Origin of the sequence: Streptococcus oralis, from assembly GCF_002386345.1 — a bacterium.
GTDB classification, from domain to species: domain Bacteria; phylum Bacillota; class Bacilli; order Lactobacillales; family Streptococcaceae; genus Streptococcus; species Streptococcus oralis_S.
The window spans coordinates 1,556,218-1,882,500 of record NZ_CP023507.1 but is presented as its reverse complement, the minus strand read 5'-3'; the positions used below and the strand labels follow the sequence as shown (position 1 = coordinate 1,882,500).

Sequence of the window (326,283 nt, the reverse complement as noted above, 5' to 3'; positions counted from 1 at the left end):
TAACCTTATTTTTTGACCTTTCAGTCATAAACTCTTTTAATACTACAGCGTTTCGGTTTATTTTCTTGTTACTATTTGATATAGATATTCAATTTTCAATGTGCATTACTTGGTGATCTCTCACCAATGGAGCCTAGCGGGATCGAACCGCTGACCTCCTGCGTGCAAAGCAGGCGCTCTCCCAGCTGAGCTAAGGCCCCACAAGACCTCTCAAGACTAAACAAGACCAATGTGCAGTTCCTTATCCTTAGAAAGGAGGTGATCCAGCCGCACCTTCCGATACGGCTACCTTGTTACGACTTCACCCCAATCATCTATCCCACCTTAGGCGGCTGGCTCCTAAAAGGTTACCTCACCGACTTCGGGTGTTACAAACTCTCGTGGTGTGACGGGCGGTGTGTACAAGGCCCGGGAACGTATTCACCGCGGCGTGCTGATCCGCGATTACTAGCGATTCCGACTTCATGTAGGCGAGTTGCAGCCTACAATCCGAACTGAGACTGGCTTTAAGAGATTAGCTTGCCGTCACCGGCTTGCGACTCGTTGTACCAGCCATTGTAGCACGTGTGTAGCCCAGGTCATAAGGGGCATGATGATTTGACGTCATCCCCACCTTCCTCCGGTTTATTACCGGCAGTCTCGCTAGAGTGCCCAACTGAATGATGGCAACTAACAATAGGGGTTGCGCTCGTTGCGGGACTTAACCCAACATCTCACGACACGAGCTGACGACAACCATGCACCACCTGTCACCTCTGTCCCGAAGGAAAGCTCTATCTCTAGAGCGGTCAGAGGGATGTCAAGACCTGGTAAGGTTCTTCGCGTTGCTTCGAATTAAACCACATGCTCCACCGCTTGTGCGGGCCCCCGTCAATTCCTTTGAGTTTCAACCTTGCGGTCGTACTCCCCAGGCGGAGTGCTTAATGCGTTAGCTGCGGCACTAAACCCCGGAAAGGGTCTAACACCTAGCACTCATCGTTTACGGCGTGGACTACCAGGGTATCTAATCCTGTTTGCTCCCCACGCTTTCGAGCCTCAGCGTCAGTTACAAGCCAGAGAGCCGCTTTCGCCACCGGTGTTCCTCCATATATCTACGCATTTCACCGCTACACATGGAATTCCACTCTCCCCTCTTGCACTCAAGTTAAACAGTTTCCAAAGCGTACTATGGTTAAGCCACAGCCTTTAACTTCAGACTTATCTAACCGCCTGCGCTCGCTTTACGCCCAATAAATCCGGACAACGCTCGGGACCTACGTATTACCGCGGCTGCTGGCACGTAGTTAGCCGTCCCTTTCTGGTAAGATACCGTCACAGTGTGAACTTTCCACTCTCACACTCGTTCTTCTCTTACAACAGAGCTTTACGATCCGAAAACCTTCTTCACTCACGCGGCGTTGCTCGGTCAGACTTCCGTCCATTGCCGAAGATTCCCTACTGCTGCCTCCCGTAGGAGTCTGGGCCGTGTCTCAGTCCCAGTGTGGCCGATCACCCTCTCAGGTCGGCTATGTATCGTTGCCTTGGTGAGCCGTTACCTCACCAACTAGCTAATACAACGCAGGTCCATCTGGTAGTGATGCAATTGCACCTTTTAAGCAAATGTCATGCAACATCTACTATTATGCGGTATTAGCTATCGTTTCCAATAGTTATCCCCCGCTACCAGGCAGGTTACCTACGCGTTACTCACCCGTTCGCAACTCATCCAAGAAGAGCAAGCTCCTCTCTTCAGCGTTCTACTTGCATGTATTAGGCACGCCGCCAGCGTTCGTCCTGAGCCAGGATCAAACTCTCATTAAAAGTTTGAGTTCTCACTCATTTCTGTCACTGACAGATTTATTGTTTTTTTCATTGTTCAGTACTATAACATCTGTTATAGTGCCCTGCACATTGGTTCGTCTTGTTCAGTTTTCAAAGGTCTTTGTCACTCATTCTCTCTCAAGCGACAACTATATTAGTATATCACAGCTACCTGCCTCTGTCAACAGATTTTTTAAACTTTTTTCAAGTTTTTTTACCACAATACACCATAGTCCGTACGGGATTCGAACCCGTGTTACCGCCGTGAAAAGGCGGTGTCTTAACCCCTTGACCAACGGACCTGAGTTGTTATTTTCAACTCTTTCTATTATACCTACTTTTCCGCCTTTGTCAAGGACTTTTTTCAGTGATGTTGATTTTTTCTTTTCTTCACTAACTTAACCACTGCTTCTGTTCGTGCAGTGTGGGGAAACATATCGACTGACTGGATATACTGGAGATCATAAACTTTTACCAGTTTAACCAAATCTCGCGCTAAGGTCGAAACATTGCAGGATACATAGACCATTTTTTCTGGGACATAGGTCAGAATGGTATCCAACAGCTTATCATCTAAGCCTGTACGAGGAGGGTCGACTATCAGGGCATCTGCTTGGTAGCCATCACATTAGAACATAAAAAGAGAGGTTAAACCTCTCTAAATTTATTTTTCTTCACTCATTTTTGATTTCACTTCATCATAAGATAGTGCATGGGATTCCTCTTCTACGGTCTCTGGCATTTTTCCTGTTTCGTAAAGAGATTTAATCTGTGTACTATCCAATGTTTCGTATTTCAACAATGCTTCTGCAATCAACTTATGAGTTTCACGATTTGACTGAATGATCTCAGCAGCTTTGTTTCGTGCCTCATTTAATAATGAACGAACTTCCTCATCAATCTCATAGGCTGTTTGCTCTGAAATTGATTTTTGAGGACTTTGTGCACCAAACATAGCATGATTACCTTCGTATTGAACTGGGCCAAGTTTTTCACTCATACCGTATTCAGTGACCATTGCACGAGCCATCTGTGTAGCTTGTTCAAAGTCATTTGAAGCTCCTGTCGTTTGGACATTAAAGATAATCTCTTCAGCTACACGACCACCCATCAAACCTGCCAATTGCTCTTTCATGTCTTCTTTAGATAGAAGCATTTGATCCTCTTTCGGAAGTGCAATCATGTAGCCACCTGCACGTCCACGTGGTACAATGGTAACTTTATGAACAACACGGGCATTTGACAAGACTAAACCAACAATGGTATGTCCAGCCTCATGATAAGCAACCAATTCACGTTCTCTTTGTGATACTGTTTTATCTTTCTTAGATGGTCCAGCAATCACTCTGTCCTCTGCCTCATCAATATCTGAAGCATCAATGATTGATTTGTTGCGACGAGCAGCAACTAATGCCGCTTCGTTTAGAACATTTTCTAAGTCAGCTCCCACAAAACCTGGGGTTTGTTGGGCAACTAGTTTCAAATCAACATCATCTGCCAGAGGTTTATTTTTAGCGTGAACTTTCAAGATTGCTTCACGACCTTTAACATCAGGGCGACCAACCAAGACTTTTCTATCAAAACGTCCTGGACGGAGAAGAGCTGGATCTAGAACATCTGAACGGTTCGTCGCAGCGATAACGATGATTCCTTCATTTCCCTCAAAACCATCCATCTCAATCAAGAGTTGGTTCAAGGTTTGTTCACGTTCATCATTACCTCCACCAAGACCGACACCACGTTGGCGACCAACGGCATCAATTTCATCGATAAAGATGATGGCTGGCTCTGCTTTTTTTGCATCCTCAAAAAGAGAACGAACACGGCTTGCACCAACTCCGACAAACATTTCTACAAAGTCAGAACCTGAGATACTAAAGAATGGAACACCTGCTTCCCCAGCAACTGCCTTAGCAAGTAAGGTCTTACCTGTTCCCGGAGGTCCCTCCAAAAGAACTCCTGCAGGAATACGTGCACCAAGTTTGGTAAATCGTTTTGGATCTTTTAGGAATTCAACAACTTCTACTAATTCTTGTTTTTCTTCCTCGGCACCAGCAACATCTGAGAATCGTACCTTGATATCTTCTTTATTTGCAGCTTTGGCCTTGCTACGTCCAAAACTCATTGGATTTCGGCCACTATTTCCTCCCATATTTCCCATCATAGAGAATAGGAAGAAGAAAAGAATAGCAAATGGCACAAAAGAGACAAGGATATTGATCCACATACCGCTTGAACTCTCATGTTTGACTGTTACTTCTGCCTGATGTTCAGAAGCAAGTTTTTGCAATTCTGAAACTGTTGAATCAGACGGAAGAATAGTACTTGAAAATCTTTCTACTGTTGTAGCTGTAGGAGGAAAAAATTGAATTCCCGTTTCTTCTTTACTAGTCTTAGAATTTTTATAAACACCAGACACTTCAATGACGCTGCCATTTGGCTGATAGGTTAATTCTTTTACATTGTCTGCTGTAATTTCTTTTACCAGTTCTGTATAGTTAATTTTTTCGCTTCGTCCAGCAGTATTTCCAGAGTAAAAATACTGGAATCCTGTCACTAGGAAGAAGATAATTAACAAGTATAGAAATGGATTTCTAACTAAACCATTATTTTGTTTTTTCATTAAAGATAAATCTTTCTAATTTGAATAAACTTCTTCTTTTAATACTCCGACATAAGGAAGGTTACGATAATTTTCTTTATAGTCCAAACCATAACCTACTACAAACTCATTTGGAATAGTAAAGCAAGTGTAATCCGCTTCAATTTCAACAACGCGTCCCTCTGGTTTGTCCAACAAAGTCGCGATTTTAACAGAAGCTGCTTCTCTTGCAATAAACATATCTCGCAAATTCTTCAAGGTTTGACCTGTATCGATGATATCCTCTACAAATAAAACATGTCTTCCTTTGATATCTTGAGTCACGTCTTGCTTGATATTGATGACACCACTACTTGCTGTTCCACCATGGTAACTAGATACCATCATGAAATCCATCTCAATATGCGTATCAATATGTTTAACCAATTCAGCCATAAAAGGAATCGATCCTTTCAAAATTCCAATAAGAATTGGATTTTTCCCCTCATAGTCTTTGGTTAATTGTTCACCTAGCTTTTTAGCCGCTTCTGTAATTTCATCATGTGAAACGAGGATTTTTTTAATATCGTGTTCTAACATCTTTTTACCTATCTATTTTTTCTATATAAATTACAGTGTTCATTATATCATTTTTCGTGTTTTTACTCAAATCACTGGTCGCAATTCCTGAAATTGAGACAATTTCTCCAAATTGCTCAATAATAGGGGTTGTTTTTCGTTTTTCAATAGGGATTTTTAAATCTATAAATAAGCGTCTCAGTTTCTTTCGATAACCATTCAGCCTAATAATATCGCCAGGTTTTCGACATCTAATATATACAGATGTTTCCCGTGAAACCGTTACTTTTTGAACAAAATCCCCTTCAATAGGAATGCCAAAGGAAAATAAATAGCCCATATATCGAACTTGATTTTGATAGTGTAACACAAGTTCATCTTCCTTTTCATCAGCCTGAGGACTGATTTTGCAAACTCGAAAATTTTGATACTCTTTTATCAATTCATAACCATTTTTCAATGGATAACGATACTGGCTTTTCCTTGCTAAAATCTGTAGAACTTCATCAAACTGAGACTTCGTAAGATTTAAGTCTGGGAATTGATTGAGATAGTTCTGGAGCAAGACCCCTTGAGTTTGTTTTGAGTATGAAAAGAGCTCATTCAAATCTTCTACATCAATCTGTTCAGAAAGCTCCGTTATGGCTGCTTGGTAATCTGAAATCTCACTTCCTAGATTTAAAAGAGCAGATCTAAGGCGGGGATTTTCTTTTTCAAGTTCTGGTAAATACTTATTTCGAATACGATTGCGAAAATAGCTGTTCTCATGATTTGTTTGATCTTCGAAATGAAAAATTGGTGGGAAGTCTGTTTTATGAAAATACAACAAAGGACGGATGATTTCAATATCATCAACTACTTGACTTTCTTTTATTCCTATTAAATGACGTAACCGACTTCCGCGAATCAAGCGCATCAAAATCGTTTCAACCTGATCATCTGCATGGTGGGCAGTAACCAAGGCAGTCGCTCCAACCTCTTTCATGATTTTCCTAAAAAAATCATAACGAAACTCTCGAGCACGCGCTTCTGAAAAGTCTCCTGAAAAGCTTGTGATATAAATAGGAAGTTCAGCTGCATCAGCTAACTTCCTTAGTTCATTTTCCTCCCAGTCAGACTCACTTCTCTGCTTGTGATTGACATGTGCTAAAATCAACTCAATTCCCAACTCATTTTGATAAGTAGACAATAGCTGGAATAAAAACATTGAATCCAGTCCGCCAGACAAAGCTAACACGACTTTCGAATGTTTTTTGAAATACTCTTTTCGGAGAAAATGATTTAAAAAATCCTGGTCCCTCATTTTAGAACCTCATAGACATCCTTAGCTATCTTAGCAATAGTATCATAATCAGAATTTTTGGTAAAAATAGAAAGAACGAAAGGAGAATCCGTATAAACAATGGCAGTGTCATGTTTAAACTCGTCGGCATCTCCGATTTTATGAGCTACCTTAACCGAAACACCTTTTGCGATTCGTTGGTTGTCAAAATCAGTCTTGCTCAAAGACTCTAAGACAAAACCATTCTGATTATAAATAGCTTCCATGACTTTTCCAGCCATTTTTGAAGAAGTCAATTTATCATTCACATCCCAATCCTCACCCATAATTGCGTACATTTTTTCTTTAAAAGCCCCGTCAGATTGATTGGTCACATAATAACCTAAAATATTATGAGCAACATTATCAGACTCTTTTGTTACCTTGGTAATTAACTGTTGAAGACTGTATTCTTTGTTATCTTCTTTTTTAGGTAAGCTACCACTACCTTCTGGTTTATAGGACCCAGGAAAACTATTTACTTCTGGGATATACTTGAAGCTACTGTCTAGCGTATATTCCCCTTGATTTATCTTATCTTGAGCGTAATAAAGGTAGGCTAGTTTCAAGATGCTAGCTGCATAGAGTTTGCTGTCTTCATTCACCCCAGCCTCTTTACCTGTACTCAGTTGTTTAACATAAATAGAATAATTTTCATTCTGATAGTTGTTTGATAAGATTTCTTGAACCTTCTGGATGCGATTATCCTCTTCTGAAACGAACTCTTTTGATACCCACCCAACTTGATCAATATGAAGAAATTCTTGTCCCTCAGCAAAGAGAGCTCTATCCACCGTTACGCGTTGATAGGGAGAGAGGGATGAAGAAATTTCTTTAGTGTCATAAGGGCTGTTATAGATAACAAACCCTGGCTCCAACCATACTTGTCTATTTTGAGTTTGAACTTGACTTTGATCATAGACCAAGCGCTTATCTGCAAGGATAAACTGGTGATTATCTAATTTAAAAACAGGAACACCTTGTCTATTCAAACGCCATTCTACGATTTTAAAGGTGGTTCCAGGAGTTAATTTACCAGACTCCTTGACAAGATCCTCATTAGCATAGACTGCTGTTTCTCCATATACCATTGGGGATTTCAGAGTTTCTTTATAGTAGAATCCATAATCAGACTCAGTTAGATAATAAATTTCTTGCGAAGAGTAAGGAAGCTGTTTTTCTGTGCTAACTACTCTTGAGGTTATGATAAAAGCAGGTAGCAATAAAACTACTAAGAACTTACGCATTCTTCTCTTCCCTTTCTTCTTGTAATCGTAATAAATGGTTTTTAGCTGCCAATTCCTCTAATTTTTCATCTGATAAACTTAGAAATTGCTCAACAACTTCCAATAAATTTTCCATGACATTACCTCGGAAGCAAATCAGGAATTGTGTAAATTGCTTCTCGTTTCTTTGAGTAATAGTACTTGGCGCGTGCATATTTTGCTACATAGTCTTCATCTTTCAACTTTGCAGCAAAAGCAGATTCCTTATCCTTTTCGTCACTAAGATTTTGGTACTGCTCTTTCAACTCTGTCAATTGCTGACGGCGTTGCAGTAACTGATCATAGCTTTGAGCCAAGTTATAAGTTGGTAAAATAAACAACAAGATCATCAAAATAAGGACCCAACCCATAAAACGATTTCGTTTTTGTCTCTCCTTCATCAGGTAACGACGACGTTGATGTTCATTTTGAATAAAAGAATTATTCATCTGTACAATATTTTTAGACATTTTCTTCTACCCGTGTTTCACTGAGAATTTCATACATGCCTGCTGCGTCTTCTTTTTTTGTACTATCTTTCATTTCTAGTACTTTAACAAGCAACAACTTATTTCCAAAGCGAATTTCAACTTGGTCATCAACTTTCAAATCCGTTGAACTTTTGGCCAAGATTCCGTTCACCTTGATTCTACCTTTATCTGCTACTTCTTTTGCGACTGTGCGGCGCTTAATAATTCGTGATACTTTTAAATACTTGTCTAATCTCATTTTTATTACCTCAAATTATTATTGTACCATTTTTATCCTTTTTATAGAAGAAAAATGTTAAATGAGATTTGCTTCCTTTGATTCTTTTATCTCTAATAAACTTTCTCCAAAAATCAGCAAACCTTCTAAAATTTCATAATCCTTCTTGTTTCGGACATCGAATACAACTTCCATTAATCCCTTATTCTCAGCTATGGCTGCTTTTAAGTTCGTTGCGGATAAGGCTTTAAAATAATCTTGAGCCAAGAATAGTCGTTGAGTGACTTTTTCAAATTGAACTGTAATCTTATTTTCTTTTCTTTCCACACGTTCTACAAATACCTTGTCAAAATATGACTTGACCAAACCAATCTCTAAAAGGTATGCTACTACGTCTGGGTATTCTCCAAAGCGGTCCATCAACTCTTCTTGTAGTTCTTCATAGTTGACACGATTGTCAATTTGACGAATTTTCTTGTAAATTTCAATCTTATGTCGTTGGTCAGAAATATAAGTATCAGGAAGATAAGCATCAATTTGTAAAATCAACTCAGCATTTCCTTTGATTCTTTTATTCCCATTACCGTTCCGTTTAGCAATAGCTTCCTCTAATAACTGTGAATACAATTCAAAACCAACAGAATCAATGAAACCAGACTGCGATTTTCCTAGGAGATTTCCTGCTCCACGAATCGAAAGATCTCGCATCGCAATCTTAAATCCTGAGCCTAATTCTGTAAATCCCTTAATCGCTTCTAATCTCTTTTCAGAGACTTCACTGATTGATTTTTCTGGACGATACATGAGATAGGCATAAGCAATACGATTACTACGACCGACTCTTCCTCTTAATTGATACAAGGTTGACAAACCCATATGGTCTGCATTTTCAATAAATAAGGTATTGGCATTTGGAATATCTACCCCTGTCTCAATAATAGTAGTCGTCACCAAAATATCATACTGACCTTCAATGAAATCAAGTAGAGTATTTTCCAACTGAATTTCACTCATTTGTCCATGAACATACCCAATCGAAGCCTCTGGAATCAACTCCTGTAATTCCGAAACCTTCTGGTCAATCGTGTCAACCTTATTGTAAAGATAGTAAATTTGACCTCCACGCTCCATTTCACGCAAGACAGCATCACGAATGACACTATCATTCTTCTCTAATACATAGGTTTGAACAGGATAGCGATTGGTTGGAGGAGTTTCAATAACAGACAAATCTCGGATTCCCAGCATAGACATGTGGAGAGTACGAGGGATTGGCGTTGCTGTCAAGGTTAGAACATCTACTTGTTTTTTCAGTTCTTTCAAAGTTTCCTTATGCTTAACACCGAATCGTTGTTCCTCATCAATAATCATCAATCCCAAATCTGAAAACACAACATCTTTTGACAAAACACGATGCGTTCCAATCAAAATATCGACTTGACCATTCTTTAGTTTTTCAAGTGTTTCTGCCTGCTCTTTTTTACTTCTAAAGCGACTCAACACATCAATATTAACAGCAAAATTTTGGAATCGTTCCTTAAAATTCGTATAGTGCTGTTGCGCTAAAACCGTCGTTGGAACTAGAACGACCACCTGTTTGTGATCATTGACTGCCTTAAAAGCAGCACGCATTGCTACTTCAGTCTTCCCAAAACCAACATCTCCAACCAAAAGTCGATCCATGGGGTGAGAATCCTGCATATCTCTCTTGATTTCCTCAATACTACGAAGTTGATCATCCGTTTCAACGTAAGGGAAAGCATCATCAAAATCATGTTGCTCATCATCATCAGCTGAGAAAGCAAACCCCTTCAACTGACTACGCACAGAATAAAGCTTGATTAAATCGTCAGCTATATCCTCTACTTGGTTCTTAACTTTTTGCTTGGCCTTTTTGAAATGACCATCATTTAATTTATTAAGTTTTGGCGCTTTCCCATCACTTGAAACATATTTAGACAGTAACTGAATCTGCTCTACTGGGATGGAGATTTGGTCACCATTTTGATACTGTACACTGACATAATCACGGTGAATACCTTGGATTTCAATTGTTTCGATTCCTAAATATTGACCAATTCCATGGATATGGTGAACAACGTAGTCCCCTTTTTCAAGTTCATTATAATCTTTTAATCGCTCTGCATTTGAAGCATGTTGTCTTCTAAACCGACGTTTTAATTTCTTTTGAAAAATCTCATGTTCAGTAATCAAGAGAATTTTTTCATCTACAAAATGAAAACCATGTCTTAGATTACCCTCAATCAAGTTTACAGATTCTTTACAGATACTTGACTTATCTCTGGAATCCAATTTGATCTGATATTCCTCTAAAACATCCTCCAACGTCTTACTTCCCATTGAATTGCTAGACTGCAAAATAATAGTGTAGTCCATTTTTTTGTATCGCTCAATTTCTCCTTTTAAAAATGAAAATTGATTGAAAAACTCTTGCATGGGGTATTGATTAAATTGATAAATGTGATCAAACTTAAGATTTCCTAAGCCCTTTTGCAGATTGGAGAAAAAGGTAACTGGACTTTGTTTTTTATAGGTTTGCTCTGTATCTGCAAAATACTGCATCCCAGAAAATGATTTACCATTCTGTAAATCTTCTGTAAAGTATTGTGCTAATTCTCTTTCAAAGGATTCATACTGATTCATCAATTTTTGATAGTCATCAAAGAATACTGGTGTATCTTTTTCAATATAATCAAATACAGTCCATGTTTTATCGTAACATAAGGACAAAAACTTTCGACTATCTGAATGTACTTGTTTTTGATGAAAACTTGACAAAATCTCTTCCAAATATGATTTTAAAATTGGTGATAGAGTCTTTGAAATTTGCTTTTCTAAAGCTGACTGTCCTCGTTGATAATCTTTTTCTCTCAAAAGTATGTCGCTAGCTGGAAAGATAGTGAGGTTTGTCTGATTTTCTTTCGATAATTGTGTTTCGACTTCAAAAGTACGAATACCATCTACTTCATCGCCAAAAAACTCGATTCGGAAAGGTTCTAACTGAGACATCTCAAAAATATCTAAAATATCTCCTCGAATACTAAACTCACCTTGTGTCTGTACTTGAGTAACTTTTCGATATCCAATTTCCTTTAACCGGTGAAGTAGCTCGTGTTGGTCATATTCTTCGCCAACTGCAATTTTTATAGTACTTTCTTTAAATCTAGTCGGAGAGGGTAAAATTAACCTACTCGCTGCGATATTACAAACTAAAATCCCTTTCTTAGACGGATCACTCAAAAAACGCAAGGCTTCAACCCGCGAAATGATTTTTTCTTGCGAAGACATCAAAAACTCTACCATAGGAGAGTCATCTACTAAAAATGGATAGACAAATTCCTCTCCTAAGAGAGAAAGAAGATCACTGATAATTCGTTCTGCTTCTCCATAAGTCGAGGTCAGTAACACAACCTTATTTTCTTTTTCTAGGCTGCTTGCAATTGCAAGAGCCTTAGTAGACGTTGATAAACCAAGTATTAGTTGTCTTTTCTTATCTATCAGATTTTGATGCCATTTTTCTATCTGATTATTTTCTGAGAATAAATCTAATAAAGTCACCATTTATCCATTATACCTCTGCATTGTTTTCTCAAAGTTTTTCTCTTGTAAATAGTAGTTTACAGCATCGTCAACCTTGTCAATAGACTGTAAAATACCCACATAGTCATCCTGTTCAAACTTACTTAAAACATGATGAACAACCGACATGCCTTTTTTAGGTCTTCCAATACCTATTTTAATACGGTTAAATACCTGAGTCCCTATATGTTGAATAATAGACTTGATACCATTATGCCCACCTGCTGAGCCCTTTGCTCTTAAACGAATTTTCCCGACTTCCATGTCAAGGTCGTCGTAAATAACGAGTAAATCTTCAATATTCAAACCATAGTAAGTCAATAAAGCATGAACCGCTTTTCCACTTTCATTCATAAATGTTGTTGGTTTGACCAGATAAATTTTTTCTCCATTGAAGAAAAAAGATGCTAGATCAGCTTGAAATATCTTGTCATGTGTAAAGGTGACATTTTGTTTTTTAGCTAGTTGGTCAATCAACATAAATCCAACGTTGTGCTTGGTTTCAAAATATTTATCCCCTGGATTTCCTAATCCAACAAGTAATTTAGTCATTTATTTTCCTTTCAAAAGCCAAAAGGGTTGGAATTTTTTTTCCAACCTAATTGACACTATTTATTAAATGTTATTAAACATTAAAGCGGAATTCCATGATATCGCCATCTTGAACGATATATTCTTTTCCTTCTTCACGCAAACGCCCAGCTTCTTTTACATCCTTTTCAGATCCATATTTCACTAGATCCTCATATGACATTGTTACTGCACGAATAAACCCTTTTTCAAAGTCTGAGTGGATAATACCAGCTGCTTGAGGAGCTTTCATCCCTCGCTTAAAGGTCCAAGCACGGACTTCTTTTTCACCAGCTGTGAAGTAAGTTCCAAGCCCAAGCAAGTGATAAGCTGCACGAGTCAACTTGTCAACGCCTGATTCAGTCAAACCAAGTGCTTCAAGAAACTCTTGCTTATCCTCATCGTCTAACTCAGAAATTTCTTCCTCAGCACGCGCAGAAATAACTACCACCTCAGCATTTTCTGTCGCTGCAAATTCTCGAATTTGCTTCACATAGTCGATAGAATCTGGATCTGAAACTACATCTTCATCCACATTAGCAACATAAAGAACTGGTTTAGTAGTCAAAAGGAAAAGACCCTTAACAACTTTTTGTTCCTCATCTGTGAATTCAATGGTACGAGCTGATTTTCCATCTTCAAGAACTGGTTTAATTTTTTGAAGAATGTTAAACTCTGCTACTGATTCTTTATCTTTTTGCGTACGTGCCATCTTTTCTACACGCGCATAGCGCTTATTGACTGATTCTAAATCAGCAAGAATCAACTCCAGGTTAATGGTATCAATATCTGCAAGTGGATCCACAAAGGCGTCTTCACGTCCTTGCTCACGCATAACATTTTCATCATCAAAAGCACGAACTACATGAACAATCGCGTCTACTTCACGAATATTGGCCAAGAATTTATTACCTAGACCTTCTCCTTTTGATGCTCCTTTTACAATCCCTGCAATATCTGTAAATTCAAAGGTTGTTGGGACTGTCTTTTTAGGTGTAATCATTTCTGTTAGTTTTTGTAGGCGTTCATCTGGAACTTCCACCATCCCAACGTTTGGATCAATAGTCGCAAATGGGTAGTTTGCCGCCTCTGCTCCTGCTTTTGTAATTGCATTAAAAAGGGTTGATTTACCAACGTTTGGCAAACCAACGATGCCTGCTGTTAAAGCCATAGTTTCTCATTCTCCGTTCTCATTTCAATCCCTAACATTATAACACAAAAAGGGAAAACTTGCTAACCCTCTAACTAAGGGTTCTTAGTCAATAATCTTATTCATTTTTCGTTCAAAATCATAGCGACTCATCATGACAAGGTGGTCACAATTGCTACACTTTATTTTGATATCTGCCCCTACACGTGTAATTTCCCAACGATTAGCCTTTTTGCCTGTTGACTTGATGGTACAAGCGTGTGGTTTTTTCATCTCAACAAAATTTCCAACTTGATACATACTACTCTCCTTTTCTTTTTTGATTATATCATAAAAGAGGCGAGCCAGGCTCAACCTCTTTCACTTAATTTGTTCGAACTGGTGTGATAAGCTGCATGAAATCTTCGTCAGTATCTGCTGGCACAAGAGTAAATGGACGAACTGATGAGATAAAGCTAATGGTCACCTTCTCGCTATTTAAAGCCTTGAGGGAATCAATCAAGTAAGTTGGGTTAAAACTAATAGTCAAATCATCACCAGTCACATGCTCCGTATCGATTTCTTCGTTTACTTTACCAACTTCTGGAGAGTGAACATGGGCGCTAACAACCCCACCTTTAATTTCAAGCTTCACAGTACCATTTTGAGTCGCACTTGATAAGAGACGTGCACGTTCCATAGATTGACGTAAATTAACAACATCAAAAGTAATTGTAGTGTTAAAGTCTGTTGGAATCAAGCGATCTGTATCAGGATAATTACCTTCTAGTAGACGAGTGTAGAAGCTAATATTTTCGCTTCTAAAGAGGATTTGATTATTTGCAAAGAAAATCTCTACAGTTTCAATATCATCTGTAAATACAGCTGAAAATTCGCGTAGAGAACGACTAGGAATTACCACATCGAAATCATCACCATTTTTTTCAAGAGTCAATTTCTTCTGGCTAAGGCGATGAGAGTCTGTCGCAACTGTTTTTAGTTCCTTGTGTTGGCTCAAAACAAAATGGACACCAGTCAAAATTGGACGACTTTCTTGCGTACTTGCAGCAAATGCTATTTCATTGATAATTTTCTTGAGTAGTTTGGTTTCAAGAACCAAAGGTGTGCTTGCTGAAATTTCTTGAATTCGTGGGTACTGTTCGCTATCTTTTCCTTTTAGAGTAATTTCTGATTTGCCACTTGTTAAGACAATTTGTTTTTGTTCAATCTCTTTAAAATCTAGCGTTACATCTGGAAGACTAGATACCACATTGATAAAGAAAGAAGCTTCAAGAAGAATCGAACCCAAAGAAGTAATCAAGAGACCAGCATCTTCATTCTTTTGAGAAATGAAATTCTCAATAGAAATTTGACCGTTTGATCCAATTAAAGTAATTCCTTCATTTGTAACGTCAATTTTGATTGTTGATAAAATTGGAATAGCATTTTTAGAGCTTATTGCTCGTTTTGTAGTATTTAAAGCTTGTAGAAATAAATTTTTATTAATTGAAAAATGAATCATGGATTCTCCTTTATTTATTTTTAGTATTAGAAAGTTAATAGTAATAATAGAGTGTGTGAATTCTGTGGAAAACTGAGTGCTATTTAGTAAACTTAAGCTCCTAAGCTTGTTTAAAAAATGTGGATAAAAAAGATAAGAAATAAAAAGTTATCCACAAGCTACTTAATTTTCTTTTTGATTGCTTCTATTTCTAAACGTAAATTATCGTCTTCGTCAATCAATGATTTGATTTTAGCATGGGCATGAATAACGGTGGTGTGATCCTTTCCGCCAAATTCTTTTCCGATTTTTGGAAGACTGTTATCTGTCAATTCTCTAGCTAGATACATAGCAACTTGACGCGCTAAAACGATGTTTTGAACTCGTCTCGTCCCCTTCATTTCTTTGACACTCACTCCATAAAAATTACCAACTTCAGTTTGGATTTTCTCAATTGGAATAACAAGTATCTGGCGGGCGTCTTGCTTACGTGCTCTAATAGCTTCCGCAGCAATATCAATAGTAATATCCTTAATCTTCTTCACTCTGGCAATTAAGGTGATATCGTTGATTGCTCCTTCCAATTCTCGAACATTTGAATCAAATTGGCCAGCCAAGTATTCCAGAGTATCACTTTGGAAATGGTAATCCAAGTGCTCTGTTTTACTTTGAAGAATGGCGATACGTGTCTCAAAGTCAGGAGGAGTGATATTTTGCGTCAATCCCCAGCTAAAGCGTGTGACAAGTCTCTCTTCAAGTCCTTCTAGGTGTTTAGGACTTCGATCACTGGTTAGGACAATCTGTTTCTGCTTATCATGAAGAGCATTGAAGGTATTGAAAAATTCTTCCTGGGTCGCGACTTTTTTGCCACTGAGAGATTGGATATCATCGATCAATAAGAGATCAAGGCTACGGTAAGTTTTTTTGAACTTTTCCATTTCCCCAAGTCGCAAGTGTTCAAGAAAGTCATTGATAAAGCTTTCGGCAGGAATGTACTTGACACGCGCATCAGGAATATTTTTCAAAATCTCATTTCCAATCGCATTGAGCAAGTGAGTCTTTCCAAGACCAGGTCCTCCATAGATGAAAAGAGGATTATAGGTCAGAGCTAAATCTTCAGATACAGCTAGTGCAGCTGACACCGCCCAAACATTCCCATCACCTTGAATAAAGTTATCAAAGGTATATTTTTCTTTTAACCCTGTTTCGGAATAGGGAATCGTTGGTAGTGCAGGCGTGTAATCGTAAGTAGAGACACTATTCGTATCATTTACTTGAGGAGATTCTGTACTCTGAGGTTTAGTGAAAATATAGTGAGGTTTGATTTCAGAATCATAAATTTCAAAACCAGCAGCAACAATAATATCTTTTAATTGCTTTTCCCACACCATTTCCATCTCTGATCTCGGTAGAAATATAGTAGCTGTGTTTTCTTCTACTTTGATGAGTTCAGCAGGTGTAGCATAGAAATCATACATAGATCGCGTCAATCTTTCTTGAGCAAATTCTAAAATACGATTCCAAAATTGCTTTTCTTTCAACTATTTTTCCTCCTTTACTATGATTTTAGTAGTTTAGTGCTAGACTTATTTTACCATAGATAGTAGGATTTTTCCACAGATTGGGGAAAAGAATCCACAATGTTAGCAGTATTTATCCACAGGTTGGGGATAAATAGAAAAATCCTTGATTTAGTAGGCTTTTTGATAAAAAAAATTGGTGGATAAATTTGTGGGTTGAGAAAATAAAACAACAGCCTTATTTCAGGCTGTTAATAATTCTATCGTATTCTTCTTGACTTGAAAAGGAGATAATAATCTTTCCAGTATCTTTTTTTGAAAGTTTAATTTCTACACTTAAACCGAGTAGTTTTTTTAATTGATTTTCTTCGTCTTTGATGAAAGAATCACTTTTTTTTTGCTTCTTGTGTTTTTTATCTGTAAGAAGTGCTTCTAACTTTCTCACAGAAATATCTTCATTTTTGATTAGTTGGAAGAAATAGTCTTGCTGCTCTTTATCCAAACCAACAAGTGAACGTGCATGCGCTTGAGAAATTTTTCCATTTTCTACTTCAGTTAAGATATATTCTGGTAGGGAAAGCAAACGAATAAAATTAGTGATATAAGGACGAGATTTCCCCATTTTATCTGCTATCTCAGTGTGAGTAAATCCTTTTTCTACTAAAGATTCGTAGGCGCGTGCTTCTTCAACAGGATTTAAATTTTCTCTCTGCAAATTCTCAATGATTGACTGAATCATCATTTCCTGATCTGAGAGGTGCTTTACAACGGCTGGAATAGAGGTCAGACCAGCCAAGAGAGAAGCTCGATATCGTCTCTCTCCTGCAAGGATTTCATAACCAATTACAGGAGATTGACGAACGATGATTGGTTGGATTAGCCCATTTTCTTTGATTGACTGAGCCAATTCCTTTAATTTTTCTACATCAAATTCTTTCCGAGGTTGGTAAGGATTCTTTTGTATTTCAGAGATAGAAATCATTTCAAATTTTTCCATGATTCTACACTAACATATCTTTTACTTTCTGTAAAGTTTTCTTTATACTGACGTCAATTAAGACTCTAAATCACCAGAATTCTTATCTAGTTTAATTGAGGTTGTTTCCTCCTTACCATTACGGTAGTAGGTTACTTTGATAGTATCTCCAATAGCATGATTGTAAAGAGCGTGTTGTAGGTCTGTTGATGAGGCAATCTCTTTGTCGTCAACTTTGGTAATGACATCGTATTTTTGAAGATGTCCATTTGCTGGCATATTGTTTTGAACAGATCGAACAACTACACCTGAAGTGAGGCCACTTGGAATGTTAAGTTTTCTAAGATCACTAGCTCCAACATTTGACAGATTGACCATTTGAATTCCAAGAGCAGGACGAGTCACTTTACCATCACTTTCAAGCTGTTTAATGATATTTTGTGCATCGTTTGAAGGGATTGCAAAACCAAGACCTTCTACAGATGTTCCACCATTACTTGCAATTTTACTTGATGTAATACCAATTACTTGTCCTTGAATGTTTACAAGTGGACCACCAGAGTTACCAGGGTTAATGGCTGTATCTGTTTGAATGGCTTTTGTTGAAATAGCTTGACCATCTTCAGATTTTAGAGAAACATTTCGATTAAGACTTGAAATAATCCCCTGTGTAACTGTATTAGCATATTCTGAACCTAGAGGACTACCGATAGCAATCGCTGTTTCTCCAACACTAAGTTGACTTGAATCCCCAAATTCTGCCACTGTTGTAACTTTTTCTGAAGAAATTTTAACGACAGCAATATCAGAGAAGGTATCAGATCCGACAATTTCACCAGGAACCTTGGTACCATCTGCTAAGCGGATATCAACTTTTGAAGCTCCATTGATAACGTGAGTATTAGTTACAAGATAGGCATCTTTATCATCCTTTTTATAGATGACACCTGATCCCTCACTTGCGATTTGTTGATTGTCTGAATCAGAGTTAGTGTCATCAGCATTAAATACACTACTTTGTCTACTGCTAGAAGAAGAATAAGTAATGATTGAGACAACAGCATCCTTAACTTTATTTACTGCTTGAGTGGTTGAGTTTTCATTTTTATAGGATGTTTGAGTGACAGTGCCAGAATTATTATTCGTAGCTTGATTTCCTTGTTTTTGATAAAGTTGTAATGTTACGAAACTTCCTAAGGCACCACTTAAAAATCCGATTAGAATGATTATTAGAACTTTAACTCCTTTTTTGTAAAATTTTTGTAAGTGTTTCATAAACGCCTCCGTTTGTTATTTATTTACTCAGATTATAAACCTATTAACTTAATTCAAACTTAAAAGCTTAAAGTTTTACACAAGTTGTGGATAACTCGTTTTATTCTGTGAATTTACTAGTAATTTTGAATGATTTTTGTGTGTATAAGATGTGAAATGAAGTGTGGATATGATAGAATAGAAGAATGAAAATAAAAATTGTAACAGTGGGAAAATTAAAAGAAAAATACCTTAAAGATGGTATTGCTGAATATACCAAACGAATTTCACGTTTCGCCAAATTAGAAATGATTGAGCTTACTGATGAGAAGACACCTGACAAAGCCAGTGAATTAGAAAATCAAAAAATCTTGGAAACAGAAGGTGAAAGAATTCTTTCTAAGGTTGGAGAAAGGGACTTTGTCGTTGTACTAGCTATTGAAGGAAAAACACTCTCCTCAGAGGAATTTAGTAAGCAACTAGAGCAAGCTTCTATCAAAGGATATTCAACGCTTACCTTTATCATTGGAGGGAGTTTGGGTCTAGCTCCTGTTGTAAAAAATAGAGCCAATCTTTCTGTCAGTTTTGGACGTCTGACATTACCACATCAGTTAATGAGATTGGTTTTAGTTGAACAAATTTACCGTGCTTTTACAATTCAACAGGGTTCTCCTTACCACAAATAGAAGATTGACTTAGCTCTTGTTTTTTGATAGAATGGTCATGTTAGGTCTCATAGCTCAGCTGGATAGAGCATTCGCCTTCTAAGCGAACGGTCGCAGGTTCGAATCCTGCTGGGATCAATTTTAGATGCGAAGCTGGGGTAAATCCCAGCTTTTTTCTTAAAAAAGTGCGTTTCAGGTGCAAAAATGTACAGTTGGGAAGAATTTTTTCTTACATGGTCTTCATTTTGTATAATAGGTGTGTAAGTTAACTTACAAGAAAAAATAATACAGGAGATTTCATTATGAAAAATACAGTAAAGTTGGAACAATTTAAAGAGGTAACAGAGGCAGAATTGCAGGAGATTCGAGGTGGAGATTGGAGAATTTCAGAAACAATTCGTAATCTTATTTTTCCAAGAAGAAAGTAATGAAATAAAGGTAGAGAGTAATGGATTTATTTGGATTAGGGATAGCTATTTTTTATTTTCTCATCATTAGCAAAAGTTATGAATGGATTTGTAAAATAAATAGAAAAGAACAAATTGTTTTTTTCTCTTACACATGCATCTCAGTTTTTATACTTGAAGAAATTATTACACTAGTATTTTCTAATAGTTTTGCTTTGTCTAAATTTTTATTTCCTTTGGTTGTGTACCTTTATTTAAGAAAGTTAAAGAAGTCTGAAAAATACAAAGCTATTTTTATCAGTTTACTACTGTCTTTATTATATCACAGTACTCATACTTTTATATCCGTAACCTTATCTTCTATAATAGGAGATGAAGTAGTATTACACTATAAAAGTACATTCCTTTTAGTAGTATTGTTAATGACTTATTTTTCTATTCTAATAATAATTCGTTATTTTCATCTGGATATTAAATATTTTGATAAAGATTATCTGTATCCTTTTTTAAAAAAAGTAATAGTTGCTTTCTTTGGTTTACATATCTTATTGTTTATTTCAGATATAGTAAGTACAACTCATCATTTAAATAGCTTCGGAAGTATTTTATCAACCATTGTTTTTATTTGCTTGTTATTGATTTTCTTTGCAATGAATTCTCACAAGATTCAAATTGAAAAAGAGATTGCTCTAAAACAAAAGAAATTTGAACAAAAACATTTACAGACTTATACTGATGAAATTGTGGAGTTGTATAATGAAATTCGAGGTTTTCGTCATGATTATGCAGGAATGCTTGTCAGCATGCAAATGGCGATTGACAGTGGAGATTTACAAGAAATTAACAGGGTTTACAATGAAGTCCTAGTAAAAGCAAATCAGAAATTGAGGTCAGAAAAATATACTTACTTTGATTTAAATAATATAGAAGATTCTGCTTTACGAAGTTTAATTGCTCAATCGATTGTCTATGCACGAAAAAATGATGTAGAGTTTACATTGGAAGTAAAGGATATCATTACTAGACTGTCAATAGATTTACTTGATCTTGTTCGTATCATGAGCATTTTACTAAACAATGCCGTTGAAGGTGCTGCAGATAGTTATTTGAAACAAATGGAAGTTGCAGTCATTAAAATGGATTTTGAAACAGTTATAGTTATCCAAAATTCATGCAAAATCACTATGACGCCTTCAGAGGATCTATTTGCCTTAGGTTTCTCTACCAAGGGAAGAAATAGAGGTCTAGGACTTAATAATGTCAAAGAGATTTTAGATAAGTATGACAACATTATCTTAGAAACAGAGATGGAAGACAACACATTTAGACAAATTATTAGATTTAAGAGGGAATTCGAATGAAAGTATTAATTTTAGAAGATGTTATTGAGCATCAAGTGAGACTAGAGAGAATATTGAATGAAATCTCTGAGGAATCGAATATTCCTATTTCATATAAGACAACAGGAAAAGTTCGTGAGTTTAAGGAATATATCGAAAATGATGAAGTAAACCAGCTTTATTTCCTAGATATCGATATTTATGGAATTGAGAAAAAGGGATTTGAAGTGGCTCAGTTTATTCGTCATCACAATCCTTATGCTATTATTGTCTTTATTACCAGTCGATCTGAATTCGCTACTTTAACTTATAAGTATCAGGTATCAGCTTTAGATTTTGTAGATAAGGACATCAATGATGAATTGTTCAAAAAACGTATCGAGCAGAGTATTTTTTACACTAAGAGCATGCTGCTTGAAAACGAAGATGTTGTAGACTATTTTGATTACAACTATAAGGGAAATGATTTGAAAATTCCTTACCATGATATTCTGTATATCGAAACAACAGGTGTTTCTCATAAATTGCGAATTATTGGTAAGAATTTTGCCAAAGAGTTTTATGGAACTATGACAGATATTCAGGAGAAGGACAAACATACCCAGCGATTTTATTGCTCCCATAAATCTTTCCTTGTCAATGTAGGAAATGTGAGAGAAATTGATCGAAAAAATTTAGAAGTTGTCTTTTATGAAGATCATCGTTGTCCTATTACCCGTTTGAAAGTTCGTAAACTAAAAGATATTCTAGAGAAAAAATCTAAAAAGTGATTGACAATAAGTAAGAAATTGATATAATGGTTATATCTGCTACAGATAGATGGTCCGTTGGTCAAGGGGTTAAGACACCGCCTTTTCACGGCGGTAACACGGGTTCGAATCCCGTACGGACTATTTTATCCGCCATAGCTCAGTTGGTAGTAGCGCATGACTGTTAATCATGATGTCGTAGGTTCGAGTCCTACTGGCGGAGTTAGATAAAAAGAACACCATCTGGTGTTCTTTTTATTCTTAGTTTGTATCACCTAACATTTTCATAAGGAAGTCTGTCATTTCTTGCGGACTTTCTTTTTTCCCATGAGCAATCCAAGTCTGACAAACACCAAATAGGGCATTTGTTAGATAAATACTGCTATATTCTAACTCAATTGAATTTAGTTGTAGTTGCATAAAACGTTTCTGAAGATCAGTACTAAGCATAATATGCAGTTTATTTCTCAAAAAATTTTGGATTTCTTTGGTTCCATTTTCAGAAAGAAGAGCAGCCAGAAGTGGTTCTGATTCTAGATATTCAAATACTTCTAGAATAGCATCTCTTTTATGATGAACATGTTTTTGGAAGATATATTCAAATGTATGAAATAACTTACTTTGATAGTGTTCAATCATATCATACTTATCTTTGTAGTGAGTGTAGAAGCTAGAACGACTAATTCCGGCTTTTTCTGCTAATTTGACAGTAGAAATTTGATCAAAGGGCTGGTCCATCAATAATTGAACCATGGCATTTTCGATAATTCGTTTTGTTTTTAAACGTTTGTTACTTTCTTTCATAATTTCTCCTTGTAAACAAAAATAGACTATGTGTCTAAAAAAGTATTTTTTACCTTGTAATTTGGATTTTTTGATGTATAATCTATTATATCAAAAATTTAGACAATATGTTTAAAAAAGGAGGAAATATGTTTAAAGAATGGAAAGCAATATTTAAAAAACCGACCTTTATCATTGTAATGATAGGGATTTCTCTCATTCCAGCTTTATACAACATTATATTTTTATCATCCATGTGGGATCCTTATGGGAAATTATCAGAGCTACCTGTTGCAATTGTCAATAAAGATAAGGAAGCTTCTTATAATGGACAGACAATGACAATAGGTGAAGACATGGTGTCTAATTTAAAAGAAAATAAGACTTTAGATTTTCATTTTGTTAATGAAGAGGAAGGGGAAAAAGGTCTAGAAGATGGTGACTACTACATGGTAGTAACTTTACCAAGTGACTTATCTGAAAAGGCTACTTCTATTCTAACAAATCATCCTGAACAAATGCAGATTGATTATCAGACGTCAAGTGGGCATAGCTTTATTGCAAGTAAGATGAGCGATTCTGCAATGACACAATTAAAACAAACTGTCTCTACTAATATTACTGAAACATACACTAAGGCTTTATTTCAAAAAATGAATGATTTGAAGTCTGGGATAAACAAGGCAGCTGATGGAAGTGAACAATTAGCTAATGGAGCCGATCAGTTGGTGACGGGAAGTCAAACGTTGACAACAAATCTTAATACTCTAGCTAATTCAACTGTAACTTTTTCAAATGGAGCGGATCAATTTACAAAAGGCTTATCTAGCTATGTGTCTGCTATAGAGCAATTACATATTGGTTTAGGAACTTTTAATAGTGGTTTACAAAGTTATACAAATGCTGTCTCACAGGTTGACACTGGACTTGATCAATTAGTTTCAAAAACTCCTGAGTTGGTGACAGGTGTAAATCAGCTAAATACAGGTATAAAGTCCTACACAAGTGGGGTTTCACAATTGGATACAGGTCTCAATCAATTTTCAGTTGGTGTAAATGCTTATACAAGTAGTGTGAAAGAACTTTCTAACGGAACAAGTCAATTATCCAATCAATCAGATACACTAAGAGATGGAATGGAACAATTAAATACTGGTATTAAAGAAATTTCAAGTCAATTAGAGTCCTCATCTCAACAAAATAAAGAAATAGCGCAATTGGCAACAAGCTTAGGAGAACTAAATAAAACACTACAAGCTCTTACAATATCAGATGACACTCAACTGAAAAGTAAATTTTCAGAAGCTTTGCCAAATCTAACAACTCTTGCACAGGATATTGTGACTAAAAGTCAGACAGAACAAGAGAAAACTATTGCTAACCTTCAATCAACAGCTACTTATCAATCTCTTACAGAGGAACAAAAGAAAGAACTGACAGAAGCTATTTCTAAAAATTCTAATTCTACTATTGAGTCAGCAAAAACAATTTTAACGACAGTAGGGGGATTAAAAGAAAGTATAGAGAATTCAGAACAACAAGTATCTAATCTATCTGATGTGCAGACGAAAGCAAATCAACTCTTACCTGCAGCATCTAGCTCCTTGACAACCTTGTCAAATGGATTTACAACATTACAAACTTCTGTAAATAATCAGTTAGTTCCTGGAAGTCAGTCAATTGAAAAAGGAGTTGTAAACTATACTAAAGGATTGGATACTATTTCTATAGGTGCTAATCAACTAAGTGAAAAGAATGCAAGTTTAACAACTAGTCTAGATCAATTAGTTTCTGGATCAAGTAAGTTGACAGAAAACACATCAACCTTGACAGCTGGAGTAGATGCGTTAGCTGGAAAAGCTCCAGAATTAGTATCAGGTATAGAAAGTTTGTCATCTGGTTCTGCTCAATTGAATAATAAGAGTCCAGAGCTGATAGCAGGTATTACTACATTACAATTTGGCTCTGGTCAATTAACAGATAAATCAACACAGTTACTTTCTGCAGCATCTCAACTAGGAAGTGGCGCTATGAAGATTGCAGATGGTGCTGGAAAACTAGCAGATGGTGGAACAACTTTAACCTCTAGTCTTGAAGATTTACAAACAGGAGTTGATTCATTAGGACAAGGATTAGGCAATGCTAATAATCAACTCAAATCAGCTTCGACAGAATCTAAAAATGCAGAAACATTATCTGAACCTCTAGTTCTCTCAAAAACAGACAATGACCAAGTTCCTGTGAATGGGATTGCCATGGCTCCTTATATGATATCAGTTGCTCTTTTTGTTGCTGCTATATCTACCAATATGATTTTTGCTAAGTTGCCTTCTGGACGTCATCCAGAGAGCCGTTGGGCTTGGTTGAAGTCTCGCTCTGAAATAAATGGGATTATAGCTGTCTTAGCAGGTGTTTTAGTTTATGGAGGTGTCCATCTTATTGGATTGACTGCGAACCATGAGATGAGGACCTTGATTCTAATTATAATCACAAGTTTAGCTTTCATGTCTATGGTGACAGCTTTAACAACTTGGAATAGTCGTATAGGAGCTTTCTTCTCTCTTATTTTACTTTTATTACAGTTAGCATCAAGTGCAGGGACCTATCCACTTGCTTTGACAAATGATTTCTTTAAGGGTGTCAATCCTTGGTTACCAATGAGTTACTCTGTATCAGGTTTACGACAAACAATCTCTATGGCAGGAAATATTCATCACCAAGTGATTTTCCTTATTATAACACTAGCTTTCTTTACTGCTTTAGGTATGCTAGCTTATCAACCTAAGAAAATGGAAGAAGATTAAAAAGATTGACCAAGGAATTGGTCAATCTTTTTCTGTCTTAGATAAATTTCGTCTGTGATTATAGATCCCAAAAAGAAGAAGGGCAGTTAGTGAGCAGGCTGCTCCAATAACAAAACCATTGGGGATAAAGGAAAGTGTAATGGTGCCTTTTCCTTTTGGAACATCAACTTTCATAAAACCAGTTTGAGCCTGCTTGATTTCAAGTTTTTTCCCATCCTGGTATGCAGACCAACCTTTGTCATAAGGAATAGTGAAGAAAATAGAGGTATCTTGTTTTACTTCATATGTAGCAAAGACTTTATTTTTAGAGGTGTATACTTCTACAGGTTGTTCTTTAATCTTTTGGATTGCTTCAGTTAGGGCCTGAGTATCTAAACGATAGAAGGTTGGAGATTCAAATGACACCTGAGAATTTCCAGGGAAACTAACACTGATATTGAAAGTTTTTTGTTCTTCAGTATAACCCAAATTAAAGAAATTAAATGCATTGTCAGTTGTAAAAGTCTTCTTTTCTCCATTGACAATGATGTCAACTTTCTTTTGCTTATCGTTTGTAAAATGAAGATTTGAAAAAGAGAGATAGACTTGACTATTTTGAGGAACCTCAATTTGATAATCAATCTTTGCATCTTCATTAGCAGAACCTGTGATGCTCGTTAAACCATCTGAAGTATCTGTTTTATCATATGCTATTTGGGAGAAGTAATCTAAGTTGAGATTAGCAAGCTGGTTTATAAATAAAGCCTGATTATCTAGAGTGTGATTGTTAAAGTTTACATCTGTGTAAATAGATTGAGTGGCAAAGGCAATGGGTAAAGAGAGTTGATTTTTATATAAGGTTAAATGATCCTTTTGATAAATCTCTTGAAAGCCATACTTATCAAGTGAAGTTTCAGAAATATTGTATTGGATTCCAAATAAACTGTCTGCTAAAAGACTGTTATTTGCATAACGGAGATTGAGGTTGGTTCCAGAGGATTTGAATCCCAGTTTATCCAAACTAGTGCTAGCTGAACGATTTCGTACAGACGAAAATTGAGAGATTCCATTGTAGTTAAATTTCATACTGTCATTTCCGGTCTGAATTTGCAGTTTTTCAGTACGTGTAAATGGATTGTCAATTTGGTTTAGAATGGATTCCATAGCGGTGATATCTCTATTATAGGCACTACGAGAAGCAAAGGCCCATTCTTTAGCTATTCCTTCCATTTGAGATGAAGCATTTAAGCTTATCTCAACTGTTATAAATAAAGACAAAAGAATTGCAAATAGATTTATAGAGATAAATTTTCTAATGACTGCAAGAAGTAAAAGAGCATAAACTAGTAGAAATTCAAGAGTGAGTAGGATATTCAAATCTGTTAGAAAAGAATAGTGTGATTTAAAATAGACAGTAGCCAAAAATCCTGTTAGTACAAGAAAAAGTGAGACAAATAGATTCCATAGCTTCAGTTCTTTCAGACGATTTAAGACTTCTGCTGCAGTATAAATTAACAGAGTGGAAAAAATCCAAGCATAGCGATGCAAAAACATATTTGGAGTATGCATCCCTTGCCAAAATAAATCAAGTGCTTCTATGTAAAAGCTTGTTATTAAAAAAGTAAAGAAAAATGCATAGGTAAGTTTCACGTGAAACTTTATGGATTTTATTGTGAAAAATAGAATGGTTAAAATAAAGGGAAGCAATCCAACAAAAATCATTGGTATAGATCCATACTTAGTTGTATCAAAAGATCCAATGAATTGTTTTGCGAAAATATCCAGATACCAGCTACTATCTGTCTTTAATTTTGTGATGGTAGTCAACTTCTCACCGTGAGTTTGTAAATCAAACAGTGTAGGAAGAGTCATAATCAAACTAGTCATTCCAGCTAAAAAGGAGGTAACAACAAAATCAAGAAAAGATGATTTTCGAGTTTTAAAGTCCCAAGAAATTTGGCAGAGATACCAGAAAATAAGAAACAATACTGTCATATACCCAAAATAATAATTTTGAATAAATAAGATTGACAAACTTGTAAAGTATAGTAGGCGCTTCTTTTGTGTTATAAGTAGGTATAAACCAGTTATAATTAAAGGAATCAAGATAAAAACATCTAGCCAGGTTTTTATCTCTAACTGACTAACGGTAAAGCTCATTAGAGCATAGGAAGTAGATAAGGCAAGTTTTAAAAATTTTGGGATATCTTTAAATAATCTAGTCAAACTAAAGAAGGTTGACAGACCAATCAATCCAAATTTTAAGAGAGTGGTCAGATAAACAGCATCTGGCATATTCGACAGATTAAAAAAGTAAACCAGAGGTGAGAGAAAACTACCCAAGTAATAACTAGATAGAGCATAGAAATTCAGTCCGAGGCCACTTGTAAAGGTGTAAAACAAACTACCATTTCCATGTAAAATATTTCGTAAAGCCACATCAAAAATAACGTATTGATGGAAACCATCTCCTAATAGTGGAGATGTATCACTATTCCAGTAGATACCTTGAGTGAGGTATACTCCAGTCATAATTACTAAAGGAATGATGAAAGAAACAAAATAGGTCCAATATGTTTTAAAAAATGATTTCATGTTACCTCGTAGAATGATAGAAAACTCAGTTGGTTACCCCAACTGAGTTTTGAAGTCTTATTTAATCTTTCCAAAGTTCTTTAACTTTTGCTTGTACTTCTGCATTTTCTAGGAATTCATCATAGGTTTCATCGATACGATCAATGACGCCATTCTTAGACAAAACAATGATATGGTTTGCCAAAGTTTGAATGAACTCGTGGTCATGACTGGCAAAGATGATTGATTCTTTAAAGTTTTTCAATCCATCGTTCAAGCTTGAGATAGATTCCAAGTCCAAGTGATTTGTTGGATCATCAAGTACAAGGACATTTGATTTCAAGAGCATGAGTTTTGAAAGCATGACACGTACTTTTTCTCCCCCTGACAAGACGTTTACAGGTTTGTTAACCTCATCTCCAGAAAAGAGCATACGACCAAGGAAACCACGTAGGAAGGTATTGTCATCTTCTTCTTTACTTGCAAATTGACGCAACCAGTCAAGGATTGACTCTCCTCCTGCAAAATCAGCCGAGTTGTCTTTTGGCAAGTAAGAACGGCTAGTAGTAACTCCCCACTTGACAGTTCCTTCATAGTCGATGTCACCCATAATTGCACGAATTAATGCAGTCGTTTGGATGTCATTTTGTCCAATCAGAGCTGTCTTATCACCTGGACGCAAGATGAAACTAATATTGTCTAGAATAGTTTCACCATCAATCTTTACAGTTAGATTTTCTACTGTCAAGAGATCATTACCAATCTCGCGTTCTGCTTTAAAGTTGATAAATGGATATTTACGACTAGATGGCACAATCTCTTCTAATTCAATCTTGTCAAGCATTTTTTTACGAGACGTTGCTTGTCTTGACTTAGAAGCGTTGGCAGAGAAGCGAGCAACGAATTCTTGCAATTGCTTAATTTTTTCTTCTGCCTTGGCATTACGGTCTGCTAGCAATTTAGCAGCAAGCTCAGAAGATTCCTTCCAGAAGTCGTAGTTTCCGACATAGAGTTTGATTTTTCCAAAGTCAAGGTCGGCCATATGAGTACACACTTTGTTTAAGAAGTGACGGTCGTGGGATACTACAATAACGGTGTTATCAAAGTCAATCAAGAAGTCTTCTAGCCAAGTAATAGATTGGATGTCCAACCCGTTGGTCGGCTCGTCCAAGAGAAGAACGTCTGGTTTGCCAAAAAGTGCTTTAGCAAGGAGAACCTTCACTTTTTCACCATTGGCCAATTCGCTCATGTTTTGATAGTGCAATTCTTCTGGAATGTTTAGGTTTTGAAGTAATTGAGATGCTTCACTTTCTGCCTCCCAACCTCCAAGTTCAGCAAATTCACCTTCGAGTTCGGCTGCACGAACACCATCTTCATCGGAAAAATCTTCCTTCATGTAAATGGCATCTTTTTCTTTCATGATGTTGTAAAGTTTTTCATTTCCCATAATGACGACATCAATAACTCGCTCGTCTTCATAGTCAAAATGATTTTGACGGAGAACAGAGAGACGTTCATCTGGACCAAGAGAGATGTGACCAGTTGTTGGCTCGATATCACCAGCTAAGATTTTTAAGAATGTAGACTTCCCAGCACCATTAGCACCAATCAATCCGTATGTATTTCCTTCTGTAAATTTGATATTGACATCATCAAAAAGTTTGCGATCACTAAAACGTAGTGAAACATCAGATACTGTAAGCAATGTTTTTCTCCTATAATATGTAATATATTTATTCTACTAGAAAAGAGAGAAATATTCAAATTTTTGTTTGTCAATTTTATGTCAATTAAGTTTACAGGTCTGTTTACAATGAGTTAGTTGTTTGATTTAAATAATTTTCTGTTATTTTAACAAAAAAATGCTATAATTGAAGAGACAATTTCGAAGGAGAAAAAAATGACGAAACCCATTATTTTAACAGGAGATCGCCCAACAGGAAAACTGCATATTGGACATTATGTTGGGAGTCTTAAAAATAGAGTATTACTGCAGGAAGAAGACAAGTATGACATGTTTGTTTTTTTGGCGGACCAACAAGCATTGACAGATCACGCCAAAGACCCTCAAACGATTGTAGAATCGATTGGGAATGTTGCCTTAGATTACCTAGCAGTTGGATTAGATCCAAGTAAATCAACTATCTTTATTCAAAGCCAAATTCCAGAGTTGGCTGAATTATCTATGTACTATATGAATTTGGTGTCACTAGCTCGTTTGGAACGGAATCCGACAGTAAAAACAGAGATTGCTCAAAAAGGGTTTGGAGAAAGTATTCCGACAGGATTTTTGGTTTATCCAATTGCGCAAGCAGCAGATATTACTGCCTTCAAGGCTAATTATGTTCCTGTTGGGACAGATCAGAAACCAATGATTGAGCAAACTCGTGAGATTGTTCGTTCCTTTAATCATGCTTATAATTGTGAGGTCTTGGTGGAGCCGGAAGGTATTTATCCAGAAAATGAGAGGGCAGGGCGTTTGCCAGGTTTAGATGGAAATGCTAAAATGTCTAAATCCCTTAATAATGGTATTTATCTAGCTGATGATGTGGATACGTTGCGTAAAAAAGTCATGAGCATGTATACTGATCCAGACCATATTCGGGTTGAGGATCCAGGTAAGATTGAAGGAAATATGGTTTTCCATTATCTAGATGTATTTGGTCGTCCAGAAGATGCTCAAGACATTGCAGATATGAAAGAACATTATCAACGTGGTGGTCTTGGTGATGTAAAGACGAAACGTTATCTACTTGAAATATTAGAACTCGAACTTGGTCCTATTCGTGAGCGCCGTATCGAATTTGCTAAGGATATGGGAGAAGTGTACAATATGCTTCAAAAAGGTAGTGAAAAAGCGCGTGAGGTTGCGGGGCAAACCCTATCTGAGGTTAAAGGAGCAATGGGACTAAATTATTTTAAATAATAGATAAAATATGAATCATAAAGCTATCTCTTCCATAGGATCACAGGGATAGTTTTTTTATGATTTCTACCATAAATATAATTGACAAATTTTCATAGAATGGTATGATAGATACAATACAAAAAGAGTCAAGCTCAAAAAGAAAGAAAAGAGGAAACTTCAATGTCTAATTGGGATACTAAATTTTTAAAAAAAGGTTTTACCTTTGATGATGTATTGCTCATTCCAGCAGAAAGTCATGTGTTGCCTAATGATGCAGATTTAACAACAAAATTGGCAGATAATCTGACTTTAAATATCCCAATTATAACAGCCGCCATGGATACAGTCACAGAAAGTCAAATGGCTATTGCCATTGCTCGTGCAGGTGGTCTTGGAGTAATCCATAAAAATATGTCTATTGCGCAACAGGCAGATGAAGTTCGTAAGGTAAAACGTTCTGAAAATGGTGTTATTATTGATCCATTCTTCTTGACTCCAGAACACACGATTGCTGAAGCAGATGAACTGATGGGACGTTACCGTATCAGTGGTGTTCCAGTTGTGGAGACACTTGAAAATCGTAAATTGGTTGGTATTCTAACAAACCGAGATCTTCGCTTTATTTCAGATTACAATCAGCCAATCTCAAACCATATGACTAGTGAAAATCTTGTTACTGCTCCTGTTGGTACAGATCTTGCAACAGCTGAAAGCATTCTTCAAGAACACCGTATTGAAAAACTTCCTTTGGTTGATGAAGAAGGTCGTCTTTCTGGCTTGATTACTATTAAAGATATCGAAAAAGTAATTGAATTTCCTAATGCAGCAAAAGATGAGTTTGGTCGTCTTCTAGTTGCTGGTGCGGTAGGTGTCACTTCAGATACATTTGAACGTGCAGAGGCTCTTTTTGAAGCAGGAGCGGATGCGATTGTAATTGATACTGCACATGGTCACTCTGCTGGGGTTCTACGTAAAATTGCTGAAATTCGTGCTCACTTCCCAGACCGCACTTTGATTGCAGGTAATATTGCAACTGCTGAAGGTGCGCGTGCTCTTTATGATGCAGGTGTAGATGTTGTCAAAGTCGGTATCGGACCAGGTTCTATCTGTACTACTCGTGTGATTGCAGGGGTTGGTGTCCCACAAGTGACAGCAATCTATGATGCAGCAGCAGTTGCGCGTGAATATGGAAAAACAATCATTGCTGATGGTGGAATCAAGTATTCTGGAGATATTGTAAAAGCCCTTGCTGCAGGTGGAAATGCGGTTATGCTTGGATCAATGTTCGCTGGAACAGACGAAGCACCAGGTGAAACGGAAATCTTCCAAGGACGTAAGTTTAAGACTTACCGTGGTATGGGATCAATCGCTGCAATGAAGAAAGGTTCAAGTGACCGTTACTTCCAAGGTTCTGTCAATGAAGCAAACAAACTTGTTCCAGAAGGAATTGAAGGCCGTGTTGCCTATAAAGGCGCAGCAGCTGATATTGTCTTCCAAATGATTGGTGGTATTCGCTCTGGTATGGGTTACTGTGGTGCAGCTAACCTTAAAGAACTACATGATAATGCACAATTTATTGAAATGTCTGGGGCTGGTCTAAAAGAAAGCCATCCTCATGATGTACAAATCACTAATGAGGCACCAAACTACTCTATGTAAGTAGTAAAAAAGAACTCCTGATTTTCAGGAGTTCTTTTTGTTTACAAAGTTGTCAATGTTGATTTACAGAAATTTTACCATTTTGAATGTTGAAAATACTAAGGTTTTCTGGCAAGTTTTGTAAGTGGTCTAAACTTGTTGTTGTAATAAAGGTTTGGATAGATTGAGAAATGGTTTCTAGTAATTTTAGTTGCCGTGTATTGTCAAGTTCGCTCATAACATCATCAAGCAGTAGTATCGGAGACTCATTGGTAATACTTTCCATTAGCTCAATTTCCGCCAGTTTTATAGAAAGAACAAGGCTACGATGTTGACCTTGGCTTCCAAAACTAGCATCCATACCATTGATATAAAAAGAAATATCATCTCGATGAGGGCCAACTCCAGTATTCTTTTTAAATAAATCTCTGGATCTGCTTTTATCTAAAGCAATTTTAAAGGAACTTGTTAGCTGTTCTTCATTAGTGAAGTTGACAGATGATTGATAAGATATTGACAGTTCTTCTAATTTATTTGAAATTTCTAAGTGTTTTTTTTGGCCAAATTTCTCTAAGTCTTTAATGAATTTTATCCGATGCTTTATAACGCGACAACCATAATCTATTAACTGATCATCTAAGACTGACAGAAATGTTTCATCAATCTTTTGGCTGGATTTTAGGTAAGTATTTCTCTGCTTGAGTATATGGTTATAGTTTGACAAGTCTGACAAGTAGATTGGTTTAATTTGTCCCAGTTCGATGTCTATAAACTTTCGACGGACAGAAGGTGCTCCCTTAATTAGCTGGAGATCTTCAGGCGCGAAGAGGACAACATTCATATGTCCAATGTAGTCTGATAGGCGCGCTTGTTTTAAGTGATTGACCTTAGTCACACGCCCTTTTGGTGTTAAATCAATTTCTAGAGGGATAGAGCTTGTTTTTTTCTGTAGCAAGCCAGAAAGATGGAGTTGCTCGTTATCAAAATGAATGAGATTTTTATCTGTACGAGTCCGATGACTACGTGTCAAGGCTAAGAAATAGATTGCCTCTAGAATATTGGTTTTTCCTTGTGCATTTTGACCTAGAAAGACATTTAATTTTGGATTGAAATCAATTTTTGCCTCTTTGTAGTTTCGAAAGGTTTTAATTGTTAAATGTTGGAGCCACATGGTTATCTTCCTGGAAAACGTGGAACTTGTTTGGTTTTAGGTGATGAAGAAGTTTTTTGTTTTTCTTTCTTGACACCTTTATTCATCTCTTTGACAAGTTTAGCAATTCGCTCTTTCTCAATCTTATCTGCTTGATACTCTTCTTGCTCTTTTAAACTTGGTTGTGTCAAGGTGATGTCAATCTTTAAATCAGGAATGTCAATCGTATCTCCAACACGAATTTTTTTCCCACGTCTACTTTCTAACTCACCATTAAAGTAAACTTGATGATCCATTAAAAAGGATTTGATAGCACCACCGCTTTGTATAATTCCAAGTTCTTTTAGGAGGGCTTGGAGCGTAATAAATTCTTCAAATAATTTGTATTCCATAATTCACCTCAATCTTTGGTATTATACCATATTTTCCTTGAAATAGCTGAAGGAAAGTTAGTTGAAATGAAAACGGTTTTACTCTTTAAAGCTATAAAGAGAACAAGAAAAATTTTGATTTTCGTGGTATAATAGAACTCTATATGTAAGGAGGTAAGGTATGGAATTAGTGCCTGGAATTTCAGCACATTTTGTTCAATCCAAAAAGTTTAAAACAAATAAAATCACTATTCGTTTTACTGCTCCCTTATCTCTTGAGACAATAGCAGGACGCATGTTAAGTGCAAGTATGTTGGAGACGGCAAATAAAGCTTATCCCACATCACAAGCATTTCGCAGATACTTGGCAAGTTTATATGGAACAGATATTTCCACAAGTGCTTATCGTAGAGGACAGGCACATATTCTTGACTTAACATTTACCTACGTGCGAGATGAGTTCTTGAGTAAAAAAAATGTCTTGACTTCTCGAATTTTGGAATTGGTGAAACAGACTTTATTTGCTCCCTTAGCTCAAGATAGTGCTTTTGAGCCAGCCCTATTTGAAATTGAAAGAAAACAGTTATTGGCTAGTTTAGCTACTGATATGGATGATTCATTTTATTTTGCTCATAAGGAGTTGGATAGCTTGTTCTTCCATGATGAGCGTCTTCAATTGAGATACAGTGATTTACGAAATAGCATTTTAAATGAGTCTCCGGAAAGTAGCTACACTTGCTTTCAAGATGCTCTGAAAAATGATCGTATTGATTTCTTTTTCTTAGGTGACTTCAATGAAGTAGAAATTACAGAATCACTGAAGTCATTACCCTTTACAGCTAGAGAGAACGGCGTCACTATCCAGTACCATCAATCTTATTCGAATGTTCTACGAGAAGGAATGTTTCAGAGGAATGTTGGGCAATCTATTTTGGAATTAGGCTATCATTCTCCTGTAAAATATGGTGATGATGAGCATTTGCCCATGCTTGTGATGAATGGTTTGTTGGGTGAATTTGCACATTCAAAACTTTTTACAAACGTTCGTGAAAATGCTGGAATAGCCTATACAGTCTCGAGTCAATTGGATTTGTTTAGTGGTCTGTTAAGGATGTATGCGGGTATTGATAGAGAAAATCGAAATCAGGCTAGAAAAATGATGAATCATCAATTGCTAGATCTAAAAAAGGGTAACTTTACAGATTTTGAACTTGAACAAACAAAGGAGATGATTCGACGATCTTTGTTGATGGCTCAAGATAATCAACAGACCCTAGTTGAAAGAGTCTATTTGAATGCTCTATTGGGAAAATCAAGCTTTGATATGGATCGATTGGTGGCAAAATTAGATAGTGTTGATAAAGAAGCTGTCTGTAAAGTTGCCAACAGTTTGAAGTTACAAGCGATTTACTTTATGGAAGGAGTAGAATGACAAAGGTTACTTTTGAAGAAAAATACTATCCTGCTGTAAAGGAGACAGTCTATAAAACACAATTGTCAAATGGATTGACAGTTTCTTTACTCCCTAAACAAGATTTCAATGAGGTTTATGGGATTGTAACAGTTCAATTTGGTTCTGTAGATGCAACTTATACAAGTTTGAAAAAAGGTTTACGTCATCATCCAGCAGGAATTGCACATTTTCTTGAACATAAATTGTTTGAAAGAGAAAATTCTGAGGATATAATGGCTGCTTTTACTCGATTAGGTGCGGACAGTAATGCCTTTACAAGTTTTACTAAGACCAGCTATCTTTTTTCAACAATTGATTATCTATTAGAAAATTTAGATTTGCTAGATGAGTTAGTCGGAGATGTTCATTTTACAGAAGAGTCTATTTTGAGGGAACAAGCTATTATCCAGCAAGAACGAGAAATGTACCAAGATGATCCAGACTCACGTTTGTTTTTTGCAACATTAGCCAACCTTTATCCTGATACTCCTTTAGTGACAGATATAGTTGGAAGTGAAAAATCAATTTCTGAGATTCAAGTTTCAAATTTAAAAGAGAACTTTACAGACTTTTACAAACCTGTCAACATGTCACTGTTTTTAGTTGGAAATATTGATGTAAAAGTTGTTGAGGAATACTTTTCGAAAAAGGAAAAGAAGACTCTAGAACAGTTTACAGTTACAAAAGAGCAACTACCCTTACAGCCTGTGAAGCAAACAGATAGTCTTCGGATGGAAGTTTCTTCACCCAAACTTGCTGTTGCGATTAGAGGTAATGGGCAAATAACAGAAGCTGAGTCTTATCGTTACAATATTTTATTGAAATTACTATTTACGATGATGTTTGGTTGGACTTCTGATCGTTTTCAAAGGTTATATGAGACTGGGAAGTTAGATGCGTCATTGTCACTTGAGGTTGAAGTCAACAGTCGCTTTCATTTTGTGATATTGACAATGGACACCAAAGAGCCTGTTTCTCTGTCGCATCAATTTCGTAAAGCGATTCGTCAGTTTAGTAGTGATGCGGATATTACAGAGGAACATTTAGATCTTGTTAAGAGTGAGATGTTTGGGGAGTTTTTCAGTAGCATGAACTCCTTGGAATTTATTGCAACTCAATACGATCCGATGGATTGCGGAGAAACAATTTTTGATTTTCCAAAAATTTTACAGGAAATTACTTTGGAGGATGTTCTAGAAGCTGGACATCGTTTGATTGATAATGGTGATCTAGTTGATTTTACAATCTTTCCAGCTTAAAAGATGACTAATACTAGAAAGAAGGAATGGTACGTATGAGAAAAAAAACAATTGGCGAGGTTCTACGTTTAGCTAGAATTAACCAGGGATTGAGTTTGGAAGAATTACAGGAGAAAACTGAAATTCAGTTGCATTTTCTAGAAGCTATGGAGGCAGATGATTTTGATCAACTTCCTAGTACCTTCTATGCTCGTTCTTTTTTAAGAAAATATGCCTGGGCAGTAGAGTTAGATGAAAGAATTGTTTTGGATGCATATGATTCAGGTAGTATGATCACTTATGAAGAGGTAGATGTCGATGAAGAAGACTTGTCTGGTCGCAGACGGTCAAATAAGAAAAAAACGTCTTATCTCCCCTTGTTTTATTTCGTTCTATTTGCTTTGTCAATTTTAATTTTTGTCACTTACTATGTCTGGAACTACATCCAAACTCAGCCAAGTCCTTCTTCAGCTAATTATAGTGTTGTGAGCTCGACTAGTTCAACCACCTCATCTAGTTCATCTTCTAGTAGTCAGACGTCTAGCTCGTCTTCTACTACGGAATCAACTATTACAGTGTCAGGCGAAGGAAATCGCATTGAAGCTCGGTATAAAACGAGTAAGGAAACTGCTACTGTTCAATTGGCAGTTTCAGATGAAGCTAGTTGGGTTAGTGTTTCAGGAAGTGAGCTGGAGGGTGGTGTGACACTATCCGCAGACAATAAGAATGCAAAAACAATAGTCTCAACTAAGAGTCCCGTTACTATTACTTTAGGTGTAGTGAAGGGAGTTACTGTGACTGTGGACAATCAAACGATTGATACTTCGAAGCTGACAACTCAGACTGGAACTGTAACACTTATATTTACTACAGATTAAGGAAAAATCAATGAAAAAAGAACAAATTCCTAATGTATTAACTATTGGTAGAATTCTCTTTATACCTCTCTTTATTCTTATTTTGACTTTGGGCCATTCACAAGGCAGTCATTTGCTAGCAACGATCATCTTTGCAGTTGCTAGTGTAACGGATTATCTTGATGGCTACCTTGCTCGTAAATGGAATGTAGTCAGCAATTTTGGAAAATTTGCAGATCCGATGGCTGATAAGCTGTTGGTTATGTCAGCTTTTATCATGTTAATTGAGTTAGGTATGGCTCCAGCTTGGGTTGTTGCTATTATCATTTGTCGTGAACTTGCGGTGACAGGCTTGCGCTTGTTGCTTGTTGAGACGGGAGGGACAGTTCTAGCAGCAGCTATGCCAGGGAAAATCAAGACCTTTAGTCAGATGTTTGCCATTATCTTTTTGCTCTTACATTGGAATTTAATTGGTCAGCTGTTGCTTTATATCGCTTTGTTTTTCACTATCTACTCTGGTTATGATTATTTTAAGGGTAGCGCTCATGTATTCAAAGGAACATTTGGTTCAAAATGAAATCGATTATTGAAGTAAAAGATCTGTCTTTTCGTTATAAGGAAGACCAGGATCATTATGATGTTAATAATGTCTCGTTTCACGTGAAACGGGGAGAATGGCTTTCGATTGTAGGTCATAACGGGAGTGGGAAATCGACAACTATCCGTTTGATTGATGGATTGCTTGAAGCAGAGTCTGGGGAAATCTGGATAGATGGGCAATTGTTGTCCTCTGAGAATGTTTGGGACTTGCGTCGACAAATTGGTATGGTTTTTCAAAATCCAGATAACCAATTTGTGGGGGCGACTGTTGAAGATGATGTTGCCTTTGGTTTAGAAAATCAGGGACTTCCTCGTGAAGAAATGAAGAAGAGAGTGGCCGAATCTTTGGAGTTGGTAGGGATGCTGGACTTTAAGAATAGAGAACCAGCTCGTTTATCTGGTGGACAAAAACAGCGTGTGGCTATTGCGGGAGTTGTTGCCCTGAGACCAGCTATTTTGATTTTGGACGAGGCTACAAGTATGTTGGATCCTGAGGGACGCAGAGAACTGATTCAGACAGTTCAAGAGATTCGAAAAGACCACCAGATGACAGTCGTCTCCATTACACATGATTTAGAGGAAGTTGCGATGAGTGACCGTGTCTTGGTCATGAAAAAAGGCCAAGTGGAGTCAACCAGTAGCCCAAGAGAACTTTTTTCTCGGGATGACCTTGACCAGATAGGGTTAGATGAGCCTTTTGCTAATCAATTGAGAGGCTCTTTGAGAGAGACTGGCTATCAGTTGCCGGATGGCTATTTGACAGAAAGAGAGCTAGAGGACAAGTTATGGGAATTACTCTAGAAAATGTGAGCTTTACCTATCAAGAGGGGACTCCCCTATCTTCATCAGCCTTGACTGATGTTTCCTTGACGATTGAGGATGGTTCCTATACGGCTTTGGTAGGGCACACAGGTAGTGGGAAATCAACGATTTTACAGCTTTTAAATGGCCTATTGGTACCAAGTAAGGGTTCTGTTCGAGTTTTTGATACTGTCATTACCCCTACATCAACCAATAAAGAAATTCGTCAGATTCGAAAGCAGGTTGGTCTAGTGTTTCAATTTGCTGAAAATCAGATTTTCGAAGAGACTGTTTTGAAAGATGTTGCATTTGGACCGCAAAATTTTGGAGTTTCTGAGGAAGAGGCCAAGAAAATTGCGCGTGAAAAGTTAGCCTTGGTAGGCATCGATGAGTCACTCTTTGAGCGTAGCCCGTTTGAACTTTCGGGTGGCCAGATGAGACGTGTGGCTATAGCAGGTATGCTAGCGATGGAGCCAACTGTTTTGGTTTTGGATGAGCCGACAGCAGGGCTTGATCCTTTGGGCAGAAAAGAATTGATGACCTTGTTTAAAGAACTCCACCTTTCTGGAATGACAATCGTTCTGGTAACGCATTTGATGGATGATGTAGCTGCATATGCTAATCAGGTTTATGTTATGGAAAAGGGGCGTTTGGTCAAAAGTGGCAAACCAAGTGATGTCTTTCAAGATGTAGCCTCAATGGAAAAGGTACAGTTAGGTGTGCCTAAAATCACAGCCTTTTGTAAGCGTTTGGCAGATAGAGGTGTAGCTTTTAAAAAACTGCCAATCAAGATAGAGGAGTTTAAGGAGTCGCTAAATGGATAGTATGATTTTAGGGCGTTATATACCAGGAGATTCCATCATTCATCGCTTGGATCCACGTAGTAAATTGCTTGCCATGATCCTGCTGATTTTGATTGTATTTTGGGCCAATAATCCTCTCACCAATCTCGTTCTGTTTGTAGCGACAGGTATATTTATCGCATTATCGGGCGTTTCTCTCTCATTTTTCGTTCAGGGATTAAAATCCATGTTCTTTTTGATCGCCTTTACGACTCTTTTTCAGCTCTTTTTCATTTCAAGTGGAAATGTCCTATTTGAGTTTTCTTTTATAAGAATAACGGATTATGCTTTGCAACAAGCAGGAATCATTTTCTGTCGTTTTGTGTTGATTATTTTCTTTTCAACCTTGCTAACATTAACGACCATGCCTTTGAGTCTGGCAACCGCAGTTGAAGCTCTTTTAGCACCGCTAAAACGTGTGAAAGTTCCCGTTCATGAAATTGGCCTCATGTTATCAATGAGTTTGCGTTTTGTTCCAACATTGATGGATGACACGACGCGAATTATGAATGCTCAGAAAGCCCGTGGAGTTGACTTTGGCGAAGGCAGCATCGTTCAAAAAGTAAAGGCTATGATTCCAATTTTAATTCCTCTTTTTGCGACGAGCTTAAAGCGTGCAGATTCATTGGCAATAGCGATGGAAGCGCGTGGTTATCAGGGAGGAAAGGGTAGAAGTCAGTATAGACAATTGAGATGGAGTCAAAAGGATACACTGGCAATTCTTGTGATTTTGATACTGGGATGTTTCTTATTTTTCTTAAAATCTTAGTAGGTTTGTAGGATTGATAAGAAGCTCACAGTAGCAGGTTTTTAGTATAAAGGTAGGAATATGAACCGTTTTAAAAAATCAAAATATCTAATCATCGTTTTTGTCACAGTTCTGGCAGTTTCTGTTCTATTAGTGACAACCTATTCAAGCGCTATTGTGACGAAACTAGGAGATGGGATTTCCTTAGTAGATAGAATTGTTCAAAAACCCTTTCAGTGGTTTGATACTTTCAAATCGGATTTGGGACATTTGACGCAGACTTACAATGAAAATGAGAGTCTAAAAAAACAGCTCTATCAACTAGAGGTGGAGTCTAATCAATCAGAAAGTTTAAAAAATGAAAATGAACAATTACGTCAGTTGCTGGATATGAAGTCAAAATTGCAGGCTACAAAAACCATTGCAGCAGATGTGATTATGCGAGCTCCAGTATCTTGGAAACAAGAGTTAACAATTGATGCGGGAAGTTCAAAAGGAGCTTCTGAAAATATGTTGGCCATTGCAAACGGGGGCTTGATTGGTAGTGTTTCAAAGGTGGAGGATCATTCAACAACGGTCAATCTATTGACAAATACCGAAAATTCAGACAAAATTTCTGTTAAAATCCTGCATGGCTCTACTGAAATTTACGGGATTATCGTTGGTTATGATAAGGAGTCAGAACTGCTTAAAATTAGCCAATTAAATAGTAACAGTGAAATTAGCGCGGGAGACAAGGTGACGACAGGGGGGCTCGGAAACTTTAATGTTAAGGATATTCCTGTTGGCGAGGTTGTTGCTACAACACACAGCAGTGATTATCTAACAAAGGAAGTAACAGTAAAGTTAAGTGCTGACACCAAAAATCTTCATGTGGTAGAGTTAGTGGGGAATTAGCAATGAGACTGTTAAAACAAATTGGTATTTTCTTTTTACTCCCTTTTGTTGTACTAATTGATGCACATATTGGACAATTAGCGGGATCCTTCTTCCCTCACTTTCATTTAGCAAGTCATTTTCTGTTTTTATTTCTCTTGTTTGAGACAATAGAGGTTTCAGAATATCTCTATCTAGCTTATTGCTGTATAGTGGGTTTGGTGTACGATATCTATTTTTTCCACTTGATAGGAATTGCGACGCTTCTATTTATCTTAATAGGTGCTTCACTCCATAAATTTAATAGTGTAATTTTGCTAAACCGTTGGACAAGAATGTTAACAATAGTTGTGATGAGTTTCCTATTTGATATGGGGAGCTATCTCCTCGCTCTTGCTATGGGGTTTACAGTAGAATCGATGCCAGTTTTCATCGTCTATAGCCTTGTCCCATCAATGATTTTAAACTTTTTATGGATGCTTGTTTTCCAATATATTTTTGAAAAATGTTATCTATAAGAAAGAAATAAAAATGTAACAAAGGCGTAATATTTATTATGTCTTTTTTTGGTATACTAGTAATGTCTTAAATAGAAGGAGTATCTACATAATATGAAGAAAAAAATCTTAGCGTCACTTTTGTTAAGTACAGTATTGGTTTCACAAGCGGCGGTATTAACAACTGTTCATGCTGAAACAACTGATGAAAAAATTGCTGCTCAAGATAGTAAGATTAGTAATTTGACATCTCAACAAAAAGAAGCTCAAAAACAAGTAGATGAAATCCAAACGCAAGTTACAGCTATCCAAACTCAACAAACAAACTTGGAAGCTGAGAACGAAACTCTACAAGCTGAATCTAAAAAACTTGAAGGAGAAATTACAGAGCTTTCTAAGAACATTGTTGCTCGTAATGAATCTTTGGAAAAACAAGCACGTAGTGCACAAACAAACGGTGCTGCAACTAGCTATATCAATACAATTGTAAACTCAAAATCAATTACAGAAGCTATTTCACGTGTTGCAGCAATGAGCGAGATTGTATCAGCTAACAACAAAATGTTGGAACAACAGAAAGCTGATAAGAAATCTATCGCTGAAAAACAGGTTGCAAACAATGAAGCAATCAACACTGTCATTGCGAACCAACAAACGCTTGCTGACGATGCACAAGCATTGACAACAAAACAAGCAGAGTTGAAAGTTGCTGAGTTAAACCTTGCTGCAGAGAAAGCTACTGCAGAAAGCGATAAAGCTACTTTATTGGAACAAAAAGCAGCAGCAGAGGCAGAAGCGAAAGCAGCAGCCGAAGCAGAAGCGGCTTATAAAGCACGTCAAACAAGCCAACAACAATCAGTTGTTGCTTCTGGAAATACAACACTTTCAGATCAAGTGCAAGCAACTTCAAGCTCTTCATCAGATGATGATTCAAGCTACACTCCAGCACCTGCTCCGACTCCAACTAGACAACGTCCAACATACAGTACAAATGCTTCAAGTTATCCAACTGGTGAATGTACTTGGGGAGCTAAAACATTAGCACCTTGGGCTGGAGATTACTGGGGTAACGGAGCGCAGTGGGCTACAAGTGCAGCAGCTGCAGGATTCCGTACTGGATCAACTCCACAAGTTGGTGCGATTGCATGTTGGAATGACGGTGGATATGGACACGTAGCGGTTGTTACAGCAGTTTCATCATCAACTAGCATTCAAGTATCAGAATCAAACTATGGTGGAAATCGTACAATCGGTAACAAACGTGGATGGTTCAACCCAACTACAACTTCTGAAGGTTATGTTACTTACATCTATCCAAACTAATGAATGAAACGAAGAGGCTCGATGCGAGTCTCTTTTATTATTTTTTATCGAAAGCAAGGCCGAAATATATCAAAACCACTTGAAAATATGGCTAAAATGTGATAAAATGAAACTTGTCGTGTAAACGATAATACTCATTCTTGATGAATTGTGAGACTGTTGCCCTCGGGTCGTTTTGCAAGTTGAAGTCGAGGAGAGGAAAAAAACAAAAAGGAGAAATACTCATGGCAGTAATTTCAATGAAACAACTTCTTGAGGCTGGTGTACACTTTGGTCACCAAACTCGTCGCTGGAACCCTAAGATGGCTAAGTACATCTTCACTGAGCGTAACGGAATCCACGTTATCGACTTGCAACAAACTGTAAAATACGCTGACCAAGCATACGACTTTATGCGTGATGCTGCAGCTAACGATGCAGTTGTATTGTTTGTTGGTACTAAAAAACAAGCTGCTGACGCTGTTAAAGAAGAAGCAGAACGTTCAGGTCAATACTACATCAACCACCGTTGGTTGGGTGGAACTCTTACTAACTGGGGAACTATCCAAAAACGTATCGCTCGTTTGAAAGAAATCAAACGTATGGAAGAAGAAGGAATCTTCGACGTTCTTCCTAAGAAAGAAGTTGCACTTCTTAACAAACAACGTGCACGTCTTGAAAAATTCTTGGGTGGTATCGAAGACATGCCTCGTATCCCTGATGTAATGTACGTAGTTGACCCACATAAAGAACAAATCGCTGTTAAAGAAGCTAAAAAATTGGGTATCCCAGTTGTAGCGATGGTTGACACAAATACTGACCCAGACGATATCGATGTAATCATCCCAGCTAACGATGACGCTATCCGCGCTGTTAAATTGATCACAGCTAAATTGGCTGACGCTATCATCGAAGGACGTCAAGGTGAAGACGCAGCAGCAGTTGAAGCAGAATTTGCAGCTTCAGAAGCTCAAGCTGACTCAATCGAAGAAATCGTTGAAGTTGTAGAAGGCGACAACGCTTAATTCATATAAATAGTAATTACCTAGGAGGGCGGGGCCTAGCCCAGCTCTCCTATTTTTAAAAAATATAGGAGAATCAAAATGGCAGAAATTACAGCTAAACTTGTAAAAGAGTTGCGTGAAAAATCTGGTGCCGGTGTTATGGACGCTAAAAAAGCGCTTGTAGAAACAGACGGTGACATCGAAAAAGCGATTGAATTGCTTCGTGAAAAAGGTATGGCGAAGGCAGCTAAGAAAGCTGACCGTGTTGCAGCTGAAGGTTTGACTGGTGTATTTGTTAACGGTAACGTTGCAGCAGTAGTTGAAGTAAATGCCGAAACTGACTTCGTTGCGAAAAACGCTCAATTCGTTGACTTGGTAAACGCAACAGCTAAAGTAATCGCTGAAGGAAAACCAGCTAACAACGAAGAAGCTCTTGCTTTGACAATGCCTTCAGGTGAAACTCTTGAAGCTGCATATGTATCTGCAACAGCTACAATCGGTGAAAAAATCTCATTCCGTCGTTTTGCTTTGCTTGAAAAAACAGATGCACAACACTTCGGAGCATACCAACACAATGGTGGACGTATCGGTGTTATCTCTGTAATCGAAGGTGGAGACGAAGCGCTTGCTAAACAAATCTCAATGCACATTGCTGCGATGAAACCAACAGTTCTTTCTTACAAAGAATTGGATGAGCAATTCGTTAAAGATGAGTTGGCACAATTGAACCACGTAATCGACCAAGATAACGAAAGCCGTGCAATGGTTGGTAAACCAGCTCTTCCACACTTGAAGTATGGATCAAAAGCACAATTGACTGATGAAGTGATTGCTCAAGCTGAAGCTGATATCAAAGCTGAGTTGGCTGCAGAAGGCAAACCAGAAAAAATCTGGGACAAAATCATCCCAGGTAAAATGGACCGCTTCATGCTTGACAACACCAAAGTTGACCAAGCATACACACTTCTTGCACAAGTATACATCATGGATGACAGCAAGACAGTTGAAGCTTACCTTGAATCAGTAAATGCTTCAGTAGTTGAGTTCGCTCGCTTTGAAGTTGGTGAAGGTATCGAGAAAGCTGCAAACGACTTTGAAGCAGAAGTTGCAGCTACAATGGCAGCAGCCTTGAATAACTAATAGAAAAGGAAGCAAATTGCTTCCTTCTTCTTTTTGTCTAGAGAGTAGAGTCTGTATGAGTAAACAAAAAGCCCTTTAATAAGGGCTAAGTGCATTTAGGAGGCTACACTTCAAATTCATAGAGTGCTGTAGACAAATAACGTTCGCCGTTATCTGGTGCTAAAGCAAGGACTTTCTTACCTTTACCTAATTTCTTGGCAACCTCAATTGCCCCGTAAATCGCTGCAGCTGAAGAAATCCCAACAAGGAAGCCTTCTTTTCCACCAATTTCACGGCCAAGGGCTAGAGCATCATCTGACGTTACACGGACAATACCATCATAGGCTTTTGTATCAAGCGTTTCAGGAATAAATCCAGCTGAGATTCCTTGAATTTTATGAGGTCCTGGTTTTTCCCCAGACAAGATAGCTGACTCGTCTGCCTCAACTGCATAAACTTGAATGTTTGAATTTGCTGTTTTGAGAGCGTGAGAAACACCTGAGATCGTTCCACCAGTACCAACACCACCCACAAAAGCATCTAGTCCATCAGAACCGAAAGCAGCCAGTATTTCAGCTCCTGTTGTTCTTTCGTGCACTTCTGGATTAGCTGGATTATTAAATTGGAGTGGAAGGAAGCCGTCTCGTTCAGCGGCGATTTCCTGAGCTTTGGCAATAGCCCCTTTCATTCCTTCGCTACCAGGAGTAAGGACGAGTTCAGCACCATAGGCTTGGATAATCTTACGTCGTTCCACACTCATCGTTTCAGGCATGACGATAACAACTTTATATCCTTTAGCGGCACCAACCCATGAAAGACCGATACCAGTGTTTCCACTCGTTGCTTCAACAATAGTAGCTCCCGGTTTTAGAATACCATCTTGTTCTGCTTTTTCAATCATGCTAAGGGCAATACGGTCTTTTACTGACGATCCAGGGTTAAAAGCTTCTAGTTTAACATAGACATCTGCAGCACCCTCTGGAACAATATTGTTAAGTTTAACAATCGGTGTTTGTCCAATTAGTTCAGTGATATTATTATAAATAGTCATAGATATACCTCTTTGTATAAGATGATACTAGTATAACGCGCTTAAAGCTATTTGTAAAATATAGAAATCCTATCAAAGTGATAGGATTTTTTTATATCAAAGGTCTAAGCCATTAATTTTTAATCGATTGTGATAAGCCAATTCTAATAAATAGGTGTAAAGCGGAAGGATGTCCGTTTTTTTAGGGAATTCAAATTTATGGAAACTCAGGTGCTCATTGTGTGCTTTTAGAAAGATATTTTCTAAATAAGTGATTCTAATCTCACTATCATCTATACCTGCTCCAGCAGTTTCCATTTCAACGTTTACAATGTTCATCAAAAAGAGTGACTTAACAGACACCTTGCGACCAGTGGCACCTTGCTTATCTGTAAAAATAATACGGATATTTGTAAAGATGATTGAATCTCGAATAAGTTTATATCCACTTTGAATTTCTTCATTCTCTAGTAGATATTGACCATATTCTTTGATAAGAGTCTCTTTGTTTTCCTCGCTGAAGTTACCAGCAAGTCCTTGAATAAATTTTCCAAACGCCATGTATTTCTCCTTTGTTTACACTAAGTTTACAGGAACTTCAACTTCTCGTAAACCTTGATCTGTTAAAGTAACCTTTCCATTAAAAAACTCTACAAGAGCAGACTTGATATTTTCTTTCTCTTCCTTATCAACATAAATCATTGTATCAACTTGATCTGTAAAGTTTGTATCCAGCTCCATGAGATGATGTTCTTTAAGAAAATTGCCATATTCTTGATACTGAGCGTAAGACATCTGAATGGCTATGCCAGCCTGCTCTTTGATTTCAATAATGCCAATTTCTTTGACAGCCAAGGCCACACTACCTGCGTAAGCACGAATCAAACCTCCAGCGCCTAACTTAATTCCACCAAAGTAACGAGTAACTACTACGCAGACATTGGTAAGATTATGATTTTCTAAGACGCCAAGCATAGGGACTCCAGCAGTACCACTAGGTTCGCCATCATCACTCGTACGCTTGATCTCACTGCGTTCCCCTACAATAAAAGCAGAGCAGTTATGGGTGGCTTTGTAGTGTTCTTTTTTGATAGCAGTGATAAAGTCACGAGCTTCTTCTTCACTATAGACACGCTTGGCATGACAGATAAAGCGTGATTTTTTGATTTCTTCTTGGACCTGCCCATCCTCTTTAATTGTTCTAAATTCCATGATTTAATTGTACTAAAAAATTACCTAAAGCGCTATATTTTTACGAATATTAAAGTATGAAAGTAAATCCAAATTATCTCGGTCGCTTGTTTACTGAGAAAGAATTAACGGAAGAAGAACGACAGGAAGCAGTGAGACTGCCAGCAATGAGAAAAGAGAAGGGGAAACTGTTTTGTCAACGTTGTAATAGTTTGATTCTAGAAGAATGGTATTTGCCTATCAGCGCTTACTATTGTAGGGAGTGTTTACTGATGAAGAGAATCAGGAGTGATAAAGCTTTATACTATTTTCCTCAAGAGGATTTTCCTAAGCAAGACGTCCTCAAATGGCGTGGTCAGTTAACACCTTTTCAAGAAAAAGTGTCAGAGGGACTGCTTCAGGCGGTAGACAAGCAAGAGCCAACCTTGGTTCACGCTGTGACAGGAGCTGGAAAGACAGAGATGATTTATCAAGTTGTGGCTAAAGTGATTGATGATGGTGGTGCAGTTTGTTTGGCCAGTCCTCGAATTGATGTGTGTTTAGAACTGTATAAGCGACTGCAGAATGACTTTGCTTGCGATATAGCGCTACTCCATGGCGAATCAGAGCCCTATTTTCGAACTCCCTTAGTAGTTGCAACAACTCATCAGTTATTAAAATTTTATCATGCTTTTGATTTGTTGATAGTGGATGAGGTAGATGCCTTTCCTTATGTTGACAACACTATGCTTTACTATGCTGTAAAGAATAGTGTAAAGGAGGATGGATTGAGGATATTCCTTACGGCAACTTCTACAGATGAGTTAGATAGGAAGGTTCGCACAGGGGAATTAAAAAGATTAAGCTTGCCGAGACGGTTTCATGGAAATCCTTTGATTATTCCTAAACCAGTCTGGTTATCGGATTTTAATCGCTGTTTAGAGAAAAATCAATTGTCAACCAAGTTAAAGACTTATATTGAGAAACAGAGAAGAACAGGTTATCCCTTACTGATTTTTGCATCAGAGATTAAGAAAGGTGAAAAACTAAAAGAAATCTTGAAGGAGCAGTACCCGAATGAGAATATCGGCTTTGTGTCTTCTGTGACAGAAGACCGATTAGAGCAGGTGCAAGCTTTTCGAGATGGAGAACTAACAATACTGATCAGTACGACAATCTTGGAACGCGGGGTTACCTTCCCTTGTGTGGATGTTTTCGTAGTAGAAGCTAATCATCGTCTCTTTACCAAGTCTAGTTTGATTCAGATTGGAGGGCGAGTTGGACGCAGTATGGACAGACCAACTGGTGAGTTGCTCTTCTTTCATGATGGATTAAATGCTTCCATCAAAAAGGCAATCAAGGAAATCAAGAATATGAATAAGGAGGCAGGGTTATGAACTGTTTATTATGTGGCCAGACTACAAAGAGTGAGCTGACTTTTAGCAGTCTCTTCCTTTTGAAGGATGATTGCAGTTATCTTTGCTCAGCTTGTGCTTCTAGTTTTGAGAGGATTGGTGAGAATTATTGCCCAAACTGTATGAAAACAGGCATGTCAACTAAGTGTCAAGATTGTAAACTTTGGTGTAAAGAAGGAATTCAGGTTGATCATAAGGCAATCTTTACCTATAATCAAGCTATGAAAGACTTTTTCAGTCGATATAAGTTTGATGGCGATTTTTTGCTTAGAAAGGTTTTTGCTTCTGTTCTTGCTGAGGAGCTGAAAAAGTATAGAGGATATCAATTTGTGTTGATTCCCCTAAGCCCTGAAAGATTGCTTGAGAGGGGGTTTAACCAAGTCGAAGGTTTGGTTGAGGCAGCAGGCTTTTCTTTCAAAGATATATTAGGAAAAAGAGAAGAGAGTGCTAGTTCTTCTAAAAGCCGTTTAGAAAGGTTAGCTACTGAAATTCCATTTTTTATTAAAGATGGAATCTCACTTCCCAAGAAGATTTTGCTGATTGATGACATCTATACAACAGGGGCAACTGTGAATCGTGTGAAACGACTTTTGGAAGAAGCAGGTGCTTTGGAAGTTAAAACTTTTTCCCTTGTAAGATGAGGAAAAAATTTGCAAAATGAAAATGAAAGCGTTATAATATAGTTAGAAAAACAAAAATGTTTAGAAAGAAGGTACTTATATGATTAAATATAGTATCCGTGGTGAAAACCTAGAAGTAACAGAAGCAATTCGTGATTATGTAGTTTCTAAACTCGAAAAGATCGAAAAGTATTTCCAACCTGAGCAGGAGTTGGATGCACGTGTGAACTTGAAAGTTTACCGTGAAAAAACAGCAAAGGTTGAAGTAACAATTCCGCTTGGATCTATCACTCTTCGTGCTGAAGATATTTCTCAAGATATGTATGGTTCTATCGATCTTGTAACAGATAAAATTGAACGTCAGATTCGTAAAAATAAAACTAAAATCGAACGTAAGAATAAAAGTAAAGTTGCGACAAGTCAACTCTTTACAGATGCTCTAGTTGAAGATGCAGATGTTGTGCAACCCAAAGTCGTTCGTTCAAAACAAATTGATTTGAAGCCAATGGATTTAGAAGAAGCCCTTCTTCAAATGGATTTATTGGGACATGATTTCTTTATTTATGTAGATGTAGAAGATCAAACAACTAATGTTTTGTATCGCCGTGAAGATGGTGAAGTTGGTTTACTAGAAGTCAAAGAATCATAAAATTGAAATAACAAAAAAGTGGTTTACAAATCAGTAAACCACTTTTTCTTATGCGGAAATAAGTAAGAAAAAACAGGAAATCCTTGATTAAACAGTCAGAATCGACCCCTATAATCTGAACTTATAGGGGTATTTATATTTATTAAGTAGACAAAATAATACCCTAAGGGATAGAATGGGGTTGTCAACAAATAGCGAATACAAAAATGTAAGCGCTCTTATAACAAATAAAGGAGTCATGACTATGGCAACAAAAGAAGAAATTTTACGCGAACTATATCCTGAGGACCTTTTTCACTATGCGGATGGTCTAACTTTGGGAGAAGCAGAGGTTTTACAAGAAACTCGCCGTTTGATTGAGAAACATCTCCGTCCGGTTATTAATGAATACTGGGAAAAACCTGATTTTCCTTTTGAAGAATTCTATGCTGTGGCTAAGGGCGCTCAAATTATGAACAATCCAAAATTGTTTGAGGGACGTGAAGGTAGCTGGAAACCATCTGAACTTTATATTGCTTTCTTGTATCTTGAACTTGCTCGCTTCGATGCTTCTATGGCAACATTCTACACCGTTCATGGCGGACTTTGCTACAACACAATTCTCTTGGGTGGTGATGAGCGTCAACAAAAAGAATTTCTTCCAAAACTAGCTGCATTTGATTGGCAAGGTTGCTTCGCTTTGACTGAACCTCTTTCAGGTTCTGATATTGCTGGAGGACTTGCAACTACTGCAGAACGTGTTGGAGACAAGTGGATTCTAAATGGTGAAAAACGCTGGATTGGTGGTTCAGATACTGCGGATGTCGTTCCTGTATTTGCTCGTGATGTTGCGGATGGCAAGGTGAAATGCTTTATCGTTCGTAAGGGAGCTCCGGGATATCATGCGGAACCAATCCCACATAAGATTGCTCTTCGTTGTGTCCGCAATGGCCATATTACTATGAAGAATGTAGAGGTTCCAGATTCAGACCGTTTGGTAAATATCAATGGTTTTGGTGATGTAGCCCGTATCTTGACCTTCACTCGTGCGGACGTTGCTCACATTGCTATGGGAGTGACTTGTGGATCTTATGTAGCAGCTCTTAAATATGCTAAAGATCGCGAACAGTTCAAACGTCCAATTGCCAAATTCCAAATTGTTCAAGAAAAATTGGCTCGTATGCAAGCAAATGCTGTAGCAGTTATTGCTTATTCAACTCGTATTGCTGAGATGCAAGAGAAAGGTAATGAATTGATGCTTAACTCTGCTCTTGCTAAGATGCACAATTCCTTGGTGATGCGCGAAACAGTTGCCCTTGCTCGTGAAACTTGCGGAGGTAATGGTATTACACTTGAGACAGACGTTGCTCGTTTCTTTGCAGATGCTGAATCAATCTATACCTATGAAGGTTCACACGAAGTGAATGCCTTGATTGTTGGTCGTGAGATTACTGGACTAGGTGCCTTTGTTTAATGTCAGAAGGGCGATTGAAGGATTTCTGTTCAATCGTCCTTGCTTCATGCACTGGATTTTTGTAAAATAAGAAGGAGAAAATAATGATATCTAAGGTGATGATTATTGGTTCTGGTCAAATGGGAAGCGGAATTGCTCAAGTATTTGCTCAGGCTGGTTTTACAGTTTACTTAAACGATATTAAAGAAGAATTTGTTCAAAGAGGCTTGAATAATATCACAAAACAATTGGAACGTTCAGTTGAAAAAGGACGGATGTCTGCGGATGAGAAGGATCAGGTATTAGCCAATTTGCTTCCATCTGTTTCATATGAAGATGCGAAACAAGTCCAATTGGTGATTGAAGCTGCAACTGAGAATCGTGAGATTAAGTTGAATATTTTCAAACAATTGGATGAATTGACAGATCCTAAAACTATCTTAGCATCAAACACATCCTCTTTGTCAATCACGGATATAGCTGCTGCTACTAAACATCAGGAGCGCGTGATTGGAATGCACTTCTTTAATCCTGCCCCAATCATGAAACTGGTAGAGGTTATTAAGGCCTTGCAGACTTCAGAAGAAGTGGTTCAGGCGGTTCGTGAATTGACAGTGAAAATTGGTAAAACACCAGTTGATGTTAAAGATTCTTATGGTTTTGTTGTGAACAGAATTTTGATTCCTATGATCAATGAAGCCGTTTACATTCTAGGTGAGGGAGTGGCTAGTGCCGAGGAAATCGATGAAGCGATGAAACTTGGTGCAAATCATCCTATTGGACCTTTGGCTCTTGCTGACTTGATTGGGTTGGATGTTTGTTTGGCTATTATGGGCGTCCTAAACCAAGGGTTTGGTGATCAAAAATACCGTCCTGCCCCTCTTCTTAAGAAAATGGTCGAAGCAGGAAAATTGGGACGGAAGACAAAAGAAGGATTCTTTACTTACTAGACACTGATGGAGGTAGTCATGAAAGACGTAGTTATTGTTTCGGCAGTGCGAACACCTTTAGGTTCCTTTGGCGGGAGCTTGAAGAATGTTTCTGCTGTTGATTTGGGATCTTTGGTCATTAAGAGTGCTTTGGAAAAAGCGAATATTAAACCAGAGCAGGTAGATGAAGTGATTATGGGGAATGTCCTAGGCGCAGGTTTAGGCCAAAACGTGGCTCGCCAAATGAGTATTCATGCTGGGCTTCCTGAATTTACACCAGCCTTTACCATTAATAAGGTTTGTGGTTCCGGTTTGAAGGCAGTGCAGTTAGCTGCTCAAGCGATTCAGTGCGGAGATGCAGATATTGTCGTGGCTGGTGGTGCAGAAAACATGAGCCAGGCTCCATATGTTTTGCCAAGCTTCCGTTGGGGTGGACGTATGGGAGATTCGAAAGTGGTAGATACCATGATTAAGGACGGTTTGTCTGATGCCTTTAACGAATACCATATGGGGATTACAGCTGAGAATGTGGCAGAAGAATATGGTATTAGCCGGGATGATCAAGATGCGCTTGCTTTGGAATCTCAAAAACGAGCAGTGGCGGCTATAGAATCTGGACGTTTTAAGGAAGAGATTGTTCCGGTGGTCATTCCTCAACGCAAAGGCGATCCTATCATCTTTGATACAGATGAATTTCCTAGAAAAGATGCTAGCTTGGAGAGTCTGTCTAAGCTACGTCCTGTTTTCAAAAAAGACGGTTCTGTTACAGCGGGAAATGCCTCAGGTATCAATGACGGAGCGGCGGCTGTCTTGGTCATGAGTGCTGAAAAAGCTGAAGAATTAGGACTTCCAGTCATTGCGCGCATTCGTTCGTATGCAAGTGCAGGTTTGGATCCTAAGATTATGGGATGTGGACCGATTTATGCGACCCGTAAAGCTCTTGAAAAAGGTAATTTGACAGTTGATGATCTTGACTTGATCGAGTCAAATGAAGCCTTTGCTGCTCAGGCTTGTGCGGTTGGGAAAACACTTGGTTTCAATACTGATATTGTCAATGTCAATGGTGGCGCGATTGCTCTTGGTCACCCAATTGGAGCTTCAGGTTGCCGTATCCTAGTGACTCTGGTACATGAGATGATGAAACGTGATGCTAAAACTGGTTTAGCTACTCTCTGTATCGGAGGAGGGATGGGAACAGCCCTCATCGTTGAACGTTAGTTATTAGAAAACTGAACGTCATTTCCTCTTTTTCAATATTACGATTACAAAATGAGATATTGATCCGATCTCATAGTTACATACCTTATCAAGTGTCTTTCTCCGAAAGTGCCTGATAAGGTATTTTTGCTTTTCCTAAGACTTTGAGGATAGATTGAATGGCTCTATTCTATAAGATGGACTTATAGGTCTATAAATAAAGATTAAGTAGACGGATAGGGAAAAAAGGATTATGATAAAAATGTAAGCTCTTACATTTTGTGTTGGTATTTGTTGACGCTGTACTCTGTACTCAAAATAAATCAAGTAGGAGCAAAACAATGAGTAAAACTGTTTTATTAGAGGTTAAGAATGGTCTTGGCTATCTAACAATTAACCGTCCATCGGCTTTGAACGCTTTAAGTTCAGAAGTCTTAAAGGATTTGAATCTCGTTTTAGACCAAATTGAAGCTAGCGAGGACATTCGTGTTGTCATCGTGACTGGTCAAGGGGAAAAAGCATTTGTCGCTGGAGCAGACATTAAAGAGATGGACCAAATGTCTCCAATTCAGGCTCATGAATACATGACCTATGCGAACGACACCTTTACCCGTTTATCTGAATTGACTCAACCAACTATTTCAGTATTGAATGGGTATGCTTTGGGAGGCGGTCTAGAATTAGCTCTTTCAACTGATATCCGAATCGGCTATGACAAGACAATGGTTGGTTTCCCTGAAGTTGGCTTGGGAATCATTCCTGGTTTTGCAGGTACTCAAAGAATGTCTCGTTTGATTGGTACTAGCAAAACAAAGGAATTAATCTTTACTGCTAGAATGGTTAACGGACAAGAAGCATATGATCTTGGAATTCTTAACAAGTTGGTAGCAGCAGAAGAACTATTGCCTGCGGCAGAAGAGCTGGCAGGAGCGATTATGAAAAATGCACCGCTAGCAGTTGAAAAAGCTAAACATATTATCCAAGTTGGCTCAGAACTCCCTCTGAAAAATGCTATTCGTTTGGAAACAGAAGCGGAAGCTCTACTCTTCTCAACAGAAGATAAGGTAGAAGGAATGCGCGCTTTTGTTGAAAAACGCAAAGCTGTCTTTCAACGTAAATAAGAGAGGAGATAGGTTATGAAAGTTGTAACATTGTCTGAAGCTATTTCCTTGATTCATTCAGGAGATAAAGTTGGTATTTCTGGTTTTCTCGGAGTGGGAGAGCCACTAGAGTTAATTGAGGAACTGGTTCGTCAAAACCAGCAAGATTTGACCTTGGTGTCTGTTGTAACCTCTCAACCCGGTAAGGAAGTTGGAGTTGGTCGACTTTGTGAAAACCATCAGGTTACAAAGTACATTGCAGCCCATGTAGGGACATCCGCTGCTGCTCAGCATGATTATTTCTCGGGAGCCATGAAAGTGGAGTTCACTCCGATGGGAACTGTCGTAGAACGCTTGCATGCTGCGGGCGCTGGCCTTGGAGCAGTCTTAACACCAACAGGTGTAGGAACAATTCTTGAAGATGAACACGAAAAAGTGACTCGAAATGGAAAAGAATATTTGATTTATGATCCATTGAAGATTGATGTTGCCTTGATTAAAGCTACAAAGGCGGATAAGTATGGCAACCTTTATCTGGATGGGACTACTAAAAACATCTCCCTTCAACTCGCTCTAGCAGCTGACACAGTTATTGTTGAGACAAACGAATTGGTTGAAGTCGGAGAAATTGATCCAAATGATATTTACATCCCTGGTATCCTAGTTGACTATGTCGTTCAAGGATTGACACCACAAGAGCATCATCAGATGATGGGAGATCTGTGGACAGAGACAAAGAAACTGGCGGGGGTGAAGTAAAATGAAAGCAAAAGAGATTATCGCAAGACGTGTAGCACTTGAATTTAAAGATGGAGATGTGGTCAATCTTGGTTTTGGGATTCCAAATGCCTCTGCTGATTACATTCCTGAAGGTGTAAATGTTATTTTACAGGCAGAAAATGGCGCTCTTCGATTTGGGGAAACACCTACCAAGGACAACTATAATGCCAATTTAGCGAACTCTGGTGGAGCTCCTATTACATTGTTGCCAGGAGCAGCCTTGTTTGATCTACAAACTTCCTTTGCCATTATTCGTGGTGGACACGTGGATGCAACCGTTCTTGGAGCTCTTGAAGTCAGCCAAGATGGAAGCATTGCGAACTGGATTATCCCAGGGAAATTTGCTCCTGGTATGGGTGGCGCAATGGACTTATTGGTAGGAGCTAAGCGCGTAATCGGGGCTATCCAACATACAACTGCTGATGGGGAATCTAAGTTGTTGAAAGAATGTACCTTGCCACTTTCAGCTAAAGGAGTATTGGATCTTGTCATCACAGAATTAGCTGTTTTTGGATTCAAAGATGGTAAATTCCTGTTGAAAGAGCTGGCTCCTGGTGTGACATTAGAAGAAGTTCTTGAAAAAACAGCTGGGGAAGTCATTGTCTCAGAAGACCTGAAAACAATGCCGATTTAAGCAAAAAAAGAGCTATTTTCTACTTAGTGTGTTATGATATAAACCAGATAGTATTGTAAGCGCTTTATATACAGCGTTAAAATGAAGTATTCGAAATGTTATTTCGATAAAAAGTCAGTAGACAACTATCAAACACTAGAATAGTTGTCTAATTGACTTACTAAAATAGTGAAGGAAAGCTAGGTGATGGGTAAGTGGATATTATCCAAATGAACTATTTCATCAATATCATAGAATGCGGATGCAACCTTTCCATTGCTGCAAAGAAGATTCACATTAGTCAATCAGCCTTGAGTCAATTTGTGACAAATTTTGAAGCAGCTGAAGGGGTTCAATTATTCAATCGCAAGAATGGAAGATTAGAAAGTTTAACAGAGGCGGGACGCAAAATTTATCGTTATGCGACCGAGATTGTGAATCGACATGAAGAAATGCTTTCCATGATCCATATAGAAGCTCAAAAGCAAAAAGGCACCATTAATTTTGGTATTCCGTCCTTGATTTTACGAGTTTATTTTGCTAGTGCCTTGCCTCATTTTCTGAAAAATAATCCTCATATCCATATCCAGGTTACGGAAGGTGGAGGGAAGGAAATTCGTCAAAAAATGGTTGATGGAGATTTGAATCTCTCTATTCTGATAGAGCCTACGAGCCTGGATGCTAAAAAATATGAACAACATATCATTCAATTGGATGAATACGTTGCTTATATGGATAAGGATCATCCGTTGGCTCAGAAAAGCTTGTTGGAATGGTCTGATATTGCTGGTTATGAATTGGCAACCTTCAACAAAACATTTACGACTTATGATTTAGTGACAGAAAAACTTCGTTCACAACGAATTGAGGCTAAATTTGCTTATCTTTCCTCTACTTGGGACTTCCTAGTTGAATCAACTCATCAGACAGATTTGATTGCCCTTTTGCCAAGGCCGGTTGAATATTTTGTGGATAAGAGTCGTTTTAAGGCGGTTAGATTCAAAGATCCGATTCCATTTAATATTTGGTTTTGTAGACCCTATAAAAACTCCTACAATGAAGTAGAGTCTTATGTGTATGAAGAATTGTTGAAAGATTATTACCAACCGTTTTCTGACAACTAAGATGAGGTGAATGCGATGACCTATAATGACGTGCTGGCGCGAGAATTGAAGGCAGACGTGAAAGTGTTGATTCGGGACTATTTCAAGTCTCATGAGGATGAACAACAGTTCCCTAGAGAATTGCTTTATCAGTTTATTGAGCAATTTGATATCTTTTCCTTGCTTTTAGATAGTCAAGATTCTGTTTTGAGAACCGAGTTTTTAACCTTTATTCGCTTGATTTCAAAAGATTTTCCTGCTTTTTCTGCTGTTCTACTAACTCAGGCATGTTATGGTATCTATCCTATTTTACGATATGGGAGTCAGGAACAAAAATCGCGTTATGTAGAACCATTAGTAAGGGGAGAAATCTTAGCTGGCTTGGGATTTTCTGAAGGAAAATTGATGGACAGCTTGGAGGTTATTGCAACAACTGCAAGGAAAACAGAAACAGGTTGGTCTTTAACTGGGAAGAAGTCAATTGTATCAAATTGCCGCTATACAGATATTTTGTTAATCTTAGCCAAGGTTCAAGAAGCTAACGGAGAATATGGATACGGATTTTTCATTGTTGATACGACTCGACCGGGAGTTGCTTTTGGAGATGATATTGCAAAACCTGGTTTACAGGGTTTGCCTGTGAATTCGGTAACTTTTGATCAGGTCATATTGCCAGAAGATAGTCTTCTAGGATTGACGCTAAATGGGGAAACTCAGTTAAATGATATTATCAAAAAATTACAGCTAGGATTAAGCGCTATCTCTATTGGTATCTCTGAGGGAGCTTTTGAAACAGGTCTGGCTTTTGTAAAGGTCAAAAGAAGATTTGGGAAACCATTAATCGATGCGACAGTCTATCAACATCAATTCGCAGACTTGTATACTAAGCTGTGTGCGGCTGAATCTTACTTTGCTTCCTACAAGGATAGGATGAAGGCGGATTCTCTCTTTGTATCTCAGATAAAACTTTATACGACAAAAGTAGCAATTGAGATTTCTGAGGAAATTATTAGATTAATTGGACCTCTTCAAACCTTGGATGACATCCCCATAGACCGTTATCTAAAGGATGCCAAAACGATTGAAATCTATGGAAAATCTGGGGATTCGATTCGTAAAAGAATAGCAGCCCAATGGATAAAGGAGTAAAGCATGACAGAACTCACCTTACAGGAATATCAATTTCATGATATGAAACTGACATGGCTACGTGGAGCCGATAAATTGACGGATGCAGGGACTCTTTTTGGTCCGGTTCCGAAAGTTGTGTGGTCTCGTTACTACCCAACAAATGATGCTAATATGATGGCAGAATTGACGGATCCTATTTTGATCCAGTACAAGGGTAAAAATTACTTGATAGATGCAAGTTTTGATACAGCAAAATTATCTGATAAACAAAGGCGCAACTTAGGAATCTTAACTGAAAGTCGGGTAGAAGAAAGTTTATCTCTTTTAGGACTATCGCCTGAAGATATTGACATCGTGCTGATGACACATATGCATCATGATCATTCTGGTGGCTTGACGCGTGTGAATGATCAAGGAGAGTTGGTTTCCAAGTATTCAAATGCCAAGATTATTGTGAATGATGTCGAATGGTATGAGATGAGAAACCCTAATAATCGAACACGAGGAACTTATCTGAGAGAGAATTGGGAACCGATTCAAGATCAGGTGACGACTTTCTCAGAGTATATCAATGTCATTCCAGAAATCCAAATGATTCACACAAGTGGTCACAGCAATGGCCACAGTATTATCTTGCTCAAACAGGGGAAAGATACGATGATCCACATGGGGGACTTGATGTTATCACATGTTCATCGAAATCCTCTCTGGGTTCCAGCAGTAGATGATTATCCTATGAAATCCATTTTAGCCAAAGAGAAATGGTTGCGTCAGGCTTTTGAGAATCATTACAAGTTTTTCTTTTATCATGATCAATTTTTCGCGGTGGTAGAGTTTGATAAGGAAGGGAAGGAGTTGGTAGATTATGTTCTACGTTCTCGCCCCCCACTTATTCCTTTTACAGATGAGCAGGATCGTAAGCCAGACTTTTTAGGATAGCAGAATATGAGGAGACAAATGTAACATTTTCTTGTTGACGGGGATATTGGTGCACTATGCATCCATTTGCCAACAAGAATCAACAGAAAATAAAAGGAGGACTCATATGTCAATTACAAAACTTATACAGATTCAATATCCAATTTTCCAAGGGGCCATGGCTCAAATCTCCCACTATCAACTAGCAGCAGCTGTTTCTGAGGCTGGAGGACTAGGAATTATTGCGTCAGGTGGTATGACTGGAGAGCAGTTGCGAGAAGAAATTCGTGAATTGAGAAAGTTGACAGATAAGCCTTTTGGTGTCAACATTATGTTGATGATGAAAAACATCAAGGATATTGTGACTGTTATCATCGAAGAAAAGGTTCCGGTGGTAACTACAGGTGCAGGAACACCTAAGCATATCATGCCTTACTTGAAAGAAGCAGGAATCAAGGTTATTCCAGTTATTGCCAGTGTCAAGCATGCTCAAAAAATGGAAGAATTGGGAGTTGATGCTGTAATCGCTGAGGGTTCAGAAGCTGGTGGGCATATAGGAGAGACCAATACAATGGCTCTTATCCCGCAAATCGTTGATGCGGTATCAATTCCGGTCATTGCTGCCGGAGGTGTGGCAGATGGCCGAGGGCTGGCTGCTGCGATTGCCCTAGGTGCACAAGGAGTTCAAATGGGAACAGTTTTTCTTGCTTCAGAAGAATGTCCAATTTCTCCAGCCTATAAAGAAGCTATTTTGGCGGCAAGTGATACAGCGACTGCGGTTACAGGTCGCATCGCGGGAGCGCCAGTTCGTTGTATTCGCAATGAGATGACAGATCACTATATTGAATTAGAGCAGAAAGGTACAAACCGAGAGGAACTGGAAGAAATTACGATCGGTTCCCTATCTAAGGCTGTCTATGAAGGTGATACAGTTCATGGTTCAATGATGAGCGGACAAATTGCAGGTTTGGTGAAAGACATCAAACCATGTAAGTCTATTTTAGAATCAATTGTGAAACAGGCGCAAGAGCGCCTACAAGACATTCGACTAGAATTAGGTGAATAATGTAATCTAGGCGGAAGATTCTGCACTGATGTGGAAAAAGGAGAGCGAGGCATTTGCTCTCCTTTTTTATGTATGGTTTCTTTAAGAGTATCTTACTATAATAAAAGCAGTGCTTTCTCTTTAAAGGTCGCTTTTTAAGGGCATTTGTGATATAATAATGCGCAAGAGGTTTAGAATGAAAAAAAATAATTTAACTCCGAATTCTGCGATTCTACTAGGGATTGCAACTTTCGGAACCTTAACAATGCTGATTATTTTTTCACAAAATAATGTTGTAACAATCAGTGTCTTGTTTTTATTTGTACTTCTTTATCTGCTTTTATTTGTCTGGCAAAAAAAACAGTATGAAAAGAGCGAAATTGAACAAATCCAATACGTAAATCATCAAGCTGAAAATAGCTTGAGTACTTTGCTTGATCAAATGCCGGTGGGAGTCCTGAAATTAGACTTATCTAGTGGCGAAGTGGAATGGTTTAATCCCTATGCTGAGCTGATTTTAACTACTGAAGAGGGCGAAATTGATGTTGAGTTAATTCAAACCATCATCAAGGCTTCTGTTGGAAATCCTGGTTCGTATGCTACCTTGGGCGAAACACGATATGCTGTTCATATGGACAAGGCTTCGGGTGTTTTGTATTTCTTTGATGTTTCTGGGGAGTACGAAGCAACTGTAGAATTGGTAACTAGCCGTCCAGTCATTGGAGTCATCTCAGTAGATAACTATGATGATTTGGAGGATGCGACATCTGACTCCGATATCAGTCATATCAATAGTTTTGTAGCCAATTTTGTTTCAGAATTTGCTAGTAAGTATGCTATGTTTTCTCGCCGTGTGGGGATGGATCGTTTTTATGTATTCACAGATTACACGGTACTAGAGGAATTGATGAATGATAAATTCTCCGTTATTGATAGTTTCCGAGAAGAATCAAAACAGAGGCAGCTACCCCTAACTTTAAGTATGGGATTTTCTTATGGTGATGGAAACCATGAAGAGATAGGGAAAATTGCCTTGCTCAACTTGAACTTAGCAGAAGTTCGCGGTGGTGACCAGGTGGTGGTCAAGGAAAATAACGAAACCAAGAATCCAGTCTACTTTGGTGGAGGAACTGCTGCGTCTATCAAACGTACTCGTACACGTACCAGAGCCATGATGACAGCCATTTCTGATAAGATTCGAAGTGTTGATCAGGTTTTTGTAGTCGGTCATAAAAATCTAGATATGGATGCTTTGGGCTCTGCTGTTGGTATGCAGTTGTTTGCAAGTAATATTATTGAGAACAGTTATGCTGTCTATGATGCAGACCATATGCCAGCAGATATCGAACGTGCTATTCAGTTCTTGAAGAAGGAAGATGTCACGAAGCTTTTATCTCTTACAGATGCGATGAAGTTAGTTACAAACCGTTCATTATTGATTCTGGTGGATCATTCCAAGACGGCTTTGACTTTGTCAAAAGATTTTTATGATTTGTTCACTCAAACTATTGTTATTGACCATCATAGACGTGATCAGGATTTCCCTGAGAATGCAGTCATCACCTATATTGAAAGTGGAGCAAGTAGTGCCAGTGAGTTGGTCACAGAATTGATTCAGTTCCAAAATTCTAAGAAGAATCGTTTGAGTCGTATGCAGGCCAGTGTTTTGATGGCTGGTATGATGCTGGATACCAAGAATTTCACATCTCGCGTGACGAGCCGAACCTTTGATGTGGCTAGCTATCTGAGAACACGGGGAAGTGACAGTATTGCTATCCAGGAGATTGCTGCGACAGATTTTGAAGAGTACCGTGAGGTAAATGAACTCATTTTACAAGGTCGTAAGTTAGGTTCAGATATCTTGATTGCTCAAGCTAAGGACTCAATGTCTTATGACACAGTTGTTATCAGTAAGGCTGCCGATGCTATGCTGGCTATGTCTGGTATTGAGGCTAGTTTCGTTCTGGCAAAAAATACACAAGGATTTATCTCTATCTCGGCTCGAAGTCGTAGTAAAATCAATGTGCAACGCATTATGGAAGAGTTGGGTGGTGGAGGTCACTTTAATCTAGCTGCCGCGCAAATCGAGGATATGAGTTTGTCGGAAGCAGGAGAAAAATTGACTCAACTAATCTTGGAAGAACTAAAGGAAAAGGAGAAAGAAGAATGAAAGTAATCTTTTTAGCAGATGTTAAAGGAAAAGGAAAAAAAGGCGAAATTAAGGAAGTACCAACTGGCTACGCTCAAAACTTCCTGATTAAAAAGAATTTGGCCAAGGAAGCGACTGCTCAAGCAGTGGGTGAGTTGCGTGGAAAACAAAAATCAGAAGAAAAGGCTCATGCTGAAATGATTGCTGAAGCAAAAGCCATCAAGGCTAAGCTTGAGGCAGAAGAAACAGTTGTAGAGTTTGTTGAAAAGGTTGGACCAGATGGCCGTACATTTGGCTCTATCACTAACAAGAAAATTGCAGAAGAATTGCAAAAGCAGTTTGGTATTAAGATTGACAAACGCAATATTCAAGTGCAAGCACCAATTCGAGCAGTAGGTTTGATTGATGTACCAGTGAAGATCTATCAAGATGTTACAAGTGTCATCAATCTTCGTGTAAAAGAAGGTTAAGTTTACAACTTCTTGACAAGATTGTAAAAGGAAGGAAAGTTGGATGGCAGAAGTAGAGGAACTGCGAGTTCAACCTCAGGATATTTTAGCAGAACAATCTGTTCTGGGGGCTATTTTTATAGATGAGAGTAAGCTCGTTTTTGTCCGAGAATACATTGATTCTCGTGACTTCTTTAAGTATGCTCATCGGTTGATTTTCCAAGCGATGGTAGATTTGTCGGATCGTGGGGAAGCGATTGATGCGACGACGGTTCGAACGATTTTGGATAGCCAAGGGGATCTCCAAAATATTGGTGGCTTGTCTTATCTTGTTGAAATTGTCAACTCAGTACCAACTTCAGCGAATGCGGAATATTATGCTAAAATTGTAGCGGAAAAGGCTATGCTACGTCGCTTGATTTCCAAGTTGACAGAGTCTGTCAACCAAGCCTATGAGGCTTCTAAGCCTGCAGATGAAATCATCGCTCAGGCTGAAAAGGGACTCATTGATGTTAGCGAAAACGCCAATCGTAGTGGGTTCAAGAACATCCGAGATATTCTAAATATCAACTTTGGGAACCTAGAAGTTCGGTCACAACAAACAACGGATATCACTGGTATTGCAACGGGTTACCGTGATTTGGACCATATGACGACAGGTCTCCATGAGGAGGAATTAATTATTCTAGCGGCGCGACCAGCAGTTGGTAAGACGGCCTTTGCTTTGAACATTGCTCAGAACATTGGGACTAAGTTGGACAAGACGGTTGCTATCTTTTCGCTGGAAATGGGTGCGGAAAGTCTAGTAGACCGTATGTTGGCGGCCGAAGGCTTGGTGGAGTCCCATTCTATCCGTACGGGTCAATTGACTGATGAGGAGTGGCAAAAATATACCATTGCTCAAGGGAACCTAGCCAACGCGAGTATCTATATCGATGATACACCAGGGATTCGGATCACGGAAATTCGTTCGCGTTCACGTAAACTGGCTCAAGAAACAGGCAATCTAGGCTTGATTTTGATCGACTACCTACAGCTTATCACAGGTACTGGTCGTGAGAACCGCCAACAAGAAGTCTCTGAAATTTCTCGTCAGTTAAAAATTCTAGCTAAGGAGCTAAAGGTTCCAGTCATTGCTCTTAGTCAGTTATCTCGTGGAGTGGAACAGCGTCAGGATAAGAGACCAGTCTTGTCTGATATTCGTGAATCGGGTTCTATCGAGCAGGATGCGGATATCGTAGCCTTTCTGTACCGTGACGACTACTACGATCGTGCGGGTGAAGAAGAGGAAGGAATTCCAAATAACAAGGTTGAGGTTATCATCGAGAAAAACCGTAGTGGAGCTCGTGGAACGGTGGAATTGATTTTCCAAAAAGAATACAATAAATTTTCAAGTATCTCAAAGAGGGAGGCATAAGATGTCAGATGCATTTACAGATGTAGCCAAGATGAAAAAAATCAAAGAAGAAATCAAGGCACATGAGGGACAAGTCGTTGAAATGACTTTGGAGAATGGCCGTAAGCGCCAAAAAAACAGACTAGGTAAGTTAATTGAGGTTTATCCATCTTTATTTATCGTTGAATTTGGGGATGTTGAGGGAGACAAACAAGCCAATGTCTACGTTGAATCCTTCACCTACTCAGATATCTTGACAGAAAAGAACTTGATTCGCTATCTAGACTAAGAATCCTAAAATGAAGTGAGCTTTACTCACTTTTTTCTTTTTCTCCCGAATAGTATAAACGAGGGGAACCTCGGAAATTTATATTATTAAGGAGAATGAATGACGTTTTTAAAATCAGGAGTTAAGAAGAGTAGATGTACTCAGTTGAGTGTAGGGCTGGCTACTTTGTTTGTTACAAGTACCTTTTTGTTTGGTGGGGAATCAGTTCAGGCCGACAGTGTAGCGCGTGGAGATGACTATCCGCTTCACTACAAAAATGGTAGTGTTGAAATCGATCAGTGGCGGATGTATTCTCGCCAGTGTACCTCTTTTGCGGCCTTTCGTTTGAGTAGTGTAAATGGCTTTGAGATTCCTCCTGCCTATGGAAATGCAAATGAATGGGGTCATCGTGCAAGGCGAGAAGGCTACCGTGTGGATACGAAGCCAGAAGTTGGATCTATTGCCTGGTCGACAGAAGGTTACTATGGGCATGTTGCCTGGGTATCTCATGTATCAGGGGATACGATTGAGATCGAAGAGTATAATTATGGGGTTCGAGAAAAGTATAACCGTCGAAAAGTCAAGGCTAGTTCGATGACGGGTTTTATTCATTTCAAGGATTTATCCGCTAGCCATGGTGCGAGTGAGGGTGCTCGTAGCTCAGAGCTTCCGTCCAGTGGGACAATAGTGTTCACGGGGAAATTGCCAATTATGGACCAGCCAGCAAGCACAGGACAAGTTATTGACTACTATTATGCTGGTGAGAGTGTGAGTTATGATCAAGTTCTTGAAAAGGATGGTTATAAGTGGCTCGGTTATTTGTCTTATAGCGGTTCTAGAAGATATGTGCAGTATGCAGAGCTAAGCAATACAGAAAAAGGCTGGAAAAAAGAAGGAGGGAGTTGGAATTACCGTGAGAACGGGAAACTCGCAACTGGTTGGAAGAAAATAAATGGCAGTTGGTATCACTTTAAAGACAATGGAACCATGTCAACAGGTTGGGTGAAGGATGGTTTGCATTGGTACTATCTAAAGGCATCAGGGGAGATGCAGACAGGATGGCTAAAGGAAAATGGAACATGGTATTATTTGGAGAGTTCAGGGGCTATGAAGTCTAGCCAGTGGTTCCAAGTAGGAGGAAAGTATTACTACGTCAATGCTTCAGGGGCTTTAGCAGTGAATACCACTGTGGATGGCTATCGAGTGGATAGTAACGGAGCTAGAATCTAGAAAGAATATAAAAAAGAGGGCTTCACTACCATTTGCCTATTCTTTCCGATGGTATTTTTCCCTGCTTTCCTTTATAATGGGTGTATGGACAAGAAAAAATTATTATTAATTGATGGATCTTCAGTTGCTTTTCGAGCTTTTTTTGCGCTCTATCAGCAGTTGGATCGTTTTAAAAATGCTAATGGCCTTCATACCAATGCAATCTATGGCTTTCAACTCATGTTGAATCACGTCTTGGAGCGTGTTGAGCCCAGTCATGTTTTGGTAGCTTTTGATGCAGGTAAGACGACTTTCCGTACAGAGATGTATGCAGACTACAAGGGTGGTCGTGCTAAAACTCCAGATGAGTTTCGTGAGCAATTTCCCTTCATTCGTGAGTTGCTAGATCATCTTGGGATTCGCCACTATGAGTTGGCCCAGTATGAAGCAGATGATATCATCGGGACCCTAGGTCGCTTGGCTGAGAAGGATTCTTTTGAAGTGACTATTGTCAGCGGAGACAAGGACTTGATCCAGTTGACGGATGAGCATACGGTGGTCGAGATTTCCAAGAAAGGTGTGGCTGAGTTTGAGGCCTTTACGCCAGACTATCTCATGGAAAAGATGGGCCTCACACCAGCTCAGTTCATTGATCTTAAGGCTCTTATGGGGGATAAGTCTGATAATATCCCTGGTGTCACTAAGATCGGTGAAAAGACGGGTATCAAGCTCTTGCTAGAACACGGTTCGTTAGAGGGTATTTATGAAAATATCGATGGGATGAAGGCTTCTAAGATGAAGGAAAATCTCATCAATGACAAGGAACAAGCCTTCCTGTCTAAAACCTTGGCGACCATTGAGACTCAGGCACCGATTGAGATTGGCCTTGATGATTTGCTTTATAGTGGACCAGATGTGGAAAATCTCGGGAAATTCTACGATGAGATGGGCTTCAAACAGCTCAAGCAAGCTTTAAATGTGTCATCAACGGATGCGCCTGAAAGTTTGGATTTCACTATCGTTGACCAAGTCAGTCAAGACATGCTGAGCGCCAACTCTATCTTCCACTTTGAGCTTTTTGGTGAGAATTACCATACAGATGACTTGGTTGGTTTTGCCTGGTCCTGTGGGGATAAACTTTACGCTACAGACAAACTTGAGCTCTTGCAGGAGCCGATTCTCAAGAATTTTCTAGAAAAAACACCTCTGAAAGTGTATGACTTTAAGAAAGCGAAGGTTCTTTTAAATCGTTTGGGCTTGAATTTGCAGGCCCCTGCTTTTGACAGTCGTTTGGCCAAATACCTCCTCTCTACTGTCGAGAACAATGAAATTTCAACCATTGCGAATCTCTATGGCCAGACTTATTTGGCTGATGATGAGACCTTCTACGGTAAGGGGGTCAAGAAAGCTATCCCTGAGAGAGAGAAATTCTTGGAGCACTTGACTCGCAAGGTTGCTGTATTGGTTGAGACGGAGCCTGTTTTGCTTGAAAAACTCAGTGAACACGGGCAGTTAGATCTTCTCTATGACATGGAGCAAGCTCTGGCTTTTGTCCTTGCCAAGATGGAAATTGCTGGAATCAAGGTTAAAAAAGAAACCCTACTTGAGATGCAAGCTGAAAATGAGATTGTCATTGAGCGACTCACCCAAGAGATTTATGAGCTGGCTGGTGAGGAATTTAATATCAACTCACCTAAACAGTTGGGCGTACTTCTCTTTGAAAAACTGGGACTTCCTCTAGAATACACCAAGAAAACCAAGACAGGTTACTCGACAGCAGTGGATGTGCTGGAGCGTCTGGCTCCTATTGCACCGATTGTCAAAAAAATTCTAGACTACCGTCAGATTGCTAAGATTCAATCGACTTACGTGGTTGGCTTGCAGGATTGGATTTTAGATGATGGCAAGATCCACACGCGCTATGTGCAAGATTTGACTCAGACTGGGCGTTTGTCTAGTGTAGATCCAAACTTGCAAAATATCCCTGTTCGCTTGGAACAAGGTCGCCTCATTCGTAAGGCTTTTGTGCCAGAGTGGGAGGATAGTGTCCTTCTTAGCTCCGACTATTCACAGATTGAGTTGCGCGTTTTGGCGCATATCTCTAAGGATGAGCACTTAATCAAGGCCTTCCAAGAGGGAGCAGATATCCATACTTCGACAGCTATGCGTGTCTTTGAAATTGAACGTCCTGAGGATGTGACGCCAAACGACCGTCGCAATGCCAAGGCTGTCAACTTTGGAGTGGTTTACGGGATTTCAGATTTTGGTTTGGCGAACAATCTTGGTATTAGTCGTAAGAAGGCAAAAGCCTACATTGATACCTACTTTGAGCGTTTTCCTGGGATTAAAAACTATATGGAAGAAGTGGTACGTGAAGCGCGTGACAAGGGATATGTAGAGACCCTCTTCAAGCGTCGTCGAGAGCTACCAGATATAAATTCGCGCAACTTTAACATTCGTGGTTTTGCAGAGCGAACTGCCATTAACTCCCCTATTCAGGGTTCGGCAGCAGATATTCTCAAAATTGCTATGATTCAGCTAGACAAAGCTCTGGTTGAGGGTGGTTATCAGACCAAGATGCTCTTGCAAGTGCATGATGAAATCGTCCTTGAGGTTCCGAAATCAGAACTAGCAGCTGTCAAAGTACTAGTGAAACAAACCATGGAAGAAGCCATCCAGCTTAGTGTCCCACTCATTGCTGATGAGAATGAAGGGGCAACCTGGTACGAGGCTAAATAAGAAAGCTATGATAGAGTTTGAAGCATTTGTCTTCAAACTCTTTTTCATAGTTTTCTGTAAGCAGTTTCCTTGACTTTTCCTTGCATTTGCGTTACTATATTCCATATAAGATATGGGAGTCTGTGTACAGTCTGAGAGGAAGTGTTAAACTTCGACCGCACCTGATCTGGGTAATGCCAGCGTAGGGAACGATACTTAGCCGAATTCTGCACCTTTTCCATATATGGCAAAGGTTTTTCTTTTTGTTCAAAAGGAAAGCCGAGAAGAGGAGGATTTTATGAAAGCAAGCATTGCCTTGCAAGTCTTGCCCCTATCACAGGGGATTGATCGAATTGCTATTATCGATCAAGTGATTGCTTATCTGCAAGCTCAGTCCGTGACTATGGTGGTGACACCCTTTGAAACGGTCTTGGAAGGGGAGTTGGATGAGCTCATGCGCATTCTCAAAGAAGCGCTTGAAGTGGCCGGGCAGGAGGCAGATAATGTCTTTGCCAATGTCAAAATAAATGTAGGAGAGATTTTAAGTATTGATGACAAACTTGAAAAGTATACTGAGACGACACATTAGTCTATTGGGTTTTCTAGGAGTCTTGTCAATCTGGCAGTTAGCGGGCATATTCAAACTTTTACCCAAGTTTATCCTGCCAACTCCTCTTGAGATTCTCCAGTCCTTTGTTCGTGACAGAGAATTTCTCTGGTACCATAGCTGGGCGACCTTGAGAGTGGCTTTACTAGGTCTAGTTCTAGGAGTCTTGATTGCCTGTCTTATGGCGGTGCTCATGGATAGTCTGACTTGGCTCAATGACTTGATTTATCCTATGATGGTGGTTGTTCAGACCATTCCGACCATTGCCATAGCGCCTATCTTGGTCTTGTGGCTAGGCTATGGGATTTTGCCCAAGATTGTCTTGATTATCCTGACGACAACCTTCCCTATCATCGTCAGTATTTTGGACGGTTTTAGGCACTGTGACAAGGATATGCTGACCTTGTTTAGTCTGATGCGAGCAAACCCTTGGCAAATCCTGTGGCATTTTAAAATCCCAGTCAGTCTGCCTTACTTTTATGCAGGTCTGAGGGTCAGTGTCTCCTATGCCTTTATCACAACAGTGGTATCTGAGTGGTTGGGAGGCTTTGAAGGACTAGGTGTCTACATGATTCAGTCAAAGAAACTGTTTCAGTATGACACCATGTTTGCCATTATTATTCTGGTGTCGCTTATCAGCCTTCTCGGTATGAAGTTGGTCGATATCAGTGAAAAATATGTGATCAAATGGAAACGTACTTAAATAGAGCGTTTTAGAAAAAGAAAAGAGGAAATGAAAATGAAGAAAACATGGAAAGTGTTTTTAACGATTGTAACAGCTCTTGTAGCTGTCGTACTTGTGGCTTGTGGTCAAGGGACTGCTTCTAAGGACAACAAAGAAGCAGAACTCAAGAAAATTGACTTTATCCTAGACTGGACACCAAATACCAACCACACAGGGCTTTATGTTGCCAAGGAAAAAGGTTATTTCAAAGAAGCTGGAGTGGATGTTGACTTGAAATTGCCACCAGAAGAAAGTTCTTCTGACCTAGTGATCAATGGCAAGGCACCATTTGCTATCTATTTCCAAGACTACATGGCTAAGAAATTGGAAAAAGGGGCAGGGATTACTGCCGTTGCCGCTATCGTTGAGCACAATACATCTGGAATCATCTCACGTAAATCTGACAATGTCACCAGTCCAAAAGACTTGGTTGGGAAGAAATACGGAACTTGGAATGACCCGACTGAGCTTGCTATGTTGAAAACCTTGGTGGAATCTCAAGGCGGAGACTTTGAGAAGGTCGAAAAAGTACCAAACAACGATTCAAACTCGATCACACCGATTGCCAACGGTGTCTTTGACACTGCTTGGATCTACTACGGTTGGGACGGTATTCTTGCCAAATCTCAAGGTGTAGACGCCAACTTCATGTACTTGAAAGACTACGTTAAAGAGTTTGACTACTATTCACCAGTTATCATCGCAAACAACGACTATTTGAAAGACAATAAAGAAGAAGCTCGTAAAGTCATCCAAGCCATCAAAAAAGGCTACCAATACGCTATGGAACACCCAGAAGAAGCTGCAGATATCCTCATCAAGAATGCCCCCGAACTTAAGGAAAAACGCGACTTTGTCATCGAATCTCAAAAATACTTGTCAAAAGAATACGCAAGCGACAAGGAAAAATGGGGACAATTTGACGCAGAACGCTGGAATGCTTTCTACAAGTGGGATAAAGAAAATGGTATCCTCAAAGAAGACTTGACTGACAAAGGCTTCACCAATGAATTTGTGAAATAATGACAGAAATTAGACTAGAACACGTCAGCTATGCCTATGGCGATGAAAAGATTTTAGAAGATATCAACCTGCAGGTGGCTTCGGGTGAAGTGGTTTCTATCCTAGGTCCAAGTGGTGTAGGCAAGACTACCCTCTTTAATCTAATCGCTGGAATTTTAGAAGTCCAGTCGGGAAGAATTGTCCTTGATGGAGAGGAGAATCCCAAGGGGCGCGTGAGTTATATGTTGCAAAAGGATCTCCTCTTGGAGCATAAGACAGTCCTTGGCAATATCATCCTGCCCCTCTTGATTCAAAAGGTGGATAAGGCGGAGGCCATTGCCCGAGCGGATGACATCCTTGCGACCTTTCAGCTGACTGCTATACGAGATAAGTATCCTCATGAACTCAGTGGTGGGATGCGTCAGCGTGTAGCCTTACTCCGCACCTACCTTTTCGGGCACAAGCTCTTTCTCTTGGACGAGGCTTTTAGTGCCTTGGATGAGATGACCAAGATGGAACTTCACGCTTGGTATCTGGCGATTCACAAACAGCTGGAGTTGACGACCTTGATCATCACCCACAGCATTGAGGAAGCCCTCAATCTAAGTGACCGTATCTATATCTTGAAAAATCGGCCTGGACAGATCGTCTCTGAAGTCAAACTAGATTGGTCTGAAGATGAGGACAAGGAAGTTCAAAAGATTGCCTACAAACGTCAAATCTTGGCAGAATTAGGCTTAGATAAGTAGAAAAATAGGGAGTTGGTGAAGATTATCCTTTACCAGCGCTCTTTTTCTTTTAAAAATGAGAAAATTTCGGTATAATAGTCAAAGATAGTCAAGGTTCAAAGAAGGAGTTTGATTTACTATGAGATTTAAAAATACATCAGATCATATCGAAGCCTATATCAAGGCAATTTTAGACCAAGCTGGTATCGTGGAATTGCAGCGGAGCCAGTTGGCAGATACCTTTCAGGTTGTGCCAAGTCAGATCAACTATGTCATTAAGACACGTTTTACTGAAAGCAGAGGTTACTTAGTTGAGAGTAAGCGTGGTGGCGGAGGCTACATTCGCATCGGACGGATTGAGTTTTCCAATCATCATGAGATGCTCCGCGATTTGCTTTACTCGATTGGTGAGCGAGTTAGTCAGGAGATTTATGAGGATATTCTCCAGCTTTTGGTGGAGCAGGACTTGATGACCAAGCAGGAGATGACCTTACTGACTTCTGTAGCAACAGATCGTGTTCTAGGGGAGGAATCCTCAGTTGTCCGTGCCAATATGCTCCGACAGCTATTACAAGAGGTAGATAGAAAAGAGAAGTAAGATGAATTATTCAAAAGCGTTGAATGAATGTATCGAAAGTGCCTACATGGTTGCGGGCCATTTTGGAGCTCGATATCTAGAGTCTTGGCATTTGTTAATTGCCATGTCCAATCACAGTTACAGTGTGGCAGGTGCGACTCTAAATGATTATCCTTATGAAATGGACCGTTTAGAAGAGGTTGCGTTAGAACTGACTGAAACGGACTATAGCCAAGACGAAACCTTTACGGAATTGCCTTTTTCCCATCGTTTGGAGGTTCTCTTTGCAGAAGCAGAGTATGTGGCCTCAGTGGTCCATACTAAGGTGCTAGGGACAGAGCATGTCCTCTATGCGATTTTGCATGATGGCAATGCCTTGGCAACTCGTATCTTGGAGAGAGCAGGCTTTTCTTATGAAGACCAGAAAGATCAGGTCAGAATTGCTGCTCTTCGTCGCAATCTAGAAGAGCGTGCTGGATGGACAAGAGAAGACCTTAAGGCATTGCGTCAGCGCCACCGTACCGTGGCAGATAAGCAAAATTCCATGGCCAATATGATGGGCATGCCTCAGAATCCAAGTGGCGGTCTAGAGGACTACACGCATGACCTGACAGAGCAAGCGCGCTCTGGCAAGTTAGAGCCAGTTATCGGTCGTGACAAGGAAATCTCACGTATGATTCAGATTTTGAGTCGGAAGACCAAGAACAATCCTGTCTTGGTTGGAGATGCTGGTGTCGGGAAAACAGCTCTGGCTCTTGGACTTGCCCAGCGTATTGCTAGTGGGGATGTACCTGCGGAAATGGGCAAGATGCGCGTTTTGGAGCTTGATTTGATGAATGTTGTTGCGGGAACACGTTTCCGTGGAGATTTTGAAGAACGCATGAACAACATTATCAAGGATATCGAGGAAGATGGTAAGGTAATCCTCTTTATCGATGAACTCCACACCATCATGGGTTCTGGAAGTGGTATTGACTCTACTCTGGATGCGGCCAATATCTTGAAGCCAGCCTTGGCTCGTGGAACTTTGAGAACGGTTGGTGCAACCACTCAGGAAGAATACCAAAAACACATCGAAAAAGACGCAGCTCTTTCTCGTCGTTTTGCCAAAGTGACCATTGAAGAGCCAAGTTTAGCTGACAGCATGACCATTTTGCAAGGTTTGAAGGCTACCTATGAGAAACACCACCGTGTGCAAATCACAGATGAAGCTGTCGAAACAGCTGTTAAGATGGCGCATCGTTACTTGACTAGTCGTCACTTGCCAGACTCTGCTATCGATCTATTGGATGAGGCGGCAGCAACAGTGCAAAACAAATCCAAGCATGTGAGAATGGACGAATCGGACTTGAGTCCAGCTGACAAGGCCTTGATGGATGGCAAGTGGAAACAAGCAGGCCAGCTAATCGCAAAAGAACAAGAATTGCCTGTCTATAAAGACTTGGTGACAGAATCCGATATTTTGACCACCTTGAGTCGCTTGTCAGGTATCCCAGTCCAAAAGCTGACGCAAACAGATGCTAAGAAGTACCTGAACTTGGAAGCAGAACTGCATAAACGCGTCATCGGACAAGATCAAGCTGTTTCAAGTATTAGCCGTGCCATTCGCCGTAATCAGTCAGGTATTCGTAGTCACAAGCGTCCGATTGGTTCCTTTATGTTCCTAGGGCCGACAGGAGTCGGTAAGACCGAATTGGCCAAGGCTCTGGCAGAAGTCCTCTTTGATGACGAATCAGCCCTTATTCGCTTTGATATGAGTGAGTATATGGAGAAATTTGCGGCTAGCCGTCTCAATGGAGCTCCTCCGGGTTATGTGGGCTACGAAGAAGGTGGGGAGTTGACTGAGAAGGTTCGCAACAAACCATACTCCGTTCTTCTATTTGACGAGGTAGAAAAGGCCCACCCAGATATCTTTAATGTTCTCTTGCAGGTTCTGGACGACGGCGTCTTGACAGATAGCAAGGGGCGCAAGGTTGATTTTTCAAATACCATTATCATCATGACGTCAAACCTTGGTGCGACGGCTCTTCGTGATGACAAGACGGTCGGCTTTGGGGCCAAGGACATTCGTTTTGACCAGGAAAATATGGAAAAACGAATCTTTGAAGAGTTGAAAAAAGCTTATCGACCAGAGTTTATCAACCGTATTGATGAAAAGTTGGTCTTCCATAGCTTAGATAGCGAACACATGCAGGAAATTGTCAAGATTATGGTGAAACCATTGATTGCTAGCCTCGCTGAGAAGGGCATCGACTTGAAACTGCAAGCTTCAGCGTTGAAGTTACTAGCAAGTCAAGGATATGATCCAGAAATGGGAGCTCGCCCACTTCGCAGAACCCTGCAAACAGAAGTGGAAGACAAGCTAGCAGAACTCCTTCTCAAGGGAGAACTAGTAGCAGGCAAGACCCTCAAGATAGGTGTTAAAGCTGGTCAATTAAAATTTGATATTGCTTAAAAATGGAGAGTCAGGAGCAATCCTGATTCTTTTTTTTGCTACTTTTTTATAAAAAATGATAAAAAACTATTGACAAAACAAAAATATAGTATATAATAAAAACATAGAAAATAAAAATATCAAAAATTATAAAAAGGTAAAACGTTTATGAAAAAGAAAACAGCAGTGGTATTTGGGACCTTTGCCCCTCTCCATCAAGGGCATATCGATCTGATTCAGCGAGCGAAGCGTCAGTGTGACCAGGTCTGGGTAGTCGTTTCAGGCTACGAGGGAGACCGAGGGGAGCAGGTAGGTTTAAGTCTTCAAAAACGATTTCGCTATATCCGAGAGGCTTTTTGTGATGACGAATTGACCTCTGTCTGCAAGCTGGATGAGACCAACCTTCCCCGTTACCCTATGGGCTGGCAGGAGTGGTTGGACCAGATGTTAGCAGAGATTTCCTATGATGAAAACCAGCAAGAACTGACTTTTTTTGTAGGAGAAGCAGACTACCAGCAAGAGCTAGCTAAACGTGGATTTGGCACCGTCTTGAAAGAAAGAAAGTTTGGTATCTCAGCGACTATGATTCGAGAAAATCCAAGCAAATATTGGAAATACATCGCTCAACCCTTCCGTCGTCAGTTTACCAAGAAAGTGTTGATTATGGGAAGTGCTAGCAATGGGAAGACCACTCTGGCCAAGGATTTGGCAAGGTATTACGATGCACCCGTTAGTCTGGAATACGCGCGTGAGTACCAGATCAAAAACAATGTCCGCGACGATGAATTGACTCCAAAGGATTACTACTATCTCCTGTTGGGACAGTATGACCAGACCTCCAAGTTAATCGATAGCAATGCCAATCGAGGTCTAGTGATAGCCGATACCAATTCATTGGTAACCAAGGGTTACTATGACTATTACATGGAGACTGAGGACCAAGGGGACTTATCAGGAGAAACCTTTGACAATCTCTTTGTTTCAATCTTGGCCAAGGAAAAATGGGACTTGATTCTCTTCGTGCAACCTGTCGGTTCCTATGTCAATGACGGATTTAGAGATATGACCATGGCAGAAGACCATATTCGCTACAGTTTTTCCCAGCATTTGGATCAGATGAGGGAGCGATACTTAACCAACATTCCACTAGTTTATCTAGCAGAGGATTATCTAGGCAATTATGAAGCAGCCAAAGTGGCTATTGATGCCATTTACCAAGCAGATTAGGAGAAAAATATGAAAAAACTAACTGAAAAAATCACACAATTTATCGAAAACTTTAAAAATGTCCATGCTGAAGCTCGCAAGATCGGTTTTGCAGGAATCATGCGCCTGCTATGGAAAGATCTCTTTGTCGGCCGTAGTCTTTTCCAGTGGTTGTATCTCATCGCCTTGTCAAGTGTTCCCTTGATCTTGGAATTCACTCAAAATACGGAAAGCCATGACTGGTTGAGCTTGTTTGCATCTTGGACTGGGATTGTCTGTGTCATCTTGGTAGCAGAAGGGCGTGCAAGCAATTATCTCTTTGGGGCTATTAACTCGGCTATCTATTTGATTTTGGCCATGAATGCGACTTTTTATGGCGAAGTCTTGACGACTGTTTACTTCTTTGTCATGCAGCCGATTGGTCTCTATGCTTGGTTGTCCAATCGTATCAACGACCAAGGAAAACCAGAAGAATCCCACTTTGAAGCTAAGAAATTATCTGTTCTTGACTGGCTCAAGTACTTAGCCTTGACTGCCATTATCTGGATTGGTATGGGCTTGGCTTACCAAAGTATCAATAGTGCTCGCCCTTTCCGTGATAGTGTTACCGATGCGACCAATGGTGTTGGTCAGCTCTTGATGACACGTCTTTACCGCGAGCAATGGATTTTCTGGATTGCAACCAATCTCTTTAGTATTTATCTCTGGTGGGGTGAAAATATCCACATCCAAGGGATGTACTGGGTTTACACACTCAACAGTCTAGTGGGTTGGTACCAATGGACCAAGGCAGTTCGAAAGGAGGCATAAGATGGCAGACATAAAGATTCCAGAAGGGATGACGGAAAAAGAATATTATGAAATCCATGCCAGTCAGGAGGAGTTTTTAGACTGGTACTACAAGCAGGAACTCCCTCAATATGAAAAACCAAGTGTGACAGTGGATATGGTAGCCTACTGCTTTGTCGAAGGAAAGATCAAGCTCTTACTAATCCGTCGCAAGGCCCACCCTTATCAAAACTGTTTGGCTCTGGTTGGAGGCTTTATGGATAAGGGAGAGGATGCTGCGCATGCCTGTCAACGCGAGGTGAGAGAAGAAGTCAATCTCGATCTACCTTTGGAAAAAATCGAGCAATTGATGACCGTATCGACCCCCGGTCGTGATCCACGGGGCTGGACCGTGACCATTGCCCACTTGGTGTATCTTCCTAGTCGCGCCCTAGGCCTCGTTCAGGCTGGAGACGATGCTAAGGATGTGGTTTTTGTAGATGTGGATTTTCGGACGGGCAAGTGCTTCTTAGAGGGAGTAGAGTTGGAGGAGAGAGCCTTCGCCTTTGATCATTATGCCATTATCCAAGAATCCATCAAACGAATCCAAGGCCGTCTCGACTGGAATCCGACCTTCCTTTATCTGCTGGAAGAGGAGTTCACTGTCTACGAAGGAACTGAACTGGTCAATCTCATCAACCCAGGTCGGCCCATCGTCAGCAATAACTTTCTCGTAAAATACGGCGAATATGTAGAAGAAGTCGGACTCAAACGAGTGCCCAAAAAGAAACCAAGAAAAACCTATCGATTGAAATAAAGAGGTCGGGACCAAAATCCCGACCTCTTTATCTACCATCATGAGATGGCTTTCTATTGCGACTGTATTAGGGATGGCTATCTTTCTTAGGATTACTCAATATGTGAGTAAAGAAGTCTTTGTATCGATACTTGAGATAGTTCTCATGCAAAAATAACAAAGCGATGTAGACAATCATAAAGATTGCAGTCAGATAGAAGACATCAAATGCAGTTCGCGCATAGTAAGTGGCTGATTGATAAGAGCCAATAGCTCCCAAAATCAACCAAGGAAGATACTTGTAATACTTATTTAGCATAAGAGCATACCTCCTGTATTCTATTTCAATGTTATTATATTCCTTTGTCTAACACAATGCAAGCGACTACATAGGAGAGGTGCAAAAAATAGGACTCTAATCTAGGAAATTTTCCTATTTTTTCGTTTCGATTACGAATAGAGATAGTAGAGAGAATAATTTTTAAAATAGTTTCTCTAAATAGTTGACAGATTCAGAGTCCAATGTTACAATTATATTACAAAAAGATTTCTTAACATTTCAATAATGTTACAAAGGAGTAGAAAAATGAAAAAGAAAACCTATATCAAATTGATGGCAGCGACTGTATTGGCTTCTACCTTGCTACTGGGAGCTTGTGGAAATAAAAACGAAACCACTCAAACCAGCAGCTCTGCAAAGACAAGCCAATCATCAAGTTCTAAAGCAGCTTCTTCTAACAAAGAAAGCAAGACTCAAAAATCTTCAAGCTCAGCTTCATCTGAAAAGGCTCAGGCATCTTCAGGTCAGTCTTCTACAACAGCAGATCAGTCACAAGCGAAACCAGCCCCTGAATCAAGACAAGAACAAGCAACTCCTAGTCAACCAGCCCCTTCTCAGGCTCCGTCAACCCAGCAAGGTTCTCAAGCCCAGTCTAACCAGTCAGGCTATGATCCAACAACTGACCGCAAACTTCAAGACAAGCAAGCAGAACACAACAAACGCTACAAGGGTGTTTTAACCATGGTCGATGGTGATTTCTCAGCAGCTGCAGGCAACTGGAAGGGAGCAAATGGCGAAACTATTACGGTTTCATCAGGGGGCCAGTTTACAGTAGAAACTGCAGATGGAAAGAAAGAAAACTATTCTATCAGAGGCTACTCTTATACTCTTGATGATGGCAAGTATAATGCCAAAATCGGTGGAGGAAAAATCATCCAAATTACAACAGGTGCGGATGGTAAAGTTTCGAGTGTTGCCTTGATTCAATAATGGTATCTAGGATTTCCTAGGATAAAAAAACCGTAAACTCAAGCGAGTTACGGTTTTTTGTATATTATGCTTTGTCTAATTGCAAGAGGGCTTCAATCTCTGCTAGGGTGCTAGCTTGTGAAATAGCTCCACGAAGTTTGGCAGCACCAGATGTTCCCCGGAGATAGTGCGGAGCGAGGCCGCGGAATTCACGAACGGCTACGTTTTCTCCTTTGAGGTTAATCAAGCGTTTCAAGTGCTCGTAGGCGATTTTCATCTTGTCTTCAAATGTCAAGTCAGGGAGAATTTCTCCTGTTTCAAAGTAGTGGTTGATTTGATTGAAGAGATAGGGATTTCCCATGGCTGCGCGACCAATCATGACAGCGTCAGCCCCGACTTCTTCGATACGCTGTTTGGCTTCTTGGACCGTACGGATGTCACCATTTGCGATAAATGGAATCTTGGTCAAAGCTTGAGCAACCTTGTGAAGGGTCTCGAGGTCAGCATGACCAGTATACATTTGCTCACGTGTACGACCGTGCATAGCGAGGGCAGAGACACCAGCAGCTTCAGCAGCGAGGGCATTCTCCACGGCTAGGGATGGATCAGACCAGCCAGTACGCATTTTGACAGTGAGGGGGATATCAAGGACAGATTGGACCTTGTTGATGATAGAGTAGATCTTGTCTGGGTCCTTGAGCCACATAGCACCAGCCTCGTTCTTCACGATTTTGTTAACTGGGCAGCCCATGTTGATATCGACGATATCGGTCTTAGTATTTTCTTGGATGAATTCTGCTGCGCGTGCTAGGCTATCTTCATCGCTACCAAAAAGTTGGATAGAAACAGGGTTCTCTCCTTCATCGATATGAAGCATATGCAGGGTTTTTTCATTGTTGTATTGGATTCCCTTGTCAGAGACCATTTCCATGACAACGAGTCCAGCTCCGAGCTCTTTTGCGATGGTACGAAAGGCTGAGTTGGTGACACCAGCCATGGGTGCTAAAACGGTACGATTGGGAATCTCAACATTGCCAATCATAAAAGGTGTATTAAGATTTGTCACGAATGAGTTCCTCCAGGTCGTTTTCATCAAAGTTATAAGTTGTTTGGCAGAATTGACAAGTGATTTCTGCCCCGTGGTCTTCCTCTTTCATTTCTTCAAGGTCTGAATTTGGAAGGCTGGCAAGAGCGTTCATAAAACGGTCTTTGCTGCAGTCACATTGGAAACGAATTTCTTCTTCAGATAGACGTTTGTAGAATTCGTCACCATAGATAGCCTTGAGAAGGGCTTCGATATGGTCATCGCTTTCCAGAAGGGTTGAGATGGCTGGCATTTCTTGGATGCGTTTCTCAAAGCGGGCAATCTCTTCTTCCTTGGCCCCTGGCAAGACTTGGAGAAGAAAACCACCGGCACCTTCGACCTTGTCGTCTTTGTCTAAAAGAACATTGAGGCCGACTGCTGAAGGAGTTTGTTGGCTTTCTGTCAGGTAATAGGCCAAGTCTTCACCGATTTCCCCAGAGATGAGAGGAGTCATGGAGTTGTAGGGATTTCCAGTACCGTAGTCTGTGATAACGAGAAATTGACCATTTCCGACAAAAGGTCCGACAAGGACTTCACCCGTTGCAGTCTTTTTGATGTCAACACCTGGATTTTGAACGTAGCCTTTAACATTGCCCTTGGTATCTGCGACCGTGATGATGGCACCGAGAGAGCTGGTTCCCAGAACTTTAACTGTTAGTTTGGTATTTCCTTTTTCATTGGCTGCGAGAATCTGGCTTGCGATAAGAGTTCGACCAAGTGCAACAGTTGAACTGGCTTGAGTTTGATGTTTTTCTTGAGCAGTGCGGACGGTTTCAGTGCTATCAAGGACAAAAGCACGAAAGGCTCCGCTTTCTGATATTGTTTTAATAATTTTATCCATAGCTACTATTTTAGCATAAAAATGCCCAAAGGGGGAGTCGTGTGTTTGCTGTTTCTGTGGAATAATGACGAGAAAATCAGCCTTAAAATAAAATGCGAAACAGATTATTTCAGCATTTAAAAGATTTATGCTATGCTTGTAGGAGAAAATGAAAGGGGTAACAAATGTATTTAGGTGATTTGATGGAAAAAGCCGAATCTGGTCAATTTTTAGTCCTTTCCTTTCTGTTACAAGATTCGCAGACAACAGTCAAGAAAGCCATGGAAGAAACAGGTTTTTCAAAGGCGACCTTAACCAAGTACATTTCTCTGATTAACGAAAATGCCTCGGAAAGAGGTTTAGAGCTGACCATCCACTTGGAAGATGAAAATCTGCGTCTGTCGATTGGTGCAGCCACAAAGGGGAGAGAGATTCGGAGCTTGTTTCTAGACAATGCCATTAAGTACCAAATTTTGGTTTACCTTCTCTATCACCAACAGTTCCTAGCCCATCAACTGGCTCAAGAATTGATGATTAGCGAGGCCACGCTTGGTCGTCACTTAGCTAGTCTAAATCAGATTTTGTCAGAGTTTGATTTATCGATCCAAAATGGCCGTTGGCGAGGTCCGGAGCATCAGATTCGCTATTTTTATTTCTGCCTTTTTCGCAAGATTTGGTCCAGTCAGGAGTGGGAAGGTCACATGCAGAAAGCTGAGAGAAAACAAGAGATTGCTACCCTAGAAGAAATCTGCGGTGCTAGCTTGTCTTCAGGTCAGAAATTGGACTTGGTTCTATGGACTCACATCAGTCAACAGCGCCTTCGGGTTAACGCCTGTCAATTTCAGGTTATAGAAGAAAAAATGCGAGGGTATTTTGACAATATTTTCTACCTTCGTTTGCTGAGAAAGGCTCCGTCCTTTTTTGCTGGGCAACATATCCCTCTAGGAACTGAGGATGGTGAGATGATGGTATTCTTTTCATTTCTCCTTTCCCATCGTATTTTGCCCCTTCATACTATGGAGTATATCCTTGGTTTTGGAGGGCAATTAGCCGATTTGCTGACGCAATTGATTCAAGAGATGAAGAAGGAGGAGCTGCTGGGGGACTACACAGAGGACCATGTCACCTATGAACTCAGTCAGCTTTGTGGTCAAGTTTATCTCTACAAGGGCTATATTTTACAAGATCAGTACAGATACCAGACAGAGAATCGCCATCCCTATTTGCTGATGGAACATGATTTTAGAGGAACTGCAGAGAGAATTTTTCATATTTTGCCTACCTTTCAACAGGGGACGGATTTGGATAAGAAAATTCTCTGGGAATGGCTCCAGTTGATAGAGTATATGGCAGAAAATGGTGGCCAACATATGAGGATTGGTTTAGATTTGACATCTGGTTTCCTTGTCTTTTCTAGGATGGCTGCCCTTTTGAAACGGTATTTGGAATACAATCGTTTCATTACTATTGAAGCCTATGACCCCAGTCGACATTATGATTTGTTAATTACCAACAACCCGATTCATAAGAAAGAACAGACTCCGGTTTATTATTTAAAAAATGATTTGGATATGGAGGATTTGGCGAAGATTCGTCAGATGCTCTTTGCTTAAAAGGCCTGAATTTTCAGGTCTTTTTTGTGAAATTCGCACAATCTCCTCACATTTTTTTAAAATTTTAAAAAAATTGATAAACAAGAAAGCGCTTTATTTTGTATACTAGTTACTGTAAAGAGGAACCCCCTCAAGATTTTATCAGGAGGACAGCACATGTCACAAGAAAAATACATCATGGCTATTGACCAAGGAACTACTAGTTCTCGTGCCATCATTTTTAACAAAAAAGGAGAAAAGGTCAGCTCTAGTCAAAAAGAGTTCACTCAGATTTTCCCTCAAGCAGGTTGGGTTGAGCACAATGCCAATGAAATTTGGAACTCTGTTCAGTCAGTTATCGCGGGTGCTTTCATCGAAAGTGGTGTGAAACCAAGTCAAATCGAGGCCATCGGGATTACCAACCAGCGTGAAACAACTGTCGTCTGGGATAAGAAAACAGGGCTCCCTATCTATAATGCGATCGTTTGGCAATCACGTCAAACTGCTCCTCTGGCTGAACAACTAAAAAGTCAAGGTTATGTGGAAAAATTCCATGAAAAGACTGGTTTGATTATCGATGCTTACTTCTCAGCTACCAAGGTTCGTTGGATATTGGACCATGTAGAAGGCGCTCAAGAGCGAGCAGAAAAAGGAGAATTACTCTTTGGTACTATCGATACTTGGTTAGTTTGGAAATTGACTGACGGTGCAGCTCACGTGACCGACTACTCAAATGCAGCCCGTACCATGCTCTATAACATCAAGGATCTTAAATGGGATGATGAGATTTTAGAAGTCCTCAACATTCCGAAGGCTATGCTTCCAGAAGTTCGTTCTAACTCTGAAATCTACGGCAAGACTGCTCCATTCCATTTCTACGGTGGGGAAGTGCCAATTTCAGGTATGGCTGGGGACCAACAGGCAGCCCTCTTTGGACAGTTGGCCTTTGAACCAGGTATGGTTAAAAATACCTACGGAACTGGTTCTTTCATCATCATGAACACTGGTGAAGAGATGCAGTTGTCTGAAAACAACCTTTTGACAACGATTGGTTATGGAATCAACGGTAAGGTTTACTATGCCTTGGAAGGTTCTATCTTTATCGCAGGAAGTGCCATTCAGTGGCTTCGTGATGGACTTCGCATGGTTGAAAATTCACCAGAGTCTGAAAAATATGCTCTTAATTCTCACAACAATGACGAAGTTTATGTCGTACCTGCCTTTACAGGTCTAGGGGCTCCATACTGGAACCAAAACGCTCGAGGCTCTGTCTTTGGCTTAACTCGTGGAACAAGCAAAGAAGACTTTATCAAGGCAACCTTGCAATCTATCGCTTATCAAGTACGTGACATCATTGACACCATGCAAGTGGATGCGCAGACAGCGATCCAAGTCTTGAAGGTAGATGGTGGTGCAGCCATGAACAACTTCCTCATGCAGTTCCAAGCTGACATCTTGGGAATTGATATCGCACGCGCTAAAAACTTGGAAACAACTGCCCTCGGTGCAGCCTTCCTAGCTGGTTTGGCAGTGGGTTATTGGAAGGACTTGGATGAGTTGAAACTCTTGAACGAGACAGGAGAACTCTTTGAGCCATCGATGAACGAATCGCGCAAGGAACAACTCTACAAGGGCTGGAAGAAAGCTGTGAAAGCAACGCAAGTCTTTGCGGAAATCGACGACTAATACTGTTTCTTGATGCAATGATCAGCTTAAGAATGAAACGACTCAGTTAGAAAGTGTGTAAATATGGAATTTTCAAAGAAAACACGTGAATTGTCAATTAAAAAAATGCAGGAACGTACCTTGGATCTCTTGATTATTGGTGGGGGGATTACAGGAGCTGGTGTAGCCTTGCAGGCGGCAGCCAGTGGTCTTGACACTGGTTTGATTGAAATGCAGGACTTCGCAGAAGGAACATCTAGCCGTTCAACAAAATTGGTCCACGGAGGTCTGCGTTACCTCAAACAATTTGACGTGGAAGTGGTATCAGATACAGTTTCTGAGCGCGCGGTGGTTCAACAAATCGCTCCACACATTCCAAAACCAGATCCAATGCTCTTGCCTGTTTTTGATGAGGATGGAGCGACCTTTAGTCTCTTCCGTCTCAAAGTAGCCATGGACTTGTACGACCTTTTGGCAGGTGTTAACAATACGCCAGCTGCTAACAAGGTCTTGAGCAAGGAAGAAGTCTTGGAACGCCAGCCAAACTTGAAGAAAGAAGGCTTGGTAGGAGGTGGGGTTTATCTTGACTTCCGTAATAACGATGCGCGTCTCGTGATTGAAAACATCAAACGTGCCAACCAAGACGGTGCCCTCATTGCCAACCATGTTAAGGCAGAAGGCTTCCTCTTTGACGAAAGCGGCAAGATTACAGGTGTTGTAGCTCGTGATTTGTTGACAGACCAAGTCTTTGAAATCAAGGCTCGCCTAGTTATTAACACAACTGGACCTTGGAGCGACAAGGTACGCAATTTGTCTAATAAGGGAACGCAATTCTCACAAATGCGTCCAACTAAGGGAGTTCACTTGGTAGTGGACTCAAGCAAGATCAAGGTTTCACAGCCAGTTTACTTTGACACAGGTTTGGGAGATGGTCGTATGGTCTTCGTTCTCCCACGTGAAAACAAGACCTACTTTGGTACAACCGATACAGACTACACAGGCGATTTGGAACATCCAAAAGTGACGCAGGAAGATGTAGATTATCTACTAGGTATTGTCAACAACCGCTTCCCAGAAGCAAACATTACCGTTGCTGATATTGAAAGCAGCTGGGCTGGTCTTCGTCCATTGATCGCAGGCAATAGCGCTTCTGACTACAATGGTGGAAATAACGGAACCATTAGCGATGAAAGCTTCAATAGCTTGATTGCGACTGTCGAGGCATATCTATCGAAAGAAAAAACGCGTGAAGATGTTGAATCTGCTGTCAGCAAGCTTGAAAGCAGCACATCTGAGAAACATTTGGATCCATCTGCAGTTTCTCGTGGTTCGAGCTTGGATCGTGATGATAATGGTCTTTTAACCCTTGCTGGTGGTAAAATCACAGACTACCGTAAGATGGCTGAAGGAGCTATGGAGCGCGTGGTTGACATCCTCAAAGCCGAATTTGACCGTAGCTTTAAACTGATCAACTCTAAGACTTATCCTGTTTCAGGTGGAGAATTGAACCCAGCAAATGTGGGCTCAGAAATCGAAGCCTTTGCTCAACTTGGAGTGTCACGTGGTTTGGATAGCAAGGAAGCCCAGTATCTCGCAAATCTTTACGGTTCAAATGCACCGAAAGTCTTTGCCCTTGCTCACAGCTTGGAACAAGCGCCAGGACTCAGCTTGGCAGATACCTTGTCCCTTCACTATGCAATGCGCAATGAGTTGGCTCTGAGCCCAGTTGACTTCCTCCTTCGTCGTACCAACCACATGCTCTTTATGCGTGATAGTTTGGATAGCATCGTTGAGCCAGTTCTGGATGAAATGGGACGATTCTATGATTGGACCGAAGAAGAAAAAGCAGCCTACCGTGCGGATGTTGAAGCAGCTCTTGCTCAAAACGATTTGACAGAACTAAAAAATTAAAAAAGGAAAAGAGGTGGAGGGCAGCATTCCTTGTCGCCCACCCCTTCTTTTAAATGGAGACAAAGATATGATGAAAGAATTATTTGGAGAATTTTTGGGGACCTTAATCCTCATCCTCCTAGGAAATGGAGTTGTAGCAGGTGTGGTTCTTCCCAAAACCAAGAGCAACAATTCAGGATGGATTGTGATTACTATGGGATGGGGAATTGCTGTAGCCGTTGCAGCCTTTGTATCTGGCACGCTTAGTCCAGCCCACCTAAATCCAGCTGTGACGTTTGCTATGGCCTTAAAAGGAACGCTCTCTTGGGCTTCTGTTTTCCCTTATATCCTAGCCCAATTCGCAGGAGCGATGGTGGCTCAGATTTTGGTTTGGTTGCAATTCAAACCGCATTATGAGGCAGAAGAAAATGCAGACAATATCCTAGCAACCTTCAGTACTGGACCAGCAATCAAGAACACAGTATCGAACTTGATCAGCGAAATCCTTGGAACTTTTGTTTTGCTCTTGACAATCTTTGCCTTGGGACTCTATGACCTTCAAGCTGGTTTAGGGACCTTTGCAGTGGGGACCTTGATTGTCGGTATCGGTCTTTCACTAGGTGGGACAACGGGTTATGCCTTGAACCCAGCTCGTGACCTTGGACCTCGTATCATGCACAGCATCTTGCCAATTCCAAACAAGGGAGACGGGGACTGGTCTTATGCTTGGATTCCTGTTGTAGGACCTATTGTTGGTGCGGCCCTAGCAGTTCTCGTATTTTCACTTTTCTAAGATAAAAGAGTGATTGGCAACAGAGTTTGAGATGAAAATCTCAGGCTCTTTTTTGATGGGCAAAACATTAATATTTTAACTTATCTTAAAATAAGCTAAAACCAATTTTTAAGTTATGGTAAACAGTTGAAAAAAAGGTTGATAAAGTGGTAAAATGTTAGGAAGATAAGATGCTAACAATACATACTGATAGCTAATAGAAATAATATATTAATGGATAGCTTATGAAAAAACAACGAAATTTACATGTATTCTTAGGCCGGACGGCTCTATATTTTGTAATCTTACTTGGTTTGCTTTATTTTTTTAGTTACCTTGGTCAGAGCCAAGGCACCTTTATTTATAATGAGTTCTAGTTTAAAGGAGAAGAGGAACAGTGTCTAATAAACCGATAAAAGATATGATTGAAACGATTGAGCACTTTGCTCAAACGCAACCAACATATCCTGTCTACAATGTTTTAGGTCAAGAGCATACTTATGGTGATCTGAAGGCTGATTCAGATAGTTTAGCTGCAGCTATCGACCAACTAGGCTTGCCTGAGAAATCTCCAGTCGTCGTTTTTGGTGGTCAGGAATATGAGATGTTGGCTACCTTTGTAGCGCTAACTAAGTCAGGTCATGCCTATATCCCAATTGATAGCCATTCGGCCTTGGAAAGAGTTTCTGCTATCGTAGAAGTTGCAAAGCCAAGCTTGATTATTACTATCTCAGATTTTCCATTAGAGCAAACTAGCACACCGATGCTGAATTTAAAGCAAGTCCATGAAGCTTTTGCTCAAGCTTCCAGCTACGAGATGACCCATCCAGTCAAGGGAGATGACAACTACTACATCATCTTTACTTCTGGTACGACTGGTAAGCCTAAGGGAGTGCAGATCTCCCATGATAATCTCCTCAGCTTTACCAACTGGATGATTACAGATAAGGAATTTGCGACGCCAAGTCGTCCGCAAATGCTGGCTCAGCCCCCTTATTCTTTTGACCTATCTGTCATGTATTGGGCGCCAACCTTGGCACTGGGTGGCACGCTTTTCGCTCTTCCTTCAGCCATTACTCAGGACTTTAAGCAACTCTTTGCGATCATCTTTGCATTGCCAATCGCTATCTGGACCTCAACGCCTTCTTTTGCAGATATGGCCATGTTGTCAGAAGACTTTAACAGCGAGAAAATGCCTGGCATCACGCATTTCTACTTTGATGGTGAAGAATTGACGGTCAAAACTGCTCAAAAACTGCGCGAGCGATTCCCAGATGCTCGTATTATCAATGCCTATGGTCCAACAGAAGCGACAGTAGCTTTGTCAGCAGTTGCCGTCACTGATGAGATGTTGACGACTCTCAAACGCCTGCCAATCGGCTATACCAAGGCCGATTCTCCGACCTTTATCATTGATGAGGAAGGTAAGAAAGTTCCAAATGGTGAGCAAGGAGAAATCATTGTTTCAGGGCCAGCTGTTTCAAAAGGCTATATGAATAATCCTGAAAAAACGGCAGAAGCTTTCTTTGAGTTCGAAGGTCTTCCAGCCTACCACACAGGGGATGTAGGAACCATGACAGATGAGGGATTGCTTCTCTATGGTGGACGCATGGATTTCCAGATTAAGTTTAATGGTTATCGCATTGAGCTGGAAGATGTCTCTCAAAACCTCAACAAGTCTCGCTTTATCGAGTCGGCTGTTGCTGTCCCACGTTATAACAAGGACCACAAGGTACAAAATCTACTGGCCTATGTCATCCTAAAAGACGGTGTCCGTCAGCAGTTTGAGCGTGATATCGATATTACCAAGGCTATCAAGGAAGACCTAGCAGATATCATGATGTCCTATATGATGCCGTCTAAGTTTCTTTATCGAGATAGTTTACCACTAACGCCTAATGGTAAAATTGACATCAAGGGCTTGATCAATGAGGTAAACAGCCAATGATGGAGCTTTATAAACAGCTACCTCATTTGGAACCTTATGGTGATCTTCAGTACTTTTTATACGTAATTGCTGCGACTTTACCTATCTTTATTGGTCTTTTTTTCAAGAAACGTTTTGCCTTGTACGAGGTGTTTGTTAGTCTCTTCTTTATCCTCACCATGTTGGTCGGTGGAAAGACGAATCAAATAAGCGCTTTGATCCTTTATGTTATCTGGCAAGTACTTCTTGTATCTTTCTACAAAAGGTACAGGAAACAACGGGATAGTAAATGGATATTTTACCTGGTTAGCTTTCTATCCCTATTGCCAATCGTCTTTGTGAAAGTATCTCCTGCTATTCATGGACCTCAATCTTTGTTTGGATTTTTAGGGATTTCTTACTTGACCTTTCGTGCAGTTGGGGTTATCGTTGAGTTGAGAGACGGTGTCATCAAGGAATTAACGATTTGGCAATTCTTACGTTTTCTTCTCTTTATGCCGACTTTCTCAAGTGGTCCTATTGATCGTTTCAAACGCTTCAATGAAAATTACGAGACCATTCCTGAACGGGATGAGTTGATGGACATGCTAGAAGAGGCTGTCAAATATATCATGCTTGGCTTCCTCTACAAGTTTATCTTGGCTCACATTTTAGGAGAGACATTATTGCCTCCGCTGAAAAATTTGGCCTTGCAGACAGGTGGTTTCTTTAACCTCTACGCTTTAGCGGTCATGTACACCTTTGGTCTGGAGCTCTTTTTTGACTTTGCGGGCTACTCTATGTTTGCCTTAGCCATTTCAAACTTGATGGGTATTCATAGTCCTATCAACTTTAACAAGCCCTTTTTGTCAAGGGATTTAAAAGAGTTTTGGAATCGCTGGCACATGAGTCTGTCTTTCTGGTTCCGTGACTTTGTCTTTATGCGGATGGTCATGGTGTTGACCAGAAAGAAGGTCTTTAAAAATCGCAATGTCACTTCAAGTGTAGCCTATATTCTCAATATGCTGATTATGGGATTTTGGCATGGTGTGACCTGGTACTACATCGCCTATGGACTTTTTCATGGGATTGGGCTGGTCATCAATGATGCTTGGGTTCGTAAGAAAAAAGCGCTCAATAAAGAACGGAAAAAAGCTGGAAAGGGTTCCTTACCTGAGAATCGCTGGATTCAGTTGCTTGGCATGGTTGTCACCTTCCATGTCGTGATGGTTTCATTCTTAATCTTTTCTGGATTTTTGAATGATTTATGGTTTAAAAAATAAAAGGATATAAAAAATGGATATCAAATCAGAAGTTATTGAAATTATTGATGAGTTGTTTATGGAAGATGTTTCTGACATGATGGATGAAGATCTTTTTGATGCCGGTGTCTTGGATAGCATGGGAACGGTTGAATTGATTGTGGAGATTGAAAACCGTTTTGACATTCGTGTTCCAGTGACGGAGTTCGGTCGTGATGACTGGAATACGGCTAATAAAATCGTAGAAGGTATTACGGAGTTGAAGAATGCTTAAACGCTTGTGGCTGATCTTCGGGCCTATCTTCATTGCTGGATTTTTGGTTCTTCTACTCATCTTTTTTTATCCAGGTACAACAAGCCATAATCTGACGGAGGAGAAATACTCGGCGGCTTCTGTTAGTGCAGAGAGTTTTAAAGAGAGAAGCCAAAAAGTAAGGGCTCTTACGGATCCAAATATGCGTTTTATTCCTTTTCTAGGGTCCAGTGAATGGATTCGATTTGATAGTGTCCATCCAGCTGTTTTAGCAGAAAAATACCATCGTCCCTATCGTCCTTACTTTCTAGGTCAAGCAGGAGCAGCCTCTCTCAATCAATATTTTGGTCTACAGCAAATTTTGCCAGAAATAGAGAATAAGCAGGCTGTATTTGTGATTTCGCCTCAGTGGTTTACGGAGACAGATTATGAACCCGCAGCGTTTCAGAGATTTTTTAACAGTGACCAATTAACAGCTTTTTTGGGAAATCAATCTGGTGACATTGCTGCAAAGCATGCGGCTATTCGATTGTTAAAGCAGAATCCTAATGTTGCATTGAAAGGCATTGTTCAAAAACTGTCAAAGGGTGAAGAATTATCAGATGTTGATCAGGTTGCTATTGATATTTTTGCGCGATTCAACGAAAAACAATCCGCTCTCTTTGGACAATTCTCCATTCGAGGACAACTCAAGTACAAGGAACACGTGGAGAACTATTTAAAAGATCTTCCGGATCAATTTTCTTATGATGAGTTAGAAAAAATTGTTCGTAAGGACGCAGAAGCAAATACGACCAATAACGATATGGGGATGGAAAATCATTTCTATACGAGAGAGATTCAAAAGGATTTAAAAAAATGGGAAGGGTATCAAAAAAATTACAACTTCCTCAAGTCCTCTGAATACAATGATTTGCAGCTGGTCCTCAATCAATTTGCTAAGTCGAATGTCAATGTGCTCTTTGTCATTCAGCCGGTTAACAAGAAGTGGATGGAGTACACAGGGCTCAGCGAAGAGATGTATCAACATGCAGTGGAGAAAATTCGTTACCAATTAGAAAGTCAGGGTTTTACCAATATTGCTGATTTTTCAAAAAATGGAGGGGACCCTTATTTTGTTAAGGACACCATTCATCTAGGATGGTTAGGTTGGCTGGCTTTTGATAAGGTTGTCAATCCTTTCTTGACGGATCCGAAACCAGCTCCAGACTACAAGATGAATGACCGCTTCTTTAGCAAGGACTGGGCGACCTATGATGGGAACATCAAAGATTTCAAATAAAATGGTCTAAAGGTTTGGGATTTAAACCCAAGCTTTTTTGTTTAAATGGCGAATATTTAAGATGAAAATAGGTCAAAAGTTTCAAAATTTTTAGAAATAGCGTATAATATAAAAGAGAAAAAGAAAAGAAAGGGATTTTAAAATGAACAAACGTTCTTTGTTACCTGTCTTATCGACAGCCCTGTTAGCTCCAGCCTTCTTAGCTGGACAAGTCTATGCTGAAGAAGCAACAACTCCTGCAGAAAGTTCAGCTGTTGTAGCGACTCCAGCTACGTCGGCGACTCCAGCTCCTGTTGAGAGCCCTGCGGTACCGGAAACTTCGGCAACTTCAGAAGCGGTTGTACCTGCAGAAACTCCGTCAGCTCCTGCTGAATCTACCAAAAGCGAAGAAAAGGACACCGTTATCTTACACACCAATGATGTCCATGGTCGTATTGTAGAGGAAAAGGGAGTAATTGGAGATGCCAAGTTAGCGACTGTCATTGAACAGGAGCGTGCGAAGTCAAATCAAAATACTCTGGTAGTTGATGCGGGAGACGCTTTTCAAGGTTTACCGATTTCCAACTCTACTAAGGGTGAAGCGCGTGCTGAAATTCTTAATCAGATGCAGTATGATGCCATGGCAGTAGGAAACCATGAGTTTGACTTTGGTCTTGATGAAGTTAAAAAATACAAGGAAATCTTGAAATTCCCATTACTTAGCTCAAATACCTATGTCAATGGAGCTCGTCTTTTTGAAGCTTCTACAATCGTTGATAAAGATAAGACTGTGGAAGGTGATGAATTTGTTGTAATCGGCGTGACAACACCTGAAACAGCAACCAAAACTCACCCTAAAAATGTCAAAGGGGTAACTTTTACAGATCCAATCTCTGAAGTCAATAAGGTCATCGAAGAAGTTCAAGCCAAGGCTCGTGCAGAAGGTAAGGACTACAAACACTATGTTGTGCTCGCTCACTTGGGTGTAGATACCACAACCCCAGTCGAATGGCGTGGTTCAACTTTGGCAGAAGCCTTGTCTAAAAATCCTCGTTTGAAAGGGAAACGCGTAACAGTAATCGACGGTCACTCTCATACAGTAGAATCAACGACCTATGGAGACAATGTTACCTATAACCAAACAGGGAGTTACCTTCATAATGTAGGGAAAATCACCTACAAATCACGTCAGCTTTTGGGCAATCCAACTCAGATTCCGGCTGCTGATGCTAAAAAATTACCAGCCAATCCAACAGTTGAAAAACTAGTCAAAGACATTAAACAAAAATACGATGCTGAAAATGCTGTTGAAGTCGTTTCAAACAGCCCTGTAGAACTCAACGGAGATCGTGAAAATGTTCGGGTTCGTGAAACTAACCTCGGAAACGTCGTAGCGGACTCGCTCTATCAGTATGGTCAAACAGGATTTAGCCATCCGACAGACATCGCTGTGACAAATGGTGGTGGCTTGCGTGAAACCATTGCAAAAGGCAAACCAATTACTAAAGGAAATGTCATTGCCGTTCTTCCGTTTGGAAATACCATCTCACAAATCCAAGTGACTGGGCAACAAGTCTTGGATATGTTTGAAAAGTCACTCGGATCTATCTTGCAGGTCGATAAAGATGGCAAGAAGGTCTTGGATGAGAACGGACAACCATTGTTAGAACCAAGTGGTGGTTTCTTGCAAGTTTCAGGTGTGAAGGTCTACTATGATACCAACCTACCATCAGGTAAACGTGTCTTGGCCATCCAGGTCAAAAACCGCACGACTGGTCGTTATGATCTTCTAGACCTTGCAAAAACTTACTATCTTGCAACCAATGATTTCCTAGCTGCAGGTGGTGATGGTTACACTATGTTAGGTGGTGCGCGAGAAGAAGGTCCTTCTATGGATGCAGCCTTTGAAGAGTATCTTAAAACCGCTGATTTGACCCAGTATGAAAAGATCAATCCGAACTCACGGACGATTTCTGTGGATTCTACAACTTTTAGTCTACCAGTAGAAACGCCTCAAACGAATGCGGCTGCTAACGATGCGACTACAAATGTACCACTTACTTATGAGGTGGCAGGTCAATTTAGCAAGAAGGCGGTTGTCTCAGAAAAAGCTCTCCCAAATACAGGAAGTGAACAATCCATCTTCTTGCTCTTGATGGGAATGGTAGCTGGTCTGGCAGGTATCTTATCGAGCCGAAAACCAAAGCAAAAATAGGTTAAATTTCATATCTAGAAGAGTCTAGGGAAACGTTTTTACGCCTTTTTCCCTTGACTCTTTTTTGGTTTATGATATAATTAACCAGTAAAGAATCGGTGGCTATCTATGTTTTTTTACGAAAAAGATAGCTAGGGAAGGAGTAACACATGAGACAGCTTGCGCAGGAAATCGATAACTTTTTAAACGAGGTGATCTTGAGATCTGAGAACCAGCATGAAATTCTAATCGGGCATTGCACGAGTGACGTTGCCTTGACCAATACTCAGGAACACATCCTCATGCTCTTGTCAGAAGAATCCCTAACCAACTCGGAGTTGGCCCGTCGCCTTAATGTCAGTCAGGCGGCAGTGACCAAGGCTATCAAATCTTTGGTCAAAGAGGGTATGTTAGAGACATCCAGAGATCCCAAAGATGCGCGTGTGATCTTTTATCAACTGACAGAGCTGGCTCGACCAGTGGCAGAGGAACACCACCATCATCATGAACACACGCTCTTAGCCTATGAACAAGTGGCAAGTCAGTTTACTCCAAATGAACAAGAAGTTATCCAGCGGTTTTTAACTGCTTTAGTAGGAGAAATCAAATAATGCGGTATATTACAGTAGAGGACTTGTCTTTCTATTATGACAAGGAACCTGTCCTCGAACATATCAACTACAGTGTTGATAGTGGGGAGTTTGTCACCCTGACTGGTGAAAATGGAGCTGCCAAGACGACGCTGATTAAGGCAAGTCTAGGCATCTTGCAACCAAGATTTGGTAAGGTAACCATCTCAAAGACAAACACTCATGGGAAAAAGCTTAGGATCGCTTATCTTCCCCAGCAGATTGCCAGTTTTAATGCTGGTTTTCCAAGTACGGTTTATGAATTTGTCAAGTCGGGTCGTTATCCGCGAAAGGGCTGGTTCCGTCGTTTGAATGCCCATGATGAGGAGCATATCAAGGCTAGTCTAGACTCGGTTGGTATGTGGGAACACCGTGACAAACGAATTGGGTCCCTCTCGGGAGGGCAAAAGCAACGAGCAGTGATTGCTCGGATGTTTGCTTCTGACCCAGATATCTTCGTCTTGGATGAGCCGACGACAGGGATGGATGCAGGAAGCAAAAATGAATTTTACGAACTCATGCACCATAGTGCTCATCATCATGGCAAGGCTGTTTTGATGATTACCCATGACCCTGAGGAAGTCAAGGACTATGCGGATCGCAATATCCATCTGGTTCGTAACCAAGATTCGCCATGGCGTTGTTTTAACGTTCACGAAAGCGACCAGGAGGTGGACCATGCTTAGTTTGTTATCTTATGACTTCATGCAGCGTGCCTTCTTGGCGGTCATTGCCATGAGTCTCTTTTCTCCAGTTCTTGGGACCTTCCTTATCTTACGTCGTCAGAGTCTCATGAGTGATACCCTCAGTCACGTTTCTCTGTCAGGGGTAGCCTTTGGTCTGGTTTTGGGAATTTCTCCAACTATTTCAACCATTGCTATTGTCTTGATCGCAGCGGTCTTTCTAGAGTATCTCCGGACAGTCTATAAGAACTTTATGGAAATCGGGACAGCCATCCTCATGTCAACAGGACTTGCAGTGTCTCTGATTGTCATGAGTAAGGGGAAAAGTTCGAGTTCCATGAGTTTGGACCAATATCTCTTTGGTTCGATTGTAACCATTAGCCAGGAGCAGGTGCTATTCCTCTTTGCCATTGCGGCGGTCGTTTTACTCTTGACTTTCTTATTCTTGCGACCAATGTATATCCTGACCTTTGATGAGGACACGGCTTTTGTAGATGGCTTGCCAGTTCGTACCATGTCTATCCTCTTTAACATGGTGACAGGGGTGGCCATTGCCCTTATGATTCCAGCTGCAGGAGCCCTTTTGGTGTCGACCATTATGGTCTTGCCGGCTAGCATTGCCCTTCGTCTGGGGAAAAACTTTAAATCCGTTATGTTACTAGCCAGCGCTATTGGCTTTTTGGGAATGGTGGCAGGTCTCTATATTTCCTACTATGCAGAAACCCCTGCCAGTGCTAGTATCACCATTATCTTTGTAGCTGTCTTTTTGTTAGTCAGTCTACTGAAACGTTTTATCAAATAGGAGAATGAAATGAAAAAACTGAGCTTACTACTAGCTAGTCTATGTGCCCTGTTTTTAGTGGCTTGTTCCAATCAAAAACAGGCAGATGGGAAGCTAAATATCGTGACAACCTTTTACCCTGTCTACGAATTTACCAAACAAGTCGCAGGAGATACTGCTAATGTAGAACTCCTCATCGGTGCTGGTACAGAACCCCATGAGTATGAACCGTCTGCCAAGGCAGTTGCCAAAATCCAAGATGCAGATACCTTTGTCTATGAAAATGAAAACATGGAAACTTGGGTTCCAAAATTGCTAGAATCCTTGGATAAGAAAAAGGTGAAAACTATCAAGGCGACAGGTGATATGCTGCTCCTACCAGGAGGTGAGGAAGAAGAGGAAGGGCATGATCATGGCGGCGAGGGTCACCATCACGACTACGATCCTCATGTTTGGCTTTCACCAGCACGCGCCATCAAACTGGTAGAGCATATCCGTGACAGCTTGTCAGCAGATTATCCTGATAAAAAAGAGACTTTTGAAAAGAACGCTGCTGCCTATATCGAAAAATTGCAAGTCTTGGACAAGGCCTACACAGATGGCTTGTCTCAAGCTAAACAAAAGAGCTTTGTGACCCAGCACGCTGCCTTTAACTACCTTGCCTTGGACTATGGTCTCAAGCAAGTATCCATCTCAGGTCTATCACCAGATGCAGAGCCATCAGCAGCACGTTTGGCAGAATTAACAGAGTATATTAAGAAAAACAAGATTTCTTATATCTACTTTGAAGAAAATGCCTCACAAGCCCTCGCCAATACACTTTCAAAAGAAACAGGTGTCAAACTAGACGTGCTCAATCCGCTAGAAAGTCTAACAGAAGAAGCAACCAAGGATGGTGAGGACTATATCTCTGTGATGGAGAAAAACCTCAAGGCTTTGAAACAAACAACGGACCAAGAAGGACCAGAAATCGAGCCAGAGAAGGAAGAAAACACTAAGACAGTTCACAACGGTTACTTTGAGGATGCAGATGTCAAAGATCGTACCTTGAGTGACTATGTTGGCAACTGGCAGTCAGTTTATCCTTTCCTTGAAGATGGGACCTTTGATCAAGTCTTTGACTACAAGGCTAAGTTGACTGGTAAGATGACCAAGGATGAGTACAAGGCTTACTATAGAAAAGGCTATCAGACAGATGTGACTAAGATCAACATCACGGACAACACTATGGAATTTGTTCAAGGTGGCCAAAGCAAGAAATTCACCTACAAGTATGTCGGCAAGAAAATCTTGACATATAAGAAAGGCAACCGTGGTGTGCGCTTCCTCTTTGAAGCGACAGATGCGGACGCTGGACAATTCAAGTATGTTCAGTTTAGTGACCACAATATCGCCCCAGTTAAGGCAGGACATTTCCATATCTTCTTTGGAGGTACTAGCCAAGAAGCCCTCTTTGAAGAGATGGATAACTGGCCAACCTACTACCCAGATAACCTATCTGGCCAAGAAATCGCTCAAGAAATGTTGGCGCATTGATGCAAGAGAGAATCCCGCAAATCTGCGGGATTTTTTGCTAGAAACGATTAGGTTGTTAGGTATTATAGTACCACAGTTGTGCTGTTCACAATGTGATAAGGCAGTCATTTTCTACTGGCTGCTTCTCACTAGCTGGCGAATGCAAAAGCTACGATTGTACAAATTATAGAATCTTTTCAGGGGATTTAGGAAGGGATCTTAGTCATATTGACGTTGCTATCGCTTTTTGTTATAGTCAAAGAGAGAGCGGTCTGGAACACTAGTTTATTCACAGTCTGTGGATAAGTCTTGGAGGAAATGACATACAACTCAGGGTGTTGAAGTATCCTGAAAATAGTTCCGTATATTAGTGACTTTCTAGAAAGCTAGTAGAAACCCTAGTACAGAACTATTTGACAAAGGTATGTTTAAGGTGACAGGTGAGCTAGAGACTGAAAAAACTAGTTTTTAGGAATGTTTTCTTATCCACAAGTTGTGGATAACTTTGTGAACAAGAGAAAGAGATACGAGATGATGACGAACATAAAACCACATGGACCATTACCAAGCCAGGCCCAGCTGGATTATTTAGAGGATGAACTAGCTGCCTTTATCCATTTTGGTCCCAATACCTTTTATGACCAAGAATGGGGAAGTGGGCAAGAGGATCCCAAGCGTTTTAACCCGACCAAGTTGGATGCGCGTGAATGGATTCGAGTGCTCAAAGAAACGGGTTTTAAAAAGCTGATTTTGGTGGTCAAGCACCACGATGGTTTTGTGCTCTATCCGTCAGCCCATACAGATTATTCGGTCAAGGCTAGCCCTTGGAGGAAAGGAGCGGGGGACTTGCTCCTTGAAGTTTCCCAGGCTGCAACTGAGTTTGACATGGATATGGGAGTGTATTTGTCTCCTTGGGATGCTCACAGTCCCCTCTATCACGTGGACCGAGAAGCGGATTACAATGCCTACTATCTGGCTCAATTGAAGGAAATCTTGTCAAATCCTGCTTATGGCAATGCTGGGAAGTTCACTGAGGTGTGGATGGATGGTGCTCGAGGCGAAGGGGCCCAGAAGGTCAACTATGAGTTTGAGACTTGGTTTGAAACCATTCGTGACTTGCAAGGCGATTGTTTGATTTTCTCAACTGAAGGGACCAGTATCCGCTGGATTGGAAATGAACGAGGCTATGCAGGGGATCCCTTGTGGCAAAAGGTCAAACCAGACCAGTTAGGAACAGAGGCGGAATTAGATTATCTACAGCACGGAGACCCCTTTGGGACGCTATTTTCAATCGGTGAGGCAGATGTTTCTCTTCGGCCGGGCTGGTTTTACCATGAGGATCAGGACCCCAAGTCTCTCGAGGAATTGGTCGAAATCTACTTTCACTCGGTGGGTCGGGGTACACCTCTCTTACTCAATATTCCGCCAAACCAAGATGGACTCTTTGACGAAAAGGATATCCGGCGACTGTATGAATTTGCTGCCTACCGTGACACACTCTATAGGGAAGATTTAGCTCTGGGAGCCAAGGTATCTGGACTTGCTCTATCACCAGACTTTGCCTGTCATCATCTGACAGATGGACTGGAAACTAGTTCATGGGCAAGTGATTCAGAGTTGCCAATCCAATTAGAGCTCGATTTAGGATCACCTAAAACATTTGATGTGATTGAGTTAAGAGAAGATTTGAAGTTGGGGCAACGCATCGCTGCTTTCCATGTTCAGGTAGAGTTGGATGGTGCCTGGCAGGAGTTTGGCTCTGGTTATACTGTTGGCTACAAACGTCTCTTACGAGGATCAGTCGTTGAGGCGCAGAAGATACGCGTGACCATTACAGAGGCACAGGCTTTGCCTTTGTTGACCAAGATTTCACTCTATAAAACACCTACCTTGTCGAAAAAAGAAACTGTTCAGCAACTAGAGTTTTCAGAAAAAATTCTCGCTGTGACCAAGGGAGAAAATGTCCACTTTACAGTGAAGCGCATAGAATCTAGCAGTCCTTTAGAAGCTAAGATTTCGATTCAACCAGGGACGGGTGTGCATGGTGTCGCTTATCGGGACGAGATTCAAGTCCTTGCGTTTCAAGTTGGCGAGATTGAAAAAAGGCTGACGATACCAACCTTGTATTTTGTAGGAGATAAAAGCTTAGATTTTTATCTGAATTTGACGGTAGATGGTCAGCTTGTTGACCAGCTTCAGGTCCAAGTTTCATAAAAGAAGAACCTTTGCGCGATGCAAAGGTTCTTTTGGTTATGAGTGATTTGGCAACCAGCTAAGTGTAAAGGTCAGTTGCTCAGCTTTCAAGAGGTCTTGGTGTTGAAGGCTAGATACTATGTTCTTGTCCAATCGGCATTCTTTGACAAAGTTGAAATGGCTGTGGTTTTGCTCGGCATGGATATCCAGCCATTTATTTTCCTTAGCCAGGTAGATACGGAGGTGATCAAAGAGAGGGATTCCGAGGTCGTAACTGGGTTTTCCTGGACAGGTCGGATAGAATCCGAGAGCTGACCAGATATACCAAGCAGAGAGACTGCCATTGTCCTCATCGCCAGGATAGGCTTGCCAGCTGGGGTGAAAGGCTTTCTGACGTATCGACTTGATGAGTAGAGCAGTGTAGTCTGGATAGTTGCTATAGCGAAAGAGATATGGAATGTGGAAGCTAGGCTGGTTGGAAATGGCGATTTGCCCAAAAGGAGCGGTAGCCATCTCGCTCATCTCGTGAATCTCGTAACCATAGCCAGTCGTCTCAAAGAGAGGAGCGTCCTGACAGGCTTTCAAAAGATAATTGCTGAAGGCTTCTTTTCCACCCATCAGTTGGATTAAGCCAGGGATGTCGTGTAGAACGCCCAAAGTCGCTTGAATGGCAGAACATTCGGCGTAGTCTCGTCCCCAACTGTAAGGAGAGAAGTCAGGTCGGAAGTTGCCTTGACTGTCTCGCGCACGCATATAGCCTGTCTCAGAGTCAAAGAGATGACGGAAATTCTGCGATGCGACCTTATAAGTCTCAGCGATGTCATTCTGACCAAGCTTTTGGGCGCAGCTAGCGATACAAAAATCGCTATAGGCATAGTCTAGGGTGTGACTGACGCTTTCGTGATTGTCTGAGGATAGATAGCCCAGTTCTTGGTATTGGGCCAAACCGTGGCGACCGTTGATGCCAAGAGGATCAGACTCGGTGGCTGTCTCCAGCATGGCTTGGAGGAATTCTTCTTCCAAGTCGGGGGTTATGTCCTTGCAGGCGCTATCTGCGATAATGCCGTCTAAAAGAGTGCCAGGCATCATGCCACGCTCATCTGGAGCCAGCCATTTTGGCAGGAAACCAGTATCGCGGTAGCTATTGAGGAAACCTTCTAGAAAGCGGTGATAGTGTTCCGGTATGATAAGGGCAAAGAGGGGGAAGGTGGTGCGGAAGGTATCCCAGAAACCATTGTTGCTAAAGAGGACACCGGGCTTGACAGTACCAGTAGACAAATCCATGTGGATGGCCTGCCCTGACTCGTTCACCTCATAAAATGTCTGTGGGAAAAGGAAGAGTCTGTAGAGGCAGTGATCAAAAAAGGTTCGGTCGGCTTCCCCTGTCTCCACGATATCAAAACGGTGGAGGAGATTTTCCCAGTCTGCTTGGGCATTTGCTTTACAGCTATCAAAGTCCTTTTGAGGTAGATTAAGCAGCGCTTGAGAAGGCGATATGAAAGAAGTTGCTAGTTGAATCTCGGCTTGACTGCTTGCTAAGTCAATTCGCCAGTCTCCCTCTTCTTGTGTGATAGCAAGAATATCCGTATTCATTTGTAAAGCAGTAAACAGTATCAGCGGATTTTTGTTGGTCTCTGTTTTTCCCTCTTGACGCAGGGCAAGAGTCCGCTTATCTATTTGTTCTCCTGTCAGTTCATCTGCTGCGTGAAGATAGAGGGAGAGGGCTTTGTCTTGCTTTTGCTCCAAACGAATAGAAGCGCCATAGCAAGTCGGTGTAAGCTGGGTTTCAATCTGAAAGCGCAGGGAGAAAATCTTCAGATAATGAGGTTGGAAGGAAGCTTTATCCCTATCATAGGAGGATTGACGGTGAAAGAGGCTATCTCCCCCAAGCTGGCCGGTGATAGGTGTCAGAAGCAGCCAAGAGTAGTCGCCAATCCAAGGACTGGGCTGGTGGGTTAATCGAATCCCTTGAAAGATGGGCAGATGTGGTTCGAAAAACCAAGCTCCCTCCTGATCGCTGGTCTGAGGCACAAAATAATTCATCCCAAAAGGAACGCCCGTGTAAGGCAGGGTATTTCCCCGAGAAAAGGCATGCTTGCTAGCAGTCCCAAAGCGGGTATCGATGGTTTCAAGTAGTGGTTTCATGGTATTTCCTTTAGCTGTTTTCTACATTATATCAGAAAAAATGGTCTTTAGAAAAGGAGTTTCAAATATAACAATTTTGTAGAAAAATGACTATCATTTGTGTATATATTTTCTGGGCTAAAAGCTATATACTGAAAATGAATCTTGTTTGAATGAGGTAAAAGTTTATGGTATATTCTAAAGAAATTGTTAGAGAATGGCTGAACGAAGTAGCGGAGCGGGCTAAGGACCATCCCGAGTGGGTGGATGTCTTCGAGCGTTGCTATACAGACACCTTGGACAATACGGTCGAGATTTTAGAAGATGGCTCAACTTTTGTTTTGACTGGGGATATTCCTGCCATGTGGCTTCGGGATTCGACAGCCCAACTCAGACCCTACTTGCATGTGGCTAAAAGAGATGCCCTCCTGCGTCAGACTATTGCAGGTTTGGTTAAGCGTCAGATGACCTTGGTGCTCAAGGATCCTTATGCCAACTCCTTTAACATTGAGGAAAACTGGAAGGGCCACCACGAGACTGACCATACCGACCTTAATGGTTGGATTTGGGAACGCAAGTACGAAGTGGACTCTCTTTGCTATCCTTTGCAGTTGGCTTATCTCCTCTGGAAAGAGACTGGAGAGACCAGTCAGTTTGATGAGACTTTTGTCGCAGCGACCAAGGAAATTCTTCATCTTTGGACAGTGGAACAAGACCACAACAATTCACCTTATCGTTTTGTCCGTGATACGGACCGCAGGGAAGACACCTTGGTAAATGATGGCTTTGGACCTGCCTTTGCAGTGACAGGTATGACCTGGTCAGCCTTTCGCCCGAGTGATGACTGCTGTCAGTATAGCTATTTGATTCCGTCAAATATGTTTGCAGTAGTGGTCTTGGGTTATGTCCAAGAAATCTTTGAAGAACTGGATCTAGCTGATAGCCAAAACATCATGGCAGACGCTGAGCGTCTCCAGTCTGAAATCCAAGAAGGCATCGAAAATTACGCTTACACAACTAACAGCAAGGGCGAAAAGATTTATGCCTTTGAAGTGGATGGTTTAGGAAATGCCAGCATCATGGATGATCCAAACGTACCAAGTTTGTTGGCGGCGCCTTATCTGGGCTATTGCGATGTCAACGATGAAGTGTATCAAGCCACTCGTCGCACCATTCTGAGCCCTGAAAATCCATACTTCTACCAAGGAGAATACGCTAGCGGTCTCGGAAGTTCTCATACCTTCTATCGCTATATCTGGCCCATTGCCCTTTCTATCCAAGGCTTGACAACAAGAGATAAGGCAGAGAAGAAATTCTTACTCGATCAGCTGGTTGCCTGCGATGGTGGTACAGGTGTCATGCACGAAAGCTTCCACGTGGATGACCCAACGCTCTACTCTCGTGAATGGTTCTCTTGGGCCAACATGATGTTCTGTGAATTAGTCTTGGATTACCTGGATATTCGCTAGTCAGTTCTTTAGTTAGATAGAAATAAAAATTTAAATTTAGAATGAGGTTTTACTTCATGGAAAATGTTGTTGTACATATTATCTCACATAGTCACTGGGACCGTGAGTGGTACTTACCTTTTGAAAGCCACCGTATGCAGTTGGTGGAATTATTTGATAATCTTTTTGACCTTTTTGAAAATGACCCTGAGTTCAAGAGTTTCCACTTGGATGGCCAAACCATTGTCCTTGATGACTATTTGGAAATTCGCCCTGAAAATCGCGACAAAGTCCAACGTTACATCGACGAAGGCAAACTCAAAATTGGTCCCTTTTACATCTTGCAGGATGATTACTTGATTTCAAGTGAAGCCAATGTTCGCAATACCTTGATTGGTCAAGCAGAATGTGCAAAATGGGGCAAATCAACCCAGATTGGTTACTTCCCAGATACCTTTGGAAATATGGGGCAAGCTCCCCAAATCCTTCAAAAATCAGGTATTCACGTGGCAGCTTTTGGGCGTGGTGTGAAGCCGATTGGATTTGACAACCAAGTCCTCGAAGATGAGCAGTTTACTTCCCAATTTTCAGAAATGTACTGGCAGGGTGCGGACGGAAGTCGTGTCCTCGGTATCCTCTTTGCCAACTGGTATAGTAATGGGAATGAAATCCCAGTTGATAAGGATGAGGCCCTGACTTTCTGGAGACAAAAATTGTCAGACGTACGTGACTATGCTTCGACCAACCAATGGTTGATGATGAACGGCTGTGACCACCAGCCTGTACAGCGAAATCTGAGCGAAGCCATTCGTGTGGCAAATGAACTCTTCCCAGATGTAACCTTTGTGCATAGTTCCTTTGATGACTATGTCCATGCAGTAGAAAGTGCCCTACCGGAGCAGTTATCTACGGTTACAGGTGAGTTGACGAGTCAAGAAACAGATGGTTGGTACACGCTTGCCAACACTTCCTCATCACGGATTTACCTTAAACAAGCCTTCCAAGAAAATAGTAACCTGCTAGAACAAGTGGTGGAGCCATTAACTGTCATCACTGGTGGGCACAACCATAAGGACCAGTTGACCTATGCTTGGAAAGTTCTTCTACAAAATGCGCCACATGACAGTATCTGTGGCTGTAGCGTGGACGAGGTTCACCGTGAGATGGAGACACGTTTTGCCAAGGTCAACCAAGTCGGAAACTTTGTGAAAACTAACCTTCTCAACGAGTGGAAGGGTAAAATCGCAACCCATGAAGCCCAAAGCGGCCATCTCTTTACGGTTATCAATACAGGCTTGCATGATAAGGTTGATACGGTCAGCACAGTGATTGATGTGGCGACTTGTGATTTCAAAGAATTGCACCCAACAGAAGGCTATAAGAAGATGGCAGCCTTGACCTTGCCAAGCTACCGTGTTGAAGACTTGGAAGGACATGCTGTAGAAGCGAAAATCGAAGATTTGGGAGCTAATTTTGAGTATGATTTACCAAAAGACAAGTTCCGTCAGGCTCGTATTGCTCGACAAGTGCGCGTGACAGTCCCTGTTCATCTAGCACCTCTCTCTTGGACAACCTTCCAATTGCTTGAAGGAGAACAAGAACACCGTGACGGTATTTACCAAAATGGAGTGATTGATACGCCATTTGTAACGGTCAGTGTGGATGAAAACATCACGGTCTACGACAAGACAACTCATGAAGCTTATGAAGATGTTATTCGCTTTGAAGACCGTGGTGACATTGGAAATGAGTACATCTACTTCCAACCAAAAGGAACAGAGCCTATCTACGCAGAACTCAAAGGCTATGAGGTCTTGGAAAATACAGCACGTTTTGCCAAGATTTTGCTCAAGCATGAATTGACAATTCCAGTAAGTGCAGACGAAAAACTGGATGCGGAACAAAGAGGCATCATCGAGTTTATGACGCGTGAAGCTGGGCGCTCAGAAGAATTGACAAGCGTTCTTCTTGAAACAGAGATGACCGTCTTTGTTGACAATCCACAAATTCGTTTCAAGACTCGCTTTACTAACACAGCCAAGGACCACCGTATCCGTCTCTTGGTCAAGACTCATAACACACGTCCAAGCAATGACTCTGAAAGCATCTATGAGGTGGTGACACGACCAAATAAACCAGCTGCTTCTTGGGAAAATCCTGAAAATCCTCAACACCAACAAGCCTTTGTCAGTCTGTATGATGATGAAAAAGGGGTGACAGTGGCTAATAAAGGATTGCACGAGTATGAAATCCTTGGAGACGACACCATTGCAGTGACCATTTTGCGTGCATCAGGTGAGTTAGGTGACTGGGGTTACTTCCCAACACCAGAAGCTCAGTGCTTGCGTGAGTTTGAAGTTGAGTTTACACTTGAATGCCACCAAGCAGGGGAACGTTTCTCAGCTTTCCGTCGTGCCAAAGCCTTCCAAACACCATTCACTAGTCTTCAGGTTGCTAAACAAGAAGGAAGTGTTGCTGCGACTGGTAGCCTCTTGAGTCATGCGGCACTCAGCTTGCCACAAGTCTGCCCGACAGCCTTTAAGGTAGCTGAAAATGAAGAAGGATATGTACTTCGTTACTACAATATGAGCCAAGAAAATGTGCGCATATCTGAACACCAACAAACCATTTTGGACTTGCTTGAACGACCATATCCCGTTCATTCAGGACTATTAGCGCCACAAGAGATTCGCACAGAATTGATCAAAAAAGAAGACATTTAACAGTTTTAAAGTGTTTGATAACTAATAATAAGAGATAGAAAGGAGGGGCGAAAGAGTAAGGATTGACTACTGATTCGCCCCTTTTTATGGGAAGAACAATGACCATTGCAACCATTGATATCGGAGGGACTGGGATTAAGTTTGCCAGTCTGACTCCTGATGGAAAAATACTAGATAAGACAAGTACTCCGACGCCAGAAAACTTGGAGGATTTACTGACTTGGCTAGACCAACGTCTGTCGGAGAAAGATTATAAGGGCATTGCCATGAGCGTTCCAGGCGCGGTCAATCAAGAAACAGGTGTGATTGAGGGAATCAGTGCCGTACCTTACATCCATGGCTTTTCTTGGTATGAAGCTCTTGCTCATCATCAACTCCCTGTCCATCTAGAAAATGATGCCAACTGTGTTGGACTTAGTGAACTGCTGGCTCATCCAGAGATTGAAAATGCAGCCTGTGTCGTGATTGGGACTGGAATCGGTGGTGCCATGATTATCAATGGCAAGCTTCACCGAGGTCGCCACGGCTTGGGGGGAGAGTTTGGCTACATGACAACCCTTGCCCCTGCTGAAAAACTCAACAACTGGTCGCAACTAGCGTCAACTGGAAATATGGTGCGATACGTGATTGAAAAGTCTGGTCAGACTGACTGGGACGGACGCAAGATTTACCAAGAGGCCGCAGCTGGCAATGCTCTTTGTCAAGAAGCGATTGAGCGCATGAACCGTAATCTGGCGCAAGGCTTGCTCAATATCCAGTATCTGATCGACCCAGATGTCATTAGCCTAGGTGGCTCCATCAGCCAAAACCCTGATTTTATCCAAGGTGTCAAGAAGGCTGTCGGTAACTTTGTCGAGACCTACGAAGAATACACGGTCGCACCAGTTATCCAAGCCTGCACCTATCATGCAGAAGCCAATCTCTACGGTGCCCTTGTCAACTGGCTACAGGAGGAAAATCAGTGGTAAGATTTACAGGACTTAGTCCCAAGCAAACGCAAGCTATTGAAGCATTAAAAAATCACATTTCTCTGCCAGATGTAGAGGTAGCTGTCGCTCAGTCTGACCAAGCCTCTATCTCTATCAAGGGTGAAGGTGGACACTATCAACTAACCTATCGAAAACCTCACCAACTCTACCGCGCCTTGTCCTTGTTGGCAACAGCTCTAGCAGAAGGTGATAAGGTAGACCTTGAAGAACAAGCTGCTTATGAAGATTTGGCCTACATGGCAGACTGTTCTCGAAATGCGGTGCTGAATGTGGCTTCTGCCAAACAGATGATTGAGGTCTTGGCTCTCATGGGTTATTCAACCTTTGAGCTCTACATGGAAGATACTTATCAGATTGAGGGGCAACCTTACTTTGGTTATTTCCGTGGTGCCTACTCGGCTGAGGAGTTGCAGGAAATAGAAGCCTACGCCCAGCAGTTTGACATGACCTTTGTGCCTTGCATCCAGACCTTGGCCCACTTGTCAGCCTTCGTCAAATGGGGTGTCAAAGAAGTGCAAGAACTCCGTGATGTAGAGGACATTCTCCTTATCGGTGAAGAAAAGGTGTATGACCTGATTGATGGCATGTTTGCCACTCTGTCTAAACTGCAGACACGCAAGGTCAATATTGGGATGGACGAAGCCCACTTGGTTGGTTTGGGGCGCTACCTCATTTTGAACGGTGTTGTGGACCGTAGTCTCCTCATGTGCCAACACTTGGAGCGCGTGCTGGATATTGCCGATAAGTATGGTTTCCACTGCCAAATGTGGAGTGACATGTTCTTCAAACTCATGTCAGCAGATGGCCAGTACGACCGTGATGTGGAAATTCCTGAGGAAACTCGTGTTTACCTAGACCGTCTCAAAGATCGTGTAACCTTGGTTTACTGGGATTATTACCAAGATAGCGAAGAAAAGTACAATCGTAATTTCCGCAATCACCACAAGATTAGCCAAGATATAGCCTTTGCAGGTGGTGCTTGGAAGTGGATTGGTTTTACCCCACACAACCATTTCAGCCGTCTAGTGGCTATCGAGGCCAATAAAGCCTGTCGTGCTAATCAGATCAAAGAGGTCATCGTAACTGGTTGGGGGGACAATGGTGGGGAAACTGCCCAGTTTTCTATCCTACCCAGCTTGCAAATCTGGGCAGAACTCAGCTACCGCAATAACCTCGACCGTTTGTCTGCTCACTTCAAGACCAATACAGGTCTATCGGTTGAGGACTTTATGCAGATTGACCTAGCTAACCTCTTACCAGACTTGCCAGGCAATCTCAGCGGGATCAATCCCAACCGCTATGTCTTTTATCAGGATGTTCTCTGTCCGATTCTTGACCGGCACGTGACACCTGAACAGGACAAACCGCACTTTGCTCAGGCCGCTGAAACGCTTGCTGTTATCAAAGAAAAAGCTGGAAACTACTCTTACCTCTTTGAAACTCAGGCCCAGTTGAACCAGATTTTAAGCAGTAAAGTGGATGTGGGACGACGCATTCGTGAAGCTTATAAAGCCGGTGACAAAGTCAGCTTACAGCAAATCGCCAGACAAGAATTACCAAAACTCAGAAGCGAGATTGAACATTTCCATGCCCTCTTTAGCCATCAATGGTTGAAGGAAAACAAGGTCTTTGGCTTGGACACAGTTGATATCCGTATGGGAGGACTCTTGCAACGCATCAAGCGAGCAGAAAGTCGCATCGAGGCTTATCTAGCTGGTCAGCTTGACCGCATCGACGAGTTAGAAGTGGAAATCTTACCATTTACTGACTTCTACGCAGACAAGGGATTTACAGCCACAACAGCCAACCAGTGGCACACTATTGCGACAGCTTCGACGATTTATACGACTTAAAGGTCTTTTTTCCGAGTCAGAATGTTTCTCGTGAAACCTATTTCTTATAAAAAACTTCTCCACAAAAAATAATTTGTGGAGTTTTTTCTATAATTAGTAGTTTAACCTAGCCTTCAAATAGGAGTATACTAATAATGTAATCGTTATCAAACCTAAAAATTCGATGAAATCAGTTTTTAGGAATAAAAAGGGAGGAAATTATGAAAAAGTTTTCAAAGACCTTGAGAGATAACTGGATCTTTCTCTTGATGGTTTTACCAGGGGCACTCTGGTTGATTCTATTCTTTTACATTCCAGTATTTGGGAATGTGGTCGCCTTTAAAGACTACCATATGACCAGTAATGGTTTCATAGATAGTATTGTGAATAGTAAATGGGTCGGGTTAGATAATTTCAGATTCTTGTTCAGTTCAAAAGATGCCTTTATCATCACTCGTAATACCGTTCTTTACAATCTCGGCTTTATCTTTATCGGTTTGATTGTATCAGTAGGGATTGCCATCATCCTCAGCGAGCTTCGCTCTAAAAGAATGGTTAAGATTTTCCAAACGTCTATGTTGTTCCCTTACTTCCTGTCATGGGTTATCATCAGTTTCTTTACAGATGCCTTCCTAAACATTGACAAAGGGGTCTTCAACCATTTCCTAACATCCATTGGCATGAAGGAAGTCAACTTCTACGCTGACTTAGGCATTTGGCCATACCTTCTCCTTTTCCTAGGTATTTGGAAAGGCTTTGGATATAGCAGTGTCATGTACTATGCGACAATCATGGGAATTGACCCAACCTACTACGAAGCAGCAACAGTGGACGGGGCGAGCAAGTGGCAACGTATTCGCAACGTAACCATTCCTCAGTTGACTCCGCTTGTAACAGTCTTGACCATCCTTGCAGTCGGAAATATCTTCCGTGCAGACTTTGGTCTCTTCTATCAAATTCCACACAATGCTGGTCAGCTTTACAATGTAACCAACGTTTTGGACGTGTATGTCTTTAATGGTTTGACTCAGACAGCAGATATCGGTATGGCTTCAGCAGCCGGTCTTTACCAATCCGTAGTCGGTTTGATTCTGGTTATCCTATCAAACTTGCTTGCAAGACGAGTCGATCCAAACTCAGCTTTGTTCTAGAAAGGAGGAGAATATGGCAGAAAAGAAAATTAAAAAAGAAAAAATCGATAATGTCGGCATTCACTCCTTCAGTAAGAAAGCAGATATCTTCTTTAGTATCATCTCTGGTTTGATCGCTCTTTCTTGTATCTTGCCCTTTATCTTCGTTATCATCATTTCGGTGACAGATGAAAAGAGCATCCTCCAGTATGGATATAGCTTTTTCCCTTCGAAATTTGGTGTAGATGGATTCCAGTTCCTAGCTCAGTTTAAAGATAAGATCCTCCAAGCGCTCTTTATCTCAGTTTTTGTAACTGTAGTCGGAACAGTGACCAACGTCTTCATCACAACCACTTATGCCTACGCTATCTCACGTACAACCTTTAAGTACCGCAGATTCTTCACAATCTTCGCTCTTCTTAGTATGTTGTTCAATGCTGGTTTGGTACCAGGCTATATCGTGGTTACTCGCCTGCTTCAACTGGGTGATACCGTTTGGGCCTTGATTGTTCCAATGCTCCTCTCACCATTCAACATCATCTTGATGCGTTCCTTCTTCAAGAAGACCATTCCAGAAGCCATTCTCGAATCTGCTCGTATCGATGGTGCCAGTGAAGCTCGGATCTTCTTCCAGATTTGTTTGCCATTATCACTTCCAGGTATCGCAACCATCACGCTTTTGACAGCTCTTGGTTTCTGGAACGACTGGTTCAACGCCCTTCTTTACATCAAGAGTGACAACTTGTATCCATTGCAATATTTGCTCATGCAAATCCAGCAAAATATGGACTACATCGCAAAAGCAGTCGGCCTATCTGGCCAACTGGGAGTCGCTCTACCGAAAGAAACAGGTCGTATGGCCATGGTTGTTGTTGCAACCCTTCCAATCGCGATTCTGTATCCATTCTTCCAACGCTACTTTGTTAAAGGGTTGACGATCGGTGGTGTGAAAGAATAGCACTTGTTGAGAAACACCGTTTCTCCCTTCCCAACTTCATCTTAGTGACTGAAGTTACAAATCATTAAATCGTTTATAAGTTTAAAAATAAAAAAAGGAGTTTTTATCATGAAAAACTGGAAAAAATATGCTTTTGCATCTGCTAGCGTAGTCGCTTTGGCTGCTGGCCTTGCTGCTTGTGGAAACCTTACAGGTAACAACAAAAAAGCTGCAGATACTACTTCAGGTGAAAAACCTGTAATCAAAATGTACCAAATCGGTGACAAACCAGACAACTTGGATGAATTGCTAGAAAATGCAAACAAAATCATCGAAGAAAAAGTCGGTGCTAAATTGGATATCCAATACCTTGGATGGGGTGACTATGATAAGAAAATGTCTGTTATCACATCATCTGGTGAAAACTATGATATCGCATTTGCATCTAACTATGTCGTAAATGCTCAAAAAGGTGCTTATGCTGACTTAACAGAATTGTATAAAAAAGAAGGAGCAGAGCTTTACAAAGCACTTGACCCAGCTTACATCAAAGGGAACACTGTAAACGGTAAGATCTATGCAGTACCAGTTGCAGCTAACGTTGCATCATCTCAAAACTTTGCCTTCAACGGAACTCTTCTTGCTAAATACGGTATCGATATTTCAGGTGTCACTTCATACGAAACACTTGAGCCAGTCTTGAAACAAATCAAAGAAAAAGCTCCAGATGTAGTACCATTTGCGGTTACGAAGAACTTTATCCCATCTGATAACTTTGACTACCCAGTACCAAACGGACTTCCATTTGTTATCGACCTTGAAGGAGACACTACTAAGATCGTAAACCGTTACGAAGTGCCTCGTTTCAAAGAACACTTGAAGACTCTTCACAAATTCTATGAAGAAGGATACATTCCAAAAGACGTAGCAACCAGCGACACTTCATTTGACCTTCAACAAGATACTTGGTTTGTTCGTGAAGAAACAGTAGGACCAGCTGACTATGGTAACAGCTTGCTTTCACGTGTTGCTAACAAAGACATCCAAATCAAACCAATCACTAACTTTATCAAGAAAAATCAAACAACACAAGTTGCCAACTTTGTTATCTCAAACAACTCTAAGAACAAAGAAAAATCAATGGAAGTGTTGAACCTCTTGAACACGAACCCAGAACTCTTGAACGGTCTTGTTTACGGTCCAGAAGGCAAGAACTGGGAAAAAATTGAAGGTAAAGAAAACCGTGTACGCGTCCTTGATGGCTACAAAGGAAATACTCACATGGGTGGATGGAACACTGGTAACAACTGGATTCTTTACATCAACGAAAACGTTACAGACCAACAAATCGAAGATTCTAAGAAACAATTGGCAGAAGCTAAAGAATCTCCAGCACTTGGATTCATCTTTAACACTGACAATGTGAAATCTGAAATCTCAGCCATTTCTAACACAATGCAACAATTCGATACAGCTATCAACACTGGTACTGTAGACCCAGATAAAGCTATTCCAGAATTGATGGAAAAATTGAAATCTGAAGGTGCCTACGAAAAAGTATTGAACGAAATGCAAAAACAATATGACGAATTCTTGAAAAACAAAAAATCATAAGATCGATTGATTTCGTGTATTCATTCCTAATTCCTAAAAATGTGATCGCTGCCTTCCCTAGTTCTCTAGGGGAGGTAGTGATTTTTAGGATGTAAACATGAAAAGAGTGGTTCTGAGGGTTTATGCGATGTGATACACATACATCTATAGAGGATTTATTATGAAAAAATATCGCTTTCTTTTCAAAATGAGTGCTGTCTTCTCTTACCTATTTTTCGTATTTGGTCTTTCTCAGCTGACGCTTATTGTCCAAAACTATTGGCAATTTTCTTCCCAGATAGGCAATTTCTTCTGGATTCAAAATATCTTGAGTTTGCTATTTATCGGAGTCATGATTTGGATTCTGGTTAAGACAGGCCATGGTTATCTCTTTCGCATTCCAAGAAAAAAATGGCTTTGGTATTCGATTTTGACAGTATTAGTGGTAGTGCTCCAGATCTCTTTTAACGTTCAGACAGCTAAACATGTTCAGTCAACTGCTGAAGGTTGGGCTGTATTGATTGGTTATAGTGGGACTAACTTTGCAGAGCTAGGTATCTATATAGCCCTGTTCTTTCTGATTCCACTGATGGAAGAGTTAATCTATAGAGGATTACTGCAACACGCCTTTTTTAAAGATTCGCGATTTGGTCTTGATTTGCTTCTTCCTTCCATTTTGTTTGCTCTTCCTCATTTTTCAAGTCTGCCTAGTCTGTTAGATATTTTCGTTTTTACAACATCTGGAATCATCTTTGCTGGTTTGACCCGCTATACCAAGAGCATCTATCCTTCCTATGCAGTGCATGTGATCAATAATATTGTAGCGACCTTGCCATTTTTGCTGACTTTTTTACATAGGGTGTTTGGGTAAAATACTGGCTGGAGAGTTAGGAATTATAGTTTTTCAATTTATAAGCGAATTTCAGGAGGAAAATGAGAATGACACCATTAAAATGGTTTGCTGGAGGAAGCGAAAGGCGTTGTGAAGCCATGACCATCATTGATCATCTATTGGAAGATATAAAGGCTGCGCCTCAACTTGCTCCCCTGAAAAATCAGTTAGTGATTTATAAAAAACGATTAAAGGACGATGGAACCTCTACTCCATTTATTCTGAGCCAAATGAACGTTGACATCTCACGTGTGTTGATTGACAATAAGCTGGATTTGTCAGAAAGTCAAGCTAAGCAAATCAAAAAATTGAGAGAATTATCTGTTATTCGGTATGGTTACTGATGAAGTGCAGGGGTAGGACTCTTTCTACAATTTCCGGTCAAATAAATTGCATTCGTTTTCCCAAGTGGGTATACTAGTATAGTTGAATGAAAAATTCTGAAAATTTAAGAATAGAAAAGAGAACAAATCTTATGGCAAAAGATATTCGTGTCTTACTTTACTACCTTTATACTCCAATTGAAAATGCAGAGCAATTTGCTGCAGACCACTTGGCTTTCTGTAAATCAATCGGCCTTAAAGGCCGTATCCTAGTCGCTGACGAGGGAATTAACGGAACTGTTTCAGGTGACTACGAAACAACTCAAAAATACATGGACTACGTTCACAGTCTCCCAGGCATGGAAGACCTCTGGTTCAAGATTGACGAAGAAAATGAACAAGCCTTCAAGAAGATGTTTGTTCGCTACAAGAAAGAAATTGTCCACCTTGGTTTGGAAGACAACGACTTTGACAACGACATCAACCCACTTGAAACAACAGGTGCTTACTTGTCTCCAAAAGAGTTCAAAGAAGCCCTTCTTGACGAAGATACCGTTGTCCTTGACACACGTAACGATTATGAGTACGACCTAGGACATTTCCGTGGAGCTATCCGCCCAGACATCCGCAACTTCCGTGAGTTACCACAATGGGTTCGTGACAACAAGGAAAAATTCATGGACAAGCGTGTCGTGGTTTACTGTACAGGTGGCGTTCGTTGTGAGAAATTCTCAGGTTGGATGGTTCGTGAAGGCTACAAAGATGTTGGCCAATTGCACGGAGGAATCGCAACTTACGGTAAAGACCCAGAAGTTCAAGGTGAGCTTTGGGATGGGAAAATGTACGTCTTTGACGAGCGTATCGCAGTCGATGTCAACCATGTTAACCCAACCATCGTAGGGAAAGACTGGTTTGATGGAACACCATGTGAACGTTATGTCAACTGTGGAAATCCCTTCTGTAACCGTCGTATCCTAACATCAGAAGAAAATGAAGACAAATACCTTCGTGGATGCTCACACGAGTGTCGTGTTCACCCACGCAACCGCTACGTTTCAGAAAATGAATTGACACAAGCAGAAGTGGTGGAGCGCCTAGCAGCTATCGGTGAAAGCTTGGATCAAGTCGCTACTGTATAACATCAAACAGCCTTTAGGGCTGTTTTTCTATGCTTTTTATCTAAAAATCTAAAATTTGTTTCTGTATCTTTCAGGAAAATAGGGTATACTATGTGTAAACGATTTCAAAGGAGGCCAGTTATGGCGAAAACATTTTTTATCCCAAATAAAGAAAGCATTCTAGGACAACAGGAGGTCTTGACTGCCAAGTCCATCTTGGCCTTGGTGGAGGGCTTGGAGTCGCACAGTTATGATGCAGTCTATCTCCGTCAGCCCCTCAATCGTCTCGAGTACATGGAGTGTGGGATTGTAGGCCAGTCGCAATTTCTTTTCAAAGTGAACTATGCGGATAGTCGAAAAGGCTATCAAGTGGTGATTCCAGACTTTCTTACCAGAGCGGACTGGGAGATTGTAGAAGCTCTCCTCCAAGCCCTATCGAGCAAGTTGGGGCAAGTGGTAGAAGGGCTAGAAGACTTTGACTTTGAAGCTTATTTCCGACAAACGATCCAGCATTATCTAGCGGATAAGGCGGTTCGTTTAGTATATTGCCAAGGACTCTTGTCTCCTATTTATCTCAACAAGGACTACCTCGAGAGCTTTTTGGCTGAGGACGGATTGGCACGTTTTGAAGAGCTAGTCAAGAAGGTTCAAGGCTCTGATGCCTACCTTGCCAGTGTGAAATTTTACCCGGATGCTCAAGGCAAGGTGCACGGTATCTACCACCTAGCCCAGGGAGTCAAGACGATTTTACCTAAGGAGCCCTTTGTACCAGCACCCTATACCGAGCAGCTAGCAGGCAAGGAGCTTGTTTGGGAGATTGACCTAGTGAAGATTTCTGGTGATGGGTCCAAAGCAGAAGACTATGAAACCATCGCTCGCTTGGACTATGCAAGATTCCTAGAGTCACTACCAACAGAATTTTACCACCAACTAGATGCCAATCAATTGGAAGTACAAGCCATTTTGGGAAAAGATTTTGAAGGATTGGCAAGCATCGAGTAGACCTTGTCCAAAAAAGAGTAAGAATAAAAATCCCTGTCATTAACAAATGGCAGGGATTTTGGTTAAAAGAAGGTCAGGATGCGAAGGTAGTCCACTGTTAGCGCCAACTCTGCAATGAAGAAGGGTAAGAGAATAGCAGCATCAAGTAAGACAGCTAGTAAGAAACGATAAAATGGGTCAAGGCTACTGGTCTTACTTGGCTTGCTAATCACAAAGAGATTTCCAAGGGCAAAGATGGTCATGCTTAGAAGAGTGAGGATGCCAGCAAATCGTAAGCCACCAAAAAGTGCAAAGAAACTTGCTAGAGCTGTTAGGACAAGTGGTATAGCAAAGAGCCGGCTGTAACGATCGCAAGCTTCTTGGAATGTGAAGTCACTCTCCTGATCCAGCACACGTCGGACAGTAAAGCCTCCCAAAATGATGGAAAAGTAAAATAGAGCGCTAGCGACCAAGATAGAAAGGCCAGCAAAGAGATCCAAAGGTGGGAGCTGGTTAGGAGAACTATTAGCAATAGAAATCATATAGCCATAGTAGAGGTGCTTGATATGATAGATACTAAAGAAAAGATTAATCGAAGACAGCAAGGTGAGCAGGGCAAAGACACTATAACGATGCTTTTGGTCCCTAGTCTTGCTGGTAGTTGGTTCTTGGATAGCATCCAGCAGCCAAGACCAAAATAGTGCGATTTCTTCTTTGAATCGAGCAGTTTTGCGGGGGTCAATGTCTGGGATATAGGGACTTTCTAAAGCCTTGCTAAGGATACTTTTCTCTTTTGTAGGGTTTTCTTGCTTGTGTTCCTCTTCAGCTTTCCCTTCTCCCTCTTCCTCGGTTTGGGCTTCCCCGATTATTTCGGGAGTTTCCTCCTCATGCCTTTCCAACTCTTTAGGTGAGATAGGAGTTTCTGGGCTTGCTTGTGGTTCGGTCTCTACAATTTCCGAAGTCTCTGGCTCGTTGGGCTGGTTTTCCGACTTCGTCTGAGGTGATTTCTTCTCAAGATCGGTACTTTCAAACCATTCTTGTGTCATGGTGGAACCTCCTTTTTTATGGTCGTTTTCTATCTTTAGACTAGCAGATGAAAGCGTTTTTGTCAATGATTTCTAGATGGAGAAGAGTGCTCTTCTTTAGGTAGGTAGATATCCTGGTTGGCTTTTGCAATGAGCAGGTCCTTGACATCTGCTTTGTCTGTCTTGTATGGGTTGGCAAGTTCATTCTCTTTTTGTCCACGATGTTCTTCTTTGGGTTTATGATAGATACCACCATGCTGAGAAGAAAGATCTAGATTGATACGGTCAGTCTCTTTCTGGGAGAGAATGAGGTTTAGAGTGGAATGGGCCTCTAGCTCAACCTTGCCGTGGACCTTGATATTCTCAGCATAGATGTGTTCCTCTTCGGTCTTGACCTGGCTATCTGTCAATTCAGTATCAAAGATATTGATGATATGAGGTGTCGTTAGTGTGCTGTTCTTGATAGAACTTTCTGTTAGTCTTAAGAGGTAGCCTTTTGTTTTGATTGTCGCATTTTCGAGATTGGCTTGGCGAATATTGGTTTGACCACGATTGGCTGAGACGGTGATAGCTTGTAGTCTTCTTCCTTTAGGGAGGGAGAGTATGACTTCGTCAAAACGACTAGAATAACTGCTAGCAATACGAAGTAGGGCTTCGATTCCTGAACCGAGAAAACGATGTTGGGAGGCTTGTTTGTCAGTGACGCTCAGTGTTTTGTCACTCATGCCAGTAGTCAGATCGTGACGGCCAGACACGGACGGATGATAGGTGATGTGGATCTTGTCATCTACAGACTCTGTGATGGTTAGGCTGTGTTCTTCAAGGGTCAAATCAAGTTTTTCCACTTCGCTTCCAAAGGTTACTTCTTCGATACGATTGTCATAGACGGGGTCTTTTGACATGGCAAGCAAACTTTGAATACCATTGGACTGCGCACCTACAATGATCATGATAAAACCAAGGATTGTAGAAACCACACCAAAGATGAGAAATCCTTTTGTCAATTTACGCATGTCTATCACCTCTCTTTCCTTTTTTAAGAATCCATTGTGCCAAGCGGACGATTAGGAGGCCAAAGAAACGAGCTACATAGGAGATACCCAGTAGAACAAGAGAAGAAGCACCGATAGAAAGCAAACCGGCCCCAAAAATCAAGATAAAGGCAGATTTGGCTTCGACTAGGACGCTAAAGCTCTCTATGATAAAGAGTCCGCCCAGTAGGATACCCGTCACCGAAACAGTGAAAAAGGCTAGAATGACGGAGACAGCCGCGATAAAAATACCGATGATGGCCATGAGGATGCCGATCCCGACCGGAATTCCGATAGGAGCTACTAGCAGGGCCAGGAGGGCAATGTGTAGCAGTTGGCGATCATTCTTTTGAGCAGGTGCCTCATTGACTTTTTTATCGAGAAGATCAGAGAGGATATCATGAGCTGCTTCTTTTGGTGTTCCTAGACTGGCGATGAGTTCCTCTTCGCCCTCTGAACCTGCATCGTCAAATAGTTCCTTAAAGTAGTCCATGGCTTCGATGCGGTCAGCTTCAGGCAGTTTATTGAGATAGGTTTCTAACTGAGTCAGATAGTCAGTTCTTGTCATGGCGGATACTCCCTTCTATAATGCCGTTGACGGTGTCGGTATAGAGCGTCCACTCTTCCTTTAGAGTAACGAGCTGCTCTACGCCCCGATTGGTCAAGGAGTAGTATTTGCGCATACGCCCCTGAAACTCTCTAGAGTAGGTGGTCAGAAAGCCACTGGCTTCCAATTTTTTGAGAATGGGATAGAGCGTAGATTCTTTGATATTGGCGATGAGTTTAATGGTTTGGCTAATCTCATAACCATAAGAATCCCCCTGCTCCAGTACAGCCAAGATGAGAAATTCGATCAAGGCAGAGGATGTTGGGAAGTACATGGGAAACCTCCTTTATATTATATAAAAATTTTATATATACTCTTTTCAAATATATTGTATCTCAAGTTGAAAGCCCTGTCAAGAAATATGTGTAAAAATTTTATATATAAAAAACTTCTAGTAAAAACTAGAAGTTTAGAGGATTTTATCAGCCCGATCGACCATAAAGAGTGAGATGGTCATGATGATATCAACGGCTAGAAGGGCAAGGACAGCTGGAACCCAAGATTGGAAAAGGTCAAAGCTGTAACCAAACAAGGTAGGACCAAAGGCCGCTAAGATGTAACCCCCTGTTTGCGCCAGGCCTGAGAGTTGCGCAGTCTTTTCAGGCGAGCTGGTCTTAAGTGAGAAGCAAACCATGAGGTAGGGGAAGAGGGCACTGCAGGCCGTTCCAATCAAGAGATGGACGACTAACCAGTAGAGGAAATTATTGGTTGGATACAAGAGCATGGCAATTCCTATCATACCAGCGATAGAGATAATTGCCAGCATGATTCGACGGTGACCATCTGATAGACGAGTCGTCAGACTTGGAACAGTCATTGAAAAAGGAATGCTGATCAGTGAGAAGATAGAAGCCAGAAGAGCCGCATCACTATTAGAAATACCAGCACTAACAGCCATAGTTGGCAACCAGGTCATACTTGTATAAAAGAGCAAGGACTGAAGCCCGCCAAAGATAATGATAGCCCAGACATCTTTACTTTTTAGAATATTCTCTTTGACTTGCTTTTCTTTTTGGCTTTCTAGGTGGTGGTTGTGGCGATGATTTGGCAACCAGACTAGCAGAGTGACCAGACAGAGAAAGCTGAGAACGAGGATGAGTCCCTTCCAAGAACTAGCTTGGGTGATAGGAACCGAAAGATAAGAAGCGATGGCTGTCGAAATTCCCATGGCAGTGACATAGAGAGTTGTTAGGAAACTAATCTTTTGAGGCTGATTTGCCTGGATCATACTTGGGAGCAGTACATTGAAGATCGCAATGCTTGCTCCCACAATTAGGGTCCCTAGATAGAGAAGGGGAAGATTGAAAATCCGAATGACAGAGCCAACAGTTAAGAGGAGGAGACAGTAAGTAAAGAGATGTTCCAACCCGATTTTTTGTGCCAAGCGACTCGCAAAAGCCGAAAAAAGAGCAAACATCAAGAGCGGCAGACTGGTTAAAATTCCAAGAGAGCTGACCTCCACTCCTAGCCCCTGAGCGATATCTCCTAAAATGGTTGGAAGAGCAGTAAAAGGAGATCGTAAAACAGTCCCGATTAAGACAATTCCTAGAACAAAAAAGAGTGATTGTTTTTTCATAAAAACCTCGATAGGATGATTTTAATAACAGCTTATTTTAAGGTTTTTTCCTTATAATGTCAAGTAATGATAGCCAAGACAGATCAATCAATGGAAGTGAAAATAAAGTGAAAAGGGACAGATTTCTTTACTAGAATTTTCCTTGATTTGATATAAAAATAGGAAACTAGGAAATTTTGTGATAAAATAGTGGAAGGAAATCTATACATTGGAGAAAAACTGTGCCTGAAAAGCAAAAAATCAGCGTCTTGATGTCGGTCTATGTAAAGGAAAATCCGACGTTTTTAAAAGATGCTATTAAAAGTGTTCAAAACCAGACCTTGAAACCGAGTGAACTTGTTCTTGTTGAGGACGGGCCGCTCACGCCCGAACTCTATCAGGTGCTAGATGAAGTGGAAGCTCAGTCAGACATTCCAGTTAAACGGTGCCCCTTAGAAGAAAATCAAGGTTTAGGCTTGGCTCTTCGATACGGTGTTTTACAGTGCCAGTATGACATTATTGCCCGCATGGATACGGATGATTTAGCCGTTCCGGATCGTTTTGAGAAACAGCTTCAGCTAATGGAGAAAGAAGATCTCGATCTCTTAGGCGGGCATATCGCAGAGTTCATTGACAATCCAGATGAGATTGTTTCTTATCGTCGTGTTCCAACTCAGCATGCAGACATTGTGGCTTATCAGAGAATGAGAAGCGCCTTTAACCATATGACAGTTATGTTTAAAAAGGGCATGGTCCTCAAGGCAGGCAACTATGAAGATGGCCTTTACATGGAGGATGACCTCCTTTGGCTCAATATGATTGCTGCAGGTGCCAAGACTGGGAACCTAGATCAAATCTTGTGTAAGGTTCGTGTCGGTGCAGGGATGTTTGAGCGTCGAGGTGGCTTACGTTACCTTAAACTCTATCGTCAAGCTCGCCAACGGATGCTTGAGCGAGGGCAAATTTCTTACATGGAATATGCTAAAAGTGTAGCCATTCAGGCAATTGTTGCACTTTGTCCAGGCTTTGTACGTCAGTTTATCTTCGTCAAACTTTTAAGAAAGAGAAAGTAAGCCCCGATAGACTGAATGATTCAGGTTATCATAACAACAGTATCATCTGACTCTTTTAAGGGGGAGTAAATTCCTATGAATAAAAAACTAACAGATTACGTGATTGATCTGGTTGAAATTTTAAATAAACAGCAAAAACAAGTATTTTGGGGGATATTCGATATTCTGAGTATGGTGGTTTCCATCATCGTATCTTATATCTTGTTTTATGGCCTTATAAATCCTGCGCCTGTGGATTATGTAATCTACACTCTTTTAGCCTTCCTCCTCTATCAAATCATGATTGCATTTTGGGGGCTGAATGCTAGTATTAGTCGCTACAGTAAGATTACGGATTTCATGAAAATCTTTTTCGGAGTGATGCTCAGCAGTGTTCTTTCTTATGGAATCTGCTATGCCTTTCTTCCACTATTTTCTATCCGTTTCATCGTGCTCTTCATTTTGCTGAGCACCTTCCTCATCTTGCTTCCTCGTATCACTTGGCAGTTGATTTATTCCAAACGTAAAAAAGGTAGTGGAGATGGAGAGCATCGTCGGACCTTCTTGATTGGTGCTGGTGATGGTGGTGCCCTCTTTATGAACAGCTATCAACATCCAACTAGCGACCTTGAGCTAGTGGGGATTTTGGATAATGATGAAAAGAAAAAGGGACAAAAACTAGGTGGAATCCCAGTTTTGGGCTCTTATGATAATCTACCTGAATTGGCTAAACGTCACCAAATCGAGCGTGTCATCGTAGCGATCCCTTCGCTTGACCCTTCAGAGTACGAACGCATCTTGCAGATGTGTAATAAGCTAGGCGTCAAATGTTACAAGATGCCTAAGGTTGAGACAGTCGTTCAAGGACTCCATCAACCAGGTAGTGGTTTCCAAAAAATTGATATCACAGACCTTTTGGGCCGTCAGGAAATTCGTCTCGACGAATCGCGTCTAGGTACGGAGATTACAGGCAAGACCATCCTGGTGACAGGGGCAGGTGGTTCGATTGGTTCGGAGATTTGTCGTCAGGTTAGCCGTTTCAATCCCGAGCGTATCGTCTTGCTTGGACATGGTGAAAACTCAATCTATCTCGTTTATCATGAATTGATCCGTACATTCCAAGGAATTGATTATGTTCCTGTTATTGCAGATATTCAGGACTATGACCGTCTCTTGCAGGTGTTTGAGCAGTACAAACCAGCCATTGTTTATCATGCTGCAGCCCACAAACACGTTCCGATGATGGAACGCAATCCAAAAGAAGCCTTTAAGAACAATATCCTCGGTACCTACAATGTTGCCAAGGCTGTTGATGAAGCCAAAGTACCTAAGATGGTTATGATTTCGACTGACAAGGCGGTCAATCCACCGAATGTTATGGGTGCAACCAAGCGCGTGGCAGAATTGATTGTCACTGGCTTTAACCAACGCAGCAAATCAACCTACTGTGCAGTTCGTTTTGGGAATGTTCTCGGTAGTCGTGGTAGCGTGATTCCTGTCTTTGAACGTCAGATTGCTGAAGGCGGTCCTGTAACGGTGACAGACTTCCGTATGACACGTTACTTTATGACCATTCCAGAGGCTAGCCGTCTAGTAATCCATGCTGGCGCTTATGCCAAGGACGGAGAAGTCTTTATCCTCGATATGGGCAAACCAGTCAAGATCTATGACTTGGCTAAGAAAATGGTTCTTCTAAGCGGACACACTGAAAGTGAAATTCCAATCGTTGAGGTCGGTATCCGCCCAGGAGAAAAACTCTATGAAGAACTCTTGGTTTCGACCGAATTGGTTGATAACCAAGTCATGGACAAGATTTTCGTTGGTAAGGTTAACGTCATGCCTCTAGAAGCCATTGATCAAAAGATTGAAGAATTCCGTTCACTCAGCGGAGATGAGCTCAAAGAAGCCATCATTTCCTTTGCAAATGAGACAACCCATGCTGAGTAAGGGTGACTAATCAACTAATTATAAATAAAAGGCCAAGATTCTGTTTGTACAGGACCTTGGCCTTTTTACTCTGTAATTTCAAATCGTTGTATTATTTATAGTTGCTTAATGATATCGTCAATGGTATGGGCAATCCAGTCAGGCTGATAGCTGAGTAAATCAGCTTCTTCTCCAAATCCCCAAGTAACAGCAAACTTTTTAATACCAGTTTCTTGGGCTCCAATCATATCAAACTTGGTATCCCCAATGATGAGGACTTGGTCTGCAGGGAGTTGATGCGTTTGCAAGGAGTAACGGATGACATCCGCCTTGTGTGGCGTTTCAGGACTAGAACCGTAAATGCCATCAAAGAAATGATGGATTCCCAGATTTTTAGTCATATCATGAGCAGTAGGAGTATTCTTTGTTGTAGTGATGTAGAGAGGGTAGTTTTGTGAAAGTTCTTGGAGTAATTCCGTTATTTGGGGGAAGAGTTGCGCTTCGTGGATTCCTTTTTTCTTGTAGTAAGAACGATAGATTTGAACGGCTTCCGAGATTTGCTCCTTGGGAAGACATGTTGCAAAACTACTTTCAAGGGGCGGTCCCATAAAACCACGAATGGTTTTGGCATCAGGGCTTGGAACTCCTAGCTCTTTAAAGGTATGGGTAAAGGCATTGTGGATACCGAGGGAACTGTCAACTAGGGTTCCGTCTAGATCAAAAAAGATAGCTGAGATAGAGGGCATGATTTCTCCTAACAGATAAACTTATTCTCCGAAGATTTCTTTTTGTAGGCGACGACCAGTAGGTGTAGCGGCAAGTCCACCCTCAGCTGTTTCACGAAAGGCAGTTGGGAGGCTCGATCCGACTTGGTACATGGCATCGATGACTTCGTCAACAGGGATCTTAGACTCGATACCTGCCAAGGCCATGTCTGCTGCGATAAAGGCAAAGCTAGCTCCCATGGCATTTCGTTTGACACAGGGAACTTCAACCAAACCAGCGACGGGGTCGCAGATGAGGCCTAGCATATTTTTAATGACAAAGGCGATGGCTTGGCTAGCCTGATAGGGGCTTCCACCTGCAGCCAAGGTCAAGGCTGCGGCACTCATGGCAGAGGCAGAGCCAACTTCGGCCTGACAGCCACCTTCAGCGCCTGAGATAGAGGCATTGTTTGCGATGACTAGTCCAAAGGCACCAGCAGCAAAGAGGAAATCTAGCTGTTCTTCGTGGCTGAGGTCAAGTTTTTGGATAGCAGCAGTGAGAACGGCTGGCAGACAGCCGGCACTTCCTGCGGTTGGAGTAGCGCAGACCAAGCCCATCTTCGCATTGTGTTCATTGACCGCGATGGCATTACGGGCTGCTGATAGGATGGTAAAGTCCGACAAGGCTTTGCCACTTTTGAGATGGCGGTCTAGTTTGGCCGCGTCTCCGCCCGTTAGGCCACTACGGGATTTGTTTTCACTGAGACCGAGCTCGACAGAGGCTTTCATGACTTCTAGATTGCGTTCCATGAGGAGGAGAACTTCTGGGCGTTCCCGACCGGTTAGTTGATATTCTGTCGCAATCATGAGTTCTGCGACATTTCCTTGGAAGTCTAGATCCGCTTGCTCGACCAATTCTTTGATAGAATAAAACATGTTTCCTCCTACTTAAAGAAATTGACATTGTGGAGATGAGGGATTTTTCGGATTTCTTTAATCGCCTCTTCGCAACTTCGACTATCGACTTCGATAATCATGATGGCTTTTTCTCCAGCTTTTTCTCGAGTCACATTCATCTGCGCGATGTTGATATCGAAACGAGAGAGGGCTTCAGTGACATGGGCAATCATACCCGGAACATCCTGATGCACGATGATGATGGTCGGTGTGTTCATGTTGAGAGAAACAGCAAAGCCGTTAAGTTCCGTAACTTGGATATTTCCCCCACCGATGGAAATTCCTGTCACACTGATGGACTTGTGTTCATTTTTCACAGTAATTTTAGTGGTATTAGGATGAGGAGCGTTGCTATCTTTCTGAATGGTCCAGACAATCTTAATACCACGTTTATGGGCAATCTCTAGGCTATTTGGAATGTTGGGATCATCCGTATCCATACCTAAAATACCAGCGACGAGAGCAAGGTCAGTTCCATGACCACGGTAGGTTTTGGCAAATGAGTTAAATAATTGGAATTCTACCTCTGTCGGCGTATCGTCAAAGATGGAAGAGACGATTTTCCCGATACGAACAGCACCAGCAGTATGGCTACTTGATGGGCCAATCATGACTGGTCCGATAATATCAAAGACAGATTGAAAACGAAGTGAGTGCATCTGTTTCCCCTTACAAAGATTCTTATATCTATTATATCAAAGAATGGACCTCTGCGCTTATTTCCCTTATCAAAAGCTTAAAATGATTAAAGATAGTATAAAATAAGGTCTTTTGTGACAAAAACCTCCATAAAACGGTAAATATAAAACATTTTTGTAATATTTCTACATAAAACCGTTAAACAACGGTAACATTTAAAAGGTATCATAGATATATCCAATGGAAGGAGAATTTTTAGATATGTCATTAACAACTAAAAAAATTAAAACAACTATCGCAGGAGTAGCAGCTTTGCTTGCTTTCTTTGCTCCATCACTTGCATCTGCGCAAGAATCTGTAACTTACACAGTTAAATCAGGTGATACTCTTTCAGAAATCGCTGAGAAGTACAATACAACTGTTGAAAAATTGGCAGCAAAAAACAACATCAAAGATATTCACCTTATCTTTGTTGACCAAGTTTTGGTTATCGAAGGAACAGCTTCTACTGTAGCTCCAGCAGCAACAACGGAAGAAACAGCTCCAGTAGCTACAGAAACAGTTGAAGAAGCTCCAGCAGCAGCAACAACTTATGAAGCCCCAGCTGCACCTGCAACTCCTGCAGCCCCAGCAGCAGAAAGCAACACTGCAGCAACTTCTACTGTAAGTGGTTCTGAAGCAGAAGCCAAAGAATGGATCGCTCAAAAAGAATCAGGTGGTAGCTACACTGCTACAAACGGACGTTACATCGGACGTTACCAATTGACAGATTCATACTTGAACGGTGACTACTCAGCTGAAAATCAAGAACGTGTAGCAGATGCCTACGTTGCAGAACGTTACGGTTCATGGACAGCTGCCAAGAACTTCTGGCTTAACAACGGTTGGTATTAAGAATAAAAGAGTCCTTTAGGGCTCTTTTTTTGTTTGTCTATAACAAAAAGTGTAAGGATCTTCTCAGCAATGCTCTATTTGTATAATTTCGACAAAATTCTTCAAATTGTTTTAAAACTAAAATAGTATAAATAAGCTTATTATATGTAAAAATACATCATATAATAAGCTTTTTCTTGATTTAAATGAAATAAAATACAGTTTTTTCTTGACAAACGAGAACGAGAAGAGTATTATTTATACAATAATAAAGTATAAAAATAAAAGGAGGCTCTTCTATGAATAAAGTGAAGAAGGTGTTGATGACGATGTTTGGTTTGCTTATGTTTCCCTTATTATTTGCTTGTAGTAACACTCAATACCAAGGTGTTGAAGCCATTAAGGCTAAAGGAAAATTGGTGGTGGCCCTAAATCCAGAGTTTGCTCCATTCGAATACCAGAAATTGGTTGATGGGAAAAATCAGATTGTAGGTTCAGATGTTGAACTAGCCAAAGCCATCGCAAAGGAACTAGGTGTAGAAGTGGAATTCTCTCCAATGAGTTTTGACAATGTACTGGCTAGTCTTGATTCGGGCAAGGCCGATCTTGCCATATCAGGTGTTTCCAAAACGGAGGAGAGAAGTCAAGTTTACGATTTTTCGATTCCCTACTACACTTCGAAAAATAAGGTTATCGTAAGAAAATCTGAATTAACGAATTACCAATCTGTGAAGGATTTGGCTCAGAAAAAGGTTGGAGCGCAGAAAGGTTCTATCCAGGAAACTTTGGCCAAAGAAACCTTGCAGAATTCTTCTCTCGTTTCACTTCCTAAAAATGGAAATTTGATAACAGATTTGAAATCAGGGCAACTAGATGCGGTTATCTTTGAGGAACCAGTGGCGAAAGGATTTGTAGAGAATAATCCAGACCTAGCCATCGCTGAGTTTGATTTTGACAATGACAAGGAAGATTCCTACGCTGTTGCGATGAAAAAAGACAGTAAGGAATTGAAAGAAGCGGTTGACAAAACCATCCAGAAATTGAAGGATTCTGGGGAGTTGGACAAATTGATTGACGATGCTTTTAAAGCCTCTATCGAAAAATAGAAAGAAGGAAGAGAAATGAGTAAGGAAAAGGTCATTTTAGCCTATTCAGGTGGATTGGATACATCAGTTGCTATTACATGGTTAAAAAAAGACTATGATGTGATCGCTGTTTGTATGGATGTGGGGGAAGGAAAAGATTTGGAGTTCATCCACGATAAAGCTCTCAAGGTTGGGGCTGTAGAGTCTTATGTCATTGATGTTAAGGAAGAATTTGCTAATGACTATGTATTAGTGGCCCTTCAGGCACATGCCTACTACGAACAGAAGTATCCCTTGGTATCTGCTCTGAGTCGCCCTCTTATTTCAAAAAAACTCGTTGAAATAGCTCATCAGACGGGGGCAACCACAATTGCACATGGTTGTACAGGTAAGGGAAACGACCAAGTTCGGTTTGAAGTCTCTATTGCAGCTTTGGATCCCAATTTAAAAGTAGTTGCGCCTGTTCGTGAGTGGAAATGGTCTCGTGAAGAAGAAATCCAATATGCCAAAGAAAACGGTGTTCCAGTTCCAGCTGACCTTGACAATCCTTACTCTGTCGATCAAAATCTTTGGGGACGTGCAAATGAATGTGGTGTTTTGGAAAACCCTTGGAACCAAGCACCAGAAGAAGCATTTGGAATCACATCTTCGCCAGAAGAGGCACCAGACAGTCCAGAATTTATTGACATTGAGTTTAGCTGCGGGGTGCCCATCTCCCTCAATGGAGAAAAGATGAAAGTGGTGGCTTTGATTCAAAAGCTCAATGAAATTGCGGGCAAACACGGTGTTGGTCGTATTGACCATGTGGAAAATCGCCTAGTCGGTATTAAGTCAAGAGAGATTTATGAGTGCCCAGGTGCTGTGACTTTATTGGCAGCTCATAAGGAGATTGAAGACTTGACTCTTGTGAGAGAAGTGGCTCATTTCAAACCTATTATCGAAAATGAGTTGTCCAATCTCATCTATAATGCCTTGTGGTTTAGCCCAGCAACTCAGGCTTTGATTGCCTATATCAAGGAGACACAGAAAGTTGTCAATGGAACTGCAAAAGTTAAACTTTATAAGGGGAACGCTCAGGTAGTGGCTCGGAAATCTCCAAATTCTCTTTACGATGAAAATTTGGCGACTTATACCAGTGCGGATACTTTTGACCAAGATGCGGCTGTTGGATTTATCAAGCTTTGGGGGCTTCCGAATAAGGTTTATTCAGAAGTTCAGAAAAATGTTGAGTAGTGATGCGATAGAAAGGGACGACGGGATATGCCGAAAAATACAAAATTATGGGGTGGTCGATTTGAAGGCACTGTGGAAGATTGGGTAGAGCAGTTCGGTGCGAGTATTTCCTTTGATCATCAGCTGGCAAAATTTGATTTGATGGGTTCCCTAGCTCATGTTCAAATGCTAGGACAGACTGGCATTTTAAGCTTGGAAGAGGCAGAGCAGATCCAAGATGGTCTGCAAGCTTTGTTGCGAGATTTAGAGGCAGGGGAGCTTCATTTTGATATTGCAAATGAAGATATTCATATGAATATGGAAGTGTTGCTGACAGAAAAAATCGGTCCTCTGGCTGGGAAATTGCACACGGCTCGTTCTCGGAATGACCAAGTCGCAACGGATATGCACTTATATCTAAAGGAGCAGCTTGGCCATGTTTTGGATAAGTTGGCGAATCTGAACAGTGTTTTGCTGGATTTGGCTGAAAAACATGTGGAAACCATCATGCCAGGCTATACTCATTTGCAGCACGCCCAACCGATTAGCTTTGCCCACCATCTCATGGCTTATTACAATATGTTTCAAAGGGACAGCGAACGCTTTGCATTTAACATGAAACATACGGACCTATCTCCCCTGGGTGCGGCAGCCTTGGCGGGGACAACTTTTCCAATCAATCGTCAATTATCGAGTGATTTACTGGGCTTCCAACAACCCTATACCAATTCCTTGGACGCAGTGAGTGACCGTGATTTTATCTTAGAATTTCTGTCAAATGCCAGCATTTTGATGATGCATATGAGCCGTTTTTGTGAAGAAATCATCAATTGGTGCAGTTTTGAGTATCAGTACATTAGCTTGTCTGATAGCTTTTCAACGGGTTCGTCTATCATGCCCCAGAAGAAAAATCCTGATATGGCCGAATTGATTCGAGGGAAGACAGGACGGGTTTACGGGCACTTGCTTGGACTATTGACCGTCATGAAATCTTTGCCTCTGGCCTACAATAAGGATTTGCAAGAGGACAAGGAAGGCATGTTTGATACAGTAGAAACGATTTTGAATTCTCTGGATGTGCTGGCAGGTATGCTATCGAGCATGCAGGTTAATCAGGCCAAAATGCAGCAATCCACAGAGAATGATTTTTCGAATGCGACCGAACTGGCAGACTATTTGGCAGAAAAAGGTCTTCCCTTTAGAGAAGCGCATGAAATAGTGGGGAAATTGGTTCTAGACTCTATCAAGCATGGTAAAAACATCCAAGATTGGGATTTGGAGGAGTTGCAAGTCTACCATCCCTTGATTGAAGAGGATATTTATATCTACTTGCGCCCAGAAACCGCTGTTCAGAGACGGAATTCCTTAGGAGGAACCGGCTTTGAGCAAGTGAAATACCAGATAGAACAAGCGAAGAAAGAACTTAAAGGGGAAAATTGATTCGTTTGCAAAGGAAGAAAGAGAGGTTGAGGTGATTTATCAACCTCTTTCTTGTCTTCTCTAACCAAGCGTGTTATAATGAATACTGCTCAAGCGACCTTCAATCGTTGAAGCACACACGACCTTCAATCGTGAATAAACGAATAGATGGGAGACTTACCATGAGTGATAACTCTAAAACACGTGTTGTTGTAGGGATGAGTGGTGGTGTTGATTCGTCGGTGACGGCTCTCTTTCTCAAGGAGCAGGGCTACGATGTGATCGGTATCTTCATGAAGAACTGGGATGACACAGACGAAAACGGCGTCTGTACGGCGACCGAAGATTACAAGGATGTGGCTGCAGTGGCAGACCAGATCGGCATTCCTTACTACTCTGTCAATTTTGAAAAAGAGTACTGGGACCGCGTTTTTGAGTATTTCCTAGCGGAATACCGTGCAGGGCGCACGCCAAATCCAGACGTTATGTGTAACAAGGAAATCAAGTTCAAGGCCTTTTTGGATTATGCTATGACCTTGGGTGCAGACTATGTAGCGACTGGGCATTATGCTCGAGTGGCGCGTGATGAGGATGGCATCGTTCACATGCTTCGTGGCGTGGACAATGGCAAGGACCAGACCTATTTCCTCAGTCAACTTTCGCAAGAACAACTTCAAAAAACCATGTTCCCATTGGGACATTTGGAAAAGCCTGAAGTTCGCAGACTCGCAGAAGAAGCAGGACTTGCGACTGCTAAGAAGAAAGACTCGACAGGGATTTGCTTTATCGGAGAAAAGAACTTTAAAAACTTTCTCAGTAACTATCTGCCAGCTCAGCCTGGTCGCATGATGACTGTGGATGGTCGCGATATGGGTGAGCATGCCGGCCTTATGTACTATACGATTGGTCAGCGTGGCGGACTCGGTATCGGTGGCCAACACGGTGGTGACAATGCCCCTTGGTTCGTTGTCGGAAAAGACCTGAGCAAGAATATCCTCTATGTCGGCCAAGGTTTCTACCATGATTCGCTTATGTCAACCAGCCTAGAAGCCAGTCAAGTTCATTTTACTCGTGAGATGCCAGAGGAATTTACGCTAGAATGTACGGCTAAATTCCGCTACCGTCAGCCTGATTCTAAGGTGACAGTACATGTCAAAGGAGATAAGGCAGAGGTCATCTTTGCGGAACCGCAACGCGCCATCACACCAGGACAGGCAGTTGTCTTTTACGATGGCGATGAGTGTCTCGGTGGCGGTTTGATTGACAATGCCTACCGCGATGGACAGGTTTGTCAGTACATTTAAGATTTTCTAAGAGGAAAGAGAATGTTTCAGTTTTTTAAGAAAAAAACGGCTAAAAAAGAGCAAACAATGAGCCTCTCTGACTATAAGAAAGAGTATTTGAGAGAGAAAACGACAGAGTCAATTGAAGCCTTGTTCAAGGAATTGAAACAAGCTAAAGTCTGGGTCCCCTTCAATCCGAATCTTCTGGATGAGAGTGATGAACAAGAAGGGGTACGACTAAAACCGGATATTCTGCGAAAGGGAGACGACTACTTCTATCCTTGTTTCTTAACTGAACAAGATATTCCCAGGGACTATTATGACCGTTTTTCCTGGTTGCAATTACCTCTTACGGACTGTTTATCTGTTGCGGAAGAGATAGGGGAGTTTCCGGTGAGAGGGATTGTTCTGGATGCCTTCTCTGACCCAGTCGAGATTGACAAAGGAGCTTTTGAAGCGATTCGCCAATTATAGTACATTTAGATTGACAAATTTTCTCAATTTGCTACAATAATAAAAGCAATAGAAATGATGGTCAAAGCTCATGGATGTTGCAGGCTTTTTTGTCCTGCACTTCTTTGGAGTTTTGACTGTTTTTGTGTCGTTTAAGGGAAAGGACAAAAATGACTCAACAAGACTTTCGGACAACAGTGGGAGACACGGTCTTTGGTGTTCGGGCGGCAGCCTTGATTCTCCAAAATGGCAAGCTCCTAGTTACTAAAGACAAGGGTAAATATTACACTATCGGCGGTGCGATTCAAGTCAATGAAAGCACGGAAGACGCGGTAGTCCGTGAAGTGAAGGAAGAACTAGGTGTCAAAGCTCAAGCTGGGCAGCTAGCTTTCGTGGTTGAAAATCGTTTTGAACAGGACGGTGTTTCCTATCACAACATCGAGTTTCATTACCTGGTGAATTTGCTTGAAGAAGCTCCATTGACCATGCAGGAAGATGTGAAAAGGCAACCTTGTGAGTGGATTGATTTGGATCAGCTCCAGAATATCCAGCTAGTTCCAGCCTTTTTAAAAACAGCCCTACCAGAATGGAACGGCCAACTAAAACACATTCATCTTGAGGAATAGGAGAGAAAATGATGGTTAAGCTTATTGCCCATGTACTTGTTCATAGTGGTGGTGATTATTTGCTCATTCAGCGTTCGGAAATTAAAAGAGGAGAACCCAACGTTTATCCAACTTACTGGGATATTCCTGGTGGCGGGGTTGAAAAGGGTGAACTTCCGCGAGATGGTGCTCTTAGAGAATGCATTGAAGAAGCGGGAGTTAGGCTAGATAGCAGTTCGCTCAAACTTCTTCACGAAGATAGTCAACTGGATACCTCTAAGGATACGGTTTTTACTCGCTTAGTTTATAAAGCAGAGTGGATTGGGGAGAAGCCAATTATCAGATTAGATCCTGAAGAGCATACACACTTTAAATGGGTTACTATGGATCAAGCTCTAGAGGAGGAGAAGTTAGTTCCTTATTTGCGAGAAATTTTTGAAAGGTTAAGAAATGACTTATAATTTTACGGAAGAATACGATATTATTGTAATTGGTGCGGGGCACGCGGGGGTAGAAGCATCTCTAGCAGCCAGCCGTATGGGCTGTAAGGTCTTGCTTGCGACCATCAACATTGAAATGCTGGCTTTCATGCCTTGTAACCCTTCAATCGGTGGTTCTGCCAAGGGGATTGTCGTGCGTGAAGTCGATGCCCTCGGTGGCGAGATGGCCAAAACCATTGACAAGACTTACATCCAGATGAAGATGCTCAATACTGGGAAAGGTCCAGCTGTCCGTGCCCTTCGTGCGCAAGCTGACAAGGAGCTTTACTCTAAGGAGATGCGCAAGACAGTTGAAAATCAAGAAAATCTCACCCTTCGTCAAACCATGATTGATGAAATTTTGGTGGAAGATGGCAAGGTTGTCGGTGTGCGTACAGCTACCCATCAAGAGTATGGAGCAAAAGCGGTTATTGTAACCACAGGAACAGCCCTCCGTGGGGAAATCATCATCGGAGACCTCAAGTACTCATCAGGTCCTAATCACAGTCTTGCTTCTATTAACCTAGCTGATAATCTCAAGGAATTGGGCCTCGAAATCGGTCGTTTCAAGACAGGAACCCCTCCACGTGTCAAGGCTTCCTCTATCAACTACGATGTGACAGAGATTCAGCCAGGAGATGAAGCACCAAATCACTTCTCATATACTTCACGTGATGAGGACTATGTCAAGGATCAAGTGCCATGCTGGTTGACCTATACCAATGGTACCAGTCATGAAATTATCCAAAATAACCTCCATCGTGCGCCTATGTTTACAGGTGTGGTCAAGGGAGTGGGACCTCGTTACTGTCCGTCAATTGAGGACAAGATTGTGCGCTTTGCGGACAAGGAACGCCACCAACTTTTCCTTGAGCCAGAAGGGCGCAATACAGAGGAAGTTTATGTTCAAGGTCTATCAACCAGTCTGCCAGAGGATGTACAGCGTGACTTGGTTCATTCTATCAAAGGTCTGGAAAATGCAGAGATGATGCGAACAGGTTATGCCATTGAGTACGACATGGTCTTGCCACACCAGTTGCGTGCGACTTTGGAAACCAAGAAAATCTCAGGACTCTTTACTGCTGGTCAGACAAATGGAACGTCAGGTTACGAAGAAGCTGCTGGCCAAGGGATTATCGCTGGTATCAATGCGGCTCTAAAAATCCAAGGCAAGCCAGAGTTGATTTTGAAGCGAAGCGACGGTTATATCGGGGTGATGATTGATGACTTGGTGACCAAGGGAACTATTGAACCCTATCGTCTCTTGACCAGTCGTGCTGAATACCGTCTCATCCTCCGTCATGACAATGCCGATATGCGTTTGACAGAGATGGGGCGCAAGATTGGCCTTGTTGATGATGAACGCTGGGCTCGTTTTGAAATCAAGAAAAATCAATTTGACAATGAAATGAAGCGTTTAGACAGCATCAAACTCAAGCCAGTCAAGGAAACCAATGCCAAGGTTGAGGAGATGGGCTTCAAACCATTGACTGATGCGGTGACAGCAAAGGAATTCCTTCGTCGCCCAGAAGTGTCTTACCAAGATGTGGTGACCTTTATCGGACCTGCTGCAGAGGACTTGGATGACAAGATTATCGAATTGATTGAAACAGAAATCAAGTACGAAGGCTACATTTCCAAAGCCATGGATCAGGTTGCCAAGATGAAACGCATGGAAGAAAAACGCATTCCAGCCAATATCGACTGGGATGATATTGACTCGATTGCGACAGAAGCCCGTCAGAAGTTCAAACTCATCAATCCAGAAACCATCGGCCAAGCTAGCCGTATTTCGGGAGTAAATCCAGCAGATATTTCTATTTTGATGGTGTATCTGGAAGGTAAAAATCGTAGTATTTCTAAAAATCAAGAAAAAAAAGCATAGAGAAAAACAGCTCCGAAGACGGGGCTGTTTTTTTTGACTTGTATTCAATGAAAATCAAAGAGTATTATTCTTCATCTGGTGTGAGGATCATAGGGATGATAATCGGTTCACGTTCTGTATTTTCATAGAGGAAGGGGCGAATGGCGTTGACAATGGCACCATTGACAGATTGCACGCTAGCATCTTTGTTCTTCAGCGCGATACGAATTGCATTGAAGAGGATGCGCTGGCTTTGGCGAATCAAGTCTCCAGATTCTCTCATGTAGACAAAGCCTCGGCTGAGGATATCAGGCCCAGACAAGATCATTTTAGACTTGAAGTCAACAGTTGCGACTGCTAGAACGACACCATCTTCAGATAGATCTCTACGGTCTTTGAGGACAGCAGCGCCGATTTCACCGATACGATTTCCATCGACATAGATATCTTGGGCATTGAAGTGACCTGCGATACGAGCTGAGTTAGCAGTAAGGGCAAGCACATCACCATTGCTCATGATAAAGATATTGTCCTTCTCGACACCCGTATCCACCGCTAGTCCAGCATGGACTTTCTGCATACGGTATTCACCGTGGACAGGCATGAAGTATTTGGGCTTGATCAAACGGAGCATGAGTTTTTGCTCTTGCTGACCACCGTGTCCAGAGGTGTGGATATTGTTAATCTTACCGTGGATGACTTCGACACCAGCTTCAGAAATGATGTTAATCAACTTGTTGACGCTAGTAGTATTTCCAGGGATTGGGCTTGAAGAGAAGATAACGGTATCGCCGGGTTGGAGTTGCACTTGACGGTGGGTTCCGTTAGCGATACGAGAGAGGGCTGCCATTGGCTCGCCTTGACTACCTGTACAGAGGATCAGAACCTCGCCTGCAGGGTAGTCTTTGATTTCATTTGGCTCGATAAAGGTTCCCTTAGGAGCTTTGATGTAGCCAAGCTCGATCCCGTTGACAATGGCCTTTTCCATCGAACGTCCAAAGACCGCAATCTTTCGTCCAGTCTTAACAGCAGCATCTGTTGCTTGCTGGAGACGGAAGATATTTGAGGCAAAGGATGCAAAGATGATGCGTCCTTCGATACCTTGGATAATCTTCATGATGGACTGACCAACGACTTTTTCAGAGTTGGTAAAGGTTGGGACTTCTGCATTCGTCGAGTCAGAGAGGAGGCAGAGTACGCCTTCTTCACCAAGGGCTGCCATACGGTGCAAGTCTGCAGGTTCCCCAACTGGAGTAAAGTCAAACTTAAAGTCACCCGTACAGACGATTTTTCCTTGCGGGGTATGAATGACAATTCCCAAAGGCTCTGGAATAGAGTGAGTGGTTCTAAAGAAAGTCGCCTTGAGATTTTTAAAGGTCAACTCAGTGTTGTGGTTGATTTCGTATAGTTTGGCGTTGCGTAAGAGACCATGTTCTTCGAGTTTTCCACGGATCAAAGCCAGGGCAAGCGGTCCAGCGTAGATAGGGACATTTGCTTGCTTGAGCAGGAAAGGAATCCCACCGATGTGATCCTCGTGTCCGTGTGTGATCAAGACAGCCTTGACGCGGTCGATATTGTCTACGATGTAAGAGTAATCAGGAATGACATAGTCGATACCCAGCAAGTCATCTTCTGGGAATTTAATCCCAGCATCGACGATGATAATCTCGTCTTGGTATTCAATTCCGTATGTGTTTTTCCCGATTTCTCCCAGACCACCGATGGCAAAAACGCCGACTTCTTCAGGTTTAAGAGTGTAGGCCATATTAGAACTCCGTAATCTCGAAAGCGCCAGTTTCTTTTTCGTAATCTAGCAATTTGTCAGACAAGAGTTCGATATACTCGATGTTGTACTCTGGGCGGTTTTCTTCGACAAGTTGGCGAGCAGCGATACGGCCCTCAAGTTCTGAGTTGGCATCGATGTCTAGGTAAAGTGAGCGTGTTGTTTCACGACGTGGGCTACGTTCTTTTGTTTCTTGATAAAAAACTTTGTAAATCATATAGTTCCTTTCTATTTACAGGTCAGCTTATTCCAAACTTTTAGCAGAGATTTGCTTGATTTCATTCCATTTTGTGTCTAGATTGACCTTGATTCGTTACAATTATTTCAATTATACCACAAAATGAAAAATTAGTAAAAGACGGAAATGGAGAAAGTCGGGAGGGGAAGGAGGAGCAAAAAGACAGGTAGGATTTGGTCGGAGAGCGCTTAGGTGTTATAATTAAAGGGGGAATCTATGGAGATAGTAGGTTTGAGGAAGAATACAGTTCTAGTTTCATTAATCGTTGGTGTAGATGGTTGGGGCAGAATGATATCTTTGAAAAAAGAAAAAGCTCTTGAGAAATCTCAAGAGCAAATAAAAAGGCTGAGACAAAACTCGGGGATTTTCCTGGAGCAGTCCAGATGGCAGCACCTCTACCTGAAGCGAATGCATCGCAACCTTTGAATGACTTGTCACCAAATCAAACTCGATCTCAGCCTTTACTTAATTCTATCATCTATGAGGCTAAGAAGTCAATCTATAAGTATAACGATGTAGAAATAGCATGGAGTGGAGCGCTTACTAAAAGGTAAAGACAAGCACTTAATTTAAGAGTAAGCAAAAAGAGAGGACCAATGGTAGTCAGGGGTCTTTACAGCTCAAAGCTGAGGGCAGTCCCACACCCGTACCAGAAGTTGGTACCTTTGAACGCTCTGTTACCAGTCGCCCTACGTTATCCTCTCAATATTTATATTTTACTATAACTTACTGAGGGAATCAACTTTAAAAGCATCAAAAAGCTCCTGACCGAAGTCAAGAGCCATCTAACACTGGGGGCGAATTGTTCAATCGCAATTTCAGTTCTTTAGAAACCAAAGTTTCAGGGATAGCACTGCAACCCGAAGAGTCAACGACTCAACCTGATTTTCCTACCAATGTTGAATTACATTTTAACATTGATAGACCAACATTGTCAACAGTTTAAATAAAAAAGGAATACCAGAAGGAGGATTAAGAATGTTTAGTTTGTTTGAATTTGCAGTAGGGGTTCGCCTCTTGATGTTTGTAGTCTTTGTAGCTTGTGTCTATGGGGGGAATGCCCTGTTTGTGCATCTGGAACACCGCAAAACAAAGTTCCTTTGGAAGCTTGCTTTTGTGACGCTCTATTCAATTTTTCTTCTCCTGGTCACCTATGTTGTCTGGTTCGTTTTCTACTTTGGTTTAAATGCCTAAAGTCAATTATTCATCTAAATATACAGAAAATCCACCTCGTCTTGATAGATGGGATGGACTTTTTCTATTTTTAGGTGCTATCTTTATTGTTATGACGATGATTTCTCAAATCGAAAATCGAGTTGAAACATAAATGCATGATCCAAATTTTTTACAAAGAACCTTTCAATTTCCTTGTTCACTTTTCTATTCAAAAAAGATATAACTTTTTTAAATTTTTTGTGTAGAATTGCTTGTCTAAGTGGCAGGCCTCTTTTGTTTCAAAACAAAGAAAATTCCCATGCGCTGGCTTTTGTAGTATAATAGTAAACAGACAAAAAGATAGGAATGTGTTATGAAAGTATTAGCTTTTGATACGTCCAGCAAGGCTCTTTCTCTAGCCATTTTAGAGGACAAGCAGGTTCTTGCCGAGACGACGATTAATATTAAGAAGAATCACAGTATTACCCTCATGCCTGCCATCGATTTTTTGATGGCCAGTCTGGATTGGACACCTAAGGATTTGGATCGAATCGTGGTGGCTGAAGGCCCAGGTAGCTACACAGGCTTACGAATTGCGGTAGCAACTGCCAAGACCTTGGCTCATACCCTGAACATTGAGTTAATTGGTATGTCGAGTCTTTTGTCTCTGGTACCGCGCCAACAAGAAGGCTTACTTGTTCCCCTGATGGATGCGCGTCGCAACAATGTTTATGCAGGATTTTATGAAAATGCCAAACCTGTCATGCCAGAAGCACACTTGTCCTTTGCGGAAGTGCTAGAAAAAGTCACGGATGCTGAACAGGTGACCTTTGTTGGAGAAGTTGGCCCCTTTGTGGAGCAGATCCAAGAACAGCTACCACAAGCTAGTTACCAGGAAACCTTGCCAAATGCAGCTAATCTAGCTCTTTGGGCATGGGACAAGAAAGCAGACTCCTTGCACGATTTTGTACCAAACTATCTCAAGCGTGTAGAAGCTGAGGAAAACTGGCTCAAGAACCATACCGAGTCTGGTGAGTCTTACATTAAACGCCTATGATAGAAATCAAACGAATCCAACAGCGACCTGCCCTAGCTCAAGCCATCTACGCTGTCATGGCAGCTGTTTACCCAGTCAGTCCTTGGACCCTGGAACAAATCCAAGCAGACCTGTCTCAAGACCAGACATGGTATGCTGTGGCTTATGATGGGGCAGAAGTGATTGGCTTTCTAGCTGTTCAGGAGAATCTCTTTGAGGCAGAAGTCTTGCAAATCGCTGTCAAAAAAGCCTATCAGGGGCAGAAAATCGCGACAGCCTTGTTTGACTTTTTGCCTGCCGACAAAGAAATTTTCCTCGAAGTCAGAAAGTCAAATCAACGAGCGCAAGCATTTTACAAGAAAGAAAAGATGGCAGTCATCGCTGAGCGAAAGGCCTACTACCATGACCCAGTCGAGGATGCCATCATCATGAAGAGAGAAATAGATGAAGGATAGATATATTTTAGCATTTGAGACATCCTGTGATGAGACCAGTGTCGCCGTCTTGAAAAACGACGATGAGCTCTTGTCCAATGTCATTGCGAGTCAAATTGAGAGTCACAAACGTTTTGGGGGCGTAGTGCCTGAAGTAGCCAGCCGTCACCATGTAGAGGTCATTACAGCCTGTATCGAGGAGGCTCTGGCAGAAGCAGGGATTACCGAAGACGATGTGACAGCTGTTGCGGTTACCTATGGACCGGGCTTGGTTGGAGCTCTGTTAGTTGGTTTGTCAGCTGCCAAGGCCTTTGCTTGGGCACATGGACTTCCACTAATTCCCGTTAACCACATGGCTGGTCACCTCATGGCCGCTCAGAGTGTGGAGCCTTTGGAGTTTCCCTTGCTAGCTCTCTTGGTCAGCGGTGGGCACACGGAGTTGGTCTATGTTTCTGAGGCTGGGGATTATAAGATTGTTGGGGAAACGCGGGACGATGCAGTTGGTGAGGCCTATGATAAGGTCGGCCGTGTCATGGGCTTGACCTATCCTGCAGGTCGCGAAATTGATGAGCTAGCTCATCAGGGGCAAGATATTTATGATTTCCCTCGTGCCATGATTAAGGAGGACAATCTAGAGTTTTCATTCTCAGGTTTGAAGTCTGCCTTTATCAATCTTCACCACAATGCCGAGCAAAAGGGAGAAAGCTTGTCTACAGAGGATTTGTGTGCTTCCTTCCAAGCAGCTGTCATGGATATTCTCATGGCCAAAACCAAGAAAGCCTTAGAAAAATATCCTGTTAAAACCCTAGTCGTGGCCGGTGGCGTGGCAGCTAATAAAGGGCTCAGAGAACGTCTAGCAGCCGAAATCACAGATGTCAAGGTTATCATCCCACCTCTACGCCTTTGTGGAGACAATGCAGGTATGATTGCCTATGCTAGCGTCAGCGAGTGGAATAAAGAAAACTTTGCAGGCTTGGACCTCAACGCCAAACCAAGCCTGGCTTTTGATACCATGGAATAGAGAGTTAGCCTAAGGTTGACTCTTTTATCTTGGACAAATCCTAACCTTTTTTTGTATAGTAGAAATATGAGATTTACAAAAATAATCAGTAGTCTGCTTGCTCTTGGAGCTTTACTCATGCTTTTATCAGCTTGCCAGAATATCAAAAAGACACAACTGGTCTTGTTTGAATCCCTTTCGTTCGGTATGTTTCCTAAATCTGTTGAAGAAGTATTTGGAAAGGCAAGCGAGGTGGAGGAAGAAAAGGAAACGGCTTATCGTGATACTTGGCGTGCAGAAGATCCGTATTTCTATAAAACAGGTCGCCTTTTCTATCACTATGAGCAGATTACTTTGAAAGGCTATCCAGGCCGAGCGACCTTTACATTTTCAAAATCGCATCGTTTGGAAACAGTAGCGGCTTATTTTCCCGTTACCTCAAAAGCTGAGCAGCAAGCATTGCTCGATAACTTATCCCAGACTGTAAAAAAAGAGCTTGAAGAAGTCCCAGATTACCAGTCCATGACAACTGAGACAGTAGGCATCTATGATGACGGTTATCGCTACAAGGTCAAGTTAAAAGGACAACAGTGGGAACTCTGGGTTGATGTCTATCCAACAGAAAATAAATATGCTACAGAAACAGAAACCGATAAGTATACTATCCGAGTGGATCAATTTCTCATGTATCCATGATGCTTCCTCTTCAGCACTTTTTCTGGCAATAGGTTTCGAATCCGAAACTTTTTTCTCTTCTTTGAATATGTTATAATAGTCCGTGCTGTGGCTGTGATGATGAACAGCCTCAATTGGAGAGAATATGAGGAGAAGGATGAAAGAAAAAGGATTTTGGGAAGGTGTACAGGCAGCCATGCCGACTGCCCTTGGCTATGTCAGCATTGGCCTGGCTTGTGGGATTATTGGTGCGCCCTATGTGACACCTGTTGAGATGGGCCTGATGAGTCTCTTTGTTTATGCTGGGAGCGCCCAGTTTGCCATGTTGGCATTGATTGCGGTCCAAGCACCTGTAGCAGCCATTGCCATGACAGTCTTTTTAATCAATTTACGACTCTTTTTGCTGAGCTTGCATGCGTCGACCTATTTCCGTCATACCAGTCTCTGGCAAAATATTGGTATGTCTAGTCTCTTGACAGATGAGACTTACGGGGTTTTGATGGGAGAATTAGCCCATACAGACAAGGTCCATCCTATGTGGATGCATGGGAACAATCTCAATAGTTATATAGCCTGGTTTATTGGGACAGTTGCGGGTACAGCTTTAGGTGGGCTTCTTCCAAATCCTGAGGTCTTTGGATTAGACTTTGCCCTTGTTGGGATGTTTATCGGGATTTTTACCTCGCAATTTCAGATTATGCAAAGACGGGTTCCCGTACGGAATCTGCTGATGATCCTAGCCGTTGTTGCGGTGTCCTTCTTTTTGTTCTTGACAGTGGTGTCTCAGTCGCTAGCTGTTCTGTTTGCGACCTTGCTAGGTTGTACCATGGGGGTGGTCTTAGATGGTCAGTAAATATCTTTTGTTAGCCGTTATCTTTTCAGGCCTAGTGACTTGGATTCCCCGTATGATTCCTTTCATCTTGGTCAAGTACAAGGGTTTGCCAGCTATCGTCGAGCGTTTTTTGAAGTTCTTGCCTGTTTCCATTATCTTTGCCTTGATCCTTTCAAGCGTAGTGACCGGAAAGGTTGGGAGCCTTCCTCAGATCAAATGGCTGGACTTTTTAGCAGTCTTTCCAACAGCTTGGGTAGCCTTTCGCTACCGCAATCTAGTGGGTACGGTTCTTTTTGGAGTAGTCTTGATTGCAGTCTTGCGTCTGGTCTTTTAGTCAGCCATAAAAAAAACCTATCACCGAGATAGATATCATATAATGGCGAAAAAAAATATTTTCTGTTAAGATAGTAAAGTATTCTATTTTGGAGGAAATGACATGAAAAAAATCGTCAAATATTCATCTCTTGCTGCTCTAGGACTTGTTGCCGCAGGTGTACTAGCAGCTTGCTCAGGCGGAGATAAGAAAGATACTGCAACTAGCGAAGCAACATCTGGTAAAAAAGAAATCGTCGTAGCAACTAATGCTACACCAAAACCATTCAACTATGAAGAAAATGGCGAGTTGACTGGTTATGAGATTGAAGTAGTTCGCGCTATCTTTAAAGACTCTGACAAGTATGATGTCAAGTTTGAGAAGACAGAGTGGTCAGGAGTCTTTGCAGGACTTGATGCCGACCGTTACAATATGGCTGTTAGCAACATCAGCTACACTAAAGAACGTGCTGAAAAATACCTTTATGCAGCTCCAACTGCTAAAAACCCTAACGTTCTTGTAGTGAAAAAAGATGACCCTAGCATCAAATCGCTTGATGATATCGGTGGAAAATCAACAGAAGTTGTTCAAGGGACAACTTCTGCTAAACAGCTAGAAGACTACAACAAACAACATTCAGATAATCCAACTGTCCTAAAGTATACTAAAGCGGACTTCCAACAAATCATGGGACGCTTGAGCGATGGCCAGTTTGACTACAAGATTTTTGATAAAATCGGTGTTGAAACAGTCATCAAGGACCAAGGTTTGGACAACTTGAAAGTGATCGAACTTCCAAGCGACCAACAACCTTACGTTTACCCACTTCTTGCTAAAGGTCAAGATGAGTTGAAATCATTTGTAGACAAACGTATCCAAGAACTCTACCAAGACGGAACTCTTGAAAAATTGTCTAAACAGTTCTTCGGAGACACTTATCTCCCAGCAGAAGCTGATATTAAATAGTCGTATGAAATCATCCAGTCTGAGAAAGGCGGATGATTTCTCAATGTTTGGGTATATAGTTTCAAACTATATGTCTGCCTATCTAATAACAATTTGCTAAATCAAATAAAGTATGAGATACTATTACGGTATCATTTTTAAAGGAGAAAGAATCATGAAAATTAAAAAATGGCTCGGTGTAGCAGCTCTTGCTACAGTCGCAGGTTTGGCTCTTGCAGCTTGCGGAAATTCAGAAAAGAAAGCAGACAACGAAACAGTTGTCAAAATTGCAACAGTTAACCGTAGCGGTTCTGAAGAAGCGCGTTGGGATAAAGTCCAAGAATTGGTTGAAAAAGATGGAATTAAATTGGAATTCACAGAGTTCACAGACTATTCACAACCAAACAAGGCAACTGCTGATGGCGAAGTAGACTTGAATGCTTTCCAACACTACAACTTCTTGAACAACTGGAACAAAGAAAACGGGAAAGACCTTGTAGCGATTGCAGATACCTACATCTCACCAATCCGCCTTTACTCAGGTAAAAATGGGGAAGAAAACAAGTACACCAAAGTGGAAGAAATCCCAGATAACGGTGAAATCGCCGTACCAAACGATGCAACAAACGAAAGCCGTGCGCTTTACTTGCTTCAATCAGCTGGTTTGATCAAATTGGATGTTTCTGGAACTGCACTTGCAACAGTTGCGAACATTACAGAAAATCCAAAGAACTTGAAGATTACTGAATTGGACGCTAGCCAAACAGCTCGTTCATTGTCATCAGTTGATGCTGCCGTTGTAAACAATACCTTCGTTACAGAAGCAAAATTGGACTACAAGAAAGCACTCTTTAAAGAACAAGCTGATGAAAACTCAAAACAATGGTACAACATCATTGTTGCGAAAAAAGATTGGGAATCATCACCTAAGGCTGATGCCATCAAGAAAATTATCGCAGCTTACCACACTGATGAAGTGAAAAAAGTTATCGAAGAAACATCAGACGGTTTGGACCAACCAGTTTGGTAATAAGACACAGGGAGGTGGGAGAGAGTTTCCACCTCTTGCTTTTGTATAGAGAGTTGATTTTAAAGAGGCACTTGTGGTCGTTCTGAAGACACAAGTAGGTAGTAGAAAGAGAGAGAAAATGGTTTTTCCTAGTGAACAAGAGCAGATTGAAAAATTTGAGAAGGATCATGTGGCCCAACATTATTTTGAAGTCTTGCGCACCTTAATTTCCAAGAAATCAGTTTTTGCCCAGCAGGTTGGACTCAAGGAAGTTGCAAACTATCTGGGTGAGATTTTCAAGCGTGTAGGGGCTGAAGTGGAGATTGATGAGACTTATACGGCTCCCTTTGTCATGGCGCATTTCAAGAGTTCGCGTCCGGATGCCAAGACCTTGATCTTCTATAATCACTATGACACCGTGCCAGCAGATGGCGACCAGGTGTGGACAGAGAATCCTTTTACCCTTTCTGTGCGAAATGGCTTTATGTATGGGCGTGGGGTTGACGACGACAAAGGCCACATCACAGCTCGTTTGAGTGCTTTGAGAAAGTATATGCAGCACCACGATGACCTGCCTGTCAATATCAGCTTTATCATGGAAGGAGCAGAGGAGTCTGCTTCCATGGATCTAGATAAGTATTTAGAGAAACACGCAGACAAACTTCGTGGGGCGGACTTGCTAGTCTGGGAACAAGGAACCAAGAACGCCTTGGAACAGCTGGAAATCTCTGGCGGAAACAAGGGAATTGTAACCTTTGATGCTAAGGTGAAAAGTGCGGATGTGGATATCCACTCGAGTTATGGTGGTGTCGTGGAGTCAGCTCCATGGTATCTTATCCAGGCTCTAAGTAGTCTACGTGCAGCAGATGGACGTATCTTGGTAGAAGGCTTGTACGAGGATGTTCAAGGGCCAAATGAACGAGAACTAGCCTTGGTAGATACCTATGCCCAACGCAATCCAGAGGAAATCAGTCGCATTTATGGCTTGGAATTGCCTCTCTTACAAAAGGATCGTGTAGCCTTCCTAAAACGTTTCTTTTTCGAGCCAGCCCTTAATATCGAAGGGATTCAGTCAGGTTATCAAGGTCAAGGGGTGAAAACGATTTTGCCAGCAGAAGCCAGTGCCAAGTTAGAAGTTCGTTTGGTTCCTGGCTTAGAACCGCATGATGTTCTGGAAAAAATTCGGAAACAGCTAGACAAAAATGGCTTTGATAAGGTAGAATTATACTATACCTTGGGAGAGATGAGCTATCGAAGCGATATGAGCGCGCCAGCCATTCTTAATGTGATCGAGTTGGCCAAGAAATTCTATCCACAGGGCGTTTCAGTCTTGCCGACAACAGCGGGGACAGGACCTATGCATACGGTCTTTGATGCCTTAGAGGTACCCATGGTGGCCTTCGGTCTAGGAAATGCCAATAGCCGAGACCATGGTGGAGATGAAAACGTGCGAATCGCCGATTACTACACCCATATTGAATTAGTAGAGGAGCTGATTAGAAGCTATGAGTAGAGATATTATCAAGTTAGATCAGATCGATGTGACTTTTCACCAAAAGAAGAGAACCATCACAGCGGTCAAGGATGTGACCATTCACATCCAAGAAGGGGATATCTACGGAATTGTTGGATATTCTGGAGCAGGGAAATCAACCCTTGTACGGGTGATTAACCTCTTGCAAAAACCATCCGCAGGGAAAATTACCATTGACGACGATGTGATTTTTGATGGTAAGGTGACCTTGACGGCAGAGCAGTTGCGTCGCAAACGTCAAGATATCGGGATGATTTTCCAGCATTTTAACCTCATGAGTCAAAAGACAGCAGAGGAAAATGTAGCCTTTGCCCTCAAACACTCTGGATTCAGCAAGGAAGAAAAGAAGGCAAAAGTAGCTAAGTTGTTGGACTTGGTTGGCTTGGCGGATCGTGCTGAAAACTACCCTTCACAACTATCTGGAGGGCAAAAACAGCGTGTGGCTATTGCGCGTGCCTTGGCCAATGATCCAAAAATCTTGATTTCAGATGAGTCAACGTCTGCCCTTGACCCTAAAACAACCAAGCAAATTTTGGCCTTGTTGCAAGATTTGAACCAAAAATTAGGCTTGACGGTTGTCTTGATTACGCATGAAATGCAGATTGTCAAAGACATTGCCAACCGTGTGGCGGTTATGCAGGATGGGCGTTTGATTGAAGAGGGCAGTGTCCTTGAAATCTTCTCAGACCCTAAACAACCTTTGACACAGGACTTTATCTCAACAGCCACAGGTATTGACGAAGCCATGGTTAAGATTGAGAAGCAAGAAATCGTAGAACATTTATCTGAGAACAGTATCTTAGTGCAACTCAAGTATGCAGGGGCTTCGACAGACGAACCACTTTTGAATGAATTGTACAAACATTACCAAGTAACGGCCAATATCCTCTATGGAAATATCGAAATTCTTGATGGTACTCCCGTTGGAGAATTGGTGGTGGTCTTGTCAGGTGAAAAAGCAGCACTAGCAGGTGCTCAAGATGCCATCCGTCAGGCTGGTGTGCAGTTAAAAGTATTGAAGGGAGGACAGTAAAATGACAGAGTTGATTCAAACTTATCTACCAAATGTCTACAAGATGGGCTGGTCTGGTCAGGCAGGCTGGGGAACAGCCATTTACCTAACTCTTTATATGACAGTTCTTTCTTTCATCATCGGAGGGTTCTTGGGGTTGGTAGCAGGTCTTTTCCTCGTTTTGACAGCGCCAGGCGGTGTCTTGGAAAATAAGGTTATCTTCTGGATTTTGGATAAGATTACCTCTATTTTCCGTGCGGTTCCTTTCATCATCCTCTTGGCAATCATGTCGCCACTCTCTCACTTGATTGTGAAGACGAGCATCGGACCAAATGCAGCCCTTGTGCCACTTTCATTTGCAGTCTTTGCCTTCTTTGCCCGTCAGGTGCAGGTGGTCTTGGCTGAACTGGATGGTGGTGTTATTGAGGCGGCTCAAGCGAGCGGAGCGACCTTCTGGGATATCGTGGGTGTTTACCTATCAGAAGGTCTTCCAGATTTGATTCGTGTGACGACAGTGACCTTGATTTCCCTTGTTGGGGAAACGGCTATGGCGGGAGCAGTTGGTGCTGGTGGTATCGGTAACGTAGCCATCGCTTATGGATTTAACCGTTACAATCACGATGTGACCATCTTGGCAACCATCATTATCATTTTGATTATCTTTACAATCCAGTTCTTGGGAGATTTCTTGACCAAGAAACTAAGTCATAAATAAAAAGAGCCGAAGGGCTCTTTTTAAGTGATTAGATCTTGTGTGTAAGCTTTTTACTAATGGTTTGCCCAACCACAGCACCAATCAAGGCACAAAGGAGAATGCTTGAAACAAAGAGAAGGATTTTGTCCAACTCTGGAGCGACCATGATACGGTCAATGTATTCTTGGGATTTCCCACGCGCAAGTAAGGTGGCCACGTAAGCTTTGGGACGGATCCACATGAGGAAGATAGGGCCACTTGTGCTAAAAGCAAAGACGAGGAAGGAGAGAGTGTTTTTGATTCGATCTCTGTAGTTGCCGAGACGAGCGATAGCATCTGCTGCAAGACCACAGGCGAGTCCTGGGAGAAAGGCACCAGCGCCATGCTTGCTAGCTAGGAAAAAAAGTGCCATAAAAAGTCCTAGAGTGGTAATGGCACCAAAACGAGGAACTTTTACCAGAAGAAACATGTAGACGCTACCCCCAACAAGGGCTGAAAAAGCCGGAGCATAGAACATATTGCCCGTTGAGTCAACCAAGTGACCAAGTACTACTCCAATCGCTAGACAGAGGAAATAAAGGACGACAGCTAAGAGGGTGGTTAAGATATTTTTCTTCATGAGTTTCTCCTTGATATAAACTAACAAAATCAATTGTATCACGCTTTTTGAGGATTGTAAATGGGAGTTCTATATTTTTGAAAACGTTTGAAATATGATATAATAGTTACATCGTTAGTTTAAGGAGAGTAGCATGGGAAAATTTCTAGAATTCGTCTTTAATCGTATCTTTTTGGGAATGATGGCGACGGCTTATTTCTGGCTATTAACACTAGCAGGAGGAGTGGTCTTTGGTTTGGCACCAGCTAGTGCAACTCTTATGAGTTTGTATGCGGAGCATGGGTATACCTATCGAGCATACCATTTGAAGGAAGCTTGGGAATTGTATAAGAGTAATTTTGTCAAGAGCAACCTGGCTTTCTATAGTTTTGTGTTTGTGGATCTTGTCCTAGTTTATGGTTTGTATCTTCTAGTTCAATTGCCCCATCAGACAATTCTCCACCTCTTGGCGACCTTTCTCAATGTCCTTGTAGTTGCTCTTGTCTTTCTAGCCTATACTGTTTCCTTGAAACTTCAGGTGTACTTTGATTTATCCTACCAAAATACCTTGAAACTGTCCCTTATAGGGATTTTTATGAGCTTACCTGCGATTGCCAAGGTTTTACTCGGATCCGCTCTCCTTGTAGGAGTTGGTTATTATATGCCTGCCTTGCTCTTTTTTGTAGGAATTGGAATGTGGCATTTCTTTATCAGTGATATGTTGGAACCTATTTATGAAAGTATCCATGAAAAATTGGCGACAAAATAGAATGAAGCAGTTTTGGCTTCACTCTCTTTTACGGATTTATAGTTTGGTTATGATCGTGGTCATTGCCAGTTTTGCGATTATGCTATCGTATGCTGACTGGGATTCACGTGAGAAAGAAGCCCAACGGGTTGCAGAACGTGTGACCACTCGGACAGTGAGTGAAGTGGAATATTATCACAGAGAGTCAACCCGACTTGCTCAGTCTTTGGTTGAAAATCAGGCCCGCATCGAAGGAATTTACAAGTATTTTAGTCTCAGCACACCAGACTATTTCTATTGGCAATTAGAGCGTAAAACTTCGCCTTATATCTCTGTTTCTCTGTATGAAAATATTGATGATCTCTATGTTCGGAATGATTTTGTGACTGGAGTGGCTATTGTTCTTCAGGACTACAAGGAAGTCTATGTTTCGACTAGAGAAAAACACAGTGGAGAGAAAATTCCTGCGGAGGATTTTAAGCCAACAGCCAATAGTTTTGCCATTCCTGTTTCCGATCCTGTGTCTGACAAGGATTTAGGAGTGATATACATCTCCCTATCCCCGGATGTTTTACATGGCGCTATTGACAATACAAGGGGTCATATCCCAATGGCTGTAACAGTAACTTCGCCTTTTGAGACCGAGATGTTCCATATTGGGGAGAAGGTCTCAGCCGAGCGAGAAAACTGGTTTGTAGGTGTCACCTCTCATGGTTATCAGGTTCGAGTTGCTGTTCCTAAAAATTTTGTTCTTACAGGAACTTTGACGAGTTCAGCTGTCATTATTGGGCTAAGTATTCTCTTTATCATCATTTTGTACGTGACCCTTAGACAGACTTTTTCAAATTACCAAAAGCAGGTCGTAGACCTAGTAGATTCGATCGAGGTGATTGCTCAAGGAGAAGAAGGCCTTCGCATCGATACCTCTGAAAAAGACCAAGAGTTGCTTCTCATTGCAGAAACAACCAATAATATGTTGGATCGCCTGGAAAAAAATATTCACGATATCTATCAGCTAGAGCTCAGTCAAAAAGATGCCAATATGCGAGCCCTGCAGGCTCAAATCAATCCTCACTTTATGTACAATACTCTGGAGTTTTTACGGATGTATGCCGTCATGCAAAGTCAGGATGAACTGGCAGATATTATCTATGAATTTAGTAGCTTGTTACGCAACAATATCTCCGACGAGCGGGAAACGACGTTAAAGCAAGAGTTGGAATTTTGCCGAAAATATAGCTATCTCTGTATGGTGCGTTATCCTAAATCCATTGCCTATGGTTTCAAGATTGCACCAGAATTGGAAGAAATGAGGATTCCAAAATTTACACTCCAACCATTAGTAGAAAACTACTTTGCCCATGGTGTTGACCATCGCAGAACGGATAATGTCATCAGTATCAAAGCCTTGAAGGGCCAAGGCTTCGTTGAAATCTTAGTGGAAGACAATGGTCGAGGAATGCCTGCTGAGAAACTAGCTAGCTTGCAAGAAAAATTAGCTCAGCGAAGTTTTGAACACGAGGCAAGCTATAGTGGGGAGCGACAATCAATTGGAATAGTAAATGTACACGAACGCTTTGTTCTCTACTTTGGGGATCGCTACCAAATCAGTGTAGAGTCAGCTGAGCAAGAAGGTGTTCGTTACCATATCACTATCCAGGATGAATAGAAAGGGTAGAAATGTATAAAGTTTTATTAGTAGACGATGAGTACATGGTGACAGAGGGGCTCAAGCGATTAATCCCCTTTGAAAAATGGGATATGCAAGTCGTCGCAACAGCTAATCACGCAGATGATGCTTTGGACTATATTAAGAAAAATACAGTAGATGTGGTCATTTCCGATGTCAACATGCCAGATAAGACCGGACTTGAGATGATTAGGGAAATGAAAGAGTTACTTCCAGATACCTATTATATCTTGCTGTCTGGTTATCAGGAGTTTGAGTACGTTAAAAAAGCCATGAACCTTAGTGTCGTGGATTATCTGGTCAAGCCAGTAGACAAGGTGGAGTTGGGCAATTTATTAGAAAAGATTGCGCAGCAGCTTCAGGAAAAGGTGGAGAAAAGTCAGACCCTCAGTCAAGAATTGGATGAGACAGGATTTACGAACTACCTGTCAGGTAAAGACAGCTGGTGGATTGGTCTATCCAAGGAAAAGCAGGGTTCTTTTACCATTCCTTACTATGTTTTGGGACAAGACTGGCAGATTTTCATCTCTGATCAACCGCTCGATGGCATCATCGTGACACCATTTGAAGCACCCTACCAGCAGTCCTTTGAGAATTGGAAGATCAACGCTGAAAAAGCCCTCTTCTACGGTTCAGTTAATCTAGAAAAATCCGAGAGTTTGTTTGCTTATTACGAGCCGATTTATCGGGTGATTATCCAAGGGAATATCAATCAAATCATCGAAGAATTAACCCTGCTAGAGAAGGTCGTCTTGGAAAATACCCCGCGCGTGGCCATCACGAAGCAGCTCTTCACTCAGTTTGTCATGGATGTCTTTCATTTGTTTGAACACCTAAAAGCAGATGATATGACCGAGATAGTCAAAGCTATCCATGCCATTAACACCTTTGAAGAATTGGTTGCCTATATCAAAGAAACCTTGACCAAGTTCTTTGGCCAGTACCGCATGAATGAAAATGTGGTGAGCGTGCTGGAGGTGATTGGGCGTGATTATCAGAAAGAGCTCTCACTTAAGGACATCAGCAAGGATCTCTTTATCAATCCTGTCTATCTCGGTCAGTTGATTAAGAGGGAAACCAACTCGACTTTTGCGGAATTGCTCAATAAACAGCGAATTAAGGCAGCGCAGCAACTCTTACTGTCGACCAGTGATAGCATCGAAGATATTTGCTATGCAGTTGGCTATAGTAATGTTGGATATTTCTACAAGGTTTTCCGTAAATTGTGCGGAAAATCACCGAAAGCTTATCGGAAACAAGTTGAAACCAGCTTGTAAAAGTTGTATTCCTGTACGAAAAATGTTATAATGTCCAAAAGGTTTTATAGGAGGATAATATGAAAAAGAAACCAATTTATCTCTGGATTTTGTTAGTCCTATCAGCACTCATTTCTGCTTTGTCATTATTTGGCATCTTGGGCCCAGTCCCAAGCAAAGAAGCTCTTCGTACTGGCCTATCTAATAGTGGGTCCCTTACTGCTCAGCAAATAGAAGACACGGTTAACTATACCTACCAAGTAACAGCGACATCGCACTCGATTTTTAATGTAGTTTTGATTGTTTTATCTGCTATTTTAGTTGTGGTAGCCTTTGTGTTCTTAGTTCGTAAAAACGTCCAATTTGCCAACTATGCTTATATTGGCTATGTTCTACTAGCGATTGTTGGTTTGGTTTATAGCTATATGAACGTTCAAGATGCGGTTCAATTAATCAAAGATTCTACCCTCGGCCTAGGAATGGGAGCATTAGCACAAGGAACGAACATTTTGTTCATCATTATCAATGTTCTCTTTTTAGCCTTAGTCTTTTACAAGATGTGGCGCCAACAAAAAGATTTGGTCGAAGAAGTTGAAGCAGAAGAAGTTGCCTAAGTATTGACAAAAAATCGAGGTCAACATGAAAAAAATATCCCTAGTGTATATCAGTCTGAGTGGGAATACAGAGAGTTTTGTAACCCGACTCAAGGACTATCTCTTGTCTCAGTATGAGGGAATTGAGGTCCAAAAAATCCATATCAAGGATTTGGTCAAGGAAGGCCAAGAATTCTTTGAAATGGAGCATCCCTATGTCGCTTTCTTGCCGACCTATCTGGAAGGTGGAAATGGTGTCGATAACGGCGATGTTGAGATTCTAACGACTCCAGTGGGCGACTTTATCGCTTATGGAGACAATGCTAGTAAGTGTTTTGGGGTAGTGGGATCTGGTAATCGCAATTTTAACAATCAATACTGCCTAACAGCTAAGCAGTATAGCCAGCGCTTTGGCTTCCCGGTCCTAGCAGACTTTGAAATGCGTGGTATGCTGGGAGATATTAAAAAAGTCGCAGCAATCATTGCAGACTTGTATGAGTTAGAGACAGAAAAATAAAGTAGTACTGAGGGGCAGTTGAGATTTTCAACTGCTTTTCGTGTATGCAAAAAGCACCCCGTAAGGGTGCCATTTTATAAACTATCCTGCTTTCCCTATGGCGAGTGCATAGATAAAGAAAATAGCAAAGCCAAAGAGGAAAATCAATCCTGCGATAGCGAGGAGTTTTAGCCAAGAAGGAAGATTTTTATTCTCACGTGTCACCAAAACATAGTTCAAGAGAGCGAAGAATGGTGTTGTCAGGAAAGAACCGATCATGGCAAAGCGAAGCATGGTGGAAACTTGACCAGCAAAGAATTTAATAATTACGATACCAATGATAGCGGTAATGGTCATCCAGATGTTCAAAGATTTGCGAGAATCCTCTTTTTGACGAATCAAGAGTCGCAGCGATTCCTGATTGACACGAGAGTAGCCATCGATAACGGTGATGACCGTTCCAAAGATACAAAGAAAGGCGATAAAGGTAATCAAATAACGAGACCATTCTCCAAGAACAGAGGCATACATACCCACAAACTGAGAGATGTATTTGGCTGAAGCGGCTTCAACTGCCTGTCCTGTAGGATACTGAATAAGCGCTCCTAGTGCCACGAAGAATACAGCTAGGATAGCAGTTCCAATGTAACCAACGTTAAAGTCGAAAAGAGCGTCCGCTGTATTAAAGTTGACGGTCTTTTTCTTTTCAGCAGACCAGAGTGAATTGATGGCTGAAATTTCAATAGGGGCAGGCATCCATCCTAAGAGGGAAACGATAAAAGGGAGTGCCGCCATTTGCCAAGGTGTCTTCTCGACAAAATCAGAGCTGTATTCAGGATGCTTAATTGCTGCAATGATAACTGCAAGAACTGTTGCAATGGTCAAAGCAGACATGATCCATTTTGCCATACCATCCAATAGTTTATAGCCACCAAAGAGTAGCATGGCCCAAATGACTGCAACAAGGATAAGGGACCATTGAGTGATGCTAAGACCAATCATTGGAAAAGCGCTAGCGATGATGGCTGAGCAAAGGATAGCGACTCCAGCTGTATTGACCATAGCAGAGAAAACATTGAGGACAAAGAAAATCCAGAGATAGAGTTTTCCTTTTTCAGCATAGCCTTCCACCAAGGTTTTGCCAGTGTCGGCAGTATATTCGGCACCAAAACGGAAAAATGGATATTTAAAAACATTGGCCAAGATAACCAAGAGGAGTAGTGACCAACCATAAGAACCACCAGCTTGAGTAGAGGATACAATGTGAGAACCTCCAACGGCAGCAGAAGCCATGAGGATTCCTGGTCCCATTGCCTTTAGTTTGCTTGCCCAGGTTGACTGGTTTGATAACGTAACTTGTGACATAATAAACGCTCCTATTTTTGAATTTTCAGAATAATCTGAATAGATAGCTACTATTCTACAAAAAACTTAAAAGAAATGCAAGAATATTTTGAAAAAATACAGAAAATTACAGAAAACTTTACATGCATTAATGAAATTTCTCCAAGGAGAATATGGTAAGTCTAAAAAATCCGAGAAGAAAGCTTCTCGGATTTTGATTATTTCAATTGATCTGTGACGTCTTTTGAGAGCAACATTCCCAGATGGTAAGTTTTATTGATATGTGCAATGACATCATTGATATTTTCAGTCGTGTGAATTTTCTCTTTGATGTCAGACCTAAATGTCTCGTCCTTCAAGAGTTGCTCTTGGTAGAGTCTTTGAAGTCTTTCCTTCTCGTACTTATTGAGCAGAAAAAGGAAAACCAAGCTAAGTACAACGAGGATATAAGCATATTGGCTCATAAGGAATCTCCCAGTGTGATAAATAGTAAAAGTGAATAAATTGTTTCATTGAAATGCTACAATGCCGAACAAAATATAAATGTTATTTTGCTCAATCGTTCGGATTGCTTTCAAGTAATTTAAAAGATTACGACATGAGCCTAACCAAATCGATATTATTTGGTTAGGTGAATTAGTGAAGCGCCTAGCCAAAGTCCGAATAGGATTTGGCGTTAGTTACTTAGATTGCTCCGCAATCAAGTAACTTTGGCGATTTACATCTTCTCCGGCGCTTCTACTCCGAGCAAACGAAGAGCTTCTTTGAGGACGACTGCGGTTGCGTAGCTGAGGGCCAGACGACTGTCGCGCTCAGGACTTTCATCTAGGATACGTGTATGTGCATAATATTTGTTAAATGCTTGAGCCAAACTAATCGCAAATTTCGCAATGATAGAAGGTTCAAAGTTATCTGCTGCACGATTGATAATACGTGGAAAGTCCTGGAGTAGCTTAATGATTTCCCAGCTTTCAGCATCGTTCAAGCTGTAGTTGCCAGCTGCATCTGGTTTGAAATCGGCTTTGCGCAAGATGGATTGGATACGAGCGTAGGCGTATTGAACGTAAGGTCCAGTTTCTCCTTCAAAGGATACCATAGCTTCAAGGTCGAAGTCATATCCATTTGTACGGTCGGTCTTAAGATCATAGAACTTGATAGCCCCAACTCCAACAGCGTGGGCAACCTGGTCTTTATTTTCTAACTCAGGATTTTTCGCCTCGATTTGGGCCTTGGCACGACTAACAGCCTCAGCGATAGTCGGCTCTAGCAAGATGACATTTCCTTTACGAGTAGAGAGTTTTTTCCCTTCTTTTGTTACCAATCCAAACGGAACATGGACAATGTCTTGGCTCCAATCGTAGCCCATCTCTTGTAGTACTGCCTTGAGTTGTTTGAAGTGGGCAGATTGCTCTTGACCAACAACATAGATGGATTTTGCAAATTGGTATTCGTTTTTACGGTAAAGGGCTGCAGCCAAGTCACGTGTGATATAGAGAGTTGCACCATCAGATTTTTTGATAAGGGCTGGATGTTCAATTCCATATTTCTCAAGATTGACAACTTGGGCTCCCTCTGACTCAACAAGAAGTCCTTTTTCAGCGAGAATGTCTACAACAGCATCCATCTTATCATTGTAAAAGGCTTCCCCGTTGTAGCTATCAAATTCGACTTGCAATTCATTGTAAAGGCGGTTGAATTCCACTAAACTTTCATCACGGAACCATTGCCAGAGAGCGAGGGCTTCCTCATCTCCATTTTCCAGTTTGCGGAACCATTCGCGTGCTTCTTCATCCAAGCTAGGGTCTTTTTCAGCTTCAGCATTGATGCGAACGTAGAGTTTAAGAAGTTCATCGATTGGATGCGCTTTAACAGCTTTCTCATTTCCCCATTTCTTGTAGGCAACGATCAACATTCCAAACTGTTTGCCCCAGTCTCCTAGGTGGTTAACCTTGACCGTTTGATAGCCGATTTTTTGGAAAATATGTGATAAGCTATCTCCGATAACCGTTGAGCGCAAGTGCCCAATAGAGAATGGTTTTGCGATGTTGGGACTAGACATATCAATAACGACATTTTCTTGCTTGCCAATGGTTTGGTCAGCATAGTGCTCTTTCTCAGTAATAACATCCTGTAATACTTGAGCCGAAATAGCAGATTTATCAAGGAAAAAGTTGACGTAAGGTCCAGTAGCAACAACCTTTTCAAAGGCTTGACTATTGATTTTTTCAGCAATATCTGTTGCAATCATTTGAGGAGCTTTACGCTCGACCTTTGCTAGAGAAAAGGCAGGGAAGGCGATGTCTCCCATTTCTGAGTTTTTAGGTGTTTCCAGTAAATTTAAAATAGCCTCTTGGTCCAGACTATCAATGACGCTAGCCAACTCGCTAGCAATCAATTCTTTTGTATTCATAAGGGCTCCTTTTGGGCTTTTTTACTATTTTAACACAATTTACTACATTTTTTGAGAAAGAAAAGAATTTTTTTGAATTATCTATTTTTTTTGGTATAATATAGTTATAAAATAAATGTAAAATTTGTTATAAATATTCGCTTAAGAGGATAATATGAGAAAAAGAGAACGGCATCAGTTGATTAAAAAGATGATCGCTGAAGAAAAACTTGGGACACAAAAAGAGATTCAAGATCGTTTAGAAGCTCGTAATGTTTATGTGACACAAACGACTTTGTCGCGTGATTTGCGTGAAATCGGCTTGACCAAGGTTAAGAAAAATGATATGGTGTATTATGTACTAGCAAATGAGACAGATAAGATTGATTTAGTTGAGTTTTTGTCTCATCATTTAGAAGGTGTTGCAAGAGCAGAGTTCACCTTGGTACTGCATACCAAACTTGGGGAAGCTGCAGTCTTAGCAAACATTGTAGATGCAAACAAGGATGAATGGATTTTAGGAACGGTTGCTGGTGCTAATACCTTATTGGTTATTTGTCGAGACCAGCACGTTGCCAAGCTGATGGAAGATCGTTTGCTAGATTTGATGAAAGATAAATAAGGTCTTGGGAGTTGCTCTCAAGACTTATTTTTAGCAAGGAGAGACGAAAAATGGCAACAGAAAAGCTATCACCCGGCATGCAACAGTATGTGGATATTAAGAAACAATACCCAGATGCTTTTTTGCTTTTTCGAATGGGTGATTTTTACGAGTTGTTCTATGAAGATGCAATTAATGCAGCACAAATTTTAGAAATTTCCTTAACGAGTCGGAATAAAAATGCAGAAAATCCGATACCAATGGCGGGCGTCCCCTATCATTCTGCCCAGCAGTACATCGATGTTCTGATTGAGCAGGGCTATAAAGTTGCCATTGCAGAACAGATGGAAGATCCCAAACAAGCAGTGGGGGTTGTCAAGCGAGAGGTGGTCCAGGTCATCACACCTGGAACGGTCGTTGATAGCAGTAAGTCGGATAGTCAGAATAATTTCTTGGTTTCCTTAGATCGTGATGGCAATCAGTTTGGTCTGGCTTATATGGATTTGGTGACGGGTGATTTCTATGTGACAGGTCTACTAGATTTCACGTTGGTTTGTGGGGAAATTCGCAATCTCAAGGCTCGTGAAGTGGTGCTGGGTTATGACTTGCCTGAGGAAGAAGAACAAATTCTAAGTCGTCAGATGAATCTGGTGATTTCCTATGAGAAAGAAGGTTTTGAGGACATCCATTTATTGGGTTCACGACTGGCAGCTGTGGAGCAAGCGGCAGCTAGTAAGCTACTCCAGTATGTTCACCGAACCCAGATGCGGGAATTGAACCACCTCAAACCAGTTATCCGCTATGAAATCAAAGATTTCTTGCAGATGGATTATGCGACCAAGGCTAGTTTGGATTTGCTTGAGAATGCCCGTTCAGGCAAGAAGCAAGGGAGTCTTTTCTGGCTTTTGGATGAAACCAAAACAGCTATGGGCATGCGGCTCTTGCGTTCTTGGATCCATCGTCCTTTGATTGATAAGGAGCGAATCATCCAACGTCAAGACGTGGTGCAGGTCTTTCTTGACCACTTCTTTGAGCGCAGCGATTTAACGGATAGCCTCAAGGGTGTTTATGACATCGAACGTTTGGCTAGTCGGGTTTCTTTTGGTAAGACCAATCCAAAGGATCTCTTGCAATTGGCGACCACCTTATCTAGTGTACCACGGATTCGAGCGATTTTAGAGGGAATGGAGCAGCCTGCTCTGGCCTACCTCATCGCACAGTTAGATGCCATTCCTGAGTTGGAGAGCTTGATTAGTGCTGCCATTGCTCCTGAAGCTCCTCACGTGATTACGGAAGGTGGCATTATCCGTACGGGATTTGATGAGACCTTAGACAAGTACCGTCGTGTGCTCAGAGAAGGGACTAGCTGGATTGCTGAGATTGAGGCTAAGGAGAGAGAAAACTCTGGCATCAGCACGCTTAAGATTGACTACAATAAAAAAGATGGCTATTATTTCCATGTGACCAATTCGCAACTGGGAAATGTGCCATCCCACTTTTTCCGCAAGGCAACACTGAAAAACTCGGAACGCTTTGGGACAGAGGAGTTAGCCCGTATCGAGGGGGATATGCTGGAGGCGCGTGAGAAGTCAGCCAACCTAGAATATGAAATCTTTATGCGTATCCGTGAGGAAGTCAGCAAGTACATCCAGCGTTTGCAGGCTCTAGCCCAAGGAATTGCAACGGTTGATGTCTTGCAAAGTCTAGCAGTTGTGGCTGAAACTCAGCATTTGATTCGACCAGAGTTTGGGGATGATTCACAAATCAATATCCAGAAAGGGCGCCATGCTGTCGTCGAAAAGGTCATGGGAGCTCAGACCTATATTCCAAATAGTATCCAGATGGCAGAAGATACGAGTATTCAGCTAATTACAGGGCCCAACATGAGTGGGAAGTCAACCTACATGCGCCAGTTAGCCATGACTGCGGTTATGGCCCAGCTGGGCTCGTATGTGCCGGCGGAGAGCGCCCATTTGCCGATCTTTGATGCTATCTTTACCCGTATCGGAGCAGCAGATGACTTGGTTTCAGGTCAATCAACCTTCATGGTAGAGATGATGGAGGCCAACAATGCCATTTCGCATGCGACCAAGAACTCTCTCATTCTCTTCGATGAATTGGGACGGGGAACGGCAACATATGATGGGATGGCTCTTGCCCAGTCCATCATCGAATACATTCATGAACATATCGGAGCCAAAACCCTCTTTGCGACCCACTACCATGAGTTGACCAGTCTGGAGTCCAGCTTGAAAAACTTGGTCAATGTCCATGTGGCGACCTTGGAGCAGGATGGGCAGGTTACCTTCCTTCACAAGATCGAACCAGGACCAGCTGACAAATCCTACGGTATCCACGTTGCTAAGATTGCTGGCTTACCAGCAGAACTTTTATCAAGAGCGGATAAGATATTGACTCAACTGGAGAATCAAGAGACGGAAAGTCCTGCTCCAATGAGAGAAACAAGTGCTGTTACTGAACAGATGTCACTCTTTGATACCCCTGCAGAGCATCCTATCCTAGCAGAATTAGCTAAACTGGATGTTTACAATATGACACCGATGCAGGCTATGAATGTCTTGGTTGAGCTCAAACAAAAGTTATAAAAAAATCCCACTCACATTTTTGTGAGTGGGATTTTTCTCTATTACTTTTTATGGGCCAAAAGTTGATTGATGTGGTCTACTTTTTTAGCTTCTCTTTTATAGAGAATAGCCCAGATGATGAGGTAGACAATCGCAAACTCTGGAATGAGCTGGAGATAGAAGGTCCAGTGGAAGGGGAACCAACCAGCCAGAGTTGCTAGTGGAACAAAGCCAATCAGCATGAGGAAGAAATGGGAAAGTGTGGCACGGAGCAGGCTCCAGTCACGGCTGAATAAGCGGCTGCCAAAGCTAAAGAGAACACCGATAGCTGACCAGATGACCATACAGTAGAGCAAGACTAGAGCACCGTGAACCTGATGTTGAGCCATCGCTTGGCCGATAAGAGACTCGGGACTTAGTGGGGCATAGGTATTTGGTGCATAAATGAGTGAAAAGAGGATAGAGAGGATGAGGCCGATAAGTACACCAGCGGCTGCATCGTGAAAGATTTGTTTTTTCATAGTTCTAATTTCTCCTTGATGGTTTTTAGGTAACGGCGTGAAGAGTAAGTGAAGCTTTCGTTTTTTAAGAAAATTTCAACCAGGCCGTTGGGAGTGAGTTTGAGATGAGAGATGGAATCGATATTGACGATTTCAGATTGGGAAATTTGGATAAAAGTGGTCGGCAGAATGTCAAGAACTTGATAGAGACGCAAATCAATGGTATAGGTCTGAGATGCAGTTTCTGCTAGAACCTTTCGATTCTCTATATAGAAGCGCTGAATCTTACCAATCTTAACTAGATAGACCTGATCATCAATCTTTCCTTTGATTGTTTCTTTTTGGTCAAGATTTTCTGCGAACTCGATGACTTTCTGGACTTTTTCGGTAGGCTGAGGAGTTTGGACAATCAGCTTTTCCTCCTCGTAAGTCTCCTTAATCTGTAGTTCTACTTTCATAAATTTCCCTCCTTTTCAGTTATACAAGGTTAATCTCACTTCTTGTACACCTTTATTAATACTCTTCAAAAATCAAATTCTAACCACGTCAGCGTCGTCTTGCCGTACTAAAGTACTGTCTGCGCCTAGCTTTCTAGTTTGCTCTTTGATTTTTATTGAGTATACCATTATTTTACGACCCATGGCAAGAGCTTTTGTCTATGTGGAGAGATTTGGAGTCTATGTGGTATTTGCTTTTTCTGGTAACATCTGAAATATGGTATAATAGCACTAATCAATTTCTAGGAAAATAGATACAGAAAGGGGCTGAAAGATGTCTCATATTATTGAATTGCCAGAGGTACTGGCAAACCAGATTGCGGCAGGAGAAGTGATTGAACGTCCTGCCAGTGTAGTCAAAGAGCTGGTAGAAAATGCCATTGACGCGGGTTCTAGCCAGATTATCATTGAGATCGAGGAAGCTGGTCTTAAGAAGATTCAAATCACAGATAATGGCCATGGAATTGCCCACGATGAGGTGGAATTGGCTCTCCGTCGTCATGCGACCAGTAAGATAAAAAATCAGGCAGACCTCTTTCGGATTCGGACGCTTGGTTTTCGTGGTGAAGCCCTGCCTTCGATCGCTTCTGTCAGTGTCTTGACTCTGTTGACGGCGGTGGATGGTGCGAGTCATGGGACCAAGCTCGTTGCGCGTGGGGGTGAAGTTGAGGAAGTCATCCCAGCGACTAGTCCTGTGGGAACCAAAGTTTGTGTGGAGGACCTCTTTTTCAATACACCAGCTCGTCTCAAGTATATGAAGAGTCAGCAGGCAGAGTTATCCCATATCATTGATATTGTCAACCGTCTAGGGTTAGCCCATCCTGAGATTTCTTTTAGCTTGATTAGTGATGGCAAGGAAATGACACGAACAGCTGGAACTGGTCAACTGCGACAAGCCATCGCAGGGATTTATGGTTTGGCGAGTGCCAAGAAGATGATTGAAATTGAGAACTCTGACTTAGATTTTGAAATTACAGGTTTTGTGTCTTTACCTGAATTAACCCGAGCCAACCGTAACTATATCAGCCTCTTCATCAATGACCGTTATATCAAGAACTTCTTGCTCAACCGTGCTATTTTGGATGGTTACGGAAGCAAGCTTATGGTAGGGCGTTTTCCACTGGCTGTCATTCACATCCATATTGACCCCTATCTAGCTGATGTCAATGTGCATCCAACCAAACAAGAAGTGCGGATTTCTAAGGAAAGAGAACTGATGGCGCTGCTTTCAGAAGCTATTTCAAATAGTCTCAAGGAACAAGCCTTGATTCCTGATGCTTTAGAAAATCTTGCCAAGTCGACCGTGCGCAATCGTCAAAAGGTAGAGCAAACTATTCTCCCACTCAAAGAAAATACGCTTTACTATGAAAAAACAGAACTCTCAAAACCTAGTCAAGCTGAGGTGGCTGACCACCAGGTTGAATTAACTGAGGAGGGTAGGGACCTACCCCTGTTTGCTAAAGAAACTTTAGACCAATTGACTAAGCCTGCAAAACTGCATTTTGCAGAGAGAAAGCCTGCTAACTATGACCAATTAGACCATCCGGAGTTAGACTTAGCCAGTCTTGATAAGGCTTATGACAAGCTGGAGAGAGAAGAATCATCCAGCTTCCCAGAGTTGGAGTTTTTCGGACAGATGCACGGGACCTATCTCTTTGCCCAGGGGCGAGATGGACTCTACATCATAGACCAGCACGCGGCTCAGGAACGAGTCAAGTACGAGGAATACCGTGAAAGCATCGGCAATGTTGACCAGAGTCAGCAACAACTCCTAGTGCCCTACATCTTTGAATTCCCAGTGGATGATGCCCTTCGTCTCAGGGAAAGAATGCCTCTTTTAGAGGAAGCGGGCGTCTTTCTAGCAGAGTACGGAGAAAATCAATTCATCCTGCGTGAACATCCTATTTGGATGGCAGAAGAAGAGATTGAGTCAGGTATCTATGAAATGTGCGACATGCTGCTCTTGACCAAGGAAGTTTCGATCAAGAAATACCGAGCAGAGCTAGCCATCATGATGTCCTGCAAGCGGTCTATCAAGGCCAACCATCGTATCGATGACCACTCAGCCAGACAGCTCCTTTATCAGCTTTCTCAATGTGACAACCCCTATAACTGTCCGCATGGACGTCCTGTTTTGGTGCATTTCACCAAGTCGGATATGGAAAAGATGTTCCGACGCATTCAGGAAAATCACACTAGTCTTCGTGAGTTGGGGAAATATTAAGAACACAAAAAGCCATTGTTCCTTTTGAACAAGGCTTTTTAGTTTTTCTAAGATGGGAACTTTGATTGGGTATGGGCAACTTGACACGAGGTTTACACTTGCTTGACAAGACCAGTCCTATAAAAAGTGTTGTGAAAACTGAACTAGGTGATTCAAGGTTTTGTAGAGTCGTCTTTGTTGGAAGGATTCTCAGGACCAATCACCTTATCAAGATAACGTTGTTTGGTTTTGAGAGCCTTGTTGATAGCAACTGCAGACGCAATCAAGAGAACGAAGGTTAGCCAGATCCAAGCAGTGAATTCAGCTGGAAAACTAGAACCAGCCAAAAAGAGATAGATAGCCAGAGCCAAGACGAAAATATAAATCACTTGCCAGAGACCATAGGATTTAGCCTCTTTATAGTATTTGTCCTTGCCTTCTTCCAAGATCACTTGTGAGGCCCCTTTTTCAGAGTTTTCATCCAGTAGTAGATAGTCAGTTGTCACTTGAAAAATCCTGCTTAATTCAATGATTTTTTCGATTTCTGGAAGGACTTGACCAGACTCCCATTTTGAGATGCTTTGCCGAGAAACATTGATTTGTTCTGCTAGCTTTTCCTGGGACCAACCTTTTTCCTTTCTGAGTTCAAATAGTTTTTCTGCGAGTTTCATCATTCTATCCTCCTTTTTCTACCTCTATCCTAACAATTTTTACTTATAATGAGAATACAATCTCCTGTACTATTTGTCAACCAGAGGTTGCACCTTTTGTTGCAGTTTGTCTTAAGGAAATATGGTATACTAGATAGGCAAAATAATGGAGAAAAAACTATGTACGAATATTTAAAAGGAATCATTACCAAAATCACTGCTAAATACATTGTCCTAGAGGCGAATGGTATCGGTTATATCTTGCATGTAGCCAATCCCTATGCTTACTCAGGTCAGGTTAATCAAGAGACCCAAATTTATGTGCACCAAGTTGTCCGTGAGGACGCTCATCTGCTTTATGGTTTTCGCTCAGAAGATGAGAAGAAGCTCTTTCTTAGTCTGATCTCGGTTTCTGGGATTGGTCCGGTATCAGCTCTTGCTATTATCGCTGCCGATGACAATGCTGGCTTGGTTCAGGCGATTGAAACTAAGAATATCACCTACTTGACCAAGTTCCCTAAAATTGGTAAGAAAACAGCCCAACAGATGGTGCTGGACTTGGAAGGCAAGGTAGTCGTGGCTAGTGATGACCTTCCTGCCAAGGTGGCAGTGCAAACCAGCGCTGAAAACCAAGAACTGGAAGAAGCCATGGAAGCCATGTTGGCACTGGGCTACAAGGCAACCGAGCTTAAGAAAATCAAGAAATTCTTTGAAGGAACGACAGATACAGCTGAGAACTATATCAAGTCTGCCCTTAAGATGTTGGTAAAATAGGAGAAGAGTATGCCAAAACGCTGTGGTTGGGTAAAAATGAATAACCCTTTATATGTAGCCTATCATGATGAGGAGTGGGGTCAACCCCTTCATGATGACCAAGCATTGTTTGAGTTATTGTGTATGGAAACCTACCAGTCGGGTCTATCTTGGGAAACGGTGCTAAACAAGCGCCAAGCTTTCAGAGAATCATTTCATGGCTATCAAATTCAGGCGGTCGCGGAAATGACAGATGGAGAGTTGGAAGCCTTGTTAGAGAATCCAGCCATCATCCGAAATCGTGCCAAGCTCTTTGCGACGCGTGCCAACGCCCAAGCATTTTTACAAATCCAGAAAACCTTTGGCTCTTTTGACGCTTATCTCTGGTCCTTTGTTGAGGGAAAAACGATCGTGAATGATGTTCCTGACTATCACCTAGCACCTGCTAAAACAGCCTTGTCTGAAAAATTAGCTAAAGATCTAAAAAAACAAGGTTTCAAGTTCACAGGTCCAGTCGCCGTTTTAGCTTTTCTACAAGCAGCAGGTCTGGTTGACGACCATGAGAATGATTGTGAGTGGAAAAGCGGAAGTTAGTGAGTCCAAGCGTCTAACTATCTGAGAATATAGAAAAAAGCTGAGAAATTCCTCTCAGCTTTTTGATTATATGCTAGTAATTTTTATAGTGCAGTAAGAAATGTCAGTCCACCTAAGACAACGCCGGCTGAGTTTGGAATAATTAGTATCCAATCCTTCTTAGGTTCTTTTGTCCATCCGTAAATAACCCAAATTAAACAAGATACTGCTGCGGATAAAGGCTGAAATGGTTGAGCCTTGTTGCCTTGTAAATTGGCAAAAATTTGTGGGATGTAGGCGATAAATACAATAATCCCGATAAAGGCCCCGATTGAACCGACAATTTGATTTATTTTTTGTTTAGTCATATACACCTCCTTTAAAAAGATATCATAGAAATAAGCAAAATGCAATAAATTCAGACACAAATTGTAACGAAAATCAATACCAAAGCACAAAAATGGAGAAATTGTTTATTTTTTGTTATCGTCAAAGCGAATGACTTGCTCCTGTGCATCTACATAGGCGTGAACGCCAAAGGGAACAATGGCTCTTGGCGTTGCGTGGCCGACATTTAGATTATAGACAATCGGGATATTGTTATCAATGATATCCAATAGTGCTTCCTTATAGTCGTCATAGAAGGTTTCATCCATTGGCTTTCCGACCAAGAGTCCACTGATTACCTCAAATACTCCAGTTTCTTTCAAAGTCTGCAACATTTTTTTGAAATTATCAGGTTCAGGCTTTTCTTCACTTGTTTCCAACAAGAGGATTTTTCCTTTCCAGTCAGATAAGTCAGGAAAAAGTTTGTATTTTTGGCAGAGCTCCGTGCTGTCTGCGTATCGAGAGTTGTCAAAGATATCATAGAGAGATTCAAGGCAACCTCCGAGAATTTCTCCCTCAAACTGGGCATTTCCTTGTAACAAGTCAAAACCTGTATTTACATGACTGACTCGAGCTGTTCCCAGAGCCTTGGGACTAAAATCAGTCCGTTCCTCATACCAAAGGTCGCTAGGGCGGATTTCTGAGATTCTCCCAGTCTCGATCAGTTCTTTAAAGTAGTGGAGGCTATAGGGCAACATTTCTTTGTCTAACTCACAAATGTCCGCTAGAAAGGATTGGCCGTAAAAAGTCTTGATTCCTAGTTTATGCAACATGAGATGGTTCATGGTCGTATCCGAGAAACCGAGAAAAATCTTTGGTTTGATAACCTTTTGTAGTTGGTCATTTTCAAAAAGATAAGGTAGCAAGCGATAGGTATCATCCCCACCGATGGCGCATAGGATCATGTCGATGCTATCGTCCGAAAAGGCCTGCATCAAATCCTCTGCACGCGTCTCGGGATGATCCTTGATAAAGTCCAAGCCCTTTAGCGAATGGGGCAAAAAGATAGGATTGAGTCCCAGATCCTTGAGACGCTGGACACCTAGCTCCACTTCGTGTTTGACAAAGTCTTCTCCAATAATGCCACTAGACAAGCTCACGATACCAATAGTAGAAACCATATCTCATCCTCCTAGAAATTGATTGAGCCTATTTTATCACAAAAGGTGAGAGAAAACTACAATAATGAGACTCAGAAGTGCTATTGAATCTCAAGAAAGCAGGAAAAAAAGCAACCGCCTTTGCAGTTGCTTTTCGTTTTTCTAATCTCTAATCTCACTAGATATGAGTTACTTGGTCAACTCTTGATTATAGGAGAGAGCTAAATCAATCCAGTAAGGAAGTTCTTTTTGACCTTCTATATCTAGGTCTATATAGCCATGATAAGGTCGCCCTCTCATCAATGTAGTATGAGCTCCTGTTCGGGGTAGAACTTGCTTTTCTATTTCTTTGCCAATTCTCACCATAACCAGTTCGTCCTTTCTGGAACTAACTGTAAGGACCATTTTCCCACGAATCATAAAGGCAAGGCCACCAAACAGTTTCTTTTCTTCTAGCTCTTCTTCGAAAATTTGGGGAGGAAGTTTGAGTGCTAGAATTTTTCGAATCTGCTGAGCTAAAGATTGACTATATGCCATAGTTTTTCACTTTTCTTAATAACGTGATGGGCCTGCACTTGCGCTTCGGATATTGAAGCGTTTCTTGAGATAGAAGCGAAGGGCGAGAAGGGCCGCTCCTAGGACAGCCAAAGGCAGTGGAGCAAGGATTGGATTGAGAGCTGCTGGTAGGAAGCTTGTTGCGAAGAAGACAGCCAACCAGAGAAGCATAGCAGCGAGGATGACGAGGATTGATTTCCAGAAAGGAGGGCGCTGGCTACGATCTGTATCTGGACCATAATACTGGTAGACAAAGTAGTACATCAAGTAGAAGGCCACCCCTCCGACAAGTCCAACCAACAAGAGGGTAATCAACCCATAGCCAATAGCTTGGTCTGTAGAGAAGAAGTTGGTCAGAGAGCTAACCAGTGCAAAGAGACTGGTGATAAAAAGGGCTGAGTCCATAATCATGAGTTTTGGATCATCATTTTCCTTAGGATGCTCTTTTTCGTATTGCTCTTTGACAGTGAAGCTATGAGCCCAGTGGGTTGGAGCCCCGTAGAGGGAACGTGCAGTCGTTCCTTTGGCTTGCTCTTCAAGGATTTTAGGAATGACTTCCTCAAAGATAGCCTTGATTTCAGCGTCTGTTTTACCATCTTTGATAAATTGTTGGGTAGCGATGTGGATAAACTCTTGGTTTTTCTTAGTTAATTTTTGTAAATCAATCTGAGACATAGGGATTCCTCTTAGAACCATTTTTTATGGATGAGATAGAGAGTGAGCGAAACACTCATAGCAAAGGCGATAAAGACGATTAACCAGAAGGCGTGTGGCTCGCCATTTAGAGGGATTTCATTATCCTTGAAGTTCATCCCGTAGGCTGAGAAGATCATGGTTGGGACAGACATAACGATGGTCACGAGAGCCAGGGTTTTCATGATGTTGTTCTGGTTATTGGAAATGATAGAGGCAAAGGTCTCTGTCATAGAGTGAAGGACGTTTCCATAGATATCTGCCATCTCAATGGCCTGTTGGGTTTCAATCAGAGTGTCTTCGAGTAGGTCTTCGTCTTCTAGGTATTTCTTGATATTGCTAGTTGCGCTGGTCAATTTCTTAATCACGCGCTCGTTCGTCTTAAGTGAGGCCTTGAAATAGACGATGGTCTTTTCCAATTCCATGAGCTCGATCAGCTCTTCGTTTCGAGTAGACTTGTGAAGTTGACTTTCGATTTGTTCACTCTTACGGTCGATCGAACGAAGGGCCGTAAGGTAAAGTTCGGCGTTGCGGTAGAGAATCTGGAAGATAAAGCGTGAACGCATGAAGGTGTAAAAGTTGCGCAGTCTACGGTTGATAAAGACATCGAGAACGGGGAGGGATTCCAAGCAGGTGGTGATAATGGTTTCCTCGGTGATGATAATCCCCAGCGGAATCGTAACGTAGTAGGTACGATTGTTTCTTTCCTCTGTGATGGGAACGTCCACGATGATCAAAGTATACTCGTCTTCGATGGTAATACGGGACATTTCTTCCGCATCGAGCGGTGCTCGAAGGTCGGCAATGTCAATGTCGAAGGCGTTAGCGATTTCCAGTGATTCATTTTGTGTAGGATTGACGAGGTTGATCCAAGTACCCGGTTCAAGCGTGTCGATCTCTTTAAATTCCGTTGTTGTTGAGAGAAAAACTTGTTTCATATCCCCTATCCTTTCCTACTATTCAGTGATTCATTTTTTGCACCGTACTATTATACTATAAAAACAGCTTTTTGGGTAATAGAATTTCACATTTTTTGGTATAATGGAAAGCAATAATGGACTAGAAAGAACAAAGATGCAAGATAAAATTGTGATTCATGGGGCGCGTGCCCATAACTTAAAAAATATTGATGTGGAGATTCCAAGAGACAAGCTGGTTGTTGTGACTGGTTTGTCAGGTTCTGGGAAATCCAGTCTGGCCTTTGATACCCTCTATGCTGAGGGCCAACGTCGTTATGTGGAAAGTTTGTCAGCCTACGCTCGCCAGTTTTTGGGCAATATGGAAAAACCAGATGTGGATGCTATTGATGGTCTCAGCCCAGCTATTTCCATCGACCAAAAAACGACTAGCAAAAACCCGCGCTCGACCGTTGGAACGACGACTGAAATCAATGATTATTTGCGTCTCCTCTACGCACGTGTGGGGACGCCTTACTGTATCAACGGGCATGGGGCTATCAAGGCTTCTTCTGTGGAGCAAATTGTGGATAAGGTTTTGGAATTGCCAGAACGCCAACGTCTGCAAATCTTAGCTCCTGTCATTCGTAAGAAAAAAGGGCAACACAAGAGCGTCATTGAAAAGATTCAGAAAGACGGTTATGTCCGCGTCCGTGTGGATGGGGAAGTTTATGATGTGACCGAAGTGCCAGAGTTGTCGAAGAGCAAGCAACACAATATCGATGTCGTGGTCGACCGTATTGTCATCAAGGAGGGCATTCGTAGCCGTCTCTTTGATTCCATTGAGGCTGCCCTTCGTATCGCAGAAGGTTATGTCATTATCGACACTATGGACGATTCTGAGTTGCTCTTTTCTGAGCATTATGCCTGTCCAGTTTGTGGTTTTACAGTACCAGAGTTAGAGCCTCGTCTCTTCTCCTTCAATGCCCCGTTTGGCTCGTGTAGTGAGTGTGATGGTTTGGGCATCAAGCTGGAGGTGGATGTTGACTTGGTGGTTCCTGATACCAGCAAAACTTTGCGTGAGGGAGCATTAGCACCTTGGAATCCTATCTCATCCAACTACTATCCAAATATGCTAGAGCAGGCCATGACAGCCTTTGGAGTGGATATGGATAAGCCTTTTGAGGACTTGTCAGAAGAAGATAAAAACTTGATTCTCTATGGCTCAGATGGCAAGGAATTCCATTTCCACTATGAAAATGAATTTGGCGGTGTGCGCGATATCGACGTTCCTTTTGAGGGAGTTGTCAATAATATCAAGCGCCGTTACCATGAAACTAATAGTGACTACACCCGTACCCAGATGCGTCTCTACATGAATGAGCTGACCTGCGGAACTTGTCACGGCTATCGTCTCAACGATCAGGCCTTGTCTGTTCGTGTGGGTGGTGAGCAAGGGCCACATATCGGTGAAATCTCAGATTTGTCTATCGCAGACCATTTGGAGTTGGTGAGCCAGTTGACCTTGTCTGAAAATGAAGCCATTATTGCTCGTCCCATTCTCAAGGAAATCAAGGATCGCTTGACCTTCCTCAATAACGTGGGACTTAACTATTTGACGCTGTCACGTTCGGCAGGAACCCTGTCAGGTGGGGAGAGTCAGCGAATTCGCTTGGCGACTCAGATTGGTTCCAACTTATCAGGTGTTCTTTATATCCTGGATGAGCCGTCGATTGGACTCCACCAGAGGGATAATGACCGCCTGATTGCTAGCTTGAAAAAAATGCGTGATTTGGGCAATACTCTTATCGTAGTGGAACATGACGAAGATACTATGCGTGAGGCGGATTATCTGATTGACGTTGGTCCAGGTGCCGGTGTTTTTGGTGGCGAGATTGTTGCTGCAGGAACACCCAAGCAGGTGGCCCGTAACAGTAAGTCTATTACAGGCCAGTACTTGTCAGGTAAACGTGCCATTCCAGTACCAGAAGAGCGCCGTGCCGGAAATGGTCGCTTTATCGAAGTGACAGGAGCGCGTGAGAACAACTTACAAAATGTCACGGCCCGCTTCCCATTAGGAAAATTCATCGCAGTGACAGGGGTGTCAGGCTCAGGAAAGTCGACCTTGATCAACAGCATCCTCAAAAAAGCCATTGCCCAGAAGCTCAACCGCAATTCAGACAAACCTGGTAAGTTTAAAACGATTACGGGGATTGAGCATGTCGATCGTCTGATTGATATTGACCAGAGTCCAATCGGACGGACACCAAGGTCCAATCCTGCCACCTATACGGGAGTTTTTGACGATATACGTGACCTCTTTGCCCAGACAAATGAAGCTAAGATTCGAGGCTATAAGAAGGGCCGTTTCAGTTTCAACGTCAAGGGTGGTCGTTGCGAAGCCTGCTCAGGTGACGGGATTATCAAGATTGAGATGCACTTCTTGCCAGATGTTTACGTTGCTTGTGAAGTTTGCCACGGAACCCGCTACAACAGTGAAACCCTAGAAGTTCACTACAAGGAAAAGAATATCTCGCAAGTTTTAGATATGACCGTCAACGATGCGGTGGAATTCTTCCAACACATTCCTAAGATTCAACGCAAACTCCAGACCATCAAGGATGTAGGACTGGGCTATGTAACGCTAGGTCAACCAGCTACCACGCTTTCTGGAGGAGAAGCCCAGCGTATGAAGCTGGCTAGTGAACTCCACAAACGCTCGACAGGTAAGTCCTTCTACATTCTGGATGAGCCAACGACAGGACTTCATACTGAGGATATCGCTCGCTTGCTTAAAGTCTTGGCTCGCTTTGTAGACGATGGCAATACAGTCCTCGTTATCGAGCACAATCTAGATGTTATTAAAACAGCAGACCATATCATCGACTTGGGACCTGAAGGCGGTGTTGGTGGTGGAACTATCATCGCAACAGGAACCCCAGAAGAAGTAGCGGCCAATGAAGCCAGCTACACAGGACAGTATTTGAAAGGAAAGTTAAAATAAGATTTAAAAGGCTCTGCTTTTTTAGGCAGAGTCTTTTTTATAATAAATCACGAATTTTTTCTTTTATAAATGGGTTAAGAGAATAGTGTTTATCCAGATATTCTAGGAGTGCTTGAGCAGACTCAGAAATGCGTTCGTAACCTTGCAAAAAGTGAGGCAATTGCTTGGCTTCCTTTGGATAACCTTCTTCAAATCGTCTGTTGGTATTAAAGATATCTATAAAATTAGATTTAGAAGTTGTTTCCAAACTGATTAGTTCAGTCCAAAGCTTGACGGCTCTGTTTTGTATTAAATCATAAGCAGCTAATTTTTCGCCTCGCTGATAGCGACCTAGCCCTAAATATAGATTACATAAAATTTCTCCCAACAGCCATTCACGGTCTCTGTTATCTTTTGATGGCAGTCTTTGTGGCTGACAGATTGTTTCATCAAAACCGACCTCCTTCCAGATAATCTTGCCTTCAGAGAAGGGAATGTTTACTAGTTCGTGAGCTTCAAAGACAGCAAATTCACAAAAAACATCATCTTCAAATAGAACTTTATGTCCGTCCACTGTATTTTGGTAGTGAAATGCAATTGGTTCTAGCTTACTTAACCAGGTTAGGTCTTGGATATAGGTCTGCTTGTAGCCATCTTTTACAATAACAAAGAAGTCTAAATCTGAGTACTGATCCAATCGTTCTCTTTCTGTTCCGCAAGAACCAAGTGCCAGCAAAGCTAGTGCTTGGTTCGAATCTTTTAGAGACTGACCAATCTCATCTAGTCTTTGTAACAGCAATTCTGTTTTATTCATATCGATACCTCGTTCTTTCTTGTTTAACAGAAATTATACATTAAGCGCTTTCAAATGTCAATTTTATCTAATCCTAGCTATATAGATTGTATTATTTTCGGTATTTTTTTGCTATAATAAATTAAATCATTTTACGGAGGTTTTCTCATGTTATCAAGAGTTGAAAAATTTGAAGCAGCATTGGCTCAGACAGAGTGTGATGCTGTCCTAGTAACCAATCTGAAGAATATCTACTATCTGACTGGTTTCAGCGGGACAGAGGCGACAGTTTTCATTAGCAAGTCGCGTCGGATTTTCCTGACGGATGCGCGCTATACCCTGATTGCCAAGGGCGTGGTTGAGGGCTTTGATATTGTGGAAACGCGAGATGCGGTTGGTGAAATTGCTAAAATTATAGCGGACGACAAGCTGGAAAAAATTGGCTTTGATGACGAAATTTCCTATGCTTACTTCAAGATGCTGGAAAGTGTGTTTGCTGGTCATGAGCTGGTTCCAATGACTGGTTTTATTGAAAATCTGCGGATGATCAAGGATGAGCAAGAAATCGCAACCATTCGTAGGGCCTGCCAGATTTCGGATCAAGCCTTCCTAGATGTACTGGATTTTATCAAGCCCGGTGAGACGACTGAGCTAGCCGTTATGAACTTTTTAGATGCCCGTATGCGCCAGCTAGGTGCTTCAGGTGCCTCTTTTGACTTCATCATCGCTTCGGGCTACCGCTCTGCTATGCCACATGGAGTGGCTAGTGACAAGGTCATTCAAAATGGTGAAACCCTGACCATGGACTTTGGTTGCTACTACAATCACTATGTCAGCGATATGACGCGGACTGTTCATGTGGGACAGGTGACAGATGAGGAGCGGGAGATTTATGATATTGTCCTGCGTAGCAATCAAGCTCTGATAGAAGCGGCTAAGGCTGGTCTCAGTCGGATCGATTTTGACAGGATTCCTCGTCAAATTATCAACGATGCAGGCTACGGTCCTTACTTCAGCCACGGGATTGGACATGGGATTGGTCTGGATATCCATGAAATTCCTTACTTTGGCAAGTCAGAAGAGCCAATCAAGGCTGGTATGGTCTTGACTGATGAACCGGGTATCTATATTGAAGGTAAATACGGGGTTCGTATCGAAGATGATATCCTGATTACAGATAACGGTTGTGAATTGTTGACTCTAGCGCCGAAGGAATTAATTGTTATTTAAGAAAATTAAGATAAATCATTGACTTTTATATTTTAAAGGTTTATACTGATAGACGAAAACGGTAGGTGAGGCTACCATAGGGATACGGATGACTACCGCAAAGCAGTGGAGACACTACTCGTTGGTCAACAGTCCTGGTCGCGAAGGCCAAGACTAAGCTCATTACATCGCCCTATGGAGTTAAAGCTTGAACGAAAAAACAGATAGTTAGTTTTTTAATCCTGCCATTTTATGGTGGGATTTTCTACTGTTTTAGAACAAGGAAAGGAGACAAACGATGCAAATTGACGATCATCCAGAACCGCACATACACAGCCAATCGCTGATTTGTGTCGTTCTGCCCTTATAAAGTGATTGGTCTCTGTGTATGAAACATATCATTCATACAGATAGGAGAAACCAATGAAAACTACAAAAGAAAGATTAGCAACAGCTATTCATACACCTTTAAAAGAAACTTTATCTTTTTATAAGACAAGTCTAACAGGCTTGACTGAGGAGCAGGTGGAGAAAAATCGTGACCTATATGGCGAAAACACCATCACCAAGGGTCAAGAAGACAGTATCCTCAAAAAGATTTACGAATCTATTATCAATCCATTTACAATCATCCTGCTGGTCATCGCTATGATTTCCATGGTGACCAATGTCTGGTTGGCGAAGCCTGGACAAGAAGATCCGACGACTTCTATCATCATCGTCGTTCTCGTTCTAATCTCTGGTGGCATACGCTTTGTCCAGGAACTGCGGAGTGACAAGGCTGCGACCAATCTATCAAAAATGATTGTGAATACAGCCACAGTTATCCGCGAAGGCCAGAGTTTAGAGGTCGCAATTGAAGATTTGGTCGTTGGAGATATAGTCAAATTAAGTGCTGGGGATATGATTCCAGCAGACCTCATTTTAATTGAATCACGTGATTTCTTTGTTCAACAGTCTGGTTTGACAGGTGAAAGTGACTCGGTTGAAAAACTAGCCTTGTCAAAAATGAGTCAGTCAAATTTTGATAGTCTGCTAGAAGCAGAAGCGCTCGCTTTTATGGGAACCAATGTGATATCAGGAAGTGCTAAGGCTTTGATTCTAGCGGTCGGTGATGACACCATGATGGGAGAAATCGAGCAGACTCTCAATACCTATGACGAACCGACCTCTTTTGAACGGGAGATGAACAGCATCTCTTGGCTCTTGATCCGTTTGATGTTAGTCATGGTTCCCATCGTGTTTCTCTCCAATGGCTTGACAGATGGCGACTGGCTGGAAGCAGGTGTGTTTGCACTGAGTGTTGGTGTTGGATTGACACCTGAGATGCTTCCTATGATCATCACGGCCAGTTTAGCAAAAGGCTCCATTATCATGGCCAAGGAAAAAGTCGTCATCAAAAAACTCAATGCCATACAGGACCTAGGTGCTATTGATATCCTATGCACGGATAAAACCGGAACCCTTACCCAAGACGAAATTGTCCTTGAATATCCTTTGGATATACATGGAGATTTGGACTTGTCTGTGTTGAGACGGGCCTACCTCAATTCCTATTTTCAAACGGGATTGAAAAACTTGATGGACCGTGCCATTATCAGTAGAACTGAAAAAGAAGCTAAAGAACACGCTATTCTACAAAATTTGGATACTAGCTTCCAAAAAATAGATGAATTGCCCTTTGATTTTGAACGCAGACGGATGAGTGTCATCGTCAAGGATGAGAACGAAGTTGTTAGTTTGGTAACCAAGGGTGCTCTAGAGGAAATGCTTGCGATTTCAACCCATGTGGAATATCAAGGTCAGATTAGTCCTTTGACGGATGATATCCGAGTGGAAATCTTAAAAGAAGTAGATCAACTTAATCAACAGGGATTGCGAGTCTTGGGAGTTGCCTATAAAACAGGCCTAAAAGAAGGTTTTGCTTACTCCGTTGAAGATGAAAAAGAGATGATTCTAACAGGCTATCTTGCCTTTCTAGATCCACCAAAACCATCCGCAGCACCTGCTATCCAAGCTTTGTTAGAACACGGTGTTCAAACAAAGATCTTGACGGGAGACAATGAGAAGGTAACTCAAGCAGTTTGCGAAAAAGTTGGTCTAGACGTTGATCAAATCTTGTTGGGTTCTGATATTGACGCCATGACGGATGAAGAGTTGGCCCAAGCAGTCGAACATGTGACTGTCTTTGCCAAACTCTCTCCTGATCAAAAAGCACGAATCATTTTACAAATCAAATCGAATGGACATTGTGTCGGCTATATGGGAGATGGTATTAACGATGCCCCTTCTATGAAAGTGGCAGATGTGGGGATTTCTGTTGATACAGCAGTAGATATTGCCAAAGAAACGGCTGATGTCATTTTGCTAGATAAGGATTTGATGGTGCTTGAAAAAGGTCTGGTTGAAGGACGCAAAGTCTATGCCAACATGACCAAATATATCAAGATGACGGTCAGCTCTAATTTCGGGAATATTCTGTCACTCTTAGTGTCTGGTATCTTTTTACCTTTCCTCCCTATGGCTCCGATTCACTTGATTGTGTTAAACCTCGTCTACGACCTTTCTTGCATTGCCTTGCCATTTGATAATGTAGATGAAGACTTTTTGAAGCATCCCCATAAGTGGGAAGCCAAGTCTATTACTCGTTTTATGATTTGGATGGGTCCGATTTCTTCTGCCTTTGATATTTTGACCTTTATCTTACTCTATTTTGTCATTGTTCCAATGGCGACAGGTCAAGCTTATGCTCACGGAGCAGAGGCTGCAACGGGCTTTATCATCTTGTTCCAGACAGGTTGGTTCATTGAATCCATGTGGTCCCAAACCATGGTTATCCATATGCTTCGTTCAGCAAAACTTCCTTTCTTACAAAGTCGTCCATCATGGTTTGTTCTTGGAACAACCTTGCTAGCAGCTAGTTTTGTGACCTTCCTTCCCTACTCTTCAATTGCTAGCCTGCTTCATTTAACCCCTTTGGAACCAATTTATTTCCTCTTTTTGCTTTTGATTATCGTTCTCTATATGATAAGTGTTACAGTTGTGAAACGATTGTATATCAAAAAATTTAAAAGTTGGTTATAAATTGATTTTGTCAAGAAAAAAGTACGAAAATCGCGAAAAAAGTTAATTTTTTTTAAAAATAGGTCGCAAGTCGGATGTTTTTTATGGTATAATAGACTAAACTGATAGTAACATGTAGCGAAAGGGGTAGGTACATGATCAAAATTTATACAGTCTCAAGTTGTACTAGCTGTAAAAAAGCGAAAACCTGGCTCAATGCCCACCAGTTAAGTTATAAAGAACAAAATCTCGGTAAAGAAGGAATTACAAGAGAAGAGTTATTAGATATTCTCACGAAAACAGATAATGGAATTGCCAGTATCGTTTCGTCAAAAAACCGCTACGCTAAGGCACTTGGAGTTGACATCGAGGATTTGAGTGTCAATGAAGTGCTCAACTTAATCATGGAAACACCACGGATCTTAAAGAGTCCGATTCTCGTTGACGAGAAGCGCCTACAAGTCGGCTATAAAGAAGATGATATCCGTGCCTTCTTGCCACGCTCTGTCCGTAATGTAGAAAATGCAGAAGCACGTCTACGTGCAGCTCTATAAAACATCAAGGCTGGGAGTGACTCCTGGCCTTGTTTGCTCTTTTGTTTTAAAATCATGTGAGGAATTATGAAAAAGTTACTAATTGCTAGTTTTGCTCTCCTCTTTTTGCTTGCGGGATGTGGGCAAAAAAAGGAAACTCCTGCTGCTTCCACAACAGCATCTGACCCCATCCAATCCAACCTTCCCGTTTTGGACAATGCCGAAAAGAATACGGTTGTCACCAAGACCTTGCTGATGCCGAAGTCAGAAAATGGAACGCAGCAGATTCAGACCATTACTTATAAAGGCAATCAGTTTTTGACCTTGACCATCCAGCAAAAACGACCTGTCGGGGATGAACTCAAGACCTTTATCTCTGAAAATGGCCTAGAGGAGACGCAAAAAGCGCTTCTAGAAGCGGAAGAAAAGGATGAGACCATCCAAGAGGCACGCAAACTAGCAGGATTCAAACTGGAAACCAAGCTACTCAGCGAGACAGAAATCCAGACGACAACGACTTATGATTTTCAAGTATTGGATGTCAAAAAGGCATCTCAGCTGGAATATTTAAAAAATATCGGCCTTGAAAATCTCTTAAAAAACGAACCTAGCCAATATATTGCAGATAGAGTGGCAAATGGGGCGACAGAACAATAGAAAATCCAAATTAATCGACTGACTTATTTGTAGAACGTCAGGGAATGTGCTATAATAGTACTATTCTAAGGAAAGAGGGTGTTAGAATGGGATTTACTGAAGAAACTGTACGGTTTAAATTGGATGATTCCAATAAGAAAGAAATTAGCGAAACGTTGACAGACGTCTATGCTTCTTTGAACGACAAGGGCTACAATCCGATTAACCAGATCGTCGGTTATGTATTGAGTGGTGACCCTGCCTACGTTCCTCGTTATAACAATGCGCGAAATCAAATCCGTAAGTATGAGCGTGATGAAATTGTTGAAGAATTGGTACGCTACTACCTTAAGGGACAAGGAGTCGATCTATAATCTATGAGAATTATGGGATTGGACGTCGGTTCAAAAACAGTAGGGGTGGCGATTAGCGATCCCCTAGGCTTCACCGCTCAGGGACTTGAAATCATCCAGATTAATGAGGACCAGGGCCAGTTTGGTTTTGACCGGATCAAGGAATTGGTTGACAGCTATAAGGTAGAACGCTTTGTAGTTGGTCTGCCTAAAAACATGAACAATACCAGTGGACCGCGGGTAGAAGCTAGTCAAGCCTACGGAGCAAAATTAGAGGAGCTTTTTGGTTTACCAGTAGACTATCAAGATGAGCGTCTGACGACTGTCGCTGCGGAACGTATGCTGATTGAGCAAGCAGATATCAGTCGTAACAAACGCAAGAAAGTTATTGATAAGTTGGCTGCTCAGCTGATTTTGCAAAATTATTTAGATAGAAAATTTTAAGACAGAGGAGAAACTATGTCACACGATCACAACCATGATCACGAAGAACGTGAATTGATTACACTTGTTGATGAACAAGGAAATGAAACTTTATTTGAAATCCTTTTGACCATTGATGGAAAAGAAGAATTTGGTAAAAACTATGTTCTGCTAGTGCCAGTTAACGCAGAAGAAGATGAAAATGGTGAAGTTGAAATCCAAGCTTACTCATTCATCGAAAATGAAGACGGAACAGAAGGCGAATTGCAACCAATCCCAGAAGACTCAGAAGACGAATGGAACATGATTGAAGAAGTCTTCAACAGCTTTATGGAGGAGTGATACAGTCTGGGAGGCTGTATCACCCCAACTCCTAGAAACTAGAAAGAGTTGGAACATCCGGTGGATGTTTTTAGCCCTGCGCCAGAAATTAGAAACGCAGGAACGTCCGGTGGACGTTTTTAGCCCACGTTGAAATTCATAGTAGCTAGTGATTAGCTAACCAGGTAAGAGGTCGGGATTTTAGTCCCGACCTCGCTTTTTATTTGTAATCATACTTTGATGCGGTAGTTGATTGGACTTTTGTTAAGGAGACATGTATGTTTGAAGTAGAAGAATGGCTTCATAGTCGGATTGGTTTAAACTTTAGATCTGGACTTGGACGAATGCAACGAGCGGTGGATTTGTTGGGGAATCCTGAGAAGACATATCCTATTATCCATGTAACAGGGACTAACGGTAAAGGGTCAACTATTGCTTTTATGAGGGAGCTGTTTGTTGCTCATGGTAAAAAAGTTGGTACTTTTACCTCTCCTCATATCATCAGTATCCATGATCGAATCTGTATCAATGGACAACCGATCGCGGAGGAAGACTTTGTCCGTATAGCTAACCAAGTCAAAGAGATGGAGAAAACTCTCTTAGAAACGCATGATCAATTGTCTTTCTTTGAGTTGTTGACCTTGATTGCCTTGCTTTACTTTAAAGAGCAGGGAGTGGATTTGGTTTTGCTAGAAGTGGGGATAGGTGGTCTACTTGATACTACTAATGTCGTAACAGGAGAGATTGCAGTTATTACTTCCATTGGGCTAGATCATCAGGAGACCTTGGGCGATAATCTGGAGGAAATAGCCGAGCAGAAAGCTGGCATTTTCAAGGCTGGCAAGAAGGCGGTCATTGCCAAGCTTACTCCAGAAGCGGAGCTTGTCTGTCAAAATACAGCAAGAGAGTTAACTGTGGATCTCTATCAAGCTGGGCGAGACTTCTCCTTGAATGCTGGGGATTTTTCAAGTAGCCTAGCGAGTTTTTCACAACTTGAAATCAGTTTGGAAGGTGTTTATCAGCAAGAAAATGCTGCCTTGGCTTTGGAAACTTTTCTTCTGTTTATGGCGTCAAGAGGTGAAAGGGTCGAAGAAGTGCTTGTCAGACGGGCCTTGCAAGAGACCCACTGGGCAGGTCGATTGGAACGGATTCGTCCGCAAATCTACCTAGATGGGGCTCACAATCTGCCAGCCTTGACTCGTCTAGTTGAGTTTATCCAAGGGAAAATCCAGCAAGGTTATCAAATTCGCATTCTTTTTGGCGCCCTTAAACGCAAGGATTATCAGGGGATGCTAGGCTATCTATCTAAGCAGTTGCCTGAGGTGGAACTTAAGATAACAGGCTTTGACTACCAAGGCTCTCTGGATGAAAAGGATGTGGTAGGTTACGATTTGATTTCTTCCTATGGCGATTTTATCAGAGAATTTGAAGAAAGGGCCAATAATCAGGACCTGCTTTTCGTGACGGGTTCACTCTACTTTATCTCAGAAGTCCGAGCGAGTTTGGTAGGAAGCGACGAGATTAGTTGACCTTCTAGGTTTATGTTGCTATACTGTAGGTAGGATGTATATCTGGAAACGATTCCAGCAAAACATTGGCACAAAAGAAAGGAAATCGCTATGAAAACGAAAACATTCACACTTTCTATTGCTTCCCTAGCAATTCTTAGTCTTTTAGCAGCTTGTGGACCTAAGGCACAAGCCCCTACCCAGCAATCTGCTCAGCAATCATCTACTCAACAAGAATCATCTTCTAGCGCTACGACAAGTGCTAGTCAACCGCAGGCATCCTCAAGTCAGGACACTACTGTAGCTCAACCTACGAATATCGATGGTACCTATACTGGAAAGGATGAGAATGACCAAATCACTCTTGTTGTAACAGGTAAAACTGGTACATGGACTGAGGTCGAGCCAGATGGAGATAAGGAAATCAAGCAAGTCAGCTTTGAGCCAGAAAATCAACGTGTCATTATCGGTGATGATGTCAAAATTTACACGGTTAATGGTAATCAATTGATTATCGATGATATGGACCGAGAGGCATCTGACCGAGAGGTATTAACTAAGCAATAATGATTAAGTAAAAGTTCCAATGAGATGAAAGCTATCTTTTTGGAGCTTTTTTCTTGAAAAAAGGGTTGGGTGTTCTTTACTAACTTTTTACTTAAAACGCTTACAAATGTTTGTAAAACTTCTTATAAGGTCGTATACTTATAGTAAATAATCAATTAGCGCAGAGGCGCAGGAGGAAAAGCATATGGCTACATTTTACGTTCCGGCAGTTAACCTTATCGGTAAAGGTGTTGTAAATGAAGTAGGTCCGTATATCAAGGAATTGGGGTATAAGAAGGCCCTTTTGGTGACAGATAAGTTCATCGAAGGCAGTGATATTTTACCTAAGGTCCTAAAACCATTAGATGCTGAAGGGGTCGAATATGTGATTTTTAGCGATGTGGAGCCAAATCCGACTTGCAAGAATGTCACAGATGGAGTGGCTGCCCTGAAAGAGCATGGATGTGACTTCATCATCAGTCTTGGAGGAGGATCTCCTCAGGATGCGGCTAGCTGTATCTCTATCATCGCTACAAATGGTGGAAAACCACAGGACTACGAAGGTCTTCACAAGTCTGCTAAAAAAGGCTTGCCAGTGGTTGCAATCAATACAACAGCTGGAACTTCTGCAGAAATCACTATTAACTATGTTATTACTGACGAAGAGCGCAAGGTCAAGATGGTAATGGTTGATAAGAACAGCCTCGCCCTCATCTCTGTCAATGATCCAGAACTCATGCTTTCAAAGCCGAAAGGATTGACAGCAGCGACAGGTATGGATGCTCTTACTCACGCTGTCGAAGCCTTGGTAACACCAGGTGCTTATAATGTGACCAAGAAACTTTCTATCGGAGCGATTGAACTCATCAAGGAGTATCTTCCTCGTGCTGTGGCAAATGGCCAAGATATTGAAGCGCGTGAGGGTATGGTCAATGCCATCTTCCTCGGTGGTATGAGCTTTAACAATGCTGGTTTGGGTTATGTTCATTCTATGGCTCACCAACTCGGTGCGGTATATAACTTGCCACATGGTGTCTGCTGTGCCATGCTTCTCCCAGTTGTAGAACGTGAAAATGCCAAGCGTGTACCAGAAGCTTTCCGCAATGTGGCCAAGGCCTTGGGACTCCATGTTGAAGGGAAAACAGACCAAGAATGTGCTGACTATGCTATCGCTGAGATTGAGAAACTTTCTGAAACTGTTGGTATTCCGAAGAAACTCACTGAACTCGGTATCCAAGAAAAAGACTTTGACTTTGACTACCTTTCTAAGAATGCTTTGATTGATGCATGTGCGCCAGGCAATCCATTTATGCCAACTTTAGAAGAAACCATTGCTCTCTACAAAGAACTTTTTTAAAGACTAAGTAGAGTGGAAGGAACTTATTCTTCAAAATATAAATAATATTGGAAAGAACTATCATTTTGGTAGTTCTTTTTTTTAAAATTTGCTATCCTAGACATATGAGAAAAATCAAAATTGATGTGGTTGTAGTACCCTTAAGTGGGCATCTCTTCCCAACACTGAATTTACTTGCACCCTTGTTGAAGGATCCCTTGTATGAGATTCGATTATTTACAGGACCGCAACGAAAAACTGTAGCAGAGGAGATGGGATTCCGAGTGATTTCCATTTTAGAAAATTGTGTAGATGAGTTTGAGCGTGTAGCCAACAATGAAGGTCAATTAAACCTGTTTTCTGCTTATCGACAGTTGTCAGCTAGTCTTGATTTGATCAATGTGGTTTCAGATCAATTAGTGCAAGAGTGGCAGGAAAATAGACCGGATATTGTGATTGCGGACTTTATAACCCTCTCTGGAGGACTTGTTGCGGAACAGTTGAATATTCCCTGGATTACCACGATGGCGACACAGTTTGCCATTGAAACGACAGATGGACCGCCTTGTTTCTTTGGAGGATTGGGCAGTCCAAAAACATCTTTCCAATCTGGTCTGCAATGGCTAGGAAGAAAAGGGACTCGTTTAGGGAAACGAATCGTAAGCTTTTTATTGAGAGAACGATTGAAACGTTACGATTTTAAACTTTACAATCAGAAAGGTCAGGAAACCATCTATTCACCCTATTCCATCTTGGGAATTGGGATGAAAGAGTTGGAGCTGAAAAGTGGTTTTCCAGAGCACTACCTTTGGGTGGGACCTTTTGGCTCTTCGATTGAGAGGGCAGAAAATTATCCCCTCGATTTGTCTCCTTATGCAGGTTATAAGAAGGTCCTTGTCTCCTGTGGCACTCAGCTAGCATGGGCCAAAGACAATCTCCTCTGTCAGACACAACAATTGGCAGAAGCACATCCAGATTGCCACTTCTTTGTGACTCTGGGGTTTGGCGGACAAGACTTCCAATGTGAAGAGCTCATGGACAATGTTTCTGTGGTATCCTATCTTCCCTATAAGGAGTACATTCCTCAGATGGATTATGTGATTCATCATGGTGGTGCGGGTATTTTTTACCAGTGTATCATCTATGGTAAGCCTGCCTTGATTCTCCCCCATGACTATGATCAGTATGACTATGCAGTTCGTGGATTAGAGGCAGGGATTGCTTTGACTGCTAAACGAGAGGATACGGAAGCGATTGGACGCGCCTTTGATGAGTTGTTGGCTAGAGATGACTGGGCAGACTTGAACAAACTTAGTCGTGCAGCTCAAATCTATCAGCCAACAGAGATTCTGAAGAGCGAAATACATCGGCTCTTAGGGGACAAGGAGAAGTAAAAAATGAAGAAAGTATTGGTAACAGGTGCTACGGGCTTTCTAGGCAAGTATGTTGTTGAAGAGCTCAGTCAGCAGGGCTATCAGGTACGCGCTTTTGGACGCAATCGCAAGGTGGGTCAGTCTTTAGAGAACTCCTCTGTGGCATTTTTTCAGGGAGATTTGACCAAGCAAGAGGATTTAGCTCGGGCTTGTCAGGGGATGGACATGGTTGTGCATGCGGGTGCTCTTTCTACCGTTTGGGGTGCTTGGGAGGATTTCTACCAGACAAATGTCTTAGGGACCAAGTATGTTCTGGATGCTTGCCGAGAGGCTGGTATTCAGCGTTTGGTTTATGTGTCCTCGCCTAGCATCTATGCTGCGCCTCGAGATCAGCTAGCTATCAAAGAAAGTGCTGCGCCTCAGGAAAATAATCTGAACAACTACATTCGTAGTAAGCTGGCTTCGGAGAAGCTGTTTAAGGATTATCCCGATGTTCCGAGTATTATTTTACGACCTCGTGGGCTTTTTGGGATTGGGGATACCAGTATTTTGCCCCGAGTTCTCAAACTCAGTCAGAAGATTGGCATTCCCTTAATAGGAGACGGTCGTCAGCTTATGGATATGACCTGTGTGGAAAATGTCGCTCTGGCAATTCGCTTGGCACTAGAGACTCCTCAAGCTAGTGGCGAAGTTTATAATATTACCAATGGGGAATCAAGAACCTTTAAGGATTTGATTGAAGAAACCTTGAGAGAGTTGGGTTATCCAATAACATACAGAAAAGTGCCAGCTCCTCTTCTTTCAGTTATTGCTAGTAGTTTAGAGTTTCTGTATAAGGTCTTGAAACTCAAAGGTGAACCGCCTCTGACACGCTATACCTATTATCTGCTCCGTTATAGTCAGACGCTGGACATCAGCAAGGCGGAGCGAGACTTGGAGTATCGCCCTCAAATCAGTATTTCGGAAGGGATTGAACAATATGTCCAAGATTATCGAAAGCATTGATTATTTCCCAGCAGGCTACTGTACCAGCTACACAGGTTTGCTATTTAAGGGAGTCAAGAATCAAAAGATGACCTTTCCAGCAGGTGTTTTTCTTATCAAACACAGGGACAAGGGCTATCTCCTCTATGACACAGGCTATCATTACGATATTAAGACCCGGCTTCGCTATGGTTTCTATCGGCTAGGAACGCCCGTTCAAATGACGGAGAAGGACCAAATTTCACGTTTACTGGAAGCGAAGGGAATCAAACCAGAAGAAATTAACTATGTTCTTCTATCACACCTACATCCAGATCATCTGGGAGGAGCTAGTTTCTTTCCTCATGCAACCTTTATCTTGACAAAAGAAGTATATGAAGTCTACCAAAAACCCAAATTGAAAGACTTGATTTTCAAGGAGTTTTTACCTGCTTCTTTTGAGAAAAATCTAACCATTATCAGAGCTGACCAGCAAGTTTCAACTTTTCCCTATCGTCCAATTTGTGATCTTTTTGGAGATGGCAGTATCCTAGTAGCCTCTGTTGACGGGCATGCTAGGGGGCAAGCCTGTCTATATTTTCCAGACCTTAATCTCCTCATTGCAGCGGACCTCTGTTGGGGGATTGATCTCTTACCTTACACCAAGCAGATGCACCTGATTCCTTCCTTTGTTCAGGATAATAAGTCTGACTATATCAGGGGGACAGAGTTTCTGGAGGAAGTCTTAAAGGACGGTATCGAGGTAGTTGTTAGCCATGATCCTGTAGAAAGGATAGAGTCAATCTTACATGAAAAAAATAACCTTTCTTAAAACCTTTATCCAAACTCGATGGCTTCATCATTTCAAATCTCGAGAAGCTGTAGAAAACTATCAGAAAAAGCAATTAACTAACTATATAGACTTTTTAAAGCGAGAGTCGCCCTACTTTAAAAATGGAGTTCCTAGCAACTTTGACCATATGGACAAGGCTTTTATGATGGAACATTTCAATGAGCTCAACACCCAAGGAGTGGATCGTGATGAAGCCTTATCCTTAGCTATTGAAAGTGAGAAGACCCGTGACTTCACTGAACTTAAAGGGGAAGTAGCCGTCGGTCTGTCTTCAGGGACGTCTGGACATCGGGGGCTCTTTATCACAACAGAGAAAGAGCGAAGTATGTGGGCTGCGGCTATCTTGGCAAAGATGTTGCCCAAGGGGCAGCTTTTTGGACACCGCATCGCCTTTTTCCTGAGAGCTGATAATGAACTCTATCAGACCATCAATACAGCGCTCATTCGTCTAGAGTATTTTGATATTTTCAAACATACAGATGAGCATATCGAGCGACTCAACAACTATCAACCAACGATTATTGTGGCGCCAGCCTCGATGTTGATTGAATTGAGCAAGCGTCTTAAGGCTGGAGAGTTAGCCATTCATCCTCAAAAAATCGTTTCGGTGGCGGAAATCTTGGAAGATAGTGATAGAGGACGAATCGCAGAAGCCTTTTCACTATCCATCATTGATCAAGTTTATCAGGCGACTGAAGGTTTCTTAGCCTGCACTTGCTCAGCTGGCAATCTGCATCTCAACGAAGACATTATCTTTGTGGAAAAGCAGTATCTAGATGACCGCCGTTTCTATCCAGTGATTACGGACTTTAAACGAAGCAGTCAGCCTGTTTATCGCTACCAGCTCAATGATATCTTGGTTGAAAATCCGGAGCCTTGTCCCTGTGGCTCCTACTATACACGGATTGACAAGGTCGAAGGACGCTCTGATGATATCTTCTACTTTAAAGGGCAGAATGGCGGGCAGGTAACGATCTATCCAGACTTTATCAGGCGTTGTATCCTCTTTGTGGAGAATGTAGGAGATTACCAAGTTAAGCAACATTCCGAGAAATTAGTGGAAGTTTGTTTAAGCCGAAGAGATGAGGACGTAGAGACAGCAATTTTAGCACAGTTCCAACTCTTGGCCCAGCAAAAAGAGTTCATAGTTCCTCAAATCCAATTTTCAGATTATCACTGGGATATTAGCCGTAAACTCAAACGTATCCAACGTTTATGAAAGGAAGAAAGACAATGACAGAAGTAAAAAGACATGTAGAAATCGCAGGTTATGGCATTTGCCTTCCAAAGCATACAGTTCAATTTAAAGACCAGACCCGTTATCGTGTAGTTGAAAATGAAGAAACGCAACTCGACTTGGCAGAAGGAGCTATCCACCGTGCACTTGAACATGCAAATTTGGATATTAAAGATATCAATTGCCTTGTATCAGCTAGTGCAGTTGGTGTTCAGCCTATTCCTTGTACGGCTGCCTTGATTCATGAGCGCGTGGCAAAAGGACTCTCAATTCCAGCAATGGACATCAATACGACCTGTACCAGCTTTATTTCTGCTCTATCGACTATGTCCCACTTGATTGAGGCGGGCGAATACAATCGTGTCTTGCTTGTGTCTAGTGAGGTTGGTAGTTTAGGGCTCAATCCCAAGCAAAAAGAAAGTTTTGAACTCTTTAGTGATGGGGCAGCAGCCTTTATTTTCCAAAAAAGTCATCAGGAAAAAGGGGTCATTGCTAGTCTCCAACGTACTTGGTCAGAAGGGGCTCACGATACGGAGATTCGTGGAGGTCTGACTTCTTTTCAACCAAAAGAGTACTCTGAAGCGACGAAGACCAACTATATGTTTGACATGAAGGGGAAGAAAATCCTCCTCTTGTCTGCTCGTAAAATCCCAGTCATGTTTGAAGAGTTTCAAGAAAAAACACAGCTAGCCTTGGCAGACGTGGACTATATCATTCCTCACCAAGCAAGTCGTGCTCTTCCTTTGGTCATGGAAAAACTAGGTGTGGCTGAGGATCAGTACCTCAATCTCGTCACTGACTATGGAAATATGGTGTCAGTCTCTGTACCGTTTGGCCTGGCTTATTCTTTGGAGCATGGACTTATCAAGGAGGGAGATGTCGTCTACCTTATGGGGACTGCAGCTGGTATGACGGTCAATATGTTGGCTCTGAAATTGTAATAATCATCTAAACACGGAACGACTGGAACTTGAGCAAAGGTAAACGGTTGCTATCTACCCCTGAACTGAGGTATACTAGTAGAAACATTAGTTTATCAAGCAGTTAAGGAGAATGTTAGAAAAGAAAGGGGATGTATGACAGCTAGAAAAATGCAGCTACTCATGTCCAAATATGGTTTTAGTATTACCATCATGTTGGCAGAGTTGTTTATCGTCTTTGGTTTATTTCTCTATCTAGGGCAAATGGCTCCAATTGTCTGGATTATCCTGGTCATTTTAGTGAGTTTAGCGACCATTGTATCGATTGTCAATCGGTCTATGAATCCTGAGAGTAAGGTAACATGGCTGTTAGTAGCCTTTGTGCCAGTGTTTGGCCCATTGCTCTATATCATGTTTGGAGAGCGTCGTTTATCTAAAAAAGAAATGAAGCAGCTAAAGCAGCTCCAATCAATGGTTGATCGAGAGGACAATAGCAGAGCTCTCCGTTTGGAGTTAAAGGAACAAGACAAATCAGCTTACGGAGTTATCAAATCACTCCTTAGCATGGATACGAATGCCGATGTCTATGATCGAACGGATACACAATTTTTTGCATCTGGGGAAAGTATGTGGCATCAGATGCTAGAGGATCTCAAGAAAGCTGAGAAGTTTATCTTTCTCGAATACTATATCATCGAAGAAGGTTTGATGTGGAATAGTATTTTGGAGATTTTGGAAGAAAAGGCAGCTCAAGGAGTAGAGGTGAAGCTTCTCTATGATGATATTGGTTGTATGGCAACCTTGCCTGGAGATTACACCATCCAGCTTCGTGGTCGAGGGATTGAAGCCCACAAATTTAATAAGGTGATTCCACGTTTGACCGTTGCTTATAACAACCGTGATCACCGTAAAATCATGATTATCGATGGTCAAATTGCCTATACAGGTGGTATCAATCTGGCTGATGAGTATATCAACCATATCGAACGCTTTGGTTATTGGAAGGATAGCGGTATTCGTCTGGATGGACCGGCAGTTAAGGCTTTTACCAGACTCTTTTTATCTGCCTGGTATATCAACCGTGGAGAGATTAGTGATTTTGACCAATACCATCTTGAAAATCAGCCAAAAGATGGGATGGGGCTCTGTATTCCCTATAGTAGTGGACCAAAACCCATCTACAGAGCTCAAGTTGGAAAAACGGTCTACCAAAATCTTATCAATCAAGCTACAGATTACGTCTATATCACGACTCCCTATCTAATTGCTGACTACGATCTAACTGAAAGTATCAAAAATACAGCTCTGAGAGGGGTAGATGTGCGAATTGTGACACCGTGTATCCCAGATAAGAAGGTTATTCAGCTAGTTACTCGAGGGGCTTATCCAGACTTGTTATCTGCAGGAGTTCGTATTTATGAATACAGTCCGGGATTCCTTCATAGCAAGCAAATGCTTGTCGATGGAGAAGTGGCCACCGTGGGAACCATCAATTTTGACTATCGGAGCTTGCTTCACCACTATGAAAATGCCGTCTTACTTTATAGAACGCAGTCTATCATCGCTATTGAAAGGGACTTCGAAGAGATTTTTAAAGTTTCTCAAGAAATTTATCCCCACACCATCAAAACCAGCTGGTATCAAAGCCTGGTCAAGGAAATTGTCCAGTTGTTTGCACCCATGCTTTGACAATCAACCAAGATCTAGCCCAAGGCTGGATCTTTTTTGTTTTCTTACGAATAGATAAGTAAAGGAGAAAACCATGCTTAATCTAGAAGATGATGATTTTGTCAGAGAGTATAGTAACAGTCGATTCCACCGTTTTCGTGAAATCGAACGCTTTGCGTTATTGGATAAGAAATTCAGCAAATATCAATCCCAAGCTGACATTCCTGTAAGATTTTGATATACTAAAACAGATAAACTTAGAGGAGAAATTGAATGAACGTATACGGGAAAATAGATGAGAAACAAGAAGAATCTCATTACCAAGACTGGTCAGTGCCAGAAAAACGAGAAGGAGCTCCCATTCCCTTTTTTAGTATTTTGCTTTGGAGTTTAGTGGCCACAGCCATTTCGGTTGCCCTGCCTTTTATTTTTGGTTTAATCAGTCCGCAACAAAGTCAGGATCTTTATACCGGTTGGGCCTTGCATCAAAATGGTCAAATGTATACAGATTATTTTGGGACGGAGGGATTGCTCTATTATGTGCTAACCTACCTTTTTCAAGGTAGTATTCTGATTGCTTTGGTTGAGTGGTTGGCCTTGTTTGGAGCAGGTGTTTTTCTTTTTAAGGCTGCGAATACTCTTGTCGGCCAAGAAAAGGAAGCGAAGCGAGTTGTCTTTATTTTATACTTGCTTGTAGCTGGACTCGCTTTTGGTGGTGGCTATGCTCTTTTGCTAGCCCTGCCTTTCCTATTTTATTCATTGAGTATCGTTACAAATTATCTCGCTTTTCCAAAGGATGATAAAGGATTTGTACGAGTGGGGATGAGCCTTGCTCTCGCTTTCTTCCTTGCGCCAATCCCAACCGTCTTGTTTGCGGCTGTACTGGCCTTGGGGATTATCGGCTTTAATCTAGCTAAAGGTCACTTTGTTCATGGTCTATATCAGTTCTTTGCGTCAGCCCTAGGATTTTCACTCTTATTCTATCCTTTAGGCTACTATACAGTGTGGACAGGTAGTTTTGGAGATGCTATTAGCCAGACCTTGTATCCGGTAAATACTCTTAGCCTCTTTTCAAATTCGCATTTGCTTGAAAATGCAGCCTTCTATGGTTTGCTTGCTATTGGATTAGGTTCCCTTGGTTTGCTCTTTGCAGGCTTGTTCCAGTCAAAACCAGCCAAGCAATATGCCCTCTCAATTGCTACTAGCTTGGGATTGTTGATTTCTTTAGGAATCTTGATTCTCTCCCAAGAACCTATCAACGGTACTCGTCTTGTGGTGCTAATTCCTTTCTTGGTCTTGCTCCTTCTGACAGGAATCAAGGAAGATGTTTCGGAGGGAGGGAGTCGTCGTAGAAGAAGACGTGAGAAACAAACTTCTTTCTTTAAAGGAAATTTCTATCTACCACTGATTGCCCTTGCTTATCTCATTGTTCTTCCTATTGTGAGTCGTTACCTTTCTCACCCAACGACTTATCAGGAGAGAGACCGTCTTGCTAGCGTGGTCAAACAACAAACGAGTTCTGAGGATCGTGTCTATGCTTGGGATGATCGTCCTGATTTCTACCGTGCAAGTGAACGCTTGGCGCCGACTTCTCTATCAACTCCAACACTTTATACTGCAAGCGATGAAAATAAAACCAAACTGATGAATGACCTGAAAGAGAATCAACCGAAGATGATTGTGGTCAATCAAAAAGTTGCCTTGTGGTCAGATGTAGAGAGCTGGCTCAGTGAAAACTATGAGCTTGTTCAGACAAATACTAGCGAGTTCAAACTTTATAAATCCAAATAACAAAAAATCAATATCTTGTGGAATTTTAAAATTTTTAGGATTTTTAACACAAGATATTGATTTTTATTTTAAGAGTGGTATAATACTTCATAGAACAACATTTTAGAAAAGAGCATGGATATGATTGTATTAGAAGAAAAGCTTGCAACCGTTCCCACCTTGTTCGTTGAAAAACGAGATGGTAGACGAGTGGTGTTTGATGTAGACAAGATTGACAAGGCTCTCCACAAGGCGGCGGAAAAGGTTATGGACGTTACGCCTCTAGTAGAAAAACGCCTAAATGGTCTAGTTGAAAGAATCGTGACTGAAATTCACAGCCGCTTCCCTCAAGGTGTCAAGATTTATGAAATTCAAAATGTCGTAGAGCACGAACTCCTTGAAGCCAAAGAGTATGCACTAGCTGAGGAGTATATCACTTATCGGACACAAAGGGATTTTGAGCGCTCAAAAGCGACAGATATCAACTTTAGTATCCATAAACTTCTCAATAAAGATCAAGCAGTTGTCAATGAAAATGCCAATAAAGACAGCGATGTCTTCAACACCCAGCGTGATTTGACAGCAGGGATTGTTGGGAAGTCGATTGGGCTGCAAATGCTTCCTAAGCACGTAGCTAATGCTCACCAAAAAGGGGATATCCACTATCATGACTTGGACTACAGTCCCTACACTCCTATGACCAACTGCTGTTTGATTGATTTTAAAGGCATGCTAGAAAATGGTTTTAAGATTGGGAATGCAGAGGTAGAGAGTCCCAAGTCTATCCAGACTGCGACAGCTCAAATTTCTCAAATCATCGCTAACGTTGCTTCTAGCCAGTACGGGGGTTGCTCAGCTGACCGTATCGATGAAGTCTTGGCTCCGTATGCGGAGAAGAATTACCAAAAGCACCTCAAGGATGCGGAAGAGTGGGTCTTGCCCGAGAAACGGGAAGATTATGCTTGGAAGAAAACTCAAAAAGACATCTACGATGCCATGCAATCTCTTGAGTATGAAATCAACACCCTCTTCACTTCAAATGGACAAACACCTTTTACTTCACTAGGTTTTGGTCTAGGAACTAGTCGTTTTGAACGGGAAATTCAAAAAGCTATCTTGACCATTCGTATCAAGGGGCTTGGTTCAGAACACCGCACAGCCATCTTCCCAAAACTTATCTTTACGCTTAAAAGAGGCCTTAACTTGGAAGAGGGAACTCCAAACTATGACATCAAACAGTTGGCCCTCGAGTGTGCAACCAAGCGGATGTACCCAGATGTCTTGTCCTATGATAAGATTATTGAACTGACAGGTTCCTTCAAGGTTCCTATGGGTTGTCGCTCCTTCCTCCAAGGATGGAAGGATGAGAATGGCGTAGAGGTCAATTCAGGTCGGATGAATCTAGGTGTTGTGACGGTTAATCTGCCTCGTATCGCCCTCGAGTCTGAAGGAGATCTGAATAAGTTTTGGGAAATCTTCAACGAGAGAATGAACATTGCGGAGGATGCTCTGGTTTATCGTGTCGAACGAACCAAGGAAGCAACACCAGCAAATGCCCCTATCCTTTATCAGTATGGAGCCTTCGGCCGCCGTCTCGGAAAAGAAGAAAGTGTTGACCAACTCTTTAAGAATCGCCGTGCGACAGTTTCGCTGGGCTACATCGGTTTGTACGAAGTGGCTACAGTCTTCTTTGGAAATAGCTGGGAAAGCAATCCTGAAGCCAAGGAATTCACATTGGATATTATTCGCGATATGAAACGTCGTGTGGAAGAGTGGTCTGACCAATATGGTTACCATTTCTCTATCTACTCCACACCGTCTGAAAGTCTGACAGATCGCTTCTGTCGCTTAGACACAGAGAAGTTCGGTTCTATTCCTGACATCACGGATAAGGAATACTACACCAACTCGTTCCACTACGATGTCCGGAAAAATCCAACGCCGTTTGAAAAATTAGACTTTGAGAAAGTTTATCCAGAAGCAGGTGCGTCAGGTGGTTTCATCCATTATTGTGAGTATCCAGTTCTTCAACAAAATCCTAAAGCCTTGGAAGCTGTTTGGGACTATGCCTATGACCGTGTCGGCTATCTAGGGACCAATACTCCGATTGATCGTTGCTACAAGTGTGACTTTGAAGGGGATTTTGAACCAACTGAGCGAGGCTTTGCTTGTCCCAACTGTGGCAATAGCGACCCTAAAACAGTAGATGTGGTCAAACGTACGTGTGGTTATCTGGGAAATCCTCAAGCGCGTCCGATGGTTAATGGACGCCACAAGGAAATCGCTGCGCGTGTCAAACACATGAACGGTTCAACTATTAAAACAGCCGGACATGAAGTAACAAATTAGAAGGAAACGCAATGGGGAAATACCAATTAGACGATAAGGGACGCGCACAAGTGACCCGTTATCACGAGAAACACTCGAAAGGTGGGACAGGTAAAAAAGAACGCTTGCTCAACCTCAGAGAACAGTTTTTAAACAAGAGCAAGAAAAAATAAAAGTGAGAGTCTGCTCTCACTTTTCTCTTAGGTGGGATGGGAATATGGAACTACGCAGACCGATATTGGCAGATAAAGAAACAGTTTTAGAGATGATGGCAGAGTTTGAACAGACTCAATCAGCCCACGATGGCGGGTTTTGGGATGCTGAGAATTTTGTTTATGAAGAGTGGCTAGAAGAAAATCTTCAAGCGGAAGCGGGACTCAATATTCCTGAAAACTGGGTTCCTGCTATCCAGCTGATTAGTTTTGACGTAGCAGGCCAGGCTCTTGGCTTTCTCAACCTTCGTCTCCGATTAAATGACTACTTACTAGAAAATGGTGGCCATATCGGCTATTCCGTTCGCCCCTCTGAAAGAGGCAAAGGTTATGCCAAAGAAGCTCTCCGACAAGGCTTACAAGTCGCCAAGGAAAAGAACATCAAAAAAGCACTTGTGACCTGTAGTACGGAAAATCCTGCTAGTAGGGCGGTGATTGTGGCAAATGGAGGACTCTTTGAGGATGTTCGCAATGGCGTAGAACGTTACTGGATAGATTTGGAGTAAAAGGATGACATGGAATACACCAAAACCAGGTGAATGGAAAAGTGAGGAGCTTAGTAAAGGGCGAATCATTGATTACAAGGCTTTTAACTTTGTCGATGGAGAAGGTGTGCGCAACTCTCTCTATGTATCAGGTTGCATGTTTCACTGCGAGGGGTGCTATAATGTTGCGACTTGGTCTTTCAACGCAGGCATTCCCTATACGGCAGAATTAGAAGAACAAATCATGGTAGACCTTGCCCAGCCCTATGTTCAAGGATTGACCTTGCTGGGGGGAGAACCTTTTCTTAATACAGGTATCCTCTTACCTCTCGTTAAGCGAATTCGAAAGGAATTGCCAGACAAAGACATCTGGTCCTGGACGGGCTACACTTGGGAAGAAATGATGCTGGAGACTCCAGACAAATTGGAACTCTTGTCGCTGATTGACATCCTTGTCGATGGACGGTATGATAAAAGCAAGCGCAATCTTATGCTCCAGTTTCGAGGGTCTTCTAATCAACGAATTATCGATGTGCAAAAATCTCTCAAACAAGGTCAAATAGTGATTTGGGACAAACTTAATGACGGAAAAGAAAGCTATGAGCAGGTGAAGAGAGAATGAAGAAAAAAGACCTGATAGAACAACTGGTTTCAGAGATCGAAACGGGAAGAATTAGGACGCTAGGGATCTACGGTCATGGGGCTTCAGGTAAATCAACCTTCGCTCAGGAATTACATCAAGCCCTAGATTCCACTACAGTAAATTTACTAGAAACAGATCCCTATATCACTTCAGAACGTCACCTGGTAGTACCAAAGCAAGCACCAGATCAAAAGGTGACAGCTTGTCTGCCTGTAGCACATGAACTGGCAAGTTTACAGAGAGATATTCTCGCCTTGCAGGCAGGTATGGATGTCTTAACAATCGATGAACCGTGGAAGGCTAGCGAGGTCTTGTCTGGAGCCAAACCAATTCTGATTGTTGAAGGGATGTCTGTGGGATTTCTACCCAAGGAACTCTTTGACAAAACTATCTGTTTCTACACGGATGAGGAGACCGAATTAAAGAGGCGCTTAGCTCGAGATACGACTATGAGAAATCGGGATGCATCTTTTGTATTGGCTAGCCATCAGATGAGACGGGAGCAGTATCTGCGATACTATAGAGAAAACGAGTCTAAAGCGGACATTTTAGTAGATCAATCAGAAGATACATTCAAGGTCAAAATGACACACATTATATAGAAGAAAAGACGGTTTTTTATAGATATAAATCCGTAATCTTGGAAAGATGAAAAGAGAAAACAGTTTCATCTTAAAAAAACGAAAAAAAGCTCACAAATCCCTTGCAATCGTAGGGGCTTTGTGTTATTCTATTATGGTGCTGTAAATTACAGCCTTAGCTTTGATGCAAGAGGTTGCGACACGCTCGGTTGCATTGCCACGCAACGCGCGTCGGTTTTCTTGTGGAGCTAGCCTATTATCTTAAATAGACGAAAAGGAGAAAAAGATGGCAAACAAAAAAATCCGTATCCGTTTGAAAGCTTACGAACACCGTACGCTTGACACAGCGGCTGCAAAAATCGTAGAATCAGCTACTCGTACAGGTGCACAAGTTGCGGGTCCAATCCCACTTCCAACTGAGCGTAGCCTCTACACAATCATTCGTGCGACTCACAAATACAAAGACTCTCGCGAACAATTTGAAATGCGTACACACAAACGTTTGATCGATATCGTTAACCCAACTCAAAAAACAGTTGATGCGTTGATGAAATTGGATCTTCCAAGTGGTGTAAACGTAGAAATCAAACTTTAATCTAAAATATAAAAGAGCAGAGGCTGGTGTTTCAATTTAATTGAACACGGGCTAAACTCGGTGTGAAAAAGATAAACTTCCTAGTGTCTGTTAGACACTGCGTCAGTTTCCTATTTTCACTTTGAGTTTGACGCCCTTTGTATCTTAGACTTGAGCATAAAAAACGCTCGTTAAAAACTTTTTGAATAAAAAATATAGAAAAGGAACTATTTTCTCATGACAAAAGGAATCTTAGGGAAAAAAGTGGGAATGACTCAAATCTTCACTGAAGCTGGCGAATTGATCCCTGTAACAGTTATTGAAGCAACTCCAAACGTTGTTCTTCAAGTTAAAACTGTTGAAACAGACGGATACAACGCTATCCAAGTTGGTTTCGATGACAAACGCGAAGTATTGAGCAACAAACCTGCTAAAGGACATGTAGCGAAAGCTAACACGGCTCCTAAGCGCTTCATTCGTGAATTCAAAAACGTTGAAGGCTTGGAAGTTGGTGCTGAAATCACAGTTGAAACATTCGCAGCTGGAGACGTTGTTGACGTAACTGGTACTTCTAAAGGTAAAGGTTTCCAAGGTGTTATCAAACGCCACGGACAATCACGTGGACCAATGGCTCACGGTTCTCGTTACCACCGTCGTCCAGGTTCTATGGGACCTGTTGCACCTAACCGCGTATTCAAAGGTAAAAACCTTGCAGGACGTATGGGTGGCGACCGCGTAACAATTCAAAACCTTGAAGTTGTACAAGTTGTTCCAGAAAAGAACGTTATCCTTATCAAAGGTAACGTACCAGGTGCTAAGAAATCTCTTATCACTATCAAATCAGCAGTTAAAGCTGGTAAATAATAAAGAAAGGGGAAATCAGTCACAATGGCAAACGTAACATTATTTGACCAAACTGGTAAAGAAGCTGGCCAAGTTGTTCTTAACGATGCAGTATTTGGTATCGAACCAAATGAATCAGTTGTGTTTGATGTGATCATCAGCCAACGCGCAAGCCTTCGTCAAGGAACACACGCTGTTAAAAACCGCTCTGCAGTATCAGGTGGTGGACGCAAACCATGGCGTCAAAAAGGAACTGGACGTGCTCGTCAAGGTTCTATCCGCTCACCACAATGGCGTGGTGGTGGTGTTGTCTTCGGACCAACTCCACGTTCATACGGCTACAAACTTCCACAAAAAGTTCGTCGCCTAGCTCTTAAATCAGTTTACTCTGAAAAAGTTGCTGAAAACAAATTCGTAGCTGTAGACGCTCTTTCATTTACAGCTCCAAAAACTGCTGAATTTGCAAAAGTTCTTGCAGCATTGAGCATCGATTCTAAAGTTCTTGTTATCCTTGAAGAAGGAAATGAATTCGCAGCTCTTTCAGCTCGTAACCTTCCAAACGTGAAAGTTGCAACTGCTACAACTGCAAGTGTTCTTGACATCGCAAATAGCGACAAACTTCTTGTCACACAAGCAGCTATCTCTAAAATCGAGGAGGTTCTTGCATAATGAATTTGTATGATGTTATCAAAAAACCTGTTATCACTGAAAGCTCAATGGCTCAACTTGAAGCAGGAAAATATGTATTTGAAGTTGACACTCGTGCACACAAACTTTTGATCAAGCAAGCTGTTGAAGCTGCTTTCGAAGGTGTTAAAGTTGCCAACGTTAACACAATCAACGTAAAACCAAAAGCAAAACGTGTTGGACGTTACACTGGTTTTACTAACAAAACTAAAAAAGCTATCATCACACTTACAGCTGATTCAAAAGCAATCGAGTTGTTCGCTGCTGAAGCTGAATAATCTAAGGAGGAAATATCGTGGGAATTCGTGTTTATAAACCAACAACAAACGGTCGCCGTAATATGACTTCTTTGGATTTCGCTGAAATCACAACAAGCACTCCTGAAAAATCATTGCTTGTTGCTTTGAAGAGCAAGGCTGGTCGTAACAACAACGGTCGTATCACTGTTCGTCACCAAGGTGGTGGACACAAACGTTTCTACCGTTTGGTTGACTTCAAACGTAACAAAGACAACGTTGAAGCAGTTGTTAAAACAATCGAGTACGATCCAAACCGTTCTGCAAACATCGCTCTTGTACACTACACTGACGGTGTGAAAGCATACATCATTGCTCCAAAAGGTCTTGAAGTTGGTCAACGTATCGTTTCAGGTCCTGAAGCAGATATCAAAGTCGGAAACGCTCTTCCACTTGCTAACATCCCAGTTGGTACTTTGATTCACAATATCGAGTTGAAACCAGGTCGTGGTGGAGAATTGGTACGTGCTGCTGGTGCTTCTGCCCAAGTATTGGGTCAAGAAGGTAAATACGTTCTTGTTCGTCTTCAATCTGGCGAAGTTCGTATGATTCTTGGAACTTGTCGTGCTACAGTTGGTGTTGTCGGAAACGAACAACATGGACTTGTAAACCTTGGTAAAGCAGGACGTAGCCGTTGGAAAGGTATCCGCCCAACAGTTCGTGGTTCTGTAATGAACCCTAACGATCACCCACACGGTGGTGGTGAAGGTAAAGCACCAGTTGGTCGTAAAGCGCCATCTACTCCATGGGGCAAACCTGCTCTTGGTCTTAAAACTCGTAACAAGAAAGCGAAATCTGACAAACTTATCGTTCGTCGTCGCAACGAGAAATAATAGTAAACTAGTCGCCTAAGCAACTAGGAAATCCGCCAGCTCGGTAGCGCTCCATGTGAGCGCAAGCCGCTGTGGTACAACATTTAAAGGAGAAAATATAAAAATGGGACGCAGTCTTAAAAAAGGACCTTTCGTCGATGAGCATTTGATGAAAAAAGTTGAAGCTCAAGCTAACGACGAAAAGAAAAAAGTTATCAAAACTTGGTCACGTCGTTCAACGATCTTCCCAAGTTTCATTGGTTACACTATTGCAGTTTATGACGGACGTAAACACGTACCTGTTTACATCCAAGAAGACATGGTAGGTCACAAACTTGGTGAATTTGCACCAACTCGTACTTACAAAGGTCACGCTGCAGACGACAAGAAAACACGTAGAAAATAAGGAGAACATAAATGGCAGAAATTACTTCAGCTAAAGCAATGGCTCGTACAGTACGTGTTTCACCTCGTAAATCACGTCTTGTTCTTGACAACATCCGTGGTAAAAGCGTAGCCGATGCTATTGCAATCTTGACATTCACACCAAACAAAGCTGCTGAAATCATCTTGAAAGTTTTGAATTCAGCTGTAGCTAACGCTGAAAATAACTTTGGTTTGGACAAAGCTAACTTGGTAGTATCTGAAGCATTCGCAAACGAAGGACCAACTATGAAACGTTTCCGTCCACGTGCGAAAGGTTCAGCTTCACCAATCAACAAACGTACAGCTCACATCACTGTAGCTGTTGCAGAAAAATAAGGAGGTAACATCGTGGGTCAAAAAGTACATCCAATTGGTATGCGTGTCGGCATCATCCGTGATTGGGATGCCAAATGGTATGCTGAAAAAGAATACGCGGATTACCTTCATGAAGATCTTGCAATCCGTAAATTCGTTCAAAAAGAACTTGCTGACGCAGCAGTTTCAACTATCGAAATTGAACGCGCAGTAAACAAAGTTAACGTTTCACTTCACACTGCTAAACCAGGTATGGTTATCGGTAAAGGTGGTGCTAACGTTGATGCACTCCGTGCAAAACTTAACAAATTGACTGGAAAACAAGTACACATCAACATCATCGAAATCAAACAACCTGATTTGGATGCTCACCTTGTAGGTGAAGGAATTGCTCGTCAATTGGAGCAACGTGTCGCTTTCCGTCGTGCACAAAAACAAGCAATCCAACGTGCAATGCGTGCTGGAGCTAAAGGAATCAAAACTCAAGTATCAGGTCGTTTGAACGGTGCAGATATTGCCCGTGCTGAAGGATACTCTGAAGGAACTGTTCCACTTCACACACTTCGTGCAGATATCGATTACGCTTGGGAAGAAGCAGATACTACATACGGTAAACTTGGTGTTAAAGTATGGATCTACCGTGGTGAAGTTCTTCCAGCTCGTAAAAACACTAAAGGAGGTAAATAACCAATGTTAGTACCTAAACGTGTTAAACACCGTCGTGAATTCCGTGGAAAAATGCGCGGTGAAGCAAAAGGTGGAAAAGAAGTAGCATTCGGTGAATACGGTCTTCAAGCTACAACTAGCCACTGGATCACTAACCGCCAAATCGAAGCTGCTCGTATCGCCATGACTCGTTACATGAAACGTGGTGGTAAAGTTTGGATTAAAATCTTCCCACACAAATCATACACTGCTAAGGCTATCGGTGTGCGTATGGGATCTGGTAAAGGGGCACCTGAAGGTTGGGTAGCACCAGTTAAACGTGGTAAAGTGATGTTCGAAATCGCTGGTGTATCTGAAGAAATCGCTCGCGAAGCGCTTCGTCTTGCAAGCCACAAATTGCCAGTTAAATGTAAATTCGTAAAACGTGAAGCAGAATAAGGAGAAGGCATGAAACTTAATGAAGTAAAAGAATTTGTTAAAGAACTTCGTGGTCTTTCTCAAGAAGAACTCGCGAAGCGCGAAAACGAATTGAAAAAAGAATTGTTTGAACTTCGTTTCCAAGCTGCTACTGGTCAATTGGAACAAACAGCTCGCTTGAAAGAAGTTAAAAAACAAATCGCTCGTATCAAAACAGTTCAATCTGAAGCGAAATAATAGACTAGGGAAGGAGAAATTTCAATGGAACGCAATAATCGTAAAGTTCTTGTTGGACGTGTTGTATCTGACAAAATGGACAAGACAATCACAGTTGTAGTTGAAACAAAACGTAACCACCCAGTCTATGGTAAACGTATTAACTACTCTAAGAAATACAAAGCACATGATGAAAACAATGTTGCCAAAGAAGGCGATATCGTACGTATCATGGAAACTCGTCCGCTTTCAGCTACAAAACGTTTCCGTCTTGTAGAAGTTGTTGAAGAAGCGGTCATCATCTAATCAAACCTGAAAGGAGAAAACTGAAATGATTCAAACAGAAACTCGTTTGAAAGTCGCAGACAACAGCGGTGCGCGCGAAATCTTGACTATCAAAGTTCTTGGTGGTTCAGGACGTAAATTTGCAAACATCGGTGATGTTATCGTGGCATCTGTAAAACAAGCTACTCCTGGTGGTGCGGTTAAAAAAGGTGACGTTGTAAAAGCTGTTATCGTTCGTACTAAATCAGGTGCTCGTCGTGCTGATGGTTCATACATCAAATTTGACGAAAACGCAGCAGTTATCATCCGTGAAGACAAAACTCCTCGCGGAACACGTATCTTTGGCCCAGTTGCACGTGAATTGCGTGAAGGTGGCTTCATGAAGATCGTGTCACTTGCTCCAGAAGTACTTTAATTGGTTGCTCAAAGAAAATTAAAACAAGTCTAGGAAGTAAGACGAAAGCATAACTTAAGTTAGGTGAGTTGAAACTGACGAAGGATTGCTTTGATTTTCGCAGAGCAAAAACAAACAAACTAGTCCCCTAGCTTAATGCTAGGGTGCCCTTATGGGCGTAAGAAAAATCAAGGAGAAACCTAATGTTTGTAAAAAAAGGCGACAAAGTTCGCGTAATCGCTGGTAAAGATAAGGGAACAGAAGCTGTTGTCCTTACTGCCCTTCCAAAAGTAAACAAAGTTATCGTTGAAGGTGTCAACATCGTTAAGAAACACCAACGTCCAACTAACGAACTTCCTCAAGGTGGTATCATCGAGAAAGAAGCAGCTATCCACGTATCAAACGTTCAAGTATTGGACAAAAATGGTGTAGCTGGTCGTGTTGGTTACAAATTTGTAGACGGTAAAAAAGTTCGCTACAACAAAAAATCAGGCGAAGTGCTTGATTAATCACGAAGGAAAGGAGAAGTATAATGGCAAATCGTTTAAAAGAAAAATATCTTAATGAAGTAGTTCCTGCTTTGACAGAACAATTCAACTACTCATCAGTGATGGCTGTGCCTAAAGTAGATAAGATCGTTTTGAACATGGGTGTTGGTGAAGCTGTATCAAACGCTAAAAGTCTTGAAAAAGCTGCTGAAGAATTGGCACTTATCTCAGGTCAAAAACCACTTATCACTAAAGCTAAAAAATCAATCGCCGGCTTCCGTCTTCGTGAAGGTGTAGCGATCGGTGCAAAAGTTACCCTTCGTGGTGAACGTATGTACGAATTCTTGGACAAATTGGTTTCAGTTTCACTTCCACGTGTGCGTGACTTCCACGGTGTTCCAACAAAATCATTTGATGGACGCGGAAACTACACTCTTGGTGTGAAAGAACAATTGATCTTCCCAGAAATTAACTTTGATGACGTTGACAAAACTCGTGGTCTTGACATCGTTATCGTAACAACTGCTAACACTGACGAAGAGTCACGTGCATTGCTTACAGGCCTTGGAATGCCTTTTGCAAAATAATATAGGAGGTAAATCTAATGGCTAAAAAATCAATGATTGCTAAGAACAAACGTCCAGCGAAGTTCTCTACTCAAGCTTATACTCGTTGTGAAAAATGTGGTCGTCCACATTCAGTTTACCGCAAATTTAAACTTTGCCGTGTTTGCTTCCGTGAATTAGCTTACAAAGGACAAATTCCTGGTGTAACAAAAGCATCTTGGTAATTTAAGATATCAAGGGCGTCAAAACTCAAAGTGAAAATAGGAAACTTGACGAAGAAACTGAAGTTTCTAGGAAAGTTTATCTTTTTCACGCAGAGTTTAGCCCGGGTTCAGTTGGGCTTGCCAATTTGAACACGAGCTACAGCTTTGGCAAAAAAGACCAATTTTCTTTGGAGCATCGCTCCAGCATCAAATTGTCTATTTTTGCTCTTGCTGTTACGCTCTTTGTATCATGTATTAACTAGCAAGTGCAACTTGCAAACTACTAGTAAGAGGAGAAAAACAAAATGGTTATGACTGACCCAATCGCAGACTTCCTAACTCGTATTCGTAACGCTAACCAAGCGAAACACGAAGTACTTGAAGTACCTGCATCAAACATCAAAAAAGGGATTGCTGAAATCCTTAAACGCGAAGGTTTTGTTAAGAACGTAGAAATCATCGAAGATGACAAACAAGGCATCATCCGTGTATTCCTTAAATACGGACCAAACGGTGAAAAAGTTATCACTAACTTGAAACGTGTTTCTAAACCAGGACTTCGTGTCTACAAAAAACGTGAAGATCTTCCAAAAGTTCTTAACGGACTTGGAATTGCTATCCTTTCAACTTCTGAAGGTTTGCTTACTGATAAAGAAGCTCGCCAAAAGAACGTTGGTGGAGAAGTTATCGCTTACGTTTGGTAATATTTAGCTCCCAATTTCTTTGTGACTCCTCGTTATCGTCTCTTGCCTAACCCAAAGTTATGCCTACGAGACGATGCCTAGATTCACTTTGAAATTGAAACCTAAATGTTCCTATAAATCGAGAAATCGATTTACCCCCCCCGTGAAAACTGGCCGTTATGGCCTGACAATTTAACAGGAGAAAATAAACATGTCACGTATTGGTAATAAAGTTATCGTGTTGCCTGCTGGTGTTGAAATCGCTAACAATGACAACGTTGTAACTGTAAAAGGACCTAAAGGAGAACTTACTCGTGAGTTCTCAAAAGATATTGAAATTCGTGTGGAAGGTACTGAAGTAACTCTTCACCGTCCAAACGATTCAAAAGAAATGAAAACAATCCACGGAACCACTCGTGCCCTTTTGAACAACATGGTAATTGGTGTATCAGAAGGATTCAAGAAAGAACTTGAAATGCGTGGGGTTGGTTACCGTGCACAACTTCAAGGTAAAAAACTTGTTTTGGCTGTTGGTAAATCTCATCCAGACGAAGTTGAAGCTCCAGAAGGAATTACTTTTGAACTTCCAAACCCAACAACAATCGTTGTTAGCGGAATTTCAAAAGAAGTAGTTGGTCAAACAGCTGCTTACGTACGTAGCCTTCGTTCACCAGAACCATATAAAGGTAAAGGTATCCGTTACGTTGGTGAATTCGTTCGCCGTAAAGAAGGTAAAACAGGTAAATAATGTTGAGTGGTTGATTTTCAACCACCGACCTATTTTCCAACTTAGTGCATAGCACATGATTTAAAACTAAAGAGGTGAAAACTGTGATTTCTAAACCAGATAAAAACAAACTCCGCCAAAAACGCCACCGTCGCGTTCGCGGAAAACTCTCTGGAACTGCTGATCGCCCACGTTTGAACGTATTCCGTTCTAATACAGGCATCTACGCTCAAGTGATTGATGACGTAGCGGGTGTAACGCTCGCAAGTGCTTCAACTCTTGACAAAGAAGTTTCAAAAGGAACTAAAACTGAACAAGCCGTTACTGTCGGTAAACTCGTTGCAGAACGTGCAAACGCTAAAGGTATTTCAGAAGTGGTGTTCGACCGCGGTGGATATCTATATCACGGACGTGTGAAAGCTTTGGCTGATGCAGCTCGTGAAAACGGATTGAAATTCTAATAGGAGGACACTAGAAAATGGCATTTAAAGACAATGCAGTTGAATTAGAAGAACGCGTAGTTGCTGTCAACCGTGTTACAAAAGTTGTTAAAGGTGGACGTCGTCTTCGTTTCGCAGCTCTTGTTGTTGTTGGTGACCACAACGGTCGCGTAGGATTTGGTACTGGTAAAGCTCAAGAAGTTCCAGAAGCAATCCGCAAAGCAGTAGAAGATGCTAAGAAAAACTTGATTGAGGTTCCTATGGTTGGAACAACAATCCCACACGAAGTTCTTTCAGAATTCGGTGGAGCTAAAGTATTGTTGAAACCTGCTGTAGAAGGTTCTGGAGTTGCCGCTGGTGGTGCAGTTCGTGCCGTTGTGGAATTGGCAGGTGTGGCAGATATTACATCTAAATCACTTGGTTCTAACACTCCAATCAACATTGTTCGCGCAACTGTTGAAGGTTTGAAACAATTGAAACGCGCTGAAGAAGTTGCTGCCCTTCGTGGTATTTCAGTTTCTGATTTGGCATAAGAAAGGGGATAAAATGGCTCAAATTAAAATTACTTTGACTAAGTCTCCAATCGGACGCATTCCATCACAACGTAAAACTGTTGTAGCACTTGGACTTGGCAAATTGAACAGCTCTGTTATCAAAGAAGACAACGCTGCTATCCGTGGTATGATCACTGCAGTATCTCACTTGGTAACAGTTGAAGAAGTAAACTAATGAATTTTTAGGGGATGTGGCAATACTCATCCCCTAAAACTAGGTATAGTCATCTTAGATGACGATGTATAGGCGAGTTGATAAGGGAGACAACCTTTTCTCTCTTATCGGCGCTAGCATTTTACAAAAGAGGAGAAAATAATAATGAAACTTCATGAATTGAAACCTGCAGAAGGTTCTCGTAAAGTACGTAACCGTGTTGGTCGTGGTACTTCATCAGGTAACGGTAAAACATCTGGTCGCGGTCAAAAAGGTCAAAAAGCTCGTAGCGGTGGCGGAGTTCGCCTTGGTTTTGAAGGTGGACAAACTCCATTGTTCCGTCGTCTTCCAAAACGTGGATTCACTAACATCAACGCTAAAGAATACGCAATTGTAAACCTTGACCAATTGAACGTCTTTGAAGACGGTGCAGAAGTAACTCCAGTTGTGCTTATCGAAGCAGGAATTGTGAAAGCTGAAAAATCAGGAGTTAAAATTCTTGGTAACGGTGAGTTGACTAAGAAATTGACTGTGAAAGCAGCTAAATTCTCTAAATCAGCTGAGGAAGCTATCACTGCTAAAGGTGGTTCTGTAGAAGTCATCTAAGAGAGGTGACCCATGTTTTTTAAATTATTAAAAGAAGCGCTCAAGGTTAAACAAGTTCGATCAAAAATTCTCTTTACGATTTTTATCATTCTTGTTTTCCGTATTGGGACAAGTATTACTGTTCCAGGTGTGAATGCAAAAAGTTTAGAAGCTCTTAGTGGTTTATCTTTTTTGAACATGCTTAGTCTTGTTTCAGGGAATGCCATGAAGAACTTCTCCGTTTTTGCACTCGGAGTAAGTCCGTATATCACTGCTTCAATCGTTGTTCAATTGCTACAAATGGATATTTTACCGAAGTTTGTAGAATGGGGCAAACAAGGGGAAGTAGGACGGAGAAAACTAAACCAAGCTACCCGTTATATTGCACTTGTACTTGCATTTGTTCAATCTATCGGGATTACAGCAGGATTTAATACTCTATCTGGGGCGAAATTATTAACGACAGCGTTAACTCCACAAGTCTTTGTTACTATCGGTATTATCCTTACAGCAGGTAGTATGATTGTAACTTGGCTCGGGGAACAAATTACAGATAAGGGATACGGAAACGGTGTTTCTATGATTATCTTTGCAGGTATTGTTGCTTCAATTCCTGAGATGATTAAAGGCATCTATGTTGACTACTTCGTCAATATTCCAAGTAGCCGTTTGACTTCATCTATTATCTTTGTCGTTATTTTGATTATCGCTGTCTTGTTGATTGTTTACTTTACAACCTTTGTTCAACAGGCAGAATATAAAATTCCAATCCAATATACAAAAGTTGCTCAAGGAGCCCCATCAAGCTCATACCTTCCATTGAAGGTAAACCCAGCGGGGGTTATCCCAGTTATCTTTGCAAGTTCCATCACAGCAGCACCTGCAGCCATTCTTCAATTTTTGAGTGCTACAGGTCATGATTGGGCTTGGGTACGTACAGCACAGGAAATGTTATCTACAACATCTCCGACAGGTGTTGCTATGTATGCCTTGTTAATCATTCTCTTTACATTCTTCTATACATTTGTACAGATCAATCCAGAGAAGGCAGCAGAAAACTTGCAAAAGAGTGGAGCCTACATTCATGGTGTCCGTCCTGGTAAGGGTACTGAAGAGTTCATGTCGAAACTTCTTCGTCGCCTTGCGACTGTCGGATCAATCTTCCTTGGTGTGATTTCAATCTTGCCGATTGTGGCAAAAGATGTCTTTGGTCTTTCAGAAGCTGTTGCTTTTGGGGGAACTAGTCTTTTGATCATTATCTCAACCGGTATCGAAGGAATTAAACAACTTGAAGGTTACCTATTGAAACGTAAGTATGTTGGTTTCATGGACAAAACAGAATAAAAGCAAAATTACTTTTGCTTAGAGAGTGGAGTATGAAGGTCTATCTATCAGAGAGATTTTCGTCTCCCCTCTTCTATTTTGTTTTTAAATAGGGGTTGAAAGAGATTTCTGCTTCTATTTAAATACAAAATAAGGAGATCCTATCATGAATCTTTTGATTATGGGCTTACCTGGAGCAGGTAAGGGAACGCAAGCGGCTAAAATTGTGGAGCAATTCCACGTGGCACACATTTCAACTGGAGATATGTTCCGTGCTGCTATGGCAAATCAAACTGAAATGGGTGTACTTGCGAAGTCATATATTGACAAAGGTGAGTTGGTTCCAGATGAAGTTACAAATGGAATTGTTAAAGAACGCCTTTCACAGGACGACATCAAAGAAACAGGTTTCTTGTTGGATGGTTACCCACGTACGATTGAACAAGCTCATGCCTTGGACAAAACATTGGCGGAACTCGGTATCGAACTAGAAGGTGTGATCAATATCGAAGTGAACCCAGATTGTCTCTTGGAACGTTTGAGTGGCCGTATCATCCACCGCGAAACAGGTGAAACCTTCCACAAAGTTTTCAACCCACCCGTTGACTATAAAGAGGAAGATTATTACCAACGTGAGGATGACAAACCTGAGACAGTGAAGCGTCGTTTGGATGTGAATATCGCCCAAGGTGAACCAATCATTGCTCACTACCGTGCCAAAGGATTGGTCCACGATATCGAAGGAAATCAAGATATCAATGATGTGTTCAAAGATATCGAAAAAGTATTGACAAATTTGAAATAAAGCGTTTTTCACACTTGCAAAAAATCGCTACAAATGTTATACTGAAATAGTCTGACTTATAATTGTTGTCTCTGTTTTCAGAGGCATCGAATCGAAATTTATGGAGGTGCTTTTGCGTGGCAAAAGACGATGTGATTGAAGTTGAAGGCAAAGTAGTCGATACAATGCCTAACGCAATGTTTACGGTTGAACTTGAAAATGGACATCAGATTTTAGCAACAGTTTCTGGTAAAATTCGTAAAAACTATATTCGTATTTTAGCGGGAGATCGTGTTACTGTCGAGATGAGTCCATATGACTTGACACGTGGACGTATCACTTACCGCTTTAAATAATCGAAAAACTTGGAGGGATAAGAAATGAAAGTAAGACCATCGGTCAAACCAATTTGCGAATACTGTAAAGTAATTCGTCGTAATGGTCGTGTTATGGTAATTTGCCCAGCAAATCCAAAACACAAACAACGTCAAGGATAAGATAGAAAGGAGAAAACATGGCTCGTATTGCTGGAGTTGACATTCCAAATGACAAACGCGTAGTAATCTCATTGACTTACGTTTATGGTATCGGACTTGCAACATCTAAGAAAATTTTGGCTGCTGCTGGAATCTCAGAAGATGTTCGTGTACGTGACCTTACATCAGATCAAGAAGATGCTATCCGTCGTGAAGTGGATGCAATCAAAGTTGAAGGTGACCTTCGTCGTGAAGTAAACTTGAACATCAAACGTTTGATGGAAATCGGTTCTTACCGTGGTATTCGTCACCGTCGTGGACTTCCTGTCCGTGGACAAAACACTAAAAACAACGCTCGCACTCGTAAAGGTAAAGCTGTTGCGATTGCTGGTAAGAAAAAATAATATAGGAGGTAAAAGTCTTGGCTAAACCAACACGTAAACGTCGTGTGAAAAAGAATATCGAATCTGGTATTGCTCATATTCACGCTACATTTAATAACACTATTGTTATGATTACTGATGTGCATGGTAATGCAATTGCTTGGTCATCAGCTGGTGCTCTTGGTTTCAAAGGTTCTCGTAAATCTACACCATTCGCTGCTCAAATGGCTTCTGAAGCTGCTGCTAAATCTGCACAAGAACACGGTCTTAAATCAGTTGAAGTTACTGTAAAAGGTCCAGGTTCTGGTCGTGAGTCAGCTATTCGTGCGCTTGCTGCCGCTGGTCTTGAAGTAACAGCAATTCGTGATGTGACTCCAGTGCCACACAATGGTGCTCGTCCTCCAAAACGTCGCCGTGTATAATCATCGCATTACACTGCTTTTCGTTTAAGAGGGAGTAACTAAATGATTGAGTTTGAAAAACCAAATATAACAAAAATTGATGAAAATAAAGATTATGGCAAGTTTGTAATCGAACCACTTGAACGTGGCTACGGTACAACTCTTGGTAACTCTCTTCGTCGTGTACTACTAGCTTCTCTACCAGGAGCAGCAGTGACATCTATCAACATTGAAGGTGTCTTGCATGAGTTCGACACAGTTCCAGGTGTTCGTGAAGACGTGATGCAAATCATTCTGAACATTAAAGGGATTGCAGTGAAATCATACGTTGAAGACGAAAAAATCATTGAACTGGACGTTGAAGGTCCTGCTGAAATTACAGCTGGAGACATTTTGACTGACAGTGATATTGAGATTGTAAATCCAGATCATTATCTCTTTACAATCGGTGAAGGTTCTTCTCTAAAAGCGACAATGACTGTTAACAGTGGTCGTGGATATGTACCTGCTGATGAAAACAAAAAAGATAATGCACCAGTTGGAACACTTGCTGTAGATTCTATTTATACACCAGTTACAAAAGTCAACTATCAAGTAGAGCCTGCTCGTGTAGGTAGCAATGATGGATTTGACAAATTAACCCTTGAAATCTTGACTAATGGAACAATTATTCCAGAAGATGCTTTAGGGCTTTCAGCACGTATCTTGACAGAACATCTTGATTTGTTTACAAATCTTACTGAGATTGCTAAGTCAACTGAAGTGATGAAAGAAGCTGATACTGAATCTGACGATCGTATTTTGGATCGTACGATTGAGGAACTGGACTTGTCTGTGCGTTCATACAACTGTTTGAAACGTGCCGGTATCAATACTGTGCATGATTTGACAGAAAAATCTGAAGCAGAGATGATGAAAGTACGAAATCTTGGACGCAAGAGTTTGGAAGAAGTGAAACTCAAACTCATTGACTTGGGTCTTGGATTAAAAGATAAATAAAGGAGGAATACATGGCTTACCGTAAACTAGGACGCACTAGCTCACAACGTAAAGCAATGCTTCGCGATTTGACAACTGACCTTTTGATCAACGAATCAATCGTGACAACTGAAGCTCGTGCTAAAGAAATCCGTAAAACTGTTGAAAAAATGATTACTCTAGGTAAACGTGGTGATTTGCATGCACGTCGTCAAGCAGCTGCTTTCGTACGTAATGAAATCGCATCTGAAAACTATGATGAAGCAACTGATAAGTACACTTCTACTACAGCACTTCAAAAATTGTTCTCAGAAATCGCACCTCGTTATGCTGAACGTAACGGTGGATACACTCGTATCCTTAAAACTGAACCACGTCGTGGTGATGCTGCGCCAATGGCGATCATCGAATTAGTATAAAATCATCAATTTTGTTGAGTGTTATGATGATGGAGTCTTGTGCTCTTAGTCTAGCTCTGGTCTACCGCTGGGACTTCAGTCCTAGCGGGAACACTCATCATCATTTGATAGGGTAGACGCTTGTTTACGAAATTGTTTTTTTCTTAAGAACAACTTCGTAAGCAGGCGTTTTTTAGTATTTTCTATGGAAATATGCTATACTAGGGAAAAAGAAAATCAAAAACGTTCAGTTTTTCTAAAAATCGTAGAAATGGGGTATAAGGATGAAGGCTATTATTACAGTGGTTGGTAAGGATAAGGCTGGGATTGTTGCAGGCGTGTCTACTAAGATTGCAGACTTGGGTTTGAATATTGACGATATTTCTCAGACGGTGTTGGATGAATACTTTACTATGATGGCGGTCGTTTCTAGTGACGAAAAACAGGATTTCACTTATCTACGAAATGAGTTTGAAACTTTCGGTCAGGCCTTGAATGTCAAAATCAATATTCAAAGTGCGGCGATTTTTGACGCTATGTATAATATCTAGGAGGCGGCTATGGATATTAGACAAGTTACAGAAACCATTGCCATGATTGAGGAGCAGAACTTCGATATCAGAACCATCACCATGGGGATTTCCCTTTTGGACTGCATTGATCCAGATATTGAACGTGCTGCTGAAAAGATTTACCAAAAAATCACCACTAAAGCTGCAAATTTAGTGGCTGTAGGAGACGAAATTGCTGCAGAACTTGGGATTCCTATTGTTAATAAACGGGTATCGGTGACTCCGATTTCTTTAATTGGTGCTGCGACTGATACGACAGACTATCTTGTTTTGGCAAAGGCTCTTGATAGGGCGGCTAAGAAGATCGGTGTTGACTTTATCGGTGGATTCTCAGCTTTGGTACAAAAAGGCTACCAAAAAGGAGATGAAATTCTCATCAATTCTATCCCCCGCGCTCTAGCTGAGACAGACAAGGTTTGTTCGTCCGTCAATATCGGCTCGACCAAGTCAGGTATCAACATGACTGCGGTCGCTGATATGGGACGTATCATCAAGGAAACAGCTATGCTGTCAGATATGGGTGCGGCCAAGTTGGTCATATTTGCTAATGCTGTTGAGGACAATCCTTTTATGGCAGGGGCTTTCCACGGTGTTGGTGAAGCAGATGTTATCATTAATGTTGGAGTTTCGGGCCCTGGTGTGGTCAAGCGTGCCTTGGAAAAAGTTCGTGGACAGAGCTTTGATGTAGTAGCGGAAACAGTCAAGAAAACGGCCTTCAAGATTACTCGTATCGGTCAATTAGTTGGTCAGATGGCCAGCGAGAGACTGGGTGTTAACTTTGGAATTGTCGATCTAAGCTTGGCGCCAACTCCTGCAGTTGGTGATTCTGTGGCACGTGTCCTTGAGGAAATGGGCCTAGAAACAGTTGGTACGCATGGGACGACGGCTGCCCTCGCTCTTTTGAATGACCAAGTTAAGAAGGGCGGAGTGATGGCTTGTAACCAAGTCGGTGGCTTGTCAGGTGCTTTTATCCCCGTTTCTGAAGATGAGGGGATGATTGCTGCGGTGCAAGATGGCTCTCTGAATTTAGAGAAACTAGAAGCCATGACGGCTATCTGTTCAGTTGGGCTGGATATGATTGCCATTCCGGAAGATACGCCTGCTGAAACCATTGCAGCTATGATTGCGGATGAGGCGGCCATTGGTGTTATTAACATGAAAACAACGGCTGTCCGTATTATTCCAAAGGGCAAAGAAGGCGATATGATTGAGTTTGGTGGCTTGCTAGGGACAGCTCCAGTGATGAAAGTCAACGGGGCTTCGTCTGTTGATTTCATCTCTCGTGGTGGGCAAATCCCAGCTCCAATCCATAGTTTTAAAAATTGAGAAAAAGTGAGATGATTTAAGTTGTTTTTAAGGATGGATGTGTATACTATAATCATTAAATGAAGACCTCCTAACTTTGTTTAATAGAAATCCTAAACTTTTTCATAATAATCTCCTAGGGAAGCTACCATGAGGGTAGCTTTTCTTTTGGATAATTTACAAATGTTGGCTTTGCTTTTGAAAGCCGAATATTTCTTTGATCCATGATATAATAGAAGAAAATGGAGGATAGAAAATGTCTAAAGTAAGATTGTATTTGGTCCGTCATGGGAAAACGATGTTTAACACCATTGGACGTGCTCAAGGATGGAGTGATACACCTCTGACTGCAGAAGGTGAGTTGGGAATCCATGAACTGGGAATTGGCTTGAGAGAGTCTGGCTTGCAGTTTGACCGCGCTTATTCCAGTGATTCAGGTCGCACTATTCAAACCATGGGAATTATCCTAGAAGAACTTGGACTACAGGGGAAAATCCCTTACCGCATGGACAAGCGCATCAGAGAGTGGTGCTTTGGTAGTTTTGATGGGGCCTATGATGGGGACCTCTTTATGGGATTGATTCCGAGAATTTTCAATGTAGACCATGTTCATCAGTTGTCCTATGCAGAACTAGCAGAAGGTTTGGTAGAGGTTGATACTGCAGGCTGGGCTGAAGGTTGGGAAAAACTCAGTGGTCGAATCAAGGAAGGCTTTGAAGCGATTGCTAAAGAAATGGAAGAACAAGGTGGGGGTAATGCCCTCGTTGTGAGCCATGGAATGACGATTGGTACCATTGTTTATCTGATCAATGGCATGCATCCGCATGGTCTCGATAATGGTAGCGTGACGATTCTTGAATATGAGGACGGTCAGTTTAGCGTAGAAGTTGTTGGTGACCGTAGTTATCGAGAGCTCGGACGTGAGAAGATGTTAGAGACAAATAGTTAATAGAAGTTAGCTCCGATTAGGAGCTAATTTTGAGTTAAAGGATATGATTTAAATCAATAGTTCCGAAAAAGTAAAAATTTTTGGGAGATGTTATGAAAGGAAAGCTAGAATTATTTTAGAGAAATAATACCCTAAAGTCCAACATAGTGGTATCCGATATAAACAGAGTGAAATCAAACTAAAAAGATTGAATCTTGCATAACGCAAAACTCAATCCTTCATTAAAAAAATATTTATCATGTTTAGTAATCATTCAAATCTAGTTGAAAGGTATGTTATATTTGAATGAAATTACCAAATATAAGGGAAAATTCGATAGCGAACCTTTTGACAGTATGTTTCATATGCTTCTCCAAAATGATTGTATAAGGCTTTTTCTTCTACTTTTAATCGAATACTGTAACCAACTACCAATAGAATGAGACAAATAATAATTGTGAGAGGATTTAATGAAACAATTGACAAGCCAAGTATGGATACGATGCTACCAGTATAGGCAGGATTTCTTACTATAGAGTAGGGACCTGCTTCTACCAACTGCTGACTATCTGTTGTTTGAACCGCAAGTGTAAAATTCTTCCCAAGATAATTAACTGCATAGATACGTAATACAAAGCCGGCTAGAGAAAGGAGAATTCCAATATAGATCAAAAAATGTGGCAATTGAGCTATAGAAGGTAGAAGTTGTTCATTCATTAATAGAAGACAACAAACAACACTACCAATAATGATGTAACGACTTCCTTTGTCTTCAGAGTTATTTTCATTGTTTGATTTTGTTTTCCTTTTAATCCACGTTTCTGTGATGATGAAAATGAGAATGAACCCATATGCAAAAATAGTTTGTAAATCCATGATTATTTCCTCCAGTTAGCATTATACAACTTTCAATTTTAGTGGTCAATTAAAAGGAAATAGTTAGAGTATGTTTTGTAATAGGTATCAATGGAAACTTCATGATTTCATCTGTAAAAATCTCTTGAAAATGGTATAATAGTAACATCATAAAATTGGAGAGAGACCATGAGTTTTTACAATCATAAAGAAATTGAACCTAAGTGGCAGGGCTACTGGGCAGAACATCATACATTTAAGACAGGAACAGATGCATCAAAACCGAAGTTTTATGCTCTCGATATGTTCCCATATCCTTCAGGAGCTGGATTGCACGTAGGACACCCAGAAGGTTATACAGCGACTGATATCCTTAGCCGTTACAAACGTGCCCAAGGTTACAATGTCCTTCACCCAATGGGTTGGGATGCCTTTGGTTTGCCAGCTGAGCAATACGCTATGGATACGGGGAATGACCCGGCAGAATTTACAGCAGAAAACATTGCCAACTTCAAACGTCAAATCAATGCGCTTGGATTCTCTTACGACTGGGACCGTGAAGTCAACACAACAGATCCAAACTACTACAAATGGACTCAGTGGATCTTCACCAAGCTTTACGAAAAAGGCTTGGCCTATGAAGCCGAAGTACCAGTAAACTGGGTAGAAGAATTGGGAACAGCTATCGCCAACGAAGAAGTCCTGCCTGACGGAACTTCTGAACGTGGTGGCTATCCTGTTGTTCGCAAACCAATGCGCCAATGGATGCTTAAAATCACGGCCTATGCAGAGCGCTTGCTTAACGACTTGGATGAGTTGGATTGGCCAGAGTCTATCAAGGATATGCAACGCAACTGGATTGGTAAATCAACTGGTGCCAATGTAACCTTTAAAGTTAAGGGAACAGACAAGGAATTCACAGTCTTTACGACTCGTCCTGACACTCTTTTCGGTGCGACCTTCACAGTCTTGGCTCCTGAGCATGAACTAGTAGATGCCATCACAAGCTCAGAGCAAGCTGATGCAGTTGCAGACTACAAACACCAAGCTAGTCTCAAGTCTGACTTGGCTCGTACCGACCTTGCCAAAGAAAAAACTGGTGTATGGACTGGTGCTTATGCCATCAATCCTGTCAATGGCAAGGAAATCCCAATCTGGATTGCAGACTATGTTCTTGCTAGTTATGGAACAGGTGCCGTTATGGCTGTGCCAGCCCATGACCAACGTGACTGGGAATTTGCCAAACAATTTGACCTTCCAATCGTAGAAGTGCTAGAAGGTGGAAACGTTGAAGAAGCTGCCTATACTGAAGATGGTCTTCATGTCAATTCAGACTTCCTAGATGGCCTTAACAAAGAAGACGCTATTGCTAAGATTGTGGCTTGGTTGGAAGAGAAAGGTTGCGGTCAAGAGAAGGTTACCTACCGTCTCCGCGATTGGCTCTTTAGCCGTCAACGTTATTGGGGTGAACCAATCCCAATCATTCATTGGGAAGATGGGACTTCAACAGCTGTTCCTGAAAATGAATTGCCACTTGTCTTGCCAGTAACCAAGGACATCCGTCCTTCAGGTACTGGTGAAAGCCCGTTGGCTAACTTGACAGATTGGCTGGAAGTGACTCGTGAAGATGGCGTCAAAGGTCGTCGTGAAACCAACACCATGCCACAATGGGCTGGTTCAAGCTGGTACTACCTCCGCTATATTGACCCGCACAATACTGAGAAATTGGCTGATGAGGACCTCCTCAAACAATGGTTGCCAGTAGATATCTACGTGGGTGGTGCAGAGCATGCTGTACTTCACTTGCTCTATGCTCGTTTCTGGCACAAATTCCTCTATGACCTCGGTGTTGTTCCGACTAAGGAACCATTCCAAAAACTCTTTAACCAAGGGATGATTTTGGGAACAAGCTACCGTGACCACCGTGGAGCTCTTGTAGCGACTGATAAGGTTGAAAAACGTGACGGTTCTTTCTTCCATCTGGAAACAGGAGAAGAGTTGGAGCAAGCACCAGCCAAGATGTCTAAATCGCTCAAGAACGTTGTTAACCCAGACGATGTGGTGGAACAATATGGTGCCGATACCCTTCGTGTTTATGAAATGTTCATGGGGCCACTTGATGCTTCAATTGCTTGGTCAGAAGAAGGTCTGGAAGGAAGCCGTAAGTTCCTTGACCGTGTTTACCGTTTGATTACAAGTAAAGAAATTGTTGCGGAAAATAATGGTGCTCTTGACAAGGTTTACAATGAAACCGTTAAATCTGTTACTGAGCAAATCGAATCCATGAAATTCAACACAGCCATTGCCCAACTTATGGTCTTTGTCAACGCTGCTAATAAGGAAGACAAACTCTATGTGGACTACGCCAAAGGCTTTATTCAATTGATTGCCCCATTTGCACCTCATTTGGCAGAAGAACTCTGGCAAACTGTTGCTGCAACAGGTGAGTCCATCTCTTATGTAGCTTGGCCAACTTGGGACGAAAGCAAATTGGTTGAAGACGAAATCGAAATCGTCATCCAAATCAAAGGAAAAGTCCGTGCCAAACTCATGGTCGCTAAAGACCTATCACGTGAAGAATTGCAAGAAATTGCTCTAGCGGATGAAAAAGTCAAAGCAGAGATTGACGGTAAGGAAATCGTGAAAGTGATTAGTGTCCCTAATAAACTCGTTAATATCGTCGTTAAATAACGAGTTTATTAGCCCTATCTGCCACCTTCAATAGTCCACTGGACTATTGAAGCCAACCAAACTCGTTAATATCGTTGTGAAATAAGATAGGAATCCTTCAGAGTAGAATCTGGAGGATTTTTTGAATTTTTTCATGAAAGTATGATATACTATGTGCAATTATAAAGTTTGAAAAGTGAATCAAGGAGAAAACAATGCCAGTAAATGAATATGGTCAGATAATTGGTGAGTCAATGGAAGGTTATACTCCAGGAGAATTGCCTTCCATTGATTTCTTAGAAGGGTGCTACGCTCGGATAGAGGCTCTTTCGGTGGAAAAGCATGCGGAGGATTCATTAGCTGTTTATGGTCCAGATACTCCTCGGGAGATGTGGACCTACCTCTTTCAGGAACCAGTGGCAGATATGGAGGAACTGGTTACTGTCTTAAATCAGATGTTGGCTCGTAAGGACCGTTTTTACTATGCGATTATAGACAAGGCAACTGGTAAGGCTTTGGGGACTTTTTCTCTCATGCGTATTGACCAGAATAACCGAGTAATAGAAGTGGGTGCCGTCACTTTTTCTCCAGAATTAAGGGGAACACGTATAGGGACAGAGGCTCAATATCTCCTAGCTCGCTATGTTTTTGAGGAGCTTAACTATCGTCGCTATGAGTGGAAATGCGATGCTCTAAATCTGCCATCAAGACGAGCTGCGGAGCGTTTGGGCTTTGTTTATGAAGGAACCTTCCGCCAGGCAGTTGTTTATAAGGGGCGTACGAGAGATACGGATTGGTTGTCTATGATTGATAAGGACTGGCCTCAAGTCAAAGCTCGTTTAGAAACATGGTTGACTCCTGAAAATTTTGATAAAAATGGACGACAGTACAAGAGCTTGAGAGAATTCTGAGAGGTATTGAGATGATGACTATTAGAAGGCAAGAAATTGTCAAGCTAGAGGATGTTTTGCATCTCTATCAGGCAGTTGGATGGACAAATTATACACATCAACCTCAGATGTTGAAGAAAGCCTTGTCTCACTCATTAGCGATTTATATAGCACTTGATGGCGATGCCGTGGTGGGCTTGGTCCGTTTGGTTGGAGATGGTTTTTCATCGATTTTTGTCCAGGATTTGATCGTTTTGCCTAGCTATCAGCGCCAAGGGATTGGTAGCAACTTGATGAAAGAGGCTTTAGGTGATTACAAAGATGCCTATCAAGTCCAACTAGTGACAGACCAAACAGATAAAAACTTGGGATTCTACCGTTCACTGGGTTTTGAAACCTTATCTACTTATGATTGTACAGGAATGATTTGGGTGGATCGAAAAAGATAAAAAAATTATTTTTTCTTAAGTAAAGTTTAAGTCTCCTTGTGTATCATATAATCATTAAATAAAGACCTCCTAACTTTATTTAATGAAATCCCAAACTTTTCTTTTTCATCATAATCTCCTAAAAAAGCCGCCCAATCAGGTGGCTTTTTTATGGCTTGGAGAGGAAAATTTTTTTAAAAAATGATAAATCAAAGAAAAAGTTAAGTTAGCTTTAAGATTCATCTTGTATTATATAATCATTAAATAAAGACCTCCTAACTTTATTTAATGAAATCCTAAACTTTTCTTTTTCATAATAATCTCCCTAAAGAGGCCACCCAATCAGGTGGCTTTTTTGTTTGTGGCTTGGATTTTTGATATAATAGAGCCATGAGTAGAATTTTAGATAATGAAATCATGGGGGATGAGGAGTTGGTAGAACGTACCCTTCGTCCTCAGTATTTACGTGAATATATTGGGCAGGACAAGGTCAAGGATCAGCTTCAAATATTTATCGAAGCAGCGAAGATGCGGGATGAGGCGCTGGATCATGTCCTCTTATTTGGACCTCCAGGTTTGGGGAAAACAACCATGGCCTTTGTTATTGCCAATGAACTGGGAGTCAATCTCAAGCAGACTTCTGGCCCTGTCATCGAAAAAGCGGGGGATCTGGTAGCGATTTTGAATGATTTGGAACCTGGAGACGTCCTCTTTATTGACGAGATTCATCGCCTGCCCATGTCGGTGGAAGAGGTGCTTTACAGTGCCATGGAAGACTTCTACATTGACATCATGATTGGGGCTGGAGAGGGCAGTCGCAGTGTCCATTTGGACTTGCCACCATTCACCTTGATTGGGGCTACGACACGTGCGGGGATGCTCTCAAATCCTCTGCGGGCACGTTTTGGGATTACAGGTCATATGGAATACTATGCCCACGCTGACTTGACAGAGATTGTTGAGCGGACAGCAGATATTTTTGAGATGGAAATCACCCATGAGGCAGCTGCCGAGCTGGCTTTACGCAGTCGTGGAACTCCTCGTATCGCCAATCGTCTCCTCAAGCGCGTGCGCGACTTTGCCCAGATTATGGGGGATGGCTTGATTGATGATGAGATTACGGATAAGGCTTTGACCATGCTGGATGTAGACCGTGAAGGTTTGGACTATGTAGACCAAAAAATCCTTCGCACCATGATTGAGATGTACGGTGGTGGTCCTGTCGGTTTAGGAACTCTTTCTGTTAATATTGCCGAGGAGCGTGAGACAGTCGAAGATATGTACGAACCTTACCTGATTCAGAAAGGTTTCATCATGCGAACTCGTTCTGGACGGGTGGCAACTGCTAAGGCATATGAGCATTTAGGTTATGAATACAGTGAAAAATGAGCAAGAAATTCTAGATGCTTTCAGAGAAAATCCAGATATGATGACCATTCTGACCATCATCCGTGACCTTGGTCTGAAAGATTCGTGGTTGGCAGCAGGTTCTGTCAGGAATTTCATCTGGAATCTCTTGTCAGACAAATCGCCTTTTGATAGTGAGACGGATGTGGATGTGATTTTCTTTGATCCAGATGTTTCTTATGAGGAAACAGTATCCCTAGAGAAAAAGCTGAGAGAAGATTTCCCTCGATATCAGTGGGAGTTGAAAAATCAGGTCTATATGCATCTGCACAGTCCCCACACTGTGCCTTACACGAGTTCTTGTGATGCCATGAGTAAGTATCCAGAACGATGTACGGCGATAGGACTCCGCTTGCATGCCGACGCAACTTTGGAGCTCTTTGCGCCTTATGGTATAGAGGATATTTTGAACTTTCAGGTTTCCCCAACTCCTCATTTTTTAGAGAATGAGGACCGAATGAAGCACTATCAAGAACGCTTGTCCAAGAAAAATTGGCAAGAAAAATGGAAAAATCTGACTTTCTCAAAAAACTTAAGAAAAATTTAAGTTAGGGACGGTATACTAGGTTCATAAGTTAAGAGGAACTTAACTTAAACTCCTAAAACTTTTTCATAATAATCTCCCTATAAAATTAAGTCGCCCAATCAGGCGGCTTATTTTTTGTCTGTACGGAGAGCTAATAACTTACCAATAGAAGAAAATGGGGAAATATGGTATAATGAAACGATAGATTTTTGAATAGGAATAAGAACATGTTTGGATTTTTTAAGAAAGATAAAGCTGTAGAAGTCGAGGTTCCAACACAGGTTCCTGCTCATATTGGCATCATCATGGATGGGAATGGTCGTTGGGCTAAAAAACGGATGCAACCACGGGTTTTTGGTCATAAGGCGGGGATGGAAGCCCTCCAAAAGGTGACCAAGGCAGCTAACAAGATGGGAGTTAAGGTCATCACGGTTTATGCCTTTTCAACGGAAAATTGGACGCGCCCAGATCAAGAAGTCAAGTTTATCATGAACTTGCCAGTCGAGTTTTATGATAACTATGTCCCTGAATTGCACGCAAATAATGTTAAGATTCAGATGATTGGGGAGACGGACCGTTTGCCTAAGCCGACTTTTGAAGCTTTGAAAAAAGCAGAGGAGTTGACCAAGAACAATACGGGCTTGATTCTCAATTTTGCGCTTAACTATGGTGGTCGTGCTGAAATTACGCAGGCTCTTAAGGGCTTGGCTCAAGATGTTCTAGATGCTAAAATCAACCCTGGTGACATTACAGAAGATATGATTGGGGACTATCTTTTCACGCAACACCTGCCAAAGGATTTGCGGGATCCGGATTTGATTATCCGTACAAGTGGTGAGTTGCGTTTAAGTAATTTCTTGCCATGGCAAGCAGCTTATAGCGAGCTTTACTTTACGGATACCTTGTGGCCTGATTTTGATGAAGTCGCCTTGCAGGAAGCTATTGCTGCTTTTAACCATCGCAATCGCCGTTTTGGAGGAGTTTAGGAGAAGATATGACCAAGGATTTACAAAAGAGAACATTGTTTGCGGTATTGGCCCTGGCGATTTTCCTTCCAGTCTTGTTTGCGGGTGGGCTCTTGTTGCAGATAGGGATTGGCTTGTTAGCGATGCTAGGCGTCCATGAGCTCTTGCACATGAAGGGGCTAAAGACTATGACCATTGAGGGTGCTTTGACTCTTTTTGCGACCTTCGCTCTCACAGTTCCTTTAGAAAATTACCTAACATTTTTGCCTGTTGATGGGAATGTGGTTGCCTACAGTGTTTTGATTACCATAATGCTAGGGACCACCGTTTTCAGTAAAAACTATACGATTGAAGATGCCGCTTTCCCAATTGCTGTGAGCTTTTATGTTGGTTTTGGCTTCAATGCCTTACTAGATGCTCGGGTGGCAGGTTTTGATAAGGTGCTTTTGGCCCTCTTTATTGTCTGGGCGACAGATAGCGCAGCTTACCTGATAGGGATGAATTTTGGCAAGCATAAGTTGGCTCCGAGAGTTTCTCCTAATAAGAGTATTGAGGGATTTGTCGGGGGTATTCTAGGTGCGGTACTGATAACGGTAATCTTCATGCTAGTGGACAGTACAGTTGCTCTTCCTTATGGGATTTATAGAATGAGTCTCTTTGCTGCCTTCTTCAGTGTGGCAGGTCAGTTTGGTGACTTGATTGAGAGTGCCATGAAACGCCATTTCGGTGTCAAGGATTCTGGGAAATTTATCCCTGGACATGGCGGTGTGTTGGATCGCTTTGACAGCATGCTGATTGTGTTTCCAATGATGCACTTATTTGGCCTGTTTTAAAGAAAGGAATATTGAATGATTGGATTGCTAACCTTTATCCTCGTTTTTGGGATTATTGTGGTGGTGCATGAGTTTGGACATTTTTATTTTGCCAAGAAATCAGGCATTTTAGTTCGTGAATTTGCCATTGGTATGGGGCCCAAGATTTTTTCCCATATCGGTAAGGATGGCACGGCTTATACCATTCGAATCCTTCCTCTAGGAGGCTATGTTCGTATGGCAGGCTGGGGTGATGATGCGACAGAAATCAAGACAGGAACTCCAGTCAGTTTAACACTTGCTGACGATGGTAAGGTCAAACGGATCAACCTCTCAGGGAAGAAACTGGATCAAACGGCTCTTCCTATGCAGGTAACCCAGTTTGACTTTGAAGACAAGCTCTTTATTAAGGGTTTGGTCCTGGAAGAAGAAAAGACTTTTGCAGTGGATCATGATGCAACGGTTGTTGAAGAAGACGGAACCGAAGTGCGCATTGCCCCTCTGGATGTGCAGTACCAAAATGCTTCTATCTGGGGCAAGCTCATCACCAACTTTGCAGGTCCCATGAATAACTTTATCTTAGGTGTTGTTGTTTTTTGGATCTTGATCTTTTTACAAGGCGGTGTTAGAGACACTCAGACCAATCTCTTTCATGTCATGCCAGAGGGAGCTTTGGCTAAGGTGGGCGTAGCTGAGACCGCTCAAATTACCAAGGTCGGCTCGCATGAGGTTAAGAATTGGCAAGACTTGACCCAGGCTGTGGAAGCAGATACCAAGGACAAGACCGCTCCGACCTTGGATGTGACCATTTCCGAAAATGGTAGTGAAAAACAAGTCACGGTGACTCCAGAAGAGAATCAAGGACGTTATATTCTTGGGGTTCAACCGGGAGTCAAGTCAGACTTTCTATCCATGTTTGTTGGTGGATTTACAACCGCTGCTGACTCAGGGCTTCGTATCCTTTCGGCTCTGAAAAACTTGATTTTCCATCCAGATTTGAACAAACTCGGCGGTCCCGTTGCCATTTTTAAGGCAAGTAGCGATGCTGCTAAAAATGGAATTGAGAATGTCCTCTATTTCCTAGCCATGATTTCCATCAATATCGGGATTTTTAACTTGATTCCGATTCCGGCTTTGGATGGTGGAAAGATTGTGCTCAATATCCTAGAGGCTATCCGCCGGAAACCCCTTAAACAAGAAATTGAAACCTATGTCACCATGGCTGGTGTAGTTATGATGGTTGTCTTGATGCTAGCTGTGACCTGGAATGACATTATGCGACTCTTCTTTTAGATAATCGAGGAATATTATGAAACAAAGTAAAATGCTAATCCCAACGCTTCGCGAAATGCCAAGCGATGCTCAAGTTATCAGCCACGCACTTATGTTGCGTGCTGGTTATGTTCGTCAAGTTTCTGCTGGTGTTTATTCTTACCTACCACTCGCTAACCGTGTGATTGAAAAGGCTAAGAATATCATGCGCCAAGAGTTTGATAAGATTGGTGCGGTGGAAATGCTAGCGCCTGCCCTTCTCAGTGCCGATCTTTGGCGTGAATCAGGTCGTTATGAAACCTATGGTGAAGACCTTTATAAACTGAAAAATCGTGAAAAGTCAGACTTTATCCTAGGTCCGACACACGAAGAAACTTTTACAGCTATTGTTCGTGACTCTGTCAAGTCTTACAAGCAGTTGCCACTCAACCTTTACCAAATTCAGCCTAAGTACCGTGATGAAAAACGTCCACGTAACGGACTTCTCCGTACGCGTGAATTTATCATGAAAGACGGTTATAGTTTCCATGCTAATTACGATAGTTTGGATGTGACTTATGACGAGTACAAGGCGGCCTACGAACGTATTTTCACTCGTAGTGGCTTGGACTTCAAGGCCATCATCGGTGACGGTGGAGCCATGGGTGGTAAGGATAGCCAAGAATTTATGGCCATCACACCAGCCCGTACAGACCTCGACCGCTGGGTTGTCTTAGACAAGTCAGTTTCCTCATTTGATGAAATTCCTGCAGAAGTGCAAGAAGAAATCAAGGCAGAATTGCTCAAATGGATGGTTTCTGGTGAAGACACTATTGCCTACTCAAGTGAGTCTAGCTATGCGGCTAACTTAGAAATGGCAACAAACGAGTACAAGCCAAGCAACCGTGTTGTTGCGGAAGAAGAAGTAACTCGCGTGGAAACACCAGGTGTTAAATCTATTGACGAAGTCGCAGCCTTCCTAAATGTCCCAGAAGAACAAACGATTAAAACTCTCTTCTACATGGCAGATGGTGAGCTTGTTGCAGCCCTTCTAGTTGGAAATGACCAACTCAATGAAGTCAAGTTGAAGAACCACTTGGGAGCAGATTTCTTTGATGTTGCGAGCGAGGAAGAAGTAGCAAATGTTATCTCAGCTGGCTTTGGTTCGCTTGGACCAGTTGGTTTGCCAGAAAATGTGAAAATCATTGCAGACCGTAAGGTGCAAGATGTTCGTAATGCTGTTGTGGGGGCTAACGAAGATGGCTACCACTTGACGGGTGTGAACCCAGGTCGTGACTTTACTGCAGAATATGTGGATATCCGTGAAGTTCGTGAGGGTGAAATTTCACCAGACGGACAAGGTGTCCTAAACTTCGCCCGTGGTATCGAGATCGGTCATATTTTCAAACTCGGAACTCGCTACTCAGCAAGCATGGGTGCAGATGTTTTGGACGAAAATGGCCGTGCTGTGCCAATCATCATGGGTTGTTACGGTATCGGTGTTAGCCGTCTTCTCTCAGCAGTTATGGAGCAACACGCTCGCCTCTTTGTCAACAAAACGCCTAAAGGTGAATACCGTTACACTTGGGGAGTTAACTTCCCTAAAGAATTGGCACCATTTGATGTGCACCTGATCACTGTCAATGTCAAAGATGAAGAAGCGCAAGCCTTAACAGAAAAACTTGAAGCAAGCTTGATGGGAGCTGGTTACGAAGTCTTGACAGACGACCGTAACGAACGTGTCGGAGTGAAGTTTAGCGATAGCGACTTGATTGGGTTGCCAATCCGTATTACTGTTGGGAAGAAAGCAGCCGATGGCATCGTAGAAGTTAAGATCAAGGCGACTGGTGACACCATCGAAGTTCATGCAGACAACTTGCTCGAAACCCTTGAAATCCTAAGCAAGAAATAAAACTATAATCAGAAGAAAAACAAGGCAAAAATGTAACTAGTTTTTACCTTGTTTTTTCTGTATAATGGGGAAAATGAGTAAATGAAGAGGTAAAGGTATGCTAAAATTTCCAAAGGATTTTGTTTGGGGTTCCTCCACTTCTGGACCACAGACAGAAGGTCGTGTACCTGGTGACGGAAAGGGAGACAATCTCTGGGATTATTGGTATCAGGTGGAACCCAATCGCTACTACAATGGGATTGGACCTGACAAAACATCGACTTTCTATGAAAACTGGAAAAAGGATATTGAGCTTTTGGTAGAGACTGGGCATACAGCCTTCCGAACTTCTATTCAGTGGTCTCGTATTTTCCCACAGGGCCGTGGAGAAGTCAATCCGCAAGGGGTGACTTTCTACCGTCAGGTTTTTGAAGCTATTAAGGCCAAAGGGATTCGTCTCTTAGTCAATCTCTATCACTTCGACCTGCCTTTTGCCCTCCAAGAAGACGGCGACGGTTGGGAAAATAAGGCAACTGTCAAGGCTTATGAAGACTATGCTCGTTTTTGTTTTGAGACATACGGTGACTTGGTGGACCAATGGATTACCTTTAATGAGCCCATCGTTCCCGTAGAGTTTGGCTATTTTTACGATGCCCACTATCCTCATAAGGTAGATGCCAAAGCGGCGGTTAAGGTTGCCTATCACACACAACTGGCTAGTAGTCTTGCGGTTAAGGCCTGTCATGAAGTTTTGCCTGATTCCAAGATTGGGATTGTCCTCAACTTGACACCAGCCTATCCACGTAGCCAGCATCCCGCAGATGTCAAGGCTGCTCGCATTGCGGATCTCTTCCAAGCCCAATCTTTCTTAGACCCGTCTGTACTGGGAGCTTATCCAAAGGAATTGGTGGAAATTTTAGCTGAGTATGATTTGTTACCGAATTCTACAGCTGAGGAGTTGGACCTTATTCGGGAGAATACAGTTGATTTCCTTGGAGTCAATTACTACCAACCTTTGCGCGTTATGGCGCCACGTTTTGCTAAACATCCTGATAGCCCGCTTTTGCCAGAGCATTTCTACGAACCTTACGTCATGCCGGGCCGTAAGATCAATCCTCACCGCGGTTGGGAAATCTATGAGCAGGGGATTTATGATATTGCCCAAAATATCAAGGAAAATTATGGTAATATTGAGTGGATGCTGACAGAGAATGGCATGGGTGTTGAAGGTGAGGATAAATTCCGTGTGAATGGCATGATTCAGGACGACTATCGTATCGACTTTGTCAAAGGACATCTGCGTGAACTTCACCGTGCCATAGAAGACGGAGCCAATTGTAAGGGTTACTTAATCTGGACCTTTATCGACTGCTGGTCATGGCTCAACAGCTATAAAAATCGCTATGGTCTGGTTGAGCTTGACTTGGAAACACAGGAACGTCGCCTGAAGAAATCAGGCCACTGGTTCAAAGAACTCAGCGACCATAATGGATTTTAAGAATAAAAAGAGTGAGATGGCGTTCATCTCACTTTTTATTACAATATCATCACCAAGGTCCCGATCGTAATCAGGATACAGCCAATAATTGTTTTAAACGTCAGGATATCTTGTAGGAAGAAAAAGGCTAGAACGAGGGTAAGGACGAGACTGAATTTATCGACAGCAGATACCTCAGTTGCACTGCCCATCTGCAAGGCCTTGTAGTAGCAGAGCCAAGAGGCGCCAGTGGCCAAACCAGATAAGATGAGAAAGAGCCAACTTTTTCTACTGATATTGACAATTTCGGTCTGACTATTGGTCAAGAAAACCATGGCCCAGGCCATAAGAATGACGACGACCGTACGAATAGCGGTTGCTAGATTGGATGGAACTCCCTCAATTCCAATCTTAGCTAAAATTGACGTTAAGGCTGCAAAGATAGCTGATAAAAGTGCGAAGAAAAACCACATGGCAAATACCTCCTCTTTTTATTATAAGTAATTGATGCTGACTTGTCAGGTATCAAGTGAAATCTTGATAAAACACCAGATAGAAAAACTATACCAATTTTTATCCTTGACAAGTGAGAAAAACAAGTATATACTGTTTTTGCTGATTCCGTAAAGTGAGAATTAGACTATACCAATTTAAGGAGAAAGCACAGCTGGTCTGTGTCGTATATACTATGTGTGGAATTGTTGGTGTTGTTGGAAACACAAATGCAACTGATATTTTGATTCAAGGGCTTGAAAAGCTCGAATACCGTGGCTATGATTCTGCGGGGATTTTTGTCCTAGGTGGTGCTGAAAATCACCTGGTTAAGGCTGTCGGTCGTATCGCAGAATTGTCTGCCAAGACAGCAGGTGTTGAGGGGACAACTGGTATCGGACATACTCGTTGGGCAACTCACGGGAAACCAACGGAAGACAATGCTCACCCACACCGCTCTGAGACAGAACGTTTTGTCTTGGTCCACAATGGGGTCATTGAAAACTACCTTGAAATCAAGGAAGAATACCTTGCAGGTCACCACTTCAAGGGACAAACAGATACAGAAATCGCTGTTCACTTGATTGGGAAATTTGTTGAAGAAGATGGCTTGTCAGTTCTTGAAGCCTTCAAAAAAGCCCTTCACATCATCCGTGGTTCTTATGCCTTTGCCTTGGTTGACTCTGAAAATCCAGATGTCATCTATGTCGCTAAGAACAAATCGCCACTTTTGATTGGTCTTGGAGAAGGCTATAACATGGTCTGCTCAGATGCTATGGCCATGATTCGTGAGACCAACCAATACATGGAAATCCATGACCAAGAGTTGGTAATCGTCAAGGCTGATAGCGTCGAAGTTCAAGACTATGATGGTAACAGTCGTGAGCGTGCTAGCTATACTGCTGAGCTCGACTTGTCAGATATCGGTAAAGGAACTTACCCTTACTACATGCTCAAGGAAATTGATGAGCAACCAACGGTTATGCGTAAACTTATCCAAGCCTACACAGATGAGGCAGGTCAAGTAGTGGTTGACCCTGCTATCATCAAGGCTGTTCAAGATGCAGACCGCATTTACATCCTTGCAGCTGGAACATCGTACCACGCAGGATTTGCTTCTAAGAAGATGTTGGAAGAACTGACAGATACACCAGTTGAACTTGGAATTTCATCTGAGTGGGGCTATGGTATGCCACTTCTCAGCAAAAAACCACTCTTCATCTTTATCAGCCAGTCTGGTGAAACAGCGGATAGCCGTCAGGTTTTGGTCAAGGCTAATGAAATGGGAATCCCGAGCTTGACAGTGACCAACGTGCCAGGTTCAACCCTTTCACGTGAAGCCAACCATACTATGTTGCTTCACGCGGGTCCTGAAATTGCTGTGGCTTCAACCAAGGCCTACACAGCACAAATCGCAGCACTTGCCTTCCTTGCAAAAGCAGTCGGAGAAGCAAACGGCAATGCTAAAGCGCAAGCCTTTGACCTGGTTCATGAGTTGTCAATCGTAGCTCAGTCTATCGAATCAACTCTTTCTGAAAAAGAAACCATTGATGCTAAAGTTCATGAGCTTCTTGAAACAACACGCAACGCCTTTTACATTGGACGTGGTCAAGATTACTGCGTAGCCATGGAAGCCAGTCTTAAGCTAAAAGAGATTTCTTACATCCAGTGTGAAGGCTTTGCGGCAGGAGAACTCAAGCACGGGACCATTGCCTTGATTGAAGAAGGAACGCCTGTCTTGGCCCTCTTGTCAGATCCAGTCCTTGCTAACCATACTCGTGGAAATATCCAAGAGGTCGCAGCCCGTGGTGCCAAGGTTCTCACTATTGCAGAAGAGAATGTTGCTAAAGAGACAGACGATATCGTCCTTACGACCGTCCACCCTTACCTCTCACCAATCTCAATGGTCGTACCAACGCAATTGGTCGCTTACTTTGCAACACTCCACCGTGGCCTTGATGTGGACAAACCACGTAACCTTGCTAAGTCAGTAACAGTAGAATAAGCTAAGAAAGTCTAGTTCATCTAGACTTTTTCTAATGAGCAAATGTATTGAAAATAAAACTAATTAGTGATAAAATACCCTAAAACTAAAAGAGATAGCGAGGAAACGGGATGGTAGAATTAGGAATTTCAACATTTGGTGAAACAACAGCTCTGGAAGCGACTGGGCAACTTTACAGTCATGATGAACGCATTCGTCAGCTGGTGGCAGAGATAGAGCTGGCTGATAAGGTTGGTTTGGATGTGTACGGGATTGGGGAGCATCATCGGGAGGACTTTGCGGTATCGGCGCCAGAGATTGTTCTTGCAGCTGGTGCAGTCAATACCAAGAAAATTCGTTTGACGAGTGCAGTCAGCATACTCTCGAGTATGGATCCGATTCGCTTGTTCCAACAATATGCTACTATCGATGCTTTGTCAAATGGACGTGCGGAGATTATGGCTGGGCGTGGTTCATTTACCGAGTCTTTCCCACTGTTTGGCTATGACTTGAAAGACTATGAAGCTCTCTTTGATGAGAAATTAGACATGCTCCAGTTAGTCAATGAAAAGACCAAGATAGACTGGCAGGGGCAATTGACCCAAAGCATTGCTGGAAAAGAAGTTTATCCTCGTCCAGTTCAGGACAAATTGCCATTGTGGGTGGCGACAGGTGGTCATGTAGAGTCAACAGTGAAGATTGCTCAGGCGGGGTTGCCAATTGTCTATGCTATTATTGGTGGCAATCCGCGTTATTTTAAAAAGCTGATTCAAGCTTATCGTGAGATTGGTAGGGAAGCCGGTCATGCGGATAAAGACCTGAAAGTGGGCGCTCATTCTTGGGGCTGGATTGCTGAAGATGGCGAGCAGGCGATAAAAGATTATTTCCATCCGACCAAGCAAGTAGTGGATGCGATTTCCAAGGACCGTCCACACTGGCAGGAGTTGACCTATGAGCAATATTTGGAGCAAGTTGGGCCAAATGGTGCCATGTTTGTGGGAAATCCAGATCAGGTAGCAGAAAAATTGATTCGCATGATTGAGGATTTAGACTTGGACCGTTTCATGCTCCATCTACCGCTTGGTTCTATGCCTCATGGTCAAGTTCTGAGAGCTATTGAACTCTTCGGCACACAAGTGGCGCCCAAAATACGTGCTTACTTTGCTATGAAAGAGGAGTTATAAAAAAATTCAATCAGTTGAGTCGATTGGTGAGGAACACCCATGGATTCAGCAATAGGTGGAAGTGGTACAAGAGATAGAGCATACTATCTAGTGGAATATATACTAGTTTATACCAAGTACAAGATAAAATAGTAAAAAAGACGATTTCCGCTTGGAAGTCGTCTTTTTTGATATTCTCGCAAATACGATATCTTGTGGTTGGTGTAAACTGGTAGATAGCTCCCTTATTTTATTTATCAAAACCTTGTAAGTTTTTTTGGCGCTCTTCAGTTTGACCCTTGGCATCCAATTTATTACCATTGTAAACAGTGCTTTCCCATGATCCGTACATTGGGTTAGGGAAAATGATGAATTTCTCACCAAACTCTTTTTGTAATTCCTCTAATTTTTGGTCGCGCTCAGTTTCAGAGGTCTTTGAAAACTCTGCAAAGTCCACAAGATTGTCTCCTAGTAGCATGACTAAGTTGGTTTTTTCTTGGACTGCTTGTCTACGACCTTCTTTAGATTTGACGCCTTTTTCTAAGAACATGAGATGATCGCGGCTTTGTACAGGAATTCCTTCATTTTCTAGGTTTTTGATCGTATCATCTACCTGATCTATCGTGCGGTCAGATACATAGTAAATTTGGACACCGTTTTTGTCTGCAAATTGGAGGAAGTCTTTAGCACCTGGTACAGCCTTGGCTGCGGCTTTTTTTACCCAGACATCCCAGTTTTCTGGGGTAAATGCTGTTCCGTCTTTGACATTTTGAGCTTGATAAGGACTGTTGTCTAATACGGTTTCGTCTAAGTCCAAAACGATAGAGTAGGGTTTATCTGTCTGTGTTTTTAGTAGTTCTTTTAAACGATCAGTAGCGACATTGTAACCTTGTAGATAGAGTGCCTTGGTCTCAGCTGCTTTTTGATACCAAAGAGTTGACATAGTGTTCTCTCTTGAACGCAACTGATCATAGGTCATTGTAACCTGATTATCAGATGTACTACTTTGTGTTGTCTGTGAATTTGCCGAATTTGTGCCACAGCCAGTCAGTAAAATGACGGAAGCAAGTGTAGAAGCAATTGTAATGGTAACTTTGGATATTTTCATAATCCCATCCTCCTAATAATAGTCTACTAATATTGTAGCGTTTTCACGGGATTTGTGCAAGGGAATATCGGGAGAAAATAAATTTTTCAGTAGTAATTTGGTATTAGGATAAAATTATGTACTTAATTTGGGAATGAAGATGGATATAAAAAAATCCAATCGACTTGATAGAAAATCTATATCAGCTCCTTTTTGAAAAATAGATGAAAATAAAGTGAATCTTTGAAAGGCTAGTAACATCAAGCTTTTCAGGGATTTTTTTCTTTATAGATATAAAAATTTCCAATCGAGTTGATAGTCAATATATATTGGGAAAAGGGGAAAAGGAGTGGTAAGATGGTTTCAATCCAAATGGAAGGAGAAAGGTATGGCAAGCAAAAGAGATTTAGTCTTTAGAGCGATTCGAGGCGATGAAGTGGAAAGAGTTCCTGTCGGATTTTGGTTTCATTTTGTAACACTCGAAGAAAAGGGGCAGGGATTAAATAATCCACGTATCTTTCAAAAAAGTGTTGATGGGCATCGCAGCTATGTGGAAAGGATTCGCCCTGATTTTGTCAAAATTATGAGCGATGGTTTTTTCCTTTATCCAAGTAATGTCTATAATCCTAAGATTGCAAGCATTCGGGAGCTGACTTCTATTGAGTCGATTGGTGAGGAACACCCATGGATTCAGCAACAGGTGGAAGTGGTACAAGCGATTCGAGAGACCTTTACCGAAGAGATTGCTTCTTTCTACAATATCTTTTCACCAATCTCCTACCTCAAGCGCTGGTTCCGCACAGAAACTTCTCGAGGAGATAGGGAAGTGGCTGATCTATTGCTTGAAAATCCTGAGCAATTTAGAGCTATTCTAGACGTGATTGCAGGAGATATTGCTATCCTAACTCAGAAAATCATCCAGCAAGGCGGTGTTGACGGGATTTACCTCAGTACCCAGGAAATTCAAGATGAGCGCATCACACCAGCACTCTACCAAACCTATATCGAACCGAGCAATATAGCGATTTTGGAGGCAGCTAATCAGGTGGGTGGGACCAATATCCTCCATATCTGTGGTTTTGAAGGTGCGAGCAATGATGTGACGATTTTTAAGGACTATCCAGCTCAAGTGGTCAACTGGGCGACCCACCATGAGGATGTTAGTTTGACACAGGGGCAGGAGTTGTTTCCAGGCAAGGCCGTTTTAGGTGGATTTGAAAACGGCAAGAAAAGCTTGCTTTATCAAGGTTCCAAGGCGGAATTGCAAGATGAAACAAGACGGTTGCTGGCTGAAGCTGGTAGTAAAGGCGTTCTTCTGGGAGCTGACTGTACTGTTCCAGATGACTTTGACTTAGAGAGGTTGGACTGGATTCGGCAGGCAGCTGTTCTCTAAAAGGAGGAGCTATGAAAAGTAAAAGATGGGGCATCTTCATTGCAGTTGTCGGTTTGCTGGCCTTGGTTGCCATAAGCGTCGTAAAAAATCAGCACTGCAAAAATGGAGAGAGATGTCATGGAGTTCAGGATTTTTCCAAGTCCAGTCTCCCCTTTCTACGCTCGAATGATATCGCAAGCAGTTTATTAGTTGAAAAAGTAAGAAATGGAGAATAAGAATGTCAGAAAAAAAAGAATGGGTTTTAAAAGCATTTAGAGGTGAAAAGGTTGATCGTGTGCCAGTTGGTTTTTGGCATCATTTCACATCAGAAGACGAATGGCTACACGGTTTCTCAAATCCAGCCATTATCGAGAAGAATATTGAGGGCCATAAGCGCTTTATCCGAGAAGTTCAGCCAGACTTTATCAAACTCATGAGTGATGGCTACTTTGCTTATCCAAATCCAGCGATTGCCAAAGGCAAATCACTTCAAGAATTGGCAACCATTCAACCACTCGGACCAGATCATGCTTGGATAAAAGAGCAGGTGGACTTGGTTAAGAAAATCAAGCAAGAATTTACAGAAGATATTGTTGCGATTTACAATATTTTTGCTCCTGTGACCTATCTCAAGTGGCTGCTTGGGGAAGTGTCTGGTGGCGATGACCTTATTGCAGACTTTCTGGTGGAAGATCCTGAAGCCCTTAAAAAGGTGTTGGATGTGATTGCAGAAGATATTGCGAGTCTCAGTCGAGCTGTCATCGAAGAGGCTGGTGCTGATGGAATCTATCTCAGCGTGCAGAGTATCCAAGATCAACGAGTGTCGGCAGCAGATTATCAAGCCGTCATTGCCCCTAGCGAGATAACGGTTCTGGAAGCAGCTAGTGCTGTTGGTGGCGTCACTGTTCTTCATATCTGTGGCTACGAGGGAGCGCGAAATGATATTCATCTTTTTGCAGACTACCCAGCCCAAGTCTTTAACTGGGCTGTAGGACCAGAGGGAATCACTCTCAAGGAAGGTCGTGAGATTTTCAAGGGACGTACGGTTCTTGGAGGATTCGAAAATGGTAAGACAGGCTTGCTGTATACTGGTAGCAAGGATGCCATTCAGGCTGAGGCAAAGAAACTAGTTGCAGAAGCTGGGGAACAGGGCTTGGTACTTGGGGCAGATTGTACCATTCCAAGTGATATCGCAGTTGAACGTATCCAGTGGGTGAGAGAAGCGCTTGAAAACTAAAGGAGAAAAAGATGAGTAAAAAAGCATGGATTATCGGTGGTGTAGCAGTTGTTGCAGTAATTGGGGCGACGATTATCGGGAGAAGTTTAGCTGGCGCTCCAGCCAAGGAGGGAGAAACAGCTTCGTCTGCTGAAGTCATAACCTTGAAGGTTGCCCATACACAAAACTATGTGCCTTATGACTTTGTCAATGAAAAAGGGGAATCAGATGGTTATGAAGTAGCTGTTTTGAAGGCTGTTGATGAGAAGTTGGCAAACTATCAATTTGAATATACGGGCACCAGTGATGACGACCTCTTGATTGGTCTGGAATCAGGCAAGTATGACATCGGAACCAAGGGAGCTTGGTACACAGATGAACGAGCTAAAAAGTTTGTCATTCCATCTGAACCAGTCGGAGCGAGCATCATCGGATTTACTGTCAGAAAAGAAGATGAACAGAAATACAAAACCATTGATGACTTTGCTAAGAATAAAGGGAAATTGGTTCCTATCTCTCCACAGAATGCTCAATGGAATGTTATCACCAGCTACAATGAAAAACATCAGGATGCACCGATTGAGCTAACAGCAGCTGAATCTTTTAAAGTGGCAGATGCCTATGCCTGGGTCTTGGAAGGACGTTATGACGCCTTCTTTGATATCAAACTGTCCTTTGAAAAAGCAGTTACCGCAGAAGATGGCCCTTACCACCAATATGCGGATAAACTCAGCTGGTTCCCATACAAGGGTATTCCAACTTATCCCTTGATTCACCGTGATGAAAAGGGTGAGCAATTCGCTAAGGAATACGAAAAAGCAATCAAAGAGTTGAAAGAAGATGGTACGCTTGCTAAGCTATCTCAGCAATACTTTAAAGAAGATGTCTTTAGTTACGTAGACAAAGACTAGACCAAAAATTCCAAGACTAGAAAGGGTTTTGCATGGTTTCTTATGATTTTTCCAAGGTCTTTCAGTTTTTACCGACCTTATGGCAGGCACTTCCTATGACCTTGTCCATTCTCTTTTTTACCACTCTTCTTGGTTCCCTTTTTGGAGGTCTCTTGGCCTGGGCGCAAGTAGGAGAAGACAAGAGTTTTGCAGCGATTTCCAAAGGCTATATCTTTACCCTACGTTGTACACCGCCGATTGTCTTGCTTTTTCTAGTCTTTTATGGCTTGCCAGAATTTCTGAAATGGTGGCTTGGTTTGGATATCAACAACTGGTCTAAAACTATTTTTGTTCTCCTGACGATGATTCTCTTGTTTGCGGCTATTGTTGCCGAGGTTTTCAAGGCGAGCTATCAAGCTATTCCAAAGGGGCAGACAGAGGCCGGGCTTAGTATTGGTTTGACTCCAAGTCAGACTTTTTGGAGAATCATTTTTCCCCAAGCTTTTCAAGTTGCTCTTCCCAATATAACGACCGCTATTCTCAATCTCATGCGGGATGCTGCCTTGGCTTATACGATTGGTTTTGTTGATGTTATGGGGGCAGGCAATCTCTTGATTAGTCGCAATTTAGGGAACTACTCTCTGGAAACCTATACGGCAGTTGCACTTCTTTACTGGGGGATTGCCTTGGTTATTTCTAGCTTGAGTCGTTTGCTTGAGAAGTCTTTGGAAACAAAAGGGAGGTAAGAAATGGATATAGACTATATTGTAAAGACCTTTCTGGAGACCTTGAAGGGTGTGCCAATCACCTTGATTATCATGATTGTGGCTATGGTCTTAAGCTTTTTACCGGCTCTATTTTTAGCCTTGGGGCAGATTTACAAGGTTCGAGGTGTGAGGAGTTTTTCTCTGGTCTATCTGGCCTTCATCCGAGCGACTCCTCCGATTTTATTGATTCTCTTCTTTTATAGTTTGTTTCCAAGTTTGCTGAATCAATTTCTCAAAAGCATAGGAAGTGACTTTGATATTTTCAAGCTTGATCCTCTCTACTATGCTTTTATCATTTATAGTTTGATGACAGTCGGGAGTTTGTCGGAGATTTTGCGTTCAGCTATCTTGACGGTGGACAAGGGACAACTAGAGGCAGCGCATGCGATTGGCTTGACTACGACCCAGGCCTATCTAAGGATTGTTTTTCCTCAAGCCTTGCGCTCAGCCTTGCCTAACTTGGCCAATCTGGTAATCAATATCGTCAAAGGGACCTCCCTGGTCTTTGTTATGACTATCAAGGACATCACCGCTATTGCTCGTGTAGAAGCGTCCTACGGTTACCAGTATTTTGAGTCTTATTTTGTGATCTTTTTGCAGTATATTTTGATCTGTGGTTTGATTCAGTGGGGCTTCTCCCTACTGGAAAAAGGCTATGTGAAAAAAGAAAAAAGTGCAAAAGCATCTAGTGCGCGTTTTGTATAGGAGGACAGGATGTTACAAGTAGAACATATCGCAAAAACATTTGGTGAGAGGCAGGTGCTGGAGGATGTCAATCTCCAGGTCAACAAAGGGGATGTCGTCGTTATCTTAGGGCCATCAGGTTCGGGGAAAACGACCTTTCTCCGTTGTCTCAACCACTTAGAAAAAGCTGATAGTGGCCGTTTGACCTTGGCAGGAAAAACCTATGACTTATCCAAATTGAGCAAGAAAGACATTCTAGAAATTCGCCAAAAAACAGCCTTTGTTTTCCAGCACTACAATCTTTTTGCGAATAAAACTGCTCTGGAAAATATTCTAGAAGGCCTAATCGTCGCTCGTAAAGTTCCCAAGGAAGAAGCGCTCAAACGTGCAGAATCTGCCTTGGAAAAAGTTGGTTTACTTGCCTATAAAGACTACTACCCTTCACAACTATCTGGAGGACAACAACAACGAATAGGAATTGCGCGTGCCATTGCCGTCAAGCCCGAGGTCATTTTGCTAGATGAACCAACATCAGCACTAGACCCTGAGTTGGTTGGAGATGTTTTGGATGTTCTGAAACAGTTGGCGGGAGAAGGTGTGACCATGGTTGTCGTCACGCATGAGATGGGATTTGCTAGAGATGTCGCAAACCACGTTATTTTCATGGATGGAGGCCGTATCGTAGAGGAGAACAATCCCCACGATTTCTTTAGTCGTCCACAAGAAGAACGAACCAAGCAGTTCCTGGCTCGTATCTTATCAGATGCCACCTATAGTGTAGAATATATGATTTGATAGCTAAGTATATCATAAAAACAACACCCCATGACTAGAAGATTCTTCTGACCATGGGGTGTTTTCTCTATAGGAGGGCTAGGTTATACACCTCGAAAATCTCTTTAAACCAGGTCAGCTTCGCCTTATCTACAAGCTCAAAGCTGTGCTTTGAGTAGCCTGCGATTAGCTTACTAGTTTACCCTTTGATTTTCATTGAGTATTATTTCTTTTTCTTGTTTTTTATCAACCATCCAAGTCCGAGAAGGGCAAGGATACTGAATCCAGCAAGGGCAAGGAGGGATTTGTTCTCAGTTCCTGTGTTTGGAAGGAGATTCTGAGAGTGAGCCTCTGCAGCGGTTTCTTGAGTTTCAGGATTGGCTGCTAGGCTTTGAGCTTGGCCTTGTTCTTGTTCGACTTCCAAGCTAGAAAGGTCAAATTCTGGTTTTTCTTCCACAGCTGGAGCGACAATGGCACCACCTTGAGACAAGCGGAGAACGACAGCAGTGAGAGCGTTCAATTTCAAGCCTTTTTCAGTCCATTCGAGACCTTGAGGTTTAGCGATTCCTACTGGTCCGGCTTGATTTTCATCTGCCAGGACTTCAGCCTTTCTCAAGTGGGCAAAGGCAGTTCCTAGAGTAAATTCACGAGCCTTGTCATCCGCATTGACAAAGACAGCGTAGACATCACCGTTTGGAGCAGTGATTTGGTAGCCGATGGTCACATCTTCTTTTTCAACGCCATTTTGTCCTGGGACAGTAATGAGGTGGACGCGCTCTTTGATGTCTTGCAGACTCTTGAGTCGGAAGGCATCTGTCGATTGACGAAGGGCGATCAATCCTTTCATGTAGTTACGGCTCTTGACATTTTCAGGATATGCTTTGCCATCTGTTGCCTTGGTCCAATCAAACTTGTTGACAGCATCACTAGAGTCGTAAGAGTCATGGATAAAGTAAGGATAGACAAATGGCTTGCCGTCCTTGTCGCGCAACAAGTGAGACTTGTTTGGAACCTTATCCTCTGAGACAGGATTCTTATAGGCTGGATCAAGGAATTGTTTGGTACGTCCGTATTCCTGACCAGAGTGGATAAACGGAGTTCCTTGAGCGGTCAAGACCATGAGGTTTCCAAGTCGCAAACGGCGATGAATCTCAGCGTAGTTTTCAGCCTTGCTTGGGTCTTTTTTGATAGACTGAGCAATAATGTCAAAGAGGGTCAAGTTATCATGGGCCGCGATATACTGGATAACATCTCCAGGGTTGTCTGCTTCAAAGTTGGTTGGTTGGGCAATGAGATTTTTAAAGATGGTATTGATATCGCGTTTGCCACCTGTGATAAAGGCAGGTTGACCTTCGTTTGGATAGCCAGACTTGAGGTTGTTACGGATGTCGTCTGAAAAGACAGCAACAGTATCTGTTTTCTTCATCCAATCTTGGTCAGCAGGTTGTACAGGCGTATTTTCATCACCAGTATAGGTTCTCCAGCCTTCACCTAGCATGATAAGATTTGGATTGAGGGCGCGTGCAGCTTTGTACGCTTCTTCGATAGAAGCTGCATCGTGGTCACCCATCATATCGAAGCGGAAACCATCTACTTTGTAGGTTTCAACCAGATACTTGATGGAGTCTACCAAGACACGTTTAGACATGTAGTGGGTAGTTCCCAAACGGCCACCTCCAAAGCTGGTACGAGGAGTTCCGTCTGCATCCATAAAGTGGTAGTAGTTTGGCTCAATATCCTCAAAAATATCAACATTGGCAGTATGGTTGTAGACCACATCCAAGATAGCCCCCATGCCACGTTTGTGGATTTCGTTGATGAGGTTTTTGAATTCTGCGATACGTTTTTCTGGATCCTTAGGATCGCTTGAGTACATACCAGTCAAGGAGAAGTAGTTTTGAGGGTCATATCCCCAGTTGTAGTTGCTGTTGCTTGAAGCGTAGGCAGACAAACGTTCATGGTTTTTCAATTCATTGACAAAGTAGTAAGACAAGACTGGAAGGAGCTGGATGTGGGTCACACCCAAGTCTTTGAGATAGTCCAGTTTTTCGATAAAGGCTTCAAAGGTACCAAAAGGCTTGGTCAAGTCTTTTGCGATGGCAGGATCCGAAGTGAAGTCACGTACATGAGCTTCGTAGATAACGGCATCTTCACGTGATTTGAAGTTACGAATCTTTCCATAGGTCAAGTCTTGCGGACCTAACTTCGCTGGATCGACAAAGGCAGCTTTAGCGACCTTATGAGCGGTATCTGTTTTTGCTAGGTCACTGTTCCAAGCCGCTAATGATTTGGCATAAGGGTCAAGAACGAGGACAGTTTTACCTTGGCGCTCGATTTGGTAGTGGTAGTAGTAGCCAGTGTAGTTGCTGATACCGAGACCAGAGTTTGCATCCAGAGTTTGTTTCCAGGTTCCTTTTTCTCCTTTTTCAAGGGCGACAGTTCCAACTACTTTTTCAGGGTCTTTCTTGTCATAGACAACAACGGAAACCTTATCAGCACTTGGAGACCAGAGGGTGAGGTCAACACGCTTGCCATCTTCTTTTAGAGTTGCGCCGAGTGGACCATCGTAACTGTAGGATTCATCCTTGAGGCGCCAGCTTGAACGTGTGGTAAAGCGGTCTGAATTGTAGCTGACAGTGTAAGGGTGTTGAGTGTCAGAGAAGTCGCCGATGTAGGTCACTTTTTTACCTGCCTCATCCACTTCCACGTCTGTGATAGTTACTTTATTCCCTTGGTAATCAGTGATGCTGGAGTGTTTGAGGATGTCGTCTTTCTTAGCTCCAACTAGGGTAGAAAAACTGCTTTCGATACGAGATTTAGCCACGTGTTGGGCACCAGTCATGCGGATATCGTGCACATAGTAGGGGTTGGTGTAGATGGTTTCGTCATCATCTTTGAGGAAAATCTGACTGTGATTTTTTAGATCAGTGAATTTATAATCTTCTTTTCTGATTTTCACATCATCGCCTTTCTTGCTTTCGTCTAGTAATAAAAATCCAAATTCTCTCGCAGCTTCATTGAGTGGAATGTCAATGTAACGTCCATATTTTCCAGTTGCGGTAAAGTCAGTACCGTCAGGCCATTCTCCACTGCTTGGGTTTTTGACATCGCCCCAATACCAAAGAGATTTTTTGTCGTAGTTCCCGTCGGTGCGGTAGTAGTTGACACGAATAGTTCCTGCTGGCTGAGGGCGGTAGTTGTATACCTTGTAGTTTTCATCTAGCCAGGCCTCATTCATTTTTGGAGAGAGGCGCTCTACAGAACGGTCTCCCGTCAGGTTATCCCCCTTGGTATTGTTGATGAGGAAGCTGACTTTCTTGGCTTGCTCATTTTTGAGTTTGACATCTAGATAATAGCCGTAGTCATCTTGCTTGGCATCCTTGAAGGACTTGGCTCCATTGGGCCAGTTTTCAGACGGCTTTTCAACATCGTCCCAAGTCCAAAGACCTTGAGAATCTTTGTTCTCTTCAGGGAGTTTTTTTACATGGATACGGAAGTGGTTGTCTGCGATGGGTTCTTCAGAGGATGTGTCAGCTTGTGGTTTTTGTTCTGAAGTTGGCGTTGCAGTGCTAGTATCTACTTTCTCTTCCTTGCTGTTAGCCTGGCTTGTAGTAGCATCTTCTGTTTTGGGTGTTTCTGGCGCTGTAGTAGTTTCCACAGCTGGAGCTTCTTTTTTAGAATCAAGGGAAGCGTTTGCATTCTTTTGTTCAGAAATAGGCGTTTCCTTTTGAGTTTGACTCGTTTCAGTCTCAGTAGGGGCCTTGGTCACAGCGCTGGTATTTTCCTGAGTTTGAGGCAGGTTTTCGTTAGCCGAAATAGTTGGCATTGTAGCAGAAAGCAGGACAATGCTAGCACCAATAAGGACAGAACCAGTTCCGTTCTTCAAGGAACGGATACCATAAATCATTTTTTTCTCAGTTTGAGATGGGATCTTTTTCATCACAATTCTCCTTGTGTAGTTGTTCTCTATCAGTATAGCACGAGGTAAACATTAGTGCAAGCGTTTTCCTAAATTTTAAGAGAAAATATAATGCTTCATTCTCTTGAAATTTTAAAATAATATATAGGAAAAGATTGTTTAAAAAAATAGTAAAAAACCTTGAAAAATCTAGCTAAATAAGGTATAATATGAGTAATCATTTGTCGTAGGTTTTGTCTGAAATATTGTCCAGACAAGGCTCACAGCAGTTAAATCTTCTGAAAAAGTCAGATTTAGCTGCTCTTTTTGTGCTTTTTTTCAGGTTTTTGAGTGCTTGTAACAAAAATTTAAAGATTCTGAAAATTCGTCAAAGGGACACGGTGATAGGGGTTTTAAAAACCATATGACGATTAGAAAAGCCTGATTGACAAGGCTTGGAATTTATTTACAAAGGAGAATCATCTTGGCAGGACATGACGTTCAATACGGGAAACATCGTACCCGTCGTAGTTTTTCAAGAATCAAAGAAGTTCTTGACTTACCAAATTTGATTGAAATTCAAACGGATTCATTCAAAGATTTCCTAGATCACGGTCTTAAGGAAGTATTTGAAGATGTATTGCCAATTTCAAACTTCACAGACACAATGGAGTTGGAATTTGTTGGCTATGAAATCAAGGAACCAAAATACACGCTAGAAGAAGCTCGTATCCACGATGCTAGCTACTCAGCACCAATTTTTGTAACCTTCCGCTTGATCAATAAAGAAACAGGCGAAATCAAGACCCAAGAAGTCTTCTTTGGTGATTTCCCAATCATGACCGAAATGGGTACTTTCATCATCAATGGTGGTGAACGTATTATCGTTTCTCAGTTGGTCCGCTCACCAGGTGTTTACTTTAACGACAAAGTAGACAAGAACGGTAAAGTAGGCTACGGTTCTACTGTTATCCCTAACCGTGGAGCTTGGTTGGAACTTGAAAGCGACTCAAAAGACATCGCTCATACTCGTATCGACCGTACTCGTAAGATTCCATTTACGACCTTGGTTCGTGCGCTTGGTTTCTCTGGTGATGATGAAATCTTTGATATCTTTGGTGACAGCGAATTGGTTCGCAATACTGTTGAAAAAGATATCCACAAGAATCCAATGGACTCTCGTACAGACGAAGCCTTGAAAGAAATCTACGAACGCCTTCGTCCAGGTGAGCCTAAGACTGCTGAAAGCTCACGTAGCTTGCTTGTAGCTCGTTTCTTTGACCCACGCCGCTACGATTTGGCAGCTGTTGGTCGTTACAAGATCAATAAAAAACTCAACGTTAAAACACGCTTGCTCAACCAAACCATCGCTGAGCCATTGGTAGATCCTGAAACTGGTGAAATCTTGGTAGAAGCTGGTACCGTTATGACTCGTAGCGTGATTGAAAGTATCGAGAGTCACTTGGATGGAGACTTGAACAAAATCGTTTATATTCCAAACGATGCAGCTGTTTTGACAGAACCAGTTGTGCTTCAAAAATTCAAGGTTGTTGCTCCAACGGATCCAGACCGTGTTGTAACCATCATCGGAAATGCCAATCCAGACGACAAGGTTCGTGTTGTAACTCCTGCGGATATCCTTGCAGAGATGAGCTACTTCCTTAACTTGGCAGAAGGTATCGGACGTGTGGATGATATCGACCACCTTGGAAACCGTCGTATCCGTGCAGTTGGTGAATTGCTTGCCAACCAAGTACGTCTTGGACTTTCTCGTATGGAACGTAATGTCCGTGAACGCATGTCTGTTCAGGACAATGAAGTTTTAACACCACAACAAATCATCAACATCCGTCCTGTAACAGCTGCAGTTAAAGAATTCTTTGGTTCATCACAGTTGTCACAGTTCATGGACCAACACAACCCGCTTTCTGAGTTGTCTCACAAACGTCGTTTGTCAGCCTTAGGACCTGGTGGTTTGACACGTGACCGTGCAGGATATGAAGTACGTGACGTGCACTATACTCACTATGGTCGTATGTGTCCAATCGAGACACCTGAAGGACCTAACATCGGTTTGATCAATAACTTGTCATCTTACGGACACTTGAATAAGTATGGATTTGTTCAAACACCATACCGTAAGGTTGACCGTGAAACAGGTGTAGTCACAAACGAAATCGTTTGGTTGACAGCCGATGAAGAAGATGAATTTACTGTAGCGCAGGCCAACTCTCGCCTCAACGAAGACGGTACTTTTGCTGAGAAAGTTGTCATGGGACGTCACCAAGGGGTCAACCAGGAGTACCCAGCAGAAGTGGTTGACTATATGGACGTGTCACCAAAACAGGTAGTTGCCGTTGCGACAGCATGTATTCCTTTCTTGGAAAACGATGACTCCAACCGTGCCCTTATGGGTGCCAACATGCAACGTCAGGCTGTGCCTTTGATTGATCCAAAAGCACCTTACGTTGGTACTGGTATGGAATACCAAGCAGCTCATGATTCTGGAGCGGCTGTTATTGCTCAGTATGATGGTAAAGTTACATACGCAGATGCTGACAAGGTAGAAGTACGCCGCGAAGATGGTTCATTGGACGTTTACCACATCCAAAAATTCCGTCGTTCAAACTCAGGTACTGCTTATAACCAACGTACACTTGTTAAAGTTGGCGATGTCGTTGAAAAAGGCGACTTTATCGCTGACGGACCTTCTATGGAAAAAGGGGAAATGGCGCTTGGACAAAACCCGATCGTTGCCTACATGACATGGGAAGGTTACAACTTCGAGGATGCCGTTATCATGAGCGAACGCTTGGTCAAAGACGATGTCTACACATCTGTCCACCTCGAAGAATATGAATCAGAAACGCGCGATACAAAGCTTGGGCCTGAAGAAATTACTCGTGAAATTCCAAACGTTGGGGAAGATGCTCTTAAAGACCTTGACGAAATGGGTATTATCCGTATCGGTGCAGAGGTTAAAGAAGGGGACATCCTTGTAGGTAAAGTCACACCTAAGGGTGAGAAAGACCTTTCAGCTGAAGAACGTCTCTTGCACGCTATCTTCGGAGACAAGTCTCGTGAAGTGCGTGATACTTCTCTTCGAGTACCTCACGGTGCCGATGGTGTCGTTCGTGATGTTAAGATCTTTACACGTGCAAATGGTGATGAGTTGCAATCAGGTGTTAACATGCTGGTTCGCGTCTACATCGCTCAAAAACGTAAGATCAAGGTCGGAGATAAGATGGCCGGACGTCACGGAAACAAAGGGGTTGTCTCTCGTATCGTTCCTGTAGAAGACATGCCTTACCTTCCAGACGGAACTCCAGTCGACATCATGTTGAATCCACTTGGGGTACCATCACGTATGAATATCGGTCAGGTTATGGAACTTCACCTTGGTATGGCAGCCCGTACTCTTGGTATCCACATCGCAACACCAGTCTTTGACGGAGCAAGTTCTGAAGACCTTTGGGACACTGTTAAAGAAGCAGGTATGGATAGCGATGCCAAAACAATCCTTTACGATGGACGTACAGGTGAGCCGTTTGACAACCGTGTATCAGTTGGTGTCATGTACATGATCAAACTCCACCACATGGTTGATGATAAATTGCACGCGCGTTCAGTCGGACCATACTCAACTGTTACCCAACAACCACTTGGAGGTAAAGCTCAGTTTGGTGGACAACGTTTCGGTGAGATGGAAGTTTGGGCTCTTGAAGCCTACGGTGCGTCAAATGTTCTCCAAGAAATCTTGACTTACAAGTCTGACGATATCAACGGACGTTTGAAAGCTTATGAAGCTATTACAAAAGGAAAACCAATTCCAAAACCAGGTGTTCCAGAATCCTTCCGAGTTCTTGTCAAAGAATTGCAATCTCTTGGTCTTGACATGCGTGTCCTTGACGAAGATGACCAAGAAGTGGAACTTCGCGACTTGGATGAAGGAATGGACGAAGATGTCATCCACGTAGATGACCTTGAAAAAGCCCGCGAAAAAGCAGCCCAAGAGGCTAAAGCAGCCTTTGAAGCTGAAGAAGCTGAGAAAGCAACAAAAGCGGAAGCAACAGAAGAAGCTGCTGAACGAGAATAAGCAGCTCACTTAGAATAGAAAGGGAAGAAATAGTGGTTGATGTAAATCGTTTTAAAAGTATGCAAATCACCCTAGCTTCTCCAAGCAAAGTCCGTTCATGGTCTTATGGAGAAGTCAAAAAACCTGAAACAATCAATTACCGTACCTTGAAACCAGAACGTGAAGGACTCTTTGACGAAGTCATCTTTGGTCCTACAAAAGACTGGGAATGTGCTTGTGGTAAGTACAAACGCATTCGCTACAGAGGGATTGTTTGTGACCGCTGTGGGGTTGAAGTAACGCGTACGAAAGTTCGTCGTGAGCGTATGGGGCACATCGAGTTGAAAGCTCCTGTATCTCACATCTGGTATTTCAAGGGGATTCCAAGCCGTATGGGCTTGACCCTTGATATGAGTCCTCGTGCCCTCGAGGAAGTTATCTACTTTGCGGCTTATGTGGTGATTGATCCGAAGGATACACCGCTTGAGCACAAGTCTATCATGACAGAGCGCGAATACCGTGAGCGCTTGCGTGAGTATGGTTATGGTTCATTTGTTGCCAAAATGGGTGCCGAAGCTATCCAAGACCTCTTGAAACAAGTAGATCTTGAAAAAGAAATTGCTGAACTCAAAGAAGAGTTGAAAACAGCTACTGGACAAAAACGTGTCAAAGCCATCCGTCGTTTGGATGTTTTGGATGCCTTTTACAAGTCTGGGAACAAACCTGAATGGATGATTCTCAACATCCTTCCAGTTATTCCACCAGATCTTCGTCCAATGTTGCAGTTGGATGGTGGCCGTTTTGCCTCATCTGACTTGAATGACCTTTACCGCCGTGTTATCAACCGTAATAACCGTTTGGCTCGTTTGCTTGAGTTGAACGCACCAGGTATCATCGTTCAAAATGAGAAGCGTATGCTTCAAGAAGCGGTTGACGCTTTGATTGACAACGGTCGTCGTGGTCGTCCAATCACAGGACCAGGTAGCCGTCCACTGAAATCATTGAGCCACATGCTTAAAGGGAAACAAGGGCGCTTCCGTCAAAACTTGCTCGGAAAACGTGTTGACTTCTCAGGACGTTCCGTTATCGCCGTTGGTCCAACTCTTAAGATGTACCAATGTGGTGTGCCACGTGAAATGGCGATTGAGCTCTTTAAACCATTTGTGATGCGTGAAATCGTTGCGCGCGACATCGTGCAGAACGTCAAAGCGGCTAAACGCTTGGTGGAACGCGGAGACGAACGTATCTGGGATATTCTTGAAGAAGTAATCAAAGAACACCCAGTACTTTTGAACCGCGCACCGACCCTTCACCGTTTGGGGATCCAAGCCTTCGAGCCAGTCTTGATTGATGGTAAGGCTCTTCGCTTGCACCCACTTGTCTGTGAAGCCTATAATGCCGACTTTGACGGGGACCAAATGGCCATCCACGTACCGCTTTCAGAAGAAGCTCAAGCAGAAGCTCGTATCTTGATGTTGGCTGCTGAGCATATCTTGAACCCGAAAGATGGTAAACCAGTTGTTACTCCATCTCAGGACATGGTTTTGGGTAACTACTACTTGACCATGGAAGAAGCTGGTCGTGAAGGGGAAGGAATGGTCTTCAAAGACCGTGACGAAGCGGTTATGGCTTACCGTAATGGTTATGTTCACCTCCACTCACGTGTTGGTATTGCAACAGACAGCCTTAACAAACCATGGACAGAAGAGCAAAAACACAAGGTCTTGCTGACAACAGTTGGTAAAATCCTCTTCAACGACATCATGCCAGAGGGTCTGCCTTACTTGCAAGAACCAACAAATGCCAACTTAACAGAAGGTGTTCCAGCTAAATACTTCTTGCCACTAGGTGGAGATATCAAGGAAGCAATCAGTAATCTTGAACTCAACCCTCCATTCAAGAAGAAAAATCTTGGAAATATCATCGCTGAAATCTTCAAACGTTTCCGTACGACAGAAACTTCTGCCCTACTTGACCGCATGAAGAACCTCGGATACCACCACTCAACTCTTGCAGGTTTGACAGTGGGTATTGCCGATATCCCAGTCGTTGAAGACAAGGCTGAAATCATCGAAGAATCACACAAACGTGTAGAACAAATCACCAAACAATTCCGTCGTGGTATGATCACAGACGACGAGCGCTACAACGCTGTTACAGCTGAATGGCGTGCAGCCCGTGAAAAATTGGAGAAACGTTTGGTTGCCAACCAAGATCCTAAGAACCCAATCGTTATGATGATGGACTCTGGAGCTCGTGGTAACATTTCAAACTTCTCACAGCTTGCCGGTATGCGTGGTCTGATGGCCGCTCCGAACGGACGTATCATGGAATTGCCAATCCTTTCAAACTTCCGCGAAGGTTTGTCAGTACTCGAAATGTTCTTCTCAACTCACGGTGCCCGTAAAGGTATGACCGATACGGCCCTTAAGACAGCCGACTCAGGTTACTTGACTCGTCGTTTGGTTGACGTTGCCCAAGATGTGATCATCCGTGAGGACGATTGTGGAACAGACCGTGGTCTCTTGATCCGCTCTATCGCAGAAGGAAAAGAGATGATCGAGTCTCTCGAAGAACGTCTCAATGGTCGTTATACTAAGAAAACTGTTAAACATCCAGAAACTGGTGCAGTGATCATCGGTCCAAATGAGTTGATTACGGAAGACAAGGCGCGTGAAATTGTCAATGCTGGTGTGGAAGAAGTGACTATCCGCTCTGTATTTACATGTAACACTCGTCATGGCGTCTGCCGTCACTGTTACGGTATCAACTTGGCGACTGGTGATGCGGTTGAAGTTGGTGAAGCAGTTGGTACAATCGCTGCCCAATCTATCGGGGAACCTGGTACACAGCTTACAATGCGTACCTTCCACACGGGTGGGGTTGCCTCAAATACCGATATCACTCAGGGTCTTCCTCGTGTCCAAGAAATCTTTGAAGCCCGCAATCCTAAAGGGGAAGCGGTCATCACAGAGGTCAAAGGACAAGTTACAGCTATCGAAGAAGACGCGTCAACTCGTACCAAGAAAGTCTTTGTTAAGGGTGAAACTGGCGAAGGTGAGTACGTGGTTCCATTTACAGCACGTATGCGTGTCGAAGTTGGAGACCAAGTCTCTCGCGGTGCAGCATTGACAGAAGGTTCTATCCAACCAAAACGTCTCCTTGCTGTTCGTGATGTCTTGTCAGTTGAAACCTACCTCCTCGGTGAAGTACAAAAAGTTTACCGTAGCCAAGGGGTAGAAATCGGTGACAAACACATCGAGGTAATGGTTCGTCAAATGATCCGTAAAGTTCGTGTCATGGATCCAGGTGACACAGATCTTCTTATGGGTACTCTCATGGACATCAACGACTTTACAGATGCCAACAAGGATGTTCTTATCGCAGGTGGAGTTCCAGCGACTGGTCGTCCAGTTCTTATGGGAATCACCAAAGCCTCACTTGAAACAAATAGTTTCTTGTCAGCGGCTTCCTTCCAGGAAACAACTCGTGTCCTTACAGATGCAGCCATCCGTGGTAAGAAAGATCATCTCCTTGGACTCAAGGAAAATGTTATCATCGGTAAGATCATCCCAGCTGGTACTGGTATGGCTCGCTACCGTAACCTTGAACCACAAGCTATCAATGAAGCAGAATATCTGGCTCCAGAACAAGAAGAGGCAGAACTTGCTCCTGTAGAGGAAGTTGTGGAAATCCAAGTTGAAGAAACAGTAGAATAAAAGCAAACAAGAGAACCTTTGGGTTCTCTTTGCTTTATTTCAGAAAATTTTCCAACTTTTTCATAAAGTATGGTAGAATAGAAGAACTAAAATGCCAAGGAGGTGTCCATATGGAACAAACATTCTTTATCATTAAGCCAGATGGTGTGAAAAGAGGGCTGGTCGGCGAAATTCTGCAAAGAATGGAACAACGAGGTTTCAAACTCGAAAAATTAGAGCTACGCTCAACAGTTTCAGAAGCTTTGATTGACCAACACTATCAAGACTTGGTTGAAAAAAGTTTTTATCCTCCTATCCGTCAGTTTATGACCTCAGGACCAGTAGTGGTGGGCATTCTATCAGGTCCGAAAGTGATTGAAACTTGGCGGACCATGATGGGTGCTACTCGTCCAGAAGAAGCTCTGCCAGGAACTATCCGAGGAGATTTTGCCAAGGCTGCAGGAGACAATCAAGCCATTCAAAATGTAGTTCATGGCTCCGATTCTGAAGCTTCTGCAAAACGTGAAATTGCTCTCTGGTTTAAGGATTAGACTGGTAAAAGAACAGCTCTGTGCACAACAGAGCTGTTTTTTGGTCAGTTGAGCACAAAAAATGGACACTTGAGGCGGAAACAATCATTTCAAACTCCTCACAAGGTATAATCCCATATAGGGAGGGAAAAGAAATGGTAAAATCAATTCGCCTATTGTTGTTGATTGCAGTCATCCAGATTAGTTTTAGTAGTTGTCTATTATGGAAAGAATCCTTTTTATCTTTAAAACAGACCAATGCTTATTTTTTGATTTTGATAGTAGGAATTTCTGTTCTTTGTGCTGGGATAAATTATTTCCATACAGCAGACCAGTCTAGACATAGTATTTTACATGTTCAAAAGAAAGTGAGTCTGGTTTATTGCCTCCTTTTAGTAGTCAATCTTCTGGCAACCTGTCTGGTTCTCTCAGAAAGCATCCAGACCACTAGCAAATTGCAGCAGGAATTGGTTGACCTCTTTTTACCCTCCTTCTTTTTCTTGCTAGGAGTAGATCTATTGATTTTCTTACCTTTTGATAAAATTTTCCGCGATATAGAAAATCACCTAAATAAAAAGAAAACAGTCGTCATTTCCGTTCTAGCCACGTTGGTTTTCTTGAGGAATCCTTTAGTGATTTCCTCGATTCTCCTTTATATCAGTATTGGTTTTCTATGCGCACGTTTCCTTTTTCCCAAATGTATCCAAAGGGAAATCTCCTTTTATGGACACCTGATTCGGGATATCCTGTTTGTTTTTTCAATAGTTGTATTCTTTTAAGTGGAGGAGAATTTTTCAAAATTGTTATAGTAAGTCCATAAAGAAAATTCACACAAAAGAAAACTTTTTGGTATAATAGTAGCATGCACACAAAAAATGAAGAAGAGCTTCTAGCTCTCGGAGAAAGATTAGGTCATTTGCTTCAAAAAGACGATGTTCTGATCTTGACTGGAGAGTTGGGTGCGGGTAAAACAACCTTTACAAAGGGCCTTGCTAAGGGCTTGGATATCCGTCAAATGATTAAAAGTCCAACCTATACCATTGTCAGAGAGTACGAAGGGCGTTTGCCACTTTACCACTTGGATGTCTACCGTATCGAAGGTGATGCTGATTCTATTGACTTGGATGAGTTTCTCTTCGGTGGTGGTGTGACTGTTATTGAGTGGGGGCATCTTTTGGGTGAAGATTTACCAGATTCTTACTTGGAGTTGGAAATTTTGAAAGAAGCTGAGGGTCGTTGTCTTCATTTTACAGCTCATGGCTCTCGGGCTGAACAACTCATCAAGGAGCTTCAAGATGGAGTATGAGTTGTGTATTCGTGAGGCAGAGATTTCAGATGCTACAGCCTTAATTGCATTTTTAGATTGTGTCGGTCAAGAGACGGATTTTACCAGCTTGGATGAAAATGGTATCATGATGACAGCTTCTGAAATGGCTCTTTTTATCGAAAAACAAGCTGCATCAGAGAATCAAATTACTCTCCTCGCCTTACTGAATGATGAGATTGCAGGAGTCTTAAATATCACAGCAGACCAACATTTAAGAGTTCGACATATCGGTGATGTTTTTCTAGCAGTTCGAAAGAAATTCTGGAACCAAGGCTTGGCGACTATACTTCTAGAAGAAGGCATCGAGTGGGCTAAATCCAGTGGTGTCTTGTGCCGTTTGCAACTCAGTGTACAAAAACGAAACGAGGCTGCGATCCACCTCTATTCAAAAATGGGATTTATCACAGAAGGATTACAAGAAAGAGGAGCCTATTTAGCAGAAGGGATATTTTTAGATGTTTGTCTTATGGGCAAGCTGATAAATGAATAACGAGATGATTAAAAAATTAATTGGAATGGTGCTAGGTTTCCTAGCAGTAACAGTTTTAGGTGTAGCGGTTTATGGCTATACCATCTACCAACAGGGAACAGAAACCCTAAGTAAAAAGACTTACAAAAAAATCGGGGAAGAAACCAACGTTATCGAAGCGACGGAGCCTCTGACTATCCTCTTGATGGGGGTAGATACGGGAAATGTGGAACGTACAGACCCGTGGGCGGGAAATAGTGATTCCATGATTCTCTTGACGGTTAATCCCAAAACAAAGAAAACCACAATGATGAGTTTGGAACGGGATATTTTGACCAAGATTGAGACTGGAAACGGTCAAGTTCAGGAAGCCAAACTCAATGCGGCCTATGCTAATGGTGGTGCGGAACTTGCAATTTCTACTATTCAAAAGATGATGAATATCCACATTGACCGCTATGTGATGGTTAACATGCAGGGGCTTCAACAATTGGTGGATGCAGTTGGTGGAATTACCGTCAACAATACACTCGGTTTCCCAATTTCGATTGCTGACCAAGAGGAGTTTAATAAGATTTCCATCGGTGTTGGAGAACAAACTTTGAATGGTGAGGAAGCCTTGGTGTATTCACGGATGCGTTACCAAGACCCTGAAGGAGACTATGGTCGTCAAAAACGTCAACGTGAAGTTATTCAAAAAATCGTTGAGAAGGTTTTGAGCCTAAACAGTGTGAGCCATTATCAAGGTATCCTCAAAGCTTTGAGTGATAACATGCAGACCAATGTGGACTTGTCAGCTAAGAGCATTCCACAATTGCTCGGCTATCAAGATTCTTTCAAGAATATCGAAACGCATCAATTGCGTGGGGAAGATGCTGAGCTACAGGGAATTTCTTATCAGATTGTCACTTCAGAACATATGCTCGAGATGCAAAATCTCTTGCGTAGTTCGCTAGGTAAAGAGCCAGTGACAGAATTGGAAACCAATGCGGTACTGTACGAAACAGCCTTTGGTCGGACAGCTCCTTCAACCAGTACGAACGCTTCAAACGAAGAAGCAGAATAAGAAAAGAATCAAATCGTGGGAAATTTCCTGCGATTTTTTCAAAAAAATTCGAATAGATAAGTAGGAGGAAACATGAAAGCAGAAATTATTGCTGTCGGAACAGAAATTTTAACAGGGCAGATTGTCAATACCAATGCTCAGTTTTTATCAGAGAAACTAGCCGAAATCGGGGTAGATGTCTATTTCCAAACTGCTGTTGGAGATAATGAAGCTCGTCTTTTGTCCTTGCTGGAGATTGCGAGCCAACGTAGTAATCTTGTGATTTTGACAGGGGGCTTGGGACCAACTGAGGATGATTTGACCAAACAAACCCTGGCAAAATTTTTAGGAAAAGATCTAGTGTTTGACCCTCAAGCGCAAGAGAAACTGGATATTTTCTTTGCTCATAGACCTGACTATGCTCGGACACCGAATAATGAGCGCCAAGCCCAAATTGTAGAAGGGGCGACTCCACTGCCAAATGAGACAGGTTTAGCAGTAGGAGGGGTGTCGGAAGTGGATGGCGTGACCTACGTGGTCCTCCCGGGACCACCTAGTGAATTGAAACCTATGGTCTTAAATCAACTCTTACCTAAGTTAATGACTGGTACCAAGTTATACTCACGTGTGCTCCGTTTCTTTGGAATTGGGGAGAGTCAGTTGGTGACCATTTTGGCGGATTTGATTGACCATCAAACCGATCCGACTTTGGCGCCGTATGCCAAAACAGGAGAAGTGACCTTGCGCTTGTCTACAAAAGCAGTTAGTCAAGAAAAGGCTGATCAAGCGCTGGATATCTTAGAAAATCAAATCTTGAGTCGCCAAACTTTCGAGGGAATTTCTTTACGAGACATCTGTTACGGATATGGGGAAGAAACCAGCCTCGCAAGTGTCGTTGTAGAAGAGCTAAAGAAGAGACAGAAAAGCATTACTGCGGCAGAAAGCTTGACGGCAGGTCTCTTTCAAGCGACATTAGCAGACTTTTCGGGCGTTTCAGCAATCTTTAATGGCGGTTTTGTCACTTACAGCCTAGAAGAAAAGTCCAAGATGTTGGATATTTCCGAGCAAGAGCTAAAAGAACACGGGGTTGTTTCTGAGTTTACGGCTCGAAAAATGGCAGAGCAGGCACGGATCAAGACTCAGTCTGATTATGGAGTCAGTCTGACAGGTGTAGCTGGGCCAGATAGCCTAGAGGGTCATCCAGCTGGTACAGTTTTTATTGGACTGGCACATGCCAAAGGGACAGAGGTGATCAAGGCTAATATCGCAGGACGGAGTCGAGCAGATGTCCGACATATTGCGGTCATGCATGCCTTTAACCTAGTTCGCAAGGCTTTATTAAGTGACTAAATTTTGGTATAATAAAAGATAGGTCTAAGGACCAGTAGAATATAGGAGAACAAAATGGCGAAAAAACCAACAAAAAAATTAGATGAAATTGGGAAAAAATTTGGAGCAGACCGTGAAAAAGCATTGAACGATGCTCTTAAATTGATCGAAAAAGACTTTGGTAAAGGCTCAATCATGCGCTTGGGTGAGCGCGCGGAGCAAAAAGTTCAAGTGATGAGCTCAGGCTCATTGGCTCTGGACATTGCTCTTGGTTCAGGTGGTTATCCTAAAGGACGTATCATCGAAATCTATGGACCAGAATCATCTGGTAAGACAACGGTTGCCCTTCACGCTGTTGCGCAAGCACAGAAAGAAGGTGGTATTGCAGCCTTTATCGATGCGGAACATGCTCTTGACCCAGCCTATGCTGCAGCCCTTGGTGTGAACATTGACGAATTGCTCTTGTCACAACCAGACTCAGGAGAGCAAGGTCTTGAAATTGCTGGAAAATTGATTGACTCAGGTGCAGTTGACCTTGTCGTTATCGACTCGGTTGCGGCCCTTGTACCTCGTGCGGAAATTGATGGGGATATTGGAGATAGTCACGTTGGTTTGCAAGCTCGTATGATGAGCCAGGCCATGCGTAAACTTGGTGCTTCTATCAATAAAACCAAAACAATTGCCATCTTTATCAACCAATTGCGTGAAAAAGTTGGAGTCATGTTTGGAAATCCAGAAACAACACCTGGTGGACGTGCTTTGAAATTCTACGCTTCAGTCCGTTTGGATGTTCGTGGAAGCACACAAATCAAGGGAACTGGTGATCAAAAAGATACCAATGTCGGTAAGGAAACCAAGATCAAGGTCGTGAAAAACAAGGTAGCTCCACCATTTAAGGAAGCCTTTGTTGAAATCATGTACGGAGAAGGAATTTCTAAGACTGGTGAGCTCTTGAAGATTGCAAGTGATCTCGATATCATCCAAAAAGCGGGAGCATGGTACTCTTACAAGGGTGAAAAAATCGGACAAGGATCTGAAAATGCTAAGAAATACTTGGCGGATCACCCAGAAATCTTTGATGCCATTGACCACCAAGTCCGTGTTCAATATGGTTTGATTGAAGATGAAGAAAGAACAACTCCTACCTCTGTTGCAGAAGATTTAGCACCTAACCAAGAAGTAACACTTGACCTAGGCGACGGACTCGAAATCGAAATTGAAGATTAAAAATAAAAGAGGAGAAGTCTTTCTCTGCTTTTTATGTTTAAATATTAAGTCTCCATAAGCTTCAAAAGCGTAATAAAAGAGTATTTAATCAAAAAAATTAAATCATTCTATAAAAAGGAGACTACTATAATGGAAAAACGCCTTGTTCGAAACGTACAAGACAAAAAGATTGCTGGTGTTTGTGCTGGTATCGGTGACTACTTTAACATGGACCACACACTTGTTCGTGCACTTTGGATTATCTTCACCCTACTTGGTGGTTCTGGAATCTTAGCTTATGCTATTCTCTACTTCCTTCTTCCGGAAGGCAATGCAGAAGCTTAAGCCATAGAGAGAATAAAAGTTTATTCTGATCAGTTGAAAATAAAAAATGCATGTAATCGTAGATTACATGCATTTTTATATGTAGCTTCTATCGAAAAAGAGAGGTTCTTCACTGGATGGATAAGTCCTGTTTAATGGTCACTAAAACGACGATACTCTATATGAAAGTCAAAATAATGTTCATTCTGTAGCTTTTGGAAGATGTCGCGATAGGCTTCTTCGTCAAAATAGTCGCCACGGTAGAGAATTTCAAAACTCAAACCTTCGTACTCTAGAAAAGCATTGGCTGTTTTGAAACCATTTTGGCGGTAGAAGTCCATGCGTGCCTTTCTCTGCTCCAAGTTATCGCATTCTTCGTCCAATCGCTCGACTTCCAATAACATGGTTCGCTGGTAAAAATCAGTCAGCTTTTCGATGATTTCTTTTCCATATCCGTGGCTTCTCAAGTGGGGCATGATGGCAAAAAAGCTGATATAAAAAGCTTTTTGATTGGAGATGGCAAAAGCAAAGCCGACAAACTCTTCTTGGTTATAAAAGGCAAAAAAGTGAGCGTCTTCTCGGTCCTGATAGCGCAAGAACTCGGATAGAGGGACTCGTTCTTCCTTGGGGAAAGCTTCCTTGTTTAGCTTTTCAACCTTATCCAGATCGGGAAATGCATCGGTTATTAATTGACTGGTCAAATTCATAAATGACCTCCTTTTCTTGATTATAGCAAATTGTCTCTCTGTAAGCAATTGATTGCAAACTTAGTGATAGAGCCTTGTCGCTCCTTTAGAAAGCTGATATAATAGCTTTATGAATAAGAAACGATCCGTGGACTTGATACATGGTCCTATTCTTCCTGCGCTGTTAAGCTTTGCCTTTCCAATCTTGCTGTCAAATATTTTCCAACAGCTCTATAATACAGCTGACGTCTTGATTGTTGGACGATTTCTTGGTCAAGATTCCTTGGCAGCAGTAGGGGCGACAACTGCCATTTTTGACTTGATTATAGGCTTTACGCTTGGTGTTGGCAATGGCATGGGGATCGTCATTGCCCGCTATTATGGGGCTCGGAATTTTACAAAGATCAAGGAAGCAGTAGCAGCTACCTGGATTTTAGGTGCTCTTTTGAGCATTGTGGTCATGCTGATGGGATTTGTCGGTCTGTATCCACTCTTGCAATATTTAGATACTCCTGCAGAAATCCTTCCTCAGTCCTATCAATATATTTCTATGATTGTGACCTGTGTAGGCGTCAGCTTTGCCTATAATCTCTTTGCAGGTTTGTTGCGGTCCATTGGAGACAGTCTAGCAGCTCTTGGATTTCTGATTTTTTCTGCCTTGGTCAATGTGGTTCTGGATTTGTATTTCATTACGCAACTGCATCTGGGAGTTCAATCCGCAGGGCTTGCTACCATCATTTCGCAAGGCTTATCAGCTGTTCTCTGCTTTTATTATATCCGTAAGAGTGTTCCAGAACTGCTTCCTCAACTCAAGCATTTTAAATGGGACAAGGCCTTGTACGCGGATCTTTTAGAGCAAGGTTTGGCTATGGGTTTGATGAGTTCCATTGTGTCTATCGGTAGTGTGATTTTACAATCTTCGGTCAATACTTTTGGAGCTGTGATTATTAGTGCCCAAACAGCAGCTCGACGCATTATGGCTTTTGCTCTCCTTCCGATGACGGCTATTTCTTCTGCTATGACGACCTTTGCCTCTCAAAATCTCGGGGCCAAGCGACCAGACCGCATTGTTCAAGGTCTTGGTATTGGGAGTCGTTTGAGCATGTCCTGGGCAGGTTTTGTTTGTATTTTCCTCATTTTTGCTAGTCCGACCTTGGTTTCCTTCTTGGCCAGTTCAACAGATACTTACTTGGTAGAAAACGGTAGTCTCTACCTGCAAATCAGTTCAGTCTTTTATCCGATTTTGAGCCTTTTGCTGATTTATCGCAATTGCTTGCAGGGATTGGGTCAGAAAGTCCTCCCTCTAGTTTCTAGCTTTATAGAACTAATCGGGAAAATCGTTTTTGTGGTTTTGATTATCCCTTGGGCGGGCTATAGGGGAGTCATCCTCTGTGAACCTCTTATCTGGGTTGCCATGACCACCCAACTGTACTTTTCACTTTTCCGCCATTCCCTGATAAAAGAAGGCAAGGAAATCTTGGTAGTTAAAGGACAATCCTAGCTGGATTTGCTGAATAAAATCCATTTCCTCTAGTGAAAATCGAAAAAACTTGTGTTATAATAAGAAAGATTAAAATGTGAAAAAAGGAGATTCCTAATGGGACGTAAATGGGCCAATATCGTAGCCAAGAAAACGGCTAAAGATGGAGCTAACTCTAAAGTATATGCAAAATTTGGTGTAGAAATCTATGTAGCAGCTAAAAAAGGGGATCCAGACCCAGAATCAAACACTGCTTTGAAATTCGTTATCGACCGTGCTAAACAAGCCCAAGTGCCAAAACACGTTATCGATAAAGCGATTGATAAAGCAAAAGGAAACACAGACGAAACCTTTACAGAAGGACGTTATGAAGGTTTTGGACCAAATGGTTCTATGTTGATTGTAGATACTTTGACTTCTAACGTCAACCGTACAGCAGCCAATGTCCGTGCTGCCTTTGGTAAAAACGGCGGAAACATGGGTGCTTCTGGTTCAGTTTCTTACCTCTTTGACAACAAGGGGGTTATCGTATTTGCTGGTGAAGATGCGGATGCAGTCTTTGAGCAATTGCTCGAAGCAGATGTGGATGTGGACGATGTAGAAGCAGAAGAAGGAACAATCACGGTTTACACAGCTCCAACAGACCTTCACAAGGCTATCGTTGCCCTTCGTGAGTCTGGCATCGAAGAATTCCAAGTGACTGAATTGGAAATGATTCCTCAGTCTGAAGTGGAATTGTCGGGTGATGACCTTGAAACCTTTGAAAAACTTTACAGCGTTCTTGAAGACGACGAAGACGTACAAAAGATCTACACAAACGTAGATGGATTCTAATAGAAAAACGAACAGTTTTACTAGCTGTTCGTTTTTTATATTGGAGCTTAGACTCTACTTTCAGAATCGTTTTGTTGCTTGCTTTTTCCTTGACCTAGACCAACTGCATGTTTTTGGACCAGCAAGAGCTGCCCGTTGTCATCTTTTGCAAAAGTTAGGGTAACAGTCTTGATTTTGTCACCAATGGAGAGATAGGTGACTTTTCTCGTATTGTAACCCCCAATAGTGGAGTCAAACTCGGAGTCTGGTAGTCCGTGTTTTTTAATAATATCCTTGTAGTTGGTACCACCCTTTCCTTTGTTGTCAAGGTCACCTTCGATTAAGGCGTCGAACTCTTTTTGGGTCCAAGTGAAGTTATCGTCTTCTTCCTCCTCTGGGATGGAATAGGCGCTATCATCTGTCAAGTCGCTTTCTTCTTCGCGTTCCATTGAGGCACTCGCCTCGCTGTAGGAACGGTTAAACTCCCTGACAAACTCTTTGTAGACATTAGCGTACAGTACCTGGGTCGTAAAGAAAAGTACAATAGAAGCAATTGACAGAGCTGTTCCGATAATGGCCATGGTTTTTCGTTTTTTGAGGTTGACGATAAGGCCGATAATCCCCAAGATAAATGCGACGATGGCGATGAAAAATGATAGATAGTTAATAAATGGGATCCAGGATCCTAAAAGTGCGATGGCTCCAAAAATAGTTGCTAAGATTCCTAAAACTCTTTGTTCTTCTGGTTTCATTTGAAAGTTTTCTCCCTTCATCGAGTGAATGGATTTCTATCCACAGTAGTTAGTGCTTATTATAGAAAAAATATTGCCTAATGTCAATTTAAACCAAGATAGTTCTCATAGAAACTTTTTTCTTGACATCTTTTCTGAAAATGATAAAATAGTTCTCATGGAAACCTAAATAGTTCTTGTGAGAACTATATTTGTCGTGAGAAAGGAGCAATCATGGACAAGCCGATGTTAATGTTCAAACGTTTTGGACACCAGGTTCATCTGATGGTACAGAAAGAAGCTAAGCGATGTGGCATTGAATTTATGGGTGGACCGCAAGGGCAGGTTCTGCGTTTTTTAGACCATTGTGAACAAAAAGAGGAACTGGTCTTGATTAAGGATATCGAGCAGGAACTCAATATTAGCAAATCTGTGGCGAGTAATCTAGTCAAGCGCATGGTACAAAATGGTTTGGTCGAGTTAGAGGCGAGCCCGAGCGATAAGCGGGCAAAATTTGTTCGCCTGACGGAGAAATCGCGTTCGCAGATGCAAAAAGTTAAAGCTTTTTTTGATCGGATTGATCACAGTCTGCTAGAGGGGGTTTCAAAGTCAGACTTGGCAATCTTTGAAAAGGTACTCGGGCAATTGCAAGAAAATGTTGAGAAGATAGGAGGAGAGAATGAAGAAACTCGCTAAACGTATTACAGGAAAAGAGTGGGGAATGATCGCCCTTACGATTCTTTTCACTTGTTTCTCGGTCTATCTCGAGTTAGAGGTGCCGACTTATATTTCGCAAATTACAGAATTACTGGGAACGTCTGGAACGCAATTGGGTGAACTCTGGTCACCAGCTGCGAAGATGATTGGTTTGTCTTTATTGGCTTTCTTTTCATCTATTATGGTTGGTTTCTTTGCTGCTCGCGTTGCAGCATCCTATACAACTCATCTACGCACTGACGTATTTCATCAGGTTTTGGATTTTTCACAGACAGAAATCAAGCGCTTTTCAATCCCAAGTCTTTTGACTCGGACGACCAATGATATCACACAGGTACAGATGCTCTTTACCATGGGCTTGCAAGTGGTTACTCGTGGGCCAATCATGGCAATCTGGGCTATTGGAAAAATCCTTGGGAAATCGGAATACTGGCTCTGGGCGGTCGTTGTGGCTGTTATTGTCAATGTCTTGATGACAACCGTTCTTATGACTCTGGCCTTTCCTAAACAATCGGTCATCCAAAAATTGACAGATAAACTCAATAGCATCACTCGTGAAAGTTTGACTGGGATTCGAGTTGTTCGCGCATACAATGCCGAGGATTACCAAGATAAGAAATTTGAAGCAGCCAACGATGAGGTAACACGTCTCAATCTCTTTGTCAATCGATTGATGGCCATTATGAATCCCATTATGATGGCGATTTCCAGTGGACTAAGTTTAGCTATTTACTGGATTGGTGCCTATATCATCAACGATGCAAGTTTGGCAGAACGTCTGCCACTCTTTAGTGATATGGTGGTCTTCATGTCCTATGCTATGCAGGTCGTGATGGGCTTCCTTCTCATGGGAGCACTCTTTATCGTTCTTCCTCGTACCTTGGTTTCGGCAGGACGTATCAATCAAGTATTGGATTTGCATTCTTCTATTGAAAATCCTAGTCATGCACAGACAGCGGATCCTTCAGTTCAAGGACAAGTGGAATTCCGTGATGTGACTTTCCGCTACTCTAAAAACTCAGAAGCAGTCGTGGAACATGTCACTTTCAAAGCAGAAGCGGGTCAAACCGTAGCCTTCATCGGATCGACTGGATCAGGAAAGTCCACCCTAGTCAACCTTTTGCCACGTTTTTACGACGTTTCAGATGGACAAATCCTAGTGGATGGTGTCAATGTACAAGATTACAATTTGGAAGATTTGCGCAATAAGGTCGGCTATATTCCACAAAAAGCTGTACTCTTTTCTGGAAATGTCAAGGGGAACTTGGACTTTGGTAAGAGCAAAGAAACTCCTCTAAGCGAGGCTGCTATGTGGCAAGCCTTGGAATTGGCCCAGTCTAAAAGCTTTATCGAGGACAAGGAAGCAGGACTTGCATCAGAAGTGGCCCAAGGCGGAACCAACTTCTCAGGAGGTCAAAGACAGCGTTTGGCCATTGCGCGTGCCTTGGCTCGTAAGCCTGAAATCCTCATTTTTGATGATTCCTTCTCGGCCTTGGACTACAAGACAGACCGGATCTTGCGCCAAGAACTTGCTGAAAAAACACAATCTATGACCAAGCTCATCGTAGCGCAACGGATTTCTACTATTATGGATGCTGACCTAATCTTAGTATTGGATCAAGGTAAAGTCGTGGGACAAGGCACCCACAAGGAACTTCTAGCTACCAACGAAGTCTACCAAGAAATTGCCTACTCACAACTATCGAAGGAGGAATTGGAACATGGAAAATAAAAAAGTGTCGGTCTGGAAACAGTGCAAACCTTATATGGCAGGCCTCCAACTCCCTCTCCTACTAGCAGTTGTGGCTGCAGTCATTTCAAGCATCATTACCGTTTATGGTCCAACTAAGATTAAAGAAATTACAAACTTGATTTCAGATGGTTTGATGACTGGAATTGATTTAGAGGCTGTGTCAAGTATTGCTAGCTTTTTAGTGATTCTCTATGTATTTGGCGCCATCCTTAACTATACACAGGCCTATATCTTTTCAACGAGCATTCAGCATTTTTCAAAACGCTTGCGGACAGCAATCGCTGAAAAAATCAATCGTTTGCCACTTGGCTATTTTGACCGTCATTCACAAGGAGATACCCTTTCGCGCGTGACCAATGATGTGGATACAGCAGCGCAATCTCTCAACCAAAGTCTAGGGACAGTTCTTTCAGCTAGTTTCTTGTTGATTGCTGTCTTGGTGACCATGTTTGGGATGAACTGGATTTTGGCATTGGTAACAGTTGTATCAACCCTTGTTGGTTTTGCGGCGGTTTCTGTAATCATGGCCAAGTCACAGGGTTATTTTAAAGCTCAGCAAAATAATCTAGCAGCCGTCAATGGTTATGTGGAAGAGATGTACTCTGGCCATAATGTAGTGACCAGCTACAACGCAGTGGACACCTCCAAAGCGAGATTTGCAGGGTTAAACCAAGACTTGCATGACAGTATCTGGAAATCTCAGTTTATCTCTGGTATCATGATGCCAGCCATGTTCTTTGTTGGGAACTTTAGTTATGTCTTAGTCATCATCGTTGGGGCCGCGCTGGCGTTAGAAGGGCATATCACTATAGGGATTATTGTAGCCTTTATGGTTTACGTACGGACCTTCTCTCAACCTCTGTCACAGATTGCCCAAGGGATTACGAGCTTGCAACAAGCGAGTGCAGCCATGACTCGTGTATTAGAATTTCTAGCTGAAGCTGAGATGCAGGATGAATCTCATAAGGAAAGACAATTGGCCCATATGAAAGGGGAAGTAGTCTTTGATCATGTGTCCTTTGGCTATACACCAGAGCGCACCATCATCCATGACTTTTCTGCGACGGCTCATGCAGGTCAAAAGGTCGCAATCGTTGGACCGACTGGAGCTGGTAAGACAACCATTGTCAATCTTTTGATGAAGTTCTATGAGATAGATAAGGGAAGTATCCGCATCGATGGCGTGGATACCAAGGATATGAAGCGTTCGGAAGTACACGATGCCTTTTCAATGGTCTTGCAGGATACCTGGCTCTTTGAAGGAACGATTCGAGAGAACCTGATATATAATCAGACAGACATCAGTGATGAACGAATGATGGAAGCCAGCAAGGCTGTGGGAATCCACCACTTTATCATGACTTTGCCAGACGGTTACGACACCGTTTTGGATGACACTGTGACCTTGTCTGTTGGGCAAAAACAACTCTTGACCATTGCTCGTGCTTTGCTGAAGGATGCACCGCTCTTGATTTTGGATGAAGCGACATCCTCAGTTGACACACGTACAGAGGAGTTGATTCAAAAAGCCATGGACCGTTTGATGGAGGGTAGAACCTCCTTTGTCATTGCCCACCGCTTGTCAACCATCCGTAATGCAGATTTGATCTTGGTCATGAAAGATGGTAATATCATCGAGCAAGGAAATCATGAGGAATTGATGGGCCAAGCTGGCTTCTATGCGGATCTCTACAACAGCCAATTCACAGAAGACCAAGCAGAAGAATAAATCAAAAGAAGGCTTGACGGCCTTCTTTTTCTGCACTATACTAGAAGACAAGTGCCTCACTTCTAGGCAAAAATAAAATGATAATGAGAAGAATAAATGAAAAATTATCAAGAATGGTATAGAAACATTAGCTCCAAACTAACTAGCCATCCAACCCTTTTGTTTCTATTGATTAGTTTTAATCGTTTGATGACAGTAGCTATGCCCCTGGTCTATCTAACCTTGCTAGTCACTACTTACCTGCAGCTAGGACTTGGTCAGAAAGTTGGGGTCTATTTGCTTGTCCCTGCTACAGGCTTTGTAATTTTGTCCCTCTTTCGTAAGAAAATCAATCACCCGCGACCTTATGAAACTTGGGACATCAGTCCCCTTCTTGAAAAGGATAGTTCGGGACAGTCGATGCCCAGTCGCCATGTCTTTTCGGCAACTATCATCTCCATGGCCTGTCTGCATGCTAGTCTATCTGTTGGCTTAGCATGCTTGCTCTTTTCAGCTTTGCTGGGCTTGGTGAGGGTTTTAGGGGGTGTGCATTATCCCAAGGATGTGCTTGTTGGTTACGCTTGTGGTCTCATGTGGGGGTTCCTTTTCTTCCTTTTTTGACATGTAAGTCAAGCTAGTCTAACAACCACTTACTGCTTCATATTGACCACTTGCTTTTTTTCCCTTGTTTTCCTAATTTAGCTTTGATATAGTAGAGTCAGAAAGGAGATGTGATGAAGTTACGAATTGAGATTGACGGCAATTTAGAAGAAACTGAAATTGTCATCAAGACACCTGCTTTGACAGATGAAATTGCGGACTTGCAACGGCTTTTGCAAGAGTCAAAGGCTCCGAGGTTGACTTTTTACAAGGGGACAGGTGAATATTATCTAGACCTATCGGAAATCCTCTTCTTTGAGACAGAAGGGAGCAAGATTTACGCTCATACCCAGAAGGAAGCCTATGAAGTTCGCCTCAAGCTCTATGAGTTGGAGTCCATCTTACCTCGCTATTTTAGTCGAGTTTCCAAGTCAACGATCGCAAACATCCGTCAGATTTACTCAGTGGACAAGTCCTTTTCAGGAACGGGCACCATTTCCTTCTATCAGACGCACAAGGAGGTTCATGTCTCACGGCATTACCAATCCCTCCTAAAAGAAAATCTAAGAAACATGAGGTAAAAAACATGAAAAAGAAAGCATTTGGTATTGTTTTATTGGTTTTAGCAGCCTGGATCTTGCTGCAAGGGAATTTTGGAATTCCTTCTTTGGATGGCAAGATATGGCCTTTACTAGGTATCGCCTTTTTTGCTTATAAGTCCATTGAGTCTATCCTTAGACGTCATCTCACTTCGGCAGTTTTTACAGGGTTATTAGCGCTCATCATTGCAAATTACGCTTATGACTTGTTACCAGTTACCAATCATTCTCTCATCTGGGCTAGCATCTTGGTGGTACTCGGTGTTGGTTATCTGACGCATTCAAGTAAGTTCTGGAATGAAAAAAAATGGTGGTACGATGGGAAAAAAACAGTCGTCACGGATAAGGAAGTCGCTTTTGGTAGCGGGACCTTCTATAAGCAAGATCAAGATCTCGTAGATGACCAAGTGGAAGTCGCTTTTGGGGATGCTAAAATCTACTATGATAATGCAGAGATGCTAGGTGATTTTGCAACTTTAAATATTGAAGTGGCCTTCGGGAATGCAACTGTCTATGTTCCACAACACTGGCGTGTCGATTTGAAAGTAGAAACCTCCTTTGGTGCAGCTAAGGCAGATGCTCCTGTAGCGCCAACAAACAAAACCTTGATTATCCGTGGGGAAGTCGCTTTTGGTAAACTTGGAGTTGTTTACGTTAAATAAAAAATCATCGAATTTCCTTGCTAAAATAGAGAAAGTGTGCTAACATAGTGCTGCATGTGGTGCTAGCACATCCGCTATATTAGATCTAATAGGAGGAAAACACAATGGCTAAAGTATGTTACTTTACAGGTCGTAAGACTGTATCAGGAAACAACCGTTCACACGCGATGAACCAAACAAAACGTGCCGTAAAACCAAACCTTCAAAAAGTTACTGTTCTTATCGATGGAAAACCTAAAAAAGTTTGGGCTTCAGCTCGTGCCTTGAAATCAGGTAAAGTTGAACGCGTTTAACAAAAAGGGAAGTCACAAATTGGAACAGCATCTACATCAATAGGTCAGGCAGTGCATGATATTACGAAATCACCTGTTCAAACTAGCACAGGTGATTCTATTGTTAGCACTCAAAATGGGCATCTTATCCTTTCAGATGGTTCTGTAGTTGCTCCTGAAGCACTTGGAGCTGTTACAAATGAAGACAAGATAATCAGTGTTTCAACTGCGGATGGTAAAATGGTAACTTTGCCAAACACAGGAACAGAACAAAGTTTCCCAGCTGTAATTGGTGGCATGTTGTTGACAGCAGTAGGTTACTTTTACAAGAAAAAACTATTTTAATTAAGAAAAGGAGAGATATATGGCAGAAAAAACACAAGGACACGGATATTTCCGTAAGAAAAAATGGGCTAAAGGCCTGGTATCAGGAATTGCAGTTGCAGGTATTGTAGCCTTCTCTGCAGGTTCTGTATTGGCGGATGAAGCAGTTCAGCCTGAAATTGAAAACGACAATAACATGTACGCTACACAAGCTGGTAAAACAACAGGAAGCCAGTCCGTAGCGATTGATAATAGTGCAGTCACAAAGGCTGCTGACAAGGCTAAACAAGCTGGAGTAGTTGTATCTGAGACATCAAGCATTGATAAGGGTACAAATACTACCTCATCAAGTCTTGAACAGTCTAAGGCTGAGATTAAACAAGACCAGACTAAGCAAATAAAGGCACTTGAAGAAACGACTGAAAAACAAGTTCAAAACAATGAAGCCTTTAAGGAAGCGCAGGAAGCCATTCAAGCTAATAATAGCTTTGTGGCCACTGAAAAAGGCAAGCACGAACAATCAACAACTGTTACAGTGACGAATGATGGTTCGACTGCCACAGATGGGACAGCGACTCAAAACAACAAAGCTACTCAAACAGCTAAGAAAGTCTTAGCAGGAAATCAGCAAGCTGTCTCAACCTACCTGGAAGAAAAAGGGAAGTACGAAGCTACTGTCAAACAAGCTACTGAATTAAATCAAGCAGTAGAAGCTGCTGCAATAGATTTGGAGAAAAAGGATGTAACGGTTAAGGTTGTGACACGTACCGTTTCTTCAATCGCAGAAGTAGAAGAATTGAAGAAACAAAATGACAAAGCTATTGCAACTGCAAAAAGCAAAGTGGAGCTTAACAAAGCCATCATGGCTGCCTATGCAGAGAAGAAGAATGCTAGTGATCAAGTTAATCAAGATGCTGATCGTAAATCAACAGATTTGAAAAACTCTGGTGTACTTTTAACCTCTAAAACACAGGAAGTTTCTTCAGCTGATGAAGCGAAGCAAATTGGGGAACAAAACCAAGCAGCTTATGACAAAGCTAAGCAGACCCAAGCGGAATGGCAGAAGAAGTACGATGAGCTTCGAGCTAAGACAAGCACGGAAGGCTACATAAAAGAAGTAGTCTTGCAAGCCATTAGTGTTGCGACAGCAAATCCTGAAGCAACAGTGGAGTCCTCTGCTCCAGGAGCGCAGGTAACTACTAAAGGTTACATTCTCTCATCAAAAGGAACCTCAGGCTATGCTCGTATTCTTGACTCGACTAAAGTCTTGAAATACGAGGATGTTGGCACTGGATGGAAAACAGAAGTTGACTACACTAATCTGAAAGGTTTGACTGTTTCAACTGCAGATGGTAAAAAGCATGATATTTCTCGTATCCATCGAAAATTCGAGATTCTTAATCAAGGGAAGACAGGATTGAATGATGTCTATGTCTTGAATGACCCAACAGAAGGATTCGTAGTAGCTCGTAACGATGGAACCGGTGTACCAGCAGACTACATGAATTTCTTGGTTACGGATACCTACTACTACAACGTGGATGGGAAAGAAGTAGCTTTCAAAGCAAGTGAAAAGACTCCTGCAACCCTGACCTATTCTTCACTCAATCACAATCGTATTGGTTGGGAAGGTGCGAAAGCCATTAACGGAACTCATGTTGAAATTAACGGCTCAACTGTAAGCTATAACAAGAATAATGGTTATGTTCGCGCTGAAGGCTACAACGACCAACAAGATGTGGGGCATCTTTGGGATAAATCTGACTCACCTTACCAATACAAGGGAGCTGCACTTGGTGTCTTTAAGGAAGGGACAGCCTTCACATCCGAATTTATCCAATGGGATGGACCAGATAATTCAGGTGGCCAAACTTTCTGGTTTGCTTTGAATACGAAGGCTTTAGCGCCGGTTGTTGGAGTTCCAGCTACTGCAACCATTACTAAAACAACCGTGAAGCCAGTTAAGACTGAACCTGTATCAGCTGAATTGGTCAATGCGAAAAATCCAGCCAAACCAACCTTGGCGCTTAAAACTCTATCTGAAACTAAAAATCAGAAGTTATCCGCAAGCTATCACGGTTACAAATTGCAGTATAAACCTACTGTCCGCAAGTCTGTATCTGACACAGATAAAACGAATACAGATGGCCAAACAGTTGCTAAAAACGATACGCAGCTCTACACATTGAATCATGACAATATCTATGCGAACCTTAAAAAAGGTGACAAGATTACTATCATTGATCCACTCGAAGCTGGAGCAGTTCCTGATGTAGCTGTGACGAAAGCAACTGCAGAGAAAGCGGGATGGAGCGTTGCCTATGATGCAGGAAAGAATACTTATACCTTTACTGCAACCTACGAAGGGAAGCGCTTAGAAGCTCCTGTGATTACCTGGAAACCAATCTATGACAAGGGCTTCTATGACAACACTTATAAAGTGTTAGTGAATAACTATGAAGTTTTCTCAAATACTGTTACGAACTACACTCCAAGACCTCCAAAACCAGTCAAATCTGTGTTAGATCATTCTGGAAAGGATATCAATGGTGCTAAAACATTTGATCGTAACGTGACCTTCCGCTTGATGACAGACTACAGTTCTTATGCCAAAACTCTTGCTTCAGCGAGCGCACTTGGTAAGGAGTTTGCAATCTTAGATGATGTTCAAGACAAAGCCTTCACAGTTGACCACAGCAAGATCAAGATGACTGCTGCTGGTAAAGACGTGAAAAACCTATTTGACATGTATCATGTACTTTCAGATGCAGGACGTACTGATGCAATCAATAAAATTTTGAAGGAATTGAACTTGCAACCTAAAGGTGAGTTCTATCTCTGGGTAGCCAAGGATTCTAAGAGTTTCTATCAGAACTACGTGAAACCAAATAAGAATGTTACTGTTGATCTTCCAGCCAAACTCTTGGTTAAAGCAGGGGACAAAGTCGAGAATGACTTTAAACAGATTGACTTTGGGAATGGCTATCAATCAAACCTTGTGACTGTCTCAGTTCCTGATGTGAAGCCAGAGAAACATGCCCTGGATCAAAAGAATAATAAGAAAGTCTTGGACGGTCAAGAGGTACAGATTGGCCAATACATCCGCTATCTACTTGATGGCGTAACTGTTCCAGCTAAACATGATAGCCTCTTCCAATATGACGGTAGTGACCAGTTAGATGTGGTTCATGATCGATATACAGGTAAGTGGCAAGGCATTTTCAAGGGTACAGAGTACACAGCTGAGAAAGACCTTATCTTGCCTTATGATGTCATCCTGAAGGATGGTAAAGTAGTCAAAGCTGGTGACAAGATTGTCAAAGGTACAGCTTATGCCTTCTTATTTGAAGTGAACCAGGATACAAATCCTGACTTCCTCAAGAAGATTGTGGCCGTCAAATGGGACGAAAAAGCAGGCAAATGGTCGTATGTTATCAATCAAGACTTCCTAAACTCTCTAGGCGTTAAAGGAACCTTTGATGCAGACTTCTACATCGAGGTAGAACGTATCTCGGCTGGGAAGGTTGAAAATACCTTTATCAATACAGTCAATTTACAAGAGATGACAGCGAAAGTGACAACAACAACGCCAGAACCTCCAAAACCAGAGCCTAAAGAACCAGGCAAGCCACAACCGCAGCCATCACTTCCAAATACAGGAACAGCAGCAAGCATGCTTCCAGTTGTGGGAATGATTTTGGGATTGTTGGGTCTTGCAGGTTTTCGTAAGCATAAAAAATAGAACATCTAGTAATTCCCCCTCATCCATGGTATAATGAAGCCATAAAAAGAGGGGGAAGAGAGATGATAAAGGACACGAAAATGGATGCATATGTGACTAGAAGTGGTTATAGATACTACACTCCAACTCAAAAAAATCAGAAGTTACCAGGTCTGAAGAAGAGAAGAAGTGGAAACAAGGCCTACGTTGGCTAGGAAAAGCTGTCTGGTCAGGAATGGAAACCCTACCGAGTGTGATTGCGAAAGCTGCCGTTTTGATGGTTACGACTCCACTCATGTTTCTCCTCTTTATCTTTAATCTGATTAAGGGCTTGATTGCGACAGACATTTTTTTACAGATTTTACAGCGGAAACGGCGCTTTCTCAATCGAATGAGAGTCTTGTAACCCGCACACTCTAAATAGGGAATTTTTGATTCTTTCCGGAAGTCATATTTAGTCATTTGTCCTTGGAAGTGAGGGTATTTAGGAGCAGGATAATCCAGCTTAGCGATGATTTCTTTATGAGTTCCAGCATCTAGAACATCCAAAATAGTAATGTTCTAGTCTTTGATCCCCAGTGTGTTTGTGATAAAATTGAATGGTTCCATATAAGTCTTTTTAATGATGGTTTGGTCGCTTTTCATTATAGATCTTATGGGACTTTTTTCTACAACAAATAGGCTCCATCATTCCTACAGTGGTTTTACCCACTACAGAAATTACAGAGCCGAAACTTTTTCCAGTTTTTTGTCTGAAAAATCTCGCTTTCTTATGGAGTTATAAGGATATTTGACTAGTCCCAAAAATTTAGACACTAAAAAGTCTTCGAATTTCCTTGCCAAAATAGAGAAAGTGTGATAACATAGTACGGTATGTGGTGCTAGCACATCCGCTATATTAGATCTAATAGGAGGAAAACACAATGGCTAAAGTATGTTACTTTACAGGTCGTAAGACTGTATCAGGAAACAACCGTTCACACGCGATGAACCAAACAAAACGTGCCGTAAAACCAAACCTTCAAAAAGTTACGGTTCTTATCGATGGTAAACCTAAAAAAGTTTGGGCTTCAGCTCGTGCTTTGAAATCAGGTAAAGTTGAACGCGTTTAATAAAAATGAAAAGACCTAACTGGTCTTTTTCTTTTGCTCTAAGGATAAAACCATTTGAAAAATAGAGTAAATATCCGCAGATACAGCATTCTGCTTTTACACTTGGGCTGAAATATGATAAAATAGAGTATCAACTAGTTGAGGTAAAAAAAATGACTGTAAAAATTAATACAAAAGATGGTCAAATCGAACTGACAGATGAAGTGATTGCAACCGTAGTAGGTGGTGCCGCAACTGAGATTTTTGGAGTGGTCGGTATGGCTAGTAAAAATGCCCTCAAAGACAATTTCCAAGCCCTTCTTGGTAAGGAAAATTATTCTAAGGGTGTTGTTATAAAAGCAGCCGAAGATGGTAGCATTGCAGTTGATGTTTATACTGTATTGAGCTACGGAGTAAAGATAAGCGAAGTGTCAAAAAACATTCAAGAGCGTGTTCGTTTTAGTTTAGAAAATCAACTAGGAATTACTGCTCAGACTGTGAATGTCTACATTCAAAATATCAAAGTTGTAGGAGAATAATCGTGTCAAAAATTACTACCAGTTTATTCCAAGAGATGGTGCAAGCTGCATCAACTCGTTTGAATAAGCAAGCAGAATATGTCAATTCATTGAACGTCTTTCCAGTTCCAGATGGAGATACTGGGACAAACATGGGAATGACCATTGAAAATGGTGCGAAAGAAGTAGCAGACAAGCCTGCTTCTACAGTTGGAGAAGTAGCGAGTATTCTTGCCAAAGGGCTCTTGATGGGTGCGCGTGGGAACTCAGGGGTTATCACTTCTCAGCTCTTCCGTGGCTTCTCTCAGGCTATCAAGGAAAAAGATGAATTAACAGGTCAAGACTTGGCTCTTGCCTTCCAATCCGGTGTCGAAGTAGCTTATAAAGCGGTTATGAAACCAGTTGAAGGGACCATTTTGACTGTTTCTCGTGGAGCGGCTATTGGTGCCAAGAAAAAAGCGGAGCAAACAGATGATGCTGTTGAGGTCATGCGTGCAGCCTTGGAAGGCGCAAAAGCAGCTTTGGCTAAGACACCAGAAATGCTTCCAGTCCTTAAGGAAGTTGGTGTGGTAGACTCAGGTGGTCAAGGTTTGGTCTTCATCTACGAAGGATTCCTTTCAGCTCTTACTGGTGAATACAGTGCTTCTGAAGACTTTGTAGCTACTCCTGCCAACATGAGTGAAATGATTAATGCAGAGCACCACAAGTCTGTAGCAGGTCATGTGGCAACTGAGGATATTACCTTCGGTTACTGTACGGAGATCATGGTAGCCCTCAAACAAGGTCCAACTTATTCTAAGGACTTTGACTACGATGAATTCCGTAACTACTTGAATGACTTAGGCGACTCACTGCTTGTTGTCAACGATGATGAGATTGTCAAAGTTCACGTCCATACAGAAGATCCAGGTCTTGTCATGCAAGAAGGTCTCAAATATGGTAGCTTGATCAAGGTAAAAGTGGACAACATGCGTAACCAACACGAAGCGCAAGTTGAAAAAGAAGCAACTCAAGGCAACAAGCCTGCTGAAACAAAAGAGTATGCCCTTATCGCAGTAGTAGCTGGTCAAGGTTTAGCAGATATCTTCCGTGCCCAAGGTGTGGATTATGTTATCGAAGGTGGTCAGACAATGAACCCTTCAACAGAAGACTTTATCAAGGCTGTTGAACAGGTCAATGCTCGCAACATTATCTTCTTGCCAAACAACAAAAATATCTTTATGGCAGCTCAGTCTGCGGCTGAAGTGCTTGAACAACCTGCTGTTGTGGTAGAAGCACGTACAATTCCTCAAGGGTTGACCAGCCTTCTTGCCTTTGATCCAAGCAAATCAATCGAAGAAAACAAAGAGCGCATGACTGCGGCCCTTGGTGATGTCATCAGCGGTAGTGTAACAACAGCCGTTCGTGATACAACTATCGATGGATTAGCAATTCATGAAAATGATAATCTGGGTATGGTCGATGGGAAAATCCTCGTGTCAAATCCTGACATGCACCAAACCTTGACAGAAACTTTGAAACATATGTTGGACGAAGATAGTGAAATCGTAACCTTCTATGTCGGTGAAGACGGAAGCGAAGAACTTGCCAATGAAATTGCCCAAGAAATCGCAGAAGAATTTGAAGATGTTGAAGTAGAGATTCACCAAGGTCAACAACCCGTATATCCATATCTTTTCAGTGTGGAATAATGGTAAAAATTGAATGAAAACAACAGAAGGAGGCTGGTTTTTCAGCTTCCTTTTTCTATGCAAACGGAGTTATAAAGAAATTTATGTAGAAATGAACATTCTATTGGAAATTCGATTTACTATAAGTTATAATGATAAAGCTGTTATATTAGATTAAGTATGAATATAAAGGAGAAATGATGAAGAAAAAAATTTTTAATCAATCTTTTTCCCGCTTTTCAATTAGAAAGTTAAGTGTTGGGACCTGTTCGGTATTGCTAGGAACCTTTATGGTCATGGCTACTTCTCCAGTGCAAGCGGATGAAGCTCAAGTCAACAATAAGGAACAACAAACGCAGGCGGAAATTCAACAGAAGGAAAAAAGTGCTGAGAATGGGCAGGAAGTCATTTCTGAGCCTCAAAAAGTGGTAACACAGAACGAAGCGGTTAAGGAGCTGGAGGATAAAGCTGAACCGTCCAAAACAGAAGTATCTGCACCAGTCTCTCAGAGCCAACCAGTTTCTCAAGTTGACAATACGAAGGAAGCGAGTCAGCCTTCTTTAGATGAGGAGAAAAAGCAATCTCTAGAATCAACTCAAACTGAGCAGAAAAGCAAGGAAGAAAGTGGCTCTAGCGGGAAAACTTCTTCTAGGCGCAAGAGATCGCTAGATGAAGTCAATGCAGAATTTAAAACTCATTCGCCAATCAAGGATATCCATGCGGTAGATAGTGTTCGTGAGTCCATGACTTTTAGTATTACTGGACACGAAGCAGACTATTCTGGTGGGTATATCAAAATTCATTTCCAAAATGGGAAGGCTATTAAATTGACCCCTTCTCCAGTCGGTGGTGTAAAGTTCAGCCAAGAAAAAATAAATGGAGACCTTGATTTAAAGATAGAACCTGCAAATCTGAGAGGTGGAGCAAACTATAACTTCGTCTATACTTTTCAGATAGATCCTCTGACGCATAACTGGGGAGGTGCTGTCCAAGCAATTGGGCCGGACCATAAAGTGACCGCAACTGCTAAGCTCTATGACAAAAATGACAATGTCCTCAAAGAACTTGGAAGCATTGAACACACGTGGAAAGTCTTAGAAAACGGTGTAGGGGGTCTGACTCCAATGTCTGGCAATCAGGTCATTGGCTACGATCGAAATAACGATGGTATTGTCGACGATGATTCATCGGTCGTGTCCTACTATCTATTTAACGGTGCGAAAGATCCTAAGAATAATACGGCAAGAAATGATTACTTCAACTATGGAAATGGTGTCTTTGATGGTCGTATGATCAATGGTATGGGGATTAGTGATGTCGGGGGGAATATCATTGATCCTGTCACATCTTATACCTATAATATAGAGTTAAAAGAAGGTTATGAATTGACAGATGAAGCTAAAGCTCTAGGATGGACTGCCGATGCGACGGGTTACCATCTGACGATTAACAGAGCTAACAATCCGCTTCAAGATATTAATAACAATAAAAATAAGCTCATTCCAATTTCTTTCAAGTTAAAGAATGCCAAAGTAGCAGATATCAATAGAAAAGCGCAAAACCTAACCGTGACGGGTATCTATACGAAAGCAGATGGGACTAGCTATCAAAATACGGCCGTTCTTCCCTATACTCTCTTTGTTCAAAAAACAGATCAGCCAGAGTCTTCTCTCTTTGAATTTAGACACTATAATCAGTCTGACTCGGAGATGATTCGTTCTTATGGTGAAACAGAATACCGTTCTTATGTTCGACTTTCATCAGTTGCTGAGGTTGAAAAAGATTATCCTATCAATGACTACACGGTCACCCATAAAATACAGGATTCACGAGAGTCTTATCGAGAAGTCAATGCGATTGAGGATCGTTATTGGAATGAATTTTTCTCTTCACCGGATGCATCTGTAGAAGTATACAATAAAGCTACAGGTGAGTTATTAGGCACTTTTAACAGTAGCACTCGTAGTCTACGACTGACGGAAGAGCAAGATGTGAAGGAACTGGAGTACAAGTTTAAAAACATCAAGATGAGGAAGTCCTCAACAAATGATACATCAATGTTTGTTTTCCAAACCAAAACACGTTTTAATAATTGGGAAAGTCTCTATAAAGACTCGACGATTAGTAAGTTGGATTCTAGAACGGATTCCACTTTTAAGAATACTCGTAACACTGTTTCCTTATCTCAAACGGCCTCAGCCGAATTAACACGCGTTAGCCAGCAAATTTCGATGATTGGACGCCGTCGGACAGATGTCTTCAATCGACACACAGATGCTTCTGGTTTTAAGGAAGATTTTATCACAAGGACTGCGGGTAAAGAAACTCCTACTCAGAACTTCGCAAACTTGACGGGAGTTTACCATCTGGCTTATTTGGCTGATCCACAATTAAACTTTAGTGGAAATCCTAATTTTAAGGTCTATTATAATTACAAAGATACTGGGAAAACTCTCTACTATGCCCAAGTAAAGGGGACTCCAGACTCCCCTATGCCTGCAACACTTTTGAAGTTAGAAAACAAGACGATTCCAAATGGGACCTACACCTATAAAGCGATTGCTTTTTGGGACGAGGAACTTCCTGACGTTCAAGCTCAGAATGGTTACGACTTAGGGGAGCTCGACGGCATTACAGTTACCTCGAAAAATTCGGTTTCTTATGACTTCGATGTGATCGTACAGGCTTCTGAAGCGAGTGGTGTCTACTCTGAAGTGAAGAGAGCTACAGATCAACACTTTGCCTATAATACCCAAGAGCACTATCCTGGTGATGAGATTGATTTCAGAGTGACCTATAAAAACGCAGCGAAACAGGCGGTTTCAGATGTCTATGTTTTATCATCCCTGCCGATGAAAGGCGATAAACAGCTAGAATCCAGAAATCGTGGTTCTGAATTTACAGTGAGTTTGACAAAAGCTTTAACACCACCTTCAGGCTGGGAGGTTCAATATAGTCGTATCGCGGGTACTGCTGCAGAAATTAATGCTTCACAATGGCTCACAGCAGATCAAGTGTCGGATTGGTCAGAGATTCGTGCAGTTCGTTGGCATTCGACTGCTCCGGTTGCTGCTGGAAGTAGGGTTCAATTTCCTATCGATGGAGCAGTTATCGGGCAAGATACTGCCCCAGGTGCTACGGCTTATCTTTCTTCGGCTCTGGCAAATGGCAGTTCCAAGTACACTGAGTCCAATAATGTTTCAATCCAAATGTCTACCAAACTGTCATCTGCAAGTTTTACCTTTGTGGATGTAAATGATCCGTCTAAGGAAGTGCAACTAGGCCAGGTAGACACAGTTGTAGGAAAATCTAATGGACCAATTTCTTATGATCCTGCTCGTCGAATTAAGAAATTGGAAGATGCAGGATATGAACTGATCAGTAACGATTTTATAGATCATACCTTTGGTGACTCGGCTAGTCCAAAACAATTCAAGTTTCAGTTTAGACACAAGATTACAGAACTAACCGAAACTGTTCGTGGAACTCGTGAAATTAATTATGAGTATTACAGAAAAGCAAAAAATCCTGATTTATCGCTTCTTCCTCCCAGACATGTAGAATCCCATTCGTTTACTCGAACGAAGAGAATCGATCAGGTTTTGGCAAAAATCCACCCAAATGATGCGACAGCAGGTGTGACTTACTCAGCCTGGTCTGTAGACCAAACTTGGTCTCAAGTGATTTCGCCTGAAATTCCTGGCTATTACCCAGGTGAAGATATTGACGCAAATACATTGTCGGGAGATGAGGCTCTTGATCAATATTGGATTAGTGCGATAAATCCGAGCGATGAAGAGTTGGAAAAAGAATTCTCTTGGGATAGGTTGGTGTATTATGTTCCGCTTCCAGTTGTACCTTCAGCAAGTGTAGCGAAATCTAAAGGCTTTCAAGGGCAGAAGCAGGCAGCAACGATTCAATTTGATGAGGATAGAGCAAGCGAGAGTGCGGTTCACTTTACAAAAGGGACAACAACCATTAATGGAGCAAAGAAATCCGTCGAACTAGTCCAAAGTAGTGTCTTTCTTTATGATGAGAATGGACAAAAGGTAACTTCGCTAACCATTGCCAACCAAGGGACGTACGATTTAGATCTTGTAAATAAAACAATTGTCTTTACTCCACTGAAAACCTTCTATGGTCCGGCAACTCCAGTTCGAGTTGGAGTGGTGGATAAAAATGGAGAGTCGGCTGTAACGACCTATACCCCAGTTGTTGAGAAAGTAACGCCAACTGGTACAGGTGATAAGACAGAAGGACTTCAAGGTCAGGTCCAAGAAGGTAAAGTGACCTTCACTCCAGGTCATGACTCAGTTCCATTCCCAGCTGATTCAACTCCACTATTTGACAATGGTACAACTGTGAAAGAAGTACCAAATGTTGGTAAATTCGAAGTGGATGCAGACGGTAAGGTGACCTTCACTCCTGATAAACAGTTCAAGGGTGAAACACCAGAGCTTGAATTGACTCGTGTGGATGCCAACGGAACTCCTGTTACTGTCAAGTACCAAGCGGTTGTGAAAGAAGTAGTTCCAACCAGCACTAACGCAACGAGCACAGGTCCTCAAGGTGTCCCTCAAACAGGCACCCCAACTTTCCAAGGTGGTGATCCACTGGTTCCAATCGATGAAACAGTAGAGCCAACCTTCGAAGATGGAAGCAAAGGGAAATCTATTCCAGGTCAAGGAACTTACACGATTGCACCAGACGGTACAGTGACCTTCACTCCAGACAAGCAGTTTGTTGGAAACCCAGATCCAGTTACAGTGAAACGTGTGGATAAGAATGGAACAGAAGTCACTGCGACTTATACCCCAACAGTGACTAAGGTAACCCCAACTAGCACTAATGCAACGAGCACAGGTCCTCAGGGTGTTCCACAAACGGGCACTCCAAGCTTCCAAGGTGGCGATCCATTGGTTCCAATCGATGAAACAGTAGAGCCAACCTTCGAAGATGGAAGCAAAGAGAAATCTATTCCAGGCCAAGGAACTTACACGATTGCACCAGACGGAACTGTAACCTTCACTCCAGACAAGCAGTTTGTTGGAAACCCAGATCCAGTTACAGTGAAACGTGTGGATAAGAATGGCACTCCAGTTACTGCGACTTACAGCCCAGAGTTTACTAAGGTAACTCCGACTGGTTCAGGTGATAAGACAGAGGGTCTGCAAGGTCAGGTCCAAGAAGGTAAAGTGACCTTCACTCCAGGCTATGACTCAGTTCCATTCCCAGCTGATTCAACTCCACTATTTGACAATGGTACAACTGTTAAAGAAGTGCCAAATGTTGGTAAGTTCGAAGTGGACGCAGACGGTAAGGTGACCTTCACTCCTGATAAACAGTTCAAGGGTGAAACACCAGAACTTGAATTGACTCGTGTGGATGCCAACGGAACTCCTGTTACTGTCAAGTACCAAGCGGTGGTGAAAGAAGTAGTTCCAACCAGCACTAACGCAACGAGCACAGGTCCTCAAGGTGTCCCACAAACTGGTACTCCAACTTTCCAAGGTGGCGATCCACTGGTTCCAATTGATGAAACAGTAGAGCCAACCTTCGAAGATGGAAGCAAAGAGAAATCTATTCCAGGCCAAGGAACTTACACGATTGCACCAGACGGAACTGTAACCTTCACACCAGACAAGCAGTTTGTTGGAAACCCAGATCCAGTTACAGTCAAACGTGTAGATAAGAATGGCACCCCAGTTACTGCGACATACAGCCCAGAGTTTACTAAGGTAACTCCGACTGGTTCAGGTGATAAGACAGAGGGTCTGCAAGGTCAGGTCCAAGAAGGTAAAGTGACCTTCACTCCAGGTCATGACTCAGTTCCATTCCCAGCTGATTCAACTCCACTATTTGACAATGGTACAACTGTGAAAGAAGTACCAAATGTTGGTAAATTCGAAGTGGATGCAGACGGTAAGGTGACCTTCACTCCTGATAAACAGTTCAAGGGTGAAACACCAGAGCTTGAATTGACTCGTGTGGATGCCAACGGAACTCCTGTTACTGTCAAGTACCAAGCGGTTGTGAAAGAAGTAGTTCCAACCAGCACTAACGCAACGAGCACAGGTCCTCAAGGTGTCCCTCAAACAGGCACCCCAACTTTCCAAGGTGGTGATCCACTGGTTCCAATCGATGAAACAGTAGAGCCAACCTTCGAAGATGGAAGCAAAGGGAAATCTATTCCAGGTCAAGGAACTTACACGATTGCACCAGACGGTACAGTGACCTTCACTCCAGACAAGCAGTTTGTTGGAAACCCAGATCCAGTTACAGTGAAACGTGTGGATAAGAATGGCACTCCAGTTACTGCGACCTACAGTCCAGAGTTTACTAAGGTGACTCCAACTGGTAAAGATACTTCTTCAGTTAATATTAAGGGTCTTGTTCAAACAGGTACGCCAACATTTGAAGGTGGTAATCCGCTTGTTCCAATCGATGAAACTGTGGCGGCGACATTTGAAGATGGATCAACTGAAAAAGTGATTCCAGGTGAAGGGACTTATGCAATCTCACCAGATGGCATCGTCACCTTCACTCCAGAAGCTAATTTTGTAGGAAAAGGAACAGGCGTAACGATTGTCCGCAAGGATAAGAATGGTACTCCAGTTACTGCAAGCTATCGCCCAACAGTTGTGGATCCATCTACTGGTCATGATACGGCTTCTACAGGAGCAAAAGGCCAACCACAAGTGGCAACATCAGTGTTTGAAGGGCATATCGATCCGACTGTACCACCAACATTTGAGGATGGTAGCACGACTATGGTTGTTCCGGGTGAAGGAAGTTATACAATTGATAAAGATGGTAAGATTACCTTTACTCCAGAACCAGACTTTGTTGGTACAGCTAAAGGATTGGTTGTGAAACGTCTGGATATGTATGGAAATGTAGTTATTGCTCATTACACACCAACTGTCCATGGCCAAACACAAGTGAGTGATGCGACATCCGAAGGTCTTAAAGGTCAAACTCAGACTGGTAAACCAAACTTTACAGGTGATGTCGAGCTGACAGTTCCACCAACCTTTGAAGATGGAACAACTGAAAAAGTCGTTCCAGGTGAAGGAACTTATGTAATCTCACCAGATGGCACCGTCACCTTTACCCCTGAGGCAGACTTTGTAGGACAAGCCAAAGGTGTGAAAGTGATCCGTAAAGATCGCAATGGAAATATCATTTCAGGATTCTATACTCCAACAGTAGTAGAACTTCCAGAGCAAGTGAAGCCGTCTGATAAAAAAGAACTTTCAGTACCTGATTCGAAACCAGATCAATTGACGCAAAACATCTCTGTAGAAAAACATCAACTTCCAAATACTGGAACTCAAGAAGATGGTTTGAAAAATCTAGGAATTCTGACAGCCCTAGCAGGTGCCATGACATTTGGATTACTAGGTAAAAAGAAACGAAACGATGAATCAGACTAATCATTTTTAAGAACCGAGAAATCGGTTCTTTTTTATGACATTTGTCATATTTCCTAGTGACAGAAGCATCTAGCTCCGCCAACTTCAAAAGTCTATAATTGAAGTATGAAATGGAGGAAGAAGAAATGAAAAATAAAATGATTGTCGCAGTGAGTTTAGTAGCAGCAGGAGTTATGACCTATCTCATGTTTTCAGGATTGGACGAGGGTTTCTATCATTTTCCTTGGGAGCTCTTTGCTGGCTTTGGAATGATGTCTTGGCTTGTCAGAGAAGGTTTGAAATTAGTCAGAGATGTGAAAAAGGAGTTTGAGGAATGAAAAAAGCAATCATCTATTTCTTTATCGGCCTGTCACTCTTGGTATGGTTAGTGGAAATGTTTACTGGTTGGTTTGACCAAACCTTGCTTCGCCAATTTATTCGTGGTGCTTGGGGTTTTGGATTTATGATTTTCGTTGTTTTCCCTATGGGAATGAAGTGGTTGAAAGGAGAATCTCATGACTGTGATTAAAGTTGAGAAATTGAGTAAGAAAATAAAAGACAAGGAGATATTGCGGAACATCTCTTTTGAAATCAACGATGGTGAATGTGTCGCCTTGATCGGGCCTAACGGAGCAGGGAAGACAACCTTGATTGATTGCCTCTTGGGAGACAAGTTCATGAGCTCAGGTCAGATAGCCATTCAAGGCTTTGCACCAACAGATCCTCGATTAAAGCAGCTTATTTCTATCTTACCTCAAGAAAATACGGTGGTTCAAGACTTGAAAGTGAAAGAACTCTTATCCTTCTTTCAATCAATCTATCCAAACAGTCTCTCCAATCAAGAAATTGATGACTTGCTGAGATTTTCGGACAAGCAGAAAAATCAGCTAGCGGGCAAGTTGTCTGGTGGGCAAAAACGTTTGTTCTCTTTCGTGTTGTCTTTAATAGGTCGTCCGAAAATTCTATTTTTGGACGAACCAACTGCTGCCATGGATACCTCGACACGTCAGCATTTTTGGGAAATTGTCAATCAGTTAAAGAAAAATGGTGTCACCATTGTCTACTCTTCTCACTATATCGAAGAGGTAGAACATACGGCTGACCGCATTTTGGTCCTCCACAAGGGTGAATTGATCCGTGATACGACACCTTATGCCATGCGTGGTGAAGAACAAGAAAAACATTTTACGGTACCACTAACTTATCAGGAAGTTATCAGCACTTTGGACCAGATTCAAGGGCTTGAAATCAAGCAAAATGCTCTTTCCTTCACAACCAAAGAAGCCAGCAAAGTATGGAAAGTCTTGCAAGAACAGGGCTGCATGATCGAAGAAATTGAAGTTCGCAATCGAACTCTCTTAGACAGTATCTTCGAAACGACTCAAGACTAAAGGAGATTGACGATGAAAAATATGACAAGTCTCATGAAAGTAGAAATCATTCTGATGAAACGGCAAGCCATCTACTACTTGCTATCCATCGGACTTCCAAGTGTATTTTACCTTATTTTCTCTGGTATGATGTCAGGATCAGACATTCCAGAAATCGCTCTTCAAGCCTATCTCTTTGCCATGACGCTCTTTAGTATCATGTCAAGTGCTTTTTTCAGTATCCCAAGCACACTCGAGTCTGATAAGACAAACAACTGGCAAAAATTGATTCAACATTCTCCCGTATCTATGGTAGAATATTATGTATCAAAACTGTTCAGCACTCTGCTAACTTTCTTGTTATCAGTTATAGTTGTCTTTTCAGTTGGTCATTTTGTCCGTGGAGTGACTCTGCCTTGGCTTGACTGGATGGTAATTGGTGCTATTTTGCTGATCGGAAGCGTGGTCTTTATCAGCATGGGGGTCTTGGTGAGCTTGCTACCCAGTGCTCAACTGATGACGGTTGTTGGAAATATTGCCTATATTGCTTTGGCTGTTCTAGGTGGACTGTGGTTCCCCTTGGATTCCTTCCCAGAATGGCTCCAATCTATTGGAAAGCTGACTCCAACCTATCAACTGATGCAGGTCGTCTCTACTTATTTGGAACACCATGAATTTAATATTCTTTCTGCCTTGGTTGTGCTAGGCTATACAGTTTTCTTTGGTGTACTGGTAATCCAGCTGAAAAAAAGGATTGAGGTAAAATAAATCTATGTTGGAAAAATTTAAAAACATTCATTATATGTTTCATATTTCAATTGTGTTTATCATCTTTCCTATAGCGGGTGTCATCGTTGGAGATTACCCGCTTTTAACCTTGCTATGGACCCTACTATTTGTACTTGCCTTCTATTCGGTTTTAATCAGTCAGAATCGCACCGTGCAGTGGCTAGCATGGTGGTCCATGCTTGTCTACATTTTTTATACATCTGTTTGGCTAAGTTCAGGTTTCACATGGTTTATCTTTTATTTATCCAATCTCCTTATTTATGAGCTGGATGAGATTTCTTTTCACTCTTGGCGTTTTGTCAGTTTTATTGTCCTGCAACCATTTATTCTGACCGGAATCTATATGGTCGATCAAGTTAGTCCCTGGCAGCTACTCTTTTTCTTGGTGACCTTTATCTTTTCCGATGCAATGACCTTTGGTCTCTATCGAATTCGGATAACAGAAGAGCTAAAAGAAGAAAAGATGAAACAAAATGCCAAGCTCAATCTTTTCTTGGCTGAAAACGAACGCAGTCGTATCGGTCAGGATCTTCATGACAGCCTAGGTCATACCTTTGCCATGTTGAGTGTGAAGACGGACCTTGCCCTCCAGCTTCTTCAAATGCAGGCCTATCCTCAAGTGGAAAAAGAGTTAAAAGAAATTCATCAGATTAGTAAAGAATCCATGAATGAAGTTCGTACAATTATCGAAAATCTTAAAACCAGAACCCTAGCTTCCGAATTTGCGACTGTTAAAAAAATGCTGGAAATTGCAGGAATTGAAACGGAAATCAATCACCAACTAGATACAGCTAGCCTAACTCAGGAATTAGAGTCAACGGCCTCCATGATTTTGCTTGAGCTAGTGACCAATATCATCAAACATGCCAAAGCATCGAAAGCTTACTTGAAATTAGAACGAACTGAGAAAGAACTCATTCTAACAGTGAGAGATGATGGATGTGGCTTTGCTTCTTTAAAAGGAGATGAGCTCCATACCGTTCGAGACCGTGTCCTTCCTTTTTCAGGAGAAGTAAAGGTGATCAGTCAGAAACATCCGACTGAAGTGCAGGTTCGGTTACCTTATAAGGAGAGAAACTAAGATGAAACTACTTGTTGCAGAAGATCAAAGTATGTTGCGAGATGCCATGTGCCAGTTGCTTACCTTTCAACCAGATGTAGATTCTGTCCTACAAGCCAAGGATGGCCAAGAAGCAATTCAACTCTTAGAAAAGGAGCCCGTAGATATCGCCATTCTTGACGTAGAAATGCCTGTTAAGACAGGCCTCGAAGTCTTGGAGTGGATACGAGCAGAAAAGCCAGAAACAAAGGTGGTTGTGGTGACGACCTTCAAACGCCCTGGCTATTTTGAACGTGCGGTCAAGGCTGGAGTGGATGCTTATGTCTTGAAAGAAAGAAGCATTGCAGACCTCATGCAAACCTTGCACACTGTTCTTGAAGGACGTAAGGAATATTCGCCTGAATTGATGGAAGTGGTGATGACGCACCCCAATCCGTTAACAGAGCAAGAAATCGCTGTTTTAAAGGGAATCGCTCAGGGCTTGTCTAACCAAGAAATCGCAGACCAACTCTATCTATCAAATGGAACCGTCCGAAACTATGTCACCAATATTCTTTCGAAACTAGATGCTGGTAATCGAACAGAGGCAGCCAACATTGCAAAAGAATCTGGTTGGCTTTGATAAGAAGGGTTAAACAATTCCGAAATGATAACTTGAATCGAAGGAAATCCATACTAGAAAGGAGGAGGCAAATTGCCTCCTTTTCTGGTTTAGAAAAGCGGTGAAAGCTAGTGTCAAAGAGTTAAAAGATCAGAATAAAAATGAAAAATATCTTGACAATGAAGGAAAAATTGTGTTACAATAATAGACGGTACTTTTTACTTTTGGTCTCTCAAAAGTGTACAGGGACGTGCTGACAAATGTTGCAAAAGTACACACAGATGGTAGCTGTCACCAAGTGTATCATCACCAAAAATAAAAAACACAGGAGAATGTAGATGCCTACAATTAACCAATTGGTTCGCAAACCGCGTAAATCAAAAGTAGAAAAATCTAAATCACCAGCTTTGAACGTTGGTTACAACAGTCATAAAAAAGTTCAAACAAACGTTTCTTCACCACAAAAACGTGGTGTTGCAACTCGTGTGGGAACAATGACACCTAAAAAACCTAACTCTGCCCTTCGTAAATTCGCTCGTGTACGTTTGAGCAACCTTATCGAAGTTACTGCCTACATCCCAGGTATCGGACACAACTTGCAAGAGCACAGCGTGGTGCTTCTTCGTGGTGGACGTGTAAAAGACCTTCCAGGGGTACGTTACCATATCGTCCGTGGTGCACTTGATACTGCAGGTGTTAACGATCGTAAACAAGGCCGTTCTAAATACGGTACTAAACGTCCAAAAGCATAAGGAAAGGGGATAAAGAGAAATGAGTCGTAAAAATAGAGCTCCAAAACGTGACGTATTGCCAGATCCGCTTTACAATTCACAACTAGTTACTCGTCTTATCAACCGCGTTATGCTTGATGGTAAACGTGGTACAGCTGCTTCAATCGTTTACGGTGCTTTTGAGCAAATCAAAGAAGCTACTGGCAATGATGCACTTGAAGTATTTGAAACAGCTATGGAAAACATCATGCCTGTACTTGAAGTACGTGCACGTCGTGTTGGTGGATCTAACTACCAAGTCCCAGTTGAAGTTCGTCCAGAACGCCGTACAACACTTGGACTTCGTTGGTTGGTAACCATCGCTCGCCTTCGTGGTGAACACACAATGCAAGACCGTCTTGCAAAAGAAATCTTGGATGCTGCGAACAACACAGGTGCAGCAGTTAAGAAACGTGAAGACACTCACCGTATGGCTGAAGCTAACCGTGCCTTCGCACACTTCCGTTGGTAAGAATAAGATACTAAGGGCGTTAAAAAAGCGACTGAAAATTAGGAAGCTTGACGCAGAATCAAAGATTCTAGGAAAGCTTATCTATTTTCCGAGCTTTTAGCCCGAGTTCAATTGAGTTCAAATCAGCTAACTTGAGCTTTTAGCCCGAGTTCAATTGAGTTCAAATCAGCTAACTTGAGCTTTTAGCTCGAGTTTAACTCAACTTACCAGCTCGTAAGTTGAAACCAACAAAAACAAGATAAACATTGAGAACGGGTAGGTCCTGCCTATCCGTTTTTATTAAAATCGTGTTATAATAGAATAGAAATTAAAATAAATAGGAGAAACAAACCTCATGGCACGCGAATTTTCACTTGAAAAAACTCGTAATATCGGTATCATGGCTCACGTCGATGCCGGTAAAACAACAACTACTGAGCGTATTCTTTACTACACTGGTAAAATCCACAAAATCGGTGAAACTCACGAAGGTGCGTCACAAATGGACTGGATGGAGCAAGAGCAAGAACGTGGTATCACTATCACATCTGCTGCGACAACAGCTCAATGGAACAACCACCGCGTAAACATCATCGACACACCAGGACACGTGGACTTCACAATCGAAGTACAACGTTCTCTTCGTGTATTGGACGGTGCGGTTACTGTTCTTGACTCACAATCAGGTGTTGAGCCTCAAACTGAAACAGTTTGGCGTCAAGCAACTGAGTACGGAGTTCCACGTATCGTATTTGCCAACAAAATGGACAAAATCGGTGCTGACTTCCTTTACTCAGTAAGCACACTTCACGACCGTCTTCAAGCAAACGCACACCCAATCCAATTGCCAATCGGTGCTGAAGATGACTTCCGCGGTATCATCGACTTGATCAAGATGAAAGCTGAAATCTATACTAACGACCTTGGTACAGATATCCTTGAAGAAGATATTCCAGCGGAATACCTTGACCAAGCTCAAGAATACCGTGAAAAATTGGTTGAAGCAGTCGCTGAAACTGATGAAGACTTGATGATGAAATATCTTGAAGGTGAAGAAATCACTAACGAAGAATTGAAAGCTGCTATCCGTAAAGCAACTATCAATGTTGAATTCTTCCCAGTATTGTGTGGTTCTGCCTTCAAGAACAAGGGTGTTCAATTGATGCTTGATGCGGTTATCGACTACCTTCCAAGCCCACTTGACATCCCAGCAATCAAAGGTATCAACCCAGATACAGATGAAGAAGAAACTCGCCCAGCATCTGATGATGAGCCATTCGCAGCTCTTGCCTTCAAGATCATGACTGACCCATTCGTAGGTCGTTTGACATTCTTCCGTGTATACTCAGGTGTTCTCCAATCAGGTTCTTACGTATTGAACACTTCTAAAGGTAAACGTGAACGTATCGGACGTATCCTTCAAATGCACGCTAACAGCCGTCAAGAAATTGACACTGTTTACTCAGGTGATATCGCAGCTGCCGTTGGTTTGAAAGATACAACAACTGGTGACTCATTGACAGATGAAAAAGCTAAAATCATCCTTGAGTCAATCAACGTTCCAGAACCAGTTATCCAATTGATGGTTGAGCCTAAATCTAAAGCAGACCAAGACAAGATGGGTATCGCTCTTCAAAAATTGGCTGAAGAAGATCCAACATTCCGCGTTGAAACAAACGTTGAAACTGGTGAAACAGTTATCTCTGGTATGGGTGAACTTCACCTTGACGTCCTTGTTGACCGTATGCGTCGTGAGTTCAAAGTGGAAGCAAACGTAGGTGCTCCTCAAGTATCTTATCGTGAAACATTCCGCGCTTCTACTCAAGCACGTGGATTCTTCAAACGTCAGTCTGGTGGTAAAGGTCAATTCGGTGATGTATGGATTGAATTTACTCCAAACGAAGAAGGTAAAGGATTCGAATTCGAAAACGCAATCGTCGGTGGTGTGGTTCCTCGTGAATTTATCCCAGCGGTTGAAAAAGGTTTGGTAGAATCTATGGCTAACGGTGTTCTTGCAGGTTACCCAATGGTTGACGTTAAAGCTAAGCTTTACGATGGTTCATACCACGATGTCGACTCATCTGAAACTGCCTTCAAGATCGCGGCTTCACTTGCCCTTAAAGAAGCTGCTAAATCAGCACAACCAGCTATCCTTGAGCCAATGATGCTTGTAACCATCACTGTTCCTGAAGAAAACCTTGGTGATGTTATGGGTCACGTAACTGCTCGTCGTGGACGTGTAGATGGTATGGAAGCACACGGTAACAGCCAAATCGTTCGTGCTTACGTTCCACTTGCTGAAATGTTCGGTTACGCAACAGTTCTTCGTTCTGCATCTCAAGGACGTGGTACCTTCATGATGGTATTTGACCACTACGAAGATGTACCTAAGTCAGTACAAGAAGAAATCATTAAGAAAAACAAAGGTGAAGACTAATCAGTCCTCACTCTAGAAGGAAGTCACTTAGTGGCTTCCTTTTTGTCTTTAACTATTCATTTTTGCTGAATATAGTATACGAATTTGATCGCTAAGTGAGAAAAATACTAATTCTATCCAGAAAGAAAATAATCTAATTTGATAAATTAAAGTAAATAAAGGTTCCTAATTCCGTAGATAACTTAATAAAAATGAGGAAAAGATTCATAAATACACTTTTAGATAGAAAATTCAGAAAATTGACTCTTTTGTCTTGAAAATTTTTGAAAAAATGGTATGATAGTAACAAGCTATTTTTTTAAGAGAAGAGAAAGGGGAATAATGGAGAAAATCAGTTTAGAATCTCCTAAGACGGGGTCGGACCTAGTTTTGGAAACACTTCGGGACTTAGGGATTGATACTATTTTTGGTTATCCTGGTGGTGCGGTCTTACCTTTGTATGATGCGATATATAATTTTAAAGGTATTCGCCACATCTTGGGACGCCATGAGCAAGGCTGTTTGCACGAAGCTGAAGGATATGCCAAATCAACTGGAAAGTTGGGCGTTGCCGTCGTCACGAGTGGCCCGGGAGCAACAAATGCCATTACAGGGATTGCAGATGCCATGAGCGATAGCGTTCCCCTTTTGGTCTTTACAGGTCAGGTTGCGCGAGCTGGGATAGGAAAGGATGCCTTTCAGGAGGCAGACATTGTGGGGATTACCATGCCCATTACCAAGTACAATTACCAAGTTCGTGAGACAGCAGATATTCCTCGTATTATTACGGAAGCTGTCCATATCGCAACGACAGGTCGTCCAGGTCCAGTTGTGATTGACTTGCCAAAGGATGTATCAGCCCTAGAGACAGATTTCATCTATTCGCCGGAGGTGAATTTACCAAGTTACCAACCGACACTTGATCCAAATGACATGCAAATCAAGAAAATCTTGAAGCAATTGTCAAAAGCCAAGAAACCTGTTTTGTTAGCAGGGGGCGGTATTAGCTATGCAGAAGCTTCTAAGGAGCTTAATGAATTTGCTGAACGTTACCAAATTCCAGTAGTCACTAGTCTTTTGGGGCAAGGAACCATTGCAACGAGTCATCCGCTCTTCCTAGGGATGGGAGGCATGCACGGTTCTTTCGCAGCCAATATTGCAATGACGGAAGCGGACTTTATGATTAGTATTGGTTGCCGTTTCGATGACCGCTTGACTGGGAACCCTAAGACCTTCGCGAAGAATGCTAAGGTTGCCCATATCGATATAGATCCAGCTGAGATTGGTAAGATTATCAGTGCAGATATTCCAGTGGTTGGGGACGCTAAGAAAGCCTTGCAGATGCTCCTAGCAGAACCAACTGTCCATAACAATACTGAAAAGTGGATTGACAAAGTTACCAAGGACAAGAACCGCGTTCGTTCTTATGATAAGAAAGAACGTGTGGTTCAACCTCAGGCCGTTATTGAACGCATCGGTGAGTTGACGAATGGAGATGCCATTGTTGTCACAGATGTAGGGCAACACCAAATGTGGACAGCTCAGTATTATCCTTACCAAAATGAGCGTCAGTTAGTCACTTCAGGTGGTTTGGGTACCATGGGATTCGGAGTTCCTGCAGCTATTGGAGCCAAGATTGCCAATCCAGAAAAAGAAGTCATCCTTTTTGTCGGTGATGGTGGTTTCCAAATGACCAACCAAGAGCTAGCGATTCTAAACATCTACAAGGTGCCGATTAAGGTTGTCATGTTGAATAACCACTCACTAGGAATGGTTCGTCAGTGGCAGGAATCCTTCTATGAGGGTAGAACTTCCGAGTCAGTCTTTGATACACTTCCTGACTTCCAGCTGATGGCACAGGCTTATGGCATCAAAAACTATAAATTTGATAATCCAGAGACGATAGAGAAGGATCTAGAAGTCATTCTGGAGGATGTGCCCATGTTTATCGAGGTGGATATTTCTCGTAAGGAACAGGTCTTACCGATGGTACCAGCTGGTAAGAGCAATCATGAGATGTTGGGGGTGAAGTTCCATGCGTAGAATGTTAACAGCTAGATTGCAAAACCGTTCAGGAGTTTTGAATCGTTTTACAGGTGTCCTTTCTCGTCGTCAAGTCAATATTGAGAGTATCTCAGTTGGTGCGACAGAGAATCCCAATGTATCTCGCATCACCATCATTATTGATGTAGCTTCACATGATGAAGTAGAGCAAATCATTAAACAACTCAATCGTCAGATTGATGTAATTCGCATTCGTGATATCACAGATAAACCACACTTGGAAAGAGAAGTGATCTTGGTAAAAGTATCTGCTCCTGCTGAGAAGCGTGCAGAAATCTTGGCCATTATCCAACCTTTCCGTGCAACGGTAGTAGATGTGGCTCCAAGCTCAATCACCATCCAGATGACGGGAAATGCTGAGAAGAGTGAAGCTTTATTACGAGTGATTCGACCATATGGTATTAAAAATATCGCTCGTACGGGTGCAACTGGATTTACCCGCGACTAATACTCTTAGTATAAAATCCAGCATAAATTTGTTAAACCAGCCTATAAGGCAATAAAAATAGAAAAGAGAGAAAAACTATGGCAGTTCAAATGGAATACGAAAAAGATGTTAAAGTAGCAGCGCTTGACGGTAAAAAAATCGCCGTAATCGGTTATGGTTCACAAGGACATGCGCATGCGCAAAACTTGCGTGATTCAGGTCGTGATGTCATCATCGGTGTGCGTCCAGGTAAATCTTTTGACAAAGCAAAAGAAGACGGATTTGACACTTACACAGTAGCAGAAGCAACTAAATTGGCTGACGTTATCATGATCTTGGCACCAGACGAAATCCAACAAGAATTGTACGAAGCAGAAATCGCTCCAAACTTGGAAGCTGGAAATGCAGTTGGATTTGCCCATGGTTTCAATATCCACTTTGAATTTATCAAAGTTCCTGCAGATGTAGATGTCTTCATGTGTGCTCCTAAAGGACCAGGACACTTGGTACGTCGTACTTATGAAGAAGGATTTGGTGTGCCAGCTCTTTACGCAGTTTACCAAGATGCAACTGGAAATGCGAAAAACATTGCTATGGACTGGTGTAAAGGTGTTGGGGCTGCTCGTGTTGGTTTGCTTGAAACAACTTACAAAGAAGAAACTGAAGAAGATTTGTTTGGTGAACAAGCCGTACTTTGTGGTGGTTTGACTGCCCTTATCGAAGCAGGTTTTGAAGTCTTGACAGAAGCAGGCTATGCCCCAGAATTGGCTTACTTTGAAGTTCTTCATGAAATGAAATTGATCGTTGACTTGATCTATGAAGGTGGATTCAAGAAAATGCGTCAATCTATTTCAAACACTGCTGAATACGGTGACTATGTATCAGGTCCACGTGTGATTACTGAGCAAGTGAAAGAAAACATGAAAGCTGTTTTGGCAGATATCCAAAATGGTAAATTTGCAAATGACTTTGTGAATGACTACAAGGCTGGTCGTCCAAAATTAACTGCTTACCGTGAACAAGCAGCTAACCTTGAAATCGAAAAAGTTGGTGCAGAATTGCGTAAAGCAATGCCTTTCGTTGGTAAAAACGACGACGACGCATTCAAAATCTACAATTAATTCTTGTAAAGAGAGACAGAAGGCGAGTTGGGGGTACCTAACTCGTTTTTTATCTTGAACAGTATTTGAGGAGGAGACAATGCTAAGTGCAAAAGATGTGGTGAAAGCCCACAAAGTTTTGAGTGGTGTAGTAGTTGATACACCACTAGAATATGATCATTATTTATCAGAAAAATACCAAGCAAAGATTTATCTCAAAAAGGAGAATGCGCAACGAGTTCGCTCTTTTAAAATTCGTGGAGCCTATTATGCCATTTCTCAACTATCAAAAGAAGAACGCGAGCGTGGTGTAGTCTGTGCCTCTGCGGGAAATCATGCCCAAGGTGTCGCCTATACTTGTAATGAGATGAAGATTCCTGCAACGATCTTTATGCCCATCACAACACCGCAACAAAAGATTGGGCAAGTTCGCTTTTTCGGTGGAGAGTTCGTGACAATCAAGTTGGTTGGGGATACCTTTGATGCTTCTGCTAAGGCAGCGCAAGAATTTACATTAACAGAAAACCGGACCTTCATCGATCCTTTTGATGATGCGCATGTTCAGGCTGGTCAAGGGACTGTAGCCTATGAGATTCTTGAAGAAGCCCGTAAAGAGTCTATTGATTTTGATACAGTACTTGTACCAGTAGGTGGTGGTGGATTGATTGCCGGTGTTTCTACTTATATTAAGGAAACCAACCCGACTATCGAAGTGATTGGAGTAGAAGCCAATGGAGCTCGCTCTATGAAAGCTGCCTTTGAAGCTGGGGGACCAGTTAAACTCAAAGAAATTGATAAGTTTGCTGATGGGATAGCTGTGCAGAAGGTTGGACAATTAACCTATGAAGCGACCCGTAAGAATGTTGAAACGCTGATTGGGGTGGACGAGGGATTGATTTCTGAAACCTTGATTGATCTTTATTCCAAACAAGGTATTGTAGCGGAACCAGCCGGAGCTGCCAGCGTTGCAGCCTTGGAAGTTTTATCAGACTATATCAAAGGCAAGACGATTTGTTGTATCATTTCTGGAGGAAATAACGATATCAACCGCATGCCAGAGATGGAAGAACGTGCCTTGATTTACGATGGAATCAAGCATTACTTTGTAGTGAATTTCCCACAACGTCCAGGAGCTCTACGAGAGTTTGTAAATGACATTTTGGGGCCAAATGATGACATCACTCGTTTTGAATATATCAAACGAGCAAGCAAGGGGACAGGCCCTGTCTTGATTGGGGTAGCCCTTGCCAATAAACATGATTATGCTGGATTGATTCATCGGATGGAAAAATTTGACCCATCTTATATTAATTTGAATGGCAACGAAACGTTGTACAATATGCTAGTTTAAGCTAAAATAAAATTATTATCATATTATTTGCGTAATGGTAATGATGGTGCTATAATGAGGGTGACGAAAGGGGGAGATTCCCATGTTTTTACAAATTTTACTTGTTTTATTGTTTTTAGTGGTGATTGCATCAGTGATCATGGTTAGTTCTGTGTATGTGGTTCGACAACAATCTGTCGCTATCATAGAACGTTTTGGGAAATACCAAAAGTTGAGCAATAGTGGTATTCATTTACGAGCTCCTTTTGGAATTGATAGGATTGCGGCAAGAGTTCAACTACGCTTGTTGCAAAGTGAGATTGTTGTAGAGACAAAGACGCAAGATAATGTATTTGTAACGATGAATGTGGCAACTCAGTATCGAGTAAATGAAAACAATGTCACAGATGCCTATTATAAATTGATGCGTCCAGAAGCCCAGATTAAATCCTATATTGAAGATGCTTTGCGTTCATCTGTACCAAAGCTAACCCTAGATGAGTTGTTTGAGAAGAAGGATGAAATCGCCTTAGAAGTTCAAAAACAAGTGGCTGAAGAAATGTCTACGTATGGGTATATCATTGTCAAAACGCTGATTACTAAGGTTGAACCTGATGCTGAAGTAAAACAATCAATGAATGAAATTAACGCGGCTCAACGTAAGAGAGTTGCGGCGCAAGAGCTTGCTGAAGCAGATAAGATTAAAATCGTGACCGCAGCAGAAGCAGAAGCAGAAAAAGATCGCCTACATGGTGTAGGGATTGCAGAGCAGCGTAAAGCAATTGTTGACGGACTAGCTGATTCTATCCAAGAGTTAAAAGGAGCCAATGTTGAGCTGACTGAAGAACAAATCATGTCTATCCTATTAACGAACCAGTATTTAGATACGTTGAATAATTTTGCAGATAAAGATGGTAATAATACAATCTTCCTGCCAGCAAATCCTAATGGAGTTGAGGATATAAGAACTCATATATTATCGGCTTTAAAAGCTAAATAAAAATATGCAGAATAATATAGTTACGATGAATATATGTTTTTTTATTGACAAACGAAATAAAAACGTATACAATTAAGTATTGTAAAGAATAATTTAGGAGAAGAACATGGCTAAGTCGAACTTTGAAAAAGTAGAAGCAGTTGTTGGCTGGGTTCGTGATAAGAAAATCACAGGCTACCGTATCTCTAAAGAAACGAATGCGCGTGAAATGTCTATCATTGCTCTAGCACAAGGACGCGCAAAAGTTAAAAATATTTCATTTGAAACAGCTCTTGGTTTAATCGATTTCTATGAAAAAAATCATGAAAAATTTGAAGATTAAACTGTGGTCACAGGCAGATTCCTGAGTCGAGTCTGCCTTTTCTTTACAATTACAAATTAAAAAGACTGCATTCTTTATGCAGTCTTTGTTTATTAGCTGAGATAACGTTGAAGAAATTCTTTTGTTCGTTCTTCTTTAGGGTTCGTGAAGAGTTCTTCTGGTTTGCCTTCTTCAGCAATGACGCCCTTATCCATAAAGATGACACGGTGAGAAACATCGCGAGCGAACTCCATTTCGTGGGTTACAACGATCATGGTCAAGCCCTCTTGAGCCAAATCCTGCATAATTTTGAGGACTTCTCCGACCATTTCAGGGTCGAGGGCAGATGTTGGTTCGTCGAAGAGAATGGCGTCAGGATTCATGGAGAGTGCGCGGGCGATAGCCACGCGTTGTTTTTGTCCCCCTGAGAGTTGTTTGGGCTTGGCTTGCCAGTAACGTTCTCCCATACCGACTTTTTCGAGATTCTCTTTGGCAATTTTTTCAGCTTCAGAGTGGTCGCGTTTAAGGACAGTCGTCTGAGCGACGATTGTATTTTCAAGGACATTCAGATTTTCAAAGAGATTGAAAGATTGGAAAACCATACCGAGTTTTTCACGATAATGGGTGAGGTTATAGCCTTTTTCTAAGACATTTTCTCCTCGATAGAGAATCTCTCCCTCTGTAGGTGTTTCGAGTAAATTAATTGAACGAAGGAAGGTTGATTTTCCGCTTCCTGAGCTCCCGATGATGGAAATAACCTCTCCTTTATGGACGGTGAGGGAAATGTCTTTTAACACTTCGTTTTGCCCATAGGATTTTTTGAGGTGTTTGATTTCAAGGATTGCTTGTGTCATTTTTTCAAATCCTCCGTTTGCATTTGGTTAGCACCTGTAGTGTAAGTATCCATGTCCATGCGACGTTCGATAAAGCGTAGGATACGGGTCACAGTGAAGGTGAGGACAAAGTAAATCACGGCGATGATGGTAAAGGTCTGGAAGTATTGATAGGTTTGTGTTGCTACAGTATTTCCTGAGAAATAAAGCTCAACAACAGAAATAACGTTCAATACGGAGGTATCTTTGATGTTGATGACAAACTCATTACCAGTAGCAGGTAGAATATTGCGGACAACCTGAGGTAGGACAATCTTACGCATGGTTTGATTATGGGTCATACCAAGAGCAGTTGCAGCTTCAAACTGTCCTTTGTCAACTGCTAGGATACCACCACGGACGATCTCTGTCATGTAGGCACCCGTATTGATTGAGACGATGAAGATAGCAGCTAGTGTGCGGTCAAGATTGATACCGAAAGCTTGGGCAGTTCCATAGTAGATAACCATGGATTGAACAATCATTGGTGTACCACGGAAGATCTCGATATAGACATTAAGGATCCAGCCAAGTAGCTTTTGCAAGCCATAGATTGCCTTGTTCTCAGATAGTGGAGCGGTACGGAAGACCCCAATCGCAAGTCCGATAAGGAGACCTGTGATGGTTCCGATAATGGAGATTAAGAGTGTGATACCAGCACCACGCAAGAGTTGTTGCCAGTTTTCAGAAAGTATCTTAGCGACTTGGCTAAAGAAACTACTTTCTTCCTCTGTTGTTGTAGACTCCACAGGTTGCTCTTTGATCATACGATCCATGAGGGCTACTTGTTCATCCTTAGAGATGGTTTCGATGCTAGCATTGATTTGGCTGATGCGGCTGTCATCTTTACGAAGTCCAATGGCAATAGCTGTATCTTCTTCGCCAGTTTTGAAACCTGGTTGAGGTTGGATCATTTTGAACTTAGCGTTAGCAGACTCAGCGGTCATTGCTTCAGGTCGTTCAGAAACATAGGCATCAATAACACCAGCCTCCAGAGCTTGACGCATTTGGGCGAAGTCACCCATAGCTGTTTCTTTTTTGGCATCTGGAATTTGGGAAATCAGGTCATAAAGATAAACACCTTGTTGAGACGTGATTTTTGCCCCACTAAAGTCCTCTAAAGATTTGGCATTTGCATAGGCAGAGTCCTTTTTTACCAATAGAACCGGTTCGCTAGTATAGTAACTGCTTGAAAAAGCAATTTCTTGTTTGCGTTCAGCGGTTGGGCTCATACCGGCAATGATCATATCGATTTTGCCAGAAGTAAGGGCTGGAACAAGTCCTTCCCATTTGGTTTTCACAACCAAAGGTTCCTTACCAAGGTCTTTGGCAATCTTTTTAGCAATTTGAACATCGTAGCCGTTGGCATATTGGTTGGTACCGTCGATTTTGACGGCGCCGTTACTATCGTCGTCTTGGGTCCAGTTGAAGGGAGCGTAAGCTGCCTCCATCCCGATGCGTAAATATTCGTCGGCTTGGACTTGGCTAACTAGTCCTAAGGTAAGGGCTAGGCTAGCAAGGATAGATAAGCATAATTTTTTCATGTTTTCTCCTATTTCTAGTCTAAAAATGACTCTCTCTATTGTATCTAAAAATAGTGAGATTTTCAATACAAGTAAGCCTTTACTTATAAAAAATGATATAATGGTAAAAAGATTGAAAGGGAACCGATTATGAAAAAAAGATGGCTGTTGGCTTTGGTATTTGCTTATTTATTATTTATACCGAGTCTGGTTTTTGCAGTAGACTTTGATATCTTATCCTATCAGGGTGATTTGAATATTCATGCAGATAATACTGCAATTTTTAAGGAAACAATTACCTACCGCTTTGGAGATGATTATAATGGTCAGTTAGTTGGACTCGGGAAAGCTGGGAAAATGCCGGAAGGATTTGACATTGATCCCGATCCGACCGTTCAGGTTTCTAAAAATGGAAGAATTGTTCAAAATGCTTCCTTCTATACTATGGAGGAAGAGGACGGCTACAAGGTAAAAATTTACAATGCTGGCTATGCTGGAGATACTGTTCGGGTAACGGTTACCTGGAAACTAACCAACCTTCTCTTCTTATATAAGGATATCGCAGAGCTAAATTGGCAACCCTTGACCGATAGTACTGGAGACATCAAAGAGATTGAGTTTAAAGTTAGCTCTGATACCCCAGCAGAGAAACTCTATTTTCATGCAGGTCAACTCCTAAGGGACTCTAGTGTTGAAAAAGTAAATAATCTCTATCATGTCAAAATGAAAGACCTTCCTAGAAAGCGACAGATCGAATTACACGCATACTGGCTGAGAAGTGCTTTTGCAGGAGCTCCAGATCAAGGATTAGAGGAAGAACGTTTAACCGATTTTAACCGGATTGAAAGCAATATAGCGACAGAAAAAGCGCAAAGTGAGATAATGATGAAATGGGTGTTCCCCGTCATTTTTATGAGCCTCTTACTTTTAGTTCCTCTCTTCTATAGGATGTTTCGTCAGAGTACAAGCATTAAAAAGGTCTTTCCAAAAGATCATCGACTCTACGAACCACCGATGGATTTGCCTCCGATGGTTTTAGCAGAAGCAGTGTATTCAACCTCCTTAGAGGAAGTCAATCCCCTAAACAAATCAGGGTTTGGTAAATTTACTTTTGAACGTTTGATTCAGGCAACCTTGTTGGATTTAGTAGATCGAGGCCATTTATCTATTTTCCAAGGGGATGAGGAACCTTATGTGCGCATTATCAGTGAAAAGGGTTTGTCCAATTTTGAGAAGGAATGCCTGCGCATGACTTTGTCAAATAAGAAAGAATTGGCTATTTCAGAGCTCTTCCCTGATTACCAAGTTTCATCTTCCCTTTACCGTGGTGCCAAAGAGTCAGATGAAAAACATATCCGAGAAACAGGCTCGCGTCTCAAACGCTCCTTTGAAGGAAGACTTCAACGCATTCAGTCTTGTGTCAAGGATAAGGTCCATGTACTTCGTATCCCAAGCTACTATCGTCCCTTGACAAGTGAGGAACGTCGCCTTGCTCTCGGGATGCGGGTCTGTTCAGCCATAACAGCTCTAGGTGGACTGCTATTCTTTTACTATAGCTGGCAAACACATGGTTTCTTTTCGATCCCATTTCTACTCTTAGGATTGACAGGATTAGGGACTAGTTTCTGGGTTTACCTTGCCACGCGAGGAGCCTATCGCGATGGAGTTCTAACAGAGGAAGGAGCGGAGATCTTCTATCTCTGGACGAGTTTTGAAAATATGCTTCGCGACATCGCTCATCTGGATCAGGCCGAGCTAGAGAGCATCGTCCTTTGGAACCGTCTATTGGTCTATGCGACTCTCTTTGGTTATGCCAAGAAGGTGAGCAAGTTAATGAAAGTTCGCCATATTCAGCTTGAAAATCCAGATTTGAATCTTTATGTAGCCTATGGTTGGCACTCACAGTTCTACACCTCAACTGCACAAATCAAGCAATATACAGCTGTCGCAAATACAGCTAGCAATTACTCTGTATCTTCTGGAAGTGGAAGTTCAGGTGGAGGATTCTCAGGAGGCGGAGGCGGTGGTAGCATCGGCGCCTTCTAAAAAATCTATCGCAACATCTGAAATTATGCTATAATAGAGGACAGAAAAAGGAGTAATGTATGTATTTTATTGAAATTTTGAAGTCAATCTTTTTTGGGATTGTTGAAGGAATTACAGAATGGTTGCCCATTTCAAGTACTGGCCACTTGATCTTGGTTGAAGAATTTGTACAATACAAGGACCAAAATGAAGCCTTCATGTCCATGTTTAATGTTGTCATTCAGCTTGGTGCCATTTTAGCAGTTATGGTCATTTACTTTAATAAGCTTAATCCCTTCAAACCTGGTAAAACTAAGGTCGAAGTTCGTAGAACTTGGCAATTGTGGTCAAAAGTCTTGGTTGCGACCTTGCCTTTGCTATTGGTTTTTAAATTAGATGATTGGTTTGATGCCAACTTCCATAACATGGTTTCAGTTGCAATCATGTTGATTATCTATGGGGTTGCCTTTATCTACCTTGAAAAACGAAATAAGGCGCAAGCCATTGAACCAACAGTAACAGAGCTTGACAAGTTGCCTTATAAAACAGCCCTTTACATTGGGCTCTTCCAAGTCCTCGCCCTCTTCCCGGGAACGAGCCGTTCAGGTGCGACTATCGTTGGTGGTTTGTTGAATGGAACAAGCCGCTCAGTCGTAACAGAGTTTACCTTCTATCTCGGAATTCCTGTTATGTTCGGAGCTAGTGCTTTAAAGATTTTCAAATTTATCAAAGCAGGTCAACTTTTGAGTTTTGGTCAACTATTCTTACTTCTTGTAGCCATGGGTGTTGCCTTTGGAGTCAGCATGGTTGCTATTCGTTTCTTGACCAGCTATGTGAAGAAACACGACTTTACACTCTTTGGTAAATACCGTATCGTACTCGGTAGTGTCTTGTTGCTCTATAGTTTTGTGCGTTTGTTTGTATAAGAAAAAAGCTTGAGGGAAGTTTCCTTCAAGCTTTTTAAAATCCTGTCACCGTAATTCCTAGTAAACGGATACCTTTTTCTTTTTCAGCTAGCTCTTCGTAGAGTTGAAGGGCGGTTTGAGAAATCTGACTAGCGTCCTGTGTAGCTTGTGGGAGGCTTTTTCGTCTAGTCAGAGTGGAGAAGTCAGCATATCGTATTTTGAGGATAATGATTTTTCCAGCTTTGTCCTGCTTGCTGAGATTGTGAGCTACCTTTTCGGAGAGAAGAGTCAGCTCTTTTTTAATGTCTTCTTCTACTTGTAGGATCTTTCCGTAGGTTTTTTCCTTGCCAATGGACTTACGAATGCGATCGGACTTGACCGGTGAGTTATGAATGCCCCTTGCCTTTCGATAAAGCTCATAACCGAGTCTGCCGAACCGATCGATTAAAGTGACTTCTGAGACATCCAATAAGTCTGCACCAGTATAAATGCCCATTTCATGAAGGCGTTCAACTGTTTTTTTGCCCACGCCATGAAATTTAGCAATGTCCATTTGTTTGAGGAAGTCTTGGGCTTGATCTGGGAGAATCACTGTCAAACCATGTGGTTTTTGATAGTCACTAGCCATTTTAGCTAAGAATTTGTTATAGGAAACACCTGCAGAAGCAGTCAGGTGTAGCTCCTGCCAGATATCTTGTTGGATGAGGCGGGCTATTTTGACTGCAGACTTGATACCGAGTTTATTTTCCGTCACATCTAAGTAGGCTTCGTCAATACTCATAGGTTCAATCAAATCAGTGTAGCGTTTAAAAATAGCTCGAATCTCAAGTCCTACAGTCTTATACTTTTCATAATTTCCTGAGATAAAGACAGCTTGGGGACAGCGCTCATAAGCTTCTTTAGAGCTCATGGCTGAATGAACACCAAAAGCCCGCGCCTCATAGCTACAGGTAGAAACGACACCTCGACCACCTGTTTGTCTAGGGTCGCTTCCGATAATGACAGGTTTGCCCTTTAACTTGGGATTATCTCTTATTTCCACCGCAGCAAAAAAGGCATCCATGTCGATATGGATGATTTTTCTGGACAAATCATTTATCAATGGAAATATGAGCATTTCAATCCCTTTCTAGTGTCATTTTCTATTCATTATACCTTTTTTTCTGAAAAAATGGAAAAGAGTAATCCTACTTTCAAAAATATAATACAGATTGTGCCTAAAATTAGACTGTATTAGAAAAGAAAGTAACAAAAAAGCCGGATTTCGCTTGTTGAAATCGGTTACTGTGTGGTATACTTGTCTCATGAATGTAACAGATGGCTGTTACTAGAAAGAAAAATGAGGACATTAACATGGTTGTTAAGACAGTTGTTGAAGCACAAGATATTTTTGATAAAGCTTGGGAAGGCTTCAAAGGCGTAGATTGGAAAGAAAAAGCAAGTATTTCTCGCTTCGTTCAAGCTAACTACACACCTTACGATGGAGATGAAAGTTTCCTTGCTGGACCAACAGAACGTTCACTTCACATCAAAAAAATCGTAGAAGAAACAAAAGCACACTACGAAGAAACTCGTTTCCCAATGGACACTCGTCCAACATCTATTGCTGATATTCCTGCTGGATTTATCGACAAAGAAAACGAAGTGATTTTTGGTATCCAAAACGATGAACTCTTCAAATTGAACTTCATGCCAAAAGGTGGTATCCGTATGGCTGAAACTACTTTGAAAGAAAATGGATACGAACCAGATCCAGCTGTTCACGAAATCTTCACTAAATACGTAACAACAGTTAACGACGGTATCTTCCGTGCCTATACTTCAAATATCCGTCGCGCTCGTCACGCTCACACTGTAACTGGTCTTCCAGATGCCTACTCACGTGGACGTATCATCGGTGTTTACGCACGTCTTGCTCTTTACGGTGCTGACTACTTGATGCAAGAAAAAGTAAACGACTGGAATGCGATTAAAGAAATCGATGAAGAAACAATCCGTCTTCGTGAAGAAGTAAACCTTCAATACCAAGCATTGCAACAAGTTGTTCGCTTGGGTGACCTTTACGGAGTTGATGTCCGCAAACCAGCGATGAACACGAAAGAAGCCATCCAATGGGTTAACATCGCCTTCATGGCTGTCTGCCGTGTTATTAACGGTGCTGCTACATCTCTAGGACGTGTGCCAATCGTATTGGACATCTTTGCAGAACGTGACCTTGCTCGCGGTACATTTACTGAATCAGAAATCCAAGAGTTTGTTGATGATTTCGTTATGAAACTTCGTACAGTTAAATTTGCTCGTACAAAAGCTTATGACCAATTGTACTCAGGTGACCCAACCTTCATCACAACTTCTATGGCTGGTATGGGTAACGACGGTCGTCACCGTGTTACTAAGATGGACTACCGTTTCTTGAACACTCTTGACAATATCGGTAACTCTCCAGAGCCAAACTTGACAGTTCTTTGGACTGACAAATTGCCATACAACTTCCGTCGCTACTGTATGCACATGAGCCACAAACACTCTTCTATCCAATACGAAGGTGTAACAACAATGGCTAAAGACGGATACGGAGAAATGAGCTGTATCTCATGCTGTGTGTCACCACTTGACCCAGAAAACGAAGATCAACGCCACAACATCCAGTACTTCGGTGCTCGTGTAAACGTTCTTAAAGCCCTTCTTACTGGTTTGAACGGTGGTTACGACGATGTTCACAAAGACTACAAAGTATTTGACATCGATCCTATCCGTGACGAAGTTCTTGAATTCGAATCAGTTAAAGCGAACTTTGAAAAATCTCTTGACTGGTTGACTGACACTTATGTAGATGCTTTGAACATCATCCACTACATGACTGACAAGTACAACTACGAAGCTGTTCAAATGGCCTTCTTGCCAACTAAACAACGCGCTAATATGGGATTCGGTATCTGTGGATTCGCTAATACAGTTGATACATTGTCAGCTATCAAGTACGCTACTGTTAAACCAATCCGTGATGAAAATGGCTACATCTACGATTACGAAACAATCGGTGAATACCCACGTTGGGGTGAAGATGACCCTCGTTCAAACGAATTGGCTGAATGGTTGATCGAAGCTTACACGACTCGTCTACGTAGCCACAAACTTTACAAAGACGCTGAAGCTACAGTATCACTCTTGACTATCACATCTAACGTTGCTTACTCTAAACAAACTGGTAACTCACCAGTCCACAAAGGTGTATACCTCAACGAAGATGGTTCTGTGAACTTGTCTAAACTTGAATTCTTCTCACCAGGTGCTAACCCATCTAACAAAGCTAAAGGTGGATGGTTGCAAAACTTGAACTCACTTGCTAGCCTTGACTTTGGTTACGCAGCTGATGGTATCTCATTGACAACTCAAGTTTCTCCACGTGCTCTTGGTAAGACTCGTGACGAACAAGTTGATAACTTGGTAACAATCCTTGATGGTTACTTTGAAAACGGTGGACAACACGTTAACTTGAACGTTATGGACTTGAACGATGTTTACGAAAAGATTATGTCAGGTGAAGACGTTATCGTACGTATCTCTGGATACTGTGTAAACACTAAATACCTCACTCCAGAACAAAAAACTGAATTGACACAACGTGTCTTCCACGAAGTTCTTTCAATGGATGACGCATTGAGCTAAGATTCAATTAGAATGAAAAGAAAGCTAGTCTATAGGACTGGCTTTTTTGTGTACTTACATTATCTATTCAAGACTTCAAAAAAATTTTAAAAAAATAGTCAAATTTGGTCAAAAAGATGTTGACTTTTACTGACCAATGTGATATAGTAGAAGCATAAGGAAAATGAATTCCTTAGAAAACTTCATTTTCAATGATTCTATTTATTGAAAATGTATGATAGATACCCTAGAAAGGGGTGAGGCCTATGTTAAATCTAACAGATTTTGAAAAGAAGATGATAAAAGGCTTATTTAAGAAAGAAAAACCAGAAATTATACGTAGAGTAGTTAGTTAGCTAGTCTAAAATTTTTAAAACAAAGGTCAAAGATAGTCAATATCAGAGATTGCAAATAATAAACAATAAACGAGGTAAAAAATATGAACAACAACTTTAATAACTTTAACAACATGGATGATTTATTTAACCAATTGATGGGTGGTATGCGAGGATATAGTTCTGAAAATCGTCGCTACTTGATTAATGGACGAGAAGTGACACCTGAGGAATTTGCTCAGTATCGTGCAACTGGGAAATTACCAGGAAATGCAGAATCTGAGGTGCAAATGCAACAACACGCTTCAGGTATGAAACAAGACGGTGTCCTTGCTAAACTAGGTCGTAACTTGACAGCGGAAGCTCGCGAGGGCAAGCTGGATCCTGTTATCGGACGAAACAAGGAAATTCAAGAAACTTCTGAAATCCTCTCACGTCGTACCAAAAACAATCCTGTTCTGGTCGGAGATGCAGGTGTTGGTAAGACAGCCGTTGTCGAAGGTCTAGCACAAGCGATTGTGAATGGAGATGTTCCGGCTGCCATCAAGAACAAGGAAATTATTTCTATTGATATCTCAGGTCTTGAGGCTGGAACTCAATACCGTGGTAGCTTTGAAGAAAACGTTCAAAACCTAGTCAATGAAGTGAAAGAAGCAGGGAATATTATCCTCTTCTTTGATGAAATTCACCAAATTCTCGGTGCTGGTAGCACTGGTGGAGACAGTGGATCTAAAGGGCTTGCGGACATTCTCAAGCCAGCTCTCTCTCGTGGTGAGTTGACAGTTATTGGGGCAACGACTCAAGACGAATACCGTAACACCATCTTGAAGAATGCAGCTCTTGCTCGTCGTTTCAACGAAGTCAAGGTTAATGCTCCTTCAGCAGAGGTTACTTTTAAAATCCTTCAAGGGATTCGTGACCTCTATCAACAACACCACAATGTCATTTTGCCAGACGAAGTCTTGAAAGCAGCAGTGGATTATTCCATCCAATACATTCCACAACGCAGCTTGCCAGATAAAGCTATTGACCTTGTCGATGTAACGGCTGCTCACTTGGCAGCTCAACATCCTGTAACAGATGTGCATGCTGTTGAACGGGAAATTGAGGCAGAAAAAGACAAGCAAGAAAAAGCAGTTGAGGCAGAAGACTTTGAAGCAGCTCTCAATGCTAAAACACGTATTGCAGAATTAGAGAAAAAAGTCGAAAACCACACAGAAGACATGAAAGTGACTGCAAGCATCAACGATGTGGCTGAGTCCGTAGAGCGTATGACTGGTATCCCAGTTTCTCAAATGGGGGCATCTGATATCGAACGCCTAAAAGATATGGCTCATCGCTTGGAACACAAGGTAATTGGCCAAGATAAGGCAGTAGAAGCAGTAGCTCGTGCTATCCGTCGTAACCGTGCAGGATTTGATGAAGGCAATCGCCCAATCGGTAGCTTCCTCTTTGTAGGGCCTACTGGAGTTGGTAAGACGGAGCTTGCTAAGCAATTGGCATTGGATATGTTTGGTACCAAGGATGCGATTATCCGCTTGGATATGTCTGAATACAGTGACCGCACAGCCGTATCTAAGTTAATTGGTACAACAGCAGGTTATGTGGGGTATGATGACAATAGCAATACCTTGACAGAACGTGTTCGTCGTAATCCTTACTCTATCATTCTCTTGGACGAAATTGAAAAGGCTGATCCTCAAGTAATCACCCTTCTCCTCCAAGTATTGGATGATGGTCGTTTGACTGATGGTCAAGGAAATACAGTGAACTTCAAGAACACGGTCATTATCGCGACATCAAATGCTGGATTTGGTTATGAAGCCAACTTGACAGAAGATGCTGACAAACCAGAATTGATGGATCGTTTGAAACCATTCTTCCGCCCAGAGTTCCTTAACCGCTTTAATGCAGTTATCGAGTTCTCACACTTGAATAAGGAGGACCTTTCTAAGATTGTGGACTTGATGTTGGCGGAAGTCAACCAAACCTTGGCTAAGAAAGACATTAATTTAGAAGTCAGCCAAGCGGCTAAGGACTTTATCACAGAAGAAGGCTATGACGAAGTTATGGGTGTTCGTCCTCTCCGTCGCGTGGTTGAACAACAAATTCGTGATAAGGTGACAGACTTCCACTTGGATCATCTAGATGCTAAACATCTGGAAGCAGATATGGAAGATGGTGGTTTAGTTATTCGTGAAAAAGCCTAATACTCTTCGAAAATCAAATTCAAACCACGTCAACGTCGCCTTGCCGTACTCAAGTACAGCCTGCGGCTAGTTTCCTAGTTTGCTCTTTGATTTTCATTGAGTATAAGACAAAATTTTGAGAATAAAAAAGAAGGAACTAGCTAAAAAGCTGGTTCCTTTTTGTGTTTAGATGACATGGCGCTCAAAGGCATCATCTGAGATTCCTTGTTCCAGAATGAGTTTCGCCCATTCTTTAGCAGAAAAGAGGCTGTGGTCCTTGTAGTTTCCGCAAGATTCGATGGTTGTTCCAGGAACATCTTCCCAAGTAGTGGTTTCAGCAATTTCTTTGAGCGAATCCTTGATAACAGCTGCAATCTCAGCGCTGGTATGGCGTCCCCACATAATCATGTGGAAGCCTGTACGGCAACCAAATGGTGAGCAGTCAATCATGCCGTCAATGCGGGTACGGATGAGTTTGGCCAAGAGGTGCTCGATCGTGTGAAGGCCAGCGGTAGGGATAGAGTCTTCATTTGGTTGCACCAAGCGAATATCAAAGTTGGAGATGACATCTCCCTTTGGCCCTGTTTCTTCCCCAATCAAGCGGACATAGGGTGCTTTAACAATGGTGTGGTCTAGTTCAAAACTTTCGACAATAACTTCTTTTGACATGGTAAATCCTTTCAGTTTTCTTCCTTCATTATATCATAAAGGGTGCTCTTGAGATAGAGAGAAAACCTCTCCAAGAAAGGAGAGGTTTGAGTTTTTATTTGCGATACAAGCGATCGTATTGGTAGTATGGGTCAAAGGTTACGTTGATGCCTAGCTTGCGAAGGACGTTCTTGTCTTCATCAGTTAAGATGATGGTTGAGTGAGCTTCACTTCCTTTGAGGTTACCCAGTTCTTTCATTGCGCGCGCAGCATCAGGATTTTCCATAGCTGTGATTGCAAGAGCAATCAGGATTTCATTTGAATGCAGGCGCGGATTGCGGCTACCTAGATGATTGATTTTAAGACCTTGAATTGGTTTGACGACTTCAGGCTCGATTAGTTTCACTTCCTTAGCGATGTCAGCTGATTTTTTAATAGCATTGATCAAGGCAGCAGCTGTAGGACCAAAGAGTTCAGAGTTTTTACCAGTGACAATGTCACCAGATGGTAATTCAAGAGCTAGGGCAGGACCACCGGTTTCTTCAGCCTTTTGACGTGCTGCGACAGCAACCTGACGGTCTGCAGGTGTGATACCGAGATCGTTCATGAGAAGTTCAATCTTCTTGACAGCAGTTTCTCCGACTTTTTCAGCTTTAAAATCAAGAACAGTTTGATAATAGCGACGGATGATTTCTTGTTTAGAAGCTTCGATAGCAGCTTCATTATCAGTAATAGCAAAACCAACCATGTTGACACCCATGTCTGTTGGTGAAGCGTATGGAGACTCACCGAGAATGCGTTCCAACATACGTTTGAGCACTGGGAAAATTTCGATATCACGGTTGTAATTGACAGTGGTTTCTCCGTAGGTTTGGAGATGGAAAGGGTCAATCATGTTGACATCGTCAAGGTCTGCGGTTGCAGCCTCGTAGGCCAAATTGACTGGATGATGAAGGGGCAGATTCCAGACTGGGAAGGTTTCAAATTTAGCGTAGCCAGACTTGATACCGTTGAGTTGGTCGTGGTACATATTGGACATACAAGTTGCCAATTTTCCAGAACCAGGTCCAGGAGCGGTTACGACAATCAAGTTGCGACTGGTTTTGATGTAGTCGTTTTTTCCCATACCTTCGGGAGAAATGATGTGGTCCATATCCGTCGGGTATCCTTTGATTGGATAATGAAGATAAGAATCAATTCCATTTTTCTCGAGCTGGTTTCGGAAGGCATCTGCAGCGGGTTGTCCGGCGTATTGTGTGATGACAACAGAACCGACAAAGATTCCCAGTTCATTGAATTTGTCAATCAAACGAAGAACTTCTTGGTCATAAGAAATGCCCAAGTCACCACGTGCTTTAGAGTGCTCGATATTGCTAGCATTAATAGCAATCACAACTTCAATCTGCTCTTTCAATTCTTGCAAGAGCTTGATTTTATTGTCAGGCTCATAACCAGGAAGAACACGAGCAGCGTGGAAATCTTCTAACATTTTACCACCAAACTCCAAGTAGAGCTTGCCGTCAAATTGATTAATGCGCTCTAAGATGTGGTCGCGCTGTAGATTCAAATATTGTTCAGAACTAAAAGCTTGTTTTTTCATTTTTTTACCTCTGACCTCTATTATAATAAAAAATTGGAAGTTAGGAAACTACGGAGTCAAAAAAGAAATCAAAAAGATTAGGCAAACGCTTGCACTATGTTCAAAAAAGCGCTATCATAGACTATAGATTATTAAAATAATGAGGTAAACAGATGCAAGAAAAATGGTGGCACAATGCCGTAGTCTATCAAGTCTATCCAAAGAGTTTTATGGATAGTAATGGAGATGGAATTGGTGATTTGCCAGGAATTACGAGTAAGTTAGACTATCTAGCCAAACTAGGGATTACAGCGATTTGGCTTTCTCCCGTTTATGACAGTCCTATGGATGATAATGGTTATGATATTGCTGATTATCAAGCGATTGCTGCTATTTTCGGAACTATGGAGGATATGGATGAATTGATCGCTGAAGCTAAGAAGCGTGACATTCGAATTATCATGGACTTGGTGGTCAATCATACCTCGGATGAACACGCCTGGTTTGTCGAGGCCTGTGAAAATCCTGATAGCCCCGAGCGAGACTACTATATCTGGCGGGATGAGCCTAATGATTTGGAGTCTATCTTTAGTGGGTCTGCTTGGGAATACGATGAAAAGTCGGGTCAATACTATCTTCACTTTTTCAGCAAGAAACAGCCCGATCTCAACTGGGAGAATGAAAAACTGCGCCAAAAAATTTATGAGATGATGAACTACTGGATTGATAAAGGGATTGGCGGTTTCCGTATGGATGTTATTGACATGATTGGCAAGATTCCTGATGAGAAGGTAGTGAATAATGGTCCCATGCTCCATCCCTATCTCAAGGAAATGAATCAGGGGACCTTTAGAGATAAGAATCTCTTGACAGTAGGAGAGACCTGGGGAGCAACGCCAGAGATTGCTAAGCTCTACTCGGATCCAAAAGGACAAGAATTGTCAATGGTTTTCCAGTTTGAACACATCTGTCTTCAGTATCAGGAAGGGCAACCTAAGTGGCACTATCAAAAAGAGTTAAATGTAGGGAAGTTAAAAGAGATTTTCAACAAATGGCAGACAGAGCTGGGAGTTGAAGATGGCTGGAATTCCCTCTTCTGGAATAACCATGACCTTCCTCGTATCGTCTCCATCTGGGGAAATGACCAAGAATACCGTGAAAAATCTGCCAAAGTCTTTGCAATCCTGCTTCATTTGATGAGAGGAACGCCTTATATTTACCAAGGTGAGGAGATCGGGATGACCAACTATCCATTTGAAACACTGGATCAAGTAGAAGATATTGAATCCCTCAACTATGCGCGTGAGGCTCTTAAAAAAAGTGTTCCGCTAGAGGAAATTATGGACAGCATCCGTATCATTGGTCGCGACAATGCCCGTACTCCAATGCAATGGAATGAGAGCCAAAATGCTGGTTTCTCAACAGGTCAACCGTGGTTGGCAGTTAATCCAAACTACGAAAAAATCAACGTTCAAGAAGCACTGGCAAATCCAGAATCTATTTTCTATACCTATCAAAAACTCGTTCAAATCCGCAAGGAAAACAGTTGGCTGATTCGCGCTGACTTTGAATTGCTTGATACGGCTGATAAGGTTTTTGCTTATATCCGTAAGGACGGTGAGCGCCGCTTCCTAGTTGTGGCTAACTTGTCCAATGAAAAACAAAACTTTTCAGTAGAAGGAAGAGTTAAGTCAATCTTGATTGAAAACACTACTGCTAAAGAAGCAGTTGAAAAACAAACCTTGGCTCCATGGGATGCCTTTTGTGTGGAACTAGCGGATTAAAATAAGTGAACCTCAAGCCTTTGATGCTTGGGGTTCTTTTGTTGAAAAATATATAGAAAAACCTTTAAAAAATATTTGTTAGAATTTTCTAAAAAATCTGGCGAAAGTTCTTGCTTTTATGAAAAAATAGGGTATAATGGTGAAAACACTATCTTTAAGGAGATTACTTATGAAATCGAAAAAGTGGCTCTTAGGAGCAGGTGCTGTTTTGAGTGCGGCCCTACTGTTAACTGCTTGTGGGCAAAGTGAAAAGAAAGCGGATGCTCCCAAGACATTCTCTTATGTCTATGCTATGGATCCATCTTCTTTGGACTATAGTGTGACGAGCAAGAGCTCAACTTCTGACGTTATAGCAAACGTTGTTGATGGTCTTTTGGAAAATGACAAGTATGGGAACTTAATTCCATCACTTGCAGAAGACTGGTCTGTTTCAAAGGATGGTTTGACTTACACCTACAAACTTCGTAAGGGTGTAAAATGGTATACTTCTGATGGGGAAGAATACGCTGAAGTTAAAGCTAAAGACTTTGTTACTGGGCTTAAACATGCCGCTGACGGAAAATCAGATGGTCTTTCTTTGATTCAGGATTCTATCAAAGGTTTGGCAGAGTATGTTAGTGGTGAGAGCAATGATTTCTCTACCGTAGGAGTTAAGGCTGTTGATGATTATACGGTAGAATATACGCTCAACAAACCAGAGAGTTTCTGGAACTCTAAGGTCACAACTGCAACCATGCTCCCAGTTAATGAAGAATTTTTGAATTCTAAAGGGAGCGACTACGGTGCACCAACCCCATCAGGTATCCTATATAATGGTCCTTATTTCTTGAAATCATTGACTTCAAAATCAGTCATTGAATATGAAAAGAATCCAAACTACTGGGATAAGGACAATGTCAAGATTGACAATATTAAACTAACTTTCTACGATGGATCAGACCAAGAATCCTTGATTCGTAGCTTTACACAAGGAGCTTATACAACAGCTCGTCTCTTCCCGACAAGTTCAAATTTTGAGTCAACTAAACAAGAGTACGGCGATAAGATTGTTTACAGTCCACAAGAAGCGACAAGCTACTACCTCACTGTTAACGTAAACCGCCAATCTTACAATAAAACAGCTAAAACAGACGAAGCTCAAAAAACATCAACGAAAGAAGCTCTTCTCAACAAGAACTTCCGTCAGGCGCTGAACTTTGCCCTTGATCGTCATTCTTATACTGCTCAGTTGAATGGTGAAGAAGGTGCGGACAAGATTATCCGTAACAGCCTAGTGCCACATGACTACGTTCAAGTGGGTGAAAAAACCTTTGGAGAGTTGGCACAGGCAGAGCTCGTTTCATATGGAGACCAGTGGAAAGATGTAGCCCTTACAGATGGCAAGGATACGATTTACAGTCCTGAAAAAGCTAAGGCAGCCTTTGCTAAAGCCAAGGAAGAATTGCAGGGCAAGGGGGTTACCTTCCCAATCCATTTGGATATCCCGGTTGAACAAACAGATGTAATCGCGGTTCAACAAACTAACTCACTCAAGCAGTCTATCGAATCATCACTTGGTACTGAAAATGTCATTGTCGATGTCCTTCAAATGACAGATAATGAGAAAATGAGCATTACATCTCAAGCCAAGGTTCCATCCCAAAAAGACTATGACTTGAACGGAACTGGTTGGGGACCAGATTATCAAGACCCGGCTACCTACCTCAACATCCTTGATGCTAAGAAGGGTTCTGCCCTTAAACACTTGGGGATCAATCGCGGAAAAGATCCAGAAGTGATGGCTCAAGTTGGACTGGACGAATACAAGAAACTCTTGGATGACGCTGCAGCTGAAACCAGCGACCTTAATAAGCGTTATGAAAAATATGCTAAAGCTCAAGCTTGGGTATCGGATAGTTCACTTTTAATCCCAGTTGCTTCTTCAGGTGGTTCTCCAACGGTTAGCCGTACTGTACCATTTACAAAAGCTTACTCTCAAGTCGGGATCAAGGGAGACCCATTTGTATTCAAAGGATTGGAATTGCAAAATGACGTTGTGACTGCAAAAGAATACGAAGAAGCCTTCAAGAAATGGCAACAAGAAAAAATCGAGACAAATGCCAAATACCAAAAAGAACTTGAAAAACACGTCAAGTAATCTATAAACAGAAAAGGAAGTTGCAGGAAACTGTGCTTCTTTTTTGTTTTGAGACACCAGTTGTCATAAAGGCAGTAACTTTACATTTTTGAATAAATTTGATAAAATATGGTTATGTTATAAAAAGTGACATAAAGGAGTGAATGATGATCAAACTGAAAAAAAGACTAATCGGGACAGGTCTTGTCTTAGCGACAGGGATTTTGCTCTCTGCATGTGGACAGTCCAACACAGATACTAGCACTTATTCATCAACATTTAGTGCGAATCCAACAACTTTTAACTATCTTCTAGATTATTATGCAGATAACACTGCCGTTATTACCAATCTCGTAGATGGATTGCTAGAAAATGACAGCTATGGGAACCTCGTACCTGCTCTTGCGGAGGATTGGTCTGTTTCATCAGATGGTTTGACCTATACCTACAAGCTTAGAAAAGATGCCAAGTGGTATACGGCTGATGGTGAGGAATACGCTTCAGTCAAAGCTCAGGATTTTGTCACTGGGATCAAATATGCTGCGGACAACAAGGGGCAAGCCATGGATCTGATTCAAAATTCAATCAAGGGATTGAATGACTATGTGACGGGTGTGACCAATGACTTTTCAACTGTTGGTGTCAAAGCCTTGGATGACTATACGGTTGAGTACACTTTGACACGACCAGAACCTTATTGGAACTCTAAGACAACCAATAGTATTCTTTTCCCAGTCAACGAAGAGTTTTTGAAATCAAAAGATAAAGACTTTGGTACCTTGACACCAGACAGCATCCTTTATAACGGTCCATATCTGTTAAAAGATTTCACATCAAAATCTTCGATCGAATATGTGAAGAATCCACACTATTATGACCATGATAAAGTAACCATTGAAAAAGTTAAGTTAGCCTACTTTGATGGGTCAGATCAGGAGATGACCATTCGAAACTTTGAAAGTGGTGCTTACTCGATTGCAGGAGTCTATCCAAACAGTTCGAATTATGCTAAGACAAAAGAAAAATACCAAGACAATATCGTCTATAGCTTACAAGACAAGACATCTTGGTACTTTAACTTTAACGTCAACCGCAAAACCTATAATCATACCGCTAAAACAACGGACGAACAAAAGAAATCAGCTCAAACAGCTATCTTAAATAAAAAATTCCGTCAGGCTATCAACTTTGGAATTGATCGAACAGCCTACTCTGCTCAATCTAACGGTGAAGAAGCAGCGAGCAAAACCCTTCGTAATACTCTGGTTCCCCCAACATTTGTCCAGGTGGGAGACAAGACCTTTGGAGAAGTAACAGCTTCTAAGCTTGTGAACTACGGAACTGAGTGGTCAGGCATCAATTTAGCAGACGCTCAAGATGCTTACTTCAATAAGGAAAAGGCCCAAGCAAAATTTGCGGAAGCTAAAAAGGAATTAGAAGCCCAAGGCGTGACTTTCCCAATCCATTTGGATGTCCCTGTTGATCAGACAAATAAAAATGCGGTTTCTGGTATGAACTCGGTTAAACAAACCCTTGAAACAGTACTAGGTTCTGACAATATCGTCATTGATGTTCAACAGCTTTCTACAGATGACTTTGGAAATGTTGCCTTCCTAGCACCAAATCCAGCAGCTCGTGACTACGACCTAAACTTTGATGGTTGGGTTGGTGATTACCAGGATCCATCAACTTATCTAGATCCCTTCAATGCTGAAACTGGCTTCTATCTCAAGATTTTTGGTCTTGATGCCAAGGAAGACCAAGAGCTCATTAAGAGTTTGGGGCTCGATACCTATACACAACTCTTGAAAGAAGCAGATGCTGAGAACAAAGATGTCGCTAAGCGTTATGAAAAATACGCTGAAGCGCAAGCTTGGATGATTGACAATTCTCTAGTCATGTCTGCTATGTCAAATGGTGGTACAGCCTCTGTAACCAAAGTAACTCCGTTTACACGTGCCTACTCCCTAGTGGGAATCAAGGGTGACGGAAATAATTATAAGTACATGAGATTACAAAAAGACCCTGTTACCAAGAAACAATTTGATGAAGCCAAGGCTAAGTGGGAAGCAGAAAGTAAAAGAGCTATCGAAAAGAGCCAAAAAGAGTTTGAAAACCACGTAAAATAAGATGAGAACAAGGTTTCCTATTCAGGAGCCTTGTTTTTGTATCCGTTAAACTAAAAACGAGTAAATGACCTAAATTTTTTTTGGAAAAAAGGTATAAATAAAAACGCTTAACTATAATGAATAAATGGCATTTATTGTTGGTTTATGATATAATGGTTTTAATTATGAAGGTTTAGGAGATTATTATGAGTAGACGCTCAAAGAGAGCTCGTTTAGGGAATGCGAAGCGAAATATTAATATATTCTTATTATCCATTTATTTTTTATTGAGTGGTTTTTTGTTGTTCTTGATTTTTAAACATAATATCCTGGCCTTTAGATATCTCAATATTCTGGCTACGATTTTAATTCTAATTTCTATTGTAATTGCAATCCTTCTGATAGTGTATAAAAAAGCCGAGAAGTTTACGGTTTTCTTTTTGACACTTGCTATCGTAGTTAGCTCCGTTTCTCTCTATGCTTTGCAACAGTTTGTCGGTTTTACCAATCATATCAATGCGACCTCAAACTACTCAGAGTATTCGATGAGTGTGGTCGTTTTGAAAGATAGTGAAATCAATAATGTGACCCAGTTGGATAGTGTAACAGGTCCGACTGAAACAGATAATGATAATATCCAAAAGTTGGTGGCGGATATTAAGACGACACAGAGTAAAGACTTGACAGTTGAACAGAGTACTTCTTATCTAGCAGCTTATAAGAGTCTGCTTTCTGGCGAAACGAAAGCAATTGTCTTAAATAGTGTTTTTGAAAATATCATTGAAGCAGAGTATCCAGATTATGCTTCAAAAATCAAAAAAATCTATACAAAACAATTAACTAAGGATGTAGCGGCACCAAAGGTATCAAAGAATAAAGCTTTCAATATTTATGTGAGTGGTATTGATACCTATGGTCCGATTAGTTCCGTTTCGCGTTCAGATGTAAACATTTTGATGACTGTGAACCGAGATACCAAGAAAATCCTTCTGACTACAACGCCTCGAGATTCCTATGTTCCGATCGCGGATGGGGGAAATAATCAAAAGGATAAATTGACCCACGCTGGAATCTATGGAGTGGACTCGTCGATTCATACTTTGGAAAATCTCTATGGGGTGGATATTAACTACTATGTTCGCTTGAACTTCACTTCTTTCTTGAAATTGATTGACCTTTTAGGTGGTGTTGATGTCTATAATGATCAGGATTTCACTTCTTTGCATGGCAAGTACCATTTCCCTGTTGGGAATGTTCATTTAGACTCTGAGCAGGCTCTTGGTTTTGTCCGTGAGCGCTACTCTCTAGCAGATGGAGATCGAGATCGTGGTCGGAACCAACAAAAGGTTATTGTAGCTATTATTCAGAAGTTGACGTCAACTGAGGCTTTAAAAAACTACGATAACATCATCCAAGGATTGCAAGATTCTCTTCAGACCAATATGCCTTTGGAAACCATGATGGATCTGGTTAATACTCAATTGGAGAGTGGCGGGAATTACAAAGTCAACTCTCAAGACTTGAAGGGAACTGGACGCACGGATCTTCCTTCATACGCTATGCCAGATAGTAACCTCTACATGATGGAAATTGATGAAAGTAGCTTGGCCGCTGCCAAAGCTGCTATCAATGATGTGATGGAGGGCAAGTAGCATGATAGATATCCATTCGCACATCGTTTTTGATGTGGACGATGGTCCAAAGTCGATAGAGGAGAGTAAAAAACTTCTTAGAGAGGCCTATAGTCAAGGAGTGCGGACAATCGTTTCAACATCGCATAGACGAAAAGGGATGTTCGAAACTCCTGAAGAAAAAATCGCAACCAACTTTCTGAAGGTACGAGAAATGGCTAAGGAAGTTGCTGATGACCTAATCATTGCCTATGGGGCAGAAATCTACTATACGCCAGATGTTGTTGAGAAGTTAGAAAAGAAATTAATCCCAACCCTTAACGATAGTCGCTATGCTTTGATTGAGTTTAGTATGAATACAGCTTATCGAGATATGCATAAGGGATTGAGTGATATTCTAATGCTAGGCATTACACCCGTCATTGCCCACATTGAACGTTACGATGCTTTAGAAAACAATGAAAAGCGCGTGCGAGAACTAATTGACATGGGATGTTATACTCAGGTTAATAGTTCTCATGTTTTGAAACCAAAACTCTTCGGAGAAACCTATAAATTTATGAAAAAGAGAGCCCAGTATTTCTTGGAACGAGATCTGGTTCATGTGATAGCAAGTGATATGCACAACTTGGATCACAGACCTCCTCATATGGAGGAAGCCTATGATATCATTGCCAAAAAATACAGCGAAGATAAGGCTAAGGAACTTTTTAAGGATAATCCCCGAAAAATAATAATGGATCAATTGATTTAGGAGAAAAAATGAAAGAACAAAATATGATGGAAATCGATGTATTTCACTTACTTAAAATCCTTTGGAAACGAAAATTTTTAATTGCTTTGGTAGCATTCGTGACAGGGACAGTAGCATTTGCCTACAGTAGTTTTATTGTGAAGCCGGAGTTTACGAGTACGACCCGAATTTATGTGGTCAATCGCAATCAGGGAGATAAGCCTGGCTTGACTAACCAAGACTTGCAAGCAGGATCTTACTTGGTAAAAGACTATCGAGAAATCATTCTCTCGCAAGACGTTTTAGAGAAGGTTGCGACTGATTTGAAACTAGAACTCCCTCCAAAAGGTCTTGCTAGTAAAATTAAAGTAACAGTTCCTGTTGATACGCGTATTGTCTCTATCTCTGTTACTGATCGCGTACCAGAAGAAGCAAGTCGGATTGCCAACTCTTTGAGAGAGGTTGCTGCTCAAAAAATCATCAGTGTAACGCGCGTTTCAGATGTGACTACACTTGAAGAAGCACGTCCTGCAACATCGCCATCGTCTCCAAATATTCGTCGTAATACAATGGTTGGATTCCTTGTGGGAGCAGTTGCGATGGTTGTCACTGTTCTCCTTGTCGAACTCTTGGATACACGAGTGAAACGCCCAGAAGATGTTGAGGATGTTATGCAAATTGCACTCTTGGGAGTTGTTCCAAACTTGGATAAATTGAGATAGGAGAGAGAAATGCCAACGTTAGAAATTGCACACAAAAAATTGGATCAGGCAAGAAAAGCTGAAGAGTACTACAATGCGCTTCGCACCAATATTCAACTGAGTGGGAATAATTTAAAAGTAATTGCAATTACATCTGTAAAGTCTGGGGAAGGAAAATCAACAACTTCTACTAATATTGCTTGGGCTTTCGCGCGTGCGGGATATAAGACACTGTTAATCGATGCGGATATCCGTAATTCTGTCATGTCGGGTGTTTTTAAATCACGTGAAAAGATTACAGGGTTAACAGAATATTTATCAGGGACAACAGACTTATCACAAGGTTTATGCGAAACAAATGTTGAAAATTTATTTGTTATCCAGGCAGGTTCTGTATCCCCAAACCCTACAGCTTTGCTACAAAGTGAAAATTTTGCAACTATGATTGATACTCTGCATAAATACTTTGATTATATCATTGTTGATACCGCACCGATAGGAGTTGTTATTGATGCTGCAATCATTACACAGAAATGTGATGCTTCTGTTTTGGTGACTGCGGCTGGTGAAACAAATCGTCGCGATGTCCAAAAAGCTAAAGAACAACTCGAACAAACAAGTAAACCATTTCTAGGAGTAGTTCTAAATAAATTTAATACTTCAGTCGAAAAATATGGCTCCTATGGAGCATATGGAAACTATGGGAATTATGGCAAAAAATAATAAATAGCCTAGGGAAGATATTATGGAAGAAAAGGGATTGAAGATTTCTTTGGCAGTATTCCAGAGTTTTCTTGTCATTATTTTAGCTTATTTACTCAGTTTTGTTAAAGAAACAGAGATTGTATACACCTCAATGGTAATTCTATACATTCTCCATTATCTTGTCTTTCATATTAGTGATTACGGACAAGATTTTTTCAAAAGAGGGTACTTGGCAGAGTTTATCAGAACAGCAAAATATATTATTTTCTTTGCTTTAGCGATTAGCATCTCGAATTTTTTCTTAGAAGATCGTTTTAGCATTTCAAGACGAGGGATGGTGTATTTTTTGATAATACATTCCATTTTGCTTTATCTGATGAATCTATGTATTAAGCGTTATTGGAAACGACTATTCCCAAACTTAAAAGGAAGAAAGAAAGTCTTTTTGATAACGGCGACTTCTAGAGTTGAGAAAGTAATGGATAGACTGATAGAAGCAAGTGAAATTTTATGGGAGTTAGAAGCGGTTAGTGTTTTAGATCAGCCAAACTTCCGTCATGAACATTTAAAAGTCATTCCTGCTGAAAATATTTTAGACTATACAACTCATGAAGTTGTCGATGAGGTCTTTATCAATCTACCTAGTGAAGAGTATAACATTGAAGATTATATTTCTCTCTTTGAAACCATGGGAATAGATGTGACAGTCAATCTCAATGCTTTTAACGATAATCTAGGTAGTGATAAAAAAATTCGTGAAATGGCAGGTTTGAATGTTGTATCTTTTTCAACAAAATTTTATAAACCTAGTCATGTGGTCGCTAAACGGATCATTGATATTTGTGGTTCAATTGTCGGACTGATTATCTGCGGTTTGGTGAGTATTGTTTTGGTTCCAATGATTAGAAAAGATGGTGGACCAGCGATTTTTTCTCAAACTCGTATTGGAAAAAATGGCCGACATTTCACTTTCTATAAATTTAGATCTATGTGCGTGAATGCTGAGAAACGCAAACAAGAACTTTTGGCTCAAAATACCATGCAAGGTGGTATGTTTAAGGTTGATGATGATCCTCGTATCACACCAATTGGTCGCTTTATTCGTAAGACCAGCATAGATGAGTTGCCTCAGTTTTGGAATGTTTTAATCGGAGATATGAGTCTGGTCGGGACCCGTCCCCCAACAGTGGATGAGTATGAAAAGTATACACCTGAACAAAAACGTCGATTGAGTTTTAAACCTGGGATAACAGGCTTGTGGCAAGTCAGTGGACGAAGCGAGATCAAGGATTTCGATGAAGTTGTCAAATTAGATGTAGCCTATATTGATGATTGGACTATTTGGAAAGATATTGAAATTTTATTGAAGACCGTTAAGGTTGTATTTATGAGATATGGGGCGAAGTAATTTCTGCCCCTCAGTCTTGTTAGGAGAGAAATGAAACAGTCAGTTTATATCATTGGTTCAAAGGGGATTCCTGCCAAGTATGGAGGATTTGAAACCTTTGTTGAAAAATTAACCGAATATCAAAAAGACAGCAACATACAATACTATGTTGCTTGTATGCGTGAAAATTCAGCTAAATCTGGCATCACGGATGACCAGTTTGAGCATAATGGGGCCATTTGTTTCAACATTGATGTTCCTAATATTGGCCCGGCTCGTGCTATCGCTTACGATATTGCAGCGGTCAACAAGGCTATTGAATTGGCTAAGGAAAACAAGGACGAGGCTCCCATTTTTTATATTCTAGCTTGTCGCATCGGTCCTTTTATTTCTGGACTTAAGAAAAAGATTCGTGTGATCGGTGGCCGGTTGCTGGTAAATCCAGATGGTCATGAATGGCTACGAGCAAAATGGAGCTTACCAGTTCGTAAGTACTGGAAATTCTCAGAGCAACTCATGGTCAAGCATGCTGATTTATTGGTATGTGATAGCAAAAATATCGAACAATATATTCGAGAGGACTATAAACAGTATCAACCAAAGACCACCTATATTGCCTATGGGACAGACACTGCTCCTTCAAGCCTGAAGGCAGAAGATACCAAGGTTCGAAACTGGTATCAGGAAAAAGGAGTTAGCGAAAATGGCTATTATCTAGTAGTGGGACGATTTGTTCCTGAAAATAACTACGAAGCCATGATTCGTGAATTTATCAAGTCCAAGTCCAAAAAGGACTTTGTTCTCATCACAAATGTGGAGCAGAATAAATTTTACGACCAGTTGTTACGGGATACTGGTTTTGACAAAGATCCTAGGGTCAAATTTGTCGGTACTGTCTATGACCAAGAGTTACTCAAGTACATTCGTGAAAACGCCTTTGCCTATTTCCATGGGCATGAGGTTGGAGGAACCAACCCTTCTTTACTGGAAGCCCTAGCATCCACAAAACTAAATTTGTTGCTAGATGTTGGCTTTAACCGTGAAGTTGGTGAAGATGGGGCCATTTATTGGAAAAAAGATGAGTTGGCACGTGTCATTGAGGAAGTAGAAGGATTTGATCAGGCAGCAATAACTGACTTGGATTTCAAGTCAAGCCAAAGAATCCTCTCAGCTTTCACATGGGAAAAGATTGTGTCAGATTATGAAGAAGTGTTTAAAGGATAGGGAATGAAACGGATTTTATACTTGCATGCTGGTGCAGAAATGTATGGAGCAGATAAGGTCTTATTGGAATTGATCAAAGGATTGGATTCCAAAGAATTTGAAGCTCATGTCATCCTGCCAAATGATGGTGTTTTAGTCGAGGCCTTGCGTCAAGTTGGGGCTCAGGTCAGTGTGTTGGATTATCCGATTTTACGTAGAAAATACTTTAATCCTAAAGGCATTGCCGACTATATTCGCTCTTATAATTTCTATGCTAAGCAAATCGCCCTCTATGCTCGACAACACAGTATAGATATGGTTCACAATAATACAGCGGCTGTTTTGGAGGGCATCTATTTGAAACGCAAGCTCAAGCTGCCTTTGATTTGGCATGTTCATGAGATTATCGTCAAACCCAAAGCTATTTCTGACTTTATCAATATGCTCATGGGACGATATGCAGACAAGATTGTGACGGTGTCCCAAGCGGTCGCTAATCATATCAAGCAGTCTCCTTTTATCAAAGATAGCCAAGTGGAAGTGATTTATAACGGTGTCGATAATACTGTCTATTATCCAATGGATGCGTCTTCTATTCGTGAAAAATTTGACATTGCGCAAGATGCACTTGTGATTGGCATGATTGGTCGGGTCAATGCTATCAAAGGACAAAATGATTTCATAGAAGCAGTCGAGCCACTTTTGGAAAAGAATGAGCAAGCGGTGGCTTTCCTAGCTGGAGGTGTTTTTCCTGGTGAAGAATGGCGCTTAGAAGAACTAGATAAGAGAATAGCTTCTTCATCTGTTGTGTCACAAATTCATCGTATTGATTACTACGATAAGACTTCTGAACTTTATAATATGTTTGATATCTTTGTCTTACCAAGTATAAAACCTGATTCCCTACCTACAGTGGTCCTAGAAGCCATGGCTTGTTCAAAACCAGTTGTTGGTTATAACAATGGGGGAATAGCTGAAATGGTAGTAGATGACAAAAGTGGTTGCTTAGTCAAACCAAATCGTCCTCAAGAACTTTCTAATGCCATTTCTCTCTTACTAGATAGTTCTGAAAAAAGAGAAAAATTTGGGCGAGTAGGATATCAGAGACAAAAAGAGCTGTTTTCTTTGGAGAGTTACATCAAGAACTTTTCGGAGTTGTATAAAACAGATAGAAAAGATTAGTTATGAATAAAATAGATTTTGTTGTTACTTGGGTTGATGGGAATGATCCTGTGTGGCAAGAAAAAAAATCAAGCTATGATGGATCGGTTAATACTTCTAAACAGAGTATGAATTCAGTCAAGGCTTACCGAGAATGGGGGACCTTTAAATATTGGTTTAGAGGAGTTGAAAAATTTGCTCCTTGGGTTAATAAGGTCTACCTCGTGACCGACCAGCAAAAGCCAAGCTGGTTAGAGTTAAACAGTGATAAATTGGTATTGGTAGATCATACAGAGATTATCTGCAATGACTACCTGCCAGTTTTTTCTGCCAATCCTATCGAAAGTAATATCCATCGGATCCCCGGACTCTCTGAGCATTTTGTTTTTTTTAATGACGATATGTATTTGACAGCTCCAGTCGAGCCGACAGATTTTTTCTCAGAGGATGGTTTACCCAAATATAATACGGCTCTTTCACCGATTATTCCTGAGCGATATGGAACGGGGAATTTTCAGATAAATGACATGGAGATTGTCACTAGCTATTTCAGTCGAAATGAAATTTTGAAGAATGGCCAATTCTTTGATCCAAAGCAGGGATTAAAAAGTATCGTTAAGTCGCTACTATACAGAAATAGTCAGTTTATCTGTGGTTTCTGGGAGAGTCATCTGCCCTATCCTCTACTAAGATCAACGATGAACTTGGTATGGGAAAAGGAAAAAGCTGTCTTGGAAAGAACCTCGGCTAGTCGCTTTAGAAATCCTTCTGATACCAATGTTTGGCTCTTTAAGTATTGGCAGATTGCCAGTGGTCAATACGCTGTCGGAAATCCTAAGTTGGGGGGACTCTTTTCTTTGGATAATGCCGGACCAGATTTTTGGAAGATACTAAATTCTGGCAAATACCAAATTATGTGTATCAATGATGGATTTAACATTCAAGACGAGGAGCAGGTGATGACAGACTTTATCAAGGCTATGGATCAACTGCTTCCAGATAGAAGCTCATTTGAGATTTAAACTGTAAAACTAAGTAAGAGAAAGAAAAGAAAATATGATTTCGGTAATTGTGCCTGTTTACAATGTGGAGAACTACCTTCATTATGCCATGGAGAGTTTGGAACATCAGACTTACAAGGATATGGAAGTCCTCTTGATTGATGACGGCTCGAGTGATGGCTCAGGACACTTGTGTGACCAGTATGCCCAGCAATATGATTGGGTGACTAGCTACCATAAGGTCAACGGTGGCTTGTCTGATGCTCGGAACTATGGGGTCTTAAAAGCCAAGGGTGACTGGATTACTTTCCTAGATCCAGACGACTATCTGGAACCCTGCGCCTTGGAACTGCTAGCAGAGCTACAAAGTCGTACCCAAGCAGATATGGTGAGTGGCAAAGTAGAGCCAACAGCTCACTATCATCGTTTTCAAAATTTTCACTTGGATCAGCTTGATTTAGACCAAGTTAAGGTCTATGACAAGGCAAAGGCTCTGACTGAGATGCTTTATGGAGACCTTGTGACGGTCTCTGCTTGTGGGAAACTCTATCGGAAAGAACTTCTTGAGAAAGCTCCCTTCCCCAAGGGGCGCATCTACGAAGACCTCTATGTTATCAGTGAGCATCTCAACCAAGCCCAATCCGTGGCCTTGTACCATCTTCCGATTTACCATTATTACCATAGACCTGGTAGCATTACTGCCTCGGCTTTCACTCCAAAACAATACGAGTTTTACGAAGCAATTGATCATTTAAAAGAGGTTGTGAATGCAACCTATCCTGAGAGTTCAGAACTCCAAGAAGCTATCATTTCACGCTTCTTTACAGGAAGTCTTCTTATCTTTACGATGATTAAGGATGGGGATTCAGTAGAATTCAAGAGACTTCAGGAGGAAACCAGGCCTTATTTGCCTCTTGTCTTGAAGAATGCTAGAGTTAGCAAGAAACGTAGGATCCTCTATGTTTTAATTACTAAGTATCCGCGGCTCTATTATCAATTTAAAAAGTTAAAAAAATCCTAAGTAAGAGTTAGGGACGAAAGAAGAAAAGGAAAAAGAAAATGTTAAAGTTAGAACGTGATAAATTGCTAATTGCAGCAGTTTTAATAGTGGTTGTCTCCATAGATATGATCAATACGTCTATGTTAGCTCCTGTTTTACCTAATATTCCTAATCTAGTTCCTTTTTTTGCGGTCCTTTTACTTGCTATGCGATTTGCTTATATTCATCACTACTCTATAAGCTATCTCATCTTTGCACCAATTCTTCTTTTTGCTGGGGGCATGGTTTACTATAAGACTGGGAACCTTAATGCATTGATGTATATGTTTCTGCTTGTCTTTCTTTACAAGGCTGAGATGGAAAGTGTACTTAAAATATACTCTGTTGTAGCCTTGTTTTTTATTGTATTGATAGTGCTCTTGGCCGTGATTGGTGCTATTCCAAACTTGCAATTTGTCCAATCACGATCTGCGGGAGTCGTTGTTCGAAATTCATTTGGCTTTATTTATCCAACTGATTTTGCTTCTCACTGTTTTTATCTATATACAGCTATATCGTATATCTTTAGAAAGAAATTCATTATTTTACGGACTGCCTTAGGATTTGGTCTGGCTTATTTCATTATTCGATATTGCGATGCGAGGCTTAATGCCGCTTCTATTACTGTAATGGCGCTCATTTTTCTGTACTTTTATTTCCGAAATGATAAACAGCGACGGCTTTTTGCTTTACTTCCTTTATCGGCTGGTATAGCGTCTTCAGTAATGATTTATCTCTCTTCTAAATTTACCTGGTCTCATCCAATGTATGTGGCTCTAAACAATTTTTTTAGTATGAGATTACACCTAGGACATGAGGCACTAAAAAAATATGCAGTGCAGTGGTTTGGGATTCGGGGCATATCATTTATCGGTTATGGGGGGCGTACAGAATCCGTTTTGAGCTACGACTATGTAGACTCTTCCTACGTTCAGATGCTCTTTACCTATGGGATGATTCCAGTTCTCTTATTGGTCGTGTTATACATAGTTAGGTCTTGGTCTCTTTATCGCAAAAAGAATTATTTGCTATTGACGGCCTTATCCTTAATAGCAGTCAACTGTATGTTTGAGGCCTTCTGGGTTCGCCCGTCTTATAATATTTTTATGTTTACTCTATTTGCAACCTTGCCAGTTATTGAATTTGAATCGAAGAAATCTACAACGAGGAACTCCTTGTGAAAGTATTAAAAAATTATTTATATAATCTTTCTTATCAGCTGTTAGTAATCGTTTTACCAGTCATTACTACACCCTATATTACTCGGGTTTTCTCCTCGGATGATTTGGGGTCATACGGATACTATAATTCTATCGTGACTTATTTTATCCTACTGGCGACGCTGGGAGTAGCCAATTATGGGACAAAGGAAATTTCCGGCCATCGTAAGGAAGTCGAAAAGACCTTCTGGGGTATTTACAGTTTACAAGTCCTTTCAACCTGTTTAGCAGTTACGCTTTATATCATTGTCTGCTTACTTATGCCGTCGATGAACAATCCAATTGCCTATATACTTGGCTTTAGTTTGCTGTCTCGTGGTTTTGATATTTCTTGGCTTTTTCAAGGGTTAGAAGATTTCAAAAAAATCACAGCTCGTAACACAATGGTCAAACTTCTAGGTGTTGTTTCGATATTCCTATTTGTTAAGAAACCATCCGACTTGTACTTGTATATCATCCTCTTGGTTGCCTATGATCTACTAGGTCAGTTGAGTATGTGGCTTCCTGCTCGGGAGCACATTCGCAAGCCGCATTTGGATATAGCCTATGCCAAAGAGCATATCAAACCAGTCATTCTCTTGTTTCTGCCACAGATTGCCATTTCACTCTACATCACGCTAGATCGCACCATGTTGGGTGCCTTGTCTTCGACCAAGGATGTCGGGATCTATGATCAAGCCTTGAAATTATTGAATATTTTGTTGACTTTGGTAACGTCGCTTGGTAGTGTTATGTTGCCTCGGGTCTCCAATCTCCTCTCATCAGGTAATCAAAAGGCGGTTAACAAGTTACATGAAATGTCTTTCTTAGTGTATAACTTGGTTATCTTCCCGATGATTGCGGGGATTTTAATTGTTAACAAAGATTTTGTCAATTTTTTCCTGGGGCAAGACTTCCAAGATGCTCGCTATGCGATTGCCATCATGGTCTTTAGAATGTTCTTTATTGGCTGGACTAACATAATGGGAATTCAAATCTTGATTCCTCACAATAAGAATCGTGAATTTATGCTATCAACAACTATTCCAGCTGTTTTTAGTGTGGGCTTGAATCTCCTCTTGATCCCGCCTCTGGGCTATATTGGAGCTTCAATTGTATCTGTTGCGACTGAAGGTTTGGTCTGGCTGATCCAACTCTACTTTACACGTTCGTATCTAAAAGAGGTCAAGATTCTACCATCCATGCTAAAAATACTTCTAGCAGCACTACTGATGTACGGCGCTTTGTATTCTGTACAAGCTTTCATGCACTTCTCGTCTGTTGTGAATGTCTTGATCTATTCTCTGCTTGGCTTCCTAGTCTACGGTGGCTTGGTTTTGGTCTTACGTGTCTTGGATTTTCAAGAACTAAAAAGTGTTTTAAAGAAATAAGGAGATTTTATGTACGATTATTTGATTGTCGGTGCTGGCTTGTCAGGTGCAATCTTTGCCCACGAAGCCAACAAACGTGGCAAGAAGGTGAAGGTGATTGACAAACGTGACCACATCGGTGGGAATATCTATTGCCAATCTGTTGAAGGAATCAATGTCCACAAGTATGGGGCTCATATCTTCCATACATCCAATAAAAAGGTCTGGGATTATGTCAATCAGTTTGCGGAGTTTAACAATTACATCAATTCTCCCATTGCCAACTATCAAGGACATCTTTACAATCTGCCTTTTAACATGAATACTTTCTATGCTTTGTGGGGGACAAAGACACCCCAAGAAGTCAAGGACAAAATTGCTGAGCAGACGACACACATGCAAGATGTTGAGCCTAAAAACTTAGAGGAACAAGCCATTAAGTTGATTGGTACGGATGTCTATGAAAAGCTAATCAAGGGTTACACCGAAAAGCAATGGGGGCGTTCTGCTACTGAACTACCACCCTTTATCATCAAGCGTTTACCAGTTCGATTGACTTATGACAATAATTATTTCAACGACCGTTACCAAGGGATTCCAATTGGTGGTTACAATGTCATCATCGAAAAGTTGTTGGAAGGAATCGAAGTAGAGCTTAATACAGATTTCTTTGCTGATCGTAAGAGCTTGGAGGCTTCAGCAACTAAGCTTGTCTTCACAGGGATGATTGACCAGTTCTTTGACTATAAGTTTGGTGAACTAGAGTATCGCAGTCTCCGTTTTGAGCATGAGATTCTGGACCAAGAAAATTATCAAGGAAATGCTGTAGTCAACTATACTGAACGTGATATACCTTATACGCGTATCATCGAGCACAAACATTTTGAGTTTGGGACTCAGGCCAAGACCGTTATTACTCGTGAATATCCAGCAGATTGGAAAAGAGGAGATGAACCTTATTATCCAATCAATGATGCCAAAAACAATGCTATTTATGAGCAGTATCTAGCAGAAGCTGAGAAAAATGGACGCGTGATCTTCTGTGGTCGCTTGGCAGATTATAAATATTATGATATGCATGTGACTGTTGAACGTGCATTGGATGTGGTAGAGGAAGAACTAGAGAGTATCTAGAAACTTCACAGATAAAGGGGAGAAAAGGTGAAATATTATCTGAAGGATTCATTTCTGCATAATGCACACGAAAAGAATGCAGGGAGTAAGGCACGGAATGACGTGGAAGCTATTCTAATCTCAGAGGGTTATGAGGGCTTGGAGCTCAAGGTTGAGAATTGGTATAAGATGAATTTCTTTAAAGCTCAACAACACAAATATCGTGCGACCAAGTCTGTGTTTGATCAGTTGGGAGCTGGAGATGAATTGGTGATTCAGTTCCCTATTATCCACCATACATTTTTCATCTCACAACTCATCAAGCAGGCGCAAAAAAGAGGAGCAAAATTCTATCTGTTGATCCATGATATTGAAACCTTGCGTCATGCAGCAGGTTCAGAAGTAAAATTCCGTCATAAAGTGAGAAATTACTTCCAGGAAAAGAAAGCTTTGATGTCAGTGGATGGCATTATCGTTCATAACGATATCATGAAGAAAGTTCTGGTAGGTCAAGGAGTGCCAGCAGATAAAATGGTTAGCTTGGAGATTTTTGACTATCTGATTCCAAACTTTGCTGAAAAACCAAATCTCCAAAAAGATCAGCCTATTATCGTTGCTGGAAATTTGAACCCTGCAAAGTCAGGTTATCTTTATAACTTGCCAGAACAGCCAGCCTATAACTTGTACGGAGTGGGCTATGATGA

General features: G+C 41.6%; 303 protein-coding genes, 5 tRNA genes, 2 rRNA genes, 4 pseudogenes and 1 riboswitch (2 of these 315 cut by a window edge). Of the genes and pseudogenes, 247 read left to right on the top strand and 67 right to left on the bottom strand.

Annotation, left to right across the window (positions count from 1 at the left end; translation table 11 throughout):
• The 20 genes and pseudogenes from CO686_RS09235 to htrA all read right to left on the bottom strand — a co-directional run.
• Positions 1–5, bottom strand: a 23S ribosomal RNA gene (locus tag CO686_RS09235) (it extends 2,896 nt beyond the left edge of the window).
• Positions 6–127: 122 nt separating this feature from the next.
• Positions 128–200, bottom strand: a tRNA-Ala gene (locus CO686_RS09230).
• A gap of 51 nt (positions 201–251) precedes the next feature.
• Positions 252–1,800, bottom strand: a 16S ribosomal RNA gene (locus tag CO686_RS09225).
• Together the 16S and 23S rRNA genes with 2 tRNA genes alongside form the textbook arrangement of a ribosomal RNA operon.
• A gap of 230 nt (positions 1,801–2,030) precedes the next feature.
• Positions 2,031–2,102, bottom strand: a tRNA-Glu gene (locus tag CO686_RS09215).
• A gap of 62 nt (positions 2,103–2,164) precedes the next feature.
• Positions 2,165–2,425: pseudogene (locus CO686_RS09210) on the bottom strand (23S rRNA (uracil(1939)-C(5))-methyltransferase RlmD); the annotation flags it as partial.
• Positions 2,426–2,464: 39 nt separating this feature from the next.
• Positions 2,465–4,423 (bottom strand): ATP-dependent zinc metalloprotease FtsH, encoded by a 1,959-nt coding sequence (ftsH, locus tag CO686_RS09205; RefSeq protein WP_096753742.1) that lies wholly within the window; start codon positions 4,421–4,423, stop codon positions 2,465–2,467.
• A gap of 15 nt (positions 4,424–4,438) precedes the next feature.
• A complete protein-coding gene (gene hpt / locus CO686_RS09200) occupies positions 4,439–4,981 on the bottom strand; it encodes a hypoxanthine phosphoribosyltransferase (RefSeq protein WP_000889408.1) in 543 nt (180 codons plus the stop codon).
• Between the two features lie 4 nt (positions 4,982–4,985).
• Positions 4,986–6,263, bottom strand: coding sequence for a tRNA lysidine(34) synthetase TilS (gene tilS / locus CO686_RS09195; protein ID WP_096753741.1), 1,278 nt, complete (start codon positions 6,261–6,263; stop codon positions 4,986–4,988).
• The gene (locus tag CO686_RS09190) at positions 6,260–7,528 is read right to left on the bottom strand and encodes a serine hydrolase (protein WP_070656890.1); all 1,269 of its coding nucleotides are present in this window, start codon (positions 7,526–7,528) and stop codon (positions 6,260–6,262) included. The genes tilS and CO686_RS09190 overlap by 4 nt, the downstream gene beginning before the upstream one ends.
• Positions 7,521–7,643, bottom strand: a complete 123-nt coding sequence (locus CO686_RS10505; protein ID WP_000429343.1) for an SP_0009 family protein — start codon at positions 7,641–7,643, stop codon at positions 7,521–7,523. The genes CO686_RS09190 and CO686_RS10505 overlap by 8 nt, the downstream gene beginning before the upstream one ends.
• A gap of 4 nt (positions 7,644–7,647) precedes the next feature.
• Positions 7,648–8,016 carry a septum formation initiator family protein gene (locus tag CO686_RS09185; protein WP_000041921.1) on the bottom strand — a complete coding sequence of 123 codons (369 nt, stop codon included), beginning with the start codon at positions 8,014–8,016 and terminating at the stop codon, positions 7,648–7,650.
• Entirely contained in the window at positions 8,009–8,275 is a 267-nt protein-coding gene (locus tag CO686_RS09180; protein ID WP_001234975.1) for an RNA-binding S4 domain-containing protein, read from the bottom strand. The genes CO686_RS09185 and CO686_RS09180 overlap by 8 nt, the downstream gene beginning before the upstream one ends.
• Positions 8,276–8,332: 57 nt before the next feature.
• Positions 8,333–11,836 (bottom strand): transcription-repair coupling factor, encoded by a 3,504-nt coding sequence (gene mfd / locus CO686_RS09175; protein ID WP_070656889.1) that lies wholly within the window; start codon positions 11,834–11,836, stop codon positions 8,333–8,335.
• Complete coding sequence (gene pth / locus CO686_RS09170; protein ID WP_096753740.1) at positions 11,837–12,406, bottom strand: aminoacyl-tRNA hydrolase; 570 nt, start codon at positions 12,404–12,406, stop codon at positions 11,837–11,839.
• Positions 12,407–12,479: 73 nt separating this feature from the next.
• Positions 12,480–13,595: a redox-regulated ATPase YchF gene (ychF, locus tag CO686_RS09165; RefSeq protein WP_096753739.1), complete on the bottom strand. Its 1,116-nt coding sequence runs from the start codon at positions 13,593–13,595 to the stop codon at positions 12,480–12,482.
• 84 nt (positions 13,596–13,679) lie between these two features.
• Positions 13,680–13,874 (bottom strand): DUF951 domain-containing protein, encoded by a 195-nt coding sequence (locus CO686_RS09160; RefSeq protein ID WP_000285184.1) that lies wholly within the window; start codon positions 13,872–13,874, stop codon positions 13,680–13,682.
• A 64-nt stretch (positions 13,875–13,938) separates the two neighbouring features.
• Positions 13,939–15,075, bottom strand: coding sequence for a DNA polymerase III subunit beta (gene dnaN / locus CO686_RS09155; protein WP_096753738.1), 1,137 nt, complete (start codon positions 15,073–15,075; stop codon positions 13,939–13,941).
• 158 nt (positions 15,076–15,233) lie between these two features.
• On the bottom strand, positions 15,234–16,595 hold the full coding sequence (gene dnaA / locus CO686_RS09150; RefSeq protein WP_000660630.1) for a chromosomal replication initiator protein DnaA: 1,362 nt from the start codon (positions 16,593–16,595) through the stop codon (positions 15,234–15,236).
• A gap of 217 nt (positions 16,596–16,812) precedes the next feature.
• Positions 16,813–17,571 carry a ParB/RepB/Spo0J family partition protein gene (locus CO686_RS09145; RefSeq protein WP_002881154.1) on the bottom strand — a complete coding sequence of 253 codons (759 nt, stop codon included), beginning with the start codon at positions 17,569–17,571 and terminating at the stop codon, positions 16,813–16,815.
• A 57-nt stretch (positions 17,572–17,628) separates the two neighbouring features.
• Positions 17,629–18,825 carry a serine protease HtrA gene (gene htrA, locus CO686_RS09140; RefSeq protein ID WP_000681804.1) on the bottom strand — a complete coding sequence of 399 codons (1,197 nt, stop codon included), beginning with the start codon at positions 18,823–18,825 and terminating at the stop codon, positions 17,629–17,631.
• Between the two features lie 185 nt (positions 18,826–19,010).
• Between htrA and rlmH the strand changes: the two genes are divergently transcribed.
• The 7 genes from rlmH to CO686_RS09105 all read left to right on the top strand — a co-directional run bounded on the left by rlmH (position 19,011) and on the right by CO686_RS09105 (position 22,188).
• A complete protein-coding gene (gene rlmH / locus CO686_RS09135; RefSeq protein WP_000694219.1) occupies positions 19,011–19,490 on the top strand; it encodes a 23S rRNA (pseudouridine(1915)-N(3))-methyltransferase RlmH in 480 nt (159 codons plus the stop codon).
• 43 nt (positions 19,491–19,533) lie between these two features.
• Positions 19,534–19,607: transfer RNA gene (locus CO686_RS09130), tRNA-Arg, on the top strand.
• A gap of 164 nt (positions 19,608–19,771) precedes the next feature.
• On the top strand, positions 19,772–19,897 hold the full coding sequence (gene comC / locus CO686_RS09125) for a competence-stimulating peptide ComC (RefSeq protein ID WP_000799678.1): 126 nt from the start codon (positions 19,772–19,774) through the stop codon (positions 19,895–19,897).
• 20 nt (positions 19,898–19,917) lie between these two features.
• A complete protein-coding gene (gene comD, locus CO686_RS09120; protein ID WP_049550146.1) occupies positions 19,918–21,237 on the top strand; it encodes a competence system sensor histidine kinase ComD in 1,320 nt (439 codons plus the stop codon).
• Positions 21,234–21,986: a competence system response regulator transcription factor ComE gene (gene comE, locus CO686_RS09115; RefSeq protein ID WP_000866082.1), complete on the top strand. Its 753-nt coding sequence runs from the start codon at positions 21,234–21,236 to the stop codon at positions 21,984–21,986. The genes comD and comE overlap by 4 nt, the downstream gene beginning before the upstream one ends.
• Before the next feature lie 51 nt (positions 21,987–22,037).
• A tRNA-Glu gene (locus CO686_RS09110) sits at positions 22,038–22,109 on the top strand.
• 5 nt (positions 22,110–22,114) lie between these two features.
• Positions 22,115–22,188 (top strand) — tRNA-Asn (locus CO686_RS09105).
• A gap of 38 nt (positions 22,189–22,226) precedes the next feature.
• Here the strand turns inward: CO686_RS09105 and CO686_RS09100 are convergent.
• Positions 22,227–22,769, bottom strand: coding sequence for a TetR/AcrR family transcriptional regulator (locus CO686_RS09100; RefSeq protein ID WP_000665077.1), 543 nt, complete (start codon positions 22,767–22,769; stop codon positions 22,227–22,229).
• Between the two features lie 128 nt (positions 22,770–22,897).
• Between CO686_RS09100 and CO686_RS09095 the strand changes: the two genes are divergently transcribed.
• Positions 22,898–25,552, top strand: coding sequence for a YhgE/Pip domain-containing protein (locus CO686_RS09095; protein ID WP_049550155.1), 2,655 nt, complete (start codon positions 22,898–22,900; stop codon positions 25,550–25,552).
• A 21-nt stretch (positions 25,553–25,573) separates the two neighbouring features.
• Here the strand turns inward: CO686_RS09095 and CO686_RS09090 are convergent, their stop codons facing one another.
• Together CO686_RS09090 and CO686_RS09085 are read right to left on the bottom strand one after the other, a co-directional pair.
• Complete coding sequence (locus tag CO686_RS09090) at positions 25,574–28,126, bottom strand: YfhO family protein (protein WP_049550156.1); 2,553 nt, start codon at positions 28,124–28,126, stop codon at positions 25,574–25,576.
• A gap of 61 nt (positions 28,127–28,187) precedes the next feature.
• On the bottom strand, positions 28,188–29,810 hold the full coding sequence (locus CO686_RS09085; protein ID WP_000958793.1) for an ATP-binding cassette domain-containing protein: 1,623 nt from the start codon (positions 29,808–29,810) through the stop codon (positions 28,188–28,190).
• A gap of 195 nt (positions 29,811–30,005) precedes the next feature.
• Between CO686_RS09085 and trpS the strand changes: the two genes are divergently transcribed.
• Together trpS and guaB are read left to right on the top strand one after the other, a co-directional pair.
• Positions 30,006–31,031 carry a tryptophan--tRNA ligase gene (gene trpS / locus CO686_RS09080; protein WP_000165451.1) on the top strand — a complete coding sequence of 342 codons (1,026 nt, stop codon included), beginning with the start codon at positions 30,006–30,008 and terminating at the stop codon, positions 31,029–31,031.
• Between the two features lie 162 nt (positions 31,032–31,193).
• Positions 31,194–32,672 (top strand): IMP dehydrogenase, encoded by a 1,479-nt coding sequence (gene guaB, locus CO686_RS09075; protein WP_000073416.1) that lies wholly within the window; start codon positions 31,194–31,196, stop codon positions 32,670–32,672.
• A 52-nt stretch (positions 32,673–32,724) separates the two neighbouring features.
• On the opposite strand, the gene recF is transcribed toward guaB, so the two are convergent.
• Positions 32,725–33,822, bottom strand: coding sequence for a DNA replication/repair protein RecF (gene recF, locus CO686_RS09070; protein ID WP_000266687.1), 1,098 nt, complete (start codon positions 33,820–33,822; stop codon positions 32,725–32,727).
• Between the two features lie 2 nt (positions 33,823–33,824).
• Positions 33,825–34,193, bottom strand: coding sequence for a S4 domain-containing protein YaaA (yaaA, locus tag CO686_RS09065; protein ID WP_000455880.1), 369 nt, complete (start codon positions 34,191–34,193; stop codon positions 33,825–33,827).
• 160 nt (positions 34,194–34,353) lie between these two features.
• On the opposite strand from yaaA, the gene yfmF reads away from it, so the two are divergent.
• The 12 genes from yfmF to tsf all read left to right on the top strand — a co-directional run bounded on the left by yfmF (position 34,354) and on the right by tsf (position 45,530).
• Positions 34,354–35,604, top strand: coding sequence for an EF-P 5-aminopentanol modification-associated protein YfmF (gene yfmF / locus CO686_RS09060; protein WP_000424564.1), 1,251 nt, complete (start codon positions 34,354–34,356; stop codon positions 35,602–35,604).
• Positions 35,601–36,884: an EF-P 5-aminopentanol modification-associated protein YfmH gene (gene yfmH / locus CO686_RS09055; RefSeq protein ID WP_000170125.1), complete on the top strand. Its 1,284-nt coding sequence runs from the start codon at positions 35,601–35,603 to the stop codon at positions 36,882–36,884. The genes yfmF and yfmH overlap by 4 nt, the downstream gene beginning before the upstream one ends.
• 35 nt (positions 36,885–36,919) lie before the next feature.
• A complete protein-coding gene (gene rodZ / locus CO686_RS09050; RefSeq protein ID WP_049501296.1) occupies positions 36,920–37,741 on the top strand; it encodes a cytoskeleton protein RodZ in 822 nt (273 codons plus the stop codon).
• A 10-nt stretch (positions 37,742–37,751) separates the two neighbouring features.
• Positions 37,752–38,297 (top strand): CDP-diacylglycerol--glycerol-3-phosphate 3-phosphatidyltransferase, encoded by a 546-nt coding sequence (gene pgsA, locus CO686_RS09045; RefSeq protein ID WP_049501297.1) that lies wholly within the window; start codon positions 37,752–37,754, stop codon positions 38,295–38,297.
• Complete coding sequence (locus tag CO686_RS09040) at positions 38,294–39,121, top strand: energy-coupling factor ABC transporter ATP-binding protein (RefSeq protein WP_049501298.1); 828 nt, start codon at positions 38,294–38,296, stop codon at positions 39,119–39,121. The genes pgsA and CO686_RS09040 overlap by 4 nt, the downstream gene beginning before the upstream one ends.
• Positions 39,106–39,945 carry an energy-coupling factor transporter ATPase gene (locus CO686_RS09035; RefSeq protein ID WP_049501299.1) on the top strand — a complete coding sequence of 280 codons (840 nt, stop codon included), beginning with the start codon at positions 39,106–39,108 and terminating at the stop codon, positions 39,943–39,945. The genes CO686_RS09040 and CO686_RS09035 overlap by 16 nt, the downstream gene beginning before the upstream one ends.
• Positions 39,938–40,732 carry an energy-coupling factor transporter transmembrane component T family protein gene (locus CO686_RS09030; RefSeq protein ID WP_000377885.1) on the top strand — a complete coding sequence of 265 codons (795 nt, stop codon included), beginning with the start codon at positions 39,938–39,940 and terminating at the stop codon, positions 40,730–40,732. The genes CO686_RS09035 and CO686_RS09030 overlap by 8 nt, the downstream gene beginning before the upstream one ends.
• Before the next feature lie 60 nt (positions 40,733–40,792).
• Complete coding sequence (mreC, locus tag CO686_RS09025; RefSeq protein WP_049501301.1) at positions 40,793–41,608, top strand: rod shape-determining protein MreC; 816 nt, start codon at positions 40,793–40,795, stop codon at positions 41,606–41,608.
• Positions 41,609–41,610: 2 nt separating this feature from the next.
• Entirely contained in the window at positions 41,611–42,105 is a 495-nt protein-coding gene (mreD, locus tag CO686_RS09020; RefSeq protein ID WP_049501302.1) for a rod shape-determining protein MreD, read from the top strand.
• A 93-nt stretch (positions 42,106–42,198) separates the two neighbouring features.
• The gene (pcsB, locus tag CO686_RS09015; protein WP_049501303.1) at positions 42,199–43,407 is read left to right on the top strand and encodes a peptidoglycan hydrolase PcsB; all 1,209 of its coding nucleotides are present in this window, start codon (positions 42,199–42,201) and stop codon (positions 43,405–43,407) included.
• Between the two features lie 224 nt (positions 43,408–43,631).
• Positions 43,632–44,411, top strand: coding sequence for a 30S ribosomal protein S2 (gene rpsB, locus CO686_RS09010; protein WP_000268475.1), 780 nt, complete (start codon positions 43,632–43,634; stop codon positions 44,409–44,411).
• Positions 44,412–44,489: 78 nt separating this feature from the next.
• Positions 44,490–45,530 carry a translation elongation factor Ts gene (tsf, locus tag CO686_RS09005; RefSeq protein WP_000808059.1) on the top strand — a complete coding sequence of 347 codons (1,041 nt, stop codon included), beginning with the start codon at positions 44,490–44,492 and terminating at the stop codon, positions 45,528–45,530.
• A 103-nt stretch (positions 45,531–45,633) separates the two neighbouring features.
• On the opposite strand, the gene cysK is transcribed toward tsf, so the two are convergent.
• The 3 genes from cysK to CO686_RS08990 form a co-directional block, all read right to left on the bottom strand.
• The gene (gene cysK / locus CO686_RS09000) at positions 45,634–46,560 is read right to left on the bottom strand and encodes a cysteine synthase A (RefSeq protein ID WP_000158482.1); all 927 of its coding nucleotides are present in this window, start codon (positions 46,558–46,560) and stop codon (positions 45,634–45,636) included.
• A 96-nt stretch (positions 46,561–46,656) separates the two neighbouring features.
• Positions 46,657–47,100: a PH domain-containing protein gene (locus CO686_RS08995; protein WP_000863902.1), complete on the bottom strand. Its 444-nt coding sequence runs from the start codon at positions 47,098–47,100 to the stop codon at positions 46,657–46,659.
• A 15-nt stretch (positions 47,101–47,115) separates the two neighbouring features.
• Positions 47,116–47,751, bottom strand: coding sequence for a YigZ family protein (locus tag CO686_RS08990; RefSeq protein ID WP_000395750.1), 636 nt, complete (start codon positions 47,749–47,751; stop codon positions 47,116–47,118).
• 56 nt (positions 47,752–47,807) lie between these two features.
• On the opposite strand from CO686_RS08990, the gene CO686_RS08985 reads away from it, so the two are divergent.
• The 28 genes from CO686_RS08985 (at position 47,808) to CO686_RS08850 (ending at position 77,693) form a co-directional block, all read left to right on the top strand.
• Positions 47,808–49,106: an ATP-dependent helicase ComFA gene (locus CO686_RS08985; RefSeq protein ID WP_002880469.1), complete on the top strand. Its 1,299-nt coding sequence runs from the start codon at positions 47,808–47,810 to the stop codon at positions 49,104–49,106.
• On the top strand, positions 49,103–49,765 hold the full coding sequence (locus tag CO686_RS08980; RefSeq protein ID WP_000995722.1) for a ComF family protein: 663 nt from the start codon (positions 49,103–49,105) through the stop codon (positions 49,763–49,765). The genes CO686_RS08985 and CO686_RS08980 overlap by 4 nt, the downstream gene beginning before the upstream one ends.
• A 79-nt stretch (positions 49,766–49,844) precedes the next feature.
• Positions 49,845–50,393 (top strand): ribosome hibernation-promoting factor, HPF/YfiA family, encoded by a 549-nt coding sequence (gene hpf, locus CO686_RS08975; RefSeq protein WP_000599114.1) that lies wholly within the window; start codon positions 49,845–49,847, stop codon positions 50,391–50,393.
• 244 nt (positions 50,394–50,637) lie between these two features.
• Positions 50,638–51,846: an acyl-CoA dehydrogenase FadE gene (gene fadE, locus CO686_RS08970; RefSeq protein WP_000201480.1), complete on the top strand. Its 1,209-nt coding sequence runs from the start codon at positions 50,638–50,640 to the stop codon at positions 51,844–51,846.
• Between the two features lie 80 nt (positions 51,847–51,926).
• Complete coding sequence (locus CO686_RS08965; RefSeq protein WP_049501305.1) at positions 51,927–52,775, top strand: 3-hydroxybutyryl-CoA dehydrogenase; 849 nt, start codon at positions 51,927–51,929, stop codon at positions 52,773–52,775.
• Positions 52,776–52,793: 18 nt separating this feature from the next.
• Entirely contained in the window at positions 52,794–53,972 is a 1,179-nt protein-coding gene (locus CO686_RS08960) for an acetyl-CoA C-acetyltransferase (protein ID WP_000656060.1), read from the top strand.
• A 320-nt stretch (positions 53,973–54,292) separates the two neighbouring features.
• Entirely contained in the window at positions 54,293–55,072 is a 780-nt protein-coding gene (locus CO686_RS08955; protein ID WP_000048046.1) for an enoyl-CoA hydratase/isomerase family protein, read from the top strand.
• Between the two features lie 15 nt (positions 55,073–55,087).
• A complete protein-coding gene (locus tag CO686_RS08950; protein WP_000869893.1) occupies positions 55,088–55,810 on the top strand; it encodes a CoA transferase subunit A in 723 nt (240 codons plus the stop codon).
• A gap of 1 nt (position 55,811) precedes the next feature.
• A complete protein-coding gene (locus CO686_RS08945; RefSeq protein ID WP_000644731.1) occupies positions 55,812–56,465 on the top strand; it encodes a 3-oxoacid CoA-transferase subunit B in 654 nt (217 codons plus the stop codon).
• A gap of 194 nt (positions 56,466–56,659) precedes the next feature.
• On the top strand, positions 56,660–57,568 hold the full coding sequence (locus tag CO686_RS08940) for a LysR family transcriptional regulator (protein ID WP_000351428.1): 909 nt from the start codon (positions 56,660–56,662) through the stop codon (positions 57,566–57,568).
• Positions 57,569–57,583: 15 nt separating this feature from the next.
• Positions 57,584–58,696, top strand: coding sequence for an acyl-CoA dehydrogenase family protein (locus CO686_RS08935; RefSeq protein ID WP_000221881.1), 1,113 nt, complete (start codon positions 57,584–57,586; stop codon positions 58,694–58,696).
• A gap of 3 nt (positions 58,697–58,699) precedes the next feature.
• Positions 58,700–59,617 carry an MBL fold metallo-hydrolase gene (locus CO686_RS08930; protein WP_000137959.1) on the top strand — a complete coding sequence of 306 codons (918 nt, stop codon included), beginning with the start codon at positions 58,700–58,702 and terminating at the stop codon, positions 59,615–59,617.
• A 106-nt stretch (positions 59,618–59,723) separates the two neighbouring features.
• Positions 59,724–60,662, top strand: coding sequence for a nitronate monooxygenase (locus CO686_RS08925; RefSeq protein WP_096753737.1), 939 nt, complete (start codon positions 59,724–59,726; stop codon positions 60,660–60,662).
• Positions 60,663–60,837: 175 nt separating this feature from the next.
• Positions 60,838–62,811, top strand: coding sequence for a DHH family phosphoesterase (locus CO686_RS08920; protein ID WP_000739996.1), 1,974 nt, complete (start codon positions 60,838–60,840; stop codon positions 62,809–62,811).
• Complete coding sequence (gene rplI, locus CO686_RS08915) at positions 62,808–63,260, top strand: 50S ribosomal protein L9 (RefSeq protein ID WP_000864211.1); 453 nt, start codon at positions 62,808–62,810, stop codon at positions 63,258–63,260. Before CO686_RS08920 ends, rplI begins: the two co-directional genes overlap by 4 nt.
• A 43-nt stretch (positions 63,261–63,303) precedes the next feature.
• A complete protein-coding gene (gene dnaB / locus CO686_RS08910) occupies positions 63,304–64,656 on the top strand; it encodes a replicative DNA helicase (RefSeq protein ID WP_000852476.1) in 1,353 nt (450 codons plus the stop codon).
• 1 nt (position 64,657) lies between these two features.
• A complete protein-coding gene (locus CO686_RS08905; RefSeq protein ID WP_001278165.1) occupies positions 64,658–64,924 on the top strand; it encodes a Veg family protein in 267 nt (88 codons plus the stop codon).
• A gap of 99 nt (positions 64,925–65,023) precedes the next feature.
• The gene (locus tag CO686_RS08900) at positions 65,024–66,133 is read left to right on the top strand and encodes a CHAP domain-containing protein (protein WP_000143407.1); all 1,110 of its coding nucleotides are present in this window, start codon (positions 65,024–65,026) and stop codon (positions 66,131–66,133) included.
• An 84-nt stretch (positions 66,134–66,217) separates the two neighbouring features.
• The gene (gene polA, locus CO686_RS08895; protein ID WP_096753810.1) at positions 66,218–68,851 is read left to right on the top strand and encodes a DNA polymerase I; all 2,634 of its coding nucleotides are present in this window, start codon (positions 66,218–66,220) and stop codon (positions 68,849–68,851) included.
• 277 nt (positions 68,852–69,128) lie between these two features.
• Positions 69,129–69,419: a thiamine-binding protein gene (locus CO686_RS08890; protein WP_002880743.1), complete on the top strand. Its 291-nt coding sequence runs from the start codon at positions 69,129–69,131 to the stop codon at positions 69,417–69,419.
• Positions 69,382–70,140: an ABC transporter permease gene (locus CO686_RS08885; protein ID WP_161800219.1), complete on the top strand. Its 759-nt coding sequence runs from the start codon at positions 69,382–69,384 to the stop codon at positions 70,138–70,140. Before CO686_RS08890 ends, CO686_RS08885 begins: the two co-directional genes overlap by 38 nt.
• A 36-nt stretch (positions 70,141–70,176) precedes the next feature.
• A complete protein-coding gene (locus CO686_RS08880; protein ID WP_049501306.1) occupies positions 70,177–71,184 on the top strand; it encodes an ABC transporter substrate-binding protein in 1,008 nt (335 codons plus the stop codon).
• Positions 71,184–71,912 carry an ABC transporter ATP-binding protein gene (locus CO686_RS08875; RefSeq protein WP_049501307.1) on the top strand — a complete coding sequence of 243 codons (729 nt, stop codon included), beginning with the start codon at positions 71,184–71,186 and terminating at the stop codon, positions 71,910–71,912. Before CO686_RS08880 ends, CO686_RS08875 begins: the two co-directional genes overlap by 1 nt.
• A 118-nt stretch (positions 71,913–72,030) precedes the next feature.
• On the top strand, positions 72,031–72,489 hold the full coding sequence (locus tag CO686_RS08870; protein WP_001211252.1) for a CtsR family transcriptional regulator: 459 nt from the start codon (positions 72,031–72,033) through the stop codon (positions 72,487–72,489).
• Between the two features lies 1 nt (position 72,490).
• Positions 72,491–74,923, top strand: a complete 2,433-nt coding sequence (locus CO686_RS08865; protein WP_001109664.1) for an ATP-dependent Clp protease ATP-binding subunit — start codon at positions 72,491–72,493, stop codon at positions 74,921–74,923.
• 147 nt (positions 74,924–75,070) lie between these two features.
• A complete protein-coding gene (locus tag CO686_RS08860) occupies positions 75,071–76,129 on the top strand; it encodes an AAA family ATPase (protein WP_000730564.1) in 1,059 nt (352 codons plus the stop codon).
• Positions 76,130–76,138: 9 nt separating this feature from the next.
• Positions 76,139–76,918, top strand: coding sequence for a nicotinamide riboside transporter PnuC (pnuC, locus tag CO686_RS08855; RefSeq protein ID WP_049479311.1), 780 nt, complete (start codon positions 76,139–76,141; stop codon positions 76,916–76,918).
• Between the two features lies 1 nt (position 76,919).
• Complete coding sequence (locus tag CO686_RS08850; RefSeq protein ID WP_000763403.1) at positions 76,920–77,693, top strand: NUDIX domain-containing protein; 774 nt, start codon at positions 76,920–76,922, stop codon at positions 77,691–77,693.
• 67 nt (positions 77,694–77,760) lie between these two features.
• Here the strand turns inward: CO686_RS08850 and CO686_RS08845 are convergent, their stop codons facing one another.
• A complete protein-coding gene (locus tag CO686_RS08845) occupies positions 77,761–77,991 on the bottom strand; it encodes a hypothetical protein (protein WP_000933126.1) in 231 nt (76 codons plus the stop codon).
• Between the two features lie 267 nt (positions 77,992–78,258).
• Here CO686_RS08845 and CO686_RS08840 point away from each other — a divergent pair, with 267 nt between their 5' ends.
• On the top strand, positions 78,259–78,942 hold the full coding sequence (locus CO686_RS08840) for a hypothetical protein (protein ID WP_000730903.1): 684 nt from the start codon (positions 78,259–78,261) through the stop codon (positions 78,940–78,942).
• Between the two features lie 64 nt (positions 78,943–79,006).
• Here CO686_RS08840 and dusB read toward each other — a convergent pair whose 3' ends face one another.
• Complete coding sequence (gene dusB, locus CO686_RS08835; protein WP_000183317.1) at positions 79,007–79,987, bottom strand: tRNA dihydrouridine synthase DusB; 981 nt, start codon at positions 79,985–79,987, stop codon at positions 79,007–79,009.
• On the bottom strand, positions 79,974–80,846 hold the full coding sequence (gene hslO / locus CO686_RS08830; RefSeq protein WP_096753736.1) for an Hsp33 family molecular chaperone HslO: 873 nt from the start codon (positions 80,844–80,846) through the stop codon (positions 79,974–79,976). The genes dusB and hslO overlap by 14 nt, the downstream gene beginning before the upstream one ends.
• Positions 80,847–81,010: 164 nt before the next feature.
• Between hslO and CO686_RS08825 the strand changes: the two genes are divergently transcribed.
• From CO686_RS08825 to CO686_RS08755, 15 genes are all read left to right on the top strand, one after another.
• Positions 81,011–82,438, top strand: coding sequence for an AcpB/EbpR/MafR family transcriptional regulator (locus CO686_RS08825; protein ID WP_000280562.1), 1,428 nt, complete (start codon positions 81,011–81,013; stop codon positions 82,436–82,438).
• A 156-nt stretch (positions 82,439–82,594) separates the two neighbouring features.
• Entirely contained in the window at positions 82,595–84,103 is a 1,509-nt protein-coding gene (glpK, locus tag CO686_RS08820) for a glycerol kinase GlpK (RefSeq protein ID WP_096753735.1), read from the top strand.
• A 63-nt stretch (positions 84,104–84,166) separates the two neighbouring features.
• On the top strand, positions 84,167–85,993 hold the full coding sequence (gene glpO / locus CO686_RS08815; RefSeq protein ID WP_096753734.1) for a type 1 glycerol-3-phosphate oxidase: 1,827 nt from the start codon (positions 84,167–84,169) through the stop codon (positions 85,991–85,993).
• Between the two features lie 67 nt (positions 85,994–86,060).
• Positions 86,061–86,765, top strand: a complete 705-nt coding sequence (locus CO686_RS08810) for an MIP/aquaporin family protein (RefSeq protein ID WP_000975170.1) — start codon at positions 86,061–86,063, stop codon at positions 86,763–86,765.
• A gap of 224 nt (positions 86,766–86,989) precedes the next feature.
• Complete coding sequence (locus CO686_RS08805) at positions 86,990–87,121, top strand: teichoic acid D-Ala incorporation-associated protein DltX (RefSeq protein WP_008276434.1); 132 nt, start codon at positions 86,990–86,992, stop codon at positions 87,119–87,121.
• A 20-nt stretch (positions 87,122–87,141) separates the two neighbouring features.
• On the top strand, positions 87,142–88,692 hold the full coding sequence (gene dltA, locus CO686_RS08800) for a D-alanine--poly(phosphoribitol) ligase subunit DltA (RefSeq protein WP_002880946.1): 1,551 nt from the start codon (positions 87,142–87,144) through the stop codon (positions 88,690–88,692).
• The gene (gene dltB, locus CO686_RS08795) at positions 88,689–89,933 is read left to right on the top strand and encodes a D-alanyl-lipoteichoic acid biosynthesis protein DltB (protein ID WP_000970386.1); all 1,245 of its coding nucleotides are present in this window, start codon (positions 88,689–88,691) and stop codon (positions 89,931–89,933) included. The genes dltA and dltB overlap by 4 nt, the downstream gene beginning before the upstream one ends.
• A gap of 13 nt (positions 89,934–89,946) precedes the next feature.
• Positions 89,947–90,186, top strand: a complete 240-nt coding sequence (gene dltC, locus CO686_RS08790) for a D-alanine--poly(phosphoribitol) ligase subunit DltC (protein ID WP_000351972.1) — start codon at positions 89,947–89,949, stop codon at positions 90,184–90,186.
• The gene (gene dltD, locus CO686_RS08785; RefSeq protein ID WP_000919834.1) at positions 90,179–91,447 is read left to right on the top strand and encodes a D-alanyl-lipoteichoic acid biosynthesis protein DltD; all 1,269 of its coding nucleotides are present in this window, start codon (positions 90,179–90,181) and stop codon (positions 91,445–91,447) included. The genes dltC and dltD overlap by 8 nt, the downstream gene beginning before the upstream one ends.
• A gap of 142 nt (positions 91,448–91,589) precedes the next feature.
• On the top strand, positions 91,590–93,641 hold the full coding sequence (gene nt5e, locus CO686_RS08780) for a cell surface ecto-5'-nucleotidase Nt5e (RefSeq protein WP_001042700.1): 2,052 nt from the start codon (positions 91,590–91,592) through the stop codon (positions 93,639–93,641).
• 149 nt (positions 93,642–93,790) lie between these two features.
• Entirely contained in the window at positions 93,791–94,231 is a 441-nt protein-coding gene (adcR, locus tag CO686_RS08775; protein ID WP_001249328.1) for a zinc-dependent transcriptional regulator AdcR, read from the top strand.
• The gene (locus CO686_RS08770; protein ID WP_001269482.1) at positions 94,231–94,935 is read left to right on the top strand and encodes a metal ABC transporter ATP-binding protein; all 705 of its coding nucleotides are present in this window, start codon (positions 94,231–94,233) and stop codon (positions 94,933–94,935) included. Before adcR ends, CO686_RS08770 begins: the two co-directional genes overlap by 1 nt.
• On the top strand, positions 94,928–95,734 hold the full coding sequence (locus tag CO686_RS08765; RefSeq protein ID WP_000950027.1) for a metal ABC transporter permease: 807 nt from the start codon (positions 94,928–94,930) through the stop codon (positions 95,732–95,734). Before CO686_RS08770 ends, CO686_RS08765 begins: the two co-directional genes overlap by 8 nt.
• Positions 95,735–95,743: 9 nt before the next feature.
• Entirely contained in the window at positions 95,744–97,249 is a 1,506-nt protein-coding gene (locus CO686_RS08760; protein ID WP_000736542.1) for a zinc ABC transporter substrate-binding protein AdcA, read from the top strand.
• Positions 97,250–97,762: 513 nt separating this feature from the next.
• Positions 97,763–99,442 carry an alpha-L-fucosidase gene (locus tag CO686_RS08755; protein WP_172844186.1) on the top strand — a complete coding sequence of 560 codons (1,680 nt, stop codon included), beginning with the start codon at positions 97,763–97,765 and terminating at the stop codon, positions 99,440–99,442.
• A gap of 36 nt (positions 99,443–99,478) precedes the next feature.
• Here CO686_RS08755 and CO686_RS08750 read toward each other — a convergent pair whose 3' ends face one another.
• The gene (locus CO686_RS08750) at positions 99,479–101,566 is read right to left on the bottom strand and encodes a GH92 family glycosyl hydrolase (protein WP_096753732.1); all 2,088 of its coding nucleotides are present in this window, start codon (positions 101,564–101,566) and stop codon (positions 99,479–99,481) included.
• Positions 101,567–101,733: 167 nt separating this feature from the next.
• Here CO686_RS08750 and CO686_RS08745 point away from each other — a divergent pair, with 167 nt between their 5' ends.
• The 11 genes from CO686_RS08745 (at position 101,734) to CO686_RS08695 (ending at position 115,532) form a co-directional block, all read left to right on the top strand.
• A complete protein-coding gene (locus CO686_RS08745) occupies positions 101,734–103,014 on the top strand; it encodes a glycoside hydrolase family 125 protein (protein ID WP_049501073.1) in 1,281 nt (426 codons plus the stop codon).
• A gap of 56 nt (positions 103,015–103,070) precedes the next feature.
• Positions 103,071–105,716 (top strand): alpha-mannosidase, encoded by a 2,646-nt coding sequence (locus tag CO686_RS08740; protein WP_096753731.1) that lies wholly within the window; start codon positions 103,071–103,073, stop codon positions 105,714–105,716.
• 98 nt (positions 105,717–105,814) lie between these two features.
• Entirely contained in the window at positions 105,815–106,684 is an 870-nt protein-coding gene (locus CO686_RS08735; RefSeq protein ID WP_002880939.1) for an ROK family protein, read from the top strand.
• The gene (locus CO686_RS08730) at positions 106,678–108,558 is read left to right on the top strand and encodes a beta-N-acetylhexosaminidase (protein ID WP_000251383.1); all 1,881 of its coding nucleotides are present in this window, start codon (positions 106,678–106,680) and stop codon (positions 108,556–108,558) included. The genes CO686_RS08735 and CO686_RS08730 overlap by 7 nt, the downstream gene beginning before the upstream one ends.
• A gap of 200 nt (positions 108,559–108,758) precedes the next feature.
• Entirely contained in the window at positions 108,759–109,688 is a 930-nt protein-coding gene (locus CO686_RS08725) for an ABC transporter permease (protein WP_000714584.1), read from the top strand.
• 13 nt (positions 109,689–109,701) lie between these two features.
• Positions 109,702–110,625 (top strand): carbohydrate ABC transporter permease, encoded by a 924-nt coding sequence (locus CO686_RS08720; RefSeq protein WP_000818344.1) that lies wholly within the window; start codon positions 109,702–109,704, stop codon positions 110,623–110,625.
• 108 nt (positions 110,626–110,733) lie between these two features.
• Positions 110,734–112,218 carry an ABC transporter substrate-binding protein gene (locus CO686_RS08715; RefSeq protein ID WP_049501074.1) on the top strand — a complete coding sequence of 495 codons (1,485 nt, stop codon included), beginning with the start codon at positions 110,734–110,736 and terminating at the stop codon, positions 112,216–112,218.
• Positions 112,219–112,378: 160 nt separating this feature from the next.
• Positions 112,379–113,068: a CPBP family intramembrane glutamic endopeptidase gene (locus tag CO686_RS08710; protein WP_049501075.1), complete on the top strand. Its 690-nt coding sequence runs from the start codon at positions 112,379–112,381 to the stop codon at positions 113,066–113,068.
• 68 nt (positions 113,069–113,136) lie between these two features.
• Positions 113,137–113,433 (top strand): bacteriocin immunity protein, encoded by a 297-nt coding sequence (locus tag CO686_RS08705; protein WP_000188102.1) that lies wholly within the window; start codon positions 113,137–113,139, stop codon positions 113,431–113,433.
• Positions 113,434–113,564: 131 nt separating this feature from the next.
• Positions 113,565–114,551: an oxygen-dependent tRNA uridine(34) hydroxylase TrhO gene (trhO, locus tag CO686_RS08700; protein WP_001030013.1), complete on the top strand. Its 987-nt coding sequence runs from the start codon at positions 113,565–113,567 to the stop codon at positions 114,549–114,551.
• A gap of 120 nt (positions 114,552–114,671) precedes the next feature.
• Complete coding sequence (locus tag CO686_RS08695; RefSeq protein ID WP_049501076.1) at positions 114,672–115,532, top strand: DUF4299 family protein; 861 nt, start codon at positions 114,672–114,674, stop codon at positions 115,530–115,532.
• A 62-nt stretch (positions 115,533–115,594) separates the two neighbouring features.
• On the opposite strand, the gene CO686_RS08690 is transcribed toward CO686_RS08695, so the two are convergent.
• The 5 genes from CO686_RS08690 to CO686_RS08670 form a co-directional block, all read right to left on the bottom strand.
• Positions 115,595–116,557, bottom strand: coding sequence for a DUF6574 domain-containing protein (locus CO686_RS08690; protein ID WP_096753730.1), 963 nt, complete (start codon positions 116,555–116,557; stop codon positions 115,595–115,597).
• 62 nt (positions 116,558–116,619) lie between these two features.
• Entirely contained in the window at positions 116,620–117,549 is a 930-nt protein-coding gene (locus CO686_RS08685) for a DUF4097 family beta strand repeat-containing protein (protein ID WP_096753729.1), read from the bottom strand.
• On the bottom strand, positions 117,542–118,135 hold the full coding sequence (locus CO686_RS08680) for a DUF1700 domain-containing protein (RefSeq protein WP_065371496.1): 594 nt from the start codon (positions 118,133–118,135) through the stop codon (positions 117,542–117,544). Before CO686_RS08680 ends, CO686_RS08685 begins: the two co-directional genes overlap by 8 nt.
• Positions 118,122–118,448, bottom strand: coding sequence for a PadR family transcriptional regulator (locus tag CO686_RS08675; protein ID WP_000273860.1), 327 nt, complete (start codon positions 118,446–118,448; stop codon positions 118,122–118,124). Before CO686_RS08675 ends, CO686_RS08680 begins: the two co-directional genes overlap by 14 nt.
• A gap of 135 nt (positions 118,449–118,583) precedes the next feature.
• Positions 118,584–119,750 (bottom strand): CynX/NimT family MFS transporter, encoded by a 1,167-nt coding sequence (locus CO686_RS08670; RefSeq protein WP_096753728.1) that lies wholly within the window; start codon positions 119,748–119,750, stop codon positions 118,584–118,586.
• Between the two features lie 221 nt (positions 119,751–119,971).
• Between CO686_RS08670 and CO686_RS08665 the strand changes: the two genes are divergently transcribed.
• Entirely contained in the window at positions 119,972–120,802 is an 831-nt protein-coding gene (locus CO686_RS08665; RefSeq protein ID WP_065371498.1) for a glycosyltransferase, read from the top strand.
• A 75-nt stretch (positions 120,803–120,877) separates the two neighbouring features.
• On the top strand, positions 120,878–122,728 hold the full coding sequence (locus CO686_RS08660) for a nucleoside-diphosphate sugar epimerase/dehydratase (protein WP_001035723.1): 1,851 nt from the start codon (positions 120,878–120,880) through the stop codon (positions 122,726–122,728).
• A 95-nt stretch (positions 122,729–122,823) separates the two neighbouring features.
• Here the strand turns inward: CO686_RS08660 and CO686_RS08655 are convergent, their stop codons facing one another.
• From CO686_RS08655 to sdaAB, 3 genes are read right to left on the bottom strand one after another with little or no spacing between them, the layout of a single operon-like run.
• Positions 122,824–123,453 carry an HAD hydrolase-like protein gene (locus CO686_RS08655; RefSeq protein WP_065371499.1) on the bottom strand — a complete coding sequence of 210 codons (630 nt, stop codon included), beginning with the start codon at positions 123,451–123,453 and terminating at the stop codon, positions 122,824–122,826.
• Between the two features lie 21 nt (positions 123,454–123,474).
• Complete coding sequence (gene sdaAA, locus CO686_RS08650) at positions 123,475–124,347, bottom strand: L-serine ammonia-lyase, iron-sulfur-dependent, subunit alpha (RefSeq protein WP_000500029.1); 873 nt, start codon at positions 124,345–124,347, stop codon at positions 123,475–123,477.
• An 8-nt stretch (positions 124,348–124,355) separates the two neighbouring features.
• Positions 124,356–125,027: an L-serine ammonia-lyase, iron-sulfur-dependent subunit beta gene (gene sdaAB, locus CO686_RS08645; protein WP_065371500.1), complete on the bottom strand. Its 672-nt coding sequence runs from the start codon at positions 125,025–125,027 to the stop codon at positions 124,356–124,358.
• 241 nt (positions 125,028–125,268) lie between these two features.
• Between sdaAB and apf the strand changes: the two genes are divergently transcribed.
• The 9 genes from apf (at position 125,269) to mnmG (ending at position 134,301) form a co-directional block, all read left to right on the top strand.
• Positions 125,269–125,901: an aggregation-promoting factor gene (apf, locus tag CO686_RS08640; RefSeq protein ID WP_096753727.1), complete on the top strand. Its 633-nt coding sequence runs from the start codon at positions 125,269–125,271 to the stop codon at positions 125,899–125,901.
• A 278-nt stretch (positions 125,902–126,179) separates the two neighbouring features.
• Complete coding sequence (locus CO686_RS08635) at positions 126,180–126,986, top strand: ABC transporter substrate-binding protein (protein WP_049550177.1); 807 nt, start codon at positions 126,180–126,182, stop codon at positions 126,984–126,986.
• 15 nt (positions 126,987–127,001) lie between these two features.
• A complete protein-coding gene (locus CO686_RS08630) occupies positions 127,002–128,198 on the top strand; it encodes an argininosuccinate synthase (RefSeq protein ID WP_096753726.1) in 1,197 nt (398 codons plus the stop codon).
• Positions 128,199–128,225: 27 nt separating this feature from the next.
• Positions 128,226–129,617 (top strand): argininosuccinate lyase, encoded by a 1,392-nt coding sequence (argH, locus tag CO686_RS08625; RefSeq protein WP_049550179.1) that lies wholly within the window; start codon positions 128,226–128,228, stop codon positions 129,615–129,617.
• Positions 129,618–129,778: 161 nt separating this feature from the next.
• Positions 129,779–130,900: a tRNA 2-thiouridine(34) synthase MnmA gene (mnmA, locus tag CO686_RS08620; protein ID WP_049478958.1), complete on the top strand. Its 1,122-nt coding sequence runs from the start codon at positions 129,779–129,781 to the stop codon at positions 130,898–130,900.
• Between the two features lie 21 nt (positions 130,901–130,921).
• On the top strand, positions 130,922–131,353 hold the full coding sequence (locus CO686_RS08615; RefSeq protein WP_000485110.1) for an SseB family protein: 432 nt from the start codon (positions 130,922–130,924) through the stop codon (positions 131,351–131,353).
• Between the two features lie 149 nt (positions 131,354–131,502).
• Positions 131,503–131,958: an NUDIX hydrolase gene (locus CO686_RS08610; RefSeq protein ID WP_000193660.1), complete on the top strand. Its 456-nt coding sequence runs from the start codon at positions 131,503–131,505 to the stop codon at positions 131,956–131,958.
• A gap of 8 nt (positions 131,959–131,966) precedes the next feature.
• Positions 131,967–132,398 (top strand): NUDIX hydrolase, encoded by a 432-nt coding sequence (locus tag CO686_RS08605; protein WP_000989470.1) that lies wholly within the window; start codon positions 131,967–131,969, stop codon positions 132,396–132,398.
• On the top strand, positions 132,388–134,301 hold the full coding sequence (gene mnmG, locus CO686_RS08600) for a tRNA uridine-5-carboxymethylaminomethyl(34) synthesis enzyme MnmG (RefSeq protein WP_000221918.1): 1,914 nt from the start codon (positions 132,388–132,390) through the stop codon (positions 134,299–134,301). The genes CO686_RS08605 and mnmG overlap by 11 nt, the downstream gene beginning before the upstream one ends.
• A gap of 64 nt (positions 134,302–134,365) precedes the next feature.
• Here the strand turns inward: mnmG and rnjA are convergent, their stop codons facing one another.
• Positions 134,366–136,045, bottom strand: a complete 1,680-nt coding sequence (gene rnjA / locus CO686_RS08595; protein ID WP_000331970.1) for a ribonuclease J1 — start codon at positions 136,043–136,045, stop codon at positions 134,366–134,368.
• A 1-nt stretch (position 136,046) separates the two neighbouring features.
• Complete coding sequence (locus CO686_RS08590; protein ID WP_000639582.1) at positions 136,047–136,280, bottom strand: DNA-dependent RNA polymerase subunit epsilon; 234 nt, start codon at positions 136,278–136,280, stop codon at positions 136,047–136,049.
• A gap of 237 nt (positions 136,281–136,517) precedes the next feature.
• Here CO686_RS08590 and CO686_RS08585 point away from each other — a divergent pair, with 237 nt between their 5' ends.
• The 13 genes from CO686_RS08585 to CO686_RS08520 all read left to right on the top strand — a co-directional run bounded on the left by CO686_RS08585 (position 136,518) and on the right by CO686_RS08520 (position 146,961).
• A complete protein-coding gene (locus CO686_RS08585; protein WP_000407020.1) occupies positions 136,518–136,727 on the top strand; it encodes a hypothetical protein in 210 nt (69 codons plus the stop codon).
• A 552-nt stretch (positions 136,728–137,279) separates the two neighbouring features.
• Positions 137,280–137,495: a hypothetical protein gene (locus CO686_RS08580; protein WP_000492028.1), complete on the top strand. Its 216-nt coding sequence runs from the start codon at positions 137,280–137,282 to the stop codon at positions 137,493–137,495.
• A gap of 334 nt (positions 137,496–137,829) precedes the next feature.
• Positions 137,830–138,513 (top strand): tRNA (adenosine(37)-N6)-threonylcarbamoyltransferase complex dimerization subunit type 1 TsaB, encoded by a 684-nt coding sequence (gene tsaB, locus CO686_RS08570; protein WP_000865687.1) that lies wholly within the window; start codon positions 137,830–137,832, stop codon positions 138,511–138,513.
• Positions 138,510–138,947, top strand: coding sequence for a ribosomal protein S18-alanine N-acetyltransferase (gene rimI, locus CO686_RS08565; protein WP_000569849.1), 438 nt, complete (start codon positions 138,510–138,512; stop codon positions 138,945–138,947). Before tsaB ends, rimI begins: the two co-directional genes overlap by 4 nt.
• The gene (gene tsaD / locus CO686_RS08560; protein ID WP_096753725.1) at positions 138,937–139,947 is read left to right on the top strand and encodes a tRNA (adenosine(37)-N6)-threonylcarbamoyltransferase complex transferase subunit TsaD; all 1,011 of its coding nucleotides are present in this window, start codon (positions 138,937–138,939) and stop codon (positions 139,945–139,947) included. The genes rimI and tsaD overlap by 11 nt, the downstream gene beginning before the upstream one ends.
• Before the next feature lie 66 nt (positions 139,948–140,013).
• Positions 140,014–140,622: a hypothetical protein gene (locus CO686_RS08555; RefSeq protein WP_096753724.1), complete on the top strand. Its 609-nt coding sequence runs from the start codon at positions 140,014–140,016 to the stop codon at positions 140,620–140,622.
• A 136-nt stretch (positions 140,623–140,758) separates the two neighbouring features.
• A complete protein-coding gene (locus CO686_RS08550) occupies positions 140,759–141,454 on the top strand; it encodes an AzlC family ABC transporter permease (RefSeq protein ID WP_021164618.1) in 696 nt (231 codons plus the stop codon).
• Complete coding sequence (locus CO686_RS08545) at positions 141,444–141,767, top strand: AzlD domain-containing protein (protein WP_000253936.1); 324 nt, start codon at positions 141,444–141,446, stop codon at positions 141,765–141,767. Before CO686_RS08550 ends, CO686_RS08545 begins: the two co-directional genes overlap by 11 nt.
• 102 nt (positions 141,768–141,869) lie before the next feature.
• A complete protein-coding gene (locus CO686_RS08540; RefSeq protein ID WP_049550183.1) occupies positions 141,870–142,712 on the top strand; it encodes an amino acid ABC transporter substrate-binding protein in 843 nt (280 codons plus the stop codon).
• Between the two features lie 154 nt (positions 142,713–142,866).
• On the top strand, positions 142,867–143,721 hold the full coding sequence (locus CO686_RS08535; RefSeq protein WP_049550184.1) for a MetQ/NlpA family ABC transporter substrate-binding protein: 855 nt from the start codon (positions 142,867–142,869) through the stop codon (positions 143,719–143,721).
• Between the two features lie 118 nt (positions 143,722–143,839).
• Positions 143,840–145,213 carry a M20 family metallopeptidase gene (locus tag CO686_RS08530; protein ID WP_049550185.1) on the top strand — a complete coding sequence of 458 codons (1,374 nt, stop codon included), beginning with the start codon at positions 143,840–143,842 and terminating at the stop codon, positions 145,211–145,213.
• Positions 145,206–146,267 (top strand): methionine ABC transporter ATP-binding protein, encoded by a 1,062-nt coding sequence (locus CO686_RS08525; protein ID WP_096753723.1) that lies wholly within the window; start codon positions 145,206–145,208, stop codon positions 146,265–146,267. Before CO686_RS08530 ends, CO686_RS08525 begins: the two co-directional genes overlap by 8 nt.
• Position 146,268: 1 nt before the next feature.
• Entirely contained in the window at positions 146,269–146,961 is a 693-nt protein-coding gene (locus tag CO686_RS08520) for a methionine ABC transporter permease (protein WP_049550187.1), read from the top strand.
• Between the two features lie 28 nt (positions 146,962–146,989).
• Here the strand turns inward: CO686_RS08520 and CO686_RS08515 are convergent, their stop codons facing one another.
• Positions 146,990–147,559 (bottom strand): MptD family putative ECF transporter S component, encoded by a 570-nt coding sequence (locus CO686_RS08515; protein ID WP_065371513.1) that lies wholly within the window; start codon positions 147,557–147,559, stop codon positions 146,990–146,992.
• A 133-nt stretch (positions 147,560–147,692) separates the two neighbouring features.
• On the opposite strand from CO686_RS08515, the gene CO686_RS08510 reads away from it, so the two are divergent.
• Genes CO686_RS08510 through nrdI form a run of 5 tightly spaced genes read left to right on the top strand, consistent with a single transcriptional unit; the run spans position 147,693 to position 152,342 of the window.
• Positions 147,693–148,307, top strand: coding sequence for a YesL family protein (locus CO686_RS08510; RefSeq protein WP_065371514.1), 615 nt, complete (start codon positions 147,693–147,695; stop codon positions 148,305–148,307).
• Positions 148,285–149,955, top strand: coding sequence for a sensor histidine kinase (locus CO686_RS08505; protein ID WP_096753722.1), 1,671 nt, complete (start codon positions 148,285–148,287; stop codon positions 149,953–149,955). Before CO686_RS08510 ends, CO686_RS08505 begins: the two co-directional genes overlap by 23 nt.
• Before the next feature lie 11 nt (positions 149,956–149,966).
• Entirely contained in the window at positions 149,967–151,253 is a 1,287-nt protein-coding gene (locus CO686_RS08500) for a response regulator transcription factor (protein ID WP_096753721.1), read from the top strand.
• A 59-nt stretch (positions 151,254–151,312) separates the two neighbouring features.
• Positions 151,313–151,846, top strand: a complete 534-nt coding sequence (locus CO686_RS08495) for an ABC transporter permease (protein WP_096753720.1) — start codon at positions 151,313–151,315, stop codon at positions 151,844–151,846.
• 25 nt (positions 151,847–151,871) lie between these two features.
• Complete coding sequence (gene nrdI / locus CO686_RS08490) at positions 151,872–152,342, top strand: class Ib ribonucleoside-diphosphate reductase assembly flavoprotein NrdI (RefSeq protein WP_000724244.1); 471 nt, start codon at positions 151,872–151,874, stop codon at positions 152,340–152,342.
• Positions 152,343–152,423: 81 nt separating this feature from the next.
• Here the strand turns inward: nrdI and CO686_RS08485 are convergent, their stop codons facing one another.
• The 3 genes from CO686_RS08485 to argS all read right to left on the bottom strand — a co-directional run bounded on the left by CO686_RS08485 (position 152,424) and on the right by argS (position 156,075).
• Positions 152,424–153,686 (bottom strand): NRAMP family divalent metal transporter, encoded by a 1,263-nt coding sequence (locus CO686_RS08485; RefSeq protein ID WP_000084706.1) that lies wholly within the window; start codon positions 153,684–153,686, stop codon positions 152,424–152,426.
• A gap of 197 nt (positions 153,687–153,883) precedes the next feature.
• A complete protein-coding gene (locus tag CO686_RS08480; RefSeq protein ID WP_000084865.1) occupies positions 153,884–154,129 on the bottom strand; it encodes a hypothetical protein in 246 nt (81 codons plus the stop codon).
• A gap of 254 nt (positions 154,130–154,383) precedes the next feature.
• The gene (gene argS / locus CO686_RS08475) at positions 154,384–156,075 is read right to left on the bottom strand and encodes an arginine--tRNA ligase (RefSeq protein ID WP_096753719.1); all 1,692 of its coding nucleotides are present in this window, start codon (positions 156,073–156,075) and stop codon (positions 154,384–154,386) included.
• 154 nt (positions 156,076–156,229) lie between these two features.
• Here argS and argR point away from each other — a divergent pair, with 154 nt between their 5' ends.
• Together argR and mutS are read left to right on the top strand one after the other, a co-directional pair.
• Entirely contained in the window at positions 156,230–156,676 is a 447-nt protein-coding gene (argR, locus tag CO686_RS08470; RefSeq protein WP_049500062.1) for an arginine repressor, read from the top strand.
• A gap of 50 nt (positions 156,677–156,726) precedes the next feature.
• Positions 156,727–159,261 carry a DNA mismatch repair protein MutS gene (gene mutS / locus CO686_RS08465; protein ID WP_049500060.1) on the top strand — a complete coding sequence of 845 codons (2,535 nt, stop codon included), beginning with the start codon at positions 156,727–156,729 and terminating at the stop codon, positions 159,259–159,261.
• A gap of 41 nt (positions 159,262–159,302) precedes the next feature.
• On the opposite strand, the gene CO686_RS08460 is transcribed toward mutS, so the two are convergent.
• Positions 159,303–159,761 carry a DUF3021 domain-containing protein gene (locus tag CO686_RS08460; RefSeq protein WP_049500057.1) on the bottom strand — a complete coding sequence of 153 codons (459 nt, stop codon included), beginning with the start codon at positions 159,759–159,761 and terminating at the stop codon, positions 159,303–159,305.
• Positions 159,758–160,198 (bottom strand): LytTR family DNA-binding domain-containing protein, encoded by a 441-nt coding sequence (locus tag CO686_RS08455; RefSeq protein WP_049550191.1) that lies wholly within the window; start codon positions 160,196–160,198, stop codon positions 159,758–159,760. The genes CO686_RS08460 and CO686_RS08455 overlap by 4 nt, the downstream gene beginning before the upstream one ends.
• Positions 160,199–160,511: 313 nt before the next feature.
• Between CO686_RS08455 and mutL the strand changes: the two genes are divergently transcribed.
• On the top strand, positions 160,512–162,461 hold the full coding sequence (gene mutL / locus CO686_RS08450; RefSeq protein WP_096753718.1) for a DNA mismatch repair endonuclease MutL: 1,950 nt from the start codon (positions 160,512–160,514) through the stop codon (positions 162,459–162,461).
• A gap of 152 nt (positions 162,462–162,613) precedes the next feature.
• Here the strand turns inward: mutL and CO686_RS08445 are convergent, their stop codons facing one another.
• Positions 162,614–163,111 (bottom strand): helix-turn-helix domain-containing protein, encoded by a 498-nt coding sequence (locus CO686_RS08445; RefSeq protein ID WP_049500311.1) that lies wholly within the window; start codon positions 163,109–163,111, stop codon positions 162,614–162,616.
• 159 nt (positions 163,112–163,270) lie between these two features.
• Here CO686_RS08445 and ruvA point away from each other — a divergent pair, with 159 nt between their 5' ends.
• Together ruvA and CO686_RS08435 are read left to right on the top strand one after the other, a co-directional pair.
• A complete protein-coding gene (gene ruvA, locus CO686_RS08440; protein WP_000273410.1) occupies positions 163,271–163,864 on the top strand; it encodes a Holliday junction branch migration protein RuvA in 594 nt (197 codons plus the stop codon).
• A 9-nt stretch (positions 163,865–163,873) separates the two neighbouring features.
• Positions 163,874–164,437, top strand: a complete 564-nt coding sequence (locus CO686_RS08435) for a DNA-3-methyladenine glycosylase I (protein WP_001126057.1) — start codon at positions 163,874–163,876, stop codon at positions 164,435–164,437.
• An 83-nt stretch (positions 164,438–164,520) separates the two neighbouring features.
• On the opposite strand, the gene CO686_RS08430 is transcribed toward CO686_RS08435, so the two are convergent.
• The 5 genes from CO686_RS08430 to CO686_RS08410 form a co-directional block, all read right to left on the bottom strand.
• Complete coding sequence (locus tag CO686_RS08430) at positions 164,521–164,784, bottom strand: SemiSWEET family transporter (protein ID WP_000166112.1); 264 nt, start codon at positions 164,782–164,784, stop codon at positions 164,521–164,523.
• A gap of 105 nt (positions 164,785–164,889) precedes the next feature.
• A complete protein-coding gene (locus CO686_RS08425) occupies positions 164,890–165,924 on the bottom strand; it encodes a S66 family peptidase (RefSeq protein WP_049500307.1) in 1,035 nt (344 codons plus the stop codon).
• 168 nt (positions 165,925–166,092) lie between these two features.
• The gene (locus tag CO686_RS08420) at positions 166,093–166,440 is read right to left on the bottom strand and encodes a TfoX/Sxy family protein (protein WP_000331822.1); all 348 of its coding nucleotides are present in this window, start codon (positions 166,438–166,440) and stop codon (positions 166,093–166,095) included.
• A 15-nt stretch (positions 166,441–166,455) separates the two neighbouring features.
• Complete coding sequence (locus CO686_RS08415) at positions 166,456–167,133, bottom strand: DUF1129 domain-containing protein (protein WP_049500305.1); 678 nt, start codon at positions 167,131–167,133, stop codon at positions 166,456–166,458.
• Between the two features lie 11 nt (positions 167,134–167,144).
• Positions 167,145–168,089, bottom strand: coding sequence for a magnesium transporter CorA family protein (locus tag CO686_RS08410; protein ID WP_000815620.1), 945 nt, complete (start codon positions 168,087–168,089; stop codon positions 167,145–167,147).
• A 136-nt stretch (positions 168,090–168,225) separates the two neighbouring features.
• On the opposite strand from CO686_RS08410, the gene uvrA reads away from it, so the two are divergent.
• Positions 168,226–171,051 carry an excinuclease ABC subunit UvrA gene (gene uvrA, locus CO686_RS08405; protein ID WP_001152859.1) on the top strand — a complete coding sequence of 942 codons (2,826 nt, stop codon included), beginning with the start codon at positions 168,226–168,228 and terminating at the stop codon, positions 171,049–171,051.
• A gap of 37 nt (positions 171,052–171,088) precedes the next feature.
• Here the strand turns inward: uvrA and CO686_RS08400 are convergent, their stop codons facing one another.
• A complete protein-coding gene (locus CO686_RS08400; RefSeq protein ID WP_001043929.1) occupies positions 171,089–171,844 on the bottom strand; it encodes a hypothetical protein in 756 nt (251 codons plus the stop codon).
• Positions 171,845–171,991: 147 nt separating this feature from the next.
• Between CO686_RS08400 and CO686_RS08395 the strand changes: the two genes are divergently transcribed.
• From CO686_RS08395 to CO686_RS08130, 55 genes are all read left to right on the top strand, one after another.
• Positions 171,992–173,053 carry a M24 family metallopeptidase gene (locus tag CO686_RS08395; RefSeq protein WP_000952764.1) on the top strand — a complete coding sequence of 354 codons (1,062 nt, stop codon included), beginning with the start codon at positions 171,992–171,994 and terminating at the stop codon, positions 173,051–173,053.
• A 55-nt stretch (positions 173,054–173,108) separates the two neighbouring features.
• Positions 173,109–173,260: riboswitch (M-box (ykoK) riboswitch) on the top strand.
• 195 nt (positions 173,261–173,455) lie between these two features.
• Positions 173,456–176,116: a magnesium-translocating P-type ATPase gene (gene mgtA, locus CO686_RS08390; protein WP_096753716.1), complete on the top strand. Its 2,661-nt coding sequence runs from the start codon at positions 173,456–173,458 to the stop codon at positions 176,114–176,116.
• A gap of 134 nt (positions 176,117–176,250) precedes the next feature.
• Entirely contained in the window at positions 176,251–176,649 is a 399-nt protein-coding gene (gene spx / locus CO686_RS08385) for a transcriptional regulator Spx (RefSeq protein WP_000591165.1), read from the top strand.
• Between the two features lie 66 nt (positions 176,650–176,715).
• Positions 176,716–177,285, top strand: coding sequence for an SP0191 family lipoprotein (locus CO686_RS08380; protein ID WP_000734685.1), 570 nt, complete (start codon positions 176,716–176,718; stop codon positions 177,283–177,285).
• Between the two features lie 86 nt (positions 177,286–177,371).
• Complete coding sequence (locus tag CO686_RS08375; protein WP_000507059.1) at positions 177,372–177,638, top strand: IreB family regulatory phosphoprotein; 267 nt, start codon at positions 177,372–177,374, stop codon at positions 177,636–177,638.
• Between the two features lie 3 nt (positions 177,639–177,641).
• Positions 177,642–178,061, top strand: a complete 420-nt coding sequence (gene ruvX, locus CO686_RS08370; RefSeq protein WP_002876031.1) for a Holliday junction resolvase RuvX — start codon at positions 177,642–177,644, stop codon at positions 178,059–178,061.
• Positions 178,062–178,076: 15 nt separating this feature from the next.
• Positions 178,077–178,382, top strand: a complete 306-nt coding sequence (locus tag CO686_RS08365; protein ID WP_000017624.1) for a DUF1292 domain-containing protein — start codon at positions 178,077–178,079, stop codon at positions 178,380–178,382.
• Between the two features lie 257 nt (positions 178,383–178,639).
• The gene (locus CO686_RS08360) at positions 178,640–179,890 is read left to right on the top strand and encodes a bifunctional folylpolyglutamate synthase/dihydrofolate synthase (protein ID WP_070837124.1); all 1,251 of its coding nucleotides are present in this window, start codon (positions 178,640–178,642) and stop codon (positions 179,888–179,890) included.
• A 90-nt stretch (positions 179,891–179,980) separates the two neighbouring features.
• A complete protein-coding gene (locus CO686_RS08355; protein ID WP_000853132.1) occupies positions 179,981–180,436 on the top strand; it encodes an SP_0198 family lipoprotein in 456 nt (151 codons plus the stop codon).
• Positions 180,437–180,620: 184 nt separating this feature from the next.
• Positions 180,621–181,772: an iron-containing alcohol dehydrogenase gene (locus CO686_RS08350; protein WP_000190391.1), complete on the top strand. Its 1,152-nt coding sequence runs from the start codon at positions 180,621–180,623 to the stop codon at positions 181,770–181,772.
• A 104-nt stretch (positions 181,773–181,876) separates the two neighbouring features.
• Complete coding sequence (locus CO686_RS08345; RefSeq protein ID WP_049550232.1) at positions 181,877–183,145, top strand: glycosyltransferase; 1,269 nt, start codon at positions 181,877–181,879, stop codon at positions 183,143–183,145.
• A 3-nt stretch (positions 183,146–183,148) separates the two neighbouring features.
• A complete protein-coding gene (locus tag CO686_RS08340) occupies positions 183,149–184,129 on the top strand; it encodes an NAD-dependent epimerase/dehydratase family protein (protein WP_049500472.1) in 981 nt (326 codons plus the stop codon).
• Complete coding sequence (locus tag CO686_RS08335) at positions 184,104–184,919, top strand: MBL fold metallo-hydrolase (protein ID WP_049500470.1); 816 nt, start codon at positions 184,104–184,106, stop codon at positions 184,917–184,919. Before CO686_RS08340 ends, CO686_RS08335 begins: the two co-directional genes overlap by 26 nt.
• Positions 184,897–186,159, top strand: coding sequence for a F390 synthetase-related protein (locus CO686_RS08330; protein ID WP_049500468.1), 1,263 nt, complete (start codon positions 184,897–184,899; stop codon positions 186,157–186,159). The genes CO686_RS08335 and CO686_RS08330 overlap by 23 nt, the downstream gene beginning before the upstream one ends.
• 14 nt (positions 186,160–186,173) lie before the next feature.
• Entirely contained in the window at positions 186,174–187,118 is a 945-nt protein-coding gene (locus CO686_RS08325) for a 3-oxoacyl-[acyl-carrier-protein] synthase III C-terminal domain-containing protein (RefSeq protein WP_049500466.1), read from the top strand.
• 135 nt (positions 187,119–187,253) lie between these two features.
• A complete protein-coding gene (cls, locus tag CO686_RS08320) occupies positions 187,254–188,786 on the top strand; it encodes a cardiolipin synthase (protein ID WP_049500464.1) in 1,533 nt (510 codons plus the stop codon).
• Between the two features lie 73 nt (positions 188,787–188,859).
• Positions 188,860–189,003, top strand: coding sequence for a hypothetical protein (locus tag CO686_RS10355; RefSeq protein ID WP_162837939.1), 144 nt, complete (start codon positions 188,860–188,862; stop codon positions 189,001–189,003).
• 35 nt (positions 189,004–189,038) lie between these two features.
• Positions 189,039–190,556: a damage-inducible protein CinA gene (locus tag CO686_RS08315; RefSeq protein ID WP_065371526.1), complete on the top strand. Its 1,518-nt coding sequence runs from the start codon at positions 189,039–189,041 to the stop codon at positions 190,554–190,556.
• 120 nt (positions 190,557–190,676) lie between these two features.
• Positions 190,677–192,884, top strand: a complete 2,208-nt coding sequence (nrdD, locus tag CO686_RS08310) for an anaerobic ribonucleoside-triphosphate reductase (protein ID WP_049520569.1) — start codon at positions 190,677–190,679, stop codon at positions 192,882–192,884.
• An 11-nt stretch (positions 192,885–192,895) separates the two neighbouring features.
• Complete coding sequence (locus CO686_RS08305) at positions 192,896–193,036, top strand: hypothetical protein (RefSeq protein WP_000521627.1); 141 nt, start codon at positions 192,896–192,898, stop codon at positions 193,034–193,036.
• A 44-nt stretch (positions 193,037–193,080) separates the two neighbouring features.
• Positions 193,081–193,581 (top strand): GNAT family N-acetyltransferase, encoded by a 501-nt coding sequence (locus tag CO686_RS08300; protein WP_065371528.1) that lies wholly within the window; start codon positions 193,081–193,083, stop codon positions 193,579–193,581.
• A 4-nt stretch (positions 193,582–193,585) separates the two neighbouring features.
• Positions 193,586–194,182 carry an anaerobic ribonucleoside-triphosphate reductase activating protein gene (gene nrdG / locus CO686_RS08295; RefSeq protein WP_049520530.1) on the top strand — a complete coding sequence of 199 codons (597 nt, stop codon included), beginning with the start codon at positions 193,586–193,588 and terminating at the stop codon, positions 194,180–194,182.
• Positions 194,179–194,805 carry a uridine kinase family protein gene (locus tag CO686_RS08290; protein ID WP_049520529.1) on the top strand — a complete coding sequence of 209 codons (627 nt, stop codon included), beginning with the start codon at positions 194,179–194,181 and terminating at the stop codon, positions 194,803–194,805. Before nrdG ends, CO686_RS08290 begins: the two co-directional genes overlap by 4 nt.
• A 265-nt stretch (positions 194,806–195,070) precedes the next feature.
• Positions 195,071–195,379, top strand: coding sequence for a 30S ribosomal protein S10 (gene rpsJ / locus CO686_RS08285; protein ID WP_001284513.1), 309 nt, complete (start codon positions 195,071–195,073; stop codon positions 195,377–195,379).
• A 216-nt stretch (positions 195,380–195,595) separates the two neighbouring features.
• Entirely contained in the window at positions 195,596–196,222 is a 627-nt protein-coding gene (rplC, locus tag CO686_RS08280; protein ID WP_000160197.1) for a 50S ribosomal protein L3, read from the top strand.
• Between the two features lie 24 nt (positions 196,223–196,246).
• Positions 196,247–196,870 (top strand): 50S ribosomal protein L4, encoded by a 624-nt coding sequence (rplD, locus tag CO686_RS08275; protein ID WP_000024537.1) that lies wholly within the window; start codon positions 196,247–196,249, stop codon positions 196,868–196,870.
• Positions 196,870–197,166, top strand: a complete 297-nt coding sequence (locus CO686_RS08270) for a 50S ribosomal protein L23 (RefSeq protein WP_001055347.1) — start codon at positions 196,870–196,872, stop codon at positions 197,164–197,166. The genes rplD and CO686_RS08270 overlap by 1 nt, the downstream gene beginning before the upstream one ends.
• 17 nt (positions 197,167–197,183) lie before the next feature.
• Positions 197,184–198,017: a 50S ribosomal protein L2 gene (gene rplB, locus CO686_RS08265; protein WP_000512910.1), complete on the top strand. Its 834-nt coding sequence runs from the start codon at positions 197,184–197,186 to the stop codon at positions 198,015–198,017.
• Between the two features lie 103 nt (positions 198,018–198,120).
• Positions 198,121–198,402: a 30S ribosomal protein S19 gene (gene rpsS, locus CO686_RS08260; protein WP_000533766.1), complete on the top strand. Its 282-nt coding sequence runs from the start codon at positions 198,121–198,123 to the stop codon at positions 198,400–198,402.
• 11 nt (positions 198,403–198,413) lie between these two features.
• Positions 198,414–198,758, top strand: a complete 345-nt coding sequence (gene rplV, locus CO686_RS08255) for a 50S ribosomal protein L22 (RefSeq protein WP_000818137.1) — start codon at positions 198,414–198,416, stop codon at positions 198,756–198,758.
• A gap of 12 nt (positions 198,759–198,770) precedes the next feature.
• On the top strand, positions 198,771–199,424 hold the full coding sequence (gene rpsC, locus CO686_RS08250; protein WP_000529936.1) for a 30S ribosomal protein S3: 654 nt from the start codon (positions 198,771–198,773) through the stop codon (positions 199,422–199,424).
• Positions 199,425–199,427: 3 nt separating this feature from the next.
• On the top strand, positions 199,428–199,841 hold the full coding sequence (gene rplP / locus CO686_RS08245) for a 50S ribosomal protein L16 (protein ID WP_000960946.1): 414 nt from the start codon (positions 199,428–199,430) through the stop codon (positions 199,839–199,841).
• 9 nt (positions 199,842–199,850) lie between these two features.
• Positions 199,851–200,057: a 50S ribosomal protein L29 gene (gene rpmC / locus CO686_RS08240; protein ID WP_000772918.1), complete on the top strand. Its 207-nt coding sequence runs from the start codon at positions 199,851–199,853 to the stop codon at positions 200,055–200,057.
• 24 nt (positions 200,058–200,081) lie between these two features.
• The gene (gene rpsQ / locus CO686_RS08235; protein ID WP_000440801.1) at positions 200,082–200,342 is read left to right on the top strand and encodes a 30S ribosomal protein S17; all 261 of its coding nucleotides are present in this window, start codon (positions 200,082–200,084) and stop codon (positions 200,340–200,342) included.
• 25 nt (positions 200,343–200,367) lie between these two features.
• Complete coding sequence (gene rplN, locus CO686_RS08230; RefSeq protein ID WP_000616545.1) at positions 200,368–200,736, top strand: 50S ribosomal protein L14; 369 nt, start codon at positions 200,368–200,370, stop codon at positions 200,734–200,736.
• Between the two features lie 182 nt (positions 200,737–200,918).
• Complete coding sequence (gene rplX / locus CO686_RS08225; RefSeq protein ID WP_000497691.1) at positions 200,919–201,224, top strand: 50S ribosomal protein L24; 306 nt, start codon at positions 200,919–200,921, stop codon at positions 201,222–201,224.
• 23 nt (positions 201,225–201,247) lie between these two features.
• A complete protein-coding gene (gene rplE, locus CO686_RS08220; RefSeq protein ID WP_000013542.1) occupies positions 201,248–201,790 on the top strand; it encodes a 50S ribosomal protein L5 in 543 nt (180 codons plus the stop codon).
• Positions 201,791–201,807: 17 nt separating this feature from the next.
• Entirely contained in the window at positions 201,808–201,993 is a 186-nt protein-coding gene (locus CO686_RS08215; protein ID WP_001085697.1) for a type Z 30S ribosomal protein S14, read from the top strand.
• Between the two features lie 284 nt (positions 201,994–202,277).
• Positions 202,278–202,676, top strand: coding sequence for a 30S ribosomal protein S8 (gene rpsH / locus CO686_RS08210; RefSeq protein WP_000245504.1), 399 nt, complete (start codon positions 202,278–202,280; stop codon positions 202,674–202,676).
• Between the two features lie 190 nt (positions 202,677–202,866).
• A complete protein-coding gene (gene rplF / locus CO686_RS08205) occupies positions 202,867–203,403 on the top strand; it encodes a 50S ribosomal protein L6 (protein ID WP_084918094.1) in 537 nt (178 codons plus the stop codon).
• Positions 203,404–203,486: 83 nt separating this feature from the next.
• Positions 203,487–203,843 (top strand): 50S ribosomal protein L18, encoded by a 357-nt coding sequence (gene rplR, locus CO686_RS08200; RefSeq protein ID WP_004244055.1) that lies wholly within the window; start codon positions 203,487–203,489, stop codon positions 203,841–203,843.
• A 17-nt stretch (positions 203,844–203,860) separates the two neighbouring features.
• Positions 203,861–204,355: a 30S ribosomal protein S5 gene (gene rpsE / locus CO686_RS08195; protein ID WP_000874204.1), complete on the top strand. Its 495-nt coding sequence runs from the start codon at positions 203,861–203,863 to the stop codon at positions 204,353–204,355.
• A 13-nt stretch (positions 204,356–204,368) separates the two neighbouring features.
• Positions 204,369–204,551 carry a 50S ribosomal protein L30 gene (rpmD, locus tag CO686_RS08190; protein WP_000057241.1) on the top strand — a complete coding sequence of 61 codons (183 nt, stop codon included), beginning with the start codon at positions 204,369–204,371 and terminating at the stop codon, positions 204,549–204,551.
• A gap of 144 nt (positions 204,552–204,695) precedes the next feature.
• Positions 204,696–205,136, top strand: coding sequence for a 50S ribosomal protein L15 (gene rplO / locus CO686_RS08185; RefSeq protein WP_000766089.1), 441 nt, complete (start codon positions 204,696–204,698; stop codon positions 205,134–205,136).
• Between the two features lie 12 nt (positions 205,137–205,148).
• Positions 205,149–206,459: a preprotein translocase subunit SecY gene (secY, locus tag CO686_RS08180; protein WP_000465385.1), complete on the top strand. Its 1,311-nt coding sequence runs from the start codon at positions 205,149–205,151 to the stop codon at positions 206,457–206,459.
• Between the two features lie 145 nt (positions 206,460–206,604).
• Positions 206,605–207,243, top strand: a complete 639-nt coding sequence (locus CO686_RS08175) for an adenylate kinase (RefSeq protein ID WP_001050433.1) — start codon at positions 206,605–206,607, stop codon at positions 207,241–207,243.
• Between the two features lie 116 nt (positions 207,244–207,359).
• Positions 207,360–207,578, top strand: coding sequence for a translation initiation factor IF-1 (gene infA, locus CO686_RS08170; RefSeq protein ID WP_001029883.1), 219 nt, complete (start codon positions 207,360–207,362; stop codon positions 207,576–207,578).
• Positions 207,579–207,602: 24 nt separating this feature from the next.
• Positions 207,603–207,719, top strand: a complete 117-nt coding sequence (gene rpmJ, locus CO686_RS08165) for a 50S ribosomal protein L36 (protein WP_001808836.1) — start codon at positions 207,603–207,605, stop codon at positions 207,717–207,719.
• Between the two features lie 17 nt (positions 207,720–207,736).
• Positions 207,737–208,102 carry a 30S ribosomal protein S13 gene (gene rpsM / locus CO686_RS08160; RefSeq protein WP_000090781.1) on the top strand — a complete coding sequence of 122 codons (366 nt, stop codon included), beginning with the start codon at positions 207,737–207,739 and terminating at the stop codon, positions 208,100–208,102.
• 17 nt (positions 208,103–208,119) lie between these two features.
• Positions 208,120–208,503 (top strand): 30S ribosomal protein S11, encoded by a 384-nt coding sequence (rpsK, locus tag CO686_RS08155; RefSeq protein WP_001118385.1) that lies wholly within the window; start codon positions 208,120–208,122, stop codon positions 208,501–208,503.
• Positions 208,504–208,545: 42 nt separating this feature from the next.
• On the top strand, positions 208,546–209,481 hold the full coding sequence (locus CO686_RS08150) for a DNA-directed RNA polymerase subunit alpha (protein WP_000568993.1): 936 nt from the start codon (positions 208,546–208,548) through the stop codon (positions 209,479–209,481).
• Positions 209,482–209,492: 11 nt separating this feature from the next.
• Positions 209,493–209,879 (top strand): 50S ribosomal protein L17, encoded by a 387-nt coding sequence (gene rplQ / locus CO686_RS08145; protein ID WP_000331493.1) that lies wholly within the window; start codon positions 209,493–209,495, stop codon positions 209,877–209,879.
• 263 nt (positions 209,880–210,142) lie between these two features.
• Positions 210,143–210,409, top strand: coding sequence for an ACT domain-containing protein (locus CO686_RS08140; protein ID WP_000644107.1), 267 nt, complete (start codon positions 210,143–210,145; stop codon positions 210,407–210,409).
• A gap of 9 nt (positions 210,410–210,418) precedes the next feature.
• Positions 210,419–211,756: a PFL family protein gene (locus tag CO686_RS08135; RefSeq protein ID WP_070656867.1), complete on the top strand. Its 1,338-nt coding sequence runs from the start codon at positions 210,419–210,421 to the stop codon at positions 211,754–211,756.
• 235 nt (positions 211,757–211,991) lie between these two features.
• Complete coding sequence (locus tag CO686_RS08130) at positions 211,992–212,684, top strand: histidine phosphatase family protein (RefSeq protein ID WP_000049281.1); 693 nt, start codon at positions 211,992–211,994, stop codon at positions 212,682–212,684.
• Positions 212,685–212,975: 291 nt separating this feature from the next.
• Here the strand turns inward: CO686_RS08130 and CO686_RS08125 are convergent, their stop codons facing one another.
• Positions 212,976–213,539, bottom strand: a complete 564-nt coding sequence (locus CO686_RS08125) for a methyltransferase family protein (protein ID WP_000365730.1) — start codon at positions 213,537–213,539, stop codon at positions 212,976–212,978.
• A 168-nt stretch (positions 213,540–213,707) separates the two neighbouring features.
• Here CO686_RS08125 and leuS point away from each other — a divergent pair, with 168 nt between their 5' ends.
• From leuS to CO686_RS08075, 10 genes are all read left to right on the top strand, one after another.
• Positions 213,708–216,209 (top strand): leucine--tRNA ligase, encoded by a 2,502-nt coding sequence (gene leuS, locus CO686_RS08120; RefSeq protein WP_049550204.1) that lies wholly within the window; start codon positions 213,708–213,710, stop codon positions 216,207–216,209.
• Positions 216,210–216,403: 194 nt separating this feature from the next.
• A complete protein-coding gene (locus CO686_RS08115) occupies positions 216,404–217,099 on the top strand; it encodes a GNAT family N-acetyltransferase (RefSeq protein ID WP_096753715.1) in 696 nt (231 codons plus the stop codon).
• Positions 217,100–217,110: 11 nt separating this feature from the next.
• Positions 217,111–217,527: a GNAT family N-acetyltransferase gene (locus CO686_RS08110; protein ID WP_000988297.1), complete on the top strand. Its 417-nt coding sequence runs from the start codon at positions 217,111–217,113 to the stop codon at positions 217,525–217,527.
• Between the two features lie 369 nt (positions 217,528–217,896).
• Entirely contained in the window at positions 217,897–218,895 is a 999-nt protein-coding gene (gene ruvB, locus CO686_RS08105) for a Holliday junction branch migration DNA helicase RuvB (protein ID WP_096753714.1), read from the top strand.
• Positions 218,876–219,460 (top strand): nucleotidyltransferase family protein, encoded by a 585-nt coding sequence (locus tag CO686_RS08100; RefSeq protein ID WP_096753713.1) that lies wholly within the window; start codon positions 218,876–218,878, stop codon positions 219,458–219,460. Before ruvB ends, CO686_RS08100 begins: the two co-directional genes overlap by 20 nt.
• A 206-nt stretch (positions 219,461–219,666) precedes the next feature.
• Positions 219,667–220,425 carry an undecaprenyl pyrophosphate synthase gene (gene uppS / locus CO686_RS08095; protein WP_049478860.1) on the top strand — a complete coding sequence of 253 codons (759 nt, stop codon included), beginning with the start codon at positions 219,667–219,669 and terminating at the stop codon, positions 220,423–220,425.
• A gap of 8 nt (positions 220,426–220,433) precedes the next feature.
• Entirely contained in the window at positions 220,434–221,237 is an 804-nt protein-coding gene (locus tag CO686_RS08090) for a phosphatidate cytidylyltransferase (RefSeq protein ID WP_096753712.1), read from the top strand.
• Positions 221,238–221,252: 15 nt separating this feature from the next.
• Complete coding sequence (gene rseP, locus CO686_RS08085; RefSeq protein ID WP_096753711.1) at positions 221,253–222,509, top strand: RIP metalloprotease RseP; 1,257 nt, start codon at positions 221,253–221,255, stop codon at positions 222,507–222,509.
• A 16-nt stretch (positions 222,510–222,525) separates the two neighbouring features.
• Positions 222,526–224,379: a proline--tRNA ligase gene (locus CO686_RS08080; RefSeq protein ID WP_096753710.1), complete on the top strand. Its 1,854-nt coding sequence runs from the start codon at positions 222,526–222,528 to the stop codon at positions 224,377–224,379.
• 97 nt (positions 224,380–224,476) lie between these two features.
• Positions 224,477–225,856, top strand: coding sequence for a glycoside hydrolase family 1 protein (locus CO686_RS08075; RefSeq protein ID WP_096753709.1), 1,380 nt, complete (start codon positions 224,477–224,479; stop codon positions 225,854–225,856).
• A 38-nt stretch (positions 225,857–225,894) separates the two neighbouring features.
• Here CO686_RS08075 and CO686_RS08070 read toward each other — a convergent pair whose 3' ends face one another.
• Positions 225,895–226,308, bottom strand: coding sequence for an EamA family transporter (locus CO686_RS08070; protein WP_000264209.1), 414 nt, complete (start codon positions 226,306–226,308; stop codon positions 225,895–225,897).
• Positions 226,309–226,523: 215 nt separating this feature from the next.
• Here CO686_RS08070 and glmS point away from each other — a divergent pair, with 215 nt between their 5' ends.
• Positions 226,524–228,332 (top strand): glutamine--fructose-6-phosphate transaminase (isomerizing), encoded by a 1,809-nt coding sequence (gene glmS, locus CO686_RS08065; RefSeq protein WP_096753708.1) that lies wholly within the window; start codon positions 226,524–226,526, stop codon positions 228,330–228,332.
• Between the two features lie 110 nt (positions 228,333–228,442).
• Positions 228,443–229,495 carry an LLM class flavin-dependent oxidoreductase gene (locus CO686_RS08060; protein WP_000229786.1) on the top strand — a complete coding sequence of 351 codons (1,053 nt, stop codon included), beginning with the start codon at positions 228,443–228,445 and terminating at the stop codon, positions 229,493–229,495.
• Positions 229,496–229,724: 229 nt separating this feature from the next.
• Here CO686_RS08060 and CO686_RS08055 read toward each other — a convergent pair whose 3' ends face one another.
• Positions 229,725–230,582 (bottom strand): 5'-nucleotidase, lipoprotein e(P4) family, encoded by an 858-nt coding sequence (locus CO686_RS08055; protein ID WP_000703382.1) that lies wholly within the window; start codon positions 230,580–230,582, stop codon positions 229,725–229,727.
• A 367-nt stretch (positions 230,583–230,949) separates the two neighbouring features.
• On the opposite strand from CO686_RS08055, the gene CO686_RS08050 reads away from it, so the two are divergent.
• The 7 genes from CO686_RS08050 to CO686_RS08020 are packed head-to-tail and all read left to right on the top strand — an operon-like array spanning position 230,950 to position 236,285.
• Entirely contained in the window at positions 230,950–231,954 is a 1,005-nt protein-coding gene (locus CO686_RS08050; RefSeq protein ID WP_000157314.1) for a uroporphyrinogen decarboxylase family protein, read from the top strand.
• 11 nt (positions 231,955–231,965) lie between these two features.
• Positions 231,966–232,169: a hypothetical protein gene (locus CO686_RS08045; RefSeq protein ID WP_000837740.1), complete on the top strand. Its 204-nt coding sequence runs from the start codon at positions 231,966–231,968 to the stop codon at positions 232,167–232,169.
• Positions 232,170–232,171: 2 nt separating this feature from the next.
• Positions 232,172–233,170, top strand: coding sequence for a uroporphyrinogen decarboxylase family protein (locus CO686_RS08040; protein ID WP_001290982.1), 999 nt, complete (start codon positions 232,172–232,174; stop codon positions 233,168–233,170).
• Between the two features lie 11 nt (positions 233,171–233,181).
• Complete coding sequence (locus CO686_RS08035) at positions 233,182–234,060, top strand: transporter substrate-binding domain-containing protein (protein WP_049478849.1); 879 nt, start codon at positions 233,182–233,184, stop codon at positions 234,058–234,060.
• A gap of 32 nt (positions 234,061–234,092) precedes the next feature.
• Positions 234,093–234,785 carry an amino acid ABC transporter permease gene (locus CO686_RS08030; protein WP_009729724.1) on the top strand — a complete coding sequence of 231 codons (693 nt, stop codon included), beginning with the start codon at positions 234,093–234,095 and terminating at the stop codon, positions 234,783–234,785.
• A gap of 3 nt (positions 234,786–234,788) precedes the next feature.
• Positions 234,789–235,511, top strand: a complete 723-nt coding sequence (locus CO686_RS08025; protein WP_000350563.1) for an amino acid ABC transporter permease — start codon at positions 234,789–234,791, stop codon at positions 235,509–235,511.
• Positions 235,512–235,520: 9 nt separating this feature from the next.
• Entirely contained in the window at positions 235,521–236,285 is a 765-nt protein-coding gene (locus CO686_RS08020; RefSeq protein WP_096753707.1) for an amino acid ABC transporter ATP-binding protein, read from the top strand.
• A gap of 202 nt (positions 236,286–236,487) precedes the next feature.
• Here the strand turns inward: CO686_RS08020 and CO686_RS08010 are convergent, their stop codons facing one another.
• Positions 236,488–240,204: a pullulanase gene (locus CO686_RS08010; RefSeq protein ID WP_096753706.1), complete on the bottom strand. Its 3,717-nt coding sequence runs from the start codon at positions 240,202–240,204 to the stop codon at positions 236,488–236,490.
• Between the two features lie 442 nt (positions 240,205–240,646).
• Here CO686_RS08010 and rpoB point away from each other — a divergent pair, with 442 nt between their 5' ends.
• The 10 genes from rpoB to CO686_RS07960 all read left to right on the top strand — a co-directional run bounded on the left by rpoB (position 240,647) and on the right by CO686_RS07960 (position 254,186).
• The gene (gene rpoB / locus CO686_RS08005; protein ID WP_084937558.1) at positions 240,647–244,258 is read left to right on the top strand and encodes a DNA-directed RNA polymerase subunit beta; all 3,612 of its coding nucleotides are present in this window, start codon (positions 240,647–240,649) and stop codon (positions 244,256–244,258) included.
• A gap of 32 nt (positions 244,259–244,290) precedes the next feature.
• Entirely contained in the window at positions 244,291–247,956 is a 3,666-nt protein-coding gene (gene rpoC, locus CO686_RS08000) for a DNA-directed RNA polymerase subunit beta' (RefSeq protein ID WP_000228753.1), read from the top strand.
• A gap of 110 nt (positions 247,957–248,066) precedes the next feature.
• Positions 248,067–248,486, top strand: coding sequence for a nucleoside-diphosphate kinase (ndk, locus tag CO686_RS07995; RefSeq protein ID WP_049501265.1), 420 nt, complete (start codon positions 248,067–248,069; stop codon positions 248,484–248,486).
• Positions 248,487–248,620: 134 nt separating this feature from the next.
• Entirely contained in the window at positions 248,621–249,244 is a 624-nt protein-coding gene (locus CO686_RS07990; protein ID WP_049501270.1) for a hypothetical protein, read from the top strand.
• An 83-nt stretch (positions 249,245–249,327) separates the two neighbouring features.
• Entirely contained in the window at positions 249,328–249,771 is a 444-nt protein-coding gene (tsaE, locus tag CO686_RS07985; protein ID WP_000556959.1) for a tRNA (adenosine(37)-N6)-threonylcarbamoyltransferase complex ATPase subunit type 1 TsaE, read from the top strand.
• Complete coding sequence (locus tag CO686_RS07980) at positions 249,761–250,282, top strand: GNAT family N-acetyltransferase (protein WP_000455513.1); 522 nt, start codon at positions 249,761–249,763, stop codon at positions 250,280–250,282. Before tsaE ends, CO686_RS07980 begins: the two co-directional genes overlap by 11 nt.
• Before the next feature lie 4 nt (positions 250,283–250,286).
• Complete coding sequence (gene lytR / locus CO686_RS07975; protein WP_000592175.1) at positions 250,287–251,327, top strand: glycopolymer--peptidoglycan transferase LytR; 1,041 nt, start codon at positions 250,287–250,289, stop codon at positions 251,325–251,327.
• Between the two features lie 72 nt (positions 251,328–251,399).
• Positions 251,400–252,656 (top strand): competence/damage-inducible protein A, encoded by a 1,257-nt coding sequence (locus CO686_RS07970; protein WP_000642672.1) that lies wholly within the window; start codon positions 251,400–251,402, stop codon positions 252,654–252,656.
• Between the two features lie 54 nt (positions 252,657–252,710).
• Complete coding sequence (gene recA, locus CO686_RS07965) at positions 252,711–253,862, top strand: recombinase RecA (protein ID WP_001085520.1); 1,152 nt, start codon at positions 252,711–252,713, stop codon at positions 253,860–253,862.
• A gap of 129 nt (positions 253,863–253,991) precedes the next feature.
• Positions 253,992–254,186: a PspC domain-containing protein gene (locus CO686_RS07960; RefSeq protein WP_000415527.1), complete on the top strand. Its 195-nt coding sequence runs from the start codon at positions 253,992–253,994 to the stop codon at positions 254,184–254,186.
• Between the two features lie 131 nt (positions 254,187–254,317).
• Here the strand turns inward: CO686_RS07960 and CO686_RS07955 are convergent, their stop codons facing one another.
• Complete coding sequence (locus tag CO686_RS07955) at positions 254,318–254,872, bottom strand: GNAT family N-acetyltransferase (RefSeq protein ID WP_001054828.1); 555 nt, start codon at positions 254,870–254,872, stop codon at positions 254,318–254,320.
• Between the two features lie 109 nt (positions 254,873–254,981).
• On the opposite strand from CO686_RS07955, the gene CO686_RS07950 reads away from it, so the two are divergent.
• Positions 254,982–256,352 (top strand): MATE family efflux transporter, encoded by a 1,371-nt coding sequence (locus CO686_RS07950; protein ID WP_096753705.1) that lies wholly within the window; start codon positions 254,982–254,984, stop codon positions 256,350–256,352.
• Between the two features lie 96 nt (positions 256,353–256,448).
• A complete protein-coding gene (locus CO686_RS07945) occupies positions 256,449–257,165 on the top strand; it encodes a YebC/PmpR family DNA-binding transcriptional regulator (protein ID WP_000532893.1) in 717 nt (238 codons plus the stop codon).
• A 47-nt stretch (positions 257,166–257,212) separates the two neighbouring features.
• On the opposite strand, the gene CO686_RS07940 is transcribed toward CO686_RS07945, so the two are convergent.
• Positions 257,213–257,917, bottom strand: a complete 705-nt coding sequence (locus CO686_RS07940) for a CD20-like domain-containing protein (protein ID WP_096753704.1) — start codon at positions 257,915–257,917, stop codon at positions 257,213–257,215.
• A gap of 192 nt (positions 257,918–258,109) precedes the next feature.
• Between CO686_RS07940 and CO686_RS07935 the strand changes: the two genes are divergently transcribed.
• From CO686_RS07935 to CO686_RS10565, 10 genes and pseudogenes are all read left to right on the top strand, one after another.
• A complete protein-coding gene (locus CO686_RS07935; protein ID WP_049500046.1) occupies positions 258,110–258,571 on the top strand; it encodes a MarR family winged helix-turn-helix transcriptional regulator in 462 nt (153 codons plus the stop codon).
• Positions 258,555–260,324 (top strand): ABC transporter ATP-binding protein, encoded by a 1,770-nt coding sequence (locus tag CO686_RS07930; protein ID WP_049500047.1) that lies wholly within the window; start codon positions 258,555–258,557, stop codon positions 260,322–260,324. Before CO686_RS07935 ends, CO686_RS07930 begins: the two co-directional genes overlap by 17 nt.
• A complete protein-coding gene (locus CO686_RS07925; RefSeq protein ID WP_096753703.1) occupies positions 260,314–262,074 on the top strand; it encodes an ABC transporter ATP-binding protein in 1,761 nt (586 codons plus the stop codon). The genes CO686_RS07930 and CO686_RS07925 overlap by 11 nt, the downstream gene beginning before the upstream one ends.
• A gap of 96 nt (positions 262,075–262,170) precedes the next feature.
• The gene (locus tag CO686_RS07920) at positions 262,171–262,674 is read left to right on the top strand and encodes a phosphatase PAP2 family protein (RefSeq protein ID WP_070799925.1); all 504 of its coding nucleotides are present in this window, start codon (positions 262,171–262,173) and stop codon (positions 262,672–262,674) included.
• 113 nt (positions 262,675–262,787) lie between these two features.
• Positions 262,788–263,234, top strand: coding sequence for a LytTR family DNA-binding domain-containing protein (locus tag CO686_RS07915; RefSeq protein WP_000776583.1), 447 nt, complete (start codon positions 262,788–262,790; stop codon positions 263,232–263,234).
• Positions 263,235–263,239: 5 nt separating this feature from the next.
• A complete protein-coding gene (locus CO686_RS07910; protein ID WP_096753702.1) occupies positions 263,240–263,914 on the top strand; it encodes a LiaF transmembrane domain-containing protein in 675 nt (224 codons plus the stop codon).
• 104 nt (positions 263,915–264,018) lie between these two features.
• Complete coding sequence (gene rpmB, locus CO686_RS07905) at positions 264,019–264,207, top strand: 50S ribosomal protein L28 (protein ID WP_001140948.1); 189 nt, start codon at positions 264,019–264,021, stop codon at positions 264,205–264,207.
• A pseudogene (locus CO686_RS07900) lies at positions 264,208–264,531 on the top strand (LPXTG cell wall anchor domain-containing protein); the annotation flags it as partial.
• Positions 264,532–264,550: 19 nt separating this feature from the next.
• Positions 264,551–268,252 (top strand): SspB-related isopeptide-forming adhesin, encoded by a 3,702-nt coding sequence (locus tag CO686_RS07895; protein ID WP_049500479.1) that lies wholly within the window; start codon positions 264,551–264,553, stop codon positions 268,250–268,252.
• 62 nt (positions 268,253–268,314) lie between these two features.
• Positions 268,315–268,580: pseudogene (locus tag CO686_RS10565) on the top strand (hypothetical protein); the annotation flags it as partial.
• Here the strand turns inward: CO686_RS10565 and CO686_RS07885 are convergent.
• Positions 268,505–268,789: pseudogene (locus CO686_RS07885) on the bottom strand (transposase family protein); the annotation flags it as partial. The pseudogenes CO686_RS10565 and CO686_RS07885 sit on opposite strands and share 76 nt — an antisense overlap.
• Positions 268,790–269,154: 365 nt before the next feature.
• On the opposite strand from CO686_RS07885, the gene rpmB (CO686_RS07880) reads away from it, so the two are divergent.
• The 19 genes from rpmB (CO686_RS07880) (at position 269,155) to CO686_RS07785 (ending at position 292,625) form a co-directional block, all read left to right on the top strand.
• On the top strand, positions 269,155–269,343 hold the full coding sequence (rpmB, locus tag CO686_RS07880; protein ID WP_001140948.1) for a 50S ribosomal protein L28: 189 nt from the start codon (positions 269,155–269,157) through the stop codon (positions 269,341–269,343).
• Positions 269,344–269,495: 152 nt separating this feature from the next.
• The gene (locus CO686_RS07875) at positions 269,496–269,861 is read left to right on the top strand and encodes an Asp23/Gls24 family envelope stress response protein (protein WP_000216434.1); all 366 of its coding nucleotides are present in this window, start codon (positions 269,496–269,498) and stop codon (positions 269,859–269,861) included.
• Between the two features lie 2 nt (positions 269,862–269,863).
• The gene (locus tag CO686_RS07870) at positions 269,864–271,531 is read left to right on the top strand and encodes a DAK2 domain-containing protein (RefSeq protein WP_000036688.1); all 1,668 of its coding nucleotides are present in this window, start codon (positions 269,864–269,866) and stop codon (positions 271,529–271,531) included.
• Between the two features lie 176 nt (positions 271,532–271,707).
• Positions 271,708–278,946, top strand: coding sequence for a YSIRK-type signal peptide-containing protein (locus CO686_RS07865; RefSeq protein WP_096753701.1), 7,239 nt, complete (start codon positions 271,708–271,710; stop codon positions 278,944–278,946).
• Between the two features lie 110 nt (positions 278,947–279,056).
• Complete coding sequence (locus CO686_RS07860; protein WP_000390701.1) at positions 279,057–279,263, top strand: hypothetical protein; 207 nt, start codon at positions 279,057–279,059, stop codon at positions 279,261–279,263.
• Positions 279,260–279,454 (top strand): hypothetical protein, encoded by a 195-nt coding sequence (locus CO686_RS07855; protein WP_000709165.1) that lies wholly within the window; start codon positions 279,260–279,262, stop codon positions 279,452–279,454. The genes CO686_RS07860 and CO686_RS07855 overlap by 4 nt, the downstream gene beginning before the upstream one ends.
• Positions 279,441–280,316, top strand: coding sequence for an ABC transporter ATP-binding protein (locus tag CO686_RS07850; protein WP_049501534.1), 876 nt, complete (start codon positions 279,441–279,443; stop codon positions 280,314–280,316). Before CO686_RS07855 ends, CO686_RS07850 begins: the two co-directional genes overlap by 14 nt.
• Before the next feature lie 12 nt (positions 280,317–280,328).
• Positions 280,329–281,063, top strand: a complete 735-nt coding sequence (locus tag CO686_RS07845; protein WP_049501535.1) for an ABC transporter permease — start codon at positions 280,329–280,331, stop codon at positions 281,061–281,063.
• A gap of 4 nt (positions 281,064–281,067) precedes the next feature.
• On the top strand, positions 281,068–282,165 hold the full coding sequence (locus CO686_RS07840; RefSeq protein WP_049550491.1) for a sensor histidine kinase: 1,098 nt from the start codon (positions 281,068–281,070) through the stop codon (positions 282,163–282,165).
• A 1-nt stretch (position 282,166) separates the two neighbouring features.
• Positions 282,167–282,766 (top strand): response regulator transcription factor, encoded by a 600-nt coding sequence (locus tag CO686_RS07835; RefSeq protein WP_049501537.1) that lies wholly within the window; start codon positions 282,167–282,169, stop codon positions 282,764–282,766.
• Positions 282,767–283,083: 317 nt separating this feature from the next.
• Positions 283,084–283,497, top strand: coding sequence for a 30S ribosomal protein S12 (gene rpsL / locus CO686_RS07825; protein WP_001142332.1), 414 nt, complete (start codon positions 283,084–283,086; stop codon positions 283,495–283,497).
• A gap of 19 nt (positions 283,498–283,516) precedes the next feature.
• Complete coding sequence (gene rpsG / locus CO686_RS07820; protein WP_000087873.1) at positions 283,517–283,987, top strand: 30S ribosomal protein S7; 471 nt, start codon at positions 283,517–283,519, stop codon at positions 283,985–283,987.
• Between the two features lie 334 nt (positions 283,988–284,321).
• On the top strand, positions 284,322–286,403 hold the full coding sequence (gene fusA, locus CO686_RS07815) for an elongation factor G (protein ID WP_000090335.1): 2,082 nt from the start codon (positions 284,322–284,324) through the stop codon (positions 286,401–286,403).
• Positions 286,404–286,724: 321 nt separating this feature from the next.
• A complete protein-coding gene (locus CO686_RS07810) occupies positions 286,725–288,425 on the top strand; it encodes an acetolactate synthase large subunit (RefSeq protein WP_049500149.1) in 1,701 nt (566 codons plus the stop codon).
• Positions 288,418–288,894, top strand: coding sequence for an acetolactate synthase small subunit (gene ilvN / locus CO686_RS07805; RefSeq protein ID WP_001253813.1), 477 nt, complete (start codon positions 288,418–288,420; stop codon positions 288,892–288,894). The genes CO686_RS07810 and ilvN overlap by 8 nt, the downstream gene beginning before the upstream one ends.
• A 77-nt stretch (positions 288,895–288,971) precedes the next feature.
• Positions 288,972–289,994, top strand: coding sequence for a ketol-acid reductoisomerase (gene ilvC / locus CO686_RS07800; protein WP_000290683.1), 1,023 nt, complete (start codon positions 288,972–288,974; stop codon positions 289,992–289,994).
• Between the two features lie 79 nt (positions 289,995–290,073).
• A complete protein-coding gene (ilvA, locus tag CO686_RS07795) occupies positions 290,074–291,324 on the top strand; it encodes a threonine ammonia-lyase IlvA (protein ID WP_000947300.1) in 1,251 nt (416 codons plus the stop codon).
• 82 nt (positions 291,325–291,406) lie between these two features.
• Positions 291,407–292,303 carry an SPFH domain-containing protein gene (locus CO686_RS07790; RefSeq protein WP_049500151.1) on the top strand — a complete coding sequence of 299 codons (897 nt, stop codon included), beginning with the start codon at positions 291,407–291,409 and terminating at the stop codon, positions 292,301–292,303.
• A 106-nt stretch (positions 292,304–292,409) separates the two neighbouring features.
• A complete protein-coding gene (locus CO686_RS07785) occupies positions 292,410–292,625 on the top strand; it encodes a capsule biosynthesis transcriptional regulator (RefSeq protein WP_001130031.1) in 216 nt (71 codons plus the stop codon).
• A gap of 92 nt (positions 292,626–292,717) precedes the next feature.
• On the opposite strand, the gene CO686_RS07780 is transcribed toward CO686_RS07785, so the two are convergent.
• Both CO686_RS07780 and CO686_RS07775 read right to left on the bottom strand, forming a co-directional pair.
• A complete protein-coding gene (locus CO686_RS07780; protein WP_000189490.1) occupies positions 292,718–293,458 on the bottom strand; it encodes an amino acid ABC transporter ATP-binding protein in 741 nt (246 codons plus the stop codon).
• Positions 293,455–295,020, bottom strand: a complete 1,566-nt coding sequence (locus CO686_RS07775; RefSeq protein WP_049500153.1) for an ABC transporter substrate-binding protein/permease — start codon at positions 295,018–295,020, stop codon at positions 293,455–293,457. Before CO686_RS07775 ends, CO686_RS07780 begins: the two co-directional genes overlap by 4 nt.
• Positions 295,021–295,149: 129 nt before the next feature.
• Here CO686_RS07775 and CO686_RS07770 point away from each other — a divergent pair, with 129 nt between their 5' ends.
• Together CO686_RS07770 and CO686_RS07765 are read left to right on the top strand one after the other, a co-directional pair.
• Complete coding sequence (locus tag CO686_RS07770; RefSeq protein ID WP_049550493.1) at positions 295,150–297,045, top strand: DUF2207 domain-containing protein; 1,896 nt, start codon at positions 295,150–295,152, stop codon at positions 297,043–297,045.
• Positions 297,046–297,104: 59 nt separating this feature from the next.
• The gene (locus CO686_RS07765) at positions 297,105–297,950 is read left to right on the top strand and encodes an undecaprenyl-diphosphate phosphatase (protein ID WP_061407999.1); all 846 of its coding nucleotides are present in this window, start codon (positions 297,105–297,107) and stop codon (positions 297,948–297,950) included.
• Between the two features lie 34 nt (positions 297,951–297,984).
• On the opposite strand, the gene dinB is transcribed toward CO686_RS07765, so the two are convergent.
• On the bottom strand, positions 297,985–299,046 hold the full coding sequence (dinB, locus tag CO686_RS07760) for a DNA polymerase IV (RefSeq protein ID WP_049519458.1): 1,062 nt from the start codon (positions 299,044–299,046) through the stop codon (positions 297,985–297,987).
• A 236-nt stretch (positions 299,047–299,282) separates the two neighbouring features.
• Here dinB and pflB point away from each other — a divergent pair, with 236 nt between their 5' ends.
• Together pflB and CO686_RS07750 are read left to right on the top strand one after the other, a co-directional pair.
• Positions 299,283–301,598, top strand: coding sequence for a formate C-acetyltransferase (gene pflB / locus CO686_RS07755; RefSeq protein ID WP_000260621.1), 2,316 nt, complete (start codon positions 299,283–299,285; stop codon positions 301,596–301,598).
• A 418-nt stretch (positions 301,599–302,016) separates the two neighbouring features.
• A complete protein-coding gene (locus tag CO686_RS07750; protein WP_049500160.1) occupies positions 302,017–304,122 on the top strand; it encodes an ATP-dependent Clp protease ATP-binding subunit in 2,106 nt (701 codons plus the stop codon).
• Positions 304,123–304,287: 165 nt separating this feature from the next.
• Here the strand turns inward: CO686_RS07750 and CO686_RS07745 are convergent, their stop codons facing one another.
• Positions 304,288–304,770, bottom strand: a complete 483-nt coding sequence (locus CO686_RS07745) for an S-ribosylhomocysteine lyase (protein WP_000032557.1) — start codon at positions 304,768–304,770, stop codon at positions 304,288–304,290.
• A 94-nt stretch (positions 304,771–304,864) separates the two neighbouring features.
• Positions 304,865–306,349: a DUF1846 domain-containing protein gene (locus tag CO686_RS07740; protein ID WP_049550233.1), complete on the bottom strand. Its 1,485-nt coding sequence runs from the start codon at positions 306,347–306,349 to the stop codon at positions 304,865–304,867.
• Positions 306,350–306,501: 152 nt separating this feature from the next.
• On the opposite strand from CO686_RS07740, the gene CO686_RS07735 reads away from it, so the two are divergent.
• From CO686_RS07735 to CO686_RS07660, 16 genes are all read left to right on the top strand, one after another.
• Positions 306,502–308,112, top strand: a complete 1,611-nt coding sequence (locus tag CO686_RS07735; protein ID WP_049550234.1) for a glycoside hydrolase family 13 protein — start codon at positions 306,502–306,504, stop codon at positions 308,110–308,112.
• Positions 308,113–308,281: 169 nt separating this feature from the next.
• The gene (locus CO686_RS07730) at positions 308,282–310,249 is read left to right on the top strand and encodes a peptide ABC transporter substrate-binding protein (RefSeq protein WP_053091098.1); all 1,968 of its coding nucleotides are present in this window, start codon (positions 308,282–308,284) and stop codon (positions 310,247–310,249) included.
• Between the two features lie 146 nt (positions 310,250–310,395).
• Positions 310,396–312,357, top strand: a complete 1,962-nt coding sequence (locus tag CO686_RS07725; protein WP_096753699.1) for a peptide ABC transporter substrate-binding protein — start codon at positions 310,396–310,398, stop codon at positions 312,355–312,357.
• A gap of 185 nt (positions 312,358–312,542) precedes the next feature.
• Complete coding sequence (cpsA, locus tag CO686_RS07720) at positions 312,543–313,988, top strand: LCP family glycopolymer transferase CpsA (protein ID WP_096753698.1); 1,446 nt, start codon at positions 312,543–312,545, stop codon at positions 313,986–313,988.
• 1 nt (position 313,989) lies between these two features.
• Positions 313,990–314,721: a capsular polysaccharide biosynthesis protein Cps4B gene (gene cps4B, locus CO686_RS07715; protein WP_096753697.1), complete on the top strand. Its 732-nt coding sequence runs from the start codon at positions 313,990–313,992 to the stop codon at positions 314,719–314,721.
• Between the two features lie 8 nt (positions 314,722–314,729).
• Positions 314,730–315,422, top strand: a complete 693-nt coding sequence (gene cpsC, locus CO686_RS07710) for a capsular polysaccharide biosynthesis protein CpsC (RefSeq protein ID WP_000664125.1) — start codon at positions 314,730–314,732, stop codon at positions 315,420–315,422.
• Between the two features lie 9 nt (positions 315,423–315,431).
• Positions 315,432–316,124 (top strand): tyrosine-protein kinase, encoded by a 693-nt coding sequence (locus CO686_RS07705; protein WP_096753696.1) that lies wholly within the window; start codon positions 315,432–315,434, stop codon positions 316,122–316,124.
• Positions 316,125–316,146: 22 nt separating this feature from the next.
• Positions 316,147–317,514 (top strand): sugar transferase, encoded by a 1,368-nt coding sequence (locus CO686_RS07700; protein ID WP_096753695.1) that lies wholly within the window; start codon positions 316,147–316,149, stop codon positions 317,512–317,514.
• 30 nt (positions 317,515–317,544) lie between these two features.
• Positions 317,545–318,717, top strand: a complete 1,173-nt coding sequence (cps2T, locus tag CO686_RS07695) for a beta 1-4 rhamnosyltransferase Cps2T (protein ID WP_096753694.1) — start codon at positions 317,545–317,547, stop codon at positions 318,715–318,717.
• 3 nt (positions 318,718–318,720) lie between these two features.
• Positions 318,721–319,878, top strand: a complete 1,158-nt coding sequence (locus CO686_RS07690; protein ID WP_049500996.1) for a glycosyltransferase family 4 protein — start codon at positions 318,721–318,723, stop codon at positions 319,876–319,878.
• A gap of 2 nt (positions 319,879–319,880) precedes the next feature.
• Positions 319,881–320,879, top strand: coding sequence for a Stealth CR1 domain-containing protein (locus CO686_RS07685; protein ID WP_049500998.1), 999 nt, complete (start codon positions 319,881–319,883; stop codon positions 320,877–320,879).
• Positions 320,880–320,913: 34 nt separating this feature from the next.
• The gene (locus CO686_RS07680) at positions 320,914–321,879 is read left to right on the top strand and encodes a glycosyltransferase family 2 protein (RefSeq protein WP_049501000.1); all 966 of its coding nucleotides are present in this window, start codon (positions 320,914–320,916) and stop codon (positions 321,877–321,879) included.
• A gap of 38 nt (positions 321,880–321,917) precedes the next feature.
• Complete coding sequence (locus CO686_RS07675) at positions 321,918–323,078, top strand: hypothetical protein (protein WP_049501002.1); 1,161 nt, start codon at positions 321,918–321,920, stop codon at positions 323,076–323,078.
• Positions 323,075–324,487, top strand: a complete 1,413-nt coding sequence (locus tag CO686_RS07670) for a flippase (protein ID WP_096753693.1) — start codon at positions 323,075–323,077, stop codon at positions 324,485–324,487. The genes CO686_RS07675 and CO686_RS07670 overlap by 4 nt, the downstream gene beginning before the upstream one ends.
• A 9-nt stretch (positions 324,488–324,496) precedes the next feature.
• A complete protein-coding gene (glf, locus tag CO686_RS07665; protein ID WP_049550237.1) occupies positions 324,497–325,600 on the top strand; it encodes a UDP-galactopyranose mutase in 1,104 nt (367 codons plus the stop codon).
• Positions 325,601–325,627: 27 nt separating this feature from the next.
• Positions 325,628–326,283: the 5' portion of a glycosyltransferase gene (locus CO686_RS07660; RefSeq protein WP_000878648.1), read on the top strand. It continues 397 nt past the right edge of the window; the window shows 656 of its 1,053 coding nt (coding positions 1–656); it begins with the start codon at positions 325,628–325,630; its stop codon lies beyond the right edge, outside the window.

What these genes read in the sequence shown, in the direction of transcription:
- comC (WP_000799678.1), top strand. Translation starts at nt 19,772, where the DNA reads ATGAAAAATACAGTAAAGTTGGAACAATTTAAAGAGGTAACAGAGGCA.
- rnjA (WP_000331970.1), bottom strand. Translation starts at nt 136,045, where the DNA reads ATGGCCTACACTCTTAAACCTGAAGAAGTCGGCGTTTTTGCCATCGGT.
- apf (WP_096753727.1), top strand. Translation starts at nt 125,269, where the DNA reads ATGTCATTAACAACTAAAAAAATTAAAACAACTATCGCAGGAGTAGCA.
- secY (WP_000465385.1), top strand. Translation starts at nt 205,149, where the DNA reads ATGTTTTTTAAATTATTAAAAGAAGCGCTCAAGGTTAAACAAGTTCGA.
- CO686_RS08460 (WP_049500057.1), bottom strand. Translation starts at nt 159,761, where the DNA reads ATGAAAAAACAAATCTTTCACGATGCAGCCGCTGGTGTACTTATCGGC.
- rpsM (WP_000090781.1), top strand. Translation starts at nt 207,737, where the DNA reads ATGGCTCGTATTGCTGGAGTTGACATTCCAAATGACAAACGCGTAGTA.
- CO686_RS07730 (WP_053091098.1), top strand. Translation starts at nt 308,282, where the DNA reads ATGAAATCGAAAAAGTGGCTCTTAGGAGCAGGTGCTGTTTTGAGTGCG.
- CO686_RS08335 (WP_049500470.1), top strand. Translation starts at nt 184,104, where the DNA reads ATGTCCAAGATTATCGAAAGCATTGATTATTTCCCAGCAGGCTACTGT.
- CO686_RS08760 (WP_000736542.1), top strand. Translation starts at nt 95,744, where the DNA reads ATGAAAAAACTGAGCTTACTACTAGCTAGTCTATGTGCCCTGTTTTTA.
- CO686_RS09035 (WP_049501299.1), top strand. Translation starts at nt 39,106, where the DNA reads ATGGGAATTACTCTAGAAAATGTGAGCTTTACCTATCAAGAGGGGACT.
- hpf (WP_000599114.1), top strand. Translation starts at nt 49,845, where the DNA reads ATGATTAAATATAGTATCCGTGGTGAAAACCTAGAAGTAACAGAAGCA.
- CO686_RS08110 (WP_000988297.1), top strand. Translation starts at nt 217,111, where the DNA reads ATGATGACTATTAGAAGGCAAGAAATTGTCAAGCTAGAGGATGTTTTG.
- CO686_RS07960 (WP_000415527.1), top strand. Translation starts at nt 253,992, where the DNA reads ATGGAAAAACGCCTTGTTCGAAACGTACAAGACAAAAAGATTGCTGGT.
- CO686_RS07855 (WP_000709165.1), top strand. Translation starts at nt 279,260, where the DNA reads ATGAAAAAAGCAATCATCTATTTCTTTATCGGCCTGTCACTCTTGGTA.
- CO686_RS08070 (WP_000264209.1), bottom strand. Translation starts at nt 226,308, where the DNA reads ATGTGGTTTTTCTTCGCACTTTTATCAGCTATCTTTGCAGCCTTAACG.
- CO686_RS07770 (WP_049550493.1), top strand. Translation starts at nt 295,150, where the DNA reads ATGAAAAAAAGATGGCTGTTGGCTTTGGTATTTGCTTATTTATTATTT.
- CO686_RS07940 (WP_096753704.1), bottom strand. Translation starts at nt 257,917, where the DNA reads ATGAAGGGAGAAAACTTTCAAATGAAACCAGAAGAACAAAGAGTTTTA.
- CO686_RS08140 (WP_000644107.1), top strand. Translation starts at nt 210,143, where the DNA reads ATGAAGGCTATTATTACAGTGGTTGGTAAGGATAAGGCTGGGATTGTT.
- CO686_RS07915 (WP_000776583.1), top strand. Translation starts at nt 262,788, where the DNA reads ATGAAGTTACGAATTGAGATTGACGGCAATTTAGAAGAAACTGAAATT.
- recA (WP_001085520.1), top strand. Translation starts at nt 252,711, where the DNA reads ATGGCGAAAAAACCAACAAAAAAATTAGATGAAATTGGGAAAAAATTT.
- CO686_RS09160 (WP_000285184.1), bottom strand. Translation starts at nt 13,874, where the DNA reads ATGTATCAAGTTGGAAATTTTGTTGAGATGAAAAAACCACACGCTTGT.
- CO686_RS08035 (WP_049478849.1), top strand. Translation starts at nt 233,182, where the DNA reads ATGAGTAAAAAAGCATGGATTATCGGTGGTGTAGCAGTTGTTGCAGTA.
- tilS (WP_096753741.1), bottom strand. Translation starts at nt 6,263, where the DNA reads ATGAGGGACCAGGATTTTTTAAATCATTTTCTCCGAAAAGAGTATTTC.
- sdaAA (WP_000500029.1), bottom strand. Translation starts at nt 124,347, where the DNA reads ATGTTTTATTCTATCAAAGAATTGGTCGAGCAAGCGGATCTAGACTTC.
- CO686_RS07690 (WP_049500996.1), top strand. Translation starts at nt 318,721, where the DNA reads ATGAAACGGATTTTATACTTGCATGCTGGTGCAGAAATGTATGGAGCA.
- CO686_RS08350 (WP_000190391.1), top strand. Translation starts at nt 180,621, where the DNA reads ATGGCTACATTTTACGTTCCGGCAGTTAACCTTATCGGTAAAGGTGTT.
- rplQ (WP_000331493.1), top strand. Translation starts at nt 209,493, where the DNA reads ATGGCTTACCGTAAACTAGGACGCACTAGCTCACAACGTAAAGCAATG.
- CO686_RS07740 (WP_049550233.1), bottom strand. Translation starts at nt 306,349, where the DNA reads ATGAAAAAACAAGCTTTTAGTTCTGAACAATATTTGAATCTACAGCGC.
- yfmH (WP_000170125.1), top strand. Translation starts at nt 35,601, where the DNA reads ATGACAAAGGTTACTTTTGAAGAAAAATACTATCCTGCTGTAAAGGAG.
- CO686_RS08825 (WP_000280562.1), top strand. Translation starts at nt 81,011, where the DNA reads ATGTATTTAGGTGATTTGATGGAAAAAGCCGAATCTGGTCAATTTTTA.
- CO686_RS07945 (WP_000532893.1), top strand. Translation starts at nt 256,449, where the DNA reads ATGGGACGTAAATGGGCCAATATCGTAGCCAAGAAAACGGCTAAAGAT.
- rplC (WP_000160197.1), top strand. Translation starts at nt 195,596, where the DNA reads ATGACAAAAGGAATCTTAGGGAAAAAAGTGGGAATGACTCAAATCTTC.
- CO686_RS08510 (WP_065371514.1), top strand. Translation starts at nt 147,693, where the DNA reads ATGGGAAAATTTCTAGAATTCGTCTTTAATCGTATCTTTTTGGGAATG.
- CO686_RS08770 (WP_001269482.1), top strand. Translation starts at nt 94,231, where the DNA reads ATGCGGTATATTACAGTAGAGGACTTGTCTTTCTATTATGACAAGGAA.
- CO686_RS08060 (WP_000229786.1), top strand. Translation starts at nt 228,443, where the DNA reads ATGGTAGAATTAGGAATTTCAACATTTGGTGAAACAACAGCTCTGGAA.
- rlmH (WP_000694219.1), top strand. Translation starts at nt 19,011, where the DNA reads ATGAAAATAAAAATTGTAACAGTGGGAAAATTAAAAGAAAAATACCTT.
- CO686_RS08870 (WP_001211252.1), top strand. Translation starts at nt 72,031, where the DNA reads ATGAGATTTAAAAATACATCAGATCATATCGAAGCCTATATCAAGGCA.
- nrdI (WP_000724244.1), top strand. Translation starts at nt 151,872, where the DNA reads ATGAAAAAAATATCCCTAGTGTATATCAGTCTGAGTGGGAATACAGAG.
- ilvN (WP_001253813.1), top strand. Translation starts at nt 288,418, where the DNA reads ATGCGTAGAATGTTAACAGCTAGATTGCAAAACCGTTCAGGAGTTTTG.
- CO686_RS07685 (WP_049500998.1), top strand. Translation starts at nt 319,881, where the DNA reads ATGAATAAAATAGATTTTGTTGTTACTTGGGTTGATGGGAATGATCCT.
- glmS (WP_096753708.1), top strand. Translation starts at nt 226,524, where the DNA reads ATGTGTGGAATTGTTGGTGTTGTTGGAAACACAAATGCAACTGATATT.
- CO686_RS08630 (WP_096753726.1), top strand. Translation starts at nt 127,002, where the DNA reads ATGAGTAAGGAAAAGGTCATTTTAGCCTATTCAGGTGGATTGGATACA.
- CO686_RS08435 (WP_001126057.1), top strand. Translation starts at nt 163,874, where the DNA reads ATGCCAAAACGCTGTGGTTGGGTAAAAATGAATAACCCTTTATATGTA.
- mutL (WP_096753718.1), top strand. Translation starts at nt 160,512, where the DNA reads ATGTCTCATATTATTGAATTGCCAGAGGTACTGGCAAACCAGATTGCG.
- rpmJ (WP_001808836.1), top strand. Translation starts at nt 207,603, where the DNA reads ATGAAAGTAAGACCATCGGTCAAACCAATTTGCGAATACTGTAAAGTA.
- fadE (WP_000201480.1), top strand. Translation starts at nt 50,638, where the DNA reads ATGGCAACAAAAGAAGAAATTTTACGCGAACTATATCCTGAGGACCTT.
- CO686_RS09095 (WP_049550155.1), top strand. Translation starts at nt 22,898, where the DNA reads ATGTTTAAAGAATGGAAAGCAATATTTAAAAAACCGACCTTTATCATT.
- ruvA (WP_000273410.1), top strand. Translation starts at nt 163,271, where the DNA reads ATGTACGAATATTTAAAAGGAATCATTACCAAAATCACTGCTAAATAC.
- CO686_RS08960 (WP_000656060.1), top strand. Translation starts at nt 52,794, where the DNA reads ATGAAAGACGTAGTTATTGTTTCGGCAGTGCGAACACCTTTAGGTTCC.
- uvrA (WP_001152859.1), top strand. Translation starts at nt 168,226, where the DNA reads ATGCAAGATAAAATTGTGATTCATGGGGCGCGTGCCCATAACTTAAAA.
- CO686_RS08485 (WP_000084706.1), bottom strand. Translation starts at nt 153,686, where the DNA reads ATGTCACAAGTTACGTTATCAAACCAGTCAACCTGGGCAAGCAAACTA.
- rplD (WP_000024537.1), top strand. Translation starts at nt 196,247, where the DNA reads ATGGCAAACGTAACATTATTTGACCAAACTGGTAAAGAAGCTGGCCAA.
- CO686_RS08660 (WP_001035723.1), top strand. Translation starts at nt 120,878, where the DNA reads ATGAATAAAAAACTAACAGATTACGTGATTGATCTGGTTGAAATTTTA.
- CO686_RS07845 (WP_049501535.1), top strand. Translation starts at nt 280,329, where the DNA reads ATGAAAAATATGACAAGTCTCATGAAAGTAGAAATCATTCTGATGAAA.
- CO686_RS08860 (WP_000730564.1), top strand. Translation starts at nt 75,071, where the DNA reads ATGAAAAAGAAAACAGCAGTGGTATTTGGGACCTTTGCCCCTCTCCAT.
- CO686_RS08535 (WP_049550184.1), top strand. Translation starts at nt 142,867, where the DNA reads ATGAAAATTAAAAAATGGCTCGGTGTAGCAGCTCTTGCTACAGTCGCA.
- CO686_RS08985 (WP_002880469.1), top strand. Translation starts at nt 47,808, where the DNA reads ATGAAAGTAAATCCAAATTATCTCGGTCGCTTGTTTACTGAGAAAGAA.
- CO686_RS07910 (WP_096753702.1), top strand. Translation starts at nt 263,240, where the DNA reads ATGAAAAAGAAAGCATTTGGTATTGTTTTATTGGTTTTAGCAGCCTGG.
- CO686_RS08725 (WP_000714584.1), top strand. Translation starts at nt 108,759, where the DNA reads ATGAAAAAGTTTTCAAAGACCTTGAGAGATAACTGGATCTTTCTCTTG.
- cpsA (WP_096753698.1), top strand. Translation starts at nt 312,543, where the DNA reads ATGAGTAGACGCTCAAAGAGAGCTCGTTTAGGGAATGCGAAGCGAAAT.
- CO686_RS08550 (WP_021164618.1), top strand. Translation starts at nt 140,759, where the DNA reads ATGAAAGAAAAAGGATTTTGGGAAGGTGTACAGGCAGCCATGCCGACT.
- dltC (WP_000351972.1), top strand. Translation starts at nt 89,947, where the DNA reads ATGGATATCAAATCAGAAGTTATTGAAATTATTGATGAGTTGTTTATG.
- mreC (WP_049501301.1), top strand. Translation starts at nt 40,793, where the DNA reads ATGAACCGTTTTAAAAAATCAAAATATCTAATCATCGTTTTTGTCACA.
- argH (WP_049550179.1), top strand. Translation starts at nt 128,226, where the DNA reads ATGCCGAAAAATACAAAATTATGGGGTGGTCGATTTGAAGGCACTGTG.
- CO686_RS08805 (WP_008276434.1), top strand. Translation starts at nt 86,990, where the DNA reads ATGAAAAAACAACGAAATTTACATGTATTCTTAGGCCGGACGGCTCTA.
- CO686_RS07765 (WP_061407999.1), top strand. Translation starts at nt 297,105, where the DNA reads ATGTATTTTATTGAAATTTTGAAGTCAATCTTTTTTGGGATTGTTGAA.
- CO686_RS08530 (WP_049550185.1), top strand. Translation starts at nt 143,840, where the DNA reads ATGGTTTTTCCTAGTGAACAAGAGCAGATTGAAAAATTTGAGAAGGAT.
- CO686_RS07950 (WP_096753705.1), top strand. Translation starts at nt 254,982, where the DNA reads ATGAATAAGAAACGATCCGTGGACTTGATACATGGTCCTATTCTTCCT.
- ftsH (WP_096753742.1), bottom strand. Translation starts at nt 4,423, where the DNA reads ATGAAAAAACAAAATAATGGTTTAGTTAGAAATCCATTTCTATACTTG.
- mnmG (WP_000221918.1), top strand. Translation starts at nt 132,388, where the DNA reads ATGACTTATAATTTTACGGAAGAATACGATATTATTGTAATTGGTGCG.
- polA (WP_096753810.1), top strand. Translation starts at nt 66,218, where the DNA reads ATGGACAAGAAAAAATTATTATTAATTGATGGATCTTCAGTTGCTTTT.
- CO686_RS08865 (WP_001109664.1), top strand. Translation starts at nt 72,491, where the DNA reads ATGAATTATTCAAAAGCGTTGAATGAATGTATCGAAAGTGCCTACATG.
- CO686_RS08040 (WP_001290982.1), top strand. Translation starts at nt 232,172, where the DNA reads ATGTCAGAAAAAAAAGAATGGGTTTTAAAAGCATTTAGAGGTGAAAAG.
- CO686_RS08270 (WP_001055347.1), top strand. Translation starts at nt 196,870, where the DNA reads ATGAATTTGTATGATGTTATCAAAAAACCTGTTATCACTGAAAGCTCA.
- rimI (WP_000569849.1), top strand. Translation starts at nt 138,510, where the DNA reads ATGATAGAAATCAAACGAATCCAACAGCGACCTGCCCTAGCTCAAGCC.
- CO686_RS08605 (WP_000989470.1), top strand. Translation starts at nt 131,967, where the DNA reads ATGATGGTTAAGCTTATTGCCCATGTACTTGTTCATAGTGGTGGTGAT.
- CO686_RS08175 (WP_001050433.1), top strand. Translation starts at nt 206,605, where the DNA reads ATGAATCTTTTGATTATGGGCTTACCTGGAGCAGGTAAGGGAACGCAA.
- CO686_RS08545 (WP_000253936.1), top strand. Translation starts at nt 141,444, where the DNA reads ATGGTCAGTAAATATCTTTTGTTAGCCGTTATCTTTTCAGGCCTAGTG.
- CO686_RS08455 (WP_049550191.1), bottom strand. Translation starts at nt 160,198, where the DNA reads ATGAAAGTAGAACTACAGATTAAGGAGACTTACGAGGAGGAAAAGCTG.
- CO686_RS08540 (WP_049550183.1), top strand. Translation starts at nt 141,870, where the DNA reads ATGAAAAAAATCGTCAAATATTCATCTCTTGCTGCTCTAGGACTTGTT.
- hpt (WP_000889408.1), bottom strand. Translation starts at nt 4,981, where the DNA reads ATGTTAGAACACGATATTAAAAAAATCCTCGTTTCACATGATGAAATT.
- CO686_RS08340 (WP_049500472.1), top strand. Translation starts at nt 183,149, where the DNA reads ATGAAGAAAGTATTGGTAACAGGTGCTACGGGCTTTCTAGGCAAGTAT.
- tsaE (WP_000556959.1), top strand. Translation starts at nt 249,328, where the DNA reads ATGCACACAAAAAATGAAGAAGAGCTTCTAGCTCTCGGAGAAAGATTA.
- CO686_RS08075 (WP_096753709.1), top strand. Translation starts at nt 224,477, where the DNA reads ATGCTAAAATTTCCAAAGGATTTTGTTTGGGGTTCCTCCACTTCTGGA.
- CO686_RS08400 (WP_001043929.1), bottom strand. Translation starts at nt 171,844, where the DNA reads ATGAATAAAACAGAATTGCTGTTACAAAGACTAGATGAGATTGGTCAG.
- rpsH (WP_000245504.1), top strand. Translation starts at nt 202,278, where the DNA reads ATGGTTATGACTGACCCAATCGCAGACTTCCTAACTCGTATTCGTAAC.
- CO686_RS08810 (WP_000975170.1), top strand. Translation starts at nt 86,061, where the DNA reads ATGATGAAAGAATTATTTGGAGAATTTTTGGGGACCTTAATCCTCATC.
- lytR (WP_000592175.1), top strand. Translation starts at nt 250,287, where the DNA reads ATGATTAAAAAATTAATTGGAATGGTGCTAGGTTTCCTAGCAGTAACA.
- CO686_RS08715 (WP_049501074.1), top strand. Translation starts at nt 110,734, where the DNA reads ATGAAAAACTGGAAAAAATATGCTTTTGCATCTGCTAGCGTAGTCGCT.
- CO686_RS09180 (WP_001234975.1), bottom strand. Translation starts at nt 8,275, where the DNA reads ATGAGATTAGACAAGTATTTAAAAGTATCACGAATTATTAAGCGCCGC.
- CO686_RS08125 (WP_000365730.1), bottom strand. Translation starts at nt 213,539, where the DNA reads ATGGATTTACAAACTATTTTTGCATATGGGTTCATTCTCATTTTCATC.
- rpsJ (WP_001284513.1), top strand. Translation starts at nt 195,071, where the DNA reads ATGGCAAACAAAAAAATCCGTATCCGTTTGAAAGCTTACGAACACCGT.
- mfd (WP_070656889.1), bottom strand. Translation starts at nt 11,836, where the DNA reads ATGGTGACTTTATTAGATTTATTCTCAGAAAATAATCAGATAGAAAAA.
- pgsA (WP_049501297.1), top strand. Translation starts at nt 37,752, where the DNA reads ATGAAAAAAGAACAAATTCCTAATGTATTAACTATTGGTAGAATTCTC.
- CO686_RS08410 (WP_000815620.1), bottom strand. Translation starts at nt 168,089, where the DNA reads ATGAAACAAGTTTTTCTCTCAACAACAACGGAATTTAAAGAGATCGAC.
- CO686_RS08480 (WP_000084865.1), bottom strand. Translation starts at nt 154,129, where the DNA reads ATGAGCCAATATGCTTATATCCTCGTTGTACTTAGCTTGGTTTTCCTT.
- rpsS (WP_000533766.1), top strand. Translation starts at nt 198,121, where the DNA reads ATGGGACGCAGTCTTAAAAAAGGACCTTTCGTCGATGAGCATTTGATG.
- CO686_RS08980 (WP_000995722.1), top strand. Translation starts at nt 49,103, where the DNA reads ATGAACTGTTTATTATGTGGCCAGACTACAAAGAGTGAGCTGACTTTT.
- dnaB (WP_000852476.1), top strand. Translation starts at nt 63,304, where the DNA reads ATGGCAGAAGTAGAGGAACTGCGAGTTCAACCTCAGGATATTTTAGCA.
- CO686_RS08850 (WP_000763403.1), top strand. Translation starts at nt 76,920, where the DNA reads ATGGCAGACATAAAGATTCCAGAAGGGATGACGGAAAAAGAATATTAT.
- cps2T (WP_096753694.1), top strand. Translation starts at nt 317,545, where the DNA reads ATGAAACAGTCAGTTTATATCATTGGTTCAAAGGGGATTCCTGCCAAG.
- comD (WP_049550146.1), top strand. Translation starts at nt 19,918, where the DNA reads ATGGATTTATTTGGATTAGGGATAGCTATTTTTTATTTTCTCATCATT.
- CO686_RS08955 (WP_000048046.1), top strand. Translation starts at nt 54,293, where the DNA reads ATGAGTAAAACTGTTTTATTAGAGGTTAAGAATGGTCTTGGCTATCTA.
- nrdD (WP_049520569.1), top strand. Translation starts at nt 190,677, where the DNA reads ATGATTGTATTAGAAGAAAAGCTTGCAACCGTTCCCACCTTGTTCGTT.
- CO686_RS08375 (WP_000507059.1), top strand. Translation starts at nt 177,372, where the DNA reads ATGGGATTTACTGAAGAAACTGTACGGTTTAAATTGGATGATTCCAAT.
- CO686_RS07780 (WP_000189490.1), bottom strand. Translation starts at nt 293,458, where the DNA reads ATGACACAAGCAATCCTTGAAATCAAACACCTCAAAAAATCCTATGGG.
- CO686_RS07920 (WP_070799925.1), top strand. Translation starts at nt 262,171, where the DNA reads ATGAAAAATTATCAAGAATGGTATAGAAACATTAGCTCCAAACTAACT.
- leuS (WP_049550204.1), top strand. Translation starts at nt 213,708, where the DNA reads ATGAGTTTTTACAATCATAAAGAAATTGAACCTAAGTGGCAGGGCTAC.
- CO686_RS08025 (WP_000350563.1), top strand. Translation starts at nt 234,789, where the DNA reads ATGGATATAGACTATATTGTAAAGACCTTTCTGGAGACCTTGAAGGGT.
- CO686_RS08720 (WP_000818344.1), top strand. Translation starts at nt 109,702, where the DNA reads ATGGCAGAAAAGAAAATTAAAAAAGAAAAAATCGATAATGTCGGCATT.
- CO686_RS08330 (WP_049500468.1), top strand. Translation starts at nt 184,897, where the DNA reads ATGAAAAAAATAACCTTTCTTAAAACCTTTATCCAAACTCGATGGCTT.
- dltB (WP_000970386.1), top strand. Translation starts at nt 88,689, where the DNA reads ATGATGGAGCTTTATAAACAGCTACCTCATTTGGAACCTTATGGTGAT.
- cysK (WP_000158482.1), bottom strand. Translation starts at nt 46,560, where the DNA reads ATGACTATTTATAATAATATCACTGAACTAATTGGACAAACACCGATT.
- CO686_RS07930 (WP_049500047.1), top strand. Translation starts at nt 258,555, where the DNA reads ATGAAGAAACTCGCTAAACGTATTACAGGAAAAGAGTGGGGAATGATC.
- rpsL (WP_001142332.1), top strand. Translation starts at nt 283,084, where the DNA reads ATGCCTACAATTAACCAATTGGTTCGCAAACCGCGTAAATCAAAAGTA.
- rplI (WP_000864211.1), top strand. Translation starts at nt 62,808, where the DNA reads ATGAAAGTAATCTTTTTAGCAGATGTTAAAGGAAAAGGAAAAAAAGGC.
- rplX (WP_000497691.1), top strand. Translation starts at nt 200,919, where the DNA reads ATGTTTGTAAAAAAAGGCGACAAAGTTCGCGTAATCGCTGGTAAAGAT.
- CO686_RS08445 (WP_049500311.1), bottom strand. Translation starts at nt 163,111, where the DNA reads ATGAAACTCGCAGAAAAACTATTTGAACTCAGAAAGGAAAAAGGTTGG.
- CO686_RS08755 (WP_172844186.1), top strand. Translation starts at nt 97,763, where the DNA reads ATGACGAACATAAAACCACATGGACCATTACCAAGCCAGGCCCAGCTG.
- CO686_RS08710 (WP_049501075.1), top strand. Translation starts at nt 112,379, where the DNA reads ATGAAAAAATATCGCTTTCTTTTCAAAATGAGTGCTGTCTTCTCTTAC.
- CO686_RS07790 (WP_049500151.1), top strand. Translation starts at nt 291,407, where the DNA reads ATGTTTTTACAAATTTTACTTGTTTTATTGTTTTTAGTGGTGATTGCA.
- CO686_RS07835 (WP_049501537.1), top strand. Translation starts at nt 282,167, where the DNA reads ATGAAACTACTTGTTGCAGAAGATCAAAGTATGTTGCGAGATGCCATG.
- pflB (WP_000260621.1), top strand. Translation starts at nt 299,283, where the DNA reads ATGGTTGTTAAGACAGTTGTTGAAGCACAAGATATTTTTGATAAAGCT.
- mnmA (WP_049478958.1), top strand. Translation starts at nt 129,779, where the DNA reads ATGAGTGATAACTCTAAAACACGTGTTGTTGTAGGGATGAGTGGTGGT.
- CO686_RS08845 (WP_000933126.1), bottom strand. Translation starts at nt 77,991, where the DNA reads ATGCTAAATAAGTATTACAAGTATCTTCCTTGGTTGATTTTGGGAGCT.
- CO686_RS07680 (WP_049501000.1), top strand. Translation starts at nt 320,914, where the DNA reads ATGATTTCGGTAATTGTGCCTGTTTACAATGTGGAGAACTACCTTCAT.
- CO686_RS08745 (WP_049501073.1), top strand. Translation starts at nt 101,734, where the DNA reads ATGGTATATTCTAAAGAAATTGTTAGAGAATGGCTGAACGAAGTAGCG.
- CO686_RS08740 (WP_096753731.1), top strand. Translation starts at nt 103,071, where the DNA reads ATGGAAAATGTTGTTGTACATATTATCTCACATAGTCACTGGGACCGT.
- rpmC (WP_000772918.1), top strand. Translation starts at nt 199,851, where the DNA reads ATGAAACTTAATGAAGTAAAAGAATTTGTTAAAGAACTTCGTGGTCTT.
- spx (WP_000591165.1), top strand. Translation starts at nt 176,251, where the DNA reads ATGATCAAAATTTATACAGTCTCAAGTTGTACTAGCTGTAAAAAAGCG.
- CO686_RS08735 (WP_002880939.1), top strand. Translation starts at nt 105,815, where the DNA reads ATGACCATTGCAACCATTGATATCGGAGGGACTGGGATTAAGTTTGCC.
- CO686_RS08430 (WP_000166112.1), bottom strand. Translation starts at nt 164,784, where the DNA reads ATGACTAAACAAAAAATAAATCAAATTGTCGGTTCAATCGGGGCCTTT.
- CO686_RS08655 (WP_065371499.1), bottom strand. Translation starts at nt 123,453, where the DNA reads ATGCCCTCTATCTCAGCTATCTTTTTTGATCTAGACGGAACCCTAGTT.
- CO686_RS08010 (WP_096753706.1), bottom strand. Translation starts at nt 240,204, where the DNA reads ATGAAAAAGATCCCATCTCAAACTGAGAAAAAAATGATTTATGGTATC.
- CO686_RS08380 (WP_000734685.1), top strand. Translation starts at nt 176,716, where the DNA reads ATGAAAAAGTTACTAATTGCTAGTTTTGCTCTCCTCTTTTTGCTTGCG.
- ilvA (WP_000947300.1), top strand. Translation starts at nt 290,074, where the DNA reads ATGCTAAGTGCAAAAGATGTGGTGAAAGCCCACAAAGTTTTGAGTGGT.
- CO686_RS07865 (WP_096753701.1), top strand. Translation starts at nt 271,708, where the DNA reads ATGATGAAGAAAAAAATTTTTAATCAATCTTTTTCCCGCTTTTCAATT.
- CO686_RS07785 (WP_001130031.1), top strand. Translation starts at nt 292,410, where the DNA reads ATGGCTAAGTCGAACTTTGAAAAAGTAGAAGCAGTTGTTGGCTGGGTT.
- rpsE (WP_000874204.1), top strand. Translation starts at nt 203,861, where the DNA reads ATGGCATTTAAAGACAATGCAGTTGAATTAGAAGAACGCGTAGTTGCT.
- rplN (WP_000616545.1), top strand. Translation starts at nt 200,368, where the DNA reads ATGATTCAAACAGAAACTCGTTTGAAAGTCGCAGACAACAGCGGTGCG.
- CO686_RS07860 (WP_000390701.1), top strand. Translation starts at nt 279,057, where the DNA reads ATGGAGGAAGAAGAAATGAAAAATAAAATGATTGTCGCAGTGAGTTTA.
- CO686_RS08945 (WP_000644731.1), top strand. Translation starts at nt 55,812, where the DNA reads ATGAAAGCAAAAGAGATTATCGCAAGACGTGTAGCACTTGAATTTAAA.
- htrA (WP_000681804.1), bottom strand. Translation starts at nt 18,825, where the DNA reads ATGAAACACTTACAAAAATTTTACAAAAAAGGAGTTAAAGTTCTAATA.
- guaB (WP_000073416.1), top strand. Translation starts at nt 31,194, where the DNA reads ATGTCTAATTGGGATACTAAATTTTTAAAAAAAGGTTTTACCTTTGAT.
- pnuC (WP_049479311.1), top strand. Translation starts at nt 76,139, where the DNA reads ATGAAAAAACTAACTGAAAAAATCACACAATTTATCGAAAACTTTAAA.
- rpsG (WP_000087873.1), top strand. Translation starts at nt 283,517, where the DNA reads ATGAGTCGTAAAAATAGAGCTCCAAAACGTGACGTATTGCCAGATCCG.
- mgtA (WP_096753716.1), top strand. Translation starts at nt 173,456, where the DNA reads ATGAAAACTACAAAAGAAAGATTAGCAACAGCTATTCATACACCTTTA.
- CO686_RS08505 (WP_096753722.1), top strand. Translation starts at nt 148,285, where the DNA reads ATGAAAAATTGGCGACAAAATAGAATGAAGCAGTTTTGGCTTCACTCT.
- CO686_RS07750 (WP_049500160.1), top strand. Translation starts at nt 302,017, where the DNA reads ATGAACAACAACTTTAATAACTTTAACAACATGGATGATTTATTTAAC.
- CO686_RS07725 (WP_096753699.1), top strand. Translation starts at nt 310,396, where the DNA reads ATGATCAAACTGAAAAAAAGACTAATCGGGACAGGTCTTGTCTTAGCG.
- CO686_RS09090 (WP_049550156.1), bottom strand. Translation starts at nt 28,126, where the DNA reads ATGAAATCATTTTTTAAAACATATTGGACCTATTTTGTTTCTTTCATC.
- CO686_RS07990 (WP_049501270.1), top strand. Translation starts at nt 248,621, where the DNA reads ATGGTAAAATCAATTCGCCTATTGTTGTTGATTGCAGTCATCCAGATT.
- CO686_RS08395 (WP_000952764.1), top strand. Translation starts at nt 171,992, where the DNA reads ATGTTATCAAGAGTTGAAAAATTTGAAGCAGCATTGGCTCAGACAGAG.
- CO686_RS08695 (WP_049501076.1), top strand. Translation starts at nt 114,672, where the DNA reads ATGGCGAAAACATTTTTTATCCCAAATAAAGAAAGCATTCTAGGACAA.
- CO686_RS08150 (WP_000568993.1), top strand. Translation starts at nt 208,546, where the DNA reads ATGATTGAGTTTGAAAAACCAAATATAACAAAAATTGATGAAAATAAA.
- ruvX (WP_002876031.1), top strand. Translation starts at nt 177,642, where the DNA reads ATGAGAATTATGGGATTGGACGTCGGTTCAAAAACAGTAGGGGTGGCG.
- sdaAB (WP_065371500.1), bottom strand. Translation starts at nt 125,027, where the DNA reads ATGCACTCACTTCGTTTTCAATCTGTCTTTGATATTATCGGACCAGTC.
- CO686_RS08055 (WP_000703382.1), bottom strand. Translation starts at nt 230,582, where the DNA reads ATGAAAATATCCAAAGTTACCATTACAATTGCTTCTACACTTGCTTCC.
- CO686_RS08100 (WP_096753713.1), top strand. Translation starts at nt 218,876, where the DNA reads ATGAATACAGTGAAAAATGAGCAAGAAATTCTAGATGCTTTCAGAGAA.
- glpO (WP_096753734.1), top strand. Translation starts at nt 84,167, where the DNA reads ATGGAATTTTCAAAGAAAACACGTGAATTGTCAATTAAAAAAATGCAG.
- cls (WP_049500464.1), top strand. Translation starts at nt 187,254, where the DNA reads ATGACAGCTAGAAAAATGCAGCTACTCATGTCCAAATATGGTTTTAGT.
- CO686_RS08315 (WP_065371526.1), top strand. Translation starts at nt 189,039, where the DNA reads ATGAACGTATACGGGAAAATAGATGAGAAACAAGAAGAATCTCATTAC.
- CO686_RS07810 (WP_049500149.1), top strand. Translation starts at nt 286,725, where the DNA reads ATGGAGAAAATCAGTTTAGAATCTCCTAAGACGGGGTCGGACCTAGTT.
- ychF (WP_096753739.1), bottom strand. Translation starts at nt 13,595, where the DNA reads ATGGCTTTAACAGCAGGCATCGTTGGTTTGCCAAACGTTGGTAAATCA.
- rpmD (WP_000057241.1), top strand. Translation starts at nt 204,369, where the DNA reads ATGGCTCAAATTAAAATTACTTTGACTAAGTCTCCAATCGGACGCATT.
- CO686_RS08610 (WP_000193660.1), top strand. Translation starts at nt 131,503, where the DNA reads ATGACTCAACAAGACTTTCGGACAACAGTGGGAGACACGGTCTTTGGT.
- CO686_RS07675 (WP_049501002.1), top strand. Translation starts at nt 321,918, where the DNA reads ATGTTAAAGTTAGAACGTGATAAATTGCTAATTGCAGCAGTTTTAATA.
- CO686_RS08080 (WP_096753710.1), top strand. Translation starts at nt 222,526, where the DNA reads ATGAAACAAAGTAAAATGCTAATCCCAACGCTTCGCGAAATGCCAAGC.
- yfmF (WP_000424564.1), top strand. Translation starts at nt 34,354, where the DNA reads ATGGAATTAGTGCCTGGAATTTCAGCACATTTTGTTCAATCCAAAAAG.
- rplV (WP_000818137.1), top strand. Translation starts at nt 198,414, where the DNA reads ATGGCAGAAATTACTTCAGCTAAAGCAATGGCTCGTACAGTACGTGTT.
- CO686_RS08680 (WP_065371496.1), bottom strand. Translation starts at nt 118,135, where the DNA reads ATGACAAGAACTGACTATCTGACTCAGTTAGAAACCTATCTCAATAAA.
- CO686_RS08615 (WP_000485110.1), top strand. Translation starts at nt 130,922, where the DNA reads ATGTTTCAGTTTTTTAAGAAAAAAACGGCTAAAAAAGAGCAAACAATG.
- mutS (WP_049500060.1), top strand. Translation starts at nt 156,727, where the DNA reads ATGGCAACAGAAAAGCTATCACCCGGCATGCAACAGTATGTGGATATT.
- CO686_RS07970 (WP_000642672.1), top strand. Translation starts at nt 251,400, where the DNA reads ATGAAAGCAGAAATTATTGCTGTCGGAACAGAAATTTTAACAGGGCAG.
- CO686_RS07980 (WP_000455513.1), top strand. Translation starts at nt 249,761, where the DNA reads ATGGAGTATGAGTTGTGTATTCGTGAGGCAGAGATTTCAGATGCTACA.
- CO686_RS08690 (WP_096753730.1), bottom strand. Translation starts at nt 116,557, where the DNA reads ATGACACAAGAATGGTTTGAAAGTACCGATCTTGAGAAGAAATCACCT.
- CO686_RS08345 (WP_049550232.1), top strand. Translation starts at nt 181,877, where the DNA reads ATGAGAAAAATCAAAATTGATGTGGTTGTAGTACCCTTAAGTGGGCAT.
- rpsB (WP_000268475.1), top strand. Translation starts at nt 43,632, where the DNA reads ATGGCAGTAATTTCAATGAAACAACTTCTTGAGGCTGGTGTACACTTT.
- CO686_RS09030 (WP_000377885.1), top strand. Translation starts at nt 39,938, where the DNA reads ATGGATAGTATGATTTTAGGGCGTTATATACCAGGAGATTCCATCATT.
- CO686_RS07775 (WP_049500153.1), bottom strand. Translation starts at nt 295,020, where the DNA reads ATGAAAAAATTATGCTTATCTATCCTTGCTAGCCTAGCCCTTACCTTA.
- CO686_RS08425 (WP_049500307.1), bottom strand. Translation starts at nt 165,924, where the DNA reads ATGGTTTCTACTATTGGTATCGTGAGCTTGTCTAGTGGCATTATTGGA.
- glpK (WP_096753735.1), top strand. Translation starts at nt 82,595, where the DNA reads ATGTCACAAGAAAAATACATCATGGCTATTGACCAAGGAACTACTAGT.
- CO686_RS08990 (WP_000395750.1), bottom strand. Translation starts at nt 47,751, where the DNA reads ATGGAATTTAGAACAATTAAAGAGGATGGGCAGGTCCAAGAAGAAATC.
- CO686_RS08880 (WP_049501306.1), top strand. Translation starts at nt 70,177, where the DNA reads ATGAAGAAAACATGGAAAGTGTTTTTAACGATTGTAACAGCTCTTGTA.
- CO686_RS10505 (WP_000429343.1), bottom strand. Translation starts at nt 7,643, where the DNA reads ATGGAAAATTTATTGGAAGTTGTTGAGCAATTTCTAAGTTTATCAGAT.
- ilvC (WP_000290683.1), top strand. Translation starts at nt 288,972, where the DNA reads ATGGCAGTTCAAATGGAATACGAAAAAGATGTTAAAGTAGCAGCGCTT.
- CO686_RS08305 (WP_000521627.1), top strand. Translation starts at nt 192,896, where the DNA reads ATGGGGAAATACCAATTAGACGATAAGGGACGCGCACAAGTGACCCGT.
- rplP (WP_000960946.1), top strand. Translation starts at nt 199,428, where the DNA reads ATGTTAGTACCTAAACGTGTTAAACACCGTCGTGAATTCCGTGGAAAA.
- tsaB (WP_000865687.1), top strand. Translation starts at nt 137,830, where the DNA reads ATGAAAGTATTAGCTTTTGATACGTCCAGCAAGGCTCTTTCTCTAGCC.
- CO686_RS10355 (WP_162837939.1), top strand. Translation starts at nt 188,860, where the DNA reads ATGCTTAATCTAGAAGATGATGATTTTGTCAGAGAGTATAGTAACAGT.
- CO686_RS07850 (WP_049501534.1), top strand. Translation starts at nt 279,441, where the DNA reads ATGACTGTGATTAAAGTTGAGAAATTGAGTAAGAAAATAAAAGACAAG.
- adcR (WP_001249328.1), top strand. Translation starts at nt 93,791, where the DNA reads ATGAGACAGCTTGCGCAGGAAATCGATAACTTTTTAAACGAGGTGATC.
- CO686_RS07925 (WP_096753703.1), top strand. Translation starts at nt 260,314, where the DNA reads ATGGAAAATAAAAAAGTGTCGGTCTGGAAACAGTGCAAACCTTATATG.
- CO686_RS08365 (WP_000017624.1), top strand. Translation starts at nt 178,077, where the DNA reads ATGTCACACGATCACAACCATGATCACGAAGAACGTGAATTGATTACA.
- CO686_RS08130 (WP_000049281.1), top strand. Translation starts at nt 211,992, where the DNA reads ATGTCTAAAGTAAGATTGTATTTGGTCCGTCATGGGAAAACGATGTTT.
- CO686_RS08670 (WP_096753728.1), bottom strand. Translation starts at nt 119,750, where the DNA reads ATGAAAAAACAATCACTCTTTTTTGTTCTAGGAATTGTCTTAATCGGG.
- CO686_RS08215 (WP_001085697.1), top strand. Translation starts at nt 201,808, where the DNA reads ATGGCTAAAAAATCAATGATTGCTAAGAACAAACGTCCAGCGAAGTTC.
- CO686_RS08420 (WP_000331822.1), bottom strand. Translation starts at nt 166,440, where the DNA reads ATGGCATATAGTCAATCTTTAGCTCAGCAGATTCGAAAAATTCTAGCA.
- CO686_RS08930 (WP_000137959.1), top strand. Translation starts at nt 58,700, where the DNA reads ATGACAGAACTCACCTTACAGGAATATCAATTTCATGATATGAAACTG.
- CO686_RS07745 (WP_000032557.1), bottom strand. Translation starts at nt 304,770, where the DNA reads ATGTCAAAAGAAGTTATTGTCGAAAGTTTTGAACTAGACCACACCATT.
- rseP (WP_096753711.1), top strand. Translation starts at nt 221,253, where the DNA reads ATGATTGGATTGCTAACCTTTATCCTCGTTTTTGGGATTATTGTGGTG.
- CO686_RS09185 (WP_000041921.1), bottom strand. Translation starts at nt 8,016, where the DNA reads ATGTCTAAAAATATTGTACAGATGAATAATTCTTTTATTCAAAATGAA.
- dinB (WP_049519458.1), bottom strand. Translation starts at nt 299,046, where the DNA reads ATGCTCATATTTCCATTGATAAATGATTTGTCCAGAAAAATCATCCAT.
- CO686_RS07935 (WP_049500046.1), top strand. Translation starts at nt 258,110, where the DNA reads ATGGACAAGCCGATGTTAATGTTCAAACGTTTTGGACACCAGGTTCAT.
- hslO (WP_096753736.1), bottom strand. Translation starts at nt 80,846, where the DNA reads ATGGATAAAATTATTAAAACAATATCAGAAAGCGGAGCCTTTCGTGCT.
- yaaA (WP_000455880.1), bottom strand. Translation starts at nt 34,193, where the DNA reads ATGGAATACAAATTATTTGAAGAATTTATTACGCTCCAAGCCCTCCTA.
- CO686_RS08300 (WP_065371528.1), top strand. Translation starts at nt 193,081, where the DNA reads ATGGAACTACGCAGACCGATATTGGCAGATAAAGAAACAGTTTTAGAG.
- CO686_RS08885 (WP_161800219.1), top strand. Translation starts at nt 69,382, where the DNA reads ATGACAAACTTGAAAAGTATACTGAGACGACACATTAGTCTATTGGGT.
- comE (WP_000866082.1), top strand. Translation starts at nt 21,234, where the DNA reads ATGAAAGTATTAATTTTAGAAGATGTTATTGAGCATCAAGTGAGACTA.
- rplF (WP_084918094.1), top strand. Translation starts at nt 202,867, where the DNA reads ATGTCACGTATTGGTAATAAAGTTATCGTGTTGCCTGCTGGTGTTGAA.
- dltD (WP_000919834.1), top strand. Translation starts at nt 90,179, where the DNA reads ATGCTTAAACGCTTGTGGCTGATCTTCGGGCCTATCTTCATTGCTGGA.
- CO686_RS07895 (WP_049500479.1), top strand. Translation starts at nt 264,551, where the DNA reads ATGGCAGAAAAAACACAAGGACACGGATATTTCCGTAAGAAAAAATGG.
- nt5e (WP_001042700.1), top strand. Translation starts at nt 91,590, where the DNA reads ATGAACAAACGTTCTTTGTTACCTGTCTTATCGACAGCCCTGTTAGCT.
- CO686_RS08050 (WP_000157314.1), top strand. Translation starts at nt 230,950, where the DNA reads ATGGCAAGCAAAAGAGATTTAGTCTTTAGAGCGATTCGAGGCGATGAA.
- CO686_RS07840 (WP_049550491.1), top strand. Translation starts at nt 281,068, where the DNA reads ATGTTGGAAAAATTTAAAAACATTCATTATATGTTTCATATTTCAATT.
- CO686_RS07700 (WP_096753695.1), top strand. Translation starts at nt 316,147, where the DNA reads ATGGAAGAAAAGGGATTGAAGATTTCTTTGGCAGTATTCCAGAGTTTT.
- cps4B (WP_096753697.1), top strand. Translation starts at nt 313,990, where the DNA reads ATGATAGATATCCATTCGCACATCGTTTTTGATGTGGACGATGGTCCA.
- CO686_RS08750 (WP_096753732.1), bottom strand. Translation starts at nt 101,566, where the DNA reads ATGAAACCACTACTTGAAACCATCGATACCCGCTTTGGGACTGCTAGC.
- CO686_RS08935 (WP_000221881.1), top strand. Translation starts at nt 57,584, where the DNA reads ATGACCTATAATGACGTGCTGGCGCGAGAATTGAAGGCAGACGTGAAA.
- glf (WP_049550237.1), top strand. Translation starts at nt 324,497, where the DNA reads ATGTACGATTATTTGATTGTCGGTGCTGGCTTGTCAGGTGCAATCTTT.
- CO686_RS07735 (WP_049550234.1), top strand. Translation starts at nt 306,502, where the DNA reads ATGCAAGAAAAATGGTGGCACAATGCCGTAGTCTATCAAGTCTATCCA.
- trhO (WP_001030013.1), top strand. Translation starts at nt 113,565, where the DNA reads ATGGCAAAAGATATTCGTGTCTTACTTTACTACCTTTATACTCCAATT.
- CO686_RS08355 (WP_000853132.1), top strand. Translation starts at nt 179,981, where the DNA reads ATGAAAACGAAAACATTCACACTTTCTATTGCTTCCCTAGCAATTCTT.
- cpsC (WP_000664125.1), top strand. Translation starts at nt 314,730, where the DNA reads ATGAAAGAACAAAATATGATGGAAATCGATGTATTTCACTTACTTAAA.
- CO686_RS07705 (WP_096753696.1), top strand. Translation starts at nt 315,432, where the DNA reads ATGCCAACGTTAGAAATTGCACACAAAAAATTGGATCAGGCAAGAAAA.
- CO686_RS08890 (WP_002880743.1), top strand. Translation starts at nt 69,129, where the DNA reads ATGAAAGCAAGCATTGCCTTGCAAGTCTTGCCCCTATCACAGGGGATT.
- CO686_RS08995 (WP_000863902.1), bottom strand. Translation starts at nt 47,100, where the DNA reads ATGGCGTTTGGAAAATTTATTCAAGGACTTGCTGGTAACTTCAGCGAG.
- CO686_RS09190 (WP_070656890.1), bottom strand. Translation starts at nt 7,528, where the DNA reads ATGCGTAAGTTCTTAGTAGTTTTATTGCTACCTGCTTTTATCATAACC.
- CO686_RS08030 (WP_009729724.1), top strand. Translation starts at nt 234,093, where the DNA reads ATGGTTTCTTATGATTTTTCCAAGGTCTTTCAGTTTTTACCGACCTTA.
- trpS (WP_000165451.1), top strand. Translation starts at nt 30,006, where the DNA reads ATGACGAAACCCATTATTTTAACAGGAGATCGCCCAACAGGAAAACTG.
- dnaN (WP_096753738.1), bottom strand. Translation starts at nt 15,075, where the DNA reads ATGATTCATTTTTCAATTAATAAAAATTTATTTCTACAAGCTTTAAAT.
- CO686_RS08360 (WP_070837124.1), top strand. Translation starts at nt 178,640, where the DNA reads ATGTTTGAAGTAGAAGAATGGCTTCATAGTCGGATTGGTTTAAACTTT.
- CO686_RS08325 (WP_049500466.1), top strand. Translation starts at nt 186,174, where the DNA reads ATGACAGAAGTAAAAAGACATGTAGAAATCGCAGGTTATGGCATTTGC.
- CO686_RS09040 (WP_049501298.1), top strand. Translation starts at nt 38,294, where the DNA reads ATGAAATCGATTATTGAAGTAAAAGATCTGTCTTTTCGTTATAAGGAA.
- CO686_RS08515 (WP_065371513.1), bottom strand. Translation starts at nt 147,559, where the DNA reads ATGAAGAAAAATATCTTAACCACCCTCTTAGCTGTCGTCCTTTATTTC.
- CO686_RS08115 (WP_096753715.1), top strand. Translation starts at nt 216,404, where the DNA reads ATGCCAGTAAATGAATATGGTCAGATAATTGGTGAGTCAATGGAAGGT.
- rpsQ (WP_000440801.1), top strand. Translation starts at nt 200,082, where the DNA reads ATGGAACGCAATAATCGTAAAGTTCTTGTTGGACGTGTTGTATCTGAC.
- rplO (WP_000766089.1), top strand. Translation starts at nt 204,696, where the DNA reads ATGAAACTTCATGAATTGAAACCTGCAGAAGGTTCTCGTAAAGTACGT.
- recF (WP_000266687.1), bottom strand. Translation starts at nt 33,822, where the DNA reads ATGTGGCTCCAACATTTAACAATTAAAACCTTTCGAAACTACAAAGAG.
- CO686_RS08685 (WP_096753729.1), bottom strand. Translation starts at nt 117,549, where the DNA reads ATGCGTAAATTGACAAAAGGATTTCTCATCTTTGGTGTGGTTTCTACA.
- CO686_RS07955 (WP_001054828.1), bottom strand. Translation starts at nt 254,872, where the DNA reads ATGAATTTGACCAGTCAATTAATAACCGATGCATTTCCCGATCTGGAT.
- pcsB (WP_049501303.1), top strand. Translation starts at nt 42,199, where the DNA reads ATGAAGAAAAAAATCTTAGCGTCACTTTTGTTAAGTACAGTATTGGTT.
- CO686_RS08675 (WP_000273860.1), bottom strand. Translation starts at nt 118,448, where the DNA reads ATGTACTTCCCAACATCCTCTGCCTTGATCGAATTTCTCATCTTGGCT.
- CO686_RS08875 (WP_049501307.1), top strand. Translation starts at nt 71,184, where the DNA reads ATGACAGAAATTAGACTAGAACACGTCAGCTATGCCTATGGCGATGAA.
- rodZ (WP_049501296.1), top strand. Translation starts at nt 36,920, where the DNA reads ATGAGAAAAAAAACAATTGGCGAGGTTCTACGTTTAGCTAGAATTAAC.
- CO686_RS08555 (WP_096753724.1), top strand. Translation starts at nt 140,014, where the DNA reads ATGAGATTTACAAAAATAATCAGTAGTCTGCTTGCTCTTGGAGCTTTA.
- CO686_RS08705 (WP_000188102.1), top strand. Translation starts at nt 113,137, where the DNA reads ATGACACCATTAAAATGGTTTGCTGGAGGAAGCGAAAGGCGTTGTGAA.
- CO686_RS08290 (WP_049520529.1), top strand. Translation starts at nt 194,179, where the DNA reads ATGAAGAAAAAAGACCTGATAGAACAACTGGTTTCAGAGATCGAAACG.
- CO686_RS08090 (WP_096753712.1), top strand. Translation starts at nt 220,434, where the DNA reads ATGACCAAGGATTTACAAAAGAGAACATTGTTTGCGGTATTGGCCCTG.
- CO686_RS08925 (WP_096753737.1), top strand. Translation starts at nt 59,724, where the DNA reads ATGTCAATTACAAAACTTATACAGATTCAATATCCAATTTTCCAAGGG.
- CO686_RS08500 (WP_096753721.1), top strand. Translation starts at nt 149,967, where the DNA reads ATGTATAAAGTTTTATTAGTAGACGATGAGTACATGGTGACAGAGGGG.
- CO686_RS08585 (WP_000407020.1), top strand. Translation starts at nt 136,518, where the DNA reads ATGGAGATAGTAGGTTTGAGGAAGAATACAGTTCTAGTTTCATTAATC.
- CO686_RS08415 (WP_049500305.1), bottom strand. Translation starts at nt 167,133, where the DNA reads ATGTCTCAGATTGATTTACAAAAATTAACTAAGAAAAACCAAGAGTTT.
- CO686_RS08520 (WP_049550187.1), top strand. Translation starts at nt 146,269, where the DNA reads ATGACAGAGTTGATTCAAACTTATCTACCAAATGTCTACAAGATGGGC.
- pth (WP_096753740.1), bottom strand. Translation starts at nt 12,406, where the DNA reads ATGACTAAATTACTTGTTGGATTAGGAAATCCAGGGGATAAATATTTT.
- CO686_RS08635 (WP_049550177.1), top strand. Translation starts at nt 126,180, where the DNA reads ATGAATAAAGTGAAGAAGGTGTTGATGACGATGTTTGGTTTGCTTATG.
- CO686_RS08525 (WP_096753723.1), top strand. Translation starts at nt 145,206, where the DNA reads ATGAGTAGAGATATTATCAAGTTAGATCAGATCGATGTGACTTTTCAC.
- ndk (WP_049501265.1), top strand. Translation starts at nt 248,067, where the DNA reads ATGGAACAAACATTCTTTATCATTAAGCCAGATGGTGTGAAAAGAGGG.
- CO686_RS08045 (WP_000837740.1), top strand. Translation starts at nt 231,966, where the DNA reads ATGAAAAGTAAAAGATGGGGCATCTTCATTGCAGTTGTCGGTTTGCTG.
- CO686_RS09145 (WP_002881154.1), bottom strand. Translation starts at nt 17,571, where the DNA reads ATGGAAAAATTTGAAATGATTTCTATCTCTGAAATACAAAAGAATCCT.
- nrdG (WP_049520530.1), top strand. Translation starts at nt 193,586, where the DNA reads ATGACATGGAATACACCAAAACCAGGTGAATGGAAAAGTGAGGAGCTT.
- CO686_RS08135 (WP_070656867.1), top strand. Translation starts at nt 210,419, where the DNA reads ATGGATATTAGACAAGTTACAGAAACCATTGCCATGATTGAGGAGCAG.
- CO686_RS08580 (WP_000492028.1), top strand. Translation starts at nt 137,280, where the DNA reads ATGTTTAGTTTGTTTGAATTTGCAGTAGGGGTTCGCCTCTTGATGTTT.
- mreD (WP_049501302.1), top strand. Translation starts at nt 41,611, where the DNA reads ATGAGACTGTTAAAACAAATTGGTATTTTCTTTTTACTCCCTTTTGTT.
- tsaD (WP_096753725.1), top strand. Translation starts at nt 138,937, where the DNA reads ATGAAGGATAGATATATTTTAGCATTTGAGACATCCTGTGATGAGACC.
- ruvB (WP_096753714.1), top strand. Translation starts at nt 217,897, where the DNA reads ATGAGTAGAATTTTAGATAATGAAATCATGGGGGATGAGGAGTTGGTA.
- uppS (WP_049478860.1), top strand. Translation starts at nt 219,667, where the DNA reads ATGTTTGGATTTTTTAAGAAAGATAAAGCTGTAGAAGTCGAGGTTCCA.
- argS (WP_096753719.1), bottom strand. Translation starts at nt 156,075, where the DNA reads ATGAATACAAAAGAATTGATTGCTAGCGAGTTGGCTAGCGTCATTGAT.
- CO686_RS08920 (WP_000739996.1), top strand. Translation starts at nt 60,838, where the DNA reads ATGAAAAAAAATAATTTAACTCCGAATTCTGCGATTCTACTAGGGATT.
- rpmB (WP_001140948.1), top strand. Translation starts at nt 269,155, where the DNA reads ATGGCTAAAGTATGTTACTTTACAGGTCGTAAGACTGTATCAGGAAAC.
- CO686_RS08900 (WP_000143407.1), top strand. Translation starts at nt 65,024, where the DNA reads ATGACGTTTTTAAAATCAGGAGTTAAGAAGAGTAGATGTACTCAGTTG.
- CO686_RS08495 (WP_096753720.1), top strand. Translation starts at nt 151,313, where the DNA reads ATGAAAAAGAAACCAATTTATCTCTGGATTTTGTTAGTCCTATCAGCA.
- fusA (WP_000090335.1), top strand. Translation starts at nt 284,322, where the DNA reads ATGGCACGCGAATTTTCACTTGAAAAAACTCGTAATATCGGTATCATG.
- CO686_RS08020 (WP_096753707.1), top strand. Translation starts at nt 235,521, where the DNA reads ATGTTACAAGTAGAACATATCGCAAAAACATTTGGTGAGAGGCAGGTG.
- argR (WP_049500062.1), top strand. Translation starts at nt 156,230, where the DNA reads ATGAGAAAAAGAGAACGGCATCAGTTGATTAAAAAGATGATCGCTGAA.
- CO686_RS08950 (WP_000869893.1), top strand. Translation starts at nt 55,088, where the DNA reads ATGAAAGTTGTAACATTGTCTGAAGCTATTTCCTTGATTCATTCAGGA.
- CO686_RS08840 (WP_000730903.1), top strand. Translation starts at nt 78,259, where the DNA reads ATGAAAAAGAAAACCTATATCAAATTGATGGCAGCGACTGTATTGGCT.
- CO686_RS07875 (WP_000216434.1), top strand. Translation starts at nt 269,496, where the DNA reads ATGACTGTAAAAATTAATACAAAAGATGGTCAAATCGAACTGACAGAT.
- rplE (WP_000013542.1), top strand. Translation starts at nt 201,248, where the DNA reads ATGGCAAATCGTTTAAAAGAAAAATATCTTAATGAAGTAGTTCCTGCT.
- CO686_RS08765 (WP_000950027.1), top strand. Translation starts at nt 94,928, where the DNA reads ATGCTTAGTTTGTTATCTTATGACTTCATGCAGCGTGCCTTCTTGGCG.
- CO686_RS08905 (WP_001278165.1), top strand. Translation starts at nt 64,658, where the DNA reads ATGTCAGATGCATTTACAGATGTAGCCAAGATGAAAAAAATCAAAGAA.
- rpmB (WP_001140948.1), top strand. Translation starts at nt 264,019, where the DNA reads ATGGCTAAAGTATGTTACTTTACAGGTCGTAAGACTGTATCAGGAAAC.
- CO686_RS09100 (WP_000665077.1), bottom strand. Translation starts at nt 22,769, where the DNA reads ATGAAAGAAAGTAACAAACGTTTAAAAACAAAACGAATTATCGAAAAT.
- tsf (WP_000808059.1), top strand. Translation starts at nt 44,490, where the DNA reads ATGGCAGAAATTACAGCTAAACTTGTAAAAGAGTTGCGTGAAAAATCT.
- CO686_RS08590 (WP_000639582.1), bottom strand. Translation starts at nt 136,280, where the DNA reads ATGATTTACAAAGTTTTTTATCAAGAAACAAAAGAACGTAGCCCACGT.